Origin of the sequence: Streptomyces sp. SPB162, assembly GCF_029504575.1 — a bacterium.
In the GTDB taxonomy this organism is placed as follows: Bacteria; Actinomycetota; Actinomycetes; order Streptomycetales; family Streptomycetaceae; genus Actinacidiphila.
The window spans coordinates 114,569-521,506 of sequence record NZ_JAQFII010000002.1; the positions used below are offsets into that span (position 1 = coordinate 114,569).

The following is a 406,938-nucleotide window of genomic DNA, read 5'->3' on the forward strand; positions in this document are numbered from 1 at the left end:
CCCGCTGCCCCTGAACCGGTCGGCGTACCCCGCCGTGGTGATGACGGCCCCTGCTCCGGACTCGCCGCACAGCGTCTCGATCCGGGCGGCCGGGGCGCCGGGATCCAGCGGGCAGTAGGCGGCGCCCGCGAGGAGGATGCCGAGGATGGCGGCGACCGCGTCGATGCCGCGCGGCAGCGCGATGATCACCGTGTCCCCGGGCCCGGTGCCCTGGCCTGCCAGCCGGCCGGCCACACCGCGCGCGGCCGCCAGCAGTTCCGCGTAGCTGAGCGTCGCGCCGTCGAACGCGACCGCCGTCACATCGCCGCGGGTGGCGGCGTGTTCGGCGATGAGGTCGAGGACGGGACGCGCGGGACGCGGCAGCGGTCCCCCGTCGAGGGTGACCGCGGTCCTGGTGGGCGGGGTGATGGCCCGGCGGCCGCCCAGCTCGCCCAGCGGCCGGTCCGGCGCGGCCGTCGCGTCGTTCAGCAGGGCCAGCACCGCGCTCTGGTGCCGGGCGAGCGCCGCCTCGTCGTACAGCTCCGGGTGCGCGTCGAAGGCGAACCGCAGGCCCTCGCCCTCGGCCCGGTCGTAGACGTTGACGGACAGGTCGTCGACCGGCCCCGCCGACACGTTGTGGACGGTGCTCCGGTGTCCGGCGAAGCGCAGGTCGTACTCGAACGGCATGATGTTGACGCCCGGCCCCGACAGCCGGCGCCTGCCGCCGACGAGTTTGAGTTCCCGGCGCAGGTGCTCGTACCGGTAGCGCTGGTGCGGCAACCCGGCGCGCAGTTCCGCCGAGACGCGGGTGGTGAGGTCGCGCAGCGTGTCGCCGGCGCCGACCGCGATGCGCAGCGGCAGGACGTTGCGGACCATGCACGGCACCCGCAGCGACACCGAGCCGAGCCGGCCCATCGCGGGCAGGCTGAGGATCACCTCGGGCTCGCCGGACTCCTGGGCGAGGTACCCGGCGGTGACCGCCAGCACCACGTCGGACCAGGTGACGGAGAGCTCGCGGGCCACCGCGCGCAATGTCCCGGTCTCCGGCGCGCCGAGGTCGGTCACCCGTCGCAGGAAGGTACGGGCGGGCAGCGCGGAACGCTCGGCGAGGGTGGGGACCGCCGGGCGGTCCGCGAATCGCTCCGTCCAGTAGGCCCGGTCGGCCTCCCGGCGTTTCGAGGCGAGGTAGGCCCGGTCCTCCTGGTAGACCGATTCCAGGGTGCCGAAGCCGCTCTCTCCCAGCGGTGTGCCCTGGGCCAGCGCCGTGTAGACCTGCGCGACGCGGCGGGCGACGAGCGACAGGCCGAACCCGTCGAGGGCGATGTGGTGGACGCGGTGGTACCAGAGGAACTCCGCGGGACCGGTCTGCAGCAGCGCGTGCCCGAAGACCGGGTCGTGGGCGAGGTCCACCGGGCGCGCCACGTCGCGTTCCATCCAGGCGGTGGCGGCGGCCCGCGGGTCCGGCTCCGCGGTGAGGTCCGCGGTGTGCAGCCGCCAGTCGACGGCGGGCACCGCGATCTCCCAGGGGCGGCCGTCGACCTCGGTGAACCGCACGTTCAGCGCCTCGACCTCGCCGACGGCGTGGTGCAGTGCCTTGTCGAACGCCGCCACGTCCACCGGTCCGTGGATCTGCACGTATTCGGCGGTGTTGTAGGCAGGGCTCTCGGCGTCGAGTTGGTGGCCGGTCCAGATGCCCTCCTGCCCGGTGAGCAGGGCCCGGCGGTCCCCGGGCGCGCCGCGGGTCTCAGGCGTCGGCATGTGCGCCTCCGGACTGCCGGTCCGCCAGCAGCTGCCACCATTGGGCGAAGGAGGTGCGTTCCGCCAGTTCGACGAAGCTGACCTCGGATCCGGCCGCGCGCCAGCGCTCGGCGAGGGTGACGATGCGCAGCGAGTCCAGGCCGGCGTAGAGCGGGTTCTCCTCCAGGTCGACCTCGTCGGGCTGCTGGTGCAGGAACTCGGCGAGGTCGGCGCGGAAGTCCGCGAGGGTCAGGGGCGTCGAGGGCGGTGAGGGCGTCAGGGGCTCAGGCACAGTCATGTGGTCTCTCTCGAAGTCACGCGGGACGTCGCGGGCGCCGGGGTCAGTTGACCTTGCGCCGGGCGTCGTCCCAGAAACGGTCGCGCAGCTCCCGGCGCAGGATCTTGCCGCTCGGATTGCGGGGCACGTGGTCGATGAACTCGTAGGTGGCGGGCAGTTTGAACGCGGCCAGCCGTCCTACCAGGAAGCGGTGCAGGTCCCGGGGCTTTGGCGGCTCCTGGCCGGGGACCGCGACGACGAAGGCGCGGACGCTCTCGCCCCAGCGCTCGTCCGGGGCCCCGACGACGACCGCCTCGGCGACCCCCGGGTGTGCTTCCAGCGCCGACTCGATCTCGGCGGGGTAGACGTTCTCGCCGGCCACGATGACGGCGTCCTTGATGCGGTCGCTGATGAAGACGTAGCCCTCGTCGTCCAGGTACCCCGCGTCACCGGTGTGCACCCAGCCGTCGACGAGCGTCTCGCGGGTCTTGTCGGGCAGGCCCCAGTACTCCAGCATCCGAGCCGGTGTGGCCAGGCACACCTCGCCGACGACGCCGGGCGGCAGCGGTTCGCCCTTGTGGTCGATGACCTTGCAGTCGATGCCCGGGTACGGGCGTCCGGCCGCCGTCATCCGCGCCCCGCCGGGTACGTGGGCAGCGGGCGGCAGGCACACCGCCGTGTTGCCGGTCTCGGTCAGGCCGTAGATCTGGGCGAAGTCGCTGTCGAACATCGCCAGACTCTGCTCCAGCAGTGCCTCGGAGATCGGCGAACCACCGTAGACGATCTTCCGCAGGGTGTTGAAGTCCTCCGGTTTCACCCCGGGTTCGGCGAGGATCATGCGCAGCATCGCGGGCACCACGCAGGCGGTGGTGATGCCGAGGTCGCGGATGAGGGCGACGGCGTCGGGGGCGGAGAAGGCGCGCATCGCCACCACCGTCACCCCGGCGTTGAAGTTCTGGGTGGCCCACCACAGGCCGCCGATGTGGAAGCCGGGTATGCCGACCAGGGCGATGTCGCCGGTCCTCCAGTCGATCCAATCCAAGCCCTCTCGGGCCAGTGCGTCCCGGACGGCGAAGAAACTGCGGTGCGCGAGGACGACTCCCTTGGGCAGCCCGGTGGTTCCGCTGGTGTAGAGCTGCGCTATCGGGTCGTCGGGGCCGGTCGCCGGGTGGGGATCGGTGTCCGGCTGCGCGTCCTTCCAGGACTGGTACGCCGGCCGGTCCCCGGTGGAAGCGCCGCCGAGGAGGACGACGGTGCCCGGCGGGTCGGTCGGCATCCGGTCGACGACCTGGGCGAACTCGTCCTCCAGGAAGAGCAGTGCGCTCGCCGAGTCCTCGAGGATGTGACTCACCTCGGGGGCGGTGAGCCGCCAGTTCACCGGCACCAGCACCGTTCCGCTCTTGGCGCACGCGAAGAGGATCACGTAGTAGTGCTCGGACTCCCGGCCCAGGTACGCGACCCGCGCTCCCGGCGGCAGGCCCGCGGCCCGGATCGCGTGGGCGACGCGGTTGCTCTCCCGGTGCAGTTCCCCGTAGGTGAGCGTGCGGTCCTCGCAGCGGACGGCCACGGTCCCTGCCCGCTCAGCGGCGTGGAAGGCCGCGGTCTCCCACAGCGTCCGCAGGAACGGGTAGTACGGTTGTTCGTCGCCCGGCGGACGACCCACGGTGCTCACAGCCTCTGTCCTTTCCGGGCCGCGCGCCTCCGGACGGGCGGCGGCGCGCGGCGATGTCGGGGGGACGTTCAGGACGCGCCGACGGCCACTCCGTCGAAGGCGTTGACGAACGCGAGTTTCACCTCACCGTCGCAGCGGCCGCCCGCCGCGTCCCAGTACCGGTAGGAGGTGTCCGCGATGATCAGCGGATCTCCGCCGCCGGGGGTGCGCCGGTCCACGGTGTGGATCTCGAATCCACCGGAGAAGGCACGGGCGTTGATGGGCCGGCGGAAACTCCCGCCGAACCGGGCGATGAGGATGTCGGGCAACTGGTGCCGCCAGTAGTCCTCCAGCGTCCAGGAGCTGAATTCCGGCAGCAGCCCTTCCTTGACGGATTTGGCGACCACGTAATACATCATCTGGTTGTAGCTGATGTTCACTTCGACCGCGTTCAGATGGCCCGTGTCGTCGATGTAGCACGACTCGCCGATGGAGAACTCGCATGCGGCCGAGACCCGGCCGTTCTCCACAGTGACCACGGCGGACCGGAGATATTTGCAATGCGCCTTGTAGGGCCGCAGCACCCGCGGCAGGAGTTCGGTGTCGGTATCGAAGGCGGTCATCGCCCTACGCCGCCGGGATCTCGTCGTAGAGCTTGCGCTCGTCGTGCACCGTGACGCGGAAGGAGACGGTCGGCTCCGGCGCGGCGGTGTGCAGGGCGCGGTGGATCAGACTGCGGTTGTCCCAGACCAGCAGGTCGCCCTGCTCGAAGGTCTGCAGGTGGATGCCGGGGTGGGTGAACTCCTCGTCCAGTTGTCCGGTGGCCTCGAACAGCCGCCGCAGCAGCGCCTCGTCAAGCGGACGGCCGTCCGCGTCCTCCATACCGACGGTGAAGCCCTCGCTCAGGTACAGCACCGTCTCGCCGGTGAACGGATGGGTGAAGGTGGTGGGCTTCACCACCGGCGGGGTCTTGGTCTCGACCTCCTCCAGGATTTCGGAGAGTGGCCGGTACACGTCGTGCGGCCGGATCTTGAAGTACTTCCGTACGGAATGCCGCGCGCAGGTGCCCTCGATGTCCTGCTTCAGGTCCTCGGGCAGTGCCTCGTACGCCCGGCCCATGTCGATGAAATAGGTTCCGCGGCTCTTCTGCGGAATCACCTGTGGGTAGATGAGGGTGAGTCCGAACGGGTCGGGCATGAACATGTAGTCGGCGTGCCAGAATTTGCCGGTCTTCGGCACACCGATCTGCTTCCCGTCCTTCGGGACGTTCGAGGAGACGAATATCTCCTCGACCTCGGGGTGCTGGTACATGGGCTCGTAGTACGTCTCGGGACGGCCCAGTCGCTTGCCGAGTTCGAGGAACTGTTGGGGCGACAGGTCCTGGCCCTTCAGCACCGCGATCTTGCGCGTGTAGACCGTCTGCTTGAGCGCGGCGATGTCCTCGTCGGTGGCGGCGGCGTAGTCGAAGCCCTCGATGCTCGCACCGAGCGTCTTGCCGTCCTGCGGAGTGATCTTCATGGGTCAGCCCTTCGTGTGGTGGGTGGTGGCCGGCGTGCCGACCGGGCCGTCGAGCTTCGCGTCGATCAGCCCTACGGTTTCCTCGAGGGTCAGGTCGCCGCGCAGTTCGTTGTCCGCGACCTCGATGCCGAGATCGCGCTCGAGGCGCATGCTGATCTCGACCATCGTCAGCGAGTCGACGTCGAGTTCGGCGAACGTCGCCTCCGGGCGGACCAGGTCCGGGTCCGCGTCGTGCAGCTTCGCGATGATCGCGACCAGCTGCTCGTAGGTGGTGCTCATGGCGGCTGTCTCCTCCGTTGTGCTTCGGGTACCGGAAGTGCTGAGGTCGGGCCACCGCAGTACGCAGGAGCCCCAGGTGAGGCCGCCTCCGAACGCGGTGAGCAGGATGCGCTGACCCGGCTGGACGACCTGCCGGGCGGCGGCGTCGGCGAGGGCGAGCGGTATCGAGGCGGCGCCGGTGTTGCCGACGGACTCGATGTTGGACACACAGGCGGTCCTGGCGAGTCCGAGCTCGTCGGCCACCGAGTGCAGGATCCGCAGGTTGGCCTGGTGGGGCACGAGGTGGTCGACGTCCTCGACCTTCCAGTCGGCGCGCTCCAGCACCGCGCGCGCCGAGCCGGCCATGTGGGTCACGGCGTGCCGGTAGACCTCCCGGCCGCGCATCGCGAAGCGCCGGTCCTCGCGCGTGCCGTCGCCGGCCCGCTGCCGGGAGCCGCCGGCCGCGACGATGATGAGCTCCTCGTTCGCGCCGTCACTGCCGAGGTCGAAGTGGGTGACGGCGCCGAGTTCGTCGGCGCGCCCGGCGCGCAGCACCACCGCTCCCGCGCCGTCCCCGAAGATGATCGCGTTCGCCCGGTCGTCGGGGTCGACGATCGAGGAGTACGTGTCCGCTCCGATCAGCAGCACCCGGCGGGCGACGCCGGCCGCGATGAGCCCGGCGGCCGAGGCCAGCCCGTACACGAATCCGGTGCACACGGCGCTGATGTCGAACGCGGCCACGCCGTTCAGGCCGAGCCGGTCCGCGACGAGGGGCGCGGTGGCCGGGCAGGAGCGGTCGGGTGTGGTGGTGGCGACGATCACCGCGTCCACCGACGCGGCACCGGCGGACTCCAGCGCCCGGCGCCCCGCCTCGACCGCCAGGTCGGAGGTGGCCTGCCCGGGGTCCACGACGTGCCGCTGCCCGATGCCGGTACGGGTTCTGATCCACGCGTCGGTGGTGTCGAGACGCCGCGACAGGTCCTCGTTGGTGACGACCCCTGGCGGCAACCATCCGGCGATGCCGCAGACGACGGCGACGGGCGCGGCTCCTGCGGGCCGGTGGGCCGGGTGGGTCGGATCGGTGGAGGTGTCGGGTAGGGGCGGCAGGGTGGGGATGTTCGGGCTGAGCACGGCGGATCTCCTCGGTATGCGTGCACTTGCGCGGCCACCACGGGCCGGGAGGGAAACGGAAACGAGTGAAGGGTCGGACGGCGGTCGGCGACGGGTCGGGCGGTCGCGTTCAGGCGCCGGGGCCGGGAGCCGGCACTCTGCGGAAGGCCAGCAGCACCACGGTGCCCAGACAGATGCCCGCCGCGATCACGTAGACGGCCGTGCGGATGTCGCCCAGCAGGGCGAGACGCAGCGCGTCACCGTGCAGGGCGCCGTGCCGGCCGGTGTCGGCGACGGCCACCAGCACCGCGAGGCCGACCGCGCCACCGACCTGCAGGGTCGTGGACGCGAGGCCCGACGCGACACCCTGGTCCCCGGGCGCGACCCCGGCGGCCGCCGCGATCCACATCGCGGTCCATCCGGCGCCCTGCCCGGCGCTCAGCAGCACGATCCCCGGCAGCACCCGCGCGTACGAACCGTCGGCGGTCAGCCCCGGCGCGAGGACGGCGACGCCGGCGGCGCCCAGCAGCAGGGATCCCAGCAGGGTCTTCGTCATCCCGATCGCACCGACCGCCAGTTCGCCCACCTTGGTGCCGGCCGCCACCACCAGCGCCGGGACGAGGAAGGCGAGCCCGGTCTGCAGGGCGCTGTAGCCGCGCACCGTCTGGAAGTACAGCGTCAGGAAGTACGGCAGCGAGCTGAAGGTGGCGCTGAACACCGCGGTCAGGGCCATGGCGGCGACCAGGCTGCGGTGGCCGAACAGCCGGGCCGGCGTGAGTGGGTCCCGGGTGCGGGTCTCGATGACCGCGAAGGCCGCGAGCAGTGCGACGGAGGCGGCCGCGCAGCCCAGGACGGAGGCACTGGTCCAGCCGGCCTCGGGTGCGTGCACCAGGACGAAGACCAGCAGGGTGATGCCGCCGGTCGCGGCGAGCGCGCCGGCCACGTCGAACTGCCGCCGCCGCTGCCACGTCTCGTCGGCGGGGAAGAGCATCCATCCGGCGACGGCGATCAGCACGGCCAGCGGCACGTTGACGAAGAAGACCGAAGGCCAGCCGAACGCGTCGACGAGCACGCCGCCGAGCAGGGAGCCGAAGCAGAGTCCGCCCGCGCCCGCGGCGCCCCAGACGGCGAGCGCCCGGTTGCGGGCCGGCCCCTCACTGAACAGCGTATTGATCAAAGAGAGAGTGGCGGGAAACAGCAGTGCCCCGCCGATGCCCTGGACGGCGCGGACGGCCACCAGGACGGCGGCGGATCCGGCCAGTCCTCCGACGAGGGAGGAGCCGGCGTACAGCAGGGCCGCGACGGTGAAGATCCGGCGGCGGCCGAGCAGGTCGGTGGTCCGGCCGCCCAGCAACAGGAATCCGGCGGTGGCGACGACGTAGGCGCTGACCACCCACTGCAGGTCCTGGGCCGAGAAACCGAGGCCGCTGCCGATGCTCGGCAGGGCGACATAGACGACGTTGAAGTCGAGAGCGATGACGAGCTGAGCGGTGGCCAGAACGAACAAGGACAGTCCGAGACGTTGGCGCGTTGGAGCGGGTGGTGCCTTCAGTGCAGACATGCTCGGACGTTCCCCCTTGGAATGCGCCCCTGGTCGTATGTCCGTCACACGCCGGGAGCGAGACCCGTTGTGGATCCTGACCGAGGCTCCGGAACGCGGCAAACGCCGTGCATTCGATTTGGACTGACTCAGGGTCGTATTGCGAATGCGGCTTCCGTGTGGTGCGGCTGCGCCGGCGCGTTGGAGTAACGCGGATGTGCCACCGCTAACCGGCCAAAGGAATGGGCACCAGCGGGGAAGTTGTCAACCCGCCCTGCAGTCAAACCTGCTATTTTTGGCCACCCGTGGAGCACTGCGAGGCCCAGGAGATGGCGAATTAAGGCCGCGACTTCCGTGATCCCGCCTCGTTCGCACCACAGGGGCTCTCAACAGGGGTTTTCTAGTAGTCGGATGAGGGAGTCATTCAGTTCCCGGCGTCTCCGACAATTTTCATCACACCATACTGGGTTGCGGATCGGCCGACCAGCCCCGTACGGCATGCAAACATGAGGAGTGGCATCGACTCCTGGGGCAGAAATTCCCGCTCCCGCACGTTCCGCCGGCTCGTGGCGTATATCCAGGGCGGCGCCACCACCGGCTCTGCTCGGATTCCTGTTGCTGTTGGCCGTCCTCATGGCAGCCTCGTTCGCGGTCGGCCGGGCGGCCGGTCCTGTCGCTCCGGGAATTCACCGGACGGGCAATGACGCACCGGGTGTCCCGGGCGAACCGTCACCCGGATCGCCGTCGGAACCGGACGGCGGCGGGATGCCGGGCATGGGCGGCATGGGGTCGCAGGGGCCCGAGATCACGGCGGCCGGACGATGACGGCCTCCGGTGCGATCACCACGGATCTGGTCGTCGGCGGTATGACGTGCGCGGCCTGCGTCGGCCGCGTGGAGAAGAAGCTCGCCCGGCTTGCCGACGTGACCGCCAGCGTGAACCTGGCCACCGGCCGGGCGCGCGTCACCCACCCGCCGGAGATGCCGGCCGAGCGACTGATCTCCGCCGTGGAGCAGGCCGGTTACACCGCCGAACTCCCCCGCCCGCCCGCACCGGACGGCAACGGGCCCGTCGGGGCCGGGGCCGATGATGCCGCCGGCCGCGACGCCGCCCGGGACCGGTTGCTGGGCACCGCCGCGCTCGCGCTCCCCGTCATGCTGCTGTCCATGGTCCCGGCCTGGCAGTTCAATCACTGGCAGTGGCTGTGCTTCACCCTCGCCGCACCCGTGGCCACCTGGGGGGCCTGGCCGTTCCACCGCCAGGCCCTGCGGGGGCTGCGGCACTCCGCGGCGACGATGGACACGCTGGTGTCCGTGGGGGTGGCCGCCTCCTTCCTCTGGTCCGTGTACGCGCTCTATTTCGGCGGGGCCGGCGAACAGAACATGCGGATGCCGTTCAACTGGCTGCCGTCGGCCGGCGACGGAGTCGCGCACGTGTATCTGGAGGCGGCGGTCGGCGTTCCGCTGTTCGTGCTGACCGGGCGCTACCTGGAGGCACGCGCCCGGCGCGGCACCGGCTCCGCGCTCCGCGCGCTGGCCGAACTGGGCGCCAAGGACGTCGAGTTGCGGGGACACAACGGCGTCGGCGGCCCGCGGATACCCATCGCGGAGCTGCGGGTCGGCCAGGAGTTCCTGGTGCGGCCCGGCGAGAAGGTCGCCACCGACGGTGTCGTGGTGGACGGCGCTTCCGCGCTCGATCTCTCCCTCGTCACGGGCGAGAGCACACCGGTGGAGGTCGGCCCCGGTGCCACGGTCGTGGGCGCGGCCGTCAACTCCGGCGGTCTGCTGGTGGTGCGGGCGACCGCCGTCGGCGCCGACACCCAACTCGAGCGGATCACCCGCCTGGTGACCGACGCGCAGGCGGGCAAGGCCCGCGTCCAGCGGCTCGCGGATTCGATCGCCGGCGTGTTCGTACCCGCCGTCGTGACGGTCGCGTGCACCGTGCTGGGCTTCTGGCTGGGGGCGGGAGCGGGCGCCGAGGCCGCCGTGACCGCGGCCGTCGCCGTCCTGGTGGTCGCCTGTCCGTGCGCGCTCGGCCTCGCCACTCCGACCGCCTTCCTCGCCGCCACCGGACGCGGCGCCCGACTGGGCATCCTCATCCGCGAACCCGAGGCGCTGGAGCGGCTGCGCCGGGTGGACACCGTCGTGTTCGACAAGACCGGCACGCTCACCACCGGCCGGATGGCCCTCGTCGCGACCACGACCGTTCCCGACGGACCGGCCGCCGACGAGGTACTGCGGCTGGCGGGCGCGGTGGAGCACGGCTCGGAACACCCCGTCGGACGGGCGGTGGCCGCCGCCGCACGCCGGCGGGCCGGAGAGGGCGCCGCCCTGCCGGCGGCCGAGGGCTTCCGGGCGCTGCCCGGGGTGGGCGTGACCGGCCGGGTCGAGGGTCACGAGGTGCGCGTGGCCGGCCCCCGCGACCGTTCAGACCTGCCCGACGTGCTGCGACAGGCCCTGGAACGGGCGGAGCGTGCCGCGCACACCGCCGTCGTCGTGGAGCTGGACGGCCGGGCGGCCGCCGTGCTGGCCGTCGGCGACACCGTGCGCCCCTCCAGCTACCGCGCCGTGCGCCATCTGCGGGAGCTGGGCATCGAGTCCGTCCTGCTCACCGGCGACGGACCCGCCGCGGCCGCGGCGATCGCCGAGCAGGTCGGCATCACCCGGGTGCACGCCGGCGTCGCCCCGCGGGGCAAAGCCGAGATCATCGCCGAACTGCGGTCCGAAGGGCGGCGGGTGGCCATGGTCGGCGACGGGGTCAACGACGCCGCGGCGCTGGCCGTGGCCGATCTCGGGATCGCGATGGGCACGGGGACCGACGTGGCGATCGGCGCGGCGGACCTCACGCTCGTGCGCGAGGACATGGAGGCGGTCGTGCAGGCCGTCCGGCTCACCCGTCGCACCCTGCGCACGATCCGGGCCAACCTCGGGTGGGCGTTCGCGTACAACGTCCTGACGCTGCCGCTCGCGGCGACCGGCTGGCTCGACCCGATGTTCGCGGCGCTGGCGATGTCGGCCAGTTCGGTGCTCGTCGTCGGCAACAGCCTGCGGCTGGTCGGGCCTTCGCCCGGCGGCGGGTCCGGTTCCGGATCCGCTGCACGGGGGGCCGGGCGGACGCCGGGCCGTCGCGCCGGCGGCGAGCGGTCCCTGGCGGGTGCGCGATGACTCCGCCGATCGACGACGGCCCCGACCGGGCTCCTGCCGGGATCATCCTCGAGGTGCCGGGGCCGCTGCGCGCCGCGCTGGTCCCGGTGGCCACCTGCGTGGCCGTGCTGGCGCTGCTCACCGCCTACACGGCGACGGGCGCGGCCGGCGAACCCCCGGCCCGGATCACCGTCACCGACGCCCGCGTCCTCCGGCCCGCCAACACCGAGGCGACCGCGGCCCTCTTCACCGTCCGCAACTCCGGCGGCACGGCCGACACCCTGCTGTCGGTGGACTCCCCGGTCCTGGGGCCCGCGATGCTCACCCGCACGGTCGTCCGCGACGGAGCAGGCCGGATGGCACCGGCAGGTCCGGTCGCGGTGCCCGCGCACGGCGCCGTGACCATGGATCCGGCCGGGCTCGACGTCATGATCCAGCGTCCGCCGCGGCTGCCGCTGGGTGAGCGGGTGCCGTTCGTCCTGCACTTCCGGGACAGCGGTGACGTGCGCGTCGAGGCCGTGGTCGTCCGCCCGGGAGCCTGAACCCGGACGGACGACTCCCGTCACCCCCGGTACGCCGTCACTCCTCCCCCATCAGCTTGCGGATCCCGGTGATGAGGGCGACCAGCGCCGCGCGCTCCGGGATGGTGGTGCCCGGGTGCCACAGGTCGACCAGCAGGGCGGTGCGCGGCCGGGTGCCGCGGTTCCACGCCTCATGCTCGAAGGAGTAGTCGAACAGCAGGCACTTGCCCTCCTCCCAGTTCCTGGTCTCACCGGCGACCGTGATGCCGCACCCCTCCGGGATGTCCACGGCCAGGTGCAGGTTGATGCTGAAGTTCCACAGGTCGTGATGCGGGGCGATCGACGCGCCGGGCAGCAGGGTGGAGAAGTGGCTCTCCAGGAGCGGGCAGATCTTCCCGGTGTCGACCGCGTACTCCTCGAGCACCTTGAACGCCGTCGGCACGACGTGCGCCGACTCCCGTACCAGCGCGCCCCGGCGGTACAGGTACAGCGCCTGCCAGTCCTCCTGCCGCGCCAAGTAGTGCTCGTAGTCGGAGAACGCGGCACGGCGCTCGGACCAGGCTGCCGCCAACTCGTCCCTGATGGCCGGGTGCGCGGCTTCGAGAGCGTGCACCACAGGGGCCTGCTCGGGGTGCTCGTACGGGTCGTGCCACGGACGCTGCGAGATCCCGGGCAGGATCCACTTCGCGCCCCTCTGCAGCAGGTGGCGGTCCCGCCGTCCCGCTTCCAGCATCTGCTCGACGCGCACGATGGACCCCGCTCCGTACCGCTCCCGCAGTTCGGCGAAGGCCTGCTCGATCTCGGGGGTCATGCGGGGCTCCAGACAGGTCGGTTGACGCGGTTCTGCCGGAGGCGCAACGGGGCGGCCGGCAGCGCGTCGCGGCGGCGCTCGGACGGTCCGGGGTGCTCGGGGTGCTCCCGGTGCTCGGGGTGCTCCCGGTGCTCGGGATGCTCGGCGGCGACTCTCGGGCGCGGGGCCGTCTCCGCCGCTCCCAGCAGGACGACCAGGTCGTCGCGGGCGCGGGCCACGCGTGACCGCACGGTACCGATCGGGCAGCCGGTGGCGGCTGCCGCCTCGGCGTAGGACAGCCCGAGCAGCTGGGTGAGGACGAACGCCTCACGGCGTGCCGCCTGCAGGGTGTCGAGGAGTTCGAGCATCGCCACGCCCTCCTCGAAGCCCGGCACCCCGACGGGTTGCCTCCCCTCGGCGGCGCTGCGCCAGTCGACGGCGTCGGAGATCCGGGGCCGGGCGGCGGCGTGCCGGTAGCGGTCGATCACGGCCCGGCGGGCGATCGACAGCAGCCAGGTCCGCGCGCCGGAGCGGCCGGCGAACCGGGGCAGGCCGCCCAGCGCCCGTAGGAACGTGTCCTGTGTCAGGTCGTCGGCGCCATTTACATCGCCGCTGAGGTGGGCGGTGAACCGCCAGACGTCGCCGTAGGTGGCGCGGACGAAACGTTCGACCGCCGCCGGGTCGCCGCCGCGGGCGGCGAGCGCCCACTCGGTGACCTGTTCGTCGTCCTTGCGAGCCGACGCCCTCGGGGCGCCCTTCACCAGGGCATGAGTCATCGCGAAAGGTCCTTCTCGTGCTGCACGGCCGCACCACGGCGTGAGGCGGCCGTCGGCGAACGGCGTCTCAGGACCGGCGGTGTCCGTGGGGACGGCCTGGGTCCGTGTCCCCCGCCCGCGGTCGGCGGGTGGTGGGAGAGAGCCGCGTGGTCAGGGACCGGCCTGCGGGGCGCCGCCCGCCGTGGGCACGGCGGCGTACGGGCAGGCGGGCACGCCGCTCGTCCCCGGGCGCGCGGCTCGGGCCGGGCGTCCGGGGACGAGCGGTATCAGCAGTGCCGGGCGACGACTGGTGGGCCCCTGCGGGACAGGACGTGGTGGAGCAGGACGCCGCGCAGCGCGTGCGTGGGAGCGTCGTCGGCGGTCCGGCGCGGAGTCGGCCGGTGCTCGTCCCGGACCGGGCGCAGGACACGGCACAGCACGCGCCAGACGCGGCGCAGCGGAGCCGCCATCAAGGACGTCCGGGACGTCAGGGCTCGTGCGAGCCGGAAGGCGGCGGCCTCGCCGCGCCAGAGCCACAGTCCGCAGACCACGGCGGCCAGCAGGTGGGCGAGGAACATCATGGTGGTGTCATGACCGCCGGACGGCATGCTCATGAGGTCGGAGGCGGAGAACGGCCCGCGGGGCGAACCGGACATGCCCGCGCCCGCGTTCATGCTCAGGTGCGCATCGCCGGTCCGCATGATTCCGGACATCGCGGCGCCGCCGCTGTGCATGCCCGGCATGTCGTGGGACATCAGGTCGGCCACCTCCCGGCCGGGCGGCCGGGCGAGCCCGAAGAGGGTGTGCAGGCCGAGTTGGGCCAGGACCGTGGAGCCGGTGACCACGAGGGCGCCGCGTTCCCGTCCCGCCACCCACCAGGCGGCCGAGGCCGTACCGGAGAAGGCCGCGCAGAGCGACCACCAGGGGACGGGGGCGCCGGAGGCCCAGGAGTGTCCGAGCGCTGCCATCAGCACGCAGACGGCCGCGAACATCGCGGCTCGTGCGGTGCGGGACGCCGGCCCGGTGGTCATGCCGCCATCGTGCCACTCCGGTCCGCTCCGTGGGAGCGATATAACCCGGACCTGATCGTCTGTGACGCACGCGATGCGCCGGTGGTGGCGTCGGGGGCGCGGAAGGCGGCGGTACGGGGCTGGGACGCGGCCGCGGTGCGGCAGGGACGTCCTCTTGGATTCGGTGCCGGTGGGTGCGAACATGTCGCTCGCCCGCGAGTGATCGTGGTTGGCGGAGTGTTCACCGTGGCTCCATCCATCGGTCGCGGGGGATTCTCCACCGCCTGAGGAGACTGGCAGCGCAACCGCACTGCCACGAACGACCCTGGAGGCCGGCCTCTCATGACCGCCATCGACCGCCGACGTTTCCTGCAGCTGGCCGGTGGCACCGCCGCCGCCACCCTACTGTCGGAGAGCATCGCCCGAGCCGCGGAGATCCCGGCGAACCGCCGCACCGGCTCCCTGCGCGACGTCGAGCACATCGTCGTCCTGATGCAGGAGAACCGTTCCTTCGATCACTACTTCGGCACCCTGCGCGGCGCCCGCGGATTCGGCGACCCCCGGCCGGTGACCCTGCCCAGCGGCAAGCCGGTGTGGCACCAGTCCGACGGCACGAAGGACGTCCTCCCCTTCCACCCGGAGGCGGACAACCTGGGCCTGCAGTTCCTCCAGGACCTCAACCACGACTGGAACGGCGGCCACGCCGCCTTCAACCAGGGCAAGTACGACCGCTGGGTGCCGGCCAAGACCGCGACGACGATGGCCTACCTGACGCGCGAGGACATCCCCTTCCACTACGCGCTGGCCGACACCTTCACCATCTGCGACGCCTACCACTGCTCGCTGATCGGCCCCACGGACCCCAACCGCTACTACATGTGGTCCGGGTTCACCGGCAACGACGGCACCGGCGGCGGACCCGTCATCACCAACGCCGAGGCCGGCTACTCCTGGACGACGTACCCCGAGCGCCTGGAGAAGGCCGGGGTCTCGTGGAAGATCTACCAGGACGTGGGCGACGGATTGGACGCCGCGGGCGGCTGGGGCTGGATCGAGGACCCCTACCGGGGCAACTACGGTGACAACTCGCTGCTGTACTTCGACCAGTACCGCAACGCGAAGCCGGGCGACCCGCTGTACGACAAGGCCCGCACCGGTACGAACGCCAAGGCGGGCGAGGGATTCTTCGACGTCCTCAAGGCCGATGTGGCGGCCGACCGGCTGCCCGCGGTCTCCTGGATCGCGGCGCCCGAGGCCTTCACCGAGCACCCGAACTGGCCGGTCAACTACGGCGCCTGGTACATCTCCCAGGTGCTGGACGCGCTGACCTCCAATCCCGAGGTGTGGAGCAAGACCGCGCTCTTCATCACCTACGACGAGAACGACGGTTTCTTCGACCACGTCGTGCCGCCGTACCCGCCGTCCTCCCCGGCGCAGGGGCGGTCGACCGTGGACACCACCGGTGAACTCTTCACCCCGGCGGGAACGGACAAGAGCGTCCCGGGCGCCTACGGCCTGGGCCAGCGGGTCCCGATGCTCGTCGTGTCCCCGTGGAGCAAGGGCGGCTGGGTCAACTCCCAGGTGTTCGACCACACCTCGATCATCCGGTTCATGGAGCGGCGCTTCGGCGTGCACGAGCCGAACATCTCGCCCTGGCGCCGGGCGGTCTGCGGCGACCTCACCACCGCGTTCCAGTTCACCAGGACCGACACCCGGGTCCCGGCGCTGCCCGACACCGCCGGTTACCTGCCGCCGGACCGCGACCGGCACCCCGACTACGTGCCGGTGCCCCCGGCCAACCCGGTGCTGCCGAAGCAGGAACCGGGCCTCCGGCCGGCGCGCGCGTTGCCGTACGACCTGGCCGCGGACGCGGCGGTCGACGTCAAGGGGCACCGCCTGCGCGTCGACTTCGCCAACCACGGCAAGGCCGGGGCGCAGCTGTACGTCACCTCCGCGACCGGCACGGACGGTCCGTGGACGTACACCGTCGAGGCGGGACGGCGGCTGTCGGACCACCTGGCCGTCGGCACGGCGGGGCGTAGCGCCTACGACGTCACCGTGCACGGCCCCAACGGCTTCCTGCGGCAGTTCGCGGGCCACGCCGGCAGTCGGGGCCCCGAGGTCGCCGCGACCCATGACGGGAGGGACGGCCACGTGCGGCTGGTGCTGAGCAACCCGGGTACGACGACGGTCACGTTGACGGTCAAGGACGGCTACGGGCACGAGCGCCCCGCCACGTACCGGCTGCGGCCCGGCGCGCGCGCCGTCCACACCGCCCACCCGCGCCGCAGCCACGACTGGTACGACCTGACGGTCCGCTCCGACCAGGACGGCGGCTATCTGCGCCGGCTGGCGGGGCACGTCGAGACAGGCCGGCCCGGTACGAGCGACCCGGCGATCGTCACCCGCTGAGGCGCCTTCACCCGCTGAGGCGCCTCCTCCCCTCAACACGCCCTAGTGCTCTGGCCGGAAAGGTTTGCCTGGTTCGCGGCGTCCGGCGCGGTGCGTCGCAAGGCGGAGGGTCGTCCTCGTACCGGGCGTACTCGGACGACTCCGACAACTGGGGGCACCCCCAGCGGTAGCTGGGGGAGAAGTGCCGTGCCGGGCGTCGCGAACCGGTGAACCTTTCCGGCCAGAGCACTAGACAGCCAGGACCGGCCTGGCGAGCGCCGGGTCCTGGCGGAGGATCGACTGCTGGAGCCGGGCCAGTTCATGGCCCGGCTCCACACCCAGTTCGTCGATGAGCATCTTCCTGGTCGTTCTGAACAGGGCGAGGGCCTCCGCCTGCCGGCCGGAGCGGTAGAGCGCCAGCATGAGGCCGGCGCGCGGCCCTTCCCGGAGCGGGCATTCACGGATGACGCCGCCGAGCAGGGCGACGGCCTCCTCGTTCCGGCCCAGCGCCAGGGCGGCCGTCGCCAGGTACTCGGTCGCGGACATCCGCAGCTCCTCCAGCCGCGCGATCTCCGCGGCGAGCGGCGGATGATCGGCGAGACCGGCCATCGCCGGACCGCGCCACAGCCGCAGCGCCCGGGTCAGGGAGCGGTAGGCCTCCATCGCGCGGCCCGACTCCAGGAGCGAGCGGCCGTCCGTCACGAGCCGCGCGAACCGGACCCCGTCGACCTGCTCGTCCGGAGCATGCAGGGAGTACCCGCCCGGGGACGCTGCGCACCAGGCGCAGCGACCCGTCGGGCGGGACCGGTTCCAGCAGCTTCCTGAAGCGCGAGACGTAACTCTGCAGACTGTTGACCGCGCTGGGCGGCGCCTCGTCGCCCCACACGCAGTCGATGAGCCGGGGCACCGGGACGAAGGTGTTGCGGTGTATCAGCAGAGCCGCCACGACAGCTTGTTGTCTACGCCCTCCCGGGCTGATCGAACGGTTTTCGTCGGCGATGGTGACAGGTCCGAGTAAGCGGAACTCCATCGTCTCCCCCCAGACCGATGGTGCGTCTTTCACGGTCATTGTTTAACACGCGGATCTCATGGATGAGAAGTAGGCCTTGGGCCCACCCGGGCTCGCCCTGCACGCAGGTTGCACGAATTCTGCAAGGTCCCGCGAGGACTCTGTCTTTACCGGCTCCACAGCGGAGCCGGCGGGGGTGATTCACGTGTCAGCAGACCCACTACTCGTGGAAACGGCACAAGGGGACGCCGACGCGGTCATGCGGACCGCGGCCGGGCAGGTCGGCGTCCATGAGGGCCGTGATCACGGGGACTGGAACAACATCCAGCGGTACAGCGACGAAGTTCCCGGCCTGGAGTGGTCGCAGGGCCAGCCCTGGTGCGCGACCTTCGTCTCCTGGGTGGCGCTGCGCGCCGGCGCGGCAAGCCTCTTCCCGTGCACGGCGTCGTGTACCACCGGCGTCGCATGGTTCAAGGAGCGCGGGCGGTTCTCGGAGTATCCGGCGGTGGGTGCCCAGGTCTTCTACGGCGTGGGCGGCTCGGAACACACCGGGGTGGTGGAGCGCTTCGACGCCACGCGCATCTACACCATCGAGGGAAACACCAACGTGAACGGCTCCGCCGAAGGTGACGGGGTCTACCGGCGGGTGCGGGAGCGCACCTCGCCCCGGGTGTACGGCTACGGGTACCCGAAGTACGCGGCCGGCATCGACTCCGCCGACCCGGCCTGGCCCCGACCGGCCCCCGAATCGGACTCGGCCGCCCTGGAGCCGTTCCCGGGCGTGCAGTGGTTCCGCACCGCACCGCGCAGCCCGATCATCACGGCGATGGGCCGTCGGCTGGTCGCCGAAGGGGTGGCTCAGTACAGCCACGGCCCCGGCCCGCAGTGGACCGATACCGACCGGCGCTCCTACGCGAGGTTCCAGCGGAAGATCGGCTATCGGGGATCGGACGCGGACGGCTGGCCGGGCCCCGTTTCCTGGGCGGAGCTGCGCGTGCCCAACTCCTGACCTTTCACTCCACATTTCCGGCGCTTTCGAATTTGCGTCCCCCGTACATGAGTTCGCATTTCCTGCGACGCGAGGAAGTTCCGCGCCGGGAAGGCCGCCATGCCTCGATCCAGTACATCGAAAAGTCTCCCGTCCCGACGCTACCGCCCGTTCCTACGGTCATTTTGCCCAAGGGCGGCGGAGCAGTACGCGGAATCGAGGAGAAATTCGCCGCGAATACGGCAACGGGCACCGGACGGATGTCCGTGCCCATCGCCACGAGCCCCTGACCCTCCGCGCTGGGCCCGGGGCTGGAGCTCTGCTACGACTCCGGATCGGGCAACGGCCCCTTCGGCGTGGGCCGGCAGCTCACCGTGCCCCGGCACGGCACCGGCGCGGCAGGTCTCAGCCGACGTCGATGCCGTACTCGCGCACCAGCGCTTCCAGTCCGCCCTCGTATCCCTTGCCGCCGATGACGAACTCCCAGTCGCCGCTGCCGCGGCGGCGGAAGGAGCCGAGGATCAGCGCGGTCTCACCGGGCCGGCCGTCCGAGACCTCCAGCCGGTCGAGTTCGACCCCCGACCCGTCCGACAGACGGATGAACGAATCGGTGAAGCCCGCGAGATCCGCGGCCGGATTGATCTCGGGGTCGATCGACACCGCCAGCACGAGCCGGTCCGCACGGGCCGGCAGGGAGTTGAACGCGACGCGGAGGGCCGCCTTGTCCCGGGCGGGCCGAGCCACCGCGGACACCGTTCCGTCGGGGGGTCCGGGCGTTGTTGAAGAAGACGAAGTGGTCATCGCTGAGCACGCGGTTCCCCTGGCAGACCAGCGCGCACACATCCAGTGCGACACTCCCGGTCCAGGACATCCCCAGCAGGTTGTACTCGGGTTCGGGGGCGGCCGCCGGGGTCGGCGAAGCCGCCCGCTGAGCGGGCACCGCCGCCGGACCGCCGCCGAGCCGGCCGCGCAGTCCGTGCTGTCCCAGCAGCTCGACGAGCTCGGGACCGGAGATCAGCGTCAGCGGCTTGCCGTCGGCGAAGGTGTAGGAGCCGGGACCGAACTTCGAGGTGGTCACCAGCACGCCCTTGTTCGCCCCCGCCCCCTGCACCGTGCCGAACAGGTCGCGCACAGCGGTGGGTGGCACCGTGTGCCGGTAGCGCTTCACCTGCACGATGATCGTGCCGCCGCTGATGGGGTCCGGGTCCAGCGCCTCCACATCGACGCCGCCGTCGTTGGAGCGCTGCGTCATGACCGCCTGCATGCCCCGGGCCCGGAACAGCTCCGCCACCAGCGACTCGAACTCGATCGGGTCCATCTCGAAGAGGTCCGGGTCCTCGCCGCCTCCGTGCGAGACCGTGCCCCGGCCCAGGTCTCCCGGCACCGTGCCGGTCCGCACCACCGTGCGCTGGTCGGGGCGCGCGGACAGCTTGCCCCCGAGGCCGTCGACGAGGCAGTCCACGGCGCTGACCTGGACCAGGTTCAGCCGTTCGAAGACCTCGCGGTCCGCCGCGACCGTGGCGAGGAAGAGCTGGGCCCGCAGCCCCGTCGAAGGGTCGTGGTCGTCCACGAAGCCGTTGAGGGTGACCGAGTCCAGCGTGCCGAACTCGTCCGCCGCGAACAGCTCGCGCAGCGCCAGCAGGACGGACTGCGCCAGCACGTCGCGGTAGAGAGCCCGGCGCTGCCCCACCGGCCTGGCCGTCTCCTTGTCCTGGTCCACGGAGGGCAGGTACCGCACGTACCGGGCCGCGGGCACGATGTCGTACCCGGGCAGCTCCCAGTTCAGGACGAGCCGGCGGGCGGACGGGTCGTACGCGCACGACACCTGGCGCGGGAACCCCTCCGGCCAGGCAGTGGAGGCGTACAGCGCCGCGGAGAAGTACTCCACCACCGTCTCGGGGTCCCCGCGGCGCAGCCCGGCCACGTTCTCCGCGATGCCGGCGTTGTGACGCCGGATCTCCGCCAGCCGCCCGGCACGCCACTCGTCGTACTGCCGCCCGTAGGAGGTCAGTTGCTGCTGGCGCCGCTCCTCGGCGGTCCTGGCCGCCGACAGATCGCGCTCGTACCGGGACCTCGCCTCCTCCTGCGCCCGCCGCGCACCGAACCCCCAACTGGACTCCGGCTGGTAGGCACCGGGGTTCGGCATCGGGACCGGAACGGCGAGCGGGCCCGGGGCGAACGGCTCCACCTGCTCGGATCGCAGCAGGGCGGTCGTGCGGAACGCCGGTGCCCGGCAACCCGCCGCGAGCAGCCGGCTCAGCGACTCGACCCGTGCTTCCAGCTCCCCGGTGAGCCGGATGGCCTCCGCGTCACGGCGCTGCCGGTACGCCACCTGCTGTTCGCGGTTGCTGCGGGCGAGCTCCCGCTCGGCGGCGCGCTGTTGCCGCTGACGCGCCTCCGACTGGCGTTGCCGCTGCCGCTCTGCCTCGGCCCACACGCCCATCGACCGGTTGGAGCTGCTACTCATCCGGGCACGCACCCCTCCTTCCGGGTCGCCTCGAGGACCCGGAACTGTGCACTGGCTCACCCACCAGCAATACGACGTCTCGCGGTGATCCGACTCTAGTCGGCGACCGGCCGGTCGCTACCCGTTCACGTCGTTTCAGGGGCGGGACCGCGGTGGAAACGGCCGTCGAGGAAGAGCAGCGGCGCGCCCGGCTCCGCGTGGTGGTCGAGTACCTCGCCGATGAGGACGAGATGGTCACCCGCGGGGACGATGCGGTCGCGGCGGCAGATCAGCGTGCCGATCGTGCCGTCGAGGAGGGGCACCCCGTGCGGTCCCGGCCGGGTACTGAGCCGGTCGAAGCGGTCACCGGGGCCCGCGAAGCGGATCGCCAGTTCGCGCTGGTCGGCGCCGAGCAGGTGGACCGCGAAGTGCGGGGCGGCGGTGAAGGCCGCCCGGTGGGTGGAAGCGCGGTTGAGGCACCACAGGACCAGCGGTGGGTCGAGGGACAGAGAGGTGAAGGAGTTCACCGTCAGTCCGGCCGGGCGCCCCCGGCGGACGGCGGTGACGACCGCCACGCCGGTGGCGAAGCGGCCGAGCACCGACCGCAGCGGCCGCTGCTGTTCGCGCACCGGCCCGTCCGCCGTCACCGGCCCGTCCGTCGTCATCGCGCCGTCAGCGGTCATCGGGCGGCTGCCGCCTTGCGCCGGCAGGTGTCCAGCGCCTCGGTGATGTCCGGGTCCTCCGGTGCCAGTCCCGCGGCGATCTCCAGGTCGGCGAGGGCCTCGTCCCAGCGACCGGTGTCCTGGTGGACGAAGGCCCGGTTGTAGCGAAGGGCCGGGTCGTCCGGCTGCAGTTCCACCGCGTGGCCGAGGTCGACGGCGGCGGTGTCGAGTTCGCCCATGTCGTACGCGAGGGCGGCGCGCCCGGACAGTGCCGTGATCATGTCCGGGTCGACGGCGAGCGCGCGGTCGAAGGCGGCCTTGGCGGCCTCGAACTCCTCGCGCTCCGCGTGCACCTGGCCCAGGACCGCGTGCAGATAAGGGTTGTCGGGCTCGTGGCCGAGACCGGTGGTCGCGTCCCGCTCCGCCGCGTCCAGTTCGCCGGCCTCCAGCAGCAGGCCGGCCCGGTTGACGTACGCGTCGGTGAACTCCGGGACGAGTTCGATGACGTAGCTGAAGTCGGCGAGCGCGCCTTCGGTGTCGCCCTCGGTGAGCCGCAGGTCGCCGCGGTTGTAGTAGATCTCCGGGAACGGCGGGGAGAGCCGCATGGCCCGCGCGTAGTCCTCGAGCGCCTCTTCGGGGCGGCCCAGGCGGCGCAGGATGTTGCCGCGCTCCAGGTAGTGCTCGGCGTGGTTGGGGTCCTCCCGGATGACGATCGCGTAGTCCGCGAGGGCCTCCTCGATCCGGCCCAGGCTGAGGTACACGCGGGCCCGGTTGTTCTTCAGCACCGAGCGGTGCAGGACATGTTCGTCCGGGCCGAGCAGCTCGTCGAGGCTGCTGATCGCCTCGTCGACCAGGCGCAGAGCCTCGGTCGGCTCGCCGAGGTTGACCTCCACCAGGGCCAGGCCGTTCTTGTAGAAGGCGCTCTGGAAGGCCCGGTCACTACGGTTCTCGATCAGTGAGGCGGTGGCGATGGCGGAGTTCAGCCACGCCTTGGCCTTGAACTCGTCGCGGTCCTCCGGGTCGTTGTGCCGGGTGTAGAGCATGGCCGTGTTGTACGCGGCGGCCATGTGGACGGCGGGCTTCACGGAGTTCAGCCGGGCCTGGTCGTCCAGCTTCTCGGCCTCGTAGGTGCGGCCGAGGATGGAGAGGCAGAGCGTCACGCCCTTGGTGAAGGCCCACCAGCGGTCGTGTTCCGTTCTGGGGTCGACGAGCGCCAACCCGCGCCGGCCGTAGTCGACGCACGCCTCGTAGAACCCGTTGCACAGGCTGTGGTCCATGGCGTGGAAGACCGCCCGCACGCCCGCGTCGCCGGGGTCGGAGCCGTGTTCCAGGTGGTGGGCGATGGCGCCGAGCCGGAGCGACTCGTCGTCCAGTCCGTCGAGTTCGGCGGCGCGCCGGTCGTGCAGCAGCGCCCGTTCCGTGGGGTCGAGTGCCTCGTAGGCCGCACGCGGCGCCGGCTCGTCGGTGGTGCAGTCCGAGGCGACGTAGGCCCACGCGTCGTCGGGCCCGGCCGCCGCCGGAGCGCCTTCGCGGACCTCGGTGACCTGGGCGCGGGAGGCGAGGACGGCGAGCAGTGCTTCGTCGACGGGTCCGGTGGCGCCGCCGCAGACGACGACGGTCAGGAGCGCGGGGTCGATCCGTCGCACCAGGGTCGTGAGGAACTCCAGGTCGGTGGTCTCGGCCTGGTCGGCGTTCTCCACGACCAGGACACGCGGCCCGTCGGCGGTCAGCCCGTCGCGCACGAACTCCACCAGGCCGTTGGAGATGCGCGTGGTGCGCAGCCGGGCGTAGTAGCGGGTGCGCTCCGCCGGGAGCGCCATGGAGGTCAGCGTCTCGCGGGAGTTGGGGACGACGGAGCGGAGGTCCGGCGCGGCGGAGAGCAGCTCGATGTCGTAGCGCTCGACCAGCTTGCCGTCGCGGAGCAGGACGCCGGGGACCATGGCGCGCACGAGGGTTCCGGCCGCGGTGTACGGTCCGCGCAGTCCGCGGTGCGCGTCCACGGTCATGACCGGTCCTGCCGGCAGGCCGAGCCGCTCGACGGCGGCCTCCCGGTCCCTGCGCAGGCCGCCGCGAACCCAGTGGTGAGTGGGGAGAACCTCGTTCATGCGGACTGCTCCTCTGCGGGTCTGTCGGGCTGCTGTTCGGTCGGGCTGCTGTTCCGTCGGGTCAGTTGGCGGGGGCGGCGATGGTGCGGCGGCGGTAGCCGCGGACGGCGATGATGCCCGCGAGGATCAGCTCGCCGAAGTTGAGGACCAGGAAGACGGTCACGTCCAGGACGTTCAGCGGCGAGATGTCGGAGAAGAGCTTCCTGACGGCCATCTCGGTGATCCGGATGGCGGCGGGGATCACGGCGGTGACCAGCAGTCCGGTGAGGATGGCGTAGCCGGTGACCATCAGCCAGACGTACCAGCGGGCGACCTCGCGGTCGCGCGGGGTCCACGTCTCCGGGTCGACGAGCTTGTCGCGCCGCCCGATCAGGCCGTAGAACCGGTTCTGCAGCATGCCCTTGGAGACGGTCTGCAGGTCGTTGCAGCCCAGGACGGTGATGGCGAGGTAGTACAGATCGGTGCGCAGGAAGAAGTAGAACTGCCAGGCGAACCGGAGCAAGGTGCCGAAGGCCATCGCGAGCAGGAAGCGGCCCATGAATCCGCCGAAGCCGTCGGACGAGACCAGGGGCACCGCGGCGAGCGTCAGCCCGGTGACGACCAGGACGTCGACGAGCATGCCCGCGAGCATCGGCAGGTAGCGCTTGCGCCGGGGTACGGCGACGAGGCCGTCCAGCTTGGTCAGGAAGACGAGGTAGTAGAAGCGCCGGCCGATGCTGAGGGAGGAGTTGAGGCCCAGTCTGCGTCCGGCCAGTGCGTGGTAGGACTCGTGCAGCAGGATCCACGGCGCCTGGCCGAGGACGTTGCCCAGCGCGAGTGCCACCAGGGACGAGGTGGTGAAGAAGATGTTGTGGTAGGTCGGGACCACGGCCGGTTCGCGGAACATCGCGACGATGCCCGCGATGAACAGCAGTCCGTACAGCACCCAGGCCACCGGGGAGAACACCGCCCGGCCGAGCCCCTGCCAGCGCACCGCGCCCGCCTCGACGACCTCTTCGCCGTCCGGCACGAGCAGCTCGAAGGCCTCCAGGACCTCGAGGAACTCCACCATGTCCACGGTCTCGCCGTACTGGGTGCTGTACCAGCGGGCGGCGTCGTTCGGGGTCTCCCCGGTCTCCAGGCGGCGCAGCAGCGCGGCGCCGTCGGCGGGGAAGAGGCCGTAGGAATCGATGTCGGCCCGTCCCACGGTGACCTCGTCGCCTTCTTCGAGGAAGGTCAGCGGGTACAGCCTCAGGGGTCGGTCGAGGTCCACTGCCGCGGCGTCCATCTCTACCTCACTGTCACTGGTCCGCGAAGGTGCCGGTCCGGGCCGCGGACTCCGTGGCCCGGACCGGCGGGAGCTCCACGAGCCGCGGCGGGCCGGTCAGCACCGGCCCGCCGCGGCTCGGAAGGAAGAGGTCAGGCGAGGACGGGCGTGCCACCGCAGTAGCAGGACGCCGCGGCGGAGGTCAGACGGACGGTCCCGGCCTTGCGAACAACGATCTTCTTCATGTTGTGCTCCTTTTCCGTGGGATGTCGCGCAGAGCGGAGACTGATGTGAATGGAGTTTGTTCTCCCATTCATCTCCGCTCACAGGCTGGCACGCGTCGTTCCCAGCCGTCAACAGTCGGACACGGCGTACATCTGACAGGACGTCGCCTTTTCTGACCAGCCAACAACCGTTCAGATCAGGCCAGTTGAGAGCAGGTTTACAACTCGGCGAACATGCACCCGGTCTCCACAGCAGGGGCGGTCAGAACTCGAGCGCCACCAACTAGGATGCGGAGGACGCAGAGCGCTCTCCACCCGCGCTCACCACAGGCGATACGCAGGGCACTCGACCAAGGGAGGTATGCGGTGCCTGATCCGACGTCCGGCACCCCGACGCTCGCGGACAAGATCGACCGACTGTTCGATGTCGTCCGCGGCCCTGACCACACGCCGTACACCCACGAGGAAGTGGCGCGGGCGTGCCGCGAGGCCACCGGGGAGAGCTTTTCAGCCACTTACTTGTGGCAACTGCGCACGGGCAGAAGGGATAATCCGACCAAACGGCACCTCGAAGCGCTGGCGCAATTCTTTCAGGTGCCCCCGATGTACTTCTTCGACGACCAGCAGAGCGCCCAGATCGCGCAGGAGCTGCAGCTCCTCGGGGCGCTGCGGGACGCGGGAGTACGCGAGGTGGCGTTGCGCGCGGTCAACCTGTCGCCCGAGGGCCTCGGCACCATCAGCGACATGATCGAGGTCATCGCCCGCAGAGAGGCGGGATTGCGCCGCACGGACTGATATCCACCCGTCCACCCCTGGGCATAGGATCGCTCATCGCTCATATCGCTCATGAGCGGTTGCTGATCGTTGTGTGTGCCTTGCCCGGGGAGGGTTTCATGGGGGACTACGCGGAACAGCAGAACAAGATGTTATGGCGGCGATGTCGGCGGACGGTGGCGGAACTGCCGCTGCCACGACCGTTCGACGCCACCGCCTTCACCGACGCGCTGGCGGAACAACGGGGGCGGCCGCTGGTGCTGGTCCCCTTGCCGCCGCACGCGTGCACACCCTGCGGCATGCTGGTGACGACCGACCGGGCCGACTACATCGGCTATCCCACCAGCACCAGCGCCCTGCACCAACAGCACATCCTGCTGCACGAGGTGGGTCACCTCGTGCGCGGCCACGCCGGCGTCGCCCACCTCGGCTCCTCCGCGTCCCGGGTGCTCCTGCCCCATCTGTCGGGCGAACTGGTCCGCCGCGTGCTGGGGCGCACCGTCTACTCCGACGTCCAGGAACAGGAGGCCGAACTCATCGCCTCGCTCGCCCTGCACCGGCCGGCCCGCAAGGTCAGGCGCGCGCGCGACGCCTGGCTCCCTTCGGACGAGGACCTGGACATCGCCGGGGCGTTCGCCCGGCTCGGACCGCTCGTCGGGCTCGCCGGCGCCACCCCGATCAGGACCACCGCGGTCGTCGGGCCCTTGCGCACGCTTCCCGGTCGGATGATTCCGGGCCCGGGGACCGATAGGTGACCGACGCGGTGGCCCTGACCGGCTGCTTGATCGTTCTGGCGGGCGTCTGCTGGAAGCTCCTCACCCTCCGCGGCACCTCGACCGGCGCTCCCGTGCGCCATCTGTTCGGCTGCGCGGTGTCCATGGGGGCCTCGCTGGCCGTCCTGTCCCCCGCGACCACCCGGCTGGCGGGCCGGACGGGGCCCTTCGCGCTGTGGACCGCGCCCGCCGGGCAGTGCTGCAACCTGGCGGCGATGGCGTTCCTCGCGCTGGTCGCGCGCTCGGCGGGGGCCGAGCCGCACAGCCGCGAGGCCGTCCGGCGCCAGCTCGCCGGCACGTCGGTGGTCATGGTCGCCGGCCTCGTCGCGTACGTGTGCGCCGGGGTGACCCGGGACGGCCGCGACCTGGTCGCGGCCCCCGGGCGCGAGGGGTTCCTGGCGGCGTACAACACCCTGCTCACCCTGCACACCGCGTGGTGCCTGACGGTGTTCATCGTGCTGATCCGGCGCCACAGCCGGTACATCCGCTCGCGGCGGCTGCGCGGCGGCCTCGGACTGATCACCGCGAGCGCGGGCCTGGGGCTGCTGTGGACGCTGTGGAGTCTGGGCGATGTGTTCTCCGCGCTGGCCACCGGCCGTGAGGACGGCTGCGAGAGCACGGTCTCGGCGCTGGCCGCCCTGGTCTGCCTCACGCTGGGCCTGGGCGGGACGACATCCTCGTCCTGGTGGCCGCCCGTGGCGGCCCGGGTCCGGCGGGCGCCGGCCCGGCTGCGCTCCTGGCGCGGCCTGCGCTGGATCGGCCCGCCCTGGAGCGCGGCGCAGGACGCCGCCGCGGGCTTGCGGCAACGGATGCCGGTCGGGCGGGAGCTGCCCACGCCGGCCGGCTGGCTGCGCGCCTGGCACGGCTACCGCCGGATCGGCCCGCTGTGGACCGCGATGCATGCCGCGCTGCCGGAGACATCGCTGACCGGGCCCGCCCTGCGGCTGGGCTTCATGCTGCCGCTCGGTGCCCGGTTCGCGCTGTACCGCCGCATCATCGAGATCCGGGACGGGCAACTGGCGCTGCGCCCGTACTTCCATCCGGAGGTGGCGGCCTGGACCGCCGAAGCGGAGGGCTCGGGTCTCGACGCGGCCTCGGAACGGCTCGCGCCCATCGTGGAGGCGGCGACCATCGCCGCCGCCCTGGAGGCGGCGCGATCGGGTCGCCGCTCCACCCCCGGCGGTTGTGAGGGGTACGTCCCACCGAAGGTCCGGGCGAGCGTCGAGGCCGAGACGGCCTGGCTCATGCAGGTCTCGGACGCCTTCGTCGGCTCCCCCGCCGTCGAGCGGGTCCGCCGGCGCGTACGGGCCGGGTTGGACGCCGGCCCCGACGGTACCGAGCCGCGCACGCCCCCTTTCACCTCGGTCGACAGGGCGTCGCACCAGCGTTCCTGACGGCCCCCGGGCCCGTCCGGCACCGGTCCGCTGAGCGAACGGCGCGCGCTCACCCTGGGGTCCGGGGGCGGCTGGCCGCCACCGGCCTGACCAACGGCAGATCGCCCGGCACCTGATCCTCGACATCAAGACGGTCGAGTACCCCCTGAGCCACGCCTACACCAGGCTGGGCATCTCGCCCCGGATGGGCCTGATCGGCCAACTGGCGGCGCTGGGCTGACCGGCGCAAGCGGAGCTCAGCGGCGCGCTCGCGCTTCCGGCTCGGCGTCCGGATTCCCCCCGTGACCATTGGTGTCCGCCCCGGGGGTGGGCTCGCCGCGGCGGACGGATCCGGGGGCACGGCGGGACGGGCGGTGCGGTCTGAGCTCAGACGAACTGAGCTGCCAGGGCACGCTGATGACCATGACCCCGGGGGTGAAGAGCAGCCGGCTCTTCAGCCACAGGGCGGACTGGTTGTGCAGTCCGTTCTCCCACCAGTGCCCCACGACGTACTCGGGGATGAAGACGCTGACGATGTCGCGCGGGCTGGCGCGGTTCAGGGAACGTACGTATCCCACCACCGGGCGGGTGATCTCCCGGTAGGGCGACGCCAGGGTCTTGAGCGGCACCTGCACGTCGAAGGTGTCCCACGCGGTCTGCAACGCCTTCGTCTCGTCGCGGTCGACATCGACGGTCAGCGCTTCCAGGGTGTCGGGGCGGCAGGCGCGCGCGTAGGCCAGGGCCCGCAGCGTGGGCTTGTGGATCTTGGAGACCAGCACGATGGCGTGCACGCGGACGGGTTGCGCCGGCTCCCGCGCCGCTTCGTCGACCTCCAGTTCGGCGGCGGTCCTCTCATAGTGCCGCCGGATCGCGCGCATGTTCACCCACAGGAACACCGCGGCGATCACCGCCAGGTACGCGCCCTCGGTGAACTTGGTGATCAGCACGATCACCAGCACCAGTCCGGTGACGAACGCCCCGACGCCGTTGATCACCCGCGCGGTCCGGTGCCTGCGGCGGAGCGCCGGGTCGGTCTCGGTGCGCAGTGCGCGGTTCCAGTGCCGGACCATACCGGTCTGGGAGAGCGTGAAGGAGGTGAAGACGCCCAGGATGTACAGGTGGATGAGGCTCGTGACCGACGCGTGGTACGCCCACAACAAGGCGCCTGCGACGACGGCGAGCGCGACGATGCCGTTCGAGAACGCGAGACGGTCGCCGCGGGTGTGCAGCTGACGGGGCAGATAGCGGTGTTGCGCCAGGATCGACGACAGCAACGGGAACCCGTTGAACGCGGTGTTGGCCGCGAGGACGAGGACGAGCGCGGTGGCGGCCTGGATGAAGAAGAAGCCGAAGCTTTGGTCCCCGCCGAAGATCGCGGAGGCCAGCTGGGCGATGACCGTGCGCTGCGGGGTGGACGCGCAGTCGCCGGTGACGCCGGTCAGCCGGCAGGTGTCGTCGGTGATGTGGACGTCGGCGATCATCGCGAGGGCGGTGATGCCGGAGAACATCACGACCGCGATCAACCCCATCGCGGTCATCGTGGTGGCGGCGTTGCGGGACTTGGGCTTGCGGAAGGCCGGTACCCCGTTCGAGATGGCCTCGACGCCCGTGAGGGCGGTGCAGCCGCTGGAGAACGCGCGCAGTCCCAGCATCAGCAGAGCGAATCCTGCGAGGTTGGTGTCGCCCGGTTCCGGGGTGATGCCGTACGCGGCGGACTCCGCCACCGGCGCGTCGCCCACCAGCCAGCGGAACAGCCCGGTGGCGCACATGATCAGCACGCCCGCGATGAACAGGTAGGTGGGCGCGGCGAAGGCCCGCCCCGACTCCCTCGTCCCCCGCAGGTTGATCGCCGCCAGCAGCGCGACGAAGGCGACGGCCATCACGGTCCGGTACTCATTCACGGACGGGACCGCGGAGATGATGTTGTCAACGCCGGAGGCCACCGACACCGCGACCGTCATCACGTAGTCGACGAGCAGTGACGCGGCCACCACCAGCCCGGCGGACGAGCCGAGGTTGGTGGCGACCACCTCGTACGACCCGCCGCCGGACGGATAGGCGTGCACGACCTGCCGGTAGGACAGCACCACGACGGCCATCAGGCCGACCACCGCCATCGCCACCCACGTGGTCAGGTGCAGATACGCCAGCCCGCCGAGGGTGAGCACCAGCAGGATCTCCTGCGTTGCGTACGCGACCGACGACAGCGGGTCCGACGCGAAGATCGGCAGTGCCAGCCGCTTGGGCAGCAGCGTCTCCTGCAGCCCTTCGCTCGGCAACGCCGGGCCGATGACCAGCCGTTTGACGGCATCCACGATTCTCGCCACGCGGGTGAGCGTAGGGGCAGGCCGGGAGAGTGGATCAGCGCCGCGCGGCTGGGCATGCCCCGGTGGTCCGGGCGGCCCAGTACTCGGCCTATCGGGATGCCCGGCTCGACAACGGCGCTCAGCGGCCCCCGCGCGACGGGGTGGCTCGGCGCGGGGTCACGATCTGGAGGGCGAGGGTGGCGGGCGGGTCGGTCTCGCCGGGGCCGCCCGAGGCCACCCAGGCGAGGATGTCGTCGGTGGAGCCGTCGTCGGTGGCGAAGCCGATCCACACGGCCCGGCCGCCCTTGCGGCGGCCCGCGGCGGACGGCTGGACGACCACGATGTTCGCCTGGTCACAGGGCCCGAGGCAGTCGGTGGTGCGCAGTGCGAGACGGCCGCCGGAAGCGGCCGCCGCGGCGCTCAGCCGGTCCAACTGCCGCTGGTGGTCGGTGCCCGGGTGCTTGCTCGCGTTGCCGCAGCAGCACCCCCGGCAGACCACCAGGGTGCAGGGCCGTGTCGCGTACGGCCCGCTGAACGGGAGGGTCACACGCACTCCTTCGGCGCCGTGCCGGCCTGCGGCACGGCGCGACCGCGGCCCGCCGGGATGACCCCGGCGGGCTGTGGTCGTGTCGGTCGGTGTCAGCCGGTGGAGGCGGCCGTCCGGGCCGCCGTGTCGCTGTCGCTGTTCGCTTCCGAGACCGCGCTCCCAGCGGGCCGGGGAAGGAGCACGCGCTCGGCGAGGTAGCCGAACGCCAGGGCGAAGGCGGTCCACAGGGTGAGCTGGATGGCCACGGCGGACACGCGGAACTGCCACAGCAGGCTGGGCGAGAAGTCCGCGGGTACTTCGTTGATCGTGGGCAGGAACGCGTACGCCAGCCCGATGGCGAGCACGTACGCGCCGCCGGCCGTGACACTGGCGTACCAGGCACCCAGGCGCGGTGCGAGGCGCTTGCCGAGGATGACGGCGGCCACCCCGAGCAGCACGCTCAGCGCGATCATGAGGAAGTACAGGGTGGTGCGTTTGCCGATGGTGTCCGGGTCACCGACCGACGGCGGGTTGGCCGGGTACTTCAGGAACGGCACCAGGTAGACGGTGAGGAGCGCCGCGCCCGAGATGAGCGCGGCGGTGGCCCGCGGCGTGAAGCGGCCGACGCGGCCCAGGGCGAAGCAGAACGCGAGGGCCGCGATCCCGCCCAGCGAGACGCCGAAAATCAGCACGCCGGTCGCCAGTCCCGCGGTGGACTGCAGGGAGCGACTGACGATCTCCATCTCGTGTTCGTGGGAGTGGGAGTCCTCGTAGGCGATGGCCGCGTCGATCCTCGGTTCGCCCAGGAAGTAGGCGACGACGAGGGCCAACAGGCCCGCGACGAGCCCGGCGAGCATCCCCCGGACCAGCAGGGAGCGCACTGTGGTGGAGTTCATCGGTGCGGCTTCCGATCAGTGGCAGGGGAAGCCGAGCAGGTGGCGTCCGTCGTGGACCCACTCGTGAACGTCCGTTCCGGCGACCAGGGACGTGGCGCCCTGCTCCGCACCGACGAAGTAGATCAGGACGAGCGCCAACACGCCGAAGAACACTGCCCAGGGCAGGATCGCCTTCAGCGGCAGCGGGGTGACGGGAAGGGCCGGACTGGCGGCCGCGGGTGCAGCGGACTGGGCCATGGCAGTGCCTCCTCGGGAACACGCGTCCCACTTGGTGGTGCTGATGACGAAGGTGCCGGGTCTGACTTACCGGGCTGGGCCGGGTTCACAGTGGCGCGACCGTGCCGGATTCTCACCGGGCTTCCGTTCACACCGTCGTCGTGTCGGGCTGAACCGTACCGTGAAGCGACACCCGCGGCCAAGGCCGTGCGCAAGGCGATACGCGCCAACCTGCGACGATGTGTTCCATTGCGGGGCCGATGGGGCAAGGGAGGGGTGGCGGGGATGACGGTGCGTGTGTTCTTGGTCTCTTCGGCGGAGAGCGAGGCCTTCGGGCAGGCGCGGTTCGACGACGGAACCAGCCCGTTGACCGGCGCCGGAGAGGAACGGGCGCGGGCGGCGGCGCCCGAACTGCCGGGCGCCGGCGCGTACTCGACCGCCTCCTCGGCGCGCTGCCGCCGGACCGCGGAACTCCTCGGCCTCACAACGGAGGTGCAGCAGCCGCTGCGGGACTGGGACTTGGGCCGCTGGCGGGGGCTCCGGCTGGACGAGGTCTCGGCCGCCGAACCGGAGGGCGTGGCCCGCTGGCTGTCGGACCCCGCCGCGGCCCCGCACGGCGGCGAGGCGCTGGCGGAGCTGTGCGGCCGGGTCGGCGGCTGGCTGGACGACCGGGCGCCGGACGGCGGGCGGGTGCTCGCCGTCGTGGAGCCCGCGGTCGTACGCGCGGCCCTGGTCCACGCCCTCGGCCTCCCGCCGCAGGCGTTCTGGCGCCTGGACGTCCTGCCGCTGACGGTCACCGAGCTGACCGGCCGCGCCGGCCGGTGGAACCTGCGGTGCGGACGCCCGCTGACGCGCTGACCGGCGCCGTCGTTCGTTCCCGGCGGTCGGCGGCGGCAGTTCCGCCGCGGCAGCGCCGGCCGCGCTCCCCCACCGTCACTCCACGGGCACCGCGTTGATGTTGACACCGAGCGGCGCGGGGGCTCGGGCGCCGAGCCAGCCCATCGCGGCGATCTGCACGCCGGCCTGGAAGCGGCTGCGCGCGTCGACGCGGGTCATGAGGTCCGCCATCATCCGGCGGATCGTGCGCAGCGAGACGCCCAGCCGCTGTGCGGCCCGTTCGTCGGTGAGCCCGCACGCGAGCAGCCGCAGCAACTGGCGCTCCTGGACGGTGAGTCCGGAGGGGTCGCGGGTCGGCGTCTCGCCGAGCGCCCGCGCCTGGTCCCACACCTGCTCGAACAGGGCCCGCAGCGCCGCGATGACACCAGGGCTGTGCAGCAGCACCGCGCCCTTGCGCGGGTCCTCGGGATCGACGGGGACGACGGCCGTCCTGCCGTCGACGATGATCATGCGCAGCGGCAGCGTCGGCGTGGTCCTGACGCTGCCGCCCAACTCGCTGAGCCAGCGCGCGTACTGCACGGTGGCGGGGTCGTTGCGGACGCTGTCGAGGTAGACGGTCCGCATCCGCACGCCGCGGTCGAGCGTCTCCTGGTCCAGGTCGCGGCTGGCCTCCATGACATGCGCGGGCTGCGGCCCGCCGGGTGCGAAGGAGAGCACCTCCCCCGCCGCGTCGGCCGCCAGCTCCTCCAGCCGGACCCGGACCTCGCCCAGGTCGCACAGGATCTCGACGCCGGAGGAACTGCTGGCCGGACGCGTCGTCGCGAACTCGGTGATCAGGCTGGCCATCGCGTGGCGACTGCGGTCCATCTCGTTCTGTCGGCGCTGGGCTTCCGCCTCCTGACGGGCGAGCATGGCGGCGAGCCCCAGCTCGGGATTGACGGCGCGCCAGCGCCCGGCCGGTCCTGCCGGGCGGACCAGCGCGAGGTCGGCGAGCTGGTCCAGCGAACCGCGTATGGCTTCCACCGACTGCTCCAGCAGATCGGCCACGTCGGGGATGTCTAACTCGGGATGCATGAGCATCGTCCGATAGACCCCCTCGGCCACCGCGTCAAGAACTAGCCGTTCACTCAACTGGTACCCCCCGAGCTCCCCTGGGTGGTCAGCTTTCGACGCACCCGCCCGTGACAAAAACGCCGTCGAGGAACACCCCGCTGAAGGTGTTCGACCACGACTCAGGGCGTCAGCGTAGCCGTACAGCAACCTTAGGTGAGGGCTTCGGATGCTCCGATTCTGGGGAAAACGCGTGGCCGGACGGGGTGCGCGGACATATCGATCGCGACCCGCCCGCGGGCGCGCGGTAAAGACGCAGTTCAGAAGGTTGTAAGGGGAACCCCTTCTACCGCTCCCGCACCCCCCTTCCACCGGCGGTGTCACCTTCCTGCCATGCGCCATTGACAGGCCGCGGTGGGGAAGTCGGCACGGGCGCATGGGGCGAGTGGTGTTCATGGGGTGGCGGTGATGCCAGGGGTCGTTGAGGCGTCGGGGTCGTTCGAACGTCGCGTCCGGCGGCCGCAGCTGGCCCGAGAGTGCCAGTGCACCTTGGTGACAGCTCCGGCTACAGACAGCCGGGTCATCCGCGGGCCACTCTCATGGTGTCGGAAGAACGGCACGGCAGCCGGACCATCCGAAGCGGGAAACACCAGCACCACCAGCCGGTTTCGCACCGGTTTCCATGACCCCGGCGGGAGTCCGGGATCCCCACGAACGGAAGGCTCGGGCATTCCTATGCGCAAGCTCGCGGTATCCATCGCCTCTGTCGCTGTCATCCTCGGTGCGTCCGTCTCCGTGGGGAGCTCCCTGGGCGCCGCGTCCCCCGCCACCGCTCCTGCCCACTCCGTCAGCGTCGTGGCCGACGGTCCCACGCCGGCACCGACTCCCACCCCGGCGCCCACCCACCCGCCGGTCACGCCCGACCCGACGAACCCGGACACCTGGGGCTGGGGCTGAGCGGCGGTTCGCATCCGGGGACGAAGGGAGTACGGGACACATGACCACGGCACTCGACCGACCACAGGACCTCCCGCCCGCCCCGACGTCGGCGGCCACGACGACGACCACGACCACCAGCGTCCTGCTCGCCGACGGGCACCACCTCTTCCGTTCCGGCCTGAGCGCCCTGCTGGACCGCGAACCGGACCTCACCGTCTGCTCCGAGGCGTGCGACGCGGACAGCGCCGTGGCCCAGGCCGCCGGGGGCCGGCCCGACCTGGCGGTCGTCGATCTCGACGTGCCGGGAGCGGGCGGACTGCGCACCGCCGAGCTGATCCGGACGCTCTCCCCGCGCACCGCCGTCCTGCTGCTCGGTGCGGCGCCCCGCGCCGACGAGGTGCAGCGCGCCTACGCCGACGGTGTGCACGGCATGCTCCGCAAGGACGTACGGCCCGAACGGCTCATCGGCACGGTCCGCGAACTCGCCGCGGGACGACGGGTCTTCGACCCGGAGCTGGTACTGGTGGCGATCCGGCCGGGCCCCGACACACCCACCCGCAGGGAACTCGCGGTCCTGCGGCTGGTGGCCGCCGGCAGCACCATCGGCGAGGTCGCGAACCAGCTGTCCCTGTCGCCGGGGACCGTGCGCAACTACGTGTCGTCCGCCATCGCCAGGACCGGCGCCAGGAACCGGTGCGACGCCATACGGATCGCCCGCGAGAACGACTGGTTGTAGGGCCGCCTCGTCGGCCCTCCCCCGCTCAGCCCTGCTCCCGCATCGTGTCGACAATGTCGCAGAAGCCCTGCGGCAGGCTGCCGGAACCCGACGCCGGGCGGCTGCCGATCAGGAACTCCCCCACCGAGGACTCCGACGTCCAGTCCAGACCCAGGGCGCGCGCCGCCGCGTCGGTGTCGCCGGAACCGAGTCCGCACGGTGCCAGGCCCATCGCCGTCGCCACCAGGTACAGGGTCTGGTAGAGCACTCCCACGTGCTTGAGCGTCAGCGCGTACGCGATCTGGCTGTACTTCCACGACAGCCGGCCGAACCGCGAGGTCACCGTCAGCAGCACCTGTGGGTTCACCGTGCAGTTGGTCGCCCGCCAGGCGGCCGTCAGCAGTTCCCTGAACGCCGCCTCGTCAGCCGCGCCGTGCCAACGGCGCGGCTGCAGTCGGTGGGCGGCCGCGTCATAGCGGTAGACCCCGGTCGGCAGCCCCTCGCAGGCGGCGACCGACAGGTAGATCTCCAGCTCGCCCGTGGCGCCGCCGGCCGGGTAGGGGCGGTCGATCGCGTCGTACGAGTTCGGGTGCGAAGGGTCGCGCGGGATCACCTGCCGCACCCGGGCGGCCCGGTAGAGCAGTTCGGCGAGCTGCTCCAGCGTCACCGGGGTCTCCCGCGTAGGTGCGGATCGAGCGGCGCCCCTCCAGCACCTCGGTGAGCCGCGGGTCCCGGGCGGTCACCTCGTCCCAGTCCGGCACCGGCAGGTCGATGCCCGGCTCGTCCTCGTTGCTGCCCGCGCCCGGCAGGGCCGGCGGGTGCGGTACGTCCTGGTGGGCGAAGACGCCGCCGCTGGTGTAGTCGTGCCGGCCGGCCCGGCTGCGGGAGTGGAAGAGCAGGTCGTGGAAGTCCCACAGCGGCGGGTCCGCCGCCGGGAGCGCCGGACCGGCGTCGGCCGCCGTGCCCCCGGCCGGCTCCATGAACCCGGTCCCCGCCAACAGCGCCGCGAGCGCGGCGCCCGACTGCTCGGGCAGCCCGGCCAGCGCGGCGGCCTCCGCCACGGTGCGCGGCGTGGTCAGGGCCGCGACGAACGCCGCCGCGGCGGGCAGGTGCAGTGTCACCCGGTAGGGCGCCAGCGGGGACTCCATGACGCAGCCCTGACCGATCGCGCCCCCGCCGCCGTCGGTGGGTCCGTCGGGCAGCCTGCGCAGGTACGCGAACCGGGACAGCACCACGGGCGTGCCGCCCAGGTCCGGCGCCCCGGGCGTGGACGCCGAGCGGGCGATCGGCACGGCGGTGGCCAGCGGCCCGGTCAGCGGGTCGTCGAGGATGCTGGTCACCAGATAGGGGAAGCGTCCCAGCAGGCTCAGCAGCCGGGCGGCATCGCGGTCCCCGGCCAGCGCGTCGGCGTCGACCGGGCCGGCGCCCAGCGCCAGCAGCCGGCGCACGGTCGGAGCGCCGAGCGCGTGGACGCGCTGGCGGCCCCAGGGGTGGGTGAGTTCCACGTCGTCACCCTCGGCCGCCACCTTCACGTCCTGGCGGAGCGTCAGCATCCGTCGCACCCGCGACAGTTCTGCTGCGGCGGTGGTCAGCGGCTGTTCTGTGATGGTCATGGCGCGCCTTCCGTCCTGCGGTCAGATGAAGATGGCGGTGGGGTTGAGGTCGGCTTCCGCGGTGGGCGCGGCCTTCCATCCCAGCCGCACGGGAACGTCGTAGAGCCGGCCGGGCGCGAAGCGGGCCCAGAAGTGCCGCATCCCGGGGACGATCACCTTGGCGACGGGCAGCCCCACGTCGGGGCGGGTCTGGTCCAGCACCAGCATCTCCATGCCGTGCTCCGCCACCAGGCGCTGCACCGTCTCCAGGTCCGTGCGCAGGTCGTCGGCGGCCAGCGGGTCCCAGCGGCCGGCCGTGGCGGGCGCGTGGCCGTCGAGGGGCTTGAGGTGGGGCTGGTTGGCCAGCGTGGCACTCGTCCACCAGGCCTTCTGCTCGTGGTCGGCGCCGGAGTACGCCGTCTCCCCGGGTCCGGCGTCGGCCACCGGTGACAGGAACTGGTTCATCTCGGTCAGGGCCCGGGTCAGCGCGATGTGCGGGTCCAGGTGGGCGCCGAAGGCGATCAGGATGTCCTCGGCCGGCTTGTCGGTCCGCCGGGAGAACGCGCCGACCACCGGGATCCCGAAATCGGCCGTCAGGTCCAGGGCCCACATCTCCCGGTTCAGGCCCGCGTAGACCTCGCGCATCCGGTCGATGTACGGGTCGCCGAACGAGTCCAGGTCGACGGCCGGGCGCTGGACGCGGTTGTACCACCACAGGGCGACCGCGTCGCGTTCCACGAGCTCCAGGAAGCCCTGCAGCGTCGCGTCCTCGAACGAGGTACCCGCGGCGGCCCCGTTGGAGTCGCCCATGGCGAAGAACGGGCCGTTGTGCCGGTATCCGTAGTACAGCGACATGGTCGGCAGCCAGCGGGTGCGCTGCGACGTCAGCGACCAGGCGGGCGACCACTCGATGACGGCGTCCTCGCGGAACCGCTCGGGCACCGTGTTGAACATCGACTTCTTCGCGTTCCACAGCTCCCGCTCAGCGAACTGCCGGTCGCTGAAGAGCAGACTGGTCGACGGGTGCACGGCCTGCTCGCCGAGCTGCTCGTAACTCGCGGTGCGGCGTGCCTCGTCGCCCTGGAACACCCCGGAGTAGCGTTCCATCGCCTCGCCCATGGCGCTCGCCCGCGCCTGCGAGTCCGTGCGCCCCTTGCCGCAGCTGATGCTGCGGAGCCCCGTGCGGAGCTGGCGCAGGTCGCCGACCTGGCGGGCGAGGTTCTGGCCCGCGACGTAGACGCGCAGGCCGCCGGGGGTCCGCTCGGCGGGCACCAGGGTGGTCACCACACCGGTGACCGGGCTGAGCTGCGGCCGGTACTTCAGCAGCATGTCCTCGGGCGAGGAGGACCGGTGGCCGCCGTCGGCGGTGAACGCCTTGGCGCGGCTCTCGAAGCGCACCGGTGCCAGCTGGCGGCGCTCCATCGTCGCGGCGTCGCCGCAGGACGGGCACTGCGGGCGGCGGACCAGCTCGTGGCGTTCGGCTTCGGCGAGCACGGTGTCGAACGTCAGCACCTGGGCCTTCTCCGGGCGGACGCCCGCGGCCCACTTGGCGGCCTCCAGCGCGGCCAGCTGCACCCCGATGGCGGCGGTGGGCGCCAGGTGCGCGCCGACGGTCGGGACCGGCTGGTCCCGGCCCAGCCGGTGCTGGAGGTAGCTGAGCGACTGGCGATTGGCGGAGAGCCGGTGCGCGAGGCACTCCCAGCAGCCGGTTCCCGCGACGGGCTCCGCGGTGTCGGCGGACGGGGGCGCGTCCGGGACGAAGACCGGTCCCACCCAGACGATCGAGCCGACCGGCCGGGCGAGCATCCACGGGGTGCCGGACGCGAGGGCGGCCGCGTTGCGGGCGGCCAGGCCGGGGTTGAGGTAGTCGTCGGTCAGCGCGACGACGAGGTCGGCGCCGGTGGCGTCTCCGTCCGCCGGTCCGAGTTCCACGTGCGCGGCGCCGGCCGCGCGCAGCGCCGCGACGAACGGTTCCGGCGCCACCTTTCCGTAGACCTCCACCCGCACCCGGGCGTCCCGCAGGGCGGCGACGGCCGTGTCGCCGTCGCGGCCCGCCATCTCGAAGAATCCGGCGGCGGCCGGGTCGGTCGCCGGGTCGGACGCCGCGGCCCAGCCACCGGCGACGAGCCGGTCCAGGGCCGTGGTGACCCGGTCGGCGGGCACCGTCGGCGCCAGTTCCGCGCCGATCTCGAGGGCGCTCCTCGTGCCGTCCAGGAGCGGCGCCAGCCGTTCGGCCAGCGCGCCGTTGACGACGCTGACGCCGCGCTCGGACACCAGGTAGACGGCTTCGCCGTCCACGACGTAGGGGGTGTAGTGCCGCTTGAAGCCGATGCCGGGCGTCGGCCGGGTACTGGTCATGGTGACTCCGTAATCCGTATCCGTAGGTGGTCGGGCGGCCGGGCTCAGCGCAGGGTGGCGAGCGGGGCGGTGGCCGGGTCGATCAGCCGCAGCAGCAGGAGGCCGACGGCGGCACCTCCGTCCAGCGCGCCGAGGTTGACGCGGTCGTCGGCGGCGCGGTCCCCGAACCAGCTGCCGGTGTCCCGGCGGCGGCGCAGCAGTTCGGCGACGAGGACGCCGGCCGCTTCCCGGCCGTCGAAGAACGGTCCCGGCACCAGCGCCGCGGCGGCGGTACCGCCGAGGTCGTCGTCCAGGGTGTGCAGCAGTCCGGCCTCGGCCGAGGTCAGGGCCTCGCCGGCGGCGGCCACCAGTTCACGGGTGCCCAGCGCCGCGACCTCGGCGGCGGTGACGGGCGGGGTGAGCCCGGCGAGGTCGCCGGGGTGCACGGCGCCGGTGCCCAGCGAGACGGCGGTGTCCAGGCAGGCGAGGCGCCCGCCGCGGGTGGTCGTCGTGAACCGGTGCGCTCGCAGCAGCGCGCGGGCGGCGTCGGGGTCGGCCAGCAGGCCGGGCGCTTCCGCGACGGTACGGGCGAGGGCCGCGGCGATGCTGTCGGCACCGGTCGGCACCAGGTCGAGGAAGGTCGCCGGGCTGGTGCGGCGACCGGTCGGGGCGTCGGCCGCCAGAGCCTGCCGGGCGGCTTCCGCGAGGTCGCGGATGGCCGCGTCGGCGTCGCCGGCCGCGCCCGCCGGGCCGGCGCCCGTGGAACGGCGCAGCCGCAGCAGGTTCAGCAGGAGTCCAGCCGTCCCCAACGGGCCGTCCTGGTACGGGAGCCGGTCGGCGTCCCGGGCCGAGGACCGGCCGGCCGGCGCCGCCGCGAGGGCGGCCGCTCCCGGCACCAGCGCCCGCGCCACGTCGAGGAACGCGGGCTCGGCGAGGGACTCGGCGCCGCGGGCCAGGGCGTGGATGAGGGAGCCGGGGCCGGCGAGGCCGCCGGGCACCGGGACCCCCGAGGCCAGCCGGGTGTCGCGGGCGAAGCCGAAGGAGGCCGGGTGGCGCGGGTCGATGAGGGCGGCCGCGGCCCACAGCGTCTCGTGCGCCGCCTGCCGGAAGCGCGGCGACCCGGTCGCCGACCAGAGCTCGGCGAGGAAGAGCGCCACGCCGACGCCGCTGGTGACGAGGTCGACGCCGCTGAGCACCTCGACCTGGCGCAGCCCGGTCGCCGGGTACCAGCTCAACCCGATCCAGCCGCCGCCCGCAGGGGTGCGCTGCCGGTCGGCGAGCATCTGGTCGCCCAGCCGCACGGCCTGGTCGAGGAGTTCACCGGCGGTCGGTACGGACAGCGCGGTCCGTGTGCGGGCGGGAGCGGCCGCGGGGAGCTGCGTGCCGGACCGGGCCGCGTCGACGCAACCGGACAGGACCGCGGTGTGCAGATCCAGGTCGAAGCGGTCGAGTTCGGTGATCCGGGCGTGCAGCCGGTCCCAGGCGGTGCTCTGGAAGTGGTGCGGGATCTCGTGCCCCTGCGCGGTGAACACCGAGGACGACGTGGTCATCGAGCGGAAGAACGGGATGTCCAGGACGCGGTAGGAGTCGAGTTCGCTGAGTACCACCTCCAGCAGGTCGCCGCGGGCGCTGTCGCCCGCGCGGGCGGCCACGGCGCCGCGCAGCGCGCCGGCGATCACCGTCTCGCGGGTGGCGCCGTCGGACAGGGCCAGCGGGCTCGTCGAGGTCCGCAGGATCTTGTAGCCGTCCCACGTGTGCCGCCAGATGTAACGCACCCAAACACCCTTGAAGCCGGCCAGCGGGCCGTCGGTGGCCGCCAGCCGCTCCCGCATCCCGGCGAGCGTGCGGTGCATGTCGCGGTAGCCGGCGACGACCTCGTCCGTGTACTCCCACGGGTCGGCCTTCTCCCCGTCGTGCACCGGCCGGTACGGCGGCAGCGGCAGGGCGGGCTTGCCGGGTTCGATCTCCAGGTCGTCGGCGCGCGACAGGCACCCGATGTCCACCACCGGGCGGTCCTTGGACGGCACCCACGGCTGCACGGCCATGGCCGTGCGCACGACGGTGGACTCCAGGACGTCCAGCAGCCCGCCCTGCCCCGCGGGCAGCGCCGGTGGGGTCTGCACCCGCGGGTAGAGCAGGCATTCCAGGTCCGTGATGACCGGGTACTCGCCGCTCGCCAGCAGGTTGTCCGACCACAGGTCGCGGCCTTCGAGCAGCTGCACCAGCCGGACGGTCATCCCGAGCCGGCGGTAGAAGCGGGCGAAGCCGTCGCGGTCGGTGCACGGCAGGGCCGGGACGAGCTCCTCCCAGCCGTAGGCGTCGCCGTGGTCGGGCGCGTGCTCACCGGAACCAGCGGTGACGACACCGTCCGGCGCGCTGCGGTCGCTGCGCACCAGCACGGTGCGGACGTGCAGGGCGGGTGACAGGCCCGCCCCGTTCAGGTCGCGCACCAGGTCCATGTAGGCGGTGGCGTGCCGCAGGTCCTTCGGCTTGTAGACCACGCCCTGGCCGTCCGCGAAGTACAGCAGGGCGACGGACCGTCCGCCCGCGTGGCGGTCGCCCGCGTCACCGTGCACGGCGGCCAGAGCGCCCGGGTCCGTGCCGTCCCACATGCGGGCGCGCAGCAGGTCGCGGTCGGAGGCGAGCCGGGCGAACATTTCGGTGTAGACGTGCTGCCAGTGACGGCAGACGGTGCCGACGAGGAAGGCGAGCGCGGGCAGCCGCTCCAGCCGGGCCAGCCAGCCCTCCTGGGAGGCGTCCGGGCCGCCCTGCGCGTCCCAGTCGCCGCCGCCGGGGTGCGCGGACGACGACTGGACCTCGTAGCGCATCGGCAGGTCCAGCGCCTCGGTCAGCCGCCGTACGAGGGTCTCGGCCAGGTCGGCCTTCGCGGAGTCGAGCACCTGGACGCCGAGCACGGACGCGGTGTTCCCGGCCCCTGTCGCGTCGTAGGGCAGCAGGGCCCCGGCGGCGGTGCGGAAGGAGGCGGTGATCGCGCCGGGTGCGGTGGTCGCGGTGGTGGGGGCGGCCGGCTGGGCGCGCAGGAAGCCGATCAGGGCGTGCGCCCAGTCCGGGACGACCGACGGGTCGCGCAGGGCGACGGGCCGCAGCCCCTCGCCGAGTTCGCGGCCGGTGGACGCCAGGTGGTCCAGCAGGACCCCGGCCGCCGCGGGTTCGCCCGCCGCGCGCCGCAGCCAGCCCGCGACGGCCGTGGAGCGACTGTGCTGCTCGTCCTCGGCGGCGGTGAAGACGGGCGGCCGCCCGTCAGCCGGTGGGGAGCCGGCGGCCGCGCGTTCCGGGAAGGAGGCGGCCAGGGCGATCACCGCGCGCAGCCGGTCGTCGCCGCGCGGGACGCCGGGCAGGAGCGTGCCGTCGCCCGCCGGGGACCCGGTGGCCGGTCCCGGCACGGCGGGGGTGGTGAGCCAGGCCTGCAGGTCGAGCGTCATCTCAGATCTCCTGGGGTCGGACGAGGCGGGTGAACAGGGGGTCGTGGTCGAGCAGTTCGTCGTAGGTCCCCGAGGCGGTGACCCGCCCGGCGTCCAGGACGTGGATGCGGTCGGCCCGGCGGATGGTGCTGAGCCGGTGGGCGATGACGACGCGGGTGGTGGCGAGGGCGGCCACCGCGTCGGCGACGTGGGTCTGGGTGGCGTTGTCGAGGGCGGAGGTCGCCTCGTCGAGCAGCAGCACGGCCGGGCGCCGTACCAGCGCGCGGGCGAGCAGGATGCGCTGGATCTGGCCGCCGGAGAACCCTTGGGCGTCCTCCCCGATGCGGGTGCCGAGGCCGAGCGGCAGGGCCCGGAGTTCCGCGGCGATGCCGGCCTGTTCCGCGGCGGCCCAGACGTCGTCCTCGGTGACGTCGGGGTCGGTGCCCGCCAGGTTCTCCAGCAGGTTGCCGCGCAGCGTCCGGCCGTTCTGCAGGACGGTTCCCAACTGGCCCCGCACCAGGCGCAGGTCGAGAGTGGCGAGATCCTGTCCGTCGTGGCGCACGGTGCCGGACTCGGGGGTGTCGAACCCCAGGATCAGCCGGATCAGTGTCGACTTTCCGGCGCCCGACGGTCCGACGACGGCGACGAACTCGCCCGCGTCGGCCCGCAGGCTGATCCGGTCCAGGGCCGGCACCGCCGCGCCCGGGTAGCGGAAGGTCACCTCTTCGAGGGCGACCGCGCCCCCCAGCACGCCCGGATCGCGGCGGTGCGGCCCTGAGTCGGGGACGGCCGGCGCCGCGAGCACCGGCCGCAGCCGGTCGAGCACCGGCGCGATGCCGTACGCGGTGGCCGCCGCGTGGGTCAGCTGGCCGAGCGCCAGCGCCACCTGACCCGCCGCGATACCGGCCGCCATCAGATGCCCCGCGGACACGCTCCCGGTGCCTCCGGCGGCGGCAGCCGCCAGCAGCACCGCGAGCAGCAGTGGCTGCAGGGCTGCGGTGACGGCGCCCGAGGCGGCGTCGGCGCGCATGGCGGCGGCGTCCGCGTGCTTCTGCCGGGCGAAGGGGCCGGCCCAGCGGGCGAAGGCCTGGATCTCGCGGCCGGCCGTCTGGAGCTTGTCGATGCCCAGCAGCAGCCCGTACAGCACGCCGTGCAACCGGCCGTGCAGCGCGTACACCTCGGATTCATAGCGCTGCCTGCGCCGTCCCAGCAGCAGCAGGACGGTGACGGCCGCGACCGCGGCGAGCAGCAGCACCCCGCCGAGCCGCAGGTCCACGGTGAGCAGCAGGAGGAGCCCCGACAGGGAGAAGAACGCTCCCAGCACCGCGGAGACCAGCACCTCCGACAGGGCCTGGCGTGCCTCGGCCACCGCGTTGGCCCGGTGCACGAGGTCGCCGGTGGAGAAGTCCCGGAAGAACCGGGCGTCATGGGTGAGCAGCCGATCCCAGACGGCCGGCTCCAGCGCCGCCTGGATCCGCCCGGTCAGCCGCACGGCGGCGGTGTTGCGGACCAGCAGGAGCAGCAACCCCGCCGCGGAGGCCGCGCCGAGCAGCAGCGCCAGCCAGCGCAACGGGTGGCCGTCGGCGGCCAGCAGGCGCGGCATGAGCAGCCCGGCGCTCAGCGGCACGAGCAGGGTCAGGACGGCGGTGAGCAGCCCAGTGCCCGCCAGGACCGCCAGGTCGCGCCGGGTGCCGGGGGCGCCGAGCGCGAAGCGCAGCAGCGAGCCGGGTGTCGGGGTGCCGGGCGGCAGCGGCCGGTAGAGCAGCAGCGCCTGACGCGAGCAGGCGGGCGCCTGGCGGCGCCTTCCCCGCCCGCCGCCCCCGGACCGCCGGGTCGTACAGCCGGTGACCGCGGCCGCGCGGCACGAGGGCCAGCGGGCGGCCGTCGTCGGAGGCGAACGCGATCATCACACCGGCGGTGCCGCCGGGATCACCCTGGCCGTCCGCGGCCGCCGGCAGGGTGACCTGTCGCCAGCGCACGCCCAGCCGCCGCAGCAGTGCGACGAGCGGGTCGCGGGCCGTGCGCACCGCGGCGGGCAGTTCAGTCGGCACCTCGATCCCCAGCGCGGGGCCGAGGGCCGCCAGGACGGCGAGCGCCTGGGCGGCGGCGTCCGGCAGCGGAACGACCGGCCCCTCCACGCCGGGGCGGCGGGCGGCGGGGGCGAGCCCGTCGAGCGCGGCCGCCAGGGTCGCGCGGTTGGCCGCCGCCGTCGCGTTCAGTGCGGCCGTCACGGCGACGGTCCGGCCGCGCTCCACCTGCTGAGTGGACGTCATGACTGCTCCTGCACGGGACGGTTCGGGGTCGGCGGGTCGGTCGGCGAGTCGGTCGGCGGTTCGGTGGGCGCACCGGCCTCGGACAGCAGCGTCCGGTAGCGGCCCGATACCCCGGCCAGTTCCGCCGGGGTGCCCTGCTGGACGACGCGGCCGCCCTCCAGGACCACCACCCGGTCGGCGGACCGCACGGTGCTCAGCCGGTGCGCTAGCACCAGGCAGCTCGCGCCGCGCCGTCGAAGGTGCGTGTTGACCAGTGCCTCGGTGCGTGCGTCCAGCGCGGAGGTCGCCTCGTCCAGCACCAGCAGCGGAGGGTCGAGAGCCAGCGCGCGGGCCAGTTCCAGCCGCTGCCGCTCGCCCCCGGACAGGTTCCGCGCGTCCTCCTCGATCCGGCCGGCGTCCAGGCCGCCGCGGCCGCGGACCAGATCGGCCGCCTCCGCGTCGGCCAGCGCCCGGTGCAGGGCGCCCTCGTCCGCCGCCGGGTTCCACAGCGTGAGGTTGTCGCGGATGGTGCCCTCGAAGAGCCGCAGCCGCTGCTCCACGTAGGCGACCTGGCTGGTCACCACGGCGCGGGGCAGTGATTCGCGCGGCACGCCGTCCAGCAGTACCTCGCCGGTCCAGGGCCGCAGCACTCCGGCGGCGAGCCGGGCCAGCGTGGACTTCCCGCTGCCGCTCGATCCGACGACCGCGACCCACTCCCCCGGCCGCACCGTCAGCGAGATGCCCTCCAGCGTGGCCGGGCGGTTGGGGTCGTATCCGAAGGACACGTCCCGCAGCTCCAGCAGACCGGTGAGCGCGACAGGCCCCGCCGATCCGTCCACCGGGTCCAGGACGGCCGTCAGGTACGGGTCGGGCTCGGAGAGCTCGACGTCGTCGAGGAGCGCGGACTGCGCCCGTGCCATCGTCAGCTCGGATCCGGTGCCGACGAGTTGGGTGACCGGCAGGAGGAACCCGTTGAGCAGTAGCAGGAAGGCCAGCAGGGTGCCGACGGTCACGCTGCCGCCGATCAGCAGCGCGGTGCCGGCCACCACGACGGCAGCGGTGCCCGCCGTGGTGAGCGCGGTCGGCAGCGACAGCGGTACGAGCACGGCGGTGGCGACGTTCTGCGCGGTGTCCATGGCCCGCGCCTGCCAGCCGGACCAGGAGCGGAAGAACGAGTCCTCCGCGCCTTCGGCCTTCAGCGTCTCGATGGCGGAGATCCCGGAGAAGGCCACTCCGTCGCGTTTGTGCTGCTCGGAGTGGAGTTGGTGCAGCATCCCGCCGCGCCGCCGGTCGGCGAGTTTCAGAGCCGCGACGTCGATGACGGCCACCGCCACCGGCACCAGGGCCAGCCGGGGTTGCAGCCAGATCAGGGCGGCGAGGTGCGCGGCCGCGGTGGCGGCCGCGGCCGCCGCCCCGGCGGCGCGGTAGGAGAGCAGCGCCGACAGGCCGTCGTTGATCTGGACCCTGGTCACCAGGCCGCCGAGTTGCCTGCGGTGGAAGAACGATCCGGGCAGCCGCAGCATGCGCCACAGGAATCCGGTCGAGGTGCGGGCCGCCATGTGCGCCAGCACCCGGTTGACGACGCTCTGCTGCAGCCAGGTGCCGAGCAGCACCGCGGCGGCCGAACCGCCGGTGGCCAGCACGAGCGGTGTCGCCCAGGCGCCGGTGCCGCCGATCGTCACCGAGGTGAGGTAGGCCCGCAGCAGGAACGCGGCGGCCATCGCGGGTACGGTGAGCACCACCGCGACCAACACGGCGACCAGCAGCGCGAAACCGTAGGGTCGCACTCGCGACAGCAGTCCCCGCAGGAACGGGAACCGGGCGCCGCCGCGTTCGAAGTCGGGCCCCGGTTCGAAGCCGACGGCGATGCCCGCGAAGAATTCCCAGAACTCCGCCGGGGTCGCCGAATGGCTGCCCAGCGACGGGTCGTTGACGCGGACCCGGCCGCGCTTGATGCCTTCGAAGACCGCGAAGTGCGGTCCGGTGACGAGCACCATCGAGGGCACCGGCACGGCCTCCAGGCCCAGCAGCCGGTCCTCGCCCCGCACCACCCGGCGGCCCCGTGCCACCAGGCCGTAGCGGCCCGCGGCGCGGGCCACCGCGGCGGCGCTCACCCCGTCACGGGAGACACCGCAGGAGCGGGACGCCTCGTGCAGGGTCGTGCGGCGGCCGAACGCGCCGAGGACGATCGCGAGGCAGGCGGCCCCGCAGTCCTGCTCCTCCATCTGCGGAACGACGGGCGTGCGCAGATGGCGGCGACGACGCGGCACGCGGCCGGCTTTCGGTTCAGGGGAAGGGTTCGCGGCGGCGACCACCTTCGGCTGCCGGTCCCGCTGTTCCTCCGCGGCTCGGGTGTCGAGGCTCATCGCCCGGCCCCCGTACCCAGGATGACCTGGTAGGGGCGGCGCGAGCCGAGATCGACGGAGGCGTTCACGGACACCGGGCCGTACGCCGCGGGCAGCGCGTCGGGCCCGCCGTCCGGCACGGCGGTGATCGTCCAGACCGGATCCGCGCCCGCTCCCACATCGTCCCCGCCGAGCGGCAGCACGCCGTCGAGCGAGTCGGCGCGGGCCGGATACAGGTCCACGGCCGTGATGCGGGCGCGCACCGCCCCGGACGGCAGCGGCAGCAGGACGGACTGGCCGGGTCGCAGGCGTGCCAGGTCCCGGGCGGAACCGGTGTAGAGCCGCAACGTGGCCGGTTCGCCGGCCGGATCGAGGGCGAGCAGCGCGGCGCCGGCGGTCAGGGTGCCGCCGGGCGCGGTCAGCACACTCGCGACCGTGCCGTCCGCCGGAGAGCGGAGCTCGATGGTGGCGCCCTGGCCGGGCGCCGTGGTGCGCAGCAGCGCGAGGAGCTGCCCGCGGGTGACCCGGTCCCCGGGGTGGACCCGCAGGTCGAGCACCGTACCGGCGACGTCGGCGCGGGCGAGGACCGGCGTGGCACCGTGGGCCAGCACGCCGGGCAGCGACAGGGTGTTGGGGAGCGATCCCCAGCCCACCCAGGCGCCGCCCGCCCCCAGGGCCAGTACCAGCGCGACGAGCGCTGAGCCGAGCCGGCCGCCGATGACACGGATCGGGCGGTCGAGGCCCGGTTCGAGCTGGGCCGCGGCGGCCGCGGCGGCGACCGTCACCGCATGGGTGGACGGATCCGTTCGCTCCGCTCGCGCGGGCGGTTCTCCGTCAGGGACGGCCGGGACGGTCTTCGCTGTGATCGGGACAGTGGTCGTCATCGCCGTCACACCCCCGCGCCGAGGGCGGTGAGCTGCTTGACCTCGACGGGCAGTTCCCGCAGCCCGCCGAAGACGAACTGCTCGCTCCAGCGGGCGGTGCCCTCGTCGAGCGGGGTGCTCAGTTCCCGTTCGGCGCCCGCCGCGGCGAGCAGCGCCAGGACCGTTCCGCCGGCCATCAGCGACAGCGGAGCGCCCAGGCAGTGGTGCGGCCCGTGTCCGAAGGCCAGGTGTCGGCGCTCCGCCCGGGCCGGGTCGAATCGATCGGGGTCGGGGAAGCGGCGCGGATCACGGTTGGCGGCCGCGTACAGCAGCAGCACCACCCGTCTGGCGGGCAGCAGGGTGTCGCCGACCCGTACGTCGCCGCCCAGACCGCGGGCGCTGGCCCGTACCGGGCTGCCCAGTCGCTGGCACTCGTCGAAGACGGCCTCGGCGGTGTGCGGTTCCGCGCGGATCCCGGCGGCGAGCCCGGGGTTCCGCAGCAGCTGCCAGGCCGCGACCGCGAGGCCGGAGGTGAGGGTCTCGAGCCCGTTGGCGAACAGCATGACGACGAAGGCGAGCAGATCCTCGTCGTCCAGCCGGCCCGCGTCCCTGGCCTGGACGAGGCGGCTGATGAGGTCGTTGCCGGGGCGCGCCGCACGGGCGGCGCACAACTCCTCGACCCAGTCGCGGAACCCCTCGAACTCCGCGTCGAGTGCGGCGGTCCGCTCCGCTCCGGCGAAGGGGTCGAGCAGGGAGCGCGCGACGAGTCCGGCCCAGCCGGTCACCCGCTCGCGCTCCTCGGGCGGCACGTCGAGGATCGCGCACGACACCGCGACGGGCAGCGGCACGGCGAGGTCGGCGACCAGGTCGAAGGAGCCGGCGGCCAGCAGAGGCGCGAGCAGTTCCCCGGTGGTGGTCTCGATCCTGGCGCGGATCTCGGCGAGCCGGCGGGCGCTGAACGCGGCGGTGGCCAGGCGCTTGAGCCGGGTGTGGTCGGCGCCGTCCCGCATCGGCAGCGTCCGGGCGAGTACCTGGGCCAGCGCGGAGGAACCGGGGCGGTCGAGCCCGATCGCGGCGGGGTCCACCGCGGTTCCGGGGTGCATCAGGACGGTGACGATCTCCTCGTAGCCGGAGATGACGTGGACGCGTCCCAGGTCCAGTACCGGGGCTTCGGTCAGCAGCCGCCGGTAGAGCCCGGCGGGGTCGCGTCGCGCGGCCGGGTCCTGGATGAACCGCGTGAGCTGGTGGCGGAGGCTTTCCATGCCCGGTTCTCCTTGTCGGTCCGTGGGTCGGGCGGTCTTTTGGCTGGATTCGTCGTGTGCCGGGTGCGGGAAGAGGGGCGCCCCGGTGGGACCGTGTCGGTCCCACCGAGGCGCGGATTCCCGCGGCCGTGGCGGGCCGGCGGAGCGGTGGACGCCCGCCGGCCCGGCCTCAGTCGGCCGCTACTGCGTCAGGCTCGGAGGCCTTGCCAACCGGTGACCGTGAGGTCAGTTGGAGACCGAGCTGAAGGACGAGACGGGGCAGGCCGCGGAGAGCAGCGAGCTGACGCTGATGCCGCCGGAGACCGTGTCCAGCTCCTCGACCTCGATGTCGAACTGCTCGGTCTCGGCGACAGCGGCGGTCTCGGTGATGTTCTTGTCGTCAGCCATGGCCGACTCCTCTCGATACACGGCGCCGGACCCTGGTGGGCCGGTCCGCCGTTTCCCTCTTCGCTTTCGGCCTCCGGTTTTCCCGGCCGCTTCCGGCGATGAGAGAAATATGCACTCCGGTGCCGTCCGCACATCAGTGGAGAAAGTCAGGAACACCACCTGCAAAATGTCATACAGCTTTCTGATGACGTTTTACACATTCTCTGAAGTCGCAGTTCAGGAGGGTAAAATGACTTCACTTCCCCTTGCGGAGATTCTCCGGTCACGCGCACCATGTGCGCATGAGAGAAATTCCCGAAGTCATAGAAGTCCTGGAATTGCGCCAATCCTACGGTGATTACGAGGCGGTACGCGGAGTCTCCTTCACCGTCCGGCGCGGGGAGCTGTTCGCACTGCTGGGGACCAACGGGGCCGGCAAGACCACGACCCTCGAGGTCGTCGAGGGCTACCGGCCGCCCACGTCGGGCTCCGTGCGGGTGCTGGGCCTGGATCCCTACGCGGACGGGCCCGCGCTCCGCCGCAGGACCGGGGTGATGCTCCAGGAGGGCGGGTTCTTCAAGGAGTTGACCGTCCGCGAGACGGTGGACGCCTGGCGCCGCTTCACCGGGCGGGCCCGCGCCACCGCCGACGTCCTCGGCCGGGTACGGCTCGACACCAAGGCGGGCACCCGCGTCGGCCAGCTCTCGGGGGGTGAGCGCCGCCGGCTGGACCTCGCCCTCGCCCTGCTCAACGACCCCGAGTTGCTCTTCCTCGACGAGCCCACCACCGGCATGGACCCCGAGGCACGCCGCACCACCTGGCAGCTCGTCAGGGAACTGCGCGCGGCCGGCACCACCGTGGTCCTGACGACGCACTACCTGGAGGAGGCTCAGCAGCTCGCCGACCGCGTCGCCATCATGGACGCGGGCCGTATCACCGCCGCCGGCACCGTCGCCGAGGTCCTCTCCGGCCGGCGCAGCCGGATCACCTTCCCGCTGCCGCCCGGCGCCGCCGCCTCCGACCTGCCGCGCCTTCCCGGCGCCGACCTGGCCGTCCAGGGTGCCGCGGTGTCCTACGCCGTCGCACGGACGGCGCCGGCGCTGGCCGTGCTGCACGAATGGGCCGGCTCACGCGGTGTCGAACTCGACGGCATCGAGGTGCGGCAGGCCTCACTGGAGGACGTGTTCCTCGCCCTGGCGGCCGACCGGTCGGCAGTACCCGGCGAGCGCGGCGCCAGTCCCACGTGAACACCACGGCAAGGCGGCTGCCCGATGACCTGGACCCGTTACGCCCACGGCCAGCTCCTGCTGTCCTGGAAGGTCTTCTGGCGCAACCGCCGCTCGACCTTCATCGGCTTCCTGCTCCCCGTCCTGCTGGACCTGTTCGTCGCGGCCCCGCTGCGCGACAAGGAGATCGGCGGAATCGGCGCGGCCGGCTACGTCACCGTCGGCTTCATCGGACTGGCGCTCGTCACGTCCTTCGTCAACCTCCTCAACGCGGTCGTGGCCCGCCGCGACGACCTGGTGCTCAAGCGGCTGCGCGGCACGGAGGTGCCGCCCAGCGCGGTCTTCGCCGGCCAGATCGGCGCCGCCGGCATCGTCGTCCTGCTGCAGACCGCGGTGCTGGGCGCCCTCGCGGTCGGGCTGTTCCACGCGCCGCCGCCCGCCGACCCGGTGCTGCTGCTGCTCGCGCTGACCGCGGGGTACCTGCTCTTCGCCCTGCTCGCCGTGGCACTTTCCGGGCTGACGCCGAGCGCCGAGACGTCCCCGCTGGTCGCGACGCCGGTGCTCATGCTGTGCATGTTCGGCGCGGGCGTCGCCACCCCGCTCTCCTCCCTCCCCTCCTGGCTGCAGGGGCCGGCGCACGCCCTGCCGCTGACGCCGGTCGTGCAGGCGCTGCGCACCGCCTGGTTCGGCCGGACCTTCGGGCACGAGAGCTGGAACGGCGGCCCGCTCGCCGCTCTCTCCTTCCTGCACACCTGGCAGTCCGCCGTCCCCGCCCTGCTGATCACCGCCCTGTGGACGGCCGCCGTGCTGGCGGCCGCCCGGCGCCTGTTCCGCTGGGAGCCGCGACGCGCCTGAACCAGGCGCCGAAGGTCAGCCCGTCACAGCCCCAGGGCCTGCGAAAGGAGCGGCCAGGACGTCTTGTACTCGTTGCGCCAGTAGGTCCAGCTGTGGGTGCCGCCGAGGTAGAAGTGGGTCTGGGCGGGGATGCCGAGCTGCTTGAGCCGGGCGGCGAAGCTCTGGGAGGCGGGCCACAGGGTGGTCTCCAGGGCCTCGGCGCTCAGCTCCCCGTTCCCGCCGACGACGCCGGTGCCGGAGGAGAGGTACAGGCTGGTGCCGGTCAGTTTCGAGGCCAGGGCATAGGGGTTCTGGGCGTTCCACAGCGGGCTCTGGAAGATCGGCGAGCCCCACAGCGCCCACGGCAGGAGCCCCTCACGGCTCACGATGAGCTGCACGACGACCGGCATGCCGGGCAACGTCGTGTGCAGGACGCCGCTGTACGAGGCGGCCGCCTTGAACGTCCCGGGGTGCCGGGCGGCGAACGCGATCGCGCCCCACCCCCCGGTGGACACCCCGCCGATGGCCCGCGACGTGCCGGCCCGGTAGTTCTGCTGCAGCAGCTGCACCAACTCCGTGACCTGGAACGTCTCGTAGTCCGGTTTGTTGGAGCCGAAGTTCCACCAGGTGCTGGGGATACCGGTGGGGCCCGACGACGGCATGGCGACGATGAGTTCCTTGTCCGCGGTGAACTGCTTGATGTCGGTCTCGCGGGTCCACGAGGTGTAGTCGTCGTGCGCGCCCTGGAGCAGGTACAGCACCGGCCAGGTGCGGGTGGCCTGCGCGGACCAGCCGGCGGGAACCAGCAGCCGGGTCGCGACGGTGCCGCCGACCGCCGGGGAGTTGATCTGCAGGTCGACGGTACGGCTGTCGAGCCAGGTCTCGGAGACGATCGACGCCCCGTCCAGGGCGGTGCGGGCCGGGACGGCCGTCGTGGCGGCGGCGGGGGCGAGGGCGGCGGGGCCGAAGGTCAGCGCGGCGGTCGCCGCGAGGATGGCCGCCGCGGTGACGGCGGCGCGGGACGTAAGGCGACGGCGCTGTGTGTGCATCAGATCCCTCTTGTCGTGTCCGGGTTCGGGTCGCGGGTCAGGTCGCGGGTCAGGTCGCGGGTGAGCAGAGCGGCGAGGTCGTCGACCGCGGGTGGGTCGAGCAGCGAGAGGTGGTCCCCCTCGATCGGCGTGACGGAGAGGTCCCGGCAGGACCCGTCCCAGCCGAGCGCCTCGTCGGTACGGGTGTAGCGCGCGTCCTGGACGGTGTGCGGCGCGCTGCGCGTGGCCCGGTAGAGCAGCGTGCGGCCCGCGTACGGGCGCGGGGTGTGCCGTTCGCCGCTGCGCAGGTCCAGGTACGAGGTGCGCTGGTGTTCCAGCACGGCGGCGGGGAGGTCCGCCGCCCGCTCCAGCGCCTTGACCACCAGTTCGATCTGCCCGGCGTCGTCGAGCGCCGCGAGTTCCTCGTACGGCAGCGGCAGGGGGCTGCCGTAGGTGCGCTCGACGTACGCGGCGAAGTCCGCGAACCGGCGGCGGGCCTCCTCCATCGGCGGCAGTTCGGGGACGGGCAGCGGCAGCACGCTGTCGATCAGGATCAGCGCGGAAACGCTCCCCTCAGGGGCGTCGGCGGCCAGCAGCCGCGCAGTCTCCTGGGCGACCACCCCGCCGTAGGACCAGCCGCCGAGCAGCCACGGCCCCTGGGGCCGGGTCTCGCGGACGAGCCGTGCGTACGCCGCCCCCCGCTCGGGCACCGCGTCGGGTCCGGGCAGTCGCTCCAGCCCGTAGCAGGGCTGGTCCTCGCCGAGCCGCCGGGCGAGGGCACGGTAGACGGCCGTGGAGCCGCCCGCGGGATGGATCAGGAAGAGCGGCGGCCGGCGGCCGCCTTCCCGCAGGACGCGCAGCGGACCGCTGACGGGGGTCTCCAGACGCGGGCGCAGCAGCCCGGCGATGCCCGCGACGGTGGCCGGGCCCCGCAGCAGCTCCGCTGCCGGCACCTCCCATCCGGCGCGCTCGGACAGCTCCCGGGCCAGTTTCGCCCGCCGCTCCGCGGACAGTTCCCGCAGGCCCAGATCGTCCTCGACGCCGGGCGGGCCGCCACCGGCGACGCGCTGCCAGGCCCCGGCGACGAGCCGCTCCGCGGCGTCCCGGGGCAGCACCCCGGCGAACGCGTCCTCGGACGACGACCCGTCGTCGCCCGACGATTCCAGCCGGCCGGCGAGCTCGGCGACGGTGCCGCCCCGCAGCAGCACCCGCGGTTCGACGACGGTGCCGAAGTCCCGTGCGACGGCGGCCAGGATGCGGGTGGCCATCAGGGAGTCGAGCCCGAGTTCGGTGAGCGGCGTCGCGGGGTCGATGTGCTCCGGCGCGTACCCCATGACCTGCGCGACGTGTTCCCGCAGCCGGTCGACGGCGGTGCCGGGGCGGGCCGCCGGTTCGTCGGCCGTGCCCTCCGCCGGAGGTGCGGGTTCGGGAGCCTGCGACCGCGGCGCCGCGAGTCGCCCCTTCACCCAGTAGGGGCGGTGCCGCCAGCCGGCGCTCGGCACGTCCACGATCCGGCCGCCGCCGTGCAGGGCTCCGGTGTCGACGGCCACACCGCGGACCAGCTGTCCGGCCAGGCTGTGCCGGAACGAGAAGGCGTCGTCGGCGTTGCGGCGCAGCGTCGCGAACAGCGCCGTGTCCTCCGCGTTCGCCGCGTCCGAGGCCCGCAGCGTCTCGGCGAGCGGGTGCAGTTGCGTGGGGTGCGGGGAGACCTCGACGAACAGCCGGTGCCCGTCCGCCACCGCGGCGGCGACCGCCTGCGCGAAGCGCACGGGTCGGCGCAGACCCGCCACCCAGTAGCCGGTGTCGAAGACCGGCGCCTCGCGGGGCGAGTCCAGGACGGTGCTGTAGAAGGGAACGCGGGGCGGCGTGTGCGCCACGGCGCCGAGCTGTTCGGCCAGCGGGCCGAGCAGCGGATCGACCTGCGGGGAGTGCCCGGCGGCCGCGACTCCCAGCGATCGGGCGAGGCCGCCCTCCCGCTCCACCCTCGCGATCAGTCCGCCGATGTCGTCCGCCGTACCGGTCACGACGCTCTGGCCGGGGGCCGAGTACACGGCGACCCGCAGGCTGGGCCATGTCACGGCATGCGCGCTCACCTGCGCCGCGGTGAGTTCCACCACGGCCATCGCCCCGCCCGACAGGCCGTCGAGCAGCCGGGAGCGGGTCGCGATGACGCGGGCCCCGCTCTCGACGTCCAGCGCGCCGGCGACCACGGCCGCGGCGACCTCGCCCATGGAGTGGCCGATGACGGCCGCCGGTTCGATCCCGTACGCGCGCCAGAGCCCGGCCAGGGCGACCTGCAGCCCGTACAGCACCGGCTGGACGACCGACGGGGACGACAGCTCCGCGCCGGGTTCCAGCCGTGCGCGCAGCGAGAGGCCCGCGTGTTCGAGCAGCAGGGGCTCCAGCACGTCCACGGCTTCGGCGAACGCGGGTTCCGCCGTCATCAGCCGGCGGGCCATGCCCGGCCACTGGGAGCCGTAGCCGGAGAACACCCAGACGGGCCGGGCGGTTCCGGTGGCCGGGCCGCCGGTGACGACCGCCGGGTGGGGCCGGCCCGCGGCGAGGCGGGCGAATGCCTCCGCGGCGTCCTCGCGGCTGCCCGCGACGATCGCCGCGCGGTACCGGCCGCGACCGGTGCGGCCGTGCAGGGTACGGGCGACGTCCTCGATCGTGGCCCCACGGGCAGCCGGCGAGGTCAGCCACTCGCTGAGCCCCGCCGCGTCCTCGCGCAGCCGCGCGGCGGACAGCGCGTCCAGGACGAGGACCGGCGGCGCTCCCCCGGCCGCCGGCGCGCGGTGCGGTACGGGCCGGTACTCCTCCAGCACGACGTGCGCGTTGGTCCCGCCGAACCCGAAGGCGGAGACCCCCGCGGTGGCCCGCCCCGAGTAACGCGGCCACGGCTCGGGCGAGTCGACGACCCGCAGGCCCAGCGCGTCGAAGTCGATGAGCGGATGGGGGGCCGCGAAGTTGCGGTGCGGCGGGAGTTCGTCGTGGTGCAGCGCCAGCACCGTCTTGACCAGGCCCGTGATGCCGGCCGCGGCCTCCAGGTGGCCGACGTTGGTCTTCGCGGAGCCGATGAGCAGCGGCTGGTCCGGTTCGCGGCCCCGGCCGAGCACGGCCCCCAGCGCGTGCGCCTCGATCGGGTCGCCGAGCGCGGTGCCGGTGCCGTGCGCCTCGACGTAGTCCACCTCCGTGCCGTCCTCGGCGTGGGCCTGTTCCAGCAGGGCGCGCTGGGCCTCGGGGTTGGGGGCCAGCAGTCCGTTGGAGCGGCCGTCGGAGTTGACGGCGGTGGACCGGATGACGGCGAGGACGCGGTCGCCGTCCCGTTCGGCGTCGGCCAGCCGCTTGAGGACGACGACCGCGCAGCCCTCACCGCGCACCATGCCGTCCGCCGCCGCGTCGAAGGTCTTGCAGCGACCGTCGGGCGCGAGCGCGCCCGCGCGCTGGAACGCCAGCGTCAACGCGGGCGACAGCAGCAGGTTCACCCCGCCCGCGAGGGCCGTGTCGCTCTCGCCGGACACCAGGCTGCGGACGGCGTGGTGCACCGCGACCAGCGACGAGGAGCAGGCGGTGTCGACGGCGAGGCTGGGGCCGCGCAGGTCGAGCGCGTACGAGAGGCGGTTCGCGGCGATGCTCAGGGCGGCGCCCGGCGGGGTCCACGCGTCGACCGCGTCGAGGTCGGCGGTGGTGAGCTGGGCGTACTCGTTGCCGCTGATCCCGATGAAGACGCCGGTGCTGCTTCCGGCCAGGCCGGGTGCGGGGATGGCGGCGTGGTCCAGGCTCTCCCGGGCCACCTCCAGCAGCAGGCGCTGCTGCGGGTCCATGAGGGTGGCCTCGTGCGGGGAGATGCCGAAGAACTCGGCGTCGAAGCCCGCGACATCGGACAGGAAGGCGCCATGGCGACTGATGCCGTCGGGCGGTGCGCCGTCGGGGAGGAACGGTCCCCACCGCCCGTCGGGAAGCGTGCCCACCGCGTTGCCGCCCGTGCGGAGCAGGTCCCAGAACCCGGCCGCGGAGGTGATCCCGCCCGGAAGCCGGCAGCCGATCCCGACGACGGCGACCGCGCTCGACCGGGCGCCCGGCGTGGGTGCCGGAGCCGGCCGCGGGGCCGGCGCCACGGTGCCGCTCTCGCGCTCCGCGGCCTCGACCACGGCCAGCAGCCGGCCCAGCGTCGGCGCCTCCCACAGCAGGGTCGCGGGCAGCTGGGCGGAGGTGAGGGCGCGCAGTTCCGCGGTGAGCGCGACCGCGTCGCGCGACGTGATGCCGAGTTCCGCGAACGGCCGGTCGTCGTCGATGTCCGCCGGATCGAGCCCGTACCACTGGGAGAGCCGCGAGACGATCGTGCGGCGCAGCTCGTCCGCGAAGCCCGGCTCCCCCACCTCGGCGCCGTCACTCACCGGCCGCCGCCCCCTTCCCGTACTCGCCCTCGTACGCGCCCGCCAGGTACCGCTCGCGGCAGGCGGAGCGCGAGACCTTGCCGCTGGACGTGCGCGGCACCGCGCCGGGCGGTACGAGGAGCAGCCGGGCCAGCCGTACCCCGTGCCGGGCGGAGATCCGGGCGCGCGCGGCCCGCTCCGCCGCCGCGCACAGCTCCGGGGTGACGTCGAGGTCCCGGGCGTGCTCGGCGACGGCGACCACCTCGTCGGGCCGGCCGTCGGCGGCGACGGTGAACAGGGCGAGCCGGTCGCGGCGCACGCAGTCCAGCGACGACTGGACGGTCTCCTCCAGGTCCTGCGGGTAGTGGTTGCGGCCGTCCACGATGAGCAGGTCCTTCAACCGCCCGGTGACCTGGAGCCGCCCTTCGTGCAGGGCCCCCAGGTCGCCGGTGCGCAGCCAGTCGCCCTCCTCGCCGGGGATGCGGGAGGCGAAGGACGCCTGCGAGCGGCCGGTCCGCTTCCAGTAGCCCAGGCCGATGTTGGGACCGCGCAGCCGGATCTCACCGATCCGGTCCTCGGGCAGCACCAGCCCCGTCGCCGGGTCCGTGATCCGCAGCTCCTGCCCCACCGGCATGCCGCAACCGACCAGCGCGGTGGCCAGGGCGTCGTCGTCCGCGCACGGCAGGATCTCCCCCGCGGCCAGCGCCTCGCGGTCGCAGAGCAGCGTCCGGGGCGGGTCGGCGGGCGGGTCGGTGGTGACGAAGACGGTCGCCTCGGCCAGCCCGTACGAAGGGCAGTGCGCCTGGGGCGGCAGTCCGGTGTGGGCGAAGGCGCGCTGGAAGCGCTCGACGGTGCCCGGCCGTACGGGTTCACTGCCGTTGATCATGACGTGGACGCGGTCGAGACGCAGCGGCGCGGCCTGCTCCGCGTCGATGCGGGCGGCGCAGTAGTCGTAGGCGAAGTTGGGGGCGGCGCTGATGGTGCCCGGGTACCCGCCGAGCAGCCGCAGCCAGCGCACCGGCCGCTCCAGGAAGGAGACCGGGTCCATGAGCACCGACGGCAGGCCCGCCAGAACGGGCGCGGCGACGCTCAGCACCAGGCCCATGTCGTGGAAGAGCGGCAGCCAGCCGACGCTGGTGTTGCCGTCCGCGGTCGCGTCGAACGCCGCGACGGCCTGCGCCGCGTTGGCGACGACGTTGCCGTGGCTGATCATCACCCCGGCGGGGACCCGGGTGGAGCCCGAGGTGTACTGCAGGTAGGCGATGTCGTCCGGCTCGGGTACCGGCAGCGCCCGGTCCTGGTCCGGCCGCGGCTGCACGCCGGCCGGCCGGTCGATGCGCAGGACCGGCAGGTGCGGGATCCCGTGGTCAGACGCGAAGGCCGCGATGACGGGGGCGGTCGCGGTGTCGGTCACGATGCAGGACGGTTCGCAGTCGTCGAGCACGGCGGCGAGCCGGTCGGCGTGCCCGGGCAGGTCGGGGCTGAACAGCGGGACGGCGATCACCCCGGCGTAGAGGCAGCCGAGGAAGGCCGCCACGTAGCCCAGCCCCTGGGGCAGCATCAGCGCGGCCCGCTCGCCGGGGCCCACGTCGGCCCGCAGCCGCCAGGCGATGGTGCGGGCCTGGCTGTCGAGCCGCTTCCAGGTCAGGCTGCGGTGCCGGCCCGGCGAGTCCGGGGTGGGGAAGTCGACGAAGGTGAAGGCGCGCTGGGTGGCGCGCTCGGTGGACCAGCGGCGCAGGGACTCGGTCAGCGGAAGGGGGCGCGCGGGGGGCATGGGACTCCAGAGGGGTGGGGGCGCGAGGGACCGCTCTCAGTGGGGATGGCGGTGGGGGATCCGCGGCGCCCTGGGACGGGTGACGGTCACAGGGGGATGTTGCCGTGCTGGCGCTGCGGTGCCGGCCGGTGCTTTCCGTGCAGCGCACGCAGCCCCCGGGCGATCCGGCCGCGGGTCTCGTGCGGGAGGATGACGGCGTCGAGGTAGCCGCGCTCCGCGGCGAGGTACGGGGTGGCGTACGCGTTCTCGTACTCGGTGGTCAGCCGCTTGCGCAGCAGCTCCGGGTCCTCGGCGTCGCGCAGCTCCTTGCGGTGCAGAACGGCGACCGCGCCCTGTGCCCCCATGACGGCGATCTGCGCGGACGGCCACGCCAGGTTGAGATCGGCGCCGAGGTGTTTGGACCCCATGACGGCGTACCCGCCGCCGTAGGCCTTGCGGACGACGACAGTGATCGCGGGGACGGTGGCCTCGGCGTACGCGTACAGCAGTTTGGCGCCCCTGCGGACGATGCCCCCGTGCTCCAGCCGGACGCCGGAGAGGTAGCCGGGCACGTCGACGAAGGAGAGGATCGGGATGCCGAAGGCGTCGCAGAACCGGACGAACCTGGCGGCCTTCTCGGAGGCGTCGATGTCCAGGGCGCCGGCGGAGTGCAGCGGCTGGTTGGCGACGATGCCCACCGACGAGCCCTCGACGCGACCGAAGGCGCAGATGATGTTCGGGGCGAACAGCTCCTGCATCTCCAGCAGTTCACCGTCGTCCACGACCCGCCGCACGATCTCCCGCATGTCGTAGGCGTGCCCGAGGTTCTCGGGGACGATCTCGTCGAGCTCCCGGTCCCGCGCGGTGATGCCGGGGTCGCAGTCCTGCCGGTAGCGCGGTGGCGCCTCGCGGTTGTTGGCGGGCAGGTAGGAGAGCAGCCCGCGCACGAAGTCGAAGGCGTCCGCCTCGTCGTGGGCGAGGTAGTGGGCGGTGCCGCTGACGACGGAGCTGGTGCGGGCGCCGCCCAGTTCCTCAGCCGTGGTCTCCTCCCCCGTCACCGAGTGGATGACGTCGGGTCCGGTCACGAACATGTGGGAGATGTCCTTCACCATGACGGTGAAGTCGGTGAGCGCCGGCGAGTACGCGGCGCCACCCGCGCACGGCCCGAGGATCATGGAGAGTTGGGGGATCACCCCGGAGACCATGACGTTGCGGTGGACGAGTTCCGCGTAGTGGGCGAGGGCCACGACGCCCTCCTGGATGCGCGCGCCGCCGGAGTCGTTGAGGCCGATGACGGGGCAGCCGACCTTCAGCGCGTGGTCCATGACCTTGAGGACCTTCTCACCGAAGGCCTCCCCCATGCTGCCGCCGAACACGGTGGCGTCCTGGGCGAACACCGCCACCGGGCGGCCGTCGACGGTGCCGTGGCCGGTGACGACCCCGTCGCCGTCGGGACGGGAGGCGTCCATGCCGTAGGCGGTACAGCGGTGCCGTACGAAGGCGTCGGTCTCGGTGAAGGAGCCGGGGTCGAGCAGCAGGTCGATACGCTCCCGCGCGGTGAGCCGGCCCCGGCTGTGCTGACGTTCCACGGCCGCTGGTGAGCCTCCTCGCAACTGCTGGGCGCGACGGGACTCGAACTCGACGAAGCGGGTCATACGCGGCTCTCCTTACCGGAGGGGGGATCCGGAATTCCGAGCGTCATGGGGGCATCAGGTTCCGCTTCCGGGTGCCGTGCCACTAGAGCGGGGCGTGACAGCGGCCTGTCCGCGTTCTGTCACTCCGATGACAAGGCCGCGGGCGCGGGTGGCGGCTAAGGTCGGACGGCCCCGCGCGCGCGACGCGTCAGGACCGACGTCTTCCGCCCCGGGAAAGGAGCCGCCGGTGGACCGGGTCAGGATGCTGCCGATCATGCTGGGGATCGCGGTGACCGGGTTCATCACGACGCTGGACAACACCGTCGTCAACGTCGCGCTGCCGTCCGTGCAACGGGCGTTGAGCCTTGATCTGCAGGATCTGGAGTGGGTGGGCACCAGCTACGTGCTGAGCTTCGGCGCCCTGCTGCCGGCCGGCGGCCGGCTCGCCGACCTGCTGTCCTGCCGGCCGGTGCTCATCGCGGGACTGACGGTCTTCACGGCCGCCTCGGTGGCGGGCGGCCTCGCGGCGAACGGCCCGACGCTGATCCTGGCCAGGACCGTGCAGGGGGTCGGGGCCGCACTGGTGATCCCCGCGACGCTGGCCGTGATCACCGGCCACCTGCCCCCCGCGCGGCGGTCGCTCGCCGTCGGGCTGTGGACCGGGGCGCTGGCCGTCGCGCTGGCCCTGGGGCCGGTGCTCGGCGGGTTCATCACCGAGCGCTGGGGCTGGCGCTGGGTGTTCTTCCTGAACGTGCCCTTCGGTGTGCTGGGACTGCTGCTGGCCGGGGCGGTGCCGGCCGCGGTCCGGCGCCCGGGGCCGTCCGCGCTGCGCCGGCTCGACGTACCCGGAGTCGTGTTGTCGGCGGCCGCGCTGTACCTGCTGGCCTACGGCCTGCTGGAGGGCGGGGCGCACGGTTTCACCCGGTGGCCGGTGCCCCAGTGCCTGTTCGCGGCGGCGCTGACCGGCCGGCTGTTCGTCGCCCGGGAGGTCCGCGCGGCGGCACCGCTGCTCGAACTGGGCCTCTTCCGCGACCGCCTGCTCAGCGGCGGCACGGCCGCCCAGGTGCTCTGGGGCGTCGGCGTCAACGGCGTGTTCTTCTTCACCACCCTGTACCTGCAACAGGTGCTGGGGTTCTCCGCGACCAAGGCCGGTCTCGCCTTCCTGCCGCTGGCGCTCGCCCTGCTGGCGCTGACACCGTTCGCGGAACGGCTCTGCACGGTCTGGGGCGCGCACCGGGTGATCGCGGCCGGGCTGGTGCTGGTGGCGTGGGGGTTGGTGCAGGTGTCCATGACCGGTCTGCGGACCAGCTACCTCGGCCTGCAGCCGGGGCTGTTGCTGATCGGCGCCGGTTCCGCGCTCACCACTCCGCTGACCATCCGCTCCCTGGCCGCGGTGCCCCCTTCGCGCAACGGCATGGCGTCCGGCGTGGTCAGCGCGGCCCGCGAGATCTCCGGGGTCTTCGGCATCGCCCTGGTCGGCGTCGTCCTGACGCACACCCGGCGCGCGGAGCTCAGCGTGGGGTCCGACCCGCGTACCGCGTTCCTCGACGGCTACGCGGCCGGGCTGCGACTGGCGGCCGGCTGTGTGCTGTGCGGCGCACTGGTGACGTTCTGGGCGCTGCGCCACCGGGCCCCGGCGGCTCGGGGCCTCCACCGCGCCGGGCGCTCGTTGTCACGCAAGTGATAACCGGCCATTATCTGATACTCCGTCAGGCACCGTGGCGGGCGATGGCTACCGGGGAGTACCGTCGCAAGAACTCGAACCAATAAGCGGAAGGAACTCCGCCACGGTGCGACAGACACTCGAACTGGCCGATGAGCCGTTCAGCCAGATCCCCCCGGAACTCGCCCACCACCTCCGGCCCTTCCTCGACGCGATCCGGAAGGAGGTGGTAGCGGCCATCCAGGCCGAGATCCCCGAGTACGACCGCCCGACGAACGACACCTACACGAAAACCATTCACACCGGCGTGGAACTGGGCCTGAACCTCCTGCTGGACCGCCTCTCCACCCCGGGCATCAGCGCGCAGGAGGTCATCGGCATCTACCGCGGCATCGGCCGCGGCGAGGCCAGGGAGGGCCGCAGTCTCGACTCCTTCCAGGGCGCGCTCCGCATCTCCGCGCGGATCGCCTGGCGCCGCATCGTCACCCTCGCCGACGCCGACGTCCTGCCGCGCGAGGTCCTCGGCCTGCTGGGCGAGGCCGCGCTGGTCCACATCGACGAGATCGCCACGGCCACCTCCGCCGGCTACGCCGAGGCCCAGTTGCACCTGGCCGGCGAGCTGCAGCGCCGCCGGCTGCGGTTGTTCGACATGCTGATCGCCGAGCAGCCCCCCACCGAGGAGGCCATCCGCGATCTCGCCCACGCCGCGCACTGGCCCGTCCCCGCCTCCCTCGCCGTGGTCGTCGTGGACCACCACTGGGAACGGGACACCCTGTACCCGATCCTGCCACCTGACTTCCTGGCCCGCTTCGACCAGCGGCCCGGCTGCGTCGTCGTCCCCGACCCGGCCGGCCCGGGCCGGACCCGCGCCGTGGACTCGGCGCTGCAGGGCCACCGCGCCGCCCTCGGCCCCACCGTCGGCCTGACCGAGGGCGCCAGGTCGCTGCGCTGGGCGATGGACGCGCTGCACCTCGCGCGCCGGGACGTCCTGCCGGGCGGTGAGGTCGTGCGCTGCTCGGAGAACCTCGCCACCATGCTGCTCTTCCAGGACGAGGCCCTGGTGGACGCCCTCGCCGAACGCCATCTGGGCCCGCTGGAACGGATGCGCCCGCCGTACCGGGGCCGCCTCGCCGACACCCTGCTCTGCTGGCTGCAGTGCAGCCGCAACGCCAACGAGGTGGCCGGGCGGCTCGGTATCCACCCGCAGACCGTCCGCTACCGGCTGCGCCAGCTCGACGAGCTCTTCGGCGACCGGCTCCAGGACCCCGACGCCCGATTCGAGATGGAACTGGCGCTGCGCGTCCAGCAGTTGCGTTGACGTCGCCGTGTTCCCCGTTGTCAGTCGAGTGATGAACGGCCTCCTCCGGCTGCGCCGCCACCGCGTAGCACCCCCGCCTACCCGTCAGTAGGGTGCCGCCCACCCGACCGCACAGCGCCCGAAGCGCAGCGTCAAGGAGGGTCCGATGACACAGCGGAACCCCAGCACCCGAGCCGCCGCCGGCCCCGCCTCCGAACCCCCGTGGGGTGAGCGGATGGGCACCTCCGACCGGGTCGTCGTGGGCGTCTTCGCCGGCATCCCCTTCGTCGCGGTGATCGCCTCGGTCGTCGTCCTGTGGGGATGGGGCATCGGCTGGCACGAGGTGGTGATCGGCGCGGTGATGTACGCGGTCGTCCTGCACGGCGTCACCGTCGGCTATCACCGGCTCTTCACCCACAAGGCGTTCCGCGCGGCCCGGCCCCTGAAGATCGCCCTCGCCGTCGCGGGGATGATGGCGGTCGAGGGCGACGTGATCACCTGGTGCGCCGACCACCGCCGCCACCACCAGTTCGCGGACCTGCCCGGTGACCCGCACTCCCCGTGGCGGTTCGGCACGTCGGTACGGGCCCTGCTCAAGGGCATGGCGTGGGCCCACGTCGGCTGGACGTTCAACAACGAGAAGACGAACCAGGCACGGTACGTCCCGGACCTGCTCGCCGACCAGGACCTGGTCCGGCTTGCACGCCGGCAGCCGCTGATCGTGCTGGCCTCCTTCGGACTGCCGGCCGTGGCGGGCGGCCTGTGGGGGCCGGGCGTCTGGGACGCCGGGGCCGCGTGGTCGGCGTTCTTCTGGGCCGGCCTGGTGCGGATCGGCCTGCTCCACCACGTCACCTGGTCGGTCAACTCGATCTGCCACGTCGCGGGCGCCCGCCCCTTCCGGTCCCGGGACCGTTCCGGCAACGTCTGGTGGCTGGCCGTGCTGTCCGGCGGCGAGTCCTGGCACAACCTCCACCACGCAGAGCCCACTTCGGCCCGGCACGGTGTCCTGCGCGGCCAGCTGGACTCCAGCGCCCGCCTCATCCGGATCTTCGAGAAGCTCTCCTGGGCCCACGCGGTGCACTGGCCCGACGAGCGCCGTCTCGCGTCGAGGACGGCCACGGCGGACCCTTTGCCGTGACCGGTCCGACGGCAGGTGGCGGTCGGCTGGAACCGCGGCCCGTGCTCCGCGCGTGATCACCCAGAGAGATCGCCGCGCCGCCGCACGCTGAGAGCTGGGTACCCCCGTGACCGCACTGCTGAACCGTCTGCCCCGCCACGGGGCCGCGGTCCTCGCCATGGCCACCCTGACCACCGGCGCCGTGGCGTGCTCGTCCTCGGTGGAGGGCGCACGATCCAGCGGGGTCCCCAACCACGCGCCGACCACCCCGGCTCCTGCCAAGGGCACGGGCACGCCGACGGCCACCCCTTCGGCCGCGAGCAGCGGAAACCATACGGCCGGCGGTTCCCCGACGACGGCCGGCGTCCGGCCGGACGCCGCCGCCTCCCCCGACGACACGTCCACCGCCAACACGTCCACGGTCGTCGATCTCGCGTCGATCACCCGCTGCCACACCGCCGACCTCAAAGCGGGCTTCGACGCCGCGGGCGGCGCGGCGCCGGACATGACCTCGACCCACCAGACCCGCGCCTCCGTCTACTTCACCAACATCAGCCGCCACACCTGCTCGCTGATCGGCTTCCCCGGCGTCGACATCGTCGGCGACCGCGCGACCGACGGCACCTGGTCCCTGACCCGCTCGTCGGCGTCACCCACCAAGATTCTGCTCAAGCCCTCGAACACGACGAGCTTCTCCATCACCCTCCTCCCCACCACCGCCCCCGCCGCCGAATCCTTCCAACCCGCCATCGTCCGCATCACCCCACCGGACGAGAAGACCCAGTTCTCCCTGAAGTGGCCCTGGGGCGGTTCGATCACCCGCCAGGACGCCGCCACCCACCCAGGCACCTTCGTGAACCCGATGGGCTCCTGACCCTCCGGTCCTGTGCGACCGGTCTCAGTGGATGTCCGCGCTCACGATCGTGCCGTCGCGAACGGTGTAGGTCCCGGAGAAGACCCGGTGGCTGCCGTCCGTCTGCGTAGCGTCGAGAACGACGCTCACGGTCTCGCCCTCGACACCGGTCACGGTCACGGCGTCGTTGGCGGTCCCCGCGAAACCGGCGGTGAAGCTCTGCAGGGAGCTGTCGAGGTTCCTGCCACCCAGACCCCACGCCGTCCGGTAGTCGTGCGCGTTGATGGCGGCGTAGTAGTTCTCGACGACCTGGCGGGGACTCGTCCCCTCCGCGGTGGAGGGGGGTACGGGCGCCGTGGAGGCGGTCGGTTGGGGTGCCGGGGCCGTGCCCGCGGTCGGCGCGCCCTTCTGCACGCGCTGCACGGTCCACTGGCCGGTGTCGGCGGCGAATCCGGAATTCAGGGTGAAGTGCACGTGGGCGATCGCGGACGCTTTCGGCACCTCGAACGTGACGAAGCCCAACGCGGTACTGCCCGGGGTGAGCCGGACGCTGCCGGGGAAGCCGGGTCCCGCGTTCGTGTCGGCGATCGTGGCGTTGAAGGCCTGGCCCAGGGTGTCGACGACCTGCGCCCCGTTGGACGGCGAATCGGCGTAGACGGCCGTTCCGGTGTTGCGCAGCCGGAACTGCACGGCCACGAAACGATTCCCCTGGTCCGGGCTGAAGACGTCGGCGCCCGCCGGATCCACGACGCGGGTGACCGTGACCGCCATGCGCTCGCCGTCCCCGGTGCCCACGAGATCGAGGGTGTCACCGACCTGCGCCTCCGCCTGCCCCGCGGCGGTCGGCGACGCGGTGGAACTCGAATCCGGGACGGACGAACCGCCCGCTGAGGGCCGCGCGGACGACGGAGACGTGGTGACCGAGGGCGATGAGCATCCGACGGCCACGACGGCGGCGAGCATCACGCCGAAGAAGGACGACGCACCCAGCCGGTGAGCGCGATGCATGGTCATCGCCTCCAGAGAAGCGTCCGCACACAGCTCGCGATTCGTTCCTCATCTCACCATAGGTTGGTCTCCGTACCTCCGCGCGCCGCTCGCCTGGTGTGTTCGTACGGACACCCGCTGTAACTGCAAGCAGGCTCGACTAGTCCGGAAGGGCGTGCTGCCGCCGTGGCTACAGCGGCGCCGGGGAGGACGCGCCGGGGATCAGCAGGTGGGGTGCGCCGGTGCCGTCGGCGGGGACGCTCCACAGGTCGGTGGTCCCGACCGCGCCCTCCGTGGGCAGGGCGTAGGCGACGGTCCTGTCGTCGAGCCAGGTGGCCTGGTCGTCCACGCTGTGGTGCTCGGCGAGCGGCGTCTCGCGCAGTGTCCGCAGGTCGAGGACGTACTCGCGCCAGAGCGCGGCGCCGCGCAGCGCGCGCTTCTTGTAGGCGATGCGGGTGCCGTCCGGGGAGAGCGAAGGACATTCGACGTTCTGCGTCACGGTGGCGACCGAGCGGCGGGAGACGGATCCCTTGACGAGATAGGTTTTGCCGCCGGTCCCCAGCGTGGCGTAGAACGTGTCGTCGTCCGCCGCGAAGGTGACTCCCCAGAAGTTCACATCCACGGCATGGTGCTTCCTGCCCTCCATGAGGATGCTGAACTCCTCCAGGTTGGCCGTGAGTTGCCAGGTGCGGGTGTCCAGGATCGCGGTGCGGGTGGAGAAGAACGCGGAGCCGTAGGACTCTCCGCCGACGAAGACGGTCCAGGCTGCCAGGTGGCCGCTGGGTGAGACGCGGGCGCGGCTGGGAGTGCCGGCCAGCGGGAAGCTGCGCTCCGTCTTCAGGTTCGCGTCCAGGATCAGGGCCCGGTTGTTCTGCGCCAGCGCGCCGGGGGTGGACTGGAGGCAGACGCCGGTGCCCGCCGCCGCGTAGAAGCGCTGGCACTTGACGCCGGAGGCCGTCCTTCCCCCCGCGGGATCGGTGGCCGGCACCGTCGCGAGGTCGGTGAGGTGCGGGCCCCGGGCCCCGTTGAGGAACGCGAGCTTCCCCGGCTGCGTCAGCCCCACCCTGCCCGCGCTGACCGACGGGCCGCCCGCCTGCGGCCGGTTCTTCTGGTCCGCCCGGTCGGCCGCGTGCAGAACGAGCCCGAGTCCCAGGCCCGCGAGGAGCAGCACCGCCGTGGCGAGTACGAGCAGGCGGCGCTTGGCTGTCATCGCGATCCTCGCGGGTGTCGGGACAGAGGGGGCGACGCGGGAGCGGCGGCCCGGGGGGGCGTACGGCGTCGGGACGCGGTCCGCGATCACGCCCGGCCGCCGGACGGGCGCAGCACCACGCCGGCGACCAACGCGCAGCAGAGCAGACCGACCGCGGATCCGGCCAGCGCCGGAGCGTCACCCCAGACGGTCCAGGCCGCGCCGAAGGCGATCGAGCAGCAGAACCGGGCCAGCGCCTGGCCGGTACCGACCAACGCAAGTCCGCTGGCCCGCAGCTGTTCGGGGACGATGGCGGAGACCGCGGCCGGCAGTACACCGTCGGTCGCGGCGTAGAACATGCCGTGCAGCGCGAGCACGAGGTAGGGCAGGGCCGGCAGTTCGGGGGCCCAGAGCAGCAGGGTGTACGCGACGAGCAGCAGGGCGTGCCCCACGAGGAACACCACGCGCCGTCCGACCCGGTCGGCCAGCGTGCCGACCGGCACGGCCAGCAGCAGGAACACCGCGGCCGTGCCGAGCGGCATCAGCGGGAACCACTGCTCACTGATGCCGGTGCGGCGCTGCAGCAGCAGATAGACGAAGGCGTCGCTGACAGTGGTGAGTCCGAGCAGCACGGCGCAGGCGGCGAGGCCGCGCAGCCGCGGCAGGCGCAGCAGCCGCAGCGCCTCGCGGAGGTCGACCGGCCGCTTCTCCACGACGTCGGCCCCGGCCTCCCCGTCCGTGGCCTGCGCGGCAGCCGGCGCCGCCTGTCCGGCGCGCGCCCGCCCCGGTACGAACAGCACCAGCACCAGCACGCCGAGTACGGCCACACAGGCGCTGACGCCGAAGACGGCGTCGTACCCGTCGGTCGCCGCGCGCAGGATCAGGAAGGCGGCGACGGGCCCGAGCACCGCGCCGGTGGTGTCCATCGCCCGGTGCACGCCGAAGGCCCGGCCCTGGAACTCGGCAGGGGTGGACAGGGAGATCATCGCGTCGCGCGGCGCGGTGCGCAGTCCCTTGCCGGTGCGTTCCAGCGCCAGCACCACGCCCAGCGGTCCCAGGCTGTGGACGAGGAGCAGCAGCGGTTTGCAGACCGCGGACAGCCCATAGCCGAGCCCGGCGATGAGCTTGTGGTTCCGCACCCGGTCGGCGAGGTGGCCGCCGGTCAGCTGGACCAGTGCGCTGACGCCGTTGTAGACCCCGTCGAGCGTGCCGAAGCCCAGCGGACTGAGGCCGAGCCCCACGACGAGGTACAGCGGCAGCACGGCGGTGACCATCTCCGAGGAGATGTCGGTGATCAGGCTGACCGCGCCCAGCGCGAACACCACCGAGGAGACCCCCGGGAAGCGGCGTCCGCGCGTGCGGCCCGGTGCGGTGGTCCCCTCGGCGGGGGCGGCGCGGTCCGCGAGATACATGCTCAGGTGCTCCCGTTGCCGTGGTGGCGGAATCGGCGGAGGAGTGACCGGCGCAGCCGAGGCCGTCCCTGTACTCGAACCCTGTACTCGAACGTGCGAATGACACTTTAGTGGTTGTATGTGAGGGCGGAGGTGCTTCTCGGAGAACGGGGCATTGAGCGGGCGTTAACGGCAGGTCAGCGGCGCGTCAGCCCTGCCGGCTGCTCTCGTCCCGCAGCCACGTTCCGAAGTCCTGGGACCTGATGGCCTTCCGTGATCCCCGCCGGGCCGCGACGGCCGCCCAGAGGAAGACCACGATGCCGGGGACGAGTTTCGGCTCGGCCCGCAGGATCGCCAGCAGGTCCGCCTTGCCGGTCCGCGCCGAGGGCGCGACCGCCGCGTCCGCCGCTTCCCGTCGATCTCCGCCCCGCTCCTGCCGCTGGTGGTGCTCCAGTTGGGCGGACGACGTCGCCGCCCGGATCCGGCGCTTGATCAGATCGGGCCAGGTGCGCGGGGGATGGACGACGACCCGGGCCGTGTCGACCACGAGCCGTTCATCCGGGGCGAAGGCGAGCGAGGCGGCCAGATCGTCGGCCATCAGCGGGGGCAGCGCCGCGATCCGGGCGTACCCCGCCTCGGACACCGCGATGACACCTCGGCCGAACAGGCCCCGGCGCACGGCGGGCAGCCGCTGCCACACCTGGTAGTAGGCCCGGACCCGCCACGCACAGCCGGCCAGCGGCAGGTCGCGCTCGGGAGCGGTGGCGAGGATCGCCGAGGAGTCGTCCAGCGGCTGGATGAGCGCCCGGACGTCCGACGTCGTGATCACCACGTCGGCGTCCACGTACAGCCGGGGGAAACCGTGCGCGTGCTCGTCGCCGGTCCGCAGCGCCCGATGCTTGGAGGGCTCCGCGATCTCGACCACCCGGACGTCGGCGCCCCGGCCCCCCGCGACCTGCGCGGTGTCATCCGTACAGCCGTTGCACACCACCACGATGTCGAACTCGTCGGTGCAGGACTCCGCGAGAAGCGAGTCGAGGAGTCGGCCGATGACCCGGCCCTCGTTGTGCGCCGGTATCACGATGCTCGTCACCCGGGCAGTATGACCGCAAGTACGAGACGGGTGCTGAGTGTTTCGTCCAACTGTCCCCCCGGCTGCGTCCGGTGGTCTAGATTGAGCGTCGGCGGACCGGTTTGGGCGGGGAAAATGACCCCGGACGGACAGGTTCCGGCAATGCTGCGGCCAATCCTGGGAAACCTGGGGTGGATTGGGTGCAGCAGAGGCTCCACCGGGCTCGGATGTGCTTGACCGGACCCGCTCGCACCGCACGCGCGTCAGGGTTCCGTCGTGGGGACGACACGGCGGTACTCGTCACAACAGATCAGCACGGACTCCGGCTGCGGGGGGCACGTTGCAGCGGGTGGTCCGTCATCGTCCGGTCAGGTGTAAGACCCACGTACTCACGTTCAACCACCGCTGTCCGCACCGCACTTCCGCCACTCGGTCATGTGGCGGACTGGAACGCGGGGCGCCGGCGGTCGGGCGGAGTACGTAGAGCACCGTGGTGGGGGGAGCATGACCGTTGAGCGGGTCACGCATGAGTCACAGGTTGTGGAACGCGGGAGTCCGGGACTCCGCCGACGCTGTTCGGCACGGAGCCGCCAGGACATCCCGCTGGTCGCGGTCGGCCTCGCCGCCGCGGTCGCCGCTTCGGGCGGGCGTATGCCCCGTCGTCGGCTGACAGCACGCCGGGCACCGGACCGCGCCGGGAGCAGACCGCTCCGCGGCGGGCAGCCGCTCGGCCACGGCGGCATGTCCGCGGAGCCCCCGCGCCCCCTCCACGCCTCTGAACTGTCGATGCGTCAGCCAACGTGCACGAAGGGACGACGAACACTGTGACGGACACTGTGAAGAGCGCCGTGAAGGACACCGGCGCTCCTGCCACGGGACCGGCCGAGCCACTGGGTGTCGCCGTGGTCGGCGCCGGCTACTGGGGGCCCAACCTGGTCCGCAACTTCCAGTCCAGCCCGAAGTTCCGGCTGCGCCACCTCTGCGACCTCGATGTGGACCGGGCGAAGCGGGTGCTCGGCGGGTACTCCACCGTCCAGGCGACCGCGGACTACGCGGCAGTCCTCGCCGACCCGGCCGTGGACGCCGTCGCCGTGGCCACACCCGCCGGCACGCACCTGGACGTCGCGCTCGCGGCACTGCGCGCGGGCAAGCACGTCCTCGTCGAGAAGCCGCTGGCCGCCACGTACGCGGACGGTCTGCGGCTGGTGACCGAGGCCGAGGAGCGCGGTCTGACCCTGATGTGCGACCACACCTACTGCTACACCCCCGCGGTGAGTCACATCCGCGACCAGGTCCGCTCCGGGGAGCTCGGCCGAGATCCACTACGTCGACTCGGTCCGGATCAACCTCGGGCTCGTGCAGAAGGACATCGACGTGATGTGGGACCTCGCGCCCCACGACCTGTCGATCCTCGACTTCATCCTCCCCGACCACGTCGAGCCGGTCGCGGTCGCCGCGCACGGCGCCGACCCGATAGGCGCCGGCCAGGCCTGCGTGGCCTACCTGACACTGCAGCTCAACACCGGCGCCATCGCGCACGTGCACGTCAACTGGCTCTCCCCCACCAAGGTGCGGACCACCATGGTCGGCGGCTCGAAGCGCACGCTGATCTGGGACGACCTCAACCCCGCGCAGCGCGTGGCGGTCTTCGACCGCGGGGTCGAGCTGTCCACGCCGCAGGAGATCGGCGTCGACCAGCGCCGCGACATGCAGATCTCCTACCGCACCGGCGACATGGTGGCGCCCGCGATCGGCGAGAAGGAGGCGCTGCGCAGCATGGTCGACGAGTTCGCCGCGTCGATCCGCGAGCGCCGGGCGCCGCTGACCGACGGCCGGGCGGGGCTGCGCGTGCTGGACATCCTGGAGGCGGCCTCCCGGAGCCTGGAGTTCCGCGGTGCGGTCGTCGGGCTGCGCGCCGGCCGGTGACAGTGCGGACCGTTTTACGGCAGACGATGACCGATCCAGTGGGGGAAGAGCGTTGAGCACCGTACGAGGCAAGAAGATTCTGGTGACCGGCGGGGCGGGCACCATCGGTTCCAACCTGGTCGACCTGCTGGTCGACAACGGGGCACGCGAGATCGTGGTGCTCGACAACTTCGTGCGCGGGCGGATGGCCAACCTGGCCCAGGCCCTGCCGAGCGGTGTCGTGGAGGTCGTCGAGGGCGACATCCGCGACCTGGCGACCGTTCGCAAGGTCACCGAGGGCGCCGACCTGGTCTTCCATCTGGCGGCGATCCGCATCACGCAGTGCGCGGAGGAGCCCCGGCTGGCGAACGAGGTCATGGTCGACGGCACGTTCAACGTGCTGGAGTCGGCCGCCGCGGCGGGGGTGGGCAAGGTGATCGCGTCCTCGTCGGCCTCGGTCTACGGCCTGGCCGAGTCCTTCCCGACGACCGAACGCCACCACGCGTACAACAACGACACGTTCTACGGTGCGGCGAAGGCCTTCAACGAGGGCGTTCTGCGCAGCTTCCACGCGATGTACGGGCTGGACTACGTCGCGCTGCGCTACTTCAACGTGTACGGGCCGCGGATGGACATCCACGGCCTGTACACCGAGGTCCTCATCCGCTGGATGGAGCGGATCGTGGGCGGCGAGCCGCCGCTGATCCTCGGCGATGGAACGCAGACCATGGACTTCGTCCACGTCCGCGACATCGCCCGGGCCAACCTGCTGGCCGCGGAGTCGGACCTCACCGACGAGGTGTTCAACGTCGCGAGCGGCACCGAGACGAGCCTGCGCGACCTCGCGCTCGCCCTCCTGGAGGCGATGGGCGCCGACCTGCAGCCCGAACACGGTCCCGCCCGTTCGGTGAACGGGGTCACCCGCCGCCTCGCGGACACCACCCAGGCCGCGGAGCGGCTCGGATTCACCGCGCAGATCGACCTGCGCAGCGGGCTGCGCGACCTGGTGGACTGGTGGCAGTCGGAGCGCGCGGCCGACGCCAAGGCCGCGGCCGCCACCGCACAGGCCGCACAGGCCGCGCGATGAGCGCCCCGGTGGAGTCCGCGCCGTCGGGGACCGCGCCGGTGGAAGCGCCGCCCGCCCGCATCCCGGTGATGATGCCGTGGCTGGGCGAGGAGGAGGCGAACGCGGCCGCCGCCGCGGTCCTGTCCGGCTGGGTCGCCCAGGGGCCCCGGGTCGCGGAGTTCGAACGCGCCTTCGCCGAGCGGGTGGGCGCCGAGCACGCCATCGCGGTGAGCTCCTGCACCGCCGCCCTGCACCTGGCGCTGGTCGCGCTGGGCCTGGGCCCCGGTGACGAGGTCGTCGTCCCGTCCCTGTCGTTCATCGCCACGGCCAACGCCGTGCGCTACGTCGGGGCCGAGCCCGTCTTCGCGGACGTCGAGGAGGCCACCGGCAATCTGACGGTGGCCACCGTGGACGCGGTCAGGACCGGGCGCACCAAGGCGGTCCTCGCCGTCCACCAGGGCGGGGTGCCGGCGGACGTGCACGCCCTGCGGTCCGCGTGCGCCGACTGGGACGTCGCACTGGTCGAGGACGCGGCCTGCGCGATCGGCTCGACCGTCGGAGGCAAGTCCGTCGGCCACGGCGCACTGCTCGCCGCCTGGTCCTTCCACCCCCGCAAGGTGATCACCACCGGCGAGGGCGGCATGCTGACCACGGACGACGCCCAGTGGGCCGAGCGGCTGCGCCGACTGCGCGAGCACGGGATGAACGCCTCCGCCGCCCAGCGGCACGCGAGCAGCAAGCCGATCCTGGAGAGCTATCTCGAGGTCGGCTACAACTACCGGATGACCGACATCCAGGCCGCGGTCGGCCTGGTCCAGCTCGGCAAGCTGGACGAGGTCGTCGCCCGCCGGCGGGCCCTGGCGGCGCGCTACGAGGCCCTGCTGCGGGACGTTCCGGGTCTGTCCCCGGTGCGCGACCCCGCGCACGGGCAGGGCAACTTCCAGTCCTACTGGGTGCTGCCGGCCGAGGACTTCCCGGTCGGCCGGGACGCGCTGCTCGCCGCGCTCGCCGACGCGGGGGTCTCGGCCCGGCGCGGCATCATGGCCTCGCATCTGGAGCCCGCCTACGAAGGACATCCGGCGGCGCCGCTGCCGGTCACCGAGCGGATCAGCCGTGACTCGCTCATCCTGCCGCTGTTCCACACGATGACCGAGGCCCAGCAGGACCGGGTCGTGGCGGTCCTCCGTGAGCAGGCCGGCGGATGAGCGGCGCAGCGGGCCCGGACCCCGCCAGATCCGGGCCCGCCGCGACAGATCTGGTGATCGTCGGCGCGGGCGGGTTCGCCCGGGAGACCGCGCAGGCCGTGCGGGCCGCCAACGCGGACGATGTGGCCCATGGCCGCGTCCCGCGCTGGCGGCTGGTCGGTCACCTCGACGAGAACCCCGCGCTGCACGGCCGGGACGTGGACGGCGTGCGGGTGCTGGGCGGGAGCGGTCTGGTGCACGATCTGCCCGGCACCCGCGTGGTGGTCTGCGTCGGCAATCCACGGGACTACGCCGCCCGGGCGCGCCTGGTGCGACGGCTGGAGCTGCCGGAGAACCGCTACGCCACCGTGGTGCACCCCACCGCGGCGGTTTCGGACTCCTCGGTCCTCGGGCCCGGCTCGGTCCTGCTGGCGCACAGCGTCCTGACGGCCGCCGTGCTGGTGGGCGCGCATGTGGCGGTGATGCCGCACGTGGTCCTGACCCATGACGACGTGGTCGGGGACTTCGTGACGATCACCTCCGGGGTCCGGCTCGGCGGGGGGACGCGGCTGGGGCGCGGGGCCTATGTGGGCTCGGGCGCCCTGATCCGCGAAGGCACGACGATCGGCGCGTGGTCGCTGGTCGGGATGGGGAGCACGGTGCTCGGCGACGTACCGCCGGGCGAGGTGTGGATCGGCAGCCCCGCGCGCCGGCTGCGCGCGGCGGGGGCCCCGGCCCTCGCCGAACTGCGAGCCGAGAGCGCCGATACGGCCGGACGTGCCGAGGGTGCCGAGGGTATGGACACCGGCAGGGGGCCGGCGACACGGATGGGGAGTCCAGTCACATGAACCAGATACCGCTTGTCGACCTCAAAGCGGCACATGCCGAAGTCGCCGACGAAGTACGCCGGGGATTCGAGCGCGTCCTGGCCAACACCGCCTTCATCGGCGGTGACGAGGTCAGGGAGTTCGAGCGCGAGTACGCCGACTTCGCCGGCGTCGCCCACTGCGTGGGTGTCGCCAACGGCACCGACGCCCTCGAGCTGGCCCTGCGCGCGAGCGGGGTCGGCGTCGGTGACGAGGTGGTGCTGCCCGCGAACACCTTCATCGCCACCGCCGGCGCGGTCCAGCGGATCGGTGCGAAGCCGGTGCTGGTGGACTGCCTTCCCCACAGTTTCCTGATGGACCATCAGGCTGCCCTGGACGCGGTCGGATCCGCCACCCGCGCGGTGGTACCGGTCCATCTGTACGGACAGTGCGCGGCGGTGACCGAACTGGCCGCGGCGCTTCCCGCGCACGTCCGGGTCGTGGAGGACGCGGCGCAGAGCCAGGGCGCGACGCGGGACGGCCGCTCCCCGGGCAGCGGCGGCATCGCCGCCACCAGCTTCTACCCGGGCAAGAACCTCGGCGCCTACGGCGACGCGGGCGCGGTGCTGACCGATGACGCGGAGCGGGCCGATCTGGTCCGCGCGCTCGCCAACCACGGCGGCGTCGCCAAGTACCGCCATGACGTGGCCGGATTCAACAGCCGGCTGGACGGGCTGCAGGCCGTCGTCCTGCGGGCGAAGCTGGCCCGGCTCGCCGACGGCAACGCGGCCCGGCGGGCCGCGGCGGCCCGGTACGACGCGCTGCTCGGCGACCTGGCGGCCGCCGGGCGCGTGGTGCTGCCGACCACGGTCGACGGCAACGCGCACGTGTGGCACCTGTACGTGGTGCGGGTCGCCGGCGCGGACCGCGACGAGGTCGTGGGCAAGCTCAACGCCGAGGGGATCGGGGCGGGGGTGCATTATCCGGCCGCGGTCCATCTGACCCCGGCCTTCGGCCATCTCGGTCACGGTCGCGGCGCCTTCCCGAACGCGGAGGAGGCGGCCGACCGGATCCTGTCGCTGCCGCTCTTCCCGCAGATCACCGACGACCAGCAGCAACGGGTCGTGGACACTCTCACCGCCGCCCTGCGCTGACGCCCGCAGCCCGCGCGTCCCGCTGTCGCCTGTCACCGCGCGTGCGCAGGCACCGTTTCCCGTCTCGCCCGCTCTAGCCTCGTCCCGCCTCACCGAGCCGGGTCACTGCACTGCCGCTGAGAGGTACAGATGCACAGAAGGAGCAGATTGCTCCGGGGCGGATTCTTCGCCCTGGCCACCGCCTTGCTCACCGCCGTCCTACCGCTGGCCGTGGTCGCCACCGCGGCCGACCCCTGCGGATCGGGCGGCAATCCCGTCGCGTGCGAGAACGCGAAGCCGGGCACGCCGATGTCCGACTGGTTCTCGCCCAACGCGTACGGCAACGTCCAGGGGTTCTCCACCCAACAGAGCTTCCAGGCCGGCGAAACCGTCCAGTTCAAGATCCAGTCGCCGGTTCCCTACCACGTCTCGGTCCTGCGGCTCGGCTACTACGGCGGCGACGGCGCCCGCATGGTGTCGACCGCGGCCCAGGCCGCGGTGACCTATCCGGCCAACTTCACCAAGGACGGCACGGCCAACACCCCGATCGACACCACGGTGGTCGACGGAGTGCCGGACGGCAAGCCGCGCAACTGTGTCACCAAGCCGTCCACCGGCCTGGTGGACTGCGGCAACTGGGCCGTCACCGCGAACTTCACCCTGCCCGGCAACGCGGTCTCCGGCCTGTACATCGCCAACTTCGACCAGGCCGACGGCGAAGGCGTCATGCCGTACCCGTTCATCGTCCGCAACGACTCCAGCCACTCCGACATCGTCGTGCAGACCGATGACGAGACCTGGCAGGCGTACAACAAGTGGGGCGGCCAGAGCCTCTACGACGGCGCCGGCCCGGCGCCGGACGGGCGCGCGTACGAGGTCAGCTACAACCGGCCGCTGGACATCGGCGGCGACAACGGGATCTACGGATCCGAGTACGAGATGATCTCGTGGCTGGAGCAGAACGGCTACGACGTCAGCTACATGACCGGACTGGACGTCTCGACCCGTGGCTCGCAACTGCTGAACCACAAGATGTTCATGTCGTCGGGCCATGACGAGTACTGGACCCAGGACCAGTTCACCAACGCGCTCAACGCGCGGCACGCCGGGGTCCACCAGACCTACTTCAGCGGCAACGAGGTCTTCTGGAAGACCCGGTTCACCCCGAGCAACGACGGCACCAACACCGCCAACCGCACGCTGACCTGCTACAAGGAGACCAAGCGGTTCCTGGCGTCACCGAACGGCGTACCCGATCCCAGCGGCACCTGGACCGGGACCTGGATGGACCCCAACAGCACCGCCAACGGGCAGCCCTTCCAGCCGCAGAACATCCTCACCGGCTCGCTGTTCACCGTGAACGGCTACCGCAGCGACGCGATCACCGTGCCCGGCACCTACGGCAAGCAGCGGCTGTGGCGGAACACCACGGTCGCGAACCTGACGTCGGCGCAGACCGCCACCTTCCCGACCGGGACCCTCGGCTACGAGTGGGACAGCGATCTGTCGACCAGCACCCGACCACCGGGGCAGATCGACATGTCGTCCACCACGGTGGACATCAACGACGGCAAGTTCCGTCTCGACTACGGCAACACCTACGGCAACGGCACCGCGACCCACAACCTCGTCGCCTTCCGCGACCAGACGTCGCACGCCCTGGTGTTCGGCGCCGGCACCGTGCAGTGGTCGTGGGGCCTGACCAACATCCCGACCGGGAACCCGGACGACACCGTGGTCACGGCCGACAAGCGGATGCAGCAGGCCACGGTGAACATCCTGGCCGACATGGGTCTGCAGCCCAAGACCCTGCAGAGCGGCCTGGTCCTGGCCTCGGCGTCCACCGACGCCACCGGTCCGACCATCAACGTCACCAGTCCGGCCGCCAACGTCACGGTGCCGGCGCTCAAGCCGATCACCATCGCCGGTACCGCGGCCGACGCGGGCGGCGGTGTGGTGGCCCGGGTGGAGGTCTCCACCGACGGCGGGAGCACCTGGAACCCGACGACGGGCCTGACGTCCTGGAGCTACAGCTGGACGCCGACGACCCAGGGCGCGGCGCAGATCAAGGTGCGCGCGGTGGACGACAGCGTCAACATCGGCGCGACCACCACGGTCCCGATCACGGTCGGACCGCAGCAGTGCCCCTGCACCGTGTGGCCGGCCGCGGCCGTGCCCGGCACAGTCAACGCCGGTGACGGCAGCTCGCTGGAGCTCGGTGTCAAGATCCGCTCCTCGGTGCCCGCCGCGATCACCGCGGTCCGGTTCTACAAGTCCCCCGCCAACGTCGGGACGCACACCGGCAGCCTGTGGAGCGCCGGCGGCCAGCGGCTGGCCACCGGAACGTTCACCAACGAGACGGCGTCCGGCTGGCAGCAGCTGAACTTCTCCTCGCCGGTGCCGGTGAAGGCGAACACCACTTATGTGGCGTCGTACTTCGCACCCGGCGGCGGGTATTCCTACGACAACACCTTCGCCGGGAGCTCCGCGGGGCTGGCGCCGTTCACGGCACTGCAGAGCGGCACCGACGGCGGCAACGGGGTGTACCACTACGGTGCGACGAGCGCCTTCCCATCCACGGCCGCGGCCGGCAGCAACTACTGGGTGGACGCGGTCCTGGACACCTCGACCGCGAGCACCGTTCCGCCCGCGGTCACCACGACCACCCCGCAGTCCGCGGCGACGGGGGTGCCGATCACCTCACCGGTGAAGGCCACCTTCGACGAGGGCATCGAGGCCGAGACGCTGACCTTCACACTGAAGGACTCGAACGGCGCCACCGTGCCGGGCAGCAAGGTGCTGACCTCCGTGAACAGCGCGACGTTCACCCCGTCCACCGAGCTGGCGCTGAACACCACGTACACGGCGTCCGTGCTGGCCTCCGACCTGTGGGGCAACACCATGGCGGCGCCCAAGACGTGGAACTTCACCACCAGTCCGACGCCACCGGCCGTGAACTGCCCCTGCTCCCTGTGGAGCACCGGCACGGTGCCGAGCACGGTCAACGTGACCGGTGACGCCAACTCCCTGGAGCTGGGCACCCGGTTCCAGTCGGCGGTCAACGGCTACATCACCGGCATCACGTTCTACAAGGGCCCGGGAAACACCGGCACCCACACCGGCACCCTGTGGTCCTCCACCGGCACGCCGCTCGCGACCGGCACGTTCGGCAGTGAGACCACGTCCGGGTGGCAGCAACTGCTCTTCGCCACCCCGGTACCCATCACCGCGGGTACCAGCTACGTGGCCTCCTACCATGCGCCGAACGGCAACTACTCGGTCGACGGGGCCTACTTCACCGGAGCCCACCAGTCCTATCCGCTGGTGGCACCGGCCGACGGCAGCGGCGGGTCCAACGGGCTCTACGCGTACGGGACCACCTCGTCGTTCCCCACCGGCACCTTCGGGTCCGTGAACTACTGGGTCGGCCCGATCTTCACCACGACGCCGCCTGCCCTGGCCGAGACGGACCAGTCCACGGAGGTGGTACCCACCCACTAGTCCGCGGCCGGTCCGGGGCAGCGCCCCGGACCGGCCCCGCTCGACCACGTCTCCAACCGTACCCACCGGTCCGGGTCGGGGGAGGCGGCCCGGTGGGTACGGGCCGCCTCCCCCGAGGCCGACCGGGGATTGGCTTCTAACGATGAGCACCGTCAGCGTCGTGATCCCCTGCTACAAGTACGGCCACTTCCTGGTCGACTGCGTGCGCAGCGTGCTGGACGAGCAGGAGGGCCTCGACGTCCGGGTGCTGATCATCGACGACGCCTCGCCCGACGACTCCGCACAGGCCGCGCACGCGCTGGCGGCCGCCGACCCGCGGATCGAGGTCCGGGTCCACGAGCGGAACCAGGGGCACATCGCCACCTACAACGAAGGCCTGCTGGAGTGGGCCGACGGCGACTACGTCGTCCTGCTCTCGGCGGACGACCGGCTCGTGCCCGGGGCGCTGGTGCGCGCCGCGGCGCTGCTGGACGCCCATCCGGAGGCCGGATTCTGCTACGGCCGGCCGCTGCGCTTCCAGCACGGCGGACCACTGCCCGCGGCCCGCACCCGCAGCTCGGGCTCCGTCGTCTATCCCGGGCAGTGGTGGCTGGAGCGGCGCTTCCGCGAGGCGACCGGCTGCATCACCTCCCCCGAGGTGATGGTCAGGACCAGCCTGCAGCGCAAGGTGGGCGGCTACGACCCGGCGCTGCCCCACGCGGGCGACATCGAGATGTGGATGCGGCTGGCGGCACACGCCGACGTCGGCTACATCCAGGGGGCCGACCAGGCCTTCTACCGCGTCCACGGCAACAACATGTCCACCACGGACTTCGGTGGGCAACTCGACGACCTGCGCCAGCGCCGCATCGCGTTCGACGCGGTGCTCGACAAGTGCGCCGACCTGCTCCCGCGCGCCGACCAGCTGGCGGACGCGGTCCACACCCGGCTCGCCCGTTTCGCGCTGCGCCGCGCCTACCGGGCCTACGACCGGGGGCGGACCGCCGTGGTCCCGGTCGACGAACTCGTGGCGTTCGCCGGTGAGTGCCTGCCCGGCTACGAGAAGCTGCCCGAGTACCGGGCGCTGCGCCGGCGGCAGCGGATCGGCGCGCGGACGATGCCCTACCTGCAGCCCCTGGTGCTCTCCGCGGTGGCCGACCGCGGCCGCGAGTGGCTCTGGTGGCAGTCCTGGAAGCGCCGGGGCATCTGATGGTCCTCCGACTTCAGTGGTCCCGGGCCGCCTCAGTGCGGCAGCGGAACGGCCTGGACGCGGTCCTCGGCCGGCCGCGGCAGGCCGGGGCCCGCACCGCGTCGCAACCGCCGCCGGTCGATCAGCCGATCGGTCCACAGGGCGGCCAGCACCCCGCCGACGGTGCCCAGCAGCGCCACGCCGGCCAGTGCCCGGCTCCTGGTGCCGGTCACCGCCGCCGCGCTGGGCGGCACCAGGAGGTCCACGCTCATCCGGGACGCGACCGGGATCCGCTGCGCCGCCTGCATGTCCTGCAGGTGCTTGCCGAAGACCTCGACGATCTGCCGCACGGCCGCGTCCGCCGCGATCAGCTCCGGCTGCTCTGCCTGCACCTGCAGCGAGGGGATCAGATAGCGCGGCGTGGCGCTGGTGCCGCTGTTGCGCGGGATCAACTTGTAGTGTCCGTGCACGCCCGCGGCCGCCAGTTCCGCCTCGCCCGCGGGCGACTGCAGCTGCTGGATGATCGCGTAGGAGACCGCGGCGAGCGGCGGCTGCAGGTTGGCCAGCTGGTTCGGGTGGTTCCCGGTCACCGGCGGCTTGATCACGACGACCGCGGTGCTCAGGTACGACTGGGCCGGCCGCAACACCTGGTAGGCCCCGGCAGCGGTCAGCAGCACCGCGAGTGCGAGGACGTACCAGCGGCGGAGCAGCACACGGACGAGCTCACCAGGCGACACGGGCCTTCCTTCCGTCAGGACCGATCCTCGCAGGACGGCGGGGAAGCCGCTACCGGATCCGCGGGGGTGCGTTCATGAGCCTGAGTCAGATCTTCGCGGTGCTGCGCAGGCGCTGGTACCTCATGGTGCCGATCACCCTGCTCAGTCTCTTCGCGGGCCTGTACCTCAACCGGACGGTCCCGGTGGCCTATCAGTCACAGAGCTCCGTCGCGCTGCTCGACTCCCGGGCGGTCGCCAAGCTGGCGCCCACCTTCGGCAATCCCATCTCGAACGCGGGCGGCTCACTGGTCGTGACGGCCGATGTGCTGATCAGGACCCTGGCGTCGACCGACGCGGCCCGGGACCTGCACAGCCGAGGTGTCACCGACCCGTACACGGTCGCCTTCGCGGCGAACACCGCGGGACCGCTCCTCACCCTGACCGTGACCGGCACCGACCAGGACAAGGTGCTCGAGGAGACCACCACCGTCACCGCCTTCGCCGGTGAACAGCTCAAGGCCCTGCAAGCGGAGGCCAAGGTGTCGCCCGCGTACTACATCCAGGCGGCGCCCATCGTCCTGCCGCAGGTACCGGTGTCGCAGCTCAAGAGCCGCTACCAGCAGGTCATGGCCGTCATCATCTTCGGGACCGCGACCGCGTTCACCCTGTCCTTCGTGACCGAGAGCGCCGTGCTGACCCGCCGCCGCCGCCTCGCGGGCGCGGACATCGACCCCTGGCCCGCGAAGCGGCTGCCCCGCGGGCTCTGGGGGCGGCGCCTGGACGCCACCGCGATCCTCACCGGGTACCTGGCGCTGGCGCTGTTCATCCCCTCGGACCTCGCGCTGCCCGGACTCGGCGGCGTCGGCACCCCGGCCAACGTCTTCGCCCTGCTGGGCCTGTTCTGGTACCTCGCTGCCTGGCTCACCGGCCGGATCCGCCCGGCTCCGGGAACCCGGCTGCCGCGGGTGGTGATGTGCGTGCTCGCCGCCGCGATCCTGCTGTCCTACATCGCGAACGCGAGCCGCAGCAGCACGCACAAGGAGGTGCTGGCCGCCGACCGGGGACTCATCGGGCTGCTGGTGTGGGTGTCCCTGGTGGTCCTGGCCTCCGCCGGGATCCAGGACCGCGCCCGCCTCGACGTACTGCTGCGCCGGATCATCGTGATGGGCGCCGTGGTGGCCGCGATCGGCTACTACGACTTCTTCACCGCGACCAACATCGCGGACAAGATCCGTATCCCGGGCCTGAGTTCGAGCGTCGCCCAGATCACCACCCTGGACCGCGGCTCCTTCACCCGGCCGCGCTCCACCACCGCACAGTCCCTGGAGTTCGGCGCGGGATGCTGGCCATCCTGGTGCCCTTCGCCATCCAGCAGGCCTTCGACCCGGTGCGCAAGCACCTCAACGGGCTCCGCCGCTGGGGGCCCGTCGCGCTCATGGGCGGCGCCCTGCCGCTGACGGTGTCCAGGACGTCCATCATCGGCGCCCTCCTGGTCGCCGTCATCATGATGCCCCGCTGGAAGCCGCAACGGCGCTGGACCGCGATCGGACTGCTGATCGGCTCGGTCGCCTGCTTCAAGGTGATCATCCCCGGGCTGATCGGCACCATCACCACCCTGTTCGCGACGTTCCTGAACAACTCCGACAGCAGCACCCAGGCCCGCACCGTGAAGTACAGCGCGATCGTTCCCTATCTCACCGAACGCCCGTGGTTCGGGCGGGGCTTCGGCACGTTCATGCCCGACCTGTACTTCTTCACGGACAACGAGTACATGCTGGCCCTGGCCGAGATGGGCGCTGTGGGTCTGGTCGCGCTCCTGACCCTGTTCATCACCGGCATCCACCAGGGCGGCGCCATCCGCCGCCTCGCCCGTACCGAGTCGGACCGCGAACTGGGGCAGGCGTTCTTCGCCTCGGCCGTGGTCGCCCTCGTCATCAGCGCGACCTTCGACGCGCTCGGTTTCGCCATGTTCGCGGGAATCTTCTTCCTGACCCTCGGCGCCGGCGGCAGCTACCTGGGCTTCATCCGCCGCGAGGCGGAGGCGGAGGCCGAGGCCGCCGAGGTGCGCCCGGCCGCCCTCCCGCCCGTACCCGAGCCCCGTACCGACGCACCCGCCCGGCGCGAAGCCGCATCCCAACTCGTGGAGTCCTGATGCCCCCCAAGCCCGCCGAGCACCAAGGCACCGGGCCCGTCGCCGTTCTGGTCGTCACCTGGAACAGCGCCAAGGTGCTGCCGGAGTTCATCGCGTCGCTGCCGGACGGCATGGCCGGCCTGGAGTGGCGGCTCGTCGTCGCCGACAACGACTCGGCCGACGACACGGTGGCCCTGCTGCGCACCCTCGCCCCCGACGCCACCATCGTGCAGACCGGCCGCAACGCCGGGTACGCCGCCGGCGTGAACGCGGCACTGGGCGCCGCCGCGCGGTGGGACGGCGGCTTCCGGGCCGCGCTGGTGTGCAACCCCGACATCCGCATGCGGCAGGGGTGCGCCAAGGTGCTCGTCGACGCACTCGGCACCGGGCTGCCCGACGGCGACCGCGTCGGGATCAGCGTGCCCCTGCTGTACGAGGAGCAGGACGGCACGCCCCTGCACTCGCTGCGCCGCGAGTCGAGCGTGACCCGGGCCCTGGGCGAGGCCGTCATCGGCAACCGCAGGGCCGGCCGCTTCCCACGCTGGAGCGAACTGGTCACCGACCCCGCCGCCTACGCGGCCCCGACCCGGGCCGACTGGGCGACCGGCGCGCTGATGGCGCTGTCGGCCCAGTGCCTGGACGCCTGCGGCCCGTGGGACGAGTCGTTCTTCCTGTACTCCGAGGAGACCGAGTACTGCCTGCGCGCCGGGGACCGCGGCTTCGCGACCCGGCTGGAGCCCGCGGCCGGCGCCCTGCACCTCGGCGGCGACTCGCAGGTCTCCCCGCGCCTGTGGACCCTGCTGACGCTCAACCGCGTCCGGCTCTACGGGCGCCGGCACGGCCCGCTCGCCAGCACCGCCTTCCGGGCGGCGGTCCTGCTGCGCGAGACCTCCCGCGCCGCGCTCGGCAGGCGCGCGAGCCGGGCGGCCGCCGCGGCCCTGCTCCGCCCGTCCGCACTGCGCGCGACCCCCGGCCCGTGAGCCGCCCGGTGCCGCATGCCTCAAGGGTGTTGCGGAAGTCCCGTCTGGCCCTAGTGTCCTGCGCCAGTAGTTGATCGTTAGATGCTGTGTGACTTCTACTGCTGGTGCGTCGGTGCCTCGTCGGGGGCCGAAACTGGAGCCGTTGCTGCTGTGTGTGGATGAGCGGGCGGTGTTGGAGCGGTGGACGCGTCGGGCGACATCGGCGCAGGCCCTGGCCTTGCGCGCGCGGATCGTGCTGGCGTGCGCGGGGCCGGAGGTGCCGCCGATCGTTACGGTCGCGCGGGATCTGCGGGTGAGCGCGGACACAGTTCGCAAGTGGCGGCGACGGTTCCTCATCGACCGGCTGGACGGTCTGGTCGATGAGCCCCGGCCGGGCCGGCCACCCACCATCGATGTCGGTCAGGTGGAGGCGGTCGTGGTCGCGACGTTGGAGGAGATCCCGAAGAACGCCACTCACTGGTCGCGGAAGTCGATGGCGGACCACAGCGGTCTGTCGAAGTCCACCGTCGGCAGGATCTGGCGGAGATTCCAACTCAAGCCGCACCTGACGGACACGTTCAAGTTGTCGACGGACCCGTTGTTCGTGGAGAAGGTCTACGACGTCGTCGGACTGTACTTCAACCCACCCGAGGGCGCGGTGGTTCTCTCGGTGGACGAGAAGTCCCAGATTCAGGCACTGGACCGGTCCCAACCGGTGTTGCCGATAATGCCCGGCATGCCTGAGCGCCGTACTCACGATTACGTCCGCAACGGCTTGACCACCTTGTTCGCCGCGTTCGATGTCTCCACCGGTCAGGTCATCAGCGCCCTGCACCGCAGACATCGGGCGGCGGAGTTCAAGAAGTTCCTGATCCGCATTGACAAGGAGGTGCCCGCGCACTTGCAGGTGCACCTGATCGTGGACAACTACGGCACTCACAAAACTCCGGCGATCAGGACGTGGCTCAGCAAACACCCGCGGTTCCAGATGCACTTCACCCCGACCGGGTCCTCGTGGATCAACCAGGTCGAGCGATGGTTCGGCTTCCTGGCCGACCAGATGATCCGCCGGGGCGCACACAAGAATGTCCAGAACCTCGAAGCCGACATCCGCGCCTGGGTGAAGAACTGGAACGAGGACCCCCAGCCGTTCATCTGGACCAAGACAGCGGAAGAGATCCTCGACTCCCTCGCCCGTTTCTGCCGACGGATCTCCGGCGCAGGACACTAGGCCGTGTCTGACAGATACCGGCGTCCGCCCGGAGGGCGGGGCCCGGGGCGTCTGGTGCGTGCGATCGCACGGCGGAGGGTCGCCCCTGTACTGGACGTACCCGGGCGGGCCCGACAACTGGGGGCCCCTCCCAGCGGTAGCTGGGGGAGAGCGCGCGTGCCAGGCGTCCCGGGCCAGGCGGGATGTGTCAGACACGGCCTAGCGGGCGAACGGCGCTACCTTCACAACACCCTTCAGGCCGGCGGCGCCGACCCCTCCCACGCCGTGTAAAAGCTCGCCGGGTTCACCAGGTACCGGACCGTGGGGCACGGCACATGCCGCACCTCGTGGCGCCTGCTGTAGCGGCGGATGAGCTCCCAGTCCTCTCGCGGCAGCACCTCGGGGGTCCGGCGGAGCCGGCTGAAGTGCAGGGCGCCGGTACGGCGGGCCACGAAGGCGTTGGTGTCCAGGAACGACTCGCGGGCCGACCTGCGGCGGTCGAAGGGCACCGACAGCACGTCCATCTCGGTCCCGTCGGGCAGGATCCGGCGCAGCGCCGTGTAGACGCCGTCGGGTCCCCCCGGCGCCCGCAGCACCGCCAGCGCCCGTTCCAGGTGGTCCGGCTCCCACCGGTTGTCGTCGTCCAGGAAGGCGACGTACTCCGACCGGGTCAGCCGGATCCCGACGTTGCGGACCACCCCGGCGGTGGCGGTGTTCCGCGACAGCGACACCGCGAACAACCGCGGGTCGGCTGGGAGCTCCGGCAGCCCCGCGCCGTCGTCCACGACGATGACGACGTGCTCCCGTACGGTCTGGTCGAGCGCGGAGCGCACGGCTTCGAGCAGCGCCGCCGGGCGCCGGTGGGTGGCGATCACGGTGGCGACCGGAGCTTCGGGGACCTGCCCCAGGACAGCCGCCAGCCGGGCCGTCTCGGCGTCCTCGAAGCGACGCAGCCGCACGGCCGAGGGCGCCAGCACGAGCTTGTTCCTGGCCTCGAAGAGCACCAGCCAGCCGAAGGCCCACTTGAGCACTTCCCAGGGGGCGCGGACGATGCGGCGCATCAGGTCCTTTCTCATGCGGTCGTTCCGGAACGTCCCGGGTGCCCGCGGCGGCGCCCCGTGCCGCCGCGCAGCAGCTCGTGCAGCGGCCGCTCCACGATGCGCCACAGCAGCCAGGCGGCACACAGGGAGCCGGCCAGCATGCCCAGTTGCACCGCGATCACCTGTGCGGCGCCCCAGTCGGGAGCGCTCGTCGCGGGGACGTGCAGGGCCTTGCTCACGAAGCGGATCACGAGCTGGTGCGTCATGTAGAACGCGAACGAGACCTCGCCCAGCCAGACCGCCCGGCGGGTCGACCACAGCGTGCGCCGCCCCGCGAGGTCGGCGGTGGCGAGCGCCGGGATCAGCAGGGCCAGCGGCACGACGGTGACCGCGACGTAGCCCCAGCGCGTCGGAAGGTGACCGACGGCCACGTACGCGGCGACCAGCAGCAGACCGGCGGCCCAGACCGGGAAGCGGATCCACTGCCCGGTCCTGACGATCCGGGCCAGCACCATGCCGAGGCAGAACTCGGTGACGCGGGTGGCGGGCAGGACGTACAGGAACCAGTACGCGGTCGGCTCGGACCAGCCCCGTGTGACCAGCGGCAGGCAGCAGGTCAACACGGTCAGCACGGCCGCCGACGGCCACAGCGCCTTCGGGCCCAGCCGGGTCAGGCCGCGCAGCAGCCAGGGGAAGAGCAGGTAGAAGAACGCCTCGCAGGACAGCGACCACGAAACGGTGTTCAGCCCGTAGTACACGTCCGGGTCGTTGCTCCAGGACTGGACGAGCAGCAGGTTCGGGACGACGATGCCCGCGGACGCGCCGCCGGCGGCGGAGGCCGCGCCGCCGGCCACCGCGACCAGCGCGGCGAGGGCGGACACCAGGTGGTTCGGGTAGACCTTCGCGGCGCGTTTGCGCCAGGTCCTGGCGGCCGGCTCGCCCGGCCGGGCGGACCAGGTCAGCACGTAGCCGCTGAGGATGAAGAAGAAGGACACGCCGATCGCACCGTGCCCGAACACCCGGCCCAGCAGCAGGTCGCCGCGGGAGCCGGCCGGGAAGAGGTGGGCGACCTGCAGGTGGAAGCCGAACACCAGGAACGCCGCCGCGAAGCGCAACCCGGTGAGCGAGGGCAGGCGCCCGCGCGCGGGCGCCTCCTCCGGACCGGCAGGACCGGCGGGACCCGCAGGACGCGCCCGGGCCGCACCGGGCGGCGGAGCCTGCGACGGCACCGTGGCCGGCGCCACGGCGGTGGACGGCGGAGCCACCGGGTCCGCGTCGGGTATCGCTTCGGTCATGTCCATCCCCCCATTCGGTTCCGCCCTCGCCGACGGCGCCGGCGGTCGCTGCTACGGGTGGACCGGAGTCCCGTTCGACATCCGGTTCCCGCTCCACACGTTGCCCGCCCCGCCGGCGTTCCACTTCGCGACCGCGCCGTAGTGGCCGCTGTTGGGGTGGTACTGCGTCGAGAAGACGTTGTCGGTGATCTGGATGCCCTTCGCGCCCGGCCCCCCGCCGTACAGCGCGTAGGAGCCGCCGGCCAGCCAGTTGTCGTCCACGACGGTGGTCAGGACGGCGCCGGTGTCGTCGTACAGGCCGACGCTCGCGGTGCCGCCCTTCTCGACGCCGGTCGGGTTCAGCAGGGTGTTGTGCCGGATGATCAGTGGGGCTGAGCCGGCGCCGTCACTGATCACCGCGTCGGTGTGGGCCCACTCGCCGCCCTGGTTGATGAACGGGACGATGTCATGCACGTAGTTGTCGTGCAGGTTCCCCTGCCCCATGGACAGCGAGTTGCTGAACACCGTGATCTCGCACCATCCCACCTCCACGGAGCTGCCACCCATGTTGGAGACCCCGTAGTCCTCGCCGCCGTTGTCCGGTCCCTTTCCCGGGATCCCGGTGATGGTCGAGTGCAGTACCCGCAGCCCGCTGAACTTCGGCCGCAAGTTGACACCCCACCAGTTCGTGGAGGTGATGCGGCTGTCGATGATGGTGACGTTGTTGGCGTAGATGTCGAGCGAACCGGTGATGTCCCAGCCGCGGATCACCGTGCCGTCCTTCGTGATGCTCAGCGCACCGGTGTTGTGCGGTTTGAGGGCGACGCGCGGCCCGGTGGTGGAGGCGTCGGGGAAGCCGCAGGCGCTGAACGACGCGCACGGCCCCGACGGTGCCGGCTTCCCGGTGCCCGGGCTCGTGCCCTTGCTGGTGGGGGGAGTCACGGTCGGCAGCGGCACCGGCGTCCCGCTGCCGGCTCCCGGCACGGTCGTGCCGGGGCTGGTGCCGGGCGAGGGCGCGGCGCCGTCGTCGGGGGGTGGCGTCCCTCCTGGACACGTCAGCGCGCTGTCCGGGCAGTCCGCGAGCGCGTGCTCCCCCATGCTGGAGCGGGTCGCCAGGAAGACCGTCAGTACGCCGGCCAACACCACCCCCGCCAGTAAGAACAGCAGTACGCGGCTTCTTCGTCGGAGCATGTGGCCCACCTCGTGGTCTGTCGTCGGCGCACCGTGCCGCTCCAGGCGCCCTGGTCGATGTCGTCGGGTCGTTCCTTCAGGTCGTTCATGACGTCACGCGATCTTCCGGTGCCGGCCGCCGCTGGGCGGGGTGCCACGCAGGAAGTCGCGGCTGGGCAGTACGCACAACACGTAGCCGGCCAGCGCGACGGTGCCGCCGGCCAGCAGCGCGGGCGTGCTGTCGCCGAGCCCCCGCTCCACGCCGAGGACGACCCCGGCCATGACGGCCCCGCCGAAGAAGGGCCAGGCGCAGGCTCTGGCCACCGTCCGCAGGCTGATGCCGCCGCGGCGCAGCGCGAACAGGAACACCGGCACCACCAGACCGCCCGCGACCAGGACATGGCCCCGGGCGACCCCGACGATGCCGTCGGCCCGCCCGGCGAAGATCAGTACCGGGATGAGGGCGACGAGCCACAGCCCCTGCACCATGATCAGCGAACGCCGCTGCCCGATCGCGACCAGGCAGTCGTACGCCAGCTCGCAGCCGATGCGCGTCAGGCCGAGCACCATCAGCCAGGGCAGTGCCCCGGCGGCGGGCAGCCACTGCTCCCCGTAGACGAGCGTGACGATCGGGCCCGCGAGGACCCCCAGCAGCACGCACAGGGGGACCGTGCCGGTGATCAGGACGCCCAGCGCGCGGCTGAACCCCTGGGCGAGCGCCTGCGGCGAGTCGGCCAGCCGGGAGAACCCGGCGAAGGAGACGCGGCGGGCCGCCTCGGAGATGATCCGCACGGGCCAGCCCGAGATGTTGAACGCGAGCACGTAGAAGCCGAGGGCCACTTTGTCGGTGGTCGAGCCGACCACCATCGTGTCCACGTTGACCACGCCGAGGGCCAGCATGCTCGCCCCCGCCAGCGGCAGCCCGAACCGCAGCAGCGCCCGCGCCTGTTCGGGGTTCCAGCCGAACCGCAGCGTCCCCGGCGCCGCCAGGCAGCATCCGACCAGCGCCGCGACGTTCCCCGCCACCGCTCCCCAGGCGAAGCTCATCGCGCCCCACCCCTCGAAGGCCAGCAGCAGCGTCACGCCGGTGCTCAAGGCGAAGTTGAGCGCGTCGATGACCATCCGCTTGCCCTGGGCGAACTCGCGGGTGAGGAAACCGGCGGGCACCTGCGACAGCCCGTCGAGCACCACGCACACGCACATCACCCGCAGCACGCCGGAGGCTTCGGGTGAACCCAGCAGCCGCGCCACGGTCGGGGCCGCCAGGAACAGCGCCACGTAGAGCACGCAGCTGGAGATCGCGCTGAGGGTCAGCACGGTCGGTGCGAAGCGGCGGGCGTCGCCCTCCCAGCGCACGATGGCCAGCCCGACGCCCAGTTCGTTCGCGGACAGCAGGACCAGCAGCACGGTCTGGGCGATGCCGTAGACGCCCCACGCCGCCGGCCCCAGGACGAAGCGCGCCAGGATGATCCCCGTCGCGAAGTTGCCCAGCCGCATGACGACGGTGTTGATCAGGCTCCACCGGGCGGCCGACCTGACCTTCTGCCCCAGCGACGGCACGGCCGGCGCGGCGTCTGCGGCGTCGACGGCGTCGACGTCAGTGGCGGAGTGCAGTGCGACGTCGACGGCGGAGTCGTGGGAAGCCGGCACCGGCGTGTCGGGTGTGCCGGTCGTACCGGGCGGTTCGCCGGCCGTCGGGGCCGTTACGTGTGCCCTTTCCATGTAACGACTCCTTGTCGAGTGACTCGCGGGATGCGCGGGTCACACAAATCGGTGCGCTTCTGTCTCGCTCGCCGAGGCATCGGGTTCCTCCGCCGGCTTCGACCAGCGGGGCGCCGGCCGGGCCGCCGCACCGGACTGGCCGGCAACCTGCCCCGCCGGCTGCTCCGCGTCCGGTCGGGCACGCGCCGGCTGCGCGGTGGCCGGGGGGTCGGCGACCGGCGGCTTCTCCGGTTGCTCGTCCGCCATGTCACCGGCGGAAGGTTTCTCCCCGTCGGCGGGCACCGCGACGGTCCGTGGCCGCCGCCGGGCCTCGACGAAGAACGTGGCCACCATGCTGGAGACGAAGCCCAGCCCGGCCGCCATGATGAGGTATTCCAGCCGCGTCTTGGTCTGGGCCACCGGATTCTGCGGCGGCACGATCGTCGTCATGCGGATCATGGCGTTCGCAGCGACCGACTGGTCCGTCTGGAACTTCTTCAGCCGGCTCTCGGCGTACTCGGTCAGGATCTTGTCCGACGTCAGGACGGCGTCCGGGTCGGTGCCGGTCACGGTGAGCCACATCAACGGGCCCTGCGCGTTGTCGGCGATCTTCGCCTCGTAGATCCCGGTGACGCCCCGCGCCTTGAGGTCCGCGATCGAGGCGTCGGAGTTGAGGTTGCGGGCGAGGCTGTCCGCCATCCCGGTCAACGAGGTCTGGGTGCTCAGGAACGGGTTGCCGTCGAAGGCGAGGGTGGCCTTCTGGGAGTTGAGGAGTCCCACCGTGCTCTGCGACTGGTACTTGATCGGCACGACCGCGTACACGCCGGCGATCAGAGCCGCGGTGAGCAGCAGTCCGGGCAGCAGGACGTACCAGCGCCTGCGCATGACCCGGCAGATCTCTGCGAGATCCATGGTGTTCCCCCTCGCGGCCCACATCGTGGGTATCGCGCGCCGCGACCCGCGCGGCACTGTCGTATCCGTTCCGTTCGCCGGCCCGCCCCCGTGCCGACTGTGATCGAGCATATGGCGCATCACGACCGGGTGCGGCCAGTTCCGGCCCCCTTCGGGCGGCCGTCCCCGCGGCCGCCCGACCCCGTCCGAACGGCATCTAGACCGAGTCCGCCGAATCCCGCAGGTCGGTGGGTCTGGGCCGGCTGCGCGCGGTGCCGCCCTCCAGCAGCACGTCGGCGATGCGGTCGCTGGCGTGCCCGTCCCACAACTGCGGGCAGCGGGCCGCGGGCGGGTCGTCGAGCACCCGGTTGACCGTGGCGACGATCCGCTCCGGATCCCGGCCCGCCAGGACGTTGGTGCCCTGCTCGACGGTGATCGGCCGCTCCGTGTTGTCCCGCAGCGTCACGCACGGCACGCCCAGCGCGGTGGTCTCCTCCTGGATGCCGCCCGAGTCGGTCAGCACGACGCGGGCGGAGTCCTGCAGGGCGATGAAGTCGAGGTACCCGGCCGCCGGCACGAGCCGGATCCCGCCGGGCACGCCCAGTTCGGCCAGCCGGTCGGCCGCCCGCGGGTGCACGGGCAGCAGCAGCGGAACGCGGTCGGCGATCTCGCCGAGCGCCTTCAACAGCGCGGTGAGCGAGGCCGGATCGTCCACGTTGGCCGGCCGGTGCAGGGTGACCAGGCCGTACTCGCCCCGCCGCAGCCCGTACCGCTCCAGCACGTCCGAGGCCCTGGCCCGTTCCAGGTTGGCCAGCAAGGTGTCGATCATGACGTTGCCGACGACGTGGATCTGGTCGTCCCGGTACCCCTCGGCGCGCAGGTTCACCGCGGCGTCGGGCGACGGGGCCAGCAGATAGTCACTGACCCGGTCGGTGGCGACGCGGTTGACCTCCTCGGGCATGCTCCAGTCGCGACTGCGCAGACCGGCCTCGACGTGGGCCAGCAGCGGGCCGGCCTTCGCGGTGACCAGGGCGCAGGCGAGGGTGGAGTTGATGTCCCCGACCACCACCACCGCGTCCGGTGCCACCTCGTCGAGCAGCGGCTCGAAGGCCGCCATCACCCGGCCGGTCTGCACGGCGTGCGTGCCCGAGCCGACGCCGAGGAACCGGTCGGGCGGACGGATGCCGAGGTCGCGGAAGAACACGTCGTTCATGGACTCGTCGTAGTGCTGCCCGGTGTGGACCAGGACCACTTCGGCGCCGCGGCGCTCCAAGGCGTCCATCACCGGTTTGATCTTCATGTAGTTGGGTCGCGCTCCGGCGACGCAGATGATCCGCACGGGTCAGAGCACCTCGATCGTGGGTCCGGAGGAGAGCTTGCGGCGGCAGTCGAGGACGAAGGACGCGTGCGCGGTGACCAGGTCGTAGTCGAAGGAGTCGTGGTCGGTGAGGAGGACCACCACATCGGCCGCCGCGATCTCTTTGCGGGTCGGCTCCACCCGGGTGACGCGCGGGTCGATCGCCATGCTCTCCACCACGTGCGGGTCCGCCGCCCGGACCTTGGCGCCCATGGTGAGCAGCAGCTGCGAGATCCGCAGCGCCGGCGATTCGCGGGCGTCGCCGGTGTTCTTCTTGTAGGCCAGCCCCAGCAGCAGGACCCGCGAGCCGTTCACGCTGCGGCGCTTGGTGTTGAGCGCGTCGATGACCCGGCGCGTCACGTACTCGGGCATGTGGCCGTTGATGTCGTTGGCCAGCTCCACGAAGCGGAAGGACTGGCCCAGTTCGCGCTGCACCCGCCAGGACAGGTAGGAGGGGTCGATGGGCAGGCAGTGCCCGCCGACGCCGGGCCCCGGCGTGAACTTCATGAACCCGAACGGCTTGCTCGACGCCGCGTCGATGGCCTGCCAGACGTCGATGTCCAGGTGGCGCGCGAACATCGCTATCTCGTTGACCAGCGCGATGTTCACATGCCGGAACGTGTTCTCCAGCAGCTTGGCCAGTTCGGCCTCCTTCGGCGAACCGACCGGCACCGTCGTGTCGACCAGGTCGTCGTAGAAGCCCTGCACCGCCTTCAACGACGCCGCGTCGACGCCCGAGACGACCTTCGGCGTCTGCTGGAAGCCCCACACGGGGTTGCCGGGGTCGATGCGTTCGGGGCTGTAGCCGAGATGGAAGTCCGCTCCGGCGGTCAGGCCGGAACCGTCCTCCAACAGCGGCCCGAACAGCTCCTGCGTCGTGCCCGGGTACGTGGTCGACTCCAGGACGACCGTGGCGCCGGGGCGCAGGTAACGCGCCAGAGTGCGCGCCGACTCCTCGATGTAGCGCAGGTCCGGCACCCCTTCGTGCAGCGGCGTCGGGACGGTCACCACCGCGACGTCGAAGCCGCCGCAGTCCCGGGCCGACTCGCTCGCCCGGTACGCGCCACTGGCCGTGACGGCGCGCAGCCGCTCGGAGGAGACGTCCTCGACGTAGGACTCCCCCGCGGCCAGGCTCTTCACCCGCTGGGTCGCCACGTCGTAGCCGATCACCTCGTGACCGACCTCGGCGGCCCGGACGGCCAGTGGCAGCCCGACATACCCCTGTCCCACCACGACGACGCGCATCAGTACCTCCTGTTGGCGAAACCGGTTGCCGGTGTGCGGTGGATGAGTTCCCGCGCCGTCATGACGAGGAAGAGGGCGTTGGTGGTGAAGTACCGCTTGCCCAGCCGCCGGGGCTCCTGCAGCGTGCGGTAGAGCCATTCGAGGCCCATGCGCTGCCAGCGTTCGGGTGCGCGTTTGGTGATGCCGGCCAGGATGTCGAAGGAGCCGCCCACGCCGTGCACGACATGCGCGTCGGTGCGCTTGCCGTAACCGGCGGTGAAGTTCTCCTTCTTGGGCGAGGTCATGCCGAGGAAGAGCAGTTGGGCGCGACTGTCGGCGATGGCGTCGGCGACGGCCTCCTGCTCGGTGTCGGCGAAGTACCCGTTGCGGCTGCCGGCCACCCGCAGGGCGGGGAAGCGCGCGCCGACCTGCTCCAGCATCAGCTGCAGCACCTCCTGCTTGGCGCCGAGGAAGTACACGGACAGGTCCGCCTTCTCGGCCGCCGCCAGCAGGCGCATGAACAGGTCGATGCCCGCCACCCGTTCGGGCAGCGGTGTCCGCAGCAGCCTGCCGGCCCACACGACCGCCTGGCCGTCGGCCAGGACGAGGTCGCAGCCGGCGACCGCGTGGGCGAGCCGGGGATCGCGCCGCATGTTCACCAGCTTCGCGGCGTTCACCATCCCGATCTCGAGCTGTTCCTCGTCGCGCACCGCGTCCAGGCAGCGCTGAACCGTTTCGTCCATGGTCATCGCGTCCAGTGGGACGCCGAACATCGTCTGCCGCTTCATCGGTGCGCTCCCCCGAGCCAGGCGTGCAACATCCAGCCGAACTCGTACGGCCGGCATTCGCGGTCCACCGCGGCCGGCCGGAAGAACCGGTCCAGCGGGGTGAGCCGCGCTTTCGGAACGACGCGGGTGCTCAGCCCACGGGCGGCGCGCACGGCCTTCTTCGGGTCGCCCCGGTAGACCTTGCGCCAGGTGACCCCGAGCTCGTCGAGGATCAACGGCTCGGCCACGGCGCCCGCTTCGGCTGAAGCGGTCAGCTCCGGTACGTCCGTCATCCAGCGCAACCCGCCGCGGATCGCCGCGGAGAAGTCGGTGCCTCCCGCGTCCGCGAGGTCGAACAGCGCGGTCGGGGCCATCGCGTGCTGGTGGACGCTGTAGACGGGATAGCCCTCCACGACCCCCGCCCGGCGCGCGTCGTAGTGCCACCACCACTGGCCGCCGTCGCCCTGCAGGGCGCAGATGCGGGCCGCACACGCCTCGGACGCGGCGAGCGCCTGCGGGTCGCCGCCGCCACTGGCGTGGGCGCGGGCCAGTGCCTGCAGCGGGTAGGTCTGGTCGGCGAAGCAGGCCACGTGCGAGCGGTACCAGGGCACCAGGCCGGGCCCGGTGGCGTGCGGGAACAGCGGGCTGTCGCCGATCCTGGCCCGCAGCAGCCGGTCACGGGCGGCGGTGAGACGTTTCTCCACGTCCACCGTGCCGCGCGCGGCCGCCAGTGCGGACAGCACCCACGCCGCCTCGACCGTGTACTGCGGCCGGCCCGCCACGTCGAGAGCGGCGACCCGCTCCAAGGCGTCCGACAGTTTGGGATGGCCGGTCTCGGCGGCGGCCCAGGCGATCAGGGCCGCGTCGCCGAGGTTGCGCACCGCGGGCAGCCGCTGGACCAGCAGTCCGGTGAACTCCTCGGCGTTGTGACCGCCCAGGACGGCGAGCTGTCGCTTCTCGGGCAGGTACTGGGCGCCCAGCACGGTGATCGCCGCGTACCGGGTGCTCGTCCCGCGCTGCTCCAGCCGCCAGGTTCCGTCGGGAGCGGCGGTTCCCGCCCGGGTGAAGACGAAGGTGTCGCCGCCGGGGACGTACATCCCCGGCAGCCCCGGCCTCGGCCACCGTGAGGAGGCGTTCGGCCAGAGTGTGCAGCGGCCGGTCCGCGGCCGCGAGGGCGTCGAGTCGTGTCGCGGTCATCGCAGCCCCACCCCGCTCCCGCACCTGGCAGGGCGAAGTGCGGTCGTTCCGGTGCGAGTTGAGCTCGGTCCGGTGCGGATCGTTGGTTCGTTCCGTGGATCAGGCCGTCGGTCCTCCCGACGGCGGCCGCCGAGCGCACCCGGCGAATCGGGTGCGACGGTGAGACGTCTGCGCGGACCACCTGTGTCCGAGCGGTGCGGCTCTGGCACACCTACCCCCCCTTTGGTCTCTCCTGGTTCTGACGTGCGGTTCTCGCTCCGCGGAGAGGGGCGTGCGGGACGCCGCCCGGGCCGGCCCGCCGGCATCGCCCCACCGATGCCGTGCGCCGTCGAACGTCGCACTGTCTGCGCCCGGTTCCGACCCTGTGCCGGAGCCGGGCGCGCCTGAACAGGCAGCATCCGTCGAAGCGGTTCTCACTTCGACCTCACTGCCCCAGGTGCCCCCACCGCGTACAAACCCCCACTGCGCACCGCTTGTTGGGTGCTCAGCTCGCGCGTACATACACACGGTATGCCTACGGATGTTCGCTGATTAGCGTTTTGAGGAAATGGCGTACGCAACCTCAACGCGCCGCGTCAGCCACGCTCGAACAGCGTGCCGTCCTTCTCGTCGTGCAGCACTCCGGTGTTGGGACACTCCCAGACGCCCGGCTCGCCGGCGCGCTCCCGCAGCCTGACCCCGGCCCTGCCGACCCAGCCGATCCGGCGGGCCGGTACGCCCGCCACCAGAGCGAAGTCCGGCACGTCCCGGGTGACCACGGCGCCTGCCGCGACCAGCGCCCAGCGGCCGACCCGTACCGGTGCGACACACACCGAACGGGCGCCCAGCGAGGCGCCTTCCAGTACCTCCACCCCGACGGGCTCCCAGTCCCCGTCGCGCTTCTGCTTGCCCGTGGGGTCCACCGACCGCGGATAGAAGTCGTTGGTGAGCACGACGGCCGGGCCGACGAACACCCCGTCGCCGAGCACCGCGGGCTCGTACACCAAGGCGTGGTTCTGCAGCTTCACGTTGTCGCCGATGCGCACGCCCGGGCCGACATAGGCACCCCGGCCGATGATGCAGCTGCGGCCGAGGTGAGCCTGCTCGCGGATCTGCGCCAGATCCCAGACCGTGGTCCCGTCCCCGAGCTCCGCGGTCTCATCGACCTGCGAAGTGGGCTGAATCCTGACTCTCACGGCGTCGTCCCCTAACGGCGGGCGAGGGTGCACAAGTTGTGCAGGTCGAGCATAGGGGCTGTGAAGAGATCAACTACCCCGAGTCAACGGACTGTTCACGAATTCGCCTTCGGGACCGGGGCGGCGCGCTACCGCCGCCGGGGACCGCCCAGACCCCGGGAAACGCGAAGGCCCGCCGACCTGGGATGTTCTCCCAGGTCGACGGGCCTTGCCCGACGGCACCGCGACTGTGGTCAGCCGAGCGACGCGATGGCGTCGTTGAACGTCTTCGACGGGCGCATCACGGCCGAGGCCTTGGCGTCGTCGGGACGGTAGTAGCTGCCGATGTCGGTCGGCGAGCCCTGGACGGCGATCAGCTCGTCGACGATGGTCCGCTCCTGCTCGGCCAGCGTCGTGGCCAGCGCGGCGAACGCGTCGGCCAGCTGTGCGTCCTCGGTCTGCCGAGCCAGCTCCTGCGCCCAGTACAGCGCCAGGTAGAAGTGGCTGCCGCGGTTGTCGATGCCACCGAGCTTGCGGCTGGGCGACTTGTCCTCGTTGAGGAACGTGCCGGTCGCCCGGTCGAGGGTGTCGGCCAGGATCTGGGCGCGCGCGTTGCCCGTGCTCTGCGCGAGGTGCTCGAAGCTGACCGCGAGGGCGAGGAACTCACCCAGGCTGTCCCACCGCAGGTAGTTCTCCTTGAGCAGCTGCTGGACGTGCTTGGGGGCGGAGCCGCCGGCGCCCGTCTCGAACAGCCCGCCGCCGTTGATCAGCGGGACGACGGAGAGCATCTTGGCGCTCGTGCCGAGCTCCAGGATCGGGAAGAGGTCCGTCAGGTAGTCGCGCAGCACGTTGCCGGTGACCGAGATGGTGTCCTCGCCGCGGCGGATGCGCTCCAGGGAGAACGCGATCGCCTGCTCCGGGGCCAGGATCTCGATCTGCAGCCCGTCGGTGTCGTGCTCGGGCAGGTACGCCGTGACCTTCGCGATCAGGTTGGCGTCGTGGGCGCGGCTCTCGTCGAGCCAGAACACGGTCGGGTTGCCGGTGGCACGGGCCCGGTTGACGGCGAGCTTGACCCAGTCGCGGATCGGCACGTCCTTGGTCTGGCACATGCGGAACACATCGCCCGCGCCGACCGGCTGCTCCAGCACCGCGTTGCCCGCGGCGTCGACCACCCGGACGGTGCCGGTGGCCGGGATCTCGAAGGTCTTGTCGTGGCTGCCGTACTCCTCGGCCGCCTGCGCCATCAGGCCGACGTTCGGGACCGAGCCCATGGTCGCCGGGTCGAAGGCGCCGTGCGCGCGGCAGTCGTCGATGACGACCTGGTAGATGCCGGCGTAGCTGCTGTCGGGGATGACGGCCAGGGTGTCGGCCTCCGAACCGTCCGGGCCCCACATGTGGCCCGACGTGCGGATCATGGCCGGCATCGACGCGTCGACGATCACGTCGCTGGGGACGTGCAGGTTGGTGATGCCGCGGTCGGAGTCGACCATGGCCAGCTCGGGGCCCTCGGCCAGCTCGGCCTCGAAGGACGCCTTGATCGTCGCTCCCTCGGGCAGCGACTCCAGGCCCTTGAGGATGCCGCCGAGCCCGTCGTTCGGGCTCAGGCCGGCCGCGGCGAGCGCCTGGCCGTGCTCGGCGAACGTCTTGGGGAAGAAGGCCCGCACGACGTGGCCGAAGATGATCGGGTCGGAGACCTTCATCATCGTGGCCTTCAGGTGCACCGAGAACAGCACGCCCTCGGCCTTGGCCCGGGCGACCTGCGCGGTGAAGAACTCACGCAGCGCCGCGACCCGCATGACGGACGCGTCCACGACCTCGCCGGCGAGCACCGGTACCGACTCGCGCAGCACCGTGGTGCTGCCGTCGTCGCCCACCAGCTCGATGCGCAGCGTGCCGTCCTCGGCGACGACCACGGACTTCTCGGTGGAACGGAAGTCGTCGGCCGTCATGTGCGCGACGTTCGTCTTCGACTCGGCCGTCCAGGCACCCATGCGGTGCGGGTGCGCCTTGGCGTAGTTCTTGACGGACGCGGGCGCCCGGCGGTCGGAGTTGCCCTCACGCAGCACCGGGTTCACGGCGCTGCCCTTGACCTTGTCGTAGCGGGCGCGCACGTCCCGGTCCTCGTCGGTCTTCGGGTCGTCCGGGTAGTCCGGCAGCGCGTAGCCGATCTTCTGCAGCTCTGCGATGGCCGCCTTGAGCTGCGGGATCGAGGCCGAGATGTTCGGCAGCTTGACGATGTTGGCTTCGGGGGTCTTGGCGAGCCGACCGAGCTCGGCGAGCGCGTCGTCGACGCGCTGACCCTCCGCGAGACGCTCCGGGAAGCTGGCGATGATGCGGCCGCTGAGCGAGATGTCGCGGGTCTCCACGCGGACGCCCGCGGTCGAGGCATAGGCCTGGATCACCGGCAGGAGCGAATACGTCGCCAAGGCCGGGGCCTCGTCAGTGTGCGTATAGATGATGGTCGAGTCAGTCACCAGTACTCCGCTTCACGTGGACAACGTCTCGACATCAAGATATCTCGTGACCGCCGATGCCCGAAACCGACCCCCGGCTCGGGCCGCGGCACACCGGCCCCGGCGCCTTCGGCGGACGGGTCCCGTTGTCGCCGACGGGCGGGTCCCGGCGCGGCCCGGGAGCGGGGCCATGGTTGGCCGAAAAGGCTCACTTGCCGCAGGGATCGCTCCCCCGGGACACTCACACCGGCACTCTTGCGGCATCCGTCATCCGAACCGGAAGTCCCGGCGGTGTCTTCCGGCGTTTGAGTTGTCATGGACCTGTCGTTGCGTGCCTTCCCCCCATACGAGAGGAAGACCGTTGAAGAACTTCCTGAAGCCGCTCAGCCACGGGCCCCTGGGCCTGCGGCCACTCAAAAAGTACGCGGCCCTCGGCGCGATCACCCTCGCCGTCTTCAGCCTCCAGCCCCTCGACGCCCACGCGGCCACTCCCACCCCGCGTCCCGGGCCGTCCGTCGTCGGCGGCACCCGCGCCGCGCAGGGCGAGTTCCCCTGGATGGTCCGGCTCTCCATGGGCTGCGGCGGCGCGCTGTACACCCAGCAGATCGTCCTGACCGCCGCACACTGCGTGAACGGCAGCGGCGCGAACACCTCCATCACCGCGACGGCCGGCGTCGTCGACCTCCAGAGCGCCGGCGCCATCAAGGTCAAGTCCACCCGGGTGCTGCAGGCACCGGGCTACAACGGCAGCGGGAAGGACTGGGCGCTGATCAAACTCGCCAAGCCCGTCAACCTCCCGACCCTGCCCATCGCCGGCACCACCGCGTACAACTCCGGCACCTTCGACATCACCGGCTGGGGCGCCAGGAGCGAGGGCGGCGGCCAGCAGCGCTACCTGTACAAGGCCAAGGTGCCCTTCGTCAGCGACGCGTCCTGCAGCAGCTCCTACGGCGGCGACCTGATACCCGGCGAGGAGATCTGCGCCGGACTCCCCCAGGGCGGCGTCGACACCTGCCAGGGCGACTCCGGCGGTCCGATGTTCCGCAAGGACAACAACAACCAGTGGATCCAGGTCGGCATCGTCAGCTGGGGCGAGGGCTGCGCACGCCCCGGCTACCCCGGCGTCTACACCGAGGTGAGCACCTTCGCCTCCGCCATCCAGAGCGCCGCCGCCGGCCTCTGACCGAAGCCCCCCACGGGTGGCCCCGCCGCCCGCGCGACACCCCGCGCGGGCGGCGCCCGGGTCGCCCTCACACGGCCGGCGGAGCCCGCGGGCCCTGCCGCAACCGACCGATCGGACCACGCCGGGGCAGACTGGGAACATGCCCGAACTGCCGGAGGTCGAGTCCCTCACCCACTACCTGGCCGACCACCTCGTCGGCCGGACCGTCGCGCGGGTGTATCCGCTGGCCGTCAACGCGCTCAAGACCTACGACCCGCCGCCGGGCGCGCTCGAGGGCCGCGGCTTCGACGGCGTGACCCGGCACGGGAAGTTCCTCGACCTCCGGGCCGGGGACCTGCACCTGGTCATCCACCTCGCCCGCGCCGGCTGGGTGCGCTGGACCGACGCCCTGCCGGAGGCGCCGCCGCGCCCCGGCAAGGGCCCGCTCGCGCTGCGGGTGCGGCTCACCGAACCCGACGGCGCCGGCTTCGACGTCACCGAGGCCGGCACCAAGAAGCACCTCGCGGTCTACGTCGTACGCAATCCGCAGGACGTGCCCGGCATCGCCCGACTCGGGCCCGACCCGCTCTCTGCGGCCTTCACCCCCGAGGCCTTCACCCGACTGCTGGAGGGCGACCGCCGCCAGATCAAGGGCCTCCTGCGCGACCAGGGCACGATCGCGGGCATCGGCAACGCCTACTCCGACGAGATCCTGCACACCGCCAGGATGTCCCCGTTCAAACCGGCGGCCAACCTCTCCGAGGACGAGGTGGGCCGCCTCTACGCGGCGATCGGCTCCACCCTCTCCGACGCCATCAAGCGGTCCGACGGGCTCGACCTGCGCAATCTCAAGGCCGAGAAGAAGAGCGGCCTGCGGGTCCACGGGCGCACGGGCGAGGCCTGCCCGGTCTGCGGCGACACCATCCGCGAAGTGTCCTTCAGCGACTCCGCCCTGCAGTACTGCCCCACCTGCCAGACCGGTGGCAAGCCCCTGGCCGACCGGCGGATGTCCCGGCTGCTGAAATAGGCCCCCGCCGGCCGGCGCCGTCACCCTCGACGGCGCCGGCCGCACCCGCCGTGACGCCATCAGCGCGCCGACAGCGCCTTGAGGGCGATGTTGAGCCGCAGCACGTTCACCCCGGGCTCACCGATGAAGCCCAGGATCCGGCCGTCGGTGTTCTCCCGCACCAGCTTCTCGACCTGCCCGGTGTCGAGGTGGTTGCGCGCGGCGACCCGGTGAACCTGGAGCCTGGCGTACGCGGGCGAGATCTGCGGGTCCAGACCCGAGCCGGAGGAGGTGACCGCGTCGGGCGGCACGTCCGAGGGCCTGACCGTGAAGTCCGCCGTGGAGTTGTCCTTGACGACGGCGGCCTTCGCCTCCGTCACCCACTTGATCAGATCCGCGTTGTCGCCGGAGCGGTTGGTGGCCCCGGACAGGATGAGCGAGTACCGGGTGTTGACGGAGTTGGTGCCCAGCCCGTTGGACGGCCGCGGCTGGAACCACCGCAGATCAGGTGCGGGAGTCTGCTCGCCGTTGGCCAACGGCAGGTGGTAGGTCTGCCCGATGAGGCTGGAGCCGACGACCTTGCCGCCGGAGGTGATCTCCGAACCGTTGGCCTTGCCGCGGAACAGGGCCTGCGCCACGCCGGTGATCAGGAGCGGGTAGAGCACCCCGCAGACCAGGGTCAGGACGAGCAGCGCGCGCACCCCGGCCCCGAACAACCGCACGGTGTTTCCAAGAGAGTTGTTCATGACGTCACCCGATGCCAGGGATGCAGGAGAGGAGCAGGTCAATGATCTTGATGCCGAGGAACGGGGCGATCAGGCCGCCCAGTCCGTAGACGGCCAGGTTGCGGCGGAGCATCCGATCCGCGCCCATCGGGCGGTACCGCACACCCCGCAGGGCCAGCGGCACCAGCGCGATGATGATCAGCGCGTTGAAGACGACGGCGGACAGGATCGCGGAGTGCGGGCTGTGCAGTCCCATGATGTTGAGCTTGTCCAGGCCCGGGTACGCGGCCGTGAACATGGCGGGGATGATCGCGAAGTACTTCGCGACGTCGTTGGCGATGGAGAACGTCGTCAGCGCGCCCCGCGTGATCAGCAGCTGCTTGCCGATCTCCACGATCTCGATCAGCTTGGTGGGGTCGGAGTCCAGGTCCACCATGTTCCCGGCCTCCTTGGCGGCCGAGGTGCCCGTGTTCATCGCCACGCCCACGTCCGCCTGCGCCAGGGCGGGGGCGTCGTTGGTGCCGTCACCGGTCATCGCGACGAGTTTGCCGCCCGCCTGCTCCCGCTTGATCAGCGCCATCTTCTCCTCGGGAGTGGCCTCCGCGAGGAAGTCGTCGACGCCCGCCTCCTCGGCGATCGCCTGGGCCGTCAGCGGGTTGTCACCCGTGATCATGATGGTTCTGATGCCCATCCGGCGCAGCTCGTCGAACCGCTCCCGCATGCCCTCCTTGACGACGTCCTTGAGGTGGACCGCCCCCAGCACCCGGGCACCCGAGGCGTCCTCGACGGCCACCAGCAGCGGTGTGCCGCCGGCCTGCGAGATCGTGTCGGTGAGCGTGCGGGCGTCCGGGGCGACGACGCCGCCGCGCCCGGTGACCCAGGCGATGACCGAACCGGCCGCGCCCTTGCGGACTTTGCGGCCGTCCACGTCCACCCCCGACATCCGGGTCTGGGCGGTGAACGCGACCCACGCGGCGCCCTGGAGCTCGCCCTGCCGCCGCTCGCGCAGCCCGTACCCCTCCTTCGCCAGGACGACGATGGAACGCCCCTCCGGCGTCTCGTCGGACAGTGAGGACAGCTGCGCCGCGTCCGCCAGCTCGGCCTCCGAGGTGCCCTGGACGGGTGTGAACCGCACCGCCCGGCGGTTGCCCAGGGTGATGGTGCCGGTCTTGTCGAGCAGCAGGGTGGAGACGTCACCGGCCGCCTCGACGGCCCGCCCCGACATCGCCAGCACATTGCGCTGCACCAACCGGTCCATGCCCGCGATGCCGATGGCCGACAGCAGCGCCCCGATGGTCGTCGGTATGAGACAGACCAGCAGCGCGACCAACACGATCATCGACTGCCGCTGACCGGCGTAGACCGCGAACGGCTGGAGCGTGACGACGGCCAACAGGAAGACGACGGTGAGCGAGGCGAGCAGGATGTTCAGCGCGATCTCGTTCGGCGTCCGCTGGCGTGCGGCGCCCTCGACCAGGGCGATCATCCGGTCGATGAACGTCTCACCGGGTTTCGTCGTGATCTTGATGACGACGCGGTCGGAGAGCACCTTCGTCCCACCCGTCACCGCGCAACGGTCACCACCCGACTCCCTGATAACCGGGGCCGACTCGCCGGTGATGGCCGACTCGTCGACGCTCGCGACCCCCTCGACGACGTCCCCGTCGCCGGGGATGACCTCACCGGCCTCGCAGACCACCAGGTCACCGACGCGCAGTTCGGCCCCGGGCACGCACTCCTCGCGGCCGGCGGTCAACCGCCGCGCGACGGTGTCGGTCTTGGCCCTGCGCAGGGTGTCGGCCTGCGCCTTGCCGCGGCCCTCCGCCACCGCCTCCGCCAGGTTGGCGAAGAGCGTGGTGAGCCAGAGCCAGCCCGCGACGGCCCAGCCGAACCAGTCGCCCGGAGCGGTCAACGCGAAACCCGTGCTCAGCACGGAGCCGACCTCGACCACGAACATCACCGGCGACGTGACCATCACCCGCGGATCGAGTTTGCGCACCGCGTCCGGAAGGGACCGGAGCAGCTGCCGGGGGTCGAACAGGCCCCCGCCGACGCGGGCCCCGTCGCCCTCGTGGCCTGTGGGCACGTCCTGGTGCGGAGCGCGGTTGGCAGTGAGCGTGGACATCGGGTCCTCTTGCTTCCAGCGAGTGGTCATGACGCCAGCCCCTCGGCGAGCGGCCCCAGCGCCAGCGCCGGGAAGTAGGTCAGACCGGCGACGATGACGATCGTGCCGACGAGCAGCCCGGCGAACAGCGGCTTGTGGGTACCCAGGGTGCCCGCGGTGACCGGGACCGCTTTCTGCTCGGCCAGCGAGCCGGCCAGTGCCAGCACGAACACCATCGGCAGGAAACGCCCGAGCAGCATCGCCAGCCCGATCGTGCTGTTGAACCACTGGGTGTCGGCGTTGAGCCCGGCGAAGGCCGAGCCGTTGTTGTTGGCGCCCGAGGTGTAGGCGTACAGGATCTCGGAGAAGCCGTGCGCCCCGGAGTTGGTCATCGAGTGGCCCGGGGTCGGCAGCGCCATGGCCGCGGCGGTGAACCCCAGCGCCAGTGCCGGGGTGATGAGGATGTAGCAGGCCGCGAACTTGATCTCGCGGGTGCCGATCTTCTTGCCCAGGTACTCGGGGGTGCGCCCCACCATCAGCCCCGCGAGGAACACCGCGATGACGGCCATGATCAGCATGCCGTACAGTCCCGAGCCGACGCCGCCGGGCGCGATCTCACCGAGCTGCATGCCCAGCATCGTCAGGCCGCCGCCGAAGCCGGTGAACGAGGAGTGGAAGGAGTTCACCGCGCCGGTCGACGTCAGGGTGGTCGCCACCGCGAAGATCGACGACCCGGCGACACCGAAGCGGGTCTCCTTGCCCTCCATCGCCCCGCCCGCGAGGTCGAAGGCCGGGCCGCCGTGGTGGAACTCGGTCCACATCATCAACGCGGTGAAGCCGATCCAGATCGACACCATCGTGCCGAGGATCGCGTACCCCTGCCGGACGCTGCCGACCATCGTGCCGAAGGTGCGGGTGAGCGCGAAGGGGATGACGAGGATCAGGAAGACCTCGAAGAGGTTCGAAACGCCGTTCGGGTTCTCGAAGGGGTGCGCCGAGTTGGCGTTGAAGTAACCGCCACCGTTGGTGCCCAGCTCCTTGATGGCCTCCTGGGAAGCCACCGCCCCGCCGTTCCACTGCTGCGCCCCGCCCGAGAACTGGCCGACACCGTGGATACCCGAGAAGTTCTGGATCGCCCCACAGGCGACCAGCACGATCGCGCCGATCACCGCGATCGGGAGCAGGATCCGTACGGTGCCGCGCACCAGGTCGGACCAGAAGTTGCCCAGCTCACCGGTGCGCGAGCGGGCGAAACCGCGCACCAGGGCCACCGCCACGGCCAGGCCCACGGCCGCCGAGACGAAGTTCTGCACCGCCAGGCCGCCGGTCTGCACGACGTGGCCCATGGCCTGCTCGCCGTAGTAGGACTGCCAGTTGGTGTTCGCCACGAAGGACGCGGCGGTGTTGAACGCCTGGTCCGGGTCGATCGAGGAGAAGCCGAGCGAACCGGGCAGAGCGCCCTGGATCCGCTGCAACAGGTACAGGAAGAGGACGCCCGCCGCGGAGAAGGCGAGGACTCCGCGCAGGTAAGCGGGCCAGCGCATCTCGGTGGACGGGTCGGCGCCAATGGCCCGGTAGATCCACTTCTCGACGCGCAGGTGCTTGTCACAGGAGTAGACGCCGGCCATGAAGTCGCCGAGGGGTCGGTATGCCAGGGCCAGCGCGGCGCTCAGCGCGAGTAGCTGGAGCACACCGGCGAGGACGGGGCTCATATCGGAACTCAGAACCTCTCCGGGTACAGGAGGGCGAGGACGAGGTAGCCCAGGAGGGCGACGGCCACGACGAGGCCGACGATGTTCTCGGCGGTCACAGCTTTGCCACCCCCTTGGCGATGAGAGCCACCAGCGCGAACACCGCGATCGTGGTGACGACGAAGGCCAGGTCGGCCATCGTGTACTCCTAGAAGAGTCGGGACATCTGACTCCTCGAGCAAAGCGCCCCGACGAGCCCGCGCACCGTTCGTTGACGCGTCCCATACGGCCACCGGCAGGCTTTTGACGTATCCCATACGCACCCGGTCCGAGCTGCGGAGAAGCGGATGTGGCACATTGTGGCGCCACAATGGCTCCCCATGGCGCCACTCCTGTGCCATGATGGCGTTATGGACCTCACGCCGTATGTAGACCACCTCCGGCACGAGCTCGCGGTCGCCGCCGAGGCCGGCGGAGACGAAGCCCGCGCCCTGGCCGAGCGGCTCACCGCACCGCTGGAGTCGGCCGCCCGGCTCACCCTGCTCAACGCGCTGTCCGCCGCCATGGACGAGGTCACCCGCGAACTGGCGCCGGGCTCCGTCGACGTACGGCTACGCGGACTCGACCCCGAGTTCGTGCTCACCCCGGCCCCGACCCACGACGAGGCGTACCAGGAAGCCGAGGAGCCCGAGAGCCCGGCGGACAGCGAGCCGCCCGCACCACCCGCCCCCGCGGACGGCGACGAGGGCGGCACCGCACGCATCAACTTCCGCCTCCCCGCCCACCTCAAGAACCGGGTGGAGGACGCCGCCGGACGCGAGAGCCTCTCCGTCAACGCCTGGCTCGTACGGGCCGTCGCCATCGCCCTGGAACCCGGCGAGCCCGGCCGCCCCACCGGCCGCAACCGCCATCGCGGCTCCCAGGGCTACACCGGCTGGGTCCGCTGACGGCAGCTCCGTCAAGCCGGGAACCAGCAGATCACCGCTTCTCCTTCACCCTCCGCAGCCGCCGCTGGGAGGCCCCCGACCGGCGGGACAGACCCGCCGACGTCATGAGGACGGGACCGCCATGCCTGAATTCGACACCCCGGAACCGATCACCGTCACCCTGGAATTCGACATCGGAACCGCGCGGATCATCGCGAGCCCGCGCACCACCACCGTCGTCGAGATCCTCCCGAGCGACGGCGCCACCGAACTCGACGTACGAGCGGCGCAGCAGACCCACGTCGTCTGCACCGGTGACACGTTGCTGGTCAAGGGGGGCAGGAAACGCTCCCTGTTCGGCGGCAGCGGATCGATCGACGTCATCATCGAACTGCCGGCCGGCTCGCACCTGCAGGGCGTCACGCCCATGGCCGACCTCACCGTCGAGGGCCGGGTCGGGAACTGCCGGCTCAAGACCTCGTTCGGCGACATCCGGATCGACGAGGCGGCAACGGTCAACCTGCGCACCGGCCGCGGCGACATCCGCCTGGACCGCGCCACCGGGGACGCCGACGTCGTCGGAGCCGGCAGGGTCGACATCGGCCAGGTCACCGGCGCGGTGACGGTCGAGAACGGCAACGGTGAGACCGCCGTCGGCGAAGTCACCGGCGACCTGCGCGTCAACTCCTCCAACGGCCGCATCACCGTCGACGTCGCGCACGCCTCGATCGACGCCAAATCCGCCAGGGGCGCCATCCGGATCGGCGAGGTGACGCGCGGCCAGGTCGCACTCCAGGCCGCCGCGGGCGACCTGGAAGTCGGCATCCGCCAAGCCACCGCCGCCTGGCTCGACGTGAACACCCGCTTCGGCACGGTACGCAACTCCCTCGGGCCCTCCGAAGGCCCCGGCGACGCCGACGCGACGGTCGAGGTACGCGCCCGCACCGGCGTCGGCGACATCGTGATCCGCCGCTCCTGAAACGGCCGATACCCACCTCCCCGGTCTGTGCCCAGAGCGCCGGCCGGACGCATACTCGACAGCGCGGACGCGGACGGCGATCCGCTCCCCGACCCGGCGGAGACCATGGATCTTCTGCCCTTCGACCCAGCGCACGCGGCCGCCGTCGCCGCCTGGCCGCTGACCCCCACAGAAGTGTCGATGTGGTGCGGCCTGCGCGAGTTCCCCCTGTCCGCGCGGACCGTCGCGGCCTGGCAGCACGGCGACGACGTCCGCGCCCACCTGCTCTTCGACCGCGAACAACCCATCGGCTACGGGGAATTGTGGGTCGACGACGAGGAGCAGGAGATCGAGCTCGCCCGGATCATCGTCGCCCCCGACGCCCGCGGGAAAGGACACGGACGGACTCTGGTCCGCGAGCTGCTCGCCCAAGCACTGCTGACGGGCCACTCCGCGGTCTTCCTGCGGGTGCACCCCGGCAACGACCGCGCGCTGAGGTGCTACCTGACCACCGGCTTCACCCCGGTCGACGCCCGCCTGGCCGAGAGCTGGAACGCCCTCCAGCCGGTCCCCTACCTATGGCTCCAACACGACGCGCCGGCGCCGTGACACACCCGTGCGCGACAATCAGCGGGTGCCCGACTACCCCTCACTCGCCGCGCTCGACACGCTCCTCGCCTCGCTGCCCGACATCGGGGAAGCCCGCCGACGGCAGCTCGGCATGGTGCGCCGGGAACTCGCGGCAGCGCTGGCGCGGGACGCGCTGCCGGTGGCGGCCCGGCGCAACGTGCGACGGTTGCTGGAGACCGGGAGCCTCACCGCCTACCTGCGCCTGGCCGAGTCCGGCACCCTGCGCCACCGACTCGTCGGCGGACGCCGCCCGCCGACCTCCGCACCGACCAACCAGGCCCGCTACGACTGTCTGAACCTCGCCCGCACGGCAGCCGGACTGCCCCGCCTGCCGCTCGGCGGCGGCGCCCCCGTACTGCGACCGACCCCCGAGGCCGGCCGGCTCACCGCGTTGCGGCGGCAGCTCGACCAGGACCTCGCGGGCCACCTCTCCCCCGGCCGCATCCGGCTCACCGCCGTACTCGCCCTGCTCCTCGACACCCGGTCACGTTCCGGCGAACTGGCCGTGCAGCGCGTCACGCACCTGACCGACGGCCACACCGGCATCCACATCCGACGGCAACCGCAGCACGGCACCACCGCCGCCCCCGAGCGCGAGTGGCTACCGCTGTCGGATCTCAGCCGAGCCGCTCTCGACCGGTGGTTGCCGCTGCGCGCCGACCTGATGAGCCGCGCGCACGGCACCACCCGCCTGTGGGTCAGCCTCCGCATGAACCACGCCGGCATCCTGGACGACGACGGCCGGGCCACGCTGCGGCCGACCGGGATGCCGCTGGAGGAGAACGGCCTGGTCACCTCCTACCGCGCCGGCCGCTCCCGGTACGACGAACTGCGACGCCTGCTGCCCCCGAAGATGGAACAGCTGCGCCGGGCCGCCGAGGAGCAGCACCTCGCCGCACAGGTGTAGTGCGGCAGGAACACGGCCGGAACAGGATCACCGGGGCCCGGCTCCCCCGCTGCGTCTTCCTGCTGTTCGTTGCGGGCAGCCGCCGGCCCACAGGGCTTGTTATTTTGTGCCAACCACGATGGCGCGGTACTCAACGACGCCGCAGCACCCCGCCGATGAAGGCGGCCTGGCCGGCGTGCTGCAGGTCGTCGGAGACGACGCTCACCAGGCGTACCCCCTGCGTCACCGCCGGAGTCCAGTTCTCGTCGACGACGCGGTCGAGGTCGGCCTCACTGAGCCCGCGCACATACGCGACGGTGTGCGCGTGCACGGCGTCGTAGTAGTCCAGGAGCAGCTCCGGGGAGTCCACGCGGACGGCGGCCACGTCGTCGCCCTTGTGCCCATAGCCGGTGGCACTGGCGGAGAAGGGCAGCTGGAAGCGGTCGGCCCAGCCCTGCGCGATCCAGACCTGCTCGGTGCCCGCCAGATCGGCGACGTGGTCGTCCTGAATGCGCGTCAGGTGCCACACCAGCCAGGCGATCGAGTTGGCCTCCGCGTCCAGCCGCGCGGCCAGTTCGTCCGCGGTGAGTCCTTCGACGGCGCCGTGGACGGTTTCCTGGATTCGGCCGAAGGCATCGGCCAGTAGCTCCGCGCTGTTCATCCGTGACTCCTCAGACATGGCCGGCGCACCGCCGGTTCCGGGCGAAGATCGAACGTACCGAACACTCCGATTGTGCACGCCGGGCCCGGAAGCGGTTGACCTTGACACGGTGGCAGGGCTTTCACTGCTCGCCGAGGAGGTGGTCTCGATGACGACCACGAAGCAGGACACGGATGCCCCACGCACACTCCGAGCGCTGGAGGACGGTCGTTCTTCCGTGCGACTGCGAGCCGCCATGATGGTCGGCACGACGCCCGACCCGCGTTGGGTCGGCCCGCTCGTCGAACGGTGCGCGGTGGAGCCCGAGTTCCTCGTCCGCGACATGCTGACCTGGGCGCTCACCCGCCACCCGGTAGCCCTGACGCTCCCCGCGCTGGTCCGCGAGCTCCGTTCGGAGCGTGCGCGGGCACGGAGCCAGGCGCTGCACACGCTGTCCAAGATCGGGGACCGGCGGGCATGGCCGGCGGTCACCCGGGCGCTGTTGTCCGACGCCGACGACGAGGTGGCGCGGAGCGCCTGGCGGGCCGCGGTCGTGCTCGTACCGGAGGGCGGGGAGTCGGCGCTGGCCGCGGTACTGGCGACGCAGCTCGGGCGCGGTGAGCGCGAGACGCAGCTGAGTCTCAGCCGGGCGCTGGTCGCGCTCGGTGAAACCGTCGTATCGGCTCTGCGTACTGCGGCGACGGCCCCCGACCCGCGCATGCGGACACACGCGCTGGCCACGCGACAGCTGCTGCGCGACCCGGACGCCGGCTTCGAGTTCGCGATCGAGGAGGCCAAGCGCGTCGTGGCCCTCGGCGGGCCCGGACGGGAGGGACTATAGGACGTGTTGATCGGTGAGGTGGCGCGACGGTCCGGGGTCAGTGCCCGCATGCTCCGGCACTACGAGTCGCTCGGCCTGGTGCGGCCTTCGGGCCGTACGGGCTCCGGCTACCGGGAGTACTCCGGCGAGGACATCCGGCGGATCTTCCATATCGAGAGCCTGCGGTCGCTGGGGCTGTCGTTGCGGGAGATCGGGCGCGCGCTCGACGATCCCGCCTTCACGCCCCCGACGCTCGTCACCGATCTGATCCGGCAGACACGCGAACGCATCGCGGCCGAGACCGAGTTGCTCACGCGGCTGCGGCGGATCGATGCCGCGGAGCCCGCCGGCTGGGAGGACGTCCTGCAGGTCGTCGCGCTCCTCCGGGCGCTGGGGTCCAAGAGCGCCGACGCGCGCCAGCGCGCGGCCCTCTCCTCGGCCCACGAGGTTCCGGTGCCGGTGGAGGCCCTGGTCGAGGCGGCGCTGGGCGAGACGGAGCCGAACGTCGCCGGGGCCCTTCGCTGGGCATTGGCGCGATCGGGCGAAGGTGGCACGGCGCTGCTGGCGGAGGGCCTCGGCTCGCCGGTGGCCGCGGTGCGCGAGCGCGCTGTCCGGTCCCTCACCGAGATGCCCGGCAGCGGGGCCACCGCACGGCTGCGGGACGCTCTCGCCGGCCCCGACCCAGTGGTCCGCGGGTACGCGGCGCTGGCACTCGGGGCACGGGGAGTGGCCGAAGCGGTCCCGACGCTGATCGACATGATCACCGAGGGGAGGAACGACACCGACGCGGCCGACGCGCTGAGCGTGCTGGCGAGCGACACCGCGACGTCGGACCGGATCGCGGCCCGCCTCGTCGATCGTCTCGCCCACGACACCACGGACGCGCCCGCCCGCGGACGCCTGACCCAGGCGCTGGCGGACATCCCGGGGTCGACGGCGTCACGTGCCCTGGTGGAGCTGTCGTACGACGAGGACCGTGCCGTCGCGCTGACGGCGACGTACCTCCTCCGGCTGCGCGACGCGCGGTGACGGAAAAATCTCGGAGTCGCAGCTGCGCCGTAATTCGAACACGTGCTTGAATTAGCGGGTGATGTACTCCTTCCCCCACGAACTCCTGCAGGCGCAGCGCGAGTGGTACGCCGTGTACGGCCAACTCGCCGACCGCACCACCAGCAGCACGGCCGCGCAGACCACGGCGCTCCGCCGCCGTCTGCACCGGCTGTCCGTCCAGGTGTCCACACATCCGTACTGGGAGGCACACACCGGAAGAGCGCCCGCGGCCCGCATGGCCCTGCGCGAGCTGGCCCGCGGCTAAGGGCTGTCAGGTCGGAAATCCGTTTCCCCGTCCGCCCGTTGGTTCACTACACTCACGATCAATCGCGCGCCGCCATGTCATCGTCATCGCGGCGCGCTCCGTGGCAGTCGAGGGGAGGCCGGTCGTGCGTCACCGCACCGCTGTCGTCGTTCCTCCGTCACGGTTCGAGGTGATCCTGGTGTCTTCGTCCCCCCAGTGCCGGCTGCGCGGCTGCCACTGGACGTCCGTGACGAACGCCTGACCTCTCCTACTGATCCGCGCACCGACTCCCGTACGTATCCCCCGCCCGACGGCTCGACGCCGGGCGGACACGTACCGGTGCCGTGTGCCGTGTCTCAGGAGGCTGCCCTCGTCCGGAATCGCGCCGACCCTTTCCAGGAACACCCCGAAAGGCCATGGGCCGTGCGTACCGACCGCCATCGTCAACCCGTCAATCCGCTGACCGCCGTCCGCAACCTGGGCATCCTCGCCCATGTCGACGCCGGAAAGACCACCGTCACCGAACGGATCCTGTACTTCACCGGCGCCACCCACAAGCGGGGCGAGGTGCACGACGGGACGACCGTCACCGACTTCGACTCCCAGGAGCGCGACCGCGGCATCACCATCTTCGCCGCCGCGGTCAGCTGCACGTGGGACGGGCACCGCATCAACCTGATCGACACGCCCGGCCATGTGGACTTCTCCGACGAGGTCGAGCGGTCGCTGCGCGTGCTCGACGGCGCGGTCGCGGTGTTCGACGCCGTCGCGGGGGTCGAGCCGCAGAGCGAGTCGGTGTGGCGCCAGGCCGATCGGCACGGCGTGCCGCGGATCGCGTTCGTCAACAAGCTGGACCGCACCGGCGCCGACCTCGACGCGGCCGTCGAGTCGATCCGGGAGCGGCTGCATCCGGCCCCCCTGGTGGTCCAGTTGCCGATCGGGAAGGAGGAAGGGTTCACCGGAGTGGTGGACCTGCTGCGCATGCGGGCGCTGGTCTGGCCCGGCGAGGGTGACACGTTCGCGGAGGGCCCGGTTCCCGACGCGCTGCTCGAGGAGGCGGCCCGGCGCCGCCGGTCGCTCGAGGAGGCGGTGGCGGAACTCCACCCGCTCGCGCTGGAGGAGTTCTGTGCCGAGTCGGTGATCTCCGCGGCGACGCTCGCCGCGGCACTGCGCGACCTGACCCGTACCGGCGAGGGCGTGGTCGTGCTGTGCGGCGCGGCCTACCGCAACCGCGGTATCGAGCCGCTGCTCGACGCCGTCGGGGCGTATCTGCCGTCGCCACTGGACGTTCCGGCGGTGCGCGGCACCGTGCGCGGCGCGGACGAGGAGCGGGCCGCCGATCCGGCGGCGCCGTTCGCGGCGCTGGTGTTCAAGGTGACGTCGACGTCCACCGGGCGGCTGACCTATGTGCGGGTGTACTCGGGGACGATCCGGAAGGGAGACACGGTGAGGGACGTGGGCGCGGGGCGCTCCGAGCGGATCAGCCGCATCCTGCGGGTGCAGGCCGACCGGCACGCGGAGATGGACCAGGCGGTCGCCGGGGACATCGTCGCCGTGATCGGGCCGAAGGCCGCCCGCGCCGGAGCCACCTTGTGCGAACCCGGGGCTCCGCTGGTCCTCGAACCGCCGACGACGGCCGATCCGGTCGTGTCCGTGGCGGTCGAGGCCCGCAGGAGCACCGACACGGACCGTTTGGTGTCGGCGCTGGTCCGGCTGGTCGAGGAGGATCCCTCGCTGGTGGTCAGGACCGACACCGAGACGGGCCAGACGGTGCTGTCGGGCATGGGCGAGCTGCATCTGGAGGTCGCGGTGGAGAAGATCCGCCGCGCCCACGGTCTCGAGGTCGGCGTCGGCCGTCCGCAGGTGGCCTACCGCGAGACGGTCTCCCGCCGTGTGGGCGGGCTGCTGTACCGGCACGTCAAGCAGGAGGGGGGCGCGGGCCAGTTCGCCCACGTCGTCCTCGACGTGGAGCCGCTGGAGGCCGCCGCGGTTCACGCTGACGCCGGCGCGGTGGAGTTCGTGTTCCGGTCGGCCGTCGTCGGGGGACGGGTTCCGCAGGAGTACGTCCGTGCGGTGGAGGCCGGTTGCCGGGACGCGCTGATCGAGGGCCCCCTCGGCGGCCACCCGGTCACCGGGGTGCGGGTCACGCTGACCGACGGAGCCACCCATCCCAAGGACTCCTCGGAGATGGCGTTCCGGACGGCCGGACGGCTCGCGCTGCGGGAAGCACTGCGGGCCGCCGCGATGGTGCTGCTGGAGCCGGTGGTCGAGGTCACGGTCACCGTGCCCGACGACGCCGTGGGCGGGGTGCTCGGCGATCTGGCCGCACGGCGCGGCCGGGTCTCCGGCTCGACGGCGCGGGCCGGCACGGCGGTGATCACCGCGGCCGTGCCGCTGGCCGAGCTGTTCGGCTACGCGACCCGGCTGCGCAGCCGGACACAGGGCCGGGGGACGTTCACCACCCGGCCCACCGGTTACGCCCCGGCGCCCAGCGCGGTGGCCACCGGGTGACGGGCACCCGGCTCCGCAGGTCGGCCCCGCTCGCACGCGCGAGCGGGGCCGACCGCGGGCAGCGCGCTACGCCGGTGCCTGGGGCTCGTTCAGGAGGGCCGTCTCCTCCTCGGTGAGCCGCAGCGCACCGGCGGCCACGTTGGCGGTCACGTGGTCCGGGTACCCGGGATGGCCGGTACGTGCGGCCCCCGCCGCAGCGTCCAGGCGAACGCGTCAGCCGGCGCCGTGCCGGGCGCCGCGGTCGTGGGCCCGCTCCGCGGGCGAGGGGATGAAGATCCGCGCGGCCGAGGTGCCCAGTCCGCCGGGAACGGCCCAGCCGTGCCCGCCCGATGACGGGGCGAACGGCGGGGCCTGGGGTTCGGACGGCAGGCCGGTCCGCGGCACGGGGGGATGCGGAACTCCGCTGTAGGGCAGGGAGCTCGGCAGGTCGGCGGCGGCGTAACGGCGCGCGCCCCGGTGCCAGTTGAGGATGCCGGCGAGCCAGTCCTGCAGCTCCTTCATGTACGCGTCCATGGTCGCCCGACCCTCCGCGTTCAGCTCGAAGTCGTCGTACAGCACGGGAAGCTCGTACTCCATCGCGTGCTGGAACTGGGCGAGCCGGGACGACATCAGATCCGCGACGATCTTCAGTGCGGTCGGATAGTCGCAGTCGAAGAAGTTCTCGACCACGAGGACGAGGTTGTGGATCTCCCCCTCGTACTGGATCTCCTTCTGGTACGAGAAGACGTCGTTGATCAGGAACCCGTAGTCGGAGACCGCGTTCTCGATCGCGCGCAGCGTGCCGCTCTCGTAGATGCCCGGCGGCAGCTTCTCGCCCTGCCGCAGCCGGCACAGGCTCATGGTGAGGTCCGAGCCGAAGGTCAGTCGGCGCATCTCCAGGTAGTCGATCGGGTCCGGGATGCGGTTCTGGTGCTGGTTGTGGAGTTCCCACACCCAGCTGTCCAGCATGTCGTCGATGGTGCGCCGGAACGCGCGGCGCTGGTCCAGGTCCATGGGCTCGGCGGTGCGGCCCCACAGGTCCGCGAGGCCGCGCTCCATCGGGGTGACCGCCAGGGCGGCGCCGACGGCCGGGTCCTCCACGGTGACACAGGCCTTGAGGCGTTCGGTGCACTGCTTCGCGCCGACGAGGTCGTGGGTACGGCCGAAGGCGAGCGGGTACAGGTCGTCGCCGTAGGTCCCCCAGGTCAGCCACTCCGCGCTGAGCTCCAGCTCCTCCCGCGTCGCGTCCGGGTCGAGGCCGGCCGAGCAGAGGGCGAAGTCGTAGCCGACGAGTTTCTCCTCGTCCCAGATGTCGGCGAGCAGGCCCATCCGGCCGGCCCACGCGACGGATTCCTTCCGCGCGTGGTCGAGGTGGGGGCTGACCGTCAGGGGGAACGGGAGGTCGAAGTCCGGCAGCAGGGAGGGCCCGACCTGTCGGTGCGGCACGTGGCCGTGGCTGCGCAGCCGGGCCCTGGCCGGCCGGCCGAAGAGCGTCTTGATGTCCAGGACGGACGCGCCGACGGCTCCCCCGAACAGGGAGTTCGGGGTGGTGACCGCGCCTTCGTTCATGTAGCGGCTGGAACGTAGGTGCCATTCATGGCCACCGGACTGCCAGTCCTGCAGGCCCTTGACGTACGCGGCCACCGCCGCGCACTGCGCGGGGTCCAGCCCCTTCTCGACGCAGAGCGCGGGGACTTCGGTCAGCGCGGTGTTCTCGAACTGCTGCAGCCGGGAGGTGAGCAGGTCGTTGACGGACTCGGCCGCCTCCTGCGTCGTGCAGCCGAGGAACGTCTCCAACACCAGTACGCCGTTACTGAGTTCGCCCTCGTCCTCCACCTCCCGCTGGTACGAGAAGAGGTCGTTGCGCAGGTGGACGCCGTCCGAGAAGGCGTCGGTGAGGACGCGCAGCGGACGGGTCCCGGCGACCGTGGGCGGCAACTCGGCGGCCGCGGCGTACTCGATGATCCCCGCGGACCAGGGCGCCCCGCCGACCTTCCGCCGCATCTCGATGTACTCGACCGGGTTGGCGATCCGCCCCGTGTCGATGTTGGAGAGCTCCCACAGGGACTCGTTGAGCAGGTTGCGGGTCGACTCCGCGAACCGCTCACGCCAGGCGTACGACATGCTCGGCACCGTGCGCGCCCACAGGTCGGCGAGCCCCGCTTCCACCGGGTTTCGGGGCTCCGGGAAGCCGTCGGCCAAATCCATCGGCATGAACGCCGGCAGCCGGTCGAGGTACTCCTTGCCGCCCTCCCGGTCCGGAGTCCGCTTGAACAGCTCCAGGAAGTGGTCGTCGAAGAAGAACACCCAGACATACCAGTCGGTGACCAGCGACAACACGTCGGCGTCACAGTCCGGGTGGGTGTACGAGCACAGCAGGGCGTAGTCGTGCGCGTCGAGGTCCCGCTGCTCCCAGATCCCCGAGCCCTCCAGCATGCCCATGCCCCGGGCCCACACCCTGGACTGCTCACGGGCCGTTTCCAGATGCGGATTGAGCCGGGCCGGGTACGGCATGTAGAAGTCGGGCAGGTCGAACGGCTGGGTCACTGGGCCGTCCCTCCGAGGTGTCGCGCGCCATTTGGTCCGAGCCCAGTCATGCCCATGGAGCCGGTGCCCATTCGGAGGTCCGCGTCGGCTCACACGAAAGTATGACGTTCCGCCAAAACGCTTCGAACGTATGGGCAGGTCTGCCTCCGCGGGCCGCCGCCACCTCCCGTGCCCCCTCGGCGGACAACCACTACAGTGAGGGCATGTCCGGTGAACTGGTGCCCGAGCACGGCGAACTGCGCGCGTCCCACGAAGACCGGGACGAGGTAGTGGAGCGGCTGCGGGTCGCCGCCGGAGACGGCCGGCTGACCGCGGAAGAGCTGGACGAACGGCTCGAAGTGGCTCTTACCGCACGTACGTACCGCGAGCTCGCAGGGCTGCTCACCGATCTTCCGGCGGCCGGACCGGGATGGGCCGGCGGCGCACCCTCCCGCGCCCCGAAGGACCTCTCGCGGATCGCGGTCGACAGCGCGAGCACGAGGCGGGACGGCACCTGGGAGGTGCCCCGGCAGATGGAGATCGAGGCCGACAGCGGATCCGTCGTCCTCGACTTCACCAGTGCCGTCATCGCGTCGCCCACCCTGGAGATCGAGGCGTCGGTCCGCAGCGGGTCGGTGACCCTGATCGTGCCGCCGGACGTCTTCGTGGACGTCGACGAGGTGGCGGTGAGCAGCGGCAGCGTCCGCCATCGGGCGCAGGTGGCTCCGGGGACGCCGATCCGGCTGCGGGTCCACGTGTCGGGGAAGGTGCGCAGCGGCAGCCTGACGGTGCGACCGCCCAGGGCGCCCCGCCGCGGCTTCCTGCGGTGGCTGCTCCGCCGCCCCGCGCCGCGGACGTCACTGCCGCGCTGACGCGGAAGCCGGGACTCGGGCCGGCGCCGGGACTCGGGCCGGCGCCGGCCGGGAGGAACAACGACTCCGGATCACCGGTCCGCCCGTGAGGCGCCGTCCGCCGGGGGCAGGTCCTGTTCGGCCCAGATCGTCTTGCCCGTGGGCGTGTAGCGCGTTCCCCAGTGCTCGGTCATCTGCGCGATGAGGAAGAGGCCGCGGCCGCCCTCGTCGTCACTCGCCGCGTGGCGCATGTGCGGCGAGGTGTGCCCGGAGTCGGAGACCTCGCAGATGAGGGTCTGATCACGGATGAGCCGCAGCAGGATCGGGCCGTCGGCGTAGCGGATGGCGTTGGTGACCAGCTCACTGACGATCAGTTCGGTGGTGAACGACACGTCGTCGAGGCCCCATTCGCCGAGCTGCCCGGTGGCCGCGGCGCGGGCGCGGCCGACCATCACCGGGTCGGCGGCCAGCTCCCACACGGCCACCCGGTACCTGTCGAGCCTGCGCGTGCGGACGAGGAGGAGGGCCGCGTCGTCGTCCGACGGCCCGGGGAGCAGCGTGGAGACGGCCCGGTCGGCGAGTTCCTCCAGGGGGCGCCGGTGGTCGGCGAGGATCTCGTCGAGGCGGTCGAGGCCGGCGTCGATGTCGCGCGCGGAGGACTGGACGAGGCCGTTGGTGAAGAGCGCCAGGAGACTGCCCGCGGGCAGCTGCAGGTCCGTGCTCTCGTAGGGCAGGCCGCCCAGCCCCAGCGGCGGGCCTGCCGGGAGGTCCGGATAGCTGACGAAGCCGCTCTCCGCGTCGACCACGGCCGGCAGCGGGTGGCCCGCGCGCGCCATGCTGCACTGCCCGGTCACCGGGTCGTACACCGCGTACAGGCACGTCGCACCCAGGGCTTCGTCCTCCTCGGGACCACCGTCCTCCTCGCCGCGGACCATGGCCCACTCCTTGGCGGACTGGCCGACCAGGTGGTCCAGCCGGGTGAGGAGTTCGTCCGGAGCGAGGTCCAGCTGGGCGAGAACCCGGACGCTCGTGCGCAGCCGTCCCATGGTGGCGGCGGCCCCCAGGCCGTGCCCGACCACGTCCCCGACCACCAGGCCGACACGGGTGCCCGACAGCGGGATGACGTCGAACCAGTCGCCGCCGACCCCGGCCCCGCTGTCGGCGGGCAGGTAGCGGTACGCCAGCTCGACGGCCGTCTGCGGCGGCAGGCTCCTGGGCAGCAGGCTCCGCTGCAGCCGGAGGGCGGCCGTGTGTTCCCGGGCGAACCGGCGGGCGTTGTCGATACAGACCGCGGTGCGCGCGACGAGTTCGTCGGCGAGGTCCTGCTCGCCCTCGTCGAACGGGTCGGTGTGACGTTCCCGGAAGAACGTGACGAGTCCGATCGGACTTCCCCCGGCGCGCAGCGGCACGGCGAGGCACGAGTGGAACCGCGGCTCCCCAGCGGCGGGCGCGGGGTCCCCCGTCCCGGTCTCCGCACGGATCTCCAGGACCTTCCTGCCCGAGGACAGGCTGCGCCCCTGTGCCGACGCCGCCGGGTAGTCGATCGCCTGTCCGGCCGCAACATGTGGCGGGCCGCTCATGGACGAGGGGCCGCGCCCGGGGCCGGTGGCGCCCCACATGCGGATCATGCGCCGCCCGGCGGTGGTCCCCGACGTGGACTGGTCGCCGTCCAGCACCGTCTCCGACAGGTCGACGGTGACCGCGTCCGCGAACTGCGGGACGGCGACCTCGGCGAGCTCCCGCGCCGTGCGGGCCGTGTCCAGGGTCGTACCGATCCGCGCACCGGCGCGCACCAGCAGGCCCAGCCGCTGCTGGGCCCGGTAGCGGTCGGTGATGTCCACCGACTCCTCGCACACGCCCAGCAACGTGCCCTCGTCGTCCTGCAACCGGTAGTAGGAGCACGACCAGACGCGGTCGTGGTCCGGCTCGTCGGGGGCGCGGCCGCCGTAGTGGAGGTCGATGACGGGCTCGCCGTCGGCGTACACCTTCCGCATGACCTCTTCGAGCGTGGGCGGGTACTGCGGGGAGAGGATCTCGCCGTTCAGCAGCATCTCGTCCGGGGACGCGCCGACGTACTGCGTGGTGCCCATCTCGCGGCGCAGCTCGGCGTTGATCCACACCACGCGCATGTCGGTGTTGTAGATGGCGAGGCCGACGGACGAACGGGTGACGAGTCCCTGCAGCATGGCCTGCTGGGCCTCCCACTGGGCCAGCCCCTCCGAGTCGGCGGCCACGAGCAGCCAGGCCGGCCCCGACCCGTCGTTGGACACCGGGACCATGGTCGTGGCGATCCGCAGCGCGTTGCCGTCCCGGTGGCGCACGTGGAGGACCACGCTGCGGGTGCTCGGCGACTCGCGCAGGCCGGGGTGCTCGCCGGTGCCCGCCCGGCGGGCCAGCAGGTCGTCGGCGGGGTGCCCGAGCACGTCGCGCGCCTCGTATCCGAGCAGCTCCTCCGCTGCCGGACTCCAGCCGAGGACCCTGCCACGGGCGTCCAGCACCGCCGTGGCTGCTCTCGTGACGTCGAGGGGTCCACGGGAGTCCACCCCGTCAGCTCCATCCATCGCATCGCACGGTTCCACCTTCCTCCTCATGGTGGGGCCGCGACCCCGGTGCCACAACCGCTCCGGCACGCGCCACGCCCCCGGCGGGCGCCTGCCCGGCCCGACCCGCCCACCGAGGCACCCGTACGGCCCAACCACGTGCCCGCCGCGGAACCGACGACAGACAGGAGGAACCCGGGTGGACCGGCCCGTACGGAACTCAGGCCACGCCCGGGCCGACCCGCTCCACGAGGAAGTCCTCCCCGGTGGAATTCGCCGTCCTCGACGACTGACGCCGCGCACGACGTCGATATCCGGCCGACTTTCCGGCCGCGTGCCCGCACCCCCGGACAAGATCACTGACCCGTGGAACCAAACGCGGCATCGGATGCTCTTTCCCGGGCGAGAAGGTGCGCGGCATGCGCGGGAGCTGCTCCCGTGGCTGCGATGATCACCGGATCAGCCGGTCACCCGGCGCCCGTGCCCGGACCCCCGCCGGGCACGGGCGCCGGGTGCGACGCCGCGCGGCGGCGGGTTCGGCCCCGCGTGCGTCATCGGCCGTCTCTTCGTCCCCAGGAACAAGGAGCGTCATGGTGCAAGGCAAGTTCGGCAAGCGTGCGGCGATGGGCGCTTCGGTGCTGGCTCTCGTCGCGGCCTCGGTCCCGGCCCTCGCGGCCCAGGCCCAGGCCGATACCTCGCCGGAGGTGGCGGCGGTGGCCGCCGCCCGGCGGGCGCTCGGTGACGGGCTGCCGAAGCCGGATCTCGACGCCCTGCACACGGTCTTCGCGCAGGTGATGGCCGGTGGCGCGCCGGGCGTGATGACCCGGATCGACGGTGACCGGGGCGCGTCCGTCTACCGCGAGACCGCCGGTGTGGCCGACCGCTCCGACGGCCGGACGATGAACACCGACGCGCGCTTCCGCATCGGCAGCATCACCAAGTCGTTCTCGACGGTGGTCCTGCTGCAGCTCGTCCAGGAGGGCAAGATCGCCCTGGACACGTCGGTCGACACGTACCTGCCCGGGCTGCTGCCCGACACGACGATCACGGTGCGGAACCTGCTGACCCACCGCAGCGGCCTGTGGGACTACACGAACGACATGTTCGCGAACACCGTCCCCGGCTTCGAGGCGGTGCGGAACAAGGTCTTCACGTACCAGGAGCTGGTGAAGCTCTCGACCGCCCACCCGGCGACGGCCAAGCCGGGCGCCGCCTACCAGTACTCCAACACCAACTTCGTGGTCGTCGGCGCCCTGATCGAGAAGATCACCGGCCAGTCGGTGCGCACCGAGTACGAGCAGCGCATCATCACCCCGCTGCAGCTGACCGACACGGTCTACGTGCACCCGAGCGCCACCATCCCCGGCCTGCACATCAACGGCTATCTGACGCCGGACGAGGCGGGCGCGGCGCTGGTCGACTCCACCGACCAGACGGTGTCGTGGGCCCAGTCCGCCGGCGCGATGGTCTCCAACCCGCGTGACCTCAACCGCTTCTTCTCCTCCCTGATGGGCGGCCGCCTGCTGAGCGCGCCCATGCTCACCGAGATGCTGAAGATGACCCCGAGCGACACCACCGGGACGCGGTTCTACGGACTCGGCCTGCGCCAGCGCGACCTGTCCTGCGGCGTCTCGGTCTACGGCCACACCGGCACCGTCCAGGGGTTCTACTCCTACGCGTTCACCACCCGCGACGGCCGCCGCAGCGTCACCTCGATGGCCAACACGTCCAACAACGGCAACGTCAACACCATCCTGGGCGACACCCTCGAAGCGGCCTTCTGCGGCAAGACCCCGGCATCGACGTCCCCGGCGGCCAAGGCGCCGTCGTCGAAGCGGCCCGCGGCGGCCACGCCGTCGGCCCCGTTCTACGAGGACATCGCCCCGAACGTCCCCCGCCACTGATCACGACCCGGCCCGGTGGCCGCGTGACCCGCGAGGGCGCGCGGCCGCCGGGCCGATGACGAGCTTCAGGCGCAGGAGGGGCACAGTCCCCGGTAGGTGACCTCGACCTCGGAGATCGCGAAGCCGAAGCGTTCCTGGGCCGGGAGGGCGGCCAGCGGGTCGCCGGTCGGGTGGACATCGCGGATGGTGCCGCAGGCCGAGCACACCAGGTGCTGGTGCGGGTGGTGGGCGTTGGGGTCGTAGCGCTTGGCGCGGCCGTCGGTGGCGACTTCTATGACCTCGCCGAGGGTCACCATCTCGCCGAGGGTGTTGTAGACCGTCGCGCGGGAGATCTCCGGCAGCCGCTCCGCCGCACGGGCATGCACCTCGTCGGCCGTGAGGTGCACGTGATCACCGTCGAGGACCTCCGCGACGACACGTCGCTGGGAGGTCATCCGCCAGCCACGGCCACGCAGTCGTTCCAGCAGGTCACTCATACGGTTCACCTATTCAGGTTGGGTGGGGTACCCGAAGTTTACCGATGGATTCCCGGGTTCCGATTGGATATGCGTCTGGCGTGCTTCTTGACTTGGAATCTGTCCATCGTAGGATCGGTTCCGGCAATAGCCAAGGGACAGGAAGACTCCAGTACGGCAGGAGACAGAAACGTGACGGGACCACCGCCGTGGAACCGCGCGGTGCCGGCCCGCGGGTGACGGCCCCCCGCGTCGCGCTCCTCAACGCTTCCCGGGACGGCGACGCCCGTGCCCGGCTTGTTCCACCGCCCCACCGTTCCCGAGCCAGTTCCCGAGCCACGTGATCCGTCCGGTCCGGAAGGAATTCCATGTCTGAGAACCATGATGCAATCGTCGTAGACGCGAAGGAGGGCGGCGCGGGTGGCTGCCCCGTCGCGCACGAGCGCGCCGCGCACCCGACGCAGGGCGGCGGCAACCGCCAGTGGTGGCCGGAGCGGCTCAACCTGAAGATCCTCGCGAAGAACCCGGCCGTGGCCAACCCGCTGGGCGAGGAGTTCGACTACGCCGCGGCGTTCCAGACCCTCGACCTCGCGGCCGTGAAGCAGGACATCGCGCAGGTCCTGACCACCTCGCAGGACTGGTGGCCGGCCGACTACGGCAACTACGGCCCGTTCATGATCCGTATGGCCTGGCACAGCGCGGGCACCTACCGCATCACCGACGGCCGCGGTGGCGCCGGGGCCGGGCAGCAGCGCTTCGCCCCGCTCAACAGCTGGCCGGACAACGCCAACCTCGACAAGGCCCGCCGCCTGCTGTGGCCGGTCAAGAAGAAGTACGGCCGCAACCTGTCGTGGGCCGACCTCATCGTCCTCACCGGCAACGTCGCCCTGGAGACGATGGGCTTCGAGACCTTCGGCTTCGGCGGCGGCCGCGCGGACGTCTGGGAGCCCGACGAGGACGTCTACTGGGGTCCCGAGACCACCTGGCTCGACGACGAGCGCTACACCGGCGACCGCGAGCTGGAGAGCCCGCTCGGCGCGGTCCAGATGGGCCTCATCTACGTCAACCCCGAGGGCCCCAACGGCAACCCGGACCCGCTCGCCTCGGCCCGCGACATCCGTGAGACGTTCCTGCGGATGGCGATGAACGACGAGGAGACGGTCGCCCTGATCGCGGGCGGTCACACCTTCGGCAAGACCCACGGCGCCGGTCCTGCGGACAACGTCGGCGACGACCCCGAGGCCGCCCCGCTCGAGCAGCAGGGCCTCGGCTGGAAGAGCTCCTTCGGGACCGGCAAGGGTGGCGACACGATCACCAGCGGTCTGGAGGGTGCTTGGACCAACACCCCGACGACCTGGGACAACAGCTTCTTCGAGATCCTGTTCGGCAATGAGTGGGAGCTGTCGAAGAGCCCCGCGGGCGCGCACCAGTGGAAGCCGAAGAACGGCGCGGGCGCGGGTACCGTCCCGGACGCGCACGACCCGGCGAAGAGCCACGCGCCGACGATGCTGACGACCGACCTCGCGCTCCGCTTCGACCCGACCTACGAGCCGATCTCGCGGCGCTTCCTGGAGAACCCGGCCGCGTTCGCGGACGCCTTCGCCCGCGCGTGGTTCAAGCTGACCCACCGCGACATGGGTCCCGTCGTGCGCTACCTCGGCCCGGAGGTCCCGACCGAGACGCTGCTGTGGCAGGACCCGCTTCCCGAGGTGACGCACGAGCTCGTCGACGACGCGGACATCGCCGGCCTCAAGGCCGAGGTCCTCGCCTCCGGCCTGTCGGTCTCCCAGCTCGTGTCCACCGCGTGGGCCTCGGCCGCGTCCTTCCGCGGCAGTGACAAGCGCGGCGGCGCCAACGGCGCGCGCGTCCGCCTGCAGCCGCAGAGCGGGTGGGAGGTCAACGGGCCCGACCAGCTGGCGCAGGTGCTGCGCACCCTGGAGGGCGTGCAGCAGGCCTTCAACGCCGAGCGGACCGACGGCCGGGCCATCTCGTTCGCCGACCTGATCGTGCTCGCCGGCGCCGCCGGCGTCGAGAAGGCCGCCAGGGACGCCGGCTTCGACGTCGAGGTCCCCTTCACGCCGGGCCGCGTGGACGCGTCGCAGGAGCAGACGGACGTGGAGTCGTTCTCCGCGCTCGAGCCGAACGCCGACGGGTTCCGCAACTACCTCGGGAAGGGCAACCGGCTGCCGGCCGAGTTCCTGCTGATCGACCGGGCGAACCTGCTGACCCTCAGCGCCCCCGAGACGACGGTCCTCGTCGGTGGCCTTCGCGTCCTGGGCGCGAACCACCAGCAGTCGTCGCTGGGCGTCCTCACCACGACCCCCGGGACGCTGACGAACGACTTCTTCGTCAACCTGCTCGACCTGGGCACGACGTGGCAGGCCACGTCCGAGGACGCGCACACGTTCGAGGGCCGTGACGCCTCCACGGGCGAGGTCAAGTGGACCGGCAGCCGGGCCGACCTCGTTTTCGGGTCCAACTCCGAGCTGCGCGCGCTCGCGGAGGTCTACGCGAGCGACGACGCGAAGGAGAAGTTCGTGAAGGACTTCATCGCGGCGTGGGACAAGGTCATGAACCTCGACCGGTTCGACCGCGTCTGATCTGATCGACTGACGTCCGGGCCGGCCCGTTGCGGGCCGGCCCGGACGTCTTCGCGTCCAGTGCTCTGGCCGGAAAGGTTTGCCTGGTTCGCGCCGGAGCACTAGGCCGTGTCTGACACATCCCGCCTGGCCTCCGGGCGGACGCCGGTTTGTGTCAGACACGGCCTAGCGGAGGATTCCCGCCGAGCGGGCGGCCTTCAGCCAGGACGGGAACTCCTGCAGGAGACGGTCGTACAACTCCTCGTCCGAGACCTTGTCGATGTCGTCCACGGCGAAGAACCCGACGTTGTCGACCCGCCGGCCCGGCATGGTGTCGAACTTCTCCAGCACCCCGAAGTTGGCCCGGCCCAGGCCGACGAACTGCCAGAACACCGGCTCCTCCACGGCCTCACGCAGTTCCTTCTCGATCTCGGCGTTGCGGTAGACACCGCCGTCGGAGAAGAACAGCACCAGGGTCGGCGCCTGCGCCGGGTTCGCGCGCACGAAGTCGCGGACCTCGGCGATGACCTTCTGCTCCTCGTTCTGGATGCCGACCACGCGCATGTCGACCTGCCCCGGGCGCTGCCCCTTCGGCGGCTTCTTCCGGCCGAAGAGGCTGATCTGTCCCACCCGTACATGCAGTTCGAGCCACCCCGGCAGGTCCCCGACGGTCAGATCGGGCAGCCGCGCCGGCTGCGAGGCGAACGTCCAGGCCTGCATCTCGCCGTCGTCGTCGACCTGCGCGGCGACGGCGGCCATCCGCTCCACGACGCCGCGGACGGTGCCGCGCGAGTAGAGGGCGGCCATCGATCCCGACGCGTCGAGGACCAGGACGACGCGCGCGACCACGCCCTCCGCGCCGTGCTTGCGCAGACTGACGGCGACCTGCTGCTTGCGCAGCGAGAGCCTCTTGCGCATGTCGACGGGCAGGTTCTCCTCGCCCTTGGTCAGCCGGGCGGGCAGGGTCGAAGGAACAGGTCCCGACGGCGGCAGCGGGGGCGGCGGCGGTACGGGCAGCGGCACGGGCGTCGGCGTCGCGGCCGACGGCTCCTCGTCCACGCTGATCCCGAAGTCCTGAGCGAGGCCCGCGAGCCCCGACGCGTACCCCTGTCCCACCGCGCGGAACTTCCAGCCGTCCCCGCGCCGGTACAACTCCCCGCCCAGGAAGGCCGTTTCGCTGGTGGCCGTCATGTCGAACCGGGCCAGCTCGGCCTCGGTCGCCCGGTCCACGAGCCGCAGTCGCAGCCCGGGGACCTGGCCGAAGGTGCCGCCGTCGGCGGACGCGCCCAGGACGACGCGCTCGACGGCGGGCTCGATCCGGCCCAGGTCCACGTCGATCACGTCCTCGCCGGACGCCGCCGAGCCCACCTGGCGCACCGCGCCCGTCGGGTGTTCCGGCTGGTTGTAGAAGACGAAGTCGGCGTCGGAACGCACCCGCCCCGCGCCCGTGAGCAGCAGCGCGGAGGCGTCGACGTCCGGCACACCGGGTCCCGCGTCCCAGGTCAGCACCGCCCGGACGGCGGTGGCGGCGACGGGGACGTTGGCGCCCTTACCGAGCGGAGGAGTCGAGGTCACGTCGGCCAGTCTGCCGCAATGGCGGAAAAACACCACCGGTGCGGGCCGGAGTGGAGGGGGCGCCGCGCGGCGCCCCCTCGACGGATCAGCCCTACGGCCGCATCTCGTACGCGCCCGACAGCGCCTCGACCTGCGACCAGACCCGGGCCGCGCGGCCCGCGTCCGCGACGGGGCGGCGGACGTGGGCCAGTGCCCAGGCGGCCTGCTCGTCGGTGGTCGAGCTCTTGCCGTGCAGCTCGGTGGCGTGGGCGGAGAAGTCACGGACCAGGACGTCGAAGATCTCGTCCAGCACGTCGGCGTCGAGGCCGGTCAGCTCGGCCTGCTCCAGCACCAGCTGGCCGTAGACCACGAGGGCGAAGAGCTGGCCGATCTCCAGCAGGAAGTCGAGGTCCTGCTGCTGGGCCTCGCTGGGCGCGTGGGTGCGGAGCAGCTCGCACAGGCCGTCCGCCTGCTCGCGGAAGCGGGCCACGTTCGGCAGGTGCGCGTGCGCGTCGTACGCGGTGCGCCAGTCGTGGAAGCGGATCGCGCCCAGCCCGCGGGCCGGGGCCCTGCTGGAACAGGAAGGTGTCGTCGGCCGGGTCGAGGCGGGTCGGCACGGCGGGGTACTCGGCGGGGGCGAACAGGTAGTTCGCCATGAACTTGAGGATCAGGGCGAGGTTGACGTGCACCGTGCCCTCCAGCTTCGGCAGGCCGCGGATGTCGCGCGCGGCCTTGTCGAAGTAGGTGTCCGTCTCGAAGCCCTTGGCCGCGATGACGTCCCACATCAGGTCGATGACCTTCTCGCCCTCGGTGGTGACCTTCATCTTGGTCATCGGGTTGAAGAGCAGGTAGCGGCGGTCCTCGGGCGAGGCGGAGCGGAAGTAGTCCACGGCGCGGTCGCTGAAGAGCTTCATCGCGACGAGGCGGGTGTACGCGTCGGTCAGCTCACGCCGCACGTGCGGGAACTCGGTGACCTTCCGGCCGTACAGCACCCGGTGGTCCGCGTGCGTGATCGCCTCGTACATCGCGTGCTCGCAGATGCCGATGGAAGCGGTGCAGAGGTTGAACTTGCCGACGTTGACGGTGTTCAGCGCGGCGTCGAAGGCGGCCTTGCCGGTGTGCAGCACGTCCTGCGCGCGCACCGGGTAGTCGTCGAGGCGGAACTCGCTGACATACATCTGCGCGTTCACCACGTTCTTCACCAGGTGGTACGCCTCGTGGCGGCTGTCGGCGGCGAAGAAGACGTAGCCCTCGGGCCCCTCGACGTCCGAGCGGCGGCCGAAGACCGAGACCAGGCCGGCGACATTGCCGTTGCCGATGTAGTACTTGGAGCCGCTCGCGGTGAAGCCGCCCTCGCCGTCCGGGGTGAGGATCATGTCGGTCGAGTAGATGTCCGCGCCGTGGGTCCGCTCGGAGAGGCCGAAGGCCATGACGTGGCCCTCGTCCAGGAGCCGGGCGGCGCGCGCCCGCGCGTCCTCGTTCCCGCTCTGCCAGACCGGTCCCAGACCCAGGATGGTGACCTGCCAGGTGTACCAGTAGCCCAGGCCGTAGAAGCCGAGGATCTCGGTTCAGCTCGGCGATCCGCGCCGTGTCCCAGCGCTTGGCGCCGTCCGCGGAGGACGGGGTGAGGAACTCCGCGAAGAGCCCTTCCTTCGCCGCGAACTCCAGGAAGTCGCCGTACCAGGCGCGGTCGACGTAGGTGTCGATGAGGGCCTTCTTGCCGCGCGACTCGAACCAGTCGACGGTGGCGCGGAGCAGCTGTCGGGTGCGCTCGTCGAACTGCACGGGGTCATAGGTACGCGGGTTGAAGAGCATGTCGACTCCAGGGGAACGAGGGTTAGTTGGCGATGCGGTGGAGCGTGGCGAGCACGTCGTCCAGCCAGGCGAGGGTCATCCGCTCGTACTCGATGCCGCCGCGCAGCACCACGTGTTGCAGCTCCTGCTGGGCGGAGGGCGGGGCGAGGTCGCGGTCGCGGTCCGGGAAGTCGCGGCGCTCGCCCGTCAGGTAGCGGGCCAGCAGCGCGGCATGGCTCTCGCGGTGCCGCTCCACCTCGGAGATCAGCGAGGTCAGTGCGGCCGGATCGTCGAAGGCGGCGGCTCGGATCTTGACGGCGAGCTCATGCCGTACGGTCTCCGGTTCCACGGGCTCGCGCAGCCACCCGGCCAGGGCGGCCCGGCCCGGCGCCGCGGCGGAGTACACCTTCTTGTCCGGCCGGCTGTCCTGTGCGACCTCCTCGACCGCGATCCAGCCGTCCGTCTCCATCCGCCGCAGCACCCGGTAGATCTGCTGATGGGTGGCGGTCCAGAAGCGCCCGATGGAGCGGTCGAACCGGCGCGCCAGCTCGTATCCGGAGCCGGGCTGCTCCAACAGGGAGACGAGGATCGCGTGCTCGAGGGCCATACCCGCATCCTGCTATGCAACGAGTTGCATAGGCAATGCCGTCCCACCCGGTTGAGACCGAGATCACGCCGCGGGCGGGGCGCGCATACCTCCCGGCGATCGGCAACAGGTCGAGATCCAGCCAATCCAACAAACGATCTTGAATGGTGCTCCCGGTATATCCACCATGAACCTGTCGACCTGTGCGGGGCAGCGTGGGCCTATGACCTGGAGGCCGAACCCGCGGCTGACAGGCGATGCATGACGGAGGCTCAGTTGCACGGCTACTTCACTACGCAGCGGCATGAGCATCTACGCCAAGAGGTCCGGCACTTCGCCGAGACGGAAGTACGACCCCGAATACCGCAGATGGAGTCCTCCAGAGCCGTACAACACGGCCTGTCCCGGCTCATCGCGGCCCAGGGGTGGATCGGTGTCACCATCGACGCCCAGTACGGGGGAATGGGGCTGGGGCACCTCGCCAAGACCGTCATCATCGAGGAGCTGTCGCGGGTCAACGGCGCGATGGGGGCGATGGTGCAGGCCTCCCAGCTCGGCGTCGCGAAGATCGTCCACTTCGGCAGCGAGGAGCAGAAGAAGCGCTGGCTGCCCGCGATCGCCGCCGGGGAGTGCCTGCCGACCATCGCGGTCACCGAGCCCGGGTCCGGCGGGCACGTCCTGGGGATGACGGCGAGCGCGGAGCGCGACGGGGACTCCTACGTGCTCAACGGCCAGAAGGTCTTCGTCGGCAACAGCCACGTCGGCGACCTGCACGGCGTCGTCGCCCGCACCGGCAGCGGCTCCGGCGGGCTGTCGGCGTTCCTGGTGGAGGCCGGCCAACCCGGCGTCACGCTGGGCCTGCACCAGGAGGCGATGGGCCTGCACGGCTTCAGCTTCGGCGAACTGACCTTCGACGACTGCCGCATACCCGCGGAGAACCTGCTGGGCTCCGAAGGCGACGGACTGGCCGTGGCGTACTCCTCGAGCGTCCTGTACGGACGGCCGAACCTGACCGCGGTCTCGCTCGGAATCCACCGCGCGCTGCTGGAGGAGACCGCCGCGTTCTGCGCCGAGCGACATCGTTACGGCAAGCCCCTGCACGATCTCGGTCCCGTCAAGCTCAAATTGGGCCAGATGCAGTCGCGGCTGATGACGGCCCGGTTGGCCGCCTATCACGCGGCGCATCTGCTCGATCTGGGAATGCCGTGCGACGCGGAACTCATGAACGCCAAGCTGATCAACGTCGAGTACGCGCTGGACTCCGCGCGCAACGCGATGGAGGTGCACGCCGCCAGCGGCCTGTTCACCGACCGGCCCGTGGAACGGTACATCCGAGACGCGCACCACATCTTCGCCCCGGCCGGCACCTCGGACGTGCAGCTGCTGCGCTTGGGCGAAGTGGCGCTGGGGCTGGGCAAGGGCCAGTGGTCGCAGCGGTTCGCCGACGTGGTGCGCTCCCCCGAGGCGTACGACGACCAGCTCACCGCCTGATCGGTCGCACCCCTCGCACCCCTCGCACCGGCCCATCCGGTGGGCGACCGGCTACGCGAGTCCCGCCTCGCGCTGCTTGAGCAGTTCCACTGCCTCGGCCGCCAGGGCCTTGATCGTCTCCAGGCCGCTCTGGCCCCAGGGACGGGGCTCGATGTCGACGACACAGATCGTGCCGAGGGTGGTGCCGGTGTGGTCGATGAGCGGGGCGCCGAGGTAGGTGCGGATGCCCAGCTCGTCCACCACCCGGTTCCCCGCGAACCGGGGGTAGTCGCAGACGTCCTCGAGCACCAGGGACTTGCGCCGGTTGACGACGTGCGGACAGAAGCCCTGGTCGTAGGTCATCTCCCGGCCCGGCTCCGCGGCCGCCTCCGGAACGGGGGCGGTCTGCGGCCCGGAGGGGGTGTGCAGCCCGGCGAAGTACTGCCGGCCGTCCATGAAGAGGTTGACCATGGCGTACGAGGCGCCGGTGGTCGCCGCGAGGCGGGCGGCGAACTCGTCGAGCTGCGCGTCGGGGCGGTCGGTCAGGCCCATCGCGCGCAGCCGCTCGTCGCGCTGCACCGCTTCGGTGTCCTCGGGGATCAGCAGGTGCCGCTCTGCGGGGTCGTAGCTCATGACGGGCCTCCCTGGTCGGGCATGTCTAGTGGACGGGCTGGTGTCGGGATGACGCGGTGCTCAGCAGGTGACTGATGAGGTCGATCAGCACCCCGGTCGAGGAGCGGCTCTCGCGGGCGTCGCACATCACGACCGGCACGTGCGGACTCAGATCGAGCGCGGCCCGTACCTCGTCGGCGTCGTAGCTGTAGGCGCCGGCGAACTCGTTGACCGCCACGAGGAAGCGGATGCCGCGCCGTTCGAAGAAGTCCACGGCGGCGAAGCAGTCCGCGAGCCGGCGGGTGTCCGCGAGGACGACGGCGCCCAGCGCGCCGTCGGACAGCTCGTCCCACATGAACCAGAAGCGGTCCTGTCCGGGCGTCCCGAACAGGTACAGGATGTGCGCCGCGTCCAGGGTGATGCGGCCGAAGTCCATGGCGACGGTGGTGGTCGTCTTGTTCTCCACGCCGGCGAGGCTGTCGGTGGCGACGCTGGCCGAGGTCAGGATCTCCTCGGTGCTGAGCGGTTCGATCTCGCTGACCGCGCCCACGAACGTGGTCTTGCCGACGCCGAAGCCGCCCGCGACCAGGATCTTCAGCGCGGTGGGGAACAGGTCACTGCTGTCGTCGGCGTAGGCCATTGAGCACTTCCTCCAGAACGGCTCGGTCGGTGAGATCGGCGGGCGGCAGCGGAGGCCGCGAGGTGAGGGCTCCGCAGTCGATGAGATCGGACAGCACGATCTTGGTGATGGCGACGGGCAGCCGCAGCTGCGCCCCCACCTCCGCGACCGTGACCGGGGTCCTGCTCAGGTCCAGTGCGCGGGCGTGGTCGGGTTCCAGGTGCGCCGAGGGGACGCTCCCGGTGGCGCGCACCATGGACAGCATGTCCAGCGCCGCGGTCGGACGGGTGCGGCCGTTGCTCACGGTGTACGGGCGGACTAAGCGACCGGCATCGTCGTCGATCAGGGGCTCGTCCTGCTCCTCCGCGGCCGTCACCGTACAACGTCACCCGTCATGGGGGTCGCGGCGCGGGCGGGGGTCTCGAGGTTCGGTCGGACCTGCTGGATCAGGCGGTTCATCTCGTAGCCGAGGACGCCGGGGTCGGCGTCCCGGCCGGCCATGACGGCCAGCGCGCTGCCGGATCCGGCGGCGGACACGAACAGCAGCGCGTCCTCCAGTTCGGCCACCACCTGGCGAACGTGCGGTCCGCCGCCGAGGCGCACTCCCGCGCTGCCGGCCAGGGACCGCAACCCGGAGGCGACCGCGGCCAGGTGGTCGGCGCTGTCGCCGTCCAGGCCGTGAACGGCCTTCTTGAGCCCGTCGGAGGAGAGCAGCACAGCGCTGCGGGTATGGGGGACGCGGCTGACCAGGTCGGTCAGCAGCCATGCGAGATCGCGGCCGGGGGGGACGTCGCTCACCATGGTGGAAGGGCTCCTTGTGAGGAAGATGACGAGGATCAGGGCATGTCGGGTCGGCGCGGCGGACCGTCGGTCTGCTCGGCGCCGGCCTCGGACGCACGCACCCCGATGCGGAAGGCGGCCATGAGGTTCGGGTCGGGCTCGCCGACCTGGTCGTCGCTGCGGGGCGCGGGGTCGCTCCGCAGCTGGGGGGGCGAGGTGGGACTGGCCGCGACGCTGCGGCAAGGAGGGGCGCCCTTCTCCGGCCGGGGGGCGGCCGGCGGGGGCGGGACTGATCGGGACCTGTCCGGTCGGGGCGGGAGCGGCCGGCGCGGGACCGGACCCGCCTCCCACGGGCTCGCCGTGGGCGCGGTGCGCCCCCGACGGCCGGACGGGCTGCGGTGCGGCGGACCGCGCCGCAGCCGGCTGCCGGGGGTGCACCGGCCGGCGGCTCTCCAGCGAAGGGGCGGGCACGGACGGGCGGCTGTGCGCGGGCGCCGCGTCGGTCGCCACCGCCGGCTGCGGCCCCGTGGCGCCGGTGCCCGCGCGTGCCGGGGCGGGGGGCTGGCGGTGCGGGAGCGCGGGCGGCGCCGTCTGCGTTGTCTGCGCCGTCTGTACCGGACGCGGCCGGGCACGGGCCGGCTCGGGCTCCGGGGCCTCCAACGTGCCCACCAGGGCGTGCGGCAGGATGACGAAGGCCTGGATGCCGCCGAAGACGTTGCTGCGCATCTGGACGGTGATGCCGTGGCGGCGGGCGAGGACGGCGACGACGTACAGCCCGATCCGGCCGTCCTTCAGCAGTGTGTCCAGGTCGATCCGCTCGGGGTCGGCCAGGAGCGCGTTGTTGCGCTCCTGGGCGGCGAGCTCCAGGCCAAGGCCGCGGTCCTCGACCTCGATGACCAAACCGGCCGTGACCTTCTGCGCCCGCAGCAGGACCTGGGTCTCCGGCGGGGAGAACGTGGTGGCGTTCTCGATGAGCTCGGCGATCAGGTGCACCACGTCGGCCACGGCCCGGCCGTCGAGGTCCCCGTCGATCGGCGGGACCAGCTTGACCCGGGCGTAGTGCTCCACCTCCGCGACGGCCGACCTGAGGACCTGCGTCAGCGGCACCGGTTTGCTCCACTGGCGGCGCGAGACCGCGCCGCCGAGTACCGCGACGTTCTCGGCGTGCCGACGGATACGGGTGGCGAGGTGGTCGACCTGGAACAGTCCGCGCAGCAGGTCCGGGTCCTCGACCTGGTGTTCCAGCTCGTCCAGGAGCTGGATGCCGCGGTGGACCAGGGACTGCAGCCGCCGGGCGAGGTTGACGAATACCACGACCTGCTGGTCCGCGGCGCTGGCCGGGGCGACCGGCAGGGCCGCCGCCTGGACCACCGCCGCGCACGCGGCGTACTGGGCCTGGCGCAGCTCGTCCGCCAGGGCCGCGAAGCGGTCCCGGTCCGGTGTGGTCGCCGGCGCCGGGCCGTGGAACACGGGCGACTCGCCGCGCCGCACCTGGGCGACGACGTTCTGCAGCTCTTCCCAGCCGCGCGAGTTGACCGCGCGGACCTCCTGCACCCGCCGGTCCACCGCGCGGTCCGCGGAGAGCGCGCCGGCCGAGCCCGCCACGAGGATCACAGCGGCGAGGACGACGGCTCCGGCGAGCACCACCGCGGCCAGGGATCTCGACGGATCCGCGACCAGCAGCCAGGCCGCGACGCCCCCGCCGAGCAGGGCCATGAACACGGCGGGCAGCACCACTATCCAGCGCAGGCCGGGGACCACGCGCTCGGGGGAGCGGCGGCCGCGGGTCTGGGATCTGCCGTGGCGTCCGCTGTCCCGATGGTCGGACCGCACGCTGGATGAAGGGAGTTCAGACATCAACGTCCTCAGCACAGGAGGGTGCCCGGTTGGCAACTACCATCACAGTAGTAATGAATCGGTACATACATGACGGAAGTCGGTACTTCAGGCCCACAAGATCGTTTATCCCGCCGGTCCGGCCCTCCCGCGCGGCAGGAGGCTCCAACAGCCTTTCACAGAGCGCGCGTTGGGCGCCAACCGGGACGACCTGGGTCGACCGCGCGTTCTGCGACCGCACGAAGGTTGGAGAGGTGGGGCCACCCGGCGCCGACGGCTCGCCGCGCCTCGAACGCCCGTTGGAGGCCCGCCCGAGGCCCGTCCGAGGCTTGGCGGAGGCTTGCCGGAGGCTTGGCGGAGGCCCGGTTGGAGTTAATTCCAGCGCTACAACAAACCTTGTCGGCCGTGACGCCGGCTGGTTACTGTCTGCGCATGAGATCGATTCGGCACCTTGAAGAGCGGGCGCGCTACGCCGCCCGCCTCGGTGCGCCGCGATGTAGCCGCCACTGTCGGCGCATTCCCTGCTGAATCGGATTCATCCGTCTCACAAGCCGCATCTCCGGCATCGGTGCCGGTATGTTCCGGCCTGCCGTCAGCAGACCGATGACTGACGACTGATCCGGCACTCGCTCCCGGCTGCTCCCGGGACACCCCCGGATTCCGAGACTCCCACTCCCCGGCCGTCCGCCGGTTCGGACGCAGCGCCGCGTTCACCTCCCCTTCATCACGTCGCCGCCCTGCCCTCTCACCGGACGCGGGCCGGCGAGTCATGACCACCAAGTCCCTGACGTGCTGCGACGCCCTCCGAGAGCGCCGCCGCGCGGTTCTCCCCTGTGGCCGACCATAAGGATTCCCACGTGCGCACCAGAAGCCACCCTTCGGACCTCGTCCCCCGCCTCGACCGGCGACTCTTCCTGCAGGCCCTGGTCGGCACGGGCGCCGCCCTCGGGCTCAGCGCCTGCACCACCGCCGAGGCCAAGGGACCCACCCTCGCGACGACCGCGCCGCTGCCGACCGCCGTGCCGGCCGGCACCTCGCTGAGCGTCGCCTCGTACCTCGGAGGGCAGGAACTGCAGCTCAAACTCGCCGGGCTGCTGGACAAGCTGCCCTTCAAGGTGTCCTCGTGGCCCAGCATCGGGGCCGGACCCGACGTGATCAACGCGTTCCGCGCCCACTCGCTGGAGGTGGGCAACAACGCCGGCATTCCCCCGATCCAGGCGCACTTCCAGGGCTACGACGCCCGGATCGTCGCCGTGGACCTGACCCGTAAGCCCAACTACGTGTTCGCCACCAAGCCGCACAGCGACATCCGGTCCGTCGCCGAATTCCGCGGCAAGAAGCTGGCGTTCTCCCAGGGGCAGGCCCAGGGCGTCGTGCTGCTGCGGGCCCTCAGGAAGGCGGGCCTCAAGGCCGCCGACGTCACCCTGGTGCCCCTGACCAGCAACCAATTCCTCACCGCCCTACAGGCCGGCCAGGTCGACATCGCCCCGCTCGGGATCTCCCAGGTGCCCGCCTATCTGACCCGGTACGGCTCGGACGGCGCGCACACCGTCACCACCGACGTCGTGGACCTGCTCAACATCCTGTGGGCGCCCGCGTCGGTCCTCGCCGACGCCGAGAAGGCGGCCGCCATCGCCGCCTACGTCCCGCTGTGGGCCAAGGGTCTGGTCTGGGTGTACGAGAACCCGGACACCTGGAACGAGGAGTACTACGTCAAGACCCAGCACATCACGCAGGCCCAGGCGAAGGGGATCACGGCGCTGGGCAACAAGCCGCTCCTCCCCCCGAGCTGGGACGAGGCCATCGCCTGGGAACAGGAGACGATCGACCTGCTCGCCGAGGGGGGCTTCGTCAAGTCCTTCAAGGCCGACGTGCTCTTCGACCGCCGCTTCGAGCCCCTCGCGTCCCAAGCCGTCGCCGCGCAGTACCGGAGTTGATACCCGTGACGGAAACCGTCGCAGAGCAGCAAGCCCGGTCCGACTCCCGCACCGGCTCCGCGCACGCGGCGGCCGCCGATCCGCCGACCACCACGACGACCAGCTCCCCGCCCGTCACGACGACCGGCACCACCAAGCCGGCCACCACCCGCCGCCGGGTGCGCCGGCTGGCTCCGGGCAAACGCCTGCCGTACGCGCGCCTCATCGGACCGGCACTGCTGCTGGTGATCTGGTCGCTCGGCAACGTGACCGGCACGCTCGATCCGCGCACCCTGCCGGCACCGTGGACGGTCGTGCGCACCGGCGCCCACCTGTGGACGTCCGGCACCCTCAGCACCGACATCACCGAGTCGCTGTGGCGCGCCGCCCAGGGCTTCGCCATCGGGCTGACCGTGGGGGTCGTCCTGGCCCTGGTCGCCGGGCTGAGCCGGATCGGGGAGGCCGTCATCGACGGCACGGTCCAGATCAACCGGTCGGTGCCGACGCTCGGGCTGATCCCCCTGTTCATCCTGTGGCTCGGCATCGGGGAGACGTTCAAGGTCGCGATCATCGCGATCGTGGTCTACATCCCCATCTACCTCAACCTGTACTCGGCCCTGTCGGGCATCGACCACCGCTTCGTCGAACTCGGCGAGGTGCTCCGCCTGAGCCGGTGGCAGTTCATCCGGCAGATCGTCATCCCCGGCGCCCTGCCCGGCTTCTTCGTCGGGCTGCGGCTGGGCGTCACCGGCTCCTGGCTCTCCCTGGTCGTGCTGGAGCAGATCAACGCCACCAACGGCCTGGGCTACATGATGTTCCAGGCGCAGAACTACGGCCAGACCGACGTCATCGTCCTCGGCCTGCTCATCTACGGGGTCTTCGGTTTCGCCTCCGACTCCGTCGTCCGCGTCCTGGAACGGAGGGTGCTGTCATGGCGGCGCTCGTTGAACACCTGACCCCACCCGCCGTCCACATCAGTGGACTGACCCGCGGCTTCGGTGAGCGCGTGGTCCTGGACGGCATCGACCTGGACATCCCGCCGGGCCAGTTCGTCGCGCTGCTCGGGCACAGCGGTTCGGGCAAGAGCACCCTGCTGCGCGCCATCGCCGACCTCGACCACGACGTCACCGGGACCGGCGAACTCCAGGCGCCCGAGCGGCTGTCGGTCGTCTTCCAGGACTCCCGGCTGCTGCCCTGGCGCCGGGTGCTGGACAACGTGCTGCTCGGCGCGCGCGGGAAGGACTCGCAGGGCAAGGATCCCGCGGAACGCGGTCGCGACGCGCTCGCCGAGGTCGGCCTGGCGGGACGCGAACGGGCCTGGCCCAGCCAGCTCTCGGGTGGGGAACAACAGCGCGCCGCGCTCGCCCGCTCGCTGGTCTGGGAGCCCGAACTGCTGCTCGCCGACGAGCCGTTCGGTGCCCTCGACGCGCTCACCCGGCTCAAGATGCACACCCTGCTGCGCGAGCTGTGGGAGCGCCACCGGCCCTCCGTCCTCCTGGTCACCCATGACGTGGACGAGGCGGTCGTGCTCGCCGACCGGGTCCTGGTGCTCGACCGGGGACGGTTCGGCCTGGATCTGACCATCGACCTGCCGCACCCGCGCTCGTACCGCGACCCGCACCTGGGCGAGTACCGCGAACAACTCCTGGCCGCGCTGGGAGTCGAGGAGGACGGTCACTGAGCCCTCCCCGCCCCGCCCCGCCACCCGCACCTTCTGTCTGGAGCCGAACCATCATGAGCACCACCGAGCGAAGCCTGCACTTCAACCTGTTCATCCACGACACCGGCCATCACGAGGCGTCCTGGCGGCTGCCCGAGTCCGAGCCACTGGCCCACATCGACGTCGCCTACCACCAGCGGCTCGCCCGGATCGCCGAGGACGCCAAGTTCGACTCCCTCTTCCTGGCCGACAGCCCGGCGCTGTGGGGAGACCCGGGCCGGCGGCCGAGCGGCCGTCTGGAGCCCACCGTGCTGCTGACCGCGCTGGCCGCCGTCACCAGCCGGATCGGACTGATCGCCACCGCGTCGACCAGCTACAACGATCCCTACAACCTCGCGCGGCGCTTCTCCTCGCTCGACCACATCTCGGGCGGCCGCGCCGGCTGGAACATCGTCACGACGGCGGGTGACGCCGCGGCGCGCAACTTCGGCCTCGAATCCCAGCCTGCGCACGCCGACCGCTATGAGCGGGCGGCGGAGTTCATCGAGGTGTCCACCAAGCTCTGGGACAGCTGGGAGGACGACGCGGTCGTGGCCGACAAGGACCGTGGGGTGCACGCCGAGTCGGACCGGGTGCACCCGATCGCCCATGCCGGCAAGTACTTCCAGGTGGACGGCGCCTTGAACGTGCCACGCTCGCCGCAGGCCCACCCGCTGCTGGTGCAGGCCGGATCCAGCGAGGACGGGAAGGACTTCGCGGCACGCTACGCCGAGGCGGTCTTCACCGCGCAGCCGACATGGGAGGAGGGCCAGGCCTTCTACGCCGACGTCAAGCGGCGCGCGGCGGCGGTCGGCCGGGACCCGGAGGGTGTGAAGATCCTGCCGGGGATCGTGCCGGTGATCGGCGACACCGAGGCGCAGGCGCTGGAGCTCGAAGCGGAGCTGGACCGGCTGATCCAGCCGGAGTACGCCAAGCTGCAGCTCGCGACCCTGATCGGTCTCGACCCGGCCCTGCTCGTCCTCGACCGGGAACTCCCGGCGGACCTGCCCGACGAGGACGAGATCGAGGGCGCCAAGAGTCGCTACACACTGGTCGTGGAGCTCGCGCGCCGGGAGCGGCTGACGGTGCGGCAGCTGATCGGCCGGCTCGGCGGCGGGCGCGGCCACCGCACCTTCACCGGTACGCCGGTGCAGGTGGCGGACACCATCGAGCACTGGTTCCGAACCGGGGCGGCGGACGGATTCAACATCATGCCCGCTGTCCTGCCCTCCGGCCTGGAGGTGTTCGTGGAGCGGGTGCTGCCGATCCTGCGGGAGCGCGGCCTGTTCCGCACCGAGTACACCGGCGGCACCCTCCGCGAGCACTACGGCCTGCCGCGTCCCGCCAACCAGTTCGCCCCGGCCCTGGTGAACGCCTGAGGGCGGGTGTTCGGGACCGAGTCAGCCGTAGTAGGGCGCGACGACCTCCCGCACCTCGTCGAGCAGCGCCGGACCGTCCTGCGGCACGGCCGGCCGGCCGCTGCCCGGCCGGATGTCCAGCAGTTGCTCGTTGGACAGGGCGAACACCACGCGCCCCAGCCCGGCCTGCTGGATGACCGCGTCGCACATCCCGCACGGCTGGCAGCTGGTGTACATCGTGGTCTTCGCCGCGGTGGCCGTGTCCAGTTCCCTCGCCGCCCACCTTCCGCGAGGTGTTCATTCCCCAAGGAATGATCATCAAGAACATCGGCGCCCAGCCCGTGCTCTACGACCTCGACGCTTTCATCGAACCCCGGGAGAAGATCCTCACCGACGGCACCCTGACGGAGTTCCCCGAATGGGAAGTCGCCGAACGCACCGAGATCTTCGGACCGATTGCGCACCGCTTCAGCGACTACCCCAAGTCGGGCTTCCTCGACGGCGCCTGGTTCGAGGGCACCGGCCACAAGACGACGCCGTTCGTGCGAACCCGCGAGGGCCGGAAGATGAGCTCGATGGCCTGGGACGACGAGTAGGCGCACGTCGGCCTGCCGGCCTCGATATCCATTGGCCCGTGCCCCGACGGGTTGGTTACGATCACGGCAAGGCGGGGTCGTAGCACAGAGGTAGTGCGCCTACACAGCATGGAGGAGGACGTCGGTTCGAATCCGACCGCCCCGCCCCCTCGTCGCGGTCGGCCTGACGGTTTCACGTCAGGCCGACCGCTGTGGTGGGAACGGTGAGTGCGCATGACGCGACCCCTCGCGGAAGTGAACGCCCGGGACGCCGGGTGTAGTCAGGTGGGCCTCACCACATCTGCCGGAGGTACCAGGGCCGCGTTCCGCGTCACGACGGGAACCACCACCGGCGATCCGTCGCTCGGCGCCCGACAGCTGGTCGATCCGCCGCCGCGCGAGGTCGGCGACGCCGGTCACCTCCAGCGCGTCGCGTACCGCCGTCTCGTCCTCGCGCGACCACTGCCGGAAGAGCCCTTGGTACGGATGGCGCCCGTAGCGGACGAGGCCGGCCACCGTCACGGCCTCAGGTGCCTGCGGGGACTGCGGCAGCAGCGCGACGCGGTGCGCCGCTCGGCGCGGTTGCAGCTCCCAGGGAGTCGACCTGGGTGACAGTGGCATCCGATCCGCCCGGCGCCGCGGCGTCTTCGCGGTGGACAAGTCCAGCGGCCGCGGCGACCCCGACTCGATCCACCGCATCACCTTCGGCCGCTGACCGCCCGGCCGGCCGGACACCCCGCCGGTGACAGGCCGGCCCCGGTCCTCAGAACCGCACCCGCAGGGAGGAACTGATCGCCCGGCCCGTGCGCTGGACGACGTCCGCGAGGCGTTCCAGGTTCCGGGCCGGGTGCGTCAGGACGCACAGCGCCGCCACGGGGGCGTCGTCCGCGGCGTACAGCGGGACCGCCACGCAGCACACCCCCGGCACCACCTCCTCGCGGTCGAAGGCCACGCCCCGGTCGCGGATGGCCGCGGCTTCGCGGGGCCAGGACGCGGGGAGCCGGTCGAGCGGGAGGGCACGGTCCGCGCCGGCCACCAGCACCTTGCCCGCCGCGGTGAACCAGGGCCAGACCGTGCCGCCGCGCGGCGGCGGCAGTGCCGTGTCCTCGCCGGGCGTCCAGTTCAGCACCAGCGTCCGCCCCTCCCGCAACGCGCTGATGCCCACGGTCGCGCCGGTCGCGCCCACCAGGCGGCGCACGGGCTCCCGCACCGCGGCCCGCAGCCCGGGGTGCGGCTGCCACTCCTGGCCGAGCCGGAACATGCGCGGGCCCATCCGGTATCCCCCGCCGCACCGCTCCACGGCGTTCAGCGCGACCAGTTGCTCCAGCAGCCGGTACGCGGTGGTCTTGGGCAGCCCGCACTCCGACGCCAGGCGCGTCAGCCCGGCTTCCCCCGCCCGGTCCACGGCACTCAGCAATCCGAAAGCACCCTGCAACACGCCACGACCACCGGCCCACGGCGAGAAGCCCGCCGGCGGCGGCGTAGCCGGCCTGGACGTCAACGCGTCCGGTCTGTCCAGCTGCTCGTTCAACTGCCTCATCGATGAGACCCCCGTCTCGATGCGATCACCACGGCTCCGGCGCCACACGCGCCGCCCACTTCCACCCGAGCGCCGGCCCCTACCCCGCGCCCCGGCCGCTACCCAGGGATACGGCCCCGGCGGCGCCCGAGTTCACCGGTGAAGGGCGTGGGTTCCGTACGCAGAGCAGCGTGCAGAAGGAGTACTGCACCCGGCGGGTCGCGGCATCATCCCGCCGGCCGGCTCCGGACATGCCGAAGCCCGGACGGGACCGCCGCGCGCAGCGGTTCCCGTCCGGGCAGGTCAGAGCCGGGATCGGAGGGGCACGGCCCAGAAGGTCTGCCGGTTATCCGCGTCGGGCCTGCCCGACTGCAGGCTCCTGGTGCGCCCGGCACCGGGCGGAAAGCAGGACCGCCGTCACGGCCGGGCGGGCAAGCTGTTCAGCGTGGAAGGTGGCCAGGGCCTGATGGAGTGTCCGCCGCCCGCAGCGGGTTGCCGCGGACGTACAGGTAGAGGTTGGGCCCGTCGACGGTGCCCAGCGGATCGCAGCTGCACCATCTCCCGCTCCACGGGGCGAAGTAGCGCGCCTGGCGGTAGCTCAGGCCGCTCTCCTCGTCCCGCTCGCAGCCGGTGAACCGGTACCGCTTGCCGGTGTGGCCGCCGAAGCTGGTCTCCCCGTAGGGGGTGTACTCTTCGCGGTCGGTGAGGGCGCCTGTCCCGTCGAGCACGACGGTGCTGCTGCCGAGGTGGTCACCGAGGTGGAAGGCGGTGGCCGGGCCGCGGTCGTCGGGGTGGGCGGCACCGACGCGGACGAGTGCGACGCGCCAGAGGTCGTCCATCACATGCACGAGGTTGTTCTCGCGGGCCGCGGGGTCGACAGCGGGCGCGGCCTTCGCCGAAGTGGCCGTGGGAGCCCAGCGGTGGTGCTCGAAGACCTCGTCGAGGTAGTGCGTGACCTCCACCGCGCCGCCCTCGCGGCGGACGAGTTTCTTCACCCGCCGGCCCGTCACGTCGTAGAGGTACTGGGCGTGCACGGACGGCTCGACGCCCGGTGTCTGGGCGGCGAAGGCCGTGCAGCGGTCGGCGTGGTTCCACTCGAGGTGCCGCGAGGTCGTCTCGGCGACCATGTTGCCGCTGCCGTTGTAGGTGTAGTCGTACGCCGTCGTCCCGACGGACATCCGCCGCAGCCGGTTGCCGCCCCCCACCAGGGTGAACTCGCGCGCGAAGCCGCCGGCGCCGCCGTGGGCGAGGCCGACCAGGTTATCCGCCGCGTCGTAGCGGTACGCCTCCTGGTACGCCTGCGCCCGCGTGACGTCGGTGCCGCGTGGCAGGGCGGGCCAGGGGTCGCCGGCGGGCGGTGCCTGGTGCTCGCGACCGGTGGCGGTGAGCAGTCGGTGGACGGGGTCGTAGGTGAAGCGCCGGTCGAGCGCGTCACCGCTGCTCAGCAGCTTGCGCAGGACCGGGTCGGTGACGTCCCGCGCCTCCGGGTTGTCGGGAATTCCGCTGCCGGGGGCCCGCTCCCGCAAGGTCAGGAGATTCCCGACCAGGTCGTAGTCGTAGTGGCTGTCCTGCAGCGGCTCCCCGCTCGGGCGGTAGGTGTGGTCGTCGACGAGCGCGTAGTGCTCGCTGCGCAGCCGGAGCAGGCGCGACGTGCGCGGGTCGTACGCGTAGCGGGTCATCACCCCGTTGCCGTAGGCGACGAGCGCCCGCCGGCCCGCGGCGTCGTACGTGATGCGCTGCACGTGGACCACGTCGTCCAGGCGCACCTGCTCCAGCGCGCCCGCCCCGTCGTACGTCGGCCGCAGCTCCCTGCGCCGCCCCTCCACATCGGTCGGCAGGACGTGTCTGACGATCCGGTTGAGCGCGTCACGGCTGGTCGTGCTGGTGTAGCCGCCGGGTTCGAGCAACTGCGCGTCGCGTTCCTCCTGGGTCCGGCCGGTTCCCGGAGTCCACTCGATCTGGAACGGCACCACCTTCCAGCCCTTGTTCCCGGCCGTCTGGTACGTCTCGAGGATCGGCGCGTCGGCGACGACCCGCCGCGTGCTCTCCAGGACGTTGCCCTTGAAGTCGGCCGCCGCGACCGAGACCAGTCCGGCCTCGTCGTGGTGGCGCACCGGGCGGCCGAGCAGGTTCAGCGCACGAGCGGCCGCCCGGTCGGCCGCCGGCTGCCCGGCGGTGCCGGCGTCGCCGTACTCGACGAACCGACGCAGCGTCACCGTACCGGCCAGCCCGTCGCGTGCCGCCCACACCTTGCACGGCCGGTCCAGCAGGTCGAACGTGCGGAGCGTCATCGCCCCCTTGGTGTCGCGTGTCTCGACCGGGCGGCCGAGCGCGTCGGGCACCGCGTCGTGGCGTCCGGCGTCGATGCCGTCCGTCCGCCAGCGCCGCCCGGCCACGTCGAAGGTGCTCGTGACGACCGTCCGGCCGAGCGCGTCGATGACCGAGACGAGGTTGCCGACGATGTCGTAGGCGGAGCAGGTGGTGAAGCGGTCCGCGTCCGCCGTCCCGTTGCGCGCGACGGCGCGCACCGTGCGGCCCAGCGCGTCGATCTCCGTGCCGGCCGGGGTGTTCCAGTGCCCGCGATAACCCGCGGCGGCTTCGCCGTGGGTGCGGCCCGCGTTGTCGTTCGCGTCATAGAGGTAGGACTCCCATGGCGTCGGCGCGTACACCTCGGGAGCCGTCAGGTCGGCCGGGACTCCGCAGACCACCCGCTGTTCGCTGCCGTCCGGGTTCAGCGTCCTGACCACCTGGCCCGCGGGGTCGTGGAACATCGTCGCCTTCTGCCCGAGCTGGGCGTCGAGCGGGTGCGCGTAGCCGAATCCGGTGGAGTGGAACGGCTCGTACCCCACCACCACCCGGCTCTGGTTGTCGTACACCCGCCAGCCGGAGACGATCACGTTGTCGGGGTCCGACGGCCCCCGGGTGCGCCCGGTGGTGTCCCCGACCGACGCGAGCTCTCCGGCCGGTATGACGCCGCCACCGTGGGCCGGATCGCCGAACAGGGTGTCCCCGGCCTGCGAACGGGTCTGCAGCGGCCGGCCGAACCCGTCGGAGTACGTCACCGACACGATCGTCGCGTCGCGCTCGGCTGCCGGAACGTCGGTGTCCATGTCGTGGTGCACCCGCCGTACGGTGCGCACCGACGCCGGCTCGCCGCGCTCGGAGAAGGCGAGCAGGTCGTAGGTCATCCGCGAGCTCGGTGTGTCGCGGTCACCCTCGCCCTTCTCGCCGCGCACGTACCGGGCGGTGACCAGTCCGGCCGGGGAGGACGTGACCGAGACGGTGTTGCCGTTGGCGTCGGTCACCGTGTGGGGGCGCAGCATCCGGTAGTCGATCGCCGCCTCGGTCGCCAAGCCGGCGGGGTCCACCGACCGCACCGGCAGCAGGTCGTGCTGGTCGTGGACGAGTTGGCTCCGCGCTCCCATCGGGTCGAGCGAGGCGACCACCAGTCCGCGGGGCACCCGGCCCGCGACGTGCACGTCGTAGCGGTGCCGCGCGCCGGTCACGTAGTACCCGCCCGGCGATCCGGGCACCGCGCCCTCCGTGTAGTGCGTGTATCCGGCCAGTGCGGGAACCGCGGCGCGGAACGCCGGTGGGTACTGCGCCGGCCACGCGGTGACTCCGCCGGGGGCCAGGTAGACCGGCCGCGGGCCCACCGCGAGCGGGTCGTCGGCCGGGTAGAGGTCGTCGAGGAAGGCGTCCGTGAACGCGAGGGACTCGGCCCGCACCGTCAGCCCGTGCTCGCCGAGGGTGCCGAGCGGCAGGCCCGTGAACGCGTCGCCGTCGTAGTACGTGCGACTGTGGGCGATCACGCGCAGCGCCGGGCCGGCCTGCGTCGGTCCGGCGAGGATCGCGTCGCGCAGCCGGTCGACACCGAGCCGGCCGTCGTTGACGACCTCGTAGCCGGTCGTTCTGGCGACCCGGTCGACCAGGTAGTGGCCGGTGTCGTCGCGACGGGCGTACTCGGTGGTCGTGTAGGTGGCCAGGTACGGCTGCGGCGCGGCCGCGACGGTGGTCATCGGGTCACGGCCCCTGGGGACGGCGACGGTGATCCGCCCCGCCGGGAACCCGTACCCGTCATAGCCTGCGGAGAAGGCGAACCGGGTCAGCGGGTCGTCGCCGCGCTCGTACCGCGTGGTCCGGCTGCCGAGCCCGAACGGGAAGAAGACCCGCTCCCGGGCGTCCTCCGACGCGCCCCCGGGCACCCCGGGCGATTCCTCCCGCACCCCGGAGAGCGTCTCGGTGACGGTGTGGGGGCGGTGCTCGCGGTCGGTGCCGTCCAGGACGTACACCTCCGTGCGCAGCAGCTGTCCGCGCAGCGTGCGCAGCGCGGCCCTGCGGGCGCCGGTCGGCAGTCCGGCCAGAAACGCGATCTGCTCCGATGGCCGGGACAGCATCGGTGTGTCCAGCGCGGAGTACTCGTGCCGCAGATCCAGTTCGGTCCACTCCCCCGCCCCGGCGGCGACCGGTCCCGGATGGAACCAACTCTTGGTGAGGGTCGGCTGCGAGAAGCGCCCGCCCGGGACGGCGCCGGGCCCTGACGTGGGCGCCGTCGTGAAGGACTCGCTGTCGCGGTGCTCGACCATCGCGAACCCGCGGAACTCCCGTTCCACGGTGTCCCAGTAGCCGTGGTGGTACCGGTACCGCGTCGTCAGCCGGCCGCCGGAGTGCGCGTCGGCCACCTCGACGTGCGAGACCAGGTGCACCGGGAACGGCAGCGGGGTGCGCCGGCGTGTCGCCGGATTGCGCTGATCACGCAGGTGCTCCCGCGTCGAGGGCGTGTACGTGACGCGGGTGGTGGCGCCGAGGTGGTTGTCCATCGCGGTCAGCAGATGGGGCTTGACCCCGCCGGCGAAGTCGAGGAAGCGCAGGTGCGTCCTCCCCGACCCGTCGGCGTCCGGGCTGAGCAGCAGCCCGACCATCCCGGTCCCGTTGGGGTCGGCGAGCCGGAGGGAGTCGCCGCCGGCCGCGTCCGGCGTCCCGGTGATCGTGACCGGCTGCGCGGTCCAGGCGTCGCCCGACCGGTTGCCCCAGAGCAGCACCCGCCCGTGGTCGACGTAGACCAGGTCGGCCGCGCCGTCCCCGTCGACGTCGCCGAGCAGCACCCGGCGCGGGTCGAACCGGTCCGGCAGCCGGGGCGACCGGCGCATCACCACGCGCGCGCCCCAGCGGCCATGGCCCTGGTTCGGCCAGTACGCGACCCTCCCGTCGCCGATCAGCACGATGTCCCGCAGTCCGTCGCCGGTCATGTCCGCGAACCGCACCAGGGGGTCGGCCGGATCCACCGGCGGGCGGGCGCTCCCGGCGGTACGCTGCCACGCCGTACTCAGGTCGGGGTTCACCAGTCCGGTCCCGCGCGGGTCGGCCGGGGCCGGGGCGGGATCGTTCGGCGACGCCGTCGGCAGACCCGGCCCGTCCACCGCTGCGAACCGGCGCCCGGCCGGGTCGAAGCCCGAGTAGCCGAACGTCAGCGGCGGCAGGTTCTCCAGCGCCGGCTCCTGCCCGGGGGGCAGGCCCTGGTCGTCGATGCCGACCACGTCGACGCGCGTCAGCAGTGACACACCGTTGAACCGGGCCTGCCGGTAGGTGAAGCGCCATTCGCGGGCCACCCGGGCGATGCCGTCGGCGGCGTGCGTGCTCACCCGAATGCTGCGGCAGCGCAATGCCGTCCGCACCTCGAAGCCGGCCCGGTGGTCCGAGAACGCGTCCGGCCGCGACTCGTAGTCGAAGTCCACCGCGACGAGGAACGACGGCTCGGCCCGGTCCCCGAAGTCCGCGTAGGAGATCCGCGCGAGCAGCGGCTGGTCCCAGGTGTGCACCGGCTCCCGGCCCGCGTCGCGCAGGTAGTCGTAGCGGACCAGGTTGCCCAGCACGTCCTGGGTCCTGGTGATCCGCCACCCGAACACCCGGTTCCCGTCGGCCGGATCGACGACGACGGCCGGGTCGCGCCAGGCGGCGTCCGCGCCGGCCGGACGGGGTGTCCCGTAGCGGGCCAGCACGCCGTCCTTGCCGCGGACCTCCCAGTAGTTCCCGGAGTCGTCCATGACGTGCTCGATCCGCGCGAACAGCCCCTCCGTACGCGGCCGGTACCGCACCCGCCCAGGACGACCGCCGCCGACGGGAACCAGATCATCGGCCCCCGACAGGACGAACACGTCGGCCTTCTGCGCCCCGGGGCCGGTCGCCTCCCCGTACCGCGGTGTCCCGCGGGAGGTCTTGCGGGACACCCCCGGCGGGCTCAGCTGCCATCCCAGCCCGAACGGTCCGTTGCCGGCGCCGGTGCTGTACCCGAGCGACAGTTGCGGCGCGAGGCCCAGCCTGCCGGCCGGGACGGCGATCGGGACCGTGTAGTTCCCCGTCCCGGTGAACAGGTCGGGAGTGAACGTCCCCCCGATCCCGCCGACCGCGCCGCCGCCCTTCGGCAGCGACAGAACAGCGTCCTCCGCTGTGGGATCCACTCCGTCACTCATGTGTCCACCCCGCCTGGACCCCGCCGAATCCCCCGTTGGAGTCGGACTGAGGTTAGGCAGCATGGGAGTGGCTGGAGTCGCTTGTCACGCGGCGTTCCGGTCAGCGGACCGGAACGACCGCGCGCAGGCCCGAGCGTCGTCGGCCTTGCTGTCCCCCGAGTGCTCCGCGCCGGGCAGCACCGTCTGAAGCGTGTCCACCGACACCGGAGGGCCGATCGAACCACCGAACGGCGTTTCCTGGCCGTCGCCGGGTAGGGGTCTCGAAGTATCCGTATGTGTGCATGGCCCAGGACGGTGTGAGCGAGTGCCCCGGCGGGCGGAACGAGGCGGTTCGATGGGGATCACGCAAGGACTGCGGTCGCACGGCGGACACCTGGGCGCGGTGGTCGGCTTCGCCGGGTACACGGCCGGCTGGACGATGTTGCAGCGCAGGAGCGGACGGCCTCTGCCGGCGGCGCCCGGCCCTTGGGAGCTGCTGCTCACCGCGACGGCCACGTTCCGGCTCAGTCGCCTCATCGGCAAGGCCTCGGTGACTCGACCGCTGCGCGCCCCGTTCACGGAGGTGGAGGGCGCGGGCGCTCCGGCAGAGCTCAACGAGACCCCGCGCGAGGAGCCCGGCCGGAAGACGGTGGGCGAACTGATCAGCTGCCCGTTCTGCCTGAGCGTGTGGATCGTGACCGGCTTCGTGGGCGCCCGCGCCGTCTGGCCGGAGGCGACCCGCACGGCGACCGGCGCCCTCACCGCTCTGACCGTGTCGGACGCCCTGCAGTTCGGTTACTCGGTGCTGTCGGAGCGTGCCGACCACTGACCGGCCGGCCCGCCCTGTCCGGACGTCGGGAGCCGGCGCGCTGACCGGGGACTCCTTTTGGTTGAGCAGGGCATATGCCTGGCATGGATATTCGCAGCAGGAACAACGTGACGATCACCGGTCCCGCGGAAGGGCCGGTGGTGGTGCTGGCACACGGGTTCGGCTGCGATCAGAACATGTGGCGGCTGATCGTGCCCGCCCTGGCGAAGCAGTACCGGGTGGTGCTCTTCGACTACGTCGGCTCCGGTGGTTCGGATCTGTCGGCCTGGAGCCGGGAGCGGTACTCCTCGCTCGCGGGCTACGCCCAGGACGTGGTCGAGGTCTGTGAGGAGCTGGATCTGCGGCAGGCGGTGTTCGTCGGGCATTCGGTCAGCGCCATGGTGGGGGTGCTGGCCGCGCGGTCGGCACCGGAGCGGATCGGTGCGCTGGTGATGGTGGCGCCCTCGCCCCGCTACATCGACGACGGCGACTACCGTGGCGGCTTCTCGGCGCAGGACATCGACGAGCTGCTGGACTCGCTGGAGTCGAACTACCTGGGCTGGTCGTCCGTCATGGCCCCGGTGATCATGGGCAATCCGGAGCGGCCGGAGCTGGGACAGGAGCTGACCAACAGTTTCTGCGCCACGGACCCGGACATCGCCCGGGTCTTCGCCCGCACCACGTTCCTGTCCGACAGCCGCGAGGACCTGAAGGACGTCACCGTGCCGACCCTGGTGCTGGAGTGCTCCCAGGACGCGATCGCCCCTCGCGAGGTCGGCGCGTACATCCACGCCGCGATCCCCTCCTCCCGCCTGGTCACCCTGGACGCGACCGGGCACTGCCCGCAACTGAGCGCGCCAGAGGCCACCCGGGAAGCGATGCTCGACTTCCTGGCCCGCCGGTGATGTGCCGAACGGACGAGGAGCCGGAACCGACGGAGACCGAGAGCGCCGCGGGCACGGATGCCGCGTTCACCGCCCTGCTGGAGGACAGCGCCGAGGATCTGTACGAGTCGGCTCCTTGCGGGTACCTGTCCACGTTGATGGACGGCACCATCGCCAAGATCAATCTCACGTTGCTGAACTGGCTCGGCCTCGAACGCGAGGCGGTGGTGGGCCGGGTCCGTTTCGCCGATCTCCTCACGGTCGGCGGCAAGCTCTACCACGAGACGCACTTCGCGCCGCTGCTGCGCATGCAGGGCGAACTGCGCGGCATCGCGCTGGAGTTGAAGAGCGCAGACGGGCGCCGGCTGCCGGTGCTCGTCTCCTCCGTGGTCAAGCACAGCGGCGAGGGCGAGCCCCTGCTGATCCGCACCACCGTCTTCGACGCCGCCGACCGGCGCGCCTACGAGCAGGAACTCCTGCGCCGCCGCCGGGAGGCCGAGCAGGCGCAGGCGGCGGCCGAGGAGGCCCGTCGGCGGGCCGAGGCCGACCGGCAGCGGCTGGCGGACGCGCTCGCCGTGCTGCAGCAGTCCCTCGTGCCCTCCTCGCTGCCCGCCGTGCCGGGACTGGAGACGGCCGTCCACTACCACACCGCCTCCCCCGACCGCCTCGGCGGCGACTTCTACGACCTGTTCCCCCTGGGCGACGGCCGGTGGGCCTTCTTCCTCGGTGACGTCTGCGGCAAGGGTCCCCAAGCGGCCTCCCTCACCTCACTGAGCCGGTACACCCTGCGAGCCGCCGCCCTCCACGATCCCGAGCCGGCCGCGGCCCTGAACACGCTGAACGCCGTCCTGTACGAGCGGTACGCCGTCGGCGGCGACCCGCGGTACTGCACCGTCATCTTCGGCCTCGTGGAACCGCGCGCCGACGGCCGCGCCACCGTGCGCCTGGCCTCCGGCGGCCACCCGCCGACGCTGGTCATACGGGCCGACGGCCGCGCCGAGTACCTTCCCACTCCCGGTGGACTGCTCGTCGGCGCCCTGCCCGCCGCCCGGTTCACCACCGCGCAGACCACTCTGGCCGCCGGCGACACGCTCCTGCTCTACACCGACGGCCTCACCGAGGCCCGGACCGGCCCCACCCGCGAAAGCCTCTTCGGCGACGATGCCCTGCGCGTCTTCGCCGCCGATCACGCCCCCACCACGGCCCCCGGGCTGATCGCCGCGCTGACCGACCTGCTGAAGAGCTTCGGCGACGGCCTGGACGACGACACCGCCCTGCTCGCCCTCGGTGTCCCCGCCGACCCGGTGCCGGGTCACGTGTGATGAGCCGGCTGCACGTCACCCGTCACGACGCCGCCACCGGACCCGTTCTGCACGTGACCGGCGCACTCGACTTCGAACAGGCCACCGCCCTGCGTGAGCAGGTCGAACGCCTCGTCCTGAGCCCTGGCAAGCATCTGTTCATCGACCTGTCCGACCTGGAGTTCTGCGACTCCACCGGCATCAGTGCCCTGCTGGCCGCCCGCCAGCACGCCCAGGCCGCGGGCGCCGAGGTGATCCTGGCAGCCGTGCCCGCCGACACCCTGCGCATCCTGCGCATCATCGGCCTGGACCAGGTCTTCACCATCCGGCCCGGCAGCGATACCGCGTGAGCTTCCGCGCTCCACGCGACTGCTGCCACCCCACCGGGCAGGCGGGGCGGCAGCAGTACGCGCACGGAACGGCCGCGGTCAGGCCGGGTGGAGTGCGGTGCGCAGGGTGTCGGCGGCCAGGTTGATGGCGACGTCGGCCCCGTGGGTGGAGCGCAGCGCGTTGAGCATCACGAAGTCGTGGATGACGCCCTGGACGCGGACGGCGGTCACGGCGACGCCCGCGGCGCGGAGCTTGGCGGCGTAGGCCTCGCCCTCGTCGCGCAGGACGTCGGCCTCGCCGGTGATGACCAGGGCGGGGGGCAGACCGGTGAGTTGCCCGGTGGTGGCGCGCAGCGGGGACGCGGTGATCTCGGCGCGCTGCTTCTCGTCGGTCGTGTACTGGTCCCAGAACCACTGCATGCCGTCACGGCGCAGGAAGTAGCCGGTGGCGAACTGGTGGTAGGAGGCGGTGTCGAAGCTCGCGTCGGTGACCGGGTAGAACAGCACCTGCTGCACCAGGGCCACGTCGCCGCGTTCCTTGGCCATCAGGGTCAGCGCGGCGCTCATGTTGCCGCCGACGGAGTCGCCGACCACGGCCAGTCGCGTGCCGTCCAGGTCCTCGGCGGTTCCCTGGGTCACGATCCACTGGGCGACGGCGTAGTTCTGCTCGATGGCCACCGGGTAGCGGGCCTCGGGCGACAGGTCGTACTCGGGGAAGACCACGGCGGCGTGTGCGCCGACGGCCAGCTCGCGCACCAGGCGGTCGTGGGTGTGGGCGTTGCCGAAGACCCATCCCGCGCCGTGGATGTACAGGACCACCGGCAGGGGGCCGGTGGATCCGGCGGGCCGGACGATCCGCACGCGGACACTGCCGGTGGGGCCGCCCTCGACGGTGATCCACTCCTCGTCGACGTCGGGCAGTTCGGCCTCGCCGGACTGGACCCCGTCCACGACCTTGCGGCCCTCGGCCGGAGCCAGGTCGAACAGGTACGGCGGATTCGCCGTCGCCTCGGCGAATGCCAGGGCCTCGGGCTCGAGAACGGGGTGGATCGGGGTCGTCGGGTCGGACATGTACAGCTCCTCGCGCGGGGGAAAGGCTTTGCTGGTCATCACGCTAAGGCCTGTTGCCGCCGGTCACTTGTCCATCGGTGCGCCGGCAGTGTTCCCGTAGTGTGCTCCCGGCCGGCCGTGCCCCTGCCCTTCGCGGGGCGTCGTACCGTAGGCCGCGGGAAAGGCCCGGCTGAAACGACGGGGATTCACGAAACCCGGGGTGGGGTGCAGCCACTCCCCGTTCGCGGGCCATGGGCCGGAGGAGAGCGCGGCGGCACCGCTCAAGCGGCCGGTAACCGACGTCGGCACGACCTACTACTCCTCAGTAGCCTGCTGCTCGCCCCCGGGCCGCCCACGTGAAGGCCCATACGGCGGCGAGGCCGGCGACGGCCCCGGCCGCGGCGGCCCGCGGGCGGCACGGGGGGCGGAATCGGCATGATCGTGGAACTCTGGTAGAGGAGCTGCCGACCGGCCTGCTCAGAGGGCCGCACCGGGAGACTCCCCTGATCACGGAGGCACCTATGGCCAGCAACGTGAACCAGCCGCAGGCGTCAGGACCCCGCACCGGCACATCGTCGTATGCGAAACAGTCCGGGTGGATCGTCTTCGCGGCGGTCATGATGATCTTCAGCGGAGTCATCGCGATCCTCGAGGGGATCTCCGCCATCGCCAAGGACGACGTGTTCGTCAGGACGACGAACTACGTGTTCCGGTTCAACCTGACGAGCTGGGGCTGGATCCATCTCATCCTGGGCATCGTCGTGCTGCTCGCCGGATGCGCGCTGTTCTCCGGCGCCCTGTGGGCGCGCGCGGTCGGCGTCGTTCTCGCCGGTCTGAGTCTGATCGCGAACTTCCTGTGGCTCCCGTACTACCCGTTCTGGGCGATCATCCTGATCGCTCTCGACACCTTCGTCATCTACGCCCTGTGCAGGCCGGCACACTCCACGGCGGAGGCAGGGACTTTCTGACCGACCGGTGCCGGGCACCGTTCGTACCTGACTCAGGAAGCTCACAGGGCCCAGGAACGGGCGGCGCGCGGCTCCGCTACGACCAGGTGGACAGGTACGGACAGGAGTGGACAGTCACGGCTCCTGTCTGACCTGGAAAGTGGACAGCGTCCGGCACGAGTCTGTGCGGCATGAACCTCCGACGCACACGGACGGGCCGGACGCCCGCCACCTCTACGACGGGTCCTCGACCGGGGGCCGTGCTCGCGGCGCTGGCCGCGGCACAGTTCACCGTCATGCTGGCCACCTCGATCGTGAACGTGGCGCTGCCGCAGATCCGCGCCGGGGTGGGTCTGTCGGATGGCGGCACCACCTGGGTGGTCAACGCCTACGGACTGGCGTTCGGCGCACTGCTGCCGGCCGGCGGGCGGGCGGCCGACCTCCTCGGGCGCCGCCGGGTGCTGATCGTCGGCCTCGCGCTGTTCGCGGTGTCCTCGCTGGTGGCAGGCGTCGCCGGCTCCTCCGGCGTGCTGATCGCCGCCCGCGCCGTTCAGGGCCTCGGTGCCGCCGCCACCGCCCCGGCCGCGCTCGCCCTGACGATGGACCTGTTCCCGCCCGGCCCCGGGCGTGGCAGAGCGCTGGGGGTCTGGGGCGCGGTCTCCGGCGCGGGAGGGGCGGGGGGCGTCCTGCTGGGAGGTGTACTGACCCAGGCGTGGGGCTGGCCCTGGATCTTCCACGTGGTCGCTCTCGGGTCGGCACTGGTCCTGGTCGCGGTGGCGTCCCTCGTACCACGAACGGCCGACTGGACGGCAGGGCGGGACGCCGGGGCGGCGGGGCTGGATGCGGACTGGACGGCAGGGCGGGACGCCGGGGCCGCGGGGCTGGACGCCGCCGGGGCCGCGGGGCGGCGTGCCGCCGGAAGGACCGGCGGGAACGGCGGGCGGTTCGACCTGCCGGGCACCGCCACCGTGACCCTCGCCCTGACCTGCCTCGTCTGGGGGCTGACCACCGCACGCGGTGCCGGCTGGACGGACCCGCGGGTGCTCGGCTCCCTCCTCTGCGCCGCCGCGCTGCTCGCGGCCTTCGCCGTGATCGAGCTCCGCCGGCCGAACGCGCTGATACCGCCGCGGTTGTTCACCACCGGCCGCGTCGCGGCGGGCAACCTGCTGATGGCATTGCTGGGGTCCGTGTGGATCGCCCTGTTCTTCTTCCTGCCGCTCTACCAGCAGCAGGTCCTCGGCTCGAGTCCGCTCGCCACCGGCGCCGGCCAACTCCCGCTCGCCGCGGCCAACATGTTCGGCGCCGCTTTGGCACCCCGCATCTCCCGGCGCCTCGGCGGCACCGCGACCGTGACCGCGGCCCTGCTCACCGAAGCCGTCGGGCTGCTGTGGCTGTCACGGATCAGCGCCGACGGGAGCTACCTCGCCGACCTCCTCGGTCCGAGCATCCTCATCGGCCTCGGCCTGAGCATCGCGTTCGTCCAACTCACCGCGTTCGCCGTGGACGGCGTCCCACAGCAGGACGCGGGTCTGGCCGGCGGCCTGGTGAACACCACCCGCCAGGTCGGCGGGGCGATCGGCCTCGCCGCCCTGGCCACCTTGGCCGGCTCCGTCACGGCCCACGCCGCCACCCACCAGTCCCGGCTGGAAGCACTCACCGCCGGCTACCGCGCCGTCTTCACCGTCGCAGCCGCGGTCCTGGCGGCGACCGCCCTCCTCGCGCTGCTCCTCACCCGCCGCGCGAGCCCGCGAGCGGCACCCGCGCCCGGCGCTGAAACCCCCGACCCGCAACCCGCCCGAGTCCTCCGCACCCGGCACCGCACCGTCCGTCGTCCGACGACCGGCGCCTGATCAAACCCGACACCACCCCTGTCACCGAAAGGTTCCTGGCATGACCGCCGCAAAGCCCTATCTGACCGGCCACTACACCCCCGTCACCGACGAGGTCACCGCGACCGGACTCACCGTGGAGGGCTCCCTGCCCCCCGAGTTGGACGGCCGGCTGATCCGCAACGGCCACAACCCCCAGCCCGGTGTCACCCCGGCGCACTGGTTCAAGGGCAGCGGCATGGTCCACGGGATCCGGCTCCGCGAGGGCCGCGCCGAGTGGTACCGCAACCGCTGGGTGCACACCCCCGCCCTCGACGGCGCCCCCTACATGACCGACAAGGGTCCCGACCTGACCGCCAGCACCGCCGGCACCCACGTCATCGAGCACGCCGGACGGCTGCTCGCCCTGTGCGAGGCGAACCTCCCCTTCGAACTCACGGCGGACCTGGAGACCGTCGGCGCCTACGACTTCGGCGGCACGCTGCGTGGTGCGATGACCGCGCACCCCAAGGAGGACCCGGTCACCGGGGAGCTGCACTTCTTCGGGTCCTCGCCCTTCCCGCCGTTCCTGACGTACTACGTGGCCGACGCCAAGGGCGAGATCGTCCACAGCGCCGAGATCCCGCGAGCGACCGCCTCCCTCAAGCACGACTTCGCCCTGACCCGCGGCCACGTGGTCTTCATCGAGGGCAACGTCACCTTCGACCCGGCCGAGCACTCCGGCATCCCCTACGGCTGGAGCGACACCCAGCCGTCCCGCATCGGCGTCATGCCCCGCGGGGTCGACGGAGCCCGGCAGATCCGCTGGTTCTCCATCGAGCCCGGCAACCTGCTGCACGCCGCCAACGCCTACGAGGACGGCCAGGGCCGGATCGTCCTGGAAGGCCCCACGGTGGACCGCGAGGGCTTCCAACTCTCCTGGAACTGGTGGGTCGGCGCCCCCGGGCGCGGTACCGAGCCCGGAGCCCGCTCCTACACCCGCCGCTGGGTGGTCGACATGGCGGCCGGCACCGTCGACGAGCAGATCATCGACGACCTCTCCGTGGAGTTCCCGACCCTCAACGAGGCGTACCTGGGCGCCGAGCACCGCTACCAGTACGCCGTCTCCTTCCCCGACGAGGCCGGTTTCGGCGGCTACGGCATCGTCAAGTACGACCGCACCACCGGTGCCCGCCGCATCCACCAGGTCGGTGACGCCCGCATGCCCAGCGAAGCCGTGTTCGTCCCCGCCGCCGGCGCGACCCGCGAGGACGACGGCTACCTCCTGACCGTGACCTCGGACCTCAAGCAGGACTCCTCCCAGCTGCTCGTCCTGGACGCCGCCGGGCTCGACCGGGTCGCCACCGTCCACCTGCCCCGGCGGGTGACCGCCGGAATCCACGGCTCCTGGATCCCGGACAGCGCCCTGGACGCCCCCAAGGGCTGACGCTCCCCCTGGCTTCCCCCCGATTCGCACCCGACCAAGGAATGTGACATGTCAAGCACCCGCAAGAAATCCGGCTTGATCGCCGCCGCCCTCACCGCGCTCGTCGCCACGATCGCCGTACCGGCGCTCGCGCAGAGCGAGGACACCGACCGGCGGACCCTCGCCGGCGGCATCGACTGGCACGCCTGCGCCGACACCGACTTCCCGAACATGCAGTGCGGATCGATGCAGGTACCCGTGGACTGGTCCGACCCGCACGCCGGCAGCACCACCCTCGCCATGGTCCGCCGCCCGGCGGATGACCGGGCCCACCGCCAGGGCACCCTGCTCCTCAACGACGGGGCCGGCGGCTCCTCCATCGAGCAGCTGCGACTGGCGCTGCGCGTCGGCCTGCCGAACTTCGCCGGCGCCATGACCCAGGACTTCGACCTGGTGGCGGTGGATCCGCGCGGAGTCGGGCACAGCACGCCCATCCGTTGCGCGGAACCGCTCAAGCCCGCCGGAGTCAGTCACTTCCCGCGGGACCTGCCCGCGTTCAACGCGCTCGTGGCCCACAACCGGGCCGTCGCCGAGGACTGCCTGCGCCGCAACGGGCAACTCATCGACCACGTCGACCTGACCAGCACCGCGCGGGACTTCGAGGCGATCCGTATCGGGCTGGGTGTACGGCAGCTGAACTGGTACGGCATCCACTACAGCACGCTCCTGGGACGCACCTACGCCAAGCTCTACCCGGGCCGGCTGCGCACCATGGTCCTCGACACCGCCCTGAACGACACCGGCTCGCCGATAGCGCGGGTCACCCAGGAGGCGGCGACCGCGGAGACGGCCTTCAACCGCTTCGCCGCCTGGTGCGCCACCTCCAAGGACTGCGCCCTGCACGGCAAGGACGTCGCGGCCGAATACGACGCCCTCGTCGTCCGCGCCGACCGCGCCCCGATCCGGACGGGGGGCACGGCGCACCAGCCGCTGACCGGCGAGGACATCCGCGAGGCCACCCAGGACTACCTGACGCTGACCCAACCCACGTGGCCCGAGCTGGCGAAGGCCATCGTCAACGCCCAGGGCGGTGACGCGACGGACTTCACCCACGACCCGGACGACACCCTCGACCCGGTCCAGGTGCGGATCCCCGCCTGCCTCGACAACGCCCGCCCGGTGCAGACGTTCTCGCAGCTCACCCGGCTGCGGACGGAGCTCGCCCGCGTCTCCCCGCACCTCGGCGGCGCCGTGCGCTCCTACCAGGCCATCACCGGCTGCCTGGGCTGGCCCACCCAGGGGCCGAGCCCGTCACGGCGGGCGCCCCGGTCCACGGCGCTCCGCCCGCGCTGATCCTCCAGTCCACCCACCAGGCCCTCGCCCCCTTCAGCGCGGGCGCGGCCATGGCCGCGCAACTGCCCGGCAGTGTCGTCCTGGGCCACGAAGGCGACGACTACAGCATGTTCCTGGGCTCCAAGTGCGCCCAGCAGGCCACCAACCGGTACCTGACCACCCGCGCGCTACCCGCCCCGGGCACCATCTGCACCGACTGAGCACCGGCCGAGCACCGAACGCCGTCAAGCCGCCCCCGCCCCGGGCTCTCCCCCGGCGCGGGGGCGGCTCTCCGCGCCGCCCCGTTCAGACTCCTGCGCTGTCCGCGCTGCCGAAGGACCACGCCTCGATGTCGCGGTAGTGGATCGGTCCGCTGCCGCGTCCGGCGTTGCTGCCGACCAGGTGCAGACGTTCGGCGGACCACCACCCGCCGTGGAATCCGGCGAACCCGTCGGCGATCTCTCCGACCGAGGACCGATCCCCTCTGCGGGCGCGGGCCAACGTCAGGTGGGGGCGCAGGGGGCGGTCCTCGATGTCGACACCGCAGGCCTTGACGACGCTGCGCACATCGGCGGCCAGCAGGTGCAGTTCGTCGAGGTCCCCGTCGATCCCGCTCCACAGCACCCGGTCGTCGAAGGTCCCACTGCCGCGGAGCGCCAACCGCGGTGGCCCGCGGTCCGCCGCGAGACCGGCGAGAGGCGGCCGCAGGACAGGAACGGTCTCGGCCGGGAGTTCTCCCAGGAACGCCAGGGTGACGTGCCAGTCCTCGATGCGGTTCCATCGCATGCGCGGGTGCGTGTCGTAGGCGGGACGCAACTCCCTGGCCAGCTCTTCCTTCGCGTGGTCGGGCGGAGCGAGGGCGATGAACACGCGAACGGTCGCGGGCGGGGTCTCTCCGTTCACCGGGCGGTGCGCTCGCCGTCGCGGGTGAGCGGGGAGGCGATCTCCCCGGCCGCCCGCGGGACGCGAGCCGGCGTCACGGCGCTGCGCGCCTGCCGGGGTTCCCGATAGCGCGCCCGCCGGTCCGGCTCATCAGTCATGTCCCGCATGGTAGCGGCGGCCGGGTGATGTCACCGGGCGGCCTGGGCCCGCGGTGTGTGGATGCGGACCCGTGCCCGGCAGCCCGAGGTGTCTGCCGAGGGTCAGTTGGCCTGCTCGACGCGGGCCTTGAGGGCGGCGAGCCAGGCGGTCAGGGAGTCGTGCAGGGCCTGGCCGAGCTCGGCGGGGGCGGCGGTCTGGGGGCACCGCTCCACGATTCCTCGGTGTGGACGCGCACCTGGCTGCCGGCCTGCTCGAAGGTCCAGACGTGGACGCCCTCGATACCGTTGGCCGGACCGCCCCAGACCAGCCGCTCGCCAGGGACGATCTCGCGGATGGTGGAGGTGATGTCCAACCCGTGCGTCTTCCAGCCGAACGAGTTGCCCACCTGCAGCGGGCCGTCGAGCTTCGCCTGGTCGACGTCGGCGTTCCAGCTCGGCCAGGTGTCGATGTCGGTGTGCAGGCTCCAGACGCGCTCCAGCGGGGCGTCGATCACGGTGGACAGGCGGACGGTGACGGGAGCGGTCTCGTCGCGCCATGCAAGTCCAGGCGCACCGGCCTCCGGGTGCGGAGCGCCTCGTGGTAGGCGCCGCCGCCGGCGAGTGGTACCGGTGCGGCGCCCGCGCTGCCGTGGCGTGGGCCCTTGGTCACTCTTCGCGCACCTGGTCGGCCCGGCGGCATCGTCCGAACCAGCGGCGCATCGCCGTGTCCGGAGCGCGGGGCTACGCTGGATGAGGGCTCGGGGCCGTTTTTCGACGAGGTGTTGATCATGTCCGGACTGGTGTTCCGGAGTTTCGACTCCGCTGACGAGACAAGGCCGTTCGAGGACGGCAAGGGCAGGCTGGACCTGCTGGAAACGGACGGCGGACCGGTCGGTCGGGCGATTTTCGAGCCCGGTTGGCGCTGGTCCCAGCACGTCAAGCCGCTGGCCGGCACCGACAGCTGCCAGTCGGCCCATACCGGGTACGTGGTGAGCGGCCGCATCAAGGTCGTCATGGACGACGGCGAGAGCGCCGAGACGGGCGCGGGTGACTTCATCCAGATCGCGCCCGGACACGACGCGTGGGTGGTGGGCGAGGAGCCCTGCGTGGTTCTGGACTGGACCGGCTACAGCGAGTACGCCAAGGCGGCGTCGCCGTAGGTCACGGGCCGGCGCCGAAGTCTCCTGGCTGCTCCCCGCGACTGGGCCGCGCCGCACGGGAGGTGGTCGCGGCGCGGCCATTCGACAGCGCCGCGACCTCGGGGCCAGCGGTAACGGCGCAGGTCCGCCAAACTCCACCGGCTGCCGGACGCGCAGGTCCGTGTGACCCGCAGGTCCGTGTGACCCGCAGGTAGCCCGCGCCGGTGGGCCGGCGCAGGTCGACGGTGGTGAGCCGGCCGGTGCCGGTTCCGGCGCCGGCCGCCGGTGAGTGCCGTCGTCACTGACGCTGAGCTGCCGTCCCCGGGCGTAGTCGCCGAGGTTGTCGCCGCTGGAGGCGCTGCGCGCGCGGGGCTTTCCCTTCGTGGTGGTCGGTCGATTCCCGCGCTGGGACATCGGCGCTCGCCGATGCCCCAGCGCGGGAATCGAACGGTCCGGTGGGAGCGGACCGATCCGCTACCCGGGGGTAGGCAGGCGGTGGCTCTTGCTATAAAGTCCGTCAACAAGCTTCGCTGTTACCGCTGGTAAGTGCGGTGGTGGCAGGAACACTTCCCGGACTCGACTGGAGGATCCCCAGCATGGCGATCAGCGCCTCGCGGCCGGAGATCAGGACCTCGCCCTCGGAGGACGGCGTGGCCCGGCGGCTGCTCGACTCGTCCGCGCGGCTCTCGTACGACCCGCTCACCGAGGTCGACTGGGAGACCCCGCTGGACACCGGCTACCACGGTGCCAGCCCGGAGTGGAGCACGTTGTACGGGACGCCGTACTGGGACGAGATGACCGACGCGCAGCGCAAGGCGCTGACGCGCCAGGAGGCCGCGTCGGTCGCGAGCACCGGCATCTGGTTCGAGATGATCCTGCAGCAGATGGTGCTGCGGGACATCTACGCCAAGGACCCGCTCAGCGACAGCTTCCAGTGGGCGCTCACCGAGATCGCCGACGAGTGCCGCCACTCGATCATGTTCGCCCGCGGGGCGCAGAAGCTCGGGGCCCCGGCCTACCGCCCGCGCCGCGCGGCGGTCGAGCTCGGCCGGTTCTTCAAGACGGTCGCGTTCGGCGAGGCTGCGTACGCGGCGATCCTGGTCGCCGAGGAGGTCCTCGACGTCATGCAGCGCGACTGGATGCGGGACGAGCGGGTCGTGCCGTTCGTCCGCACGATCAACAACATCCATGTCGTCGAGGAGTCACGGCACATGAAGTTCGCCCGTGACGAGACGCGCAGGCACCTCGCGCGCGCCGGACGCGTGCGCCGCCACATCCACTCCCTCCTGATAGCCATCGCGTCCTACGTCATCGTCAGCAGCATGGTGAACCGGAAGGTCTACGCGAACGCCGGACTGGACGAGGAGCGCGCCATCCGCGAGGCGAAGGCCAACGAGCACCACAAGTCGATGATGCGTTCGAGCTGCGCCGGCCTGATGGAGTTCCTGACGTCGGTGGGGCTGCTCACCAAGCCCGCGCTGTTCTTCTACCAGCGCGCGAACCTGATCTGACGACGTCGATCTGACGACGTCAACCCGATCAGACGACCTTCAGCCGAGCGGACGACATGGCCTTCGCGATCACCCAGACCTGCTGCAACGACGCCACCTGCGTGTCCGTCTGCCCGGTCAACTGCATCCACCCCACGCCCGAGGAGCGGGCCTTCGGCAGCACGGAGATGCTGTACATCGACCCGAAGACCTGCATCGACTGCGGCGCGTGCACCGACGCCTGCCCGGTGGACGCCGTCTTCCCGGTCGACAGCCTGCCCGTCGACCAGCGGGAGTACGCCGACATCAACGCGGCCTACTTCGAGCGCGCCGGCGAGGAAGCGCCGGAAGCCGACGACCTCGGACCGAACTTCCACGCCTGGAGCGAACCGACCTTCGAGCGTGTCCTGCCGTCGGACTTCGGGCCGCTGCGGGTCGCGATCGTCGGCACCGGACCGGCGGGCATGTACGCCGCCGAGGATCTGCTGCTGCACACCCGGGCCGACGTCACGCTCATCGACCGGCTTCCGGTCGCCGGCGGCCTCGTCCGCCACGGCGTCGCGCCGGACCACCCGGCGACCAAGAGGGTCGGCGACGCCTTCGCCCGCTTCCACACGCACCCGCGCGTGCGGTTGCACCTCGGCCTCGAGGTGGGCGGGGACATCACGGCCGAGGAACTCGCCGCCCACCACGACGCGGTGATCTACGCCGTGGGCGCCGCCACCGACCGGCGGCTGGGCATCCCCGGCGAGGAGCGGACGGGCAACGTCTCCGCGACCAGCGTCGTCGCCTGGTACAACGGGCACCCCGAGGTCGCACCGGACGCCGTCGCCCTCTCCGCCGAACGTGTCGTCGTGATCGGCAACGGCAATGTCGCCCTCGACGTCGCACGCATCCTGGTCTCCGACCCGGAGACACTGGCCGGCACCACGATCGCGCCCCACGCGCTGGCCGAGCTGCGCCGCAGCAAGGTGCGCGAGGTGGTGCTGCTCGGGCGCGGCGATCCGGAGCACGCCGCGTACACCCGGTCCGAACTCCTCGCCCTGCGGCACGTCCCCGGGGTGGACCTGATCGTGGACGACCACGATCCGCGCGTCGGGACGACGATCGACGCCGCCGGGCCGAAGGAGAAGGCGGCGCTCCTGCGGGGCGTGGCGCGCCAGCCCGTCGACTGGTCGTTGCCACCGGGCGCGGCGGAACGGCGGCGGATCGTGTTCCGGTTCCTCTCCGCGCCCCTGGAGATATGCGGGGACGAGGACATCCGTGGCGTACGCGTCACCGGCGCCGACGGTGAGGTGGAGATTTCGGCCGGCATGGCACTGCGGGCGATCGGCTACCGCGGGGTTCCGCCGGCGGGGCTGCCGTTCGACGACGCGGCCGGCACCGTTCCGCACGAGGGCGGCCGGGTGACGGGCCGGGCGGGGACGTACGTGGTCGGCTGGATCAAACGCGGGCCCTCGGGGGGCATCGGTGCCAACCGCGCCTGCGCGGCCGAGACGGTCGGCACCCTCCTGGCCGACGTGGTCGCGGGTGTACTGCCCGCGCCGACCGGCCACCCGAAGTCCTTCCACCGCCTCGCACGCCGCCGACGCCGCCATTGACCCGCACCTCGGACGGGTCTCCCGCGCAGGGGCCCGGGCATCCCAGGTCGTGTCTTCACATCCTCGTCTGGCCGACGGGGCCTATGTGAAGACACTTCCTGGTGCTCAGGCCGGAAGGGTTTGCCTGGTGCGCGGCGTCCGGCGCGGTGCGTCGCACGGCGGAGGATCGTCCTCGCACCGGGCGTACCCGGACGACTCCGACAACGCAGCGAAGTGCCGTGCCGGACGCCGCGAACCGGTGAACCGGTGAGCCTTTCCGGCCAGAGCACTAAGAGCTGTCCCGTAATCCCTGGCGGGCGCCCGACGACAGCTACGGCACCTCGCCGCGTTGTCGGAACGCCCGAATGCATCCAGTATGCGGGCGCCCCTCCGCCGTGCGATGCACCGCATCTGACGCCGCGCGCTGATCCACCAGGGATTACGGGACAGCCCTCAGGGAGCCTTGACAGGGCCGTGCGACTCCCGTTGCCACAGGGCCTCGCAGAGCAGGTCCAGGCCCTGGCGCAGGTGGCGCCGGTAGGTGCCGTACGGCAGGCCCAGCCGGCGCGCGGCGGCCTCCTGGGTGGGGGCGCCGGAGAAGTAGCTCGCCGTCAGGGCCTCGCGGGCTCGCACACCGCGCGGGTCACGGGCGAGGTCGTCGACCTCCTGGCGCAGCAGGGCGCGCAACTCCTCGACGGGGTCGGCGGAGTCGGCCGCCAGGCGGGCGCGCAGCAGGGCGCAGGCGGCGAAGGCCGCCGGGTCGCGCCAGTGCGACAGCGCTTCGCGCACGGCCTGGTCGAACGCGGCGCGCGAGCCGTGTGCCGGCCCGGACAGGGCGGGCGTGTCGGGGGCCGCTGTGAAGCGGCCGAGCCAGGCCTCCACGGGGACCTGGCGCCAGTCGACACCGAACACCCCGTACGTGTACGCGCCGACCCGCGGTCGCGCGCCGGTGTCGGTGAGGGTGCCCCTGACGCGTTCGGCCCAGGTGTCGGCGTCACGCCAGACGCCGAAGCCGTAGGCGCGGCCACGGGCGCGGGCGGCCTCCGCCTGGGCGCGGGAACTGCTCAGGTCGATGACGCGTGAGGGGACCTGGTACCGCTCGGGGTAGATCGTGAACCGGCTGACGCCGATGTGGTCGCCGGCGCTCACCGGCGCCGTGGCGTCCGTGTACTCCCAGGCGGCCGCGACGACGGGATCGGTGGCCAGGTCCCGGGGGTCGGGAGGGGCGGGCAGGGCGAGCCGGGCGGTGAAGGCCACGATGCGGCCCGTGGCCACCAGGCGGTAGACGCTGAAGGCCTGCGGCTGGCGCTGTGCCCAGTAGCGCACCAGATCCGCGGAGTCCGGGCCCTCGGTCTCCTCGGCCATGCGCAGTATGACGTCGAGGTCGTCCGGGTGCAGCGGGCGGTCGTGCACCTCGTCCTCCCGGGACCAACTGCGCAACCGCGCGAGGGTCTCCCCCTCACGGAAGAGGTAGAAGAGCTCGTCGGTGACGGTCCAGACCCGCTCCTCCGGTGCCTCGCGCAGCAGCCGCATGTACTCCTCCGCCAGCCGCTTGCGCACCGCCACGAAGGCGTTGGGCGCCCGCCAGCGCAGGTCGGCGGCGAGGGTCTCGCGTGCGGCGTCGTGCGGGTGGAGCCCCCGGTGCGTGGACTCCATGAAGGGCAGCTCCCTCAGCCAGTCGAACAGCAGATGGGCGTCCTCCTCGGGCAGCACCGCGGCGAGCAGTTCCTCGGAGGTCGAGTGCGCCTGTGCCACCACCTCCAGGGCGCGGCGGTGGGCCGCCGACGGCACCTCTCCGATCAGCCCCACCAACAGGGTGCGCAGGACGTCGGCCGACGGCGCCCAGACGTCCTCGCTGCTCCAGCCGGTCGAGCCGCGCGCCGCCGCGAGGGACAGGGCCAGCGGGTTGCCTCCGGCGAAGCGGAGTACCAGGTCCCGCAGTTCGGGCCGGATCCGCGCCGCGACCAGCAGGCTCCGGGCCTGCTCCTCGGAGAACGGCTCCAGTTCGCTCGTGTGCAGGAGCCCCGCCCAGGCGGGGTCCGCGCTCCACTGCGGCTGCGGCGCGAGCCGCCCGCCCAGGACGGCCAGGGCGCCGTCGGCGGCACGGGGCAGGAAGTGGTGCCACAGCCAGCTCTCCAGCCACTGGCAGTGCTCGAAGGAGTCCACGAACAGGACCGTGCCGGCGACGTCCAGGAACGGGGCGGCCGCCCGCTCGAAGTCGGCCGGATCCCGGCCGACGAAACGGCCGTCCAGTTCGACGAGCAGCCGGCCCGCCGTACGGGCGTGGTCCGCCAGGCGCCGCAGCAGCGTGGACTTCCCGATACCGCCCGGCCCGAACACGTAGAACGCGAACGGCGCCTGCGGATCACCGGCCAAAGCCTGCGCGAACCGCCCGAGTTGCTCGTCCCGGCCGACGAAGGCCTGGACGCGCGCGCTGCTCAGTCTCTCTCCGATGGAGACCATGGCGGCTCCCCTCCGCTCGTCCCGGTCCCGAAGAACGCCGTCACTTGATGGATCCCAGGTTCCGGTCGTCGTCGTGGCCACTGACCAGCAGGGTGGTCTCCTCGACGCGCTGGAAGCGCCCGTCGGGGGAGAGCCGGGCGAAGAGGTACACCTCGGTGACCGAAGTGCGGCCGTTGTCCCGGGTGACGGTGACGGAGTGGCGGTCGGCGTAGCGCAGACCGTCGCGCAGCTCGTCGTGGACCTCGATGTGCCCGCCGCGCACCACCGAGCGCAGTCGCGCCATGTGCTGGACGAAGGAGTCCCGGTCGCTCCACACGCCGTCGGTGCGCTGGCGGTAGTCGGGGGCGAAGTGGCGGTCGACGGCTTCGGCGAGGTCGAGGCCCGGGGTGAACAGCAGGTCGTCGATGGCTCGGGTGATGTCGGTCGGAGTCATCGCTGTTCTCTCCCGCAAGGTGTGGTGGTCGTGTACGGGGCAGGCGGTGGCTCCTGGAGTCAGGAAGGATGCGGCGCCGGCCGACCTGGTAGAGGCCGGGACGAGGGGCGGGGTTCCACTCCAAGCGGTGCGACCTGGTGGACCGGCGTGAGGTCCAGGGCCAGGGCGGCGGGACCGGCGGCATGTTGCCCGGCTCCGTCAGCCCGCATCCCTTTCACCGGCGCGACCATCGTCACCATGGACCCGACCTCGGGGTCCTGCCCGGCGCCGATCGCGGTAGTACCGGGGTACTACGGTCGGCCCGCAGATGAGTCCCGGGTACCACGTTTACGGGGGCTGCGGCTTCTAACGTTGCTGGTGAGACGGTCCGGGAGGCCCGGGCCCCGCGAGCGAGGGAAGACGCGATGATCGAGGCGCAGCAGCTGACGAAGCGGTACGGGGAGACGACGGCGGTGGACCGGCTGGACTTCACGGTCAAGCCGGGAACCGTCACCGGCTTCCTCGGCCCCAACGGCGCGGGCAAGTCCACCACGATGCGGATGATCGTCGGGCTGGACGCTCCCACGCAGGGGACGGTCACGGTCAACGGCCGCCGTTACGCGGAGCACGCCGCCCCGTTGCAGGAGGTCGGGGCCCTGCTGGAGGCCAAGTCGATCCACCCGGGCCGCTCGGCGTTCGACCACCTGATGGCGCAGGCGTACACCCATGGCATTCCGCGCCGCCGGGTGGAGGAAGTCGTCGGGATGACGGGTCTGGAGTCGGTGGCGAAGAAGCGCGCCGGGGCCTTCTCCCTGGGGATGGGCCAGCGGTTGGGCATCGCGGCCGCGCTGCTCGGCGATCCGGCCACCGTCATGCTGGACGAGCCGGTCAACGGGCTGGACCCCGAAGGCGTGCTGTGGATCCGCAACCTGCTCACCGGGCTGGCGAGCGAGGGCCGCACGGTGTTCGTGTCCTCGCACCTGATGAGCGAGATGGCCCTGGTCGCGGACCACCTGATCGTCGTCGGACGCGGGCGGCTGCTGGCCGACACCACCGTCAGCGATCTGATCAGCCAGGCCGGCGGAGACACCGTGCAGGTCGCCACGGCGGATCCCGCCCGGCTGCGGGAGGTCCTGGCGGGCCCCGGCGTCGAGATCACCGGCCGCGCCGGCTCCGAGGAACTGCAGGTGACGGGCCTGACCGCCCGGGCCATCGGGCTGAAGGCCGCGGAGGCCGGAATCGCGCTGTTCGAGCTCACGGCGAAGGCCCTCTCCCTGGAGGAGGCGTTCATGGAGCTGACACGGGACGCGGTCGAGTACCACGGCACCACCGAGACCTCCGGGAGCGCAGCATGAGCACCGTCACCTCCACCCGTACCCCCGACCCGGCTCCCGACCCGGCCCCCGCGCGGACCGGACGTCCGGTCTACCGGGTGACCGCCCGGCGCGTGCTGCGCTCGGAGTGGGCCAAGCTGTGGTCCCTGCGCTCCACCTGGATCACCCTGGGCCTGGGGCTGCTGTTCCTGGTGGCCTTCGGCCTCATCGCGTCGTGGCAGTTCAAGTCCAGGATCACCTCCGGACGGCACATGGACGGCGACTTCGCCAACTCGACCGCGGTGAGCCTGTCCCTGTTCGGCACGAACTTCGCGCAGTTGGCCTTCGGCGTGCTGGGCGTGCTGGTGACGGCGGGCGAGTACTCCACCGGCATGATCCGCTCCACGCTGGCCGCCGTACCCCGCCGGCTGCCGGTGCTCTGGTCCAAGTCGGCCGTCTTCGGCGCCGTCGCCCTGGTGGTCGGCACCGTGGGAGCGCTCGTCGCCTTCCTCTTCGGCAGCGGCATCGTCTCCGGCACGCCCGCGGCCCTGTCGATCTCGGACCCCGGTGTGCTGCGCAGCCTGCTGGCGGCGGGCCTCTACCTCGGCCTGATCGCCGTCCTCGGGACCGCCCTGGGCGCGCTGCTGCGATCGGTGGCCGGCGGCATCTCGGTCCTGGTCGGTGCCCTGATGCTCGTGCCCGGACTGGTGTCGCTGCTGCCGACCTCCTGGCACGACCACGTCAGGCCCTACCTGCCCAGCGAGGCCGGAGCATCGATGTTCGCCCTGCACCACGAGGCGCACACCCTCACGCCAACGGCCGGGCTGCTGGTCTTCCTGGCCTGGACCGCCCTGGCACTGGGTGGAGCCGCCTGGCGCTTGATGCGCACCGACGCCTGACGCCGACGCATGACCGCACCGCCGGGCTCCCCCGCCTGATGAACCGAAACCGCGGCCTCGGCGCGCCGCCCCGCCCGTTCGGGCGCCGCCGACGCCGTTGGCCCACGATGTGCAGGTGACGCCCATGACCACCGACACCCCCCACGGCAGCCACGCCTCCGTGACCGCGCATCCGCTGGAGGAACCCGACCCCCTGTGGGGCCACCCCCTGGTGATCGCGTCGAACCGGGCGGTGCAGCGCCTGCGCGCGGCCGACCGGCGGCGCCCGTGGGTGCTGGACACGGCGGTGGTGATCGCGGCGTTCCTGCTCTTCGGCGTGGCGGATCTGGTGCACGACGGCGATCGGCACGAGGCGGCGCTGAAGTTCACGCGCCTGCCGGTGGCCGGGGTGCTCGCCCTGCAGGCCGGGCTGGTGCTGCCGCTGCTGTGGCGGCGCCGCCGGCCGTCTGCGACGTTCACCGCCGTCCTGGCCGTGTTCCTGATCCAGTGGCTGCTGGGAGCGTGGCTCCGCGCGGACGTGGCGCTCCTCATCGCCCTGTACAGCCTGGCGCTGCACGGGCGACTGCGGCATCTGCCCTGGGCGTGCGCGGCCATGGCCGGCGCCCTGGCCCTGGTCGCCGTGCGCCTGTCGGAGACGGTGGCCGTGGGCGACGCGCTGTTCTTCCTGTTCAACGCGGTGGTGGCGGCGCTGGCCCTCGGGTTGGCGGTACGGATCCGCCGGTCCCAACTGGCCGTCCTGCGTGAGCGCGCCGCGCGCCTGGAGATCGAACGGGACCAGCGCAGCAAACTGGCCGCGGCCGAGGAACGCACCCGGGTCGCCCGCGAGATGCACGACATCGTCGGCCACAACCTGTCCGTCATGATCACGCTGGCGGACGGAGGCGCGTACGCGGCGCTCATCGCTCCGGAGCGGGGCAAGGAAGCGCTGGAACTGATCGGCGAGACCGGCCGTCAGGCCCTGGGCGAACTACGGCGCATGCTCGGTGTGCTGCGCGAGCGAACGGACGCTCCCGAGTTCAGCCCCCAGCCCGGCATCGCGGAGGTGGACGCGTTGTGCGACCGCATCCGCACCGCGGGGCCCACCGTCCGCTACCGCACGGTCGGGGAACTGGACGCTCTGGACCGCGGTGTGCAGCTGACCGCCTACCGCATCGTGCAGGAGGCCCTCACCAATTCCCTCAAGCACGCGGGCTCCGACACCCGGATCCACCTCCTGCTCTCCATCCACGACGCACAGTTGCGGATCGGCGTCGAGGACACCGGGCCGCCCTCCGGCACCAAACGCCCCACGCCGGTGAACCAGGAAGGACACGGGCTGGCGGGCATGGCCGAACGCGCCGCGCTGTACGGCGGCAGCGTCTCCGCCGGACCACGGTCCGGCGGAGGCTGGACCGTCCATGCCACCCTCGACCTCACTCCCCTCGCCGGTTCCCCAGGAGGGACCCCATGACCACCGTCCTCATCGTGGACGACCAGCCCATGCAGCGCCTGGGCTTTCGCATGCTGCTGGAATCCGTCCCCGACACCGAGGTGGTCGGCGAGGCCGCGCACGGAGCCGACGCCGTACGCCAGGCCGCCGAACTGCGCCCCGACGTCGTCCTGATGGACGTGCGGATGCCCGGCATGGACGGCATCGAGGCCACCCGCCGCATCGTCGCCACCGGCGGACGCTCCCGCGTCCTGGTCATGACCACCTTCGACCTGGACGAGTACGCCCATACCGCGCTGCGCGCCGGGGCCAGCGGTTTCCTGCTCAAGGACGCGCGCCCCGAAGAACTGCTGGCCGGCATCCGGGCGGTCGCCGCGGGCGACGCCGTCATCGCCCCGGCCCTCACCCGGCGCCTCCTCGACGCCTACGCCCACCACCTGCCCGGCCACCTCCAGCACCACGAGCCGCACGACAACCCGCGACTCCTCACCCTCACCGGACGCGAGCGGGAGATCCTGGTCGCCATTGGCCGCGGTTGGACCAACGCGGAGATCGCCGAGCGGCTGGTGCTGGCCGAGTCCACCGTCAAGACCCACGTCGGGCGGGTGCTCACGAAGATCGGCGCCCGCGACCGGATCCAGGCCGTCATCTTCGCCTACGACATGGGCCTGACCCGGCCCAACGCGACCGACTGACCCGCGGTACGCCGGCGGGCTCATACGTCGCGGCGGCGCACGACGGTCCCGGCGAGTGCGACCGCGATCAACGGCCAGAGCGCGTACACGGTCCAGGAGTCGGGGACGGTCGCGGTGTAGCCGAGAGAGTGCGGATCCGGCGGCCAGTTCTGGATCAGGCGCTTCCAGGCCGTGACCGGCATCGCGTGGCTGACGGCGGCGGACCAGCGCGCGCTCTGCGAGAAGATCGGGGGCAGCATCAGGAGCGTGAAGGTGTTGGTGACCATGGTGGCGGCGCTGTGCCGGATCAGGAAGCCGACGCCGAGGCCCGTCAGTGCGCAGACCGGGGCCAGCAGCGTGGATGCCACCAGCGCCCGCGGAACTCCGGGGTGGGTGAGGGGGACTCCGGCGTGGTTCGCGTTCAGGATGGCCTGGGAGACCAGGAAGCAGCCGGTGGCGACGACCGCACCGACCGCGGTCCACAGCGCGGCGGTGACGACCGCCTTCGCCAGTACCACCGCCCCGCGGGCGGGTACGGCCACGGTGGTGGTGCGGATGAGGCCGCTGCTGTACTCGCTCACGACGGTGAGGGCGCCGACGCTTCCGGCGACGAGCATCAGCGTCATGTAGCCGGCCGGCGGGAACGCGTCGAACACCATGAATCCCTGGTCGGCCCTGGCCTGCGGGCTCATCTTCTCCAGGATGCGGTTCTCCGCCAGGGCGGCGACGGCGGCGGATCCGATGACGAACACCATGGTGAGGGCGAGGGACCAGGGGGTCGAGCGCAGGGACCGCATCTTGATCCACTCGGAGGCGAGCAGGTCGCGGAAGCGGGCGGGTGGCTCGGTCGCGGATGCGGCCGAGATGCCGGGTCGGATGATGGTGGGCATGGTCATCGCGGCTCTCCTGCCAGGTATTCGACGCTGTCCGCGGTGAGTTCCATGAAGGCCTCCTCCAAAGACGCGGTCAGGGTGGTCAACTCGCTCAGTGGGATGCGGCCCTGCGAGGCGAGTGCCCCGATCCGGTCCGCCGCCAGTCCGGTCACGACGAGCCGGCCGGCGTCCGGCACGCCTTCCGTCTCGACCGACGCGCCGGCCGCGGTCAGCACCGCTGCCAGCTCGGCGGTGCGCGGGGTGCTCACCACGACGCTGAGGCGGGTGCTGCGGGCCGCGAAGTCCCGTACCGACTCGGCGGCGATGAGCCGGCCGCGGCCGACGACGACGAGCTGGTCGGCGGTCTTCGCCATCTCCGACATCAGGTGGCTGGACAGGAAGACCGTACGGCCTTCGGCGGCCAGCCGCCGGAAGAGGCGGCGCATCCAGAGCACGCCTTCCGGGTCCATGCCGTTCACCGGCTCGTCGAACACCAGCACCGGCGGGTCGCCGAGGAGGGCGGTGGCGATCCCGAGCCGCTGCTTCATGCCGAGCGAGAACCCGCCGATGCGGCGGCCCGCCGCCTCGGTCAGCCCCACCTCCCGCAGAACGTCGTCCACCCGGCGCGGTGGGATGCCGTTGCTGCGGGCGATGGCGGACAGGTGGGCGACCGCGCTGCGTCCGCCGTGCACCTGGCCCGCGTCGAGAAGGGCGCCGACGTGCCGCAGCCCGCGTGAACGGCTGCGGAAGGGGACGCCGCTGACAGAGGCGGTGCCGCTGCTCGGCGCGTCCAAGCCGAGGATGATCCGCAGGGTGGTGGTCTTACCGGCTCCGTTGGGGCCGAGGAACCCGGTCACCTGACCGGGCCGCACGGTGAACGACAGATGGTCGACGGCGGTCTTGTCGCCGTACCGCTTGGTGAGTTCGTTGACTTCGATCACCGGAGCAACCCTGCCGGGACGCCCGCGTCCCATCATGGGGCCAGGGACGGCAATCGTGCGGCCGGACCATCCCTGGGGCGTACGCCCGTGGGCAGATGTCCGCCGGACACGGGCCCGTTAGGCTCGCGGGATGGACGCGACACCACCTTTCCTGCCGGCGGCAGGCGTTTCCCGCAGGGCGGCCAGGCTTTGGCGGGCGTGTCGCCGATGACGAGAACAGGACTCATGGCCTGGGGCGGGGGGCTCCTGTATCCCGCCATGGTGCTCCTGCTGCTGCTCGGCGCGCCGAGTGCCCCGGGCACCCTGCACGCCGTCGGATCCCTGCTCGCCGTGGCGCTGCTCGTCGGCCTGCTGCGACGCAGGCCGCTGGCGGCCCTGGCCCTGACCCACCTCGGGGCCGCCGCCGTGGTGGTCGTTCCGCCTCGTTCCGGCCCCGCCGACCTTGCGTCCTATCAGGGCCAGTTCCTGTCGTACCTGGCGGTGGACCTGGCGCTCGGCTACATCGTCGCCACCGGCACACGGCGGGCGTCGATCGTCGCGCCGGCGGTGTCCTTCGTCGTCCAACTGCTGGTCGTCGGCGGCTTCGCCCAAGCGGACGGCCTGACGGTCGACGTCGTGATCGCGGTCCTGGCGATGGCGGCGTCCTGCACGATCGGTCTGCTCAGCCGCGAGCGCCGCGAGCACGCGGTGGCGCTGCGTTCCCAGGAGGTGGCGGAGGCCGTTGCCGCCGAACGGCTGCGGATCGCACGGGAACTGCACGACATGGTCGCGCACAGCATCGCCATCATCGCCATCCAGGCCGGCGCCGGCAGTCAGATCATCGAGACCCGGCCCGCGGAGGCCGGTGAGGCGCTGCGGGTCATCGAAGCCACCAGCAGGGAGGCCTTGTCGGGGCTGCGGCGCACCCTGGTGGCACTGCGTCAGGCCGACCCGGGAGGAGCGGGCCCGGGGCGGGCGCCGCTCGCGCCCTCGCAGGGCCTGGCGGACATCGAACGGCTGGCGGCGGCCACGGCCGAGGCGGGGGTACGCGTCGACCTGCTGCGCCAGGGGGTGCGGCGTTCCCTGCCCGCCGACATCGACCTGTCCGCCTACCGCATCGTGCAGGAGTCGCTGACCAACGTGGTCCGCCACGCGGGCGTCGGGCGTTGTCGGGTGCTCATCGCATACGGGGACGAGGAGCTGTCGGTGGAGGTCGTCGACGACGGGCGCGGCACCACCGCGAACGGCTCGGCCCACGGCTTGGGCATCGTGGGCATGCGGGAGCGGGCCGGCCTGCTGCGCGGTCACCTCAGCGCCGGACCGCGTCCTGAGGGCGGCTTCCGGGTGGCGGCTCGGCTCCCGCTGCCCTCACCCGTCGGAGTCCCGGTGAACACGCGATGACCGTCCGGGTGGTACTCGCCGACGACCAGCCGCTGGTGCGGTCCGGTCTGCGCATGATCATGGCCGATCACCCGGACCTGGAGGTCGTCGGCGAAGCCGCCGACGGCGTCGAGGCGGTCCAACGGGTCACGGACCTCAGCCCCGACGTCGTCGTGATGGACATCCGGATGCCCGGGATGGACGGGATCGAGGCCACGCGCCGGATCACCACCGGCCCCGCGACGACCCGTGTCCTCGTCCTGACCACCTTCGACGAGGACGAGCTCGTCTACGGCGCGCTCCGGGCCGGTGCGAGCGGCTTCGCGGTCAAGGACATGGCCCTGAACGACATCCTCGCGGCGATCCGCGTGGTCGCCGCGGGCGACGCCCTGATCGCGCCGGGCGTGACGCGCCGGCTGATCGCGGACTTCGTCGGGCGCCCCGATACCGTCCCGAAGCGCTCCCCGCGACCGGTCGAGGGCATCACCGAGCGGGAACGGGAGGTCCTGACCCTCATCGGGCTCGGCCGGACGAACCCCGAGATCGCGGTCGACCTCTGCATCACGGTCGCCACCGCCAAGTCGCACGTCTCACGCCTGCTCACCAAGCTGGGCGCCCGCGACCGGGTCCAACTCGTGATCACCGCCTACGAGATGGAACTCGTCGCCCCGTCGCACTGAGCGGCGCGGGCGCCCGCGTCGACAGATCCGGGACCGTCCTCACCCTCCTCGACCCCCGCTACCGGTCGCGGCGGCTGTCGGCGGATATCCGGCGCCTGCCGTTCCACGAACGTTCGCCCAGCTGTCCCTGCCTGCGGTCGCGTGCCGTCCCTAGAGTCCTTGAGGGGTTCGAGAGAAGGGGCTCATGGACGGACTCGTCACCATCCGGGCGCGCGGGATCACCAAGTGTTTCGGGGACGTCGTCGCCCTCGACGGCGTCGATCTCGATGTGACGCAGGGGCAGATCCACGGCCTGGTCGGCCCGAACGGTGCCGGCAAGACGACACTGCTCGGACTCCTGCTGGGCCTGGCCGTCGCCGACAGCGGGCGCCTGGAGATCCTGGGCACGCCGATCGGACGGGCGCCGGCCGCTCCCGACGGTGTCGCCGGTTTCGTGGACGGGCCCGGTCTCTATCCCTCGCTCACCGCCCGGCAGAACCTCTCCGCGCTGGCCGCTCTCCGCGGCCACGACGCGCGGGCGGCGGGCGTCGACGACGTGCTCGCCCAGGTCGGGCTCACCGATGTCGCCGACGACCGGGCCCGGGGTTTCTCCCTGGGTATGCGTCAGCGGCTCGGGCTCGCCGCCGCCCTGCTCACCAAGCCCCGGTTGCTCGTGCTCGACGAACCTTCCAACGGCCTCGACCCGGCCGGCAAGAAGCACGTGCACGGTGTCCTCACCCGGCTCGCCGCGAACGGAACCTGCGTCGTGCTCTCCAGCCACCGCATGGAGGACCTGGAGGCACTGTGCTCCGAGGTCACCATCCTCGCCGCCGGGCGGGTCGTCTTCTCCGGACCGCTCGGCAAGCTGGCCGCGGAGAATCGCGAGCTCGACTATCAGCTGCTCACCTCCGACCCGCGGGCCGCCCGCCGGCTGGCCGGCGAGACGGCCGGGATCCGGGTCGTCGACGACGCCGGGGCACGGCAGGACGCCGACGTGCTCGTCGTGCGCGCGCTGGTGCCGGCCCTCGACGAACTGGTGGTGCGGCTCGTGTCGGCGGGCATCGCGCTGCGCGGACTGGCACCCGTGGTGTCGCCTCTCGAGGCCGCGTTCCTGGCCCTCACCGAGCAGCAGGAGGCCGACCGGTGAGCACGACCATCACCGCCGACCACGCTTCCGGCGACCACGCCACCACCACCGGTCGCGTCTCGGGAGCGCGCTGCTACCGCTTCGAACTGGTCAAGCTGGTCTCCCAGTGGCGGATCCGCCTGCTGGTCCTCACCTGCTGGATCGCGCCGGCCCTCTTCGTCGCCGCGGTGAGTCAGCAGAGTTCGCTTCCCGTCGACACCCTCTTCGGTCGCTGGATGCATGCCACGGGGTGGGCCGGGCCGCTCGTGATGCTCGGTTTCGCGGGTACGTGGGCACTCCCGCTGCTGACCTCGGTGGTCGCCGGCGACGTGTTCGCCTCCGAGGACCGGCTCGGCACCTGGCGCCACCTGCTGGTGGCGGTCCGCTCGCCTCGGCGGATCTTCGCGGCGAAAGCCCTGGCCAGCCTCACCGTCATCCTGCTGCTCGTGGCCGGGCTGGCTTGTTCCAGCGCGGCCGGCGGGCTCGTGGCGGTGGGAAACCAGCCGCTGGTCGGCCTCGACGGCCACCCGCTCACGCCGGCGGACGCGGCCGGAAAGGTCCTGCTCGCCTGGGTCTGTGTCCTCGCACCGACCCTGGCCCTCGCCGCGATCGGCCTGCTCGGGTCCGTCGTGCTGGGGCGGTCCCCCATGGGGCTGCTGCTGCCCGCGCTCGTCGCACTCGCGATGCAGCTCGCCCAGATGCTGCCGCTCCCCGTCGCCGTACGCCTCGCCCTGCCGAGTTACGGCTTCATCGCCTGGAACGGTCTGTTCACCAGCCCGGCGCAGCTCCGTCCGCTCCTGATCGGCATCGCGGTCGCCTCGGTGTGGGCCGTGACCGCGACGGCGCTGGCCTACGTGCTCTTCCTGCGGCGCGACTTCACCGATCTGACCCACGACGGTCCGGGGCGCCGCGCGGTCGCCGTCGGGGTCCTGCCGCTCGTCGGGCTGGTCGCCGCGACGGTCGCGGTCGTCGCCACGTCGACCGCGGCCACCGGCTCCGGCATCGAGCAGGACAAAGTGCAGCGCTCGGTCGCCACGGCGTTCGCCCACCTCTATCGCCTGCAGACCCGGCAGCTCCATCGCCCCGACGTCGGCGAAGCGCGGCTGAGGGCGACGGCGACGTGCACCAAGGGCGGGGTCGACACCGCCGCCCAGGGGCCGGGCAACGGCTGGCGCTGCGTCGTCTCCTGGCATCTCCCCGACGTCGAGGCCGTGGGGACGGCCGTCTACCAGCTCGACATCGCCGCAGACGGGCGGTTCGTCGCCGATGGCGACGGGCCGAAGGAAGTGAACGGCTACTTCCTGGTGCGGACCCCGACCGGAGACGCACCGAACCCGCTCTGGCAGTTCGACGGCAACGTCGAACTGCTTCCCGCCAGCTCGAAGGGATAACACCATGCAGGTAACACGCCGCCGGCGGCGTGCCGAGAGGGCCCGTTTCGGCTTTCTCGGCAGACGGATGAACCGCCGCATACCCCTGGTGACCGTGGGCGTCACCGCTGTCGCGGTCGCCGCCGCCGGCACGGCTTTCGCCCAGACGCACCAGTTCGGCACCGATCAGGTCGGCCAGACCACCGATCGGGGCCAGGTCATCTCCAGCGACCAGTACATCGCCCCGTACGGCGACCGCCTGGTCGTCAACAACGGCAAGATCATGTCGTCCTCCGTCAGCCCGGACGGCACGCACCTCGCGGCCTCGGTCACCGACGGTGGCAGCGCGCTGTCCATCGTGGACCTGAAGAGCTGGAAGGTGCAGCAACTCGTCGGCGCCTCCGCGTCATCGATCCCGCGCATCGGCGGCAATGACGTGGGTCAGGAGGGCCCCACGTACTCGCCCGACGGTTCGCAGCTGTGGCTGGGCCAGACAAACGGCTACACCAGGTTCACCGTGAACCCGGACGGCAGCGTCGCCAACCCGACATCCATCCCGATCCCGGCGGACGGGCCCCGACACGCCCTGGTGGGCGAGGCGGTGTTCTCGCCCGACGGTTCCACCGTGTACTCGGTGGTCAACGGCCAGAACCGGGTGGTCGCCATCAACGCGGCGACCGGGGCGATCCAGCAGAGCTGGGCCGTGGGCAACGCACCGCGCGACATGGTCCGGGTCGGCACCAAGCTCTACGTCAGCAACGAGGGCGGGCGTCCGGCGAGGCCCGGCGAGACCACCGTCAACTCCTACAACACCCAGGTCCCGGCCAGTCCGGTGACCGCTGCCACCACCACCGGCACGGTCAGCGTCATCGACGTGGCGAACCCGGCCGCCGCGGTCGCGAGCATCGACGTCGGTCTGCACCCGACCGCCCTGTACGTCAAGAAGCGGGCGCTGTTCGTCACCAACACCGCCACGAACGACGTGTCGGTCATCGACACCGCCAGGAACAAGGTCGTGCAGACCATCGCCACCCGGCCGTGGCCGGAGGCGTCGGTGGGCTATGAGCCCAACGGGGTGACACTCACCGACGACGGCCACCTGCTGGTGACGCTCGGCCCCGCCAACGCGGTCGCCGTCTACCGGTACACGACGCCGCAGGAGCCGGTCGGCTACATCGGCCTGCTCCCGACGGACTACTTCCCCGCGGAGGTCGCCACGGTCGGCAACCAGGTGCTGATCTCCAACACCCGGGGTGTCGACGCCCGCCGCCCCACCGGCAGCGCCGGGCACGCCACCCACGACACGACGTCGAGCGTGCAGCGGTTCACGCTGCCGAAGGACCGCGTCATCAAGTCCGAGACGGCCAAGGTCTTCCGGCAGAACGGCTGGAACAACGGCGCGGTCACACTGGCCAAGGGCAAGGGCCATGCGAAGCCGGTGCCTGTTCCCGTGCGGCTCGGCGACCCCTCGACGATCAAACACGTCTTCCTGATCGTCAAGGAGAACCGGACCTACGACCAGGTCCTCGGTGACATCCCGGCGGGCAACGGCGAACCGTCGCTGACGCAGTTCGGCGAGAACGTGACGCCGAACCAGCACGCGCTGGCGCGACAGTTCGGGCTGTACGACAACACCTACGACATCGGCACGAACTCCGCCGAGGGCCACAACTGGCTGATGCAGGCCGACAATCCGGAGTACACCGAGTCCTCGGCAGGCGAGTACCAGCGCAGCTACGACACCGAGGACGACGCGCTCGGCCACCAGCGGAGCGGCTTCATCTGGACCGGTGCGCAGGCGGCCGGCAAGTCCGTGCGCGACTTCGGCGAGTTCCAGCAGTTCCTGACCAAGCCGACGGGCGCGAACTGGCCGAACCTGTACTGCGACACCAAGAACATGGCGGCCACCGGGCAGGACACCGCCTACCCCCTGGTCTCGTCCTCGCCGATCCCGTCGCTCAACGACGTTTCGGTGCACGGCTTCCCGAAGTTCGACACCAGCGTCCCGGACATCTACCGGTACGAGATCTGGAAGCGTGACTTCGAGAAGAACGGCCCGGCGAACCTGAACATGTTCTGGCTCTCCAGCGACCACACCGGTGGTCCGGTGAACGCGCCCGCCCAGGTCGCGGACAACGACCTCGCGACCGGCAAGATGATCGACGAGATCTCACACAGTCCGTACTGGAAGGACTCGGCGATCTTCGTGCTCGAGGACGACTCCCAGGCCGGTCTCGACCACGTCGACGGCCACCGCGCCCCGATCCAGATCATCAGCCCCTGGGCCGGCCACGGGGTCGTGGACAGCCGCTACTACTCGCAGATCACGGTGATCCGCACCATCGAGCAGATCCTCGGGATCCACCCGATGAACCAGAAGGACAGCGCGGCCAGCCCGATGACCGGGGCGTTCACCAGGAAGGCAGACTTCACCCCGTTCACGGCGCTGCCCAACCGGACCTCGCTCACCGCCGGTCTGCCCACCCCGCCCTCGTGCGGCGCGGACACCCCGACGGCGCAGAACCCGCGTGCGGCGGCCGTGCCGTCGGCGACGGTACCGGCGGACCAACGGGACGTCGCGGCGAAGTGGGAGCAGTGGAAGTCGCAGCAGCGGTTGACCGGCCCGGACGCCAAGCCCGACTTCGCCAACCCGGCACAGATGAACCACTTCACGTGGTACCAGACGGACGGGTGGACGAAGCCGTACCCCGGTGAGGACCGGATCTACGCGCCGCAGGACGTGCCGGGCGCGTACATCCCGTCGGCGGAGTCCGACGGCTGACGCCGCTGATCGCCTCGACCAACCGCCCCTGGCCGGTCTCACCACACGCCAGGGGCGGCGGGCGCGACGCCGGCCCGAACGCTGAGGCGTCGTGCCGCGTTATGCCCGGTGCCCCGCTGGGATGATCGAGATGTGGTCCAGGTTGCACACCCCGGCATCGGCACCGGCCACGCGGTCGGTCTGGGCCCGCAGCGCGACGCTGGCCAGGGTGACCACCAGGTCCGCGTCTCGGGCACCCCCCAGAACCACGCTCACCCACCCCGAACCCGGGACCAGGCGCAACGCGGTGGAGTGCCCCAGTTCCTCACGCAAGCGCTCGATCGCGGGTCGGCCCAGGTACAGGTCCGCCTGCCGTTCGGAGTGGAAGTGGGCGATCTCCCCACCATCGGCCAGTACAGCCGTCCCCGTACCGCACCGGGCCGGGGCCGCGGACATACCCGGGCCACGCCATCAGGTCTTCCAGAGCACGACGCGCAGATGCCATGCCCACATCCTCAACTGTTCGCCCTCGCTGCCGCTACCCCCCGGGCGCAGCGGGTGCGACCGCGGTCAGGACGTGATCCGGCCGTCCGGTCTCGTGGCCCCGCGCCGATCGCGCCGGCGGAGGGCGCCTCAGGCGCTTTCGACCCAGCCGAGGGTGAAGCCGGTGTAGACGATGCCGCCGGCATTGCTCTCGTAGAGGTCCCCCACGGTGCCGTCGTTGAGCACGGCGGTGGTGGAGTAGCCGCCGCTGCCGGCCTTGAGGACCACCTCGTGCGGCCAGCCGGCGCCGTCGTCGTGGCTGATCCGCACGGTGATGTCCCGCCGGGTGCTCTGTCCGGCCGCGTTGCTGAGGATCGCGGTCGCGGTCAGCAGCGGATGGCCGGCGGCGTCGACCTCGGTGGGCTTGAGGTAGGACACCTCGTCGCCGTTGCACGCGGGGTCGAGCAGCCCGGAGTTCCAGGCGGCGCCGTAGGCGGAGGCGACGTCGGCGGCTCCGGTGTCGCTCGCGGTGGTGTACCAGCGGTTGCCGCCCGCGTCGGCGCGCAGGTTCTGCACCACCTTGCCTGTGCTGCGCTGGATGGTCTTGCTCTCGTTGAAGCCGACCGCGGCGGACGCGCCCGCCCGCCAGGTCACGCCGTGGTCGTCGGAGTAGATGTTCGAGGCGTGGTCGCCGGCGGCGTCGTGGTAGACCATCGGCTGGGCCAGCCGGCCCGACGCGAGTTGGACGCCGTGCCCGGAGGCGGCGAGCATCCCCGCCCAGCCGGCCTGGCGCACCTGCGGGTTGAGGTCGACGGGGGCGCTCCAGCTCGCCCCGGCGTCGGTGGAGGTGATGTAGCGGATGTGGGTGTTGGTGGTGGCCGTCGCGGTGGTGTCGCCGGCGGTGGAGCCGGTGTAGCCGACGCCGACTTTCGGGGCGTAGGTGAAGAAGCAGTAGACGGTGCCGGTGGTGCGGTCCACCAGCAGGCTGGAGTCGCCGTAACCCTCGCCGGTGGTGGGCGCGTGCGCGATGATCGCGGGGGCGGTGAAGGTGGCACCGCCGTCGGTGCTGCGGGACATGGCGATCTGGATGTTGTTGGTGCCGCCGCCGAGGTCGGAGTTCCCGTCGACGCGGGCGTCCATGGTGGCGATGACGGTACCGGAGCCGGTGACCGCCAGCGCGGGGATGCGCACCGATTTCGCGGTCCCGTCGTACCGGCCGCCCGCGCCGTTCAGGCCGGTGATGATCGTGCCCGTGGTCAGCAGGGACCGGGCGTTCATACCAGGGGTCCCGGGGGCGGTCCCGCAGGTGGCGGTCCCGGACTCGTGGTGGCTCCAGGAGCCGGCGGTGGTGTCGAAGGTGTACGGGGTGCCGTTGGGGACCGTCCAGAGCAGACTGGTGTCGCCGGACATGGCCGGCACGGTGACCGTCCAGGGGGAACCGGATCGGCCGGGCCAGGCGACGGAGAAGGTAGGGGCGCCCGCGGTGCGGTTGTCGAGCGTCATCCGCAACCGGTGCGCCGCGGGTGCCGATCCGTCCGCGTTGCGCGGGCAGTCCATGCTGACCAGGGCGTGCAGGGCCGTGGAGCAGTCCAGGGTGCCGCCGACGGTGTCGTCGTAGCCCTGAGGGGTGGTGGTGTGCAGGGTGTAGGCGGTGCCGGAGGGCTTGGAGAAGGAGAAGTGGCCGCTGTCGCGCGCGGCGACCCGCGCGGACCACGTGCCCGTGCCCGGCCAGTCCACGGTGAACGTGGTCGGTTGCGCGGTGTCGTTGACGACGGTCTCCTGGATCCGGCCGCCCGAGGCGCAGTCCTGGGAGACGACGGCCGACTGGCCGGCGGTGGCGGCGTGGGCGGGCAGCGCCACGCTCGTGACGCCCAGCGCCAGGGCGAGGACGGCGGATCCGGTGGGACGTGCCACGGGGTACTCCTCATGGAGAATCGACACTGGAGACGGCGGGGGCGCGGCCACGGAGAAGCCCGCTCCGGCGCGGTCCGGCGCGGCGCGAGGTGCTCCAGGACCTCGCTATACGGAGTAGGCGCCGAGTTCCCGACGCCACGCCGCACCCGACGCGCCGTTTCCGTGCGACATCGTGGACAGCCCACCGCCCCGGCCGTCCCCGTGTGAGGTGTCGGCCACCGCTCCACACCTCCGCAGTGCGATTCCGAAACTGACCGACGCCCTGGGGCCGCGGGTGAACACCGGAGGTCCTACCCGGCGGACGCGCTCGTCGCGTGCGGTGCCTGTTCGACGGTGTCGGCGAGCACGAAGGCCCCGCCGTAGCACCCGGCGCGTCGCCATGAGAGGCGGCTGCCGGTGGTGAACCGGTCCGCGGAGGGCGCACGGGTGGTCGAAACGATGCACGACGCGCCCTTCACCACTGACCGGGCGCGGTATACGGGCGACCGCCGTGGGCAGGGTGATGAAGCATGCCATCGTGATAGCGCGCCGGCATGCGGGTGAACATCCCGGCTGCGGGTACCGCATGCCGCTCACACCCGCCGAGACCTTGTCGACGACGCACCCCGATGCGGGGGTGCCCATGCTGGAGTCGCCCCCGTGGTCATCACCGTCGCCCGTATCACCCGCGCACCGGCACTCAAGGCATGCCCCGGCTGCGGGGCCTGGTGCCCCGACCTCCGCAACGTCTGCCGGGCCTGCGGCCACCCGTTCTGACCCCCGGGACCTCGATCGGGGTGCAAGGGGCGTCCGCTGCGGCGCCTGCCGTCGTGCCTCGACGAAACGGGGCACAACGGCAGGCTGGGGCACAGGCTTCGGTTCAGTCGGCGAGAACGGCGGCCCGCTCCGCGATGGCCTCGGTGCGGGGCTCCGCTATCCGTAGGTAGTCGCGCACGTCCAGGGCCACGGACAGGTCCAGGTCGGCCGCGTTGAAGAAGATCTCCTCGTGTTCCAGCAGGGCCGGGTCGACGACGAGTTCCAGCGCGGGATCGAAGGAGAAGGGCACGATGGCACCGCTGACGCAGCCGGACAGGCGCTCGGCGGTTGCGCGGTCGGCGAAGGACGCGTCCCGTGCCTCCCACAGCTCCCGGATCCTGCCCAGGTCGACCCGACGGTCACCGGGCACGACGGCCAGGACGTAGTGGGAGCTCTTCTTGGTCACCTTCACCCGTACGACGATGCATTTCGCCGCCTGCTCCACCGGATGCCCGCGCAGGGCGCTGGCCAGGTCGGTCCTGCCCTCGGGCGCGTGCTCGATCCGTCGGAAGCGGGCGTTGTGGACGGTGAGGAGGTCGAGGAGACGAGCGCGTGCGGTGCGGTCGGCGGTAGCGGGCTGAATCAGTGTGTCGCTCATCCCCAGACCATCGCGGAGTCCAGTTGGTTGTCGGCAAAGCCGAAGAAGAATCCCATGGTCAGCCGATCGGAGCCGCCGACCCGCTCGATGGAGTGGTAGCGGGTCGGGTTGATCAGGTAGACGTCGCCGGCCTGCGGCTTGAACTCGTGGCACGGGTGGCCGTCCACCACGGGCCTCGTCGTAGCCGAGCCCGCCGGCGATCTTGTACCGTTCGTCGGCCGGTTCCCAGGCGTGCTGGTAGATGCGCAGCTCACCGCCCTCGTCGCACTCCTGAAGGCACACCACACAGCTCAGCTGGTAGGCGAGGTCGGCCAGGACCAGGCCGGTGCCCTCGGCGTCGCGCATGATGTTGTCGTTGTGCAGGGGGTTGCGCACGCCGTCGGCGTGGATGCGGACGACCGAGGCGGCGTAGTCCCGGCCGTCGGACTCCCGGGCCGGTTCCATCGAGTCGAGCCCGAAGGCCTCGCACAGGGCGGAGCGGACCTGCTCGTTGAGGTCGAACCCGACCTCGTCGAGCATCGTCTTGGCCTGCTCCGCTTCGGTGAAGTAGGCCCCTGGCTCCGCCAGGTACTTGGCGAGGTAGGGACCGATGGTGGTCAGGCTGCCGTTGGCGTAGGCGGTCGTGGACGCGTTGGCGAAGAGCTTGCCGACCCGCTCCAGATTGTCCGTGAAGGCCTCCGCGGGCAACAGGTTGCGCAGGACGACGACGGCTATGTCCCCCTCGGCGAGCCGGCGCAGCAGGCCGGCGTCCGGACGGCCGGCGCTCGCGTCGACGACGACTCTCGACCAGGACCCGGTGGGTGTCATGACGATCTCCTTCACGTGTACGAGAGTTCGGTCTCGGCGGAGGTGAACTGGAAGGCGTGAACGGTGTGGGGTGCGAGCGGTTCCCACTGGTCGGCCGGCGCGAGGTCGGGGATCACCTCGGAGGCGATCACCGTCAGGTCGGGGGTTCGCAGCCGGTGCATGCCGAAGTAGCGCGGTGAGCCGGCGCCCTGGGGCGTCCAGTGGATGACGTGGGCCGCCCGCGGGCTGATCGCGATGGCGTTGCCCGAACTGCCGCCGGGCGGGATGGCGTCGAGCCGCCGCAGGGTTCCCTCCGCGTCGAGTGCCTCGGTGCCGGCGGGGATCACGTAGTCGAAGTACTCGCGGGAGTCGAAGTCGGACGACTCCAGGTCGAGCAGGCGGTGGACCGTGGGCAGGAACCCGTTGTGCATGAAGTACCAGGGGGACTCGCCGTCCCGGTACAGGGGGTGTGTGAACGCCGGCCCGTGGTTGCGGGAGAGCGTCGCGTGCCGCGCGTGGATCGCGAGCAGGTCGGTCGACACGTCCCCGACCGGTGACTCCTGCCAGCTGTCCCCGAGCGGGCGCACGTCCCGGTGGACGCCGAGTCCGTGCGGCGCCCCGCTCTCCCGCCACACCGCCCCCCAGCCGTTGGGGTGGACGTCCGTGGGCCCGTCGTGGTCGGCGGTGCGGCCGCAGCTCATGGCGACGGCCGCGTCCAGCATCGCCTGGGCGGAGAAGCGGCCCTGAGCAAGGATGAGACGGCACATGGGGAGGATCAGCCTCGCAATCGGGTGGCGACGAGCGATTCCAGGAGGACGCGGACCTGTGTCGGACCGTCGCCCACGGCCACGACCCGGGCTTTCGCGCCGATGTGCCGCGACAGGTCGGAGGCGAGCAGTTCACGTTCGTCCGCGCTGAGTTCGTCGTACGGTGGCGGGGGCGGCGACGGCACGAGCTCGATGCCGGGGTCCGAGGCGGCCAGCGCCCTCGCGGCCGCCAGTTCCTCGTCCGAGACGACGGAGACCTGGCCGGCCGCCCCACCGGAGGCTGCGGGCAGCACCGGGGACGTGCGATCCAGCTGGACCTGGAAGACCAGTTCGGCCCACCGGATCCCGGTGGCCCGCTCGACGAGCGCCACCAGTCCCCCGCCGGACAGCCGGAATCCCATCTCGACGAAGACGGGTCCCTCGGGACCCTGCAGGACGTCGATGTGGAACGGGCCCTCGGAGTATCCGACGGCCGCCAGGCAGCGGTCGGCGAGCTCGCGCAGTTCGCCGTCCGCGCCGGCGCCGTGGGTGGCGATGTGGCCCACCTCGCGGAAGCCGGTGAGCGCGGGTGCGTCCGGCACTTCCTCGAGCGCGGTGATCTTCTCGCACACGCTCAGGAGCAGCGCCCGGCCGTCGACCGCGACGCCCTGCAGCGAGACCTCGGGTCCCTTGACGAACTCCTCGGCCATGACGGCGCCGAAGGCACCGCCACCGTAGTTGCGCCGGTCCCGCAGGTCCGCCAGGGCCCGGCGTACTCCCGCCGCGTCGTTCACGAGCGTGACGCCCAGGCCGCCACCGCCGTCGACGGGCTTGACGACCTGGGGGTAGCCGAGGTCGTCGGCCCGTTCGGCGTCGTGGAGCCCGAGTGTGAGGAACCGGGGCTGGAGCACGGAGGGCGCCGAGCTCACGAGCAGCGCCCGTTGCCGTGCCTTGTCCGGTGGGGAGAACGTGATGCCCGCGTGCGGCCAGGGCGCCACCCGCAGGGCGCGTGCCACCTCGAAGGCCGCGTACACATAGCGTTCGAAGCCGGTGAGGAGTAGACGGGGCCGGATGCCGGCCGCGTCGAGGGCGGCCCGCACCTGCTCGGGGTCCTCGGGCCGCTCCACCGGGAGTTCCAGATCGAAGGGCTGCCGGCCGAGCAGCCCGCGCCAGCGCAGATACGCCGCGGTCTCCACCAGGACCGCCCGCATGCCGCGGCTTCGGGCACAGTCCAGATACGGGTCGAGGCCGTCGCGCGTGGCCCCGAGTTGAACGAAGTCGCCGGCCGGCCGCGGCGACGGGTCGTCGTGCGGCACGTTCACCGTCCGGATATCAGCTCGGCGACGACCGGGCCGTCCGCCGTGTGCCGGGTCTGGATGACCTGCTTGTGCGGGTCCCCGTCGAGGATCGAGTCGATGAGTTCACCGCTGCCCGGGATGAGCGTCGGGAGCCGCAGTGAGGAGCCGTAGAGGACCTGGAGTTGGTCCACGGTCAGTCCGCTGATCCGCTCCAGGTCGGCGGCGAGCGCCGCGTCGGCCCGCGCTCCGCCGAGCAGGGCGTGCACGTCGTCGGCCACCAGGCCGGGCTGCTCCGCCCGCAGGAACTGCTCGAGCCTGACACCCTTCTCGGTGAAGGGGGCGTGGACCATGGTCACGAGGTGTTCCTCGGTGAGTCCGTACGCGTCCAGCGCGTAGGCGTCCATGGCCGCCCGCATCCGCTCGGCGCCGCCCTCGCCGTCGTACCGCTCGCGGACCAGGGCGACGAGCTGGGGCGGGAACTCCTTCTTGTGCATGAGGGACACGGCGAACTCGACGTACTCGCCCAGACCTTCGGCGTAGGTCCGGCCGTGGCACCGCTCGGCCTTGAGGGCGCGCAGGTGGGCCATCAGGGCGGGGTTGCCGCAGTCGGACTCGGTGAAGCTGAAGGCGAGGTCGTCGAAGGTGAACTGGAGGAACTGCGTGAGCAGTTCCCAATGGTCGCCCGAGGCGTAGGCGGTGTCGTCGTAGATGGAGAAGAACTGCAGCCCCGTGCGGACGTCGGTGGTGATCGCGTGCTCGGCGACGAGGTCGGACGTCGCGTCGCCGTGGATGTCGGTGAAGTAGGCCTGCGAGATGTTGTTCAGCGCGCTCAGGAAGCCCTTGAAGCCACGGCGTTCACCCGGCTCCGGCTGGAGTCCGAACTTGCGGGCCAGCCGGGACACCCACAGGTAGTAGTCACGCTGCTCCTCCCGCGAGTCCCCGGTGATGATCAGGTCGACGCCCCCGTCGTGGCCGGCGGCGAGGCCGAAGGAGTTCACCATGGACAGGTTGCAGGCGTTGCAGAAGGTCGGGCGCGCGTCGCCGGCCGTGCGGTGGCCGGTCATCAGGATGTCCAGCCGGTTGCGCTGTATGACGTCGGCCGCCTGCGGCTCGTCGACGTCGAAGGTCTTGATCTGCCGGCCGTCGATGAGGAGGAGTTCGCACTCCGGGTCCCCGAACAGGTCGAGCGCCCGGTAGGCGCGGTCGATGTTCTCCATCACCGCGCGCGGCATCCCGGCGTGGCGGTTGGTGGCCACCCGCATGCGGAAGGTCGATCCGTGGATCTGGGACAGGATGAGCTGCATCGCCCTGACGAAGGCCAGGGTGTAGGAGCTGTCCTTGCCGCCGCCGTAGGCGACGAGGACCACGTTGCGCTCCAGTTGCGACTTGTCCGGCAACTCGGCGTGCAGCCGGACCGCGCAGCGCACGGCACCCGCGTAATTCTCCGCGGACATCACCTCCCGCAAGTCCCGCAGAGCCTGGTTCCGCAACTCGTCGAACTCCTGCAACGGCTTTTCGAGCACGCCTGTCGGCATCGTCGACACATTCCTCTCGTCAGATCCCTTTGGGCGGGGAGAAAATAAAGGCAATTTGGACATGCGGGCCCGGACTTGCGGATCCGAAGCATGCCGGAGCACGGCGAGACAACACGCCGCAGAGACATGAAAAGGTTCGACTAAGCAGCACGCTTACGATGGACGCAAGTGGCGTGCCGGCCCCCGTTTGCTTGCTCCCCGTTTATCAATTCATGATCATCACTGTTGGGCATGTGGCCACGGAATGTCAACAGGTCATCTCGGAATGTGAACTGCGGCTCGCGGCCCCGCCACTCCCGGACCCGTCGCTCACGACCCTGCCACGCACAGCTCCGCCGGAATCAGCGACCCCAGTGCCCGCGCAGCGCGTCGAGGGCGACCACGATCGCCGGCCGCTGCCCCGACCGGCGGCGCCACACGGCCGTGACCCGGCGCGCGGGGGCTGGTCGCAGCGGCACGGCCCGCACACCCGGCGGCAGTTCGGGCCGCCCCAGCCGGGGCAGCAGCGCCACCCCGACCCCAGCCCGCAGCAGAGCCAACTGCGACGCGTACTCCTCCATCTGGAACGCGATCGTGGCCTGGGCGCCGAACGTCTCCAGGAGCCACCGGTGGCACATGGCGCCCGGCCCCTGGCTGATCCACCGCTCGTCCGCGAGGTCCTCCGACACCAGGACCTCCCGGTCGGCCAGCCGGTGACCGCCGGGCAGCACGATGTCCGCGAAGTCCTCGCCGATCGCGGCCTCCGCCAGCGAAGTGGGCAGGTCCAGCGGGGCGTTGTCCCAGTCGTGGACCACGGCCAGGTCCACCTCCCCCTGCGCCACCATGGCCACCGCACGCGTGGGATCGATCTCGACCAGCCGGCATTCCAGCCCCTCGTACCGCTGCACGAGCTCCGCGACGGCCTCCGCGACGAACCCGCGGCACGCGGTCGGGAAGGCCGCCAGCACCACCTCTCCGTGGGGTATCCCGCGCCGCTCCTCCAGGTCCGCCTCGGCCCGCTCCAGGATGGCGAAGACCTCGGACGCGGCCTGGGCGAGCGCCTGTCCCGACGGGGTCACCCTGCCCGCCTGCCGATCCAGGAGGTCGGTGCGCGTCTCCCGCTCCAACTTGGCGATCTGCTGCGACACCGCCGAGGGGGTGTACCCCAGGGCCGCGGCGGCCCGGGTGATGGTGCCGTGGGCGGCGACGGCGTGCAGCGCCCGCAGGCGACCAAGATCAAGCATGAAGCGATGCTAATCCCTCCCCTTAAGCAACTCGCGCTAGGCACTGGCCTCGACCCCTGCTCTGATGGGTCCATGCACATCACACAGGGACGGGAGAAGGGATGAAGCCCGTCCACGTTGCCTTGGCCCTGCTGGTAGCAGCGATCTGGGGAGCGAATTTCGTCGTCATCGACGTCGGACTGCAAGCTTTTCCCCCGCTGTTGTTCTCCGCCCTGCGATTTCTGCTGGCTGCATTGCCGGCCGTCTTCTTCGTGGGTCGGCCGCAGGTGCCCTGGCGATGGGTTATCGCCGTGGGTGTCGTACTGGGCATCATGAAATTCAGCCTGCTCTTCGTCGGTATGCACGTCGGATTGCCGCCCGGAATCGCGTCTCTCGTACTGCAGGGACAAGCGGTTTTCACCATGCTTTTCGCCTTTGCGCTGCTGCGGGAACGACCCCGGAGAATGCAGATCGTCGGCATGCTGATCGCCGCGACGGGAATCCTGCTGGTCGCCCTGGAGTCCGGGGAGGGCTGGCCGATCGCCGGCTTCCTGCTCGTCGTCGGGGCCGGGGCCTGCTGGGGGCTCTCCAACATCGCCATGCGCAAGGCGAGTCCGCCGGACATGTTCCGCTTCATGGTGTGGGTCAGTGTCATTCCGCCCCTCCCACTGGCCCTGCTCTCCCTTCCGCTGGAAGGTGTGGGGCGGGACCTGGACGCGCTGCGCCACATCGGCTTCTCCGGAGTCGCCGCGGCCCTGTACGTCGCCTGGATGGCCACCCTCTTCGGGTATGCGGCCTGGGGCTATCTGATGCGCACCTACGATGCCACGACGGTCGCGCCGTTCTCCCTGTTCGTGCCGGTGTTCGGCATCCTGACGGCCTGGATCTACCAGGGCGAACGCGTCACATCCACCACGGTGTTCGCTTCCGCCCTCGTGGTCGTCGGCATCCTGGTCGGTATGCTCCGACCCCGCCGGACGCGGCCCGCAGTCGGTATCACCGAAGGCGAGAAGCTGCTCAGCTCTTCTTGAGCGGTCACCGTCGGTGACCCCTTCGCCGCCGGCCTGGCTCCGTCACCATCGCCGCCAGGTCAACGCACGGCCGAACCCGCGGGCCCACCCGGCCCGCCGGCGGGCCTGCGACATCTTTCGGGCCTTGCTCAGGCCGCCGCGGACCTGGTGCTCTGGCCGGAAAGGTTCACCGGTTCGCGGCGCCCGGCACGGCACTTCGCTGCGTTGTCGCAGTCGTCCGAGTACGCCCGGTACGAGGACGATCCTCCGCCGTGCGACGCACCACGCCGGACGCCGCGCACCAGGCAAACCCTTCCGGCCAGAGCACCAGCTGCGCACCCGCAGCCCACCGATCCCCGGCCCGCCCTCACGCCCAGGACCTGTCCATCGCGGTCCACCTCACACGAACCTCCTGGAACCACATGCACACCCATGACTCATCTCCCCCCACGAAACCCGACGGAGCCGTCGCGGAGGCCGTGTTCAGAGCCCTCACGCGCGCTGGTCACACACACTTCACGGGGGTGCCGTGCTCCCTCCTGAAGGGCTTCTTCCGGATCCTGGAACGACCCGGCATCCCGATCACGTACCTGCCGGCGCCCCGTGAGGACAGCGCCCTCGGAGTCGCCTCAGGGCTCGCCGTGGCGGGCGCCAGACCCGTGGTCCTCATGCAGAACTCCGGCCTCGGCTACTCGCTCAACGTCCTCACCTCGTTCAACCTCATCTACGACGTCCACCTGCCGATCGTGGTCAGCTGGCGCGGTCACGACGGCAAGGACGCGGTCGAACACGACGTCATCGGCCGTGAACTGACCCGGTTGCTCGACGTGTTCGGCCTGCCCTGGACCGTGCTGGACAACGAACACCCCGAGGACTCCGTGGAGGAGTTCCTCAAGCTGCACGACTCCGGCCGGAGCACCGCCGTACTGATCGTCCGCGAAGGGATCTGAGCGATGCTGGACATCCGTGACGCCCTGGGCGCACTGCTGGAGCGGGAGTCCACCGCCCTGACGGTGAGCACCTGCGGCTTCATCACGCGCGACGTGTACAACATCCGCGATCGCGCCAACCACTTCTATCTGGTCGGCTCCATGGGCATGGCCGCGCCGATCGGGCTCGGCATCGCACTGGCCCACCCGGACCGCCGGGTGCTGGTGCTGGACGGCGACGGCTCGTTCGCGATGAACCCGGGCTGTCTGCCGATGATCGCCGAGCACCGTCCGGACCTGCTCCATGTCGTCCTCGACAACGGAGCCCACGAGAGCACCGGCGGCCAGCGCACCGCCGCCCTCGGCGACCCGGCGGCGATGGCCCTCGCGGCCGGTTATGCCGCCGCCCACACCGTGCGGGACCTCGACGAGCTGGCGGCCCTGGACCTGACCGGCACGCCCACGCTGGTGCGGATCCGCTGCGCGCCACGCAGCCACCCCGCCGGAAGGCGCGTCGAGCAGACGCCGCAGGAGTTGGTGGAACGCTTCCGCGCCCAACTGGCCGATCCGGCGGCCCAGGTGGAAGGAGTCCTGTGAACGCGCCTGGAACGACCCGTGCCGACGCGCCCCGGACGGGCAGCGTCAATCCGGTCCTGCTCGACTGCACCCTGCGCGACGGCGGGAACCAGAACGACTGGCAGTTCTCCGCCACCGACGTCCGCACCATCGTGAGCACCCTGGACGCCGCCCGCGTCGACGTCATCGAGGTCGGCTACCGCGGCGGCTCCGGCAGCAGGGCCAGCGCGACCGCGGGACCGTCGGCGCACTGCACGCCCGAGTACCTATCGGCGCTGCCCGACGTCTCGCACGCCGAGCTGGCCGTGATGGTCGTACCCACCGTGTGCCCGACGAACGCCCTGGACGACCTGCCCGACAGCCCGGTGTCCCTGGTGCGCATCGCCGCCTACCCGTGGAACATCGACGGCGTCCCGGAGTACGTCCGCGCCGTCCGGGCGCTCGGCCTCAAGGTCGGCGTCAACCTGATGGCCGTCAGCTACACCACCGAGGCGCAACTGCGCGAGGTCGCCGCGGTCGTGGCGGCGGAAGCGCCGGACGTCTTCTACATCGCCGACTCCTTCGGCGCGCTCACCCCGGACGACGTCCGCCGCCGCGTCGGGTTGCTGGCCGAGCGGCTGCCGACTCCGCTCGGCATCCACGCCCACAACAACCTGGGCCTGGCCGCGGCCAACGCGGTCGCCGGTCTGGACGCGGGCGTGAGCTGGCTGGACGCCTCGCTGTGCGCCATGGCCAGGGGCGCCGGGAACCTCGCCACCGAGCAGGCCGTGGCGTTCCTCACCGCGTGGCCCAGGTACGCCACCCACGCCGATCTGCCGCTGGTCTGCGAGGCCGCCGAGTACGTGGCCGAGCGGGTGCTGCCGCGCCCCATGACGGTGGGCCGGGCCGAGATCGCCGCAGGGATCAACGACCACCACTTCTACTTCCAGGACCGCATCGAGAAGATCAGCGCCCACCACGGGCTCGACCCGTGGGAGGTCGGGCGGCGGATCGGTGCCGCACAGCCGCGCAAGGTCCTCGACGAGACGGTCGAGGACGTGTGCCGGGAACTGGCCGCATCGGCCGCGCGAGCGGCGCAGGCAGCGCGGCAAGCGCAAGCAGCACCAGCAGCGCGGACCGAAGCGGCCGCACAGACCCCAGGAGGGGACGCATGACCGAGAGCCGACCGCCCCAGCAGGACGACCGCACGCCCAGCGCGGCACAGCGGCTGAGGGACGCGCTCGCCGCCCCACGGCTCACCCGGGCCATGGGCTCGCACAGCCCGCTCAGCGCACGGCTCGCCGAGGAGGCAGGCTTCGACGTCGTCTGGTCCAGTGGACTGGAGATCTCCGCCACGGCCGGCGTGCCCGACGCCAACATCCTCGCCATGGGCGACTGCCTCGACGCGGCGGCCGGCCTCGCGACCGCGGTGGACATCCCGGTCCTCGCGGACTGCGACTCCGGGTTCGGCAACGTCAACAACGTCATCCACATGGTGCGCTCCTACGAAGCGCGCGGCGTCGCCGGCGTGTGCATCGAGGACAAGCAGTTCCCCAAGCTCAACAGCTTCATCGAAGGCAATCAGGACCTCGCCCCGCTGGACGACTTCGCGGGCAAGATCCGGGCCGCCGTCGAGACGCGCAGGGACATGGCCGTCGTGGCCCGTCTGGAGGCACTGATCTCCGGTCAGGGCATGGCCGAGGCGCTGCGCCGGGCGGACGTCTACGAGCGGGCCGGGGCGGACGCCCTGCTCATCCACTCCAAGCGCAGGGACCCGGAGGAGGTCTTCGCCTTCCGCGAGGCCTACCGCGGCGACCTCCCGGTGATCGTCGTGCCGACCACCTACCACCAGGTCACCGTCGAGGAGCTGGAGCAGCGCGGCTTCGCCATGGCGATCTACGCCAACCAGGCGCTGCGCAGCTCGATCCGGGCCATGCGGGAGACGCTCACCCAGATCATGCGGGACGGCACCACCCTGAACGTGGAGTCCGATCTCGCCCCGCTCAAGGAGGTCTTCGACCTGCAGCGCATGCCCCAGATGTTGGAGCAGCAGGAGCGCTACGAGTCCCTGGGACGCGAACTCGCGGAGGCAGCACAGTGACCACCCACCCCACCGCCCTGCGGCTGGACTTCCACGGCACCCACCTCGACCTGGTGGTGGCGCCCGACGCCGGCATCGAGGACGCGCTGGCCTTCCTCGCCACGCATCTGGTCGCCGAGGAGGCCAAGCCCGACGAGAGCGGCCGCGAGCCCGTCGCGACCCTTCGCGTGCACGCCCCGGACCCGGAGCGCCTCGCGCCTCCGGCGGGGACCGCACAGGAGGACATCTACCTCCGCAAGAGCGCCAGCGCGTTCTTCACCGTGCCCGCCCGGCGGGCGATGGTGGACGGCCGCGAGTACGTGGAGTGCACCAAGACGGGCACCCGTTTCGTCTTCGACCGCACCGCCCGGGTGATCGACGTGACGCTCGGGGCCGGCGGGCACATGGACCTCGTCGAGCTGGTGCGCGACCTGGTGCTGAAGCACCAGGAGAACACCGGCGCCGCGGTGCTGCACGCCACCGCCGCCTACCGGGACGGCGAGGTCGTGCTGGTGACCGGCGCGAAGGGGGGGGGCCGGCAAGAGCACCGTGCTGCTGGAGCTGGTGGAGCACTTCGGCTACCAGGTGCTCAGCGGCGACAAGACCGTGCTGCACGAGCTGCCGGACGGATCGGTCGTCGCGGCCGGCTGGCCCGACTACCCGCACCTGGGCTACGGCACGGTCGCCAAGTACCCCGGGCTGAGGGAGATCGCCGGCATCGGGGACGGGTACGTGCCCGCCGAGGGGCACGCGTTCTCGCCGGTGGGCAAGTTCGCGGTGGACCCGTTGCCGTTCCGGGACCGCTTCCCGAGCGGCCCGGTCGGTGTGCGGGTGCCGGTCGCGGCGATCCTGCATCCGGCGATCGGCCCCGGTGACCGTACGGTCGTCGAGCCGCTGACCGGCAGCCGCCAGGAGCACGCCGCAGTGCTGCACGCCAACGTGGAGTCGGCGTTCGACGGCGCCAACGCCGGCTGGCACCACTACCTCGACGACCACCGCGCCGACCACTCCGAGCGGGTCGGCCGCATCACCGACGTGCTGGCCGGGGTGCCCGCCTGGACACTGACCGGTCCCGGTGATCTGACGGCCGACAACGTGCCGCAGGCGATCGGCGGGCCCGCGGAGGCGGCCCGGTGATCGAGCTGACGGTGGAGAGCACCGGCCTCAACTCCCACTACGACCTCACCGACCGGATCGCCGCCGCTCTGCAGGAGCACGGTACGGGCGACGGGCTCGCCGGGGTGTTCGCGCACGGCAGCACCATCGGACTCACCGTGATGCGCTACGAGCCGGGTGCCGTGCAGGACCTGCTGCGCGCCCTGGAGCGGATCGCTCCGGAGTCCCCCGCCGACGGCAGCCGCTATCTGCACGAGCTGACCACCGCCGACCCCAACGGCTTCTCCCACCTGAAGTCGTCGCTGCTCGGCACCAGTCTGCTCGTCCCCTTCAGGGACGGCCGACTGGCCATGTCGCCGAGCCACCGCGTCGTGCTCCTCGACTTCGACCTCAAGCCCGCCACCCGGCGCGTCTTCGTCGACGCGCCCCGGGGGACGGCGACCACCACGCACGACACCCGCGTTCAGGACACCCGAGTCAAGGAGGACAGCCAGTGAAGCTGCGGCTGGCCACACCCGGGCCCACCGAAGTGCCACAGCGTCTGCTGCTGGCCGGGGCCCGCGAGATCATCCACCACCGCTCCACCGAGATGGAGCAGCTGATCCACGAGATCAGCGGCGGCCTGCCCCCGCTGTTCGGCACCAGCGCCCCCGTCTACACCATCGCCTCCTCCGGGACCGGCGCGATGGAGGCCGCGGTCGCCAACTGCTTCTCGCCCGGCGACGAAGTCCTGGTCGTCTCCAACGGCTACTTCGGCGAGCGCTTCCAGGCGATCTGCGCGTCCTACGGTCTCGTGGCGCACGTCGTCGAGAGCGCCTGGGGCACCAGCGCCGACCCGGAACGGGTGGCGGCCGCGTACGGTGAACACCCGCAGATCCGGGGCGCGTTCGTCGTCTACAGCGAGACCTCCACCGGTGCGCTCAACGACGTCGAGGCGATCGGGCGGATCTTCCGCGACACCGACGTGGTCGTGGTCGTCGACGCCATCAGCGGCCTGCTGGTCCACCCACTGGAGATGGACGCGTGGGGCCTGGACGTGGTCCTCGCCGCGTCCCACAAGGGCTTTATGCTGCCGCCGGGGCTCGCCTTCGTCGCCCTGTCCGACAAGGCGTGGACGGCGGTCGAGCGGTCCAGCGGGCCGAACTACTACTGGTCGTTCGAGCGGCTGCGGCACTTCTACCCGATGTCGTCCTCGTCCCCCGCGGTGTCCCTGCTGTTCGCGCTGCACGAATCACTGAAGATGCTGGACGAGGAGGGCATGGACGCCTTCCGCAGGCGGCACGCCGTCCTGGGCCGGGCGGCGGAACGCGGCCTGCTGAAGCTCGGGTTCACCACCTTCGTGCAGGCCCCGCACCGGCGCAGCCACGTCATCACCTCGGCCCTCGCGCCCGAGGGCATCGACACCGGCAAGCTGCTGAAGACGCTGTCCGCCTCGTACGGCGTCACGATGACCGGCGGCCAGGCGCATCTCAAGGGCAAGCTCATCCGGGTCGGGCACGTGGGCGCGGCCGACGCTCTCGACCTGAGTGGCATTTTCGGCGCCCTGGAGATGGCCCTGCTGGACCTGGGCCACACGTTCACACCGGGCTCCGGCGTCGGCGAGATCATCCGTACGTTCCACGAGGAGGGCCACTGATGCTCGTCCTGTTCCAGCGCGAGACCTGCCCGGACTGCAAGCCGGTGCGCGAACTGCTCACCCGGCTCCAGGTCTCCTACATCAACATCAACGTGCCCAAGCCCCGCGAGGAGCGGCACGAGCTGATCCGCACCACGGGCAGCAAGTTCATCCCGGCCCTGGTGGACGGCGCCACCGTCATCCCGGGCAGGCTGCGGGAGAACGCCGACATCATCGCCTACCTCAAGGAGCGCTTCGGAGACCCTGACGCGGTGGCTCCGGGGAACGCCGTGGAAGCACAGCCGGAGCCCGTGGCATGACCTCCGGGCAGCAGGTGCCCGCGAGCACCGCGACACCGCGTGTCGCGGTGCTCGCGGGCACCCCCCAGTTGGTGCGCGCGGCACGCGCGTTGGGCATAGGGACGGTCTTCGTGCACGATGCGGCGCAGCCCGCGCCGCCGGTGGCCGCGGAGGCCGACGCGGCCCTCGCCGTGGACCTGACCGACACCGACGCGCTGTACGCGGCGCTGGCGCCGCTGCACGCCGAGCGCCCCTTCGCCCGGGTGCTGTCACTGACCGAGCGCGGCCTGCTGCCGACGGCCGCGGTCGCCGAGCGGCTCCGCCTGCCCGGCAACTCGCTGCACACCGTGCGTCTGCTGCAGGACAAGCAACGCATGCGCGAACTCCTCAACGCCCGCGGCGTCAGCCCGGTGCGCACCGCCGCCCCGCGCGACGCGGGCGACCTCGCCGCGTTCTGCCGTACGACGGGCGGACCGGTCATCCTCAAACCCGCGGCCGGGACCGCGAGTCAGGCCGTCTTCCGGGTGGCCGGGCCGCCGGCCGCCGAGGAGGTGTGGCAGGCGTTCAGGAGAGCCGGCGGCACGCGGCCGATCGCCGAGGAGTACCTCGACGGGCCCGAGATCAGTGTGGAGAGCTTCTCCCACGACGGGAAGCACACCGTGCTCGCGGTCACCGACAAGCTGGTGGGCAGCTCGTTCGTGGAGATGGGGCACAGCCAGCCGAGCGCCCTGCCCGCACCCGTCCTGGCGGAGGTCACCACACTCGTCCACACCTTCCTGGACACCGTGGGCCTCACCGAGGGCCCCGCCCACACCGAGGTCAAGGTCACCGGCAGGGGCCCGCGGATCCTCGAGTCACACAACCGCATCGGCGGGGACAAGATCCGTGAACTGCTGCGCCGGGCGTACGGCCTGGACGTGGTGGCCCTCACCGCCGGCTGTCCGCTCGGGCTGCTCCCGCCGCCCGCCGAGCCGCCCGTCCCGCGCCGGGGAGCGGCCATCCGCTTCCTCATCCCGCCGCCCGGCACGGTCCGGCGCCTCACCCTGCCCGACACCGCCGGCACCACCGCCGAGATCCGGTTGGACGTCGCGGTCGGCGATGAGGTCCACCCGGTGCGCAGCTCCCGGGACCGCGCCGGGTACGTCATCGCGGACGGCACGGACTCGGTGGACGCGGCCCGGGTCTGCGCGGGGCTGGCGGCCCGGGTGCAGATCGAAACGGGTGAGTGAGCGCGGTGCGCCGTGCGGTCGTGACCGACATCCACGGGGACACCGCGCGGCTGCGGGCCGTCCTGGAGGGGATCCGGGAGCAGGAGGTGGACCAGGTGGTCTGCCTCGGTGACGTCTTCGAGTGCCGGGTCGGGAAGCGGGAGGTCGCCGGATACGCGTATGGCGGCCGGCCCGCCGACGTCTTCGAAGCGGACCCGGAACTCGCCCGGCTCCTCGACGGGGTACGGCTGGTGCGGGGCAACCAGGAGGAGCGGATCCGCGCGCTGGTGCCCCGTCCCGACCTGCCCGGCTGGACCCGCCCCCTGGTGGACGCCCCCCTGGAGCACCGCACCGACTTCGCCCTGTACTGCCACGGCCATCCGCTGCCCTGGCGCGAACTGGAGCCCGGGCTGTGGTGCCCGGCCGACGCGGACTTCCCCGGGCGCGCGCTGGTGCACGGCCACCATCACCGCAGCGCGCTGTACCGGTTGTGGCCGCAGGGCACCGGTCCGGTGCGGGTGGAGCGCCTGCCCGTGCGGTTCGGGGAGCCGATCCCGCTGGCGGCCGACGGCCGCTACGTCGTCAACGTCGGCTCCGTCACCGCGTGTGCCCCGGACCGGGGCCCCTCCCCCGCCTGGGCCGTCGTCGACGAGGCCGCCGCCACCGTCACCCACCACCACACCCCACCACCCACGGAGAAGAAGTGACCCGGCAGGTGCTCCTGCTCAACTCGGACAAGCCCGAGGTCATCGCGGCCCTGGCCCGTCGACCGGACCTGACCGTCCGTGTCATGACCCGCAAGGTCTACGCCGACCTGTACCGGGGCCTCGAAGTGGCGTACGTCGACGACTTCGCCGACCTGACCCAGGTCGAGCAGGCGGCGTACGACCTCGCCGCACACGGACCTCTGGACCACGTCGTCGCGGCCACCGAGAAGAGCGTGCCGGCGGCCGGCCTGGTCCGCTCGCTGCTCGGGGTACCCGGACCGGGCTTCGGGCCCTCCCTGTGGGGCGCCCACAAGCGGGCGATGAAGGACCGGCTGCTGGCCGCCGGGCTCCCGGTGACGGACTACGCCCAGGCCGCCACGGTCGACGACGTACCCCGGGCGGCGGAGCACACCGGCTGGCCCGTCATGATCAAGCCGGTGTTCGGCGCCGCCTCGAAGTGCACCTACCGCGTCGACTCCCCCGAGGAGTTCGGCGAGCGGCACGGGGCCGGTGACTTCGCCGACCTCGCGGACCGGCGGCTGCCCGTCCAGGTGGAGCGCCTGGTGCGGTTCACGCACGAGTACCACTGCGACGGCGTCGTCCATGCCGGTGAGGTGGCCCGCGCGGCCGTCTCCCGCTACTTCCTGCCGCCCCTGCGCGTCGCACCGCACCTGAAGAGCGGGTACGTGGCCGACCAGACGGACCCGTTCTCGCGGGAAGTGCTGGACCTGCACCGCCGGGTGGTCGCCGCGCTCGGCCTGCCGTTCGGGGTCACGCACCTCGAGGTGTTCCGCACCGGGACGGGCCCGGTCATCGGCGAAGTGGCCATACGGCCCGGAGGCGCGGGCATCTCGCGCATGTGGTGGCACGCCTTCGGGGTGGACCTGTGGGAGGAGTTCGTCCGGGTCTCGACCGGCGAACCGCCCAGCCGGCCGGACCGGGCACCGCGCCCGGACACCACCGGCCGCAGCAGACTGCCCGCGCTGCCGGGCCTGCGGGAGCGGGTGCTGGCCCTCCCCGGAGTCCTGGAGGTGCTGACGCCCGAGGAGTGCGCGAGCCCCGGGCATCTGGAGGCGTACTTCACCTGCGCGGACGAGACGGCCGCGGAGGCGTTCATCGGGCGGCTGCACGAGACGGCGGTGCCCACGGTATGACCGCGCCCGCCCGCACAGACCGGCCGAGCCGGGCGCGAGCCCTGGTCGGCGCCTCCCTCCCGGCTCCCGGCGAACCCCGCCTGCTCGCCGTGTCCTGGCTGGTCAAGACCGTCGGCAGCGGGCTCTACCTCACCACCAGCACCCTGTTCTTCACCCGGGTCGTCGGACTGCCCGTGCACCAGGTCGCCTCCGGCCTCACCGCCGCCGGCATCGTGGCGCTGGCCGGCGCCGTGCCGCTGGGCGGACTGGCGGACCGGTTCGGGCCCCGGCGGATCTACACCGTCCTGCTCGGCGTGCAGTTCGCCACCATGGCCGCCCTGGCCCTCGCCCGCTCCTTCCCGGCGTTCCTGGCGCTGATCCTGGTCTTCCTCCTCGCCGAACAGGGCAGCACCGCGGCCCGTGGCGCCCTGGTCGCCACGGTCGGGGAGGGCGCCGAGCGGGTACGGCTACGGGCCCATCTGCGGGTGGTCACCAACGTCGGCATCACGATCGGCGCCGCCGCCTCCGCGCTGGTCATCCAGGCCGACACCGAGGCCGGGTACATGGCCCTGCTGTGGTGCACCGCGCTGACCTATCCGGGAGCGGCGGTGCCGCTGTGGTGGCTGCGGACGGCCGGGACCCGGCCGGCCGGGAAGGCCGAGCGCGCCGGTTCCGGCCGGCAGGTGCTGCGCGACCGGCGGTACACGGCCGTCACGTTCATCTGCGGGGTGCTGTCCCTGCAGGCGCAGGTGCTGTCGTTCGCCGTGCCGCTGTGGGTTCTCCGGCACACCGAGGCACCGCCGGTCCTGGTCTCTGGCATCGTCGCCGTCAACACGGTGATGGTGATCTGCCTGCAGATACGGTTCAGCCGCGGCGCCGAGGACGACGGCAGGGCCGCCCGCATGTGCCGCAACGCGGGACTCGCCCTGTTCGCCGCGTGCGCGCTGATGGCCTTCACCGGCGGGATGCCCGGCCCGCCGGCGACGGTTCTGCTGCTGCTCTTCGCCGTCGCGCTCACCTTCGGCGAACTCTGGTTGTCGGCCGGCACGTTCGGGCTGAGCTTCTCCCTCGCGCCGGAGGGCATGCACGGGCAGTACCAAGGCTTCTTCTCCCTCGGCCGCGGCGCCGCCAACGCTGTCGCCCCGTCCCTGATCGCCCTGCTCTGTCTGGGCAGCCATCCGGCGGAGGGCTGGCTCGTTCTCGGAGCCGTCTTCGCGGCCGCCGGGGCAACGGCTCCCCTCGCGGTGCGCTACTTGGGCGGGCCTCGGGCGGTGTCCCCCGGCCCACGCCCGTGACGGGGGCGCGGATGACCCGGACCGGGGTCAGCCGGCCATAGCATCCGCACGGATCGTCCTGGACCGCCCCACCGGGCACCCGCGCGCGCGTTCCCGTACGGGCCTCGCCGGAAGGCGGGGCGGGGAAGGGCTGCGTGCGCGCACCGCGGCCCGGGGGGCCGATCCGGTCGTCACCGCGAAGGAACCAGTGCGCTACCGCGACCTACGTGGCCGTGGCGGCCCGGGGGTCGCCGGGGTGGTCCTGGCAGAGGACGGTGAGGGCGTCGGCGAGGTAGACGTCCAGGCCGGTGATGTGCAGGATCTGCTGCTGGTGCGCGTCGAGGCCGACGACGTGCAGGCGGACCCCGTCGGTGTCGGTGAAGCGCTTGACATAGATCAGCGCGGACAGGCCGGAGGAGTCCCAGGCGTCCACGTCCGTGAAGTCCAGCGTCAGGCACTGCGGCGGCGACGCGGCCAGGGCTTCGTCGGCGGCCTCGCGCAGGTCCTCGACGGTCTCGAAGTCGCAGGGTCCGCTGAGCGCCAGGACGACGCGTCCCGGCGTGCTCTGCTGGACCGTGATCGTCAGCGGCTCGGTGGTCTTCATACGCCGTCCTCGTTCGTGCGGCTGTGCGCAGGTCTGCTGGTGGTGGTCACCGCGGATCGGCCGGCATCGATGACGGCCAGCGTGCGGGGGAAGTCCCGCAGTCGCGCGGCGATGACGTCCAAGGCGGCCAGGAGCGAGCGCGCGGGGACATTGCGGGCCTCCAGGATGGCGGAGGTCCAGGCCAGGAAGTCGCCGAGCACCTCCGCCCGGTCGACGTACACGGCGGCGATGAGGAAGTCGACGATGTGGCCGACGTCCTCGCGGGTGTGCTCACGCTGCTGCTCGCTGTAGGCGCTCATCGCGGGCACCCTGTCCTGCAGACCGGCCATGGTCTGCTCGGTGAGCTCCCGCCGGCTCCGGCTCAGGAGGGTGTACTCCTGGTCGGCCAGGTGCGGCAGGGCGGTGAAGTGCTCGCCCAGGTCCGGGTAGGTCAGCCGCACGGATCCGGCTTCCTCCAGGCGGGCGGCGGCGCTGTCGGCGTCCGGCGCCCAGGCGTCGGCGCCCAGCAGCTCCGCGAAGCGGCCGTCGGTCCCGAAGGCCGCGCCGCCGACCAGGACGGGAACGCCCGCGGCCTGGCAGGCGGTGATGGTGGCGTGGGCCGTGGGCAGGCGGGTGGCCAGCGAGCAGGACAGGGCGACGGCGTCGGGTCCGGTGGCGTGCAGGTGCGCGATCAGGTGCGAAGTGGGGACATGGGCACCGAGGAAGTCGACGTGCCAGCCGCGCAGTTCCAGGGTCTCGGCGACCAGGCGGGCGGGCAGCGCGTGCCACTCGCCGTCCACGCAGGCCACCGTCACCCGCCCGCGCGTGCCCCGCGCGTCGGGGGTGCGGTGACGGGCCAGGGCGGCGATGGCGCGGTCGCTGATGGCGGTGGCGGCGTGCTCGCGGGCCACGGTGAAGCGCCCTGCCGCCCACTCCTCGCCGACCAGCGCCTGGGCGGGGGCGATGACCTGCAGCAGTATCTGCTGCCGGGTCAGGCCGCTATCCGCCGCCCCGTGGACTGTGTCGGTGGCCCGGTGCTCGTCCATGTCGGCCAGCGCGGTGAAGAACTCCTGGCACCAGTCGGCCGCGGTCCGGGTGTCGACGGTCTGTGTCTGTGGGGTCACCGGTCCTGCCTTCGGCCGCGGCCCCCGCCCGCTGCGATGCGTCATCCGGTGTACCTGCCCCGTCCGTGGCCGTTCACCATCGTCAGATGCGATCCGCGGCGCGGCGCACCCAGCGCGAGCAGTGCGATGTCGTCGTGCTCGCCACCGCCCAGCCACTGCGCGGTGGCGAGTTCCACCCGTTCGACGATGGCTTCCACTGGCAACTCGGCGCACTCGCGCAGGGCCTCCTTGAGCCGCTGATCCTCGAACAGCTCCTTGCCACTGGGACCGCCGCGGGCCTCGGTGACGCCGTCGGAGAACAGCAGGCACGTTTCCCCCGGGTCCAGGACCGTGGTCCAGGTGGTGGAGGTGATGCGGGGCAGGGCGCCGATCAGGGAGCCGCGGGTGGCGGCCTGCTCGACGGACCCGTCCGCACGGATGATCATCGGGGCGGGGTGCCCGGCGGCGGTCAGCCGCAACTCCAGCCGACCGCCGGCCACGGGGGTGACTCCGGCCAGGACCAGCGTCACGAAGCGGGCGTCCTGCTCGTCCAGCAACGTGGCGTTCAGCAACTCCAGCAGCTGCTTGTGGCGGGGCTCCAGGCGGCGCAGCGCGGCCAGCGTGTTGCGGATCTTTCCGGTCAGGATCGCGGCGGCGGGGCCCTTGCCGCAGACGTCCCCGAGCATCAGCAGCGTTTCGCCGGGCCCTCCGCCCTCGCCCGGCGTGGGCAGTGGCGGGTGGACGTCGTAGAAGTCGCCGCCGATCAGGTCCGCCGCGCGGGCAGGACGGTAGGAGCTGGCCAGGTCGATGCCCTCGATGCGGTCGATGGGCGGCGGGATCAGGGCGCGCTGCAGGATGTTGGTGGTCTCGGTACGTTCCGCGTAGAGCATGGCGGCGGAGATCGCGGCGCCGGCGCGGGCGGCGAAGATCCGGGCGAAGAGCTCCTCCTCGTCGTCGAACCCCGGCCGTCCCGCGCGGCGCAGCAGGATCAGCGCGCCGGCCGGCACACCGTTTCCGGGCAGCGGAGTGACGATCAACGATCCCAGCTCGCCGAAGCCCTCGGGGGCGAGCCAGGGCGGGGCCAGGTCGGGGTCCACCCAGCGCGAGGGCACGGGTGGGAAGCCGGCCAGCGCGTCGCTGAGCCCGGGGACCTGGTCCACGTCGACGTTCAGGGTCACTTCCTCGAGCCGTCCGTCGCGCACCATCCGGGTCACCGCTACGCGGCGCCCCCGTGTGGGGGTGACCAGTACGGCGGCGTCGGCGAGCTGCTCCGCGGCCAGTTCGGTGGTCACCCGCAGGCAGCGCCGCTGGTTGAGCGAGGCCAGCAGCCGTGCCGAGGCCCGCACCAGGAACTGGGTACGAGCTCGTTCATCGCTCAGGCGCTGCAGGGCGGCGCGCTCCTCTGTGACGTCCGTCAGCAGCCAGCCCGTGCACTCCCCCGGCAGCGGCTGCGCTGTGGCGCGGAACACCCGGGCGCCCACTGAACCGTCCAGGGCGTCCACGCCCTGCTCCTGCGCCTGCACCAACCAGGGCGCGACCACGTCCGCGGTGAAGGCGTCGCTTTCGCCCAGTGTCGGGAAGAGCGCCTCGGCGGCCTTGTTGTGCAGGCGCACCCGGGCCGGGCTCCCGGCCAGGACGAGCACCGGCGCTGCCGCGTCGACCAGGGCACGCAGCAGCGGGGCCCCGACAGCGGGACGTGGAGTCCTGCGGGCGGCGGCCGCCAGGGGCGGTGAGGAGTCGGAAGCGGTGGGAGTAGACGTCATAGAGGATCACGGGCCCGGTCACCCCGGGTGCCAGGCCAACTCATTTCTCTGTCTCGACGGCCGACAACAAACATTGTCGCATGGCAACCGTCTCGCACCGGAGACGGATAGGGCAAGCCCGTTGCCGGGTCGCCGGAAAGACGATCGACGCTGTCAGTGGCCTCGCCTACCCCGGGAAGCGCGACACACTCCCCGGTGCCGTTCGACCCCCGCGGGGTACGGCGAGTCCGCTCGCACGAGGTCGGCCTCGGCATCCATGGCGGGGCGGGCGGCGGCGCCCGGCGACTCCGAGCGACACCCGCCGGCCCGGGTCGGCTCAGCCGGCTCAGCGGGCTCAGCGGGCTCAGCGGGCGAGCAGGACGACGGTCGCCGTCACGGTCTTGCCGCTCTCGGCGTGGGCAACCACATCGACCCGCTCGGACAGCCGCTGGACCAGGTGCCAGCCGAACCCGCCGCCTCCGGCCGACGGGTCCGGCGGGCGCGGGACCGGGCCGCTGGTGCCACCGTCGCTGACCGAGATCAGCAGCCGCGCGCCGTCCTGGGAGAGCTGGAGAACGTAAGGGCCCGGAGCGTGTCGCACCGCGTTGGAGACCAGTTCGGCGATCACCAGCAGCACTTCCCGCGCCACGGTGGCCGCGGGCGCATCGGTGCCGTCGTCCAGGAATGCCCGGGCGTGCTCCCGGACCAGGCCCATGGTTCCCTTCAGGCCCGTCAGGTGCCACCTGCCGGAGCGCACGGGCGGACCGGACGGCTCGTGCACCCGCTGCACCACGCCTCCCGAAGGCCGGCTCGTCGTCTCCGGTCGCTGCCCCGGCACCCGACCAGACTAACGCCGCCGCATTCCGGCGAGCGCGCGGCAGGCCACGGCCCCCGCCCGGGAGCCGTCTCGCCTGCGGAACATGCGCGTACGCTGAGTGGACCCACCGGCGAACCGGCTCGCCCGGTGCGCAGCATTCAGGAAAGGCGCGTATGGATCCCCCCGCCCTTCCCGGTACCCGACCGGCGGGCACCTCCCCCACCCCCTGCCCGCACGACCACGAGCCCTACGCCGGCGCCACCCTCGAGCGCTTCCAGAACGCCTGCGTCAGCCACTTCGACCACGGCGAGGCACACGTCGTGATCCTGCGGGGGGTCCTGGACTGGCGGGCCGAGGGGTTCGTCAGCGCCCAGATAGCCGACGCACGCCGCAGCGGTCGCCCGCTGGTGGTGGACCTCTCCGCCGTCACCCACCTGCACATCGACGTCCTGGCCCAACTCCTGGCCGCCCGTCGCCACCCCGGCATCAGCCTGCTCACGCCGCTGCCCGCGGCCTTCCTGAAGACCGCCGAGATGACCGGCACCACCGGGTCCTTCACCACCCACCCAGGCCTGATCCACGCGCTGAGCGCGACAGCCCGGCCCCCCAGCGCTCCCTGACGACGCCCGATGACCGGCAGGCGAGGCCGGAGCATACGCCACGGAAGTCGCGCCCCGCCCTCCTTTGAGCACCATCGCTGAATCTAATCCCTTGCTCAATGCAAGAGTTAGCGTGGCTCATGCCCCGCAGTACAAGGCGTAACAGCGTCCGCTCTCACGGGTGTTGCGCACTTCAGGAGGCATGATGAAATCTCACGCCCGAAATCCGAGGCTCGCACCGCGTCGTGGCCGCTTGATAGCCGCGGTCGTCGCTCTCGTGGCCGTCATCGCCACCTTCTCCGTGGTGCTCTCGCAGCGGAACAGCTCCGCGAACGAGCCGATGTCCGCCCACCTACCGGCAGCAGGGGCCGACCAAGCCGCCGCCAGGGCGGGTAACACCGGCACGGTGTCCGCGTTGGACAGAACATTCCTCACCAAGGTCCGGCAGGCCGGGCTCTGGGAGATGCCGGCGGGGCGGCTCGCCCAGACGCACGCGTCGAGCGAGGCCATCAAACGCGCGGGTATGCATCTGCTCGAAGGGCACAGCAAGCTCGATCAACTGGCTCGCGAGGACTCAGCCGCACTCAACGTGCCGATCCCGGACCAGGCCACTCCCGAACAGCAGGGCTGGGTGACCCAGTTGGAGAACGCTCGCGGCCAGGCTTTCGACCAGCTCTTCGTGGACCTGCTCCGAGCGTCCCACGGCAAGATATTCATCACCATCGCCGAAGTCCGGGCCGCCACCAAGAACGCCTTGGTACGGCGACTGGCCACGCAGACCAACAACACCGTCCAGGACCACATGGAAGTCCTGGAGGACACCGGCCTCGTCACCGACACCACCCTGGACAGCGTCGCCGCAACCATCCCCAAATGACCGAACCGCCGGCCCGCCGGCCCCGGCAAGGGCAGAGGGGCGGACCAGCGACCAGCCCCGGTCGTGCGTCCGCGTGCCCGACCTCATCCGCAGGCGACACCGAAGCAGCCGACAGCGGAGACACCACGTCACAGGTCCAGCGCACTCAGTTCGCTCCGAAGAACGACGCGAGCGGCTCGAGTCGCGTCTCCATGAGCCTGCCTCGCCGTCTGGTAACTCGCCGACGTCAACGAGGAGCCGGACGCGAGTATCTCGCGAACGTCCCGCAGCGAGTGGTACGACGCATCGATCGCTGACATCACCGCGTCGGTTGCGGTGAGGATCAGGCGTTCACGTGCCTCATCGCAACCCGACGCCTGGAACAACTGCCGGATTCTGGCCGCCTTGACCTGCGGGCTCGTATGTTCCTCGTCAGCCGCCAACCGCATGGCCTCGTGCGCCCTCCGAAGGGCGACGAGACAGTCGACGTACAGGTTCCGTCGGTCTTGCAGCCGGTTGTCCCTGATGGTGCGCCGCCAACGCACATGCTCGCCGAGCAGGGTGGATCCCACGCCCAGCACAGCCCCAAGTCCCGTCCCGACCAGCGTCGTCCACTCCATGGCAGGGATCGTGCCACAGGGCGACGGGAAGATCAGCACCCTGTCGGTGCGGGTGCGGATGACTGCCGCCGGCTCGGCAAAGGGCGCGTTCGGGGGCCACGGCACGGGGGTTTGGCGTATGGTGCTGGGCGATTGACAAGACAATCACCTGACGTCACGAAGTGCGACCGCGTGACGAGTACAGAGGCGAAACGCTATGGCTCTGGTGGAGCGCCAAGCACCCTTCCTGCAGGCGCTGACGCCGCAGTCGGCCGAGGAGCTCATGCGTCTCGGGACCGAGCGAAGCTTCGCGTCTCAGCAGTACCTGCTGCGGGAACGCGAGCGGGACAACCACGTCCTGGTATTGCTCGACGGCTGGGCTGCGGTGTCCACGGTCACCGAGCGGGGAGCAGCGCGACTGCTCCTCGCGCTGCGACGTCCGGGCGAACTGATCGGCGAGATGGCGATGGTCGACGGGGCGCCCCGCAGCGCCACGGTCACGGCGCTCGGGCAGGTTCGCGCCCTCATAGTGGCCGGGGACAGTTTCCGGCGGTTCCTCAGCGGCAGCCCGCAGGCGAACGTCCTGGTCATGGCCCAATTGACGGCCCGGCTGCGGAACGCCGACGCCGAGCGCCGGTCGCTCGTCTCGCTCACCGTGCTGCAGCGCCTGTCCGCGCGGCTGTTGGAGTTCGCCGAGCAACCCGTCGGAAGCGACCGGGTGTTCCGGCCGACCGGCCGGGACGGCGCCGACGTGGTGCTGGTGGATCTCGCGCAGCACGACCTCGCCGACGCCGTTGGTGCGACCCGGGAGGCCGTCGCCAAGGCACTGCGCCCGCTGCGTGCGGCAGGAGTGGTACACACTCGGCACCGGCGCATCGAACTCTCCGACATGACCGTGCTGCGGCTGCTCGCCGCCGGCGGCAATATCACCGGCAACGGGACGGGCCGCGAGTCCTGAACTCTCCGTTCGGTCGCCGAATCGGCACCGGCTCGAACGCCAGGCGGACAATGCGGTCGGTTGACGTCGCCCTTTCTGCATATATCCATTTAACCCAGCTATAACAGCTTTTCTATTACCTCATACGGTCTTACTAGGTCAAGGCTTCCGATGGGGCGTACTGGAGCGACGGTCGTATAGAGGTAGCGCAGGGGGAGAGCGCGATTCCGCACGAGCTCCTGTGGCTCCTTCCAGATGTGTAAACCACCACATACGTCGGGCGTACGACCGCGCATGCTGGCCGTTATCCGTCGAAGTGGCCGGTAACTGGGGGGCGCATGGCGCACGGGGCTGTCTACAAGTTCTTGATCAACGTGGACGCGCGGGGTTCGGGGGGGTACCTGGACGGCGCGAAAGTACGCATGAACGAACAGATCTACGGCGTGGCCGACGCAAGTTTCGGCGCGGCCGGAGTGGAAGAGGCGATGTTCTACCGCGAGGACCGCGGCGACGGCTTCATCGCCGCGGTGGACTCCCGGGTACCACCGGTGCAGTTGCTCGGGCTCTGGCTCGCCGAGCTCCACCAGCGGCTGAGGATCGCGAACGAGGACCTGGCGCAGCACCTGGGGCTGCGCGTGGGGATGCACGTGGGGCCGGTGCACCAAGGTGAGAAGAGCGTGGCCGGCGGCGCGATGGATTTCGTCTGCGGGCTCGTCGACGCGGCCGAGTCGAAGGAGTTGTTGGCCCGCTCCGGGCAGGATCTGCTCTGTGTCGTGTCCGACGACCTGTACCGAGCTGTGGTCAGGCACGGCGGTCGGTTCGTCGAACCGTCCGCGTACCGCAGCCGGACGGTGCGGCTCAAGGGGGGCCCAACCATCGCCTGGTTCCACGTGCCCGGCGGATCCGTTCCGCCGCTGTCCGGCGGTCCGGGTCCCGAGACGGCTTCCGCAGGGGCGGGGTCGGTGGACTCGGCGCACGGAGGGCAGGGCGGCGCCGCCCCCCGGCAGCCGGCGGTACCCACGTCCACTCACCCGGACGAGCCGGGCGCCCCGGACCGAGCAGGCAATGGTCCTGACCGGCCGGTCTCGGCCGTACGGCCCAAGGGCTCGGCCGACGGCGGCGCGAACGGCACGGATGACGCGGACGATCAGGACGACCCCTGGAACGAGAAGTCCTCGGAGCCGGGTGAGCGCACTGTCGTCCATATGCGCGACAACAGCAGCAGGCACTCCCACTCGGTCTTCAAGGGGCCCGTCACCTTCGGCGACGGCACCCGCCGTGGGGCGGACGAGCCCGAGGTGGGGCGATGAGCCCGGAGGAGGGCGCGCCGGCGCAGGCGCGAGCCGGCGGATTCCACCGCCAGGACGCGGTGGGCGGCCGGAGCGCACCGGAGCCGGGCCATACGCCGGGCAGTGACGCGGGCCGTGGTGACGGGCGCCAAGGCGGCGCCGCCCCGGAGGACCGCCGTTACGACCGCGACGGCCGCGGTGATCGTTCGGACGGAGCGGAGCGCGACGACCGCGTCAAGGACGCCGACCACCTCGACGGATCCGGCGGGTCCGGCCCCGACGACCAGCAGGACCGCGATCAGCACGAGCGCGAAAGCGAAAGGGCCCGCGAGAGCGAGCGGTTCCAGGACGCCATGCAGGACCCTGGTGCGGAGGAGGGTGAACAGAGCAGCTCGCGCACCGCGACCAAGGTTCACCGCGAGGCCCGGACGCGTTACGACATGAGCGGCAACAGCAGCATCATCGACCGCAGCCGCATCGAGAGCGCCCACATGGGCAACAATTACAACTACTACGGCGTCGCCCAAAAGGGCGTGCCGGTCTTCGGCGGCGTCCCACACCAGGAACTGGAGCGGCTGCGCATCGCGTACCGCGCGCCCGAGGGGTACCCCTCGCTCCGCGAAGCCCTGCGCGCCCGCCGGGTGCTGGTGCTCGTCGGGCCGCCCGGTACCGGGCGCCACACCACCGGGCTGTGCCTGCTCGACGAGGTGACCGCGCCCGCGGCGCTCATCGCCCCGTCACCTCCCGGCGCCGAAGACGGCGCCGGGGAGCACACGACGCAAGGGCCCGCCGCCGACCGCCGGGTCAGTCGTCTCGACCCCGGTTCGCTCAAAGGTCTGATCACCGACGGGGAAGTGACCGAGAAGGTCGTGATGCGCGGCGGCGGCGTCCTCGTGGAACTACCGGACACGCCCGGAACATGGTCCTCGGTACTGCAGGAACTGCACCTGGACGCGCTCGCCGGGCGACTCGCCGGGTTGGACGCTTACGCCGTGGTGATCGCCGCGCCTTCGGTGACGGCCGGCGGCAGGGCATCGGGGCAGTACGCCTGGACGTGCCCGCCGGCGCCCGCGCGTGAACTGCTCGACTGGCAGCTCACACGGCGCGTCACCACCGGGCGGGACGGGCTGCAGACGCTGAGCAAGGGAGAGCGGATCCTCGTTCACCCGCTCTTCCACAAGGCGCTCGGCATGCGCCTGGAGGCCCTGCGGCCTGCGGAGACCGACGCCGTCGCCGACATGCTCGTGGCGCACCTGCACGGGTATACGACCCGCGAGCAGTTGCTGGCGGACTGCGGTGAACTCGTTCGCGTCCAGGCCCGCGAGTGGTTCGCCCACGGGCTGGGCCAGTTGCCGCCGACGGTGGGACCGACCGGCGACGAGTCCCGGGAGCGCGTCACGGGTACCGCCGACGAGGCGGGGGCGCAGCGGATGCGCGAGGCGGCCTTCCGGATCGCGCTCGCGGTGCTGGACGGCGAGGCGTTCAGCGCGGTGGCGGACGCTGCCGACCTCCTGGCATGGGAACTGCTGCTGGCTCGCGATCCCGGCCACGACTACGGCCGCCCGGTCTTCACCGAGAACTGGGCCGAGTTGCTTGCCGCCAGCCGGGCCGAGCTCGGGATCGGCGAGGACGAGAGCATCGGCGGCGTTCCGCTGCCGGTACGGACCGCGCGCTACCGCGGTGACGGACTGGCCAACGCCGTCCTCGCCGAGATTTGGCACCACCACCACGCCGCGCGGGCCCCGATCGTGCGATGGCTGCGGTCACTGGCCGACGACCCGCGCCCTCAGGTGTGGATGCGCGTGGCGGTGGTGGTGGGTGAGCTGTGCACCGAGGACATGGGGTACGGATTCGCCGAGCTGATCCGACCGTTGGCGACGGCCCGCTCGCCCCGCCGCCGGTTCGTCGCGGCGACCGCGCTGGACCAGGCCGGCCGCCGCGAGCCGCACCGGGCGGCGGTACGGGTCCTCACCGACGAATGGGCCCGGGGCGGGGAGGCCGCTCTGCGCTGGACGGCGGCGCTGGCGCTCGGCTACGGGCGGATCGAGGCCGACACCCGGACTGCCGTGGAATCGATCGGCGCCGTCAGCGCCAGGGACAAGGGCAAACACTTGCGGGTCGGGTCGTATGCGCTGGCCCGGCTCGCAGCGGGCAGCCGGGCAGCCGAGGTGCTGGCGCTGCTCGCGGAGTGGGTGGCCCAGGTGACGGGCGAGTACCGGGATCTGGCCCTGCTCAGCGCGGTCAGGGTGGCGCTCGCCCGCACCGACGAGTTCTGGGAACCGGAAGCGGCCGAGGCCGCGGGTGAACCGAAGCCCACGGGAGAGCAGGGCACCCGCCGGCAGGACACCCGCCAGGCCGCGGGGCAGGATCCGCGGGCGGCGGCACAACGGCCCGGTGTACCGCCGCAGGCGGGCCGCCGACGCGGCGCGTACCGTCCGCCGATCCCCCGGGCGTCGACGGCCTCGACCGACAGGGAGCTGGCCCCGCGCGGCGGCTGGCCGCTGCCGATCGCGGTGGCGGTAGCCGTACCGGAGGCGGCGGAGCCGCTGGCCGAGCTGATGTGGCGCAGCCTCAACAGCCACTTGGCGGGTGAGGCCACCACCGACGCGTTGCGTGGTTGGTTGCTCGCGGCGGCGCGGGACTGGCGGGAAGCCCGGGGCTCCGGCCGCGCCGGCTTCGCTCGCGCGACCGGAGCCGGCGGAGACGGGGCGACCGACGAGCGAGAAGCCGGTGAGGGACGGTCAGCGGCCGAGGGCGACGCGACCGATGACGCCCACGTCGAGGATCCGCTCGTCGGTGAACTGCTGCCCGCGTTGCTGTGGTTCCTGCCGCACCTGGTCCGTGGGGAGCGCGACTGGCGACGGCTGGAGTGGCTGCTGAGAACCATGGGGGACGAGCCGGACGAGGCGATGACCGAGGAGTTCGCGGCACATGTGTTGGACCGGGTGGGCGCCGGCCTGCGCGGACAGGGGGAGAGACACTGATGGACGAGACACCTGAACTCTTCATTCCCGAGAACATCGCCGGCCCGTTCCTCCGCGAGCGCCGGACGGAGCGTGTGTGGCGATTCCGCCACGAGGGCGCGCAGGTCGCGTCGGTGGTGTTCTACGAGGGCGGTGGCTGCCGCGTGATGACCAGCGACGGCACCGAGGTCTCCAGCCGGAACCGCAGGACGGCCCGGCCCAGCACCGTCTGTGAGATCGCCCGCGGCCGGCACACCACCTTCTTTACCGTCCGGTTGGCAGCCGCCGGCGGCGCAACGTTCTTCGAGACCAAGATCCAGCTGCGCTGGGAGGTGGTGGACTACGAACTGGTCGCACGCAAAAGGCTGCAGAGCGTGGAGGAGGACCTCGGCCCGGAGATCGTGGACCGCCTGCAGATGGTCTCGGAGAATTTCCCCATCCAACAGGCCCAGCAGGCCAACCGGGCGATCCGCGCCGACATCCAGGGCGGCCGGTGGTCCGACCTCGGAGCCGAGGTCGGCCTGACGACGCGGATGTTCGTCACCGTCGGCACCGACCAGACCTATCTGGACGAGGTCGCCGGCAAACGCAGCGAGGCCGCCGAGTGGGAACGGATCGCGAGCCGGTTCGCGAGCTTCTCGGGCTTGGCCGGTGGCCCCGAGACCGACCGGCTGGCCTGGGTGATGGCCTCCGGCGGCCACAAGGACGTCGCCGACGTCATCCGCATGATGCATGACGACGACGCAAAAGGGCACGCGGACACCAGGAACTTCTTCTTGCGGATGCTGGACCAAGGACGCATCTCCAGCCCCGAGCTGGAGGAGTACCTACGGGCGAGAGTGTTGTCCGACCAGCCCGCAGAGAGCCGGCACTTCGCCCTGGGCCCCAACCAACAAGCGACTCCGAGAGCGCAGTTGCCGCCCGCCGCGCGCGACACCGACAGACGGACCAGCGGGAGCGACGAGGGCGAGGCCGACCTGGTGCAGCGCGGCTGGGCTACCGACCGGTTCGTGCCGGAGCCCTACCGCGCCGAACCAACGTCGGGACCGTATCGACCGGAGCCGGACCGGGGACCGGAACCGTACCGCTCCGACTCCGGCCCTCGCGTCGGCGAACCCGCACACCGGCAGTCGGATACGGCCGACTCACGGCACTCCGACGACCGGGCGACCGGGCGGGCCGGGAACCGGCCCCCGCCGACCGCGAGGAACCCGGCCCGCCGACGTACGAACAACGCTGGTACGGGCCGGAGCAGGGCCACCCGACACCCCCGAAAGGGGCGTCCGGCCCCGACGACGCGTGGCCCGCCGACCCCTGGGACGTATCGCCACCATCACCTCCCACCCGTTCCGGAATGGACGAGCAATCGCCGTATGACGGCGGACGGGAGCCGCGCGGGCGCGACGGCTGGGCGACGGGTGACGCGAACCCGCCTCGCTATGGCGGCGGTCGGGCGCCCCAAAGGGAGACCCCGTCCCGTGGCGAGGAGGGTTGGACACCGCGAGGGGAACAGCCCGCCGCACCCCTTCACGACGACTGGGCGTCCGGCGAGCAGAGCAGGACCGAGCAGGACGGCGCTCGAAAACCCCGCGCTGAGCCCGCGCCCGACCGGGAAGACGTCTGGAGCCCCCGGGAAAGGGATGCCCCTCGTCGGATGGAGAGCCGGTATCCCCACAGCGATCCACGGGCGCGGGAACCGGAGGCGTCGCAGGTGCCCCGGGCACCGAACGACGGCACGGACCGCGTACGGCGCCGACGGCAGGACCACGACGACTACTGGGACACCGATCCGCCGGAGCCCCAGGGCCGGGAGGAGAAGTGGTGACCGTGCCCGAGACCCGGTTCGTGGCCGCGGAGTTGCTGTCAGTGATCCGCAAGGACGCCGACCGGGCCGACACGAAGGCGTCGGTTCTGCTCTCCGTGGTCGTGGCGCTCGGCACCGTGCTGTCGGCACGAAGCCAGTCGAGATCGGGCTCGGCCACGGCGGTCGCTCTGCTCCTGCTGGCGGGGGGGTGCTGGCTGTTGGGGACGGTCTCGCTGCTGCGTGCCGTCGTACCCAGAGTCGGCACCAAGCGGGAGGGGCCCGGACTCACCTTCTACGCCGACGTGCTCGCGGTCCACCGGGCCGCGGGCGCGGCAGGGGTGCGGTCGGCCGTACGGGAGGCGGCCGGCGATCCGACCACGTGGTTGCTGATCCAGATCATCGACATGAGCCACATCCTCGACGTCAAACACCGCTGCATCCGCTGGGGCGTGCTCTGGCTGCTGTCGGGCCTGGTATGCGGCGCGATCGGCCTGCAGACCGGTTGACGAACACCGGCCGCGGGCCGTCAGGGGCCAGGCCGCGAAGAAGCCGTACGGAGCGTGGGCGACACGCACGCCGCACTCCGTACGCGGGAGACACACCACGGAGGGGGAACCGGGGATGGAAACCGGGGACGAGAGCACGACAGCGCACACCGCACAGCCACCTGCAGCGGCTGGCCGCCACGCCGCAGGGGCGATCCGGCAGGGCCGGGGAGGAGTACGGCGCCGGATCGCCGTCCGGGGGACGACCGCACTGCTGGCCGCGGCGCTGCTGGCGCTCGCCCTGCCGGTCACGGCTCCCGCCACGCCGTTCCGGCAGGCCGGCGCGACCGACACCACACCGCCGCCGATCGACCTCGCCATCGCGGTCGACGAGTCCGGCAGCCTGAGCGCCGACGATGTCGAGCGGGAGCGCGACGCGGCCGACCGCATCGCAGTCAGCGAGGTCAACGCGCAGTCCCGTATCACCGTGCTGGGCTTCGCCAGCGCAACCCGCAGGGGCCAGACGCCGGTGGACGAGGTATGTCCGACGACCGCCCTCTCCCCCGTCGCCAAGGAGCGGATGGGCTCCTGCGTCGGCAAGCTCGCCAAGCGCGAGAAGGGCCAGGGGGACGGTACCGACTTCCCCGCCGCGATCCGCCAGGCGGTGAACCGGTTGACGACGAATTCCACCGGCGGCCCACGCATGCTGTTCCTGCTGACCGACGGCCTGCTCAACGTGAACGACAGCCCGTCGTACGGCCAGGACGTGCAGAGCAGAGAGCGCAACAGCAGGCTCGCACTGGCCGCCGCACTCGACGAGGCCCGGAAGGCCCAGGTGCAGATCTGGCCGCTCGGCTTCGGCTCGGCCGACCCCAAGGCGCTGGCGGACATGGCCGCGGCGGGCTACCAGGGCGCGTGCACCAACCTGGCGGGAGCCACGCCCAAGGCCACCGTGGTCGACTCGGCGGCGCTCGGGTCCACACTCCAGTCCGCCTTCGCCGGCGCCCGATGCCTGGTCACGGACGAGCCGCAGGAGGGCAAGCCACCCGCCGACATCTACCTGCGCATCTCGCCGCTCGCGACGCTGGCGACGATCGTGGTGTCGAAGGGGGACGCCGCCGTCACCGCAGACTTCTACGACCCGCAGGGCACCAAGGTGCGCGGCAGCGGCGAGGCCGACGGTTCCCACCTGCAACTCAGTGGCGCCGAGCAGGAAGTGGAGTCACTTCAGATCACCGACCCGCGGCCGGGCCGCTGGCGGGTGCACCTCGACGCGCCGGCGGACCACCGCTCGAAGCTGGCCACCGTGGGCGTCCAGTGGCGTGGTGCGCTGCGCTCCTCGATCACTCTGACCCCGGCGGCCCCCCACCCCGGCCAACAGGCCGCCGTGCAACTGCACTTGCAGACCCGCGACGGCCTGCCGGTGACCGACCCGGCGGACGTGCAGACGCTGCAGGTGTCGGCCGAACTCAGCGGTGACGGGTTCGACGACCGGCCGATCACCCTGCGGAACGACGGCAGCGCGGGCGAGGGCACCTTTAGCGGTGCCGTGACCGTGCCCGCCACGGCGACCGGCGCGCTGGAGGTGGTCGGGGTGCTGGGGGCGGTCGGCCTGAGCGCTGACCACCGCCCCTTCGTCACCCGGATCGCGGTCGTCAATCCGGACGTGACCGCGTACCTCGACGTCAGCCACGCGGACGACAAGGCCGGGGCGCGCCTCAACCCGGGCAAGCACGTGTCCTTCGTCGTCAAGGCCGCCAACACCGCGACCACGACGCACACCCTGCGGGTGCAGTTGCTGGACACCCGGCCCGGCGACCTCTCCGTCACTCCCACCGCCATCACCCTCAAACCCGGTGAGTCCACCACCGTCACCGGCCGGCTCATGGTCGGCGACCAGGTACCGCAAGGGGAACTCAGCGGTCGGCTGCAGGTGTTCGACACCGCGCACCCCGGCCAGCCACTGGACGCGCGACTGATCACCGTGCGGGTGGTTCCCGAGCCCGGCGCCGCACGACGCGTCTGGGACGCCTGGTGGCCCGCGATCGTCGCGGTCCTCCTGCTGCTGGCCGGTCTGGCCGCGTGGCTGGTGGTGCGGCACCGCATCACCATCTCGGCCACCGACCCGGGCGGTCTCGAACTGTGCCTGCTGGAGGCGGGCGCGGAAGAGGAGGAAGAGGAGGAGGGGGAGCGCAGCAAGCTGGTCGTACGCTCCTCGGCGGTGGGCAAGAACGGCTGGTACGGCTTCGCGGTCGTGCGGGACAATTCCGCACCGCGGCTGGCGCCCATGCCCGTCGGCCCCTACTTCGTGCGGCGCGACCGCAACCGGTTGGCACAACTACGGCAACCGGGCTCCGCACAAACCTCGGTGCGCTACCGGCAGTCGGTGCCGGTCGACCAGGGTCGGTTGCGGCTGCGCATCGACCCTGGCACCCGCGCGACCCGGGCGCCCGGCACGTGGCTGCCGTCCCTCCTGCGTCCCCGGCCCAAGACCACCCGGCAGAGCAAAGCCTCGGAGCACCGCCCACCGACGCGGAGCGACAGCACCTACCACGCGGACATGTGACGGCTGGGATCACCATCCAGCACCTGACGAACGACTCCGGCCCGTGCGCACGAGCCGGAACCCAGAACCAGTGGCCGGAGCGCGTAACGCTCCGGTGAGGGGGGACGAAAGATGAAGATCTTCCAGCCGATGCTGTTCGTCGGCCTGGGCGGTACCGGAGGCCTGATCGGCACCGAACTCGAGCGCCGTCTGCGGGCCGAACTGTGCGGACCGGACGGGATGCGGCTCACCGCGGGCGGCCGGTCACGGCTGCCGTACCAACTGCCCAACTGCCTGCAGTTCGTGTATGCCGACTACAGCGAGGGCGAGTTGGCCAAGCTCCCGCACCTCTCGGCGCCGCGCTCGCTGCGGCCGGCGCTCGAAACGACCGCGCGGGCCACTCACGATCTGCTGCCCACGGAGTTCACCAGCTCGCCCGATGTGACGCGCATGCTCCGGGCGGTGATGCGACCCCAGGTGGCGTCCTGGCTGCCACCGGCGGAGGGCGAGCCGAAGGTCCACCTGGTCAACGGCGCGGGCCAGATGCCGACCGTCGGCCGGGCGGCGCTCTTCGCGACCCTGCGGCGCGGCCCGGAGCCGGTGGTCGAACCGTTGAGGCGCGCCATCGACGCGATCGGCCTGTCGGAGGGCGAGCTGCAGGAGATGGGCGGTGGACCGGCCAACGGCTGCGACGTCTTCGTCGCCTTCTCGGTCGCCGGCGGTACCGGAGCCGGCATCTTCCTGGACTATCTCCATCTGATCGGACGGACGTTCACGGAGAAGGGCATGCGCGCGACGATCTATCCCCTCGTGGTGATGCCGTCCGCGTTCCCGGTCGGGAAGGGCGGAGGCAGGGAGGCCGACCTCAACGCGTCCCGGGCGCTGGTGGACCTCTCCCGGCTCGTCGACGAGCAGAACGTGCCGGATGTGCAGGCCGACCTCGGGGACACCGAGCGGCGTGAGGCGCTCTACGTCGAGTATCCGCAGATGCAGCCGTTCCGACTGGAACCCGGGATGGTGCCGACGGCCTTCCTGTTCAGCCCAACGGCCGGAATCCGCCCCGACGACCTGCGGCGCTCCATCGTCTCGCTCGTCACCTCCCTGGTCGGCACCGAACTCGCCGACGCGCCGGGCACCGACCACGACGACCAGACCTTCGCCTCCAACTTCGTCAACCACGACCTGGCCCGGCGCGAGAGGTCCGCGACCGGGATCGGGCACCGGGGCATCTCCACCAGTCTCGTCGCCTCGATGACCGCCCCACTCAACGAGCTGGCGGAGCTGATCTCCGCCCGCATGCTCGCGCTGGCCGTCCGGAAGGCCACCGACCAGTCGCGGCCCGACATCGACCCGAACAGCGCGGCGATGATCCGCGAGGCGTTCACCCTGGCCGGCGTCGGCGAGCTGTGGCGCCGCGAGGCGCTCCCCACACCCGAGCCGGACACTCCTCCCAAGGGTGGTGGCGAGATCGAACAGGCCTTGCGGGACCGGCAGGACGAGATGCAGCGGCTGCTGGAGGAGCTGGAGCGGCAGCTGGAGCAGAAGGTGCCCGCGCTCGCCGAGTCCTTCGAACCACGCACCGCCGCCCTCCAGCTCCTCAACCGTTCGGATGTGTTCACCCTGGCGGCGATCTTGCAGGGTTCGCGCTCGGCGTCCGATCCGGTGATCGCGTGCGGCTTCCTCGGAATGCTCGACAAGCGCCGCCAGGATCCGGCCCGGCCGAGCGGGGTGGAGGTCGAGCCGCCGCAGGTGCCTCGGATCCGCCGCCGGCTGACCGGCATATCCGGGCCCCGGTGGGGTGACGAGGAGGTCGTCGCGGTCATCGAGGAGCAGAACAGTTGGTACAAGTGGCGGGCCCGGGTGCTCTGGCACCGGGCGTGGAACGAGCAGGAGCAGCGCTGGCGCCCCAAGGCCGACGACCTCCTGCAGGAAATCGTGCAGTTGACGGACGCCTACCGCAAGCACCTGACAGAGGAGCCCAAGGCGTACGCGAAGGCGGTGAAGGAGCTGTACGACGACGACCGGGCCGGGGTGTCGTACCTGCTGCCTCCTCAGCGCGATCTGCGGGACTTCTACGAGGACCTGATGGACCGCCTGATCGAACGGGAGAAGCTCGGCACGAGCGTGGACGAGTTGACGCTGGTGCGACGGCTGGTCAGACCGGAACAGTGGCGGGAGTCCTTCACGGTCGGCGAACGGGAACCGGAGAACTCGGTGGCCGGGGTGAAGTCGATCCTTCAGGAACGCGTCCAGCGGCTCTTCGAGGAGGGCGGGACCCAGCAGCGCGCCCGGCCGCTGCTGCCGAGCATGGGGACGCTGCTGGCCGCCGCGGCCGGGAACAGCACGGCCGAGCACCAGGTGAGTCAGCCGGCGCTGGCCCAGTTCAACTACAAGCTCGCGTCGTTGCTTCCGACCGCCTTCACACCGGAGGGAAACGGGCGGCTGAGGATTCTCATCACCTATCCCAGTGCGCAGGGTGGCAAGAACGCGATGGAGGACTACCTGCGCAAGGCCCTGCACCTGCCGCGGGACAACCGGCGGGAGATCATCTTCCGTAGCGTCGACACCCAGACGATCACGGTGGTGCTCTTTCGCAGCGAGATGAACCTGACCGAGATCCGCGGTGCACGCGAGGTACTGCGGCAGTGGGCCACGGCGAGCGAGGAGCGGCGCTCGGAGGATGGGCTGCGCTGGCGGCAGCGGCTCGGCTTCCAGGACGACTGGCTGGCGAGTACCGCCGCCGACCGGGTGCACATCCTGCAGCGACTGCTGTGCGCGATGTGGAACGGCCAGATCGACTACCAGGGCGAGGCCGAGTCACCGCTGCGGGTGCGCGTGCGGCTGCACGAGGAGATCGAGGTGCAGGCCCCGTCGATGACGCTGATGCTGGGCGACTACCACGACGACGTGTCGAGCTGGGCCGACCTGCTGCGCTGCTACGAGCGGTGGGCGCTGCTGGGCGAGGAGAAGGCGGTCGAGGAGTACTGCCGGGTGCTGATGAAAATGCTGCCGAACGGCCTACGCACCTCCGGCAGTGACCCCTCCCCGCTCTACCTGCGGTTCGTGCATGAGGTGGCGCCCCGGCAGGTGGCGCTGCTGGAGGCACGGGAAAGGCGTTACGGCGGGGTCACCGAATGGTCGCGGCCGTTGTGGGAATTCTGGGCCGAGACGCTGCCGGCCGCACTCGCGCTGCCCTTCCCCGGTATGGAGGGAGCCGTGCAGAGCAATCTGCGGGAGCTGGAGGACTGGGTGGCGATGGGGCGGTCCGGCGGTGAGCAGAGCCGGCCGGATCCGGCCGGCACGGGCCGCTACGGCAACGGGGCCGGTCGGTACGGGAACGGCGTAGGCGGGGCGTTCGGGAAGGAGCCGCAACGGTCGGGGCAGGGCCATGCCTCCGGCGCGGGACCCGCTCCCGCGGGGAACAGCCCGGGATACCGTCCCGGCCGCCCTGCGGACGGCACGCGATACGACGGCCGGGATCGCTACCGCCAGGCCGAGCCCGAGGCGCCGGACGCCGGGGCCGGGCGGCCGAGCCCGTCGCAGCCTCCGGCCGTACCCACGGCGGGCCGCCAGGTACCCGTTTCGGAACCGGTGTTCGGCTACCCGTCCTACCCCGAGTCGGCGCCGCCCGTGCCGGCCTGGTCGGGCGAGTCTGCGCTGCCGTGGGGCACCGCGGGCAGTGACGGCGAGGGGGACTGGGACAACGCCGAGACCGGCGGCGAGCGCGACCCGTGGAAGGGGGACCCGGAATGAGCGTCCGTGACGACAAACCCCCGGTCGTGGTCCTCGACCTGCGGGGCGGTCCGGCTTCGGCGCCGGACTGGCCGGCCGAGGCGGCCGCGGCGCGGCGCTGGACAGCTGCCGAGGGGCCGGGGCCGCGCCTGCTCATCCTGGACAGCGCCGCCGAGTTGACCCGGCACGTCGAGGCCTTCGAGCGCGTCATGTCCCGCCCGGCGGCGGGCGGTCGCGTCCAACTGCTGTGCCTGGCGATCGGTGGAACGGACGAGGACGGAGACACCGCCGTCGGAGCAGCTACCACCGCCGGCGGTGCGGGCCGGGACGGCGCCCCCATCGGCGCGGACCGCCTCGGTTCCGAAGCAGACGCCGGGGCCGGTTCGGCGGGCACCTGGGCCGGCCCGGGAGCACCACCTCCGGCGACGGACACCGCACCGGCGTTTTCGCAGGCGGCCGGCAGCCTGTTCCTGTTGCCGTCGGTGCTGCGGGCGGCGGACGCCGGAATCCTGTGGGTCGCGGATCCGGCGGGCGGTGGCGACCCGCCGCCGCCCGCCGCGGACCGGGAGCCCGCGATCGGCGCCCTCGTCGAACTGCTGCGGACTCCCGAGCTGTACGACAGCCTGCTCGACGCGCTGCAGCACTGCCCGTCGGCGGTGGCCGCGCTGTCCGCCCGGGTGGTGGAGCACGACCTGTCGCCCCGAGCTCGCGACCAAGCGTGGCAGGAGGCGCTGTTCCGGTTCGTCGGCGATACCGGCACGGACCCCTCCGCGGGGTCCGTGCCGGTATCGCCGGGCGATCTGCCGCGCGCTCTGGCCGAGCTCTTGGACCCCGGGCTCGCGCGAGCGCCCGATCACCTGCTGCGTGCGGACGGGCCGGCCGTACGGGCCCGGACGGCATGCGAGCGCGCCCTGGACGCGGCCGAGATCCAGTGCGGCGAACTCGGCTTGCCGCTCGGTCTGTTGACCGGGCGACGAGAGACCGAGTCGCTCCCGAAAGCCCTGGATGCCGCTGCCCGCGGCCTGTGGGACTACCGCAGGGTGGCCGAAGGCGCGCTGCGGGACAGCGCGGTCCCGGGGCTGACGCCGGCGGAGGCGGGGCAGCGGCTGGCGCATGCCGGGATCGAAGCTCCGCGGTCGGTCGCCGCGGTGCCGTACGGCGGTGACAGGGGCGCGCCGGCCGCCGGGGATCCGGTCGAGGAGGGCCTCGGGAGGTTCGTGCTGCGTCTGCTCGGAGGGGGACTCGCGCTCCGAGCGATCACCGGACGGCTGACCTGGCTCTCGGAGGAAATGACACCGGCGGTGGGGGTCGACCTGTTGGCCGAGTTCGACGGCCGGTCGGCCGTGGACGTGCCCAACCGGCTGTCGCTGCGGCACTCCTTCCGCCTCGCACCGGTCCGCCCGGCGCCCTTGCTCTGCGTCGCCCTGGTGCTGGCCCTGGCGTGCCTGGGTGACGGCCCTCGCATCCTGCTGGCGCTGCTGCCCGCCGCGCTGCTCGCGGCGGGCTGCGCGCGGGCGGCTGCCGCGCGGCCCAACCGTTCGGCACGCGGCTCCGTCGAGCTGGCGCCGCCGGCGCAGTCGGCGGCCGCCCTCCTCGGCGCGGCGGCCGGGTACGCCATCGGGCACACCGTCCGTCCGCCGTCGTGGGCGGCCCTCGCGGCGCTGGCTCTGTCCGTGGTACTCGGCGCCCTGCTGACGGTCGTCCGCTGGACCCGCGCCGTCGACGACTGGTGGCTGCGCACCCGGGTGGGCGAACTGCGCGGCGGTCTGGCAGACGTCGATGCGGCCCTGGCCGAGGCGGTACGCCGCCACTGGTGGGCGATCGACGACCGGGTCCGCTGCGCGGACGCGGCCCGCGTCCTGGCAGGCGCCTTCCGCGGGGTGCCGGCAGACCCGCACACGGCCGGTTCCCCCTCCCCGTCTCCCCCGGCCTCGGACAGCTGGGACACCGACGTGCCCCCCTCAGCCCCGTCGCCGCCCTCGCCCGGAAGTACGGGCGCGGACGACTGGCTGAGCGCGGAGGACTGGTCCGACGAGCCCGAGGCGAACACGGCGCCATGGTCCGACCCCACCTGGCCGGCCCGCGCGGACGGGCCCGTCCCGCGCCCCTTGAGCGCTGGGAACCTCGAGCAGCCCGGGAACGACGTGCCCAGGGCTGCCTCGTGGACCGTGGCTGCCGAAGGGGCGGGTACCGGTGTCGCCGAGGCAGGAGCCGGTGCCGCCGCCCGGCTGACGCCTCTCCCTCCGGGTGCGGACACATCGCGGTCCGCTGCCGCGGACGGCGATGCCGCCCGGCGCTCCCGTTCGGCACGTACGGCGTCTCCGACGCCCCCGCTGCCGCCGGTTGTCTCGGTTCCCGGCGTGCTCCCGGTGCTCGCGGCGGCGGGGACGCCCCCGGGTGACGCCGCCGAGCGCGGACCGGCCGGACTCACCGGCACCGCTCCAGGGAACGAGCCGCCCGCCCCGGACACCGTGACGCCGGCCTGGTTGGAGCGGGAAGCCGCCGACGGCGGACCCGAACTGATGGCGACGCTGCTCGGCGACCTCGCGGACGCGACCGCGGACGAACTGCGGCAGCTGTGGGCGGCCCGGCCGGCGGGGGGCGGATCCGCGAAGGCGGAGGCCGTGAGTGCGGCCGTGCGACGGGGGATCGCCCGGGCCCACCGGCACCTGGTGCTGGACGGGATCGTGTCGTCACCCTCGTACGCCCGTTCCGAACGGCGGCGGCCCGACTCGTCCGCGTTGCTCGGAACGGGTATCCGCGGGATCGGGGACTTGCTGTCCACGGACGCGGTCGACGGACAACTGGTGCCGCTGACCTCGCCGGTCCACACGCCGCTGCTCAGCCGGGATCCGTCGACCGCCCAACTGATCCCGTTCGCCCCCGTGGCGATCCGCGACGTGGGGGGCCGAATCGACACCTCCGCCGTCATCTGGACGGCGCTGGGGCGCTTCTCCGGGGCACTCGAGCTGGTCTGTCTGCGGCCCGGCGCTGTCCGGGTCGTACGCGCCAGGGCCTGGGCGCAGGACGACGGGACGCAGGCCCGGGCGGCAACGACCGCCTCCGACGGGGGCGCCGTCCGGCACCCGCGGCACGACAGCACAGGGGGGAAGAAACCATGGTGAACGACCCACTCGTCCGCCCAAGGGCGGGAGGCGGCACGTGACGGCGGTGCGGAACCGGCCACCCCCGTACCGGGGCAGAAGGACTGGTACGCGAAAGCCGAACCGCCGCGCGGGACGTCCCGGCACGCGGCACCGCCACCCGGCGGTGCCCGCGCCGACGAGGAGGAGTGGGGCGAGGCGCAGGAGCTGTCCTTGATCTCGCCCAAGGGGTCGCCGATGCGGCTCAAGGTCCGCTTCGGCCCGGACCGGCCCCGGCTGGTCCGGCCGCCGACCGTGGCGCGGCGGCTCCAACTCGGCGACGACTGGAAGGGCTTCCAGGTACGGCTGCCCGCCGCCGACACGCACGACCCGGCCGCCCTCGCGCTGCTGGAGACCGAGACCGCAGCCGCCCTCACCCTGCACCGGGCCTACTCCGGCACCCGCTTCGCCGGACTCTTCCCCGTGCCGTTCGGCTACGACCCGAACGCCGCCGAGCCGTTCATCGTCTACGCCGTCCCACGCGGCCGGCCGGCCTCAGCGCTCCAGGGGATCTCGACCAGCCAGCAGCGCAGCGTCGAACGCGATCTGGTGCTGGCGGTACGGCTGATGGCGGCCGTCGGCCTGGTGCACCGCGGCATCGTGCCCGCCGCCGTCCGCTGCGAGGAGCGGGGCGCCCAGGTGTGGGACCTCGGTTCGGTCATCCGGACCGGCTTCCCCCGGGCGCCCTTCGGCATCGCTCCCTACGCGGCGCCCGAACAGCGCGCCGGGACCGGCACTAGTGATCCGCGCGACGCGCTGTGGAGCGTCGGCCAGATCATGTACCAGCTCCTCACCGGGCGCCCCGGGCGCCCTGATGGCCCGCCGTCCGACCTCGCCGCACACCGTTCACTGGCCCAGACCCTGGGGCCGGTCTTCGCGCCGAACGCCGCCGACCGGCCCACTGCCGAGAATCTGCTGAAGCTGCTGATGCCCGGCACGGAACTGCCGGTCGGCGCGCAGCCCGACCCGCTGACCCCCTACCGAAGGGACTTCGACGAGGCGCTGCGCCGCAAGTACGTCTCGCTGGCCGCCTCACAGCCGCCTGTGTACGTCCCCACGGCCGAGGATCCGTCGCACCGGGCGGGGCCGCCGCCCGCCGAACCGCCTGGCACCGCCTACCCCGGTCGCTTCCCCGACCCCTTGCCCGCCCCCGACCGCAACAAGCTGCGCGACTGGTTCTACGGCGGCAGCACGTCCAGGTCCGACCCGGACCACAACCAAGGAGGTCGTTACCGGTGACCGTGCCCGTGACCACCGGCGCAGAGGCGTCGGAGATGCTTTGCCCGTACTGCCTGGAGGTCGTCTCCTTCGATGAGGGGCAGCTCTTCGAGCGGGACGAACGCCAGCAGTACGAGAAGCTTGACCTCAGTGGCCAGACCAGCGCCCTGCGCCGCGCCGACCGGCTGCGCTCGGCGTACCAGCGGTGCCGCAACACCGACGGCACCCCGCCGCACTTCATCCCCGTGCCGTATCTGAGTCATGGCAGCCCGCTGACGGTCGCCATGGTCGGCGACTCCGCGACCGGCAAAACCCATCTGCTCACCCAGATGATCGCGGAGATCGCCGACGGCGGTCTGGAGCAGTACGGCGTCACCTGGCAGTCGGTCAACCCGCAGGACCACCAGGACTTCATGGTGGAACGGGTGGACGCGCTGCGCTCCGGACAGATGCTGGAGCACACGCCCTCGCAGACGTTCGCCTCCTTCGTGGAGGCGCTGCTGCTCACGGGGGCCGACGGGGTGACCCGGCCGGTGGCCTTCTTCGACCTCAGCGGTGAGGACCTGCGCCGGACCACCGCCCTGCTGCGCTTCCTGCTCGGCGTGGACGCGCTGATCTTCGTCGTGGATCCTCTGCGGGCGCTGCCGATGCGGCAACTCGACCCGATGCGCGGCGAGTTCGGCTACTCCCGAGGCGGCGACCCGGCGTTCCAGACGGTACTGGACCGCCTCCAGCGGACCGGCCCGTATCTGGAGATCGCCGCCTCGGTGGTGATCAACAAGTGCGACCTGCTGCGCTTCGAGCCGCCGGTGGACCGCTGGCTCGCGGAACCACCGGCCGACCGGGTCTCCGCACGCCGCTTTCGCGACGAGAGCCGCGACGCCTACGCCTTTCTGCGGCACCACGGCGGCCCCGCGTGGGTCCGGCCCTTCGACAACGTGCTGCGCTGCACCATGCACTTCGCCTCCGCCACCGGCAGCCATGACCTCCATGGCAGCTTCCTGCACGGCGTGCGGCCCCGGCGGGTGCTGGAACCACTGGTGTCCGTACTGTCGATGTGTGGCCTGCTCGGCGACCACGGTGACGACGGTCCCGCCAACGTGGGGATGTGATCGCGCGTGGAACTGGGCGCGACGGACGGCGAACCCAGCGCGGACCACATCGTCTTCCGCTGGGCGGGCAACCTCGGCTCCTCGCGGGGCGCGGGCATCGCGGCGGTCGCCCAGTCGGGGAACGAACGAGCGGCGAGGGAGTTGGCCGACCGGCTCGGCCCCGTCCTGCGGGTCCGCGGGCGGGGCGCGCGGCCCAGCCTGGTGCGGATGAAGGACGGCTCCCAGGTGGTGCTGCTCAGCCGTATGCCAGGGGTGGACGCCAACAGCCGTGACAGCACGGTCTGCCACGCGATCGTCGGCTCCTCGTCCCTGCTCCGCGCGAAATTTTGCCTGGCGCTGGGGGCGGCGACGCCGTGGCAACCGAGCGACTGGCTGGAGACCGTGAAGGGGAAGGTCGACCCGCTGTCCCAGCAGACCCTGCGCCGGACCGCGGCCGAGTGGGAGCCGAGGCTGCGCCGCGCCGTGCCGCTGGTGGCACGCCCACTGGAATGCCTGGTCGCGCAGTTTCTGCGGGCACCCGAGGGCCGGGTGTCGGCGCTTCACGGGGAGCTGGTGGAAGCCGTCGCGGCAGCCGGCGCCTCGGCACCGGCCCCTGAAGGCCATCCGGTCGGCTCGGCACTCGACCCCGCGCTGGTGGCGCTGTGGGGCCTGTGCGACATCTTCAACAGCTCCCTGGGCCAGGGCGGCTGGTCATACGCGACGTACGACAGTCTGGACAGCCACCACCGGGTGGTGTTCGTGCCGGCCTGGAAGGGGTCGCCCGAGGAGGACGCCCGGTTGCAGCGGATCGATCTCGGCGACCCCGGGTCGGACGACCATGCAGACCGAGCGCACGAGATGGTGGCGGACTACTGCCGCTGGGCGGTCTCGGGGGCCGGCGGGCCCTACCCGCGGTATCACGGCGTGAGCGCCCCCGCACGGGTCCCGCCGGTCGACCGCTCTGCCGCATCACCCTATTCTCCGCAGCAGTTTTCCGGGCCTGCCGACATGGACGCCCGGCGGGACCAGGAGCAGGCCCGGCGGCAGCGGGTCCAGGAACAGAACCGCTACGAAGACTCGGGCCGCCGATCGCCGCAGGAATCGTTCACGGGGCGGGACGGGTTCGAGCGGGACGGAAGCGAGCCGTACGAGCGGGACCAGGCCCGCGGGACAGGGCCGTTCTCGCTGTACGGACAGGAATCGGAGCAGGGATCCCGCCCGGTGCCGGAGCCTGAGCGGTCCCGGCAGTCCGAGCGGGCGTGGGGGCCGCCGCCCGCTCCCCCTCGTCGAAGCGGACCGCGGGACGCGGGCAGGCAGCAGCCGAGCACGGCGGCCCCCGGCCGGCGGAGGCCGGACGGACCCGACGTGGCCCGTCATCGAGTGGGTGGCGACCGAGGCGCCGCAGTCGCAGCAGTCGCCGCAATCACGAATCCCCGAGGCCACGGTGGATACGAAGGCGCGGGATGTGCCGCCCCCCGATGCCTTCGAGGAGTACGGCGCGGCCCCGGGAGACGAGGAGCGCGATGACAACCTCATGGTGGTCGCCGACTCGCTGTGGGAACCCCGCGGTCCGTCCGCCGGTCCTCCTCCGGTCGCACCGCCCGTGCCGCCCAGACCGAACGTGCCGCCACGGGTGCCCGCGTCGGAACTCGGCTCACCGGGCGCCTTCGATGGAGCATGATACGCGCGGGCACACCGCGTCCCTTCCTGTTCAGGACGCGGACATGGACACGGATCGCTTCGCGTGGTCGGAGTTGGACAGGACCGTGCAACGCCGTCTCCAAGAGCTTCCCGGACTGCCCGAGTCACCCCAATTCAAGAAGAAGGGGCGTCGGTCCCCCAAGGCCGAGCCCAGATCGGCCGGGCTCGATGCCCTGATCACCGACCTGCACAGCGCTGCACGGCCGGGAGCCCACCAACCGCCCGAACTGCGGCGCAACGTCGAGGACCGCCTGCGGTTCCTCCCGGACACCGATCTGGTCGAGATACTACGCAGACCGCTGTCGATCGAGGCTCAGCATCTGGTGCTGGTGATGCTGCCCGAACCGGCCCGGCCCCATGACGAAGGGGTGAAGCTGTGCAACGCCCTGCTTTCCGCCCGGCTGCTCCTGACCTCCATCGCGGTGCCCACCCGCAACGAAACGGTGCGCTCCCTGCACATCGAACGGGCCGTCACGGTAGCGTGCTGGCTCTTCCACTGGCTGGTGCAACCACTCGCCCTGGACTGCGACGAGGCGTTGAAGAAGTTCCTGAACGACGTCGCCTCCTCGCAAGCGGCCGTCGACCGGCACCTGGTGTCGGAGCTCTTCATCGACTCACCCCTCCCTCGGACGCCCCACCTGTCCGATCACGTCTGGCAGACCCTGGCCCGGGGCCTGTCCCAACGCGAAGCGGCATGGGTTGACGAGGGACGCCGACACGATCCCCGTCTCCGTTGACTGCCCAAGTGCTGATCCGCTCACCCTCCGAGCGACCTGCGAGGCGGGCTGCTGCGGTACGACATGGGGAGCGGCCGCCGGCCCTCCCTTCGCCGATCAGGTCGCCGGTGGCGGGGCGCCTCGTGCTGCTCGCCGGTCCGCAGGGCCGGCCCCGGGCGGCGGAACAGCCGCTCGGGGCCGGCCCTGCGGACCGGTCACTTGCGCCAGAACAAGTGGTGCTTCACTCCGCTCGGACTGGGAACGACCTCCAGGTGGAACCGGTCGAGCAGCTCGTCAGGGGACTCCCAGAGCCGTACCCCGGACCCGGCCTTCACCGGCGAGACCGCCACATGCATGGTGTCGACGAGGTCCGCGGCGAGAAACTGCCGGATGGTGGTAGCCCCTCCGCCGAGTCGGACGTCCTTGCCCTGCGCCGCCTCCCGGGCCTGCTCGAGGACGGTGGCGGGGTCGCCGTCGACGAAGTGGAACGTGGTGTCGGACAGCGTGAACGAAGGACGCTTGTGGTGGGTCAGGACGAACACCGGGGTGTGGAATGGGGGCTCGTCGCCCCACCAGCCCTGCCATTCCAGGTCGTGCCAGGGCCCGCGCTGGGGCCCGAACTTGTTGCGTCCCATGATCTCGGCGCCGATGTTGCGCGGGTAGTCCCGCGTGATGTAGTCGTCCAGGCCCCGGCTGCCCCCGGGGTCGGTGCGCATGGGCCAGCTCGCCGTAGCACCGGCCCAGGCGAACAGTTCCCCGGGGTCGATATGACCGAACGGCCGCTCCAGGGTCTGGTCCTCGCCGGCGCCGATGCCGTCACTCGAGACGTTGAAGTTCTGGACTCGCAATAGCTGAGCCACGCGTTCCTCCTGGGATGGGGCGATGTCAGTGGTGAGACTCTCCGGGCGAGGCAAACTCATCGCTCCCTCCGTGACCGACGGGAAAAGTCCTACCCGGCCTTCGATGACGTGCGCCTCGGGCTGCTCTCCGAGGGGTCAGCCGACGTCCCAGGGGTCATGCCACGGCCACCGCCGTAGGCGCAGCAGCAGGTACCAGAACCGCCACAGGGCGAGGGCGAGACCGAGCCCGAGCGGGATCTGCAGCAGCCGCTGGACCACCGGGGGGCCGGGCGGACCTCCCCGGCCGACCGGGGCCAGTCCCTGCGGGTCGACGGTCACCTCGTAGGTGCCGCCCGGCACCCAGCCCCCGCCTCCGAGCCGGCTCCCGCCGTCCAGGAGGCCGGGCTTCGGTATCGGGTCCAGCGGTGGACCGTCGAGGACGGAGACGGTATAGGAGACGCCGCCCCCACCCATCCCGTCCGACGTGTCCTGGACCTGCAACACCCGGACATGCTCGGTGCGCCCGTGGTGGTGCAGTGCCTCCTGGCCCAGTTCGGACCGCTGCAGGACCAGCACGCCCAGCAGGCACATCATGCACACGAACCACCTGACGCCCAGGAAATGGCAGAAGGCCGACGCGAGGGTGAGCAGAATCAGCACCAGGACGGATAGGACGTCCACCGACGGGGCGCCCCTGAAAAAGGCGGTGCGCGCGAGCAGGCGTGCGATCGCCCACAGCCCGCACGCTCCCCCGGCGCTCGCCGTTGCCAGGACGGCCCGCCAGGCGAACTCCCCGACCCCTGGAACCTGTCGGCCGGAAGCCAGGCGGGTCCTCACCCCGTCACCTCCGCCTACACCCACGTCTACTGCCGCTCGCGGTCTGCTGCCAGCAGGCCGTACAGGTCGACGATCCCGAGCGGGCACCCCAGCAGGGCGATGAGGGGCTCCCCGGCGAGCACTCTCACGACGAGGGCTGACAGTCCGATGTACAACAGCATCCTCGACCCGGCAGGACCACGACGTACCTGACTATGCGTCATCTCGATGCCTCCTGAGGCTTCTGGGCACGCTGGCTGCGCCTCTTCCCCCAAGGTAGAGATTGTTCAACGATCCAACAAGAGGGTGGTGAGAATCTGCTCTCTGGTAGTTCCACATCCCATAAAGAAGGCATATATTTTGTTCAACGATCCATCAGCGAAGGGATGCGGGGACACGGTGAGCACCAACGCTCCGAGGCCATGGGTCGACGAACTGGCGCGGGACAAGGACCTCCTCGGGCACGGCAGCACCGCCGAGCGGGTGGCCGGCGTCCTGCGCGACCGGGTGACCGAAGGCCGCATCCCACCCGGCGCCCGACTGTCGGAGGAGGTCATCGGCGCGGCCCTCGGGGTGTCCCGCAACACGCTGCGCGAGGCCTTCCGGCTGCTGGCCCAGGAACGCCTGCTGGTGCACGAGCTCAACCGCGGCGTGTTCGTGCGCACCCTGAGCCGGGATGACGTCGTGGAGTTGTACCGGCTGCGCCGGCTCGTGGAGGGTGCGGCCGTCCGGGAACTGGTCGGGGCGCCCGAGCTGGTGATCGGGGCGATTCGGGCAGCCGTCGAAGCGGGTGAGCGCGCCGCGGCCGACCAGCGCTGGTCCGATGTCGCCACCGCCGACCTGCACTTCCACCGCGGGATCGTGCAACTGGCGGGATCCGAACGACTGGAGGAGTTCATGCTCCGCATCCACGCCGAGCTGCGCCTGGCCTTCCACACCGTGGACAACCCGCAGCGCTTCCACGAGCCCTACCTCGCCCGCAATCGCGAACTCCTGGCCTGCCTGGAGTCCAGGGACACCCAGCAGGCGGAACTGCTGCTGTCGGTGTACCTCGCCGACGCGGAACGGCAACTGGTGCGCGCCTTCGAGGACGGGAGATGAGCAGGGTCCCGCCGCTGGAGGAGGTCGACGACCACGGCAAGATCTTGTTCTGCGGCGACTCCGGGCTGCAGCTCGGGGGCATCCTGCTGGGTCTGCGGGGCCCGCGGGGCACGGTCACCCTCGATCCCGAACGGACGCCCCACACACCGGCGGCCCTCTTCGAGTTCCAACGGGTCCTGGGAATGAACAGCAACATGGTGCAGCATGCCGTGACGTCAGCGACGTCGATCGAGGAGGTACCCAGGGAACCGCAGATCGAGGGGGCCATCCTGTTCGGGATGCAGCGCCTGCCGCCCGCGTTCTCGCAGGTGCGCCTGCCCGACCTGCTCCACTCCGACCAGGACGGGGTCCACCTCGACAGAGAACATCCCACCGTGTTCGACAAGCTGCGCATGCGTGAACCACCGCGACGTGACGAGAACGAGGTCTACTTCGGCATGCGGCGCAGGCCGCCCGGATACGCCGACCTGCGCTCGGCCCCCGGCTGGGAGCTGCACGAGATACCCCGACTGCGATGCCGGGCGATGGAGCCCGGACGTCATGAGCCGCTCTCGGCTGGAACTGCGGACGCCCGACGGGGAGCTGTACTCCCGCGCCTGGGTCGACCCCGACCCCACGTGGCAGGCCGCCGCCCTGCGGCACGGCTACGTCGTCTGCCTGTGCGGCCTGTTCCTGGGCCTCATCGGACCCATCGACATGGCCGCCGCGGAGTACACCCCGGCGATGCGCCGCAGCGGCTTCGAGACCGGATGCGCACTGGGTCTGACCGCCGGCGGAATCGTCACCTACGTCCATCACGCCTGACCGTCGTTGCCCGCTCAGGCATCGTCAGGGCATGAGGGGAAGCCTACCGACGATCTTGTCGACCCGATTGCGCGGGCCGACGATGCTGCCTGCGCAGTAGTCGATGTCTTCGGTCTGGGCCTCCCCCACGGCGGTAATGAACTCGTCGTAGACGCGGGTGCTTTGCGCGGCGATGGGGACGTCGGCGACGAAGGTGTCGGGGCGGGATGCGGCCTTGGCGCGGATGGTGCGCAGCGTGGCGGGGTCGGCGACGAGTACCGAGCAGCCTGTCCAGGGCAGGCCCGGGTGCACCGTGCCTTGCGCGTCGGCGGTGTCGGTTCCCAGCAGGCCGGCGACCGAGGCCACGGTGGGGGCGGCGGCGCAGACGGCGGCGTTGGCGGCCCGGCCGGGTGGGAGGTCGGAGTTGACGACCACGACCCACTTCAGCCGGACCTGGCGGGTGACCTGTGGCAGGGAATCCTCCGTCCTCGTGGCGCGCTCGACCGCTTCTCACCCGTTCAGTAGGGTCAAGTGTTCGCACAGTGGCAGAAGCTGCGGCGGGTAGTCGATGCGCGGGGGCACGTCATGGGAAATCGGCCTACGGACTGGCACATACTCGACCTGGACCGGGATCCGGTGCCGGGTGATCCGTTCGAGGTGAAGGAACTCGCCCGCAAGCTGGGCGACTTCGCGGACGACGTCTCCTCGGCGTTGCGGTCGGTCAAGGGGCTGAGCGGCAACAACGCGGTGCAGGACTGGGCCGGCCTCGCCGCCGACGCCTACCGCGAGCAGTTCGGTGATCTGCCGGGCGAGCTGACGAAGTTGGAGAAGTCCTACCGGCTGGCGTCCGGGGCCCTGGAGGCGTACTGGCCGAAGTTGGAGACCGCGCAGGCCGACGCCGACCGGGCACTGGCCCAGGGCCGTACCGCCCGCCAGGACCTGGACGCCGCCAAGACCACCCAGACGAACGCGAACGACTGGGTGAAGCGGGCCGGCGACAAGTCCAAGGAGTACCAGGCCGATCCGAAGCCGGGCGCGGAGCCGCCGTCGGCGGAGGAGGTCCGCACCGCCACCCGCAACGCCCTGGACGCCTCGAACGCGCAGAAGTCCGCGAACTCCGCCGTCCACGACGCCCAGGGACGTCTGGACGCGGCCAAGGAGCTCGCCGCGCAGGCCGCGCACCTGCGGGACGGTGCCGCGAGCACCGCCGAACACGCACTGCTACGAGGCGTCGGACGCGGGGATCAAGAACAAGCACTGGTGGGAGAAAGCGGTCGACTGGGTCGCCGACCACTGGGACGAGATCGTCGCCGTCTGCAAGGTCATCGTCGCCGTCCTCGGCATCATCGTCATGATCATCGGCGGCCCGCTCGCCTGGATCGTGCTCGCCGCCGCCCTCGTCGTCCTCGCCGACACCCTCATCAAATACGCCCAGGGCAAAGCATCGTTGTGGGACGTGCTGTTCGCCGCGATGGACTGCATCCCCGGCTTCAAGGGGCTCACCACCGCCGGCGGCCTGCTCAAGATGGCCAAGAACCTGCCCAAGCTCATGAAGGGCATGGGCAGTCATCTCGGTGGCCTGGGCAACGCGCTCCGCAAAGGGCTCGGTTCGCTCCGGCGGGGCGGAAAGACCATGGGCGAGCGGGTCTGCGAGACGGACCCGGTCGACGTCTCCACGGGTGAGATGGTCCTGGAGCAGACCGACGTGGAGCTGCCCGGGGTGCTCCCCCTCCTCCTCCAGCGCACGCACGTGTCCTCGTACGGGGCCGGAACCTGGTTCGGTCCGTCGTGGGCCTCCACCGTCGACCAGCACCTGGAGATCGACGGTCAGGGAGTACGTTTCGCCGCGGCCGATGGAATGCTGCTGCACTATCCGGTCCCGGAGCCCGGTCGGCGGACCACGCCGGTGGTGGGTCCCCGTTGGCCGTTGCACTGGGACGGAACGCCGGGCGGCGTCATGACCGTCACCGTGCCCGGTGACACGAGCAGGTTCGAGTTCCGGCCCCTGGATGTTCCGGCCCCCTCCTCCGGGTCCGTCCGGTTGCCGCTGACCGCTGTCGTGGACCGCGAGGGCAACCGCTTCGACATCGAGCACGATCCGGCCGGCACCCCCACGGCGATACGGCATCACGGCGGCTACCACATCGGCGTGGAATCCCACGAGAACCGGATCACCTCCTTCAGGCTGCTGTCCGACCCTGACGCCCCGACCCTCGTCCGGTTCGCCTACGACCAGGCCGGCAACCTCGCCGAGGTCTACAACTCCTCCGGGCTGCCGCTGCGCTTCGGCTACGACGACCAGCACCGTCTCACCAGCTGGTCCGACCGCAACGGCACCGGGTACGGCTATGTGTACGACCCCGGGGGGCGAGTCGTCCGCACCACCGGGACGGACGGCTTCATGTCCGGCTCGTTCGCCTACGACGACGCGACCAGGACCACCAGGTTCACCAACTCGCTCGGTCACACGACGACGCACGTGCACAACGACGCCTACCGGACCATCAGCACCACGGACCCCCTCGGCAACGTCACCCTGCAGGAGTGGGACCAGCAGAACCGGCTGCTGACCGCCGTCACCGATCCGCTCGGCCGCACCACCCGCCTCTGCTACGACGCGGCCGACAACCTCACCGCCGTCGTGTACCCGAACGGCACGAGCGTCGCCTTCACCCACAACGAGCTGAATCTGCCGGTGCGGATCATCGACGAGGGCGGCCACCTCTGGCTCCATGAATACGACGACCGGGGCAACCGCGTCGCGTCGACCGATCCCGTGGGCGCGCGCACCGAGTACACGTACGACGCGGCAGGCGGCCTGACCTCGCTGACCGACGCGCTCGGCGGACAGCACCGGGTGACAAACGACGCGGCCGGTCTACCCCTCGCGATCACCGACCCGCTGGGCGCCACCACCCGCTGCACCCGTGACTCCTTCGGCCGGGTGGACACCGTCGTGGACCCGCTCGGCGCCGCCACCCTCCACACCTGGACCCTCGAAGGCAGGCCGCTGACCCGGACCCTCCCGGACGGTTCCTCCGAGGCGTGGGCGTGGGACGGGGAAGGGAACATGGTCTCCCACACCGACCCATTCGGCGGCGTCACCTCGTTCGAGAGCACGCACTTCGACCTGACCTCGGCCCGCACCACCCCCGACGGAGCGCGGGTCGAGTTCTCCTACAACACCGAACTGCAACTGACCGCCGTCACCAACGCCCAGGGCCTCACGTGGACCTACGACTACGACGCGGCCGGACGAATGATCCGCGAGTTGGACTTCCACGGCGGCGCACTCAGCTACACCCACGACGCCGCCGGACAGCTCGCCTCCCGCACCAACGGGCTGGGTCAGACCATCAGCTACACCCGTGACCTGCTGGGCAGCATCACCGAGCAGCGCTCCGTCGACGGCATCACCTCGCTCGCCTACGACGACTCGGGCCAGCTGGTCCGGGCGACCAACGGCGACGCCGAACTGAGTTACGTCCGCGACCCTTTGGGCCGCGTCCTCACCGAGGCCTGCGACGGCCGGGTCCTCACGCACACGTACGATCCGCTCGGCCGCCGCACCGGACGCCGCACGCCCGGGGGGTCGGTCAGCACCTGGTCCTGGGACGCCAACAGCCGGCTCGAATCCATCCACTCGGCCGGCCGTACCCTCCGTTTCGCGCACGACATCGCGGGCCGTGAGATCGAACGAGTCCTCGGGAGCACGGTCCGCCTCACCCAGAAGTGGAACGAGTCCGACCTCGTCGCCGCCCTCACCCTCACAGGCCCCGCCCCGGAGGCCGCTTCCGCGCCGTCGGACAGCCTTGCGGCAGGCACCGACACCCATGTGCTGCTGCACCGTGACTACACCTACCGCAGGGACCGCCACCTCACCGCGATCACGGACCGGGCGACCGGCACCCGTTCCTTCGCACTCGACCGGGTGGGTCGCGTGACGGGTGTGACCGGCGCGGACTGGACCGAGACCTACGCCTACGATCCGGCGGGCAATCTCACCCACGCCACGACTCCCGTCGAAACGGACGCCAACGGCCCGCGCACCCTCAGCGGCGGGCTCGTCGAGAGCGCCGGCCGTATCCGGTACGAACACGACGCCCTGGGCCGCGTCGTGCTACGCCAGAAGGCCCGACTGTCCCGCAAACCGGACACCTGGCGCTATACCTGGGACTCCGACGACCGTCTGACGACCGTCACCACTCCGGACGGCCGGCTCTGGCGCTACCTCTACGACCCCCTCGGCCGGCGCACGGCCAAGCAGCGCCTCGCACCCGACGGGACGACCGTCCAGGAAGAGACCCGCTTCACCTGGGACGGCACCCACCTCGTGGAGCAGACCACCCACGTCTCGGGCAGCCCCGAAGTGGTGACCCTCACGTGGGAGCGCGACGAGATGCGCGTCCTCTCGCAGACGGAACGCACCACCTTGGCCGATGCCCCGCAGGACGTCATCGACCAGCGCTTCTTCGCCATCGTGACCGACCTGGTCGGCACCCCAACAGAACTCGTCACCGAAACCGGCGACATCGCCTGGCGCTCCCACACCACCCTGTGGGGCATACCCGCCGGCGACGGCGACATCAGCGCCTCCACACCCCTGCGCTTTCCCGGCCAGTACTTCGACCCCGAATCCCAGCTGCACTACAACTACTTCCGCCACTACGACCCCGTCACCGCCGCCTACGTCAGCCCCGACCCGCTGGGCCAGGAAGCGGTGCCCCAACGAGCGCGCCTACGTCCCCAATCCGCTGGCGTGGGTGGACTACCTCGGGCTGCTGACCTGCGCGCAGAACGCCGCTCTGCTGCGCAGGAACATGGCTCGCGAGGGAACGGTGGTCGGTCCTGGCCAAGCGGCGGCCCATCTCGTACCCTCCAGTCTGAACCGCGCGGGCAGCGCCCGAGCGCGCGCCCTGTTGCAGAGGTACGGAGTTAACATCAATGACGCCGCCAACGGCATTCCCCTGGGACACCCGCGACCACACAACTTCACCCACCGCGGACCGTTCCTGCAGAGAGTCACCCTGCGCCTGGAGAACGTCGTCGATGCCGGCCAGCGCGCTGGAATGGGCGCGCGTGCCATCCGTACCGAGATTCGCAACGAACTGCGCCGTATCGGCAGTGCGGTCGAGGCCGAACTCGCGACCGGCGTTCCCAGCCCCGGCGCCGTGTGGACGGGGCCGTGATGTCTGACGCGACCAAAGCACCGCTGCGGGCCTACCGGCTGCTGCCGAGCATGGGGGACTTCCGGGCCCTGTTCTTCGACACCGTGCCCAGGAGGAGACTGGCCGGCTGGCAGACCGATGGCTCTCCCGCGGACCGCCGGCCCACCGGCTTCAGCGCCGTGTGGGATGACGGCGACGTCGAGCCGGGCGTGCGCCTACGCGCGACCGAGTTCCCCTCCGGGACCCCGGGTGCCCCGGTGCTGAGCCGGCGGATCGCCGACCTCCTGCGCGCGGAACTGTGCCGAGCCGGGAGCTTCGAGCCCTTGGTCGTCGCCGATGGCCCGACCAGCACCCCGGACGCCGAGTCCTACGTTCTCTACCTGGTGGAGAGCGTCGTCGACTGCCTGGACGCCCGGCGCTCCTCGAAGCCCAAGCGCTTGACGGGTGAGGTCAAGAAGGCGGTTCTCCTGCCGGAGGCCTTTCCCGCCGACCTGCCGGCGTTCCGGCTGCCTGAGTTCCCGACCGCCGTCTACTGGACCGGGTGGGCGGTGGACCGCCTCGGGGAGCTCCTCGGCGACGACCTCGAAGCCCGGCTGATCTGGTCCGAGGACCCCACCCTCACTCCGCACCCCAACCCCTGGGGAATCTTCTGACGGCACCCCGCCTGCCCGCTGACGACCATGAAGCCGGTCAGCCCGAATATTCCGTCGGGTTGACCGGCCGGTCCGTGCCCGTGACCCGCGACCGTGACGGGCGTGGAGTGATCACCGTTCCCGTGTTCCCCTCGGGGCAACAGCCGTGCGTCCATCGGTGCCCTCACGGTCCTTCCGCCCGTCGGTCCTGCCGGGTTCTGCTGGTACGTCATATCCGGCGCAGCGTTCCGTGAGGGAGAACACTTCCTTTGCACAGCCACGAAGAGAAGTTGAACAAGGACACTCGACCGGGCGGTGTCAGAGGGCGGCAGTTCGGCTCGCGGGCTCGGTCCGCTGCCTCGCCTGTCACGGCGATCGGCGCAGGGGCGGCCGCCAGGACCCCGGCGTCGATGCTGGCGTTGCAGCGGTCCATGGGAAATGCCGCCGTTGTCCAGCTGCTGGCCGACGAGCGGCACAGTCATGGTTCGTCGTGTGGTCACCCGGTGGATGCGAGGGCACCCGGCACGGTACCCAGAGGTGCGGCTCTCGACGTGCAGCGTCGTATGCGCGCGCCTGAGGAGCATGACGAGGCCGAGGTGCAGCGTCAGGCCCACCACGTGCGCGAGGTGCTGAACTCTCCGGGCCGGCCGCTGGACGGGCCGACACTGGGCGAGATGCAGGCACGGCACGGTGGCGCGGACTTCTCCACCGTGCGGATGCACGACGATGCGAAGGCGCAGCGTTCGGCGGCCGAGATCGGGGCCCGTGCGTACACCTCGGGTGAGAACATCGTGCGGGGGAAGGGCGGCTTCGACAAGAAGACCCTGGCGCACGAACTCAAGCATGTGCTTCAGCAACGCGAGGGCGCGGTCGCGGGGACGCCGACCGGGGGCGGGCTGACGCTGAGCGACAAGAACGACCACCACGAGCGGGAGGCCGAGGCCTCCTCGGACGAGGTCATGGCCGGCCCCGTGCCCGTTCTCCAGCCGGCGCCGGGGATGGAAAGCGCGGAGTCCGCGTCCCCGGACGCGGTGCAGCGGTCGGCGTCACAGGCGGGGAGCGCGGAAGCCGGATCCCTGGATGTCGTGCAGCGGGCCAGGACGAAGGACGAGAGCTCGAAGAAGTCGGGAAAGCGGAAGGCGGACCGGGAACAAGGAGAGAGTCCGCCGCGTGAGCGGCGCAAGACCCGCGCCAGCGAACGTCCTGGGCCCGATCTGGACAAGCCGGTCCTGACCTTCTCCTCTGCCTATACCGGCGATGAGATCCAGAATCTCGCTTTCGACACGAACATCGGATTCCAGCAGACCGCCACCTTGCACAATCCCGCGAATTCGGAGTCGAGCGTCGCCGCCAACTACGTTTTCTGGCAGGAGGTCTGTGACTCGAGCGAGCAGCACGTGGAGAGCATGGGACTCAACCGGGCCCCGCCGTCGCACCCGGGCCTGGCAGGTGGACGGCCCATATCATCCGCGCTACGACGACTGGAGCATCACCAACGGACAGCAGGCGATCTCCTTCCACGACTCGCCTGGTTTCACCGGCGACATGAGGATGTCCGCGGGCTACTTCCTGACGTCCTACGAGGTCAAGTTCCGCTGGAAGGTCGCCAAGAACACCGGGCAGAACTACCGGGGCGCGACCGCCGGATGGACCAGCCCCGTGATGACGCACACGGTGACATCGAACTTCGACCCCGCGAATCCGACCGAATCGGCCCATGTCGTCCATCAGGCCGCAGGAGACGCTACGTGGCAGGTCGACCTTTCCGGGACGTAGGAGGCGTGGAGGGGACGGCCTGGCCGGTCAGGTGGGCTCTTCCGTGCCGCTGTTCAACACGGCCGGAAGGTCCACCCTCCGGCGTATGCCGAGTTTGCGGTAGGTGCTGGTCAGATGGGTCTCCACGGTCCGCAGTGCCAGGTGCAGCAGCCCGGAGATCTCGGCGTTCGTCCGGCCGTCGGCGGCCAGTGCGGCGATCCGGCGTTCGCCGGCGGTGAGTGAGTCCGGGCCCGTGAGGGAGGTGTTCCTGCGGCGGGTGCCGCTGGCGCGCAGGGCCAGTTCCGCGTTCCCCGACAGCCGGACCGCGCCGAGCCGTTCCGCTGTCGTCGCGGCCTCCCTGAGCAGCGTACGGGCCCGGCGGGGCTGTCCGGCGGCCGTGAGTTGGAGGCCGTGGGTGATGAGCGCGGGGACCAGCTCGACGTCGAGCGAGGTGCCACGCAGGATGGCGACGGCCGCGGCGGTGAGTTCGAGACCGCGCCGGCCGCCGGTGGCCGCGCCCAGGACGCGCAGCGCGCGGCCCTGCACGCGGGGGGTGCCCCATACGGCGGCGTACCGGCGCTCCTCCTCGGCGAGCGCGAGGGCCTGTGGCGCATCCCCGAGGAGGAGATGGCATTCGGCGGCAGCCGAGCGCCACGGTGTGACGAGGGGGCTCTCCACGTCGCGCCCGAGTTGGCGCCTGCCGCACTCGCGGAAGTCGGCCAGGGCCCCCGCCGGATCCCCGACGGACGCGCGCAGGACGCCGCGCGCGTAGAGGAACCGGCTGGGCTCCCAGCCCTCCTGCGTCTCCTCGACCCTGATACCGGCGATGAGCCGTTCGGCCTCGGCGGAACGGCCGCGCTCGACGAGGGCGATGACGCGATGGGCCAGGAAGTTGCTCACACCGGTACGGGCCGCGTCGTCCGGTGTCCGTAAGCTGCCGGCGGTCTCCTCCAGCACCCACTGGTAGTGGCCGCGTGCGGCAGCGGTGTCCACCCGCGTGTTGAGCAGCGACTGGTGGACGGGGTGCAGCGGCGTCAGCCAGTGCTCGGTGAGCGCGGTCCTGATGAGACGTTCGGCGTCGTCCGGCGCGTCGGCCCACTGTGTCACGGTGGCGGCCGTGGCCAGCAGGTACGGCATCAGCAGCGGATCCTCCGGGGTCGTCAGCAGCCGCCGGATCTGCCGCACGGCCGACTCCGCGGACAGCAGCCCGGCCGCCGCCCGGTACCGGATCAGCAGGGCACGCAGGGCCGGGTTGAGCCCGTCCGGGGAGTGCTCGGCGCGCTCGCTGAGCCGGGTGTAGACGGCCCGCCGGATCTCCTGGTCGTGGTCGGAGAAGAACGCGGACGCCGTCTCGACCGTACGGGCGAGGACGGGTTCCGCGTCCAGCGGGCCCAGATCGCGCATGACGTCGAGCGCGGCGTGCGGCCTGCCCCGGTTGGCCAGGGCGTTGCCCAGGTTGACCGCGGCCAGCACCCGCTTCCTGGGCTGTTCCTGCAGGCGCAGCGCCTCCGCCAGCCGGGGTATCCCGCCGGTCCGCAAGGTGGCGAACTCCAGTTCGCCCAGTTCTGTGAGTACCGCGGCCCGGCGCTCGCGCGGCAGCGGTTCGTCGAGCGCACGGCGCAGATAGAGCGCGGCCGCGCCGGTCCTGCCGGCCCTGGACGCGTCTGCTGCCGCGTCGAGGAGAGCCTTGTCGATGGACGCCGTACCCCCGCCCGCACCCGCGGGGGTGGTCCGCAGCAGGTGCCCGGCCACCGCTTCGGCTCCGTCGCCCCGGCGTTGGCGCAGTCCGGCCGCGCGGTGGTGCAGGGCCTGACGTTGCGAGCGGGGCCAGCCGTCGAGGACCGCTCCGCGCAGCAGGGGATGGGCGAATCCCGGCACGCCGGTGCCCGGGGAGCGGCGCAGCAGTCCGAGCCGGATCATCGCGGTGACCCACTCGCCGACGCGGTCGGGGTCGGCCCCGGTGAGTTCGGAGAGGAAGTCGCCGAAGTCGTGCCCCGGGGCCGGTTCGTTGTGCGCGTCGGGTCCCAAGTGGACGCCGGGCGTTCCAGGGCCGCCGGAAAAACCGTAACCCCCCTCCCTCCCGTCGTCGTTCCGCTCCGGTGCCGAGTCCTCCAGCTCCGCGAGCGCCCGGGCCACCGTGGTGCTCCCGGGGCCGGCGCTCTTCAGCCACCAGGAGACCGCCGCCACGAACGCCCCCGGGTACAGCTCGGCACAGCTCTGGGGCAGTCGTGGCTCGGGGCCGCCGTTGTCCGACCCGACGTGCGGGAAGACCACCCGCAGATCATCGAGCAGAGAGCGCAGCAGCAGCGGATTGCCGGCGCCCGCTCGTACGCAGCCGTCCACCCAGGTGTCGCTGGTGTCCGCGCCCAGGACGCCGCGTACCAACTCCTCGGCGGCGGGACGGCTCAGTGGCGCCACCGCGTGCATCCGGACCACGCCGGGGGGCAGCGAGTACGCGATGCCCGGCGCGGGCGGGGCGATGTCGTACTGACCCCGTTCGGTGACCACCATCAGGACCGGCATCCCGGTCAGCCGTCGGGCAGCCTCGGTCAGCCAGCGCCGGGAGGGCTGGTCGGCGAGGTGCGCGTCGTCCACGGCGACCAGCAGGGGCGATTCGGCCGCGTGCTCGCACAGTAACCGCCACAGACGGGACGAGGAGGTCGAGTGGTGCGGGGTCTCAGGGTTGTTGTCGAGGCCGTCGAGATCGGACGGTGCGTTGAGCAGCAGCCGGACGAGAGCGAGGGGGGCGCCGCAGTGGGCGGAGGCATGGGCCCGCAGCACCCGCATACCGAGCCTCGCGCCCTGTTCGGCGGCGGCCTCCAGCAGTGCGCTGCGGCCCGTACCGGTGGGCGCGCGGAACAGGACCAACCGTCCGGACCCGCTCATGGCCCGGTCGGCCTCCGCCGCCAGCAGGTTCAGCGCGGACTCGCGTTCCAGCAGCCCGGCGGAGACGGGTCCGGGGGTCGACGGCGTGGCCGGAACCTGCGGGCTGGGCCGTGGCTGACTCGATCCCGCTGTCATGAGAACCTCCCGGCGATCGGCGATCTCGTGGTCGGTCTCGTGGTAACCCACGGTGGTGGTCGTCCTATCGGCGAAGGAAGGATGGTGCATGCATGGTTTCTTCCGTTGAGCAAGACGCGAGGTCGTACGGCATGGTTCTTCGAAGCCCGAACAGAATCCCGGTGGAGGTCCACGCGTCGGACCCGCTCTCCCTTGACGGAGCGGTCAGCCAGCTTCGCCGCCACTCCGAGGTGGAGCTGGTCGAGGAGGGCGAGAGCCGGCCGGGCACGGTCGCGGTCCTGCTCGCCGAGGGGTTGGACGAACCCACGCTGTCGCGGCTGCGACGGCTGACACGCGCTGACGGCACCCGGGCTGTCCTCGTCACGAGCCTCATCCGCGAGGCGGAGCTGCTCCAGGTGATCGAGTACGGGGTCGGGGCGATCGTCTGGCGACGCGAGGCCACCGGCCACCGCCTGCTCCAAGCGGTCCTCGCGGCCTCCCGGGGCGACGGGGATCTCCCGTCGGACCTGCTGGGGCGGCTGATAGCCCAGGTCGGCACCTTGCAGCGCGGCACGACCAGCGTGTCGGGGGCTACGGCGTCCGGCTTGGCGCCACGCGAGGTCGATGTGCTCCGACTGGTGGCCGAAGGCATGGATACCGGGGAGATCGCCGGCAAACTCTCCTACTCCGAACGCACGGTCAAGAACGTCATGCACGGACTGACGACCCGTCTACATCTCCGCAACCGCGCACATGCCGTGGCCTATGCCTTGCGAGAAGGCTACATCTGATGGCCCACGCACCGAATCAAGGGCCCTGAGGACCGGAGTTGGGCGACGCGAGGGCAGCGGGGTTGCCCCGTGATCGTCCCCCGGGTGCCTCGCGGGGTGGGTGTCCCGGCAGCCACGATGGACTGGGCTCCGCATGCCCGGGCGCCTGTGCTCGGCCCGGACCGCGCTCGGTTGGGCCGGATGGAGTGACAGGGCCATACGTGACGGCCCGTTCCGTGACGGTTCACTCAGAGACGAGCGGTTCCGTGACGGGCGCCGACAGTGAAGGGCAGCGCGACCGTGATCCACGAGGTGGACGACATCCTGAGAGGGCTGCTCACCCGCGGCTCCTTCGCGGGGTCCGACGTCGAGGTCGCCTTCGACGCCCCGACGCGCGACTGGGCGGCCCGGCGCAACGCCCCGACCATCGACGCGTATCTCTACGACATCCGTGAGGACACCAGACGGCGTCAGCGCGGCCAGGTGGCGCTCCGCGACGAGCAGGGGATCGCACTCAAGAAGCAGCAGCCGCCGCGCTGGTTCCGGCTCTCCTATCTCGTCACGGCCTGGACCAAGCGCCCGCAGGACGAGCACCGGATGCTCTCCGCGGTGCTGCACACGCTGCTGCCCAAGGAGATCCTCCCGCAGGAGGACCTGACCGGCACCCTCGCCGGACTCGGCCTCTCCGTCCCGCTCACCGTGGCGGGCCTGCACACCGAGGCGCGCTCGCTCGCGGACATCTGGTCCGCGCTGGGCGGCGAACTCAAACCCTCGCTCGACGTGGTGATCACCGCACCCTTCCTGGCGTCCCCCGACTACAAGGTCGGTCCGCCGGTCACGGAGGGGCTCGGCGTTCGCGTCCGGGGGACGGACGGCGAACCCGACGACAGTGCCACGCGCTACCACAGCGCGGAGATCGTCAACGCCGCCAAGGAAGCCTTCGTGAAGAAGCACGGCACGACCGGAACGCTCCCGGAGCGGCGGACGTGAACGACCCCTCCACTCCCCTGCTCGAACGCCTCGCGGGACTGCGCGAGAGGGTGGCCCTCCTCGTCGACCGTCGCAGCGCCACCGACCCGACGGCCGACGACCCGATGCGCGGGATGTACCTGACGCAGGACGCGGTACGGCACCTGCTGCTCGGGCGCGAGGAAGCCGCGTCTGCCTCCGGCCCGCGAGAGCCCGGCACGGCGCGGGAGGCAGCGGGACCGGACGATGCCCGGCCGTCCGGCGACGACCGCCTCCGCCGGCTCGCCCACTGGCTGCGCCTCGGCCCTCTCGACACCCAGATCCTGCTGATCGCGTTGGCGCCCGACCTGGACCGCTCGTTCGAGTCGCTGTACGGCTACCTCAACGACGACGTCACACGGCGCCGGGCGACCGTCACACTCGCGCTCGACCTGTGCGGGGTGCCCACGCACTCCGCCGTCGGACGGTCCCGGTTCCATCCGGGCGCGCGGCTGCTCGCGTGGGGACTGATCGAGGTGGACGACCCCGAACGTCCCTTCCTCAGCCGCTCCTTGCGCGTTCCCGACCGGGTCGTGGCGCACCTGCTCGGTGACGACACCCCGGACCCGGCCCTGGAGGGGACCGTCCGCCCGCTTCCGCACCGGGCGGCCGGAACGGGCGCGGCGGCCACCGGCACGTCGGCCGGCGTCGACCCGCTGACACGGAGACTGGCCGGGCGACTCGCGGCCCGCCCGTTCACCGTCTACCTGCGTGAGCACCGCGACGGCGACGGGCTCGCCTGCGCCACCGCCGCACTGGGCGCGGCGGGTATCCCGGCCATGCATCTCGTACCGGGAGGCAGCTCGGGGGACCACCGCCCGCAGGAGCACGCGCCGGCGGAACGCACGACGGACGGGGGCCTCCCGTACCGGGAACTGCTCCGCGAGGCGCGGCTGACGGGACGCGCGATCGTGGTGACCTCGCTGCCGGAGAAACCCGAGGAGCTGTTCCGGGCACTCGCGGTCGACGACGTGCCGGTCCTGTTCGCGGACCCGCGCCCGTACGACCCGCAGTGGTGCGACAGCGGGCGCGATCCGCTCGTGCTGGACGCGCCCCGGCAGCGTGCCGGCGATCTCGACGCCTGGCGGGCGGCGCTCGGCCCCGATGTGCGGGCGTTCGACCTGGCGCCGGTCGTCGCCGCGTACCGGCTCGGCCCCGGCGGGATCGACCGCGCCTCCCGCGCGGCTCTGGACCTCGCCGCGTTCGACGGTACGGAGCTGTCCGCCGCGCATGTGCGGCTCGCGGCCCGGCAGCAGTCCGCGTCGGGCCTGGAGCGGCACGCCCGCCGTATCCGGCCCGACGTCGGCTGGGACGATCTCGTCCTGCCCGGGGGCCCGCTGGCGCAACTACGGGAGCTCGTCCTTCGCGCCCGACATCGCGACCGGGTGCTCGGCGACTGGCGGCTGAGCGCGGGCGGCGGGCGCGGGCGGGGCGTGGTGGGACTGTTCGCGGGCGATTCCGGGACCGGCAAGACGCTCTCCGCCGAAGTGGTCGCGGCGGAACTCGGTCTCGACCTCTACGTCGTACAGCTGCCGTCCATCGTGGACAAGTACGTCGGTGAGACGGAGAAGAACCTGGAACGGATCTTCACCGAGGCCGACCGTACGGACGCGGTGCTGCTCTTCGACGAGGCGGACGCCGTCTTCGGCAAGCGCTCCGAGGTCAGCAGCTCCAACGACCGCCACGCGAACATGGAGAGTGCCTATCTCCTCCAGCGTCTGGAGTCGTTCGACGGCATCGCTCTGCTGACCACCAACCTGCGCTCCAACATCGACGACGCCTTCACCCGCCGGCTGGACCTGGTGGTCGACTTCCCGTTCCCCGACGCGGAGCAGCGGCTGGCGCTCTGGCGGCACAGCCTCGCCCACGTCCCGTGCGCCGACGACATCGATCCGGCCTCCTGCGCACGGGACTTTGAGCTGGCGGGCGGCTCGATCCGCAGCGCGGTCGTCACGGCCGCGTACGCGGCGGCGGGCCGCGGCGACGGCGTGTCGACGGCGGATCTGCTCGCGGGTGCCCGGCGCGAATACCGCAAGGCGGGCCGACTGGTCCTGGACGACGCGTCCTGGTAGGCCGCGTGCGCGCCCCGGGGCCGTGGCCACCGGTGGGGATCCGGCCGCCACGGAGCCGCGGCGGCGAGCGAGGACCCGGACCGCTACTTCATCGGCGCCGGGAGCCAGTCCTTGGCCGTCACGGTGCCCGGTGTGTCCTGCGTATGGACCCAGCCCAACCGCGTCTTCGTCAGAGTCGTCTCGTCGAGAACCCCGGTCTGCTCGGCGCCGAACTGGCCCTGGTACTCCTTGATCCGGTCCGTGTCGGCCTGCGTCGGCTTCTCCCGGAGCTGGATGTGCTTGCGCAGGTAGTCGATGTTGGCCCTCGTGTACGTGACCGTCGTGGCCAGGTCGCCGTCGTCGAAGTTCCCCTGCGTGCCCCAGAGCAGGATGTTCCGCACCCATGGCACCTCAGGGCTGGCCTCGTTCGCGTTCAGGGTCACTGTCTTGGTCGCGGCGAAGTGCGCCGCCAGGAGCGCCGTCATCGTGGTGCGACCCAGGTTTCCGAGCCCGTCGGTCTTCACCAGCTGGCTGAACTGGCCGTACTTCGAGTCGCTGGTCTGCTGGAAGCACTCCAGCGCCTGCTCGGTCGCCGCGTCCAGCTTGCCCACCGTGTGGGCGGCCGTCAGCTTGCAGTCACCCGCCCCCTCGGCCAGCCGTACCTGGGCGAACTGCACGAAGAGGTTCGGCTTGTCCTTTGACGTGATCGGCAGCGGGTTGCGCGCGGGCTCGACCGCCGCCGGGGGCTTCTTCGCTCCGCCTCCTCCTCCACCGCCGGCGGCCGGCGCCTTGGGCTGCTCGGTGGGCGCGGCTTCCTGCGTGGGCTTCTTGGCCGGCTGCTCCGACGGTTCTGTCGGCAGCGCGGTGGCCGCCGTCTGCTGGAGCTTCTCCTGCGCGAGAGTGCGGACCGGCGCCTTGTAGGTGAACCAGAGGATGAGGCCGGTGACGGTGAGAGCGAGCAGCAGACTCAGCGTGGTCATCATCCAGACCGGCAGCAGGGTGCGCTGTACGTACGTGCCGTTCACCACCAGGGGTTCGAACCCCGAGCGCCGCACCGACAGCTCGTACGGCCGTTGCTGCTTCTGCCCCACCCAGGTGATCTGCCGGGGCTTGAGGGTCGCGTTGACGAACGCGGCGCGACCGGGCTCGATCTGGACGCTGGACGGGACGATCTCGTACGAGAGGTCGTCGCTGTTCTTGTCGCCGCCGCCGATCGACGCCGTCAGCACGGTGTTGCCGAGGTTGTCGACGGCCAGCTTGGGCCGGCCCCTGAAGCGTCCCTTGACGGTCTGCGGGACCAGCTCGGCCCGCACCTCCATGAACGTGGTGATCGTGATGTTCCCCTCGGCGACCGTGGCGGCCCCGGGGTGTTCGGTGGGCAGGATGCGCACACCGTAGGGGTGCGGCCCCGCGGTCGCGTCCGGGGTACGGGGCGGTGCGACCGTCAGCTCCACGGTGCCCGTCGTCCCCGGAAAGAGCCTGATGGACGCCGGTTCCACCGAGACGTATGGTGCGATGTCGCCGACCGCCTCGAAGCGGTACTCGTCGACGATGTCGCTGGTGTTGCGCAGACGCAGTCGTACGGTGGTGCTGCTGCCCGGGTCGACCGTGGTCGAGGCGGGCTCCAGGGAGGTCCAGGTTGTCACCCGATGGACGCTACCGCCCACGGGAGAGGCGGCATCAGGGGCAGCCGGGTAGCGCCGCTGCCCGAAAGGTAACGCTCGCTGCCCTCAAACACCCACGCGTCGACCTGTTGCCGAAGGGTGCGGGACCGCGCCCGTGGCCGAGCTCCGCGGTGCGGCACTTGGCGCGGCGCGGGTGCGGCCCCCGGGGAGCTCCTGGTGGCCACCGGCTCCGCGGTCTTCTTCTCCTTGCCCCTGGGGACACAGTCGGTGCCCTTGATAAGGCACCGGAGGACGTATACCCGGTCACGCGCGGGCCGCGAGGGTGGGTCTGGTCTTGTCTTGGTACCCCGAGGAGAGCAGAGCATGCCGTCTTACCTGTCGCCGGGCGTATACGTGGAAGAGGTGGCCAGCGGCTCTCGTCCGATCGAGGGGGTCGGCACCTCGGTTGCCGCATTCGTCGGGCTGGCGCCGGAGGGGCCTCTGAACGAACCGACGCTGGTCACCAACTGGACCCAGTACGTCGCCTCCTTCGGCGAGTTCACCGACGGCTACTTCCTGGCGCACTCGGTATACGGCTTCTTCAACAACGGCGGGTCCGCCGCCTACGTGGTCCGGGTGGGCGGGACGCCCGGCGGAGTGGCGGGCGCGCCGGGCGAAGGCGAAGAGCCGGTCGGCGGACGGCGCGGACGGTCGGCCGTCGCCGGCGGTGCGGCGGCGCCCGCCGCGCTCACGGCCGGGCAGCCGCAGGCGTTGGGGACGTTCAAGGTGTCGGCCGTCGCGCCCGGCGAGAGCGGCACGCTCAGCGTCGAGGTCACGGACGCCGAGGGCGAGGGCCCCGCCGAACGCTTCCGGTTGATCGTCAAGGACGGCCCGAAGCCCGTCGAGACCTTCGACGTCTCGGCGAAGAAGGGTGCCCGCAACTATGTGGTCACCCAGGTCAGGGAACACTCCAAGCTGATCTCCGTCCAGGAGGGCGTCGCGGCCGGGCAGCTCGCCCGCCCCGACAATCAGACGGTCGCGCTCGAGGCGCCTGCCGCCGCCCCGCAGACCCCGGCGGTCCCGGACGCGGTGGAGGGTGAGTCCGTCGGCATCGCCGAGTACCTGGGCGACTCCTCGGACCGCACCGGCTTCGGCGGCCTCGAAGCCGTGGACGAGGTCTCCATGGTCGCCGTCCCCGACCTGATGGCCGCCTACCAGCGCGGCGCGATCGACCTGGATGCCGTGAAGGCCGTCCAGCTCGGTCTGATCGCCCACTGCGAACTGATGGGTGACCGACTCGCGATCATCGACCCGCCGCCCGGCCTCAACGCCCGGCAGATCCGGGTCTGGCGTCTGGAGACGTCCAACTACGACTCCAAGTACGCCGCGCTCTACTACCCGTGGATCAAGGTCTTCGACCCGGCCAGCGGCCAGTCCAGGCTGATCCCGCCGAGCGGCCACATCGCCGGTATCTGGGCCCGCAACGACTTCGAGCGGGGCGTGCACAAGGCCCCCGCCAACGAGGTCATCCGCGGCGCCGTCGACCTGGAGATGCAGATCACCCGGGGCGAGCAGGACCTGCTCAACCCGATCGGCGTCAACTGCATCCGCACCTTCCCCGGCCGTGGCATCCGCGTCTGGGGTGCGCGCACCCTCTCCTCCGACCCGGCCTGGCGCTACCTCAACGTCCGCAGGTACTTCAACTACCTGGAGGAGTCGATCCTCAACGGCACGCAGTGGGTGGTCTTCGAGCCCAACGACCAGGCCCTGTGGGCCCGGATCAGGCGGAACATCTCCGCGTTCCTGGTGACGGAGTGGCGCAGCGGGGCGCTGTTCGGAGCCACGCCGGAGGACGCCTACTACGTGAAGTGCGACGCCGAGACCAACCCGGTGGAGTCGGTGGACCTCGGACGGGTCATCTGCCAGATCGGCGTCTCACCGGTCAAGCCCGCGGAGTTCGTGATCTTCCGGCTGGCTCAGTTCTCCGGCGGCAGCGGCGAGTTGGAGGAGTAGGACGTCCCACACCGCGACACCCGCGACCTCCCCTTGACAACCGGTACAGCCACAGGCCCCGGCACCAGTAGAAGGAACGGCTTTCATGAGTCTCTCTCAGGGTGATGCCCTCACAACCCACAACTTCGGCCTCCAGATCGACGGAGTCATGGTCGAGTACCTCCACGCCGTGGGCGAGGTGGGGATGGAACAGGACGTCATCGAGTACCAGCAGGTCTCGGCGAACGGCCAGCCGATCACCAGGAAGATGCCCGGCGTGAAGAAGGCTGGGGAGACCACGGTCACCCGCGGGATGGAGCAGTCCACCGCCTTCACCGAGTGGATCAACGCCTCCCTGCGCGGCGACATGGGCTCGGCCCGCAAGAACGCGAGCATCATCTACATGGACTACCAGTACAACCCGGTCAGGCGTCAGCACCTGCGCAACGCCTGGTGCACCAAGGTGATGGGCGCGGCGGCGACGGCGGGCGAGGCCTCCGTGATGACCGAGACCGTCACGATCGTCTACGAAGAGCTGGTCACTGAGTAATGCGCCGCGGACCCGCCAGGCCCGCCATCGACGCCGCTGCCGCCACCTCCGCTCCCGCGGACGTGGCGGCCCCGGCCGTCGCACCGGCGGAAGCACTCCCCGCACGGCAGCAGTTGCGAACCGAGTTCGCGTTCGAGCTGCCGCGCGGGTACGTGGACGACATGGGAACCGTGCATCGCGAGGGCGTGATGCGACTGGCGACCGCCCGGGACGAGCTGATCCCGCTGCGGGACATGCGGGTGCAGGAGAACCCCGCGTATCTCTCGGTGGTACTGCTCGGCCGGGTCATCACCCGGTTGGGCACCGTGGCACACATGCACGACGGCGTCGTGGAGAACATGTTCGCCTCCGACCTCGCCTTTCTGCAGGACTTCTACCGCCAGGTCAACGCCGAGGGCCACACCAGGGCCGGCGTCTCCTGCCCGCACTGCGAGCAGCCGTTCGAGGTCGAGCTCGGCGGGAGCCGCCTGGGGGAATCGTGACGTACGCGACCGACCGGATCCATGAGGAGATCGCGTACATCGCCTACCACTTCCACTGGAACCTGGACGACATCCTGGACCTCGAACACCGTGAGCGGCGGCGATATGCCGAGCAGATCGCCACGTTGGTGACGCGTGCTGCAACGGAGCGGTGATGGGCATATTCGACCGGCTCACGGGCCGGGGCCGGGGCCGAGGCGAGCAGCAGAGCCAGGGCCGGGAGCAGAGGATGGGCGGGGACGGGGACGGTACGGTGCCGAGCCTCACCCTTGAGGTGTCCGCCGGCGACGGTGCCGCTACGAGCACCGGTTCCGGTGGTTCCGGAAGTTTCGGAAGTTCCGGAGGGGGACTTGGCTGGGTCGGCCTGCCACCGATCCGGCGCGCGATGCTGGCGCCGTCGCGGCAGACGGTCGCGTCCGCGGATTTCGCCGGCTCCCTGGCCACCTGGCAGAACCCCTCCTTCTCCGGGACGCTGTCGCACGCCGTCCTGGACGGTGCCCCGACCGGTCTCATCAAGGACACGCAGTCGTTCGCCGGGGGGTCCGGGCCGGGCGGCCCCGACGAGACCTGGCTCTCTCCACCGGCCGCTGTCGTCGATCACCGTGACGGAGAGGACGGCGATGCGCGCGTCCCGGCCCGCGCGCACAGTCCCTCGGTCCAGCGCGCCCTGGGCCCGCGGGTCGCTCCCGTACGGTCCCGGCCGGGGGCCGCGCCCTCGGCGCTGACCCGGGCTACCACCCCGAGCACGGGGCAGCGCAGGGTGCTACCCGCGGTGGCGGTGACAGTGGCGCCGAGCAGGATGACGCCTGCCTCGACAACCCCTCCTGCCCTGTCTGCCCCGCCTGCCCCGGTGGCTGCCGGAACAGCCGCGCGGGCGTCCGCTCCCCCGTCCGCACCGACGCCTGTCCGGATGTCGGAGCCCGCGTCCTCGTCGTCCGTCAACTCGTCACCGGCGCCGGCGCCTGCTCCCCTCTCCCCCCTCTCCCCCCTCTCCCCCCTGTCTCCTCCCTCCGTGACCGCGGCGGCGGCTGTTCGAGTCCAGCGCTCGGAGGGAGAGCAGGACGGTCCCCGGGGTGGTTCGGCGCGGATCGAGCCGCCGGGCCCCCGGCAGTCGGGTCCGACGGGCGCGCCCCAGGCAACGCCCTCTGCGGACCGGACCCCTCCTGCGGCTCACACCTCCTCCTTCCCCGTACAGCGACGTGAGGCGAGCACTCCCGGCCCGGCAGCCGGACCGGCGGCCGCCGCGCCGCCTCGGCGCCCGATGCTCGGGCCCCCGCTGTCGGGACCTGTGGCGCCGCCGGCTCTACCGACACCACAGACTGCACCGACCCTGCAGACAGCACCCGTGCAGCGGCGTCGTGGCATCGTCGATCCCGTCGTGCGACCGTCCCCGCGAGGAGCGAACGCGCCGGCGGCTGCGCCGTCGGGCCGGATGCGAGCGTCCGGCGACGACGGAACCGGCGGAACGCCGCCCGTACAGAGGACACCGGCGGCTGGGCCGGCCGCTGTGGTGCGCCCGTCCGGGACGTCCGGGACGTCCGGGACGGGCACGCCCGGAACCAGCACACCCGGAACCCCTACGCCCGGACCTCGTCCTGCCGTCCGGCCGCGGCTGGGCGCTCCGGTGAGTGGGCCTGTGGGCGGTCAGGCGGCGAACCCGGCGGCCGCCCCGGCGGCGCGTCGGCAGATCGGTGCCCCGACTCCCGGTGGCGCACCCCTCGCGCAACATCCCCCGTCGGTCGGCGGGCCGCCGAGTACCCCGGTGCCGCAGTCCATACGGCCGGCCGCGCGGCCGGCACCGGACCCCGCGACGCCCCCTACCGCTCCCCCAGCGGATGCGCCCGTACAGCGGCGCGACGTTGCTGACCGCGCATCATCGAGTGAGCGTCGTCCGACGACTACCGGGACCGGGTCCCCTACATCCACATCCATTAATTTCTCCAAGTCCCCAAGCGCTTCCGCTTCCGCTTCCGGTGCGCGTGCGATCGGCGCCGTGCCGCGACCCGTCGTTCCGACGCGTCCGAACTCCGTGGCGACGCCCGACGCTGCTCCGGGGAGTACCGGCGGCCCACTGCCGGTGCAGCGGCTCGCCGCACCGGGAAGTGCCCACCATGGCGACGCTGCGCCGACGCCGAGCACTCCGGGTGGTGGGTCCGGCCCCGCGGGGGAATTGCCACGGGGACGGCTTCCCGCACCCGGCTCCCGTACGAGCGCCCCTTCGGTACCCACACCTCCGGCCGCGGTTCGCAGTCCCGGTCCGGCAGCCACCAGTCCGGGACGCGGGGGCGCCGCCGACAGGGCAACGCCGTCGACGAGTTCGACGCCGCCCGTCGTGTCGGGCGGTTCCGGAGCCCAGTTGCCGGTCACCACGCATCCGTTGCAGCGGGCGACAGTGCCCACCGTCCGGGTGCGGTGGCCGGGAACGACGTCGAGCGTCACGCCGACGAGTCACTCACGGTCGGTTCCCGTACTCGGTGCCCGTCCCGCTTCCGGTGCCATGCCCGGTTCCGCGGACGCGGAGCCGCTACGCCCCGCCGTGAACGCCGTATCCGGATCCGGGCGTTCGGGCGGCGCGCCGCGTGTGCAGCGGTCGTCCCTCGCCCCGACCCCGACCCGGCCCCCGACCCCCGACCGGATCCCCGCCTCTGCCTCTGCCTCGGCCCTCAACTCCGCTCCGGCCCCCCGCACCCCCGTGACCCCGACGACTGCCCGGCCCCCCATAGTGCGGGCGTCCGACGTGCCCCTTGTGCCCGCCGTTCCCCTGGCGTCGGCCGACGTGCCATCGGCGGCACGGCCACGGCCGGTTCCGGTCGCCCCGCTGGTGGGTTCCTCAAAGCCGGTCACGGCCGCCGGGTTCACGCCGTCGCCGGTGAGGCCGCGGCCCGCCGCCCCTGCCGCGCTGACGGGCAACGCTCCGGCGATCGCCCCGCCGCGACGCGGCGCGCCCCCGGTCGCCGGTGCCTCTCCGCGCGCTGTGCAGCGGGCCGCCACTCCCGGGGCATCCGCGCTCCCGGGCGTCGGCAGTGCCGTACGACCGTCCTCGCAGTCGCCGGTGCTCGCACCGCCGGCGCGGAGCGCCCCGACCGCCGTGCGTCTGCACCGCGTTCGGACTGCGGCCACCGGCACCGGCACAGATGCCGGCCCCGTCGGCGCTCGCCGGCCTGCCGTCCAGCGTTTCGTGGCGCCGTCGTCGGCCACGCCGCCTGTCGCCGTCCGCCCGGTGCCGGGGACAGTTTCCCCTTCCCTGGCCGCTCCCGCCCCTTCGTCCGCGCCCGCGCGACGCGGCGACGAAGGACACCATCTCAACGGCGTCGCCTCGGTCCTCCCGGTCGTTCAACGCTCCGCGTCCGCGTCGGCGCCGCCTGTCCCGGGCGGAACCGCCCGTACGCCGGCGATGAAGGCTCCCGATGGCTCCGGGCGCCCCGCCGCCTCAGGTGTGCCCACTGCCCCCCGAGGTGTCCCGACCGCCTCCGCCTTCCCGGCCGAGCCTGCCCGCAGCGCCGTCGTCTCCCTGACACCGGCCCGGCCCGTTCCGGCCGCCGCGCTCCCGGTGCAGCGGGCGGCGCCCGCGATCCCGGCCGCGCGGCCTGCTCCGGCCGCGCCACCCACGCCGGTCCGCGCACCGGCACCCGCCCCCGCGCGGGCGTCCGCCCCACGCCGCGTCACGTCCGTCGCGGTGCAACGCGGGGGCGACGCCGGGGACTCCTCGGACAGGCCCGCGCCCACCGTGACGAGCCAGTTCAAGCCGCGTGAGTTGAAGGAGGACCAGGTGGCCGAGCTGGTCCACCGGCTGATCGGGCCGATGACACGGTTGTTGCGTACCGAGCTACGACTCGACCGCGAGCGGATCGGCAAGCTGCGCGACCCACGCCACTGACGGGCCCCGTGACAGTCGAGCCGCACGGCCTGTCACGTAGGCCCGAACCCCGCCCTCCCCCATGGCCCCATCGACCCAACCCCGCGTGGAACCGCAGGAAACCGCAGGAAGGCCCCACCCGATGCCCCAGGAACTCGACGCAGGCTCCACCATCTTCTTCAACCTCACCATCGACGGTGAGAGCCTGGGCAACTTCAACGGTTGTGAAGGGCTCTCCTCCCAGGTCGAGATCGAGCAGCGGCAGGAGGGCGGCAACAACGGATTCGTCTGGCAGCTGCCCTCCCGCGTCACCTTCTCCAACATCACGCTGACCCGGCCCCTCACCGAGGCCACCGCGAAGGTGGCGGAGTGGATCTCCTCCGTGACCACCGGGGTGACCCGGCCCACCGGACAGATCGCCGCGCTGCGCGCCGACGGCTCGATGGTCGCCCAGTGGGGGCTGATCGACGTGCTCCCGGTGAGCTGGCGCGGTCCTTCCTTCGACCCGGCGAGCCCCGCCGTGGCCACCGAGGTGCTGGAGATCGCCCACCACGGATTCACGGACGCGGGAGAGGTGTAGCCGATGAAGCTCTCCAGCTTCGGCATCGGCGACAGCCTGGTGCGGGCGACACTCGCCATCCATCAGCCGCCGATCGGCAGCAGCACCAGCCCCGGCGCGCTCATGAAGACGTTCCACTTCGACTTCAACCCGTCCCAGTTGTCGCTCACCCGCAGGGCTCTGTGGAAGACCACGCCCACCGCGGCGGTGCGGGACGGCGCGGTCCCGGAGTTCATGGGGCCGGAGCCCCGGGAGATGACGGTGGAGATCTTCCTCGACCGCTCCGACGACCCGGACAGCAACGATGTGCGCAAGAAGGTCGAAGCCCTCTTCTCCTGCTGCGAGACGACCACCGCCAGCATCGCGGCGAATCAGCCGTCGACCCCGTGGGTGGTCTTCGAGTGGGGTGCCTTCTCCACTGCCCGCTTCAACGCGTACGTCGCCTCCGTGGAAGCCCAGTACACCCTCTTCAACACCAACGGGATGCCGATCCGGGCCGTCTGTCAGGTGAACCTGCACGAGATTCCGAGCAGCACCCTCGGCCAGAACCCCACCTCCGGCGCGCTCACCACCCGCCGGGTGCACCGGGTCGTGGCCGGCGACTCGCTCCCGCTCCTCGCCTGGCGCGAGTACGGGGACGCCACCGTGTGGCGCACGATCGCCGAGGCCAACGACATCGACGACCCGAAGTCGCTGACGCCCGGTGTGGAACTGATGCTGCCCGCCGCGGAAGAGGTCGGCGTCTGATGCCCGACATCGGTTTCTCCAACATCCTCACGGTGCAGATCGCCGGCACGAAGCTCAAGGCCCCGGAGAACCGGAATCTGGTCGCGGGCCGGGTCGACTTCGGCGCGGGTGTGCCCGGCGCGTTCCAGCTCACCTTCCGTGACGAGAAGAAGGACATCCTCGCCAAGCTGAACGTCGAGATCGGCGTGCCCGTGGTCATCGCGCCGCTCTCCGACGGCAAGGGCACGCCGCTGATCACCGGAGAGGTCACCGCGCTGGAGACCGACTACGACCGCACCGGCACCTTCACCATCATCCGCGGTTACGACAAGGGCCACCGCATGCTGCGGCAGCGCAGGGTCGCGGCGTACAAGAACAAGACCGCCACCGAGATCGCCGTCGAGCTGGCGCGCAAGAGCGGGCTTCCGATGGGGAAGACGCAACCCACCAAGGGCCAGTACGAGTTCATCAGCCAGGCCAACGTCACCGACTGGGACTTCGTCCAGCGCCTCGCGGACGAGAACGAGATGGTGATGTCCATCAACTCGAAGGGCAGGTTCCAGTTCGTCAAGCGGCAACGGGCGGCGCTGGCTCCCCCGGAGAGCATGCCGAGCGGGCAGAGCGCGTTCCTCCTGAAGGGCGGCGAGGAGATCCTGCGCTGCCGGGCGGCGGTCACCTCGGCCGATCAGGTGACCGCCGTCGAGGCGCGTGGCTGGAACGTCACCACCAAGCGGCCCCTCGTCTACAAGGCGCCCGCCCTGGACAACCCGGGGTTCGTCATCGGTGCCAGGCCGTCGCAGGCGTCCAAGACATTCGGCAAGGCCGAGCTCGTCGAGACCGGCACGCCCTACGACAAGCTGGACGAGGTCAAGCACGCCGCCGACGCCCTGGCGGACGACGTGACCTCCTCCTTCGCCGAGGTGGAGATCACGGCGCGCGGCAACACCGAACTGCGTCCCGGCGTCGCCGTCACCCTCAAGGACGTCGGCAAGCCCTTCCAGGGCAAGTACACGGTCACCGCCGCCCGCCACACCTTCGGCGATCAGGAGCACTACCAGACGTTCCTGGACGTCAGTGGGCGTCAGTGGCGTTCGCTGTACGGGCTCACCTCCGGAGGCGGCGGGGCGGGACCGGCCAGGCTGCCGAGCGTCGCCAATGCCCTGGTCACCGACATCAAGGACCCGCTCCGGCAGGGCAGGGTCAAGCTGAAGTTCCCGTGGCTGGACGACATGTACGTCAGCGACTGGACCCGTACCGTCCAGCTCGGCGGGGCCAAGGGCGGCAGCATGATCTCCCCGGACGTCGACGACGAGGTGCTGGTGGCGTTCGACCGCGGTGCTCTGGACCACCCGTACGTCATCGGCGGACTCTACAACGGCGTCGACAAACCGGACCCCGTCGACGTGCCGGTGTACGACCCGACACGCGGCAAGGTCACCCGGCGCACCTTGGCCGACCGCAGCAACAACCGTATCGACCTGCTCGACCAGAGTGTCGGCCTCAAGCGCGGGGTGCGGCTCTCCACCGGTGACGACCGGCTCACCATCAATCTGGACCGGACGAAGACCGAGATCGTCGTGGACAGCAAGGGAAAGGTCTCCATCAGAGGATCCGCCGCCGTGGCCATCAACGCGGGCGGCAATCTCTCGCTGAACGCGGTGGGCTCCGTGACGATCCGCAGCGGCGGCCTGATGAACATCAACGCGGGGACCACCCTCTCCGTGAACTCGGGCGGCATCGCGTCCGTCGCCTCCGGCGCGGCCCTCAGTGTGAGGGCTGGTGCCGCCATGACGTTGACGGCGGGGGTCTCCCTGCAGATCACCGCCGCCATCAACATCGGCCTGCAAGCCGCCACGATCAAGTCCACCGGCATCCTCACCTCCAACCTGAAGCCGGTGCTGACCGTAGGAGGAGTCTGATGGCGGAACAGTTCGTCGGCTCCGGGTGGGCGTTTCCCCTGCGCATCAGCCCCACCGGCGGGATCGCCCTGGTCAGCGGGGAACGCGAGGTCGAGGAGGCCATCAGGCTCGTCCTGTCCACCGCGCCCGGAGAACGGCCGATGCGTCCCGAATTCGGCTGCGCCATCCACGACATGGTCTTCGCGCCCGTCAACGAGGCCACCGCGGGCCGCATCCAGCACGAGGTGCACAGTTGCCTGGACCGCTGGGAACCGCGCATCGAGGTGGATGACGTCGCGGTGACGGCCGGCGCCGAGGACGGTGTGCTCTTCATCGACGTCCGCTACTCGATCACGGGCACCAACAACCCGCGCAGCCTGGTCTTCCCGTTCTACGTGATCCCCTCCCACGACGGGCCCGAGGGGTCCGGCACGCCCGACGAGCACCTTGGAAGCGACCGCTGATGGCCCTGCCCTCCCCGAACCTCGACGACCGGCGCTTCCAGCAGTTCGTCGACGACGCCAAGCGCTACATCCAGCAGCGCGCCCCCGAATGGACCGACCACAACGTCTCCGACCCGGGCGTGACCCTCGTCGAGACGGTCGCCCACATGGCCGATCAGATCGTGTACCGACTCAACCGGGTACCCGAGAAGAACCACCTCGCGTTCCTGGACCTCATCGGGATCACCCTCTTCCCCCCTTCCGCGGCGCGGGCCGATGTCACGTTCTGGTTGTCGGCGCCGCAACAGCAGCCCGTCGTGCTGGCGACGGGCACCGAGGTCGCCACGGTCCGTACCCAGACCGAGGACGCGGTGGTGTTCGCCACCGAGCGCGAACTCACCGTGGTGCCCTGTGAGCTGTCGTACCTCGTGGTCCAGTGGGCCGGTCAGGAGGCGGTCGACCGCACGTCGGACCTCGCCGAGTCCAAGGACGTGCACTGCTTCACGGAGGCTCCGCGCCCCGGTGACCGCATGCTGTTCGGGCTGAGCGCCGCCGTACCCGAATGCGTGGTCGTCCTGGAACTCGACAGTCAGGTGGACGGCGTCGGTGTCGACCCCAGGCAGCCGCCGCTCGTCTGGGAGGCGTGGACCGCCGACGGCTGGGTCGGCTGTGACGTCGACCGGGACACCACCGGCGGCCTCAACCGCCCCGGCGAAGTCGTGCTGCACGTTCCCGGCGGCCACGCGCTGTCCCGCACCGGGCGGCGTGAGGCGGGCTGGTTGCGCTGCCGGGTCACCGACCCGGAAGAGGGCCAGCCCTTCTACACCACCTCCCCCACCATCCGCTCCGCCGAGGCGTTCAGCATCGGCGGCACCACCGGTGTCGTGCACGCCGAGACGGTCCGGGACGAAGCGCTGGGCGAGGCCACCGGCCTGCCGGGCCACCGGCTGCGGCTGGCCAACAGCCCCGTCGTCGGCGACGCGCAGCCGCTGCTCCTCCAGACCGCCGAGCGCGACGGCTGGGTCGACTGGGAGACCGTCGGCCACTTCGCCGCCTCCGGCCCCGACGACCGGCACATCACCCTGGACGCGACCACCGGTGAGATCGCCTTCGGCCCCTCCGTACGCGAACCGGACGGCACCTTGCGTCAATACGGAGCCGTACCGCCCAAGGGCGCGCCCATCCGGGCCCGCCGCTACCGCACGGGCGGCGGAAGGGGCGGCAACGTCGCCAGGGGCGCCATCCAGGTACTGCGTGACTCCATCCCCTACGTCTCCGACGTCCTGAACCGGGAGGCCGCGCGCGGTGGAGTCGACGGTGAGACCGTCGAGGAGGCGAAGGTCAGGGCGCCCATCACGCTGAGCGGGCAGGACCGCGCCGTGACCCTGCGGGACTACGAGGAACTCGCGCGCCGCGCGGCGCCCGAAACGGCGCGCATCACCTGTCTCGCGGCCGAGCCCGATGAGCACGGCGCGCACGCCGTACGGGTGCTGGTCGTCCCGCAGGCCGTGTCCGACCCGGGCGGGCGACTGCGCTTCGAGCAACTCGTGCCCGGGGACGCCCTGTTGAGCCGCATCACCCGGTTCCTGGACGACCGGCGCCTGATCGGCACCCGGCTGGCGGTGGGACCGCCGTTCTACCAGGGGGTGACGGTCGTCGCGACGGTGCACGCCTTCCGCGGCACCGACACCGACCGGGTCAGGCGGCAGGCGCACGACGCCCTGTACCGCCATCTCGACCCGCTGACCGGAGGGGCGCACGGCACGGGCTGGCCCTTCGGCCGCCCGGTGCAGGCGGGCGAGGTGTTCGCGGTGCTGCAACGGGTACCGGGCGTCGAGTTGGTGGACGAGGTGCTGCTGCATCCCGCCGACCCGCTCAGCGGCAGGCGTGGCGACCCCACGGAGCGGATCGATCTCGAACCCTCCGCCCTCGCCTTCTCGTTCGACCACCGCGTCCGGGTGATAGGAGGCGCGTCGTGAACCCCGGCGAAAGCAGGCGCGGCGCCGTCGACGGTCTCGGCTCCTCGGCGCCGCTGGGCGTGATGCTGCCGGCGGTGTTCGCCGAGGACGATCTCGCCCAGCGCTTCGTCGCGGGTATCGACGAGGCCCTCGCGCCGCTCCACAACGTGCTCGACTGCCTGGACGCCTACTTCACCCCGTCCCTCGCGCCCGCGGACTTCACCCGCTGGCTCGGCAGTTGGGTCGGCGCGGAGACCGAAGGACCGGACATGGCAGGGGGCATCGAAGACCCCCTGGAACGGGACCTGACGGAAGCCCCCCTCGGCGAACCGGCCACCGGCCACCCGCAGGACACGGCGACGACGGCCGCGCTGCGCGCCGCGGTGACCTCCGCCGTACGGCTGCACCGCGTCCGCGGCACCCGGCGGGGACTGTCCGAGGCGATCCGACTCGCCTTCGGCGTGGAGCCGGAGATCATCGAGAGCGGCGCGGCCGCCTGGGACGCCAAGCCCCTGGGCCCGGTCCCCGGCGACAGCCGCCCGCATCTGCACGTCACGGTGCGGCTGCCGGTGCCCGGCCCCGCTGCCGAGCACCGGCTGGAGCGCCTCGTAGCGGCAGCCCGCCCCGCCCACATGCCTTATACGGTCCAGGTGACCGCCGCCGAAAGGACTTCCGACAGGTGACCAGTCAGCAGGCCTCCCCGTCCACGCCATCGTCGTCAGCGGCCGGTGGGGACACGGGGAACACGCCACGTCACTGTGCCGAATGCGGCACGCGGCCCACCCCGGGGCAGTCCTTCTGCGACGGCTGCGGCGCGGTACTGGGCTGGACCCCGGACCGGGAGGAGCGAGGGGCGGGTACGCCGGGCGCCTCGGACGCGGACGAGGGCACGTCGGCGGACGCGCGCACCGACGACGCGGATGGTGATGCTGCTCCTGCAGCCGGGAGCACAGACCCGGTACGAGGACCCCTCCCCGGAACCGCGGGCGCCGACTCGCCGACGGTGGCGCCCGAAGAAGCGAACGCCACCCTTCCCATGAACCCGGCGAGCGCGACCCCGGGCCCGGACGCGAGTGCGCGGGCCAGGGCGCTGCTGGTACCCGTCGCCGACCAGCGCGCCGCCGCACCGGCACCGGAGGTCGTGCCGGTCCTCCCCGGCGTGCCCGCCGCGGCCCGCCCCCGGGTCCAGGCCCCCAGCGCCGAACCGGCCGACGACACCGGCCCCCCGTGCCCCTGGTGCGAGGTCGGCAACCGCCCCGACCGGCACTTCTGCCGGCGGTGTGGCATGTCCCTCGCGGAGCGCCCCGGCGTTCCGGCGGCCCGGCGCCCCTGGTGGCGCCGGATGTGGGACTTCGGCCACGGCCCGGCGCCGTGGGCGGGCGAGCGCCCGAGGCTGCGCCGGGGCATCGGCCGCATCTTCACCTGGGTCGTGTACGGCCTCGCGCTCGGACTGGTGATCTACGCCGCGCTCAACGTGGGTACGGCGTGGAACGCCGCACGCGACCACTTCGCGAAGCGGGTCCAGGTCACCCCGGATTCCACCACGGCGTCCCGCACCTTCGCCGGTCACCCGCCGAAGATGCTCTTCGACAAAATCAACAACAGTTGGTGGGGCCCCGGCGTCTCACAGTCCGCCGACGGCGAGTGGATCGAGGCGCGCTTCCAGGAACCCACTCGTCTGCTGGACATCCTCGTCACGTCCGGCATCTCCACCAAGGCCTCCGACCTCACCGAGGCCGCACTGCCGCACCGCATGGACGCCGTCATCACCACGGCCGACGGGAAGAAGACCACCCGCCCCATCAGCCTCGACCAGGTGAGCGGCCCCCAGCAGCGGAAGTTCCGGGCGCAGAACGTCGTCAGCGTACGGTTCGTCATACGTTCGGCGTTCAACGCGGGTGTCGACAAGCAGGTCTCGATCGCCGAGATCGAGTTCTTCACCCGGGTCACGAGCAGCGGCACATAGAGTCCGGCCCCACCCCGCCCGCGAACACACCCGCCTCAGCCAACCCGCGAAGACAGCTACCACCGAACACCACCCAGGCAGCCCCGCCGGATCCGTCCGGCGGGGCTGCCTGCGCGCGGCGAGGCGAGGTGGATCTCAGGTCAACGCCGCCCGCATGAGCGGGGATTCACACCGCGAGCGCCGTGCATCACGCGGGTCAGCGTTGCAGGGTAAGGACACCCGGCCGGTAGGGCAGTTGGTCGTAGGGACCGCTCGCGGTCGGGGACTTGCCCTGGTAGAGGAGCTGCAGGTGGCAGGGGTCGATGGTCATGGTCTGGTCGGGGTTGTTGCGGACCAGGTCACCGTGGCTGATGTCATTGGTCCAGCCGGCGCCGCTGTTGGCCTTGCCGGCGAAGGGGTTGCTCTCGGTGGCGGCCTGCGGCGTCCACGTTCCGCTCAGACTGGAGGCCGTGAACGAGCGGAAGTAGCGCTGCTCATTGGCACCCCGGGCCTCGACGATCATGAGGTACTGGTTCTGGCCCTGGACCTTGTAGACCTGCGGCGCCTCGAACAGGTTCTTCACCGTGTCGCTCATGACCGTCGTGTACGACGATCCGAAGTTGCCGGGGAAGTTCCCGAGCGGCATGCTCGCCCGGTAGATGCTGCCGTTGTCACCGGCGAAGAACAGGTACATGTTCTGGTCGTCGGCGATCAGAGTCTGGTCGATCGGGGCGGCGTTGGGGATGCCACCGGTGAACAGCGGCTGCGGCGCGGACCAGCCGTTGGGGTTCGTGGGGTCGCTCGACGTGCGGTAGATGAAGGGCCACGCACCCCACTGGTACGCCAGCACCCAGATTTTCTTGGGCGCGAAGTAGAACAGCGTGGGCGCCACGGTGGACTGGCTCATCCCGGTCTGGCCGGCCGACGCCATGTCCGACCAGTTCGTGAAGGGACTGAACATCATCGAACCGTACGACGATCCCGACACGTTCGACGCGTAGACCAGGTGCTTGCCGTTGTAGACCACGTTGGTGAAGTCCTTCAGCGAGGCCCACCCGTTCGCCGGCTGTGCCAACGCACCGGTCGACGTCCACCGGTACGTCGACGGAAGGGAACACGTGCCGCCCGTCGGCGGCGGGGTCGACGTCCCGGACGGGCCGGACCACTTCTGATTGCCGCCGGACCAGCAGGAGTACAGCTGGATCTTGGTGCCGTTGGTGCTGGCCGCGCCGATGGCGTCGAGGCACAGCCCGGACTGGACGCCGGCGATCGTGCCGTCGGAGTTGAGGGTCCACTGCTGGTTGGCTCCGCCGTTGCAGTCCCAGATGACCACCGCGGTGCCGTTGCCGGTGCCCTTGGCCATAGCGTCCAGGCACTTGTTTCCGTAGATCATCAGTTGCTTGCCGGAAGTGTAGGTCCAGCGCTGGTTGGACTGTCCGCTGCAGTCCCACAACTGCGCCTGGGTGCCGTTGGCGGTGGCGGAGCCGTTGATGTCGAGACAACGACCGGAGGTGACGCCCTTGATCTCCCCGGTACCGGTCCCGCCGGACGCCCCGCCAGGGGCGGCATTGAGGGCCTTCATGACCGCGGTGTAGGGGGCCTTGGGGTTGCCGTTGTTGTCGAACAGCAGGGGGCTTTCACTGCTCCGCCAGGAGTCGCTGTCACGGATGCCCCACACCGTGATGCCGGTACACCGGGTCACGGACAGGCAGGCGTTGACCGTGTTGGCGTAGTTGGTCGGGGACGCCTGCGCGATGTCCAGCTCGGTGATCTGGACGTCGACGCCCAGGGCGGCGAAGTTGGACAAGGTGGTCCGGAAACCGGACGGCGGGCCGCCGGTCCCGAAGTGGCTCTGGAACCCGACGCAGTCGATCGGCACGCCCCGGGACTTGAAGTCCCTGACCATGCTGTAGACACCCTGGGTCTTGGCGTCCGACCAGTTCTCGATGTTGTAGTCGTTGTAGCAGAGCTTGGCCGAGGAATCGGCCGCCCGGGCAGTGCGGAACGCTTCCTCGATGAAGCCGTTGCCCAGCACGTTCTGGAACACCGAGCTGCGGTGCTGGGTGGAGCCGTCGGCGAATGCCTCGTTGACCACGTCCCAGGCGTAGATCTTGCCCTTGTAGTGGGTCATCTCGGTGGTGATGTGTTTGTTCATCACGCTGCGCAGCGTGTTCGCGTCGCCGATGGAGCTGACCCAGGACGGGAGCTGCGAGTGCCAGACCGTGGTGTGGCCGCGCAAGCGCTGGCCTTGTGCCACGGCATGGTTGACGATCTGGTCGGCGGGGCCGAAGTTGAAATTTCCGCGGGACGGTTCGATGGCGTCCCACTTCATCTCGTTCTCCGGGGTGATCATGTTGAACTCCCGGTCCGCGATCGCGGCGTACGTCGAGTCGCCGAGCCTGCGCGCTGCCACAGCGGTGCCGAAGTACCTGCCCGAGGGAGCCGCCTGCGTACCCAGGGTCGCGGCTCCGGCGGAGCTCGGGAGGAGCGTCACCACGCCGGCCACCACCGCCGCGGCGGACAGCCCTATCGTCACTGTTCGGCGACGCCGGCCGAGCCGGTGCAGGCCCTTCATGATTCTCCTCGGCGGTTGCGGGTCGCGGTTGCCGTGATCGTGCGCGTATCGGCCGGTACGACCTGATCCGGCGCGAGGTGGGTGCGGTGCGGGACGCGGGGGCGTTCCTGCGTACCGGTGGCCCGGGGTCGGTGGGTGTGTGGCGTCATGGGAGCGGCTTTCTTCGGAGAGACCTCGACGGGGGAAGTGGGGGAACTACCACGCCGGCACGTCATGGCGAGTGGCGGAAGGGCGCCCCCCGAAGTGGAGGGCCTCCGAACTCGCGGTCTCGTAACAGAAATGTCGCGCCGCCCGGAAGATGGCTCAGTGATGCATCTCGCGGGCAAAAAACGTTATGACGAGAGGCGCTGGCCGGCCGTCGCCGACGGTTCTCAAGCCCAAGCCCTGCGGGTGATGAAGGAAGCCTGGCCGGCGAACGCCCGAGTGCCGTCGGAGCCGTCGAGCCAGATGCCACCGTCGCGGTGGCGGAGGACCGATCCGGGGTAGTTGTGGGCGTGCAGGGTCACCGAACCGGCGACCGCCCCGGGGTGCGGGCAGAAGGTGGCGTCTTCACGGAACAGTGCGCTGCCGTCGTTGGTGCCCAGTTGTAGCCGCAAATCACGGTGGCGCAGATAGCGGCCGTCGGCGGCACGGAAGGTGACGCACCGTGCGTTGGCCAGGCCACCGATGACCGAGAAGGTGACCCGATGTCGTATCTGCGCGTCGCTGGACGCGGAGACACGGCCGAGTGTCACGAAGTCGCCGGCGTACGTGAGGTACAGACCGGGCTCGTCCGCGGACTCCAGCGACTGTGCGCCCAGCGGAACGGTGACGGGGACGGCGGACGGACTCACCGGGGACGGTCCGGCCGACTCGGCGGTGCGCGCAGGGAACGGCGTGGCATTGCCGGTTGTGGGAGCGGCGGTGACGCCGGGTACCCGAGGTGCCGGCTCGGGCCAGGTCGCGTAGGTGGCGGTCCCGGCGATGAGCACCGCGCCGGTGGCGAGGCCCACCAGCGGATGAGCGGTCACCGCGGAGAGTTTGCCGATCAGCGAGCTGTGCAGGCCGCCGCCCGTCACCGTGCCGACGGCGACGTGTGCCGAGGTCAGCCCGGCGGCGCTCGCGGCCGTTCCTGACAGCAGGCCCTTGGCGGTCAGCGCGGCGATGAGTCCGGCCGGGACGGCCAGCGGCGCGAGGCTGAGGATCAGGAGTTCGGCCGGAACCCGTTCTGTCGTCGTCGCCAGGCAGACCGGGCAGCCGCGGGTGTGCCGCGCGATCCGCTTGCGCCACACCGACGCGCGCAGACCGTCCCAGTCGACGACGGCCTCGTCCAACTGCGGACAGCGTGGGTCGGCCTCCAGCGCGGCGACGATCGTCCGGCTCACTTCCAGCTGCTCACGCATGCGTTGCAGACGTACTCCGGCGTGGGCGACGGTGAGCCCCGTCGCGGCGGCGATGTCGTCACGGCTCAGGGCGCCGGCACATTCCTGCCACCACAGCGACAGCAGCACCTGATAGTCCGGGTCAAGCCACCGGCCGGCTTCCACCACCTGACGGCGCTCGTCCGACACATACAGACGCAGGATCGTCACGTCCTCGAGTTCCGCGCCGGCGTCCGGCATCTGGCGTGCCTCGTCGATGACCGTGGTCCGGCCGGCGAAAGCGCGTTGCCGCTGCCAGTGGGAATTGATCTGGCGGAGCGTGATCGACACCAGCCAGGACCGGAAGCTCTCCGGGGCACGCAGGGCAGGCAGATCGCGCACCACGCGCAGCAGGGTCTCCTGGACGACGTCATCGACGTCGGCATGTCCCCGCAGCGCTCGCCCGACGATGTTGTAGAGCAACGGCAGGTAAGCGGCGATCAGTTCCTCACGCGCCGCATCGTCACCGGCCTGCGCCGCGACGACCAACCCCGCGTGGTCCGCATCCATGAGTCCCATTCCCGCCTCCCCCAGGGGAGCCATCCGCCGAGTACGGCGCCACACCCTAGCGTCGGCAAGGGTATGCGGCCAAAGCCGGTGCCTCGGGCAGCCAGGCCTGCCTGCGGCGACGTGGAGGAAACGCCCGAGCGGGGCATCTTCGCAGGCACAACGGCCTGCGAAGGTGCCCCCGGGCTGGGTATCACGGCTGGGGGCGGCCGGCGCCGGTTCGCGCGGCGGACGCCCGTCAGTCCTGCCGGCGCCACGCGTGCAGGCCCCACCGGAACGTGTGCAGGGCGCCGGGGCCGAGTTCCACCAGGCCGTCACGGCTCCGGAACGCATCCGGCGGGCAGGACATCGGCTCGACCGCGATGCCCCGTCGTCGCCGCGCGGGCAGCGTGTCGCCGGTGTACACCTGCACGTATTCGGCGCCCTCGCCGAGCCACAGGTCGGTGCCGTGCGCACCCGTGGGATGCGCGAGGCGCACGACGGCCCGGCCGGAGGGGTTTCGTTCCAGGTCGGCGAAGGCCGTGTCCAGGCGCTGCGCGCCGACGGCCTTCGCCGTTCGGAAGTCGAACGGTGTACCGGTGACATCCTCGGCCGCGACAGGCATACCCGTATCGTCGAGGGGAAGCCACTTCCCGGCCGGGACGAGGAGCATCGCGTCGTCCACCGTCTCGGTGCCCACGGTCAGGTAGGGGTGCTGACCGACGCCGTAGGGCGCCGTGTCCTCGCCGAGGTTGTGGGCGACCACGGTCACCGTCAGCCCCTCGGCTCCGAGCACGTACCCCACACGGACGTCGAGGTGGAACGGGTAGCCCGGCTGGGGCCACAGAGTGACTCCCAGGAGTACCCGGTGCTCCTCGCGTTCGATCACGTGCCAGGACGTCCAGCGCAGCAGCCCGTGGATGGCGTTGCCGTTCTCCGGTTCGGTCAGCGGGAGCTGGAGGTCCTGGTCCTGCCAGCGGTACCGGCCGCCGCCGATGCGGTTCGGCCAGGGCACGAGGAGTTGGCCACGGCCTCCGGCGATGCGCTCATCGGCCGAGAAGCCGTCCAGCACCGGGCGGCCGTCGACCGAGTAGTCGCGCAGCGCACCGCCCAGTTCCACGACGACAGCGGTCTGCTCACCGTGGCGCAGCAGGATCTGCTGCCCGCTGGGGCTCTCGGACACGTACGGCCTCCGGTTCGAAGTCGGGATCGGGAGACCACGGCGCGGACGCGCCGTGGTCTCCCGAAGGGGTCTCTCAGGCTACGGGCGGCCGCCGGACGCGGCCGCCGACACGTCGGCGGGCACCGGAGTGAGCCGGAGCGAGATGACGTAGGACACCACGACCGCGACGATGACCAGCGGCATCACGGTCAGGCCCTCCCTTCCCAGCAGCAGGGTGGCCAGCAGTACCGAGGTCATCGGGAGTTTGAGCATCGCCACGCACATCGCACCGACGCCCATCGCGAACCCCGATGTCACGTCCAGGCCGGGCAGATGGGCGAGGGCGAGCCCGCCCGTCGCGCCCACGAACATCGCGGGAAAGATGGGGCCGCCCCGGAAGCTGCTCAGTGAGACGCTGTACGCGAGCGCCTTGCAGACCACGAGGACCACCAGGGTGCCCACCGAGTATCCGGCGCTCGCCGCGAGCAGCGGGTTGAGCGCGCTCTGCCCGGAGTACAGCACCCCGGATGCCTCCTTGCCCGTCCCTTCGGCGTAGACCAGCGCGATGACGCCGACGACTGTGCCCGCCAGCACAGTGGCCACCACTCGCCGCGGCTCGACCCGGGCTTGCAGGAACAGGGCGAACCGGTGAATCCCCGAGGCCACGACGGCCGCCGCCGCCCCGACCACGAGGGCCCAGCCGAACGCGGCGATGTCGGGCCGGTGGGCGTGCGGCACCTGCTGCAGGGCCAGCGAGTACGTACCCAGGCCCGTCCACGAGCCCAGGCCCGTGAAGATGAGCGAGCCGACCCCGGCCGCCAGCAGTCCCGGAACCAGCACCATCCCGAGCATCGCCCCACCGAGGCCGGACGCCTCCATCAGGAGGAACGATCCGAGCAGGGGGGATCCCAGCAACGTGCTGATGGCGGCGAAGCTCCCGGCGGCCCCCACCACGGCCGACGCGTCCGGCGGGAAGTTCCTTTTGACCAGGCGCACGGCGCCGACGGCCACGCCGCTGCCCAGCGCGATCAGCGGCGCCTCGGGGCCGAGGACGACGCCCAGCACGAGCGAAGCGATGCTGGCGAGCGCGATGCCCGGCAGATGGCCGGCCGGGGTCGGTCCCCCCGCCACGAGCCCCTCGGCGGGCTTGTGGCCGCCTCCACCCGGCAGGTACCGGATGGTCAGGCCGACCAGGAGCCCCGCCAGGGCGAGGAGCGGCACCGGCCACCAGGACGGCGTCCCGTGGAAACCCAGCGCCTCGGGCAGCTCCGTGTAGGTCAGTGACTGGAGTTCGGAGACCAGGGCGAGGTAGCCGAACGCCGCCGCCGAGATCGGAACGCCGAGCACCGCGGCCACCATCAGAAGGACCGGGTATCCACGGGCCCGGACCAGCGCGAACGGGTCCTTGGGGGCCGCCTCTGGCTGTCCGACACCGTCGGCCGACATGATCACCGTCTCTCAGCGCTGGCACGCGGGCACGCGGGCGTCTTCCAGGCCGTGATATCACGCGCCGACGGTGCTCCCCGGTGTCCCGGTTGCCCACCGCGCGACGGTGCGGGGGTTCTCAGTCCCATGGCCCAGCGATCCGGCCGCGCCGCTTCGCGGACGGCACGCGTCGATGCCCCGCCACGGCCGCACTGTCGCGTTCAGGAGGAGTCGGTTCCCGTCTCCGCGGCCGTGATGCGGCCGTCCCTGACCGCGTTCACCAGTGCTTGGTGGTCCCGCTCGTTCTGGTCGGCGTACCGCTCGGCGAAGGTGGTCAGTGCACGGTCGAAGGATTCGCCGCGCCCCAGGTATCCGGCGATGGCGATCCGGTCACCGGACCTCGCGTGGGCGCGGGCCAAGGTGGTGCCGCAGACCTCACCGAACACCCTCATGCCCCGCGGCACCATCAGTTCCGGCTGCGCGATGCCCTTCCAGTCGCGGAGCTGGCGGATGTAGAAGTCGCGGCGCCGCCCGTCCATCCCGTCCACCCGCTCCCAGCCGAGGAAGATGTCACTCGCGGCCTGCATCAACCGCTGCCCGGAGACCACCCGCTCGCCCTGGTTCTCGTACTCGCTCGCGCCCACGTACGGCGCGAGCACCGAGGTGTCGGCCTCTTTGGCCTGGAGGAAGAGCGGGTCGTCGCCGTCCCGGCCGCGCAGCAGGAAGATCCAGCAGCGGGTGCCGACGCTGCCGACGCCGACCACCTTGCGGGCCACGTCCACCAATCTAAAACTCGCGAGCAGGTGGCGCCGGTCCGACGCGAGGCTGCGGCCGTAGCTCTGCACCAGCCGGTGGAACTCTGCCTGCACGACGTCGCGTTCGGCCTCGGGGAGCAGGTCGGTGAGCGGCACGATGAGAGGCGGGTCGGCGGCGATCCGGGTCTGTCCGTCCACCACCTCGGCGAGCTTGTCGAAGGCCTGCAGACTGTCCTTGGTCCTGGCCGTCGCCAGGGCCCGGGCCACACCCTTGCGGCCGCGCTTCGCCAACTGTTGGCCCGCCACTTCCCGCAGACGGTCCGCGTCGATCCTCGCGTACCACACGGCGAGATGACCCATGCCCGCGAACCGGGTCATCGACTCACGGTAGGACCGTACGGTCGCCCGTACGATGTCGGCGCGCTCCGCGTCAGCGAAGCCGTTGGCCCGCCCGGCGATGACGAGGCTGGCGGCCAGTCGCTTGACGTCCCATTCCCAGGGGCCGGGCAGCGTCTCGTCGAACGTCGTTGATGTCGAAGAGCAGGCGGCGTTCCGGGGAGGCGAGCAGGCGGAAGTTCAACAGGTGCGCGTCTCCGCACAGCTGCGCCCTGATCCCCGAGTGCGGGGTTTCCGCCAGGTCGGCGGCCATGATCGCGGCCGCGCCGCGATAGAAGCGGAAGGGTGACTCGGTCATGCGGCCGTAGCGGATCGGCAGGAGTTCGGGCACGCGGGTCGCCGACTGCTCCTCGAGGATGCCGAGGGGATCGGGGCGCGTCGCCTGCGGCGCGAACTCGGCATGACTCGAGCGGGGCACATCACGACGGGCCGCCTTGCCGCGGGCCGCTCGTTCCGCGGGCGTCGCCTGCGGTCCGGGCCGAAACGTCGCGGCGGGGTGCTCGGTCATCGGATACCTCCCGTATGCGCTCACGTCCGATCATGGCGGATATCCCTGATATCGGCACAATCTGAGTGATCACGCAGCACGGTTCCGCGCCCCGGATCCGGGGCGGACCCGCCCTCGGGACGCGGTGGCGGGGTCCCCGGAGGCGCGCACGCGGGGCCTGTCGGATAGTGGATGGGGTAGTGATGCGCTGGAGATTGGATTCTCATGGACCGCTACCCCCCCATAGCGGATCACGGCCTGGTGGGCGATCTGCAGACCGCCGCATTGGTGTCCTCGCAGGGCGTCGTCGACTGGTTCGCCGCTCCACGGTTCGACTCCCCCAGCATTTTCGCCGCCCTGCTCGACCACGACCGCGGCGGATTCTTCCGGATGACGCCCAGCAATCCGGAAGCCTCGTGCAAACAGTTGTACTACCCCGACACCGCCATCCTGGTGACCCGCTTCATGTCCCCGGACGGCGTCGGTGAGGTGATCGACTGGATGCCGCCGAACCGCAGCCGCACCGCGAGCGACCGCCACACCCTGATCCGGGCGGTTCGCACGGTGCGGGGGACGGTCCGCTTCGACATGGAGTGCCGGCCACGGTTCGACTACGCCCGGGCCGCCCACGATCTCGACCTGCGGTCCGAGACCGGCGCCACGTTCCGGGCACCGGGCGTCACCGCGCACCTCCAGAGCAGCTTCCCGCTGGAGCGGGACGGTGACGACGTGCGCGGCTCGATCACCCTGAAGGTCGGCGAGCAGGCCGCGACCGTGTTCACCGTCTGCGACGCCGACGGGCAGCCTCCGCCGGCGCCCACCGTCGACGGAATCACCCAGCAGCTCTGGGATGTCGCCGAGTTCTGGCAGTCGTGGGTGCAGGGCTCCAACTATCGCGGCCGCTGGCCCAACATGGTCAACCGCTCCGCCATCACCCTCAAACTGCTCACCTACGCCCCCACCGGTGCACCGGTCGCCGCCGCCACCATGGGCCTGCCGGAACAGGTCGGCGGCGAACGCAACTGGGACTACCGCTACACCTGGGTCCGTGACGGCTCGCTCTCCATCCGTGCTCTGCTCGATCTCGGTTTCGTCGAGGAGGCCACGGACTTCACCCACTGGCTCGGCGACCGGCTCCGGGACTCGGCGGGGAAGGACGGCGAGCGCCTCCAGATCATGTACCGGGTCGACGGGACGCCGCTGCTGACCGAGGAGACCCTCGACCACCTCGAGGGATACATGGGCTCGGCCCCTGTGCGGCTGGGCAATGCCGCCTCCGATCAGTTGCAGCTGGACATCTACGGCGAGGCGCTCTACGGCCTGTCGGAAGGGCGCGAGGTCGCCGTTCAGTCCGGTTACCGCGGGTGGAAGATCCTTTCCGAGGCCCTGAACTGGCTGGCGGACTCCTGGGACCGGCCCGACGAGGGCATCTGGGAGACCCGCGGCGGGCGTCAGGACTTCACCTACAGCCGGGTGATGTGCTGGGCGGCGTTCGACCGCGGTCTCAAGCTCGCCTCCGAGTTCAGCCGGCCGGCCGACACCGACCGCTGGATGACGGCCCGCGACTCCATCCTGGAACAGGTCATGGAGCGCGGTTGGAGCGAGAAGGAGCAGGCTTACGTCCAGCACTACGGCGGGGAAGCCGTCCTGGACGCCTCGCTGCTGCTGATGCCCCGGGTCGGTTTCGTCGCGCCCAAGGATCCGTCCTGGCTCTCCACCCTGGACGCCATGGACCGCACGCTGGTCTCCGACAGCCTGGTCTACCGCTACGACCCGGCCGCCTCCCCCGACGGCCTGCGCGGCTCCGAGGGCACCTTCAGCCTCTGCACCTTCCTCTACGTGGACGCACTGGCCAGGGCGGGACGTCTGGGCCCCGCGCGGTACACGTTCGAGAAGATGCACACCTACGCCAACCACGTCGGCCTCTTCGCCGAGGAAGTGGGGCCGAGCGGCGAGCAGCTGGGCAACTTCCCGCAGGCGTTCACCCACCTCTCGCTCATCACGGCGGCCTGCACCCTGGACGATGCCCTCGACCGGCAGCGCGGCTGAGACGACGCGAAGAGCGCTGCGGAGGGCCGCTCCGACCGGGCGTCGACCGCGCCAGGGCCTCGACGAGTTCGCGGCGCTGTACGAACGGCTGCGCGGGCAAGCTGCCGGCGCGGGCGGCGCCCGGGGCGCCCTGGACACCCACACGCCGGACGCGATCCGCGCCGCCGCGGCGAATGTGCACCTGGTCACCGGCGCCGACGTCCGCGGGCTCGAGATTGGCACCCGCACGACCCGTGCGGCACCTCGGCCGGCCCGGAGCGTCACGGCCCGGGCGCCGGAGTCAACACGACGGCGATGTCTCCCGGCCGCGCGGTCGGGGCACCGGCCTCGGTGACCGCTGCGAGCTGCCCGTCCGGACGCACCACGAACAGCAGCTCGTGTCCTGCCGGGATCGCCCCGTCGCCGCGGTGCGTCACGATCCGGGAGCCGGCCGCGTACCGGCGGACCAGCTCCGGCCGGGTCAGCCCGGCACTGAAGAGAGCATCACCCCCGGTGTACGGCGCCACCACACCGTAACCGCCGGCGAGGGGTCCGAGACGGTGGACGGAGCCCTCCACGCTCTCCTGAAGGGTCATCGACGCGAGCGCGTTGAAATCGTCCTCCTCGGTGAGCAGCAGCACACTGGTGATTCCTTCCAGCTCGGCACCGGCTCCGGTGGCCGCCGCGAGCAGCTCACCGGGCGCCAGTTCGAGCCCGGCCTCCTCGATCCGGGCGCGCTGATCATGGGCGCCGGCCCACATCAACACGTCCAGGCCCGCCGAGTTCAGGGCGCGCCCCAGGTCGACCGCCCACAGATCACCACCGACGAGCAGCGGCCGCGACCGCGCGGGGCGCAGCACCCCCAGCCGCCGGGCGACCGGGAGCGCGGTCAGGCCGTAGAGCATGACGGTGGCGACGATGACGATGAAGGTGGCCGGCAGGATCCGGTCGGCTCCGTCGACCCCTTTCCGGACCAGGGTGACGGAGAACGTGGAGGCGGTGGCCGCGGCGATGATGCCGCGCGGTGCCATCCAGCCGACGAACCACCGCTCCCCGGGCAGGATGTCGGTCCCCGCGGTCGCGAGGTGCGCCACCAGCGGCCTGACCACGAGGACCAGGACGGCCACCAGGGCGAGCGCCGGCAGGACGACATGGCGCAGCGACTGCGGGGTGACGGTGGCGGAGATGGAGACGAACAGCAGCCCGATGATCAGTGAGACCAGGGTCTCGAAGAAGGGCCGGCGAGCCGGCATGTCCAGGCCCGGCAGGTTGGCCAGCGCCATTCCCATGACCACCGCGGCGATCAGGCCGGTGTCGTCACGGACCGCGTCGCAGGCGGCCGCCGCGCCGACCACCGCGGCGAACTGGACCGTGGTGCCGAGCACCTCGTTCAACCGCAGGTAGCGCAACACCAGCCAGAGCGCCCCCGCCCCGACCGCGCCGCCGGCCAGACCCACCAGCGCGCTGACCCAGAACTGTCCCAGCTGGCTCCCGAAGCCGTTCTGATCGGCCCTCGCGATGGCGCTGTGGAAGACGAACGCGCCCAGGATGCCGCCGACCGGATCGACCAGGGAGCCCTCCCAGACGAGGATGCGCTGCAGGCGCTCGGTCGGACGCACGAAGTTGAGCAGCGGTCCGACGACCGTCGGCCCCGAGACCACCAGGATCGATCCCAGCATGATGGCCGCGTTCATCGACATGCTCAGCACCGGCACCGCGAACAGGGCGGCGGACACCCAGGTGATGAGCGTGCCGAGCCAGAGGAGTCGAGCCACGACGCGCCGGGTGTGACCGCTCAGCCGCTTCAGGTCGAGGCCGAGCCCGGCGTCGTAGAGGATCACCGCCACGGCGAGCGAGACCAGGGGGGAGAACGCGGAGCCCAGCAGCCGTTCGGGGTCGACATCATCCGTCAGCGCGCCGGCGGCGAAGCCGACCGGAAGCAGGATGAGCAGCGCCGGCACCCGCAACCGGCTCGCCAGCAGCTGGGAGCCGGCCGCCAACACCACGATCAGGCCCACCCCGACCAGAACCTGGTCAGACGTCACAGCGGGTCCCTTCTGAACGGGTCTCCACCCGTCGGGCCGGGCCGGACCCGCCGGCGTTCGCCGGACGCGACCGGCTCGTTGCCCAGAGCGGGTTCGGCACGGGCTCCAGGAGTTTCGCCAGGCCGATCAGCGGAGGTCGCGGGCCATCGGCGACGCTCGTCGTCTTCACTGGCTGCACCGGTGTACGGCCGCGGTCGGCGCGGCGGGACCGTCACCGTGCGACATCCTCGTCGGCGAGGGGTTCCAGCACTCCATGGGTGTCGAGGCGGTACAGCACGACGAGCGCGGGTCCGATCAGCACCAGCGCGACGGCCGCGATGATGAGCATCCACTGGAGCGACGTCTCCGCACCGGCACCCTGTCGGACGGTGAGTGAGGTGGGCACCAGATAGGGCCGCTGGGCGAAGCCCCAGGCGGCGACCAGCAGGGCCACGGTGGCCACCGAGGTGTAACGGGCCCAGCCCGCGGCCGGGCCGGCGACCAGGAGGGCGGTGGCCACGACAGCCACCACGGCGACCAGGACCAGGAGGAGCCCGATCCCGTGGGTGAGACCGTGGTGCACGTACGACGCGTGTGGGTCGGTCACGACCAGGCCGATCGCGCCGAGCACCAGGAGGGCCGCGGCGCTGATCCGGGCGCGGAGCCGGAAGTAGCCGACCAGGTCGACGGCGCCGAAGCGGCGGGCATCCACGGTGAGGAACACCGCGCCGAGGAACGCGGTGGCCGCGACGGTGAGCAGCCCGGCCATGATCGAGGTGGTGTTGGACCAGGCGTCCGCCGAGGCGGTGGTGCCCGGTGCGGCCCGCCCGGAGGCCACCGCGCCGGCGGTGGTGCCCAGGAAGAACGGGGTGAGCAGCGACGAGACCGCGAACACGGCGCCATAGATCCGGCGTGCGGAGAGCCGTCGGGCGGGCTTGCGCAGTGCGAAGCCGGCCCCGCGCAGGACCATGCCGACGGCCGCCAGCGCGAGCGGGAGCCACAGCGCGGTGAACACCGTCTGGAAGAACACCGGGAAGCCGGTCCACATCAGGATGAACACGAAGATCAGCCAGACGTTGTTGACCTCCCAGACGGGTGCCATGGCGTGGTCGATCAGCCAACGCGGGTGCTTGCCGCGGTCGGCACCGCCGGCCAGCAGGTCCCAGAACCCGGCACCGTAGTCGACGCCGCCGCCGCAGGCGTAGGCGGCGATCACCACCAACAGGATCCAGGCGACGACCGTGGCGGTCACTGGTCGCCCCCGGATGCCGGGCCGGTGCCCTGATCGGCCGGCGACCCGCCGGAACGCGTCCCGCCGGCGACGAGTTCAGGGCGCGGCCCGTACGGGGTGTCGCTCTCCGGTCCCTCGGCGGACGCCCGTGCGGAGTCGGAGTCGGCGAGCCGCCAGCGGCCGGTCATCTTCAGCACCACGCCGAGGAAGGCGCCGAACACGAGCACATAGACGGTGACGACGATGCCGAACATGGTCCACAGCGAGGACGCGGCGGTGGGAGTCACCGCCTCGGAGACCCGCATGTTCTGGTAGACGATCCAGGGCTGCCGGCCCACCTCGGCGGTGATCCAACCGCACTCCACGGTCAGCAGACAGGCCACGCCGGCGACCGCGGCGCACCGGAAGAACCACCGGGAGCGGGGCAGGTCGCGGTGGCGCAGCCGGCACCAGCCGTACCAGAGCGCCAACAGGATCAGCAGGCTGCCGATGGTGACCATGATGTCGAAGGCCCAGTGCGCGATCGTGGCCTGGACGGCGGTGGGCCGGTCGTCGGCGGGTACCGAGGACACTCCGGTGACCTGGGTCTTGGGGCTGAACCCGGCCAGGATGGAGTCCAGTTGGGGGATCTTCAGGCCGCCCTTGATGCTTCCGTCCTCCTGCAGCCGGCCGAACATGTACTCCGGTACGTGGGTGTCGGTCTTCCAGACCATCTCGGTGGCGGCGAACTTGACGGGCTGCTTGTGGAACACCGACCGGGTGATGGAGTCGCCCAGCAGGAACTGCACCGGCGTGAGGATCGCCGCAGCCGTGAAGGGAACGGTGAACCCGAGGCGGTGGTAGCGGTCCCGGCGGCCGCGCAGCCAGCCCACCGCGTAGACGCCGGCGACGACGTATCCCGCCGTCAGGAACATCGCCACCACGAAGTGCCAGTACTCCGGGCCGAACATCGGCGTGAAGACGGCCTGCCGGACGCTGACGTTCACGGGTCTGCCACTCGGGTCGAGGGTGAAGCCCTGCGGAGTGTTCATCCACGAATTCGCGGCGATGATGCCGAAGGCTCCCAGCAGCGCCGCGAGCGGCAGCGGCACACCGAGCCAGAAGTGCGTCCACGGCTTCAGCCGGCGCCACCCGTAGAGGTAGACCGCGATCAGGATCGCCTCGAGGAAGAACGCCCACGCCTCCACGCCGAACCCGATACCGAAGACGTCACCCCAGCGGCCCATCATGCCCGGCCACAACAGCCCGAACTCGAACGACAGCACCGTCCCGGTGACGATGCCGACGGCGAACTGGACGGCCATCACCGCGGACCAGCGGCGGGCCAGCAACATGGCGACCGGATCGGCCTTGCGCAGTCCCCGGTAGTGCATCACCAGCGTGATGAACGGCAGTGCCACCCCCAGCGGCACCAGCAGGATGTGGGAGGCGAGGGTGAACGCCATCAGTTCCCGGGCGGGCAGCAACTGCGGAGGCGTGGTCGCCAGAAGGGGTACTGCGGTGTTCATGCGGGCCTCGGTGGCTCGTGCCGGTTGACAGCGAGGTCAGCCGGTGGACCGGACGGGGGGAGGGCGTATGCGGCGGCGCCGTGCCAGGCCTCCGGGATGACGGCGGGTTCGCGGCGCGGGTCGGTGGCGAAGACCGCGCAGACGCCGCCCCGCATCGCGCCCTCCGCACCGCATGGTCTTCCGCCGTACGATCAGCCTCCGGTGGCGAACCCGGGGAAGAGGGTCATGCCGCCGTCGACGTAGATCGTGGTGCCGACGACGTAGTCCAGCAGGTCGGAGGCGAGGACGGTCACCGCGTTGGCGATGTCCTCCGGGTCGCCGACCCGGCGGTACGGGACCAGCCGGAGGAGGTCGGCCTCGGCCTCGGGCGTGTCCCAGGCGCTGCGGTTGATGGGCGTGCGGATGGCGCCGGGCGCCACGGCGTTCACTCGGATCCCCTTCGGGGCGAGCTCCTGTGCCAGGGTCTGCATCATCATCAGGACGCCGCCCTTGGACGAGGCGTAGTTCACATGGCCCGCCCAGGGGATGATCTGGTGCACCGAACTCATGCAGACGATCTTCCCGGCCGAGCGGGACACCTCGGGGACGACACCGCGGCGGAGGAACTCCTTGGCGGCCTCCCGGGCGCACAGGAACTGGCCGGTGAGGTTGACGTCCAGCACCTTCTGCCACTGGGCGACGCTCATCTCGGTGATGGCGGCGTCCCGCTGCAGCCCGGCGTTGGCCACCATGATGTCGATCGTGCCGAACTCCTCGACCATGCGCGCGACCATCGCGACGACCTGATCCTCCTGGGAGACGTCGGCCTCGTACGCGTACGCCCGCACGCCGAAGGACTTGATCTCCTCGACCACCTCCTCGGCCGCCTCCCCGCCGGAGACGTAGTTGACGACCACGTCGGCGCCGGCTCGCCCCAGACCGATCGCGGTGGCCTTGCCGATGCCGGAGTTCGCCCCCGTCACCAGTGCCTTCTGTCCCCGGAGGATCGACGGCACCGCCCGCCGGCCCTCGTCCACCGCTGAGGTCACCGCTGTCTCCCGTCGTCGGCCGCGAATTCGGCACCGGTGGGCAACACTTCCCAGCCGTGGCCCGCTCTGAGCGGGCGGCGCGCGCGGCTCGCCCGATGGACGCAGCGATATCGCTCCGACGGCCCAACGGGGCGCGGGCGTCGGCAGCGCTCTGAGATACCCGGAACCGGGCGGGCACTCGACGATGCGGACCGCGAACCATGGCTGCGGAGCCTGGCGGACCGCGAACCATGGCTGCGGAGCCTGGCCCACTCGGTCCGGACCACCTCCCGCGCTCACCGGGGCGCGGTCATCAGCTGCTCGGCTCTGAAGCGGGAGTACCGGGACCGGCTCCGTGCGGCCGGGCCGGGCGTCTGGTTCCTCTACCTCGCCCTTGACGAGGAGACCGCCCACACCCGCATCGCCCACCGGACCGGGCATTTCGTGAAGGCCCGGCTCCTGGACTCCCAGTACGCCGCACTGGAACCGCTACAGGCCGATGAGCCCGGACTCACCGTCGACGCCACCGCCGGGACCGACCCGATCATCAGCTCCGGGCAGGCCGTCCTCGCCCGCTTCGAGGCCGAGTGCCGACCGCACGGCGGATGAGTCCTGCCCCGGTTCCAGCCGTTGGGCGGCCGGCCCCTCAAGGCGGCCTGGGCACCCGACATCGCCGGCTGTGGCGCCGCCGTAGAGAAGGTTTCACGGACACCCCCGAGTCCGGAGATCGGAGATCGACGTCGGAGACCCAGACCAGACCCAGACCCGGACCCGGACCCGGTCTAGGAAGTCGCACCGTCCGAGGTGCTCGACGGATCCATCCACATGACCTGCCAGCCGTGGCCGTCAAGGTCGAAGAAGCTGCGTGAGTACATGAAGCCGTGGTCCTCCGGACCATCCGCCTCGGAGCCGCCTCCGGCAAGCGCGGCGTCAGCGACCGTGTCGACCTCTTCGCGGGTCGACACGCTGAAGCAGTAGAGCGCCAGCGTGTGCGTGGTGGGGTCCGCCATCGGCAGCTTCGCGAACTGCGCGAACTTCTCGTGACTGAGCAGCATGACGGAGGCTTGCTCGCCGACCTGCATGCAAGCCGCGCTCTCATCGGTGAACATCGGGTTGAAGCTGAACCCGAGCCGCGCGAAGAACGCCTTGCTGCGCTCGACGTCCGCCACGGGCATGTTCACGAACAGCATGCGACCGGCGTGTGCGGGAGTGGTCATGGTGATCTCCAGTCAAAGGTTCGATGGCGTACAACGGGTAGACCCGCCCAGCCCGCAGAACTCATCGGTGGCCCCGAGATCTGGCTCTGACCGGTAGCGTCCAGCGCCCCCGCCCGACCCGCTGGCGGACAGCCCGTGTCCCCCACGTGTCGGGTGACCTTCTTCCCTGCGAGGTGCGGCCGTTGCCACGCCCCAGGTCCGTGCACCGATGACCTTTCCTGGGGCGCGGTCGGACGGTCGGGTCAGCGCAATCCGGCGAAGAGATCGTTCTCGGGTACGGCCGCGCCGGTGACGTCCTTGACCCGTACGAAGGTCTCCACGCCCATCAACTCGCCGAACCTCTCCTTGCCCATCTTGAGGAAGAAGATGTTCTCACCCTGACTGGCGTGCGCGGCCAGCGCATCGAACTTCTGACCACTGAACGCGGTGGCGTCCACCCACGTGGAGATCTCGTCGTCGGGGAGGCCGATCTCGGCCATCGCGGCAGCCTCGGCAGGATCCGGTTCCGGCATGTCCACACCGAACTCGCGCAGGAGCTCCCCGAATCGCTGCATCATCGAGCGCGGCATCGTCGTCCAGTACACCTTCGGTGTCAGCGCGGTCATCTCCAGCGCCGCCATCGTGATGCGGTGGGCCTGGATGTGATCGGGGTGACCGTAGAACCCGTTCTCGTCATAGGTGACGACCACATCGGGTCGATAGTGCCGCATGAGCTCCGCGAGCCGGGCGGCGCCTTCCTCCACGGGGGTCTGCCAGAAGGATCCCGGGGCCTTGTTGCTGGGCCAGCCCATCATCCCGGAGTCGGCATAGTCCAGCATCTCCAGATCGCTGACCTTCAGAGCGTCACAGCTCGCCTCGAGTTCTCGACGGCGCATCACGGCGACGGCCGCCGGATCGTGCCCGGGATCGCCCGGCTTGACGCCCCCCGGTCCGTCACCACAACCACCGTCGGTACACGTCACGAGAACCGTGCGGATGCCCTCCGCCGCGTACCGGGCGAGGACGCCTCCGGTTCCGGTGGCCTCGTCGTCGGGGTGCGCGTGTACTGCCATCAGCGTCAAGGGGCGGTCAGTCATCAAACAGTCCTCCTGCAGAAATGAGCGCGCGGCAGGCCTACCGCGATCCTGGGGCCCGGATCCACGTGGAGCGGGTGACCTTGTGGTCTCCGTGTTCCCCGTGCAACGCCGGGCCCTCGGTCAATGCAACCGTGTCGGCCGGACTACATGTTCCCGCCCCGGCCGCCCGGCTCCGTCTCGCGGCATCCGGCCGAGCGGACCACGAAGAGGCAGTGCCGGCGGCGAACACCCGTTCAGGTCGCCCGATGGGCCCTTCATCCCCGGCTGTCCCCAGCCGACGCGAGTTTCCGACATGCGGGCGCTGGAAGAGACCGTGGCCGAGCTCCAGGGCGGGGAGGCGGGGTCGGCCACCCATCGAGGAAGTCCGTCCCCTGATCGCACAGCGCCTCGTGGAAGACCGTGGCCGGCGACGATCACCTCCCACTCGAGTGGGAGGTTGTCGGTACGGCTGACCCGCACAGACCGCCGGCTCTACGCTTCGTACATGGGATGGGAGCAGGCCGCCCTATGGGGGTTGGCGGGCGGACTGGCTACCGGCCTGCTGTCTCTGACGGCTGCGGTGATCGCGGCGGACTACCAATGGCCGTGGACACGCCGCCAACTTGGGCCGCGATTGTTCGTGGTGGCCGGCGGGCTGTTGCTCGGCGCGCTGGTTGCGGCGGCCGCTCACGGGCAGATGAGCGGCGGCTGGCCCGCGTTCGTCATGGGCGCCGGGGCACCCGCCACCATCCGCGGTCTGCTGGCGGGCCTGGAGGTCGAGACACCCGGCGAGCAGCCGTCACCATCGACGTCCCACCTGCCGGCTTCCGCGCAGCACCCGGCAGCCTCACGAGAGCCGCGGGACGGAGGAGTCAGTGAAGGCACCGGCTGAGAGCCGCCTCGGATACCTGGCCGCCGCGGCCCGCCCGGTCCGGCCCTGGCTGCGCCTTTCGGTCCGCTCCCGATTCTGGGGCGACGTCCTGGTCGCCGCCGGCGCCCGCCGCAGGGCGCCGCGCCCCCTCGATCCTGCCCTCCGGCGCCAGCCCTCACCCGCCGCCGACCCCCGGCTGCTTCCGGAGCGCGGGCTCTCACGGTCCGACATGTCCCAGAGCGTCGCCACGCGCCTGGCCGTACACGCTCTCGGCCTCGCCTACGCCCAGGTCGCCGACCTGATGCATGAGTTCGTCCGGGTCCTCGTCGTGGACAATGATCTCGACCGCGGGTTCCTTGACCACGTCCGCGACCTCGCGCTCGCCCTCACCGCCGATCTCGAGCGTGCCGGTGGCCTCGATCAGGTCATTGCCGATGACCTCGCCCGGGCCGATCACCTCCTCCAGGCCCTTGTACGGGAGCTGACCCGCCCGAAGCTCCGGCGTCCCGACGATCTCGACCGCGCCAGAGACCTCGTCCAGGGCCTGTCGGACCTCATCGGGCAGATCGTGACCCGCGACCTCCCCCTTGCCGAGGCCACCATCGACGTATCCGGAGCCGATCTGTCCCACCTTTCCCTCGGCAGGTTGGAGTCGGTGGGTGGCCTGGGCTCGCTGGACGCTCTCAACGGCGTCATCTGGGACGAGCACACCCGATGGCCGCCACAGGTCCACAGCGTGATCCTGGCGATCTCCGTCCCGATCGGCGCGGGGATATTTCAGATCCGTATCGGCGGCGAACATGATCGCGCGGAACCGCTCCTCGTCTGACATCTCCCTCCTCGCGTCCCCGCGTGGGCGCCGCAAGGCGGTGATCAGATGGTGTTGAGGAAGGCGAGTGGGGGCCGGGCGTCTCCTGTTGCCGTCCCCTCCTGCCGTGTTGCCGGGCGCTCGGCTTCCCTGTGGACGAGCGCCCCGGGGCCCGGGCGGGTCCACGGGGCCGACGCGCAGAGCGGTCAGGATGTGCGGGGGATCCAGTCGCTGCCGCCCAGGGGGTAGTCGTAACCGGGACGGTCGGCGTCTGCGCTGGTACGGAAAGGGGTGCCGGCGTTGTCGGCGCGGACGGTGCCGTGGCGGCCGCCGCTCGACCAGTCGAGGGTGAGGCTCCAGCGCACGTCGTGTGCCTGGGTGTGGGCGGTGACGTAGAAGACCTCGGGATCGGACTGGCTGACGCTGTACGGGAAGTCGTGCTGGCCGTTCTTGACCCGCGCGGTGGGGCTGCCGCTGTCCAGGTCGACGTCGAAGGACTTCGTCTCGACGCCACCGCCGCAGCCGACGCCCATCGCATAGTCGTTCCAGGCGAGCGGCGCGTTCCTGGACACGATGCTCACGTGCAGCGCTTCCAGGACGACGGTCTGCGAGCCGACGCCCTGGACGGTGAGGGCTACCCGCTGCTCATCCGAGGAGACCGCGCCATACGAAGCGGCCCAGCGCGGCGCGTTCTCCTCGTTGGCTGGCGGGCCCATCTGCGCGGGGGCGCTGTCGACGAGGAAGCGCTGGCTGCACGGGCTGTCGTAGACGTAGGGGCGGGTGCGGACGGTGAGCGGGACCGCGGCACCGCCGGGGATCGGCGCAGCGGACGTGCGGGGGGCCGAGGTGCCCGGCGTGGTGGAGGCTCCGGCTGTCCGCCGGTCGCCGCTCGCGCCCGTGCTGTGGGTCGGTGAGGTCGGCGTGCCCGGCGTGTTCGGTGTGGGGGTGTTCTGCGGCGCGGAGGTGTCCACCGTCTTCTGGTTTCCCGCCTCGCTCAGGTTTCCGGTCGCGCTCGTGTGGCCGTCGCCGTCGCCGGCCCACGGCGGATGCACCGCGAGCACCGAGGCCACCAGTACGGCCGCGGCGGCGGAGGCGACCAGCACCGTACGGCGACGTCGCGGTACGGCGGACGCGCCCGGCATGCTGACGACGACCGGCTCGTCGGACTCGTTCGGCGCAGCTTGGACGTCGGCTCCGGCCGCCCCGGCGGGCTCGGCGGGCTCGGCGGGCTCGGCGGGCTCGGCCGCTTCCGGCTCGCCGGCCGCGAGGGCCGCGACACCGGCCCCGGCGTCCCCGCTCTCGCGCCGCACCTGCGACGCGGCCGCGCGAGCCGCGTCCGCCAGAACCCAACGGCGGTGCAGTTCCACGAGTTCCTGCGGCGTCGCCCTGCACACCCGTGCGAGGCGCTCCACCGGCGCGTAGTCGTTCGGGACCGCGGCGCCGTTGCAGTACCGGTGCAGCGTCGACGTGCTCATGTGCAGCCGCTTCGCGAGCGTCCCGTAACTCAGCCCCGAGCGGTCCTTGAGCTCCCGCAGCAGCGTCGCGAACCCCTCGGCCGACCCGGCCCCTGCCGACCCTGCCACGCGTTCCCCCATCCCGAAGCGACCCTCCGTATCCCGTTCCAGCGTTCCAGGCGCCTCGTATTCGCCCTGTTCAGAGCCTATTTCACCATTCCAGTATCCCCAACTGCCCGGCGGGCGTGGCGGCTGGGACGGATCACCGAACAAGCTCCTGCCATCCAAGCACCACACCGGTGTCACCAGCGAAAGAGGTACGCAACATGTCCGGTATCCGCACCCGTGGTATCCGTCTCGCCACCGCCGCCGCGACCGTCACGATCGCCGCGCTCTCCCTGACCGCCTGCGGCAACGACGGAACGGGCGTCCGCGCCGAGACCGGGGGGACGAGCCATGCGGGGACCACGGCGCCCACCGGCAGTGCTTCCGCCCCGGGCCCGTCCGCTTCGCCCTCCGTGGCGAACCCCGCGTCGTCCCAGGCGCCCGGCAAGTCCGGGCCTGCGGGGTCCGGTGGTCCGAAGCCGACGACGCGGCACACCACCGCCGGGGCCCCGGACTCCGCCGACAAGCCGGTCACCTGCGAGGGCTCCAACACCAAGACCGTGGCGGCCCCGTTGAACCGCCCGGTCAACCACATGCTGCTCACCGTCACCAACACCGGCCGCAATACCTGTTACCTCTACGCCTACCCGGCGCTGCGGTTCACCGGGGCGCAGGCGGTGCCCCCCGTCATCGACGACTCCCACCCGCAGGCCGTGGTGACGTTGAACCCGGGACAGTCCGGCTACGCCCTGGTGAACCTGTCCGCCGCAGACGGCAGCGGCACGAACGGCTACACCGCGAAGACCCTGTCGGTCTACTTCTACGGCCGGTCCGGCACCGAGAGCGTGGGCGCCGCCGCCCACCCGTCGCTGCCCGCCAAGGGCCTGTACATCGACAGCACGCTCAAGACCACGTACTGGCAGCAGTCGATGGACGACGCCCTGAACTGGTGACGCACGGGCCGCGCCGCCCACGACTGACACGACGGCCGGGGATCGCGAACAAACCGCGGGCCCCGGCCGGTGTCCCTGATCGAGCCCGGGCATGAGCACCTGCGCCGTCATGATCTGCGGCATACCGGGCTGACCTGGATGGCCGATCGGGCAAAGCACCGAAAAAGCCCGCGGACCTGGAGGAATCCTCCAACTCAGCGGGCTTTCAACACCGTCGGGACGACAGGATGTGAACCTGCGACCCCTTGACCCCCAGATCATCGGGTCAGGGGTTTTTGCGGGTCAGGGACCCACTGGTTCGCGTTGGCGCGTCCACCGGAGCTGGCGTTGTTCGGTCGCGCGCATGGCGTGTAGTCCCCAAGTGGGCCCAGTCGCACGACGAGGAAGGACGGTGGAGTCCCCTACAAAGGGGCTTCGGCGTAGTCCATGAGAGCCCGATTCGTGACCCGGTGACCTTGTGAGGTTGAGAGGCGCTCATGGATCCCGATGCCCCACCGTTCAGTCCTGGTGCGGCCGCTTCAAACGGTTGGCAAGTTGCGCTGCGGAATCCCAGCCTGCGGGCTGTTCGCTCTCGGGTCCGCGCCAGGGACGGCCGGCCTCAATCCATGCGTCTCGCGCGGCGCTCACGCCTGCGTTCGTGGCGTCCTCATAGCCGAACTCGCTGAAGCAGCAGGCGCAGATATCGAACGAGGGGGTCAAGCCGTCGGAACCCCAGGGTTCGAATCCCTGATCAAGCCCGCACACGGGGCAGTTGGTCCCCGACCTCGGCGTCCTCGTCACGGGCCGATGCTACACACGCACCGCCTGTCGACCGTTTCCTACCCGGGGTCTCCCACAGCTCAAGTGGCTTGATGCGCGCGTTCCGTCTCTCGCCATACCGCAGATCCGCCGCGTCTGCGATGGGTGCCCCTCGATGCGAACGACAGGCGGAACGGTCACTGAGGTCTGCCGGGCTGGTCAATCCTGGGCTTGCGGTCGCTGCGGGCACCCAGGGGTCTGGACGGTTGCTGTACTCCGCTGCTGTACTGCTGCGCACCGATGCATGTGCCCCCTACCCAGGTGAGCTTCCTTCGGCCGACACGCTTCCAAGTCTGTTGATGCCGTACGACCTGGTGTACGAGGCTGTTCTCATCTGCGTTCGCGGGAGGTTGGCGGCTCTACCGGTACCGGCTTCGGGCCTGCCCTGAACGGCCCGCGAACCAAGCTGAGTGAGACGGAAACTGAGACGGGGCTTTGATGGAGCGAGTAGAGGCCGAGCTGTTCACCGACGGCGGGAACGATGCGGTGGTGCGCCTCCCGGGTCGCAACTTCCCGGGTGTCCTGATCCAAGGAGACACCCTCAGAATCCTGCAGACGGACGTGGCCGAACTCGCCGAGTTGTGCGCCGCCGGCGATCTGGAGGAGGCCCGGCTCGTGGCGAGGCTCCTCCACACTGATCTGGGAGAGAAACTTCAGCGCTACACCGAAGCGCTCGAAGCCCACGGAATCTCCCGGCCCTTCTGATCCGTAGCGAGCGCCGCCTAAGGGCTGACCCGTAGTCCCTGGTGGAGCAGCGCGCGGCGTCAGATGCCGTGCATCGCACGGCGGAGGGGCACCCGCATACTGGATGCATTCGGGCGTTCCGACAACGCGGCGAGGTGCCGTAGCTGTCGTCGGGCGCCCGCCAGGGATTGCGGGACAGCCCTGAGTGCTCGCGTCGTGTTCGGCGCCGCTGATGTCACTGATATCCGGGGGCGGGGTGCGGCCAGCCTCCCTCGATTGCCGGGCCACTGCCAGCGGGGACGTTCGCGGCCACCAACGCTGCGGCGTCGCGAGCGCTCAGACGGGAACCAAGCACGCGTGACGGGATGTGCGGCGACCACCGCGACCAGTGGAGCACCACGTTCCACAGACCGTCTCTGCGTGGCACTACGCACGGAACCTCCGCGTAGAACGGATCCTTCGTACTGCTGAGGAGGCTGAACTCACCGTGCGACGGAAAGGGGAAGAAGGCGCGCAGGGTCGGCTGCGCATACAGGGCCTCGGCCACTTCGGCGTCGCCCAGCCTGATCAACGGCGAGCGCTCCAGAGTCAGCCTCCAAGCGGTCGACACCACCCTCCCAGGAGGCGCCGCATCCAGAGGATTGGTCGCCAGCAACATCCACTCACGACGTAGTTGACCGGGCGATGCCCCATCACGCCAGGCGTGCAGGATGGCGTCCACCACCGCGAGGTCATCGGTGCTGCCGAATGCACACCAGGGCCTTCCGGAGTCCGTGGAGATCTCGATGCGGAACTCACGTTCGTCGGCATTGGTGGCGTATACGGCGAACCGCGCCTCACCACGTGTGCTGCATGCGGCAACCGCGGGGTCGTACCCCTCGACGGGATCCATGGGACCGGCACCGTGCCCGCGGCGAGCCGCCTCGCCGGCCAGCGCTTCCCGCAGGCTGCCTGACGCCGCCAATTCTGGATAAAGGTCGGACAGCGCTTCCCTTGGAAGTTCGTTCATACGCTTACCGTATGCCGCGCGAACGAAACCGGCCGTGAGTGCGGGAGCCGGCGCATCCTCGCCGTGCCCAGCGGCCAATCACCCATGTGGAGCGGGCGACGGGAAGCGAACCCGCGTAGCTCGTTCGGAAGACGAGTGCGCCGCCCCCGTCCTGACCTCGTACGGCGCCGTACAGAGCCTACGGAGCGTCGGGCCCGCTGGTTTCCCCGCGGCTCGCTCCCCCTCGTTGGCTCCTCAAACGGGCAGGTGACCGGCACGGCGACTACTCGGACACGACCGCGGCGCTCAGGGCGCGGGCGAACGGCGTCCGTCACCGGTTCCAGCGCAGCCCGATGCCGTCCATGACCTGCATCGCGAGCCTCCATGCAGCGTCGTCCTGAATGCCGTCCGTGAAGGCTGCGTCGTCGGCCCCCAACCGCTCGGCCAGGTCCTCGCCGAGGGCTTCCGCTCGTGCGAGCGGGACACCGCCGGCCAGTCCTCGCAACCTCTCCGCTACCAGGCGAATGTAGTACGGCTTAGGCCAAAGCGTCTTCTCGACCGGCAACGCGAGATTTCCCGAGATTCCCCGCACGATCTGGCACCACCGGGCACGGTTCTGCTCAGGCTCGGTGTTGTGGGGCGTGGGCCGCCAGGAATCACGCCCGCTTCCCGTATGTGCGGGACGGCGGACAGGATGCAACCGGGGAACGCGGCCGGTGCGGGGAATCCGCGAAAGCTCAAGGCTTGAGGGCGCGCACGTCTCCGGGCTCGGTCTCCAGCGCCTCACCGTTGAAGATCAGCAGGCCGAGGAAGAAAAGGCCGCCCCCGAGAATCAACCCGACCACGATCAAGACAGGGACGAGCGCCTCTGCGGGCGCCACCAGTACGAACAGCGAGACGATCGACCACACCAGCGCGCAGATCGCGACCGGCAGCTCGAAGCGGCCGAGGTGGAAGGCACCCTTCTTGCGATCCAGCCGCCGTCGCACCGCCAGATAGAGAACAATTGTCAGGCCGTAGGTGAGAGCCGGTAGGATCGTCGACGCCGTGATCAGCTTCAGCAGGGCGGCACCGGGCAGCGCGACCATCAGAACGACTCCCATGACGAAGATCAGGATCGTCGCCGGGATCGGTGTCTGCGTGCGTGGGTTCACCCGCCGCATCAGCCGGTGAGCAGGGAAGCGTGAGTCGCGCGACATCGCGAAGACGATCCGTGAGCACGCGGCCATCACCACCATCCCGGCGCCGAAGAACGCGAACGAGACCGCTGCCAGAAGCACCCTCTCCATGACCGGACCGAGCTGATCGCGCATGATCGCCGCGACCGGCGAGTCGTTGGCGGTGATCCGCGGAATGTCTTTGATCGCGACAGTGAGGGAGATCAGGAACAGCATTCCCAGCAGCCCGGCGGCAACGACAGATCCCACGATCGCGCGCGGCACACTCCGATAGGGGTCCTTGGCCTCCTCAGCCAGGTTCGCCGCGGCGTCGAAGCCGACGAGCGTAGCGAGTCCCATGATCATCGCAGCCATCAGGCCGCCGCCCACGCCGAAGTAGTTGGAGGCGTTCAACGTGACACCGCGCGAGGCGAGGTTGGCGGTCGCGCCGTCGCCCGTGACCGCCACCGCGACGATGAGCGCGACTCCCAGCACGACGACCAGCACCACCTCAAGCCCCACCGCGGTGCTGTTGATGGCGCTGACGATGCGCGTCGAGGCCACTGTCAGCACGGCCTGGATGAGCAGCACCACGAGGGTGATCAGCCGCGCGGTGTCTTCGTCCGGCTGCATGTCGAACAGCGGCATGAACGCCTGACTGGCGAGAGCGTTATCGACGGCCACGACCCCGATCGCCAGGTAGCAGAACGTCAGCCAACCGAAGCCCCACCCGACCTTCGGGTTGGCCAGCCGTGAGGCCCATTGGTACGACGAGCCGCTGAGCGGAATGCGGGCAGCGAGCTGCGCGACCACCAACGCCACCAGGGTCTGCCCCACCGCCGCGACAGGCCACAGCCACAGCCCGACCGGCCCCGCGTTCCGCAGCACGTCGTCGTATGTCCCGAAGATGCCCACCGCCACCGAGATGAACGCGAACGAGATCGCGAACACCTGAAAGGAGCCGAGCGTCCGTTTCAGCTCCTGCTGGTAGCCCCCAAGCTCGACCGCACTCTCCTCGGTTTGAACATCCTCGGAAGCCTCAACCACCTCAGCCACCTCTTTCCCATCAGGCCCCGGCGGCCACCCGACTCCCATCTATGTCATGACGGATGTCGCATCCTCCTCAGGCATGCCGTGTCTCCTTCACATATGCCACGGTTGCGGCATCAGACCCCGATCCGCCGCGGCCCAGCCCCAGTATCGCGAGCGGACGTCCGCCGGCTTTACGAGTTCCTCTGCTACTGTCTTCCGGCTCCGTCCGAGGTTTGGTCCACGATCTTGAAAGACGTCGGCGCTCCCGAAGTGGTGCGGGCAGAGTGGGCGGCATGACAGACAGTCCTGGCCCTGTTCCTGCAGACGTAGACGACCGCCAGGCGATAGAGCACATCCTCGGTCGTCCCTTGAGCCAGACATGGCCGACGGGTGCACTGGCACCGGGCAGCCGGGTCACGGTCGTTCGCGACCAGGACGGGGACGGTCCTTGGCAGGTCGAGTTTGCTGGAACGATCGATGCCATGGGTGCACCCGAACCCCACGAACATGCCCAGTCGCTCAGCGGCGAGCTGCTGTACTGGGTGACCTCTGACGCGCCGCAGTACGACTGCGAGGGGGCTGGTCCCTATCACAAGGCCCAGATCCGGGGTCGGTACCTGAGGGCAGAGTCGGAGTCCGAAGCGTAGGGATACCGCGCCTCATGTTCCGCTCGAATCGTTCGTCGAACCGAGTCGCTCACCTGGGGATTCACCGGACGTGGGGGGCGGCCCCCAAGCGCAGAGTGGGAGCGAGAAGACACACGGTGCAAACGCGACGAGAGCGGTGGAGAACCGCGGCGTGGGACCGCATCAGCGACGGCGACGTCGGCTTCCTGTTCCTGCGACGACGGGTCCTCGGGCCCGCTCCGGCCCTGCGCCCGGAGCGGGCCCGAGGACGACGGATGGGTCAGGCGAGCCCGAGGACTTCGTTCGCGGCGCGTTGGCCCTCGGTCGCGCCGCCTTCCATGTAGCCCTGGAAGTCGTAGGACGTGTGCTCGCCGGCGATGTGCACGTTGCCTTGGCGGGTCCTCTCGTAACCCGCATAGGTGTGCAGGTAGCCGATCGGCCAGTAGGAGTAGGCGCCGAGTGAGTAGGGATTCTTGTGCCAGGCGGACAGTTGGGCCTTGCCGGTCCACTGCGCTTTGGTGCCGGGAAAGAGTTTGTCGATCTGGGTCAGGTACGTCGAGGACAGGTTCGCGACGTAGGTGTCCTGCTCGGCGGTGTTGAACGGGCCGGCAGGGTTCAGGCTGCGGGCGAGGTTTCCGCCGCCGTACTGAATCAGCACGCCCTTCGTGCCAGGCTGGCCCTTGGTGGTGTCCCATGTCTGCTGGAACGGCAGATCGCTGAAGGAGTCGCCCGCCGCGGTGCCAGGCCACGGGCCGAGGCCGTCGCCGTTGACGCCCAGCCAAGTGCGCCTGTTGAACTGCATGTTGAGTTTGGTGACGGCGCCCATCCGGGCTGCTTGGAGCAGGCCGCTCATCCTCGGGTCGAAGTTCGCCTGGCTGAGGTTCATTCCTTGCAGGATCGGCAGGGGCACGGCAAGGATCGTGTGGTCCGCCGTCACGGTCTTCGTGGTGCCGCCGTTGTCGAAGGTCAGCGTCTGGGTTCCGTCGCTGCTCGCCCGGACGGCGATCAGTTTGTGCCCCATCTGCACCGAGCCGGACGGCAGTGCTGCTTTGATCGCCAGCGGCACCTGGTCGTTGCCGCCGACGATGTGATACCGCTCGTTGGAACCACCCCAGACGTTGAAGTGCCCGGGGTTGGACTGCCATCCGAGCATGCACACGGCGGCGTAGGCGGACTGAGTGGTCGTCTCGGCTCCGTACTCGACGTTGTAGGCCACGTCGAGGAACGCGCCCAGCCTGGAGGCGTAGCCGCCCGGCACCCGAGAGTTGATCCAGTCCCGAAGCGACATGTTGTCGATCGCGGTCCCGGCGGCCGTGGTCTGGTTCCAGGTGACGGTTCCGGCGTCCTGGAAATCCCGGCGGACCGCCTGGTACATCGCTTTGAAGTCCTCGTCCGCCTGGGCGCGCGCGTAGTAGCCGTTGCCGAACCACAGCGTCTCGACGGCGCCGGCCGGTCCTGAGCCGGCGAAGTCCACGGTCGCCAGGCCGAAGCGGCGGCACAGCGACAACATCAGCTTGTGCCCGGTATCAAGCAGCTCGCCGCCTATCTCCGAGGTCTGACCGCCGCCCCAGTAGGTCTTCTGCGAGTACATCCGGCCGCCGACACGAGTGGGGTTGGCCTCGTACAGCGTTGACGCCACACCAGCGTCGGCCAGCGTCAGCGCCGCGGTCAGCCCGGAGATCCCGGCACCGACGATGACCACCCGGCCGGGGTTGGGCTTGGGCGTGGCGGTGGTCTCCGCGTAGGCCGGGCGGGACAGGCCCGCACCGCTCAGGCCGAGACCGGCGCCCAGAACTGCGGCACGCTTGATCAGTGTGCGGCGGCTGGGCCCGGTGGGATCCGCGACCGCCTCGTCGCGGATCTCCCGGTACTCGGCCACCGGCATCCGCAGGGCGTCCGCGGCCCGCTGGTCGGCGGCCATCCGCTGCAGCGCTGCCATGGCATGGGTGCGGCTCATCGCTTTTCTCCTTGCACGTAGGGGGAGATGCCGGTGAAGGGGCCCCGGGCGAGGACCGGAAAGGAGGCGCACACCACCCGGGGCAGTGAGAAGGACGGGGTGTCAGCGCTCGGCTGCGTCCTCCAGGATGATGCGGCCCATCTGTGCGTAGCGTTGGGGGCGAGCGTTCTTCATGTAGAGCGCGAGCGCGATACCGCCGAAGAAGAACAGCCCGACGATGTAGGGAATGCAGGTGAACAGCAGCGTGCTGGAGGCCGCGCCGGCCGCGGTGTCCATGTTGTAGACCAGTAGCCCGACGACGCCGGCCATGGCCACGCCGCCCACGAGTGGTGCGGTGAGGGTACGGAACCAGTGCGCGGTCTCGGGGTGCTTCTTCTGCTGGTGGAAATAGCCGATGACGGCGAACGAGCAGAGCGTCTGCACGATGAGGATGGCCATGGTGCCCAGCAGTGCGAGCAGACCGTACATGTGCACGTACGGATCCATGCCGCCGACCAGGAACGCGATCACGATGGCCAGGGCGATGCAGGACTGGACGATCGAGGCGATGTGCGGCGATCCGTGCTTGTGGTGCGTTCTGCCGAGCCCGGGGTGGATGAAGCCTTCGCGGCCGATCGCGTAGAGGTAGCGCGACGCGCACTGATGGAAGGCCATCGCGCAGGCGAAGGAGCCGGTGACCACCAGCCATTGGAAGACCCGGACGGCCCACGAGCCGAAGTGCTCGCCCAGCGGGTTGAAGAACAGCGCCATGCCATCGTTGGCGGCGAGCTTGACTGCCCCGGCCCTGCCGGCCGCGGAGATCATCATCCAGGAGACGAAGACGTAGAAGAGGCCGACCCCGACGACGGAGATCAGCGTGGCCCGGGGGACGACCTTCTTCGGGTTGCGCGACTCCTCGCCGTACATGGCGGTGGATTCGAAGCCGACCCAGGACCAGAAGGCGAAGAACAGGCCGAGACCGGCGGCTCCGGCGCCTGCACCGTTGACGCCCTTGAAGGCGTTGAGGGGGTTGACCGCTTCGGTGAGCAGGCCGTCCGGGCCGCCGCCGGTGAACAGGACCGCGAGGGATCCCGCGGCCAGGACCGTGATCTCCAGGACCAGCGCGACGCCCAGGACCTTGGCGGTCAGATGGATGTCGAAGTACCCCATGACGGCGATGATCAGTAGGCCGAGGAGTGCGTACCAGCCCCAGGCCAGATTGAGGCCGAGTTGGTCGGTGGCGAGGTTCTGCAATGAGTAGGCGAAAAATCCGATGATGGACGCCTCGAAGACGACGTATGCGAGGACCGCGAGCAGGCCGGAAGCCATACCGGCGACGCGGCCCAGACCATGGGAGATGAATCCGTAGAACGCGCCGGCGGCGGTGATGTGTTTGGCCATGGCCACATAGCCGACGGAGAAGATGGTCAGCACAATGGTCGCGAAGATGTAAGCCGCGGAGCCGCCGAGTCCGTTGCCCGAGCCCACGATGATCGGAAGGTTGCCGGTCATAGCGGTGATAGGGGCGGCGGTGGCCACCGCCATGAACACGACGCCCATCAGTCCGACGGAGTTCGCTCTCAGACGGTTGACCGGCTCTGCGGGTACCGGCCCACTTTCATCGACCGAAACGCCGCCGATAGGCTGCTGTTGGGTAGACATCCCACTCCCTGAGGTGCGTTGACCGCATCAGCGGCACAACACATGTCCCGGATGCCTGTCCCCGGCTCCTGGATGAACAGGGAGCGATCCGATGGACCGTCAGCTTGGGGCCGCAGCGACTCACCAACAACCGTCAATGAGTCACGAGAACAGCCCAGGGACCGACAGTGTGTCCGTTGCCACGACGCGCCACGCACACCGCTACCAACACCGCAGCCCCGGGACACCGTGGATGCCGCACCGGCGTGCAAGGGGTCCGGTTCCCGCCGGAGGTGATCGCGTACGCGGTCCGGCTCTACCACCGATTCCCACTCAGCTTCCGCGACGTGGACGAGCTCCTCTTCGAACGCGGCATCCGGGTGTCCCACGGGACAGCCCTTAGGGTGTGACCGGTTCGGACCCGACTACGCCGGCCGGCTCCGTCGCCGGCAGCCGCGTCCCGAGGACCGGTGGCATCTGGACGAGGTGTTCCTCAAGGTCAACGGCCGGATGCGGTACCCGTGGCGGGCGGTCGACCAGGACGGCAACGTCCTCGCCATTCTGGTGACCGACAAGCGCGACATGGACGCAGCCAGGCGATTCCTCCGCCGGCTCCTCAAGACCACCGAGACAGTGCCTCACGGGTGTTGCGAATTCCCGCCTCAACGCGTGGCCACGACGTGGAAGGCCTCTGCCAAGTGGCCATCGGCCCAGCCGGCGTCCACAGCTTGCCGCACCAACCGGGTACGTATGATCGATTCCAGATCATGGATATGAGCCGTCTGAGATGTGTGGGCGTACAGCGCATGCATCTTCGTGGTCAGTTGTTCATTGATGTCGACCCAGTGGTTGGGATGCGGAGCTCCCATCATCCATATCTCGTCAACGGTCCAGGCTTCGAGGGATTCGTCGTGAAGCAGCTCGAGGTGCGCGAAGGGATTACGCGCGTCCGGGTATACCGCGCGTAGGGTAGCCTCGCCCGCCATGCGGTGATCCGGGTGAAAATCGGGTAGGTACGGCCAGTTGATCTCGGGGCTGTGCATCACGACGCGTTGAGGGCGTACACGACGGATGACGCGGCTTATGTCGAGTCGCAGGCCAGGGGTTACTTCGAGAGCGCCATCCGTGTAGCCCAGAAAGTCCACTGTTTTGACGCCGGTGACACCGGCAGCCCGGTACTGCTCCTGACGACGCAGGGCTGGAATGTCGGCGCGGTCGACGGCGGGGTCGAATCCGCCCGCGTCACCGTCGGAGAGGACGCAGTAGGTGACTTCGATACCGCTCGCGGTCCACTGGGCGACGGTACCGGAGGCGAGGAAGTCGACGTCGTCCGGGTGGGCGGTGACGACGAGGGCGCGTTCGATCTGATCGTCGGGGAGTACCTGCGGAAGATCCATGACCGTTCTCCCTGCTGTTCGACTACAGAGGATGGCGTGACCGATCGGGCACTGCGTCACCCCTCACATGACCTGGCCTTTCATCGGGCGGCGGGGTAACCGATTGTCTCCCTATCGAAACACTCCGGCTTTCTACACCATGGAACCCATGGTGGGCATCGACGCATCCAAGCAGGCTTCCGGGTTCGGGACAGGTTTACTCCATCCTCAGACGCGTGCCATCCACGTCTCGGCCCCGCCGCTGAGACGATGTCGGCCGCTGAGCGTTCCGCTCTATCAGAGTTCGACGTTCGCCTTCGATCACCCCGACGATCTGGCAGAGGCGATGAACGGTCCGGACGGCGCATTCGTCTACAGCCGACGCGGGAATCCGACTGTGCGGGCGCTCGAAGAGACGGTGGCCGAACTCGAGGGTGGAGAGGCCGCACTGGCCACGGCCTCGGGTATGGGCGCGATCAGTGCCGTGCTGCTCTCAGCGCTGCAGACCGGCGACCATGTCATCGCCCAGCGCTGCCTGTACGGCGGCACGTACTCGCTGCTGACCGATCTGAGCGAGCGGTTCGGCATCGAGGTGAGCTTCGTGTCGGGGCGGGACGCGGACGAGGTTCGCGAGTTGGTGCGCCCGACTACGCGGCTGCTCTATCTGGAGACCATCGCCAACCCGACGACCCGGATCCCCGACCTGCCCGGAGTTCTCGCCGTCGGAAGGAAGGCCGGCCTCCTCAGCGTCGTGGACAACTCCTTCGCCTCACCGCTGCTGTGTCGCCCGCTGGAATTCGGGGCGGATGTCGTGGTCCACTCCAGCACCAAATACCTCGGCGGCCACTCGGATGTCACCGGTGGCATCGCCGTCTTCGCGTCCCGAGGGCTCTATGAGGCCTGCTGGAAGCATGCGGTCGAGCTGGGTTCCACCGCTGACCCGTTCGCGGCCTGGCTGACCATCCGCGGCATGCAGACCCTCGGCATGCGCATGGACCGTCATTGCGCCAACGCCTCGTCCTTGGCCGACCGCCTCGCCGAGCATCCGGCCGTGGCCGCGGTGCATTGGCCAGGCCGCGACGACCATCCGGATCATCTTCTCGCCAAGCAGGTTCTGGACGGCTTCGGCGGGGTGCTGGCCTTCGACTTGGTCGGGGGACGTCCGGCGGGCCGGACCTTCCTCGCAGGTGTGCGCCTGGCGCGGCTGGCACCGTCGTTGGGAGGCGTGGAAACCCTGGTGCTGCATCCGGCCAGCATTTCCCATCGCGAACTGGACGCCAAGGAGTTGGCGGCCGCTGGTATCGGTGAGGGCACCGTACGGGTCTCCGTCGGGCTTGAGCACTTCGACGATCTGTGGGGTGACTTCGCACAGGCACTGTCCAGTCTGTGACTCCGAACCGCCATCCCTGGAGGCTCACCTTGCGCTACTTCGAAGACTTCGCCGCCGGCGATGTTCACGACCTCGGGTCCGTGACCGTCACCGCCGAAGAGATCATCGAGTTCGGCGAACGGTACGATCCGCAACCCTTCCACACCGACCCCGCCGCGGCTGCGGATTCGGCCTTCGGGGGGCTGGTGGCCAGTGGGTGGCTGACCGCGTCGCTGTTCATGCGGGCCTATGTCGATGGTCTCCTTCGCGACAGCGCCTGCGCAGGATCGCCGGGGGTGGACGAGATCCGCTACCGCCGTCCGGTATGCCCCGGCGACACCCTCGGCGCACGGTTGACCGTGCTGCGCACCGGGCCAGTCCTGGGTCACAAAGATCGCGGCTTGGTGCAGCCCCGCTGCGAACTGCTGGACGACGCCGGGCAACAGGTATTCAGCATGACGCTGCACAGTCTCTTCCTGCGACGCCCGGCAGCGACGGGTTCCTGAGAACCCACCCCCATCGAGAGGATCACAGACCGTGGAAGCCGTTTCCTGTACAGCCCAGTGGACCGCCGCGGCTCGCGCGTTGGAAAGCGAACGTGACGACCGGCTCTTCGACGACCCGTTCGCACGCACGCTTGCCGGCGACACCGGCTTCGCCCTACTCAAGCGCTACACCGGCGCCGGAACGGTGCCCTTCCTGGCGTTGCGGACGAAGTACCTGGACGACCAGGCACTGGCGGCGGTCGAGCACAGTGGAGCACGGCAGGTGGTATTCGTGGCTGCGGGAATGGACACCCGTGCGTGGCGGCTGCCCTGGCCCCAGGACACGGTAATCTACGAACTCGACCGTCCGGCACTGCTGGAGGCCAAGAACGCGCAGCTCGTCGATGTCCCGCTGGTGGCGGGTCGCCGACGGCACGCGGTGGCGGTCGACCTGGCCGGTGACTGGGCCGAATCCCTGACAGAGGCGGGCTTTCGACCCGCGGAGCCGACCGTCTGGGTGATGGAAGGTCTGCTGTTCTTCCTCCCGGAGGCCGCCGTGCGCCAGGTGCTGGCGACTTTGCTGCGGCTTTCCGCGCCCGGCAGCGTTCTGGCGGGCGACATGGCCAGTCGGGCTTCACTCACCAATCCGATGGCGCGCGGCTTCCTTACCGCTCTGCGGGAGGACGGTGCCGCCTGGCAGTTCGGCCATGACGAGCCGGAGGAGTTCTTGCGGTCCTGTGGATGGCACACCACGAAGACCCTGCAGCCGGGTGAGGAAGGTGCCTCCTACGGCCGGTGGCCCTATCCGGTGATCGCCCGAAAGATCCGCGACATTCCCCGCTCCTTCTTCTTCACCGCGGTGCCCTCCACAGACTGACGTCCAGGTCCCGGGACAACGTCAAGCGGTGGACGGTGACCGAGTGGCTACCCCGGTCGGCGTAGCCGGACGGACGAGCGGGATGACCACCTCGACCGCACCTAGCCGACTCAATACCCTACCGAGGTACGGTAATTCTGCCGTTAGGGCCTCCGAAAGACGGCCGGCAGGCGCCATCGCCGACTTGCCATTCCCCACCGGAATCGAGACGAGGACTGTGAACACCCATCCCGCGCAGGAATTTCAGCAAAGTCTCGTGAATGACGCGGCCGCCGCGGTGCGCGGTCTGACAGTCTCTCTCGGAGATCGTCTCGGCCTGTATCGGGCGATGGCCGATTCGCAACCGATCACGGCGGCCGAATTGGCCACCCGAACCGGCATTCAGGCCATGTACGCCCGCGAATGGCTGCACGCCCAGGTCAGCGGCGGGTATCTGCGGACCGACGGGGCCCGGGAGCTGTACTGGCTGCCGGCCGAGCATGTCCCCGCCCTGGCCGACCGCGACAGCGATCTCCACGCGGCGCCGTTCTTCTCCGCCCTGGCCGCCCTGTACAGCAGTGAGGACTCACTGGTGGAGGCCTACCGCGACGGCGGAGGTGTGGGGTGGGACGAGCACAACGGGGCGCTGGACGACGCACTGGCCCGGTACTTCCTGCCCGGATACCGTGCTCACCTCGTTCAACGATGGATTCCCGCGCTGGAAGCCGCTGCGGACCGGCTCAAGGAAGGTGGCCGGGTCGCGGACGTGGGATGCGGGGTCGGATACTCCACGTTTCTCATGGCCGAAGCCTTTCCGTCCGCGCAGGTGCGGGGCTTCGACTACTACGCGGTGGCCATTGAGCAGGCACAGGACCTGGCGGCGCAACGCGGCCTGCCTGGAGACCGCGTGGACTTCTCGACTGCCGGGGCGGACGCGTTCGGGGGCGGCCCGTACGACCTGGTGACCACGTTCAACTGCGTGCACGACATCGGCGATCCCGAGGCTGTGGCACGTCACATCCGTACGCAGCTGTCCACCGACGGCACCTGGATGATCGTTGAGCCGAACGCCGACCCTGACCCGTTGCGCAACACGCACCCGGCGGGTCGGCTGTTCATGGCTCTGTCCGCGGTGATGTGCCTGCCTGCCGCCGCCGCCCAGAAGGGACCCCGCGCCCTGGGCAACCACGCGGGCGAGGACACCTTGCGCGAGATCGCCCGCGGTGCCGGGTTCACACGATGGCGGAAGGCCGACGCCACGCCGGTCAGCGCGGTGTACGAGGCGCGTCCCTGACCGTCACGCCGGCGCGTCCGTGCCGCCTCCCATCCGCCCCGCCCTCGCTCTTCGGAGGATCCGTGACCATCACCGACCACGCTGTGCCGGACCGATTCGTCGAAATCCTCGACAGGCTCGGCCGTATGTCCGTCGAGGACTACTACAACCCGTACCGCATGTTCGAATGGGCCGACGAACTCCCGGAGGACGCCTACTGGATGACCCCTGAGCTGGTCACCGCCCATGGCACCCCGATCGAGGACGAGATCGGGGTCGACGGCATGAAACGGCTCTCGCGGTGGGAGAGCATCAACTTCTACAGCCTCAACGTGCACGGCATCCGGGAACTCCTCATCGAGGTCATCCGACGCATCCATACGCCGGGATTCGAAGTCCCCTCCGAGTTCTTCCACCACTTCATCGGCGAGGAGAACGAACACATGTGGTTCTTCGCCGAATTCTGTCGGCGTTACGGTGCCGGCAAGATCTACTCCACCCCGTCGATCAAGACGCAGGATCCGGGCAGTGCCGCAACGGAGAACTTCCTCGTCTTCGCGCGGATTCTGCTCTTCGAGGAGATCGTCGACCACTACAACGCACGGATGGCCGACGACAGCGGCCTGCACGAAACCATCCGGCAGGTCAATCGCATCCATCACCACGACGAATCGAGGCATATCGCCTTCGGACGGGAACTCGTCTCCCTGCTGTACCAGCGGGTCCGTGAGCAGGCGACGGAGTCCGAACTGCGCGAACTCGAGGCCTACCTGAAGCGGTACATCGTCTTCAGTCTGCAGTCCTTCTACAACCCGCAGGTCTACCGGGACGCGGGCTTCTCGGATCCTCTGCAGGTACGCAGCCGCATCCTGGCGGATCCGTCCCGGCGCAGCGCGGAACGCAAGGCGGTCCGCAAGCCCGTGTCGTTCTTCGTCAAGTCCGGCATCTTCTCCGACTCCGAGCTGTACGCGGCCTGACCGGCGCGCCCGGCGGAAGGAACACGATGACTCCTGTGTCCACCCGATCGACCACGACCGAGTCCCCCACCGGCGTGGCCGTCCTCGGTCCGCAGGCGACCAAACTGCTGTACCTGCTCGACCGGGCTTTCGAGTCCTGGGGGGTCGAGGCGGGAGCTCAACCCATGATCATGCCTCCACTCCTACCGGTTGAACGGCTGGCGGAGTTGGACTACTACCGGAACTTTCCGCACCAAGCGGTAGTCACCGCCCCACTGCGACTGCACGGTCCGGAAGCCGGGCACGAACCGGTCGACGGGGGTTTCGCCCCTCAGGCGCTGGAGACAGCCCGCCTGGCTCTGCCATCGGCGGCTTGTTACGGCGTGTACCTGTACCTGGCCGGCCAGGAGCTCGACACTCCGCAGCGCGTGACGGTACTGGGACGCTGCTTCCGCCGTGAGGAGCATTACGAGGACCTGCGGCGGCTCCTGGGTTTCCACATGCGGGAGATCGTGGCAGTCGGCGACCGGGAGTTCACCGAGGACCACCTGCGACACTTCGCGGACAAGGTGCAGGCCTTCGCGGCCCGGTTGGATCTGCCCCTGCGCAAGGAAGCGGCGACGGATCCCTTCTACGACTGCGGCGGTTCCCGGGCCCGCCTCCAGCAGCTGGCGCCGGTGAAGTACGAGTTCCTGTACGAGGATCTGGCGATCGCCTCGGTCAACGTGCACCGCAACTTTTTCGGTGAACGGCTGGCCATCACCTTGCACGGCGCTCCGGTCTTCACCAGTTGTGTGGCCTTCGGTCTCGAACGATGGCTGTCGGCTCTGACCCGGCGCTTCGGCGGCTGGGCCGCGGCCACTGCTGCCGTGGAGCAGGCACTTGCCCGGGGATGAGGCCGCGTCCGAACCGGGTTCCACGCCGTGTCCGTCCGGCGACATCGGAGTCGACATCATGTTGACCAGCCGGGTGGACAGCATGCTGGCCGAACACGGCGACGCCGTGCTGTCGAGGATGCTCACACCGGCCGAACTCGGGGACTGCCACCGGGACGGGCGCCTGGACATCCTCTCCGTGGCCGGCCGCCTGGCCGCCAAGGAGGCTGCATTCAAGGCCCTGAACACGACCGGCGCCGTGCTGCCCTGGCTGGGCATGGAAGTGCTCAAGGTTCCGGGCGGCAAGCCCGTGCTGACCCTGCGCTGGGCGACCGCACGACGACTGGCGGACCAGGCCGGTGTATCCGGCATCCGGATCAGCATCAGCCATGACGGAGCCTATGCCGTCGCCATAGCGGCAGCGACACTCGCGCCGGCTGCTCCCTCACTCATCGCTCCCTTACCTAAGGAGACCTCCCATGGAAGCACCGTTGCAGCAGCTCAAGGACTGGATTCTCAAGCGCCATCCCGACCGTGAGGACATACCCGGAGACCTCGATCTCATCGAGAACCGGCTGATCGACTCGCTCACCTTCGTGGAGTTCCTGTTTCTGCTGGAACAGCTCAGCGGCCGGAGCATCGATATGGACGCCATCGACATCGAGGATGTGCGATGTCTGGATGTCATCCAGGAGCGGTACCTCACGCCCGTCGGGTGAACCCCTGTGGCTGCGGCCCCGCCGGTGTCGCGACCCGGTGGGGCCGCTGACCACCCGGTCGGCACCCGCCTCGCCCGGCATCGACTACCGGAGTTCGTCCGTGCACCACCAGAAGGGGCCTGCTGTGCGCCTGGCTGTCACCGGTTCCATCGCCACCGACCATCTGATGACGTTTCCCGGACGGTTCAAGGACCAGCTCCTTGCGGACCAGCTGGCTCACGTGTCCTTGTCCTTCCTGGTGGATACCCTCCATGTACGCCGGGGCGGGGCAGCGGCCAATATCGCCCTCGGTCTCGGACGGCTGGGGCTGCGCCCGCTGCTCGTCGCGGCGGTGGGCGGCGACTTCGCCGACTACGCCGCGTGGCTGCAGAGCAACGGTGTCGACACCGGACACATTCACACCATTCCGGACGCCTACACCGCTCGATTCCTCTGCACCACTGACGCCGTGCAGAATCAGATCGCGTCCTTCTATCCCGGGGCGATGCGGCATGCGAGGGACATCGACCTCGTTTCCGTCCTGGAGGCCGCAGGCCCGGTGGACCTCGTCCTGGTCGCCCCCGACGACCCCGAAGCGATGTTGCGCCACACCCGCGCCTGCCGCGCCACGGGCACCCCGTTCGCCGCCGATCCCTCCCAGCAGCTGGCCGCACTCGACACCGACAGGGTGAAGGGACTGGTCAACGGGGCCAGGTACCTGTTCACCAACGCCTACGAACGGGCGTTGCTCCTGGAGCGAACGGGGTGGCCGGAAAGTACGGTCCTGGAACGGGTCGGGACCTGGATCACCACGTTGAGTGAAGGTGGTGTCCGCATTGACCGCAGCGGCTGCACCACGGTGCACGTACCCGCCGTCTCCGTTCCGCACGTCATGGACCCCACGGGGGCAGGGGACGCGTTCCGCGCCGGCTTCCTGGCGGCCACTGCGCACGGCCTGGATGCCGTCACGGCCGCACAACTGGGTTGCGCTCTGGCCGCCTACGCTCTGGAAGCCGTCGGCCCGCAGAGCTACCGGGTCACTGTCCCGGAGCTGTCCGCGCGACTCTCCCAGGCGTACGGCCCTGTCGCGGTCGGAGAACTGCGAGCGATGTTGACCGCGGACGGCGAGACGCACCCTCCCGCCACACATCGCAGTCCCGCCTCGAGGAGTTGACCATGGACGTCTTGCCTCCCGTCAGTCCGTCCGCCGCGCCGGCGGGGCACACGCCGCCCAGCGCGGTCATCGGTTCCTCCTGTGCCGAACGCCTCCTGATGACCGAGCAGCGCGACCTGATCCCCGTACTCCGTGCCGCACCGGACCGGTGGTTCGCGCATCCGACCGCGTGCCCCGGCTGGAACGTACGGGATCTGCTGGCGCACTGCGCAGCCGCGCTGACCCGCATCACCCAGGATCAGGTGCACGATTTCTCCCCCGCCTGCAACCAGCGCGATGTCGACGACCGGCAGGACTGGCCGATCAAAAAAATCATCGACGAGTTGGACGACGGTTACCAAGCAGCGGGACCGGTCATCAGCTCCTCCGCCGGGCAGTTGGACGTGATCGGGCTGGGCGAATGGGTCCATGCCGGCGATGTCCGCGCGGCGTGGGGACTCACACCCGCCTACTCGGCGGCCGGCACCGACGACGCCCTGGAACTGCTGGCGACCTGCAGCGCGCGACGCGACACCCCGTTGCTGATCGCCCACCTGCCGGACCGGGACCTCGAACTCGGCACGTGGCTGCCCGACCAGAGTTACGTGGCGGACCTGGTCACGGACGCGGAGACCCTCCTTCGCCTGTACACCGGCCGCCCGGTCGGCGACCGCCCCTACGTTCTCAGCGGAGCAACCGCTCAGGAGCTGGTCATCTACCGGTAGAACGTGCTCCCCGGGAACACCCTGTCCTCCCTCACCTCACGCCTCCTCGGCGCGGCACCGTCCTCGCGCGGTGGTGCCCACCGCCCAGGTCCGCCCCGGACGGAAGCCTCCACACCATGCGTCGAGTGCTCGGTTCATTCTTCGGCCGCGTGCGCCGCGGCCCGCTGGTCACCGTGACCATCGCCGTCGCCGCGTGGCTCCTGTCCGCTCCGGCCGCCTCCGCGCACGTGACGGTGCGGCCGGACACCGCGGCGCCAGGCAGCTACGTCACGGTCGTCTTCCACGTGCCGAGCGAGCAGAAGGACACGACCACGACGGAAGTGGAGGTCGTGCTTCCCGCTGACCACCCGCTCGCCTCGGTCCGTACGCGACCACTGCCGGGATGGCACTCACGCGTGGAGAAGACCGCCCTGAGCACCCCCTTGCGCACTGACGACGGCCAGGTCACCGAGGTGGTGTCCAAGGTGGTGTGGACCGGTGGCGCCATCGGCATCGACCAGTTCGAGGAATTCGAACTGGCCATCGGTCCTTTGCCCACCGATGTCGATTCCCTGGTCTTCAAGGTTCTGCAGACCTACGGCAACGGCGCTGTTGCCCGCTGGATCAACAAACCGTCGACATCCGGAGCCGAGCCGGAGAATCCGGCTCCGGTGCTGCGCTTGACGGCTCACGCCACGAACGGCGGCGCCCCGGTGGTCGACACATCCTCGTCCCCGGACATCCTGGCCCGCGTCCTGGCCGTGCTGAGTCTGGCGGGCGCGACCGGTGCGGCGGCCTTCAGCGTGAGCCGACGGCGGGGCACACGATGACCCGGGGGTGTCGCCGACATCGGCAGCAGTTGGCGGGGAGGTTCCTCATGCTCCTGGCGGCGGCCGTGTGCTGGCTCTTCACCGCCTCCGGCACCGCCGCGGCGCACGCCGCGCTGCTGACGTCCGATCCGGCCTCCGGCTCCGTGGTCAAGTCCGCTCCGCGACAGGTGACTCTCGTGTTCGGTGAGTCCGTCAGGCTCTTCGACGACTCGATCCGCGTCATCGGTCCTGACGGCGGACGCGTGGACGCCGGCGCTCCGCAGAATCTGGTCGGTGAGCAGAACGCCGGGCGCGTCGCCCTCCGCAAAGACCTTCGACCCGGCAGTTACACCGTGGCATGGCGCGCGGTCTCCGCGGACTCGCACATCATCTCCGGAGCGTTCGTCTTCGCCTTCGGACACACCTCGGCCACCGCTCCCGTGCCCGCCATCCGCGCGGCACCTGCGATCAGCGCGCTCTACGGCACCGCGCGCGCGGCGGGCTACGTCGGGTACGCGCTGACCGTGGGTGGCGCCGGCTTCGTACTCGTCTGCTGGCCCGCGGGAGCCAGCCACCGCAGCATTCGCCGGCTGCTCCAAGCCGGATGGACTACCCTCCTCGCGGCGACGGCGAGCGCCCTGGCGCTGAGCGGCCCGTATCAGAGCGCCGGTCCGCTCTCCCAGATGTTCGATACGTCGTTGTTGATTGGCACGCTGCATACGCCTATCGGTAGCGCCCTGGCCCAGCGCATGATCCTGCTTGTGGCCGTCGGGTTCTTCGTGTGGTTGCTGTGCGGTCAGCTGGGTCGTATGCCGGACCCACAGCAGCAACGGCGAGAAGAAGCCGCGAGCAAGCAGCGCGACATCCGCCGCGGGCTTGCCGCGGTAGGGCTCGTACTGAGCGGTGCCCTCGCGGTGAACTGGGCGTCCGCCGGGCACGCGGCTGAGGGCATCCAGGTACCCCTGGCCCTGCTGTCCGACAGCCTGCACCTGCTCGCCATGGCTCTATGGATCGGCGGCCTGGCCACTCTGCTGGTCGCGCTCAAGCCGATCGCCCGGCAACAGTTGCCGACGCCGACATCAGCCGACCGGTTCTCGGTGCTCGCGGAATCCTGCGTCGCGGCCCTCGTCGTCACGGGGACCTACCAGTCCTGGCGCGGTTTGGGCTCATGGGAGGCGTTGACCGGTAGCGGCTACGGGCGACTCCTGCTGCTCAAAGCGACCGCTGTCGTGGCGCTGGTCACTCTCGGTTCGCTCTCCCGCCGCCACCTGGTCCGGCAGCGGAACATCGAGGCGCAGCGGAGTTCCGCGCCGCTCCGGCCGGTCGTCGCCCGCACGGTGCGTGTCCTGGAGCGCGCAGACCCCGCTACCGGCGCAGTCGGTGACGACACCCGGCGGCTCCGGCGCTCCGTGATGGCCGAAGTCGCGGTGGCGGGCGTCGTTCTGGCCGTCACCGCCCTGCTCACCAACACCGCACCCGGTCGCGCCCAAGCCGTCGCCACAACGGCCAATACGCAGCCCGCCGACCTCCGTGCCACCGTCCCCTATGACACAGGCGGCACGGGCCCCGATGCCTCGGGGCACGTCCTGGTGTCCTTGCACTCCACCCCCACGACGGGTACGTCGCAACTGAAGGCGGAGGTGACCAACGCCGAGGGCCGGCCCGCCCGGGTGGCCGAGATCAGAGTGGCCTTCACCCTGCCGAGCAATGACATCGGCCCGTTGCGCGTGAGCCTCAGGCCCGCCGGCGCCGGACGATGGACTGCCCCCGCGGTCCAACTGCCCTTCCCCGGTGAATGGCAACTGGCGGTGACGGTCCGCAGCTCCGAGATCGACGAGGCGACCGGGACGACCACGCTCCGCATCGGCTGACGTTCCCGTTCCGGTCCCTGTCGCCCACAACAACGATGGGGTGGTGCGGGCCTGCCGGTCCGCCCACCCCATCGTCAACAGGTCCCCTGCATCACCGCGTCTCGCTGACGGGCTCCGCATCCACCACCGGGTGATCGGACGCCAAGGAGTAATCGCTCGCTCCGGAAGGCTGGTCGCCGGCGAACACGTCCCGATCCGCGGTCAGGTAGGGAGCCCACGCCGACGGCACATCCGTCTCGAAGAAGATCGCTTCGACCGGGCAGACCGGCTCGCACGCACCACAGTCGACGCATTCGTCGGGATGGATGTAGAGCTTGCGCGGCCCCTCGTAAATGCAGTCGACAGGGCATTCGTCGATGCAGGCCCGATCCTTCACATCGACACACGGCTGCGCGATCACGTACGTCATGCGAACTCCAAATCTAACGGTGGGTTACGGTCCAGGTGTCCTGGCCGGCGAGCAGTGCGGCGAGGTCGCCCTTGCCCGTCTCCTCGACGGCGCGTTCCAGTTGGTCGGACATGTCGGCGTCGTAGACCGGGCGTTCGACGCTGCGCAGCACCCCGATGGGGGTGTGGTGCAGGGTGTCGGCGTCGGCGATACGGGACAGGGCGAACGCGGTGGTGGGCGACGCGGCGTGGGAGTCGTGGACGAGCACCCCTGCCGTCCCTTGCACGGTCACGTCGATCACCTTGAGTTCGCCGGTGGCCGCGTCCCTGATGACGCCCTTGGAGCCCAGTCCTTCCTCGGCCGGGGCTCCGAACCGGATCGGTTGACCGTGCTCCAGGCGGATCAGGGCGTCCTGGGCGGTCTGTTGGTCCTTGAGCGCGTCGAAGGCGCCGTCGTTGAAGATGTTGCAGTTCTGGTAGATCTCCACCAGTGCGGTGCCCGGGTGGGCGGCGGCCTCGCGCAGCACGGACTGCAGGTGCTTGCGGTCGGAGTCGATGGTGCGCGCCACGAAGCTCGCCTCGGCGCCGATGGCGAGCGAGACGGGGTTGAACGGTGCGTCCAGCGAGCCCATCGGGGTCGACTTGGTGATCTTGCCGACCTCGGAGGTGGGCGAGTACTGACCTTTCGTCAGGCCGTAGATTCGGGTTGTTGAACAGCAGGATCTTGAGGTTGACGTTGCGGCGCAGCGCGTGGATGAGGTGGTTGCCCCCGATGGAGAGCGCGTCCCCGTCGCCGGTGACCACCCAGACGCTCAAGTCCCGCCGGGAGGAGGCGAGTCCGGTGGCGATGGCCGGGGCGCGGCCGTGGATGGAGTGCATTCCGTAGGTGTTCATGTAGTACGGGAAGCGCGACGAGCAGCCGATGCCCGAGACGAACACCACGTTCTCGCGTGCGATGCCCAACTCGGGCATGAAGGACTGGACGGCGGCCAGGACCGCGTAGTCACCGCATCCCGGGCACCAGCGCACCTCCTGGTCCGTCTTGAAGTCCTTCATCGACTGCTTGGTCTCGGACTTGGGGACCAGGGAGAGGGAGCGGATCTCAGACATCGAAGGCCTCCAGGACGTGATCGGCCAGCTGCTCGGACGTGAAGGGCAGTCCCGTGACCTGCGTGTACGACTGCGCGTCGACCAAGTACTTCGCCCGCAGCAGATGGGCCAGCTGTCCCAGGTTCATCTCGGGAACGAGCACATCGCGATAACCGCCGAGGACGTCGCCGAGATTTGGCGGGAAGGGGTTGAGGTGGCGCAGATGGGCCTGTGCCACGTCGTGCCCTTGCGTCCTGAGTCGACGGACCGCGGCGGCGATCGGCCCGTACGTCGAGCCCCAGCCGATCATCAGAACCTGGCCTCTTCCGGTCGGGTCGTCGACCTCCAGGTCCGGTACGTCGATCCCGTCGATCTTGGCCTGGCGGGTGCGGACCATGAGGTCGTGGTTGGCCGGGTCGTAGGAGATGTTGCCCGTGCCGTCCTGCTTCTCGATGCCGCCGATGCGGTGTTCGAGACCGGGTGTGCCGGGTACCGCCCAGGGGCGGGCCAGCGTCTGCGGATCGCGCTTGTACGGCCAGAACACCTCGTCGCCGTTGTCCAGCGTGTGGTTCGGCCCGGTGGCGAACTGCACCCGCAGGTCGGGGAGTTCGTCGATCTCGGGGATCCGCCACGGCTCGCTGCCGTTGGCCAGGTAGCCGTCGGACAGCAGAAACACCGGGGTCCGGTAGGCCAAAGCGATCCGGGCCGCCTCGATCGCGGCGTCGAAGCAGTCGGCGGCGGTGGCCGGCGCCACGATCGGTACCGGCGCCTCACCGTTGCGCCCGTACATCGCCTGCAGCAGGTCCGCCTGCTCGGTCTTGGTCGGCAGGCCCGTCGACGGGCCACCGCGCTGAATCGCCACCACCAGCAGCGGCAACTCCAACGACACCGCCAGCCCGATCGTCTCCGACTTCAACGCCACACCCGGCCCCGACGTCGTCGTCACCGCCAGCGCCCCACCGAACGCCGCACCCAGAGCGGCCCCGATCGCCGCGATCTCATCCTCGGCCTGGAACGTGCGCACACCGAAGTTCTTGTGCCGGCTCAGTTCATGCAGGATGTCGGAGGCCGGCGTGATCGGGTACGAGCCCAGGTACAGCGGCAGATCGGCCTGCCGGCTCGCGGCGACCAGACCGTACGACAACGCCAGATTCCCCGAGATGTTGCGGTACGTGCCCGCCCGGAAAGCGGCGGACGCCGGGGCGATCTCATAGGAGACCGCGAAGTCCTCGGTGGTCTCCCCGAAGTTCCACCCCGCCCGAAAGGCCGTGATGTTCGCCTCGGCGATGTCCGGCTTCTTCGCGAACTTCGTGCGCAGGAACTTCTCGGTGCCCTCGGTCGGCCGGTGGTACATCCACGACAGCAGGCCCAGCGCGAACATGTTCTTCGCCCGCTCCGCGTCCTTGCGCGCCAGCCCCGAGTCCTTCAAGGCCTCCACCGTCAAGCTCGTCAGCGGCACCGGATGGACCGCGTACGCCTCCAGCGACCCGTCCTCCAGCGGGCTGGCCGCGTAACCGACCTTCGTCATCGCCCGCTTGGTGAACTCGTCCGTATTGACGATGACCTCCGCACCGCGCGGCAGATCGGCGATATTCGCCTTCAGCGCGGCCGGGTTCATCGCGACGAGCACGTTAGGGGCGTCACCCGGAGTGAGGATGTCGTGGTCGGCGAAGTGCAGCTGAAAACTCGACACCCCCGGCAGGGTCCCCGCGGGCGCCCGGATCTCGGCCGGGAAATTCGGCAACGTCGAGAGGTCGTTGCCGAACGACGCCGTCTCCGAAGTGAAGCGGTCCCCGGTGAGCTGCATACCGTCACCCGAGTCCCCGGCGAACCGGATGATCACCCGGTCCAGCCGTTGCACCTCTTTGGCCGGTCTGCGCTGCTCACCGAGCAGCGGCGGTTGTCCTAGGGCTGGGCTGCTGACCTCGGACGTCATGACGGGGTCCTTTCCTTCGAGCCGGTCGGACCGGAGAACGCCCGCGGGAGCTGCACGGAACGGAGTCCGTCCTGGTACGCCGGAACACGATCAGAGGGTGCTCGGCAGTACCTCGGCGGCCGCTGCGTCGTCGAGGGCATCGTCTTCGTGTTGCGCCGCAGTCAAGGCCTTCGGCCCGCCGTCCAGCCAGGCCCATCCCCGCGCGGACTGCTCCTCGCGCAGCATGTCGATCAAGCTCTGGGGAAGCAGCACCCAGCCGGCGCCGATATCGGGTGTGAGGTCATCCTGGTTCTGTGCCACAAGGGTCCCCTCTGGGGGTTCCGTTCCGGGCAGGTCACCGTGCGGTGGAGCGGTCTCAGCGCTCCGCGGTCTGCTTCGCCTCGTCCGAGCGGCGGTCAGCGACCGCGTCCGGGGCGGGAACCTGTTCTTGTCGCGCCGCCCGCGAGGCCAGGATCTCCAGGAGCAGGTAGCCGATGATCGTCACCGCCGCGCCGGTGTAGATCGTGTCGTGGTACAGCGGCTTCTCGTAGGCGTGCGCATGACTCCACATATCGAAACCGCTGCCGGCGATCTGGACGAGGCCGCCCGCCACCACAGCCCACAGGACGGCCTGCGGGTGGGCGCGGCGGGTCCGCAGTGCGAGGGTGGCCAGTGCGATGCCCAGGACGAGGAGTTCACCGAGGTAGATACCGCTGTGCACCGTCATCAATTTGCTGGGCGGGATGGCGACTTCGGACAGGTGCTGGTCATGCCACAAGGTGTCGTACAGGAAACCTACGAACTCGACGAACAGGCCGGCTGCTATCGACCATCGGACAGCCCGGGGATGCTCCATCGTCACCCTTCCTCACGGTGCGGGGTCCGGCGCGAGATGCCGGACCGCTGTTGTTCCCTGACACCTTGGAAGCCGCGGGCCGTGCTGCCCAGCCGCCTCCGCGCGGCAAGGCGGTGCGCCTGATCGGGTAGGCCGGCCGTGCGCCCGGCGCCGGATGGGTAGCCCGGTCGGGGTGCCCCTGCGGCCCTGTCCGATGCGGGGACCACACGGCAGGTCCGACGGGTGTTCTGCGAGTGCGAGAAGTAGCGCTTGGCTGAGTCCCGTGCACGCGGCCGGCCCAACCAGGCCCTCCTGCGGTTCCGCACGACAAGGAGTGAGGATGGCAGTCTTCCCGAGTGGCGACTGGCTCGATGAATACGTCGCCCGTATCAACACGTCTCCGGAGTTCGCGGAGGCAGCGCGTACTTTCGAAGCGGACATCGCCTATGTCTTCGAGGCCGAGCCCGAGCTGGGGCACCAGGCCGATGTCTGGGCACGCGCCGGAGTCGGGGGTGGCAAATGCCTGTGGTGGAACTACGACGTGACACCACAGGAGGGTCGTGAGTCGCAGTTCATTCTCCAGGGCCCGTACTCCCTGTGGAAACAGATCATCCAGGGCGAGCTCGACCCGATGGAGGCGATGCTCGACGGCGAGCTCGCGGTCACCGGACATCTGCCGACGCTGCTGCGCTATGTCAGGGCCGCCAACGCCCTGGTGAGCATCGCTGCGACCGGAACGACGGCGTTCGCGGACGAGGTCGCGCCGGCGGCGCGACCGTGACCGCGACCCTGACCGCGGGTTCGTGGGACCTACGCGTCCACTGTCAGGGCGCAGGTCCCACCATCGTGCTACTGCACGGCCTGATGACCGATCACAGGGCATGGGACGGCGTCGTCGCGGCTCTGCGCGACCGCTACCGGTTGATCACCGTGGACGCACCCGGGCACGGGGGCAGCCCGTCCCGGTCCGGTGCCTACTCCCTGGAGGACGAGGCGGATGCCCTGGTGGAGGCGCTGCAAGAGCTGGGCGTCGATCTCCCGGTGGTCTGGGCAGGGCACTCGATGGGCGGAATGAAGGCGCTGCGCATAGCTCTGCGCCATCCCGACGCCGTCTCCCGACTGATCCTGGTGTCCACCCAGCCCTATGTGGAGCCTGAGCGCACCGCCCGGCCGTACACCGCGATGGTGGAGGCCGCCTCTTCCTGGGGAATCTCGACCGACTTGGCCGAGGTCATCGGCCGGCTGAACTTCCACCCCTCCTTCCTGGCCGGGCCGCAGGGGCAGCGGTGGGTGGAGCACTTCACAGGATTGCGGGGGCAGGACATCGACGAAGCGTGTGCCTCGGTGTTCCGGCGTGGGGACATCTCCGACCGATTGGGCGACATCACAGTCCCCGCCCTGGTGGTGCACGGTGAGGCGGACATTCCGATCCGCATCAAGGTCGCCCGCTCATGGGTCCCGCTCCTGCCGGATGCCGAATTCCTGGAGATACCGGACTGCGGGCACACGCCCCCCTGCGAGCAGCCCGACCTGCTCGCCGCGTCGATTGACGCCTTCCTTCAACGCCTCGGCACTGGACAGCGGTCAACAGCGCAGGCGCGCTGACCGGAAAAGGAGCACCGTGAGCACCCGCATCTACACCCTGCCCATCGAACAGACGAGGTGGAAGGTTCCCAGTGGGAACACCACCGTCTTCTCCTGGGAGTACGACGAAGGCAACGACAGGCTGCTGGCCCTGTACGAGAAGGGCAAGGCCAAGCAGTGGAACTCCTCGGAGCGCATCGACTGGTCGATCGCCGTCGACCTCGACAGCCCGGATCTGGTGCCGGACGAGTACGTCCCCATCTACGGCTCCGACTTGTGGGACCGGTTGGGCACCAAGGAGCGGCAGGAGGTCAAGCAGCATGTGACGTCCTGGCAGTTCTCGCAGTTCCTGCACGGTGAGCAAGGCGCCCTCATCTGCGCTTCGAAGATCGTGCAGACCGTCCCCGACCTGGACTCCAAGTTCTACGCCGCCACCCAGGTCATGGACGAGGCACGGCATGTCGAGGTCTTCTCCCGCTACCTGCAGGAGAAGGTCGGCTTCGCCTATCCGATCAACGACAGTCTCAAGATCATGCTCAATGACACGATCTCCGACAGCCGGTGGGACCTGACGTACCTGGGGATGCAGGTTCTCCTCGAAGGGCTCGCGCTCGCGGGCTTCGGAGTCACCCGGGACCAGACCCGCGAGCCGCTCGCCCGTGCCCTGAACGCCTACGTGATGCAGGACGAGGCGCGGCACGTCGCGTTCGGCCGGCTCGCGCTGAAGGACTTCTACCAGCAACTGTCCTCCGCGGAACTCGCCGACCGCGAGGAGTTCTGTGTGGAGGCCTGCTTCCTGCTGCGGGACCGGTTCCTGGGTGAGGAGATCTGGGAGACCCTGGACCTGGCTCCCAAGGAAGCTGTCGCCCACATCAACAACAGCGAGGCATTCAAGCTCTTCCGCTCCCTGCTGTTCACCCGGATCGTGCCGACCCTGCGCGACATCGGGCTGATGGGCCCCAAGGTGATCAAGGCCTTCACGGAGATGGACGTCCTGGGCTTCCAGGACATCGACATCGAGGCGGTCATGGACTACGACGAGCAGGCCGCCGAGGAGATCGACGCCCAGCGGCTGGCCCAAGTACAGGAAGCCATCAGCATCGGTGCCGGCGACACCGAGTAGACAGCGATCCTCGAGCCAGGAATCAGGAGTACCAATGGCACTGGACGTATCAGCATTCGAACGGCTCAAGGCCGTGGCCGGCGAGCGCAAGGGAGAGGGTCTCGCGCGCTTCGCCGAGGAACACGACGGTGGCCCCCAGGGTCTGCTCGATGAGGTGTTCGCCAACATGGCAGAGGTCTTCCGTCCCGACAAGGCCAAGGGGCAGCAGGCGGACTTCCAGTACTGCATTCGTTCCGGCGAGGACGAGTACCACTATTTCATCAGCGTCGACGACGGCCAGTGCCGGACGGGCCGCGGCACGGTGGAGTCCCCACGGGTGACGATGCGGGTGAAGCTGCCCGACTTCGTGCGACTGGTGACGGGCAAGCTCAACAGCATGCAGGCCTTCCTGACGGGCAAGGTGAAGATCTCCGGCGACACCTTCTACGCCACGAAGTTCGAGGCCTGGTTCGAGCGCCCCTGACCCCGGGCGCCCAGCCTGGGTGCGCCCCCGCTTCTCCTGCCGCCGCATGGGACGTGCTCCCCCGTCCGTTCCATGCGGCGGCAGGCCCATGTCTTCGACCAACACCTGAAACGGGCTTTTCAGCCCTGCTCAGCAATCGGTGCACCCGAAGCAGACTCCGCACATGCGCAGAATCCACAGGCTCAGCAGACTCAGACAGATCACGCCCGGCAACGTCAACACTAAACTGCGGCGTGGCAGGCGGGCAGACTGAGGCGGCTGACCGGTCTCCAACTGTTCCAGACGGCTCTCCAACAACCCGCCCGGACCGGACAGCGCCGGCCACAGCGTCGGTACGCCGGCCTCGCCGCCGGAAGGTTGCTCCTTGAGCGCTATCAGGAGGGCGCCGGCCAACGGCCCCACACCGCAGACCTCCACCGCGTGCGCGTCAGCGGCGAGTTCCCGACGTGTCAGCAGCCGTGCCAGGGCGCCGCCGACCGCGGGGAGGTAGAAGAACATGCGCCGGGTGACGTCGATCAGCAGATACAGCAACGGATCCGCCGCGTTGGCGTGACTTTCCTCGTGCCGGAGTACCGCTTCGAGCTGACCGGCTGTGAGCCGCTCCACCAACCCCGTACTGATGATCACCCGAGTGCGGAACAACCCGCTCGTACAGGCGACGAGGCTCGGCTCATCGATGACCGTCACCCGGTTCCGCAATCCTGAACGGTCGATGACCATCCGCGTGGTCGCGAGGTCGGCCTCGCAACGTCGAACCTTGGAGCGCAGTGTCCTGCTGAGCGAGATCTGCTGTAGGCAACTGCCGGTGGCAATACCTAACTTGATGACCACCAGCAGCGCCAGAGCCAGCAGCGGTTGGCACGTCCTGACCTCATCTTCCGACAGTTCCAGCCGCACGATGAACTCGGCAACGGCCAGCAGGATGACGTACTCCGCTGATAACGCGGCAAGGAAGAGCGTGGTGCGGATGGCGCGACGCCGTGCACGAATCAATGCTCTGGCCCCCGTGGCAGAGAGCCGGCCGGGAAGGGCATAACTCTCCGAGGTCGGCTGCGGCAGTCCCTTTGGGCTCATCCTCCCCATCGGTGAGACGTCCATCAAGAACGCCTCACCGACGAATCCGGATGGGGCCGGGGTATCAGTCGCGGTCCGCGTCTTCGGCGAGTCGGCGCAGCTTCTCCTCGAACGACGCGGCGAACTGCGTCATCGTTGCCTCGTCGAAATGGTGCGCGCTGTAGCCGATCAAGAAGGTCAGGCGGCGGCCGACGACGTAGCCGAGGACATCCACGTCACGAAAACGCGTCCCGACGCTGCTGTGCTGCTCCCCGAAAGACATCCGCGGAACGCTGAGCAGGTCCGAGCGCAGGAACACCTCGTCGACCTGTCCCACGTAGTTGAGTCCGACCTGGGCCGTAGGAACGTCCCGCAGGCCGGGGTCGGCGGCCGCGTGGCGGAGCAGACCGTAGCCGGCACCCCGTTGCGGTACGGCCTCCAGCTGGCGGTGCACTGCGGCCAACTGGCCGCCCGGCGGGGTCAGCGGATCGATCTCGACGAGGGTGGGGGTGATAGTGGAGAAGCGTCCGACGGTGCGGGAGACGGAAAGCCCCTCGAAGTGCAGGTCACGGCCGTGCCGCTCCAAATCGATCAGCGTCCGTCGGGGCTCCTGCGGGCCGTCGTCCGCCAGGGGAAGCGCCTGCACGAGAGCCGTGCAGAGCGTGTCCAGGATGTCCGTACCGGTGGCGGTCGGAATACCCGCCAGCACCGCATCGGTCAGATCGTGGTCCAGCCGTACGGTCATCGTCCGCAGGCTCTCCAGACGGTTGGGGCCCTCCGCCTTGTCGAAACGCAGACGCTGCCCCCTGATGCCACGCCGCCAGTAGTCACGCTCGGCTTGCGTGACAGCGGCCTTCGCGTGTTCGTGCAGCGCCTGGGTCCATTGCGGAAATGAGGTCGTCTTCGCAGGAAGGACTGCTTTGTCCGCGCCTTGTGCGTACTGGAAGTAGGACGCGAGCAGATCCTCCAGCAGGATTCGTGCCGAGTAGTGGTCGACCGCGAGCCAGTGGCCGAGTACGAGCAGGCAGTGCGGGCGCTCGCCCAGGTCGAAGTAGGCCAACCGGATGATGGGGCCATCGGCGAGGTTCATGCTGCGCTGCAGGGACTCGGCGACCTCGGTCACGGCCTCCTTCTGCTGGCGTCCCGTCAGATGACGGAACGCGTGGACGCTGAGGGGGAGTTCGCCCGTGCCCGCTTCGGCCAGATTCGCCTGCCAGACGCCTTCCTCCTGCTGGAAACGCAGGCGCAGGCCGTCGTGGTGCTCCAGGATCTGTTCGGTGGCCCGGCGCAGTGGTTCCAGATCAAGCGGCTTTTGCAGCGAGAGCAGGAAGGACGCGTCGTTCCAATGGTGGCGCTCGGGCAGATCCTGCTCGAGGAACCAGATCTGGTTGGGCGTCATGAGGGTGGGACCGGACAGCGTCCCCTGCTCGGCTCCGATCCGTCCCTGGGTGGTGTGGGTGGCTTGGGCGGCAATGGTGGGGTGGGCGAAGACGTCGCGGAGTTCGAGGTGGAGGCCGGAGGTGTCGGCCGCGGCGACCGCGCGCAGGGCCAGCAGGGAGTCGGCGCCGAGTTCGAAGAGATTGTCGTGGACGCCGATGCGCTCAGCGGCCAGGAGTTCGGACCAGATGTCGGCCAGGGACTGCTCGATCGCGGTGCCCGGAGCGGCATAGGGTCGGCGGGCGGCTTCGCCCGGGTCCGGCAGCGCCTTGCGGTCGACTTTGCCGTTGCCGGTCAGCGGAAGAGCGTCGAGGACGACGATCGCGGCCGGCACCATATATGCGGGCAGGAGTTCCGCGGCCCGGGTCCGGACCTTGTCGACCTCCAACTCCGCCCCGTCGGCGGGCACGATGTAGGCGGCGAGACGGCGTGGTCCGCCCGGGGATCCCCAGGCGTGGGCGACGGCGGCTTCGACCTGGGGGTCCGCCAGCAGCGCGGCTTCGATCTCGCCCAGCTCGATGCGGTAGCCGCCGATCTTGACCTGGAAGTCCTCCCGGCCCAGGAACTCGATCGTCCCGTCCGCCAGATACCGTCCGAGGTCCCCGGTGCGATACCACCGCTCTCCCGTCACCGGGTCGGTCACGAACGACGCCGCGGTCCGCTCCGGATCATCCCAGTACCCCATCGCGACACCCACACCGCCGATCTGCAGCTCACCCGCCACGAAGTCCGGGCGGTGCCGCATGTTCCCGTCAACGACCCGGAAGCTCTGATTCAGCAACGGACGCCCATACGGGATGCTGCGCCAGGACGGATCCACGACACCGATCGGATACGCGATCGACCAGATCGACGCCTCCGTGGCACCCCCCAGACTCACCACCTCCAGACCCGGCACCAACTCCCGCACCCGATCCGGCAACGACACCGCGATCCAGTCACCCGACAACAACGCCAACCGCAGGCATACCCCTTCCGGACCGTGGGTGGTCAGGTGCTCCGCGAGGAGCTCCAGCAGGGCGGGGACGGTGTTCCATACGGTCACCTGCTCCCGGCGGAGCAGATCCGCCCACTGGGCGGGATCACGGGACCCGTCGGGGTCCGGGAGGACCAGGGCGCCGCCGGCGCCCAGGACGCCGAAGACGTCCCAGACCGACAGGTCGAAGCTGAGCGAGGACAGGCCCAGCACCCGGTCGTTCTCCGTTACCCGGAAACGATCATTGATATCCGTGATGGTGTTCAGCGCACCGCGATGATCGATCATCACCCCCTTCGGCTCCCCCGTCGACCCCGAAGTGAAGATCACATACGCCAGATCCGACGCCGACTGCACCCACTCCAACGGCTCGTCGGAGACATACGACCACGCGGAGTCGTCGTCCACCGGGAGCACATCGACGCTCGCGGGCCAGCTGACTATGCCGTTCAAACTGCTCTGGGTGAGGATGGTGCGGGTGCCGGTGCGGTGGATCAGGCCGTGCAGACGCCGTTCGGGCTGATCGGGATCGACCGGCACGTAGGCACCACCGGCCGCAAGAACGCCCAGCACCCCCACGACCTGTTCCCAGCCCTTGCGCGCCGCGACCACCACCGGCTCACCCGGCGTGACCCCGCCCTCCCGCAACCGCCGACCAATCCGCCACGCCCGCGACACCAACTCCCCGAACGACATCCGGCCACCCGGCCACACCACCGCATCCCGCTCCGCCCACCGCCCAGCCGCCGCAAAAACACCCTCGTGCAACAGACCGGCAGGCACCACACCCACCGCACCATTGACCGCCGCACGCGCCACCACCTGACCCGAGGGCATACGGACGGGCTCCGGAGCCTGCCACGCCGTGGGGTCGTCGGTGAGAGAGGTGATCAGGTTCTGGTACGCGGCGAACATGTCGTCGAGCACGCCCGGAGCGAAGAGGTCCTCAAGCGAGTCCCACGCGGTGACCAGTCCGTCGGTGCGTTCATAGACCTGGTGGTCGAGGGTGACCTGGGGAGTCTGGGAGATGGCATCGACCTGCCTTCCCAGGCCAGGGATGGATTCCGGGATCTGTCGTCCAATGGCGCTGGTGAAGACGACGGGCATGGAGGCACGTTCCGCACCATGCTCACGCGCCAGATCCCGCAACACCCGAACCCCGCCATACGCCCGATGCTCCAACCCCTCCCACACCTGACGCTGCAACACCCGCGCCCGCTCCACAAACCCCTCACACCCCGAAACATCAGCCTCCACCAACAACACCGACGTGAAATCACCCACCAAACGATTCACATCCGCATGCAAAGGCCACCGATCCGCCACCGTGAAATTCAACGTAAACCGCGGCGACTTCGCCCACACCCCCAAAACCTCCGCATACGCCGCCGCCAACACCGCAGAAGCCGTCAACCCAAACGACGCCGCCCGCTCCTTCAACACCCCCCACCGACCCTGATCCAACACAAACTGCCGCCGCACAAACCACGGCACCACCCCAGAAGAACCACCCACCAACGGCAACTCCGGCGCCGCAGCCAACTCCCCCACCCGCCCCAACCAATAACCACGCGCCCGCTCAAACCCCTCCGAAGACTCCACCCCCTCCAACGCCCGCACATAATCACGGAACGAACAACCCAAAGGCGCCAACTCCACCCCCGGATCCGCATACAACAACGCCCACTCCTCCAACACAATCTGCACCGACCCCGCATCAGCCACCAGCAGATCCAAACTGAAATGCACCCGCGAAACCCCACCCGGCAACACCTGCACCCGCACCTCGAACAACGGCCACACATCCGCCGGCCGCACCTCATGCGACAACTCATCCCGCACCGCAGCCACCCGACCAGCAGCCACCCCACCCTCCACCCCCGACAAATCCTCCAACCCCACCACCACCGGCGGCACCACCTCCAACACCTGCTGCCGCCCATCACCCCGCACCACCGCACGCAACATCTCGTGCCGCCCCACCAACCGATCCAACGCCAACCCCGCCCGCACCACATCAAAACCAACCGACTCAAACTGCACATACAAATGAGTCGACACCTGCCCCAAATCAAACAACCCAGAACGACCCAACCAATACGCATGCTGCACATCAGTCAAACCAAACGCCTCAAACCGACCCCCCACATCACCCACCAACACCGGAAGGGTGTTGCGTCCTTGGGTGGTGTGGGTGGCTTGGGCGGCGATGGTGGGGTGGGCGAAGACGTCGCGGAGTTCGAGGTGGAGGCCGGCGGTATCGGCCGCGGCGACCGCGCGCAGGGCCAGCAGGGAGTCGGCGCCGAGTTCGAAGAGATTGTCGTGGACACCGATGCGCTCAGCGGCCAGGAGTTCGGACCAGATGTCGGCCAGGGACTGCTCGATCGCATTGCCCGGGGCGGCATAAGGGCGGCGGGCGGCTTCGCCCGGGTCCGGCAGCGCTTTGCGGTCGACCTTGCCGTTGGCCGTCAAAGGCAAAACGTCAAGGATCACCAAAGCAGCCGGCACCATATATGCGGGCAGGAGTTCCGCAACCCGGGACCGGACCCTGTCGACCTCCAACTCCGCCCCGTCGGCGGGCACGATGTAGGCGGCGAGACGGCGTGGTCCGCCCGGGGATCCCCAGGCGTGGGCGACGGCGGCTTCGACCTGAGGGTCCGCCAGCAGCGCGGCTTCGATCTCGCCCAGCTCGATGCGGTAGCCGCCGATCTTGACCTGGAAGTCCTCCCGGCCCAGGAACTCGATCGTCCCGTCCGCCAGATACCGTCCGAGGTCCCCGGTCCGATACCACCGCTCCCCCGTCACCGGGTCGGTCACGAACGACGCCGTGGTCCGCTCCGGATCATCCCAGTACCCCATCGCGACACCCACACCGCCGATCTGCAGCTCGCCCGCCACGAAGTCCGGGCGGTGCCGCATGTTCCCGTCGACGACCCGGAAGCTCTGATTCAGCAACGGACGCCCGTAGGGAATGCTGCGCCAGGACGGATCCACGACACCGATCGGATACGCGATCGACCAGATCGACGCCTCCGTCGCACCCCCCAGACTCACCACCTCCAAACCCGGCACCAACTCCCGCACCCGATCCGGCAACGACACCGCGATCCAGTCACCCGACAACAACGCCAACCGCAAACCCATCCCATCCGCACCATGGGAGCCGACGTATTCGCTGAAGAGATCCAGCAGTGCCGGGACGGTGTTCCAGATCGTGACGCCTTCGACACGGACCAGTTCTGCCCAGTGCGACGGGTCGCGCTGCCCGTCGGGGTCCGGGAGGACCAGGGCGCCGCCGGCGCCCAGGACGCCGAAGACGTCCCAGACCGACAGGTCGAAGCTGAGCGAGGACAGGCCCAGCACCCGGTCGCTCTCCGTCACCCGGAAACGATCGTTGATATCCGTGATGGTGTTCAGCGCACCGCGATGATCGATCATCACGCCCTTGGGCTCTCCCGTCGACCCGGACGTGAAGATCACATACGCCAGATCCGACGCCGACTGCACCCACTCCAACGGCTGGTCAGAGATGCCGTCCCACAACGCGTCATCGTCGACGGGCCACACGTTCACGCCGTCCGGCCACCGTGTGGCCGCGGCCAAGCCGGATTGGGTGAGGATGGTGCGGGTGCCGGTGCGGTGGATCAGGCCGTGCAGACGTCGCTCGGGCTGATCGGGATCGACCGGCACGTAGGCACCACCGGCCGCAAGAACGCCCAGCACCCCCACGACCTGTTCCCAGCCCTTGCGCGCCGCGACCACCACCGGCTCACCCGGCGTGACCCCGCCCTCCCGCAACCGCCGACCAATCCGCCACGCCCGCGACGCCAACTCCCCGAACGACATCCGGCCACCCGGCCACACCACCGCATCCCGCTCCGCCCACCGCCCAGCCGCCGCAAAAACACCCTCATGCAGCAAACCCGCCGGCACCACACCCACCGCACCATTGACCGCCGCACGCACCACCAACTGACCCGACGGCAGCGGCGGGCTCTGGACCTGGCTCCAAGCCGCGCTGTCGTGCTCCGTGAGGCGCAGGAGGAGGTCCTTCAGGGCTGCGAAGGCCTGGTCGAGCACGCCTTCGGAGAAGGCCGCGTCCACCGCATCCCAACTGACATTCAGGCCGGTCTGCTTCTCGATGACCTGCATGTCCAGCAGAACCTGAGGGGTCTGGGACACGGCGTCGACGAGCCGACCGTACGGAGGGAAGTCTCCGTGCGCGTCACCCATGGGATGTCCGATGGCGCTGGTGAAGACGACAGGCATGGAGGCACGTTCCGCACCATGCTCACGCGCCAGATCCCGCAACACCCGAACCCCGCCATACGCCCGGTGCTCCAACCCCTCCCACACCTGACGCTGCAACACCCGCGCCCGCTCCACAAACCCCTCACACCCCGAAACATCAGCCTCCACCAACAACACCGACGTGAAATCACCCACCAAACGATTCACATCCGCATGCAAAGGCCACCGATCCGCCACCGTGAAATTCAACGTAAACCGCGGCGACTTCGCCCACACCCCCAAAACCTCCGCATACGCCGCCGCCAACACCGCAGAAGCCGTCAACCCAAACGACGCCGCCCGCTCCTTCAACACCCCCCACCGACCCTGATCCAACACAAACTGCCGCCGCACAAACCACGGCACCACCCCAGAAGAACCACCCACCAACGGCAACTCCGGCGCCGCAGCCAACTCCCCCACCCGCCCCAACCAATAACCCACGCGCCCGCTCAAACCCCTCCGAAGACTCCACCCCCTCCAACGCCCGCACATAATCACGGAACGAACAACCCAAAGGCGCCAACTCCACCCCCGGATCCGCATACAACAACGCCCACTCCTCCAACACAATCTGCACCGACCCCGCATCAGCCACCAGCAGATCCAAACTGAAATGCACCCGCGAAACCCCACCCGGCAACACCTGCACCCGCACCTCGAACAACGGCCACACATCCGCCGGCCGCACCTCATGCGACAACTCATCCCGCACCGCAGCCACCCGACCAGCAGCCACCCCACCCTCCACCCCCGACAAATCCTCCAACCCCACCACCACCGGCGGCACCACCTCCAACACCTGCTGCCGCCCATCACCCCGCACCACCGCACGCAACATCTCGTGCCGCCCCACCAACCGATCCAACGCCAACCCCGCCCGCACCACATCAAAACCAACCGACTCAAACTGCACATACAAATGAGTCGACACCTGCCCACAAATCAAACAACCCAGAACGACCCAACCAATACGCATGCTGCACATCAGTCAAACCAAACGCCTCAAACCGACCCCCCACATCACCCACCAACACCGGAAGGCCTTCAGGACTGGTCCCGGATTCCACAGCGGCGTCGATCAGATCGAGCAGGCCGTTCAGCGTCGGCTCTTCGATGAGCTCGACGAGAGGAAGGCTGGCATCGAACTCGGCCTCGATGAGGGCTTTGAGTTCCGCGGCCGCGATAGACTCGAAGTACAGCGGCGTTTCTCCGTCCGTGCTGTATTCGTCCCAATCGGCGCTGACCTGTGCGCACAACGCGCGCAGTTTCCTTTGCCGCGAATCCACCGGCATGCCTTCAGCCGCGTTCGGCCCGGTTCCCGCGGCGGTCGTGATTTCCGAAATGACAGGGCTGACGTCCACGGCGATTCCTCCACGGCTGACGGGCGAGTTGCACAACGGACCAGCGTGGTCGAGTTCCGCGCCAGGACTAAGCCCCGCCTGGAGGCGCGATGGGTGACGCCTCATCCGCGCGGGCGACCTGCCCGGTCGGGTACTACTCGCTCGGCGCGGCGGAGCGCTATGGCCTGCCCTGCCCTCTTCATGTTGGGTTGAGGCTCAGGGAACGTCCGGGAGAGGACGCACGGACATGGCAGGTCTGACTCGGCCGGGCGCTGGGGACTGCCATGTGTGGTGGGCGCCGGTCCGGCCCTCGGTGGCCTCGATGGTTCAGTTGCTGGACGACCAGGAGCGAACGCGGCTGGCACGGATGTCGCGGCCTGCCGACCGTAACCGATTCAGCACGGCGCACTGCCTCCTGCGGATCCTGGCAGCGCGCTATCTACAGGAGTCGGCGGAGCATCTGGTGATCGTGCGCAGTTGTGGGCAGTGCGGCGGACCGCACGGGAAACCACGTGTCCGAGCGCGTCACGGGCGTGCTCTGGAGGTCTCCCTGTCTCATACCGCCGACCGCGTCGTTGTGGCGGTCGGTGATGCCGCGACCGGCGTGGACATCGAGCGGGTTCGCCCGCTGAAGAACCTGGACCGGATAGCCGCCGCGACGCTGTCGGCGGCCGAAACCCGGCAGCTGTACCGGGTCCCGGCAGCCGAGCGGGCCGAGACTCTGCTCGCCCATTGGACACGCAAGGAAGCGGTTCTCAAGTCGGTGGGATGCGGCCTGGTGGTGGCCCCTAGGGACCTGGTCGTCTCCGGCCCTGGTGAGCCTCCGCAGGTCGTGATGTGGCCGGAAGAGGTGCCCCGGGGGCCGATACGGCTGCGGATGCTGTCGAGTCCGCTGGGCGCCGGCTATGTAGGAGCCGCAGCTCTCGCTGGCTCCGGCGACATCGCACTGTGGGAGCGTGATGGTGCGGAGATCATGGAACAGCTCTGAGGGTTCCCGGCGTTGGCACCCTCAGCGGTGGGCGACGTACAGAGCCTGGGCGGCGGTTCCGATGGGGCCCTTCTCATCCCAGAGCTGAGCGTGGGTGGTGCCGGTGCCGTGGTCGTTGACGCGGGTGACAGCGTCCATCCCGGTCCATTCCCCGGTGGGTTGCCGATGGAGGTGGATCGTGAGGTCGACATTGGCGAAGACGAAGTCGTTCCAGTCGAGCACTGAGCTGACGCCGCACGCGATGTCGGTGTTGATGAACAGATGCTGGAGGCGGGTCGCCGGCGTCCCCTCGATCAGGGGCAGCTGGGTGCGGGACCAGACGAAGGCCGGTCCCGGCTCGAGGAAATCTCCGTGCACGAATCGGCGTTCGGACGCTCGGAGATAGCCGAACGGCGGTCGGGGGTGCGGCTGTGCGGGCGGGATCGTGGGCACGAGCCGCTCCTCATCCTGCCGGGGGACATCCAAGTGCGTGGATCGCATCCACCAGGCCCTCAAGGTGGCGCACTTCGTGCCGGCGACGAACAGTTCGGCGACGACGAGTTGGAGGCTGGCGCCTTGGCGGGCGGTATGTGCCTCCAGCGTGACGTCGCTGATCGGGATCGGCCCCAGGAAGTCACACGTCGCTTTGGCCAGCTGGAATCCGTGGGTGGTGACCGAGTCTTCGGCGCTCTTGAGCAGGAGGGCGGCGACGGCTCCACCGTACTGGTGGGTAGGGCCCTGGGCGCAAACGGTCGGGCGGAAGGAGCCGCCGCTCAGGGGGCGATAGAAGGCCTCGTCGTCCATCGGTTCGTCCTCCACTCGGGTGGGGCCGCTGGCTTTGGTCCGGTATGACGGATACCGGAGGGGGGTTTATGGTCCAGTCCTCAAGGACGTCTGGATTAGCACTACAGGGGCGTAGTATATATAGAACCAGAGGCACCATGTAGCTCATTTGTTCGAGCGCCGACCGGGCACGTCAGCCGGTCAACCCACTTGCTGCACACGGGGGTTCAGCAGGCCTTACCGGTCGTTCCCCCTGCGCACTCCCTCCAGGAACCTGTGCCGCAACCCGCACAACCACCTGTACCCGAACGGCCGGGCACGCCCGACCGCATTTCGCATGGGGGCATCAGATGACCATCGAGGCGATCCAACAGACCGAGGCAGGAACAGCTCGCGAACTGACAGAATCCCTCCGCGAGCCGGATGACATGATCCGATGTAGCCATCTCCAACTGCTCGTCGCGCTGGACAACGATGTGGTGCGCTGGGGGTTGTGCTCCATGCTCGACGCGCTCCCCACCGTGCACCAGACGACAGGTTGCGGGACGCACCGCGAAGCGTTGAGCCTGTTGCAGCGGACTCCGCAGGACGTAGTCGTGGCGTCTTCGGCACTCAACGGTGATCTGGCACAGCTCAGCACACAAGTGCACGCCGCGGGCGGAAAGCTGTTGCTGCTGCTCAGCAATGCGGGCGATGAGGCGATGATCCAGGCAGCCGCGCAGTACGCGGACGGCTTCCTCCTCGAGACCGGCCTGACTCCCGAGGTCCTTCAGGATGCGCTCAGCAGGCTGCTGCGGGGTGAGATGCCGATGCCGACCGCGCTGGCCCGCGAGCTCCTTTCCATGGTGCGCCGCAGGGAGAAGGCGCCGCGCGGTCTGTTCCTTACCCCACGTGAGCAGGAAGCACTGGCTCTGTTGGTCGATGGCTACAGCAACAAGCAGATCGCTCGGCGGTTGAATATCTCCGAGCACGGTGCGAAGCGACACGTTGCGAACGTTCTGGCGAAATTGAACTGTTCCAATCGCACCCTGGCGGTCGCGATGGCGCTGCGGGACGGCCTGGTGCCCCAGGTTCCGTGATGCCCTGCTGGGCGTCCCCGGGCAGGCCTTCCCCCAAAGGGCCTGCCCGGGGACGCCCCGTTCAGAGCTATCATCTACCACGCTTGCGTAGTAGATTGAGGACGTGATGTCCGAACCTGCTCCCACTGGTCTCGTTCTCGGCCCGCTCGAGGTCGAGATCATGAACGTCCTGTGGAGTGCGCGGGGCCCAGTGTCCGTCCGGGACGTGCTCGACGCCCTGAACAGCACGCGAACCACTCCGCTCGCCTACACCACAGTGATGACCGTGCTCTCTCGGCTGGCCGACAAGGGCGCTGCCGCCCGTACGAAAGCGGGACGCGGCTACGCCTATACGGCCGCGGTCGCCGACGAGGCCGCGCTGGCCGTCCGCGAGGTGATACGGGGATTCGGTGCGGCCGCCGTCGCCCACTTCGTCGACGAGGCCCGCAACGCACCTGACCTCATGGCGCGCCTGGAGCGCCTGATGCAGGAGGGCGACCGCAAGTGAACGGACGTGCCGCCGACCGTGCCCAATGGGGCGTGTGGTTACCCGCTGCCGGCCTCGCCGTGCGGTTGGCAGCGACGGCGTTCTTCATGTTCGTCGCCTTCACCTTCGTCACCACCCGGGAGTCTGACGCCTTGGCCGGGTGGAAGCGCGTAGCGGTGCTGACCGCCCTGGCGCTCGCGGTCATCGGCTGGTCGGTCTCCCACCTGCTGCTCATCCGCTGGGGACGGGACACTCGCGCACTGCACCGAACCATCGAGCGCTCCGCCCTGCCCGCCTCACCGACGTTGATGCAGGCAGCGCGCCCCCTCGGGTTGCTCGATCGGGTGGTGGAGATCGACGACCAGCGGACGACGGCTTTCACCTACGGCGCCGGCCGACCCCGTATCGCCATCTCCCGACCCTTGATCGAGGAGCTCTCCCCCGACCAACTCGGAGCCGTACTGAGGCACGAGGAAGCACACCTGCGGCGCCTGGACCCGCTGCGCCGTAGCCTGCTGGCCGTTGCCGCGGCAACCTTCTGGTACGTACCGCTGATTCGGCATTGGCAGTCGGTCCAAGTGATGCGCCAGGAGTTGCAGGCTGACCGCCATGCACTCGACGCGTGTGGCTGCCGAGCCGTCGCCGGAGCGCTGCTGGCCGTGTCGCGCGAGGCCGGTCCTGACCCTGTGACGGCTGCCATGGCCAACCCCGGCCTCCTGGGAGCCCGCATCGCCCATCTGGAAGGGCAGACCGTGCCCTCCCCCCCGCTGACGTGGAGCTTGTTGCTCCGCAGCGGCCTCGGCATGGCAGCCGTCGCCCTGGTCGCGATCAGTGCCATCTACGTGCTGGGCTGCCCCTGACCCCGTCGGCGGTCGCGCGATTCCTACCACAGGTTGATGAGCCCCGGCTTCGCCGGGGCTCTCGTTCGTCCTGATCCGCGACCACCGCGACAATGCCCGGGCTCGGGCCCCGGTCCGTCTCTCCAGCCGTGCGGCATGGCCGATCGGGCACTACGTCCGGTCGGGCTTCGTGCTTACAAAGGGCGCCCGGAGTGGACTGTGCGCCATGGCGGCCCTCGCGCGATGCTCGCTTCGCCAGGAGCCGGTCCTACCGGCCGGCCAGGGAGGAGACGACCATGGGGGACGCGGCCATCGCGCTCCAGTCGTTGGGAAAGGTCTATCCGGACGGCACACAGGCCTTGGACGATCTCACCTTCGACATTCCGCGAGGCGAGACGTTCGGCTGCCTGGGACGGAACGGAGCCGGCAAGACCACGCTGATCAACCTGCTCACCACGTTGGAGGGCCCCCACCAGCGGTGCCGCCCAGGTCTGCGGCCACGACGTGGTACGTGAGCGCACCTCGGTCCGTGCCCGCATCGGCGCGTCCTTGCAGCAGGTCGCACTCGACGAGCTGATGACCGGCCGCGAGCACTTGGCCTTCATCGGGCGGTTGGCCGGTCTGGGCACCACGGGTGCTTCCGCACGTGCCGAGGAACTCATCGATCTGTTCGGCCTCGGCAGTGCCATGGACAAGGTGGTGGCCGTCTGCTCCGGAGGTACGCGTCGCCGCCTGGACCTTGCGCTGGCGCTGATGCGCGATCCGGACGTGCTGTTCCTGGATGAGCCGACGACCGGCCTGGATCCGCAGAGTCGGCGCGCGTTGTGGGGCTGGGTCCGCGCCTTCGCCGTCAACGGCGGCACCGTGCTGCTCACCACGCAGTACCTGGAGGAGGCCGACGTCCTGGCCGACCGGATCGCGGTCATGGACCGCGGCCGCGTCGCGGTCCTGGACACTCCTCGCCGACTGAAGTCCCGTTACGGAGGAAAGCGCGTTCAGGTGCGCCCCACCGACGGCGACGAACATCTCCGGGTGCTCGCGGAGTTCGGCCCGTCGGCGACCGCGGGGCCCGACGGAGTGACGCTGGATGCGGCGGCCCCCGGCCTCCTGCTCAAGACCATCGACCGGCTGGCCTGCCTCGGCGTGCCCGAGACCGCCTACAGCATCGAGGAACCGACCCTGGAGGACGTCTTCGTCCGCCTCACCGGTTCCACGCCCGCCACCGACGGCGAGGCACAGACCGCCGCTGGGCTCGCCGCACTCGGCCGGAGCCTGGCCACCACCAGGGGTAAGGGAAACCGGACGTGACCGACACCGACACAGCCCCGGACACCGCGGCGTGGAGCACACCCCCCGGAACCGCGCAGAGCGTTTCTCCCAACCACCTCGCGGGCGAGGTGTGGCTGCTGCTGCGTCGCAACATCCGTGAGGCCCTGCGCAGCCCGGTGATCGCGTTCATCTTCCCCGTGCTGTTCCCGCTCTTCGCCGAGACCCTGGTTGCCTCGTCGTACGCGCGCGTCTCGTCCCTCGAAAGCTTTCCCATCCAGCCCTACACCGCCTACATGGCCCCCGGCATGATGCTGCTGGCGGGCATGATGGGCTCCGGATACTCCGCCACCGCCCTCGTGCTGGACGTCCAGACCGGCTTCCTCCAGCGCCTGCGGCTGTTGAACGTCCGGCCTTCGGCGATCCTCCTGTCACGGATCATCTTCGACGCCCTGCGGGTGCTGCCCGCCGCCGTCGTGGTGCTCCTGGTGGGGCTGGCCCTGGGCGCCCGGCTGCAGTCCGGGCCGGCTTCCGTGATCGGGCTGCTGGTGATGTGCAGCGCCTGGTCGGTGGCGTACGGCGGGCTGTTCTACATCGTCGCGCTGACCACCTGGAACCCGCAGGCTCCGCTGGCGATGTCCCCGCTGTTCATCCTGCTGATGTTCACCAGCACGGCAGCCATGCCCGCCTCCCTGCAACCGGGTTGGCTGGCCTCCTTGGCGCACTACAACCCGTTCACCTATGTCACCGAGGGCGCGCGAGCGTTGATGACCGGACCGGTCACCGCGCATGCCCTGCTGCCGGCCGCCGCCGTGCTGGTCGTCGGCATCGCGCTCACCCAAGGCTTCGTCATCCCGCTGTTCCGGCGCGCAGTCGAGCGCTGAGGGGACCGCCACCGCCGTCTGTGGAGTTTCAAGGAGCTTTCTATGGTCACTCAGGTCGAGCCGATCCCTTCTGCGACGACGTCCTCCGCCATCGAACCCGTTGCGTTCTTCGGGTCCGCCACCGTGCCCGCTACCCTGACTCGTGCCGCGCTCACCGACAAGGGCATCTTCCTCGTCGACGGCGATCTCACCGAGCGCCGTCTGACGTATCGCGCCTTGCATGAAAGTGCTCAACGCGTCGCCGCCGGACTGGTGGCCGACGGCGTCCGCCCCGGTGACCGCGTGTGTCTGCTGTCCGGTACCGACGAACCGCTGCTGCGGACGCTGTTCGGTGTCTGGTACGCCGGAGCGATCCCGGTGCTGCTCCCGCTGCCGCGCAGACGAGGTGAACTCGACGGCTTCCTCGCGGACATCGGCCGGCGCGTCGAGGCGGTGGATGCGCGGGTCCTGGGAGTCGCCGACGCGTATGCGGAGTTCTTCCAGGACCTGGCACGGCCGCAGCGCCGGGTCGCGGCCATGAGCGACCTGGCCGCCGGTGGGCCGGGAGCCGCGCCGCCGCTGCCACAGGATGCTCAGGCCACCGCACTGCTGCAGTTCACCTCGGGGACGACGAAGTCCTCGCGGGCCGTGATGCTCAGCCACCACAACGTGCTCTCCAATATGGCAGCGGTCTGGCACGGCTACGGCGTGGGGCCCGACGAGGTCGGCATGACCTGGCTGCCGCTCAATCACGACATGGGCATCATCGGGCTGCTCGGTTGCGTGGCACGCGGCAATGACGTGGTGGTGCAGTCACCCGAGGACTTCGTCGCCAGCCCGCTGTCCTGGCTCAGTGCCATCTCGCGGTACCGTGTGTCCCTCATCGGCGCCCCGAATTTCGCCTACGCGCTCGCGGGCCGGCTCTTGCGCAACACCCAGCGCAAGCTCGATCTGTCCTGCCTGAAGTGGGCGGTCAACGGTGCTGAACCGATCGACGTCGAGAGCCTCACCGCCTTCACCACCGCGGCCGCACGTTACGGAATGCGGCCGACGGTGCCGTGCCCCGTTTTCGGACTGGCCGAGGCAACCCTCTGCGTGACCATGCTGCCCACCGACACCCCGCTGGCCGTGGCCTGGGTGGACCGCGACGCGTTGGAGGTCCAGGGCCGAGCCGTCCCGGTCGAGGCCGAGGCGCCCGGCAACCGGCGGCTGGTGGCCTGCGGCCATCCGATCCCGGGTACCCGGCTGGCCATTCGCGCCGAGGACGGATCCGATCTCCCCGATGGACACGTCGGGGAGATCTACATCTCCGGACAGTGCGTCACCTCCGGGTACTGGAACGACCCGCAAGGGACCGAGGAGATTCTGATCGACGGCTGGCTGCGCACCGGCGATCTGGGCTACCTGGGCGAGCAGGGACTCGTGGTCTGCGGCCGCCGCAAGGACATGATCATCCTCAATGGCCGCAACATCTACCCCGAGGACTTCGAAGCGGAGGCCGAGGCCGTGGACGGCATCCGCATGGGCAACACGGCCGCCTTCTACGACCACACCACGGACCGGATGATCCTGGTGGCCGAGGGCCGGGTACCGGCGGGGCAGGCCGACGCCCTCGCGCAACGCCTGATGGATCACCTCCGCCGCCAACTTCCCGTGCCTCCGCACGAGGTACTCGTCTGTCCGGCTTCCACCGTCCCGAAGACCACCTCGGGCAAGCGACAGCGCGGCCGGTGCCGGGACCTCTACCTGGCGAACTCCCTGCCTGTGCTGGGGCGAGCCGCACGCGGTGCCGCCTCCGGGGCGCGGTCGACGGGCTCCGCGCGATGACCGCCGCCACCGTCCGGCTGCTTCCGCCCGCTCCACCGCCGGACGCGTCCCCAGCTCGCGTACCGGACCTGTACTGCTTTCCGCACGCGGGTGGCGGTGTCCCGACGTTCCTCCCCTGGAACACCGCGCTGGGTGGGCAGGCCCGGGTGCACGCGGTCGGTTACCCCGAACCGGTCCCAGGAAGCTCACGCGGCATCACCGCGGTGGCATCGGCGATCGCCGATCGGCTGCGGCCCGGCCCGGGCGCCATCTTCCTCGGACACAGCATGGGCAGTCTGGTCGCCTTCGAGACCGTGCGCGAACTCCACCGACGCGGTGTGCGCGGACCGCAGGTGCTCGTGGTCGCCGCCCACGCCGCGCCGCACCTGGCCGCGCAGCGGCCCCCGCTGCACACGTTGGCGTCCGGGCCCTTCTGGCTGGAGGTCAGCGCACTCGGCGGCACGCCCCCGGAGGTGCTACGCAGTCCGGAACTGCGACAGGCGACCGAGCCGCGGTTGCGCGCCGACTTCGCCGCTTGTGAAACCTACCGGTTCGCCTCGGGTCCGCCGCTCAGCTGTCGCGTTCTGGCCTACGCGGGTGCGGACGACCCTCAGGCGACGCCGACCGCCATGCAGGCGTGGCGGTTGCACACGCTGGGCGGCTTCGCCCACACCATCCGACCGGGCGGCCACTTCTTCCTGCACGACGACCCTCGCGGACTCCTCGAGGACGTCATGGCGAACATCGCGACACCTGTCCGGGGCCGGCGATGACGCGGGCTCCGCGGGCTGCCACGGCCCCCAACGCCACCATTCTGGGCGTGGGCGCCTACCGCCCCGCTCGCGTGCTGGACAACGATGACGTGTGCCAAGTGCTGGACTCCGCGGGCCGAGCCGTCGTGGCGCGCTCGGGCATCCGCGGTCGTCGCAGGGCCGCTCCCACGGAGACTCTCGCGGCCATGGCACATGCCGCGTCGGCCAAGGCGCTGGCCGCGGCAGGGTTTCGACCGGGCGAGGTGGATCACATCATCGTCACCACGATGAGCCGCCCCGGCGGTCACCCGCCGGTCTCGAGCGAACTGGCCCAGCGGCTGCCGACCAGACGAGCGACCGTCTCGGACATCTCCGCCGTCTGCGCGGGTTTCACCTCCGCGCTGGCGCTGGCCCGCAATGCCGTCGTCACGGAGCAGGCACGTTGTGTTCTGGTGGTCGGCGCCGAGCGGATGCTGGACATCGTCGATCCGCGCGACCGCAGCACTGCGGCTCTGTTCGGTGACGGCGCCGGCGCGATGGTCGTGGGGCCCTCCCGGCAACTGGGCATCGGCCCGGTCAGTTGGCGCCCGGAAGAGTCCGAGCGTGGTCTGGCCTGCCGCGGCGAGGCATGGGTGAGCCTGCGGTCACAGGCCACCAACAGCTGGCCCTATCTGCGCATGGACGGGCCTCAGGTGTATCGCTGGGCGATGTCGGAACTGCCGGCGATCGCCCAGACGGCTCTCGATCTGGCGGAGGTGAAGGCCGCGGAACTCGATGCCTTCATCCCGCACCAGGCCAACCAGCGGATCGTGGACGGCATCGCCCGCGCGCTGAACCTCCCGCGCCGTGTGGCCGTCGCCCGGGATCTGGTGGACATGGGTGACACCGCGGCGGCCTCCATCCCCATGGCCATGGAGCAGCTGCTGGCGAGCGGAGAGGCACCGGCGGGAGGCCTGGCGCTGTTGCTGGGGTTCGGGGCCGGGCTGGCGCACGCCGCCCAGGTCGTGCGACTGCCCTGAGCCGGTGGCTCAGCGCGGGGTGGAGGGCAGGTCCGCTGCGGGACCTGTCCTCCACCTCGTGCTGAATCCTCGCGTCTACCGCCGGCACCGCGTGAACGTCCCCGCCGTCGACCGGTCAGGGGACGTAGGCGCGCCCCCGCACGAAGGTGCCCATCAGCGGCGTCCAGGTTCTGGGGCGCACCGTGTCCAGGATGCTGATGGCGAAGCCCGCCGCACTGATCGCCGTTACCGTGTCGCGGTTGAGGCGGCAGCCGGCTGCCAAATGGCGCACCAAGGGTGTGACCGCGTGTTGGGCACCGGCCACCCAGGGATTGCGGGAGCGTACGTGTTCCAAGAAGACCAAGGTGCCGTCCAGGGCGAGAACCCGTCGAATCTCGGAGAGCGCCCGGGCCTGATCCTTGACACTGCACAGCGTGAGGATCGCCACCACAGCGTCGAAACTGCTGTCGGGGAACGGGAGGTGGTCGGTGGCCGCGTCCACGACGGTCACGGGGACGCGGCAGCGGGAGACGTTCTTCTGCAACCGCTCCCGCAGGCCCTGCGAGGGTTCCGCGGCGACGACGTGAGTGGCCCACTGATAGTGGGCCAGATTCTCTCCGCTCCCCGCGTTCAGTTCCAGAACGCGTCCGAACAGCGGGCTCACCAAGTCCGATCGGGCGTGGCCGGCGCATCGGCGTTCCATGGCGTAGCCGCAGCGGTCGAACAACCCGCTGAGCCGGCCGCTCGTCCTCGTCTCGCCGTCGACGGGCACCGGCATGGCGTCCACCTCCGCGTTCGCATCCTGCCCCCGGCCGGGAAGCCGACGGCTACTGCCCGTTCACACTTCCCAATACCGCCGCAGGCGATACCTCAGGACCCGCAGTCCGTGGAACGGTCTACGGGTCCTGGCAGGTCAAGGATGTCAGATGCGAGGCGTCAGCGACTGGAGTTCGTAGGTCACGCGCACCCTGTAGTTGACCTTCGATCCGTCTGGGAGCTTTGAGCTGGTGTCTTGCTTACGGATCATTTTGAGATATGTGCCGGTGTGTGTTTCGAACCAGACGTCGGCCACGGCGGTTCCGTTCAACTCGCCCTCGACGGAACTGTCCAGTTCCACGTGGTAGGCCTGGACCGGCTTGCCACCCACCATGACCGTTTCCGTGTTTTTGAACAGAATGTCGATGTGCGAGGAGTCCATGCCCGAGGCGTAGCAGATGGTGGACTGGCGCCCACCTGGACCGACGGCCTTTCCACCGACCTGGACCATACCGGGATTGCACACGTGGGTCATCGCCCGGTGTACCGAACCGAAGGTGATCTCGGAGATATGCGCCATACACAGGAATTCGCCGGGCGCGCTGCACTGACGATGACCGTCGGTGTACTCCTTCCCCGTCTGGAAATACAGCTCCCAGCCGCATCCGTTGGAGCGGTGCACCGTGGCCGGGCTGACCGCGGGAAACGGGCGCACGTATTTCTGCCCGTTGTATTCGACCCAGTCCTGTCCCTGGGTGGCGTACGTGTAGACCCCGGGAGCGGGCGCGGTGAAGCCGGCCAGCGAGGCATTGGGAGCGACGGGCATCTTGGTCGGCATGTGCAGGTCCTCTCGCATCGCCGCCGGATGCTGCCGGTACTGCTCTACGGCCTGGTCGATGCTGATCGCCGTGAGCTTCGGCGAGAACAGCGTCTGCGGGGCTTTGGAGGCGTAGATGAAGGCACCGGCGGCGAGCAGGACCAGGACGACGGGCAAGATGTTGAGGAGGCGGACGCGGCGGCTGCGCCGGAGCCTGGCGGGACGGAGCATCGAGTTCCTTCCGGGGTGGGTGCCGCCCGCTGCGCTTCCGGCGGGCGGCGGCGGTCAGGACAGCAGCGGCAAGACGTCCTTGGACAGCCACTCCAGGGTGTCGACGATCTCCTGGGGCCTGAGATTGAGGTCGAGGACCATCATCGAGATGCCGTTCTCGCGATACGCGTCGAAGGTTTCCGCGAGGTCGGCGGGAGTGCCACTGAGGTTGTTCCGGTCCGACATGAAGTTCATGACGGGGAAGGGCGGGATCAGCCCCCGTCGGGCGGAGAGCATGATGGTGCCGGGGTCCCGTCCTGCTTCTTCGGCATGGCGGTGGATGAGGTCGCGGGCGGGGGGAATCTCCTCCGGATAGACCTCGTGGCCGAGCCAGCCGTCCCCCAGCCGGCCGACGCGCCGCAGGGCCGGGTCGGAGTTGCCTCCGACATGGATGGGCGGCCCGCCGGCGCGGTACGGGCGGCTGGTCAACCACATGTCGTCGACGGTGCTGAAGCGCCCGTGGAAGGAGACCGGATCGGTGGCGGACCACAACGTCCGCATCAGGGCGATGGCTTCGTCGGTACGTGCTCCGCGCTCGCGGCGCGGGATGCCGACGGCGGCGAACTCCTCGTCCATCCAACCGATCCCCGCGCCCAGCTCGATCCGGCCTTCTGAGAGTTGGTCCAGCGCGGCGAGTTCGCCGGCGAGAATGACCGGGTTGCGATAGGGCAGGGCCAGGACGTGGGTACCGATGCGGATCCGTTCGGTCGCGCCGGCGACCACGCCCAGAACGGCGATGGGGTCGAGCCAGGCGACTCCCCAGTTGTAGGCGTCGGACGTGGTGGCGCGTGGGTAGAGACAGGTGGAATGGCGCTCGGCGGGCAGGGCGACGTGACTGCTGATCCACAGTGAGTGGAATCCGAGCCGGTCGGCTGCCTCCGCCACCTGGAGCACGTACTTGCGCCGGCCCGCCGGACCCACTGTGGGCAGTGAGATCCCGATATCCATGGACTCCTCCGTAAGAGACAGAGCAGCCACCATGGGCGAGGTGGGACGCCCCGGGCCAGCCTCAGCGGGACGCCACCAACGCAGCCCCCGATCCGGCCCGCCCCGACGTGCCCGTTCGGGGCCTCTGGTCGGGTCTTTCTCCGGGCCCTCCAGGCCGGTTCGCTTACGGGGACGCTTACCACCCGCGAGTTCTCCGGAGGCTGCATGTACGACGTCATCGTGGTCGGAGCCCGCTGTGCCGGCTCCCCCACCGCCATGCTGCTCGCCCGGCTGGGGCACCGGGTACTGGTGCTGGACCGGGCCGAGTTCCCTTCGGACACCATGTCCACCCACTTCATGCACCAGAGCGGACTGTCCCGGCTCCGCAACTGGGGACTGCTCGACCGACTGGCCGCCACCGGTTGCCCACCCCTCACCGAGGCCGTCTGGTGGTACGGCGACCTGCCCATCCGCGGCAGCGCGCCGGCTTACGACGGTGTTGCGGAGGCCTACGCTCCGCGCCGCATCGTGCTGGACGCCCTGCTGGTGGACGCCGCCCGTGAGGCCGGGGCGGAGATCCGCGAGGGATTCACGGTCCGCGAACTGATCATCGAGGACGGCACCGTGGTGGGAGTTCGCGGCCGCAGCCACGGTGGGCAGGAGGAGGAGCTCCGGGCGCGTGCGGTCGTGGGAGCGGACGGACACCGGTCCCTGGTCGCGCGGACCATGAACGCCGAGGTCTACAAAGAGCGTCCCTCCATCACCGTGGCCTACTACACCTACTGGACCGGGCTCAAGCGCGGTTACGAGGTCTATCTGGGCAACGAACAGCAGGTCGCGGTCATGCCCACGCACGGGGACGCCTGCCTGATCGTCTGCGCTCTTCCGAACGCGGAGTTCGGCCGCTTCCGTGCCGACGTGGAGGGCACCTACCACCGGATCATCGAGGACACCTGTCCTGAGCTGGCCAAGGAGATCCGCGAGCACGGACAGCAGACGGAGAAGTTCACCGGTACCAAGGAACTGCCGAACTTCTACCGCCGGCCGTACGGCGCCGGTTGGGCACTGGCCGGGGACGCCGGGTTCCACAAGGACCCGGTCACCGGGCAGGGCATCGCCGACGCCTTCCGGGACGCCGATGTGCTGTCGACCGCGCTCCACCGGGTCCTGACAGGAACCGGCGAGTGGGATCAGGAGATGGCCGCCTACGAGGAGACCCGTAACCAGGCCACCGCCGCCCTCTACGAGTTCACCTGCTTGGCCGCGACCTTGCAGTTCAGCGACCGGATGCGCCAGGCCTTCAGCGTCCTGTCGTACGACCAGGCCGAAGCGAACGCCTTCCTGGGCCTGGTCGCCGGCACGACCTCGGTCATCGAGTTCTTCTCCGACGAGCATATGGGCGGCCTGGTGGAACGGTCCAAGGACCCCGAGGACCGGGACCGCACGCTGGCTCGGCAGGCTGCCGCGATCCACTGAAGGGTGTTGCGAAAGGAGCGCCGTTCGCCCCGTTAGGGCGGGGTCCGCGGCGTCTGGTGCGTGCGACTGCACGGCGGAGGGTCGTCCTCGTACCGGACGTACGTGGACGAGACTCGTGCCGGTCGCCGGGCGACACGAGTGGCTGCGGACATCCGACGCCGCCTGAGCCGCTGGGACCTGCAGGTGACCGGCGGCTGAGGGGCGGGGAACAGTTGCCACCCTCCACTCTTCCTACTACCGTTGCGTAGTAGGAAGAGTGGAGGCATTTATGCACGACGTGATCATCATCGGCGGAGGCCCCGCAGGACTCAGTGCCGCGCTGACACTGGGCCGGTCCCGACGCACCACCCTGGTGTGCGACGCGGGCGGCGGACGCAACCGGACCGCCCCGAACAGCCACGGATTCCTCACCCGCGACGGACTTCCCCCTGATGAGCTGCGCTCCGCGGGACGCAGGGAACTCGCCGGCTACGACGGAGTCGAACTGCGCGACAGCATGGCGTTGACGGCGAGTGGCACATCCGGCGCGTTCACCGTCGGCTTCCAGGACGGCAGCCAAGCCCAGGGGCGCCGGCTGCTCCTTGCCACCGGGATGGTCGACCGGCTGCCCGACCTGCCGGGCCTGGCGGAGATCTGGGGCGTGAGTGCCTTCAACTGCACCTACTGTGACGGTTACGAGGCGGGCGGGCGGCGCGTCGTCGTCCTGGGTGGTGACAACGGAGCCTTGCGCCTCGCGGTACAGATGTTCCGGCTCTGCGACGATCTGGTGCTGTGCACCAATGGCGTTCCGGTGGAGGACGAGGAGTTGCTGCGCCTCATGGTTTCCCAGGGCATGGGGTTGCACGAGGAACCGATCGACCGGCTGGACGAGCGCCAGGGTCACCTGCGCGCGGTGGTCTTCGACGACGGTGACACCCTCGAGTGCGACGCGCTGTTCCTGCGACCGCTCACCCGCCAGAACAGCCGGCTGCCGGAGATACTGGGATGCGAGTTCTTCGACGACGGCAGTGTCGTGGTCAACGACTTCCAGCAGACGACCGTGCAGGGCGTGTTCGCCGCCGGAGATCTGGCCCGCCGGGAGGGATTGCCCTTCGCGGCCACGCAGATCGTCCACGCGGCGTCCGCCGGGGCCCTGAGTGCAGTGGTCATGGACCAGGAGATCCTCGGCGCGGAGATGCAGCAGCTGAAGGAAGCGGCCGTCGTGGGTCGCTGATGGCCCGTCGACGTGCCGCGGGTCCGGATCCCCTCGGGGGTCCGGACCCGCGGCACGCAGTCGGTGGATCAGCTCTCCGCGGGTGCCTGCAACCGCGCCTCGGCGAGCTTTGCCTCGTGGTCCTCCTTGAACTTTCGCAGGAACTCCACCGTCCACAGAGGGACCGAGGGTGCCAGGATCGTCAGGACCAGCAGGAGACCGGCCAGCGGCAGAGCCCAGACGAAGACCACATGGATGGAATCCGCGAAGGCTTGAGAGAACGCGGCACGGACCGCCGGCGGCAGGGACGAGTTGGATGTCATGGCCTGGCGGACCAGACCGTCCGGCGACGCACCAGGAGCCAGCGCTCCCGCGGAGGAGGTTGCCAACCGGTCGGAGAGCTGGCGCACCAGGATCGTGCTGAACAGGGCTGTTCCCACGGCTCCACCCATGGAACGGCAGAACATGGCGGTGGAGGAGGCCACCCCGAGGTCCTGGGGTTCGGCGGAGTTCTGCATGACGAGCACCAGCAGTTGGATCTGGAATCCGATGCCCGCCCCCAGGACGAACATCTCCACGGCCATCTGCCAGTTCGGCGTGGAGCCGTCCAGTTGCGTCAGGGCCGCGAAGCCCACCAGGGTCAAGGACGCGCCGATGATCGGGAAGGGCCGGTAGCGGCCGGAGGCGGTGACCCGGCGACCTACCAGGGTCATCGTGATGCACACCCCGAGCATGAGCGGAGTCAGGGCCAGTCCGGAGGTGGCCGCACTCATACCGCGCACCGCCTGGAAGAACTGCGGCAGAAACACCACCGCGCCCAGCAGCAGCATCCCCAGCACCAGTGAGGCGGGAACCGCGAAACGGAACGCTGGGGCGCGGAACAGGTGGGGGGGCAGGACGGGGTTGGGGGCCTGATGCTCCCACCACACGAACACCGCGATCAGCACCGCGCCGATCGCGAGGAGCCCGATGATCTGGGTTGAACCCCAGGCGTAGTCCCGTCCGCCCCAGACGGTGACCAGCATGACGCAAGTGACCGCCGAGACCAGCAGCGCGGATCCCAGGAAGTCGATGGCCCCGCGGACGGGGGTGTGTTCGGCGGTGAAGTACCGGATGATCAGGAGGAGTCCGATCAGCCCGATCGGGATGTTGATGTAGAACACCCAACGCCAGTTGAGGTAATCGGTGAACACCCCACCCAGGAGGGGCCCTCCCACACTGCCGATGGCGAAGACCGTGCCGGTGTAGCTGAGTGCCTTGCCACGCTCATGCAGAGGCACCAGGCCGGCGATGGCCGCACTGCCGAGCGTCAGCAACCCTCCCCCACCGAGCCCTTGGATGACCCGCAGCGCCACCAGGGAACCGACGCTAGGGGCCAATCCGCACAGCGCTGAGGCGGTGATGAAGATGCCCAACGCGATGAGGACCATGCGGCGACGACCGTAGATGTCACTCAGTTTTCCGTACAGCGGCGCCGAAGCGGTCGTGGTCAGGAGATAGGCGCTGACCACCCACGTCACCGAACTCAGACTGCCCAGGTCGGTTGCCACCGAAGGCAGGGCCGTCGCGACGATCGTCTGGTCCAGCGTGCTGAGCAGCATGCCGATGGCCAGACCGACGATAGCCAGGTTGGTCCGGCGGCGTTCCACGGCCGGTGCTACGGGGGGAGCTTGGGCATTGTCAGACATGGTGACCACCCGAAGGAATCGTGAGATGGGCGCCCGTGCGTCCGGCGCCCGTCAGATCAGCAGACTCCTTAATACTACACATGCATAGTAGATAGCGGGGATGCCCGGCGCCCGCGCTGTCTGGACCAGGGCCCCGCCAAGCCCAGGCGGTGACTACAAAGACCAGCTGCACTGCAGGAACTCGCCCCAACGATGCACCTCGGACACCGGCGGAGGCTCGACGATCCGTACCGCCTCCTCGGCGACCTGCGTCCCTACGATGGCGAATGACCGGAGGGCGATCGCCCCCGCGCCGTTTCCGCACTCAGCCGTGGAGACCACCACGTAGTGCGCGGCCGGCTCCGACGCATAGGAGACGTCGGTACGTGAGGGGTACGCCTCCGTGGCGGTGTGCGAGTGGTAGATGACCACGGGCTCCTCGCCTCGCTCGTCCAACTCCTGATACAGCCGTAAGAGGTCGAGGGAGTCGAACTCGTAGAACGTGGGCGAGCGGGCGGCATTGACCATGGGAATGAACCGCTCGGGGCGGCCGCTGCCAGCCGGTCCGGCTACGATTCCGCAGGCTTCGTCGGGATGGTCGGCGCGACAGTGGGCGATGATCGCGTCGTAGATGTTCCTGGCGAGGGTCAGCATGCCGGTCAGCTTAAGAACAACACCCCGGACCGCGGGAGCGCCCCTGACCGAAGAGCCAGGCCATCGACGACATCATGGAGGCCCGTTCGGAGACACCGAAGAGACACCCCGCCCGTCATTCCGCTCCGGCGACGAGGACGCCTCGACGGCCCCCTTGTGACCGAATACGGGGAGGGGGTATACATGGCCAGGCGTCCAATACCCCTAACGGGTATCGGCGATCGCCAACCGGGAGGAACTCATGTCGTCCTGCTGCACCCCCGACGGCCACTGCTCCAGCGACGGGAGTGGCGAGTCGCTCTCGGGTGACGGCCTCCTGACCGTCTACCAGGTCGCCGGCATGACCTGTGACCACTGCAAAGCTTCCGTCACCAAGGCCCTGCAGTCGGTGAGCAACGTCCTCGCGGTCGAGGTCGACGTGACCTCCGGGCATGTCACCGTCACCACAGGCGGCACCCCCGACGACAGCTTGATCGCCAAGGTGGTCGATGACGCCGGCTACGAACTCGTCGGCCGGATCTGAGGTAACAGCGCGGCCACGCAGCCGGAGGAGCAGCCATGAAGGCGACGGTTTCCGGTTCCACCGCGGTCGAGCTCACGATCGGCGGCTTGGCCTGCGCCGCGTGCGCTGCCCGTGTGGAGAAGAAGCTGAACGGCTTGGACGGGGTGGACGCCACCGTCAGTTACGGCACGGAGACGGCGAAGATCGCCGTTCACGGTGACGTGTCCGTCGCCGAACTGATCGCCACTGTGCGGACGGTGGGGCACTCCGCCACGACCACGGCACACCACCTGTCAGGTTCCGCCCCCACAGCCCCCACCATTCCGTGCGCCCTGCGTCTCCTGCGTCGGCGACTGCTCATCGCCATGGTGTCGACCGCCCTGGTGATGGCGCTGACTCTCCTGCCCGGCCGGCACGCCATGTCGGCACAGTGGCTTTCACTCGCTCTGGTGACGCCCGTCGTCGGTTATGCGGCCTGGCCGTTGCACCGAGCCGCATGGGTCAACCTGCGCCACGGTGCCGTCACCATGGACACGCTGCTTTCGGTCGCCATCACGACCATGTTCACCTGGCCGCTGTGGGAACTGTGTTCCAGCCCCGCCGGCGCCCCCGGAATGGCCCAAGGCTTCTCGTGGGTCTTCGCGCGGACGGGCGCGACGGGAGCCCTGTGCCCGGCGGCAGCAGCCGCGGTGACGACTCTCATCCTCTCCGCGCGGTACTTCGAAGCCTGCTCCAAGCGCCGAGCCGGCAGCGTGCTCCGGATGGTACGCCGGCTGGCCGCGACCGAGGCGACGGTGTTCCGGGGTGGCGCACCGGAGCGAGTCCCCGTTCAGGACCTCGTCATCGGCGATACCTTTCGGGTCCGGCCCGGCGAGAAGATCGCCACTGACGGCCAGGTGCTCGCGGGCCATTCCGCCGTGGACGCTTCCTTGCTGACGGGTGTGTCCACTCCCGAGGAGGTATCGGCAGGCGACGTGGTCGCAGGGGCCACCGTCAACGCCGGCGGCCCCTTGATGGTCCGGGCCCTGCGGGTCGGCGCCGATACCCAGCTGGCCCGGACCGCTCAGGCCTTGGAAACAGCTCAGGCCGGCAGGATTTGGGCTCAACGATTCTCCGACAGCGCCTCCGCGTTCTTCGTGCCGACCGTCCTCGTCCTCGCCTTCGCCACGCTTGGACTGCAACTCGGTACGGGGGCCGCCGCCGGGAGTGCGCTCGTCGCTGCCATCACCGTGCTCATAGCCGCCGGCCCCTGTGCACTGGGTCTGGCTGTTCCCACCGCCCTGCTGGCCGGCACCGGACGCGGGGCTCAACTGGGCATCCTCGTCAACGGCTCAGGAATTCTGGAGGCCGCCCGCGCGATCGACACCATCGTCCTGGACACCACCGGCGTCATCACCGCCGGGCGGCCGACGGTCCTCCAGGTTCACTGTGCCGACGGCCAGGACGAGGGACAGCTACTGCGGTTCGCCGGTGCCGTTGCCGGAGCCTCACGCCTTCCTCACGGCCGGGCAGTGGCGACCGCGGCACGCGAGAGGATCGACAACCTCCCCGCGCCCGAGGACTTCGAGGAGATCCCGGGCCTCGGGGTGCAGGGGATCGTCGACGGCCAGGCCATTGTCATCGGCCGCCCTCAGCTGCTCCACGCGTGGGCAGTGGAGATACCGGAGAATCTCCGACAGGTCCAGGAGGCCGCGGAAGCCGCGGGACATCTGACGGTGACCGTGGCATGGGGTGACCGGGCACGCGCGGTCTTGGTGATGGCCGACACCGTCAGACCGAGCAGTCGCGAAGCCGTCGCTCAGCTCCGCACACTGGGACTGTCCCCGATGCTGTTGACGGGTGACAGTCCCGGAGTCGCCAACGCGGTCGCGGCGAGGACGGGAATTGACGAGGTGGTGATCGCCGGAGCGCTCCCCCAGGCCAGGGCCGATGCCATCAAGGGGCTCCAAGCGCAGGGTCGCCGCGTTGCCGTGGTCGGCTACGGCACCGACGACTGTCCCGCCGTCGGGCAGGCCGACCTCGGTTTGGTCATCACGACCTCCGTCAGCGGCGCGAACCCGGCCACCGGCGACGTGACGCTGCTGCGCAGCGACCTGCGAACGGCCGCGGACGCCATAGGCCTGTCCCGCCGCATCCTGATGACGATGAGGACCAATGTGCTTTTGGCGTTCGCCTACCACCTCGCGATGCTGCCGCTTGCGGCCGCCGGACTGCTCAACCCGTTGATCGGCGGCAGCGCCATGGCCCTCCTCTCAGTTCTCGTCGTGGGGAACAGCCTGCTCCTGCGTCGGTTCCGTATCCGCTACCGCCGCCAGTAGGCGCGTAAATCCAGACAACTCGAATGCAACGCGACTGGATGAAGGCCGCATTCGTGCTCAAATGCAAGCATGACCCGTCACTTGGCCCGCGTCCTGCCGACTCCTCCCGACAAGCCCGTACCTCCTGCGGCCGAGGCCGATGCCTTCCGTACGTTCGCGCGCGGCCTCGCCGCGGGCACCCTGCCCTGGACCACCGAGACAGCGAACTTCATCGGAGGCCTGTTCGACTCCTTGGCGGAGCGATGGGATACCGAGCAGGCCTCCGGGCGCAGCGAGCCCGTCCTCGACGCACTGGACCGCGGCGGTCGCTTTCCCCGAGGGGTCTGCCTGGAGTTGGGATCGGGGACGGGCACCTACACACCCGCCCTCTCCCGCGCCTTCACCACCGTCATCAGCGTCGATCTCTCTCAGAGGATGCTGCAACAGGCTCGCGGCCGATCACCCGTGCGCATCCGCGCCGACGCATCGCGCCTCCCGCTCCCCGATGGGAGCGTGGGTACCGTGGTGGCCGTCGACATATTGCTGTTCGCGCAGGAGACCGCCCGCGTCCTGCGATCGGACGGGGTGCTGTTATGGATCAACCAACTCGGACCTCAAGGCCCCCTGTTCTTGCCCGGTGATGATGTCGCCCGCGCGTTGCCCGGTACCTGGCAGGCCGTCGAAGCCGATGCCGGGTGGGGCACCTGGGCCAGCCTGCGCCGCGCGCGGTATCGACCGGTGTCGAGTGAGCGCGTCACCCGGCTTGCGGCGTATGGACGCACCCGACCTCGCCGGATGCGGAGTCGTCAGTCCGCATCCGGCGAGGCCGGACGAGTCGTGCACGCGTTCACGGACGGCTCTGCGGCAATCAGGCCGTGGCGGCCGTTTCGGCCTGCTCGCTGCTCTGCGACGCGGTCGCGGCAGGAGCCGTGCGCAGGGTGAGCAGGGAGGCGAGCGCGCCGGCGGCGGCGAGAGCCGCGGCGCCGAGGAATGCGGCGGAGAACCCGTTGGTGAGGGCGGTAGGACTGTCGAGTTGCCGGGCGCCGTGGGCGGCGGCCAACGCGGTCATGGCGGCCAGACCGAGTGCGGAGCCGACCTGGTAACTCGTGTTGACGATGCCCGCGGCCAGACCCCCTTCTTCCGGGCGGGCACTGGACAGGGCCGTCCCCAGGGAGGGGATGAACGCCAGTGACATACCGACGGCCGCCAGCAGGGACGCGGGCAGGACGTCGACCCAGAAAGTACCGGCCGCGCGCGCGAAGGACAGCCAGACCATGCCCGCGGCCAGGGTGAACAACCCGGTGACGATCAACGGCTTCGGGCCGAAGCGGGCAATCAGCCGTGGTGCGAGGACGATCATCATGATCATGATGGCGACGGTCATGGGCAGCAGCGCGGAGCCGGACGCGAACGCGCCCAGCCCGAGAACCTGCTGCAGATAGAGGTTGAGGAAGAACCACATGGGGATCCAGGCGGCCGCCATCAGCAGCTGGGCGATGTTGGCACCGGCCAGGTTCGGCGCTCGCCAGATGGCCAGGCGCATCAGCGGCTCCCGCCGCTTGGACTGGATCGCGATGAACGCGCCGATCAGCGCCACTCCTGCCAGGAGGACCAGCCAGGTCTGCGCGGACCCCCAGCCGATCTCCGGGGCGCGCACGATGGCGTAGACGGCGGTGGCCAGTCCGGCAGTGACCGTGACGGCCCCCGCGAGGTCGATCGAGCCGCGACGGGCGGGAGCCGCGGGCATGACGCCCGGGGTGATGGCCAGGACGATCAGGGCGATGGGGATGTTGATGTAGAACACCCAGGGCCAGCTTGCGTACTGGGTGATGACCCCGCCAAGGAAGACACCGGCGGTGCCGCCTGCAGGAGCGGCCGCTCCATAGAGGGCGAATGCCTTGGCCAGCTCCGCGGGGCGGGAGCCGAACAGCATCATCAGCAGGGTGAGGGCAGACGGCGCGATCAACGCGGCACCAACCCCCTGCAAGGCGCGTCCGGACAACTCGACCCACACCTCGCCCGCGAGTCCTGCGGTCAGCGATCCGACGGCGAGGACGATCCATCCGACCGTGAAGAGCCTCTTGGCGCCGAACAGGTCGGAGAGCCGGCCGCCGAGCAGCAGCAGGCCGCCGAAGGCCACGACGTAGGCGTTGAACACCCACGACAGGTTCTCCTGGGAGAAGCCCAGGTCACCCTGCATTTCAGGGAGGGCTACGCCAATGATCGACGTATCCATGATCACCATGAACTGTGCCAGGGCGATCAGTGCGAGCGCCGTCCAGCGGCGCGGATGAGCGGCGGGTGGGGTGGACATGACGGGCGCTCCAATACCGGAGGGGGGTATGCTTTGAAGCGTCAAGGTACCCCCTAGGGGTATCAAGGACCAGGCTTTCGGCGAAAGAAGTTCGCTTGCGACCGGATTCGCACCCACGTGGGGCCGGCGAGCCCCGAAGGGCGGGGCCACGTCCACAAGGGGCCCCGACGCCTGATCCCAGAGCGGGCGCCGTACAAACAGCGCGCAGCAAGCTCCACCCAGACACTCAAGCCGCTTGACTTTATACCCCCTGGGGGTATCTTGGTCAGCAATCAACCGGCAGCGCCGGGAGTGCTCGAGCAGCAGAGGACAGCGCCATGACGTCGACCACACACGGCCACCGCACCACCTACACCGTTGCCGGCATGACCTGCGACCACTGCGTCAAGTCCGTCACCACGGAAATCTCCAAGATCGCCGGGGTAACCGACGTCGACATCGATCTGCCCACGGGCGAGCTGACAGTGGCCTCGACCGAGACAGTCGACGACGCGGCGATCGCTGACGCAGTCGATGAGGCCGGCTACACAGTCGTCGCGGCAGCGGACCAGCCGGAACAGGCGTCGGGCAGTTGCTGCGGAACGTGTCGGTAAGACCGCGCTCCCAAGTATCGCCACCCGTCGATGCCGGCCCTCTCCCGCCACCGTTCGCGTCGGCACCACAAAGGAAGGCAAGGCACAGATGAACAACGGCAGCAAGGTCGGGGCTTTCGCAGCAGGTCTGGCGGTGACGTTCGCGGCCTCCTTCGGTATCGGTCACGCAGTCGGTCCTGTCGGTTCCCAGAGCGCGACAGCCCATGCCGAACACGGAGACGCCACGGGTACGAAGGGAGATACCGGCTCGACCGCCACCGAAGGGAGCCAACAGGCCGCCGACACGAGGCCCGGTGGGCTGGAAGTGTCCGAGCGTGGCTACACACTCGTACCGTCGGCCGAGCCGATGACGACGGGCGCTGCGCGTGATTTTCGCTTCCGTATCACCGGTCCCGACGGTAAGGCGGTCACCCGGTACAGCCTCTCGCACGAGAAGGCTCTGCACCTGATCGTCGCCCGACGGGACTTGTCCGGATTCCAGCATGTCCATCCCCAACTCAGCCCCGACGGCTCGTGGAACGTGCCCCTCGCCTTCGACGCGGCCGGCACCTACCGCGTCTTCGCCGACTTCGTTCCCGCCGGCGGTACCGGCCTGACGCTGGGCGCGGATGTCTCCGTCGCAGGTGACTACCGGCCCGCCGCATTGCCGGCAGCGGCCCGGACAACAACGGTGGATGGGTACACCGTCACGCTTTCCGGCGACCTGACTCCCCGGAAGGCCAGCATGCTCACGCTCTCCGTGACCAGGGACAGCCGCCCGGTCACCGATCTTCAGCCCTACCTCGGGGCCTATGGACATCTGGTCGCCCTGCGCCAGGGTGACATGGGCTATCTACACGTGCATCCGGAAGGCGCCCCAGGTGACGGGACGACCCCTGCCGGTCCTGGAATCTCCTTCCACGCGGTGGCCCCCAGCGCCGGCACCTACCGCCTCTACCTGGACTTCCAGCACGGTGGAACGGTGCATACCGCGGAGTTCACTGTCGTCGCCGGGACCCCGAGCACCACCGCACCTTCAGCTCCGGAGCACGGCGGCCACGAACACTGATCCGCCGTTCCCTCATCCGGCATAGGGAGCCGAACCGACAGGCCTCGACCTGGTGACGTTGCGAGGAGTTATTTGATGAGCACAAGCACTGGGCAGGACGCAGGGTTGCTTGCGGACCAGGTCGAGCTGACGATCGGCGGCATGACGTGCGCCTCGTGCGCGGCCCGTATCGAGAAGAAGCTCAATCGGATGGACGGCGTCACGGCCACCGTCAACTACGCGACGGAGAAGGCCCAGGTCACCTTTGACGCCTCCGGAGAGGTGGGAGTGGCGGACCTGATCCGTGTGGTGGAACAGACCGGGTACACCGCCGCGGTACCCGTCTCCCCCGATGTCAGCGACGAACAGAACCGGCCCACCGTGGACGTCCTGACGCCGTTGCGCCAGAGACTGGTCACCGCGATCGCACTCGCCGTCCCGGTGATCGCCCTGGCCATGGTGCCGGCCTGGCAGTTCACCAACTGGCAGTGGTTGTCCCTCACACTCGCCGCACCCGTCGTCAGCTACGCGGCCTCGCCCTTCCACAAGGCCGCTTGGACCAATCTGCGGCATGGCGCCGCCACCATGGACACGCTCGTCTCGGTCGGCACACTGGCTGCTTTCGTCTGGTCCCTCTGGGCCCTGTTCTTCGGAACTGCCGGAACCCCCGGTATGACGCACCCCTTCGAACTGACCATCTCCCGCAGTGACGGCAGCGGCAATATCTACCTGGAGGCCGCCGCCGGTGTCACCGCGTTCATCCTGGCCGGACGCTTTTTCGAGGCGCGCTCCAAACGCAGCGCGGGCACCGCGCTGCGGGCTCTGCTGGAGATCGGAGCCAAGGATGTCAGCGTCCTGCGCGACGGTCGCGAGACGCGGGTTCCGGTTGCCGACCTGACGGTCGGCGACGTCTTCGTCGTCCGGCCTGGCGAGAAGATCGCCACGGACGGGGTCGTGGAGCAGGGCAGTTCTGCGGTGGATGAGAGCATGCTGACCGGTGAGTCCGTCCCTGTCGAAGTCGCGATCGGCGACCCGGTCACCGGGGCGACGGTCAACATCGGCGGACGCCTGGTGGTGCGAACCACCCGAGTTGGCGGAGATACCCAATTGGCCCGGATGGCCCGCCTGGTCGAAGACGCCCAGAACGGCAAGGCCGCTGCCCAGCGCCTGGCCGACAAGATCTCCGCGATCTTCGTACCGGTAGTCATCACCCTGGCACTGGCCACACTCGGTTTCTGGCTCGGATCCGGTTCCGGATGGACCGCTGCGTTCACCGCGGCGGTTGCTGTTTCTGATCATCGCGTGCCCTTGCGCGCTGGGTCTGGCGACCCCTACTGCTTTGATGGTGGGAACCGGCAGGGGCGCCCAACTGGGCGTCCTCATCAAGGGCCCCGAGGTCCTCGAGAACACCCGGAGGGTCGACACCATCGTTCTCGACAAGACCGGCACCGTCACCACGGGCGCGATGAGCTTGTTGGGCATCCATCTGGTCGAAGGCCAGGAGGAGACCGACGTCCTTCGTCTGGCCGGCGCCCTCGAACACGCCTCGGAACATCCCATCGCCCAGGCCGTGGCCAGGGGAGCGATTGCCAAAGTCGGCGTCCTTCCCGTGCCGGAGGACTTCTCCAACGTTCCCGGTCTGGGCGTTCAAGGCATGGTCGACGGGCATGCCGTCCTCGTCGGGCGCGAGAGGCTCTTGCGCGAGTGGTCCATCGGTCTGCCAGAGTCCCTCCAGCGAGCCAAGAAGTCCGCCGAAGGCTCGGGCCGAACGGCCATCATCGTCGCCTGGGACGGCGAGGCGCGCGCGGTCCTCGAAGTGGCCGATGCGGTGAAACCCACCAGCGCACAGGCCATCGCGCAGCTACGTCTCCTGGGCTTGACGCCTGTACTCCTCACGGGCGACAACCAGGCCATCGCCGAATCGGTCGCGGCCGAGGTGGGCATCGCTCCCTCTGACGTCATCGCCGAGGTCATGCCTGAGGACAAAGTCGAGGTCGTCAGGAAGATGCAGGCCGAAGGTCGCATTGTGGCGATGGTCGGAGACGGGGTCAACGACGCCGCTGCTCTCGCCCAGGCCGACCTGGGACTCGCCATGGGCACCGGCACCGACGCCGCGATCGAAGCCGCGGACCTGACCTTGGTGCGTGGCGATCTGCTGGCCGCCGTAGATGCCATCCGGCTGGCGCGCAGAACACTGGGAACGATCAAGACCAACCTCTTCTGGGCCTTCGGCTACAACGTCGCGGCCCTCCCCTTGGCCGCCGCCGGCCTGCTCAACCCGATGATCGCGGGCGCTGCGATGGCGTTCTCATCGGTTTTTGTCGTCGGAAACAGCCTGCGCCTGCGCAATTTCCAAACCGGGGCCTGAAAGGGCCCCGATCACTGTCCACTGGTATCGCCGAGGCACGCTCAGGTGGGACGCTACCCCCGAGGGGTACACCAAAGGCATGCACAGCGGACGAACGAAGGCGGTCATGGCCGGTTACAGCACCAGCAAGGACGACATCCTCAAGCGTCTTCGTCGCATCGAGGGCCAGATTCGCGGACTCCAGCGCATGGTGGACGAAGACACCTACTGCATCGACGTTCTGACGCAGGTCTCCGCGGCCAATCGTGCTCTGCAGTCGGTGGCCGTCGCCCTGGTCGACGAACACCTCAAGTGCTGCGTCACCGAAGCGATCAGTGCGGGCGGGGACGAAGCCCGAGCCAAGGTCGAGGAAGCTTCCGCGGCTATCGCCAGGCTCGTCCGCTCCTGAACAGGACAGACGCATGGGCTCGGCGAAACGTGCGGCCACGGGCCGCGAGAACGGGCGTGCCGACCCCCCCGGCCCGTGGTGCGACCCAGCGCGCTCTCCCGGTCCCCGCGACCTCAGACCGGTTCAGGCCGGGAGACGGTGAGCCGTCCGATGTGCGAGAGCGCGAGAACGGCGCCCGCACCGGCGAACCCGGTTGCGGTAAGGGCAAGCCAGACCAGCCATAGGACGTGGTGCTGTCGGGCGAAGTCCCACAGCCGGTGGCGACATTGCCGAGGGTGATGCCGAGGGCCGGAGATGGTGTGGTACAGCCCGTAGTGCGTGGCAACCAGCCGGTCCCCTGACAGGGAAATGCGGCATCTGCACCCGGACAAAAGGTCCATCGAGCTGGCCGGCGCCGCCCTCAGCGCGCACCTGGCGAACGGCCGTCCGGAGGCTCCTGGCCCCCAAGTGGTCCCGGAGGAGGTGCCTCAGTGGCACCTGCGGATCGTCCGGTAGCGCACGATTCGCGCTAGTGCTCTGACCGCATAGGTTCACCGGGTTGTTCAGGCCGCGGCAGCGAGGGGGCGTCCGCCCCAGCGGATGCCTCTCTCGCTTCGGATGCGGGCGCGTTCCTTGCGTTCGGCGGCCAGGACGTCGCGGTGGCGGGCGTTGGCGTTGCGCCACCGCAGGTAGGCGTGCAGGGCCCGGGTCTGGACGGTGTGGTTCGGGTGTTCGAATTAGCGATGGTGAACTGCCTCAGCGGTCCGAAGTGGGCTTCGATCGGGTTGGCCCAGGAGGCGTAGGTCGGGCGAGTGAAAGGCTGGCCGAGCTTGGCCGGGCGGGTGGTGGCCGTCTGAATGACGAAGTCCTCGTCGTCAGTGCTGAGCAGGCGGGGACGGCCTCCCGCCCATCGAGGGTCCAGGCAGGCCAGGCCGATCTCGTTGAACCGGTGGATCACGTCTCGGACGGTGTCCTCGTCGGCCTGGACCAGTTGAGCGATCACCGGGACGCGGTTCCCGCCGGCCGAGGCCAATAGCATCATCGCGCGCCGGTAACGCACCGAACTGGTGCTGCCCCGGCGCACGATCTGCTGCAGCCGCTGTCCTTCCTGATCGGTCAGTCTGCGCACACGGACAGGCTCGGCCACCGCACCTCCAGCGGTCGGATCGGACGTCACCGCACATCCAACCGCTACGACCGCCGGCCCGGGGAACGTCCTCCGCCGGAGGACTACTTGTCGCGCATGGCCTCGATCTCGGCGGCCAGCGCGGCCACGTCGCGTGCCTGCGTGTAGAACTTGCTCGCGTACTCGTCGCTGATCGCCGGAAGAACCTTCTCGAACACCCCCACCAACCTGATCAAGCCTCCTCGGGAAGGCTCGGGGAGGGGGCCCTGGAGGACGCGGTAGGTATAGCCAGCGATGTCCGCGTCGAGCATGACCATGTCCTGGTCCTCGATGTCCAGGCCGCGGAACCCGCTCGGGAACGGCATGGCCCTGTACTCGTCCATCATCTTCGCGAGCGCGTCGAGCTTCTTCTGAATCACGCGGAGATTCTGCCAGCGGCTTTGCGGTGTGGTGCCGTTCACCCCGCTGGACCGGGACGTCACGGCACCTCCAAGCGGGCAAACCCCAACCCGGCGAACCTATGCGGTCACAGCACTAGCCGCCCTGGGTGAAGACCAGGACCTCTCCGGGGCACTCGCCGGCTTCGGCTACGAGCCGCGCTTCGGCCGCCACGACCGTACTTGGACCGGTGGGCGCGGGCTCCACCTCGCTGGTGTCGAGTTCGAAGCAGGCGGTACCGCACCCGCAGGTGCAGCGCGTTCGCACGGTGAGGTGCGGAACCTGCTTTCGTAGCGTGACGTGAACCGGATGGTCCGTGTTCAGGACTGCCGCAAGCACGTCGGCTACGTCGGCAGGCAGCCTTTCGATCACCCCGTCACCGTATCTGACCAGCGACTTTCGGCTCTCATCGTGCCTGCCTACCGCCGATCGGCCGACGAGTGTGTTCACGCGTCCAGGACCAGGCCGGTGCCGGCGAAGCAGCCGTCGATGACCTCCGGTCGGTACTGCAGCATCTTGAGCTTGTGCTTCACGGCGCGGGTGATCTAGCTGAGGTCGGCGGCGGCGAGGTTGCCGATGTCACGCTTGACCAGAGACAGATGCCTTCCATGGCGTGTAGAAGCCGCCGGGAGCGGTGATCACCCAGGTGGCCAGTGCGGCGATGTCCACCAAGACTCCAGATGACCTGCCTGAAGGCTCAACCGTCCTCGTCGGGCACGAGGTGCCGAGCCGTGCCCATGTCCGGGGTCAGCTCACCGTCGTCCTCGAACCACGGGTACTCGATCTCCGGCGGGATGCGGCGGAAGGCCGTGCCCGGCTCCTTCAACACCCGCAACGGCGGCCCCGAGTAGTACCGATACGGCCTGGTCGGTGTCACCGGCGCCAACGCCTCACGCAGCGCCACGAGCTGCTCGTCGTCCAGGCCGGTCAGCGGCAGCGTGCTGCGCACGACCACCGCATCCGGCCGACCCGGCACCGCATCCACCCGCACCCCCGCCGCGTCACACCGCGACCGCAGCGCATCCACACCACCGAACTCTTCCGTATGACCCGACGTCAGCAGATTCGCCCAGTAATATCCCCGGGTCACCGGGAGCGTTTCAGGAGCAGCTGTATCGAGCCCGAAGTACCGCTCGTACGGCACTTTGTCGAGCTGACCCCAGTGGTCGTGGAACACGGCCCCCCACGTGGTCCCCGGCCACCGTCCCGCCAAAGCCAGAATCCGCAGGAACGCCTCTCCGGCCGCATCGAGGTACATGCCGGCGAACGGACGGGCCTCTTCGTGCAGGTACCACTCCCACCACGCGTTGTCCGGGTCGACTGCCCGCACCAGCAGAATGACGTTCGATGCGGAACGACCCCCTCCGGGAGGTTCGTCGGCGGACACGCGCCACAGGACGCTGGCCCCGTCAGCGTCCGGTTCGGCCATCCGCAGCATGAGCCGCTCGTCACGCTCCGGGGTCCATGCGCCTCCGTCGTGCTTCCAGCCGAAGTTCACGTTGACCCGCCCGCGGTGGACGGCGAGTTCGCCGACGAGGGGCTCCGCCTCGAAGGCGTCCACCACCTCGCGGAACTGCGCCGCCACCGTCCCTGGATCACCCAGCGTCACCCACGTGGCCGTCACGTGCGGGCTGGCTGGGTCCCGGCCGCGCATCGCCTGCTTGTCCAGCCAGTGACGCACTCCGTCACCTTCACGTCGCAGCACTGCTTCCTCCGTCGTTCTCCAGAAGGGCTGACGCCCTGTTACTCCAACTCCGCCAGCACGAGTTCGAGGCCGAGCCGTTCCGCGCCGTCGATGAGCGCCTGCCTGAGAGCAGCGATGGAGGCGTCCTCCGCGAGGTCCACACCCACATCCGCCGTGATGTCCGATGTCCCCACCTGCACACCCTCGGACTCCAGGAATTGCTCGATGCTCGCATCGCTGAGCCAGGACGGCAGGCGGTTCGACCAGGCCTGGTAGCCGAAGTATCCCGCGGTACCGACGCCGACCCAGGGCCAGGCGGAGGAGTCGCCTCCAGAGCCGTCGCCCGCCTTGCAGGTCACCGTCGGCACGATTCCCGTCTCGGCCAGCTGGAGCACGAACTCCTCCCTACCCAACTGGCTTCCCGACGCCTTGCGCAGCAGTTCGAGCCTCGGCAGACCCTGCCTGTACGACTGCGACTTCTGCTTGTTCCTGGTCGGGCGGAAGTTGGTGTAGAAGATCAGGCCCTTCATGTCCTCCTGGATGGGGGCCTGGAAATGCGATCCGTAGGTGGACCAGTCGCCCGCGCTGACACGCCGAGCGTGCTGATCCCCTGGAGGATCACGTTGATCCGCTCACCGGAATCCGTCGACTGGCCCAGCAGATTGGGGGCGTCGGTGTCGAAGACGACGCGGTCGCCGGCGTAGTCGATGCTGCCGGGGAGGATGTTCCCCACTCCGTTGGCGAGCGCGCCGCCGGGCTCCTGGTTCAGGACGGCCATGCTGCCGGAGGCGATGTCCATCGCGAAGTACAGCGGGAGGGAGACGCCCGAGGCGTCTTTGTAGGACAAGGTCAGAACCGCCACCGAGCCGTTGCCGCTGATGGTGGTCAGGCTGGTGAGCCGGTTCGGTGTGGCGGTACTCGACTGCGGTGCGGATGTGAGACTGCCGGTCCCGATCCGCACCACGCCGTCGGCCGTGCCACGGAGCTCTTCGTAGCCGGTGATCGCCACCACCGAGGATCCGTCGCCGCTGAGCTGCGGCCAGTACACGCCCGGTCGGTTGATCACGTACCCGGCCTCGCCGGTCATGTAGGCCAGGGCGGAGTACCAGGTGGACTTGGTCGTGCCGCCCGATGCAACGTCGAGCACGACCGTCTGGTTCTGCAGGAGATATCCGGTGGCGCCGCACACCGTGCAGCTGACCGTCAGATCGCCGCCGAGCGCGACCCGGCCGCCGTCGTCCGAGACGGAGAAGTTGGCCTGGTACTCGCGGAAGCAGGTGGAGCCGCTGATCTGGGGGATGTTGGCGGGCTTCGCGGGCCTCGGGTCGAGGTAGCTGAGGGCGCCGCTCGCGACGTCGAAGCGGTACGTACTCGTCGTCCCGCACGCGGCCGGTGTCCGTGTCGCCATGTCGGTGGTCCCGTACATCTGGAAGAACACCGGTTGCCGTTACCGGAGACCCGCACCCCGCGGTCGGGCACCACGCCCACGCTCGGGCCGCCGGCGTCGTTGCGGCTGACGAGCGTGATGGTCGCCGCGGAGACGTTCCGGACGTAGACGTTGACGTTGGAGCTGTTGCCGCCCAGGTTGGTGTCGGCCGTGAAGGCCACGACGTTGCCGTCGTCACTGCTGCTCACCGGGATGCCGAAGCCGCCTTCGGCCAGGGCCTGCCCGGCACCGTCAACTGACACCAGCGTCTTGGTGCCCGTCTTGGTGTCGAAGCGGACCACTCCGATGTTGATGCCGGTCCGGAATGCGGGTTCGTTGCTCTCCGAGTAGAAGACGTAGCGGCCGTTGCCGGAGACCACCGCTCCCAGCTGTGCGATGCCGTACAACGTCGAGGTCGGGTCCGTGACGTTCGGCGGCAGTTGGCTGACGCCGTTCGCCGGTGCGACGTAGGCGGCGGTCGGGGTGGTGGCGGCCGAGGGTGCGGAGGGGCTGCCTGCGGAGGCGGCGTTCGCGGCCGTCACCGTGACGGTGGCCTCCAGTCCGCGCAGGACGCGCCGACGGCGTGGCACCGGGACCGAAACGACACGCTTGGACTCGACGAGAACAACACCGCGGTCGTGATCGAGTTTCCGCCCGCGGGTAGTGCCGTCCGCTGATGTCCGTCTGGGCCTGCGACTTGGGCGTCGCGGGCCGTCTACCGACCGTTTCGAGAGCGCCCGTCATGTTCCGGAGTCGGTACCAAGGACGAGGGGCACGGCGAGTAATGGTCGGGGACCTGAGGATTTAGCGGCAGGCGTTGCCACTGCATTGCAAACCATCGACCCGACCCGCAAGCACTCCACCCGCAGCGATGGCTTCTTGATACCCGGTTCCATGTCTTTGCCACGATTGAGCACGCAGCTACACGAGGCCAACGAGGACCCGGAGCAATTGTCCGGCGCCCGCCGCAGGCAAACTGCCAGCTATCAATCGAGTACCTTCCGAACGATCCCGGCAGCTCGCGGCAGAACGGAGCCCTCATTGACCGAGTCAAGGTGCGTTAATCACCCCTGACCTGCGAAAACAGACCGAACAACAGGCTTCAGGGACCACCTGGGGACCACGAAAGCCAAGGGGAAAGGCCGCCCCCGCAATACGGAGACGGCCTCTGACCTGCGAATGCACCGTCGGGACGACAGGATTTGAACCTGCGACCCCTTGACCCCCAGTCAAATTTGGCCAGAGCATTCTCTCGGCAAACAGGGCAAACGACGTCGGCACTTCGTGCCATAGCGCATCAGTTGTTCGGAATCGCGCATGCCGCATGGTCCCCAACTAGTCCCCAGAAAAACGGCGCTGGCGCCCTGCCGCAAGCTCCTTCCCATTTCTTAGGGACTTGACGGGCTTGCGCAAATGAATTCCCTCCGTAGGAGTCGGCACCACTATGGCAAGACCAGGAGTTTTCTGTGCTCCCGGATCGGTAAGGCTGCCGTGGTCGTCGCTCCGTGTTTCCTCATATCCACGTCCGTGGGCACGTCGCCCCTGCTCGTCCACCGGCCGGCGCGGTCGGTGTGGCCGGGGAGGTGTCGGCGAACGGGCTGGTCCAGGGTGCCCGACTCGCGTGATCCGCGGGGCGTTAGGTATCGGCCGGCCAAGCTGCTCGCGGTCGGGGTGTGGGATGACGGCGGCGACGGGCGCATGAGGGACGCCTACACCACAGTGGATCCCGGTGCGCTGACCGCCGGGGGTTTCGCCCAGCTCATCGCGCTTGCGTCGCTCGCCGTCGGACCGCTGAGCCCCGAGGGTGTCCCAGAACGCGAACAGCGCCGTGCACGCCGGGCCCCCGTGCTTGTACCAGAGTCCGGCTCACGCGGCGGGCGTTCGCCGTACTCTGGCGGCATGGCGAACCGTGACGGCGTACGCATCGATCTCGACGGCATTCTGCGTGAGTTGGAGGCCAATGGCTTCGACGGTGTTCGGGTGGAGTTCGCTCCGGATGCCGGTGCCGGCGCTGTGGCGATCGTCGACGTGGTGCGCCAGGGGGTGAGGGCAGCCAACGAGGCGGCCAACGAGGCGGCGCCGGACTCTGTCTGGGGGTCGTTGCTGACAGCGAGTCTCGCGGGTGTCTCTGTGTCGATCGGGTCGCTGGAAAGTCAGGAGGCGCTGGAAACCTGGCTGGAGGTGTTCGGCGACCAGGTGCGAGTGGGCGGGCTGTCGGGTGAGCTGCGGGCCACGGATTACCTCCGGCTGCCGGACTGGGCTTCGCCTGATCCGATGGTAACGGCGTACATCGCGCTGGCCGCGCCCGGCAGTGCCGGTATGTCGGGCTGGCCCGAGCGGGCGGTGCGCTGGGCGGCCGAGGCCGGTGGTGACGCCTACGTCGCCAGCGGCGGGATGAGTCAGCTCGACGCCACCGGCGAGGTGGCGAAGCATCTGGCTGCCGCACTGCATGTGGCGTCGTCCGGTGCGGTGCTGTACGCGGACGCGCAGGCGTCGCGGGCCGCGTTGGTCGAGATCGGCTCGGACGGCCAGGCGATGTATCAGACCCATGATGCGTCCGCGTCCCTTGCGGCTGCGGCCGACCGGGCCCGCGCGGCGATCCTCGCCGAAGCGGCTTACGCGCACTACGCCTTCGTGGCGCCGACACCGCAGCGGGCGTACCTGTGGGATGCACGTGGCCGGGCCCTGCCGCCGCTGCGGGCGGGGATCTCTGGCGCCTCGGTCCGTATCAACGCGGACCTGTGGAGCCGTTTCGTCCCGGACGTCCACTGCATGCAGCTGCTCACCGACGAGCATCTGGCCCGGGTGGCAGATCTCGGGCGGTGGACTGTGACGCACGCCACTCCTGGCCGCACGCTCGTGGAGGCGCCGGATCTGGCCGAGTGGCTCCGTCCCGGCGGACCCGCGCCCTCGATCGTTGACCAGGCGCGTGCCGACTTCGGCAGGGCTCTGGTGCCTGCCGAGGATGTCCGGTAACCGCTGCTCACCGTACTGAACCATGGTTTTCACTCGTTGACCGCCTACTCAGCGCGCTGACAGACTCTTTCAGTCTCGAACTACTGTGCGCCTGATCCGGGGGTTTTCTGGTGCTCATTCGTCGTTTAGTGAGCCTGCTCGCCACCACCGTCGCGGGAGCCTTCTTAGAGACTGTAGAATCCGGGACCGCCTGCGCGATTGACGGGCTTGCGCAAATGACTTCCCTCCGTAGGAGTCGGCAGCACTATGGCGAGACCAGGAGTCTTCTGTGCTCCCGGATCGGTAAGGCTGCCGTGGTCGTCGCTCCGTGCTTCCTCATATCCACGTCCGTGGGCACGTCGCCCCTGCTCGTCCACCGGTGTGGCCGGGGAGGTGTCGGCGAACGGGCTGGTCCAGGGTGCCCGACTCGCGGAATCCGCAGGGCGTTCGGTATCGGCTGGCCACACTGTTCGCGATCGGGGTTTGCGATGACGGCGGCACCGGCGCAGGTGCGACGCCTCGCCACAGTGGATTCCGGTGCGCTGACCACCGAGGGTCTCGCCCGGCTGACCGCGCTGGCGTCGTCCGCCGTCGGACCGCTGAGCCCCGACGGCGTCCCCGAGGGCGAACAGCGCCGTGCTCACCTAGCCACCGCGCGTGCCCCGGACTTCGGCTCACACCGCGGGCGTTCGCCATACTCTGGCGGCATGGCGAACCGTGACGGCGTCCATATCGATCTCGACAGCATTTTCCATGAATTGGAGGCCAATGGCTTCGATGAGGTCCGGGTGGAGTTCGCTCCGGATGACGGTGGCGGTGCGGCGGCGGCGGTTGTCGATGTGGTGCGTCAGGCGGTGGGCACGGCCAATGACGTGGCCAATCAGGTGGCGCCGGACTCCATCTGGGGGTCCTTGCTGACAGCAAGCCTCGCGGGTTTCTCTGTGAGGCTGGGGTCGATGGAGAGTGAGGAGGCGCTGGATACCTGGCTGGCGGCCTTCCGCGGCCGGGTGCGGGCGGGCGGGCTGTCAGGTGAGCTGCGGGCCACGAAGACCGTCCGTCTGCCGGCCTGGGATTCGCCTGATCCGATGATGACGGCGTACATCGCGCTGGGTGCGTTGTCCGCGCTGGACGGTGCCGGTATGTCGGGCTGGGCCGAGCGTGCGGTGCGCTGGGCGGCCGAGGCCGGAGGGGACGCCTACGTCGGCAGTTACGGGATGAGTCAGCTCGACGCCACCAGCGAGGTGGCGGTGCACCTGGCGTCCATGCTGCACGTGGCTTCCTCCGGTGCGGTGCTATACACGGACGCGCTCGCATCGCGGGCGGCAATGGCTGAGATCGGCTCGGACGGCCAGGCGATGTACCAGACCCATGACGCGTCCGCGCCCCTGGCGGCTCAGGCAGACCGGGCCCGCGTGGCGATCCTCGCCGAAGCGGAGTACGCGCACTACGCCTTCGTGGCGCCGACGCCGCGCCAGGCATACCTCTGGGACGCACGCGGCCGGGCCCTGCCGCCGCTGAGGGAAGAGATCCCGGCCTACGCACTGCGCATGCACGCGGACCTGTGGAACCGGTTCGTCCCCGACGCCCACTGCATGCAACTGCTCACCGACGAACACCTGGCCCAGGTCTCGGATCTCTCCCGGTGGAACGTGACGCACGTCACTGCCGGACGCACACTCGTCGAGGCACCGGATCTGGCCGAGTGGCTCCGCCCCGGCGGACCCTCGCCCTCGATCGTTGACCAGGCACGTGCCGACTTCGGCCGGGCTCTGGTGCCCGCCGACGATGTCCGATAACCGTTGGTCTCCGTACCGGACCATGATTTCCGCTGGTTGACCGTCTTCTCGGGACGCTGACAGACTTTTGAGTCTCGAACAATTGTGTGCGTAGTTCCTGGGGGGACTGATGGCGCCCGTTCGTCGTTTAGTGAGCCTGCTCGCGACCACGGTGGCGGGAGCACTCTTAGCCACTTCGGGTCCCACGGGAACGGTGGCGTACGCGGATTCGCCACCGACGCCCACTGCGACGCGGGCGTCGACTTCTGCCCCCGCCACCTCGACGCCGAAGCCCTCAACACCCGGGGCGGCCTCGCCGACACCCTTCGCGGCGCAACCTCCGACAGCGTTGCCGACGACCCTACCGGCACGGGCGGCGACGACGCATCCAGCGACCACGAAGCCTTCGGCAGCCTCGCCCCAACTCCCGTCGGTGACCTACGCGAGCCCCACCGCGACGACGTCCTCGCCGCACGCCGTCACCGGCTCCCCGTCGCCCCATGTCCAGCCCAACGCCGATCCGCCCTGCCCGCCGAACAGCGATGATTCCTCGGTCCCGGATCCGGGCGGCAGTCGGTGCGTGGCCGGGACCCTGATGTCCACCCGGCGAAACCTCGGCTACGCATGGAATCCGGCCACTAAAACGTACACATCAACACCCTGCGTCCTCGACCCGCGCGCACTGGTTCCGAACGCCGCCTACAAGAAGCCGGACTGCAAGCCGTTGGGTCTGCAGGGAGAGAACATCGCGCAGACGCGCGTCATCGCTCAACTGAACGCGGCCGGAGTCTACGGCGACAGATCGACGACGGGCATCACACCCAACCTCCAGTGGGAGACGATCAACCCCGTCAACGAGGCCCGTCCGGACCTCCTGTTGTACGACCACGCCAGCACAACGGGCCCCATCGGTCTGGTGGAGATGAAGGGTGAATGGCGGACCGGAGACGACCCGGTGAAGGAGGTCACCGATTACGTCAACAACTGGCCGCTCGCCGGCCACACCGTCGTCGCCTACCACTTCACGAAGCCCATCAGTGACAACTTTGAGATCCAGTTGGATCCGGCGTGCAAGTGGGATCCGGCACAGCACTCCGCCTGGGTCTTCCACACCTACAGCGACCCGGCCAACGACGGCGTGATCCGGATCTCCAGGACGTTCCGGGAGTGCCCCAAGCGCCAGAAGCAAAGCGATGAGGACGAGAGGAAGCAGTCCTACGAGGGGACCATCGGTGCCGATGCCGATCACAACGGGGTAGATGACTTCTGGGACTACATCCGGAAGCACCCGGAGCTGTGGTTCCTGACCGGCCCCGTGTGCGCCCCCGCGTTCCACGCGCTGCCCAAGCCGGTCTTCGTGTCGCTGAACCGGGACGCCATCATGGCGATCGAGGAGGCCGCGGAGGACGCCGCCACGGACGCCATCGACGCGGAATGGGCAGCACTCGTGGACAGCATGCCCGAGGTGGTGGCCGACGCCTCGGCCGACATCCTGGCCGGCGACGCGGCAGCCCTGGGGCTGGACGCCGCGGAGCTGGCGCTGGCGGAAGCGGCGCTCGACGCCGGCTTCATCACCCTGAGCGCCGCGTTCCTGGTCCCGGTCATCGCAGCAGCAGTGCTCGTCGCGATCTGGGCGGTGATGCACTGGCACCTGTTCGGCGACCCGCACATGACGACACTCGACGGGCTGGCCTACGATCTGCAGGACGCCGGGGAGTTCAAGGTGGTCCACGTCCCCAGCTTGGATCTCGACATCCAGGCCAGATTCCTGCCCCAAAGCGGCTCCAGGACGTTCACGGTCGTGGACTCGGTGGCGTTCTCGATCAACGGAGCGTACGTCGAGCTGCACCAGAACGGCGACGCCTTCGTGAACAGCGAGCCGATCCCGGCCTCGCAGAAGCTGACGGACTTCGGGCAGGGCGCTGCGCTGGTCCGCAGCGGCAACAAGTTCGTGGCGACCTTCGGCGCGGCGGGGGCCCGACTGGCGTTCAGCGACAGCAGCCTCGGTTTCGACATCGCCCCCGGCGTACCCACGACCGGCCTGCTCGGCAACAACGACGGCATACCGGGCAACGACCTGGTGCTGTCCGACGGCACCCCGATCTCCTCCCCCAGCGCCTCGGTGCTCGACGGTCCCTACGCGAACTCCTGGCGGCTCACGGACAACCAGTCCGACTTCACCTACCCCGACGACAAGACCACAGCGTCCTACACAGATCTGACGTTCCCGTCAAACGTGGTGACCCTCGGCGACTTCGCACAAGCCGACCAAGACCTTGCACGCCAGGCGTGCAACGCCCAGGCGGTGCCCGCGGGTCCGCAGTTCGACGCCTGCATGCTCGATGTCGCACAGACCGGCGACACGAACTACGCCAAGGCCGCCGCGGCGGTCACCGACGTGCTCCAGGACTCGGCCGCGCACACGGTCGACGCCGGCGGCACGGTGACAGAGAACTTCGAAGCCGCGGTCGGCCCCAACTTCCGTCCCGACAGTATCGAGTCGATTGGCGGCACCAAGGCGGCCGGACCCGTGTTCGACGGCAGCGGGTACAGCTTCACCGTCCCGTCGCTGCCGAACCACTCCGGCGCCACGGTCGCGTTCGATGTCTACGCGGTCGGCGTCACCAGCACCAACGCCCAGAACCAGACGCTGACGGTGAAGGTCGGCGACCCCGCGACCTCATCGGTGGTCGCGTTCGCACCGACGACGGCGAATGTGTCGTCCGGGCCTGCGACGATCAGCGCGCTGGGCCAAGGCCAGACCCCCCAGGGAACGGCCTACCAGCGGTACCGGATCACCATGCCGACTCCGCAGTACAGCGACCAACTGCGCGTGCAACTGACACTCTCAGGTTTCCGAGGCATCATCGGCACCAGCCTCGCCGTCGACAATATCTCGGTGGGTGCCAGCCTCGTACCGGCTCAGACGTTCTCTGCCGCGCTACCGCTGTCGGTCTCCTCCGGGACCGTCAACGGCACCGCCGTTGCAGGGGCCGGAACGCTGGAGAACACCGGATCCGCGGACGTGTACTCGTTCACCGTTCCCACCGGTGGCGAGCGCCTGAACCTCAACCTGGGCTCGTGCCCGACCGCAGGCCAGTCGGACGGCGTCCACTGGACCCTTCAGACGTCGGCGGGCCGCACCGCCGCGTCAGGATATTGCGATGCGGCCGGACTCGGCCTCCTGGCGGCGGGGCAGTACACACTCAACGTTCGCGGTCCGGGTGTCGTGGGGTCCTATTCGCTCAACTTGGAGGCACCGCAGTCGTTCGCGGCGACGGTGCCGTTGTCGGTGACGGCGAACAACTTGAACGGAACCGCCACCACCGGAGCCGGCATGTTCGAGGACGGTGCTTCACAGGACGTCTACGCGTTCTCCGTCCCGGCCGGTGGCCTGCCGCTCGCGCTCAGCATGAGGTCGTGCCCGGCATCGGACAACTACTCCCCCGGCACCTGGACCCTGCGCGACACCGCGACGCAGTCCCTGGTCCGTTCCGGATACGGCGGTTGCTCGTACGCGGACTTCGGCACCCTTCCGGCCGGCTCCTACCAACTGAACGTCGCGGCCAACGGCACGGCTGGTCCGTACACGCTCGACCTCCTGCCACCGCAGTCGTTCGCGGCGACCCTCCCGCTGACGACCAGCGCCAACACGATGAACGGGGTCTCCGTACCTGGCGCAAGCACGTTCGAGACCGGCGCCTCCCAGGACGTCTACACGTTCACGGTGCCGGTCGACGGCCAGACGTTGAATCTCGACGTCTCGGCGTGCCCGACGGCGAACTACTCGACGCCCCTGCATTGGAAATTGCTCAGCACGGCGACCGGCACGGTCCTGGCCAACGGCGGCTGCTCGTACGCGAACCTGGGCCCGTTGGCGGCCGGCGGATACCAGCTGGTGGTCAGCGCCGGCGGTGTGGCCGGCGGGTACGCGCTGAACCTCGAGGCGCCGCAGGGATTCGTGGCGACCTTCCCGCTGGCCGTGTCACCGGACCGGCTGGGCGGCGCGACGGCAACAGGCGCAGGCCGGTTCGAGACGGCGGCGTCGCAAGACGTCTACGTAGTCACCGCGCCGTCCGACGGCTCGCCGGTGCTGCTGAACATCGCCTCGTGCCCCACCGTGAGCTACAGCACCTCGCTGACCTGGCGGCTCCTCGACAGCTCAGGAGCAGCGATCGCCCACGGGCGGTGCGGCGCCTCAAGCCTGGGCGTCCTACCGGCCGGCAACTATCGGCTGGCCGTCGACTCGGGCGGCCTGGCCGGGACCTACAGCCTGTTCGCCACAGCCGGCGGCGGGGGGACGCCGGCGGCGACCCTGGACGGCACGCCGAACGTGGTGACCACGACGGTCGCGGCCCAGTCGGTGGCCATCGGGTTCGTGAACCCGACGAGCCAGACCGTGGCGGTGACCGGTTCCTCCACGCTCACCTCCGGTGACTGCGCCTACTCCTCGCTGATCTTCACTCTGTACGACCACACCGGCGCCGAGGTGACCCACGGCGGCCTCCAGTGCGGCAGTGCGGGGATGCTCTACTCGCCGGTTCTGCCCTCCGGGTCCTACACGGTGCTCATCGTCCCGCCCGCCCCGGTGACGGGGAAGCTGGGCGTGCAGATCTTCGGGGCGTCCACGTCGGCGGTGACAGCGACGCTGGACGGTAAGCCGGCGTCCGTGACGACCGCTGCCGCCTCCCAGTCAGTGATGGTCAGCATCACCAATCCGACGAGCCAGGCAGTGACGATCACCGGCTCCTCGGCGATCGCAACAGGTGACTGCAACTACTACTCGGTCAAGTTCTACCTGTACGACCACGCGGGTACCCAGGTGAAGAGCGGGAGCCTGAGCTGCGACACGTCCGGCGTGCTGTACTCGCCGACGCTGGCAGCGGGGTCCTACACGATGCTGATCGCCCCGCCGGGGCCGGTGACGGGCACCTACAGCGTCCAGTTCTTCGGCGCCGGCGCGTCGATGGCGACCGCGAACCTGGACGGCACGCCCGCGTCGGTGACGACGACCGCGGCCGCGCAGTCGGTCGCGTTCGGGTTCACCGTTCCGGCGAACCAGGCGGTGACCATCACCGGTTCGTCCGTGACCACCGGCGACTGCCACTACTCGTCGGTGAAGTTCTACCTCTATGACCACTCCGGTGCGAGAGCTGAACAACGGAAGCCTCAGCTGCGGCACGTCCGGTGTGCTGTTCGGCAGAGCCCTGGCAGCCGGGTCTTACACGGTCCTCGCGGTTCCTCCGGGTCCGGTGACCGGCACCTACGGCGTCCAGGTCTTCGGCGCGAACATCCCGACCGTGGCCACGTTGGACGGCACCCCGAACGCAGCGACCACCACGCACGCCTCGCAGTCGGCTGCTGTCCGGTTCACCGTTCCAAGCAGCCAGGCGGTGACGATCACCGGTTCGTCCGTGATCACCGGCGACTGCGCCTACTCATCGGTGAAGTTCTACCTCTACGACAGTTCCGGCACCCAGGTGAAGAACCAGAGCGCCGGCTGCAGCACGGCGAACGCCTTGTTCGGTGCGACGCTGGCGGCGGGGTCCTACACGGTCCTCGCGGTTCCTCCGGGGCCGGTGACCGGCACCTATACGGTCCAGGTGTTCGGGGCTACAGCGCCGGCGACAGCCGCGTTGAACGGCACACCAAAGGCGGTGATCACCACCACAGCCTCCCGGTCGGTAGGAATCGGGTTCACCGTTCCGACAAGCCAGGCCGTGACGATCACGGGCTTCTCCACGATAGCCACAGGCGACTGCGCCTACTCATCGGTCAGGTACTACCTCTACGACAACACGGGCACCCAGCTGAACAACGGGAGCCTCAGCTGCGGGAGCGCGGGCGTTCTGTACTCTCCGACGCTCGCCGCCGGCGCGTACACCATGGTGATTGTGCCGCCGAGCGCGCAGACCGGTACCTTCGGCGTTCAGGTCTTCGGCACCGGCGCGGCGACGGCGACGGCCGCGCTGAACGGCACACCAGCATCCTCCACCACCACAGTCGCCTCGCAATCCGTAGCGATCGGCTTCACGGTCCCGTCCGCCGAATCCGTCACGATCACCGGCTCGTCGGCGATCACCGGTGGCGACTGCGGGTACTCGTCCGTGCGCTACTACCTGTACGACCACGCCGGCGGGCAGCTGAAGAACATCAGCCTCAACTGCGGCAGCGCGGGCTCGCTGTTCACCGCGACCCTTACCGCAGGGTCCTACACGGTGCTGATCGTGCCGCCCGGCCCGGTGACCGGGAAATACAGCGCTCAGGTCTTCGCGGCGGGTACGTCATCCGCCACAGCCACGATGAACGGTGCGCAGGTGGCAGCGAAGACGACCGTCGCGGCGCAGGCGGTGTCGATCGGCTTCACGAACTCCACCGCGCAGAACGTGGCGCTGACGGGTTCCTCGACGATCACCGGCGGCGCCTGCGGATACACGTCCGTGTACTTCTACCTGTACGACCACACAGGTACCCAACTCAAGAGCGGAAGCCTCAGCTGTGCAAGCAGCGGATCGCTGTACACGATGTCGGCGTTGCCAGCGGGGTCCTACACCGTGCTGATCGTGCCGACCGGCCTTGTGTACGGCACGCTCGGATTGCGGGTGGCGAAAGCCTGACCCGGCGTTGCTGATCGGGCCGGGTACGCCTTCAGGGGCGTGCCCGGCCCGATCTGTACCCACTGGGACGAGGTCGTCAGCTCACTGAGCCACGAAAAGCTGCGCCGCCACAGCCTGCGCCACACCGGGCTGACCTGGATGGCCGACGCCGGGGTGCCACTGCACGTCCTGCGGCTCATGGCAGGCCGCGGCTCCCTGCTCACCACCCAGCGCTACCTCCACCCCGACCTGCAAGCCATCGTCGCCGCCGGGCGATCGCTCAGCGCCCATCTGGCTGGAGCCGCCGAACCGTCGGACCCGCTCGCCGCGACCCTGCGGGCCTTGTGGAAACCGGACAATGCAGGAGCAACCATTCGCGATCATGGCCCCCAAGGAAACAGGTCCTGATCAGGGGTTTCTTCCCCGGCGCCGTCCCCAGCTGGTCCCCAAGCACCTGACGGCCCATCATTTTGACGACTAGTCAGAGCAACGCAAAAGGCCCGCTGACCTGGGATTTCTCCCAGGTCAGCGGGCCTCTCAGCACCGTCGGGACGACAGGATTTGAACCTGCGACCCCTTGACCCAGGGGTGTTTCAAAGTCCTAATAATCATGCAGGCGGCCAGGTCAGGGGATGTTCAGCAGGTCCAGCGGCCTACTGAAGGGGGCGTATGAGACGTGACGGAGGCCGGCGGCGATGTTGCGGTGCCCGTGTTGCCGGAGCGTGTTGATCGCCAGGTTGCGCAAGGTGGCCATGTTCTCGGGCCCGTGGCCGGTTCGGATCTTCGAGGCGTCCTCGCCGAAGGTGGTGTCGCGGACGAAGTGGAGCCGGTTCTCGATGGTCCACTGTGACCTGGCGAGCTGGCCGAGCCGCTGGGGCGATGCTTGATGCGAGGTCAGGTCCGTGATCGCGTAGACGGTCTGGCGACTGCACCTGCCGGTCTAGAGGTCGGCGCGGTGGCGCAGGATGCGCACGGCCTGGACGGCGTGAGGGAAGTCCAGGCCGAGATCGGTGACGGTCAGGGCCCTGGTCACACGGGTCTCCTTGCGGCCGTGGCTCACCTCGCGGTCGTAGCGCCGGGCGATGGCGTCCTTCCACGGCAGCGACCGGAGCGTGCGGTGCAGCCCGGGCCGGTTCGCCTTGACCACCAGCAGGTAGTGCGCCTTCTTCTCCACCAGGAAACGCACGTGGCCGCGCTGCGTGTGCAGGGCATCTGCCGTGACGGTGCCCCGGTCAGGTCGTAGGGCTCCAGCAGCGCGGCGAAGCACGTGATTTCGTTGGTCTTGCCAGGAACTCGCAGCTGGGTGACGGTCCGGCCGTCGCCGGTCATCGCGGCCAGGAGGTGGGCGGCGGGCATCTGGCCTTGCCGGGAGCCGCGGGCGCTCTTGCCGCCCACGGCCACCGAGGCCGCGCCGCCAGGATCGGCGCCGGTCAGGTCGGCCAGGCCGCCGGGGCAGACCAGGCCGATGATCCGTCGGATCGTGGCGGCACTCGGCGCGACACGCACCCCCAGCGCGCCCACCACGCGGGCACCCAGCCGGGCCAGGGTGTGCTGCGGAGCACTCGCGGACCACTGGCCGATCGCCGCATACGATCGGGCGCCGGCGATCACCGCCGAGGCGGCAACCAGCAGCACCGCCACGAACGGGTGACGCACCCCGCGCCGCCGACGCGGATCGGGCAGCATCCGCAGCCGTTCCACCAGCGAGAGCTCCGCCATACCCTCCAGCGCAGGCGACTTGACGAGACAGACAGTGGCAGACTGACGACACATCGAAGCTCCGGCGGTTCAGGGCGACTTGGGAAGGTCACCCCGTTCAACTGGAGCTTCGTTGCGTACGTGACGGGCCCGGCCCGACCGCCTGGCCTGCGGACTCACGTGATCATCCGGACTTTGAAACGCCCCTGGTCACCGGGGTGAGGTCGATGGCGCGCTGCCGCGTCGCCGGATTAGCTGCGCCGCATCACGAAACCATCACAAGCCGGACACCTCGCAGTCCCATGCGGGACACTCGCCCCCTCATGAACCAGAGGGGACCCATGCACGCTCGCACCGCCACCATCCTCGGCGTCATCGCCACCGCAGCCCTCCTCGGCGGCTGTGACCCCAACGCCACCAGCCCCACCGCGACGCCCACCACCGCAGGCACCCCAGGCACACCGGCGGCAACCACGACCGACGTCCCCAAGGCGACCGCCGCTGCGCCGAAGACCGTCCCCAACTTCGTCGGCAAGGGCCTCCAGTCCGCGCAGGACGCAGCGCAAGCCGCCGGGTTCTACAACCTGGCCAGCCACGACGCCGCCGGCCGGGACCGCCACCAGATCCTCGACCGGGACTGGCAGGTCTGCTCCCAGGCACCCGCCGCGGGGACGTCGGCGCCGGTCGACACGAAGCTGGACTTCGGGGCGGTCAAGACCAGCGAGACGTGCCCGGCCTCCGACCAGCAGGCGCCCGCGAAGGCCGGCAAGACGATGCCGAATTTCAAGGGGAAGGCCCTGAACACTGCGACGGCCGCCCTGGACCCGTCCACCTCCATCGACTCGGCGGACGCGGCAGGCGATCGGATGATCCTGGTGCAGTCGAACTGGAAGGTGTGCACGCAGTCTCCGACCCCGGGCACGGCCTTGACCGGGCAGCCCGTGAAGTTCACGGCGGTGAAGTTCGAGGAGACCTGTCCCTGACCCCGAGACCTGTAGGACGAACGCTCCGCCACCAGCACGACGGTCGTGCGCTTGCTGCCGGCTCGCACGCACCAGTGCGGCTTGAAGTCCGGGTGGTCGTCGTACTCCTGCGCCATCGCCTGGACGACGACCTCCAGGGCAAAGACAAGGGCGCGGCGCTCAGCCCCGGTCGCCGTCGCACACACCAATTCCGCCGCCGATGTCGCCCGGCTGATGCTGCGCATCTCAGCTGCAGCACCAGCTTGCTCGACGAAGCCCTGCTGAGCACCGCGTCCGTCACCCAAAGGCTGGGTGGTTTCCACCACCTGGCTAACTGGACCGACCCAACCCTCTCATCACGATTACTCGGTGCGTCACGATCGGAGAACGTCCCGGCTGTCTGAGTAACGGGAGAAATGCTCGCCGGTCATCATCGGCCCTATGAGCTCGTAACAAGATCATGATCGGGTCTTCTGAAGCGTCTCCAGCAGATCAGGCTGCAGGCCCGAGAGACCAAGGCATCGTGGAGTTCGGTGCGGCGTTCCCAACGGACGGCCAGGCGCTTGAACTGGTGGAGCAGGGCGAAGGTCTGCTCCACGACATAGCGGAGCTTGCCCAGAACCTGGATGTTCGGGGCCCCCTTGCGGGAGATGACCGGCAGGATCCGGCGTCTGCGGAGCTCTTCGCGGTTCGGGTTGGAGCCGTGTCCCTTGTCTCCGAGCAGGGCTTCAGGACGCCTGCGCGGTCGGCCGGGGCGGTCGGCGACGGGTGGGATGCCGTCGACCAGGGCGAGGGTCTGGGGTGACGTCGTTGACGTTGGCCGCAGTGGTGATGACCTTGAGCGGGGTGCCGCGGCCGTCACAGATCAGGTGGTGTTTGCTGCCCGTCTCGCGCCGTCCGACCGGCGACGGACCGGTGTCGGCTCCCCCTTTTTCGCGCGGATGTGGGATCCGTCCACGCACGCGCGAGACCAGTCGAGTTCGCCCGCCGCGTTCAGTTCGGCCAGCAGGATGCGGTGCAGCCGGTTGAAGACGCCGCCCGCCTGCTGCCAGCGGTCCAGTCGCCGCCAGCAGGTCTGCCTGGAGCCGAACCCCAGCTCCAGGAACAGCAGTTGCCAGGCTATGTCGTTGTGGAGGACGTACAGGATGCCCTGCAGACACAGCCGGTCTGCCACCGGCCGCGGCCCCGGCGACCGCTCGGGCCAAGGCGGCAGGACCGGCTCGATCAGCGCCCACAAGTCGTCGTCCACGATCCACGGCCGACTACTCACACCACCACGAACGGCCGAATCGCCAGATCAGTCACGCCCGACCAGGCCACTTCAACAAGATCGTGTGACGAGCTCTATGCCAGGGACTGGACGCAGATGGGTATTGGGGACCGTTGCGTTCACGGGCGCAACCCGCAGTCCGACCTCGTAGAAGAACGCGGCCCCTCGTAGCGACTGCAGCGCCGCGGCTGCTGGCAGGCGACGGAGTCGGAACAGTCAGCGCTCAGTCTGGCCGGGTCGTGCCCCAAGACGCGACCAGTTCTGGCAGATAGAGCATTGCTCCGGTCTGTGTGGTGGCAAGCGCGAGCCGCTCCGCGAGCGTGTCGATATTGATGTCACGGCGTGTAGCAGTTCCACACTTGTTGATCAGGGGCAGCAGGCTTCGCACGGTTGCTTCTACGTGCGCGACGACGGGTGTGTGACCGCCTCCTGCGGGGATCGCCACCGCAGCGGCCGGCTGTACGAGGCCGGCATCTGTCAGTACGGTGCACAAGCGCTCGCCCAGGTCCGGGTCGCGACCTCCGGCGCTGATACCTGCACGAAGCCAGTCCCTGCACTGATCGAAGAGCTGCACCGGAGGAACCGCCTGCGCCCGCGGGATGGTCCTTTCCTGAAAAGTCACGATGCCGCCGGGACGCACATGGCGAGCCATCGCCCTGACCGCTGCCGCGGGATCGTCGAGATGCAGGAGAACGAGCCGTCCGATCAACGCATCGACGGGTTCCTGCACTGCCAGGGCGGGCAGTATGGCCTCCTGGAGGTCACGCTGCGCAACCGCTGGAGCAGCGGCCCGGCGGCGGTAGTGGCTCGCTTGAATCGGGCCTGGTGGCGGCGTCGCCAGTAGGACCAGCGGAGCCGGTGGGCCGTGTCGTGGACGCGCCGAGCGATGAGGATGATGGACAGGCGCGCGATCTCGCTGCAGGTGAGCGGGATCAGGTAGTCCGGTCCGGAGGGGCGGGGGTCCGTCGGGGTCTTGAGGTGGCGTGTCCGACGGCGAAACTCAATGTGTGCTTCCGCAGGGGCAGGGGACGACGACGGTGCTCCCCGCTCCGGAGCGGCCCCGACGCAAGGCGCCGGGTACGTGCGCGAGCAGCGCGCGAACATTGCGAAGAAGATGGCGGTTGCCAAGTAGTTCACGGCGCAGCAGGACGAAGACGGCGAGGGTCATGTATGGGGCGGCGTGGAAGGGCTGTCGGCGGCTGAGGTGAAGTCTCCCCAGGGCCCACGCGAACTGCAGTACATTACGTGGGGCGTTGTTGCTTTGCGCCGCCTGCAGTGCCTTCCTGAGGGAGTGTTCGGCCCTTTGGTGATCTCCCTTGACGATGTGGAACTCAGCCCAGGCGTTCTGCAGTTGCGCCGCGCCCACACCGAATTGACGGGCTTGATGGTTGATCCGCTCGGCTTCCAGCAGATGGTATTCCGCCTCATGGATCGGACCGTGACGGAGAAGGATCTCGGCCAGGCGCACATGATGGAACCCCCGCCCGACCAGCCGTCCCGGAGCCAACTCCTGAGCTTCGACGAAGTGGAGCAGCGCTGACTGGTACTCCCCGCGGGACGCCGCCACGCGACCACGGTAGTGGAGGGCGGTGGAGACCGCCTGGGCGAGGAGGGGATCGTCCCGAAGATCGGCGGCAGCGTCGCCCGATCCGACTGCGATCGCCCGCTGGAACCAAGCGTCGGCGCCGTCTGGATCGGTGTAGAAGTAGCACATGCCACGAGCAGCCAGCAGTTCCGCCCAATGGGAGGCGGCGACGGCGGATGCGGCGAACTGCGCTTCCGTGTTCGCCAGGATGCGCAGGGCCTTGGCGTACTGGCTGGTGTCGATCAAATAGTGAGCGAGGACATTACGGGAGCGCACTGCATCGTCGTTCACGGCGGCGAAGCGGGCGGCGTTATGGATGGCTCTCTGCCGTTCGTCACTGGCGTTGTCGAGATTGGCATGACACGTGGCGACGGCAAGCCACAGGGCGGTCGTACCGCCAGCAGCATCGCTGATGGCCTGCACCGCGCGCACCGCCTTGCCGAGAAATGCCTTGTCCTCACCGAACGAGGAGCTGGATTCACCCTGCATGATCATGCTGTCAAGAACGTGGGCCACGAACCGGCGGTAGAGGTCGGTCGACGCCAGCCGGGGAATATCGGCATCACGCGGGAGCCGGTCTACAAGTGCCGACGTGCCGAGACGGGTGTTCGCCAGGGCTTCCCGCATGCTGTTCTCCAGCAGCTCAGGAGCAACCAGGGTGAAAGCGTTCTTCCACGTCGTATCGGGATTCCCCCGGTACGCGTAGCTCATGAGCGCTGCGTGGTGAAGTCGTAGAGCAGGCTGTGGATCGAATACCGCTTGTTCACCTGTGAAGGTCGCACCAGGCTCATCCGGCAGGAAGACCTCAGTATCGCTGCGAAGGTGCCGTCGCTTTGAATGCCGCTGACCCGCTGCAGTTCCCGGTATTCAAGGCTGTCCCCCGCCCGCTTCGTGCCGAAGGCACCGATTAGGCGAACCACGTTCTCCTGGCCGTACATCCCCTCCAGCTCGTTGAGCGACCGAGTGAAGAGATAGTCGCGCACCTGATGGCCCAAGGCCCTGCCGTCGCCGCCCGCGCCGTTTCCCAGGTCGCTCAGATCACCGAGCACCATGTCGATGGCACGAGCGCTCTCCAGGTAGGTTCGCACCACAAGCTTTATCAGGAACGGATTCCCCTCCGTGCGCTCCGCGATGACCCCCAGCTTTCGGTCGGGCAAAGCGACGAGGCTCGGATCGTCAACGCCCAAGTGGCGGACGAAAGCGAGGGCATCCTCGTCCTTAAGGGGCGGAACCATCCGGCTGACCACGCGCCGACTGCGCTCCCGATGCCGGCTGGTGAGCAGCAATCGATGCGGCTGGCGCAGCCCCAGCCGTTGCAGGGAGTCCACAACGCTGGTGACATCCTCCAGGCCCTCCAGGTTGTCGACGACGAGGAGGATTCGTTCCTCAGGGCTTAACGCTTCGATGTGGTCGTGAAGCCGTTCCTCCCAGAGCTCCCGGCTGACCTCCGTACCAAGCCCCAACTGGCTTGATATCGAGCCGATGACGTCCTGCCAGTAGGCCAGCGCGAGAGGGTCCCGCTCACTGAAAGCGTTCTCGCGGGCCGCATTCTTTGCGGAGGCCCAGACGATATGGTCGAACTTCCCGGAACGACGACAGAGGCCGACGACATCGAAGGCGACGGCGGTTTTTCCGGCTCCCCCAATCCCGTACAGGCTGAGTATCCAGTTGCCACCGGCACCGGTCAGCACTTCGGCCAACTGTGCGGTGAGAGTATCTACGCCGAACAGCCTGTCATGCTCTACGCCGTTGGCATGACGCCGCCATGCGTCATCGGCACCGCCGGATGGGTCGGGTTCGAGCACCTCGGGCACGGTCTCCGCTGCGGTGGTGCGGGAAAGGCTCTCCACTTCCGCCTTCCCCAACCCGAAGGGCAACTCGACGGAGAAAGCCCGGCCGGTGCGCAACGCCAGGAATACCCCAACGGCGAGGCCGCCGACGACGGCCACAGCGACCACGGAAGCAAGTGCCCAGCCGCCGAGGTGACCGGCGAGAGCGTCGATCATGTCCTTCAAAGTAACTCCCGCTCAGGTATGCGGTGATGACGCCAAACTAGCAAGTTGCGGCGTCCCCATGTCCACTTACCGTGCGATCGTTACGAGACCCGGTCCCGAGGTGCTGAAGAATATGTCGGAGATAGATCCAGTGGACTCGGTGCAGAGGGTCAGGACGGGCGTGGCGCCGGTGTCACCAAGGCCCCTCACCTTCACTATGTGCCGAACTGCATCGCAGTGGGGGAGTTCTTCCGGGGGAGGCTCCAGGTCTACCTTTAACACAGGGAGGACGGCTCGGACGCTGGTTCCGTAGCCCGGCGATCTCGACATAGGCACGGTCGAGGGACGCGGGCGGGCACGTGGTCCGGGCGCGGAGAGACCTGATGCTGACCCTGTCCGTTCTCATCGGCTGCCCATGCGGCTTCGGACAGTGCAGCGGCCGTGGCCATCATGACCGATGCTTCATTCCGCACGCTACAGTCCACGACGGGGCCGTTGGCCTTCGGTTTTCCCCGGAACTGCTCGAGCACGGACGCATAGTTGTGCGCACAAACCCTGCGAGTGACGGCAACATAGCGCGGGATCGCCGGTTAGCCAAACCGGCGATCCCGCGGATCTTGACGGTCCAGCGGCACTGCCTCGCCACCTCGCGGGAACCCGTCGATACGGTCATCCCTGCAGAACGCAGCGCCGCCAGCAGCGCCTCACCACGCCCACGGCTCCTTCGGAGCCTGCTCCAGAACCAATCCAGGACTCCGAAGATATCGCCAGGATTCATCAAACCATCAAGTCTGACCTCCTTATGCCAGGAGCCCCTTTGAGGCCGTTTGGGAGGAGCTGACGGGTATCGACGTTCTCCGTAAGAGAACTAGCAGCAATCGGGCTGGACTTCGCGCGCTTTCTACTTAATTTTGTGTCTTGCCCGAATCCAACCCGGCGCCCTTGAAATTTCCCTCCCCGCCGCCCCTCGAAATCCACGACCGCTTTCCGCACCCAACCCTGTCTTTCCAACCTCCGGGAAGTTCATGCACCCAAACACACCGACCACCGAAACTCGCCGCCCCGCGCATCATGAGCCCTCGCCGGGCCTATTGGCCGATGGGTGGTACACAACCGAGGAAATAGCCCGCCTGCTGCGGGTGGACGCCTCCTCGGTCCGCCGATGGAGGACGGCACTGCCCCCGCAGGGACCGCCTTCGTCCGGCTGTCGCCACGGGTGGTGATGTACGGCGCCGCCGACGTCGAAGGGTGGCTGACTGATCGCCGCATCGACCCCGCACAGGCGGTCTGATGTCCTGCATAGAGCAATTGCCGATTGCGGTGCCGGTGTCGGCCGATATCGAGCGCCGCGCGAACCGGTCTGTCCCCTACCGAGCACGCGTGCGCTGGACCGATCCCCACACCGGCAAACGCCGATCCCTCGGAAGCCCGGGGCAGCTCCGAGGAAGCCCAAAAGTGGATCGACGCGCCGCTGGCCGCAGCCCTGCGCGGGATCGATCCGACCCGGTCCAATCAGTCCCTGGCCGAGTTCGGGAACGCCAACATGAGCCTCGCGCTGCGCGGCCTCGAGCCCAAGACCACCGACCCTTACCTGGCGGGGTGGCGGCTACGAGTGGTACCCAGCCTGGGCCACATCCCGGTCGCGATGATCAGCAATGGTGCTATGGACCCTGTACGGGTGGATCGCGGACGAGTGCGGGCGCTCCACGGTCAAGAACAGCCTGGCAGTCCTGGTCCGGGTGATGGAGCAGGCCGAGGACGAACTCGACGACCCCCGCACCCTGGCCCTGCCCAACTGGCCGGCACTTACCGTCCTGGCCACAGCGCTGGTAGCACGCTCCCACGGGAACTTTGCCGAATGGGGCGAGGTGGCGATCTTCATGGCCTGCACCGCCGCCCGCATCGGCGAGGCATCCGGCGTGCGGGTCAAGGACATCGACCCGGTCAACTGGATCTGGACCGTGCGACGCCAGACCACCCCCTCCCCCGGCGGCCTCGCCGACAAGGGAACCAAAGGCAAAGCGGCCCGCCGCGTCCCGCTCATCGAGGAAGTGCGGCCCCTGATCGCACAACGCCTGCTCACCGCGGGCCCCAACCCCGACGCCCGGCTGTTCACCGGCCCGCGCGGCGGACGCATAACCACCGCCGTCCTGCGCGACGCCACCCACTGGGACGCAGTCGTCAGCTCACTGAGCCACGAAAAGCTGCGCCGCCACAGCCTGCGCCACACCGGGCTGACGTGGATGGCCGACGCCGGGATGCCACTGCACGTCCTGCGGCTCATCGCAGGCCACGGCTCCCTGCTCACCACCCAGCGCTACCTCCACCCCGACCTGCAAGCCATCGTCGCCGCCGGGCGATCGCTTAGCGCCCATCTAGTGCTCTGGCCGGAAAGGTTCACCGGTTCGCGACGCCCGGCACGGCACTTCGCTGCGTGGTCGGAGTCGTCCGAGTACGCCCGGTACGAGGACGATCCTCCGCCGTGCGACGCACCACGCCGGACGCCGCCAACCAGGCAAACCCTTCCGGCCAGAGCACTAGCTGGAGCCGCCGGACCCTCGGACCCGCTCGCCGCGACCCTGCGGGCCTTGTAGAAACCGGACAATGCAGGAGCAACCATTCGCGATCATGGCCCCCAAGGAAACAGGGCCTGATCAGGGGTTTCTTCCCCGGCGCCATCCCCAGCTGGTCCCCAAGTACCTGACGGACCGTCACGTTGACGTCTAGTCAGAGCAACGCAAAAGGCCCGCTGACCTGGGATTTCTCCCAGGTCAGCGGGCCTTTCAGCACCGTCGGGACGACAGGATTTGAACCTGCGACCCCTTGACCCCCAGAACGGCGAGTTAGGGGTTTCCGCAGGTCAGATCGCACCTCGCGCACGGTCAGTCGCGTCTTCGAGCTGGGATTGAGCGCTCGCGTGCGTAGCGTGTGGTCCCAATGTGGTCCCATGCACCCGCGACTGGCGGAGCGTCACATCTGATCGGTCGCCGGAGTCCTGCTCTCATTCCGTAGATCTTTCAGACGCGCGCTCCGCTGCAACCTGATTGCGGAATCTCGCTGGCCGAAGTCTAAGAGCGGCAGTCACAAGACGAGTGGCGAGGCACGCGGCGTGCCACTGAGCAGGAGTCCTACTGGATGGTATTTGAAGCGGAAATAGCGTTCTGGCCGCATAGTTGCTTAGGTTGGGGCATTCTGGAGCAATGACCTCTTCCTCATGTGCTAGGAGTCGCCTTGAAGTTGGTGGATGCTGCCCCGATCTTCGTAGCCACGCTCACGGTCGCTGGAGGCATAGTCCAGGCGCGGCGAAAGCGACCGATGACAAGGGAGATTGTTAAGCAGGACGTCGAACTACTCGGCCTCCTCCCAGCAGACAGCGACGCCAAAACGATCTTGCAAAGACACATCGACAACACTGTGCGCAAGATCGTGGAAGACGAGGACCAGCGGACTCGCGATCCCGCCGGCTCCTGCCTGGCAATTGGTTTCCTCGTAGTCGCCCTCGGTCTCCTGATCGTCGGCCTCGATCGTGGCGGCGCTTGGTGGTGGCTGAGCATCCCTGCTGTAGTAATCGGGCTACTGGGCGGTGTCGGCCTAGGGCAGGACGCAATTCCGAGACGCCGCGATGCACGAGGGCGTCCGCTCTAGTCAGGGCAACCTGAAGACTCCGCCTGGCACGCGGCTGTTCATCGCCCACGGGCGCCCCCTGCCTGGCCCAGCGCCTCGATGCGAACTGCGGGCAGAACGATCGCAGACGGTCACTGAGCTGACCAAACGGGCTCCCAGGTGTACGGGCGATCGACTACGGGGGGCTGGTTGCTGTACTTGGCTGCCATACCGCGGTCGGCCCACGCGCGCTCGCCGGGGCCGAGCCCTAGCGCTACAAGACGTTGTTACGGTCCCAGTACTGAGCCTCAAGAGCGGAGGACTCACGGTAGCGCTGGACCAGTTTCTCGAAGTTCTGCCCTTCCAGGGGGGAAGCGAGCGTGCGCCGTGTGCGGATATAGGGCTCGATGGCGGCCCATACCTGAGGAGGCGACCGGTGGAAGCATGCCAGAACCAAGTCGAAGTCCAGCAAGCGGCAGTCAACCAGCACACCGAGCATTTCAAGTTGATCGTGCAACTGCCAGAACTTGTGAAAATCGTCGGGATTCAAGCGTGCCGCATTAAATTGCTCCGGTGGTCCGAACTCACCAGACAGGAGTCGGTACCGAAAACTGCGAGCCGCCGGAGCGTGGTACTTCTCTTGGAACGACAGGAGAAGACTCACGTGGCGTGCGTGACGGGCTTCCTTGATCTGCGAGAAGGCGAAGAATGATGCGACAATCACCACGATTGTACCGATTGCGGCACTTATGGCACCTACTGAAGCCCACATGTCCCCCATAACCCTAAGTACAGCACTTGGTGAGCTTTTCGAACAGCCCACGGGCGCCTTCAGCCTCGCCAACCCACGTAGCTAGTTGGGAAGACCAGGGAATGGATGCCAGCCGACCTGGGAAGCCTCTGACCTGGCCCGGAGCGGAAGCGTCGCCGGGGCTCCCCGTGAGTCCCCGCCGCTTCCCGCCGGACCGGGCACGGATCGGGCACACCGCTACACCGCAGCGAAGCTAGAGACCGCGGAGCGCCTCGGCAAGTTCTGCGTAAGCGCTCCAGCAGACGATGCTGCCGTCATCGTTCAGGCTGCCGATGTACCAGGCGTCGTCACCGATTGCCTTGACGATGGCGAGGCTGTGGAACCCGAGAACGATCTAAGGCAGAAGCACCTCTTCGGGAAGATCGCCGACCGCGCCAATAGATCACCCTGCGGTCCATACTGAGCGCTGTGGCTTGCAGGTCGCCGGAACGATCGCGAATCTGCTGATGGCTCCATCCGGCTGGCAACTGCACGTCTTCCATGCGGCCATCATCGCACCCGCGTGCCGGCGGGTGCCTCAACGCTGCTGTACTGCACTGGCTCCGGAGGCCGATGGCGTCCCAGGGGTTCCCGCAGCTCAGGCTGCCTGATGCGCGCCCCCCGCCTCCCGCCACCCCGCAAAAATACGCCGCGCCTGCGAAGGTGTCGCATGATCACCATCGACGTCGGTGTGGTCACCGCTGCGCCCATGCCTAGGGGGGTATACATGCGAGCCTCTATGCGCGCGGGTGCGCCACAATCCGCTCGGCTTTCTCTACCATGAACAGGTGACGCAGCCAGGCAGTGACCAGGAGCCTCTCACGCTCGATGACGTCCAGGCCAGGATCGGAAAGCGCCTCGACGATGTCGCCAAGATCCTTGCTGGCGCCCTCGTCACAGTGGCCGGGGCCATGACTGCGCTGGGGTTAACGAGCGATATCGTGGTCGTCGCCCTCAACAATGAGCCGTGGCCTATCTATGTGGCTGCGCTCAGCGCCATCCTCGCCATCGTTTGCAGCATCGTTGCCCTGCTCATCCATCCCACGCGGCGAGGCAACGCCTGGGAGACCGGTCTCCTGGGATTTGGTGTCATCTTCTACATGGTGGCCTTGAGCGTTGCAGTTGTCGGCGCAGCCCATGCAGCAAGCGGGAACGGGCGTCCGACACTGGTCAACCTCAAGCTCGACGGGCCGAAATCCGATCGGAGGCTGAGCTTCGACCTCCACGCGGACGGTGTTGACCGATGGGCAAGCGTCGACGTCTACGTGACCGCCGTAGACGCAAAACAGACCGATCTCCCCGGTAGGGCCAACATCTACAGTGTCAGCCTCAGACCCAACGACAAGGGCAATATCGACCACGTGGTCAGCATGTCGCTCGCTGCTCCCCAGAATGCCTGGGGAATCCAGATCATCGCCGAAACTGCCGGCGGGAACATGGACTGTGAAAGTCGATCGCCGCACGGCCCCACGTGCGCTGTCGTCCAGCTGTCCTGACCTTGAGACTCCACCTACCGCGTTGGCAACCGTCCGTGCTGGCCCAGGCAAGTGTCGGAGCGCGGCGCCTGTAGCACCAGTTTGGAAGATCGCGTAATCGGATCGGACTTGAAAACCGTCGTGGCAGCGATGCCACCGTGAGTTCGAATCTCACATCCTCCGCAGCCAGAGACAGCAAGTCGGCCCCCGACCAGGGAAATCGGTCGGGGGCCGCTCTCATGCGTGCTTCCTGCCGGTGACCGTGGTTCCCCGTGAGTTCCCGAGAGATCGGGCACGGGAAGGGCACGGGCGCGGATCATCAGCTATCGGCGTCGCGCTCTCGTGCTCGGCGTCGCTTCGGTCGAGGGCGCAAACGATCGAGGACCGCGGCCGTAGCCGTTATCCCACCAATGATCAACACAAGGATGGAGAAGGCGCGCAGCATGCCCTCGCGGTTGACGGCCTGATAGCCGAACCAAACTATGCTGATACAGGTGATGAGGCCGCTGCCAAGCCGTCGAAGGCGTGGGGCCATTTACTCTCCCGAATTAGGTGCGCCCTCGAACCCGCGCTCACTGAGTGTGGCACGAGGTCAGCGGCGCGGATTGGCTGGTGCCTTCGCCACGATGCTCCTGGCTGCCATCCCGTTTGCCGTCGTCCCACACTTCGTGGAGCGGGCGTGGTTCAGGGCGTCAAGGTGGAGCGCGCCACTGTACGAACGACCTTGACGCCCTGGGCCGCGACTGCTCGGCTCTGCCTGGGACGACGGTGGACGGGATGGCAGCTCCCACCTTCACCACGAACGGCCCGCGGTCGCCGTCCGGGTTTCCGCCATCCCAGAGTCGGAGCGCCCCCGCCGGAGGCATTGCCTGTACCTGGTCGGCGGGCAGGCGCGTTGCTGTCCGGCTCTGATCTCGGGTTGTGGGTGGGACGTGATCGGCGGGCCGCGTGCTGCCTGGCTGGTCGGGTGGGTTTCGCCGCTGCCCGCAACGTGGCCGAGTGGCCCTTGTGGTGTTGCTCAATGCGGTCTCGAACCTGGTGGGCGGGTGATGCTGTGGTGTGGTCCGCCCCTTGTCCCGGACCTGTGCTTTCCCCACTTTGTGGGCGCGGACGGCGGCCGGCGCGGTCCGCCGGTGGCGAAGACATGGAGGCGAGGCCGCGCCGGACGTCGTCCGGCGCCGCCGCGCTGTGCGCGGCCCTGATCTCTCTGAGAGAAGACTGCCTTGCAGACCCTGGAGGCCCGGGATTGTGGTTGGCCGCTGTCCGAGGTGCTTGTCCTGCGGGTGCCTGGTCCTGGAGGTCGAGGAGTGCCGCGGTGGTGGTGCTTTCCTGCTGGGGGTCACTCGGTCGCGTTGTGGGCAGCGGCGAAGGGCCCGCCCGTGCTGCCTGGCGTCGCTTCGGCGGCTGGGTTGGCAACGATCTGACACGCCCTCCCCTGCCCGGCAGCGCAGCCGGGCAGCGAGCGCAGCGAGCCTTGATCTAGTAGAGAAACTCTGTCCCCAAGGGTGTTGAGGCGCCGAGGTTCTGGGAGGGCGTCCGGGCGCTGGGCTACCGTGGCCTTCATGGTGCCTTCACGTGTGGACAGTCCATCCGGCGCGGCCAAACTTGCTGAGGCGTTCCTACCTCCCTTGGGGAATCGCTGGCTACACACGCAGGCGGTAGCGGAGCGCGCTCGGCAGATCGCGGCAGCCGTGCCTGAGGACGAACGAGACCTGCTTGAGGCTGCGGCCTGGCTGCATGACCTGGGGTATGCGACCGAGCTTCGGGCTACAGGGTTCCACCCACTCGACGGAGCGCGTCACCTCGAATCCCTCGACGCACCGCGACGGTTGGTCTGCCTGGTCGCTCACCACTCCGGGGCAACCTTCGAGGCGGAACAGCGGGGACTGTCGGCAGAGCTGGCGACGTACGAACGGGAAGACTCCCCGCTGCTGGATGCGCTGATCTGCGCGGACATGACCACGGGGCCGGCTGGTGAGTCTTTCGACTTCGATACCCGCATTGACGAAATCCTCGACAGGTACGCGCCCGGCACCGAGGTACACAACGCGATCAGCAAGGCTCGGCCCTACCTGGCAGCCGCCACCGAACGTGTGCGTACGCGCCTGGAACGCGCCGATCAACCGATGTAGGGCTCGTTCCGTTGGGCCAGGCCGTGGTCAATGCGGAGTCTCATCGACGGATGGATGTTGAGGGAGTCCAACCGGTCCAGCTCGACGAATGCCACTTCCTTGGTCTCGCTGCTGGTGTGCAGGTCGCCACCGACGATGCGCGCAGTGAAGCAGGTCGAGTACTGCTGACGTACTTCGCCGTCGTCATAGGCGATCACGTGGGCTGGATTGGTGTAGATGCCGACCAGCCCTGTCACCTCGATGTCGATTCCGGTCTCTTCCCGAGTCTCCCGTAGTGCTGCGTTCGACGCGGATTCGCCGACGTCCACACCACCTCCGGGCAGCGCCCAAAGGTCGTTGTCGGTCTTGTGGACAAGTAGCAGCGCCCCCGCATCGTTGAGAGCGACGACGGTCACCGAGGGAACGATGCTGTTCGCCTGCGGAGCGTGCGGATCATTGAGGTAGTCAACTCGCGCCATGCCTCAAGCCTCGCATGCTCAGCCGCCGTCCGGCCGGCCGCGCTCCCACGCGTAGTCGAAACTCTTCATGTAGTGCCGGAACGTGCGACCGCCTGGGACGTAGCGGAAGTGCAGCACTGGGTTCTGCCCGGCGGGCGCTCCGAGGACGTGGGGATTGACCAGCACGTCGTCATCGAAGCGGTAGATCGAGTTATAGAGGATCGTGTCGTGTAGCCGAACTTCCAAGCCAGGAGTTCCGACCGCTGACCGCAGGTAGCTGCGGGTGATCCTCGCGCGTGAGGCGAGGTTGTCTCCAATTCCCTCCTCCTCGCCCCGTCGGAGGATCATCTCGGAGTCCGGGTCACCCAGCAGGATGCGGACCTGTGCACCCGCCGTCGCCTTGTCAGCGAGATCGTCGGAGAGCTCAGGGTGAGTGTCGAAGAGGAACAGCCCTGCGTACACCAGAATCTCAACCTGGCTGGTCGCGTTGTCGATGAGGGACGACCAGAGGTGCGCCGGGACGGCACCGCGGTTGGGATAGAACGTGACCAGTTCGGCCGTGCTGGCGGTCTTGGCCTGCGGCTCCACGGATGGCCATAGATAGACCTCATCGACTACAAGGAACTTCGAGGTCTTCCATCGGTGATTCCGGTGCGGCACTCGATCAGTGGTGATCCAGCGCTCGACCGTCTTGGGGTCTACGCCGACATGATCGGCAAGCGACTGGATGGTGTGGTCATTGGCTGCGATCGTCGCGCGTAAACGTTCATTGGCCATGCCGTGCCAACTCCTAGGACGCAGGGACGTTTTGACGACACATCAGACGTCCCTAAGCGTCCATACGGGCCGTGATGCGTCCACCACCTGAGGCGGTTTCCTGATGTTGCCGGAGAGACCGGCACTCCATCAGGACCAAACCCCGGAGCGTCCGACATGCGTCAGATTCCCGTAGATATCTCCGCTGCCACCGTGATGGTGGCGCAGCCTCCGCAGACGAAGATGAAGGACAAGAAGACCGGCCTGGTCGCCGTGGACACCGACACTGGTCAGCCGCTGAAGACGGTGGACGTGATGTTCGTGGCCAATGGTGAGGCCGAGGTCATGACGGTGACGGTGGTCGAGTCGGGAATCACTGGTGAGCTGGTCATGGGCACGCTGGTGGCGCTGACGGGTCTGGTGGCTCGGCCGTGGGAGAACGAGTTCAACGGCACGAAGCGGCACGGGATCGCCTTCCGCGCCGCTGCGGTCACCGCAATCTCGCCGGCTACCTCGAACGTCAAGGGCTGATCGCCATGCGGGGGACGTTAGTCCTGGTCCTGCTGGCGCTTGTGGTCGCCGGGGTGGTGCTGCTTCGGTCGAAGCGTCCGGCCTGGTACTGGATGACCTTCGGTGCCTTGGTGGCGCTGGTGCGGATCGCGTTCACCTACGGCTCGGTGATGGAGGCGTGCGGGCTGACTGTTCCGCCGTCCCGGATCCGGCTGGTCCTGGCGCGGATGGCCCGCCGGGAGGTGCCGCCCAATCGTCCGCCGCGTCTGTTGCGGACCCGGGTCACCCGCACCGGGCTGGTGCTGCGGCTGAGGCTCCGCCCGGGTCAGGACGCCTTCGATGTGTCCGCCTCGACTGACCGGCTGCGGCATTCGTTCCGCATGTACGGCGTGACCTCCCGCGAGATCAAGGCGGGCGTCGTCGAGGTCCGGATGACCGGGTATGACGTACTGCACCAGGTCGTCATACCCGCCAAGACGGACCGCGATCTGTTGCGGGTACCGGTGGCGATGGTGGATGACGGGTCGGTGCACTACCGGGACTTCCGGCAGGTACCGCACTGCCTGGAGCTGGGCGCCACCTTGTCGGGGAAGTCGGTCTACCAGCGGAACCTGGTCACCGAGCTGAGCGCCCAACCGGTCGCCCTGGTCGGCATCGACTGCAAACAAGGCGTCGAACTCGGTCCGCTGGCCCGCCGCTTCTCCGCCCTGGCCGACAACCCCGACAGCGCCGCTGACCTCCTGGAAGCCCTAGTCGGCCTGATGGCAGACGCCTTCCAGCTCATCCGACGTGAGCAGCGGATCAGCGCGGACACCCCGGATGCGGAGATCACTTCCGACATCTGGGGCCTGCCCGAACACCTGCGGCCGGTGCCGGTGGTGCTGTTCATCGACGAAGTAGCCGAGCTACTGCTGATCTCCTCACCTTCACAGAAGAAGCGCCGCGAGCGGATCATGACCGCCCTGATCTCCCTGGTCCAGCTCGGACGCGCCGCCGGAATCTACGTGGAAGTATGCGGGCAGCGCTTCGGCTCCGAACTCGGCGATGGAGTGACCATGCTCCGGGCCCAGTTGACCGGCCGCGTCTGCCACCGCGTCAACGACGAGGGTTCAGCCAAAATGGCCTTCGCCGACATCTCTCCCGAAGCCGTCCTCGCCGCCACGATGATCCCTGCCGAGCTGCCTGGCGTCGCGATCGTCGGCGACACCGCCGGTGGCTGGTCCCGCACCCGCGCCCCGCACACCACCCTCCGCCAGGCCGTCACCGCCTGCAACGAGACCGCGCACCTGACCCCGGACCTGCCGGAACTGGCAGCCTTCCGGCCCGTGCTGCCCCCGCTCGTCACCGCTGGCCCGCCGTCGCTGATCAAGCCCCGGCCCCGCCCGGTCACCGAGTAGCACCCCCTCCCCACCGGTCGGCGTGACCACCTTCGCGCCAGGTCCCTACCCCGCCCATGCCCGATGCCGGAAGGAAGTGCCCGTCATGTCCGAACCGACCGCATCCGAAATCGCCAGGCTTCTGCGAGACGTCCGCGCCCTGCGTAAGGGGCACGGCAACGAGTCCGAGGTGATGGACCGCAAGGCCGGCCTCCTGGAGCGCATCGCCGCCTCCCAGCCCGGCGACACCGAGACCGCTGAGGTCGCCCGCGCCGCTCGTGCTCGCGCTGACGCCCTCAAGGACCGGTGACCGTCATGGCTGCCCGTACAGCCGTCAAGGCCGCTCCGAAGTGCCTGGTCTGCAAGGGCACCGGTGAGGTCGCCATCCCGGTCAAGGTCGGCCGCAAGCAACGGATCACCGAGGACCACCAGGTCGGGATGTGTCTGACCTGCTTCGGCTCCGGCCAGGCCTGATCCTTCGATCCCTGGTGCCGGGTGGCTGGACCTGCTCCCCGCCCGGCCCCGGACCCCAACCCCTTGAAGGGAGTGAACGGTTATGCGTCTTCCGATCCGACCCGATGCGGTCCTGGTGCAGGCGGTCATCGCCGGCGCGCTGTCCTTCGCCCACTTGCACGACATCGCCAACGCCGCCGGACAACACGGCTGGAAAGCCTGGGCCTACCCGATCAGCGTCGATCTGCTGTTGGTCGCTGCCTGGCACCGCCTGCGGACCCTTCGAGCGGCTGGTAGCCCGGCGCGGTCGGCGTGGATCTGGTTCGCCGTCGCCCTGGTCGCCTCGCTGGGCGCCAACGTCGCCACCGCCGGACTCCTCGACCTGGACCAGGTGCCCGACTGGCTGCGGATCCTCGTCGCCGGCTGGCCCGCGCTGGCCTTCCTCGGCGGAACCTTCCTCGCCCACAACCCGCTGCCCCGGGCCGAACCGCAAGCACTCGTGCCGGCTGACTGCGACCCCGAACCCTCCATCGGCCTCGACCTCGAACCGGTCCGGGAAGCGGTCACCGCCCCGGAGCCTGCTCCGGCGCTGCCTCCGGCTCCCGTTCCCGCTCCGGGCCTGGTCGCTCATGCCCGCAAAGTCGCCGCCGACCACCTGACAGCCACCGGAACCCCGATCGACCTCGACACCCTCACCGCCCGTCTCGGTGTCCCCGCTCCGCTCGCCCAGTCCATCGCCGCCCAACTCACCTGAAAGGACAGACCGTTCATGGCCCGCAACGAGAACTTCCACTCCGTCTCCCACGTCGGCCCGGTCCAGATCGGCACCTACCGCGACCACCTCGGCCGCACCCGGCACGCCGCCGCCTGCACCAACGACGGCTGCGGCTGGTCCTCGGACTACTCCAACCGCGCCGCCGCTTCGCTGGCCGCCCGAACCCACCGCTGCCGCGTCCGCTGACCCCGGAAAGGACCGCCTCCCATGCCTGTCTCCGTGCCGTTCTGGCTCGCCATCGCCGTCGTCGGCTACCTCGGCTACAAACTCGCCCGCCCACCCATGTGGCTCGTGATCGTCCTCCTGATCGGCGGATTCCTCCTCGCCAACAGCTTCCTCGCCCCGGCCATCGAATCCGGCACCACCACCGGCGTCACCGTCGTCACCCCGACCACCCAGCCCTGACCTGAAAGGAAGTCCCGTCATGCTCCGACCGCAGATCCCGACCATGCCCACCGCCACCTTCACCACCCCGCAGCACACCGCCCCGGTTCCGGCCGTTGCTCCGCACACGTCCTGCGCCTGCCAGCACCCGACCACCACACCCGCCACGGTCCCGCCCCGCCCGGCGGTCCGGCTCACCCCGGCCGGCTTGGTCGCCGTCGTCGGCGGTGGCGTCGCCGCGGTCCTCGTGATCGGCGCCGTCCTGGTCTCGCTGCTCCTGGCCGTCGCCGTCACCGCCGCCTCCATCGCGGTCTGCGCCGTCGTCCTGTGCTCGCTGCTCACCAGTCAGACCCGGAGGCGCTGACCATGGCCGTCTACGTCGATGAGATCACCGACTACGGGGCCATCGCCCGCATGGCCGGTCTACGCACCACCCTGTGGGCCCACCTGACCGCCGACACCCGCGAAGAACTGCACACCTTCGCCGCTGGGATTGGCCTCAAGCGCTCGTGGTTCCAGCACTCGGGCGACCACCGCTGGCACTACGACATCACCCCCGGCAAACGCGCCGCCGCCCTGCGCGCCGGCGCCCAGCCCATCGACCGACGCGGCCTCGCCGCGCTCATGGCCCGCCGCCGTACCGCCGAACCGAACCACTGAGAGGACACACCAGCCATGGACCCCATCGCCGCCGCCTCGGTCTTACCCGCACTCGGTTGGGCCGTTCACAGCACTCTCCTGGGCCGCCGTCTGGCCACTGCCCGCCGCGATCCCCTGACCGGACTGCTCACCCGCGCCGGATGGACCACCGCCGCCCGGCGCCTGATCCAGCGCGCCCCCGGTGCCCTGATCCTGCTGATCGACCTGGACGACTTCAAGTCCATCAACGACACCCACGGCCACGCCGCCGGGGACGCCGTGATCGCCACGACCGGCCGCCGCCTGGCCACCTGGTGCCACCGCAACGGCACCGCCGGCCGCCTGGGCGGAGACGAATTCGTCGCCATCGCCACCGACCTCGATGTCAACGGCGCTGTGGCCGCTCTGATCGAGACGCTGAACGAGCCCGTCCCGTACGCGGACGACCTGATCCCGGTCTGGGCCTCGGTGGGCTACTGCCGCCTGGCTGACCTGCCCGTACCGACTCTGTCGAACGCCCTGGCGGCCGCCGATCGCGCGATGTACCAGGCCAAGGGCTCATCTCGCCGGAACGCGGGCCCCTTTGGGGAGTTGTTCGACCGCCAGTTCCTCCCGGCTCCCGGGAACGAAGACGTGGTCGAGTCCGGCCCGCACGTCGAGGACCCGCCGTTCTAGCGCGGCCCCGCCGACCTCCTGGCCGGCCCATTCCACCCCGCGTACCCACCGCCGTCAGCCCGACCCCCGGGGCGGCCTCTACCGCCAAGTATCCGCCGCCCCGGGAGCCCCACCCTCGCCCATCCCGAAAGACCGACAAGGAGAACACCCATCATGCCCACCCCCAACCTCTCCTCGCCCCCGATCTGCCCGGACTGCGACGGCTTCCCCGTCGTCGCCATCACCACCGGCACTCGTCAGCCGAACGGACAGCGCACCACGATCACGGTGGACTGCCGGGCCTGCAACGGAACCGGCACCACCCCCGCCCGCCGGCCGGTCCGCCTGTCGGTGTCGGCAGGTGTCTCGTGCTGACCTACGTCGACTTCTTCGCCGGACTGGGCGGCTCCTCCTTCGGCGCCTCCCAGGTCCCCGGCATCCAACCGATCCTGGCCGCCAACCACTGGGACCGGGCAATCGCCTCCCACGCGGTGAACTTCCCGACCGTTGACCACTTCCAGGGTGACCTGCACGCCGCCGACGTGCCCGGCTTCCCCGCCGCCGACCTGTTCTGGGCCTCCCCGGAGTGCCCGCAGTGGTCCAACGCACGCGGCAAGCAGCGCGACTTCGACAGGCAGCCCGACCTGTTCGGCGAGACCCTGCCCGACCCGGCCGCCGACCGCTCCCGCGCCCTGATGTGGGACGTACCGCGGTACCTCGAATCCTGCGCCGCACGCGGGCGTCCGGTCCTGGCGGGTGTGGTCGAGAACGTCATCGACGTGCGGGCCTGGGACCTGTGGCAGTCCTGGCGCGACCGGATCCGCCTCCTGGGTTACGACACGAAGTTGATCGCGCTGAACTCCATGCACGCCACCCCGGTTCGGACGGCCTTCGCGCCGCAGTCCCGCGACCGCCTCTACCTCGCCTACTGGTGCCGCTCGCTGGGCCGGACCCCGGACTGGGACAAGTGGCTGCGGCCGTCGGCCTGGTGCCCGACCTGCCAGACCACGGTTCGGGCCGTGCAGGCGTTCAAGAACCTGCGCCGCGACATGGGTCGCTACCGCTCGCAGTACACCTACCGCTGCCCCAACACCGCGTGCCGCAACGCCATCGTGGAACCGGTCGTGCACCCGGCCGCAACCGCCATCGACTGGGCGCTGTCCGGAACCCCATCGGGGATCGACCCAAGGGCCTGTCACCCAAGACCCTCGCCCGCATCCAAGCCGGACTGGACCGCTACGCGCTGCCCGTGACCGTCCCGGCCGGAGGTACCTGGCGCGATGCTGCGGTACCGGTCACCAACCCGATGCCCACCCGCACCACCACCGAGAACGACGCCCTGGCCGTGCCGCCGCTGCTGGTCCCCGCGGAAGGGCGGGACGGCAAGTACGCTTCGCCGGCCGCCGACCCGCTGCGTACCCAGACCGCCCGTAACGAGACCGGGCTGGCCTGGCTGCCGTTCATCGCCGAACTACGCGGCGGCTCCTCCGACGCCCGACCCGTCAGCGATACGCTCGCGACCGTCACCGCCTCCGGTAACCATCACGGGCTCGTCACCTCCGCCGACTCGGCGGATCACCCACTGGTCCCGTACTACCGGACCGGCACCGCCAAGACCGTTGCCGAACCGATCGGCACCCTGTCCACCCGCGACCGCTACGCCCTGGTGCGGACCGCGGTGGACCTGGACAGCGTGCTGTTCCGAATGCTGGAGCCCACCGAGATCGGCCGCGCGATGGCCTTCCGCGACACCTACACGGTGCTGGGTACCAAGCGGGAGAAGGTCCGCCAGTACGGCAACGCCGTCACCCCGCCCGTCGCGGAAATCCTCCTGTCCGCCCTTGTCGAAACCGTCACCGGCACCGACCTCGACCGGGGGCGCGTGTGACCGACACCGCGACCCTCGCGGGCCTGGACCCGGCCACCTGGGGCGACCTGCTCACGGTGGCCGGGGATCCGGACTTCCACCGCTGGCACCACCAAGTCACCCGCACCGGAGGCTGCGCCAACCCCATCCACCTGCGCGGGTTCACCCGCACCAGCGACCGGACCACCGGCCAGACCCTCCACACCTACTCCACCGCCGACGAGCCGGGCGGACGGCTTCGACTGGCTTGCGGCAACCGCCGGGCCTCGCGCTGCGAACCATGCGCCACGGTCTACGCCGCCGACACCTACCACCTGATCCGCGCCGGGCTCGCGGGCGACGAGTCCAAGGATGTTCCCGGCACGGTCCGCGATCATCCACGGGTCTTCGCCACGCTCACCGCGCCGTCGTTCGGCCCGGTCCACAACCGGCCCGACTCCGGCCGCTGCCGCTGCGGCGTCACCCACCCCCAAACGGATGAGCTGCTGGGCACCCCGCTCAACCCGGACACCTACGACTACGCGGGCGCCGTGCTCTTCAACAACCATGCGGGCGACCTGTGGCATCGCTTCGTCAACCGTCTGCGCCGCGAGCTGGCTGCCCGCGCCGGGATCACGCGACGTGAGCTGTCCGAGGTCGCACGAGTCTCCTACGGCAAGGTCGCCGAGTTCCAGGAGCGTGGCGCCGTCCACCTCCACGCTGTGATCCGCCTTGACGGGCCTGAGGGCCAAGATCCGCCACCTGCCTGGGCCACCACTGATCTCCTGTCCGATTGCCTCCGGGCTGCGGCCGTCCACCGGTACACCACCATCACCGTGCCGGCCGAACCCGATGCCGGATACCCCGACCCATGGACCCTCCGCTGGGGAACCCAGCTCGACATCCGACCCATCCGGGCTTTCAGTGCCGGGGAGGACGTAAGCGAACAGACCGTTGCCGCCTACGTCGCGAAGTACGCCACCAAAGCCGCCGAGTCCACCGGCACCGTTGACCGTCGGGTCGGCAACCTCGAAGCCCTCGATCTCCTCGGCGTCCCGCCGCACGCTCGCCGCCTCATCGAAACCTGCTTTGACCTCGACCGCGTCTTCCCCGACCGCAAGCTTCTTGCCTGGGCGCACATGCTCGGGTTCCGCGGTCACTTCTCGTCCAAGTCCCGCCGCTACTCCACGACCCTCGGCGCACTACGCCAGCCCGTCCGTGCCGACTACCGCGCCGCCCAACAACGCGAAGCCCTCGACCTGCCCGACTACACCCACGACCCGACCGTGTTCGTCATGGCCGACTGGCAGTACTCCGGCCAAGGCCACTCCCCCGGTGAGTCGCTGCTCGCCGCAAGCGTTGCCCGGGACCTGCGCATCAATCGCGAGACCGCTCGCGAAGCCCTGAACGAAGCGAAGAACGCTGGAAAGGAATGGTCATGAGCCGACTACTGACATTGGCGCAGGTGGCAGAACTGCTGAGTGCCGTAGGAAACGGATCCCTCTCGCCGGTCCTGGACAGTTCGGGGACCACGGTGCCGGATCTGCTGCACAGTGGCTGGTACACCACGGACGAGGTGGCTGACTTGATCGGTGTCGACTCCTCAACGCTGCGTCGCTGGCGCACGATTACCCCGCTGCAAGGGCCGCCGTTCGTGCGCCTGACTTCGCGCGTCACGCTCTACAGCGTGCCGGACGTGCAGACCTGGCTCTCCTCGCGCCGCATCGTGCCCATGCGGGCTGCCTGATGGGTGAGACGTCACCGCCCCTCGGTGTAAAGCTCTCGACCGATGTGGAGTACCGCGCCGGCTTCCCCAACCCGTTCCGGGCCCGCGTGCGCTGGTTCGATCCCACGACGAAACGGCGCCTGTCGCGCTCCGAGATGCTGCCGACTGAGGAGAAGGCTCAGGCGTGGATCGGGCGCATGCAGCGGGCCGCGAGCCGTGGTGTCGATCCCGCTACGGCGACCTCGACCCTGGCTGAGTACGGAGCCGAGGAATGGACGCTCGCCATGCGTGGGCTGGAGGCCAAGACCATGGATCCCTACCGGGCTGGCTGGCGCCTGCGGGTCGTGCCCACCCTCGGGCATGTGGCCGTCACCGCTATCACCAATGGCGCGGTCGACCGCGCGGTGCACGGGTGGATCGCTGAGGAGTGCAGCAAGTCGACCGTGAAGAACAGTCTCGCCGTCCTGGTTCGCGTGATGGAGCAGGCGGTGCGGGACGGGATCATCGACGTGAACCCGGCGCGAATCGTGGGCTGGCAGCAGGAGTACAAGCGCGCGGAAGACGAGCTGGACGATCCGCGGTCGCTGGCGCTTCCGGACTGGGATGCCCTGGACAAGTTGTCGACGGCCCTGGTGTTGCGCTCGTCCGATGGGTTCGCCGGCTGGGGCGACGTGGTGAAGTACGCGGCGTGCACCGCCGCTCGGATCGGCGAGGTGTCCGGAGTCCGCGTCCAGGACGTCAACCGGGACGAATGGACCTGGCAGGCATGCCGCCAGACGACGCCGGGACCGGGCGGGCTGATCGACAAGGGAACCAAGGGCAAGCGCCGCCGGACCGTCCCGCTGATCCCGGAGATCCGGGACCTGGTCGCGGCCCGGCTCGACGTCGTCGGGAAGGATCCGATGGCCCGGCTGTTCACCGGTCCGCGCGGCGGGAGGATCAGTACGGCCGTGCTCCGGGACGCCACCCACTGGGATGAAGTGGTGATCAAGTTGGGGCACGAGCATCTGCGCCGTCACGATCTGCGGCATACCGGGCTCACGTGGATGGCCGATGCCGGGGTACCGCTGCACGTGCTCCGCAAGATCGCTGGGCATGGGTCGCTGACCACCACGCAGCGGTACCTGCACCCGGACCGACGCTCCATCGAGCTGGCCGGCGCCGCGCTCTCCGCTCACCTCAGCGGAGCCAAGATCCACTCCCAGATGGCTCCCGGTGGTCCCAAAGTGGTCCCAACCGGGCCGCTGGGACGGCATCTGAGGGTCGTCCGCTGAGCGACTCCGCGAGCACGAAAAAGCCCGCTGATCTGGAGTTTTCCTCCAACTCAGCGGGCTTTCAGCACCGTCGGGACGACAGGATTTGAACCTGCGACCCCTTGACCCCCAGCGTTCGACCAAGCTTGACGGTCTGTCATCACTGGTCCCGTGCAGTCCAGATAACCCAGGTCAGGTCCCGTTCTACGAGGACAACCATGACGACCATTCCGGCTCCATGACGACTCGTCCGTGAGACGCCCGTGAGAGACAGGCGGATGCAACCCCGGATGGAGACGCGAGCCCGCTCCACTCAAGGCCGCATGCCTACATCAGACAACATGACCCGTCGGCAACCGTGCTCCGAGGCGTCTGGACGTTGATGTCAGGAGCAGCCTGCCGACCTCGGCTCGCACAGCCGACATCCTCGGCGATCACACGCACCGGCCGCACAAGTATTCGCGCGGCGTGGACGGCCGAGGATTGGCCACCCCCGGCACGGGGGCCCACCGGCCGCGGTGCGCTCGGTGCGACGGTAGACCGTACGGCGACTGCCAGGCCGGCCGGTCACCTCGAACCGAGACACCCAGGTCACGGCGCCGTACGACCGGGTCCTGGAGCGGTTCGGCTGCCAGGCCGGGGAGCCAGGCGTCCAGGAGCTGGTGGTTGGCGTTGACGCGGAATGTGCCGTGCGTCCGGAAGCGCCCGAAGGGGCACCTGTGGCAACGGCGGAGAACGATCGGCAGGCAGGTGGAAACTACCACCCAGGTTCTGGACATGGAGATACACCGGTTCCAGTGAGAAGACCACAGCGAAAAGGAGCACGGCGCACAGCTGCGACGCGCGACGGTTCAGCGCTCGGGGTGTCTCACTTGGTGTACAACGGCACGTCCTTGCCTGCGGGGCTCAAGAACACGAATCACCGCCTGCCTCTGCATACCGTCGCTGTGAGGATCCCGGCTCCGTGAGCAGCGACTCAACCACGCCTGGGACCATGTTTCGTGATCTTGTCCACCGTGTACGCCGTAACCCGTCGCCTTCTCTCGCTGCCCGCATTACTGCTACGCCGTGACGTTGCCAAGGCCGCGGAGTTGCTGGCGCTGCGGCATGAGAACGCCGTCCTGCGCCGACAGGTCCCGCGCGTGCGCTACAAACCAGCCGACCGCCTGTGGTTCGCTGCGCTCTCGCACCTGATACCGCGCCGCCGCTGGTCCCAGGTCTTCCCGATCACCCCAGCCACCCTGCTGGCCTGGCACCGCAAACTCGTCGCGAAGAAATGGGACTACAGCCAGCACCGCCGACCCGGACGCCCGCCCACGGCCACGGCCGTCAAAACCCTGATCCTGCGCATGGCTGCCGACAACCCGGAATGGGGCCACCGGCGCATACACGGCGAACTCACCCGCCTCGGCCACAAGATAGCCGGATCCACTGTGTGGAACATCCTCAACCACGCCGGCGTCAACCCCGCCCCACGCCGCACCGGACCCACCTGGAAACAGTTCCTCACAGCCCAGGCCGAGCACATCGTCTCCGTCGACTTCCTGCACGTCGACACCATCAACCTCACACGCATCTACGCCCTGGTCCTGCTCGAACACCGTAACCGCCGTGCCCACCTGCTCGGCGTCACCGCCAACCCAACCGGCCCATGGACAACCCAGGCTGCCCGCAACTTTCTCATGGACACCATGGACACCCCGAATCGGAAGTTCCTGATCCGCGACCGCGGCAGCCAGTTCAGCGACGCCTTCGACGCCGTCTTCACCGACGCCGGCTTGCGCGTCCTGAAAAGCCCGCCCCAGGCCCCGAAAGCGAACGCACACTGCGAACGGTTCATCGGCACCCTACGCCGCGAACTCCTCGACCAAACGCTCATCCTCAACGAACAGCACCTGCGCCGAACCCTCACCAGCTACCTGAAGCACTACAACGAGCACCGGCCCCACCGCGCCCTGAGCCAGCTCTGCCCATCACAAGCCGAAACCGGACCACCACGCCCCATCGACCTCGCCGAGCACCGAGTCCAGCGCACGGCAGTCCTCAGCGGACTCATCAACGAGTACCAGATCTCCAGCTGACGACACGACGAACCCGCAGATCAGCGGCCAAATCCTATATTTGAGCCCCACACGGTGGCCCGCCTCTCAACTCGCGCCGCAGCTCCCCGGCGGAATGGGAATGTCGGGTCCGCGCCCTCCGCCACGCCGGCTGCGCGCCGGTGTGCTTCGTGCCCTTGCCAGAGCGACGCTTGCCGCGCTGGGCAGCGGAGTTACTGGCGCTGGTGCCGTTGGATCGCCAGACGCCCGTGGGGTGGGTGCGAGCGCATTTGGAGTAGGGGAATCAACACACCCTGATGAAACGCTGCTTGGGGGCTACGACGGCCCAATCCGCAGGTGCAAGTCGAAGATCGCTTTGCCCGCAGAGGGCGGTGTACCAGTGGTCGGGAACGAGGGATATGGTCACGAAGGCGGTCCCGTCGTGCAGGGAAACAGCCCGAGTGCCACCCGGGCCGAGGGCGGGCGGCATGGTGGTGCTGGTCACGGCCCGGAGGATTTCCCCGCGATGGCGCAGATCCCACAGGTGCACGACATTGTCGGCGTCGGTGAGCAGGGCGATGTCCGCTACGGAGGAGATGGCCATCGCGCGGACGGGGAAGTTCACGTCGATACCCAGCTGTGTTGATCGGTGGGTCACCGCATTCCACTCGCGCAGGGTCTCTCCCGACACCGAGGTGGTCAACAGAGTTGACCCGTCACGGCTATACGCGGTGGCAGGACCGACATTGTCAGTCGACCACGTCTGCCGCCCCGTGGCGGAGTCCCACTGGCGTAGCCGGCCGTCGACACCCACAACGTTCAGGAAGCGGCCGTCAGGGCTGAGGAGGACCGACTGCACAAAGCCCGACTCCATCAGGTTCCCGTAGGTTCGGACGATGTGTTGGCCTGCCACATCCCATTCGGTGACTGAGCCGCTCTCGTGCAGACCGAGGTAGACCCTCCGCCCGTCGGGCGAGAAGAGCACTCCGATCGGATACTCCTTGGGAAGCTGGATGTTGGCGCTGGACAGCCGGGCGATCCGTCGGCCCGTCGCCGACGCGAACACCTCCAGGAAGTAGTGCTGTGAGCTGTCCGTCTCGACCACAGCCACCCGCTCTCCATCGGGACTGTAGGCGACACCACTGGCCGTACCGGCGAGGGTGGAGACGCCCGCAGGGGCACCGGTCCCCGTGTCGTACTGCCGCAGCCGTTGATCCACGCAAGCCACGGCTGCCATGTCGGAAGCCGGGGACACCGCCCACACACCCGAGGCCGGACCCTGGACGGCAACCTCCGACACCAGGTGTCCGGGGGCGCCGCGATCCCAGACGGCTACGGCCCTGCTGGTGTCGACCGCCGCGACCATGCGGCCGCTGCGGTCGAGGTATGGACTGTCGGGCTCAGCGTCATCGTCGACGGTGCTCAGCACCCCGCGCTTACGGGTGATCAAGTCCATGCCCAGGGTTCGAGGGGCTTCGGCGGCGGCTGCTTGTGCGGTGTCACCGCTGAGGCCGCTGACGTCCCGGTTGGCGCCCTGCAGCGCGTCAGCGATGACCGGGCCGAGGTTCCGGCGTGACACCAAGTCCCACACCGCGTATTCCTTGGCGACCTTCCCTACCAGCAGCACTCGCCCGCCATCGGGAGACAGCGCCTGAGCGGACATACCTGGGCGGGGGGTCCAGGGCGTGCCGCTGCTCCCGACCGGTACGACCTGGGCGGTGCCGGACTCGGTGTTGATGACGGCCTCTCCGCCTGCCGCCCATCCGACGAGCCGGGACGCGGTCGGAAAAGTGCGGGTCCAGGTACCGGTGCTGTGTCGCAACGTGTTGTGCCCGCCCGCACCCAGGCACCACATCACGCTGTCCGAGCGTCCCAGACTCACGCAGTCCTGGTCGAAGGTGGCTCGGCGGCCGTCGGAGACACTCCACGCCAGCGTGGAGTGCGCGCCGGCTATCGATGCCGTGGCGGTGGTGCCGTCCGAGCTCACACCACCGAACCACCCCAGCGCGCCCGGCACGAAGCCGGTGGCGAAAGATGACGTCACCCGCATCGTCGAGGTCCGGGTGAGCGTGAGCCGGCTGCCGTCGACCAGCGCCAGCAGCGTGCCGTCCGCGGTGAACGCGTTTTCCGCGTTGGCTGGAAGCGTCCCAGGAAGCGTGCCGATCAGCCTCCAACCGACCGTGCGCCACAACTGCACGGTACGGTCCGTTCGCTCGACGGCCAGCAGGGAACCGTCGGGACTGAACACGACGCTGTAGGAGAGTCCCGAGGTCCCAGGGAGGATCTTCATCAAATGGTTCTGCTGCTTGAGGACTGTGGCCATCGCGGATCGGGACTGGACCGTGTCGGCTTCTCGGTAGGCGGCCGCGCTGAGCAGTGCGGCCATCGACAGATTCCCGCCCGGGGTATGCAGGGCCTCCGCTGCCAGCGAACGGGAAGCAGCCTCACGATGCTGAGTCTGCGTCCCGGTCTGCGCGACCACCACAAGGGAACTCAGCGTGGTCATGGCCACCGCGACTGCCACTGCGCCGGTCCGGAACGTCAGCGTGCGGCGGCGCACCGCGCGCCGGCTGACGTCGATCAAGGCCGACTCGCGTTCGGTGAGATCGGCGTGGAAGTCGGGGTCTTCGGGGCGGTTGGCCCTGAGCCACTGGGCTGCCCGCAGCTCGTCCCTGCGCAGGAGGAATCCGCTGCTCAAGCCACTTCTCCACCATTCATGCGTCTGGATGCCCAGTCGGGTGTGGCCGGCCACCCAGCGGAACTCCTGCCGGGTGAAGGCCAGTATCTGCCGGATGGCGTGAGCGAAATCATCACTGCTCGTCATGTCCAGGCGCTGGTAGGACGTGAGGTCCTGCCAGCCGGCCTCTCGCATCGCGGCCGTACAGCCACTTGACAGGGCGGGATCGATGACGACTGGCAGAACCCGTTTGCCCTGCTCGATCGCCTGCTGACACTCCTCCCTGCAGTACACGGAGCGCAGGGCATTACGACTGATCAGGACGACGAAGGCGTCGGAGGTGCGGATGGCGTCCGCGATGGACTGGCGCCACTGCTCGGACGGGTTGATGCTCTGCCAGTCCACCCAGACCGCGCGCACCTTGTCCTCAAGGCGAGCGACAACGGACGACGCCGTATCGCTGTCACTCCGCGAATAGCTGAGGAAGATCGCTCCTGCACCGACCTGCGCATGCTGGTCGGCATCGTCCGCGCTGTCGGCGAACGGGTTGCGGGAGCGGGCGGCGTGGGAAGCGGACGCGGCCAGGCCCGCCGAGATTCCCCCGGCTACCAGCCCGGCCGCTGCGGCAAGCAGCGGCCAGTAGGACGCCTCGAACGACGGGCCGAACAAACTGTCGTAGCACTGGTCAGCAGTCCAGCTGAACCAATCGGTCACGTCCTGCTGCGGAGGGCCATATCTCCGCGATCCGTACGCTACCGGCAGGGCCGCCCGCTGGGCGAAGTAGGCCACGGATCCGACAGCGATGGCCCCTCCAAGTCCCCACAGTGCCATTGACAGTTCAGGAATTCGCTGCCGCGGCGGCGCGCCCTCCGACCTGAGAACCACTCCACCCGAAGCCAAGGAACCGACCCACAGGACCACCAGGGCCGGGCGGTAGAACCAGTGTGCTCCGAGGGCTGCGCAGAGCAGGAGGTCCACTGACACGAGCAGGAGGATGAACACAAGGTGGACCACGACGTTGTGCGGCGCGAGAAACTGCCGCCAAGTCCACGACGCGCGCAGGTCGCTGGACCGTGTGCGGATCCAGATGACCGCGTACTCCTCGTAGGGGCCGGTGGCCAAGCTCGCGAGGAGAGCTCCGCCGAGTGCGAGCACCGGGCCGAAAACCGGATACATCACCGCCCAGGACAGACAACAGGCGATTGCCCACGCCGCAGATTCGATCGGGACGAGACGAGGGAGGGCTGCCGGGAACTTGACAAGTCCCGTCCGTTTTCCGCCCGTGTACATGATCCCCTCCCGGCTCCTGCGTGCATCGCAGGTCCGCCCCGATCAAGAAGTTCTCACAAAATCCCTTATGGCGAACGGCTTTCCCTACACTGTGACCATGGAGGATCCGGGGGGCAGTGCGCCGGTCGTTGAAGCGTGGGGTCTGCAAAGCGTCTGGTCGCAGGCCGCGGACCAGATCAAGACCTCAGTCGTCAGAGCCCGCGCCTGGGCCCTTGTCCTCGGTATCACCGCAGGAACCTCGGGAACGTTGGCCAGCGAGATCATCGGGTCGCATGTGACAGCCGGAAAGATCCTGGCTTTCGTCGCGGCCGTTGCCGCCGCAGGCGTTCCCCTGGTCGGACGCTGCTACGCCACCGACCGGGTGCGCGACTGGTCCCGGCTGCGGTCCGTCAGCGAAACCATCAAGTCCGAGCTCTACAGCTGCCTGGCTGGGGCCGCGCCCTACGACCAAACCGGGGCGGACGCCGAGCTGACAGGCCGTCTGGAACGCATCAGGGCGGAGGGCCGCGATCTACTCCATTATCTGGACGGTTTGACGGCGGTGCCGCGTCCGCTGCCCGAGGTGACAGACATCGCCTCATACGTTCGCATACGCCTCAAAGGACAGGTCGAGACCTACTATCGGCCTCGATTCCGGCTCATGGCGCGCCGCTCGTCCTCAGTCCGGAGGGCCGAGCAGTCCCTGGGTGCCGCCGGAGCGCTCTTAGCCGCGCTGGCTGGCGTGACGGGGCTGTCGTGGCCCGGCCAGTGGGTGGCAGTCAGCGCCATGATCGCACTGGCGGTCACCGCTCACGGGTCCGCGGCAAAGTACGACTACCAACAGATGGAATTCTCCCGAACCGCGGCGGAGTTGGAGCTGTTGTACCGGAGCTACGAGCGATCCGGGGACGTCTCATCGACAGCGAACAGTGCCCTGGTCGCACGCTGCGAGGCCGTGATCTCAGTACAGAATGACGGGTGGATGGTGAAGTGGTCCACCGACCAGTGATCCTTGCGCTAGCCAATCAAGATCAAACTCATCGTTGGCCGCTGTATCGCTGATACTCGCGAACAGGATGCTCGCGGCGCCTGAGAGGCCTGGTCTCACCGGTGTTGCCCCTGCCGACAACCCCATCCACCCAGGTGGGACGGGGTGTGCGAGATACGGCAGGTCTGGGGAGGGGCGGTAACCCGAAGGCCCTGACATGGTGGGGATGCCCGAGAATGATGATCAGCTGTGCTGCTGCGACTGGCCTACCTGACCGTGACGAACGCGTTCGCGATGCTGCGCCTGCTCCCCATGAGCGATCGGGAGCGGGGTGCTGAGATCCTCGCGCTGCGGCATCAGATCATGGTGCTGGAGCGCCAGCTCGGCAACGAGCGAGTCCGGTTCACAGCGAGTGATCGTGCGTTCATGGCCACCCTGTTGCACCGGCTGCCACGGGACGTACTACAGAGACTGCGCCTGCTGATACGCCCGGACACCGTGCTCCGATGGCACCGCGACCTGGTCGCACGTCGCCACGCCGTCATTTCCCGGCCGAAGCGTCCGGGAAGACCACGAACTGTGCGCTCCATCCGGCTCCTGATACTGCGGCCCGCCCGAGAGAGCCCCAACCGGGGATACCGCCGCATCCCCGGTGAACTTCTTGTCCTGGACGTGAAAGTAGCAGCCTCCACGGTGTGGGAGGTCCTCAAGGATGCCGGCATCGACCCTGCGCCCGAGCGGGCCTCCAGCACGTCGGTAGACTTCCTCCGCTCCCAAGCCGATGCCCTGCTGGCCTGCGACTTCCTCGAGACCGTCACCCTGACCGGTGCGCGGCTCTACGTCTTCGCCGTGATCGAGCACGCCAGCCGCCGGATCCGAATCCTCGGCGCCACCGCCCACCCGACCGCATCATGGGTGACGCAAGCCGCGAAGAACCTCGCCATGGACCTCGAGGACGCCGGCCACCGGGCGAAGTTCCTGATCCGGGATCGGGACGGGAAGTTCCCCGAACTTTTCGACACCATCCTCAACGACGCCGGCATCGAGATCGTACTCAGCGGCGTTCGGCTACCACGCCTGAACGCGATCATGGAACGGTGAGTACAGACCTGCCGACGTGAACTCCTCGACCGCACCCTGATCTGGAACCAGCACCACCTGCTCCACGCCCTACGGGAGTTCGAAGTGCACTACAACTCCCACCGACCCCACTAAGGCATCGCCAACACCCGCCCCCTCGAACCAACTCCAACCCCAGCCCGCCAACCCGAAGCAGACCAACCACCTCAACATCCGACGACGCGACCGACTCGGCGGCATCCTCCACGAGTATCAACATGCCGCTTGACCTGCACGGATGATATTTTCGGCAGGCACAGGGGGGGCGACGACGGTCAGTGCGCTGCAGCGTTGAACTTTGCAATCTTCTCCGGTAGGTCCGTGAGGGAGTCGACGCGCATGGTTGGGATGGTGTCGGCCGCCGGGTCGTGGGCTTGGACGGTGCCCCAGGGGCCGCGGCGGATCAGCGCCGTCAGGTAGCCGGCCTGTGCTGCGGGGCGGATGTCGTTGTTCGAGGCGGTCGCCGACGTACAGGATCTCTTCGACTTCGAACGGGACGACCTCGGCGACTTTGACCAAGAAGCTGGGATTCGGCTTGCTGGCGCCCCAGTCATCGAGGTGCCGATCAGGTTCACGTCCTCGGAGAACAGCCCGCGGAGCAGCCCGCCGACGCGGACCGTCTGGTTGCCGGTTATGACGAGCCACAGCCCGGCCGTCCGCAGTTCGGCCAACGCAGGTCGCACGTCCGGGTAGAGATCCGTCTCGTCGAAGTGCTCCGGCTGCCCGGCGGCGGCGCGGGCTTCACGCTGCTCGGCGAGGTCGAAGCCGGGGGCGAACTCCTGGACGACGTCTCGGTAGTCGCGGCCCTGCGCGATGACGGCGCCGAACATCGCGGCGAACGTGTGGCCGGGTACGCCCAGCCAGTCGGCCCAGGTCCCTTACTCCCGGGTCTCATCCACCAGGCACTCACCTACGTCGAAACCCACAGCGCGAATTATGGCGGCATCGTATGGGACCGGTGCGACCGGCTGCGGGCCGCGACTGTCACAGTCCGTTCACGGGCGCGTTCTACCGGCTGTCACACCGCCCCCTAAAGCTGCGATCATGACCCCCCACTCTTCCGCCCGGCCCTGCCGCGCTGTCTGCCGCCGAGGCGAACGACGCCCTGCGCCGGTACGCGGCGGGCCGGGTGGCGTGGGGTCCGCGGGAACTGGCGGAGCTGGCCCGGCTGCGGCAGGACTGGGCGCAAGCCGTGCGGATCCAGCAGCGGGTGGGGCGCGGGGATGTCGTGCAGGCGGGCGTGACCACCGCCCGCCGTGCGGCCACGGGCATCGCGTGCTGTCCTGAGAGAGGACACCCGCTCGAGGCGAGGAGCCATCATGGGCGCTCCATGGCCACCGCCGCGGCCCGACTACCCCCCGGGTCGCAGACCGCGGATGTCGTGGAAGAAACGCCTGCTCATCTGGCTCTTCGGACTCGTGGCGGCCTTCATCGACCTGGGGGTCATCTTGCAGGCCATCGGCGTCGACACAGCCCCGACGAAGGCCCCATCCCAGAGCCCATCAAGTTCGGCCGCGACTTCCGACCGGCCGGCAACCCCTACCGTGCCTGCGGGTCCGGAGCACACCGAGACGCCAACGCAGCCCGTCACCCCAAGCCAGCCCCCGACGCCCACCGATGAGCCGCCCACGCCCGCCGAAACCCCATCAAGCAGCCCGTCACCTGAAGGTCCCGCGTACTTCCGTGACTGCGACGAGGCGCGGGCAGCCGGGGCGGCACCCCTGTTCGCCGGCGATCCCGGGTACCGGTCGGGGTTGGACCGGGATGGCGACGGGGTTGCGTGCGAGCCGAAGCCCTGACGAGGAGGAGTCCATGCACCACCGGTACATCGCTACGACCGTCATCCTCGCCGCCGCTGCCCTCGCCGCTTGCACGGCGGGTAGCGACCCAGATCCTGCCTCGCCATCGACAACAGCGCCGCCTACCACTGCCGCAGCTGACCGTGCCGAGCTCATCAAGAGGTGCTCGGATGCAATCCAGGCCGGCGAAGACACCGGCGATGCAACCAGCCCAGAGTGCGCGCGCCTGTCGGGTGCCGACTACTTCGAGGCGATCCGGATCGCGAACACCGCCCGCCAGGACGCGCTGCAGAGCAGCATCGACGGAGCCACCCCGTAGTCGGATCGGGCTCGAGGTTGTGCCCTGGCCCTCAACGGCCAGGGTGCCCGAACCGCCAGCGTGCATGGGATACGGAAGTCCTACGACCCGGCGGTGACATCCCCGGGCCTACTTCGCGGCGGGCCAGCCTTCGGCGTCAATGGCGGCCTTCAGCTCCCGGTGCAGCTGCATCCACCGCTTCTCCGCCCGTGCGGCGACGGCTTTCGGGTGCCGGTGCAGGGCCATGACGGCGGCCAGCTCCTCCACCCGCAGCACCCCCAGCGGGTCGGCCGCGTCCTCCGATAAGAGGTCGTTTCATCCTGTTGTTTCATCCTAGGATGCGGCTTTGATGTGCTGGTGTCGGGTCGCGCCAGGAGATGGTGTTCTCGCCAGTGAGGCGGCGGGCCATGAGGTCGGTCATGGCCAGGTGGATCATAGCTTCGGAGCGGTGGGAGTGGGTTTCGTAGTCGCGGGTCAGGCGGCGGTGGAGCATGAGCCAGCCGTAGGTGCGCTCGACCGCCCACCGCTTCGGGATCGGGGCGAAGCCCCTGGTCCCGGGGGTGCGAGTGGTGATTTCCATGTCGATGCCAAGGGTGGCGGCGTGTTCGACCAGGTGCCGGCGGTAGCCTCCGTCGACCCAGACCTTGCGCAACCCCGGATGGTCCGCGGCGACTTGGTTCAAAAGGGTTTGCCCGGCGGTGGAGTCCTGGATGCCCGCCGCGGTGACCAGGATCGCCAAGAGCAGGCCGAGGGTATCGGTGACGATGCTGCGCTTGCGGCCTACGATCTTTTTGCCGGCGTCGATGCCCTGGCTCGTGGCGGGTACGGAGGTCGAGGTCTTGACGCTCTGCGCGTCGATCACGCAGGCCGTCGGCTCGGGGCTCTTCCCCTCCTGTTGGCGCACCAGCTCTCTGAGTAGGCCGTTGAGCTGGGCGAAGACACCGTCCTTCTGCCACCTGGCGAAGTAGCCGTAGACGCTTTGATGCGGCGGGAAGTCATGGGGGAGATAGGCCCACTGGCAGCCGGTGCGGTCCACGTAGAGGATCGCGTTCATGATCTCGCGTAGGTCATGCCGCGGAGGCCGGCCGAAGTCCAGAGCCCGACCGCGACGCTCGAAGCGCCATGCGGACAGCACCGGCTCGATCAACTCCCACCGCGCATCGGAAAGGTCACTCGGATACGCACGTCGTTCCGTCATGAACTGGGCATACCGGCTGCTGGGGGCGTGCGCCCAGGCGTGCAACCCACCATGCCGAAGCATGGGACAGACTCGGGCGTCCTGGAATGAGACAGGCGCAGGCAGGTTTTCGCCCCATCTGACACACCACTGGCCTCACCATTGAGAACCGCCACTACGTCCACACCATCAACACCTCAGCGAGGGGCATAAAACGCTCTAAAAACTGACTCTTATGATGAAAACGACCTCTTAGAGGACGTTCGTGTCATTTACGTGATGGTTTGACCTGGTTCTGTCGTGCCGGGATTAGCCGCATACAGGCAGAACAGGCGCTTTGCGGCAGCAGCTTCGGAAGGCGTGACCCCACCTTTCGCCCCGGTTCCAGCTGATAGCTCCTGTCCGGTTCGAAGAACCCGCTGAATACGGCTTTTGCCTCGCTCGATCGAGCGATATGCCCGGGTGGAGACCTCGTGCATGAGTATCACCATGACTTCTTCGCAGCCGCGCCTGCCGTACCTCAGTGACCTCTCCGATGCCCGGTGGGCGTTGATGGAGCCGACCTTGACGGCCTGGCGGGTTGAGCGCCAGAAGACCTCGCTCAACCTCGGCGGCAAGGTCACTGACCTGCGGGAAGTCATGAACGCGATCCTCTTCCTCAACCGGACCGGCGTCCCGTGGCGCTACCTGCCGCACGACTTCCCGCCGCACACCACCGTGTTCGGCTACTTCAGTGCCTGGAGTGTCGACGGCACCATCAGGAAACTCGGCGTCCACCTGCACCGGATGGTCCGTGAACAGGCAGGACGCACCGCCGAGCCCACCGCCTGCGTGATCGATGCGCAGAGCGTCAAGACCGCGACCAGCGTCCCCACCGACACTCAGGGCACGGATGCCGGCAAGAAGATCGTAGGCCGCAAGCGCAGCATCGCTGTCGACACTCTCGGTCTGTTACTGCTGGTCATCGTGACCGCCGCCAGCGTCTCGGACAACGAGGCCGGCAAACAGCTCCTCACCCAGCTCGCCACGGACTACCCCACGATCACCAAGGCATGGGTCGACACCGGCTACAAGACCAAGGCCATCGAGCACGGTGCCGCCCTCGGCATCGACGTCGACGTAGTCCCACGAAACGAGCAGGTCAAAGGCTTCTCCGTGGTCCCAAGGCGCTGGGTCGTCGAGCGAAGCTTCGGGTGGATCATGATGCACCGCCGCCTCGCCCGCGACTACGAGACCAAACCCGCACACTCCGAAAGCATGATCCGCATCGCGATGATCTCGAACCTCGCGAAACGAGCAACCGACGAAACGCCCATAACCTGGCACAACCCATGAACTATCCGGTTTTCAACTGGAACGTC

Annotated in this window: 320 protein-coding genes, 1 tRNA gene, 21 pseudogenes and 1 riboswitch (1 of these 343 running past the window's edge); of the genes and pseudogenes, 189 read left to right on the forward strand and 153 right to left on the reverse strand. The window is 70.4% G+C overall.

Annotated elements, in window-relative coordinates; genetic code table 11:
• The 8 genes and pseudogenes from M2266_RS30535 to M2266_RS30570 form a co-directional block, all read right to left on the reverse strand.
• Positions 1 to 1,737: the start of an amino acid adenylation domain-containing protein gene (locus M2266_RS30535; RefSeq protein WP_277441516.1), read on the reverse strand. The gene continues 2,709 nt to the left of window position 1, outside the view; the window shows 1,737 of its 4,446 coding nt (coding positions 1-1,737); it begins with the start codon at positions 1,735 to 1,737; its stop codon lies off the left edge, out of view.
• Entirely contained in the window at positions 1,724 to 2,014 is a 291-nt protein-coding gene (locus M2266_RS30540) for a phosphopantetheine-binding protein (RefSeq protein WP_277441517.1), read from the reverse strand. Before M2266_RS30540 ends, M2266_RS30535 begins: the two co-directional genes overlap by 14 nt.
• Positions 2,015 to 2,057: 43 nt before the next feature.
• Positions 2,058 to 3,665, reverse strand: coding sequence for a long-chain-fatty-acid--CoA ligase (locus M2266_RS30545; protein ID WP_277441518.1), 1,608 nt, complete (start codon positions 3,663 to 3,665; stop codon positions 2,058 to 2,060).
• Positions 3,666 to 3,733: 68 nt separating this feature from the next.
• Complete coding sequence (locus tag M2266_RS30550) at positions 3,734 to 4,267, reverse strand: FcoT family thioesterase (RefSeq protein ID WP_277441519.1); 534 nt, start codon at positions 4,265 to 4,267, stop codon at positions 3,734 to 3,736.
• Positions 4,268 to 4,271: 4 nt separating this feature from the next.
• Positions 4,272 to 5,162 carry a TauD/TfdA family dioxygenase gene (locus tag M2266_RS30555; protein ID WP_277441520.1) on the reverse strand — a complete coding sequence of 297 codons (891 nt, stop codon included), beginning with the start codon at positions 5,160 to 5,162 and terminating at the stop codon, positions 4,272 to 4,274.
• 3 nt (positions 5,163 to 5,165) lie between these two features.
• Positions 5,166 to 5,441: a phosphopantetheine-binding protein gene (locus tag M2266_RS30560; RefSeq protein WP_277441819.1), complete on the reverse strand. Its 276-nt coding sequence runs from the start codon at positions 5,439 to 5,441 to the stop codon at positions 5,166 to 5,168.
• Positions 5,442 to 5,483: 42 nt separating this feature from the next.
• A pseudogene (locus M2266_RS30565) lies at positions 5,484 to 6,527 on the reverse strand (beta-ketoacyl-ACP synthase III); the annotation flags it as partial.
• 133 nt (positions 6,528 to 6,660) lie between these two features.
• On the reverse strand, positions 6,661 to 8,091 hold the full coding sequence (locus tag M2266_RS30570) for an MFS transporter (protein ID WP_277441521.1): 1,431 nt from the start codon (positions 8,089 to 8,091) through the stop codon (positions 6,661 to 6,663).
• Positions 8,092 to 8,891: 800 nt separating this feature from the next.
• On the opposite strand from M2266_RS30570, the gene M2266_RS30580 reads away from it, so the two are divergent.
• Together M2266_RS30580 and M2266_RS30585 are read left to right on the forward strand one after the other, a co-directional pair.
• Positions 8,892 to 11,234: a heavy metal translocating P-type ATPase gene (locus M2266_RS30580; protein WP_277441522.1), complete on the forward strand. Its 2,343-nt coding sequence runs from the start codon at positions 8,892 to 8,894 to the stop codon at positions 11,232 to 11,234.
• The gene (locus M2266_RS30585; protein WP_277441523.1) at positions 11,231 to 11,755 is read left to right on the forward strand and encodes a copper chaperone PCu(A)C; all 525 of its coding nucleotides are present in this window, start codon (positions 11,231 to 11,233) and stop codon (positions 11,753 to 11,755) included. The genes M2266_RS30580 and M2266_RS30585 overlap by 4 nt, the downstream gene beginning before the upstream one ends.
• 37 nt (positions 11,756 to 11,792) lie before the next feature.
• Here M2266_RS30585 and M2266_RS30590 read toward each other — a convergent pair whose 3' ends face one another.
• The 3 genes from M2266_RS30590 to M2266_RS30600 form a co-directional block, all read right to left on the reverse strand.
• Positions 11,793 to 12,545, reverse strand: coding sequence for an aspartyl/asparaginyl beta-hydroxylase domain-containing protein (locus M2266_RS30590; protein ID WP_277441524.1), 753 nt, complete (start codon positions 12,543 to 12,545; stop codon positions 11,793 to 11,795).
• Positions 12,542 to 13,300 carry a sigma-70 family RNA polymerase sigma factor gene (locus tag M2266_RS30595; protein ID WP_277441525.1) on the reverse strand — a complete coding sequence of 253 codons (759 nt, stop codon included), beginning with the start codon at positions 13,298 to 13,300 and terminating at the stop codon, positions 12,542 to 12,544. The genes M2266_RS30590 and M2266_RS30595 overlap by 4 nt, the downstream gene beginning before the upstream one ends.
• Before the next feature lie 266 nt (positions 13,301 to 13,566).
• The gene (locus tag M2266_RS30600; RefSeq protein WP_277441526.1) at positions 13,567 to 14,310 is read right to left on the reverse strand and encodes a hypothetical protein; all 744 of its coding nucleotides are present in this window, start codon (positions 14,308 to 14,310) and stop codon (positions 13,567 to 13,569) included.
• A gap of 321 nt (positions 14,311 to 14,631) precedes the next feature.
• Here M2266_RS30600 and M2266_RS30605 point away from each other — a divergent pair, with 321 nt between their 5' ends.
• Positions 14,632 to 16,701, forward strand: coding sequence for a phospholipase C, phosphocholine-specific (locus M2266_RS30605; RefSeq protein WP_277441527.1), 2,070 nt, complete (start codon positions 14,632 to 14,634; stop codon positions 16,699 to 16,701).
• A 228-nt stretch (positions 16,702 to 16,929) separates the two neighbouring features.
• Here the strand turns inward: M2266_RS30605 and M2266_RS30610 are convergent, their stop codons facing one another.
• Positions 16,930 to 17,430 carry an AfsR/SARP family transcriptional regulator gene (locus M2266_RS30610; RefSeq protein ID WP_277441821.1) on the reverse strand — a complete coding sequence of 167 codons (501 nt, stop codon included), beginning with the start codon at positions 17,428 to 17,430 and terminating at the stop codon, positions 16,930 to 16,932.
• A gap of 485 nt (positions 17,431 to 17,915) precedes the next feature.
• Here M2266_RS30610 and M2266_RS30615 point away from each other — a divergent pair, with 485 nt between their 5' ends.
• Positions 17,916 to 18,698 (forward strand): peptidoglycan-binding protein, encoded by a 783-nt coding sequence (locus M2266_RS30615; RefSeq protein WP_277441528.1) that lies wholly within the window; start codon positions 17,916 to 17,918, stop codon positions 18,696 to 18,698.
• 384 nt (positions 18,699 to 19,082) lie between these two features.
• On the opposite strand, the pseudogene M2266_RS30620 reads toward M2266_RS30615, so the two are convergent.
• The 4 genes and pseudogenes from M2266_RS30620 to M2266_RS30635 form a co-directional block, all read right to left on the reverse strand.
• Positions 19,083 to 21,144: pseudogene (locus M2266_RS30620) on the reverse strand (restriction endonuclease).
• 125 nt (positions 21,145 to 21,269) lie between these two features.
• Positions 21,270 to 21,806 carry a flavin reductase family protein gene (locus M2266_RS30625; RefSeq protein WP_277441529.1) on the reverse strand — a complete coding sequence of 179 codons (537 nt, stop codon included), beginning with the start codon at positions 21,804 to 21,806 and terminating at the stop codon, positions 21,270 to 21,272.
• Positions 21,803 to 23,890, reverse strand: a complete 2,088-nt coding sequence (locus M2266_RS30630) for a tetratricopeptide repeat protein (RefSeq protein ID WP_277441530.1) — start codon at positions 23,888 to 23,890, stop codon at positions 21,803 to 21,805. The genes M2266_RS30625 and M2266_RS30630 overlap by 4 nt, the downstream gene beginning before the upstream one ends.
• Positions 23,891 to 23,951: 61 nt before the next feature.
• Positions 23,952 to 25,157, reverse strand: coding sequence for a hypothetical protein (locus tag M2266_RS30635; RefSeq protein WP_277441531.1), 1,206 nt, complete (start codon positions 25,155 to 25,157; stop codon positions 23,952 to 23,954).
• A 569-nt stretch (positions 25,158 to 25,726) separates the two neighbouring features.
• Between M2266_RS30635 and M2266_RS30640 the strand changes: the two genes are divergently transcribed.
• The 3 genes from M2266_RS30640 (at position 25,727) to M2266_RS30650 (ending at position 28,301) form a co-directional block, all read left to right on the forward strand.
• On the forward strand, positions 25,727 to 26,155 hold the full coding sequence (locus M2266_RS30640) for a helix-turn-helix domain-containing protein (RefSeq protein ID WP_277441532.1): 429 nt from the start codon (positions 25,727 to 25,729) through the stop codon (positions 26,153 to 26,155).
• Positions 26,156 to 26,253: 98 nt separating this feature from the next.
• Positions 26,254 to 26,889 carry a ParH-like protein gene (locus M2266_RS30645; RefSeq protein ID WP_277441533.1) on the forward strand — a complete coding sequence of 212 codons (636 nt, stop codon included), beginning with the start codon at positions 26,254 to 26,256 and terminating at the stop codon, positions 26,887 to 26,889.
• The gene (locus M2266_RS30650) at positions 26,886 to 28,301 is read left to right on the forward strand and encodes an MAB_1171c family putative transporter (protein WP_277441534.1); all 1,416 of its coding nucleotides are present in this window, start codon (positions 26,886 to 26,888) and stop codon (positions 28,299 to 28,301) included. Before M2266_RS30645 ends, M2266_RS30650 begins: the two co-directional genes overlap by 4 nt.
• A 236-nt stretch (positions 28,302 to 28,537) precedes the next feature.
• Here the strand turns inward: M2266_RS30650 and M2266_RS30655 are convergent, their stop codons facing one another.
• The 4 genes from M2266_RS30655 to M2266_RS30670 all read right to left on the reverse strand — a co-directional run bounded on the left by M2266_RS30655 (position 28,538) and on the right by M2266_RS30670 (position 32,245).
• Positions 28,538 to 30,607, reverse strand: coding sequence for an APC family permease (locus M2266_RS30655; RefSeq protein ID WP_277441535.1), 2,070 nt, complete (start codon positions 30,605 to 30,607; stop codon positions 28,538 to 28,540).
• A 118-nt stretch (positions 30,608 to 30,725) separates the two neighbouring features.
• Entirely contained in the window at positions 30,726 to 31,133 is a 408-nt protein-coding gene (locus tag M2266_RS30660) for a (2Fe-2S) ferredoxin domain-containing protein (RefSeq protein WP_277441536.1), read from the reverse strand.
• A gap of 92 nt (positions 31,134 to 31,225) precedes the next feature.
• A complete protein-coding gene (locus M2266_RS30665; RefSeq protein WP_277441537.1) occupies positions 31,226 to 32,008 on the reverse strand; it encodes a CbtA family protein in 783 nt (260 codons plus the stop codon).
• A 15-nt stretch (positions 32,009 to 32,023) separates the two neighbouring features.
• Positions 32,024 to 32,245: a CbtB domain-containing protein gene (locus M2266_RS30670; protein ID WP_277441538.1), complete on the reverse strand. Its 222-nt coding sequence runs from the start codon at positions 32,243 to 32,245 to the stop codon at positions 32,024 to 32,026.
• A 36-nt stretch (positions 32,246 to 32,281) separates the two neighbouring features.
• A riboswitch (cobalamin riboswitch) is annotated at positions 32,282 to 32,430 on the reverse strand.
• A 79-nt stretch (positions 32,431 to 32,509) separates the two neighbouring features.
• On the opposite strand from M2266_RS30670, the gene M2266_RS30675 reads away from it, so the two are divergent.
• The gene (locus tag M2266_RS30675) at positions 32,510 to 33,082 is read left to right on the forward strand and encodes a histidine phosphatase family protein (protein ID WP_277441539.1); all 573 of its coding nucleotides are present in this window, start codon (positions 32,510 to 32,512) and stop codon (positions 33,080 to 33,082) included.
• 75 nt (positions 33,083 to 33,157) lie between these two features.
• Here M2266_RS30675 and M2266_RS30680 read toward each other — a convergent pair whose 3' ends face one another.
• Positions 33,158 to 34,135 (reverse strand): LuxR C-terminal-related transcriptional regulator, encoded by a 978-nt coding sequence (locus M2266_RS30680; RefSeq protein ID WP_277441540.1) that lies wholly within the window; start codon positions 34,133 to 34,135, stop codon positions 33,158 to 33,160.
• Between the two features lie 711 nt (positions 34,136 to 34,846).
• On the opposite strand from M2266_RS30680, the gene M2266_RS30685 reads away from it, so the two are divergent.
• Together M2266_RS30685 and M2266_RS30690 are read left to right on the forward strand one after the other, a co-directional pair.
• The gene (locus tag M2266_RS30685; RefSeq protein ID WP_277441541.1) at positions 34,847 to 35,068 is read left to right on the forward strand and encodes a hypothetical protein; all 222 of its coding nucleotides are present in this window, start codon (positions 34,847 to 34,849) and stop codon (positions 35,066 to 35,068) included.
• Between the two features lie 40 nt (positions 35,069 to 35,108).
• Positions 35,109 to 35,786: a response regulator transcription factor gene (locus M2266_RS30690; protein WP_277441542.1), complete on the forward strand. Its 678-nt coding sequence runs from the start codon at positions 35,109 to 35,111 to the stop codon at positions 35,784 to 35,786.
• 25 nt (positions 35,787 to 35,811) lie between these two features.
• Here the strand turns inward: M2266_RS30690 and M2266_RS30695 are convergent, their stop codons facing one another.
• The 8 genes from M2266_RS30695 to M2266_RS30730 form a co-directional block, all read right to left on the reverse strand.
• Positions 35,812 to 36,432, reverse strand: coding sequence for a SagB family peptide dehydrogenase (locus M2266_RS30695; RefSeq protein ID WP_346780972.1), 621 nt, complete (start codon positions 36,430 to 36,432; stop codon positions 35,812 to 35,814).
• Positions 36,433 to 37,399: 967 nt separating this feature from the next.
• On the reverse strand, positions 37,400 to 39,715 hold the full coding sequence (locus M2266_RS30700; protein WP_277441543.1) for a TOMM precursor leader peptide-binding protein: 2,316 nt from the start codon (positions 39,713 to 39,715) through the stop codon (positions 37,400 to 37,402).
• A gap of 44 nt (positions 39,716 to 39,759) precedes the next feature.
• Positions 39,760 to 43,137 carry a type 2 lanthipeptide synthetase LanM gene (locus tag M2266_RS30705; protein ID WP_277441544.1) on the reverse strand — a complete coding sequence of 1,126 codons (3,378 nt, stop codon included), beginning with the start codon at positions 43,135 to 43,137 and terminating at the stop codon, positions 39,760 to 39,762.
• A 1-nt stretch (position 43,138) separates the two neighbouring features.
• On the reverse strand, positions 43,139 to 44,743 hold the full coding sequence (locus M2266_RS30710; RefSeq protein ID WP_277441545.1) for an ATP-binding cassette domain-containing protein: 1,605 nt from the start codon (positions 44,741 to 44,743) through the stop codon (positions 43,139 to 43,141).
• Between the two features lie 642 nt (positions 44,744 to 45,385).
• On the reverse strand, positions 45,386 to 47,734 hold the full coding sequence (locus M2266_RS30715; protein WP_277441546.1) for an ATP-binding cassette domain-containing protein: 2,349 nt from the start codon (positions 47,732 to 47,734) through the stop codon (positions 45,386 to 45,388).
• Entirely contained in the window at positions 47,731 to 48,597 is an 867-nt protein-coding gene (locus M2266_RS30720) for an HlyD family efflux transporter periplasmic adaptor subunit (protein ID WP_277441547.1), read from the reverse strand. The genes M2266_RS30715 and M2266_RS30720 overlap by 4 nt, the downstream gene beginning before the upstream one ends.
• A gap of 5 nt (positions 48,598 to 48,602) precedes the next feature.
• Complete coding sequence (locus M2266_RS30725) at positions 48,603 to 49,838, reverse strand: cytochrome P450 (protein ID WP_277441548.1); 1,236 nt, start codon at positions 49,836 to 49,838, stop codon at positions 48,603 to 48,605.
• 225 nt (positions 49,839 to 50,063) lie between these two features.
• Positions 50,064 to 50,225, reverse strand: coding sequence for a hypothetical protein (locus M2266_RS30730; protein WP_269270599.1), 162 nt, complete (start codon positions 50,223 to 50,225; stop codon positions 50,064 to 50,066).
• 281 nt (positions 50,226 to 50,506) lie between these two features.
• Between M2266_RS30730 and M2266_RS30735 the strand changes: the two genes are divergently transcribed.
• Complete coding sequence (locus tag M2266_RS30735) at positions 50,507 to 51,451, forward strand: ABC transporter ATP-binding protein (protein ID WP_277441549.1); 945 nt, start codon at positions 50,507 to 50,509, stop codon at positions 51,449 to 51,451.
• 24 nt (positions 51,452 to 51,475) lie between these two features.
• Positions 51,476 to 52,285: an ABC transporter permease gene (locus M2266_RS30740; protein ID WP_277441550.1), complete on the forward strand. Its 810-nt coding sequence runs from the start codon at positions 51,476 to 51,478 to the stop codon at positions 52,283 to 52,285.
• A 23-nt stretch (positions 52,286 to 52,308) separates the two neighbouring features.
• On the opposite strand, the gene M2266_RS30745 is transcribed toward M2266_RS30740, so the two are convergent.
• The 4 genes from M2266_RS30745 to M2266_RS30760 form a co-directional block, all read right to left on the reverse strand.
• A complete protein-coding gene (locus M2266_RS30745) occupies positions 52,309 to 53,313 on the reverse strand; it encodes an alpha/beta hydrolase family protein (RefSeq protein WP_277441551.1) in 1,005 nt (334 codons plus the stop codon).
• The gene (locus M2266_RS30750; protein ID WP_277441552.1) at positions 53,313 to 57,689 is read right to left on the reverse strand and encodes a beta-ketoacyl synthase N-terminal-like domain-containing protein; all 4,377 of its coding nucleotides are present in this window, start codon (positions 57,687 to 57,689) and stop codon (positions 53,313 to 53,315) included. Before M2266_RS30750 ends, M2266_RS30745 begins: the two co-directional genes overlap by 1 nt.
• The gene (locus M2266_RS30755) at positions 57,682 to 59,442 is read right to left on the reverse strand and encodes a fatty acyl-AMP ligase (RefSeq protein ID WP_277441553.1); all 1,761 of its coding nucleotides are present in this window, start codon (positions 59,440 to 59,442) and stop codon (positions 57,682 to 57,684) included. Before M2266_RS30755 ends, M2266_RS30750 begins: the two co-directional genes overlap by 8 nt.
• 86 nt (positions 59,443 to 59,528) lie before the next feature.
• Positions 59,529 to 61,076: an acyl-CoA carboxylase subunit beta gene (locus M2266_RS30760; RefSeq protein WP_277441554.1), complete on the reverse strand. Its 1,548-nt coding sequence runs from the start codon at positions 61,074 to 61,076 to the stop codon at positions 59,529 to 59,531.
• 226 nt (positions 61,077 to 61,302) lie between these two features.
• Between M2266_RS30760 and M2266_RS30765 the strand changes: the two genes are divergently transcribed.
• From M2266_RS30765 to M2266_RS30780, 4 genes are all read left to right on the forward strand, one after another.
• Positions 61,303 to 62,739 (forward strand): MFS transporter, encoded by a 1,437-nt coding sequence (locus M2266_RS30765; RefSeq protein WP_277441555.1) that lies wholly within the window; start codon positions 61,303 to 61,305, stop codon positions 62,737 to 62,739.
• A 106-nt stretch (positions 62,740 to 62,845) separates the two neighbouring features.
• Positions 62,846 to 64,036, forward strand: coding sequence for a helix-turn-helix domain-containing protein (locus tag M2266_RS30770; protein WP_277441556.1), 1,191 nt, complete (start codon positions 62,846 to 62,848; stop codon positions 64,034 to 64,036).
• 145 nt (positions 64,037 to 64,181) lie between these two features.
• Positions 64,182 to 65,153 (forward strand): fatty acid desaturase, encoded by a 972-nt coding sequence (locus tag M2266_RS30775; protein ID WP_277441557.1) that lies wholly within the window; start codon positions 64,182 to 64,184, stop codon positions 65,151 to 65,153.
• A gap of 106 nt (positions 65,154 to 65,259) precedes the next feature.
• The gene (locus tag M2266_RS30780) at positions 65,260 to 66,006 is read left to right on the forward strand and encodes a DUF4232 domain-containing protein (protein WP_277441558.1); all 747 of its coding nucleotides are present in this window, start codon (positions 65,260 to 65,262) and stop codon (positions 66,004 to 66,006) included.
• Between the two features lie 24 nt (positions 66,007 to 66,030).
• Here M2266_RS30780 and M2266_RS30785 read toward each other — a convergent pair whose 3' ends face one another.
• The 4 genes from M2266_RS30785 to M2266_RS30800 form a co-directional block, all read right to left on the reverse strand.
• A complete protein-coding gene (locus tag M2266_RS30785) occupies positions 66,031 to 66,999 on the reverse strand; it encodes a DUF4352 domain-containing protein (protein ID WP_277441559.1) in 969 nt (322 codons plus the stop codon).
• Between the two features lie 163 nt (positions 67,000 to 67,162).
• Complete coding sequence (locus M2266_RS30790; protein WP_277441560.1) at positions 67,163 to 68,182, reverse strand: TolB-like translocation protein; 1,020 nt, start codon at positions 68,180 to 68,182, stop codon at positions 67,163 to 67,165.
• Positions 68,183 to 68,268: 86 nt separating this feature from the next.
• Positions 68,269 to 69,573 carry an MFS transporter gene (locus M2266_RS30795; RefSeq protein WP_277441561.1) on the reverse strand — a complete coding sequence of 435 codons (1,305 nt, stop codon included), beginning with the start codon at positions 69,571 to 69,573 and terminating at the stop codon, positions 68,269 to 68,271.
• A gap of 187 nt (positions 69,574 to 69,760) precedes the next feature.
• Positions 69,761 to 70,645 (reverse strand): glycosyltransferase family 2 protein, encoded by an 885-nt coding sequence (locus M2266_RS30800; RefSeq protein WP_277441562.1) that lies wholly within the window; start codon positions 70,643 to 70,645, stop codon positions 69,761 to 69,763.
• A gap of 881 nt (positions 70,646 to 71,526) precedes the next feature.
• Here M2266_RS30800 and M2266_RS30805 point away from each other — a divergent pair.
• From M2266_RS30805 to M2266_RS30840, 8 genes and pseudogenes are all read left to right on the forward strand, one after another.
• Positions 71,527 to 71,814, forward strand: a pseudogene (locus tag M2266_RS30805) (Gfo/Idh/MocA family oxidoreductase); the annotation flags it as partial.
• 166 nt (positions 71,815 to 71,980) lie between these two features.
• The gene (locus tag M2266_RS30810) at positions 71,981 to 72,550 is read left to right on the forward strand and encodes a Gfo/Idh/MocA family oxidoreductase (protein WP_277441563.1); all 570 of its coding nucleotides are present in this window, start codon (positions 71,981 to 71,983) and stop codon (positions 72,548 to 72,550) included.
• A gap of 52 nt (positions 72,551 to 72,602) precedes the next feature.
• Positions 72,603 to 73,616 (forward strand): NAD-dependent epimerase/dehydratase family protein, encoded by a 1,014-nt coding sequence (locus tag M2266_RS30815; protein ID WP_277441564.1) that lies wholly within the window; start codon positions 72,603 to 72,605, stop codon positions 73,614 to 73,616.
• Positions 73,613 to 74,800: a DegT/DnrJ/EryC1/StrS family aminotransferase gene (locus tag M2266_RS30820; RefSeq protein WP_277441565.1), complete on the forward strand. Its 1,188-nt coding sequence runs from the start codon at positions 73,613 to 73,615 to the stop codon at positions 74,798 to 74,800. The genes M2266_RS30815 and M2266_RS30820 overlap by 4 nt, the downstream gene beginning before the upstream one ends.
• Positions 74,797 to 75,627, forward strand: coding sequence for a NeuD/PglB/VioB family sugar acetyltransferase (locus M2266_RS30825; protein WP_277441566.1), 831 nt, complete (start codon positions 74,797 to 74,799; stop codon positions 75,625 to 75,627). The genes M2266_RS30820 and M2266_RS30825 overlap by 4 nt, the downstream gene beginning before the upstream one ends.
• On the forward strand, positions 75,624 to 76,739 hold the full coding sequence (locus tag M2266_RS30830; RefSeq protein WP_277441567.1) for a DegT/DnrJ/EryC1/StrS family aminotransferase: 1,116 nt from the start codon (positions 75,624 to 75,626) through the stop codon (positions 76,737 to 76,739). Before M2266_RS30825 ends, M2266_RS30830 begins: the two co-directional genes overlap by 4 nt.
• Positions 76,740 to 76,886: 147 nt before the next feature.
• Complete coding sequence (locus M2266_RS30835; RefSeq protein ID WP_277441568.1) at positions 76,887 to 80,219, forward strand: DUF4082 domain-containing protein; 3,333 nt, start codon at positions 76,887 to 76,889, stop codon at positions 80,217 to 80,219.
• Positions 80,220 to 80,361: 142 nt separating this feature from the next.
• A complete protein-coding gene (locus M2266_RS30840; protein WP_277441569.1) occupies positions 80,362 to 81,408 on the forward strand; it encodes a glycosyltransferase in 1,047 nt (348 codons plus the stop codon).
• Positions 81,409 to 81,440: 32 nt separating this feature from the next.
• Here the strand turns inward: M2266_RS30840 and M2266_RS30845 are convergent, their stop codons facing one another.
• Positions 81,441 to 82,124, reverse strand: a complete 684-nt coding sequence (locus M2266_RS30845; RefSeq protein ID WP_277441570.1) for a hypothetical protein — start codon at positions 82,122 to 82,124, stop codon at positions 81,441 to 81,443.
• Between the two features lie 74 nt (positions 82,125 to 82,198).
• Between M2266_RS30845 and M2266_RS30850 the strand changes: the two genes are divergently transcribed.
• The 4 genes from M2266_RS30850 (at position 82,199) to M2266_RS30865 (ending at position 86,424) form a co-directional block, all read left to right on the forward strand.
• Complete coding sequence (locus M2266_RS30850; protein ID WP_277441571.1) at positions 82,199 to 83,560, forward strand: hypothetical protein; 1,362 nt, start codon at positions 82,199 to 82,201, stop codon at positions 83,558 to 83,560.
• The gene (locus M2266_RS30855; protein WP_277441572.1) at positions 83,443 to 84,255 is read left to right on the forward strand and encodes an O-antigen ligase family protein; all 813 of its coding nucleotides are present in this window, start codon (positions 83,443 to 83,445) and stop codon (positions 84,253 to 84,255) included. The genes M2266_RS30850 and M2266_RS30855 overlap by 118 nt, the downstream gene beginning before the upstream one ends.
• A complete protein-coding gene (locus M2266_RS30860; RefSeq protein ID WP_277441573.1) occupies positions 84,255 to 85,214 on the forward strand; it encodes a glycosyltransferase family 2 protein in 960 nt (319 codons plus the stop codon). The genes M2266_RS30855 and M2266_RS30860 overlap by 1 nt, the downstream gene beginning before the upstream one ends.
• Before the next feature lie 112 nt (positions 85,215 to 85,326).
• The gene (locus M2266_RS30865; RefSeq protein ID WP_277440827.1) at positions 85,327 to 86,424 is read left to right on the forward strand and encodes an IS630 family transposase; all 1,098 of its coding nucleotides are present in this window, start codon (positions 85,327 to 85,329) and stop codon (positions 86,422 to 86,424) included.
• Between the two features lie 233 nt (positions 86,425 to 86,657).
• Here M2266_RS30865 and M2266_RS30870 read toward each other — a convergent pair whose 3' ends face one another.
• From M2266_RS30870 to M2266_RS30920, 11 genes are all read right to left on the reverse strand, one after another.
• Complete coding sequence (locus M2266_RS30870) at positions 86,658 to 87,479, reverse strand: glycosyltransferase family 2 protein (protein ID WP_277441574.1); 822 nt, start codon at positions 87,477 to 87,479, stop codon at positions 86,658 to 86,660.
• The gene (locus M2266_RS30875) at positions 87,476 to 88,738 is read right to left on the reverse strand and encodes an acyltransferase (RefSeq protein ID WP_277441575.1); all 1,263 of its coding nucleotides are present in this window, start codon (positions 88,736 to 88,738) and stop codon (positions 87,476 to 87,478) included. Before M2266_RS30875 ends, M2266_RS30870 begins: the two co-directional genes overlap by 4 nt.
• Before the next feature lie 51 nt (positions 88,739 to 88,789).
• Positions 88,790 to 89,908 (reverse strand): hypothetical protein, encoded by a 1,119-nt coding sequence (locus tag M2266_RS30880; RefSeq protein ID WP_277441576.1) that lies wholly within the window; start codon positions 89,906 to 89,908, stop codon positions 88,790 to 88,792.
• A 93-nt stretch (positions 89,909 to 90,001) separates the two neighbouring features.
• Positions 90,002 to 91,609 (reverse strand): lipopolysaccharide biosynthesis protein, encoded by a 1,608-nt coding sequence (locus tag M2266_RS30885; RefSeq protein ID WP_277441577.1) that lies wholly within the window; start codon positions 91,607 to 91,609, stop codon positions 90,002 to 90,004.
• A 39-nt stretch (positions 91,610 to 91,648) separates the two neighbouring features.
• Positions 91,649 to 92,500 carry a chain length determinant protein gene (locus M2266_RS30890; RefSeq protein WP_277441578.1) on the reverse strand — a complete coding sequence of 284 codons (852 nt, stop codon included), beginning with the start codon at positions 92,498 to 92,500 and terminating at the stop codon, positions 91,649 to 91,651.
• Positions 92,501 to 92,696: 196 nt separating this feature from the next.
• On the reverse strand, positions 92,697 to 93,818 hold the full coding sequence (gene wecB / locus M2266_RS30895; protein WP_277441579.1) for a UDP-N-acetylglucosamine 2-epimerase (non-hydrolyzing): 1,122 nt from the start codon (positions 93,816 to 93,818) through the stop codon (positions 92,697 to 92,699).
• A 3-nt stretch (positions 93,819 to 93,821) separates the two neighbouring features.
• Positions 93,822 to 95,081, reverse strand: a complete 1,260-nt coding sequence (locus M2266_RS30900) for a nucleotide sugar dehydrogenase (RefSeq protein ID WP_277441580.1) — start codon at positions 95,079 to 95,081, stop codon at positions 93,822 to 93,824.
• Complete coding sequence (locus M2266_RS30905; protein ID WP_277441581.1) at positions 95,081 to 95,848, reverse strand: WecB/TagA/CpsF family glycosyltransferase; 768 nt, start codon at positions 95,846 to 95,848, stop codon at positions 95,081 to 95,083. Before M2266_RS30905 ends, M2266_RS30900 begins: the two co-directional genes overlap by 1 nt.
• The gene (locus M2266_RS30910; RefSeq protein ID WP_277441582.1) at positions 95,845 to 96,924 is read right to left on the reverse strand and encodes a hypothetical protein; all 1,080 of its coding nucleotides are present in this window, start codon (positions 96,922 to 96,924) and stop codon (positions 95,845 to 95,847) included. Before M2266_RS30910 ends, M2266_RS30905 begins: the two co-directional genes overlap by 4 nt.
• A gap of 675 nt (positions 96,925 to 97,599) precedes the next feature.
• A complete protein-coding gene (locus M2266_RS30915) occupies positions 97,600 to 98,199 on the reverse strand; it encodes an acyltransferase (RefSeq protein ID WP_277441583.1) in 600 nt (199 codons plus the stop codon).
• Positions 98,200 to 98,432: 233 nt separating this feature from the next.
• On the reverse strand, positions 98,433 to 100,652 hold the full coding sequence (locus tag M2266_RS30920) for an NADP-dependent isocitrate dehydrogenase (RefSeq protein WP_277441584.1): 2,220 nt from the start codon (positions 100,650 to 100,652) through the stop codon (positions 98,433 to 98,435).
• Between the two features lie 340 nt (positions 100,653 to 100,992).
• Here M2266_RS30920 and M2266_RS30925 point away from each other — a divergent pair, with 340 nt between their 5' ends.
• Both M2266_RS30925 and M2266_RS30930 read left to right on the forward strand, forming a co-directional pair.
• Positions 100,993 to 101,814 (forward strand): serine protease, encoded by an 822-nt coding sequence (locus tag M2266_RS30925; RefSeq protein WP_277441585.1) that lies wholly within the window; start codon positions 100,993 to 100,995, stop codon positions 101,812 to 101,814.
• 139 nt (positions 101,815 to 101,953) lie between these two features.
• Positions 101,954 to 102,820, forward strand: coding sequence for a DNA-formamidopyrimidine glycosylase family protein (locus tag M2266_RS30930; RefSeq protein WP_277441586.1), 867 nt, complete (start codon positions 101,954 to 101,956; stop codon positions 102,818 to 102,820).
• A gap of 59 nt (positions 102,821 to 102,879) precedes the next feature.
• Here the strand turns inward: M2266_RS30930 and M2266_RS30935 are convergent, their stop codons facing one another.
• Genes M2266_RS30935 through kdpF form a run of 4 tightly spaced genes read right to left on the reverse strand, consistent with a single transcriptional unit; the run spans position 102,880 to position 107,438 of the window.
• A complete protein-coding gene (locus M2266_RS30935; RefSeq protein ID WP_277441587.1) occupies positions 102,880 to 103,545 on the reverse strand; it encodes a potassium-transporting ATPase subunit C in 666 nt (221 codons plus the stop codon).
• A gap of 4 nt (positions 103,546 to 103,549) precedes the next feature.
• Positions 103,550 to 105,679 (reverse strand): potassium-transporting ATPase subunit KdpB, encoded by a 2,130-nt coding sequence (gene kdpB, locus M2266_RS30940; RefSeq protein ID WP_277441588.1) that lies wholly within the window; start codon positions 105,677 to 105,679, stop codon positions 103,550 to 103,552.
• On the reverse strand, positions 105,676 to 107,340 hold the full coding sequence (gene kdpA, locus M2266_RS30945; protein WP_277441589.1) for a potassium-transporting ATPase subunit KdpA: 1,665 nt from the start codon (positions 107,338 to 107,340) through the stop codon (positions 105,676 to 105,678). The genes kdpB and kdpA overlap by 4 nt, the downstream gene beginning before the upstream one ends.
• Before the next feature lie 8 nt (positions 107,341 to 107,348).
• On the reverse strand, positions 107,349 to 107,438 hold the full coding sequence (gene kdpF / locus M2266_RS30950) for a K(+)-transporting ATPase subunit F (RefSeq protein WP_078075662.1): 90 nt from the start codon (positions 107,436 to 107,438) through the stop codon (positions 107,349 to 107,351).
• Between the two features lie 291 nt (positions 107,439 to 107,729).
• Between kdpF and M2266_RS30955 the strand changes: the two genes are divergently transcribed.
• From M2266_RS30955 to M2266_RS30970, 4 genes are all read left to right on the forward strand, one after another.
• A complete protein-coding gene (locus M2266_RS30955) occupies positions 107,730 to 108,266 on the forward strand; it encodes a hypothetical protein (protein ID WP_277441590.1) in 537 nt (178 codons plus the stop codon).
• Positions 108,267 to 108,387: 121 nt separating this feature from the next.
• On the forward strand, positions 108,388 to 109,224 hold the full coding sequence (locus M2266_RS30960) for a DUF4097 family beta strand repeat-containing protein (protein WP_277441591.1): 837 nt from the start codon (positions 108,388 to 108,390) through the stop codon (positions 109,222 to 109,224).
• Between the two features lie 27 nt (positions 109,225 to 109,251).
• Positions 109,252 to 109,812: a GNAT family N-acetyltransferase gene (locus tag M2266_RS30965; protein ID WP_277441592.1), complete on the forward strand. Its 561-nt coding sequence runs from the start codon at positions 109,252 to 109,254 to the stop codon at positions 109,810 to 109,812.
• A 25-nt stretch (positions 109,813 to 109,837) separates the two neighbouring features.
• A complete protein-coding gene (locus tag M2266_RS30970; protein ID WP_277441593.1) occupies positions 109,838 to 110,740 on the forward strand; it encodes a hypothetical protein in 903 nt (300 codons plus the stop codon).
• Between the two features lie 130 nt (positions 110,741 to 110,870).
• Here M2266_RS30970 and M2266_RS30975 read toward each other — a convergent pair whose 3' ends face one another.
• A complete protein-coding gene (locus M2266_RS30975) occupies positions 110,871 to 111,380 on the reverse strand; it encodes a DUF664 domain-containing protein (RefSeq protein ID WP_277441594.1) in 510 nt (169 codons plus the stop codon).
• A 148-nt stretch (positions 111,381 to 111,528) separates the two neighbouring features.
• On the opposite strand from M2266_RS30975, the gene M2266_RS30980 reads away from it, so the two are divergent.
• The 4 genes from M2266_RS30980 to fusA all read left to right on the forward strand — a co-directional run bounded on the left by M2266_RS30980 (position 111,529) and on the right by fusA (position 115,984).
• The gene (locus tag M2266_RS30980) at positions 111,529 to 112,200 is read left to right on the forward strand and encodes a HEAT repeat domain-containing protein (RefSeq protein WP_277441823.1); all 672 of its coding nucleotides are present in this window, start codon (positions 111,529 to 111,531) and stop codon (positions 112,198 to 112,200) included.
• A gap of 3 nt (positions 112,201 to 112,203) precedes the next feature.
• Positions 112,204 to 113,208 (forward strand): MerR family transcriptional regulator, encoded by a 1,005-nt coding sequence (locus tag M2266_RS30985; protein WP_277441595.1) that lies wholly within the window; start codon positions 112,204 to 112,206, stop codon positions 113,206 to 113,208.
• A 61-nt stretch (positions 113,209 to 113,269) separates the two neighbouring features.
• Complete coding sequence (locus M2266_RS30990; RefSeq protein WP_277441596.1) at positions 113,270 to 113,494, forward strand: hypothetical protein; 225 nt, start codon at positions 113,270 to 113,272, stop codon at positions 113,492 to 113,494.
• 402 nt (positions 113,495 to 113,896) lie between these two features.
• On the forward strand, positions 113,897 to 115,984 hold the full coding sequence (fusA, locus tag M2266_RS30995; protein WP_277441597.1) for an elongation factor G: 2,088 nt from the start codon (positions 113,897 to 113,899) through the stop codon (positions 115,982 to 115,984).
• A gap of 66 nt (positions 115,985 to 116,050) precedes the next feature.
• On the opposite strand, the pseudogene M2266_RS31000 reads toward fusA, so the two are convergent.
• Positions 116,051 to 116,190: pseudogene (locus M2266_RS31000) on the reverse strand (aldo/keto reductase); the annotation flags it as partial.
• 7 nt (positions 116,191 to 116,197) lie between these two features.
• Entirely contained in the window at positions 116,198 to 118,510 is a 2,313-nt protein-coding gene (locus M2266_RS31005; protein WP_277441598.1) for a germacradienol/geosmin synthase, read from the reverse strand.
• A 203-nt stretch (positions 118,511 to 118,713) separates the two neighbouring features.
• Here M2266_RS31005 and M2266_RS31010 point away from each other — a divergent pair, with 203 nt between their 5' ends.
• Positions 118,714 to 119,361 (forward strand): DUF1707 domain-containing protein, encoded by a 648-nt coding sequence (locus M2266_RS31010; RefSeq protein WP_277441599.1) that lies wholly within the window; start codon positions 118,714 to 118,716, stop codon positions 119,359 to 119,361.
• Positions 119,362 to 119,432: 71 nt separating this feature from the next.
• Here M2266_RS31010 and M2266_RS31015 read toward each other — a convergent pair whose 3' ends face one another.
• Positions 119,433 to 121,931 carry a SpoIIE family protein phosphatase gene (locus tag M2266_RS31015; RefSeq protein WP_277441600.1) on the reverse strand — a complete coding sequence of 833 codons (2,499 nt, stop codon included), beginning with the start codon at positions 121,929 to 121,931 and terminating at the stop codon, positions 119,433 to 119,435.
• 539 nt (positions 121,932 to 122,470) lie between these two features.
• On the opposite strand from M2266_RS31015, the gene M2266_RS31020 reads away from it, so the two are divergent.
• Positions 122,471 to 123,784, forward strand: coding sequence for a serine hydrolase domain-containing protein (locus tag M2266_RS31020; protein WP_277441601.1), 1,314 nt, complete (start codon positions 122,471 to 122,473; stop codon positions 123,782 to 123,784).
• Between the two features lie 65 nt (positions 123,785 to 123,849).
• Here M2266_RS31020 and M2266_RS31025 read toward each other — a convergent pair whose 3' ends face one another.
• Positions 123,850 to 124,260 (reverse strand): Fur family transcriptional regulator, encoded by a 411-nt coding sequence (locus M2266_RS31025; RefSeq protein ID WP_277441602.1) that lies wholly within the window; start codon positions 124,258 to 124,260, stop codon positions 123,850 to 123,852.
• 347 nt (positions 124,261 to 124,607) lie between these two features.
• Between M2266_RS31025 and katG the strand changes: the two genes are divergently transcribed.
• The gene (gene katG, locus M2266_RS31030) at positions 124,608 to 126,839 is read left to right on the forward strand and encodes a catalase/peroxidase HPI (protein ID WP_277441603.1); all 2,232 of its coding nucleotides are present in this window, start codon (positions 124,608 to 124,610) and stop codon (positions 126,837 to 126,839) included.
• Between the two features lie 165 nt (positions 126,840 to 127,004).
• Here the strand turns inward: katG and M2266_RS31035 are convergent, their stop codons facing one another.
• From M2266_RS31035 to M2266_RS31045, 3 genes and pseudogenes are all read right to left on the reverse strand, one after another.
• Positions 127,005 to 128,393 carry a VWA domain-containing protein gene (locus M2266_RS31035; RefSeq protein ID WP_277441604.1) on the reverse strand — a complete coding sequence of 463 codons (1,389 nt, stop codon included), beginning with the start codon at positions 128,391 to 128,393 and terminating at the stop codon, positions 127,005 to 127,007.
• 91 nt (positions 128,394 to 128,484) lie between these two features.
• Positions 128,485 to 130,187: pseudogene (locus M2266_RS31040) on the reverse strand (acyl-CoA dehydrogenase).
• Between the two features lie 22 nt (positions 130,188 to 130,209).
• Positions 130,210 to 130,773: a PadR family transcriptional regulator gene (locus M2266_RS31045; protein WP_277441605.1), complete on the reverse strand. Its 564-nt coding sequence runs from the start codon at positions 130,771 to 130,773 to the stop codon at positions 130,210 to 130,212.
• A gap of 255 nt (positions 130,774 to 131,028) precedes the next feature.
• Here M2266_RS31045 and M2266_RS31050 point away from each other — a divergent pair, with 255 nt between their 5' ends.
• Entirely contained in the window at positions 131,029 to 132,243 is a 1,215-nt protein-coding gene (locus M2266_RS31050) for an acyl-CoA dehydrogenase family protein (RefSeq protein ID WP_277441824.1), read from the forward strand.
• 51 nt (positions 132,244 to 132,294) lie between these two features.
• On the opposite strand, the gene M2266_RS31055 is transcribed toward M2266_RS31050, so the two are convergent.
• The 4 genes from M2266_RS31055 to M2266_RS31070 are packed head-to-tail and all read right to left on the reverse strand — an operon-like array spanning position 132,295 to position 136,090.
• On the reverse strand, positions 132,295 to 132,855 hold the full coding sequence (locus tag M2266_RS31055) for a GAF domain-containing protein (protein ID WP_277441606.1): 561 nt from the start codon (positions 132,853 to 132,855) through the stop codon (positions 132,295 to 132,297).
• Between the two features lie 25 nt (positions 132,856 to 132,880).
• Entirely contained in the window at positions 132,881 to 133,474 is a 594-nt protein-coding gene (locus M2266_RS31060; RefSeq protein WP_277441607.1) for an ATP/GTP-binding protein, read from the reverse strand.
• Positions 133,449 to 133,829 (reverse strand): DUF742 domain-containing protein, encoded by a 381-nt coding sequence (locus tag M2266_RS31065; RefSeq protein ID WP_277441608.1) that lies wholly within the window; start codon positions 133,827 to 133,829, stop codon positions 133,449 to 133,451. Before M2266_RS31065 ends, M2266_RS31060 begins: the two co-directional genes overlap by 26 nt.
• Positions 133,826 to 136,090 carry a roadblock/LC7 domain-containing protein gene (locus tag M2266_RS31070; protein ID WP_277441609.1) on the reverse strand — a complete coding sequence of 755 codons (2,265 nt, stop codon included), beginning with the start codon at positions 136,088 to 136,090 and terminating at the stop codon, positions 133,826 to 133,828. The genes M2266_RS31065 and M2266_RS31070 overlap by 4 nt, the downstream gene beginning before the upstream one ends.
• 836 nt (positions 136,091 to 136,926) lie before the next feature.
• On the opposite strand from M2266_RS31070, the gene M2266_RS31075 reads away from it, so the two are divergent.
• Genes M2266_RS31075 through M2266_RS31090 form a run of 4 tightly spaced genes read left to right on the forward strand, consistent with a single transcriptional unit; the run spans position 136,927 to position 141,063 of the window.
• The gene (locus M2266_RS31075) at positions 136,927 to 138,006 is read left to right on the forward strand and encodes an ABC transporter substrate-binding protein (protein WP_277441610.1); all 1,080 of its coding nucleotides are present in this window, start codon (positions 136,927 to 136,929) and stop codon (positions 138,004 to 138,006) included.
• Positions 138,007 to 138,011: 5 nt separating this feature from the next.
• Positions 138,012 to 138,941: an ABC transporter permease gene (locus M2266_RS31080; protein ID WP_277441611.1), complete on the forward strand. Its 930-nt coding sequence runs from the start codon at positions 138,012 to 138,014 to the stop codon at positions 138,939 to 138,941.
• Complete coding sequence (locus M2266_RS31085; RefSeq protein ID WP_277441612.1) at positions 138,917 to 139,666, forward strand: ABC transporter ATP-binding protein; 750 nt, start codon at positions 138,917 to 138,919, stop codon at positions 139,664 to 139,666. The genes M2266_RS31080 and M2266_RS31085 overlap by 25 nt, the downstream gene beginning before the upstream one ends.
• Before the next feature lie 53 nt (positions 139,667 to 139,719).
• Positions 139,720 to 141,063 carry an LLM class flavin-dependent oxidoreductase gene (locus M2266_RS31090; RefSeq protein ID WP_277441613.1) on the forward strand — a complete coding sequence of 448 codons (1,344 nt, stop codon included), beginning with the start codon at positions 139,720 to 139,722 and terminating at the stop codon, positions 141,061 to 141,063.
• 21 nt (positions 141,064 to 141,084) lie between these two features.
• On the opposite strand, the pseudogene M2266_RS31095 reads toward M2266_RS31090, so the two are convergent.
• Positions 141,085 to 141,335 (reverse strand): annotated as a pseudogene (locus tag M2266_RS31095) (deaminase); the annotation flags it as partial.
• Between M2266_RS31095 and M2266_RS31100 the strand changes: the two are divergent.
• Together M2266_RS31100 and M2266_RS31105 are read left to right on the forward strand one after the other, a co-directional pair.
• Positions 141,336 to 141,638, forward strand: a complete 303-nt coding sequence (locus M2266_RS31100) for a DUF4440 domain-containing protein (RefSeq protein WP_277441834.1) — start codon at positions 141,336 to 141,338, stop codon at positions 141,636 to 141,638.
• A 71-nt stretch (positions 141,639 to 141,709) separates the two neighbouring features.
• Positions 141,710 to 141,784, forward strand: a tRNA-Ala gene (locus tag M2266_RS31105).
• 190 nt (positions 141,785 to 141,974) lie between these two features.
• Here the strand turns inward: M2266_RS31105 and M2266_RS31110 are convergent.
• The 3 genes and pseudogenes from M2266_RS31110 to M2266_RS31120 form a co-directional block, all read right to left on the reverse strand.
• Positions 141,975 to 142,211 (reverse strand): annotated as a pseudogene (locus tag M2266_RS31110) (ABC transporter ATP-binding protein); the annotation flags it as partial.
• A gap of 169 nt (positions 142,212 to 142,380) precedes the next feature.
• Positions 142,381 to 143,034: an IclR family transcriptional regulator C-terminal domain-containing protein gene (locus M2266_RS31115; RefSeq protein WP_277441614.1), complete on the reverse strand. Its 654-nt coding sequence runs from the start codon at positions 143,032 to 143,034 to the stop codon at positions 142,381 to 142,383.
• A gap of 542 nt (positions 143,035 to 143,576) precedes the next feature.
• Positions 143,577 to 149,606 carry a SpvB/TcaC N-terminal domain-containing protein gene (locus M2266_RS31120; protein ID WP_277441615.1) on the reverse strand — a complete coding sequence of 2,010 codons (6,030 nt, stop codon included), beginning with the start codon at positions 149,604 to 149,606 and terminating at the stop codon, positions 143,577 to 143,579.
• 334 nt (positions 149,607 to 149,940) lie between these two features.
• On the opposite strand from M2266_RS31120, the gene M2266_RS31125 reads away from it, so the two are divergent.
• From M2266_RS31125 to M2266_RS31140, 4 genes are all read left to right on the forward strand, one after another.
• Positions 149,941 to 150,414 carry a DUF1360 domain-containing protein gene (locus M2266_RS31125; RefSeq protein WP_277441616.1) on the forward strand — a complete coding sequence of 158 codons (474 nt, stop codon included), beginning with the start codon at positions 149,941 to 149,943 and terminating at the stop codon, positions 150,412 to 150,414.
• 83 nt (positions 150,415 to 150,497) lie between these two features.
• Positions 150,498 to 151,298 (forward strand): alpha/beta hydrolase, encoded by an 801-nt coding sequence (locus tag M2266_RS31130; protein WP_277441617.1) that lies wholly within the window; start codon positions 150,498 to 150,500, stop codon positions 151,296 to 151,298.
• Positions 151,298 to 152,599, forward strand: a complete 1,302-nt coding sequence (locus tag M2266_RS31135) for a SpoIIE family protein phosphatase (protein WP_277441618.1) — start codon at positions 151,298 to 151,300, stop codon at positions 152,597 to 152,599. Before M2266_RS31130 ends, M2266_RS31135 begins: the two co-directional genes overlap by 1 nt.
• On the forward strand, positions 152,599 to 152,928 hold the full coding sequence (locus tag M2266_RS31140; RefSeq protein ID WP_277441619.1) for an STAS domain-containing protein: 330 nt from the start codon (positions 152,599 to 152,601) through the stop codon (positions 152,926 to 152,928). Before M2266_RS31135 ends, M2266_RS31140 begins: the two co-directional genes overlap by 1 nt.
• A 78-nt stretch (positions 152,929 to 153,006) precedes the next feature.
• Here the strand turns inward: M2266_RS31140 and M2266_RS31145 are convergent, their stop codons facing one another.
• Complete coding sequence (locus M2266_RS31145; RefSeq protein ID WP_277441620.1) at positions 153,007 to 153,978, reverse strand: alpha/beta hydrolase; 972 nt, start codon at positions 153,976 to 153,978, stop codon at positions 153,007 to 153,009.
• Between the two features lie 596 nt (positions 153,979 to 154,574).
• Here M2266_RS31145 and M2266_RS31150 point away from each other — a divergent pair.
• From M2266_RS31150 to M2266_RS31170, 5 genes are all read left to right on the forward strand, one after another.
• On the forward strand, positions 154,575 to 154,925 hold the full coding sequence (locus M2266_RS31150; RefSeq protein ID WP_277441825.1) for a hypothetical protein: 351 nt from the start codon (positions 154,575 to 154,577) through the stop codon (positions 154,923 to 154,925).
• 170 nt (positions 154,926 to 155,095) lie between these two features.
• Positions 155,096 to 156,754 (forward strand): MFS transporter, encoded by a 1,659-nt coding sequence (locus M2266_RS31155; RefSeq protein ID WP_277441621.1) that lies wholly within the window; start codon positions 155,096 to 155,098, stop codon positions 156,752 to 156,754.
• Between the two features lie 40 nt (positions 156,755 to 156,794).
• A complete protein-coding gene (locus M2266_RS31160; protein ID WP_277441622.1) occupies positions 156,795 to 158,159 on the forward strand; it encodes a carotenoid oxygenase family protein in 1,365 nt (454 codons plus the stop codon).
• 48 nt (positions 158,160 to 158,207) lie between these two features.
• The gene (locus M2266_RS31165; protein ID WP_277441623.1) at positions 158,208 to 159,491 is read left to right on the forward strand and encodes an alpha/beta fold hydrolase; all 1,284 of its coding nucleotides are present in this window, start codon (positions 158,208 to 158,210) and stop codon (positions 159,489 to 159,491) included.
• Positions 159,491 to 159,691 (forward strand): alpha/beta hydrolase, encoded by a 201-nt coding sequence (locus M2266_RS31170; RefSeq protein WP_277441826.1) that lies wholly within the window; start codon positions 159,491 to 159,493, stop codon positions 159,689 to 159,691. Before M2266_RS31165 ends, M2266_RS31170 begins: the two co-directional genes overlap by 1 nt.
• Positions 159,692 to 159,776: 85 nt before the next feature.
• Here M2266_RS31170 and thpR read toward each other — a convergent pair whose 3' ends face one another.
• The 3 genes from thpR to M2266_RS31185 form a co-directional block, all read right to left on the reverse strand.
• Positions 159,777 to 160,373 carry an RNA 2',3'-cyclic phosphodiesterase gene (gene thpR / locus M2266_RS31175; protein ID WP_277441624.1) on the reverse strand — a complete coding sequence of 199 codons (597 nt, stop codon included), beginning with the start codon at positions 160,371 to 160,373 and terminating at the stop codon, positions 159,777 to 159,779.
• A complete protein-coding gene (locus tag M2266_RS31180) occupies positions 160,370 to 160,510 on the reverse strand; it encodes a hypothetical protein (protein WP_277441625.1) in 141 nt (46 codons plus the stop codon). Before M2266_RS31180 ends, thpR begins: the two co-directional genes overlap by 4 nt.
• Positions 160,511 to 160,659: 149 nt before the next feature.
• Positions 160,660 to 161,241, reverse strand: coding sequence for an SRPBCC family protein (locus M2266_RS31185; RefSeq protein ID WP_277441827.1), 582 nt, complete (start codon positions 161,239 to 161,241; stop codon positions 160,660 to 160,662).
• A gap of 36 nt (positions 161,242 to 161,277) precedes the next feature.
• Between M2266_RS31185 and M2266_RS31190 the strand changes: the two genes are divergently transcribed.
• The 3 genes from M2266_RS31190 to M2266_RS31200 all read left to right on the forward strand — a co-directional run bounded on the left by M2266_RS31190 (position 161,278) and on the right by M2266_RS31200 (position 164,719).
• On the forward strand, positions 161,278 to 161,649 hold the full coding sequence (locus tag M2266_RS31190; protein ID WP_277441626.1) for a cupin domain-containing protein: 372 nt from the start codon (positions 161,278 to 161,280) through the stop codon (positions 161,647 to 161,649).
• Positions 161,650 to 162,224: 575 nt separating this feature from the next.
• On the forward strand, positions 162,225 to 163,139 hold the full coding sequence (locus tag M2266_RS31195; RefSeq protein WP_277441627.1) for a diiron oxygenase: 915 nt from the start codon (positions 162,225 to 162,227) through the stop codon (positions 163,137 to 163,139).
• Between the two features lie 56 nt (positions 163,140 to 163,195).
• Positions 163,196 to 164,719, forward strand: coding sequence for an FAD-dependent oxidoreductase (locus M2266_RS31200; protein ID WP_277441628.1), 1,524 nt, complete (start codon positions 163,196 to 163,198; stop codon positions 164,717 to 164,719).
• A 432-nt stretch (positions 164,720 to 165,151) separates the two neighbouring features.
• On the opposite strand, the gene M2266_RS31205 is transcribed toward M2266_RS31200, so the two are convergent.
• Positions 165,152 to 167,161 (reverse strand): AAA family ATPase, encoded by a 2,010-nt coding sequence (locus M2266_RS31205; protein WP_277441629.1) that lies wholly within the window; start codon positions 167,159 to 167,161, stop codon positions 165,152 to 165,154.
• 40 nt (positions 167,162 to 167,201) lie between these two features.
• Positions 167,202 to 167,594, reverse strand: coding sequence for a nuclear transport factor 2 family protein (locus tag M2266_RS31210; RefSeq protein WP_277441630.1), 393 nt, complete (start codon positions 167,592 to 167,594; stop codon positions 167,202 to 167,204).
• A gap of 404 nt (positions 167,595 to 167,998) precedes the next feature.
• Between M2266_RS31210 and M2266_RS31215 the strand changes: the two genes are divergently transcribed.
• The 4 genes from M2266_RS31215 (at position 167,999) to M2266_RS31230 (ending at position 171,909) form a co-directional block, all read left to right on the forward strand.
• Entirely contained in the window at positions 167,999 to 168,928 is a 930-nt protein-coding gene (locus M2266_RS31215) for an ATP-binding cassette domain-containing protein (protein ID WP_277441631.1), read from the forward strand.
• Entirely contained in the window at positions 168,925 to 169,785 is an 861-nt protein-coding gene (locus M2266_RS31220; RefSeq protein ID WP_277441632.1) for an ABC transporter permease, read from the forward strand. Before M2266_RS31215 ends, M2266_RS31220 begins: the two co-directional genes overlap by 4 nt.
• A 124-nt stretch (positions 169,786 to 169,909) precedes the next feature.
• Positions 169,910 to 171,235 (forward strand): histidine kinase, encoded by a 1,326-nt coding sequence (locus M2266_RS31225; RefSeq protein ID WP_277441633.1) that lies wholly within the window; start codon positions 169,910 to 169,912, stop codon positions 171,233 to 171,235.
• Positions 171,232 to 171,909, forward strand: coding sequence for a response regulator transcription factor (locus M2266_RS31230; protein ID WP_277441634.1), 678 nt, complete (start codon positions 171,232 to 171,234; stop codon positions 171,907 to 171,909). Before M2266_RS31225 ends, M2266_RS31230 begins: the two co-directional genes overlap by 4 nt.
• A gap of 20 nt (positions 171,910 to 171,929) precedes the next feature.
• On the opposite strand, the gene M2266_RS31235 is transcribed toward M2266_RS31230, so the two are convergent.
• Positions 171,930 to 172,784: an ABC transporter permease gene (locus M2266_RS31235; protein WP_277441635.1), complete on the reverse strand. Its 855-nt coding sequence runs from the start codon at positions 172,782 to 172,784 to the stop codon at positions 171,930 to 171,932.
• Positions 172,781 to 173,701, reverse strand: coding sequence for an ABC transporter ATP-binding protein (locus M2266_RS31240; protein ID WP_277441636.1), 921 nt, complete (start codon positions 173,699 to 173,701; stop codon positions 172,781 to 172,783). Before M2266_RS31240 ends, M2266_RS31235 begins: the two co-directional genes overlap by 4 nt.
• 207 nt (positions 173,702 to 173,908) lie before the next feature.
• On the opposite strand from M2266_RS31240, the gene M2266_RS31245 reads away from it, so the two are divergent.
• The 5 genes from M2266_RS31245 (at position 173,909) to M2266_RS31265 (ending at position 180,997) form a co-directional block, all read left to right on the forward strand.
• Positions 173,909 to 175,081, forward strand: coding sequence for a histidine kinase (locus M2266_RS31245; RefSeq protein ID WP_277441637.1), 1,173 nt, complete (start codon positions 173,909 to 173,911; stop codon positions 175,079 to 175,081).
• Positions 175,078 to 175,740 carry a response regulator transcription factor gene (locus M2266_RS31250; protein ID WP_277441638.1) on the forward strand — a complete coding sequence of 221 codons (663 nt, stop codon included), beginning with the start codon at positions 175,078 to 175,080 and terminating at the stop codon, positions 175,738 to 175,740. The genes M2266_RS31245 and M2266_RS31250 overlap by 4 nt, the downstream gene beginning before the upstream one ends.
• A gap of 184 nt (positions 175,741 to 175,924) precedes the next feature.
• Positions 175,925 to 176,866 (forward strand): ABC transporter ATP-binding protein, encoded by a 942-nt coding sequence (locus M2266_RS31255; RefSeq protein ID WP_277441639.1) that lies wholly within the window; start codon positions 175,925 to 175,927, stop codon positions 176,864 to 176,866.
• Positions 176,863 to 178,236 carry an ABC transporter permease gene (locus M2266_RS31260; RefSeq protein WP_277441640.1) on the forward strand — a complete coding sequence of 458 codons (1,374 nt, stop codon included), beginning with the start codon at positions 176,863 to 176,865 and terminating at the stop codon, positions 178,234 to 178,236. Before M2266_RS31255 ends, M2266_RS31260 begins: the two co-directional genes overlap by 4 nt.
• Positions 178,237 to 178,240: 4 nt before the next feature.
• On the forward strand, positions 178,241 to 180,997 hold the full coding sequence (locus M2266_RS31265; RefSeq protein WP_277441641.1) for a bifunctional YncE family protein/alkaline phosphatase family protein: 2,757 nt from the start codon (positions 178,241 to 178,243) through the stop codon (positions 180,995 to 180,997).
• Positions 180,998 to 181,096: 99 nt separating this feature from the next.
• Here the strand turns inward: M2266_RS31265 and M2266_RS31270 are convergent, their stop codons facing one another.
• The 7 genes from M2266_RS31270 to M2266_RS31300 form a co-directional block, all read right to left on the reverse strand.
• A complete protein-coding gene (locus M2266_RS31270; RefSeq protein ID WP_277441642.1) occupies positions 181,097 to 181,432 on the reverse strand; it encodes a luciferase family protein in 336 nt (111 codons plus the stop codon).
• Positions 181,433 to 181,609: 177 nt separating this feature from the next.
• Positions 181,610 to 183,373, reverse strand: coding sequence for a sialidase family protein (locus tag M2266_RS31275; protein WP_277441643.1), 1,764 nt, complete (start codon positions 183,371 to 183,373; stop codon positions 181,610 to 181,612).
• An 859-nt stretch (positions 183,374 to 184,232) separates the two neighbouring features.
• Complete coding sequence (locus M2266_RS32500; RefSeq protein ID WP_346780973.1) at positions 184,233 to 185,573, reverse strand: YbaK/EbsC family protein; 1,341 nt, start codon at positions 185,571 to 185,573, stop codon at positions 184,233 to 184,235.
• 11 nt (positions 185,574 to 185,584) lie between these two features.
• On the reverse strand, positions 185,585 to 186,319 hold the full coding sequence (locus M2266_RS31285) for a hypothetical protein (protein ID WP_277441644.1): 735 nt from the start codon (positions 186,317 to 186,319) through the stop codon (positions 185,585 to 185,587).
• 8 nt (positions 186,320 to 186,327) lie between these two features.
• Positions 186,328 to 187,620 carry an ATP-grasp domain-containing protein gene (locus M2266_RS31290; protein WP_277441645.1) on the reverse strand — a complete coding sequence of 431 codons (1,293 nt, stop codon included), beginning with the start codon at positions 187,618 to 187,620 and terminating at the stop codon, positions 186,328 to 186,330.
• Positions 187,617 to 189,131, reverse strand: coding sequence for a PqqD family protein (locus M2266_RS31295; RefSeq protein ID WP_277441646.1), 1,515 nt, complete (start codon positions 189,129 to 189,131; stop codon positions 187,617 to 187,619). Before M2266_RS31295 ends, M2266_RS31290 begins: the two co-directional genes overlap by 4 nt.
• 341 nt (positions 189,132 to 189,472) lie before the next feature.
• Positions 189,473 to 190,354: a LysR family transcriptional regulator gene (locus tag M2266_RS31300; RefSeq protein ID WP_277441647.1), complete on the reverse strand. Its 882-nt coding sequence runs from the start codon at positions 190,352 to 190,354 to the stop codon at positions 189,473 to 189,475.
• A gap of 101 nt (positions 190,355 to 190,455) precedes the next feature.
• Here M2266_RS31300 and M2266_RS31305 point away from each other — a divergent pair, with 101 nt between their 5' ends.
• The 13 genes from M2266_RS31305 to M2266_RS31365 all read left to right on the forward strand — a co-directional run bounded on the left by M2266_RS31305 (position 190,456) and on the right by M2266_RS31365 (position 202,280).
• Positions 190,456 to 191,364 (forward strand): EamA family transporter, encoded by a 909-nt coding sequence (locus M2266_RS31305; RefSeq protein ID WP_277441648.1) that lies wholly within the window; start codon positions 190,456 to 190,458, stop codon positions 191,362 to 191,364.
• A 401-nt stretch (positions 191,365 to 191,765) separates the two neighbouring features.
• Positions 191,766 to 192,293, forward strand: coding sequence for a thiamine pyrophosphate-binding protein (locus M2266_RS31310; RefSeq protein ID WP_277441829.1), 528 nt, complete (start codon positions 191,766 to 191,768; stop codon positions 192,291 to 192,293).
• A gap of 3 nt (positions 192,294 to 192,296) precedes the next feature.
• Complete coding sequence (locus M2266_RS31315; protein WP_277441649.1) at positions 192,297 to 192,869, forward strand: thiamine pyrophosphate-dependent enzyme; 573 nt, start codon at positions 192,297 to 192,299, stop codon at positions 192,867 to 192,869.
• Positions 192,866 to 194,002 (forward strand): hypothetical protein, encoded by a 1,137-nt coding sequence (locus M2266_RS31320; RefSeq protein ID WP_277441650.1) that lies wholly within the window; start codon positions 192,866 to 192,868, stop codon positions 194,000 to 194,002. Before M2266_RS31315 ends, M2266_RS31320 begins: the two co-directional genes overlap by 4 nt.
• A complete protein-coding gene (locus M2266_RS31325; protein ID WP_277441651.1) occupies positions 193,999 to 194,928 on the forward strand; it encodes an isocitrate lyase/phosphoenolpyruvate mutase family protein in 930 nt (309 codons plus the stop codon). The genes M2266_RS31320 and M2266_RS31325 overlap by 4 nt, the downstream gene beginning before the upstream one ends.
• Before the next feature lie 528 nt (positions 194,929 to 195,456).
• Entirely contained in the window at positions 195,457 to 196,044 is a 588-nt protein-coding gene (locus tag M2266_RS31330; protein ID WP_277441652.1) for a hypothetical protein, read from the forward strand.
• The gene (locus tag M2266_RS31335; protein WP_277441653.1) at positions 196,041 to 196,520 is read left to right on the forward strand and encodes a YjbQ family protein; all 480 of its coding nucleotides are present in this window, start codon (positions 196,041 to 196,043) and stop codon (positions 196,518 to 196,520) included. The genes M2266_RS31330 and M2266_RS31335 overlap by 4 nt, the downstream gene beginning before the upstream one ends.
• Complete coding sequence (locus M2266_RS31340) at positions 196,517 to 197,659, forward strand: alanine--glyoxylate aminotransferase family protein (RefSeq protein WP_277441654.1); 1,143 nt, start codon at positions 196,517 to 196,519, stop codon at positions 197,657 to 197,659. The genes M2266_RS31335 and M2266_RS31340 overlap by 4 nt, the downstream gene beginning before the upstream one ends.
• Positions 197,659 to 197,958 carry a glutaredoxin domain-containing protein gene (locus M2266_RS31345; RefSeq protein ID WP_277441655.1) on the forward strand — a complete coding sequence of 100 codons (300 nt, stop codon included), beginning with the start codon at positions 197,659 to 197,661 and terminating at the stop codon, positions 197,956 to 197,958. The genes M2266_RS31340 and M2266_RS31345 overlap by 1 nt, the downstream gene beginning before the upstream one ends.
• Positions 197,955 to 199,166 (forward strand): ATP-grasp domain-containing protein, encoded by a 1,212-nt coding sequence (locus M2266_RS31350; protein WP_277441656.1) that lies wholly within the window; start codon positions 197,955 to 197,957, stop codon positions 199,164 to 199,166. Before M2266_RS31345 ends, M2266_RS31350 begins: the two co-directional genes overlap by 4 nt.
• Positions 199,167 to 199,186: 20 nt before the next feature.
• On the forward strand, positions 199,187 to 199,852 hold the full coding sequence (locus M2266_RS31355) for a metallophosphoesterase family protein (RefSeq protein WP_277441657.1): 666 nt from the start codon (positions 199,187 to 199,189) through the stop codon (positions 199,850 to 199,852).
• On the forward strand, positions 199,849 to 201,006 hold the full coding sequence (locus tag M2266_RS31360) for an ATP-grasp domain-containing protein (protein ID WP_277441658.1): 1,158 nt from the start codon (positions 199,849 to 199,851) through the stop codon (positions 201,004 to 201,006). The genes M2266_RS31355 and M2266_RS31360 overlap by 4 nt, the downstream gene beginning before the upstream one ends.
• Positions 201,003 to 202,280: an MFS transporter gene (locus tag M2266_RS31365; protein ID WP_277441659.1), complete on the forward strand. Its 1,278-nt coding sequence runs from the start codon at positions 201,003 to 201,005 to the stop codon at positions 202,278 to 202,280. The genes M2266_RS31360 and M2266_RS31365 overlap by 4 nt, the downstream gene beginning before the upstream one ends.
• Before the next feature lie 202 nt (positions 202,281 to 202,482).
• Here the strand turns inward: M2266_RS31365 and M2266_RS31370 are convergent, their stop codons facing one another.
• From M2266_RS31370 to M2266_RS31385, 4 genes are all read right to left on the reverse strand, one after another.
• On the reverse strand, positions 202,483 to 202,863 hold the full coding sequence (locus M2266_RS31370) for an STAS domain-containing protein (protein ID WP_277441660.1): 381 nt from the start codon (positions 202,861 to 202,863) through the stop codon (positions 202,483 to 202,485).
• A complete protein-coding gene (locus tag M2266_RS31375; RefSeq protein WP_277441661.1) occupies positions 202,860 to 203,966 on the reverse strand; it encodes a cobalamin-dependent protein in 1,107 nt (368 codons plus the stop codon). Before M2266_RS31375 ends, M2266_RS31370 begins: the two co-directional genes overlap by 4 nt.
• A 41-nt stretch (positions 203,967 to 204,007) precedes the next feature.
• Positions 204,008 to 205,708: a PP2C family protein-serine/threonine phosphatase gene (locus M2266_RS31380; protein ID WP_277441662.1), complete on the reverse strand. Its 1,701-nt coding sequence runs from the start codon at positions 205,706 to 205,708 to the stop codon at positions 204,008 to 204,010.
• A 343-nt stretch (positions 205,709 to 206,051) separates the two neighbouring features.
• Positions 206,052 to 206,444, reverse strand: a complete 393-nt coding sequence (locus M2266_RS31385) for an ATP-binding protein (RefSeq protein ID WP_277441663.1) — start codon at positions 206,442 to 206,444, stop codon at positions 206,052 to 206,054.
• A 233-nt stretch (positions 206,445 to 206,677) separates the two neighbouring features.
• On the opposite strand from M2266_RS31385, the gene M2266_RS31390 reads away from it, so the two are divergent.
• Positions 206,678 to 207,124, forward strand: a complete 447-nt coding sequence (locus tag M2266_RS31390; protein ID WP_277441664.1) for an STAS domain-containing protein — start codon at positions 206,678 to 206,680, stop codon at positions 207,122 to 207,124.
• A 232-nt stretch (positions 207,125 to 207,356) separates the two neighbouring features.
• Complete coding sequence (locus M2266_RS31395) at positions 207,357 to 207,980, forward strand: DUF4142 domain-containing protein (protein ID WP_277441665.1); 624 nt, start codon at positions 207,357 to 207,359, stop codon at positions 207,978 to 207,980.
• Positions 207,981 to 208,108: 128 nt separating this feature from the next.
• Here the strand turns inward: M2266_RS31395 and M2266_RS31400 are convergent, their stop codons facing one another.
• On the reverse strand, positions 208,109 to 208,579 hold the full coding sequence (locus M2266_RS31400; protein WP_277441666.1) for a hypothetical protein: 471 nt from the start codon (positions 208,577 to 208,579) through the stop codon (positions 208,109 to 208,111).
• A 196-nt stretch (positions 208,580 to 208,775) separates the two neighbouring features.
• Between M2266_RS31400 and M2266_RS31405 the strand changes: the two genes are divergently transcribed.
• The 11 genes from M2266_RS31405 to M2266_RS31455 all read left to right on the forward strand — a co-directional run bounded on the left by M2266_RS31405 (position 208,776) and on the right by M2266_RS31455 (position 230,203).
• Positions 208,776 to 209,516 carry a Crp/Fnr family transcriptional regulator gene (locus tag M2266_RS31405; protein ID WP_277441667.1) on the forward strand — a complete coding sequence of 247 codons (741 nt, stop codon included), beginning with the start codon at positions 208,776 to 208,778 and terminating at the stop codon, positions 209,514 to 209,516.
• A gap of 401 nt (positions 209,517 to 209,917) precedes the next feature.
• On the forward strand, positions 209,918 to 210,805 hold the full coding sequence (locus M2266_RS31410; protein ID WP_277441668.1) for a hypothetical protein: 888 nt from the start codon (positions 209,918 to 209,920) through the stop codon (positions 210,803 to 210,805).
• The gene (locus tag M2266_RS31415) at positions 210,802 to 213,768 is read left to right on the forward strand and encodes a hypothetical protein (protein ID WP_277441669.1); all 2,967 of its coding nucleotides are present in this window, start codon (positions 210,802 to 210,804) and stop codon (positions 213,766 to 213,768) included. Before M2266_RS31410 ends, M2266_RS31415 begins: the two co-directional genes overlap by 4 nt.
• Before the next feature lie 1,800 nt (positions 213,769 to 215,568).
• Positions 215,569 to 216,057 (forward strand): Pycsar system effector family protein, encoded by a 489-nt coding sequence (locus tag M2266_RS31420; protein WP_277441670.1) that lies wholly within the window; start codon positions 215,569 to 215,571, stop codon positions 216,055 to 216,057.
• Between the two features lie 115 nt (positions 216,058 to 216,172).
• On the forward strand, positions 216,173 to 218,602 hold the full coding sequence (locus tag M2266_RS31425; protein ID WP_277441671.1) for a vWA domain-containing protein: 2,430 nt from the start codon (positions 216,173 to 216,175) through the stop codon (positions 218,600 to 218,602).
• Positions 218,603 to 218,713: 111 nt separating this feature from the next.
• Positions 218,714 to 222,334: a tubulin-like doman-containing protein gene (locus M2266_RS31430; RefSeq protein WP_277441672.1), complete on the forward strand. Its 3,621-nt coding sequence runs from the start codon at positions 218,714 to 218,716 to the stop codon at positions 222,332 to 222,334.
• Positions 222,331 to 225,438: a hypothetical protein gene (locus M2266_RS31435; protein WP_277441673.1), complete on the forward strand. Its 3,108-nt coding sequence runs from the start codon at positions 222,331 to 222,333 to the stop codon at positions 225,436 to 225,438. The genes M2266_RS31430 and M2266_RS31435 overlap by 4 nt, the downstream gene beginning before the upstream one ends.
• A 192-nt stretch (positions 225,439 to 225,630) precedes the next feature.
• On the forward strand, positions 225,631 to 226,695 hold the full coding sequence (locus tag M2266_RS31440; RefSeq protein ID WP_277441674.1) for a hypothetical protein: 1,065 nt from the start codon (positions 225,631 to 225,633) through the stop codon (positions 226,693 to 226,695).
• Positions 226,692 to 227,786, forward strand: coding sequence for a hypothetical protein (locus M2266_RS31445; protein WP_277441675.1), 1,095 nt, complete (start codon positions 226,692 to 226,694; stop codon positions 227,784 to 227,786). Before M2266_RS31440 ends, M2266_RS31445 begins: the two co-directional genes overlap by 4 nt.
• 6 nt (positions 227,787 to 227,792) lie before the next feature.
• Positions 227,793 to 229,292 carry a hypothetical protein gene (locus M2266_RS31450; RefSeq protein ID WP_277441676.1) on the forward strand — a complete coding sequence of 500 codons (1,500 nt, stop codon included), beginning with the start codon at positions 227,793 to 227,795 and terminating at the stop codon, positions 229,290 to 229,292.
• Between the two features lie 197 nt (positions 229,293 to 229,489).
• The gene (locus M2266_RS31455) at positions 229,490 to 230,203 is read left to right on the forward strand and encodes a hypothetical protein (RefSeq protein WP_277441677.1); all 714 of its coding nucleotides are present in this window, start codon (positions 229,490 to 229,492) and stop codon (positions 230,201 to 230,203) included.
• 194 nt (positions 230,204 to 230,397) lie between these two features.
• Here M2266_RS31455 and M2266_RS31460 read toward each other — a convergent pair whose 3' ends face one another.
• The 3 genes from M2266_RS31460 to M2266_RS31470 form a co-directional block, all read right to left on the reverse strand.
• Positions 230,398 to 231,042 (reverse strand): dihydrofolate reductase family protein, encoded by a 645-nt coding sequence (locus M2266_RS31460; RefSeq protein WP_277441678.1) that lies wholly within the window; start codon positions 231,040 to 231,042, stop codon positions 230,398 to 230,400.
• A gap of 135 nt (positions 231,043 to 231,177) precedes the next feature.
• Positions 231,178 to 231,858, reverse strand: coding sequence for a hypothetical protein (locus tag M2266_RS31465; RefSeq protein WP_277441679.1), 681 nt, complete (start codon positions 231,856 to 231,858; stop codon positions 231,178 to 231,180).
• A gap of 26 nt (positions 231,859 to 231,884) precedes the next feature.
• Positions 231,885 to 232,061, reverse strand: a complete 177-nt coding sequence (locus tag M2266_RS31470; protein WP_277441680.1) for a hypothetical protein — start codon at positions 232,059 to 232,061, stop codon at positions 231,885 to 231,887.
• A gap of 175 nt (positions 232,062 to 232,236) precedes the next feature.
• Here M2266_RS31470 and M2266_RS31475 point away from each other — a divergent pair, with 175 nt between their 5' ends.
• Together M2266_RS31475 and M2266_RS31480 are read left to right on the forward strand one after the other, a co-directional pair.
• On the forward strand, positions 232,237 to 232,938 hold the full coding sequence (locus M2266_RS31475; RefSeq protein WP_277441681.1) for a GntR family transcriptional regulator: 702 nt from the start codon (positions 232,237 to 232,239) through the stop codon (positions 232,936 to 232,938).
• 540 nt (positions 232,939 to 233,478) lie between these two features.
• Positions 233,479 to 233,742 carry a hypothetical protein gene (locus tag M2266_RS31480; RefSeq protein ID WP_277441682.1) on the forward strand — a complete coding sequence of 88 codons (264 nt, stop codon included), beginning with the start codon at positions 233,479 to 233,481 and terminating at the stop codon, positions 233,740 to 233,742.
• Between the two features lie 24 nt (positions 233,743 to 233,766).
• Here M2266_RS31480 and M2266_RS31485 read toward each other — a convergent pair whose 3' ends face one another.
• Together M2266_RS31485 and M2266_RS31490 are read right to left on the reverse strand one after the other, a co-directional pair.
• Positions 233,767 to 234,156 carry a DUF2000 domain-containing protein gene (locus M2266_RS31485; protein WP_277441683.1) on the reverse strand — a complete coding sequence of 130 codons (390 nt, stop codon included), beginning with the start codon at positions 234,154 to 234,156 and terminating at the stop codon, positions 233,767 to 233,769.
• Between the two features lie 398 nt (positions 234,157 to 234,554).
• A complete protein-coding gene (locus tag M2266_RS31490) occupies positions 234,555 to 234,878 on the reverse strand; it encodes a hypothetical protein (RefSeq protein ID WP_277441684.1) in 324 nt (107 codons plus the stop codon).
• A gap of 35 nt (positions 234,879 to 234,913) precedes the next feature.
• On the opposite strand from M2266_RS31490, the gene M2266_RS31495 reads away from it, so the two are divergent.
• The 5 genes and pseudogenes from M2266_RS31495 to M2266_RS31515 all read left to right on the forward strand — a co-directional run bounded on the left by M2266_RS31495 (position 234,914) and on the right by M2266_RS31515 (position 241,297).
• Positions 234,914 to 238,660 (forward strand): DUF6531 domain-containing protein, encoded by a 3,747-nt coding sequence (locus M2266_RS31495; RefSeq protein WP_277441685.1) that lies wholly within the window; start codon positions 234,914 to 234,916, stop codon positions 238,658 to 238,660.
• Positions 238,560 to 238,775: pseudogene (locus M2266_RS31500) on the forward strand (AHH domain-containing protein); the annotation flags it as partial. The gene M2266_RS31495 and the pseudogene M2266_RS31500, both read left to right, overlap by 101 nt.
• Positions 238,776 to 238,909: 134 nt before the next feature.
• Entirely contained in the window at positions 238,910 to 239,542 is a 633-nt protein-coding gene (locus M2266_RS31505; RefSeq protein ID WP_277441686.1) for a hypothetical protein, read from the forward strand.
• Between the two features lie 542 nt (positions 239,543 to 240,084).
• Positions 240,085 to 240,375, forward strand: a pseudogene (locus M2266_RS31510) (DUF4157 domain-containing protein); the annotation flags it as partial.
• A 595-nt stretch (positions 240,376 to 240,970) separates the two neighbouring features.
• A complete protein-coding gene (locus M2266_RS31515; RefSeq protein WP_277441835.1) occupies positions 240,971 to 241,297 on the forward strand; it encodes a hypothetical protein in 327 nt (108 codons plus the stop codon).
• A 27-nt stretch (positions 241,298 to 241,324) separates the two neighbouring features.
• On the opposite strand, the gene M2266_RS31520 is transcribed toward M2266_RS31515, so the two are convergent.
• Positions 241,325 to 244,387, reverse strand: coding sequence for a LuxR C-terminal-related transcriptional regulator (locus tag M2266_RS31520; protein ID WP_277441687.1), 3,063 nt, complete (start codon positions 244,385 to 244,387; stop codon positions 241,325 to 241,327).
• Positions 244,388 to 244,428: 41 nt separating this feature from the next.
• Here M2266_RS31520 and M2266_RS31525 point away from each other — a divergent pair, with 41 nt between their 5' ends.
• The 3 genes from M2266_RS31525 (at position 244,429) to M2266_RS31535 (ending at position 248,126) form a co-directional block, all read left to right on the forward strand.
• Positions 244,429 to 245,067: a response regulator transcription factor gene (locus tag M2266_RS31525; RefSeq protein ID WP_277441688.1), complete on the forward strand. Its 639-nt coding sequence runs from the start codon at positions 244,429 to 244,431 to the stop codon at positions 245,065 to 245,067.
• Positions 245,068 to 245,346: 279 nt separating this feature from the next.
• Positions 245,347 to 246,036: a DUF4255 domain-containing protein gene (locus M2266_RS31530; RefSeq protein WP_277441689.1), complete on the forward strand. Its 690-nt coding sequence runs from the start codon at positions 245,347 to 245,349 to the stop codon at positions 246,034 to 246,036.
• Positions 246,033 to 248,126, forward strand: a complete 2,094-nt coding sequence (locus M2266_RS31535; RefSeq protein WP_277441690.1) for an ATP-binding protein — start codon at positions 246,033 to 246,035, stop codon at positions 248,124 to 248,126. Before M2266_RS31530 ends, M2266_RS31535 begins: the two co-directional genes overlap by 4 nt.
• 83 nt (positions 248,127 to 248,209) lie before the next feature.
• Here M2266_RS31535 and M2266_RS31540 read toward each other — a convergent pair whose 3' ends face one another.
• Positions 248,210 to 249,751, reverse strand: a complete 1,542-nt coding sequence (locus M2266_RS31540; protein ID WP_277441691.1) for a hypothetical protein — start codon at positions 249,749 to 249,751, stop codon at positions 248,210 to 248,212.
• A gap of 342 nt (positions 249,752 to 250,093) precedes the next feature.
• Between M2266_RS31540 and M2266_RS31545 the strand changes: the two genes are divergently transcribed.
• The 12 genes from M2266_RS31545 (at position 250,094) to M2266_RS31600 (ending at position 264,139) form a co-directional block, all read left to right on the forward strand.
• Positions 250,094 to 251,722 carry a phage tail sheath subtilisin-like domain-containing protein gene (locus M2266_RS31545; RefSeq protein WP_277441692.1) on the forward strand — a complete coding sequence of 543 codons (1,629 nt, stop codon included), beginning with the start codon at positions 250,094 to 250,096 and terminating at the stop codon, positions 251,720 to 251,722.
• A gap of 85 nt (positions 251,723 to 251,807) precedes the next feature.
• The gene (locus M2266_RS31550; protein WP_269273455.1) at positions 251,808 to 252,251 is read left to right on the forward strand and encodes a phage tail protein; all 444 of its coding nucleotides are present in this window, start codon (positions 251,808 to 251,810) and stop codon (positions 252,249 to 252,251) included.
• Positions 252,251 to 252,733, forward strand: coding sequence for a hypothetical protein (locus M2266_RS31555; RefSeq protein ID WP_277441693.1), 483 nt, complete (start codon positions 252,251 to 252,253; stop codon positions 252,731 to 252,733). The genes M2266_RS31550 and M2266_RS31555 overlap by 1 nt, the downstream gene beginning before the upstream one ends.
• Positions 252,730 to 252,888: a DUF6760 family protein gene (locus tag M2266_RS31560; RefSeq protein WP_014153881.1), complete on the forward strand. Its 159-nt coding sequence runs from the start codon at positions 252,730 to 252,732 to the stop codon at positions 252,886 to 252,888. Before M2266_RS31555 ends, M2266_RS31560 begins: the two co-directional genes overlap by 4 nt.
• 3,239 nt (positions 252,889 to 256,127) lie before the next feature.
• Entirely contained in the window at positions 256,128 to 256,610 is a 483-nt protein-coding gene (locus M2266_RS31565; protein ID WP_277441694.1) for an extensin, read from the forward strand.
• A 121-nt stretch (positions 256,611 to 256,731) separates the two neighbouring features.
• Positions 256,732 to 257,169 carry a phage tail protein gene (locus M2266_RS31570; protein WP_277441695.1) on the forward strand — a complete coding sequence of 146 codons (438 nt, stop codon included), beginning with the start codon at positions 256,732 to 256,734 and terminating at the stop codon, positions 257,167 to 257,169.
• A 3-nt stretch (positions 257,170 to 257,172) separates the two neighbouring features.
• Positions 257,173 to 257,895: a peptidase M23 gene (locus M2266_RS31575; protein WP_277441696.1), complete on the forward strand. Its 723-nt coding sequence runs from the start codon at positions 257,173 to 257,175 to the stop codon at positions 257,893 to 257,895.
• Positions 257,895 to 259,793, forward strand: coding sequence for a VgrG-related protein (locus M2266_RS31580; protein ID WP_277441697.1), 1,899 nt, complete (start codon positions 257,895 to 257,897; stop codon positions 259,791 to 259,793). The genes M2266_RS31575 and M2266_RS31580 overlap by 1 nt, the downstream gene beginning before the upstream one ends.
• Positions 259,793 to 260,236, forward strand: a complete 444-nt coding sequence (locus tag M2266_RS31585) for a GPW/gp25 family protein (protein WP_269273461.1) — start codon at positions 259,793 to 259,795, stop codon at positions 260,234 to 260,236. Before M2266_RS31580 ends, M2266_RS31585 begins: the two co-directional genes overlap by 1 nt.
• Entirely contained in the window at positions 260,236 to 262,194 is a 1,959-nt protein-coding gene (locus M2266_RS31590; RefSeq protein ID WP_277441698.1) for a putative baseplate assembly protein, read from the forward strand. The genes M2266_RS31585 and M2266_RS31590 overlap by 1 nt, the downstream gene beginning before the upstream one ends.
• 62 nt (positions 262,195 to 262,256) lie before the next feature.
• Positions 262,257 to 262,856 (forward strand): phage tail protein, encoded by a 600-nt coding sequence (locus M2266_RS31595; RefSeq protein ID WP_277441830.1) that lies wholly within the window; start codon positions 262,257 to 262,259, stop codon positions 262,854 to 262,856.
• A gap of 353 nt (positions 262,857 to 263,209) precedes the next feature.
• Positions 263,210 to 264,139, forward strand: a complete 930-nt coding sequence (locus tag M2266_RS31600) for a zinc ribbon domain-containing protein (protein WP_346780974.1) — start codon at positions 263,210 to 263,212, stop codon at positions 264,137 to 264,139.
• 196 nt (positions 264,140 to 264,335) lie between these two features.
• Here the strand turns inward: M2266_RS31600 and M2266_RS31605 are convergent, their stop codons facing one another.
• The 5 genes and pseudogenes from M2266_RS31605 to M2266_RS31625 all read right to left on the reverse strand — a co-directional run bounded on the left by M2266_RS31605 (position 264,336) and on the right by M2266_RS31625 (position 272,825).
• Positions 264,336 to 266,693 (reverse strand): non-reducing end alpha-L-arabinofuranosidase family hydrolase, encoded by a 2,358-nt coding sequence (locus M2266_RS31605; protein ID WP_277441700.1) that lies wholly within the window; start codon positions 266,691 to 266,693, stop codon positions 264,336 to 264,338.
• A 371-nt stretch (positions 266,694 to 267,064) separates the two neighbouring features.
• Complete coding sequence (locus tag M2266_RS31610; protein ID WP_277441701.1) at positions 267,065 to 268,612, reverse strand: sigma-70 family RNA polymerase sigma factor; 1,548 nt, start codon at positions 268,610 to 268,612, stop codon at positions 267,065 to 267,067.
• Between the two features lie 226 nt (positions 268,613 to 268,838).
• Positions 268,839 to 269,762, reverse strand: a complete 924-nt coding sequence (locus M2266_RS31615; protein WP_277441702.1) for an aldose 1-epimerase family protein — start codon at positions 269,760 to 269,762, stop codon at positions 268,839 to 268,841.
• 78 nt (positions 269,763 to 269,840) lie between these two features.
• Positions 269,841 to 271,187, reverse strand: a complete 1,347-nt coding sequence (locus M2266_RS31620) for a chloride channel protein (RefSeq protein ID WP_277441703.1) — start codon at positions 271,185 to 271,187, stop codon at positions 269,841 to 269,843.
• 200 nt (positions 271,188 to 271,387) lie between these two features.
• Positions 271,388 to 272,825, reverse strand: a pseudogene (locus M2266_RS31625) (DUF2252 domain-containing protein).
• A gap of 204 nt (positions 272,826 to 273,029) precedes the next feature.
• Here M2266_RS31625 and M2266_RS31630 point away from each other — a divergent pair.
• Positions 273,030 to 274,853: a glycoside hydrolase family 15 protein gene (locus tag M2266_RS31630; protein ID WP_277441704.1), complete on the forward strand. Its 1,824-nt coding sequence runs from the start codon at positions 273,030 to 273,032 to the stop codon at positions 274,851 to 274,853.
• A gap of 260 nt (positions 274,854 to 275,113) precedes the next feature.
• Here the strand turns inward: M2266_RS31630 and M2266_RS31635 are convergent, their stop codons facing one another.
• From M2266_RS31635 to M2266_RS31650, 4 genes are all read right to left on the reverse strand, one after another.
• Entirely contained in the window at positions 275,114 to 276,877 is a 1,764-nt protein-coding gene (locus tag M2266_RS31635) for a cation:proton antiporter (protein ID WP_277441705.1), read from the reverse strand.
• Between the two features lie 211 nt (positions 276,878 to 277,088).
• A complete protein-coding gene (locus tag M2266_RS31640) occupies positions 277,089 to 278,108 on the reverse strand; it encodes a cytochrome d ubiquinol oxidase subunit II (RefSeq protein WP_277441706.1) in 1,020 nt (339 codons plus the stop codon).
• On the reverse strand, positions 278,105 to 279,595 hold the full coding sequence (locus M2266_RS31645; protein ID WP_277441707.1) for a cytochrome ubiquinol oxidase subunit I: 1,491 nt from the start codon (positions 279,593 to 279,595) through the stop codon (positions 278,105 to 278,107). The genes M2266_RS31640 and M2266_RS31645 overlap by 4 nt, the downstream gene beginning before the upstream one ends.
• A 191-nt stretch (positions 279,596 to 279,786) precedes the next feature.
• A complete protein-coding gene (locus M2266_RS31650; protein WP_277441708.1) occupies positions 279,787 to 280,623 on the reverse strand; it encodes an SDR family oxidoreductase in 837 nt (278 codons plus the stop codon).
• Between the two features lie 36 nt (positions 280,624 to 280,659).
• Here M2266_RS31650 and M2266_RS31655 point away from each other — a divergent pair, with 36 nt between their 5' ends.
• Entirely contained in the window at positions 280,660 to 281,211 is a 552-nt protein-coding gene (locus tag M2266_RS31655; RefSeq protein WP_277441709.1) for a hypothetical protein, read from the forward strand.
• Between the two features lie 173 nt (positions 281,212 to 281,384).
• Here the strand turns inward: M2266_RS31655 and M2266_RS31660 are convergent, their stop codons facing one another.
• Together M2266_RS31660 and M2266_RS31665 are read right to left on the reverse strand one after the other, a co-directional pair.
• Complete coding sequence (locus M2266_RS31660; protein ID WP_277441710.1) at positions 281,385 to 281,819, reverse strand: VOC family protein; 435 nt, start codon at positions 281,817 to 281,819, stop codon at positions 281,385 to 281,387.
• Positions 281,820 to 282,061: 242 nt separating this feature from the next.
• Entirely contained in the window at positions 282,062 to 282,895 is an 834-nt protein-coding gene (locus tag M2266_RS31665; RefSeq protein WP_277441711.1) for a PIG-L family deacetylase, read from the reverse strand.
• Positions 282,896 to 283,379: 484 nt separating this feature from the next.
• Between M2266_RS31665 and M2266_RS31670 the strand changes: the two genes are divergently transcribed.
• Positions 283,380 to 283,766 (forward strand): hypothetical protein, encoded by a 387-nt coding sequence (locus M2266_RS31670; RefSeq protein ID WP_277441712.1) that lies wholly within the window; start codon positions 283,380 to 283,382, stop codon positions 283,764 to 283,766.
• A gap of 196 nt (positions 283,767 to 283,962) precedes the next feature.
• Here the strand turns inward: M2266_RS31670 and M2266_RS31675 are convergent, their stop codons facing one another.
• Positions 283,963 to 284,577, reverse strand: a complete 615-nt coding sequence (locus M2266_RS31675; protein ID WP_277441713.1) for a hypothetical protein — start codon at positions 284,575 to 284,577, stop codon at positions 283,963 to 283,965.
• A 182-nt stretch (positions 284,578 to 284,759) separates the two neighbouring features.
• Positions 284,760 to 286,136 (reverse strand): helix-turn-helix transcriptional regulator, encoded by a 1,377-nt coding sequence (locus M2266_RS31680; protein ID WP_277441714.1) that lies wholly within the window; start codon positions 286,134 to 286,136, stop codon positions 284,760 to 284,762.
• 197 nt (positions 286,137 to 286,333) lie between these two features.
• Between M2266_RS31680 and M2266_RS31685 the strand changes: the two genes are divergently transcribed.
• Both M2266_RS31685 and M2266_RS31690 read left to right on the forward strand, forming a co-directional pair.
• Entirely contained in the window at positions 286,334 to 287,065 is a 732-nt protein-coding gene (locus tag M2266_RS31685) for a DUF4232 domain-containing protein (protein ID WP_277441715.1), read from the forward strand.
• A 1,236-nt stretch (positions 287,066 to 288,301) separates the two neighbouring features.
• Positions 288,302 to 288,568: a hypothetical protein gene (locus M2266_RS31690; RefSeq protein ID WP_277441716.1), complete on the forward strand. Its 267-nt coding sequence runs from the start codon at positions 288,302 to 288,304 to the stop codon at positions 288,566 to 288,568.
• A gap of 214 nt (positions 288,569 to 288,782) precedes the next feature.
• Here M2266_RS31690 and M2266_RS31695 read toward each other — a convergent pair whose 3' ends face one another.
• The 5 genes from M2266_RS31695 to M2266_RS31715 all read right to left on the reverse strand — a co-directional run bounded on the left by M2266_RS31695 (position 288,783) and on the right by M2266_RS31715 (position 295,846).
• Positions 288,783 to 289,556, reverse strand: coding sequence for a DUF6193 family natural product biosynthesis protein (locus tag M2266_RS31695; RefSeq protein ID WP_277441717.1), 774 nt, complete (start codon positions 289,554 to 289,556; stop codon positions 288,783 to 288,785).
• Between the two features lie 310 nt (positions 289,557 to 289,866).
• The gene (locus M2266_RS31700) at positions 289,867 to 290,127 is read right to left on the reverse strand and encodes a hypothetical protein (protein ID WP_277441718.1); all 261 of its coding nucleotides are present in this window, start codon (positions 290,125 to 290,127) and stop codon (positions 289,867 to 289,869) included.
• Between the two features lie 145 nt (positions 290,128 to 290,272).
• The gene (locus M2266_RS31705; RefSeq protein WP_277441719.1) at positions 290,273 to 291,739 is read right to left on the reverse strand and encodes an APC family permease; all 1,467 of its coding nucleotides are present in this window, start codon (positions 291,737 to 291,739) and stop codon (positions 290,273 to 290,275) included.
• Positions 291,740 to 292,630: 891 nt separating this feature from the next.
• Positions 292,631 to 294,307: an NAD(P)/FAD-dependent oxidoreductase gene (locus tag M2266_RS31710; RefSeq protein ID WP_277441720.1), complete on the reverse strand. Its 1,677-nt coding sequence runs from the start codon at positions 294,305 to 294,307 to the stop codon at positions 292,631 to 292,633.
• 102 nt (positions 294,308 to 294,409) lie between these two features.
• Complete coding sequence (locus tag M2266_RS31715; protein WP_277441721.1) at positions 294,410 to 295,846, reverse strand: APC family permease; 1,437 nt, start codon at positions 295,844 to 295,846, stop codon at positions 294,410 to 294,412.
• A gap of 347 nt (positions 295,847 to 296,193) precedes the next feature.
• Here M2266_RS31715 and M2266_RS31720 point away from each other — a divergent pair.
• A pseudogene (locus M2266_RS31720) lies at positions 296,194 to 296,566 on the forward strand (IS6 family transposase); the annotation flags it as partial.
• A gap of 23 nt (positions 296,567 to 296,589) precedes the next feature.
• Here M2266_RS31720 and M2266_RS31725 read toward each other — a convergent pair.
• Positions 296,590 to 297,324 carry a PIG-L deacetylase family protein gene (locus M2266_RS31725; RefSeq protein ID WP_277441722.1) on the reverse strand — a complete coding sequence of 245 codons (735 nt, stop codon included), beginning with the start codon at positions 297,322 to 297,324 and terminating at the stop codon, positions 296,590 to 296,592.
• A 148-nt stretch (positions 297,325 to 297,472) separates the two neighbouring features.
• Between M2266_RS31725 and M2266_RS31730 the strand changes: the two genes are divergently transcribed.
• From M2266_RS31730 to M2266_RS31785, 12 genes are all read left to right on the forward strand, one after another.
• A complete protein-coding gene (locus M2266_RS31730; RefSeq protein WP_277441723.1) occupies positions 297,473 to 298,693 on the forward strand; it encodes an aminotransferase class I/II-fold pyridoxal phosphate-dependent enzyme in 1,221 nt (406 codons plus the stop codon).
• 29 nt (positions 298,694 to 298,722) lie between these two features.
• Positions 298,723 to 299,178: a MaoC family dehydratase gene (locus M2266_RS31735; RefSeq protein WP_277441724.1), complete on the forward strand. Its 456-nt coding sequence runs from the start codon at positions 298,723 to 298,725 to the stop codon at positions 299,176 to 299,178.
• A gap of 31 nt (positions 299,179 to 299,209) precedes the next feature.
• Positions 299,210 to 300,034: an SAM-dependent methyltransferase gene (locus tag M2266_RS31740; RefSeq protein WP_277441725.1), complete on the forward strand. Its 825-nt coding sequence runs from the start codon at positions 299,210 to 299,212 to the stop codon at positions 300,032 to 300,034.
• Positions 300,035 to 300,116: 82 nt separating this feature from the next.
• Positions 300,117 to 301,307, forward strand: coding sequence for a class I SAM-dependent methyltransferase (locus M2266_RS31745; protein WP_277441726.1), 1,191 nt, complete (start codon positions 300,117 to 300,119; stop codon positions 301,305 to 301,307).
• Between the two features lie 62 nt (positions 301,308 to 301,369).
• A complete protein-coding gene (locus M2266_RS31750) occupies positions 301,370 to 302,263 on the forward strand; it encodes a diiron oxygenase (RefSeq protein WP_277441727.1) in 894 nt (297 codons plus the stop codon).
• Between the two features lie 35 nt (positions 302,264 to 302,298).
• Positions 302,299 to 303,138 (forward strand): hypothetical protein, encoded by an 840-nt coding sequence (locus M2266_RS31755; protein ID WP_277441728.1) that lies wholly within the window; start codon positions 302,299 to 302,301, stop codon positions 303,136 to 303,138.
• The gene (acpS, locus tag M2266_RS31760) at positions 303,125 to 303,655 is read left to right on the forward strand and encodes a holo-ACP synthase (protein WP_277441729.1); all 531 of its coding nucleotides are present in this window, start codon (positions 303,125 to 303,127) and stop codon (positions 303,653 to 303,655) included. Before M2266_RS31755 ends, acpS begins: the two co-directional genes overlap by 14 nt.
• Positions 303,597 to 303,836, forward strand: a complete 240-nt coding sequence (locus M2266_RS31765) for an acyl carrier protein (protein ID WP_277441730.1) — start codon at positions 303,597 to 303,599, stop codon at positions 303,834 to 303,836. The genes acpS and M2266_RS31765 overlap by 59 nt, the downstream gene beginning before the upstream one ends.
• A gap of 124 nt (positions 303,837 to 303,960) precedes the next feature.
• Positions 303,961 to 304,989 carry a carbohydrate kinase family protein gene (locus M2266_RS31770; RefSeq protein ID WP_277441731.1) on the forward strand — a complete coding sequence of 343 codons (1,029 nt, stop codon included), beginning with the start codon at positions 303,961 to 303,963 and terminating at the stop codon, positions 304,987 to 304,989.
• A gap of 2 nt (positions 304,990 to 304,991) precedes the next feature.
• A complete protein-coding gene (locus M2266_RS31775; RefSeq protein WP_277441732.1) occupies positions 304,992 to 305,693 on the forward strand; it encodes a maleylpyruvate isomerase family mycothiol-dependent enzyme in 702 nt (233 codons plus the stop codon).
• A 125-nt stretch (positions 305,694 to 305,818) separates the two neighbouring features.
• Positions 305,819 to 306,502 (forward strand): YcnI family protein, encoded by a 684-nt coding sequence (locus M2266_RS31780; protein WP_277441733.1) that lies wholly within the window; start codon positions 305,819 to 305,821, stop codon positions 306,500 to 306,502.
• A 47-nt stretch (positions 306,503 to 306,549) separates the two neighbouring features.
• Positions 306,550 to 308,352 (forward strand): FixH family protein, encoded by a 1,803-nt coding sequence (locus M2266_RS31785; protein ID WP_277441734.1) that lies wholly within the window; start codon positions 306,550 to 306,552, stop codon positions 308,350 to 308,352.
• Between the two features lie 91 nt (positions 308,353 to 308,443).
• Here the strand turns inward: M2266_RS31785 and fdxA are convergent, their stop codons facing one another.
• The 5 genes and pseudogenes from fdxA to M2266_RS31810 all read right to left on the reverse strand — a co-directional run bounded on the left by fdxA (position 308,444) and on the right by M2266_RS31810 (position 312,599).
• A complete protein-coding gene (fdxA, locus tag M2266_RS31790) occupies positions 308,444 to 308,761 on the reverse strand; it encodes a ferredoxin (protein WP_277441735.1) in 318 nt (105 codons plus the stop codon).
• A gap of 13 nt (positions 308,762 to 308,774) precedes the next feature.
• Positions 308,775 to 309,849, reverse strand: a pseudogene (locus M2266_RS31795) (2-oxoacid:ferredoxin oxidoreductase subunit beta).
• Complete coding sequence (locus M2266_RS31800; RefSeq protein WP_277441736.1) at positions 309,842 to 311,764, reverse strand: 2-oxoacid:acceptor oxidoreductase subunit alpha; 1,923 nt, start codon at positions 311,762 to 311,764, stop codon at positions 309,842 to 309,844. Before M2266_RS31800 ends, M2266_RS31795 begins: the two are co-directional and overlap by 8 nt.
• 90 nt (positions 311,765 to 311,854) lie before the next feature.
• Positions 311,855 to 312,064, reverse strand: a complete 210-nt coding sequence (locus tag M2266_RS31805) for a hypothetical protein (RefSeq protein WP_277441737.1) — start codon at positions 312,062 to 312,064, stop codon at positions 311,855 to 311,857.
• Positions 312,065 to 312,119: 55 nt separating this feature from the next.
• Positions 312,120 to 312,599, reverse strand: a complete 480-nt coding sequence (locus tag M2266_RS31810) for a hypothetical protein (RefSeq protein ID WP_277441738.1) — start codon at positions 312,597 to 312,599, stop codon at positions 312,120 to 312,122.
• 319 nt (positions 312,600 to 312,918) lie between these two features.
• On the opposite strand from M2266_RS31810, the gene M2266_RS31815 reads away from it, so the two are divergent.
• The 4 genes from M2266_RS31815 to M2266_RS31830 all read left to right on the forward strand — a co-directional run bounded on the left by M2266_RS31815 (position 312,919) and on the right by M2266_RS31830 (position 315,748).
• Positions 312,919 to 313,359 (forward strand): SCP2 sterol-binding domain-containing protein, encoded by a 441-nt coding sequence (locus M2266_RS31815; protein WP_277441739.1) that lies wholly within the window; start codon positions 312,919 to 312,921, stop codon positions 313,357 to 313,359.
• Positions 313,360 to 313,424: 65 nt separating this feature from the next.
• Positions 313,425 to 314,183 (forward strand): alpha/beta fold hydrolase, encoded by a 759-nt coding sequence (locus M2266_RS31820; protein WP_277441740.1) that lies wholly within the window; start codon positions 313,425 to 313,427, stop codon positions 314,181 to 314,183.
• Between the two features lie 16 nt (positions 314,184 to 314,199).
• Positions 314,200 to 315,285, forward strand: coding sequence for a ferritin-like domain-containing protein (locus tag M2266_RS31825; RefSeq protein ID WP_277441741.1), 1,086 nt, complete (start codon positions 314,200 to 314,202; stop codon positions 315,283 to 315,285).
• 34 nt (positions 315,286 to 315,319) lie between these two features.
• On the forward strand, positions 315,320 to 315,748 hold the full coding sequence (locus M2266_RS31830) for an SCP2 sterol-binding domain-containing protein (protein ID WP_277441742.1): 429 nt from the start codon (positions 315,320 to 315,322) through the stop codon (positions 315,746 to 315,748).
• 129 nt (positions 315,749 to 315,877) lie between these two features.
• Here the strand turns inward: M2266_RS31830 and M2266_RS31835 are convergent, their stop codons facing one another.
• The 3 genes from M2266_RS31835 to M2266_RS31845 are packed head-to-tail and all read right to left on the reverse strand — an operon-like array spanning position 315,878 to position 324,868.
• Positions 315,878 to 316,846: a M56 family metallopeptidase gene (locus M2266_RS31835; RefSeq protein ID WP_277441743.1), complete on the reverse strand. Its 969-nt coding sequence runs from the start codon at positions 316,844 to 316,846 to the stop codon at positions 315,878 to 315,880.
• A gap of 40 nt (positions 316,847 to 316,886) precedes the next feature.
• On the reverse strand, positions 316,887 to 324,422 hold the full coding sequence (locus M2266_RS31840) for an amino acid adenylation domain-containing protein (RefSeq protein ID WP_346780975.1): 7,536 nt from the start codon (positions 324,420 to 324,422) through the stop codon (positions 316,887 to 316,889).
• The gene (locus M2266_RS31845; RefSeq protein WP_277441744.1) at positions 324,410 to 324,868 is read right to left on the reverse strand and encodes a phosphopantetheine-binding protein; all 459 of its coding nucleotides are present in this window, start codon (positions 324,866 to 324,868) and stop codon (positions 324,410 to 324,412) included. The genes M2266_RS31840 and M2266_RS31845 overlap by 13 nt, the downstream gene beginning before the upstream one ends.
• A gap of 556 nt (positions 324,869 to 325,424) precedes the next feature.
• On the opposite strand from M2266_RS31845, the gene M2266_RS31850 reads away from it, so the two are divergent.
• Positions 325,425 to 325,835 (forward strand): 4'-phosphopantetheinyl transferase superfamily protein, encoded by a 411-nt coding sequence (locus M2266_RS31850; RefSeq protein ID WP_277441745.1) that lies wholly within the window; start codon positions 325,425 to 325,427, stop codon positions 325,833 to 325,835.
• A 21-nt stretch (positions 325,836 to 325,856) separates the two neighbouring features.
• Here M2266_RS31850 and M2266_RS31855 read toward each other — a convergent pair whose 3' ends face one another.
• Positions 325,857 to 326,618 carry a thioesterase family protein gene (locus M2266_RS31855; RefSeq protein WP_277441746.1) on the reverse strand — a complete coding sequence of 254 codons (762 nt, stop codon included), beginning with the start codon at positions 326,616 to 326,618 and terminating at the stop codon, positions 325,857 to 325,859.
• A gap of 329 nt (positions 326,619 to 326,947) precedes the next feature.
• Between M2266_RS31855 and M2266_RS31860 the strand changes: the two genes are divergently transcribed.
• The 9 genes from M2266_RS31860 to M2266_RS31900 all read left to right on the forward strand — a co-directional run bounded on the left by M2266_RS31860 (position 326,948) and on the right by M2266_RS31900 (position 334,687).
• Complete coding sequence (locus tag M2266_RS31860) at positions 326,948 to 327,676, forward strand: response regulator transcription factor (protein ID WP_277441747.1); 729 nt, start codon at positions 326,948 to 326,950, stop codon at positions 327,674 to 327,676.
• A 106-nt stretch (positions 327,677 to 327,782) separates the two neighbouring features.
• Complete coding sequence (locus tag M2266_RS31865) at positions 327,783 to 328,163, forward strand: BlaI/MecI/CopY family transcriptional regulator (RefSeq protein WP_277441748.1); 381 nt, start codon at positions 327,783 to 327,785, stop codon at positions 328,161 to 328,163.
• Positions 328,160 to 329,002 carry a M56 family metallopeptidase gene (locus tag M2266_RS31870; RefSeq protein ID WP_277441749.1) on the forward strand — a complete coding sequence of 281 codons (843 nt, stop codon included), beginning with the start codon at positions 328,160 to 328,162 and terminating at the stop codon, positions 329,000 to 329,002. The genes M2266_RS31865 and M2266_RS31870 overlap by 4 nt, the downstream gene beginning before the upstream one ends.
• Before the next feature lie 275 nt (positions 329,003 to 329,277).
• A complete protein-coding gene (locus tag M2266_RS31875) occupies positions 329,278 to 329,496 on the forward strand; it encodes an ATP-binding cassette domain-containing protein (RefSeq protein ID WP_277441750.1) in 219 nt (72 codons plus the stop codon).
• On the forward strand, positions 329,486 to 330,289 hold the full coding sequence (locus tag M2266_RS31880) for an ATP-binding cassette domain-containing protein (protein WP_277441751.1): 804 nt from the start codon (positions 329,486 to 329,488) through the stop codon (positions 330,287 to 330,289). Before M2266_RS31875 ends, M2266_RS31880 begins: the two co-directional genes overlap by 11 nt.
• Complete coding sequence (locus M2266_RS31885; protein ID WP_277441752.1) at positions 330,286 to 331,131, forward strand: ABC transporter permease; 846 nt, start codon at positions 330,286 to 330,288, stop codon at positions 331,129 to 331,131. Before M2266_RS31880 ends, M2266_RS31885 begins: the two co-directional genes overlap by 4 nt.
• Before the next feature lie 42 nt (positions 331,132 to 331,173).
• On the forward strand, positions 331,174 to 332,937 hold the full coding sequence (locus M2266_RS31890; RefSeq protein ID WP_277441753.1) for an AMP-binding protein: 1,764 nt from the start codon (positions 331,174 to 331,176) through the stop codon (positions 332,935 to 332,937).
• Positions 332,934 to 333,689, forward strand: a complete 756-nt coding sequence (locus tag M2266_RS31895; RefSeq protein ID WP_277441754.1) for an alpha/beta fold hydrolase — start codon at positions 332,934 to 332,936, stop codon at positions 333,687 to 333,689. The genes M2266_RS31890 and M2266_RS31895 overlap by 4 nt, the downstream gene beginning before the upstream one ends.
• Positions 333,686 to 334,687 carry a beta-ketoacyl-ACP synthase 3 gene (locus tag M2266_RS31900; RefSeq protein WP_277441755.1) on the forward strand — a complete coding sequence of 334 codons (1,002 nt, stop codon included), beginning with the start codon at positions 333,686 to 333,688 and terminating at the stop codon, positions 334,685 to 334,687. The genes M2266_RS31895 and M2266_RS31900 overlap by 4 nt, the downstream gene beginning before the upstream one ends.
• 115 nt (positions 334,688 to 334,802) lie before the next feature.
• Here M2266_RS31900 and M2266_RS31905 read toward each other — a convergent pair whose 3' ends face one another.
• The 3 genes from M2266_RS31905 to M2266_RS31915 form a co-directional block, all read right to left on the reverse strand.
• Positions 334,803 to 335,444 carry a class I SAM-dependent methyltransferase gene (locus M2266_RS31905; RefSeq protein ID WP_277441756.1) on the reverse strand — a complete coding sequence of 214 codons (642 nt, stop codon included), beginning with the start codon at positions 335,442 to 335,444 and terminating at the stop codon, positions 334,803 to 334,805.
• A 144-nt stretch (positions 335,445 to 335,588) separates the two neighbouring features.
• Complete coding sequence (locus M2266_RS31910; RefSeq protein ID WP_277441757.1) at positions 335,589 to 336,470, reverse strand: hypothetical protein; 882 nt, start codon at positions 336,468 to 336,470, stop codon at positions 335,589 to 335,591.
• A 54-nt stretch (positions 336,471 to 336,524) separates the two neighbouring features.
• Positions 336,525 to 337,457 (reverse strand): TIGR03619 family F420-dependent LLM class oxidoreductase, encoded by a 933-nt coding sequence (locus tag M2266_RS31915; RefSeq protein WP_277441758.1) that lies wholly within the window; start codon positions 337,455 to 337,457, stop codon positions 336,525 to 336,527.
• Positions 337,458 to 337,661: 204 nt separating this feature from the next.
• Here M2266_RS31915 and M2266_RS31920 point away from each other — a divergent pair, with 204 nt between their 5' ends.
• Both M2266_RS31920 and M2266_RS31925 read left to right on the forward strand, forming a co-directional pair.
• The gene (locus tag M2266_RS31920) at positions 337,662 to 338,912 is read left to right on the forward strand and encodes an NAD(P)/FAD-dependent oxidoreductase (protein WP_277441759.1); all 1,251 of its coding nucleotides are present in this window, start codon (positions 337,662 to 337,664) and stop codon (positions 338,910 to 338,912) included.
• A gap of 268 nt (positions 338,913 to 339,180) precedes the next feature.
• Positions 339,181 to 340,125 carry an NAD(P)/FAD-dependent oxidoreductase gene (locus M2266_RS31925; RefSeq protein WP_277441760.1) on the forward strand — a complete coding sequence of 315 codons (945 nt, stop codon included), beginning with the start codon at positions 339,181 to 339,183 and terminating at the stop codon, positions 340,123 to 340,125.
• 68 nt (positions 340,126 to 340,193) lie between these two features.
• Here the strand turns inward: M2266_RS31925 and M2266_RS31930 are convergent, their stop codons facing one another.
• Both M2266_RS31930 and M2266_RS31935 read right to left on the reverse strand, forming a co-directional pair.
• Complete coding sequence (locus M2266_RS31930; protein WP_277441761.1) at positions 340,194 to 341,792, reverse strand: MDR family MFS transporter; 1,599 nt, start codon at positions 341,790 to 341,792, stop codon at positions 340,194 to 340,196.
• 153 nt (positions 341,793 to 341,945) lie between these two features.
• Entirely contained in the window at positions 341,946 to 342,425 is a 480-nt protein-coding gene (locus M2266_RS31935; RefSeq protein WP_277441762.1) for a M67 family metallopeptidase, read from the reverse strand.
• A 241-nt stretch (positions 342,426 to 342,666) separates the two neighbouring features.
• Between M2266_RS31935 and M2266_RS31940 the strand changes: the two genes are divergently transcribed.
• From M2266_RS31940 to M2266_RS31950, 3 genes are all read left to right on the forward strand, one after another.
• Positions 342,667 to 342,948, forward strand: a complete 282-nt coding sequence (locus M2266_RS31940; protein ID WP_277441763.1) for a heavy-metal-associated domain-containing protein — start codon at positions 342,667 to 342,669, stop codon at positions 342,946 to 342,948.
• A gap of 35 nt (positions 342,949 to 342,983) precedes the next feature.
• On the forward strand, positions 342,984 to 345,245 hold the full coding sequence (locus tag M2266_RS31945) for a heavy metal translocating P-type ATPase (protein WP_277441764.1): 2,262 nt from the start codon (positions 342,984 to 342,986) through the stop codon (positions 345,243 to 345,245).
• Between the two features lie 69 nt (positions 345,246 to 345,314).
• Entirely contained in the window at positions 345,315 to 346,166 is an 852-nt protein-coding gene (locus tag M2266_RS31950; protein WP_277441765.1) for a class I SAM-dependent methyltransferase, read from the forward strand.
• On the opposite strand, the gene M2266_RS31955 is transcribed toward M2266_RS31950, so the two are convergent.
• Positions 346,093 to 347,538, reverse strand: coding sequence for an MFS transporter (locus tag M2266_RS31955; protein WP_277441766.1), 1,446 nt, complete (start codon positions 347,536 to 347,538; stop codon positions 346,093 to 346,095). The genes M2266_RS31950 and M2266_RS31955 overlap by 74 nt on opposite strands.
• Positions 347,539 to 347,855: 317 nt before the next feature.
• On the opposite strand from M2266_RS31955, the gene M2266_RS31960 reads away from it, so the two are divergent.
• The 4 genes and pseudogenes from M2266_RS31960 (at position 347,856) to M2266_RS31975 (ending at position 351,914) form a co-directional block, all read left to right on the forward strand.
• Positions 347,856 to 348,131, forward strand: a complete 276-nt coding sequence (locus tag M2266_RS31960; protein WP_277441767.1) for a heavy-metal-associated domain-containing protein — start codon at positions 347,856 to 347,858, stop codon at positions 348,129 to 348,131.
• A 304-nt stretch (positions 348,132 to 348,435) separates the two neighbouring features.
• The gene (locus tag M2266_RS31965; RefSeq protein ID WP_346780976.1) at positions 348,436 to 349,179 is read left to right on the forward strand and encodes a hypothetical protein; all 744 of its coding nucleotides are present in this window, start codon (positions 348,436 to 348,438) and stop codon (positions 349,177 to 349,179) included.
• A 75-nt stretch (positions 349,180 to 349,254) separates the two neighbouring features.
• Positions 349,255 to 351,526: pseudogene (locus M2266_RS31970) on the forward strand (heavy metal translocating P-type ATPase).
• A gap of 106 nt (positions 351,527 to 351,632) precedes the next feature.
• Entirely contained in the window at positions 351,633 to 351,914 is a 282-nt protein-coding gene (locus tag M2266_RS31975) for a metal-sensitive transcriptional regulator (RefSeq protein WP_277441832.1), read from the forward strand.
• 113 nt (positions 351,915 to 352,027) lie between these two features.
• Here the strand turns inward: M2266_RS31975 and M2266_RS31980 are convergent.
• The 7 genes and pseudogenes from M2266_RS31980 to M2266_RS32010 form a co-directional block, all read right to left on the reverse strand.
• Positions 352,028 to 352,264, reverse strand: a pseudogene (locus M2266_RS31980) (MFS transporter); the annotation flags it as partial.
• 192 nt (positions 352,265 to 352,456) lie between these two features.
• A pseudogene (locus M2266_RS31985) lies at positions 352,457 to 353,040 on the reverse strand (helix-turn-helix domain-containing protein).
• Between the two features lie 83 nt (positions 353,041 to 353,123).
• The gene (locus M2266_RS31990) at positions 353,124 to 353,438 is read right to left on the reverse strand and encodes a hypothetical protein (RefSeq protein ID WP_277441769.1); all 315 of its coding nucleotides are present in this window, start codon (positions 353,436 to 353,438) and stop codon (positions 353,124 to 353,126) included.
• Between the two features lie 115 nt (positions 353,439 to 353,553).
• Positions 353,554 to 353,724, reverse strand: coding sequence for a hypothetical protein (locus M2266_RS31995; RefSeq protein WP_277441770.1), 171 nt, complete (start codon positions 353,722 to 353,724; stop codon positions 353,554 to 353,556).
• 430 nt (positions 353,725 to 354,154) lie between these two features.
• Positions 354,155 to 355,162 (reverse strand): hypothetical protein, encoded by a 1,008-nt coding sequence (locus tag M2266_RS32000; protein WP_277441771.1) that lies wholly within the window; start codon positions 355,160 to 355,162, stop codon positions 354,155 to 354,157.
• Positions 355,163 to 355,200: 38 nt separating this feature from the next.
• A complete protein-coding gene (locus M2266_RS32005; protein WP_277441772.1) occupies positions 355,201 to 355,671 on the reverse strand; it encodes a hypothetical protein in 471 nt (156 codons plus the stop codon).
• Positions 355,668 to 356,549 carry a hypothetical protein gene (locus tag M2266_RS32010; RefSeq protein ID WP_277441773.1) on the reverse strand — a complete coding sequence of 294 codons (882 nt, stop codon included), beginning with the start codon at positions 356,547 to 356,549 and terminating at the stop codon, positions 355,668 to 355,670. The genes M2266_RS32005 and M2266_RS32010 overlap by 4 nt, the downstream gene beginning before the upstream one ends.
• A 1,917-nt stretch (positions 356,550 to 358,466) precedes the next feature.
• On the opposite strand from M2266_RS32010, the gene M2266_RS32015 reads away from it, so the two are divergent.
• Complete coding sequence (locus M2266_RS32015; RefSeq protein WP_277441774.1) at positions 358,467 to 359,543, forward strand: hypothetical protein; 1,077 nt, start codon at positions 358,467 to 358,469, stop codon at positions 359,541 to 359,543.
• Between the two features lie 686 nt (positions 359,544 to 360,229).
• On the forward strand, positions 360,230 to 361,318 hold the full coding sequence (locus M2266_RS32020; RefSeq protein WP_277441775.1) for a hypothetical protein: 1,089 nt from the start codon (positions 360,230 to 360,232) through the stop codon (positions 361,316 to 361,318).
• A gap of 417 nt (positions 361,319 to 361,735) precedes the next feature.
• On the opposite strand, the gene M2266_RS32025 is transcribed toward M2266_RS32020, so the two are convergent.
• A complete protein-coding gene (locus tag M2266_RS32025; RefSeq protein WP_277441776.1) occupies positions 361,736 to 361,900 on the reverse strand; it encodes a hypothetical protein in 165 nt (54 codons plus the stop codon).
• On the opposite strand from M2266_RS32025, the gene M2266_RS32030 reads away from it, so the two are divergent.
• Positions 361,893 to 367,928: a VWD domain-containing protein gene (locus M2266_RS32030; protein ID WP_277441777.1), complete on the forward strand. Its 6,036-nt coding sequence runs from the start codon at positions 361,893 to 361,895 to the stop codon at positions 367,926 to 367,928. The two genes, M2266_RS32025 and M2266_RS32030, sit on opposite strands and share 8 nt — an antisense overlap.
• A 43-nt stretch (positions 367,929 to 367,971) precedes the next feature.
• A pseudogene (locus M2266_RS32035) lies at positions 367,972 to 368,301 on the forward strand (tyrosine-type recombinase/integrase); the annotation flags it as partial.
• A gap of 217 nt (positions 368,302 to 368,518) precedes the next feature.
• Here M2266_RS32035 and M2266_RS32040 read toward each other — a convergent pair.
• From M2266_RS32040 to M2266_RS32050, 3 genes and pseudogenes are all read right to left on the reverse strand, one after another.
• Positions 368,519 to 368,647, reverse strand: a complete 129-nt coding sequence (locus tag M2266_RS32040) for a hypothetical protein (RefSeq protein WP_277441778.1) — start codon at positions 368,645 to 368,647, stop codon at positions 368,519 to 368,521.
• 30 nt (positions 368,648 to 368,677) lie between these two features.
• Positions 368,678 to 368,800 (reverse strand): annotated as a pseudogene (locus M2266_RS32045) (ISAs1 family transposase); the annotation flags it as partial.
• 33 nt (positions 368,801 to 368,833) lie between these two features.
• Positions 368,834 to 369,160: a hypothetical protein gene (locus tag M2266_RS32050; protein ID WP_277441779.1), complete on the reverse strand. Its 327-nt coding sequence runs from the start codon at positions 369,158 to 369,160 to the stop codon at positions 368,834 to 368,836.
• Between the two features lie 772 nt (positions 369,161 to 369,932).
• Here M2266_RS32050 and M2266_RS32055 point away from each other — a divergent pair.
• Entirely contained in the window at positions 369,933 to 370,574 is a 642-nt protein-coding gene (locus M2266_RS32055) for a PASTA domain-containing protein (protein ID WP_277441780.1), read from the forward strand.
• 418 nt (positions 370,575 to 370,992) lie between these two features.
• On the opposite strand, the pseudogene M2266_RS32060 reads toward M2266_RS32055, so the two are convergent.
• From M2266_RS32060 to M2266_RS32080, 5 genes and pseudogenes are all read right to left on the reverse strand, one after another.
• A pseudogene (locus M2266_RS32060) lies at positions 370,993 to 371,823 on the reverse strand (IS5 family transposase).
• A 223-nt stretch (positions 371,824 to 372,046) separates the two neighbouring features.
• Positions 372,047 to 372,553 (reverse strand): methyltransferase domain-containing protein, encoded by a 507-nt coding sequence (locus M2266_RS32065; RefSeq protein WP_277441836.1) that lies wholly within the window; start codon positions 372,551 to 372,553, stop codon positions 372,047 to 372,049.
• Between the two features lie 54 nt (positions 372,554 to 372,607).
• Positions 372,608 to 372,777 (reverse strand): annotated as a pseudogene (locus M2266_RS32070) (IS701 family transposase); the annotation flags it as partial.
• 46 nt (positions 372,778 to 372,823) lie between these two features.
• Positions 372,824 to 374,119, reverse strand: coding sequence for a hypothetical protein (locus M2266_RS32075; RefSeq protein WP_277441781.1), 1,296 nt, complete (start codon positions 374,117 to 374,119; stop codon positions 372,824 to 372,826).
• The gene (locus M2266_RS32080; RefSeq protein WP_277441782.1) at positions 374,116 to 375,414 is read right to left on the reverse strand and encodes an NB-ARC domain-containing protein; all 1,299 of its coding nucleotides are present in this window, start codon (positions 375,412 to 375,414) and stop codon (positions 374,116 to 374,118) included. Before M2266_RS32080 ends, M2266_RS32075 begins: the two co-directional genes overlap by 4 nt.
• 1,150 nt (positions 375,415 to 376,564) lie before the next feature.
• Here M2266_RS32080 and M2266_RS32085 point away from each other — a divergent pair.
• Together M2266_RS32085 and M2266_RS32090 are read left to right on the forward strand one after the other, a co-directional pair.
• A complete protein-coding gene (locus tag M2266_RS32085; protein WP_277441783.1) occupies positions 376,565 to 376,693 on the forward strand; it encodes a hypothetical protein in 129 nt (42 codons plus the stop codon).
• A gap of 364 nt (positions 376,694 to 377,057) precedes the next feature.
• Complete coding sequence (locus tag M2266_RS32090; protein WP_277441784.1) at positions 377,058 to 377,996, forward strand: site-specific integrase; 939 nt, start codon at positions 377,058 to 377,060, stop codon at positions 377,994 to 377,996.
• Between the two features lie 1,283 nt (positions 377,997 to 379,279).
• On the opposite strand, the gene M2266_RS32095 is transcribed toward M2266_RS32090, so the two are convergent.
• Positions 379,280 to 379,732, reverse strand: coding sequence for a hypothetical protein (locus M2266_RS32095; RefSeq protein ID WP_277441785.1), 453 nt, complete (start codon positions 379,730 to 379,732; stop codon positions 379,280 to 379,282).
• Positions 379,733 to 380,583: 851 nt separating this feature from the next.
• Between M2266_RS32095 and M2266_RS32100 the strand changes: the two genes are divergently transcribed.
• Both M2266_RS32100 and M2266_RS32105 read left to right on the forward strand, forming a co-directional pair.
• Complete coding sequence (locus M2266_RS32100) at positions 380,584 to 381,291, forward strand: hypothetical protein (protein WP_277441786.1); 708 nt, start codon at positions 380,584 to 380,586, stop codon at positions 381,289 to 381,291.
• A gap of 1,541 nt (positions 381,292 to 382,832) precedes the next feature.
• A complete protein-coding gene (locus M2266_RS32105; protein ID WP_277441787.1) occupies positions 382,833 to 383,402 on the forward strand; it encodes an HD domain-containing protein in 570 nt (189 codons plus the stop codon).
• Here M2266_RS32105 and M2266_RS32110 read toward each other — a convergent pair.
• Together M2266_RS32110 and M2266_RS32115 are read right to left on the reverse strand one after the other, a co-directional pair.
• Positions 383,390 to 383,860: an NUDIX domain-containing protein gene (locus M2266_RS32110; RefSeq protein WP_277441788.1), complete on the reverse strand. Its 471-nt coding sequence runs from the start codon at positions 383,858 to 383,860 to the stop codon at positions 383,390 to 383,392. The genes M2266_RS32105 and M2266_RS32110 overlap by 13 nt on opposite strands.
• Before the next feature lie 18 nt (positions 383,861 to 383,878).
• Entirely contained in the window at positions 383,879 to 384,616 is a 738-nt protein-coding gene (locus M2266_RS32115) for an XRE family transcriptional regulator (protein ID WP_277441789.1), read from the reverse strand.
• Positions 384,617 to 384,772: 156 nt separating this feature from the next.
• Between M2266_RS32115 and M2266_RS32120 the strand changes: the two genes are divergently transcribed.
• The 17 genes from M2266_RS32120 (at position 384,773) to M2266_RS32205 (ending at position 396,292) form a co-directional block, all read left to right on the forward strand.
• Positions 384,773 to 385,126: a hypothetical protein gene (locus M2266_RS32120; RefSeq protein WP_277441790.1), complete on the forward strand. Its 354-nt coding sequence runs from the start codon at positions 384,773 to 384,775 to the stop codon at positions 385,124 to 385,126.
• Positions 385,127 to 385,131: 5 nt separating this feature from the next.
• Positions 385,132 to 386,502, forward strand: coding sequence for an FtsK/SpoIIIE domain-containing protein (locus M2266_RS32125; protein ID WP_277441791.1), 1,371 nt, complete (start codon positions 385,132 to 385,134; stop codon positions 386,500 to 386,502).
• Positions 386,503 to 386,587: 85 nt separating this feature from the next.
• Entirely contained in the window at positions 386,588 to 386,791 is a 204-nt protein-coding gene (locus M2266_RS32130; protein ID WP_277441792.1) for a hypothetical protein, read from the forward strand.
• A 5-nt stretch (positions 386,792 to 386,796) separates the two neighbouring features.
• A complete protein-coding gene (locus M2266_RS32135) occupies positions 386,797 to 386,955 on the forward strand; it encodes a hypothetical protein (protein WP_277441793.1) in 159 nt (52 codons plus the stop codon).
• Positions 386,956 to 387,037: 82 nt separating this feature from the next.
• A complete protein-coding gene (locus M2266_RS32140; RefSeq protein ID WP_277441794.1) occupies positions 387,038 to 387,688 on the forward strand; it encodes a DUF2637 domain-containing protein in 651 nt (216 codons plus the stop codon).
• A 15-nt stretch (positions 387,689 to 387,703) separates the two neighbouring features.
• Positions 387,704 to 387,895 carry a mobile element transfer protein gene (locus M2266_RS32145; protein ID WP_138357770.1) on the forward strand — a complete coding sequence of 64 codons (192 nt, stop codon included), beginning with the start codon at positions 387,704 to 387,706 and terminating at the stop codon, positions 387,893 to 387,895.
• A 21-nt stretch (positions 387,896 to 387,916) separates the two neighbouring features.
• Positions 387,917 to 388,114 carry a hypothetical protein gene (locus M2266_RS32150; protein WP_277441795.1) on the forward strand — a complete coding sequence of 66 codons (198 nt, stop codon included), beginning with the start codon at positions 387,917 to 387,919 and terminating at the stop codon, positions 388,112 to 388,114.
• Positions 388,115 to 388,133: 19 nt separating this feature from the next.
• Complete coding sequence (locus M2266_RS32155; protein ID WP_277441796.1) at positions 388,134 to 388,457, forward strand: SpdD-like protein; 324 nt, start codon at positions 388,134 to 388,136, stop codon at positions 388,455 to 388,457.
• A 2-nt stretch (positions 388,458 to 388,459) separates the two neighbouring features.
• A complete protein-coding gene (locus tag M2266_RS32160) occupies positions 388,460 to 388,753 on the forward strand; it encodes a DUF4031 domain-containing protein (protein WP_277441797.1) in 294 nt (97 codons plus the stop codon).
• A gap of 15 nt (positions 388,754 to 388,768) precedes the next feature.
• Positions 388,769 to 389,407 carry a GGDEF domain-containing protein gene (locus M2266_RS32165; RefSeq protein ID WP_277441798.1) on the forward strand — a complete coding sequence of 213 codons (639 nt, stop codon included), beginning with the start codon at positions 388,769 to 388,771 and terminating at the stop codon, positions 389,405 to 389,407.
• 153 nt (positions 389,408 to 389,560) lie between these two features.
• Positions 389,561 to 389,761, forward strand: coding sequence for a hypothetical protein (locus M2266_RS32170; RefSeq protein WP_277441799.1), 201 nt, complete (start codon positions 389,561 to 389,563; stop codon positions 389,759 to 389,761).
• Positions 389,755 to 390,639 (forward strand): DNA cytosine methyltransferase, encoded by an 885-nt coding sequence (locus M2266_RS32175; RefSeq protein ID WP_277441800.1) that lies wholly within the window; start codon positions 389,755 to 389,757, stop codon positions 390,637 to 390,639. The genes M2266_RS32170 and M2266_RS32175 overlap by 7 nt, the downstream gene beginning before the upstream one ends.
• On the forward strand, positions 390,636 to 391,274 hold the full coding sequence (locus tag M2266_RS32180) for a DNA cytosine methyltransferase (RefSeq protein ID WP_277441801.1): 639 nt from the start codon (positions 390,636 to 390,638) through the stop codon (positions 391,272 to 391,274). Before M2266_RS32175 ends, M2266_RS32180 begins: the two co-directional genes overlap by 4 nt.
• Complete coding sequence (gene repSA, locus M2266_RS32185) at positions 391,271 to 392,674, forward strand: replication initiator protein RepSA (RefSeq protein ID WP_277441802.1); 1,404 nt, start codon at positions 391,271 to 391,273, stop codon at positions 392,672 to 392,674. The genes M2266_RS32180 and repSA overlap by 4 nt, the downstream gene beginning before the upstream one ends.
• Positions 392,671 to 392,979, forward strand: coding sequence for a helix-turn-helix domain-containing protein (locus M2266_RS32190; RefSeq protein ID WP_277441803.1), 309 nt, complete (start codon positions 392,671 to 392,673; stop codon positions 392,977 to 392,979). The genes repSA and M2266_RS32190 overlap by 4 nt, the downstream gene beginning before the upstream one ends.
• On the forward strand, positions 392,979 to 394,232 hold the full coding sequence (locus tag M2266_RS32195; RefSeq protein ID WP_277441804.1) for a site-specific integrase: 1,254 nt from the start codon (positions 392,979 to 392,981) through the stop codon (positions 394,230 to 394,232). The genes M2266_RS32190 and M2266_RS32195 overlap by 1 nt, the downstream gene beginning before the upstream one ends.
• Before the next feature lie 995 nt (positions 394,233 to 395,227).
• A complete protein-coding gene (locus M2266_RS32205) occupies positions 395,228 to 396,292 on the forward strand; it encodes an integrase core domain-containing protein (protein ID WP_277441805.1) in 1,065 nt (354 codons plus the stop codon).
• 262 nt (positions 396,293 to 396,554) lie between these two features.
• Here M2266_RS32205 and M2266_RS32210 read toward each other — a convergent pair whose 3' ends face one another.
• Positions 396,555 to 400,217, reverse strand: coding sequence for a toll/interleukin-1 receptor domain-containing protein (locus tag M2266_RS32210; RefSeq protein ID WP_277441806.1), 3,663 nt, complete (start codon positions 400,215 to 400,217; stop codon positions 396,555 to 396,557).
• Between M2266_RS32210 and M2266_RS32215 the strand changes: the two genes are divergently transcribed.
• Together M2266_RS32215 and M2266_RS32220 are read left to right on the forward strand one after the other, a co-directional pair.
• Positions 400,216 to 401,205, forward strand: a complete 990-nt coding sequence (locus M2266_RS32215) for a DUF4231 domain-containing protein (protein ID WP_277441833.1) — start codon at positions 400,216 to 400,218, stop codon at positions 401,203 to 401,205. The genes M2266_RS32210 and M2266_RS32215 overlap by 2 nt on opposite strands.
• A 228-nt stretch (positions 401,206 to 401,433) precedes the next feature.
• Positions 401,434 to 402,532: pseudogene (locus M2266_RS32220) on the forward strand (integrase core domain-containing protein).
• Between the two features lie 46 nt (positions 402,533 to 402,578).
• Here the strand turns inward: M2266_RS32220 and M2266_RS32225 are convergent.
• Positions 402,579 to 403,241 (reverse strand): annotated as a pseudogene (locus M2266_RS32225) (HAD family hydrolase).
• A 438-nt stretch (positions 403,242 to 403,679) separates the two neighbouring features.
• Here M2266_RS32225 and M2266_RS32230 point away from each other — a divergent pair.
• Entirely contained in the window at positions 403,680 to 404,102 is a 423-nt protein-coding gene (locus tag M2266_RS32230) for an excalibur calcium-binding domain-containing protein (protein ID WP_277441807.1), read from the forward strand.
• Between the two features lie 13 nt (positions 404,103 to 404,115).
• Positions 404,116 to 404,421, forward strand: coding sequence for a hypothetical protein (locus M2266_RS32235; RefSeq protein ID WP_277441808.1), 306 nt, complete (start codon positions 404,116 to 404,118; stop codon positions 404,419 to 404,421).
• 108 nt (positions 404,422 to 404,529) lie between these two features.
• Here the strand turns inward: M2266_RS32235 and M2266_RS32240 are convergent, their stop codons facing one another.
• Together M2266_RS32240 and M2266_RS32245 are read right to left on the reverse strand one after the other, a co-directional pair.
• The gene (locus M2266_RS32240) at positions 404,530 to 404,667 is read right to left on the reverse strand and encodes a hypothetical protein (RefSeq protein ID WP_277441809.1); all 138 of its coding nucleotides are present in this window, start codon (positions 404,665 to 404,667) and stop codon (positions 404,530 to 404,532) included.
• 61 nt (positions 404,668 to 404,728) lie between these two features.
• Positions 404,729 to 405,598 carry an IS5 family transposase gene (locus M2266_RS32245; RefSeq protein ID WP_277441810.1) on the reverse strand — a complete coding sequence of 290 codons (870 nt, stop codon included), beginning with the start codon at positions 405,596 to 405,598 and terminating at the stop codon, positions 404,729 to 404,731.
• 468 nt (positions 405,599 to 406,066) lie between these two features.
• Here M2266_RS32245 and M2266_RS32250 point away from each other — a divergent pair, with 468 nt between their 5' ends.
• Positions 406,067 to 406,912 carry an IS5 family transposase gene (locus M2266_RS32250; RefSeq protein WP_277441410.1) on the forward strand — a complete coding sequence of 282 codons (846 nt, stop codon included), beginning with the start codon at positions 406,067 to 406,069 and terminating at the stop codon, positions 406,910 to 406,912.
• Positions 406,913 to 406,938 lie beyond the last annotated feature (26 nt).

Bases quoted from the DNA above. Each gene is read 5' to 3' on its own strand.
- M2266_RS30540 (WP_277441517.1), bottom strand. From the start codon at position 2,014: ATGACTGTGCCTGAGCCCCTGACGCCCTCACCGCCCTCGACGCCCCTG.
- M2266_RS30550 (WP_277441519.1), bottom strand. From the start codon at position 4,267: ATGACCGCCTTCGATACCGACACCGAACTCCTGCCGCGGGTGCTGCGG.
- M2266_RS30555 (WP_277441520.1), bottom strand. From the start codon at position 5,162: ATGAAGATCACTCCGCAGGACGGCAAGACGCTCGGTGCGAGCATCGAG.
- M2266_RS30560 (WP_277441819.1), bottom strand. From the start codon at position 5,441: ATGAGCACCACCTACGAGCAGCTGGTCGCGATCATCGCGAAGCTGCAC.
- M2266_RS30570 (WP_277441521.1), bottom strand. From the start codon at position 8,091: ATGTCTGCACTGAAGGCACCACCCGCTCCAACGCGCCAACGTCTCGGA.
- M2266_RS30580 (WP_277441522.1), top strand. From the start codon at position 8,892: ATGACGGCCTCCGGTGCGATCACCACGGATCTGGTCGTCGGCGGTATG.
- M2266_RS30585 (WP_277441523.1), top strand. From the start codon at position 11,231: ATGACTCCGCCGATCGACGACGGCCCCGACCGGGCTCCTGCCGGGATC.
- M2266_RS30590 (WP_277441524.1), bottom strand. From the start codon at position 12,545: ATGACCCCCGAGATCGAGCAGGCCTTCGCCGAACTGCGGGAGCGGTAC.
- M2266_RS30595 (WP_277441525.1), bottom strand. From the start codon at position 13,300: ATGACTCATGCCCTGGTGAAGGGCGCCCCGAGGGCGTCGGCTCGCAAG.
- M2266_RS30600 (WP_277441526.1), bottom strand. From the start codon at position 14,310: ATGACCACCGGGCCGGCGTCCCGCACCGCACGAGCCGCGATGTTCGCG.
- M2266_RS30605 (WP_277441527.1), top strand. From the start codon at position 14,632: ATGACCGCCATCGACCGCCGACGTTTCCTGCAGCTGGCCGGTGGCACC.
- M2266_RS30625 (WP_277441529.1), bottom strand. From the start codon at position 21,806: ATGACCGCTGACGGCGCGATGACGACGGACGGGCCGGTGACGGCGGAC.
- M2266_RS30630 (WP_277441530.1), bottom strand. From the start codon at position 23,890: ATGAACGAGGTTCTCCCCACTCACCACTGGGTTCGCGGCGGCCTGCGC.
- M2266_RS30635 (WP_277441531.1), bottom strand. From the start codon at position 25,157: ATGGACGCCGCGGCAGTGGACCTCGACCGACCCCTGAGGCTGTACCCG.
- M2266_RS30645 (WP_277441533.1), top strand. From the start codon at position 26,254: ATGGGGGACTACGCGGAACAGCAGAACAAGATGTTATGGCGGCGATGT.
- M2266_RS30665 (WP_277441537.1), bottom strand. From the start codon at position 32,008: ATGAACTCCACCACAGTGCGCTCCCTGCTGGTCCGGGGGATGCTCGCC.
- M2266_RS30670 (WP_277441538.1), bottom strand. From the start codon at position 32,245: ATGGCCCAGTCCGCTGCACCCGCGGCCGCCAGTCCGGCCCTTCCCGTC.
- M2266_RS30675 (WP_277441539.1), top strand. From the start codon at position 32,510: ATGACGGTGCGTGTGTTCTTGGTCTCTTCGGCGGAGAGCGAGGCCTTC.
- M2266_RS30680 (WP_277441540.1), bottom strand. From the start codon at position 34,135: ATGCATCCCGAGTTAGACATCCCCGACGTGGCCGATCTGCTGGAGCAG.
- M2266_RS30685 (WP_277441541.1), top strand. From the start codon at position 34,847: ATGCGCAAGCTCGCGGTATCCATCGCCTCTGTCGCTGTCATCCTCGGT.
- M2266_RS30690 (WP_277441542.1), top strand. From the start codon at position 35,109: ATGACCACGGCACTCGACCGACCACAGGACCTCCCGCCCGCCCCGACG.
- M2266_RS30700 (WP_277441543.1), bottom strand. From the start codon at position 39,715: ATGACCAGTACCCGGCCGACGCCCGGCATCGGCTTCAAGCGGCACTAC.
- M2266_RS30705 (WP_277441544.1), bottom strand. From the start codon at position 43,137: ATGACGCTCGACCTGCAGGCCTGGCTCACCACCCCCGCCGTGCCGGGA.
- M2266_RS30715 (WP_277441546.1), bottom strand. From the start codon at position 47,734: ATGAGCCTCGACACCCGAGCCGCGGAGGAACAGCGGGACCGGCAGCCG.
- M2266_RS30720 (WP_277441547.1), bottom strand. From the start codon at position 48,597: ATGACGACCACTGTCCCGATCACAGCGAAGACCGTCCCGGCCGTCCCT.
- M2266_RS30725 (WP_277441548.1), bottom strand. From the start codon at position 49,838: ATGGAAAGCCTCCGCCACCAGCTCACGCGGTTCATCCAGGACCCGGCC.
- M2266_RS30730 (WP_269270599.1), bottom strand. From the start codon at position 50,225: ATGGCTGACGACAAGAACATCACCGAGACCGCCGCTGTCGCCGAGACC.
- M2266_RS30735 (WP_277441549.1), top strand. From the start codon at position 50,507: ATGAGAGAAATTCCCGAAGTCATAGAAGTCCTGGAATTGCGCCAATCC.
- M2266_RS30740 (WP_277441550.1), top strand. From the start codon at position 51,476: ATGACCTGGACCCGTTACGCCCACGGCCAGCTCCTGCTGTCCTGGAAG.
- M2266_RS30745 (WP_277441551.1), bottom strand. From the start codon at position 53,313: ATGCACACACAGCGCCGTCGCCTTACGTCCCGCGCCGCCGTCACCGCG.
- M2266_RS30755 (WP_277441553.1), bottom strand. From the start codon at position 59,442: ATGCCCCCCGCGCGCCCCCTTCCGCTGACCGAGTCCCTGCGCCGCTGG.
- M2266_RS30760 (WP_277441554.1), bottom strand. From the start codon at position 61,076: ATGACCCGCTTCGTCGAGTTCGAGTCCCGTCGCGCCCAGCAGTTGCGA.
- M2266_RS30775 (WP_277441557.1), top strand. From the start codon at position 64,182: ATGACACAGCGGAACCCCAGCACCCGAGCCGCCGCCGGCCCCGCCTCC.
- M2266_RS30785 (WP_277441559.1), bottom strand. From the start codon at position 66,999: ATGACCATGCATCGCGCTCACCGGCTGGGTGCGTCGTCCTTCTTCGGC.
- M2266_RS30790 (WP_277441560.1), bottom strand. From the start codon at position 68,182: ATGACAGCCAAGCGCCGCCTGCTCGTACTCGCCACGGCGGTGCTGCTC.
- M2266_RS30795 (WP_277441561.1), bottom strand. From the start codon at position 69,573: ATGTATCTCGCGGACCGCGCCGCCCCCGCCGAGGGGACCACCGCACCG.
- M2266_RS30820 (WP_277441565.1), top strand. From the start codon at position 73,613: ATGAGCGCCCCGGTGGAGTCCGCGCCGTCGGGGACCGCGCCGGTGGAA.
- M2266_RS30825 (WP_277441566.1), top strand. From the start codon at position 74,797: ATGAGCGGCGCAGCGGGCCCGGACCCCGCCAGATCCGGGCCCGCCGCG.
- M2266_RS30830 (WP_277441567.1), top strand. From the start codon at position 75,624: ATGAACCAGATACCGCTTGTCGACCTCAAAGCGGCACATGCCGAAGTC.
- M2266_RS30840 (WP_277441569.1), top strand. From the start codon at position 80,362: ATGAGCACCGTCAGCGTCGTGATCCCCTGCTACAAGTACGGCCACTTC.
- M2266_RS30850 (WP_277441571.1), top strand. From the start codon at position 82,199: ATGAGCCTGAGTCAGATCTTCGCGGTGCTGCGCAGGCGCTGGTACCTC.
- M2266_RS30855 (WP_277441572.1), top strand. From the start codon at position 83,443: ATGCTGGCCATCCTGGTGCCCTTCGCCATCCAGCAGGCCTTCGACCCG.
- M2266_RS30860 (WP_277441573.1), top strand. From the start codon at position 84,255: ATGCCCCCCAAGCCCGCCGAGCACCAAGGCACCGGGCCCGTCGCCGTT.
- M2266_RS30870 (WP_277441574.1), bottom strand. From the start codon at position 87,479: ATGAGAAAGGACCTGATGCGCCGCATCGTCCGCGCCCCCTGGGAAGTG.
- M2266_RS30875 (WP_277441575.1), bottom strand. From the start codon at position 88,738: ATGACCGAAGCGATACCCGACGCGGACCCGGTGGCTCCGCCGTCCACC.
- M2266_RS30880 (WP_277441576.1), bottom strand. From the start codon at position 89,908: ATGCTCCGACGAAGAAGCCGCGTACTGCTGTTCTTACTGGCGGGGGTG.
- M2266_RS30885 (WP_277441577.1), bottom strand. From the start codon at position 91,609: ATGGAAAGGGCACACGTAACGGCCCCGACGGCCGGCGAACCGCCCGGT.
- M2266_RS30890 (WP_277441578.1), bottom strand. From the start codon at position 92,500: ATGGATCTCGCAGAGATCTGCCGGGTCATGCGCAGGCGCTGGTACGTC.
- M2266_RS30900 (WP_277441580.1), bottom strand. From the start codon at position 95,081: ATGCGCGTCGTCGTGGTGGGACAGGGGTATGTCGGGCTGCCACTGGCC.
- M2266_RS30905 (WP_277441581.1), bottom strand. From the start codon at position 95,848: ATGAAGCGGCAGACGATGTTCGGCGTCCCACTGGACGCGATGACCATG.
- M2266_RS30910 (WP_277441582.1), bottom strand. From the start codon at position 96,924: ATGTACGTCCCCGGCGGCGACACCTTCGTCTTCACCCGGGCGGGAACC.
- M2266_RS30930 (WP_277441586.1), top strand. From the start codon at position 101,954: ATGCCCGAACTGCCGGAGGTCGAGTCCCTCACCCACTACCTGGCCGAC.
- M2266_RS30935 (WP_277441587.1), bottom strand. From the start codon at position 103,545: ATGAACAACTCTCTTGGAAACACCGTGCGGTTGTTCGGGGCCGGGGTG.
- kdpB (WP_277441588.1), bottom strand. From the start codon at position 105,679: ATGACCACTCGCTGGAAGCAAGAGGACCCGATGTCCACGCTCACTGCC.
- kdpA (WP_277441589.1), bottom strand. From the start codon at position 107,340: ATGAGCCCCGTCCTCGCCGGTGTGCTCCAGCTACTCGCGCTGAGCGCC.
- M2266_RS30955 (WP_277441590.1), top strand. From the start codon at position 107,730: ATGGACCTCACGCCGTATGTAGACCACCTCCGGCACGAGCTCGCGGTC.
- M2266_RS30960 (WP_277441591.1), top strand. From the start codon at position 108,388: ATGCCTGAATTCGACACCCCGGAACCGATCACCGTCACCCTGGAATTC.
- M2266_RS30975 (WP_277441594.1), bottom strand. From the start codon at position 111,380: ATGAACAGCGCGGAGCTACTGGCCGATGCCTTCGGCCGAATCCAGGAA.
- M2266_RS30980 (WP_277441823.1), top strand. From the start codon at position 111,529: ATGACGACCACGAAGCAGGACACGGATGCCCCACGCACACTCCGAGCG.
- M2266_RS30990 (WP_277441596.1), top strand. From the start codon at position 113,270: ATGTACTCCTTCCCCCACGAACTCCTGCAGGCGCAGCGCGAGTGGTAC.
- M2266_RS31010 (WP_277441599.1), top strand. From the start codon at position 118,714: ATGTCCGGTGAACTGGTGCCCGAGCACGGCGAACTGCGCGCGTCCCAC.
- M2266_RS31015 (WP_277441600.1), bottom strand. From the start codon at position 121,931: ATGAGGAGGAAGGTGGAACCGTGCGATGCGATGGATGGAGCTGACGGG.
- M2266_RS31020 (WP_277441601.1), top strand. From the start codon at position 122,471: ATGGTGCAAGGCAAGTTCGGCAAGCGTGCGGCGATGGGCGCTTCGGTG.
- M2266_RS31025 (WP_277441602.1), bottom strand. From the start codon at position 124,260: ATGAGTGACCTGCTGGAACGACTGCGTGGCCGTGGCTGGCGGATGACC.
- katG (WP_277441603.1), top strand. From the start codon at position 124,608: ATGTCTGAGAACCATGATGCAATCGTCGTAGACGCGAAGGAGGGCGGC.
- M2266_RS31045 (WP_277441605.1), bottom strand. From the start codon at position 130,773: ATGGCCCTCGAGCACGCGATCCTCGTCTCCCTGTTGGAGCAGCCCGGC.
- M2266_RS31055 (WP_277441606.1), bottom strand. From the start codon at position 132,855: ATGAGCTACGACCCCGCAGAGCGGCACCTGCTGATCCCCGAGGACACC.
- M2266_RS31060 (WP_277441607.1), bottom strand. From the start codon at position 133,474: ATGGCCTACGCCGACGACAGCAGTGACCTGTTCCCCACCGCGCTGAAG.
- M2266_RS31070 (WP_277441609.1), bottom strand. From the start codon at position 136,090: ATGTCTGAACTCCCTTCATCCAGCGTGCGGTCCGACCATCGGGACAGC.
- M2266_RS31085 (WP_277441612.1), top strand. From the start codon at position 138,917: ATGGCGGCGCTCGTTGAACACCTGACCCCACCCGCCGTCCACATCAGT.
- M2266_RS31090 (WP_277441613.1), top strand. From the start codon at position 139,720: ATGAGCACCACCGAGCGAAGCCTGCACTTCAACCTGTTCATCCACGAC.
- M2266_RS31120 (WP_277441615.1), bottom strand. From the start codon at position 149,606: ATGAGTGACGGAGTGGATCCCACAGCGGAGGACGCTGTTCTGTCGCTG.
- M2266_RS31125 (WP_277441616.1), top strand. From the start codon at position 149,941: ATGGGGATCACGCAAGGACTGCGGTCGCACGGCGGACACCTGGGCGCG.
- M2266_RS31130 (WP_277441617.1), top strand. From the start codon at position 150,498: ATGGATATTCGCAGCAGGAACAACGTGACGATCACCGGTCCCGCGGAA.
- M2266_RS31135 (WP_277441618.1), top strand. From the start codon at position 151,298: ATGTGCCGAACGGACGAGGAGCCGGAACCGACGGAGACCGAGAGCGCC.
- M2266_RS31140 (WP_277441619.1), top strand. From the start codon at position 152,599: ATGAGCCGGCTGCACGTCACCCGTCACGACGCCGCCACCGGACCCGTT.
- M2266_RS31145 (WP_277441620.1), bottom strand. From the start codon at position 153,978: ATGTCCGACCCGACGACCCCGATCCACCCCGTTCTCGAGCCCGAGGCC.
- M2266_RS31150 (WP_277441825.1), top strand. From the start codon at position 154,575: ATGATGATCTTCAGCGGAGTCATCGCGATCCTCGAGGGGATCTCCGCC.
- M2266_RS31155 (WP_277441621.1), top strand. From the start codon at position 155,096: ATGAACCTCCGACGCACACGGACGGGCCGGACGCCCGCCACCTCTACG.
- M2266_RS31160 (WP_277441622.1), top strand. From the start codon at position 156,795: ATGACCGCCGCAAAGCCCTATCTGACCGGCCACTACACCCCCGTCACC.
- M2266_RS31165 (WP_277441623.1), top strand. From the start codon at position 158,208: ATGTCAAGCACCCGCAAGAAATCCGGCTTGATCGCCGCCGCCCTCACC.
- M2266_RS31180 (WP_277441625.1), bottom strand. From the start codon at position 160,510: ATGACTGATGAGCCGGACCGGCGGGCGCGCTATCGGGAACCCCGGCAG.
- M2266_RS31190 (WP_277441626.1), top strand. From the start codon at position 161,278: ATGTCCGGACTGGTGTTCCGGAGTTTCGACTCCGCTGACGAGACAAGG.
- M2266_RS31195 (WP_277441627.1), top strand. From the start codon at position 162,225: ATGGCGATCAGCGCCTCGCGGCCGGAGATCAGGACCTCGCCCTCGGAG.
- M2266_RS31200 (WP_277441628.1), top strand. From the start codon at position 163,196: ATGGCCTTCGCGATCACCCAGACCTGCTGCAACGACGCCACCTGCGTG.
- M2266_RS31205 (WP_277441629.1), bottom strand. From the start codon at position 167,161: ATGGTCTCCATCGGAGAGAGACTGAGCAGCGCGCGCGTCCAGGCCTTC.
- M2266_RS31210 (WP_277441630.1), bottom strand. From the start codon at position 167,594: ATGACTCCGACCGACATCACCCGAGCCATCGACGACCTGCTGTTCACC.
- M2266_RS31215 (WP_277441631.1), top strand. From the start codon at position 167,999: ATGATCGAGGCGCAGCAGCTGACGAAGCGGTACGGGGAGACGACGGCG.
- M2266_RS31220 (WP_277441632.1), top strand. From the start codon at position 168,925: ATGAGCACCGTCACCTCCACCCGTACCCCCGACCCGGCTCCCGACCCG.
- M2266_RS31225 (WP_277441633.1), top strand. From the start codon at position 169,910: ATGACCACCGACACCCCCCACGGCAGCCACGCCTCCGTGACCGCGCAT.
- M2266_RS31230 (WP_277441634.1), top strand. From the start codon at position 171,232: ATGACCACCGTCCTCATCGTGGACGACCAGCCCATGCAGCGCCTGGGC.
- M2266_RS31235 (WP_277441635.1), bottom strand. From the start codon at position 172,784: ATGACCATGCCCACCATCATCCGACCCGGCATCTCGGCCGCATCCGCG.
- M2266_RS31245 (WP_277441637.1), top strand. From the start codon at position 173,909: ATGACGAGAACAGGACTCATGGCCTGGGGCGGGGGGCTCCTGTATCCC.
- M2266_RS31250 (WP_277441638.1), top strand. From the start codon at position 175,078: ATGACCGTCCGGGTGGTACTCGCCGACGACCAGCCGCTGGTGCGGTCC.
- M2266_RS31255 (WP_277441639.1), top strand. From the start codon at position 175,925: ATGGACGGACTCGTCACCATCCGGGCGCGCGGGATCACCAAGTGTTTC.
- M2266_RS31265 (WP_277441641.1), top strand. From the start codon at position 178,241: ATGCAGGTAACACGCCGCCGGCGGCGTGCCGAGAGGGCCCGTTTCGGC.
- M2266_RS31270 (WP_277441642.1), bottom strand. From the start codon at position 181,432: ATGTCCGCGGCCCCGGCCCGGTGCGGTACGGGGACGGCTGTACTGGCC.
- M2266_RS32500 (WP_346780973.1), bottom strand. From the start codon at position 185,573: ATGACACCCACCGGGTCCTGGTCGAGAGTCGTCGTCGACGCGAGCGCC.
- M2266_RS31285 (WP_277441644.1), bottom strand. From the start codon at position 186,319: ATGTGCCGTCTCATCCTTGCTCAGGGCCGCTTCTCCGCCCAGGCGATG.
- M2266_RS31295 (WP_277441646.1), bottom strand. From the start codon at position 189,131: ATGCCGACAGGCGTGCTCGAAAAGCCGTTGCAGGAGTTCGACGAGTTG.
- M2266_RS31300 (WP_277441647.1), bottom strand. From the start codon at position 190,354: ATGCTTGATCTTGGTCGCCTGCGGGCGCTGCACGCCGTCGCCGCCCAC.
- M2266_RS31305 (WP_277441648.1), top strand. From the start codon at position 190,456: ATGAAGCCCGTCCACGTTGCCTTGGCCCTGCTGGTAGCAGCGATCTGG.
- M2266_RS31310 (WP_277441829.1), top strand. From the start codon at position 191,766: ATGCACACCCATGACTCATCTCCCCCCACGAAACCCGACGGAGCCGTC.
- M2266_RS31315 (WP_277441649.1), top strand. From the start codon at position 192,297: ATGCTGGACATCCGTGACGCCCTGGGCGCACTGCTGGAGCGGGAGTCC.
- M2266_RS31325 (WP_277441651.1), top strand. From the start codon at position 193,999: ATGACCGAGAGCCGACCGCCCCAGCAGGACGACCGCACGCCCAGCGCG.
- M2266_RS31345 (WP_277441655.1), top strand. From the start codon at position 197,659: ATGCTCGTCCTGTTCCAGCGCGAGACCTGCCCGGACTGCAAGCCGGTG.
- M2266_RS31350 (WP_277441656.1), top strand. From the start codon at position 197,955: ATGACCTCCGGGCAGCAGGTGCCCGCGAGCACCGCGACACCGCGTGTC.
- M2266_RS31365 (WP_277441659.1), top strand. From the start codon at position 201,003: ATGACCGCGCCCGCCCGCACAGACCGGCCGAGCCGGGCGCGAGCCCTG.
- M2266_RS31370 (WP_277441660.1), bottom strand. From the start codon at position 202,863: ATGAAGACCACCGAGCCGCTGACGATCACGGTCCAGCAGAGCACGCCG.
- M2266_RS31380 (WP_277441662.1), bottom strand. From the start codon at position 205,708: ATGACGTCTACTCCCACCGCTTCCGACTCCTCACCGCCCCTGGCGGCC.
- M2266_RS31390 (WP_277441664.1), top strand. From the start codon at position 206,678: ATGGATCCCCCCGCCCTTCCCGGTACCCGACCGGCGGGCACCTCCCCC.
- M2266_RS31400 (WP_277441666.1), bottom strand. From the start codon at position 208,579: ATGGAGTGGACGACGCTGGTCGGGACGGGACTTGGGGCTGTGCTGGGC.
- M2266_RS31405 (WP_277441667.1), top strand. From the start codon at position 208,776: ATGGCTCTGGTGGAGCGCCAAGCACCCTTCCTGCAGGCGCTGACGCCG.
- M2266_RS31410 (WP_277441668.1), top strand. From the start codon at position 209,918: ATGAACGAACAGATCTACGGCGTGGCCGACGCAAGTTTCGGCGCGGCC.
- M2266_RS31415 (WP_277441669.1), top strand. From the start codon at position 210,802: ATGAGCCCGGAGGAGGGCGCGCCGGCGCAGGCGCGAGCCGGCGGATTC.
- M2266_RS31425 (WP_277441671.1), top strand. From the start codon at position 216,173: ATGGAAACCGGGGACGAGAGCACGACAGCGCACACCGCACAGCCACCT.
- M2266_RS31430 (WP_277441672.1), top strand. From the start codon at position 218,714: ATGAAGATCTTCCAGCCGATGCTGTTCGTCGGCCTGGGCGGTACCGGA.
- M2266_RS31435 (WP_277441673.1), top strand. From the start codon at position 222,331: ATGAGCGTCCGTGACGACAAACCCCCGGTCGTGGTCCTCGACCTGCGG.
- M2266_RS31455 (WP_277441677.1), top strand. From the start codon at position 229,490: ATGGACACGGATCGCTTCGCGTGGTCGGAGTTGGACAGGACCGTGCAA.
- M2266_RS31470 (WP_277441680.1), bottom strand. From the start codon at position 232,061: ATGACGCATAGTCAGGTACGTCGTGGTCCTGCCGGGTCGAGGATGCTG.
- M2266_RS31480 (WP_277441682.1), top strand. From the start codon at position 233,479: ATGAGCCGCTCTCGGCTGGAACTGCGGACGCCCGACGGGGAGCTGTAC.
- M2266_RS31505 (WP_277441686.1), top strand. From the start codon at position 238,910: ATGTCTGACGCGACCAAAGCACCGCTGCGGGCCTACCGGCTGCTGCCG.
- M2266_RS31520 (WP_277441687.1), bottom strand. From the start codon at position 244,387: ATGCACCATCCTTCCTTCGCCGATAGGACGACCACCACCGTGGGTTAC.
- M2266_RS31525 (WP_277441688.1), top strand. From the start codon at position 244,429: ATGGTTCTTCGAAGCCCGAACAGAATCCCGGTGGAGGTCCACGCGTCG.
- M2266_RS31545 (WP_277441692.1), top strand. From the start codon at position 250,094: ATGCCGTCTTACCTGTCGCCGGGCGTATACGTGGAAGAGGTGGCCAGC.
- M2266_RS31550 (WP_269273455.1), top strand. From the start codon at position 251,808: ATGAGTCTCTCTCAGGGTGATGCCCTCACAACCCACAACTTCGGCCTC.
- M2266_RS31555 (WP_277441693.1), top strand. From the start codon at position 252,251: ATGCGCCGCGGACCCGCCAGGCCCGCCATCGACGCCGCTGCCGCCACC.
- M2266_RS31565 (WP_277441694.1), top strand. From the start codon at position 256,128: ATGAAGGCTCCCGATGGCTCCGGGCGCCCCGCCGCCTCAGGTGTGCCC.
- M2266_RS31570 (WP_277441695.1), top strand. From the start codon at position 256,732: ATGCCCCAGGAACTCGACGCAGGCTCCACCATCTTCTTCAACCTCACC.
- M2266_RS31575 (WP_277441696.1), top strand. From the start codon at position 257,173: ATGAAGCTCTCCAGCTTCGGCATCGGCGACAGCCTGGTGCGGGCGACA.
- M2266_RS31580 (WP_277441697.1), top strand. From the start codon at position 257,895: ATGCCCGACATCGGTTTCTCCAACATCCTCACGGTGCAGATCGCCGGC.
- M2266_RS31585 (WP_269273461.1), top strand. From the start codon at position 259,793: ATGGCGGAACAGTTCGTCGGCTCCGGGTGGGCGTTTCCCCTGCGCATC.
- M2266_RS31590 (WP_277441698.1), top strand. From the start codon at position 260,236: ATGGCCCTGCCCTCCCCGAACCTCGACGACCGGCGCTTCCAGCAGTTC.
- M2266_RS31595 (WP_277441830.1), top strand. From the start codon at position 262,257: ATGCTGCCGGCGGTGTTCGCCGAGGACGATCTCGCCCAGCGCTTCGTC.
- M2266_RS31600 (WP_346780974.1), top strand. From the start codon at position 263,210: ATGAACCCGGCGAGCGCGACCCCGGGCCCGGACGCGAGTGCGCGGGCC.
- M2266_RS31605 (WP_277441700.1), bottom strand. From the start codon at position 266,693: ATGAAGGGCCTGCACCGGCTCGGCCGGCGTCGCCGAACAGTGACGATA.
- M2266_RS31610 (WP_277441701.1), bottom strand. From the start codon at position 268,612: ATGGGACTCATGGATGCGGACCACGCGGGGTTGGTCGTCGCGGCGCAG.
- M2266_RS31620 (WP_277441703.1), bottom strand. From the start codon at position 271,187: ATGTCGGCCGACGGTGTCGGACAGCCAGAGGCGGCCCCCAAGGACCCG.
- M2266_RS31630 (WP_277441704.1), top strand. From the start codon at position 273,030: ATGGACCGCTACCCCCCCATAGCGGATCACGGCCTGGTGGGCGATCTG.
- M2266_RS31645 (WP_277441707.1), bottom strand. From the start codon at position 279,595: ATGAACACCGCAGTACCCCTTCTGGCGACCACGCCTCCGCAGTTGCTG.
- M2266_RS31660 (WP_277441710.1), bottom strand. From the start codon at position 281,819: ATGACCACTCCCGCACACGCCGGTCGCATGCTGTTCGTGAACATGCCC.
- M2266_RS31665 (WP_277441711.1), bottom strand. From the start codon at position 282,895: ATGACTGACCGCCCCTTGACGCTGATGGCAGTACACGCGCACCCCGAC.
- M2266_RS31670 (WP_277441712.1), top strand. From the start codon at position 283,380: ATGGGATGGGAGCAGGCCGCCCTATGGGGGTTGGCGGGCGGACTGGCT.
- M2266_RS31675 (WP_277441713.1), bottom strand. From the start codon at position 284,577: ATGTCAGACGAGGAGCGGTTCCGCGCGATCATGTTCGCCGCCGATACG.
- M2266_RS31685 (WP_277441715.1), top strand. From the start codon at position 286,334: ATGTCCGGTATCCGCACCCGTGGTATCCGTCTCGCCACCGCCGCCGCG.
- M2266_RS31690 (WP_277441716.1), top strand. From the start codon at position 288,302: ATGGAGCGAGTAGAGGCCGAGCTGTTCACCGACGGCGGGAACGATGCG.
- M2266_RS31695 (WP_277441717.1), bottom strand. From the start codon at position 289,556: ATGAACGAACTTCCAAGGGAAGCGCTGTCCGACCTTTATCCAGAATTG.
- M2266_RS31710 (WP_277441720.1), bottom strand. From the start codon at position 294,307: ATGAGCCGCACCCATGCCATGGCAGCGCTGCAGCGGATGGCCGCCGAC.
- M2266_RS31715 (WP_277441721.1), bottom strand. From the start codon at position 295,846: ATGGGCGTCGTGTTCATGGCGGTGGCCACCGCCGCCCCTATCACCGCT.
- M2266_RS31725 (WP_277441722.1), bottom strand. From the start codon at position 297,324: ATGGATCTTCCGCAGGTACTCCCCGACGATCAGATCGAACGCGCCCTC.
- M2266_RS31730 (WP_277441723.1), top strand. From the start codon at position 297,473: ATGGTGGGCATCGACGCATCCAAGCAGGCTTCCGGGTTCGGGACAGGT.
- M2266_RS31745 (WP_277441726.1), top strand. From the start codon at position 300,117: ATGACCACCTCGACCGCACCTAGCCGACTCAATACCCTACCGAGGTAC.
- M2266_RS31765 (WP_277441730.1), top strand. From the start codon at position 303,597: ATGGAAGCACCGTTGCAGCAGCTCAAGGACTGGATTCTCAAGCGCCAT.
- M2266_RS31775 (WP_277441732.1), top strand. From the start codon at position 304,992: ATGGACGTCTTGCCTCCCGTCAGTCCGTCCGCCGCGCCGGCGGGGCAC.
- M2266_RS31785 (WP_277441734.1), top strand. From the start codon at position 306,550: ATGCTCCTGGCGGCGGCCGTGTGCTGGCTCTTCACCGCCTCCGGCACC.
- fdxA (WP_277441735.1), bottom strand. From the start codon at position 308,761: ATGACGTACGTGATCGCGCAGCCGTGTGTCGATGTGAAGGATCGGGCC.
- M2266_RS31800 (WP_277441736.1), bottom strand. From the start codon at position 311,764: ATGACGTCCGAGGTCAGCAGCCCAGCCCTAGGACAACCGCCGCTGCTC.
- M2266_RS31810 (WP_277441738.1), bottom strand. From the start codon at position 312,599: ATGGAGCATCCCCGGGCTGTCCGATGGTCGATAGCAGCCGGCCTGTTC.
- M2266_RS31815 (WP_277441739.1), top strand. From the start codon at position 312,919: ATGGCAGTCTTCCCGAGTGGCGACTGGCTCGATGAATACGTCGCCCGT.
- M2266_RS31830 (WP_277441742.1), top strand. From the start codon at position 315,320: ATGGCACTGGACGTATCAGCATTCGAACGGCTCAAGGCCGTGGCCGGC.
- M2266_RS31835 (WP_277441743.1), bottom strand. From the start codon at position 316,846: ATGGACGTCTCACCGATGGGGAGGATGAGCCCAAAGGGACTGCCGCAG.
- M2266_RS31840 (WP_346780975.1), bottom strand. From the start codon at position 324,422: ATGTGCAGTTTGAGTCGGTTGGTTTTGATGTGGTGCGGGCGGGGTTGG.
- M2266_RS31855 (WP_277441746.1), bottom strand. From the start codon at position 326,618: ATGGACGACGAGGCCTTCTATCGCCCCCTGAGCGGCGGCTCCTTCCGC.
- M2266_RS31860 (WP_277441747.1), top strand. From the start codon at position 326,948: ATGACCATCGAGGCGATCCAACAGACCGAGGCAGGAACAGCTCGCGAA.
- M2266_RS31865 (WP_277441748.1), top strand. From the start codon at position 327,783: ATGTCCGAACCTGCTCCCACTGGTCTCGTTCTCGGCCCGCTCGAGGTC.
- M2266_RS31875 (WP_277441750.1), top strand. From the start codon at position 329,278: ATGGGGGACGCGGCCATCGCGCTCCAGTCGTTGGGAAAGGTCTATCCG.
- M2266_RS31890 (WP_277441753.1), top strand. From the start codon at position 331,174: ATGGTCACTCAGGTCGAGCCGATCCCTTCTGCGACGACGTCCTCCGCC.
- M2266_RS31895 (WP_277441754.1), top strand. From the start codon at position 332,934: ATGACCGCCGCCACCGTCCGGCTGCTTCCGCCCGCTCCACCGCCGGAC.
- M2266_RS31900 (WP_277441755.1), top strand. From the start codon at position 333,686: ATGACGCGGGCTCCGCGGGCTGCCACGGCCCCCAACGCCACCATTCTG.
- M2266_RS31905 (WP_277441756.1), bottom strand. From the start codon at position 335,444: ATGCCGGTGCCCGTCGACGGCGAGACGAGGACGAGCGGCCGGCTCAGC.
- M2266_RS31910 (WP_277441757.1), bottom strand. From the start codon at position 336,470: ATGCTCCGTCCCGCCAGGCTCCGGCGCAGCCGCCGCGTCCGCCTCCTC.
- M2266_RS31915 (WP_277441758.1), bottom strand. From the start codon at position 337,457: ATGGATATCGGGATCTCACTGCCCACAGTGGGTCCGGCGGGCCGGCGC.
- M2266_RS31920 (WP_277441759.1), top strand. From the start codon at position 337,662: ATGTACGACGTCATCGTGGTCGGAGCCCGCTGTGCCGGCTCCCCCACC.
- M2266_RS31925 (WP_277441760.1), top strand. From the start codon at position 339,181: ATGCACGACGTGATCATCATCGGCGGAGGCCCCGCAGGACTCAGTGCC.
- M2266_RS31930 (WP_277441761.1), bottom strand. From the start codon at position 341,792: ATGTCTGACAATGCCCAAGCTCCCCCCGTAGCACCGGCCGTGGAACGC.
- M2266_RS31935 (WP_277441762.1), bottom strand. From the start codon at position 342,425: ATGCTGACCCTCGCCAGGAACATCTACGACGCGATCATCGCCCACTGT.
- M2266_RS31940 (WP_277441763.1), top strand. From the start codon at position 342,667: ATGTCGTCCTGCTGCACCCCCGACGGCCACTGCTCCAGCGACGGGAGT.
- M2266_RS31945 (WP_277441764.1), top strand. From the start codon at position 342,984: ATGAAGGCGACGGTTTCCGGTTCCACCGCGGTCGAGCTCACGATCGGC.
- M2266_RS31950 (WP_277441765.1), top strand. From the start codon at position 345,315: ATGACCCGTCACTTGGCCCGCGTCCTGCCGACTCCTCCCGACAAGCCC.
- M2266_RS31955 (WP_277441766.1), bottom strand. From the start codon at position 347,538: ATGTCCACCCCACCCGCCGCTCATCCGCGCCGCTGGACGGCGCTCGCA.
- M2266_RS31960 (WP_277441767.1), top strand. From the start codon at position 347,856: ATGACGTCGACCACACACGGCCACCGCACCACCTACACCGTTGCCGGC.
- M2266_RS31975 (WP_277441832.1), top strand. From the start codon at position 351,633: ATGGCCGGTTACAGCACCAGCAAGGACGACATCCTCAAGCGTCTTCGT.
- M2266_RS32005 (WP_277441772.1), bottom strand. From the start codon at position 355,671: ATGAAGGGCCTGATCTTCTACACCAACTTCCGCCCGACCAGGAACAAG.
- M2266_RS32010 (WP_277441773.1), bottom strand. From the start codon at position 356,549: ATGGCGACACGGACACCGGCCGCGTGCGGGACGACGAGTACGTACCGC.
- M2266_RS32015 (WP_277441774.1), top strand. From the start codon at position 358,467: ATGGCGAACCGTGACGGCGTACGCATCGATCTCGACGGCATTCTGCGT.
- M2266_RS32020 (WP_277441775.1), top strand. From the start codon at position 360,230: ATGGCGAACCGTGACGGCGTCCATATCGATCTCGACAGCATTTTCCAT.
- M2266_RS32030 (WP_277441777.1), top strand. From the start codon at position 361,893: ATGTCCACCCGGCGAAACCTCGGCTACGCATGGAATCCGGCCACTAAA.
- M2266_RS32040 (WP_277441778.1), bottom strand. From the start codon at position 368,647: ATGGCCACCTTGCGCAACCTGGCGATCAACACGCTCCGGCAACACGGG.
- M2266_RS32055 (WP_277441780.1), top strand. From the start codon at position 369,933: ATGCACGCTCGCACCGCCACCATCCTCGGCGTCATCGCCACCGCAGCC.
- M2266_RS32075 (WP_277441781.1), bottom strand. From the start codon at position 374,119: ATGAGCTACGCGTACCGGGGGAATCCCGATACGACGTGGAAGAACGCT.
- M2266_RS32080 (WP_277441782.1), bottom strand. From the start codon at position 375,414: ATGATCGACGCTCTCGCCGGTCACCTCGGCGGCTGGGCACTTGCTTCC.
- M2266_RS32085 (WP_277441783.1), top strand. From the start codon at position 376,565: ATGGAGGACGGCACTGCCCCCGCAGGGACCGCCTTCGTCCGGCTGTCG.
- M2266_RS32090 (WP_277441784.1), top strand. From the start codon at position 377,058: ATGGTGCTATGGACCCTGTACGGGTGGATCGCGGACGAGTGCGGGCGC.
- M2266_RS32105 (WP_277441787.1), top strand. From the start codon at position 382,833: ATGGTGCCTTCACGTGTGGACAGTCCATCCGGCGCGGCCAAACTTGCT.
- M2266_RS32110 (WP_277441788.1), bottom strand. From the start codon at position 383,860: ATGGCGCGAGTTGACTACCTCAATGATCCGCACGCTCCGCAGGCGAAC.
- M2266_RS32115 (WP_277441789.1), bottom strand. From the start codon at position 384,616: ATGGCCAATGAACGTTTACGCGCGACGATCGCAGCCAATGACCACACC.
- M2266_RS32120 (WP_277441790.1), top strand. From the start codon at position 384,773: ATGCGTCAGATTCCCGTAGATATCTCCGCTGCCACCGTGATGGTGGCG.
- M2266_RS32125 (WP_277441791.1), top strand. From the start codon at position 385,132: ATGCGGGGGACGTTAGTCCTGGTCCTGCTGGCGCTTGTGGTCGCCGGG.
- M2266_RS32130 (WP_277441792.1), top strand. From the start codon at position 386,588: ATGTCCGAACCGACCGCATCCGAAATCGCCAGGCTTCTGCGAGACGTC.
- M2266_RS32135 (WP_277441793.1), top strand. From the start codon at position 386,797: ATGGCTGCCCGTACAGCCGTCAAGGCCGCTCCGAAGTGCCTGGTCTGC.
- M2266_RS32140 (WP_277441794.1), top strand. From the start codon at position 387,038: ATGCGTCTTCCGATCCGACCCGATGCGGTCCTGGTGCAGGCGGTCATC.
- M2266_RS32145 (WP_138357770.1), top strand. From the start codon at position 387,704: ATGGCCCGCAACGAGAACTTCCACTCCGTCTCCCACGTCGGCCCGGTC.
- M2266_RS32150 (WP_277441795.1), top strand. From the start codon at position 387,917: ATGCCTGTCTCCGTGCCGTTCTGGCTCGCCATCGCCGTCGTCGGCTAC.
- M2266_RS32155 (WP_277441796.1), top strand. From the start codon at position 388,134: ATGCTCCGACCGCAGATCCCGACCATGCCCACCGCCACCTTCACCACC.
- M2266_RS32160 (WP_277441797.1), top strand. From the start codon at position 388,460: ATGGCCGTCTACGTCGATGAGATCACCGACTACGGGGCCATCGCCCGC.
- M2266_RS32165 (WP_277441798.1), top strand. From the start codon at position 388,769: ATGGACCCCATCGCCGCCGCCTCGGTCTTACCCGCACTCGGTTGGGCC.
- M2266_RS32170 (WP_277441799.1), top strand. From the start codon at position 389,561: ATGCCCACCCCCAACCTCTCCTCGCCCCCGATCTGCCCGGACTGCGAC.
- M2266_RS32190 (WP_277441803.1), top strand. From the start codon at position 392,671: ATGAGCCGACTACTGACATTGGCGCAGGTGGCAGAACTGCTGAGTGCC.
- M2266_RS32195 (WP_277441804.1), top strand. From the start codon at position 392,979: ATGGGTGAGACGTCACCGCCCCTCGGTGTAAAGCTCTCGACCGATGTG.
- M2266_RS32215 (WP_277441833.1), top strand. From the start codon at position 400,216: ATGATCCCCTCCCGGCTCCTGCGTGCATCGCAGGTCCGCCCCGATCAA.
- M2266_RS32210 (WP_277441806.1), bottom strand. From the start codon at position 400,217: ATGTACACGGGCGGAAAACGGACGGGACTTGTCAAGTTCCCGGCAGCC.
- M2266_RS32230 (WP_277441807.1), top strand. From the start codon at position 403,680: ATGTCGTGGAAGAAACGCCTGCTCATCTGGCTCTTCGGACTCGTGGCG.
- M2266_RS32235 (WP_277441808.1), top strand. From the start codon at position 404,116: ATGCACCACCGGTACATCGCTACGACCGTCATCCTCGCCGCCGCTGCC.
- M2266_RS32245 (WP_277441810.1), bottom strand. From the start codon at position 405,598: ATGACGGAACGACGTGCGTATCCGAGTGACCTTTCCGATGCGCGGTGG.
- M2266_RS32250 (WP_277441410.1), top strand. From the start codon at position 406,067: ATGACTTCTTCGCAGCCGCGCCTGCCGTACCTCAGTGACCTCTCCGAT.